Source organism: Streptomyces musisoli, assembly GCF_016741855.1.
Lineage (GTDB): Bacteria > Actinomycetota > Actinomycetes > Streptomycetales > Streptomycetaceae > Streptomyces > Streptomyces musisoli.
Map to the genome: position 1 here is coordinate 169,730 of NZ_JAERRH010000004.1, position 417,435 is coordinate 587,164.

The window sequence follows — 417,435 nt, forward strand, 5'->3', positions numbered from 1 at the left end:
CCGGAGCACCTGCTGGAGAGGGACTGCTTCAGCAGCCCGCCAGGGTGAGCCACGCGCGGCCCGCGATCTTCCCCGCGTCCCGGAGCTGTCGGGCCGACAGCCGACGGGCGACGGACGACCGGCCAGGGAGACCGGCCGATTGGTCGACGCCACTTCCCGGGCGGCTCCGAAACGCGAGACTCTGGTGGACGGTGACCGCGGAGCCTCGAACAAATACCGGCTGAAGCGCATCTCACGCTGTGGGGAGCCCACCTCGGCTCCTACGGTCCTCAGCGCGACGGGCACCGTCGCGACCTACCGAAGGAGGCCAGCCGATGAACCTCCCGTCGTACCGTGACCGCACCAGCACGACAGCACCACCACGGCTCCCGGGCCGGGCCGCGAAGGCGAGGAGACTGAGCGCCACCGCCGCGGCGGCGATGCTGCTGACGGGCTGGGCTGCGGACACCCTCACGTCATCCCCGTCCACCAGTGGCCCCGGCCTACCCTCCGCCAGGCACATCCACTCCCCGACGTCCTCCGCGCCGGACCGCGCCGCAGCCGCCGCCTGCACCAACAGCACGAAGCTGGCCGGGTGGTCGAACCGTCGGCTGGCCATGCTGACCATCGCCGTCCCGGTGTCGGAGGCCTCGGTGTCCGACGCCACTCCCGAGGTGAGCGCCGGTGCGGGCGGTGTGATCCTGTTCGGCAGCAAGGCGCCCTCCGACCTCGGCGCCCGGCTGACCACCCTGAAGTCCCACGTACCCGGGCACCTGGGCCTGCTGGTGATGACCGACGAGGAGGGCGGCGGCATCCAGCGCATGGCGAACCTCGCCGGGTCCCTGCCCTGGCCCGCGTACATGGGCGCGCACTGGACCCCGGACCAGATCCAGCAGAACGTCACGAAGGTCGCCACCAGGATGGCGGCCGCCCAGGTGAACATGGACCTCGCGCCGGTGGTCGACGTCGACGGCAGGAACGTGGCCCCCGGCAGGACCAACCCCGACGGATGGCGGTCCTTCAGCGGCAGCACCTCGGTGGTCTCCAAGGACGGCGTCGCGTACATGAACGGGCTGCGTGCCGGACACGTGATCCCGGTCGTCAAGCACTTCCCGGGCCTCGGCGGCTCCAGCTACAACTCGGACTTCGGTCCCGCCCGCACCCTGCCCTGGTCCACCCTGCAAAAGGTGGCCATCCCGCCGTTCACCGCGGCCATCAAGGCGGGCGCCCCGGCCATCATGGTCTCGAACAACGTCGTTCCGGGCCTGGGCACCAATCCGGCGAGCCTGTCGCCGACCGGCATCAACACCGTGCTGCGCGGCCGGCTGGGCTTCAAGGGGCTGGTGATCACCGACTCCCTCAGCGCCAAGGCGATCTCCGCCGCCGGCTTCAGCGTCCCCGCCGCCTCCGTCCAGGCCCTGCGCTCAGGCGCCGACATGGTCCTGTTCGACCTGGGGAGCAATGTCGGCTCCCAGACGTCCTCGATCGCCACGGCGATCACCGATGCGGTGGCCGGCGGACACCTCGCCCGCAGCCGGCTGATCGACGCGGCGGGACACGTCCTGGCCGTCCGGCACGTGAACCTCTGTTCCTGAGGCCGCGAGTCCGCCGGTCCCCACGACGCCCAGGACGTCTTCGACGCCAGGGCCGAACGCGTCACAAGGCGTCTTCGACGCCCAGGGCCGACCGCGCCACAAGGCGTCCTGGACGCCCAAGGCCGAACGCGCCACGAGGAGGACGCGACCGCCGCCTTCCGCGAGTGGATGCGGTCCTCGGCCGCTCGGGCCGACCACGCTTGGCCGTGCCCGCGCGCACGGCCGTACTGCGACTGCTCACCGGTGAGAGTGACGCCGTGCCGGTCAGCCGGCTCGCCGGCCGCGGTGGTCAGCGCCAGCCGGTGTCGTGGCTGAGCCGCTGGTCGTGGGCGTCGTACTGGTCGACGCTGGTGATGGTGCGGCCGTTGGGGATGGGTGCGGCCCAGGCGCGGTAGGTGGTGCCGGGGACGGTGACCGTGGTGGCTTTGGCCTGGGTGCCGTCGGAGAGGGAGACGATGCCGTAGGCGACATTGGCTTCGGGGTTGGAGACCATGAGCCGGCTGCCGCTGAGGCCCTTGTCGTGCAGGCCCCACAGTCCCAGACCGGCCGAGGCCTGGGGGTCGTGTGTGCCGGTGACGGGCTGGCAGTCGGCCCAGGGGCCGCCCTGGTGGTCGATGCGGACGCCGCCGATGTACATGCGCTGGCACAGCAGTGAGGTGCCCGGTGCGGTGGTTCCGTCGGGGTACGTGGGCAGGGTGTAGCCCTTGGGCAGTGTCCGGTGGAACTCCAACGCCACCGACCAGCGTTGACCGCCTGTCGTGCCCTCCGCCACCCGGACACTGACCGTGCTGGGCGCCGGCGTGGCAGGGGGGCTCGTGCGGGGCGAGGGCCGGCTCGCAGGGCTTTCGGCACCGGGCGGTGACGTCAGGAACGAAACTGCCAGGCCGAGGCCGAGGACGCAGGCGGCACTGGCCAAGGCAGCCGCGGCACGGCGGCGTTTTCTGCGGGTGCGCGCGGCGGTCAGGATCCGGTCGACGGGAGCCGGGGACGAGGGGTAGGCGTCGCGCGACCGGGCGAAGGCGGCGCGTACCCAGTCTTCTTGGCCGTGGTCGGAAGTCATCGTGCCTCTGCAGGGCGGCTGGGGAGGAAGTTGCGGGCGAGAGCCGAACGGCTGCGCAGTTTGGCCAGGGCCCGGGACGCCTGGCTCTTCACGGTGCCGGCCGAACAGCCCAGCACGTCGGCCACTTCCTCGACGGACAGATCCTCGCAGTAGCGCAGCACCACGACCGCCCGCTGCCGCTCGGGCAGCGTGGCGAGTTCGCGGGCCAGGGTGTCGTACACGTCCCCGCCCCCGGCACCCGCCCCGTCGTCGTGGACGGGACCGGTGTCGGGCAGCGACGGCAGAAGGAGGTGGGTGATCCTGCGGCGGCGATGCCGGCTGCGATTGGTGTTGACCAGGGCGCGCCGAACGTAGTGTTCGGCGCGCTCCGGATCCAGCCGCGGCCAGTGCGGGTACACCTTCGCCAGCGTCGTCTGCACCAGGTCCTCCGCCTCGTGGAAGTCGCCGGTGAGCAGGTACGCGGTGTGGGTCAGGGCCCGCCAACGGGCGGCGACGAACCGGGAGAACTCCGAGTCCGGTCCGCGGTCCGCGGCCCTGCGGTCACTTGGCTGCACGGCAGGAGGTGCCCGTCCTTCGTCTGAGTGGTCAGCGCCAGCCGGTGTCGTGGCTGAGCCGCTGGTCGTGGGCGTCGTACTGGTCGACGCTGGTGATGGTGCGGCCGTTGGGGACGGGTGCGGCCCAGGCGCGGTAGGTGGTGCCGGGGACGGTGACCGTGGTGGCTTTGGCCTGGGTGCCGTCGGAGAGGGAGACGATGCCGTAGGCGACATCGGCTTCGGGGTTGGAGACCATGAGCCGGCTGCCGCTGAGGCCCTTGTCGTGCAGGCCCCACAGTCCCAGTCCGCCCGAGGCCTGGGGGTCGTGTGTGCCGGTGACGGGCTGGCAGTCGGCCCAGGGGCCGCCCTGGTGGTCGATGCGGACGCCGCCGATGTACATGCGCTGGCACAGCAGTGAGGTGCCCGGTGCGGTGGTTCCGTCGGGGTACGTGGGCAGGGTGTAGCCCTTGGGCAGTGTCCGGTGGAACTCCAACGCCACCGACCAACGGTGCCCGTCCACCCGGCCCTTGCCGATGACCTGCCTGACCACCTGCGGCACCTTCTGGTGAGTGGAAGCGGACCGCTTGGCGACGACGGACACGGGCGCGGGTGCGGATGCCGGGCGGGCGGCCGGGCCCGCCGCCGCCTCGCTCGCGGAGGCGCCGAACGAGATCCCTCCGAGCGCGGCGACCGCGGCGGTCGCTATCGCTGCCTTCCTGGCAAAACTGAGAGCCACGGAGCTTTTTCCCCTTCAATGCTGCCGCCCGGCACCCCGCCGGGCGGTCCTCGACGGCCGGCGCGCTGGGCCCGCGTGCCGGCCTGCCGCGACCGCCAGGAGCGGTGGCCGCGGCTCGGACGTCCGCCCGTAGGTACTCCCAAACGCCCACGGCGGGTTGCACGCCCCGTGAATCGGTTCGCGGTCTCCCGCCTCGCTCGGGCGGGGGACCGGGCACCGTCATACGACGAGAGGGCCCGTGACCAGCGAGAATGCTGGACTCGGGCCCTCTCGACGTCCGCGGATGCCGGACGCGGATCCTCTCGTCGTTCAAAAATGGCGGACGCGGACCCCCTCGTCGTTGCGAGGCGGCCGGGAGGTCGTGTGGAGCGGAGATCCCCGCCCGCGCCGTATCAGGACCGACGGGGCGCGGGCCGCGTGACCGGTCCGGGCGTCTGGCAGCCGGGCGTGCAGACCCAGAGCCGGAAGAGCAGCCCCCGATGGCGCAGTTCACACAGCACCCGGCCGCTCGCTCCCAGCGGGCGGGCGCACACGGCACAGTCCAGGGCCATCTGCTGGCGGGGGCCGAGCCGGGCGACGTCGGGGAGATGCGGATGCGCCATGACGGGGCTGCTGCTGCTCATCTGGCGCCTCTTACGGGGAGTTCGGGCAAGGGCTCTCTTACGGACGGGCGCCCGCCTGGAGTGTGCGGGAGGAACGGTCCGCACTCCGGCACGCCGCCTCCGGCCCGGTGGCCGGCCGGAGGCGGGCTCTGGCCATGCACAGGGCGGCCAACCGGGTCCGCCTGAACGGGTCTGCGTACATGCGTCATTGATGCCGAGCCTTCAACTGTTCTCGGACCGCGGCCGGTCTCGCGGCCGAGGCCGACCGTGTCGGTGCGTTCCCGGCGCCGGACGGCAGCGAGGCGCCCGCGGTCGGGCCTCGCCCATCGGTCATGGCCGTCGGGGGAGGGGAGGGGCCGGCAGACCCGCATCGGCACGGGTCGCCGGCCCGCCTTTCACAGGTCGTCCGACCGCCGACGCCAAACCGTCCCGGACTGATCCGCGGAGCGATTCCAGCCGTCGTTCTGGCTCTGCTGCGTCAGTGGCGCGCCGGCTTGAGGAGAACGGGGAGACAGCCGTTCGTGGTGTTTCTGCGGACGTTCGCCGCCTGCCGGTGGCATCCCGGACTGGGGTGGTTGTTCGTTCGCCGCTTCACCGGTGAGTGATTCGGGGGCTTGCGCCCTGTGCCGCGGCAGCGTCCGCCTGGGCGGCCTGGTAAGGGTGATCTGGCGTACCACCTGCTGGAAACAGGCGAGAGACGCGAAAGTCGGCAGGGCGGCGGCCGAGGCGCTGACGATGTCTCTCGGAGCCTGCGCGGCACACAGCGTCATGGCGATGGCGGAAAAGACCAGAAGCACGGACCAGGAATGGAAAGCCCGACGCTGATAAAGAGCCGCCCGGAGAATGGACAGCGACGCGACCAGCCAGGGGCCGAACACCAGCAGGGGCCACCAGGAGACCACACTGCTCTGCGTGCGGGACGCCGCCACGAAGCGCAGCGGATCGTAGGCGATCAGGCCGCCGAAGGTGCTCACGGCGGAGGCGATGGCCGTCGCCAGCGCGACGATGACGTAGCCGGCGATCCGGATCCTGCTCGTACGCTGCCGTGTCCTGACCTTGCGATGGCCCCGGGGCGGAGCCTTCACCGGTGGCAGCTCGGCCGTGAGCTCCACCAGGGCCTCGCGCGGGGTCTTCGCGGCCGGACCGGCGAGCTGGTCCTCGTGGCGTGCCGCCGGGATCCTCGGCTGCTGCTCGATGGTGTCGCGCAGCATGAAGGCCAGTTCCTCCGCGGGGTCCCAGCTCGAGTCGGGAGCGACCAGGGGCGGACCGTACTCGTCGGTGGGCGCCCGGTGTCTGCCCCCGCCGCCCTGGTATTCGTCCGGATAATCGACGGGGAACTCGGGGTGATACCCGAACTCAGGTGACATGAGATGGTTCGATCATTCCGTCGCGGAGCCGCCGAATGCGACCCCCGAACTGACCCAACCTCTTGAAAGGCTTTCCTCCAGGAATGTGATGGAGTCCATGAATTGCTGGAGAATGTCTTCGGTCACCTCGAGCGTGACGGGAAGTCCACCCTTCATCAGGACTCCCTTTGTGGTATCCATGCCGGTCGATGCGGGCAGATAGGTGTAGGAACCCAGCCGCACGGGAGGCCGCCCGGCAGTCGAGCGGGACGAACCTGGAACCGAATCCAGCGACCGTCCCGTCATTACCTTCGTCATGTTGTAACTAACGCCGCCATCCGGTGGTGGGTGCGCTGCGAACGGGTGAAGGATTACTAAGAATATCCGGCTCAATTATTTGGGCCCGCGCAGCCGGTATGAGGAGTGAAAAGCGGACGATGCGTGAGCCTGTAAAACTTCCTGGCGATCATCCGTTGATGCAGTTGCCGCGGGTCAGGCCGGTGCGGTGGGGCGCAGGGCGAGCAGAGCGACGTCGTCGGTGGTGTCGGCACCGAACTTGATGATCAGTTCGTCGCAGAACACGTCGAGGGGGGTCCGGGAGTGACCGGCGGTGTGCCGGCGCAGGCGGGCCATGGCCTCGTCGAGCGATTCGCCGCGGCGTTCGATGAGACCGTCGGTGAAGAGCAGCAGGGTGGAGCCGGGTGGCAGCGGGTCGCGGGCGGACAGACGCGGCACGCCGGGATCCATGCCGATCAGCAGGCCCCTGCCCGCGTCGAGGTAACGGGTCTCGCCCTCACGGGTGGTCAGCAGCGGCGGCAGGTGGCCGGCGGAGGAGTGGTGCAGCACCACGCCGTCGCCCTCGCACTTGGCCAGGCCGTAGACGCAGGTGGCGGTGGAGTGCGGGTTCAGGGTGTGGCTCGCCAGGTCCAGGCGGCGCAGGACCTCCCCGGGCGGTTCCGGACTGTCGACGGCGATACCGCGCAGCATGTTGCGCAGTGTGCTCATGGCGACGGCGGCCTGGAGGTCGTGGCCCGACACGTCACCGATGACCAGCACGGTGTCGCCGCCCGGCGGCACGAAGGCGTCGTACCAGTCGCCGCCGACCTCGGCGGTGGTGCTGGAGGGCACGTGCCGGGCGGCCATCTCCAGCCGCTCCACCCGGGGCAGTTCGGGCAGCAGGGCACGCTGGAGGTGTTCGGCGTTGGAGCGGGTGTGCTGGTGCAGACGGGCGTTGTCCACCCCGAGGGCGATGCCCCGGACCAGCTCCGCGATCAGCGGGATGTCCTCCTTGGTGAACGGCTGCTCGTCCTGGACGCGGACCATGGTCAGGGCACCGAAGACCTCCCGTTGGGCCCGCAGCGGCGAGATGACGGCGCTGCTCGCCCTCAGATGCTCCACCAGCTCCACCTGCCGGGCGTCCAGGGGACCGGGGGCCCGGCTGGACGGGGGCACGTCGGTCACCAGCAGGGGGCCCGCGCCGCGCAGCACCCTGGGCAGGGAATCCTGCATGGCCTCGGAGGCCGAAGGAAGCCTGCCGAGGTGCGCCCCGGAGAACCGGCACCTCGGGATCGCGGTGCACGACACAGACCCGCTCCAGCCGGCCGTGCTCGTCGACGAGATCCGCCACGCACCAGTCGGCCAGTTCCCGCGTCAGGACCTGGCACGCCCGCAGCAGTCGCTCCTCCGGATCGAGGGTGCTGGTCAGCGCTCTGCCGGTGTCGGCGAACAGGGAGAGCCACTCCGGTGCCGCCCTCGCCGGGGCCACCGTCTTCGTCTTCCTGGTGGTGGTCGGCAGGTGCACCGGGCCCGGCACCGGCCGCGTCGCGTGCCGGCCGTCCCGCGGAGTGTCCGGCGGGGCGGGGGCGCCGTCGTCGTGGTGAGCTGTGCGACGAACACGGTGCGCCCGTCGACCGCTTCCTGGGTCTGGATGGACAGACGGACCGGGATCACACGGCCGTCATGGTGCAGTGCGGGCACCGGTATCTGGCGGCCCAGGATGCGGGACTCGCCGGTGAGCAGCAGCGAACTGAAGGCCGCCACGTGGCGTTTGCGCAGGTGCTCGGGGATCACGGCGGTCAGCCGCTGCCCGACGAGATCGTGCGCCGGCCAGCCCAGCAGGCACGCCGCGGCGCTGTTCACCGCGATGATCCGGTTGGTGTCGTCGGCCGCGACGGTCGGTACGGGCGCCGCCTCCACCTCGCTCGCGTCCCAGGGCGCGAGATCTGTCGGAGTGGCGCTCGGCGCACCGGGCAGCTGTGTCCACGCGGTGGGCGCTTCCCCGGACAGCTGGCCGGCGATCTGGTCGAGCAGCCAGTGACGGAAGGCCCGGATCTGGGGCAGGGCCGGCAGGGCGAGCAGACTGCTCTGCTGGGCCGCCGCGTCGGCCTCGTCCAGGATCCGGCGCAGGGTCATGACGCGCGGACCGGCATCCACCGCGAACCCCACCAGCAGGGAGAGCGTCGAGCTGTCGGGAGTCTCCTGCTCCACCGCCACCGTCATGGACGCGCAGATCATGTTGCTCACGTCCTGGGCGACGAAGATGTCCTCCGTCCGCACGCCGGCCCAGCGGTCCGTGGAGGAGGCGAGGAACAGCTCGCGCAGCAGCCCCTCCCACTGCTGTTGCGCCGCCCAGTACAACGCGTAGGGCACGTCGTTCAGCGTCACGCTCACCGTCCGGCCGGGCGGCGCCACGGTCTCCCACGCGGACGTCGGCGGCACCGGCGCCTCGGGCCACAGCTCGAACCACACCGTCTTGCGGTCCGCGCCGCTGTGCACGCCGTGGGCGGCGGCCAGCTCCTCGACCAGCGCCAGGCCCCTGCCGGTGCAGGCATAGGGATGGCGGTCGTGCGGCACCAGCCCGCTGCCCGGGCGGTGATCGCTGACCCGCACATGGGCCCGGCCCTCGACGACCCAGGCCAGCACCTCGATCTCGGTGCGCGCATGGATCACCGCGTTGGTGACCAGCTCGCCGACCAGCAGCTCGGCGGTGTCCACCATGTCCGGCGGGACGCCGTCCAGCACCGACCGTACGAACCGGCGGGCCACCACGGCGCTCTCCGGCAGCGGAGGCAGGCGTCGCGACGGCGCTCCCGGCGGACTGGGGCTGCCCATATCGGCTGGGTGCCCAGAAACCACCCCGTGAAAAGGCCGAACACCACCCCGTGGCCGAGCCGTGGAGGCCTGTCGCCGGGCGGGCGGCGGGCGATCGCCGGCGCTGCCCGGTGCCTCCCGGCACCGGGTGGGAGTGTCCCGTGTCACTGGATCCCGACCGTTCGCCACCGGACTTCGACGGACGCGAGTTTGTGTCATCGGAGTTTGATCACCGCAGGTCAGCGACTCAGCGCACCGTCGGTGCGCGCCGGGGGCGTGGTAAACCCGTGGCGCGCTGGAGGTGCCTCTGTCCGCCCTGACGGCCATCTGCACGGGTGCAGCCTGTCGTCACCGTTCCGTCACAAGTGGTCCCGCACGGAACCCTGCCGCTCTCCCGCCCTGTCTGCACTCACGTACCACGACCACGCGTACCGCGGGGCAACAACCGACGACCGAAACCCGCGGACGAGACGACTACAGGGGGACGACAACATGCGTCACAGCAACGGCATTCGCAGGGCGGCTCTGGCGACGACGGCGGTCACGGCCGTCGCGGCGGCGGTGACCGGCATCCTGCCCGGCACCGCCATGGCGGCGAGCACCGCCACCTCCACCCCGCCGCCCGCCTGCTCGGCCTCCGCCCTCCAGGTCAGCGCCTGGCAGGCCGCCCACCGGCCCGTCGGGACCGGGACCGGGGCGGCGGTCGTGCAGTTCACCAACGTCTCCCGGAAGACGTGCGTCCTGAAGGGCCATCCGACGGTCGCGGGCGCCGGCAACGGCTCCCCCGCCCACAACACCCCGCTCAAGGTCACCCCCACCGGCAGGGCGGCCAACGTGACGGTCCGGCCGCACGGCAAGGCGTGGGTGAAGCTGACCTTCGTCCAGGTCCAGGGGGAGGCCGACGGCTACTGCGTGTCGGGCAAGACCCCGAAGGTGTATCCGACGATGGTCATCGGGCTGCCGCACTCCGGGAAGCACCAGGTCGCCCTGAACGACGGGTGGTGGGCCGAGTGCGACAACAAGGTGACCGCCACCCCGGTCTCGGCGGTCAAGCCTTCCTGATCCCCCCGTCCCCACGAATCGAGCAGCCTGCATGACGATCGCAAGGCTCTGACCTGCACGTTTACGAGGAACTGCACATAAATGCAGGTCAGCGACTCAGCGCACCTTCCGTGCGCTGAGTCGCTGACCTGCGGTGATCAAACTCCGCTGACACGAACTCGCGTCCGTCGAAGTCCGATGGCAAACGGTCGAGATCCAGTGGCACGGGACTGGGAGGGTCCCGCCGGTCGCACTCCCCGCGGACTTCACTAGAATCGAACGTGTGAACGAGGACCGTCCGCTGACGCGTCTCGACATGCTGCGCTTCGCCCGCCGTGTCGTCGAACATCAGGCTGCCCGGCAGCTTGCGTCGATCGACCGGTGGATCGCCGACGAGGAGCGCCGGGAGGCGGAACGGCAACGCCGCCTCGCCGTCCGGAAGGACGCTCCGCAGTGGGCCGTCGAGCGCGGCCTGAACGGCCGCAGCGCGGTGTACGTCCACGTCGGCGGCTGTACGGGCGCCGGCGGCCGGGCGAAGGGCGTCGAGCGGGAGCAGGCGGTACGGGCCCTCACCGACGGAGGTGTCCCCGCGTGCCCGCTGTGCCGGCCGGACACCGCACTGGGAATACTCGAATGACCGGCCCGGGTGCGGGCCCGGGCGGTCCGGATGATGCTGGAGCCATGGCCGGGAAACGTCCCATCATCGTGCACCTGCCGTCCCCGACCGGCGGTCGCCGGGTGCGGGTGGACGGCGAGATCCTCGGCCTCGCGCACAACGTGGGGGACCTGGTGGAGTTCCTCCGCCGGGCGGGGCTGGAGATCGAACCGGAAGAGGTGGCCGACTCGCCGCTGATCGACTGGCGCGGGGTCGGCCCCGACCGGTGGGAAGCGGAGACCCTGACCTGACCACGCCGCCCCGCTCCGCCGCGCCGCCGTCACGATCTGGGCGGTCAGGGGGCCTGAGCGGCCGGTGGCCAGGGGGAGCGGTCAGGCGGCCTGAGCGGCCGGGCGCCGGCCGGGGCGGTCAGGCGTCCGGGGGTCGCTGTGGTCAGCCGTCCAGCCGGTGGCGTACGGGGTTGTCCGTCGTCCCGCCGGTGCGTACGGGACGGTCAGCCGGCCGGGCGGCCGTGTACGGACGGTCGGGCGACCGGCCGGTCGTGTGCGGGACGGTCGGCCGGCCGGGCGGTGGCGCACGGGCGTCCCGTTGCGGGCACACTGACGGCATGTCCTCCCGACGCAGAGCCTGTCCCGTGTGCCGTCGCGAGATCGCCGTCGTGGCGGGCCGCTTCGCGCGGCACGATCCGCCCGGGGCGCGGCAGAGCGGGGAACTCGTCTCCTGCCCCGGATCGCGGCGGCAGGCGCAACTCGGCGCGGTGCAGCCGTCCCTGGACGGTCATGTCGTACCGGACCTTCCCGGGCAGCTGCCCCTGTTCTGAGTGCTGACGAGCCGACAGCCGGGTGGGCGGGGAGGGACGCTGACGGCTCATCGGCAGAATGCCGGGCGGTGCGCAGAGCAGGTACAGCCGTTCAACGGCCGGCGGCCCGCGTCAGTTCCCGGCCACCGACTTGACCGCGACCGACACCGGCGTCGAACCACTGACCAGCTCGAGGGTGAGACCGGCCGTCGCCGGCGTGTCCACCAGCTCCGCGAGGACGGCCGCCACGTCGTCCCGCGGGATCGCGCCGCGCCCCGTGTGCGCCTCCATGCGCACCAGGCCGGTCCCCGCGTCGTTCGTCAGCGCGCCCGGACGCAGGATCGTCCAGTCCAGTGCCTCCTGCCGGGTGACGTACGCGTCGGCCTCACCCTTGGCGCGCAGATACACGTCGAAGACGTCGTCCCCCTGGTGCGCGGGATCCGCGCCCATCGAGGACACCACCACGAAGCGGCGTACGCGCGCGCGTACGGCCGCGTCCGCGAACAGCACCGCCGCGCCCCTGTCCACCGTGTCCTTGCGGGCCGTGCCGCTGCCCGGGCCCGCGCCGGCCGCGAAGACCGCCGCGTCCGCACCCTGGAGGTGCGCCGCGACCCCTTCCACCGAGGCGGACTCCAGGTCGAGCAGGACGGGTTCCGCGCCGGCGGACCGCAGATCGTCACCCTGCTCGGGCTTGCGGATGATGCCCGCGACCTCGTCCCCGCGCGCGGAGAGCAGACGCTCCAGCCGCAGCGCGATCTGACCATGACCACCAGCGATGACAATGCGCATGATTCCGACCGTACGCCCGAAGGGCCGCATCCGCCGCACGAGTTAACCGGCGCGCCCGACACGACCCCGGCACACGCACCGACGCGCGCCCGGCCCGCCCGCACCGACGCGCACCCGGCCCGCCCGCACCGACGCGCACCCGGCAAGGCCCCGGCACACCCCACCGACGCGCGCCCCGGACGGGCCTGCACACCGCACCGACGCGCGCCCGGCCCGGTCCTGGCACACTCCACCGACGCGCGCCCGGCCTGCCCCACGCACACCGCACCGACGCGCACCCGGCAAGGCCCCGGCACATCCCACCGACGCGCGCCCGGTGCGGGCTCACGACACCTCCCCACGCCCCTGCCGCGGCAGCCCGAGTTCCGCTGCCGCCGCCGAGTTGCAGTACTCGCGCACCGCGCTGGTACGGGCCACCACCCGGCCCCGGTGCACCACGATCCGGCTGTAGGCCAGGGAGAGCGCGCCGGCCAGATGCTCGCCGCGGACGGCGAGCAGCTCGGCGGGGAAGCCCGCCTCCACACGTACCTCCGGCAGGCCCAGCACCGCACGGGCCGAGGCGCACACGGCGCCGTAGGCGTCCTCCGGACGCAGGCCGTGCGCCGAGGCCAGGAGGTAGGCGGCCTCCAGGGGGTCGCCGCGGCCGACGGGGTTCGCGACATCGCGCATGGCCCCGCTGCCGGCCGCCACCCGCACCCCGGCCGCGCGCAGCAGCCGTACCGGCGCCGCGCCCCGCTTGTCGGCGCCGCCGCAGCCGCCCTGGGGCAGGCACACCACCGTCACACCTGCCGCCGCGAGCTGGTCGGCGGCGCGGCAGGCGGCCTCCGCGGGCAGGCGCGCGAGCCCCGCGCACGGTCCGATGGTCACGCCGGGCCGCAGGCCCCCCGCCATGGCCGCGAGCCGGGACAGCCGGGCCGGGTCGGCGGCATCCGTGTGCAGGTCCACCGGGCAGCCGTGTTCGGAGGCCACCTCCAGGACCGCCTCCACGTAGCCGGTGGGGTCCGGATCCAGATCCGGGCAGCCGCCCACCACGGAGGCGCCCATCTTCACCGCGTCCCGCAGCATCGCGAGCCCGTCCGCCCCGGCCACCCCGGTCAGCAGCCGTGGCATGGCCACCGTCGTCAGCTCCGCCAGCCCCCGCAGCGACCGCCGTGCCTGAAGGACCGCGCCCAGCGCACCGAGCCCCTGGACGTCGCCCACGCGCACATGCGCGCGCACCGCCGTCGCCCCGTGCCCGAGCTGGAGCAGGGCCGCCTCCGTCGCCCGGCGCTGGACGTCCTCGGGGGCGTACGACGCCGGGCCGGGCCGCTCGGCGGACAGGGCGGTGTCGCCGTGGGCGTGCGGTTCGGCCGGGGCCGGCAGGAGCAGGTAGCCGCTGAGGTCCACCCGTGCGACGCCCTTGCGGGCCGGACCCGGCGCGAGACTGCCCGTCGTGCCCACCGCTTCGATGCGCCCCCTGCCCAGCCGCACGTCCACGGTCCGGCCGTCGGTGAGCCGCGCCCCGCAGAGCAGGAGGGCGGCCGGCTCGGACGGTCCCGAGGACCCCGAGGAGTTCGACGGCGGTTGCGGCTGCGGCTGACTGTCGGGCATCGCGCTCCAGGGTCGGGGCCGGGGCTCGGGCGGGCCGGCGTGAGGGGTTCGAGGCCGTGAGCCCCAAGATCACGCAGAGTGAGTCGAGCCTAGGGTCGCGAGCCGTGCGGGTCGCGCAGGAGCGCAATAGTCGTACCGGCGTGGTCCACCCCAGGCGGTACACGTGTCGCCCACGCGCGTGGCCAAAGCCGCCCCCGACGACGCCCACGCGCACGCGTGTCCGGGCCGCCTCGCACGACCTGGGTTCACCCCCACGCACGCGTGCCGCCTCCTCCGCCTGGCCCAAGGCCCACGTCCTCCTCTGCCTGACCCAAGGCCCACGTCCTCCTCCGCCTGGCCCAGGCTCGCGTGCCGTCACCGCCTGGCCCAGGCCCGCGTCCCCACGCGCGCGCCGTCACCGCCGTCGCCGTGAGTGAGGCCCTCGCGAAGCCGCCGGCGAGGTTCCACGCGCGCGTGCCGTTGCCGTCGGCGAGGCTTCCGTGTCAGGGCCGCCGGCTTCGGCACCGCTGCCCTCACACCCCTGGTGAGCCGGCGGCGGGGAGCCGCGCCGCACGGGGTCCGGAGGGCGCCGAGAGGACGGTGAGGCGGGCCGGGACGGGCGGCGGGATACGGATTTGGGTGAACGGCGGCGGACCGTGTAATGTCTTCATCGCTCGCCCCAATAGCTCAGTCGGCAGAGCGTCTCCATGGTAAGGAGAAGGTCAACGGTTCGATTCCGTTTTGGGGCTCTGGTGTGAGAGGTCCCCACCGCAAGGTGGGGTCTGATCTCATCAAAGCGGTGTAGCTCAGTCGGTAGAGCAAGCGGCTCATAATCGCTGTGTCACCGGTTCAAGTCCGGTCACCGCTACTGACAGTAGCCGATTGCGGGGTCGGTCCTTCGATCGGCTACTCTTTTTGCGTTGAATCAGTCCACCCGTTCGTCATAGGAGCACTCACGTGGCTGCCACCGACGTCCGCCCGAAGATCACGCTGGCCTGCGTGGAGTGCAAGGAGCGGAACTACATCACCAAGAAGAACCGGCGTAACAACCCGGACCGTCTTGAGATGAAGAAGCACTGCCCGCGTTGCAACGCGCACACTGCGCACCGCGAAACGCGATAAACAGGCTCGTCCGTGAGGCCGTCCCCTTCCGAGGGGGCGGCCTCACGGCGTTTCCACCGGTGCGGCGCCCCACCGCCCCCACCAGCACCATGCCCATTCCGTGGCCGGTTTCCGGCTAATTTGGGGTCAGTACAGCAAATATCAGGAGGTGCCGGGCCATGGCGCTCGACCAGTCCTTCGTGGGACGGACCTACCCGCCCACCGCGCCCTATGAGGTGGGCCGGGAGAAGATCCGCGAGTTCGCCGAGGCGGTGGGCGAGACCAACCCGGCGTACACGGACCCCGAGGCCGCCAAGGCGTTCGGCCACCCCGATGTGATCGCCCCGCCGACCTTCGTGTTCTCCATCACCTTCCGGGCCGCCGGACAGGTCGTCCGGGATCCGCAGCTGGGGCTGGACTACAGCCGTGTGGTGCACGGCGACCAGAAGTTCGCCTACGTCCGCCCCGTGCGCGCCGGCGACCGGCTCACGGTCACCTCCACCATCGAGGGCGTCAAGTCCCTCGCGGGCAACGACATCCTGGACATCCGCGGTGAGGTGCACGACGAGGCCGGCGAGCACGTCGTGACCGCCTGGACCAAGCTCGTGGCCCGCGCGGCCGAGGAGGCGTGAGGACCCGATGACGGCGAAGATCGCGTACGACGACGTCGAGGTCGGCACCGAGCTGCCGGCGCAGAGCTTCCCCGTGACGCGTGCCACGCTGGTGCGCTACGCGGGCGCCTCCGGGGACTTCAACCCGATCCACTGGAACGAGAAGTTCGCCAAGGAGGTGGGCCTGCCGGACGTCATCGCGCACGGCATGTTCACCATGGCCGAGGCGATCCGTGTGGTCACCGACTGGACCGGCGACCCCGGAGCGGTCGTGGAGTACGGCGTCCGCTTCACCAAGCCCGTCGTCGTCCCGAACGACGACCAGGGCGCCCTGGTCGAGGTGAGCGGCAAGGTCGCGGCGAAGCTGGACGACAACACCGTCCGGGTGGACCTCACGGCGACGAGCGCAGGCCAGAAGGTGCTGGGCATGTCCCGGGCGGTCGTGCGACTGGCCTGATCCGCGGGCCACAGACCGCGGATGTAAGGGGTGCCCTCCCGGGGAGGGCACCCCTTACGTGCATCCAGCCCGGGAACCGCCTTGCAAAGTTAGTGATTGAGTACTAACTTAGCCGCATGGCCAGGATGAGTGCAGAAGAGCGGCGCGAGAGCGTCATCCGCGCGGCGATGGCCGAGTTCGCGCGCGGCGGCTACCACGGGACCTCCACCGACGCGATCGCCAAGCGGGTCGGAGTGTCGCAGCCGTACCTCTTCCGCCTCTTCCCGGGCAAGAAAGCGATCTTCCTGGCGGCGGCGGAACGCTGCGTGGAGGACACCATCCGCACCTTCGAGGAAGCCTCCGAAGGGCTGCGGGGTGAAGAGGCCCTGCATGCCATGGCCAACGCGTACACCACGGTCATCGCGGAACATCCCGAGCGGATGATGATGCAGATGCAGATGTACGTCGCGGTGGCGGCCGCCGAGGAGGAGGGCGACCACGAATTCGGCGAGAGTGTCCGGGCCGGCTGGATGCGGCTGTGGGGCACGGTGCACCTGCCACTCGGTGCGGACGTCAACGAGACGACCACCTTCCTGGCGTACGGAATGCTGATCAACTGCCTGGTGTCCATGGGCTTCCCGCCGCAGCACCGGGTGTGGGAGGGGCTCTATCCGTCGGCTCGGACGACGGGGCGCCTGCAGAAGTAGTGCGGGCGGGGCGGGCGTCGGCGCCTTCTCATGGCCGCGAAAGTTAGTCATCAATTACTAACCGCAGATCACTCCGGGGGAGCGATGAAACAGCAGACAGCAACACCCGCCGCCACCTCACGCGCGGGGGCCGTGTGGGCCCTCGTCATCACCAGCGTCGCCGGGTTCATGGCGGCCCTGGACAACCTCGTCGTCACCACCGCCCTGCCCTCCATCCGCGAGGACCTCGGCGGGGCACTGGACGACCTGGAGTGGACGGTGAGCGCCTACACGCTCACCTTCGCCGTCCTGCTGATGTTCGGCGCCGCGCTCGGCGACCGCTTCGGACGCCGCCGGCTCTTCATCGTCGGACTCGCCGTCTTCACCGGCGCCTCCGCCGCCGCGGCCCTGGCCCCCGGCATCGGCTCCCTGATCGCCGCCCGCGCGGTCCAGGGAGTCGGCGCGGCCGTGATGATGCCGCTCACCCTGACCCTGCTGACCGCGGCGGTCCCCGCGGCCCGGCGGGGGATGGTCTACGGCATCTGGGGTGCCGTCAACGGCCTCGCCGTCGCCTCCGGGCCGCTGATCGGCGGCAGCCTCACCGAGCACGTCTCCTGGCACTGGATCTTCTGGCTGAACGTCCCGCTCGGGCTGGTCGCGCTGCCGCTCGCCCGACTGCGCCTCGCCGAGTCCTACGGAACCGGGGCCCGGCTCGACCTCCCCGGCACACTGCTCGCCAGCGGCGGACTCTTCGGGATCGTGTACGGCCTGGTCCGCGGGCCCGCCGACGGCTGGACCGACGCCGTGGTGCTGACCGCACTGATCGGAGGCGGGGCGCTGCTGACGGGCTTCGTCCTCTACAGCTCCCGTGCGGCCGCCCCCATGCTGCCGATGCGCCTGTTCCGCTCCCGCGCCTTCGCCGGGATCAACGCGGCCAGCCTGCTGATGTTCGTCGGGATGTTCGGCTCGATCTTCCTGCTCAGCCAGTACATGCAGGGCGTCCTCGGCTACTCGCCCACCGAGGCGGGGCTCAGGATGCTGCCGTGGACCGGCATGCCGATGCTCGTCGCGCCCGTCGCCGGGATCCTCTCCGACCGCATAGGAGGCCGGCCGGTCGTCGCCGCGGGCCTGTTCCTCCAGGCGGCCGGCCTCGGCTACATGGCCTGGGTGGCCACCGCGGACGCCTCCTACGCCGTCCAGCTGCCCGCCCTGATCATCAGCGGTGTCGGCATGGCCCTCTACTTCGCCCCGGCCGCCAACCTGGTCATGTCCAGCGTCCACCCGCAGGAGCAGGGCATCGCCTCCGGCGCGAACAACGCGCTGCGCGAGGTGGGCGGCGCGCTCGGCATCGCGGTCATGTCCTCGATCTTCTCCGCGCAGGGCGGCTACGAGTCCGCGCAGAGCTTCGTGGACGGCCTGCGGCCCGCCCTGGTCACCGGCTCGGCGGTGGTCGCCCTCGCCGCGGTCGCGGCCCTGGTGATCCCCGCCCGCCGGAGCGCCGCCCGCCCCGCCACGGCGGCCGGACAGGCACCCGAACCGCTCCTCGAGACCACCTCCCGCTGACCCGCGCCACTCCCACACAAGGAGCCCGCGATGCCCACCCTTCCCTGGACCACGCGGAACACCCCGCCGCCCGGCACCGAGGTGCACGTCTTCGCCTCCCGCTTCGAGACCCGCACCCTGTGGGGTGCCCTCCGCTTCCTCCTCCGCACACCGGCCGTGTGGCGGCAGGTCGGCCGCGCCCCCGGCGCCTGCGGCGCCACCCTCCGGGCGCAGCCCCTGCGGCGGACCTTCTGGACGCTGTCCGCCTGGGAGTCCGCCGAAGCGCTGAAGGAGTTCGCCCGCTCCGGTGCCCACCGGCCCACCTCCCGCTCCCTGGCCGCCCAGATGCACTCCGCCAAGTTCGCCGGCTGGCAGGCCACCGCCGGCGAACTGCCGGTGAGCTGGGAGGAGGCGGTACGGCGGCTCACCTAGGGCCCCTCGTTCGGATCACGCCGCGCTCCCTGATCCGGCCTGATCCAAACGAAAGACCCTAGCCACCACCGGGCGGCAGCGGCGCGCACGCGCGCGTGGACCCACGGCACACGCCGGTCCACGCGCGCGGGTGTGTGTGCGCCGCCGGACGGCAGCCTCGTGCACGCGCGCGTGGACCCACGGCTTTCGCCGGGCCACGCGCGCGTGCGTGCGTGTGTCAGCCCGCCGCCCGCCGCCCGCCGCCCGCCGCCCGCCGCACCGCCCGCCGCACCGGCCGGACGGCCGCAGGGTCGCTCGGGTGTGCGGGGCCGCGGGAGGTGTCTCGTAGTCTTGGGCCCGTGCAGGTACTCCACGACGCCCCCCTTGCCCCGCTGACCACCTTCCGGCTGGGTGGTCCCGCGACGCGGCTGGTGACCGCCACGACCGACGCCGAGGTGATCTCCGCCGTCCGCGAGGCCGACGACAGCGGCACCCCGCTGCTGCTCATCGGCGGCGGATCGAACCTGGTCATCGGCGACAAGGGCTTCGACGGCACGGCCCTGCGCATCGCCACCCGCGGTGTCGAACTGCGCGGCACCACCCTGGAGCTCGCGGCCGGCGAGGTGTGGACCGACGCCGTCGCCCGCACCGTGGAGGCCGGGCTCGCCGGCATCGAGTGCCTGGCCGGCATCCCCGGCTCCGCCGGCGCCACGCCGATCCAGAACGTGGGCGCCTACGGCCAGGAGGTCTCCTCGACGATCACCGAGGTGATCGCGTACGACCGGCGGGCCGGCGAGACGGTCACGCTGACGAACGAGGAGTGCGCCTTCTCGTACCGCCACAGCCGCTTCAAGGCCGACCCCGAGCGCTATGTCGTGCTCCGGGTCCGTTTCGAGCTGGAGGACGCGGACGGGCTGTCCGCGCCGGTCAAGTACGCCGAGGCGGCCCGCGCGCTCGGGGCGGAGCCCGGCGACCGGGTACCGCTGGCCGACGCCCGCGAGACCGTACTGAAGCTGCGCGCGGGCAAGGGCATGGTGCTGGACCCCGAGGACCACGACAGCTGGTCGGCCGGGTCCTTCTTCACCAACCCGATCCTCACCGGCGAGCAGTTCGCCGCGTTCCACGCGCGCGTGCGCGAACGGCTGGGCGACGGCGTCGAGCCGCCCGCCTACCCGGCGGGGGAGGGCCGCACGAAGACATCCGCGGCCTGGCTGATCGACAAGGCGGGCTTCACCAAGGGCTACGGCACCGGCCCCGCCCGCATCTCCACCAAGCACACCCTCGCCCTCACCAACCGGGGCGGTGCCACCACGGAGGACCTGCTCGCCCTGGCCCGCGAGGTGGTCGCCGGCGTCCACGAGGCATTCGGCGTCACCCTGGTCAACGAGCCGGTGACCGTCGGCGTGAGCCTGTAGCCGGGCCGGCTCAGTACGCCACGCCCACCCCCTGCTTCACCGTCTCCCCGGCGTCGATCATCGACAGCATCGCGTGCGCGACGTCCGCGCGCGCGATGAAGCGGCCCCTGGACGGGAAGCCGCCGACCACGGTGCGGTAGCGGCCGGTGAGCGGCCTGTCCTGCAAGCGCGGCGGCCGTACGGACGTCCAGTCCGTGCCGCTGCGGGCCAGCTCGGCCTCCGTCTCCCGCAGATCGGCGTAGACGTCCTTGAGGATCGCCGACACCAGGCTCCGCATCCCGCGGTCCAGGACACCGTCGCCCGCCGGAGCCGGCCCCACCGGACCGGCGCTGACCACCAGCAGCCGGCGCACGCCCTCCGCCTCCATGGCGCCCAGGACCGTACGGGTCAGCCGGGCGGTCACCCCGGCGTCCTTGCGGCTGCGCGCGCCCAGCCCGGACAGGACGGCGTGCCGGCCCCGCACCGCGGCGCGCAGCTCCTCCGGGTCGGCCAGGCCGCTGCGGACGACCTCCAGGCGATCGTCCGTGACACCGAGCCGGGCCGGGTCCCGGACGACCGCCGTGACCTCGTGCCCGGCATCCAGGGCCTGACGGACCAGCTCCCGGCCGATCCCCCCGGTGGCGCCGAAAACAGTGAGCCTCATGGTGTCTCCCCCTGCTCCACGAAAGGTGGGTGAGTGCTCACTCACCCCGCTGCCTCCTAGAGTGGGTAAGCACTCACCCACCCGTCAAGCCCGACAAGGAGCCCCATGCAGACGAAGCCGACGCGTGTCCGCATCCTCGACGCCGCCCACGAGCTGATGCTCACCGTCGGACTCGCCCGCGCCACCACCAAGGAGATCGCCCGCGCGGCCGGCTGCTCCGAAGCGGCCCTCTACAAGCACTTCGACAGCAAGGAAGAGCTGTTCGTGCGGGTCCTCACCGAGCGGCTGCCCCGGCTCACCCCGCTGCTCGGCGGCCTCGCCGCCGAACCGGGACAGGGCACCCTGGAGGAGAACCTCACCGAGATCGCCCGCCAGGCCGCCCTCTTCTACGAGCAGAGCTTCCCGATCGCCGCCTCCCTGTACGCCGAGACCCAGCTCAAGCGGCGCCACGACGACGTCCTGCGCACCCTCGGCTCCGGCCCGCACCTGCCCATCCAGGGCCTGGACGCCTACCTCCGCGCCGAACAGGACGCCGGCCGGGTCCGCGCCGGCGCCGACACCTACGCCGCCGCGTCCCTCCTCCTCGGCGCCTGCGCCCAGCGTGCGTTCGCCTACGACGCCACCGACAGCGGTGAGAGGCCGGCGGTGGACGAGTTCGCCGCCCGGCTCGCGAAGACCCTGCTCGGCGGGATCTCCGCCGCGGAGTCCGCCGGGTGAGGTCAGCCGGCGGGGCGCGCCAGCCAGTCGTCCACGCCGGCCAGCAGCCGCGCCCTGACCTCCTCCGGCGCGGCCGAGCCCCGAACCGACTGCCGCGCCAGCTCCGCGAGTTCGGCGTCCGAGAAGCCGTGGGAGTGGCGGGCGATCTCGTACTGCGCGGCCAGCCGGGAGCCGAACAGCAGCGGATCGTCGGCGCCCAGGGCCATCGGCACGCCCGCCTCGAAGAGGGTGCGCAACGGGACGTCCTCCGGCTTCTCGTACACCCCGAGCGCCACGTTCGAGGCGGGGCACACCTCGCAGGTCACGCCCCGGTCGGCCAGCCGCTTCAGCAGCCGCGGGTCCTCGGCCGCCCGCACCCCGTGCCCGATCCGCGTGGCGTGCAGGTCGTCCAGGCAGTCCCGGACCGAGGCCGGCCCGGTCAGCTCGCCGCCGTGCGGGGCCGACAGCAGACCGCCGTCCCGCGCGATGTGGAAGGCCCGGTCGAAGTCCCGCGCCATGCCCCGCCGCTCGTCGTTGGAGAGCCCGAAGCCGACCACGCCCCGGTCCGCGTACCGCACCGCCAGCCGGGCCAGCGTGCGCGCGTCCAGGGGGTGCTTCATACGGTTCGCGGCGACCAGGACGCGCATGCCGAGGCCGGTCTCCCGGGACGTCGTCTCGACCGCGTCCAGGATGATCTCCAGGGCCGGGATCAGACCCCCCAGCCGGGGCGCGTACGACGTCGGGTCCACCTGGATCTCCAGCCAGCCCGAGCCGTCCTTCAGGTCCTCCTCGGCGGCCTCCTGGACCAGCCGCCGGATGTCCTCCGGCCGGCGCAGACAGGAGCGCGCCGCGTCGTACAGCCGCTGGAAGCGGAACCAGCCCCGCTCGTCCGTGGCGCGCAGTCTGGGCGGTTCCCCGCTGGTGAGGGCGTCCGTCAGCGCGTCGGGCAGGCGCACGCCGTACTTGTCGGCCAGCTCCAGGACGGTCCCCGGCCGCATCGAGCCGGTGAAGTGCAGGTGCAGATGGGCCTTCGGCAGCTCAGAGAGGTCACGTACACGCTCCATCCCAGGATCCTGCCGTACACACCCGCCACACCGGTAGCCGTTTCCCCGTACGTGGTCTTGCCCGCACACAGAAGCGGGCCGCCTCCCCGAAGGGAAACGGCCCGCACGCGCGCGTGGAGGAAGCGCGGGGACTAGTCCCGGGCCTCGGCCAGCAGCTTCTGGATCCGGCTCACGCCCTCGACCAGGTCCTCGTCGCCGAGCGCGTAGGAGAGCCGCAGGTAGCCCGGCGTGCCGAAGGCCTCGCCCGGGACGACCGCGACCTCGGCCTCCTCCAGGATCAGCGCGGCCAGCTCGACGGTGTCCTGCGGGCGCTTGCCGCGGATCTCCTTGCCGAGCAGCGCCTTGACCGACGGGTAGGCGTAGAACGCGCCCTCGGGCTCCGGGCAGAGGACGCCGTCGATCTCGTTGAGCATCCGCACGATCGTCTTGCGGCGGCGGTCGAAGGCCTCGCGCATCTTCGCCACAGCCTCCAGGTCACCGGAGACGGCGGCCAGGGCGGCCACCTGGGCCACGTTGGAGACGTTCGAGGTGGCGTGCGACTGGAGGTTCGTCGCTGCCTTGACGACGTCCTTCGGGCCGATGACCCAGCCCACGCGCCAGCCGGTCATGGCGTACGTCTTCGCCACGCCGTTGACCACGATGCACTTGTCGCGCAGCTCGGGCAGCAGCGCGGGCAGCGAGACGGCGCTGGCGTCGCCGTAGACCAGATGCTCGTAGATCTCGTCCGTGAGGACCCACAGGCCGTGCTCGACGGCCCAGCGGCCGATCGCCTCGGTCTCGGCCTCGGAGTACACCGCGCCGGTCGGGTTGGACGGGGAGACGAAGAGGACGACCTTCGTCTTCTCCGTGCGCGCCGCCTCCAGCTGCTCCACGGAGACGCGGTAGCCGGTCGTCTCGTCGGCCACGACCTCCACCGGGACACCGCCGGCCAGGCGGATCGACTCCGGGTACGTCGTCCAGTACGGCGCCGGGACGATGACCTCGTCGCCCGGGTCGAGGATCGCGGCGAAGGCCTCGTAGATGGCCTGCTTGCCGCCGTTGGTGACCAGGATCTGCGAGACGTCGGGCTCCCAGCCGGAGTCGCGCAGCGTCTTGGCGGCGATCGCGGCCTTCAGCTCGGGCAGGCCGCCGGCCGGCGTGTAGCGGTGGTACTTCGGGTTCTTGCAGGCCTCGACGGCCGCCTCGACGATGTAGTCCGGGGTCGGGAAGTCGGGCTCACCCGCGCCGAAGCCGATCACCGGACGCCCGGCGGCCTTGAGGGCCTTGGCCTTGGCGTCCACGGCGAGGGTGGCGGACTCGGAGATCGCGCCGACTCGGGCGGAGACCCGGCGCTCGGTGGGAGGGGTTGCAGCGCTCATGCGGCCCATCGTTCCAGACCGGAAATCCCCCGGGCACGCGGGTTTCACAGACTGAACAGCAAGGGGTCGAGGCGTGAACACGGGTCCGAATCCGGCCCCGGGCCAGGACGATCTTTGGCTGCATGGCTCCGAACGGGCACTTTCTGTTCGACGTTGGGCCGTGGAACACGTACACTCTCACCTCGTTGGCCTTCGGCGGCCGTCACCCAGCCGGTGCACACCGAGCACCCGGTCGGATGCGGTACGTTGGGGGACACACAAAGGGTCGTAGCTCAATTGGTAGAGCACCGGTCTCCAAAACCGGCGGTTGGGGGTTCAAGTCCCTCCGGCCCTGCTACACACACCGCCAGGATGTGTGCGCATGTACGTACAGCAATGCACCGCCGTGCGGCTCAGAAACCGGGCGCGGCACGGCCACGACCCGGGACCAGGTGAGGACAATGACGGACGCCGTGGGCTCCATCGACACGCCTGATGCCCAGGACGAGGTGCCCGAGTCCAAGAAGAAGGCCCGCAAGGGCGGCAAGCGCGCCAAGCAGGGCCCGCTCAAGCGCCTGGCCACCTTCTACCGCCAGATCATCGCGGAACTCCGCAAGGTCGTCTGGCCGACGCGTAACCAGCTGACCTCGTACACCACCGTGGTGATCTTCTTCGTCGCCATCATGATCGCGCTGGTGACCGTGATTGACTATGGGCTCAACCACGCCGCCAAGTACGTCTTCGGCTGAGCCAAGAGCGAAGGGCGCCGTGGCACCGGCGCCCGTTTTCGCATGTTCCACCCCTATGTATCCAGGAAGAAGCAGCCATCGTGTCTGACCCGAACCTGAACGACGACGCCACCGAGCCCCGCGGGCTGGCTGCCGAGACGGTGGATGAGGAGCTCGACATCGTCGAGGGCGCGGACGAGCAGGACGAGTTCGAGGCTGCCGAGGCCGAGGCGGGTGAGCCGGCCGAGGAGGCCGCCCTGCACGCCGAGGACGAGGACGAAGAGGCCGCCGACGAAGAGGCCGCCGACGAAGAGGCTGCCGACGAGGAAGCCGCCGTCGCGGAGGTCGCCGAGGAGGAGCCGGCCGCTCCGGTCGACCCGATCCAGGCCCTGCGCGAGGAACTGCGCACCCTGCCCGGCGAGTGGTACGTCATCCACACGTACGCCGGCTACGAGAACCGCGTGAAGACCAACCTGGAGCAGCGCGCCGTCTCGCTGAACGTCGAGGACTACATCTTCCAGGCCGAGGTGCCGCAGGAAGAGGTCGTCCAGATCAAGAACGGCGACCGCAAGACGATCAAGCAGAACAAGCTGCCGGGTTACGTCCTGGTCCGCATGGACCTGACCAACGAGTCCTGGGGCGTCGTCCGCAACACCCCGGGCGTCACCGGCTTCGTCGGCAACGCCTACGACCCGTACCCGCTGACCCTGGACGAGATCGTCAAGATGCTCGCCCCGGAGGCCGAGGAGAAGGCCGCCCGCGAGGCCGCCGAGGCCGAGGGCAAGCCCGCTCCGCAGCGCAAGGTCGAGGTCCAGGTGCTGGACTTCGAGGTCGGCGACTCGGTCACCGTCACCGACGGCCCGTTCGCCACGCTTCAGGCGACCATCAACGAGATCAACCCCGACTCGAAGAAGGTCAAGGGCCTGGTGGAGATCTTCGGCCGCGAGACCCCGGTCGAGCTGTCCTTCGACCAGATCCAGAAGAACTGAGCACTCCCTCCGAGAGCGCCCCGCCGGTGAGCACCGGGCCGGGGCGCTCTCGCCGTGTCCGGCCGGCCGTCGTCGGCACGGTGGCCGCCCTGGCGCTGGCGCCGGCCTACGCCGTCTTCCTGCCGGCGGCCTGGTTGCGCACCGAGGTGCGGGGCGCGGAACCGACCGCGGCCACCTTCCACGCCGGAACCTGCCTCCTCGGCGGCTGTACGGTGACCTACCCGCACGCGGGGGAGCAGGTGACCGCCGGGCTCCCGGTCGGCACGCGCGCGGGGGGCCACGCCGAGGGCGACACCGTGTACGTGCGCGCCGCGCCCGGCGAGCCGGAACGCGTCGCACTCGCCGCGGACACCGGGCGGGGGACCGTCGCCGCGCTGCTCGCGGTGCCGGGCGGCCTCACCCTGCTCGCACTGGCCGCCGGAGCCGTGCGCGTACTGCGCGACCGACGCCCGGAAGGCCCCGCGCAGACCCTCTGACCTGGACGATTTCTTGTCCCGAGGGGACAGAAGCTATCGTTGTGCGGTATGCCATCTGCGGGATCGTGCAACGGCATGGATCCGGATGACGCGGATGGCAGTCAACCTCTCAGCAAGGACCCGGAGAGAGCATGCCTCCCAAGAAGAAGAAGGTCACGGGGCTCATCAAGCTCCAGATCCAGGCCGGCGCCGCCAACCCGGCTCCGCCGGTCGGCCCGGCGCTGGGTCAGCACGGCGTCAACATCATGGAGTTCTGCAAGGCCTACAACGCCGCGACCGAGTCGCAGCGCGGTTGGGTCATCCCGGTGGAGATCACGGTCTACGAGGACCGTTCCTTCACCTTCGTCACCAAGACGCCGCCGGCCGCGAAGATGATCCTCAAGGCCGCGGGCATCGAGAAGGGCTCCGGCGAGCCGCACAAGACCAAGGTCGCCAAGATCACCGAGGCGCAGGTCCGCGAGATCGCCACGACCAAGATGCCCGACCTGAACGCGAACGACCTGGACGCCGCGGCGAAGATCATCGCCGGTACCGCGCGCTCCATGGGCGTCACGGTCGAGGGCTGAACCCACCTCTAGCAGTCATGCGGTCGTGGCCGACCGCACGTGGCAGGGCCTGCTCGGCCCAGGGACCACGACTCCTTTCAGAACACACAGGAGCAAGTTGTGAGCAAGCGCAGCAAGGCTCTCCGCGCTGCGGACGCCAAGGTCGACCGGGAGAAGCTGTACGCCCCGCTCGAGGCCGTCCGTCTCGCCAAGGAGACCTCCACGACCAAGTTCGACGGCACCGTCGAGGTCGCCTTCCGTCTGGGTGTCGACCCGCGCAAGGCCGACCAGATGGTCCGTGGCACCGTGAACCTTCCGCACGGCACCGGTAAGACCGCCCGGGTCCTGGTCTTCGCGACCGGTGACCGTGCCGAGGCCGCGCGTGCCGCGGGCGCCGACATCGTCGGTGCCGACGAGCTGATCGACGAGGTCGCGAAGGGCCGCCTGGACTTCGACTCCGTCGTCGCCACCCCGGACCTCATGGGCAAGGTCGGCCGCCTCGGCCGCGTGCTCGGTCCGCGTGGTCTGATGCCGAACCCGAAGACCGGCACCGTCACCCCCGACGTGGCCAAGGCCGTCACCGAGATCAAGGGCGGCAAGATCGAGTTCCGCGTCGACAAGCACTCGAACCTGCACTTCATCATCGGCAAGGCGTCCTTCGACGACGCCAAGCTGGTGGAGAACTACGGCGCCGCGCTGGAGGAGATCCTCCGTCTGAAGCCGTCCGCCGCCAAGGGTCGCTACATCAAGAAGGCCGCCATCACCACCACGATGGGCCCCGGCATTCCGGTCGACCCCAACCGCACCCGCAACCTCCTCGTCGAGGAGGACCCGGCCGCCGTCTGAGCCCTCGGCTCACACCGGTAGCCGCGTCGGGTACGCGCAACGAAAAGGGCGGGCCCTGGAACCTTCGAGGTTCCGGGCCCGTCCTTTCTTTGTACGACCTTACGCACGACTGTCAGTGGCCTGGGTACCGTTCAGGCACAGGACACGCATTAGGGGTGGGACTAGATGAAGAGCACGACCGTGCGCCGGGTGACCCTTTCCATCGCGGTGGTGGCCGCGCTGACCGGAGTGGCCGCCTGCGGTTCCTCCGACTCCGACAAGAGCGGCGACAAGGCGGGCGGCAAGACCGCGATAAACGTCAGCCCCATCGCCGCTCTGCGGTCCGCCGAGAAGTCCACCGACAAGGCCGACTCGGCCAAGGTGCGGTCCACGATGTCCGTCGGCGACCTCATGTCGATGACCTCGAACGGCGCCCTCACCTGGAACGACGGCCTCAAAGGCAACCTCACCATCACGTACACCGGCGGCCGGATGGCCGAGATGATGAAGAAGGCCGGCACCCAGTCGATGGAGGCCCGGTACCTGCCGGACGCCTACTACGCGCACATGAGCGACGCCTACGCCCAGCAGACCGGCGGCAAGCACTGGCTCAAGTACTCCTACGACGACCTCGCCAAGCTCGGCGGCGCCTCCGGTTCGTACATGAAGGACCAGATCCAGAACGCGACGCCGAACCAGTCCGTGAAGCTGCTGCTGGCCTCCGGCGACGTCAAGAAGGTCGGCGAGGAGACGGTCTCCGGCGTCCACGCCACGCACTACTCGGGCACGGTGAACGTCGCCGACCTCGCCGACAAGTCCAGCAACCTCAGCGCCGACCAGATGTCCGCCCTGAAGCAGCAGCTCAGCCAGGCGGGCGTGACCACGGACACGGTCGACATCTGGATCAACGACCAGGACCTGCTGATCAAGAAGACCGAGAAGGCCGACACGGCCAACGGCACCATGACCAACACCACGCTCTACAGCGACTACGGCGTGAAGGTCGCCGCCGAGGCCCCTCCGGCCGCCGACACCAAGGACTTCGCGGACCTGCTGAAGTCCGGCGGCACCATGACGGGCGGCACCGGCAGCGGCACCGTCTCCTGACCCTGCGGCATCCCCAAGGCCCCCGAGGGGCGCTCAGGGGCCCGTCGTGCGCCGAGGGCACGCGGGCCCGGGCGCTTCCCGGGGGGAGTTCCACGAGCCTCCCTGCGCGCCGTCGCGCGCACCGGCGGCCCGGCCGCCGCCGTCCCGCCAGTTGCTGACGGTGCGATTTGCTCGTAGGCGCCCAGGTCCCGTACTCTCTTCCAGAAGCCAAAGACCGCTGGTCGTTGCCGTGCGCTCCAACGAGGGTGCGGTGGCCGAAGGATCCGCTGAAAAGTGGACGACCCGCGCAGGTGACTGTGGAAGAACTCCCGGGGCACACGTTTCGACGTGTGCGGCTGGTCGAGTCCGCCCCGTGCGCCTGCGCCGGGGCGTTTCGTTTTGCCCAGTCCTCCTTCGGGTCCGCGCGGTCCGAATCACCCGGAAGGAGGCCGAGGCTCTATGGCGAGGCCCGACAAGGCTGCCGCGGTTGCGGAGCTGACGGACAAGTTCCGCAGCTCCAACGCCGCCGTGCTGACCGAGTACCGCGGTCTCACCGTGGCGCAGCTCAAGACGCTGCGCCGGTCGCTCGGTGAGAACGCCCAGTACGCCGTGGTGAAGAACACGCTGACCAAGATTGCGGCCAACGAGGCCGGGATCACGCTCGACGACCAGCTCTTCGCTGGTCCGACGGCTGTCGCCTTCGTCACCGGTGACCCGGTGGAGTCGGCGAAGGGTCTTCGTGACTTCTCCAAGGACAACCCGAATCTCATCATCAAGGGCGGTGTCCTTGACGGCAAGGCGCTGTCCGCCGATGAGATCAAGAAGCTTGCGGACCTCGAGTCCCGCGAGGTTCTGCTCTCCAAGCTGGCTGGTGCCTTCAAGGGCAAGCAGACTCAGGCTGCTCAGGTCTTCCAGGCGCTCCCGTCGAAGCTCGTCCGCACCGTGGACGCGCTTCGTGCCAAGCAGGACGAGCAGGGCGGTGCCGAGTAATTCGGCTCGCTTTCTGATCCTGGCCGCCTGACGGCGGCGAGGGTCTCAGCGGGCCGACGTACGCCCGCCTCACCCAGTACATCCGGCACCCGCCGATTTAGTGGAAGGACCGCCATCATGGCGAAGCTCAGCCAGGAAGACCTGCTCGCTCAGTTCGAGGAGATGACCCTCATCGAGCTCTCCGAGTTCGTGAAGGCCTTCGAGGAGAAGTTCGACGTCACCGCCGCCGCCGCGGTCGCCGTTGCGGGCCCGGCCGGCCCGGCCGCCGCCGCCCCGGCCGAGGAGGAGAAGGACGAGTTCGACGTCATCCTCACCGGCGCCGGCGACAAGAAGATCCAGGTCATCAAGGTCGTGCGTGAGCTGACCTCCCTGGGTCTGAAGGAGGCCAAGGACCTCGTCGACGGCACCCCGAAGCCGGTCCTCGAGAAGGTCAACAAGGAGGCCGCGGAGAAGGCCGCCGAGTCCCTCAAGGGCGCCGGCGCCTCCGTCGAGGTCAAGTAAGACCTTTCCGGGTCCCTGGACTCGAACACGCGTTGAACACGGCCGCGTGGGGCGCTGAAACCGGCGTCCCCGGGCTGTAACGCGAGCGCACCGAAGAGCGATCATCCATCCGGGTGGTCGCTCTTCGGCGTATCCGGGGACCGACCGCGGTTGCCTTGCACTCGCCACGGCGGGGGGTATGGTGATCTTCGTTGTGACACCGGACGGGCCTGCTTCAGGCAGGGGGGCCTTGACGAACCGCACGCAGCGCGCAATTCTCAGGACGCGTCGTCACAAGGATCCGAATCCGAGGCATGGATCGACGACGAAGAGGGCAGTATCAACGTGCGTTGAGGGCAGCAGGCCGAGGGCGTTGACAAGGGCGTTGAGCACAACGAGGGTCTTCGAAAACCCGCACTGGACATCAGTGTGCCAAGTGGCTACACTGACCCTTTGCGCTGCCTGTTAGCTGTCCCCTGCCCGTCACCAGGGGTCTGCCCTCACTTGAGCACAGTCGACCGAAGCCCCCCTGACCTGGGGTTTCCGTCCCTGTGTACGGGGAGGGACCGGTACGCGCGTAGTGAGTCCGAGCCCTCGGAAGGACCCCCTCTTGGCCGCCTCGCGCACTGCCTCGACCGCGAATACGAACAACGGCGCCAGCACCGCCCCGCTGCGCATCTCCTTTGCAAAGATCAAGGAGCCCCTCGAGGTTCCGAACCTGCTCGCGCTGCAGACCGAGAGCTTCGACTGGCTGCTCGGCAACACCGCCTGGCAGAGTCGGGTCGAGGAGGCTCTGGAGAACGGTCAGGACGTCCCCACCAAGTCCGGTCTGGAGGAGATCTTCGAGGAGATCTCCCCGATCGAGGACTTCTCCGGGTCGATGTCCCTGACGTTCCGGGACCACCGCTTCGAGCCGCCGAAGAACTCCATCGACGAGTGCAAGGAGCGCGACTTCACGTACGCCGCCCCGCTCTTCGTCACCGCTGAGTTCACCAACAACGAGACCGGCGAGATCAAGTCCCAGACCGTCTTCATGGGCGACTTCCCGCTCATGACGAACAAGGGCACTTTCGTCATCAACGGCACCGAGCGTGTCGTGGTGTCGCAGCTGGTCCGTTCCCCCGGTGTCTACTTCGACTCCTCCATCGACAAGACGTCCGACAAGGACATCTTCTCCGCCAAGATCATCCCGTCCCGGGGTGCCTGGCTGGAGATGGAGATCGACAAGCGCGACATGGTCGGTGTCCGTATCGACCGCAAGCGCAAGCAGTCGGTCACCGTTCTGCTCAAGGCGCTCGGCTGGACGACCGAGCAGATCCTCGAGGAGTTCGGCGACTACGAGTCGATGCGCGCCACCCTGGAGAAGGACCACACCCAGGGCCAGGACGACGCGCTGCTCGACATCTACCGCAAGCTGCGTCCGGGCGAGCCCCCCACGCGTGAGGCCGCGCAGACGCTTCTCGAGAACCTTTACTTCAACCCGAAGCGCTACGACCTCGCCAAGGTCGGCCGCTACAAGGTCAACAAGAAGCTGGGTGCGGACGCTCCGCTCGACGCGGGCATCCTGACCGTCGAGGACATCATCTCGACGATCAAGTACCTGGTGCAGCTGCACGCCGGCGAGACCGAGACCACCGGTGACAGCGGCGACACGATCGTCGTCGAGACGGACGACATCGACCACTTCGGCAACCGTCGCCTGCGCAGCGTCGGCGAGCTGATCCAGAACCAGGTCCGTACGGGTCTCGCCCGTATGGAGCGTGTCGTGCGCGAGCGCATGACCACCCAGGACGTCGAGGCGATCACGCCGCAGACCCTGATCAACATCCGGCCGGTCGTCGCCTCCATCAAGGAGTTCTTCGGCACCAGCCAGCTGTCGCAGTTCATGGACCAGAACAACCCGCTGTCGGGTCTCACCCACAAGCGCCGTCTGTCGGCCCTTGGCCCGGGTGGTCTCTCCCGTGAGCGGGCCGGCTTCGAGGTCCGTGACGTGCACCCCTCGCACTACGGCCGTATGTGCCCGATCGAGACGCCGGAAGGCCCGAACATCGGTCTGATCGGCTCGCTCGCCTCCTACGGCCGGGTCAACGCGTTCGGTTTCGTCGAGACCCCGTACCGCAAGGTCATCGACGGCCAGGTCACCGACGAGGTCGACTACCTGACCGCCGACGAGGAGGACCGCTTCGTCATCGCGCAGGCCAACGCGCCGCTGACGAACGAGCTCCGCTTCGAGGAGAACCGCGTCCTGGTCCGCCGCCGTGGCGGCGAGGTCGACTACGTCGGCCCCGAGGACGTGGACTACATGGACGTCTCGCCGCGCCAGATGGTGTCGGTCGCGACCGCCATGATCCCGTTCCTCGAGCACGACGACGCCAACCGTGCCCTCATGGGCGCGAACATGATGCGCCAGGCCGTTCCGCTGATTAAGTCGGAGGCCCCGCTCGTCGGCACCGGCATGGAGTACCGCTCCGCCGTCGACGCCGGCGACGTCGTCAAGGCCGAGAAGGCCGGTGTGGTCCAGGAGGTCTCCGCGGACTACATCACCACCGCCAACGACGACGGCACGTACATCACGTACCGCCTGGCCAAGTTCGCCCGCTCCAACCAGGGCACCTCGGTCAACCAGAAGGTCATCGTCAACGAGGGCGACCGGATCATCGAGGGCCAGGTCCTCGCCGACGGTCCGGCCACCCAGAACGGCGAGATGGCCCTCGGCAAGAACCTGCTCGTGGCGTTCATGCCGTGGGAGGGTCACAACTACGAGGACGCGATCATCCTGTCGCAGCGCCTCGTGCAGGACGACGTCCTCTCCTCGATCCACATCGAGGAGCACGAGGTCGACGCCCGTGACACCAAGCTCGGCCCCGAGGAGATCACCCGGGACATCCCGAACGTCTCCGAGGAGGTCCTCGCCGACCTCGACGAGCGCGGCATCATCCGCATCGGCGCCGAGGTCATCGCCGGCGACATCCTCGTCGGCAAGGTCACCCCGAAGGGTGAGACCGAGCTGACCCCCGAGGAGCGCCTGCTCCGCGCGATCTTCGGTGAGAAGGCGCGTGAGGTCCGTGACACCTCGCTGAAGGTGCCGCACGGTGAGACCGGCAAGGTCATCGGCGTGCGCGTCTTCGACCGCGAGGAGGGCGACGAGCTTCCCCCCGGTGTGAACCAGCTGGTGCGCGTGTACGTCGCGCAGAAGCGCAAGATCACCGACGGTGACAAGCTCGCCGGCCGTCACGGCAACAAGGGTGTCATCTCCAAGATCCTGCCGATCGAGGACATGCCGTTCCTGGAGGACGGCACCCCGGTCGACATCATCCTCAACCCGCTGGGTGTGCCGTCCCGAATGAACCCGGGACAGGTCCTGGAGATCCACCTCGGCTGGCTCGCCAGCCGCGGCTGGGACGTCTCCGGCCTCGCGGACGAGTGGGCCCAGCGTCTCCAGGTCATCGGCGCCGACCAGGTCGCCCCGCGCACCAACGTCGCGACCCCGGTCTTCGACGGTGCCCGCGAGGACGAGCTGGCGGGTCTGCTCCAGCACACCATCCCGAACCGCGACGGCGAGCGCATGGTGCTCCCGTCCGGCAAGGCGCGGCTGTTCGACGGCCGCAGCGGTGAGCCGTTCCCGGACCCGATCTCGGTCGGCTACATGTACATCCTGAAGCTGCACCACCTGGTCGACGACAAGCTGCACGCCCGTTCGACCGGTCCGTACTCGATGATCACCCAGCAGCCGCTGGGTGGTAAGGCCCAGTTCGGTGGTCAGCGCTTCGGTGAGATGGAGGTGTGGGCCCTCGAGGCCTACGGCGCCGCGTACGCCCTCCAGGAGCTGCTGACCATCAAGTCCGACGACGTCACCGGCCGCGTGAAGGTCTACGAGGCCATCGTCAAGGGCGAGAACATCCCTGAGCCCGGCATTCCCGAGTCCTTCAAGGTGCTCATCAAGGAAATGCAGTCCCTGTGCCTCAACGTGGAGGTGCTGTCCTCGGACGGTATGTCCATCGAGATGCGCGACACCGACGAGGACGTCTTCCGCGCTGCGGAGGAGCTCGGTATCGACCTGTCCCGGCGCGAGCCGAGCAGCGTCGAAGAGGTCTGACGGGAGTCCGGCGGGGCCCTCACCCATGAGGGCCTCCGCCGACCCCCAGGCCCCCGTTTCAGACCACAGACTTTCGACCCTGAGAGGGATTGACGCATAGTGCTCGACGTCAACTTCTTCGACGAGCTCCGGATCGGCCTGGCCACCGCTGACGACATCCGTCAGTGGAGCCACGGTGAGGTCAAGAAGCCCGAGACCATCAACTACCGCACGCTCAAGCCCGAAAAGGACGGACTCTTCTGCGAGAAGATCTTCGGTCCGACCCGGGACTGGGAGTGCTACTGCGGCAAGTACAAGCGCGTCCGCTTCAAGGGCATCATCTGTGAGCGCTGCGGCGTCGAGGTCACGCGCGCCAAGGTGCGCCGTGAGCGGATGGGCCACATCGAACTGGCCGCGCCCGTCACGCACATCTGGTACTTCAAGGGTGTCCCGTCGCGCCTCGGCTACCTGCTCGACCTGGCGCCCAAGGACCTCGAGAAGGTCATCTACTTCGCCGCGTACATGATCACGTTCGTGGACGAGGAGCGCCGTACCCGCGACCTGCCCTCCCTGGAGGCGCACGTCTCGGTCGAGCGCCAGCAGATCGAGAACCGTCGCGACGCCGACCTCGAGGCCCGCGCCAAGAAGCTCGAGACCGACCTGGCCGAGCTGGAGGCCGAGGGCGCCAAGGCCGACGTGCGCCGCAAGGTGCGCGAGGGTGCCGAGCGCGAGATGAAGCAGCTGCGCGACCGTGCGCAGCGCGAGATCGACCGCCTCGACGAGGTGTGGAACCGGTTCAAGAACCTCAAGGTCCAGGACCTCGAGGGCGACGAGCTGCTCTACCGCGAGCTGCGTGACCGCTTCGGCACGTACTTCGACGGTTCGATGGGTGCCGCGGCGCTGCAGAAGCGCCTGGAGTCCTTCGACCTCGACGAGGAGGCCGAGAAGCTCCGCGAGATCATCCGCACGGGCAAGGGCCAGAAGAAGACCCGTGCCCTGAAGCGTCTGAAGGTCGTCTCCGCGTTCCTCCAGACGTCCAACAGCCCCAAGGGCATGGTCCTGGACTGCGTCCCGGTCATCCCGCCGGACCTGCGTCCGATGGTGCAGCTGGACGGTGGCCGCTTCGCGACCTCCGACCTGAACGACCTGTACCGCCGTGTCATCAACCGCAACAACCGTCTGAAGCGCCTGCTCGACCTGGGTGCTCCGGAGATCATCGTCAACAACGAGAAGCGCATGCTTCAGGAGGCTGTTGACGCCCTCTTCGACAACGGTCGTCGTGGTCGCCCGGTCACCGGTCCGGGCAACCGCCCGCTGAAGTCCCTCAGCGACATGCTGAAGGGTAAGCAGGGTCGATTCCGTCAGAACCTGCTCGGCAAGCGTGTGGACTACTCCGCGCGTTCCGTGATCGTCGTCGGTCCGCAGCTGAAGCTGCACCAGTGCGGTCTGCCCAAGGCGATGGCGCTGGAGCTGTTCAAGCCGTTCGTGATGAAGCGCCTGGTGGACCTGAACCACGCGCAGAACATCAAGAGCGCCAAGCGCATGGTGGAGCGCGGCCGCACGGTCGTGTACGACGTCCTCGAAGAGGTCATCGCCGAGCACCCGGTCCTGCTGAACCGTGCTCCCACCCTGCACCGCCTCGGCATCCAGGCCTTCGAGCCGCAGCTGGTCGAGGGCAAGGCCATCCAGATCCACCCGCTCGTCTGCACCGCGTTCAACGCGGACTTCGACGGTGACCAGATGGCCGTGCACCTGCCGCTGTCCGCGGAGGCGCAGGCCGAGGCCCGCATCCTGATGCTGTCCTCGAACAACATCCTCAAGCCGGCCGACGGCCGTCCGGTGACGATGCCGACCCAGGACATGGTCCTCGGTCTGTTCTTCCTCACCACCGACGGCGAGCTGCGTGACACCAAGGGCGAGGGCCGCGCGTTCGGCTCCACGGCCGAGGCGATCATGGCGTTCGACGCCGGCGAGCTCGCGCTGCAGTCGCCGATCGACATCCGCTTCCCGGTGGGCACCATCCCGCCGCGCGGCTGGACCCCGCCGGCGCGCGAGGAGGGTGAGCCCGAGTGGCAGCAGGGTGACTCGTTCCGCCTGCGCACCACCCTGGGCCGCGCGCTCTTCAACGAGCTGCTGCCCGAGGACTACCCGTTCGTCGACTACTCGGTGGGCAAGAAGCAGCTCTCCGAGATCGTCAACGACCTGGCCGAGCGCTACCCCAAGGTCATCGTGGCGGCGACGCTCGACAACCTGAAGGCGGCCGGCTTCTACTGGGCGACCCGTTCCGGTGTCACCGTGGCCATCTCCGACGTCGTCGTTCCCGAGGCGAAGAAGGAGATCGTCCGCGGGTACGAGGCGCAGGACGAGAAGGTCCAGAAGCAGTACGAGCGCGGTCTGATCACCAAGGAAGAGCGCACTCAGGAGCTCATCGCGATCTGGACCAAGGCGACCAACGAGGTCGCCGAGGCGATGAACGAGAACTTCCCCAAGACGAACCCCATCTTCATGATGGTTGACTCGGGTGCCCGAGGAAACATGATGCAGATGCGGCAGATCGCCGGTATGCGTGGTCTGGTGTCGAACGCGAAGAACGAGACCATCCCGCGTCCGATCAAGGCCTCGTTCCGTGAGGGTCTGTCCGTGCTGGAGTACTTCATCTCCACGCACGGTGCCCGTAAGGGTCTGGCGGACACCGCTCTGCGTACCGCCGACTCGGGTTACCTCACCCGTCGTCTGGTCGACGTCTCCCAGGACGTCATCATTCGCGAGGAGGACTGCGGCACCGAGCGCGGCCTCAAGCTGGCCATCGCCGAGCGTGGCGCCGACGGCGTCCTGCGCAAGGCGGACAACGCCGAGACGTCCGTGTACGCGCGCTGCCTCGCCGAGGACATCGTCGTGGACGGCAAGGTGCTCGCCCCGGCGGGTGTCGACCTCGGTGACGTCCTCATCGACCAGCTGGTCAAGGCCGGCGTCGAGGAGGTCAAGACCCGCTCGGTCCTGACCTGTGAGTCCGCCGTCGGTACCTGCGCGATGTGCTACGGCCGTTCGCTGGCCACCGGCAAGCTGGTCGACATCGGTGAGGCGGTCGGCATCATCGCCGCCCAGTCCATCGGTGAGCCCGGTACCCAGCTGACGATGCGTACCTTCCACACCGGTGGTGTGGCCGGTGACGACATCACCCAGGGTCTGCCCCGTGTCGTCGAGCTCTTCGAGGCCCGTACCCCGAAGGGTGTGGCCCCGATCTCCGAGGCCTCCGGCCGCGTGCGGATCGAGGAGACCGAGAAGACCAAGAAGCTCGTCGTCACCCCGGACGACGGCAGCGACGAGACGGCGTTCCCGATCTCGAAGCGTGCCAAGGTCCTGGTCCGCGAGGGCGACCACGTCGAGGTGGGCCAGCAGCTCACCGTGGGTGCCACCAACCCGCACGACGTGCTGCGCATCCTGGGTCAGCGTGCCGTCCAGGTCCACCTGGTCGGCGAGGTCCAGAAGGTCTACAACTCGCAGGGTGTGTCGATCCACGACAAGCACATCGAGATCATCATCCGGCAGATGCTCCGCCGCGTGACGATCATCGAGTCCGGCGACGCCGAGCTGCTGCCCGGTGAGCTGGTCGAGCGCTCGAAGTTCGAGACCGAGAACCGTCGTGTGGTCCAGGAGGGCGGTCACCCGGCCTCCGGTCGTCCGCAGCTGATGGGTATCACCAAGGCCTCGCTGGCGACGGAGTCCTGGCTGTCGGCCGCCTCCTTCCAGGAGACGACCCGAGTCCTGACGGATGCGGCGATCAACGCCAAGTCCGACAGCCTCATCGGCCTCAAGGAGAACGTCATCATCGGTAAGCTCATCCCGGCCGGTACGGGCCTGTCCCGCTACCGCAACATCCGGGTCGAGCCGACCGAGGAGGCCAAGGCCGCGATGTACTCGGCCGTCGGCTACGACGACATCGACTACTCGCCGTTCGGCACCGGCTCCGGCCAGGCCGTTCCGCTGGAGGACTACGACTACGGTCCGTACAACCAGTAAGGCGTACGTCCACTGAAGGGCGGTCACCCCACGGGGTGGCCGCCCTTCGGCGTTGCCCGGACCCGCGGGGCGGGGCTTCGGCGGGCGGGGCCGTAGAGAGCCCCCCAGGGGCGCCGTCAGGCCCGGCGGGCACGCGAGGGGCGGGTCCGGCCGGAAAGGGCCGGGAGCTCCGGGAGCAGGGCGGCGAGGGCGGGGAGGGCCCGCGAGCGCCATGGGCGGGGCGAAGGGCCGACGGGCCGCCGGGGCGGCGTGCGGAGTGCCTCGCGGCTGATCGCCGCCCGCGTGCCGGCCGTCCCAGGTGGCGGCGAATTCGCCATTTCGAAGATCGCGTAGCGTACCGGCGCTTGACAGCACCCGCACCCTGGGGCCGCTGGACCCCATTTGTTTTGACCACAGCGAATGAGGTAGGTACGCTCAGACCTTGTGCCTGGGGTGTGCCCTGGCTCCTGTGCGTGCCTACAAACCGCATGACGAGCCGCTATCGGCCACCGTAATCTGCGCCCTTTCCGCCTCGCGGCAGGAAGTCTGGCGGATTCGACACACCCGACCGCGTGGGTCGGCGACGTTCCAGGTTAGCTGTACCTATCGGCACACAGAAACCGGAGAAGTAGTGCCTACGATCCAGCAGCTGGTCCGTAAGGGCCGGCAGGACAAGGTCGAGAAGAACAAGACGCCCGCACTCGAGGGTTCCCCTCAGCGTCGTGGCGTCTGCACGCGTGTGTTCACGACCACCCCGAAGAAGCCGAACTCGGCCCTGCGTAAGGTCGCGCGTGTGCGTCTGACCAGCGGGATCGAGGTCACCGCTTACATTCCGGGTGAGGGACACAACCTGCAGGAGCACTCCATCGTGCTCGTGCGCGGCGGCCGTGTGAAGGACCTGCCGGGTGTTCGCTACAAGATCATCCGTGGCTCCCTCGACACCCAGGGTGTCAAGAACCGCAAGCAGGCCCGTTCCCGCTACGGCGCCAAGAAGGAGAAGTAAGAATGCCTCGTAAGGGCCCCGCCCCGAAGCGCCCGGTCATCATCGACCCGGTCTACGGTTCTCCTCTGGTGACGTCGCTCATCAACAAGGTGCTGCTGAACGGCAAGCGCTCCACCGCCGAGCGCATCGTCTACGGCGCCATGGAGGGTCTGCGTGAGAAGACGGGCAACGACCCGATCATCACGCTGAAGCGCGCGCTGGAGAACATCAAGCCGACCCTCGAGGTCAAGTCCCGCCGTGTCGGTGGTGCGACGTACCAGGTCCCGATCGAGGTCAAGCCCGGTCGTGCCAACACGCTCGCGCTGCGCTGGCTGGTCGGTTACTCCCGCGCCCGTCGCGAGAAGACCATGACCGAGCGTCTGCTCAACGAGCTTCTCGACGCCTCCAACGGCCTGGGTGCCGCTGTGAAGAAGCGCGAGGACACGCACAAGATGGCCGAGTCCAACAAGGCCTTCGCGCACTACCGCTGGTAGTCGCTACCCACATCGAGACCGAGAGAAGACTGAAGCCTTATGGCTACCACTTCACTTGACCTGGCCAAGGTCCGCAACATCGGGATCATGGCCCACATCGACGCGGGCAAGACGACCACCACCGAGCGGATCCTGTTCTACACCGGTGTGTCTTACAAGATCGGTGAGGTCCACGACGGCGCTGCCACCATGGACTGGATGGAGCAGGAGCAGGAGCGTGGCATCACGATCACCTCTGCTGCCACCACCTGTCACTGGCCGCTCGAGGATGTCGATCACACCATCAACATCATCGACACCCCGGGTCACGTCGACTTCACCGTCGAGGTGGAGCGCTCCCTGCGCGTGCTCGACGGTGCCGTGACGGTGTTCGACGGCGTCGCCGGTGTCGAGCCCCAGTCCGAGACGGTGTGGCGTCAGGCGGACCGCTACGGCGTTCCCCGCATCTGCTTCGTCAACAAGCTCGACCGCACCGGTGCCGAGTTCCACCGCTGTGTCGACATGATCGTCGACCGCCTGGGCGCTCAGCCGCTGGTCATGCAGCTGCCGATCGGTGCCGAGGCGGACTTCAAGGGCGTCGTCGACCTGGTGACGATGAAGGCCTTCGTGTGGTCCGCCGAGGCCACCAAGGGCGAGATGTACGACGTCGTCGACATCCCGGACACGCACACCGAGGCTGCCGAGGAGTACCGCGGCAAGCTGATCGAGGCCGTGGCCGAGAACGACGAAGAGATCATGGAGCTGTACCTGGAGGGCGAGGAGCCTTCCGTGGAGCAGCTGTACGCCGCGATCCGTCGTATCACCATCGCGTCCGGCAAGGGCACCGGCACCACGGTGACCCCGGTGTTCTGCGGCACCGCGTTCAAGAACAAGGGCGTCCAGCCCCTGCTCGACGCGGTCGTGCGCTACCTGCCGTCCCCGGTCGACATCGAGGCCATCGAGGGCCACGACGTCAAGGACGCCGAGGTCGTCGTGAAGCGCAAGCCGTCCGACGACGAGCCGCTGTCGGCGCTGGCGTTCAAGATCATGAGTGACCCGCACCTCGGCAAGCTCACCTTCGTCCGGGTGTACTCGGGCCGCCTGGAGTCCGGCTCTTCGGTGCTGAACTCCGTCAAGGGCAAGAAGGAGCGCATCGGCAAGATCTACCGCATGCACGCCAACAAGCGTGAGGAGATCGAGTCGGTGGGCGCCGGCGACATCGTCGCCGTCATGGGCCTGAAGCAGACCACCACCGGTGAGACGCTGTCCGACGACAAGAACCCGGTCATCCTGGAGTCCATGGACTTCCCGGCGCCGGTCATCCAGGTCGCCATCGAGCCCAAGTCGAAGGGTGACCAGGAGAAGCTGGGCGTCGCGATCCAGCGCCTGGCCGAGGAGGACCCGTCCTTCCAGGTCCACTCGGACGAGGAGACCGGCCAGACCATCATCGGTGGTATGGGCGAGCTGCACCTCGAGGTGCTGGTCGACCGTATGCGCCGTGAGTTCAAGGTCGAGGCCAACGTCGGCAAGCCGCAGGTGGCCTACCGCGAGACGATCCGCAAGGCCGTCGAGCGCGTCGACTTCACCCACAAGAAGCAGACCGGTGGTACCGGTCAGTTCGCGAAGGTGCAGATCGGCATCGAGCCGCTCGAGGGTGGCGACACCTCGTACGAGTTCGTGAACAAGGTGACCGGTGGTCGTATCCCGAAGGAGTACATCCCTTCGGTCGACGCCGGTGCGCAGGAGGCCATGCAGTTCGGCATCCTCGCCGGTTACGAGATGACCGGCGTGCGCGTCATCCTCCACGACGGTGCCTACCACGAGGTCGACTCCTCCGAGCTCGCCTTCAAGATCGCCGGCTCGCAGGCCTTCAAGGAGGCCGCGCGCAAGGCTTCGCCCGTGCTGCTCGAGCCGATGATGGCCGTCGAGGTCACCACGCCCGAGGACTACATGGGTGAGGTCATCGGCGACATCAACTCCCGCCGTGGCCAGATTCAGGCCATGGAGGAGCGGGCTGGTGCCCGCGTCGTGAAGGGCCTCGTGCCCCTGTCGGAGATGTTCGGCTACGTCGGCGACCTCCGCAGCAAGACGTCGGGTCGCGCAAGCTACTCGATGCAGTTCGACTCCTACGCCGAGGTTCCGCGGAACGTCGCCGAGGAGATCATCGCGAAGGCCAAGGGCGAGTAACGCACCGCGTTCGCACGCTTTAGGCTTGACTCCGGAGCCTCAAGGGGCAAACAGCCGCAAATCCATACGGATGTTTGCCCCCTGGTTCCGGGCTTTAACAGCAAAGATCACCTGGCGCCGATGAAGTAAGGCGTACAGAACCACTCCACAGGAGGACCCCAGTGGCGAAGGCGAAGTTCGAGCGGACTAAGCCGCACGTCAACATCGGCACCATCGGTCACATCGACCACGGTAAGACGACCCTCACGGCCGCCATTACCAAGGTGCTGCACGACGCGTACCCGGACCTGAACGAGGCCACCCCGTTCGACAACATCGACAAGGCGCCCGAGGAGCGCCAGCGCGGTATCACCATCTCCATCGCGCACGTCGAGTACCAGACCGAGGCGCGTCACTACGCCCACGTCGACTGCCCGGGTCACGCGGACTACATCAAGAACATGATCACCGGTGCCGCGCAGATGGACGGCGCGATCCTGGTGGTCGCCGCCACCGACGGCCCGATGCCGCAGACCAAGGAGCACGTGCTCCTGGCCCGCCAGGTCGGCGTTCCGTACATCGTCGTCGCCCTGAACAAGGCCGACATGGTGGACGACGAGGAGATCCTGGAGCTCGTCGAGCTCGAGGTTCGTGAGCTCCTCTCCGAGTACGAGTTCCCCGGCGACGACGTTCCGGTCGTCAAGGTCTCCGCTCTCAAGGCCCTCGAGGGCGAGAAGGAGTGGGTGGACTCCGTCCTCAACCTGATGAACGCCGTCGACGAGGCCATCCCGCAGCCGGAGCGCGACGTCGACAAGCCGTTCCTGATGCCGATCGAGGACGTCTTCACGATCACCGGTCGTGGCACCGTCGTCACCGGTCGTATCGAGCGTGGTGTCCTCAAGGTCAACGAGACCGTCGACATCATCGGCATCAAGACCGAGAAGACCACCACCACGGTCACCGGCATCGAGATGTTCCGCAAGCTGCTCGACGAGGGCCAGGCCGGTGAGAACGTCGGTCTGCTGCTCCGCGGCATCAAGCGCGAGGACGTCGAGCGCGGCCAGGTCATCATCAAGCCGGGCTCGGTCACCCCGCACACCTCGTTCGAGGCGCAGGCCTACATCCTGTCCAAGGACGAGGGCGGCCGTCACACGCCGTTCTTCAACAACTACCGCCCCCAGTTCTACTTCCGTACGACGGACGTGACCGGCGTGGTGACCCTCCCCGAGGGCACCGAGATGGTCATGCCGGGTGACAACACCGAGATGACGGTGGAGCTCATCCAGCCCGTCGCCATGGAAGAGGGCCTGAAGTTCGCCATCCGTGAGGGTGGCCGCACCGTGGGCGCCGGTCAGGTCACCAAGATCACGAAGTAAGTTCCGCTTGCTTCGAGGTCACTGTCTGACCTGAGGTCTCCGACCTACGAGAGGCCCGTACGACTTCGGTCGTACGGGCCTCTTCGGCGTTTCCGGAGACGTTCGCACGGATCGCCCGCTCGCCGCTCGCCGCTCGCCGACGGCCGTGTGGGCCGAGCACCTCCGACGGCGTCAACACGGCGGCGTCAACGCGACGACGTCAACGCGACGGCGGCGAAACACACCGTGACGTAGGCCGACGGCCACCGGTTGAAGTTCCGGACGGCGGATCCCACGGTGGTGCCGCAACGGCCGCCGATCGACACGGGCGGCCTGCCGGCGCTGAGTCCGGGACCGCGGGGGAGTCGGCGGCGGCAGTACGGCGAGGAGCGGTGATGGACGGCGTGCCCGGCGTGTACGGGGCGAAGAAGGACCTGGTCTCCGTGCCGGCCGTGAAACGGGCGGCGGCCAAGGCGCTGGAGGACCACATCGAACCGGACACCCGTACGGCCGGTGCGTGGGCGGACGACGACACCTGCGCGGCCGTGAAGGCGTTCGGCGCGCGGGACGGCGACGGCTGGCTGGCGTCCGGGGCGCTGCGCACGGCCCACGAGACCTGGGCCCGGCAGGTCGGCGACCTGCTGGACAGGCTGGGCGCCGAGAAGATCGCTCTGCGCGCCACGAACACGGTCCTGACCAGCGCCGACATCGGCACCGGCGGGGCCCTGCGCAAGCTGTCCGCGCTGGACCGGTACTGAGGAGCCGGCCGGGCATGCCGACGTACCACGAGATCATGACCGCCGACCTGGCCACGCTCACCACCGCGGCCGAGCGCTGGGACGGTATGGCGGGCGAGTTCGCGAAGCAGGAGAAGGCGTACCGGCGGGACGTCCACGACGTGTCGGCCGGCCCCGCGCACTGGGCGGGCATGAGCGCGGAGGCGGCGCACGGGCGGTTCGCCGTGACGCTGAAGGAGTTCCAGTACGCGCAGACGGAGGCGAAGGCGATCGCCGCACTGCTGCGGGACGCCCACGCGCAGTTCGCCGAGCTGCGGACCCGGCTGAAGACGGCGCGCCGGGAGGCGCTGGCGGCGGGGATGCGGGTGTCGGACACCGGCTGTGTGTCGGCCGACCCCGACGGTCCGGCCGAGGACACGGACGAGTCGGCGGTGCGCTCCTGGCAGGACCGGATCGACAAGGCGGTACGGGACGTCACCGACGCGGACGACGGAGTCAGGACCGCGCTGAAGGCGGTGGTCGTCGACTCCGGCCCGCTGGTCGGGGGCCGGGGCTTCAACGGCCGGGCGACGGGGGACATCGAGAGGTACGAGGCCCTGGCGGCGGAGGAGTCCCTGGCGAAACTGGCCCGGGGCGGACAGCTGTCGGCGAAGGAACTGGCCGGGCTGGAGAGGCTGTTCCGCGACAACGCGGACGACGAGGCGTTCGCCCGGACCCTGCTGGGGGACCTGGGCCCGGACGGCACGATCCGGCTGACGAACAGGCTGAACGACCTGCTGCACATGGGCGTGGGCGGACGGAGCGGCTCGTTCCTGCACTCCTGCGCGGCGATCGAGGCCGGCCTGGCGGACTCGCTGGCCACGGCGACACACGACACGGACTCGCCGTGGTACCGGCACTGGCGGGCGGAGATGCGGCACGCGGGCACCGAGCGGTACGCCACGGAGGTGCAGGGGGCGCGGCTGGACCGGGCGGTGGGCTACCAGTCGCTGGTGACGCTGATGAAGGCGGGGCACGGGTATGCGCCGGCGATGCTGGCGGACCTGACCGACGACATGATCGCGGCGGAGAAGCGGGAGCCGGGGATCTGGCAGCTGAAGGGTGAGTACGCCGGCCGGCACGGGGGCTGGTTCGCCAACGATCCCGTGGACGGCGTGCTGGGCGTCATGAGCCGGGACCCGCAGGCGGCGGCGCGGTACCTGTCCTCGGACGCGCACATGAAGTACCTGATGCGGGAGAGGGACTGGAACGTCACGCTCGACGTGCGGCAGACGGCGACGTCCACGATGTACGCGGAGGGGCTCGACGCGGACGACCGTGCGGGGTTCGGGGCGGCGCTCCAGGCGGCGGCAACCGGGATCGATCCGGGGGCCCGGAATGCGCACTACGTGCCGCACGGCGCGCGGAACGAGGCCGTTCTCAGGTCGGCGCTCGGGTATGCGGCGGACGCGGGGGACGACTTGCCGGCGGCGCTGCGCAGGCCCATGGCCGACATCCTGGTCAACCACGGGGAGACGGTCCACGCCTCCATGAGCGAGATCGACATCGCCCGGTCGCCGCTGAAGCAGGAGCAGCTCTTCGAGGTGGCCAAGCAGATCTCCAAGGACAGGGACGCGTACGGGGTGCTCAACGGCGGTCTGAACCAGGCCATGGTCTCCGGGATCCATCACGACCACTCCCACTCGAACGAATCCCTCCTCCGCGCCGGCCGCACGGTCGGATTCCTGGAGGAGGCCAGGGTCCAGGCACAGGGCGACCCGAAAACCCCCGACTTCGAAGCAAAGCCCCTCTTCGACAAGGCCATCAGCTTCATCCCCGTAGCGGGCGACGACGTCCAGGAGGGCTTCGACTATGTGACGGGGAGATGGTTGGAGGACGAGCAGGAGAGGCTGGATGAGAAGCGGTCGCAGGACAACGCTGATGCCTACAAAGCGAGGAACGGCCAGTTGATGGCGCTTGTCGGCGAATGGAGCAAGGTCCGTGGGCGTGGAGGGGACATGTTTGAAAGCCAGGAACTCATCAACCGGTCGGCCGAAAATGGTGCATCGCATGCCAGGGGAGTCTCGGGGGATTAACCAGAATGAGTAGCTTTCGGGCGAGTCTCACAGGGGCCCTTCTTGTTCCCCTTCTGATTGCTGGCGTCTCCTGTGGCGGCACCGAACCACGGCTTCCCACGGCCATCTGCGGCACTCGCGTCAGTGGCAGCATTGCCCGGACGCTTGTGAAACCTGACCGAGACCTGCGGGAGTTCAACCGCGTCGACCGCGCTCAGGCGGTTTCGGCTCCGTGCAGCATTCTCTCAGGCGGCAAGACCGTCATGTCGTTCAACTTCTACTGGACGGTAGACGAGCCCGACGTGAGTCGTCTGCAGAGGGAATCGCTCCTGGACGTGGCTGAACCGCGGCGTATCGAAGCAAAGCACAAGACGTACATCGGAAACGATGGCGCATTGTCGACGACGGCGTGTGGCACCAGGGCCACCCGGTACTTCAGCCTTCTTGTGAGGCTGCCTCAACTGAATCCTGTTGACCGCACGCGGCGGCAGGACATCGAACGATTCATGCGGTCCTACTTTCCAGCCACCGTAAGAACTCTCAGCTGTTCTTGATTTCTCGGCCCTTGGTTCGCTTGATCAACTGTTCCCCTGTCGCGCGTCAGCGGGCGTTGAAGTTAGGTTAAGGGTTAGGCTTCAACTGTCCTACAGCTAGCCAGGGTTGTTGGCGCGGCTCGGGTATGCCAGAGGCGTAGACGGGGGTCTTGGTTCTCGGCGGGGAGCATTGGTGTCCAGGCGGCCGTAGGGGCGCGGCTGAATCAGTGCCCGGCCGATTCCGGCGGCGGAACGCGCGGCGGCGGAGAGCCGGACCCCGCCTCCATGCCCGCCGGGAAACGCGCCGCCGCGAACTCGAGTGAGCAGAACGTCGGACCCGGCAGCAGAGAGGCCGGCGATGCCGCCGGCGAGCTGAACGGCACGGGGCTGAGGCGTTCGACGTGAAGGACGGGCACGGCTGGCTCACGTAGGGGGCGGTCAACAAGGCGTACAAGACCTGGAGCGGTGCGAATGACTGCCGCCTACATCCGCGCGGAGACACGAGGCGCCTCCCCCTGGCAGGGCCCGGCCGGCGTACACCAGTCCGTCTCGGGGGATGCCCTGCTGCAGGTCGTGCGCGACTGCCGGACAGCCCCGCGGCCTATGCCACGGTGAGTGAGGGTGCCCACCCGGCACGTCGCCGCCGACCTCGCGAAGACTCCGCGCACCACCGGCCGGGACGCGCCGGGCCTGGACGCCCGGACGTTGGCCCGGGCCCTGGGGCTCGGCCGCGACGTGCGGCGTCACTCCCGGACGGCTCCCGCAGACGGCCTGCCCGAATCACTCCCGGACGACTCCCCGACAACGCGCTCCCAGCCCGCAGCGACGCTCTCGGCAACCTGCGGTGACTGCGGCAAGCTGCGGTGACGACGGCAAGCTGCGGTGACGACGGCAAGCTGCGGTGACTGCGGTGACTGCGGTGACTGCGGTGACTGCGGTGACTGCGGTGACTGCGGTGGCGGCGGGGTCGGAGGGGTTGGAGGGGCGGGGAGGCGGCGCCTCGGCGGGGGAGGCTCCCCGAGTCGCTCCGCCCCGCCTCGTCCCCGGTTTGACCTACGTCACCTTCGGGGTAATGTCTTCGGCTCGATTGGCGGAGGGCCTGCCCCATATGGCAGACTGTCGGAGTTGCTCGGTCGAGTGTTGATGCTGCGCGCCTCCCGCCGGGAGGACCGGAAGCGAGTCCCACAGTACTCGTCGTCCTAACTGCCTGATGGCAGCACTGGGACGGACGTACGGGAATCTTCCGGGAAGTGTGAGCGCGGCACCGGCCAGGCGCCCGGTGGGCCCGAGGTCCCCGGTCCGCGGTTTCCGGAAGGGCCGTGTGCATTCCGCAGGGATGTTCGAACAAGGGACATCTGTGTCAGCGGGAGCGCGACACGCCCGACCGCGTGGGTCGGAGAAACGAAGGCAGCAGAAGGAATCCGCCGGGTTCCAGAGCGTTAGAGAGACAGGACTACTGAGTAGCCATGGCGGGACAGAAGATCCGCATCCGGCTCAAGGCCTACGACCACGAGGTCATCGACTCCTCGGCGAAGAAGATCGTCGAGACGGTGACCCGCACTGGTGCGTCGGTCGCGGGCCCGGTGCCGCTGCCCACTGAGAAGAACGTGTACTGCGTCATCAAGTCGCCGCACAAGTACAAGGACTCGCGCGAGCACTTCGAGATGCGCACGCACAAGCGCCTGATCGACATTCTCGACCCCACCCCCAAGACCGTTGACTCTCTGATGCGACTCGACCTCCCGGCCGGTGTCGACATCGAGATCAAGCTCTGAGGGTCGGTGAGCTGAGAATGGCTAAGCAGATCAAGGGCATCCTGGGCGAGAAGCTCGGCATGACGCAGGTGTGGGACGAGAACAACCGTGTTGTTCCGGTCACCGTCGTCAAGGCCGGCCCCAACGTCGTCACCCAGGTCCGTACGAACGATGTCGACGGCTACGAGTCCGTCCAGATCGCTTTCGGCGAGATCGACCCGCGCAAGGTGAACAAGCCCCTCAAGGGCCACTTCGCCAAGGCCGACGTCACTCCCCGCCGCCACCTCGTCGAGATCCGTACCGCTGACGCCAGCGAGTACACCCTCGGCCAGGAGATCACCGCCGAGGTGTTCGAGGCCGGCATCAAGGTCGACGTGACCGGCAAGAGCAAGGGCAAGGGCTTCGCCGGTGTCATGAAGCGTCACAACTTCAAGGGCCTCGGCGCCGGACACGGCACCCAGCGCAAGCACCGCTCGCCCGGTTCCATCGGTGGCTGCGCCACCCCGGGCCGCGTGTTCAAGGGCCTCCGCATGGCGGGTCGCATGGGCAACGAGCGGGTCACCACCCAGAACCTGACCGTCCACGCCGTTGACGCGGAGAAGGGTCTGCTGCTCATCAAGGGCGCGGTTCCCGGTCCGAACGGCGGCCTCGTCCTGGTCCGCACCGCGGCCAAGGGGGCCTGAGGTAACCGATGAGCACTGTTGACATCCTTTCGCCGGCGGGCGACAAGGCCGGTTCCGTCGAGCTCCCCGCGGAGATCTTCGACGCCAAGGTCAGCGTTCCGCTGATCCACCAGGTCGTCGTCGCGCAGCTGGCCGCTGCCCGTCAGGGCACGCACAAGACGAAGACCCGTGGCGAGGTCCGTGGTGGTGGCAAGAAGCCTTACCGCCAGAAGGGCACCGGTCGCGCCCGTCAGGGTTCGACCCGCGCGCCGCAGTTCGCCGGTGGTGGCGTCGTGCACGGTCCCGTGCCGCGTGACTACTCGCAGCGCACCCCGAAGAAGATGAAGGCCGCCGCCCTGCGCGGTGCCCTCACCGACCGGGCGCGTCACAACCGCATCCACGTCGTCTCCGGCGTGGTCGAGGGTGCGATCTCCACCAAGGCCGCCAAGAGCCTGTTCGGCAAGATCTCGGAGCGCAAGAACCTGCTCCTGGTCGTCGAGCGTGCCGACGAGGCCGCGTGGCTGTCCGCCCGCAACCTGCCCCAGGTCCACATCCTGGAGCCGGGCCAGCTGAACACGTACGACGTTCTCGTCTCGGACGACGTGGTCTTCACCCAGGCCGCTTTCGAGTCCTTCGTGTCTGGCCCCAAGGCCGCTGACACCGAAGGGAGCGAGGCCTGATGGCTACGCGTCACCCGAGCATTGCCTCGAAGGCCGCCAAGGCCGCCAAGGCCGCGCGCGTCGCCAAGGCGCGTCGCCACGCCGCCGAGGGCAAGAACACCGTCGAGACCCCGCTGAGCAAGTCGTTCACGGACCCCCGTGACGTCCTGGTGAAGCCGGTCGTCTCCGAGAAGAGCTACGCGCTCCTCGACGAGAACAAGTACACGTTCATCGTCGCCCCGGGCGCCAACAAGACCCAGATCAAGCAGGCCGTCCAGGCGGTCTTCGACGTCAAGGTCACCGGGGTCAACACGATCAACCGCGCCGGCAAGCGCAAGCGCACGAAGACCGGCTTCGGTCAGCGTGCCGCCACCAAGCGCGCGATCGTGACCCTCGCCGAGGGCGACCGTATCGACATCTTCGGCGGTCCGACCGCCTAAGGGCGGTCTGGATCGTCCGATATCGGACGAGGACTGAGAAATGGGAATCCGCAAGTACAAGCCGACTACGCCGGGCCGTCGTGGCGCCAGCGTCGCCGACTTCGTCGAGGTCACGCGGTCCACGCCGGAGAAGTCGCTGGTCCGTCCCCTGCACAGCAAGGGCGGCCGTAACAACGCCGGTCGTGTGACCGTTCGCCACCAGGGTGGCGGACACAAGCGCGCCTACCGTGTGATCGACTTCCGTCGTCACGACAAGGACGGCGTGCCGGCGAAGGTCGCGCACATCGAGTACGACCCCAACCGCACCGCGCGCATCGCGCTGCTGCACTACGCCGACGGCGAGAAGCGCTACATCCTCGCCCCGCGCAACCTGCAGCAGGGTGACCGCGTCGAGAACGGTCCCGGGGCCGACATCAAGCCGGGCAACAACCTGGCCCTCCGCAACATCCCGGTCGGTACCACGATCCACGCGATCGAGCTCCGTCCCGGTGGCGGTGCCAAGTTCGCCCGCTCCGCCGGTGCCTCCGTGCAGCTGCTCGCGAAGGAGGGCTCGATGGCCCACCTCCGCATGCCGTCCGGTGAGATCCGCCTGGTCGACGTCCGCTGCCGCGCCACCATCGGTGAGGTCGGCAACGCCGAGCAGAGCAACATCAACTGGGGTAAGGCCGGCCGTAAGCGGTGGCTGGGCGTTCGCCCGACCGTCCGTGGTGTCGTCATGAACCCGGTTGACCACCCGCACGGTGGTGGTGAGGGCCGGACCTCCGGTGGTCGCCACCCTGTGTCCCCGTGGGGCAAGAAGGAAGGCCGTACTCGTTCGCCCAAGAAGGCGTCGAACAAGTACATCGTCCGCCGCCGCAAGACGAACAAGAAGCGCTAAGGACGGGTTGAGATGCCTCGTAGCCTGAAGAAGGGGCCCTTCGTCGACGACCACCTGATCAAGAAGGTGGACGCCCAGAACGAAGCCGGCACCAAGAACGTCATCAAGACCTGGTCCCGCCGCTCGATGATCGTCCCGGCCATGCTCGGCCACACGCTGGCGGTGCACAACGGCAAGACCCACATCCCGGTGTTCGTCACCGAGTCGATGGTCGGCCACAAGCTCGGCGAGTTCTCGCCGACGCGCACCTTCCGGGGCCACGTCAAGGAAGACCGGAAGTCGAAGCGCCGCTAGTAGCGGATCGCATTCAGACACGTAAGTAACTCTGAAGGGACAACCATGGAAGCCAGGGCCCAGGCGCGGTACATCCGCGTCACGCCCATGAAGGCCCGCCGTGTGGTGGACCTCATCCGTGGCATGGACGCCACGGAGGCCCAGGCTGTTCTGCGATTCGCTCCGCAGGCAGCCTCCGTGCCGGTCGGCAAGGTGCTCGACAGCGCCATCGCCAACGCCGCGCACAACTACGACCACACCGACGCCGACAGCCTCTACATCTCCGAGGCCTACGTCGACGAGGGCCCGACCCTGAAGCGGTTCCGGCCGCGCGCCCAGGGCCGTGCCTACCGGATCCGCAAGCGGACCAGCCACATCACCGTGGTCGTCAGCAGCAAGGAAGGAACCCGGTAATGGGCCAGAAGGTAAACCCGCACGGGTTCCGGCTCGGTGTCACGACCGACTTCAAGTCGCGTTGGTACGCCGACAAGCTGTACAAGGACTACGTCAAGGAAGACGTCGCCATCCGTCGGATGATGACGTCCGGCATGGAGCGCGCCGGCATCTCGAAGGTTGAGATCGAGCGCACCCGTGACCGCGTGCGTGTGGACATCCACACCGCTCGTCCGGGCATCGTCATCGGCCGCCGTGGCGCCGAGGCCGACCGCATCCGCGGCGACCTCGAGAAGCTCACGGGCAAGCAGGTCCAGCTGAACATCCTCGAGGTCAAGAACCCCGAGACCGACGCTCAGCTGGTTGCCCAGGCCGTTGCCGAGCAGCTCTCCTCCCGCGTCTCCTTCCGCCGCGCCATGCGTAAGAGCATGCAGTCGGCGATGAAGGCCGGCGCCAAGGGCATCAAGATCCAGTGCGGTGGCCGCCTCGGCGGCGCCGAGATGTCCCGCTCGGAGTTCTACCGCGAGGGCCGCGTGCCCCTGCACACGCTCCGTGCGAACGTGGACTACGGCTTCTTCGAGGCCAAGACGACCTTCGGCCGCATCGGCGTGAAGGTCTGGATCTACAAGGGCGACGTCAAGAACATCGCCGAGGTCCGCGCCGAGAACGCTGCGGCCCGTGCGGGTAACCGCCCGGCCCGTGGCGGTGCCGACCGCCCGGCCCGTGGTGGCCGTGGTGGCGAGCGGCGCGGTCGCAAGCCGCAGCAGGCTGCCGGCGCCGAGGCCCCCAAGGCCGAGGCTCCCGCGTCCGCTCCGGCTGAGAGCACCGGAACGGAGGCCTGACCGAAATGCTGATCCCCCGTAGGGTCAAGCACCGCAAGCAGCACCACCCGAAGCGCAACGGTATGTCCAAGGGTGGAACGCAGGTTGCGTTCGGCGAGTACGGCATCCAGGCGCTGACCCCGGCCTACGTCACGAACCGCCAGATCGAGGCGGCTCGTATCGCGATGACCCGTCACATCAAGCGTGGCGGCAAGGTCTGGATCAACATCTACCCGGACCGTCCGCTCACCAAGAAGCCGGCCGAGACCCGCATGGGTTCCGGTAAGGGTTCTCCGGAGTGGTGGATCGCCAACGTCAAGCCCGGACGTGTGATGTTCGAGCTGTCGTACCCCAACGAGAAGATCGCCCGTGAGGCGCTGACCCGTGCGGCCCACAAGCTGCCGATGAAGTGCCGGATCGTCAAGCGCGAGGCAGGTGAAGCGTGATGTCGGCCGGTACCAAGGCGTCCGAGCTGCGCGAGCTGGGCAACGAGGAGCTTCTGGCGAAGCTCCGCGAGGCCAAGGAAGAGCTGTTCAACCTCCGCTTCCAGGCGGCGACGGGTCAGCTCGAGAACCACGGTCGGCTGAAGGCCGTCCGTAAGGACATCGCGCGGATCTACACCCTGATGCGTGAGCGCGAGCTGGGCATCGAGACGGTGGAGAGCGCCTGATGAGTGAGAGCAACGTGACTGAGCAGACTGCAGAGGCCCGCGGCTTCCGCAAGACCCGCGAGGGTCTCGTCGTCAGCGACAAGATGGACAAGACCGTCGTCGTCGCCGTCGAGGACCGCGTCAAGCACGCGCTGTACGGCAAGGTCATCCGCCGTACCAACAAGCTCAAGGCGCACGACGAGCAGAACGCCGCGGGTGTCGGCGACCGCGTCCTCCTCATGGAGACCCGGCCGCTCTCCGCGACGAAGCGCTGGCGCGTCGTCGAGATCCTCGAGAAGGCCAAGTAGGTAATTCGCGCAAGCGAATTCCAGAAGATACGCCTGTGGGGCTAACCCCGCAGGTCAGTTCCGCCAGGCTCGGCAGGGGTCCTCTGTATGAGGCCCCTGCCGGGAACCGGCAGACGATCAGGAGATAGACGTGATCCAGCAGGAGTCGCGACTGCGCGTCGCCGACAACACTGGTGCGAAGGAAATCCTTTGCATCCGTGTGCTCGGTGGCTCCGGTCGCCGCTACGCGGGCATCGGTGACGTCATCGTCGCCACCGTCAAGGACGCGATCCCGGGTGGCAACGTGAAGAAGGGTGACGTCGTCAAGGCGGTCATCGTTCGCACCGTCAAGGAGCGCCGCCGTCCGGACGGCTCGTACATCCGCTTCGACGAGAACGCCGCCGTCATTCTGAAGAACGACGGCGACCCTCGCGGCACCCGCATCTTCGGCCCGGTCGGGCGTGAGCTGCGCGAGAAGAAGTTCATGAAGATCATCTCGCTGGCTCCGGAGGTGCTGTAAGCATGAAGATCAAGAAGGGCGACCTGGTCCAGGTCATCACCGGTAAGGACAAGGGCAAGCAGGGCAAGGTCATTGCCGCTTACCCGCGCGAGGAGCGCGTCCTGGTCGAGGGTGTCAACCGGGTCAAGAAGCACACCAAGGCCGGCCCGACCGCCAGCGGTTCCCAGGCCGGCGGCATCGTGACCACCGAGGCCCCCATCCACGTGTCCAACGTTCAGCTGGTCGTGGAGAAGGACGGTCAGAAGGTCGTCACGCGTGTCGGTTACCGCTTCGACGACGAAGGCAACAAGATCCGCGTTGCCAAGCGGACGGGTGAGGACATCTGATGGCTACCACCACCACTCCGCGTCTGAAGCAGAAGTACCGCGAGGAGATCGCGGGCAAGCTGCGTGACGAGTTCAAGTACGAGAACGTCATGCAGGTTCCCGGCCTCGTCAAGATCGTGGTCAACATGGGTGTCGGCGACGCCGCCCGTGACTCGAAGCTGATCGAGGGCGCGATCCGCGACCTGACCACCATCACCGGTCAGAAGCCGGCCGTCACCAAGGCCCGCAAGTCCATCGCGCAGTTCAAGCTGCGTGAGGGCCAGCCGATCGGTGCCCACGTCACGCTCCGTGGCGACCGCATGTGGGAGTTCCTGGACCGCACCCTGTCGCTCGCGCTGCCGCGCATCCGCGACTTCCGCGGCCTGTCCCCCAAGCAGTTCGACGGCCGTGGCAACTACACCTTCGGTCTCACGGAGCAGGTCATGTTCCACGAGATCGACCAGGACAAGATCGACCGTACCCGGGGCATGGACATCACCGTGGTCACCACGGCGACCAACGACGCTGAGGGCCGCGCGCTCCTTCGTCACCTCGGCTTCCCGTTCAAGGAGGCGTGAGCGAGATGGCGAAGAAGGCTCTGATTGCCAAGGCTGCTCGCAAGCCCAAGTTCGGTGTGCGTGGCTACACGCGCTGCCAGCGCTGCGGCCGTCCGCACTCCGTGTACCGCAAGTTCGGCCTGTGCCGTGTGTGCCTTCGTGAGATGGCTCACCGCGGCGAGCTGCCGGGCGTGACCAAGAGCTCCTGGTAAATCCCTTATCAGGGATTCCGGAGACTCTCGGTAAGCATCTGGGTCGGCAGAGGCCCGGTCCCGCATGCCTTAGGCTAGTGGGGTTGGGCGTCTGCCGCCCGTACGACTTACTACGCCGTAGGTCCACCGCGCCGCACCCGTCCCGTCTCGGATCGGGGAGAGGGATGGCGCACCAGGAAACCCCGGCGAGAGAGGCCGAAGGCCAATTCATGACCATGACTGATCCGATCGCAGACATGCTTACGCGTCTGCGGAACGCGAACTCGGCATACCACGACTCCGTGACGATGCCGGCGTCGAAGATCAAGTCGCACATCGCGGAGATCCTCCAGCAGGAGGGCTTCATCACGGGCTGGAAGGTCGAGGACGCCGAGGTCGGCAAGAACCTCGTTCTCGAGCTGAAGTTCGGCCCGAACCGCGAGCGCTCCATCGCGGGCATCAAGCGCATCTCCAAGCCCGGTCTCCGGGTGTACGCGAAGTCCACCAACCTGCCGAAGGTGCTCGGCGGCCTGGGCGTGGCGATCATCTCCACGTCGCACGGGCTCCTCACCGACAAGCAGGCCGGCAAGAAGGGCGTGGGTGGGGAAGTCCTCGCCTACGTCTGGTAGCAGAAGGGAACGGAGGAAACAGCTATGTCGCGCATCGGCAAGCTCCCCATCGCGGTTCCCGCCGGCGTGGACGTCACCATCGACGGCCGTACGGTCAAGGTCAAGGGCCCCAAGGGCGAGCTGACCCACACCGTCGTGGCACCGATCGAGATCGTCAAGGGCGAGGACGGCGTTCTGAACGTCACCCGCCCGAACGACGAGCGTCAGAACAAGGCCCTGCACGGCCTGTCCCGCACGCTGGTGGCGAACATGATCACCGGCGTGACCCAGGGTTACGTGAAGAAGCTCGAGATCAGTGGTGTCGGTTACCGCGTGACCGCCAAGGGTGCGAACCTCGAGTTCGCGCTGGGCTACAGCCACCCGATCGTCGTCGAGGCCCCCGAGGGCATCACCTTCAAGGTGGAGGCCCCCACCCGGTTCTCGGTCGAGGGCATCGACAAGCAGAAGGTCGGCGAGGTTGCGGCCAACATCCGCAAGCTGCGCAAGCCTGACCCGTACAAGGCCAAGGGCGTCAAGTACGAGGGCGAAGTCATCCGCCGCAAGGTCGGAAAGGCGGGTAAGTAAGCCATGGCATACGGGCAGAAGATCCTCAAGGGCGACGCCTACAAGCGCGCCGCGATCAAGCGCCGTCACATCCGGATCCGCAAGAACCTTTCCGGTACGGCGGAGCGTCCCCGTCTGGTCGTGACCCGCTCCAACCGCCACATCGTGGCGCAGGTGATCGACGACCTGAAGGGCCACACCCTGGCGTCGGCGTCCACTCTGGACAGCTCGATCCGCGGTGGCGAGGGCGACAAGTCCGCGCAGGCCAAGCAGGTCGGCGCCCTGGTCGCCGAGCGCGCCAAGGCCGCCGGTGTCGAGGCCGTCGTGTTCGACCGTGGTGGCAACCAGTACGCCGGGCGCATCGCCGCCCTGGCGGACGCCGCCCGCGAGGCCGGGCTCAGGTTCTGAGCCGCCGTAGCTAGCGGAAAAGAGAGAGGTAAATCCAATGGCTGGACCCCAGCGCCGCGGTGGCGGTGCCGGTGGCGGCGAGCGGCGGGACCGGAAGGGCCGTGACGGCGGCGCTGCTGCCGCCGAGAAGACCGCGTACGTTGAGCGCGTTGTCGCGATCAACCGCGTCGCCAAGGTTGTGAAGGGTGGTCGTCGCTTCAGCTTCACCGCGCTGGTCGTGGTGGGCGACGGTGACGGCACCGTGGGTGTCGGTTACGGCAAGGCCAAGGAGGTGCCGGCCGCCATCGCCAAGGGTGTTGAGGAGGCCAAGAAGCACTTCTTCAAGGTCCCCCGTATCCAGGGCACCATCCCGCACCCCATCCAGGGTGAGAAGGCTGCCGGCGTCGTGCTGCTCAAGCCCGCGTCCCCGGGTACCGGTGTTATCGCCGGTGGTCCGGTGCGTGCCGTGCTCGAGTGCGCCGGTATCCACGACGTGCTGTCGAAGTCGCTCGGCTCCGACAACGCGATCAACATCGTGCACGCGACCGTGGAGGCCCTGAAGGGTCTGCAGCGTCCCGAGGAGATCGCGGCCCGCCGTGGTCTGCCGCTCGAGGACGTCGCCCCCGCGGCTCTTCTCCGTGCGCGTGCCGGGGCGGGTGCGTAATCATGGCGCAGCTGAAGATTACGCAGGTCAAGTCCTACATCGGCAGCAAGCAGAACCACCGTGACACCCTGCGTTCCCTTGGTCTCAAGGGCATCAACACGCAGGTCGTCAAGGAGGACCGCCCCGAGTTCCGCGGCATGGTGCACACCGTCCGCCACCTCGTGACGGTCGAGGAGGTCGACTGATCATGGCGGAGCAGAACCCGCTCAAGATCCACAACCTCCGTCCCGCCCCGGGCGCCAAGACCGCCAAGACCCGTGTCGGTCGTGGTGAGGCGTCGAAGGGTAAGACGGCCGGTCGTGGTACCAAGGGCACCAAGGCCCGCTACCAGGTTCCGGAGCGCTTCGAGGGTGGCCAGATGCCGCTCCACATGCGCCTCCCGAAGCTGAAGGGCTTCAAGAACCCGTTCAAGACCGAGTTCCAGGTCGTGAACCTCGACAAGCTGGCCGCGCTCTACCCCGAGGGTGGCGAGGTCACGGTCGAGGGTCTGGTGGCCAAGGGTGCCGTTCGCAAGAACAGCCTCGTCAAGGTCCTCGGCCAGGGCGAGATCTCCGTGGCGCTGCAGGTGACGGTCGACGCCGTCTCCGGCTCCGCCAAGGAGAAGATCACTGCCGCCGGCGGTTCGGTCACCGAGCTCGTCTGAGTCCGGTGCTGAGCTGACGCTCGGTATGCACGTAATGAGGGGCAGGAACCCGGTGGGGTTCCTGCCCCTCATCGTTGTTTTCGCGGCCCTGACTCAGCGGCGGAGGGCTTCCGCGGGCTGAACGGGGCTCGCCCGCCAGGCCGGCCCGCCCGCGCGGGCGCCTCGGCGTGGCGGGGGAGCGGCCGAGGGGGCGGCGAACGGCCGAGGGGGCGGGGAGGGACCGAGGGGCGGGGGAGCGGCCGGAGGGGCGGCGGGCCGAGCCGTCGGCACCGGGGCGACGGGCGACACGACGAGCGTCCCTCGCGCCGGGCCGCCGTCGGCGGTTCCGCGAAAAGGAGGGCATACTCCCTCGGTCGTTTCGGGAAGGGCAGTCCCGCAGGTAAGGTGACGTACACTGCCCACTTTGATTGGGTGCTTCACGTGGGGCACTCTGAGCGGCAGTTGACCGTTACGTACTTGTCGAACCTCACACCGTCACCCTTGACGCAGTTGCGCGGGGGTCGCAGGAGGCACCGTGCTCACCGCGTTCGCCCGGGCGTTCAGGACGCCCGACCTGCGCAAGAAGCTGCTGTTCACGCTGGGCATCATCGTGGTGTACCGGGCCGGCACGCACATCCCGATCCCGGGCGTCAACTACAGGAACGTCCAGCAGTGTGTCCGCGAGGCCTCCGGTAACCAGGGTCTCTTCGGGCTGGTCAACATGTTCAGCGGTGGTGCGCTGCTGCAGATCACGATCTTCGCGCTCGGGATCATGCCGTACATCACGGCCAGCATCATCCTCCAGCTGCTGACGGTCGTGATCCCACGCCTGGAAGCGCTCAAGAAGGAGGGTCAGGCCGGCACTGCGAAGATCACGCAGTACACCCGCTACCTGACCGTGGCGCTGGCCATCCTCCAGGGCACCGGCCTGGTGGCCACCGCCCGCAGTGGTGCTCTGTTCGGAAACTGCTCGGTGGCGAACCAGATCGTTCCCGACCAGGCGATCTTCACGACCATCACCATGGTCATCTGCATGACGGCGGGTACGGCCGTCGTGATGTGGCTCGGTGAGCTGATCACCGACCGCGGTATCGGCAACGGCATGTCGATCCTGATGTTCATCTCGATCGCCGCGACCTTCCCGTCCGCGCTGTGGGCCATCAAGAAGCAGGGCACCCTGGCCGGCGGCTGGATCGAGTTCGGCACCGTCATCGTCGTGGGCCTGGTCATGGTCGCGCTCGTCGTCTTCGTCGAGCAGGCCCAGCGCCGCGTCCCGGTGCAGTACGCGAAGCGCATGATCGGTCGCCGGTCCTACGGCGGTACGTCCACGTACATCCCGCTCAAGGTGAACCAGGCGGGTGTGATTCCCGTCATCTTCGCCTCCTCGCTGCTCTACATCCCGGCGCTCGTGGCGCAGTTCTCGGGGGGCCGGTCGGGCTGGAAGACCTGGGTCGAGCAGAACCTGACCAAGGGCGACCACCCGATTTACATCACTTCGTACTTCTTGCTCATCGTTTTCTTCGCGTTCTTCTACGTCGCTATCTCCTTCAACCCCGAGGAAGTAGCCGACAACATGAAGAAGTATGGTGGCTTCATCCCGGGCATCCGGGCTGGCCGACCGACCGCTGAGTATCTCAGTTATGTACTCAACCGGATCACCTGGCCGGGTTCGCTGTATCTGGGTCTGATCGCTCTCGTACCGACGATGGCGTTGGTTGGCTTCGGTTCCCAGGGGAACTTCCCGTTCGGCGGGACCAGCATCCTCATCATCGTGGGTGTCGGCCTCGAGACGGTGAAGCAGATCGAGAGCCAGCTCCAGCAGCGCAATTACGAAGGGTTCCTCCGCTGATGCGTATCGTCCTCGTCGGACCGCCGGGTGCCGGTAAGGGAACGCAAGCCGTCCGCCTCGCCGAGAAGCTCCACATCCCGCACATCTCCACGGGCGACCTGTTCCGCGCCAACATCAGCCAGCAGACGGAGCTCGGGAAACTCGCGAAGTCCTACATGGACGCCGGCAACCTCGTACCCGACGAGGTGACCATCGCGATGGCCAAGGACCGCATGGAGCAGGCCGACGCGGAGAACGGCTTCCTGCTGGACGGCTTCCCGCGGAACGTCTCGCAGGCCGAGGCCCTGGACCAGCTGCTCCAGACCGAGGGCATCACCCTGGACGCGGTCCTGGACCTCGAGGTCCCCGAGGACGAGGTCGTCAAGCGGATCGCCGGCCGGCGCATCTGCCGCAACGACTCCTCGCACGTCTTCCACGTGTCGTACAACGCGCCGAAGCAGGAGGGCGTGTGCGACGTCTGCGGCGGCGAGCTGTACCAGCGTGACGACGACCGCGAGGAGACCGTCCGCACGCGGCTGGAGGTCTACCACACGCAGACCGAGCCGATCATCGACTACTACAAGTCGCAGGGTCTGGTCGTGACCATCTCCTCGCTGGGCCCGGTGGCGGAGATCACCGAGCGCGCGCTGGAGGCCCTCAAGCGCGAGAAGGCCGAGAAGTAGTCCCCGGTCCTTCCGGCCGCGGTGCCCTCCCACGGACCTGGTCCGGGGGACCCTGAGGGCGCCGCGGCCGTACTGTTGTGTACGTATCCCAGCCGACGTGAGTGACGGAGAGCGCAGGCCACCCATGGTGCAGATCAAGACCCCCGAGCAGATCGCGAAGATGCGGGCGGCGGGCCTGGTCGTAGCCGCCATCCACGCGGCCACGCGCGAAGCGGCCGTCCCCGGCGCGACCACCAAGGACCTGGACGAGGTGGCCCGCAAGGTCCTCGCCGAGCACGGTGCGAAGTCGAACTTCCTGGGTTACGGCGGCTTCCCCGCCACCATCTGCACGTCCGTGAACGACGTCGTCGTCCACGGCATCCCCTCCGACGACGTCGTCCTCAAGGACGGCGACGTCATCTCCATCGACTGCGGCGCGATCGTCGACGGCTGGCACGGCGACGCCGCCTACACGGCCTTCGTGGGCTCCGGCCACGCTCCGGAACTCATCGAGCTCTCCCGGGTGACCGAGGAGTCGATGTGGGCCGGCATCGCGGCCATGAAGCAGGGCAACCGCCTGGTGGACGTATCCCGGGCGATCGAGACGTACATCCGCCGCCAGCCGAAGCCGGGCGGCGGCAAGTACGGGATCATCGAGGACTACGGCGGCCACGGCATCGGCACCGAGATGCACATGGACCCGCACCTGCTGAACTACGTCGACCGCCGCCGCGGCAAGGGCCCCAAGCTGGTCCCCGGCTTCTGCCTCGCCATCGAGCCGATGGTCTCCCTCGGCACCCCGCGCACCGAGGTCCTGGAAGACGACTGGACCGTCATCACCACGGACGGCACCTGGTCCTCCCACTGGGAGCACTCGGTCGCCCTGACCGAGCAGGGCCCGCTGGTCCTGACGGCGCCCGACGGCGGCAAGGCCAAGCTCGCCGAGTACGGCATCACGGCCGCCCCCGACCCCCTGGCTTAGGGATCACCCTGATGGGGCAGACTTTCCCGATTCGCCTTTCCGGGTGCGCCGACGTAGACTGACTCGTCGGCTCTCGTGCACCCGCATGTCCGCATGCGCTCGCACATGCCTCCTCTGGCAAGCCAGAGAGTCGATCAAGGTAGTCGATTCGAAGGGCGAAGCGTGGCCAAGAAGCAAGGTGCCATCGAGATCGAGGGCACTGTCGTCGAGTCTCTGCCGAACGCCATGTTCAAGGTCGAGCTCCAGAACGGCCACCAGGTCCTGGCACACATCAGCGGCAAGATGCGTATGCACTACATCCGCATCCTCCCTGACGACCGGGTCGTGGTGGAGCTGTCTCCGTACGACCTGACGCGTGGCCGGATCGTCTACCGGTACAAGTAGATCTTGCCCGCGCCCCGGGCCCGCCCGGTGCGATGGCACTGACCCGGAGAACCTCACCCCATGAAGGTCAAGCCGAGCGTCAAGAAGATCTGCGACAAGTGCAGGGTGATCCGCCGTCACGGCCGGGTCATGGTCATCTGCGAGAACCCGCGCCACAAGCAGCGCCAGGGCTGACGCACGACCATCACCCTCTGCACCTCTATCGCAGAGTTTCGCGCGACGCGAGCTGAATATGTTCATACGCAGAGCCCGAGCCCACCAGCTCGACACCCCCGGTTCGGAGGCCGGGGACCCGGTTCGTACCTAGTACGGCGGCCGGGAGCCGGCTCTGTGGAAGACCTCCGAAGATTCACCAGGAGCCATTGAATGGCACGCGTTTCCGGTGTTGACATCCCGCGCGAAAAGCGCGTGGAGGTCGCCCTCACCTACGTGTTCGGCATCGGCCGGACCCTCTCGCAGGAGACGCTGGCAGCGACCGGCGTCGACCCGAACACCCGCGTTCGCGACCTCTCCGAGGAGCAGCTCGTCGCGATTCGTGAGTACGTCGACAACAACATCAAGACCGAGGGTGACCTCCGTCGCGAGATCCAGGCCGACATCCGCCGCAAGGTCGAGATCGGTTGCTACCAGGGTCTCCGTCACCGTCGCGGTCTGCCCGTCCGCGGTCAGCGCACCAGCACCAACGCCCGCACCCGCAAGGGCCCGCGTCGCGCCATCGCCGGCAAGAAGAAGCCGGGCAAGAAGTAGTCCGCAGCGGACACCTGTTCACGGTCTTCGCTGTAGGACCGACCACCTCCCGTAGGAGTTAGTAGATGCCCCCCAAGGGACGTCAGGGCGCTGCCAAGAAGGTGCGCCGCAAGGAAAAGAAGAACGTCGCTCACGGCCACGCGCACATCAAGAGCACGTTCAACAACACGATCGTGTCGATCACGGACCCGTCCGGCAACGTGATCTCCTGGGCCTCCGCCGGCCACGTCGGCTTCAAGGGCTCCCGGAAGTCCACGCCGTTCGCCGCGCAGATGGCCGCCGAGTCGGCTGCCCGCCGCGCCCAGGAGCACGGCATGCGCAAGGTCGACGTGTTCGTCAAGGGCCCGGGCTCCGGTCGTGAGACCGCGATCCGCTCCCTGCAGGCCACGGGCCTCGAGGTCGGCTCCATCCAGGACGTCACCCCGACCCCGCACAACGGCTGCCGCCCGCCGAAGCGCCGCCGCGTCTGACGCACGGCTGCTTCGCCGAGCAGTGCAGGGGGTGTGGGGGATTTCCCCGCACAGAGCGTCGGGCGGTACGGCTCCTTCGGGCCGTGCCGCCCGTACCCTTGCAGTACCCGCACTTTTCACGGGTGCGGTTTCCGTCGGGCGTCAAATAGCGGGCGTCCACGAAAGAAGGATCTGATCCACACATGCTGATCGCTCAGCGTCCCTCGTTGACCGAAGAGGTCGTCGACGAGTTCCGCTCCCGGTTCGTGATCGAGCCGCTGGAGCCGGGCTTCGGTTACACCCTCGGCAACTCCCTCCGCCGTACCCTCCTCTCCTCGATCCCCGGTGCCGCTGTCACCAGCATCCGGATCGACGGCGTGCTGCACGAGTTCACCACCGTGCCGGGCGTCAAGGAGGACGTCACCGACCTGATCCTCAACATCAAGCAGCTGGTCGTCTCCTCGGAGCACGACGAGCCGGTCGTGATGTACCTGCGCAAGCAGGGCCCGGGTCTGGTCACCGCCGCCGACATCGCGCCCCCGGCCGGTGTCGAGGTGCACAACCCCGACCTCGTCCTCGCCACGCTCAACGGCAAGGGCAAGCTGGAGATGGAGCTGACCGTCGAGCGCGGTCGCGGTTACGTCTCCGCCGTGCAGAACAAGCAGGTGGGCCAGGAGATCGGCCGTATCCCGGTCGACTCCATCTACTCGCCGGTTCTCAAGGTCACCTACAAGGTCGAGGCCACGCGTGTCGAGCAGCGCACCGACTTCGACAAGCTGATCGTCGACGTCGAGACCAAGCAGGCGATGCGTCCCCGTGACGCCATGGCCTCCGCCGGTAAGACGCTGGTCGAGCTGTTCGGTCTCGCCCGCGAGCTGAACATCGACGCCGAGGGCATCGACATGGGCCCGTCCCCGACGGACGCCGCCCTGGCCGCCGACCTCGCGCTGCCGATCGAGGAGCTGGAACTCACCGTCCGCTCCTACAACTGCCTCAAGCGCGAGGGCATCCACTCCGTGGGTGAGCTCGTCGCCCGCTCCGAGGCCGACCTCCTGGACATCCGCAACTTCGGTGCGAAGTCCATCGACGAGGTCAAGGCGAAGCTGGCCGGCATGGGCCTGGCCCTGAAGGACAGCCCGCCCGGATTCGACCCGACCGCCGCCGCGGACGCCTTCGGTGCGGACGACGACGCGGACGCCGGTTTCGTCGAGACCGAGCAGTACTAAGAACTCGGGCTTACCGGTCCGTTTTCGGCTGCCGGCCCGCCTTGGCTGGTCGCGCAGTTCCCCGCGCCCCTTCGGGGGTGCGGACCCTCCGGGGCGCCCCTGCGGGGACGCCCCGGATCTCCGACGGGCAACCGCTCGCTCGGATACTGACTCCGGTACCTGATACGGCCGGGGCAGACACACAGGAGAAGAACCATGCCGAAGCCCACCAAGGGTGCCCGTCTGGGCGGCAGCGCCGCGCACGAGAAGCTCCTCCTCGCGAACCTCGCGAAGAGCCTCTTCGAGCACGGCCGTATCACCACCACCGAGGCGAAGGCCCGCCGCCTGCGCCCGTACGCCGAGCGTCTGATCACCAAGGCGAAGAAGGGCGACCTTCACAACCGCCGTCAGGTGCTTCAGGTCATCACGGACAAGGGCGTCGTCCACACGCTCTTCACCGAGATCGGCCCGCGCTACGAGAACCGTCCCGGTGGCTACACCCGCATCACCAAGATCGGTAACCGCCGTGGCGACAACGCGCCCATGGCTGTCATCGAGCTGGTCGAGGCGCTGACGGTGCAGCAGAAGGCCGTGGGTGAGGCCGAGGCCGCCACCAAGCGTGCGGTCAAGGAGGCCGACGAGGCCAAGGTCGAGGAGACCAAGGTCGAGGAGACCGAGGCCACCGAGGCTCCGGCCGAGGAGTCGAAGGACGCGTAAGCGTTCTGCCGGGGGCCGTGCGCAGACGGCTGCGGCCCAGCCGTGGTCGCGCGCGTTCCCCGCGCCCCCCGAGGGCGTTGCGGGCCCGTTCCTTTCCCAGGAACGGGCCCGCTTTCGTGCACCTGAGAGGATCCCCCTGTGAGTGAAGCAGCAGCACCCGGTTACGTACGCATCCGCCTCGACCTCTCCTACGACGGCACCGACTTCCACGGCTGGGCCAAGCAGGCCGGCGGGAGGCGGACCGTGCAGGGGGAGATCGAGGACGCCCTGCGCACGGTGACGCGGTCACGGGAGACGTACGAGCTGACCGTGGCCGGCCGGACCGATGCCGGGGTGCACGCGCGTGGGCAGGTGGCCCATGTCGATCTGCCCGTCGAACTGTGGACGGAGCACGGGGAGAAGCTGCTCAAGCGGCTCGCCGGGCGGCTGCCGAAGGATGTGCGGGTGTGGCGGCTCACCGAGGCGCTGGCCGGCTTCAACGCCCGGTTCTCGGCGGTCTGGCGGCGCTACGCGTACCGGGTCACCGACAACCCCGGCGGAGTGGACCCGCTGCTGCGCGGCCATGTGCTCTGGCACGACTGGCCGCTCGACGTGGACGCCATGAACGAGGCCGCCCGCGCGCTGGTCGGGGAGCACGACTTCGCCGCCTACTGCAAGAAGCGGGAGGGGGCGACCACGATCCGCACACTCCAGGAGCTGAGCCTGGCCAGGGGCGGCGACGGGATCATCACCGCCACCGTCCGCGCCGACGCCTTCTGCCACAACATGGTGCGGTCGCTGATCGGCGCGCTGCTGTTCGTCGGGGACGGGCACCGGGGCCCGGAGTGGCCCGGGAAGGTGCTCGCCGCAGGGGTGCGGGACTCCGCCGTCCATGTGGTACGGCCGCACGGGCTGACCCTGGAGGAGGTCGGCTACCCCGCCGACGAGCTGCTCGCGGCCCGGTACAAGGAGGCGCGGAACAAGCGCTCGCTTCCCCTGGCACCGGGCTGCGCGACCTGTTAACCGCGCCCGCCCCGCTGCTGACCGGCCGCGCCCGTCCCGCTATTGCCCCGCTGCTGACCGGCCGCGCCCGCCCCGCTACTGACCTGCCGCGGCCGCCCCGCTACTGACCTGCCGCGGCCGAGGCCTGGGCCTGGCCGCGGCGGTAGATCTGGTTGACGGTGAACTGGGCCAGGTCGTTGCCCACGCCGAAGACCTGGGTGTCCTTCTTGGTGACGTCCTTGCCGTTGGTGAAGCCGGCCACCGTGAAGTAGGCGTAGCGGCCGTAGGCGTTCCGCGTCGAGCGGCAGAACGCGCCGTCGCAGAAGTTCTTGACGCCCTTGCCGAACAGGGAGCGCACGATGCTCCGGTCGTCGGTCTGCGCCTTGGCCTTCGTCGCCTTGGCGGCGTCGTCGAAGACGGCGACACCGACGGTGACAGCGATGTCGCCCTTGGTGTAGGTGGCGCGCATCAGGCGGGTGCAGCCGTTGGCGGTGAGGGCCTTGGGCAGCGTGCCGCCGGCGGCGGTGGCGCAGCTGCGGGTGTCGGCCGTCGGGCCCTTCTTGTACACCGTGCCGCCCATGGTCAGCTGCTTGCCCGGGAACAGGGTGTCGGGGCTCAGCGGGGCGGTGTCCTTCTTGGCGCTGGACACGAAGTCCTTGGGATCCAGCGGCGGCGGGGCGCTGGTGGGCGCGAAGGACGGCGTCGCGGTGCCGGAGCCGGGCAGCGAGGCGCTGGCGGGCAGGTTGCTGGGCCCGGCCTGCGGATCGCCGTCGTTCGCGGAGACGACGGCCATCGCGACCGCGGTGCCTATCGCGACCGTGGCGAGGGCGCCGCCGGCTATGTACAGCAGCTTGCGGCGCTTGTTGCGCGACTCCGAGGCCTCGGCGAGCGCGGCCCAGTCCGGAGTGCCGTCGTCGGCTCCGCTGTTCCACGGCTGCTGGGAATTCGGTTTCCAGGGATCCCACTGAGACTGGGGTCCCCCCTGCCCGTAACTCATGGGGCGCATCTTAGACGGGGGGCGGAGGGTGCAGGGGCGCGTCAGGCGGCATGCCTTGTTTGTCCGCCGACATGAGGGGGAAGGGCCTCGTTTTGACCCGTACAGGGGCCTACAGGTAACCTGCTTCTTCGTTGTGTATTGGCTTGCTCATTCTCACGGGACGGGCCCTTACACCGGTCCACCGGGCCGATGACCAGCGATCAGCACGCGGTTTGCGTCACCGCGGTGCGGTCGAGGCTGTCGTGATCGTTTCGGTGACCTGTTCAGGACCATTCACTCGAAGCGAAGGCTACGAACCGTGCGTACGTACAGCCCCAAGCCCGGCGATGTGACGCGCCAGTGGCACGTCATCGACGCTCAGGACGTTGTCCTGGGCCGTCTCGCCACCACCGCTGCGACCCTCCTGCGGGGCAAGCACAAGCCGATCTACGCGCCGCACGTCGACGCTGGTGACTTCGTCATCATCATCAACGCCGACAAGGTGCACCTGTCCGGCAACAAGCGGACCCAGAAGATGGCGTACCGCCACTCCGGCTACCCGGGTGGTCTGCGCTCCGTCCGCTACGACGAGCTGCTCGACAAGAACCCCGAGAAGGCCATCGAGAAGGCCGTCAAGGGCATGCTCCCCAAGAACTCCCTTGGCCGTCAGATGCTGTCGAAGCTGAAGGTCTACAAGGGTGACCAGCACCCGCACGCTGCCCAGCAGCCGGTGCCGTTCGAGATCACCCAGGTCGCGCAGTAAGTCCGGCCACCCCCTAAGACTGAACAGAATCTGAGGAGAATCGTGGCCGAGACCACTGCCGAGCAGCCGCTCGAAGAGCTTGACATCGACAGCTACACCACCGAGTCCGAGGTCCCCGTCGAGGGCGAGTACACCTCGGAGTCCATGGCCTCCCGCTTCGGCGAGCCGCAGCCGGCCGCCGGCCTGGGCCGCCGCAAGAACGCCATCGCCCGCGTCCGGATCGTTCCGGGCACCGGCAAGTGGAAGATCAACGGTCGCACCCTCGAGGACTACTTCCCGAACAAGGTGCACCAGCAGGAAGTCAACGAGCCCTTCAAGGTCCTGGAGCTCGAGGGCCGTTACGACGTCATCGCCCGCATCGCGGGTGGCGGTGTCTCCGGTCAGGCCGGTGCCCTCCGTCTCGGTGTCGCCCGTGCGCTGAACGAGGCCGACGTCGACAACAACCGTGGCCCGCTGAAGAAGGCCGGCTTCCTGAAGCGCGACGACCGTGCGGTCGAGCGCAAGAAGGCCGGTCTGAAGAAGGCCCGCAAGGCTCCGCAGTACAGCAAGCGCTAAGCTTCGCTGCCTGCTCGTACGTGGTGCGGGCTTCGGCCCCGACGTACTCCGAACGCCCCGGCGGCACGCCACATGTGCCTCCGGGGCGTTCGTTTATCCCAGCCAAGGGCGTATAACGACACAAGACGCTCAGAGGCTTGTGTGATCGGATGCCGGGGCGCCTGCCACCCGACGCGGCGCCAGCCCGCTTCCGGCATCGATGCTTCTTCAGGAGGACAAGTGGGACGACTCTTCGGCACGGACGGCGTGCGCGGTGTCGCCAATGCGGATCTGACGGCGGAGATGGCGCTCGGCCTCTCCGTGGCCGCGGCGCACGTGCTGGCCGAGGCGGGCACCTTCGAGGGCCACAAGGCGACAGCGGTGGTCGGACGGGACCCGCGCGCGTCCGGGGAGTTCCTGGAGGCCGCGGTCGTGGCCGGCCTGGCCAGCGCGGGCGTGGACGTCCTGTGCGTCGGTGTGCTGCCGACGCCCGCGGTGGCACACTTGACCGGCGCGCTCGGCGCCGACCTCGGCGTGATGCTCTCCGCCAGCCACAACGCCATGCCGGACAACGGCATCAAGTTCTTCGCCCGCGGCGGTCACAAACTCGCCGACGAGCTGGAGGACAAGATCGAGGCGGTGTACGAGTCGCACCGGCACGGCGAGCCGTGGGAGCGGCCGACGGGTGCCGGGGTGGGCCGCGTGCGGACGTACGACGAGGGCTCCGAGCAGTACATCGCGCACCTGCTGTCGGTGCTGCCCAACCGGCTCGACGGGCTGACGATCGTCCTGGACGAAGCGCACGGCGCGGCCTCGGGGGTCTCGCCGGAGGCGTTCACCCGCGCCGGCGCCCGGGTCGTCACGATCGGTGCCGAGCCGGACGGGCTCAACATCAACGACGGCTGCGGCTCGACCCACCTCGACAAGCTGAAGGCCGCGGTCGTCGAGCACGGCGCGGACTTCGGTGTCGCGCACGACGGCGACGCCGACCGCTGCCTGGCCGTGGACCACACCGGCGAGGAGATCGACGGCGACCAGATCCTCTCCGTGCTCGCGCTGGCGATGCGGGAGCGGTCCGCGCTGCGGTCCGACACGGTCGTCGCCACGGTGATGTCCAACCTGGGCTTCAAGCTGGCGATGGAGAAGGCCGGCATCCGGCTGGTGCAGACGGCCGTCGGTGACCGGTACGTGCTCGAGGAGATGAAGGAGCACGGTTACGCCCTCGGCGGCGAGCAGTCCGGGCACGTGATCATCCTCGACCACGCGACGACGGGTGACGGCACGCTGACCGGGCTGCTGCTGGCGGCGCGGGTCGCCGAGACCGGACGGACGCTTCGGGAGCTGGCGTCCGTCATGGAGCGGCTGCCGCAGGTGCTGGTCAACGTGCCGGACGTGGACAAGTCGCGGGTGAGGACGTCGGCGGATCTCGCCGCCGCGGTGGCCGAGGCCGAGCGGGAGCTGGGGGAGACCGGGCGGGTGCTGCTGCGTCCGTCGGGGACCGAGCCGCTGGTGCGGGTGATGGTCGAGGCCGCGGACATCGAGCAGGCCCGCGCGGTGGCCGGGCGGCTGGCCGACGTGGTGAAGTCGGCGCTCGGCTAGTCCGGGGGCGAGCCGTGGGGCGCGGGACCGGATCGGTCCCGCGCCTTTCGCGTGCCGGGCTACGGCTCGCGTGCCGGGTTACAGCTTGCGCAGCCGCAGCCGCTGGACCTTGTGGTCCGGGCCCTTGCGCAGGATGAGGCCGGCCCGGCCGCGGGTGGGGGCGATGTTCTCCACCAGATTGGGCTTGTTGATCGTGCGCCAGAGCGTGCGCGCGTAGTCCAGGGCCTCGTCCTCGGACACCTGGGTGTACTTGCGGAAGTATGAGTTCGGGTTCTGGAAGGCCGTCTGGCGCAGCTTCTGGAAGCGGTTGAGGTACCAGCGCTCGATGTCCTCGGCACTCGCGTCGACGTACACGCTGAAGTCGAAGTAGTCGGCGAGACCGACCCGGGTGCGGCCGTCCTTGCCGGGCAGGGCGGGCTGGAGGACGTTCAGGCCCTCCACGATCAGGATGTCCGGGCGGCGGACGGTCAGCTTCTCGTCCGGCACGATGTCGTAGATGAGGTGGGAGTAGACGGGCGCCGACACCTCGTTCTTGCCGGCCTTGATGTCGGCGACGAAACGGGTGAGGGCCCGGCGGTCGTAGGACTCGGGGAACCCCTTCCGCGACATCAGGCCGCGTTCCTCCAACTCCCGGGTGGGCAGCAGGAATCCGTCCGTCGTGACCAGCTCCACGTGCGGGTGCTCCGGCCAGCGGGAGAGCAGGGCCTGGAGGAGACGGGCCACCGTGGACTTGCCGACGGCCACGGAGCCGGCGACGCCTATGACGAACGGGGTGCCGGACTGGGAGCCCTTTTCGCCGAGGAAGGTGTTGAGCGCCCCCCTGAGGCCGTCCGTGGCACCGACGTAGAGGTTGAGGAGCCGGGAGAGCGGGAGGTAGATGTCCCGCACCTCGTCCAGGTCGATGACGTCGCCGAGGCCGCGGAGCTTCTCCACCTCCTCGGCGGTGAGCGGCAGCGGCGTCTTGTCGCGCAGCGCGCTCCACTCGGCGCGGGTGAGATCGACGTAGGGAGTCGCCTCCGGCCTGTGCCGGTGGGCGCTCCGGGGCATCGAGGAGACCGGTGAGATCACAGTCCATTGTTAACGGAGTTTGAACGGCCCGGTGGGTGGGGTCCGTCACGATGGCCGGGCCCGTTGATCACGTGCCAGTCACGGTCGGATACCGGACGCGGGACCACTGATCATCTGTGCGGAAGCTGTGCGTAAAGTGCCGGTAAAACGATGCGGGGCGTTCGAGTAGCTCCGCGGCGCCGAGAGAAAGAACTTCCTCCCGTGAGTGTCACTTCCGTTCGCCGTGCCGGACTCGCCGCCTCGGCCGCCGCCCTCGCGGTCCTCCTCTCCGCCTGTGGCGGATCCGGTGACGGTACCGAGGACGGCAAGACCGCGCAGGCCGGCAAGTCGGCGTCCGCCGCGGCCGCGCCCGCCAGGACGCTGACGGCCGCCGAGCTGGAGAAGGCCGCGCTGACCCAGGCGGACGTCAAGAGCGGCAAGGTCGTCACCAAGGTGCCGGCGGTGGACGACATCGCGCAGGACAAGGTCGAGACGGACAAGCCGGAGTGCGCGCCGCTGTCCTACCTCCAGGTGGGGTCGTACGTCGGCAAGCCCGCGGCGGACGTGAAGCGCAGCTGGACCGGCGACCCGAAGAAGCCGGCCGCGGGTGCGAGCCAGGAGGAGGCGATGCTCTCCGTCGTCGACCGGCCCAAGGTGGTCCTGACGCTGGCCTCCTACGACGGCGACGAGGCCGCGAAGGCGTTCGGCGAGCTGAAGGCCGCCGCGTCGGCGTGCGCGGGCGGTTTCTCCTTCACCGTCGGCGGCGACACGACCAAGATCGTCAAGGTGTCCACGACCGCGGCGCCCGAGGGGGCCGACGAGGCGATCGCCCTGACCTGGCTGATCGACGCCGAGGAGGGCGTGAAGGCGCCGGTGAAGGGTGTGGTGGTGCGCAAGGGCGCCACCCTCGCCTACGTCCCGGCGGTGAACATCGCCTCGGCCGCCACCGGCAAGGACTTCCCCTTCCCCACGGAGCTCGTCGAGGCCCAGCTGGCCAAGCTCGGCTGAGCGGCGTCCGTCCGTGGAAAATTCCCACCGGGGCATGCGTACCCCGGTGGGAATTTCCGATTTCGGGCAGCGGGCAGCAGTTTTCGAACGCGTCCGGCCCGTAGGCTGCCGCCCATGTGCGGAATCGTGGGATACGTAGGGTCACAGTCGGCGCTCGACGTGGTGATGGCCGGGCTGAAGCGGCTGGAGTACCGGGGGTACGACTCGGCGGGTGCCGCCGTGCTCGCGGACGGCGGGCTGGCCGCCGCGAAGAAGGCCGGAAAGCTGGTCAACCTGGAGAAGGAACTGGTCGACCGGCCGCTTCCGACGGGGTCCACCGGCATCGGCCACACGCGCTGGGCCACCCATGGCGGTCCCACGGACGGCAACGCCCACCCGCACCTGGACAACGCGGGCCGTGTCGCGGTGGTCCACAACGGCATCATCGAGAACTTCGCGGTGCTGCGCGCGGAACTGGCCGAGCGGGGGCACGAGCTGCACTCCGAGACGGACACCGAGGTGGTCGCCCACCTGCTGGCCGAGGAGTTCTCCTCCTGCGCGGACCTCGCCGAGGCGATGCGGCTGGTGTGCCGCCGGCTGGAGGGCGCGTTCACGCTGGTCGCGGTGCACGCCGACGAGCCGGACGTGGTGGTCGGCGCCCGCCGCAACTCGCCGCTGGTGGTGGGCGTCGGCGAGGGCGAGGCGTTCCTCGCCTCCGATGTCGCCGCGTTCATCGCCCACACGCGCTCCGCGATCGAGCTGGGCCAGGACCAGGTGGTGGAGCTGCGCCGCGACGGAGTCACGGTGACGGGCTTCGACGGCAGCCCTGCCGAGGTCCACTCGTACCACGTGGACTGGGACGCCTCGGCGGCCGAGAAGGGGGGGTACGACTACTTCATGCTCAAGGAGATCGCCGAGCAGCCCAGGGCGGTCGCCGACACCCTGCTCGGGCGCATCGACCCGTCCGGCTCGCTGACCCTGGACGAGGTGCGGATCAGCCCCTCGGAGCTGCGCGAGATCGACAAGGTCGTCATCGTCGCCTGCGGTACGGCCTTCCACGCCGGTCTGATCGCCAAGTACGCCATCGAGCACTGGACGCGGATCCCGTGCGAGGTGGAACTGGCGAGCGAGTTCCGCTACCGGGACCCGATCCTGGACGGCCGTTCCCTGGTGATCGCCATCTCCCAGTCCGGCGAGACCATGGACACCCTGATGGCGCTGCGGCACGCCCGTGAGCAGGGCTCCAAGGTGCTGGCGATCTGCAACACCAACGGTTCGACGATCCCCCGCGAGTCGGACGCGGTGCTCTACACGCACGCGGGTCCCGAGGTCGCCGTCGCCTCGACCAAGGCGTTCCTGACCCAGCTGGTCGCCTGCTACCTGGTCGCCCTGTACCTGGGCCAGGTGCGGGGCACCAAGTGGGGCGACGAGATCCAGGCGGTCATCAAGGACCTGTCCCGGATCTCGGAGGAGGTCGAGCGGGTCCTGGAGACCATGGAGCCGGTACGGGCGCTGGCGCGGACGCTGGCGTCGAAGAACACGGTGCTGTTCCTCGGCCGGCACGTGGGATATCCGGTGGCCCTGGAGGGCGCGCTGAAGCTGAAGGAACTGGCGTACATGCACGCCGAGGGCTTCGCCGCGGGCGAGCTGAAGCACGGCCCGATCGCGCTGATCGAGGAGGACCTGCCGGTGGTGGTGGTCGTGCCGTCGCCGCGTGGCCGGTCCGTCCTGCACGACAAGATCGTGTCCAACATCCAGGAGATCCGGGCGCGGGGCGCGCGCACGATCGTGATCGCGGAGGAGGGCGACGAGACGGTCGTCCCCTACGCCGACCACCTGATCCGGATCCCGGCCACGCCGACGCTCCTTCAGCCGCTGGTGGCCACGGTGCCGCTCCAGGTCTTCGCATGCGAGCTGGCGACGGCCCGGGGCAACGAGGTGGACCAGCCCCGGAACCTGGCGAAGTCGGTGACGGTGGAATAGGGGGAACGGGGCGGACGAGGGGGACGAGGTGACAAGGAGAAGGGGCGGACGGCGGTGTGCCGTTCGCCCCCTCGCCACCGGTCAGCCGGTCAGCCGGTCACCAGTTGATGCAGGTCTTCGGGACCCAGCCGGTCTTCTTGTCGCCGCCGTAGTACCACAGGTTGCTCTTCTTGCCGCAGGCCTTGTAGGAGCCGCCCTTGTAGGCCTTGCCGTCGTTGCAGACGGTGCCCTTCTTGCCCTTGCCCCAGATGCCGACGGCCGTTGCGCTCGTCTTGGGCGAGGTGCGGACGTTGACGGTCTCCTTGGCCTTGACGTTGACGATCGCCTTGCTGCAGTCCCTCGGCAGGGAGGCCGCGGAGGCGGTACCGGCGGTGGCGATGGTGCCGGTGAGAGCCGTGCCGATCAGGGCCGCGGTGCCGAGTGCGGTACCCAGATACTTCAACTTCAAGACTGTGTCCTCCCGTTGTGTGCGTTGGCGGCCCTGCCGTGGGGCGCGGCCGCCGGTCGCGAGGAAGACTAACCGGGGCCGGAAAGCCGTCCGGCCCGGGGGTTGTGCTCAGTGGACGGAGAAGCCGCCGTCCACGTGGATCGACTGGCCCGTGACGTAGGCGGAGGCACGGCTCGCCAGGAACACCGCCGCGCCGGCGAAGTCATCGGCGAGGCCGTTGCGGCCGGTCATCGTGCGGGCGGCCAGGGCCGCCACCCGCTCGGGGTCGGAGGACAGCCGCGCGTTGAGCGGGGTCATCACGAAGCCCGGCACCAGGGTGTTGCAGGTGACGCCGTACGGCGACCAGGCCTCGGCCTGCGAGCGGGCCAGGGACTCCAGCGCCCCCTTGGAGACGCCGTAGGCGCCGCTCTGGACGAAGGCGCGGTGTGCCTGCTGGGAGGTGATGTGGATGATCCGCCCGAAGCCCCGCTCGGCCATGCGGGGGCCGAACCGCTGCCCCAGCAGGAACGGTGCCTCCAGGTTCACCGCCATGGTGGTGTCCCAGACGTCCTCGTCCAGCTCGCTCATCGGCGGTCTGAGGTTGATTCCGGCGGAGTTGACGAGGATGTCGGGCTCCCCGAAGACGGCCGCGGCCTCCTCGGCCGCCGCGCGCACCCCCTCACGGGTGCTCAGATCCGCGCCGACCAGGCCCGCCCGGCACCCGTCGGCCGTCAACTCCGCGACGGTGGCGGCGAGCTCCTCCTTCCTCCGCGCCACGACCACGGTCTGCGCCCCGGCCCGTGCCAGCGCCCCCGCGACGGCCCGCCCGATGCCGGAACTCCCCCCGGTCACCACGGCGACCCGGCCGTCCAGCGAGAAGAGGTCCGAGAGATAGGCACGCGATGAGGTCATGCCGGAAGCGTAGGTGACGTGGTGTCGTCGGAACCCGGCTCCCCGGGGTCGTAGGGTGCTGGGCATGAGCATCATCGGGGTGGGCATCGATGTCGCCGAGATCGACCGGTTCCGGGCGTCCCTGGAGCGGACGCCGGGACTGGCCGACCGCCTGTTCGTGGAGCGGGAGTTGCTGGCGCCCAGCGGGGAGCGGCGCGGATACGCCTCGCTGGCCGCCCGGTTCGCCGCCAAGGAGGCGCTGGCGAAGGCGCTGGGCGCGCCGCCGGGGCTGCACTGGACCGACGCCGAGGTGTACGTGGAGGACACCGGGCAGCCGCGGCTGCGGGTGAGCGGGACCGTGGCCGCGCGGGCCGCGGAGCTGGGCGTGCGGTCCTGGCACGTGTCGCTCAGTCATGACGCGGGTGTGGCCTCGGCCGTGGTGGTCGCCGAGGGCTGACCGGCAGACGATGTGCGCAGTGCCGCACATGGCCCGTTCCATGAGTCCGACGCGGTCCGCGGCGGCCCGTCCCTTCCCAGCATGTGCCGGTGCCGGTGCCGGTGCCGGTGCCGGTGCCGGGGTACGGGTCAGGGTCCGGGTGTGGGCGGTGGGGTTTCCGGGGCAGACTCGGTGCCATGCGTACTGCGTACAGCGTGGAGACGGTAAGGGCGGCCGAACGGGCGCTGATGGCGCGGCTGCCGGAGGGTGCGCTGATGCAGCGGGCCGCCGCCGGGCTGGCCGCCGCCTGCGCCGAACTGCTCGGGCGGGTGTACGGCAGCCGGGTGGTGCTGCTCGTCGGCAGCGGGGACAACGGCGGGGACGCCCTGTACGCGGGGGCCCGGCTGGCCCGGCGCGGCGCCGGGGTGACGGCCGTGCTGCTGGCGCCCGAACGGACCCATGGCGCGGGGCTGGGCGCGTTGCGGCGGGCGGGCGGCACGGTCACCGCCGCGGACGCCGCGGAGGGGCCGCTCCTGCGGGCCGACCTGGTGGTGGACGGCATCGTGGGGATCGGCGGCAAGGGCGGGCTGCGGCCGGACGCCGAGCGGCTCGCCGGCGTGGTGGCGCGGTCCGCCGCCGCCGTCGTCGCGGTGGACCTGCCCAGCGGGGTCGACGCGGACAGCGGGGAAGTGCGGGGTGCCGCGCTGCGGGCCGACCTGACCGTCACCTTCGGCGCATACAAGCCCGGGCTGCTGGTGGATCCGGCGCGGGAGTACGCCGGGGTGGTGCGGCTCGTCGACATCGGGCTGGAACCGCCGGCCGCCGACGCCGAGCTGGAGGCCCTGCAGCACGCCGATGTGGCCCGGCTGTTGCCGGTGCCGGCGGCGGAGAGCGACAAGTACCGGCGGGGGGTCGTCGGGATCGCCGCGGGGTCGGCGCGGTATCCGGGGGCCGCCGTGCTGGCCGTGTCCGGGGCGCTGCGTGGCGGGGCCGGTGCCGTCCGGTACGTCGGGCCGGCCGGGGGCGCGGTCCTCGCGCGCTTCCCGGAGACCCTCGTCTCCGACGCCGGACCCGCCAGGGCCGGACGGGTGCAGGCGTGGGTGGCCGGGCCGGGGGCCGGGGACGACGCGGCGACCGTGGCCGAGGTGCTGGAGGCGGACGTGCCGGTGCTGCTCGACGCGGACGGGCTGCGGCTGGCCGAGCGGGACGCGGTGCGGCGGCGGACGGCGCCGACGCTGATGACGCCGCACGCGGGGGAGGCCGCCGCGCTGCTGGGGGTGCGGCGGGAGGAGGTCGAGGCCGCCCGGCTGGCCGCGGTGCGGGAGCTGGCGGCGGTGTACCGGGCGACCGTGCTGCTGAAGGGGTCGACGACGCTGGTCGCCGGCACCGGGGGAGAGGCGGTGCGGGTGAACGCCACGGGGACGCCGTGGCTGGCCACGGCGGGGAGCGGGGACGTGCTCTCGGGGCTTGCCGGGTCCTTGCTGGCGGCGGGGCTGGGGGCGGTGGACGCGGGGAGCGCGGCGGCGTATCTGCACGGGCTGGCGGGCCGGTTCGCGGCAGAAGGCGCGCCGATGGGGGCGCATGACGTCGCATCACGCATCCCGCAGGCATGGCGAGACGCACGATCCTGAAACCCCGGCACCCCCCGCGACCCGAGCGCCCCGCAGGGGCGCGGGGAACTGCGCGGCAAGTCACGACGCACCCACGGCCGGCCGACGGCGCAAGTCCCGCGGCGCACCGGGTGGCCGGAACCCGGCACGGCGGCGGGGCGCTCCCGCAGGGGCGCGGGGAACTGCGCGGCAAGCCACGACGCACCCACGGCCGGCCGACGGCGCAAGTCCCGCGGCGCACCGGGTCACCGGAACCCGGTACGGCGGCGGGGCGCTCCCGCAGGGGCGCGGGGAACTGCGCGACAAGTCACGACGCACCCGCGGCCGGCCGACGGCGACAAGTCCCGCGGCGCGGACATGGTGGGGCGGGGCGCAGAAGGGGAACGAGGTGTACGTACGGGGCCGGTGTCCGGGCACCCTGGGGTTCACGGGGGGCGGCGCCGGGGGGCCGTCGGCGGCCTCTGAGAGACTGGGGGCGCCATGAGTGAGACAGCAGCTGTGCCGACCACCGCCCTGCGCGCCCGCGCCGAGATCGATCTCGGCGCCCTGCGCGCCAATGTGCGGGTCCTGCGCGCCCGGGCGAAGGGCGCCGCCGTGATGGCCGTCGTCAAGTCCGACGCGTACGGCCACGGCGCGGTGCCGTGTGCCCGCGCCGCCCTCGAGGCCGGCGCGAGCTGGCTCGGCACGGCCACCCCCGAGGAGGCCCTCGCCCTGCGCGCGGCCGGGCTGACCGGCCCGGTCCTGTGCTGGCTGTGGGTGCCGGGCGGCCCCTGGCGGCAGGCGATCGAGGCCGGCATCGACGTGTCGCTGAGCGGGATGTGGGCCCTGCGCGAGGTCACCGCCGCGGCCCGGGAGGCCGGCCTGGTCGCGCGCGTGCAGCTCAAGGCCGACACCGGGCTCGGCCGCAACGGCTGCCAGCCGGCGGACTGGGCCGAGCTGGTCGGCGCCGCCCTGCGCGCGGAGGCCGAGGGGCTGGTCCGGGTCACCGGGCTGTGGTCGCACTTCGCGTGTGCCGACGAGCCGGGGCACCCGTCCATCACCGCCCAGCTCGACCGGTTCCGGGAGATGACGGCGTACGCCGAGGAACAGGGCGTACGGCCCGAGGTGCGGCACATCGCCAACTCGCCGGCCACCCTCACCCTGCCCGACACCCACTTCGACCTGGTCCGCCCGGGCATCGCCATGTACGGCGTCTCGCCCAGCCCGGAGATCGGCACCCCCGCGGACTTCGGCCTGCGCCCGGTGATGACGCTCAGCGCCTCGCTGGCCCTCGTCAAGCACGTCCCCGGCGGACACGGCGTCAGTTACGGCCACCACTACGTCACCCCCGGCGGGACCACCCTCGGCCTGGTGCCGGTCGGCTACGCGGACGGCATCCCGCGGCACGCCTCGGGCACCGGTCCGGTGCTGGTCGACGGCAAGTGGCGGACGGTCGCCGGGCGGGTCGCCATGGACCAGTTCGTGGTGGACCTGGGCGGCGACGAGCCCCCGGTGGGCACCGAGGCGGTGCTGTTCGGACCGGGCGACCGGGGGGAGCCCACGGCCGAGGACTGGGCCCAGGCCTGCGGCACGATCGCGTACGAGATCGTCACGCGCATCGGAACGCGCGTTCCGCGCGTCTATGTGAACGGGTCCATGTGAACGGGCAGGAAGCCGGGTAACCCGTTCCGCAGCGGCAACTCGGAACATCCGTGACACAGGTCACGCAACAGCACAGCGGCACCATGCGGCACCATCCGTTTCATCAGGCGAACTGCAGTACGGCGAAGAGGAGCGGTACGTGAGCGAGAGCAGCGCGGAGGCCGTGGCGGACGTCGTCGCCGCGGCGGCCGTCGCCTCCGCCGCGGGGGCTGCGGCCGGGAGCTGGCGCAAGGCGACCGGCATCGCCGGTGCCGCGATAGGCGTGCTCGCGGCGGGCGCGGCGGCCGGCGTCGCCATCGAGCGCATGACCGTCGGCCGCGGTATGCGCCGCAAGGCGCGGCTGGCCCTGGACTCGGCGGGACCGTACGGCACGCTGCGCGGCACCCCCGGCAAGGCGTACGCCGACGACGGCACCGAGCTGTACTACGAGGTCGACGAGGCCGAGCCGGACCCGGGGCCGAACGTCTCACCGCGCCGGCGCCGGCTCTTCGGCCGCAAGGCGCCCGCCCCGGTCACGATCGTCTTCTGCCACGGCTACTGCCTCAGCCAGGACTCCTGGCACTTCCAGCGGGCGGCCCTGCGCGGGGTCGTGCGCACCGTCCACTGGGACCAGCGCAGCCACGGGCGGTCCGGGCGGGGCGTGGCCCAGACCCGGGACCGGGCGCCCGTCACGATCGACCAGCTCGGCCGCGATCTGAAGGCCGTGCTCGACGCCGCCGCACCGGACGGACCGGTGGTGCTGGTCGGCCACTCGATGGGCGGGATGACGGTGATGGCCCTCGCCGCCCTGTACCCCGAGCTGATCCGGGACCGGGTCGTCGCCACCGCCCTCGTCGGGACGTCGTCAGGGCGGCTCGGCGAGGTCAACTTCGGGCTTCCGCTGGCCGGCGTCAACGCGGTACGCCGGATCCTCCCCGGTGTGCTGAAGGCGCTCGGGCAGCAGGCCGAGCTGGTGGAGAAGGGGCGCCGGGCCACCGCCGACCTGTTCGCCGGCGTCATCAAGCGGTACTCGTTCGCGGGGCGGGACGTCGACCCGGCGGTGGAACGGTTCGCGGAGCGGATGATCGAGTCCACGCCGATCGACGTGGTCGCCGAGTTCTACCCGGCCTTCACCGACCACGACAAGACCGAGGCGCTCGGCTGCTTCCAGGACATGCCGGTGCTGGTGCTGGCCGGCGTGCGGGACCTGGTCACGCCCAGCGAACACAGCGAGGTCATCGCCGACCTGCTGCCCGACGCCGAGCTGGTGCTCGTGCCGGACGCCGGGCACCTGGTGATGCTGGAGCACCCCGAAGTGGTCACCGACCGCCTCGCCGACCTGCTCACCCGCGCGGGTGCGGTGCCCGCAGGGGCTACCGTAAGTGGCTATGGAACGACCAGCAGCACCAGCAGCGCACGAGGCCGCTGAGATCCGGCTGACGATCACCTCGCCCGAGCAGATGCGGGAGCTGGGCCGCCGACTGGCCAAACTGCTGAGCGCGGGCGACCTGGTGATGCTCAGCGGGGAACTCGGCGCGGGCAAGACCACCCTCACCCGCGGGCTCGGCGAAGGTCTCGGGGTGCGCGGCGCGGTCACCTCGCCGACCTTCGTGATCGCCCGGGTGCACCCGTCCCTCGGCGGCGGCCCGCCCCTCGTCCACGTCGACGCCTACCGGCTCGCCGGCGGCCTGGACGAGATGGAGGACCTGGATCTCGACGTCTCGCTGCCCGACTCGGTGATCGTCGTGGAGTGGGGCGAGGGCAAGGTCGAGGAGCTGGCCGACGACCGGCTCCAGGTGGTCATCCACCGCGCCGTCGGCGACACCACGGACGAGGTGCGGCACGTGACCGTGACCGGGCTGGGGGAGCGCTGGGCCGAGGCCGGCCTGGAGACGCTGACCGGCTGAGACCGCGTACCGACAAGCCGTCGGCAACATATTGCGCAGGACGTCCCGGGCGTGGTCACATGGTAGCCAGCCCGTGGTTAGGTGTGCCTAACCACGCCCGCCCCCGCACTTCAGGAGGCGTCCATGACCGCAGTACGACCCCCCGAGCGCCCCCGGCCCGCCGTGCCCGCCGTGGTGACCATGCGCGACCTGCTGGCGTCGTGCGCGGCGGCGGACGCGGTCTCCCGGCCACCGCGGGCCCCGGAGCCGGCCGCCGGCGAACCGGTGGAGAACCGCCCGCAGGCGGCCTGAACACCGGCCGGCCCGCGCATCACGAACCGTCCGCAGGCGGCCTGCGTGCGGACGCTCAGCGGATCACCAACCGTCCGCAGTCGGCCTGAGCGCGGACGCTCAGCGGATCACGACCACCGGTACGCCGATCGTCGCGAACTGCCACATCGCGTCGCCGTCCGTGCGGCTCTCGCGGATGCCGCCGGTCTTCACGCTCGGGTCGGCCATCGTTCCCGACCCGCTGTTCACCACCGCGCTGAACCCGATCACCACCTCGTTCACGCTGGTGAAGCGCACGACGTGCTCGACGGGGAGACCGTCGGTGCCGGTGGCCATGTTCGAGCGGGACGTCACCCAGTAGATGCCCGGCGGCGGGTCGACGGTGCCCGGCCGCACCTCGTAGGTGTGCCGCACCCGGTCCCCCGGGGCGACCAGCCAGACCCGGTCGTCGTCCACCGAGTACACGACGCGTTCACCCGTTCCGGAGTTGGCCGGCAGGGCCGTCGGGTTGTGCCGGTCCCGGGGCGCCTTCCGCGCGGCCGCCGCGGACGCGCTCGCCGCCGGATCGCCGCGCAGGCTGGCCGGGACGGTCGCCTGGGCCTGGAGGGCAAGGAATCCGACCGTTCCCAGAGCCGCCGCGGCGAGGCCGGCCACGATCCCCGAGCTGGTCCCTGCCACCTGCGCCCACCTCTGTTTCGCGCCATATGTCGTACTTGGTACAGACCGTAGCAGCCGGTGACCCTCCGTCCAGGTCGGCCGTGCGCGAGCCGCGGGCGCCGTAGGCTGTTCGCGTGCTCTTGCTCGCTCTGGATACCGCCACACCCGCCGTCACCGTCGCGCTGCACGACGGCACGGACGTCATCGCCTCATCCAGCCAGGTGGACGCGCGCCGGCACGGGGAGCTGCTGCTGCCGGCCGTCGACCGGGTCCTCGCCGAGGCCGGGCTGAAGCTGGAGGCCGTCACCGACATCGTCGTCGGCACCGGGCCCGGCCCCTACACCGGTCTGCGCGTCGGCCTGATGACCGCAGACACCTTCGGGCTCGCGCTCGGCGTCCCGGTGCACGGCGTGTGCACCCTGGACGGCCTCGCCTACGCCGCCGACATCGAGAAGGGCCCCTTCGTCGTGGCGACCGACGCCCGGCGCAAGGAGGTCTACTGGGCGAAGTACGCCGACTCCCGGACCCGGCTGACCGACCCGGCCGTCGACCGCCCGGCCGACATCGCCGAGCAGGTCGCGGGCCTCCCGGCGGTCGGCGCGGGCGCGCTGCTCTACCCGGACACGTTCCCGAGCGCCCACGAGCCCGAGTACGTGTCCGCCGCGGCCCTCGCCTCGCTCGCCGCCGGGAAACTGGCCGCGGGCGAGGAACTCCCGGCGCCCCGGCCGCTGTATCTTCGCCGGCCGGACGCCCAGGTCCCCAAGAACTACAAGGTGGTCACCCCCAAGTGACGGCACCGGCAACCCCCCGACTGCGCGAGATGCGCTGGTGGGACATCGACCCGGTCCTGGAGCTGGAGAAGGACCTGTTCCCCGAGGACGCCTGGTCACGGGGCATGTTCTGGTCCGAACTGGCCCACGCCCGGGGCTCCGAGGCCACCCGGCGCTACCTCGTGGCGGAGTCCGGCGGCCGCATCGTCGGCTATGCGGGTCTCGTCGCCTCCGGCGACCAGGCCGACATCCAGACCATCGCCGTCGCCCGCGCCCACCAGGGCACCGGCCTCGGCGCCCGCCTGCTGGTCGAGCTGCTGCGCGCGGCGACCGCGTTCGAGTGCCACGAGGTGATGCTCGAATGCCGGGTCGACAACGTCCGGGCGCAGAAGCTCTACGAGCGTTTCGGCTTCGTCCCCATCGGCTTCCGGCGCGGCTACTACCAGCCCGGCAACGTGGACGCCCTGGTGATGCGCCTGGCCACCGGACCGGACAGCGGCTCCGCGGCACCCGACAGCGGCTCCCCGGCACCCGACAGCGGCTCCGCCGCGGGGGCTTCCCCAGTACAAGGAACCGACAACAATGACTGACGAACCCCTCGTCCTCGGCATCGAGACCTCCTGCGACGAGACCGGCGTCGGCATCGTCCGCGGCACCACCCTGCTGGCGGACGCCGTCGCCTCCAGCGTCGACGAGCACGCCCGCTTCGGCGGTGTCGTACCCGAGGTGGCGTCCCGGGCGCACCTGGAGGCGATGGTCCCCACCATCGACCGCGCGCTGAAGGAGGCGGGGGTCACCGCCAAGGACCTCGACGGCATCGCGGTCACCGCGGGCCCCGGCCTCGCGGGTGCCCTGCTCGTCGGCGTCTCCGCGGCCAAGGCGTACGCCTACGCCCTCGGCAAGCCCCTGTACGGCGTCAACCACCTCGCCTCGCACATCTGCGTGGACCAGCTGGAGCACGGCCCGCTGCCCGAGCCGACGATGGCCCTGCTGGTGTCCGGCGGCCACTCCTCGCTGCTCCTGTCCGAGGACATCACCTCCGACGTCCGCCCCATGGGCGCGACCATCGACGACGCGGCCGGCGAGGCCTTCGACAAGATCGCCCGCGTGCTGAACCTGGGCTTCCCCGGCGGCCCGGTCATCGACCGGTACGCGAGGGAGGGCGACCCGGAGGCGATCGCCTTCCCGCGCGGTCTGACCGGCCCGCGCGACCCGGCCTACGACTTCTCCTTCTCCGGCCTGAAGACCGCCGTGGCCCGCTGGATCGAGGCCAGGCGCGCGGCCGGCGAGGAGGTCCCGGTCCGTGACGTGGCCGCCTCCTTCCAGGAGGCCGTGGTCGACGTGCTGACCCGCAAGGCCGTCCGCGCCTGCAAGGACGAGGGCGTGGACCACCTCATGATCGGCGGCGGTGTGGCGGCCAACTCCCGGCTGCGCGTCCTCGCCCAGGAGCGCTGCGAGGCGGCCGGCATCCGCCTGCGTGTGCCGCGCCCCAAGCTGTGCACGGACAACGGCGCGATGGTGGCCGCGCTGGGCGCCGAGATGGTCGCCCGCAACCGGGCCGCGTCCAGCTGGGACCTGTCGGCCGACTCCTCCCTGCCGGTGACCGACCCGCACGTCCCGGGCCACGACCATGTGCACGAGGTCAGCAAGGAGAACCTGTACTCGTGACCGTCGCCCTGATGTGGGAGGCGCGGGCCGCCGAGGGCCGCGGCGGGGAACTGCTGGCCTGGGTGCGGGAGCAGCGGCTCGCTGCGGAGCCGCTGCGGCGCGAGACCTTCCGCGCGCCGCAGGACCGGGTCCTGGTCATCACCTGGTGGGACGCGCCGTACGCCGCCGAGGTGCCCGAACTGCCCGAGCCGGACGCGGAGTTGGTGACCCGGGCCGTGCACCGGTGGCGGTTCGAGGCGGTGACGGACGGCTGACGGCCGCGGTCCGCTCGGCCGGAGTTGAGGAATCCGCTCCGACCGCGCTATGATCATCACACAGCGAACGGCCGGAACACCGGCCCGGACGCAGTGCGTTGGTGGTCCAAGGAAAGACGCCCCGCTTCCTGCGGGGAAATGCAGGTGCAAGGCCTGCCCGGCGCTCCACCGAACACCCCGCCCCCGGTTTTCCGGAGGCGGGGTGTTCGCGTTGGTGCCCCGTCGTCACAGCACCGCGCCGCAGCGCAGCCGTCGTTCGGCCCCGGCCACCCGTACCGGTCCCGTCAGCCGCAGCCGTGCCCGATGCCGGACCTCGCCGCTCGACGGGCCCGGCCGCCCGGGTCGACGGCTACCGCGCGGCCCTGGAGACGGCCGGGCTGTCCGTCGATCCCTCGCTCGTCGTGACCGGCGACTTCCACCATGACGCCGGCTACCGCCTGGGCCCGGAGCGGCGGCGACCCGGTGCCTGCCGTGACGCGGGGGTGAGCGGCGGCACCGGCCGGCGGATGAGAACGGGATGAGAACCTCCCCGGAAAACCCGTTCGCGCGGCTTCCGCTAACAATCCCCTAATAATTCGGACTTACGTTCCTGCCGTGACGCGACGCGAGGAGCAGGACGACGTGAGCGGACGGGTGGGCCGGCGGCCGGGAGCGCTGAGGATCGTCGGCCTGACTCTGGCGGGCACCCTGGCACTGGGCGCGGCGGCGGCCGGCTGGGTGTACTGGCATCTGGACAGCAACATCCGAAGCGTCGACATCAACAGCGCGCTCGGCGACGACCGGCCCGCCCGGGCGGTGATCCCCCCGGCCGCGACCGCCTCGGCCGACGCCTCCCCGCTGCCCACCGGCTCCCTGAACATCCTGGTGCTCGGTTCGGACTCGCGCGGCGGCACCGCCAACAAGGAACTGGGCGGCGGCGACAGCTCCGGAGCCCGGTCCGACACCGCGATGGTCGTGCACATCGACGCGGGCCGGACGAGGGCCACCGTGGTCAGCATCCCGCGCGACACGCTCGTCACCCGCCCGTCCTGCCCGCTCGCCTCCGGCGGCACCACGGCGGTGGCGTACGGCGCCATGTTCAACAGCGCCTACTCGGTGGGCGGCCCGGTGTGCGCGGTGAAGACCGCCGAGTCGCTCACCGGCGTCCGCATGGACCACTACCTGGAGATCGACTTCTCCGGCTTCGCCAAGCTGGTCGACGCGCTCGGCGGGGTCGACGTCACCACCGGCCAGGACATCGACGACGACCGGAGCCACCTGCACCTGGAGGCCGGCGCCCACCATCTCGACGGCAAGCAGGCCCTGGCCCTCGCCCGCACCCGGCACGGTATAGGCGACGGCAGCGACCTGGGCCGCATAGGGCTTCAGCAGACGCTGGTCAAGGCCCTGCTGGAGCAGATCGCCGGCGCCCGCCTGCTCACCGACCCGGCCAGGCTGTACCAGGTCGCCGACGCCGTCACCGCCGGTCTCACCACCGACACCGGCCTGGATTCCCTGGGCGAGCTGACGGGCCTCGGCCGGAGCCTCGGAGGCCTGACCGCCGACCGGGTGAGGACGGTGACCATGCCGGTCGTCACGGCACCCTCCGATCCCAACCGGGTGATCCCCGAGGAGCCCGCGGCGGACCGGCTCTGGACGTCCCTGCGCTGAGCGCCACAGCCGGCGGGCGTCCGGAGCGGAGGGGCCGCAGGAGGAGGGCGGAAAAAAGACGGGAGATTTTCGCGCGAGCGTGTCGATCCGGGTGCCTCCCGTTCGACGCATGGGTGAGCGGCGGGGAACGGCCCCGCCGCCCGGCCGAAGGAGCCACCATGCCCCGCTACCTGTCGCTCATCCGCATCGACGAGTCCGCCGCCCCCGCCGAGGGCCCCAGCGAGGAGCTGATGCGGCGGATGGGCGAGCTGATCGAGGAGGTCACCAAGGCGGGCGTCATGCTCGACACCGCCGGGCTCACCCCGTCCGCCCAGGGCACCCGGGTGCACTGGGAGGGCGGGAAGATCTCCGTCACCGACGGGCCGTTCACCGAGTCCAAGGAGGTCATCGGGGGCTACGCGCTCATGCAGTGCAAGGACAAGGCCGAGGCCCTGGAGTGGACCAAGCGGTTCCTCCAGGTCCACGAGGAGTTCTGGACGGTCACCTGCGAGGTCCGGGAGATCGCGGAGGGCTGATCCTTGGCCCCGGCCCGCCGGGGGTGTTGCATGGTGGGCTGTGACAGCACAGCCCACCGCGGCACACGCCATCGAGACCGTCTTCCGGCTGGAGTCCCCGCGGATCGTCGCCGGTGTGGCCCGCATCGTGCGGGACATCGGCATCGCCGAGGAACTCGCCCAGGACGCCCTCGTCGCCGCCCTGGAGCGGTGGCCCCGGGACGGGGTCCCCGACAATCCCGGCGCCTGGCTGACGGCCACCGCCCGGCACCGGGCCGTCGACCTGGTCCGGCGCCGCGAGACCTACGCCCGCAAACTCGCAGAGATCGGCCGGGACCTGGAGACCACGGCACCGCCCGAGGAGCCGGCCGACCCGGACGACATCGACGACGACCTGCTCCGGCTGGTCTTCACCACCTGCCACCCGGTGCTGTCCCCGGGGGCCCGCACCGCGCTCACGCTGCGCCTGGTCGGCGGCCTGACCACGACCGAGATCGCCCGCGCCCACCTGGTCCCCGAGCCGACGATCGCCCAGCGCATCGTCCGCGCCAAACGCACCCTCGCCACGAAGAACATCGCCTTCGAGGTGCCGTACGGGCCCGACCGGGAGGCCCGCCTCGGCTCCGTCCTGGACGTCATCTACCTGATCTTCAACGAGGGGTACGCGGCCACCGCCGGCGACGACTGGCTGTGCCCCGGCCTGTGCGAGGACGCGCTGCGGCTGGCCCGCGTCCTGTCCGGGCTGATGCCCGGGGAACCCGAGGTGCACGGCCTGACCGCGCTGCTGGAGTTCCAGGCGTCCCGCACCGCCGCCCGCACGGGCCCGGACGGCGAGCCGGTGCTGCTGAAGGACCAGAACCGCCGCCGCTGGAACCGCATGCTCATCGCGCGCGGGGTCCGTGCCCTCGGCCGCGCCGAGGCCACCGCGGCCGGCGCCCCGGGCCCGTACGCCCTCCAGGCCACCATCGCCGCCTGCCACGCGCACGCGTACACGTACGAGGAGACCGACTGGCGCGCCATCGCCACCCTGTACGGCCTGCTGGCCGCCCGAGCGCCCTCCCCGGTGGTCGAGCTGAACCGCGCGGTGGCCGTGTCGATGGCCGACGGCCCGGCCGCGGGCCTGGAGCTGGTGGACACCTTGGCCGCCACCCCCGCGCTGCGCGACTACCACCTGCTGCCCAGCGTCCGCGGCGACCTCCTGGACCGGCTCGGCCGCACCGCCGAGGCCCGCGAGGAGTTCGTCCGCGCGGCGGGACTGGCCCGCAACGGCAAGGAGCGTGACCTGCTGCTGCGCCGGGCGCGGGAGCACGGCTGAGGGTCAGGGCAGCCGGCGCAGCCATTGCTCCGTCCGCCACAGCCGTACGGTCATGTCCATGCTGGCGGTGGCGAGGAGGTCGGTGTGTCGCTGGACCCGTCCGGTGTGGTCGAGGGTGACGGGCTCGTTCGTCGCCGGGTCGAAGACGAGGGCCGAGAACCGGCCGCTCTCGCGGGCGAGGGGAGCCTCGGGGGAGACGCCGGTGGCGGCCGCGTCCCAGACGCTCAGCTCGCTGCCCGTGCAGGCCGCGAACAGGTCGCCCCGGGGGGAGAAGGCCACTGCCGGTGTCGACGCGGTGTTCGGGGGGCTGCCGCGGAACGGCACCGTCATCCGGTCCTTCGCGTTCCACAGCTCCACGCCCGCGCTGTCACCGATGGCCAGGAGCGGGTGACGCGGGTGGAACGCGAGGCTGTACACGACGCTGTCCTTCCCGGCCCGGACCCGGCGGAGGGGGCGCCCGCCGTGCGGCCGCGGGTCCCGCCCGTAGTCCCACAGCCAGACCGTGCCGTCGTCCCCGCCGATGGCGATCCATGTCTCCCCGCCCGGGTGGAAGGCAACGGCGTTGAGTGTCTCGGACGCCGGGAACACCAGCGAACTCCCGTCCCGGGCGCCGTTGCCGACGGCCGCCGTCACCGCCGTCGCGGCGCCGGCCGTGAGCACCAGCCGGCGCCGCACCGTGCTCCTCGCCGCGGGCGACGGACCTCCCGCCGGGTACATCGGCCGGCCGGCGAGCGTCTCCTGGAGCCGGACATGGCGGAACTGGTGGACGCCCCCCGACTGCCGGAGCAGTTCGCGGCGCCGGGCGTCCGCGAGGAAACCGGTGAGCCGGAGCGGAAGCCGGCCCCGGGCCGCGAGGAAGAGCCGGGTGAGCACGTAACGGGGCCAGGCCCGGGTGAGCAGGAGCAGCAGGCCGAACACGGTGCCGGGGAGCGCCACGGTCAGTCCGACCAGTACGGCACGGTTGTCGTTGAAGGGAGCGACCACGGCCTGCCACCGGTCGCCGGCGAGGAGCGCCAGGTTCCCGCTCCCGGGCCAGCCCGCCCAGTCGTTGACCGCGCGCCCGAGCCACGCGCCCGAGAACATCCCGGCATACCAGCCGAGCAGCCCCGTGGCCGCCACCACGCACCCGGCGACGGCCGCCCCGGTCAGTGCCGACCGCCGGTCCTGGGCCAGGGAGCCGCGGGGGCTCACCCGTGCCGCGTGGTGCGGCGGTGCGTTGAGCCAGTCGTGCGCGGCCAGTGCCAGACCCACGACGACCGCCAGGCAGAGGGTGACCGAGCACATCGTGCAGTAGCTCTCGACGGCGTCGAAGGACCACGCGCCGTCGCCCTCGCCCAGCGCGGTGCCGCCGGCGAGGACGAGGAGCACGGGAGCCGCCGCGAAGGCGGTGAGTTTGGCGCCCGTGCCGAAACCGCGCCGCAGCCGGCCGAGCGACCCCTCGACGGTGAACGACAGCCGGCCCGGGGTGTTCCCGGGCACGCAGTACCAGACGATCACGGACAGCAGCGCGAAACCGCCCCCGACGAACCCGCCGATCAACGGGAGTTCGCTCGTCGCGTCCCTGCCGAGGGCACCGGTGACCACGATCCAGCCCAGGGCCCCGAGCCCGAGCACCAGCCCGGCCACGATGCCGAGCGCGGGCGGGAACCACGGGGACAGCAGCCGCTCGCTCATCCGCCACCAGGCGAGGTCCCGCTCCCGGTGGTCGTGCAGATAGCGGGCGAGGAACGTCAGCCAGGTCCGCGCCTGTGCGGCGGTCCAGCGACTGTCCGGCGGGCCGCTGCCCGGCGGGCCGGGGGCGGGGGCGTACGCGGCGTCGATCAGCAGGTCGGTGAGGTGCTGTTCGACGGCGAACCGGCAGTCGAAGCGCGCGCCGTCCAGGAGTTCGGCCGGGTCCAGCGGGAGGCGTTGGTAGACGAGCCGGGCCGAGGTCACCATCAGGGGCGTGGACAGGGCGTCGGCCACCGGGCTGTCGCGTGCGGAGCGCAGATGCGCGTAGACGGGGGACCAGTCGGTCCCCGGGGGCCAGTCGACGTCCCGCAGGTAGGCGGTCACGTCGTCGGGGGAGACGGGGGACACCTCGACGACCGGGGCGTCGCGCAGGGCCGGGGCCCCGCCGCGGATCAGATCCTCGTATTCGGCCGCCCGGCAGGTGACCACGATCGGGCGGTCCGCGCCGATCGCGGCGTTGATGCCGCGGACGGCACTGCGCCGGGCCGACTCCGGGATCTCGTCCAGCCCGTCCAGGACGGGCAGCAGCAGACCGTGGGCGAGCAGGGTGCGGGGGATCTCCGGCCGGCTGCTGTAGTGGGGGAGGGCCAGTGTGGCGACGATCCAGTCGTCGAGCGGCTCGCGGACCGGGTCCCAGGACGAGGCGGGCAGCAGGACCGGGACGGGGCCGCCGGGCTCGCGCGCGGCGAGCAGACCGAGGGTGAGCAGGATCGCCAGCACGCTCTTGCCGGAGCCGGGTTCGCCGATGGCGACGAGCCGGCGGTTGGGCAAGCGGGCGTAGCCGTCGGCGAGTTGTCCGATCACCTCGTCGAAGCGGCCGTGGAGCCTGCCGTCGAGCCGGACGCGCAGCACCCGGCTGTCCGCGCCGCGCGGCAGCTGGGCGACGTCCCGGCCGGTGGCCCGCCAGGCCAGCGGCAGCACCCGGGGGTCGCGCAGTCCACGGGCGGAGGCCTCGTCGAGCCACTGTTCGCGGACGACGACGGCCAGGTCGTCGGCGAGCGTGCCCGGTTCCGGCGGGGCCTGCTCCTGGCGGAAGAAGTCGACCAGGGCGAGGAGGAGACCGAGCACACCGGCGAACAGGCTGCCCACCGTGGCGATCTGGTTCGCGGTGTCCTCGTCCCGGGCGATCAGCATCCACCCGGCGAGCCCCGCACACGCGACCGCGGTGGCCAGGAGCAGGGCGTCGCGGACGAGTCGCCGCCGGGACCGTCGCCTCGTACTCCACGTCACGGCAGCATCGTGCGGTGCCGTCGGCGGCGGCGTCCGGCCAAGTGCGCGGGCGTCACCCCAACGGATGGCCGATCAGCATCGTCGGTGCCGGGCGTCATCCCGACGGACGGCGGATCAGCATCGTCGGTGCCGGGCGTCATCCCGACGGACGGCGGATCAGCATCGTCGGTGCCGGGCGTCATCCCGACGGACGGCGGATCAGCATCGTCGGTGCCGGGCGTCATCCCGACGGATGGCCGATCAGCATCGTCGGTGCCGGGCGTCATCCCGACGGATGGCCGATCAGCATCGTCGGTGCCCCCGCCACCCGGGTCAGGAAGACCGTGGCCGCGTTCGGGCCCTGCGGTTTGACCTTGCGGCGCAGTTCCTCCGGCTCGACCGCCGAGCCGCGCTTTTTCACGGTCAGCGTGCCGACCTCGCGCTCCCGCAGCAGGGCCTTCAGCTTCTTGAGGTTGAAGGGGAGCCGGTCGGTGATCTCGTAGCCGGTGGCGTACGGAGTGGGCCGCGGCTCGTCGGCGGTGACGTACGCGATGGTCGCGTCGAGGAGACCGCCGCCGACCTCCTCGGCCACCTCCGCCACCAGGTGCGCGCGGATCACGGCGCCGTCCGGCTCGTACAGGTACCGTCCCACCGGGCGCACTCGGGGGTCGGGCAGCCCGCGGCCGAGCAGTGTGCGCGGACCCGGCAGCAGGGTGGCCCGCACGGCGCCGGGCGTGCCGGTGCCGAACCACAGCACCGCCTCCTTCACGTCCCCGCCGTCGGAGATCCACTCGGCCTCGGCGCCGTCCGGGACCACCTCGTGCGGGATGCCCGGGGCGATCTTCAGGGCGGCGCGGGGCGCCCCGGCGGCCGTCTCGACCGCCCAGGACAGCGGCGGCGAGTACGCCTCCGGGTCGAAGACCCTCCCCCGGCCGCCGCGCCGGGCCGGGTCCACGAACACCGCGTCGTACCCGGCGGTGTCCACCTCCGTGACGTCGGCCTCCCGCACCTCGATCAGCCCGGCCAGTCCCAGCGCCTCGGCGTTCGCCCGGGCCACCGCCGCCGTCAGCGGGTCCCGGTCCACGGCCAGCACCCGGATCCCGGCCCGCGCCAGCGCGACGGCGTCCCCGCCGATGCCGCAGCACAGGTCGGCGACGGAGGTCACGCCCAGCTCGGCCAGCCGCCGGGCCCGGTACGTCGCCACGGTGGTCCGCGTCGACTGCTCGACCCCGTTCGGGGTGAAGAACATGCGCCCGGCGTCCTCGGCCCCGAACTTCGCCACCGCCCGCTGCCGCAGCCGGGCCTGGCCGAGCGCGGCCGACACCAGCTCGGCCGGGTGGTCACGGCGCAGCCGGGTGGCCACGGCCAGCTCCTGCGCGGGCGCGGTGTCGCGCACCTCGTCGAGGAGGGCGCGGCCTTCGGGGGTGAGGAGCAGAGCGAGGTCGTTCACCGGGTCATTGTGGGCCAGTCGGTGGATGGTGCGCCTCCGGCGGCGGTGTCGGCCCGGGTCGAGGGCCGGGGCCTGGGAGGATCCGGCACCATGCGAGCAGTAGTACAAAATGACAAAAGTCGGACGCGCTTCCGGCGGCTGGCCCTGGGCGGCGGAGCCGCCGCGCTCGCCACCGCCGCCCTGCTCTCCGGCTGCGCCGGCCCGGACTCGGTGCGTTCGGCGCCCGTCAGGCGCGACCCCGCGCAGGCCCCGGGACCCGAGGCCCGCCAGGCCGCCGAACACGCCCGGCTGGCCGCCGCCGCCCGGCGCTGGGGACTGGACCGGACTCCGCTGGCGCCCCCGCCGCCACCGGCGAAGAAGCCGAGGATCACCGCCCGCGACGGATTCGAGGTGGACCACCAGGAGGACTGGGACCTGCCCCCGGTCTTCACCACCGTGCCCACCGACCAGAAGGTCGTGTTCCTGACCATCGACGACGGCGCCGAGAAGGACCCGCGGTTCCTCGCCATGATGCGGGAGCTGAACGTCCCTTACACCGCCTTCCTCAGCAACTACCTGGTGAAGGACGACTACGGGTATTTCCGCAGGATGCGCGCCTACGGCAACACGCTCAACAACCACACCCTGCACCACCCCTACCTGCCGGGCCTGTCCTACGAGGAGCAGCGGGACGAGATCTGCGGCATGCAGGAGGTCATGAGGAAGCAGTTCGGCAAGGCACCCACGGTCTTCCGCCCGCCCTACGGCAACTACAACCAGGACACCCTCGTCGCCGCCAAGTCCTGCGGCATCAAGTACGCGCCGATCTGGAACGAGGAGGTCTTCGTCGACCACTGGGAGTACCGCGAGGACGACCAGCGGATGCGCCGGGGCGACATCGTCCTCACCCACTTCCGCGGCCGGGACGACTGGAACGGCACGATGGTGGACGACATGCGCCGTTTCCTGAACAAGGTCACGCGCGAGGGCTACGCCGTGGCCCGCCTGGAGGACTACCTGTGAGGCGCGGTGGCCTGCCTGGAGGGCTACCTGTGAGGCGTGGTGGCCTGCCTGGAGGGCTAGCTGTGAGGCGCGTGCGGGGCCCGGCCGCGGTCCTCGCCGCGGCCCTGCTCCTCACGGGCTGCGCCCAGTCCGTCGACCCCATCGAACGCCTCGGCAAGAAGGCCGCCGAAGGGGTACGCCCGCACCGCTCGGCCGCCGGCCGCGGCTACCGGCACTGGGGCCTGGTCCGGCCGCTCGCCCGCTCCCCGGTGCACCCGGACCGGCCGCTCGCCGAGCACCCGGGGGCGCACACGCCGCCCCCGGTGGTCGACCACGTCCCCACCCGCGACCCGGTCGTCTTCCTGACCTATGACGACGGCGCGGAGCGGGATCCCCGCTTCGTCGACATGGTCCGCGAACTCCGGCTCCCCGTCACCCTGTTCCTCACCGACAGCGTCGCCGCCCCCGGCTACGGCCACTTCGCCCGCCTGCGCGCCCTCGGCGCCGGCATCCAGAACCACACCGTCGACCACCGCGCCCCGGCCGGACTGCCGTACGCCGAGCAGCGCGCCGAGATCTGCGGCCAGCAGGACCGGCTCCGCACCCGCCTCGGCGTCCGCCCCCGGCTCTTCCGCCCGCCCTACGGCTCCTACGACCCCACCACCCTGCGTGCCGCGGCCGACTGCGGGATCACCGCGCTCGTCCTGTGGCGCGCCGCTCTCACCCCGGCCGGCCTCGCCTGCCCCCACGGCCCCCGCCGGCTCCGCCCCGGCGACATCGTCCTGGTGGGCCCCGGCGAGTCGAAGGACCTCTCCCTGCGGGAGCGCACGGCACGGGTGCTGAGAGCGGCACAGCAGGAGGGCCTGACGGCGGGCCGCCTCGAGGACTACCTGTAGAGAACCGGCCCGACCGAAGAAGGCCTAGTCCGACCGAGGAGCCCCCGATTCGAGGAGATCCGGCCCGACCGCAAAAGGACCAGCCCGTCCGGCGTTTGAGGACGAGGGCCGCCAGGCCCGACAGCGGGGGTCCGGGGGCGGCAGCCCCCGAGGACAGCGGGCCCGGAACCGGGCGCCCAGGACGCCCCGCGCGCACCGTTCCCGGCCGACGCGCCGCACGGCAATTGGCACTCCGCTTGACCGAGTGCTAACCCCGGTCATAGTCTCGGCTCTGGCACTCCGCAGGTGAGAGTGCCAACAAACGCGACGGGCAGGTCCGGCACCCGCGACGACGGATCGACCTGGTCGCCACCTCAGACAGTTAACCCCGTGAGATCTCCGAAGGGGGAGGTCGGATCGTGACGACCGCCAGCTCCAAGGTTGCCATCAAGCCGCTCGAGGACCGCATCGTGGTCCAGCCGCTGGACGCCGAGCAGACCACGGCCTCTGGCCTGGTCATTCCGGACACCGCGAAGGAGAAGCCCCAGGAGGGCGCCGTCCTCGCCGTGGGCCCGGGCCGGTTCGAGAACGGCGAGCGCCTGCCGCTCGACGTCAAGGTCGGCGACGTCGTCCTGTACAGCAAGTACGGCGGCACCGAGGTGAAGTACAACGGTGACGAGTACCTCGTCCTCTCGGCTCGCGACGTCCTCGCGATCATCGAGAAGTAATCACCTCAAGCGACTCTCTGCTTGAAGCCGCGCCCCTGGCCCCCCGCAATCGACAAGAAGCCGGGCGCCCGGGGCGCGGCGTTTTTCACCCACAGATTTCCGAGAGGGCTCCCGCTGCCATGGCGAAGATCCTGAAGTTCGACGAGGACGCCCGTCGCGCCCTTGAGCGCGGCGTCAACAAGCTTGCCGACACCGTCAAGGTGACGATCGGCCCCAAGGGCCGCAACGTCGTCATCGACAAGAAGTTCGGTGCGCCCACCATCACCAACGACGGTGTCACGATCGCCCGCGAGGTCGAGATCGAGGACCCGTACGAGAACCTCGGTGCGCAGCTGGTGAAGGAGGTGGCGACCAAGACCAACGACATCGCGGGTGACGGCACCACCACCGCCACGGTCCTCGCCCAGGCGCTCGTCCGCGAGGGCCTGAAGAACGTCGCCGCGGGCGCCTCCCCGGCCGCCCTGAAGAAGGGCATCGACGCCGCCGTCAAGGCCGTCTCCGAGGACCTGCTCGCCACGGCCCGCCCGATCGACGAGAAGTCCGACATCGCCGCCGTCGCCGCGCTGTCCGCCCAGGACCAGCAGGTCGGCGAGCTGATCGCCGAGGCGATGGACAAGGTCGGCAAGGACGGTGTCATCACCGTCGAGGAGTCCAACACCTTCGGTCTGGAGCTGGACTTCACCGAGGGCATGGCCTTCGACAAGGGCTACCTGTCGCCGTACTTCGTGACGGACCAGGAGCGCATGGAGGCCGTCCTGGAGGACCCCTACATCCTCATCAACCAGGGCAAGATCTCCGCCATCGCCGACCTGCTGCCGCTGCTGGAGAAGGTCATCCAGGCCGGCTCCTCCAAGCCGCTGCTGATCATCGCCGAGGACCTCGAGGGCGAGGCCCTGTCGACCCTGGTCGTCAACAAGATCCGCGGCACCTTCAACGCCGTCGCGGTGAAGGCCCCCGGCTTCGGTGACCGCCGCAAGGCGATGCTCCAGGACATGGCCGTCCTCACCGGCGCCACCGTCATCTCCGAGGAGGTCGGCCTCAAGCTCGACCAGGTCGGCGTCGACGTGCTCGGCTCCGCCCGCCGCGTCACCGTCACCAAGGACGACACCACGATCGTCGAGGGTGGCGGCAAGCAGGAGGACCTGACAGGCCGCGTCGCCCAGATCAAGGCCGAGATCGAGAACACCGACTCCGACTGGGACCGCGAGAAGCTCCAGGAGCGCCTCGCGAAGCTGGCCGGCGGCGTGTGCGTGATCAAGGTCGGCGCCGCCACCGAGGTGGAGCTGAAGGAGAAGAAGCACCGTCTGGAGGACGCCATCTCCGCGACCCGCGCCGCGGTCGAGGAGGGCATCGTCTCCGGTGGTGGCTCCGCCCTGGTCCACGCCTCCAAGGTGCTGGAGGGCAACCTCGACAAGACCGGCGACGAGGCCACCGGTGTCGCCGTGGTCCGCAACGCCGTGGTCGAGCCGCTGCGCTGGATCGGCGAGAACGCCGGCCAGGAGGGCTACGTCATCGTGTCCAAGGTCAAGGACCTGGACAAGGGCCAGGGCTACAACGCCGCCACCGGCGAGTACGGCGACCTGGTCAAGGCCGGCGTCATCGACCCGGTCAAGGTGACCCGCTCCGCCCTGGAGAACGCCGCCTCCATCGCCTCCCTGCTGCTCACGACCGAGACCCTGGTCGTCGAGAAGAAGGAAGAGGAGCCGGAGGCCGCCGGCCACGGCCACGGCCACGGCCACGCCCACTGAGGCGAACCGCCCGTGAGTGAAGGCCCGGTACCCCGCCGAGGGGGCCGGGCCTTCGCCCTGTCCGCCCGCCCGGCCTACTGCTCCAACTCGTCGAGGGCACCCAGCTGCTGCATCAGGCCCAGTTGGTCGTGCTGCCACCACAGCTCGGCGATCTTGCCGTCGGCGCCGAACCGGAACACCGTCATCCCGGTCATGGTCACCTGCCTGCCGGTGGACGGGATCCCCAGGAAGTCGCCCCGGTGCGTGGCCCGCCAGGTCCACCGCGCGCAGGCCCGGTCGCCCTGGGTGAACGCGTCCTCGACCGTGAACGCGAAGTCGAAGGCGCCGCGCCACATCCGGAACTCGGCGCGGACGTTGTCCAGTCCGATGGTGTCCTGCGGGTTCATCGGGTCACGGCTGTGGATGTCCTCGTCGAGCAGGTCGTTCAGCGGAGGCAGCTCGCCCGGGGCGCAGAGCGCCTCGAAGAACCTGCGCACGACGTGCTCGGACAGGCGCTCGTCCCGTACGACGTCCAGATCGGTGAACGTCGGCATCTCGTCGCACAGCGCGACCAGCCCCCGGAAGATCCGGTCGGTCTCCGGGAGGTTCGAGTTCCGCATCGCGTCCTCGTACGAGGGGAACTCCACCACTTCGACGACGTGTGACGCGTCCGAACGGTCCGTGCCGACCACCGCGTGCGTCGCCGTCCGCGTCCCCTTGGTCTGCTGGACCCAGTCGTCCATGAGCCGGTTCATCTCGTCCAGCCGGCTCGTCCTGCACTCGATGAGTTGTACGAAGGTCATGACGCCGCCTCCGGCCCCCCTGGTCCGGTAACCGTCCCGCCCATTTTCCCACCGGGACGGCAGCGTCACCCGCCCGCTACTGCGGCCCGTACTTGCGCCCCGTGCGGGAGCTGATCCCGCCCAGCAGCCCGCGCGGCGTCACCTTCACCAGACCCATCAGCGCCTTGTACCGCGGATCCGGGATGGACAGCGACTTGCCGCGGGCGAGGTCGGCCAGGGCCGCCGCGACCAGCTTGTCGGCGTCCAGCCACATCCAGCCGGGGATGTTGTCCGTGCCCATGCCGGCCCGCTCGTGGAACTCGGTGCGCACGAACCCCGGGCACAGTGCCATCAGCCGGACCCCGCTGCCGGCCAGGTCCCTCGCCGCGCCCTGGGTGAACTGCACGACCCAGGCCTTGGACGCGCCGTACGTGCCGCGCGGGAGGAAGGCGGCCACCGAGGCGACGTTCACCACCCCGCCCCGGCCCCGCTCGCGCATCGCCTCGGTGGCCGCCGACGTCAGCCGGAGCACCGCCTCGCAGTGCACCTTCAGCATCCTCAGCTCGTCCGCCGTCGACACGTCCAGATAGCGGCCCTTGTTGCCGAAGCCGGCGTTGTTGACCAGCAGGTCGACCGGCTTCCTCCGGTCGCCGAGCCGGTCGGCGACCGCCTCGATCCCCTTGTCCTGCGCCAGGTCGGCGGTGAGCACCTCCACCTCGATGCCGTGCCGGTCGTGCAGTTCCGTCGCCTGTTCCCGCAGCCGTTTGGTGTCCCGCGCCACCAGGACGAGGTCATGGCCGTCAGCCGCCAGGCGCCGCGCGAACGCGGCACCGATCCCCGCGGTCGATCCCGTAATCAGAGCCGTTGTCATGGCCCAAGGGTAGTGACCGGGACCGACAGCCTCCGCTGCCCGTGCGCGCCGTGCCCCGCCCCGTTCCGACGGCGGCTCAGCCCCCGTGCTCCGCCACGTGGTTCCGGGCCTTCGCCAGCGCCTCCGGGTGCAGCGCGTCGCCCGCGGCGAGCAGCCGGGGCAGGAGTTCCCGCTCGGTGGTCACCGCGCGGAACTGGAGTGCCGCCGTCACCCCGTGGTCCGGCCGGTGCACGATCTCGACCGGGTCCCCGGCCTGGATCTCGCCCGGCTCGATCACCCGGAGGTAGGCACCCGTTGCGCCCTTCTGTGTGAACCTGCGGACCCAGCCGCGTTCGCCCAGATGGCCCTGGAACGTGTTGCACGGGATACGGCCCGAGGTCACCTCCAGCACCACCCCGGAACCGATCCGCCAGCGCTCGCCGATCAGCGCCCCGGACACGTCCAGGCCGTCCGTCGTCAGATTCTCCCCGAAGCAACCGTTGGCCAACGGTCGGCCGAGTTCGCGCTCCCACTCGTCGAGGTCCTCGCGGGCGAACGCGTACACCGCCTGATGGTCCCCGCCGTGGTGGCGGGTGTCGCACACCGCGTCCCCGGACAGCCCGCTCGCGCCGATCCCCTTGGGGCCGGGCGCCGCCACCCGGACGGGGCCCTCGGCCGGGCGCTTGTCGATGCCGGTCAGGCCGTCCGGCTGGTTCGTGTAGGGCACCGGCACGGGCCGGCCCAGGTTGACGGAGAGAAGCTTCATTCCTGCACGTTATGCGATCAGTGCCCAAAGCGCCGACCCGGTATCGGGCACCTCACCCCAAGGCTGCCTTATGCTCGACGGGTGATCGAGGCCCGTCATCTCCGCGTCCTGCGTGCCGTCGCCACCACCGGTTCCTTCTCGGCGGCGGGGCGCGAGCTGGGCTGCACCCAGCCCGCCGTCAGCCAGCAGATGAAGGCCCTGGAGGCCTCGGTCGGCACCCCGCTGCTGGTGCGCAACGGGCGCGAGATGCGCCTCACCCAGGCCGGCGAGGCCCTCGTGCGGCACGCCTCCGGCATCCTCGCCGGGCTCACCGCGGCCGAGGAGGAGGTCGCCGCCATCGCCGGCCTGCGCGCGGGCCGGGTCCGGCTGGTCTCCTTCCCCAGCGGCAGCTCCACCCTGGTCCCGACGGCCCTGGCCGCCCTGCGCGCCGCCCACCCCGGCACCCGCGTCTCCCTGGAGGAGGCCGAGCCCCCGAGGTCCGTCGGACTGCTGCGCGAAGGCGACTGCGACCTGGCCCTCGCCTTCCGCTACGAGGGGGCGGCGGTCGCCGAGGACTGGGACGACCTCGTCGTACGTCCCCTGCTGACGGACCGTCTGGTCGCCCTCGTGCCGGAGCGGCACCGGCTCGCGCGCGCGCAGACCGTCGCCATCGGCGAGCTGGCCCACGAGCCCTGGATCGCGGGCTGCCCGCGCTGCCGGGGCCAGCTGATCGAGGTGTGCGAGGCGGCCGGCTTCACCCCGCGCATCGACTTCGCCACCGACGACTACCCGGCCGTGGTCGGCCTGGTCGGCGCGGGCCTGGGCGTGGCCGTACTGCCCCAGCTGGCCGTGGAGTCGGTCCGCCCGCGGGGCGCGCGCACGGTCCGGCTGGAGCCGGCGGTACGCCGCGAGATCGTCGCCCTCACCCTGCCCGACCTGGCACAGGTGCCGGCCGTGTCGGCGACGCTGGAGCAACTGGCCCGGGCGGCCGGGCGCGTATAGGGGGTACGACGGCAGGGCCGTGCGGGCACGGCGGCAGAGTCGTGGGCACGCGGGGCGCGTGCCCAGGAGGATGGATTGAGCGCACCCGGTGGGCTGTGGGTGCAGAAACGTTCCTTCAGTGATTGGAGGCGCTGTCCCCGCCGGTGGTCGAGGCCGCCACCAGGCGGTTGCGCGCGCGTCCCATCAACTCCTCACGCTCGTCCTCGGTCAGGCCGCCCCAGACGCCGTACGGCTCGCGGACCGCCAGCGCGTGCGCCGCGCACTCCGCACGGACCGGGCACCTCATGCAGACCTCCTTGGCCGAGTTCTCGCGAGCGCTCCGAGCCGCCCCGCGCTCGCCCTCCGGGTGGAAGAAGAGCGAGCTGTCCACCCCGCGGCAGGCAGCCAGCAGCTGCCAGTCCCACAGGTCCGCGTTCGGTCCGGGAAGGCGGGAGAAATCTGCCATTACGTGACCCCTTGTCGCCGTTCTGGGCGGATACGGTGCCAACGACCGTACATCTCCGGTCTAAGGAGATGAAAATATGACTCATTGCGAATCTAGCCCCGGACACTGCGAAACGGGAAGAAAAGGGGCCGAATGGGGCATAGGTTGTGATGAAAAGTTGAGAGTCCGTTGGGCATGTCTGCACCGTGTCGACGCCCTCACGTAGAGTGCCGAAGACGGCACGCGGCCCCGTAACTCTTTCGAGTGACCGTCGTTGAGAGTGCGGAGGCGGTTGAAAACACAAGTGCTCGGGCAGGCGTCCGAGACGGTCGACCGCACAGGTGACGATTCCGTACCAGCCTGGAGGCTCAAGGTGACGCGCATCAGCTGCGGAGGGCGGTCATGACATCCGTCCTCGTCTGCGACGACTCCCCGCTTGCCCGAGAAGCGCTCCGCCGCGCGGTCGCGACCGTGCCCGGTGTCGAGCGCGTGACGACGGCGGCCAACGGCGAGGAAGTCCTCCGCCGCTGGGGCGCCGACCGCTCCGACCTGATTCTGATGGATGTGCGCATGCCCGGCCTGGGCGGCGTCGAGACCGTGCGCCGGCTGCTGTCCGCGGACCCCGGCGCGCGCATCATCATGCTCACCGTCGCCGAGGACCTCGACGGCGTGGCCCTCGCGGTCGCCGCCGGTGCGCGCGGCTACCTGCACAAGGACGCCTCGCGCGCGGAGCTGCGCGCCACGGTGACGCAGGCGCTCGCCGACCCGACCTGGCGCCTGGCCCCGCGCCGGCTGCGCTCGGCGGAGATGGGTGCCGCGCCCACGCTCACCGCGCGTGAGATCCAGGTCCTGGAGGGCATGAGTCACGGCCGCTCGAACGCCGAGATCGGCCGTGAGCTGTTCCTCTCCGAGGACACCGTCAAGACGCACGCACGGCGCCTGTTCAAGAAGCTCGGCGCCTCGGACCGGGCCCACGCGGTGGCGCTCGGCTTCCGCTGGGGACTGGTCAGGTAACCGGTGCCAGGCCCTGCGGGCCGCCCGGCACCGGGCACTGCCCGGCCGTGCACCCGGCCGCACGGGCGTCCGTCCCGCTGTCCACGGCCGTGGTCCGCGGTCCCCGCGCGGGGCGGCGGGCGGCCCACCGGCCGAGGCCACGGCCCTTGACAGGGGCGTGTGCGGCCCTGCCGATGCCGGTGTGCCGTACTCGTGCGGACGTGCCGACGCCGGCGCCGCCTCGTGCGGCAGTGTCGGTGCCTTTGTGGCCTCGTGCGGCAGTGCCGGTGCCTGTGTGGCCTCGTGCGGCCGTGCCGTTCCGGTGTGACGTACTCCTCGGAGGTGCCCGGTCCGTGCGTCGGGACGGGCGCGGGGTACCGCGTCGGCTCCGGCGCGGTACGGACGGCACGGCTGTCCGTGCGGCCCGGCGCCGGCAGGTGACCGCCCCCGGCGGACGGCCCGCGTCGTACGCGCCGACGGGCCCGTCCGCACGCCCGTGGAACGCGCCGGACGACCACGCCACCGGCGCACCGCACCCCCCGCCACGGCATACCAGAGCGCCGGTGCGCCACCGGCGCCGGACCCCCCGCAGGGGCACGTGCAAGGCGGCCCGCCGGACGCGCGCTGCTCGTTTCGGCGCGGATGCCGCATCCTTGAGATGTGGAGTCTCTCGGGGACGAGTCGGTCGAGCGGAAGGGGAGGGCGCAGGGGATGAGTGCCGGCGCACCTGCTCATAACGCTTCGGTGCACAACCACGAACACGATGCGACGGACCGGACGGCCGCAAGGCACCATGGACCGATGCGCGACGACGAGGCGGGCACGGCCCATGGGGCGATCGGTGCGCTCGTGCATCGTGCCGTCGACGGGGACGCGCAGGCCACGCACGATCTGCTCGCGCACGTCCACCCGCTGGCGCTGCGCTACTGCCGCACCCGGCTGTCCCGGCTGCCCGGCGACGCGCGCCACTTCGTGGAGGACCTCGCGCAGGAGGTCTGCGTGGCGGTGCTGCTCGCCCTGCCCCGCTACCGCGACACCGGCCGCCCCTTCGAGGCGTTCGTCTTCGCCATCGCCTCCCACAAGGTCGCCGACCTCCAGCGCGCCGCGATGCGCCACCCGGGGTCGACCGCGGTGCCCTCCGACGAGATGCCCGAACGACCCGACGACTCCCTCGGCCCCGAGGAGCGCGCCCTGCTCAGCAGCGACGCCGAGTGGGCCAAGAAACTGCTGGCCAACCTTCCCGAGAACCAGCGCGAGCTGCTCCTGCTGCGCATCGCCGTGGGCTTGACCGCGGAGGAGACGGGACAGATGTTGGGAATGTCACCCGGGGCGGTCCGCGTGGCCCAGCACCGGGCCCTGAGCCGCCTCAGGGCGCTCGCCGAACAGTAACCACCCGGCGCGGAGCCCCAACCACCCGGCGCGGAGCCCTGGAAGCTCCTCCGCTGAACAGGTACGCCGAGGTTTCCGTACGAACATACGAAGCCTGAAGCAACCCCGTACCGTGGAATTTGCTAGCGATGCTTCCCGTTAGCATGGACATCCGCACCGATCAAGGCCATTTGGGGAAGGTGTCATGACTGCCAACGTCGACGGAGTGCCCGGAAAATTCGCGACACTCGGGCTGACCTACGACGACGTGCTGCTGCTGCCGGGCGCGTCGGACATGGCGCCCGACGAGATCGACACCGCCTCGTACGTCTCCAAGAACGTGCGGGTCAACATCCCGCTGCTGTCCGCCGCCATGGACAAGGTGACCGAGTCCCGCATGGCGATCGCGATGGCCCGCCAGGGCGGCGTCGGCGTCCTGCACCGCAACCTCTCCATCGAGGACCAGGCCAACCAGGTCGACCTGGTGAAGCGCTCCGAGTCCGGCATGGTGACCGACCCGATCACCATCCACCCGGACGCCACGCTCGCCGAGGCCGACGCGCTGTGCGCCAGGTTCCGCATCAGCGGCGTCCCGGTGACCGACGGCGACAAGAAGCTCCTCGGCATCGTCACCAACCGTGACATGGCCTTCGAGAGCGACCGCAGCCGCCGGGTGCACGAGGTCATGACCTCTATGCCGCTGGTCACCGGCAAGGTGGGCATCTCCGGCCCCGAGGCCATGGAGCTGCTGCGCAAGCACAAGATCGAGAAGCTGCCCCTGGTGGACGACGGCGGCGTCCTCAAGGGTCTGATCACGGTCAAGGACTTCGTCAAGGCGGAGAAGTACCCGAACGCCGCCAAGGACGCCGAGGGCCGCCTGCTGGTCGGTGCCGCCGTCGGTGTGGCCGGTGACTCCTTCGAGCGTGCCCAGGCCCTGATCGAGGCCGGTGTCGACTTCATCGTCGTGGACACCGCGCACGGCCACTCCCGGCTGGTCGGCGACATGATCGCCAAGATCAAGTCGAACTCCTCCGGCGTCGACGTCATCGGCGGCAACGTCGCCACGCGCGACGGCGCCCAGTCCCTGGTGGACGCGGGCGCCGACGGCATCAAGGTCGGCGTCGGCCCCGGCTCGATCTGCACCACCCGCGTGGTCGCCGGCGTCGGCGTCCCGCAGGTCACCGCGATCTACGAGGCCGCGCTCGCCGCCAAGGACGCCGGTGTCCCGGTGATCGGCGACGGCGGTCTCCAGTACTCCGGCGACATCGCCAAGGCGCTCGTCGCGGGTGCCGACACGGTCATGCTCGGCTCGCTGCTCGCCGGCTGCGAGGAGTCCCCGGGCGAGCTGCTGTTCATCAACGGCAAGCAGTTCAAGTCGTACCGCGGCATGGGCTCGCTCGGCGCCATGCAGACCCGCGGCGACCGCCGCTCCTTCTCCAAGGACCGCTACTTCCAGGAGGGCGTCGCCTCCGACGAGCAGCTGATCCCCGAGGGCATCGAGGGCCAGGTGCCCTACCGCGGCCCGCTGTCCTCCGTCGTCCACCAGCTGGTCGGCGGCCTGCGCCAGTCGATGTTCTACGTCGGCGGCCGGACGGTCCCCGACCTGCAGAGCAATGGCCGCTTCGTGCGGATCACCTCGGCGGGTCTGAAGGAGAGCCACCCGCACGACATCCAGATGACGGTCGAGGCGCCGAACTACAGCAGCAAGAAGTGACGCACGCGCACGCGTGACGGGCGTGCGAGGGCGGCCCCGGGGCATCCGGGGCCGCCCTCGCCGTGCCGGTCGGCGATACTGGAAGGCGCTGCAACGCATAGGGAAAGGCCACCAACGTGACTGAGATCGAGATCGGGCGCGGCAAGCGCGGCCGCCGGGCGTACGCCTTCGACGACATCGCCGTCGTCCCCAGCCGCCGTACGCGGGACCCGAAGGAGGTCTCGATCGCCTGGCAGATCGACGCCTACCGCTTCGAGCTGCCGTTCCTGGCCGCCCCCATGGACTCCGTGGTCTCCCCGGCCACCGCGATCCGCATCGGCGAGCTGGGCGGCCTCGGCGTGCTCAACCTCGAGGGCCTGTGGACGCGGCACGAGGACCCGCAGCCGCTGCTCGACGAGATCGCCGGGCTGCCCGCCGAGCAGGCGACCCGCCGCCTCCAGGAGATCTACGCGGCTCCCATCAAGGAGGAGCTGATCGGCGCCCGCATCAAGGAGGTGCGCGACGCCGGCGTGGTCACCGCCGCCGCGCTCTCCCCGCAGCGCACCGCCCAGTTCTCCAAGGCGGTCGTGGACGCGGGCGTGGACATCTTCGTCATCCGCGGTACGACGGTCTCCGCTGAGCACGTCTCGTCCTCGCACGAGCCGCTGAACCTCAAGCAGTTCATCTACGAGCTGGACGTCCCGGTGATCGTCGGCGGCTGCGCCACGTACACCGCCGCCCTGCACCTCATGCGCACCGGCGCGGCCGGCGTCCTGGTGGGCTTCGGCGGCGGCGCGGCGCACACCACGCGCAACGTCCTCGGCATCCAGGTCCCGATGGCCACCGCCGTCGCCGACGTGGCCGCGGCCCGCCGCGACTACATGGACGAGTCCGGCGGCCGGTACGTGCACGTGATCGCGGACGGCGGGGTCGGCTGGTCCGGCGACCTGCCCAAGGCGATCGCCTGCGGTGCCGACTCGGTGATGATGGGCTCCCCGCTGGCCCGGGGCACGGACGCGCCCGGCAAGGGCCACCACTGGGGCATGGAGGCGGTCAACGAGGAGCTGCCCCGCGGTCAGAAGGTCGACCTCGGCACGGTCGGCACGATCGAGGAGATCCTGACGGGGCCGTCCCACACCCCGGACGGCTCGATGAACTTCTTCGGCGCCCTGCGCCGCGCCATGGCCACCACCGGCTACAGCGAGCTCAAGGAGTTCCAGCGGGTCGAGGTGACGGTGGCGGACAGCCAGCACCGCCGCTGAGCTGTACGACGCGAAGGGGCCCGGTCACCGCGCGGTGACCGGGCCCCTTCGCGCGTGGGCGGGCCTTACGCGGCGGCCTTCTTGGCGCCGGAGAACGCGGCGAACGCGGCGATGGCGAAGAAGACGAAGGTGAGCGGGTCGGCGTCTTCCTTCCAGATCTTCTGGACCGAGTCGAGGTGCTCGAAGAAGACCTCGTTGAAGCCCACGTGGAAGTGATCGGCGATCAGCATCGCCTCGCCGACCAGCTGCCCGAGGTAGACCGAGCCGAGGGCCAGGACGGCGCCGACGACCGGGAGGGCGGGGTTGCGGCCGCCGGCCTTGCCGGCCACGAGACCGACGACGAAGCCGACACCCACGGCCGCCCAGCCGATCTCGTGCTCGGTGGCGCCGATGATGACGCCGTAGAGGGCGCCGACGACCACGGCGGCGGCGAGCGCGGCCAGCAGGCCGAGCACCAGGTTGTTCCGGACCGGCGCGGCCGGCGGTGCGGGCGGGGCGAAGGCGCCCGGCTGCGGCGGGTACGGCGTTCCCGGGGCGGGGGCCGGGGCCTGCTGGGCGTACGGGTTGCCGCCCGTCGGACCGTACTGCGGCTGCTGAGGCGGCGGCACTGACTGGCTCATGACAGAAATCCCCCCGATGTGGAGCACGACTGATGACGTGAACGGACGACCGGACGCACGTGTGTGCGGCGAGTCCGGGGGACAGTAACAGCCGGGAACGACAACGCTCCGGCTGTTTTCCGCCCGTGACCGCTTTTCCCGTGCGACCGTTTCCCGTTCGTGACCGTTCGCGCCCCGGGGCCCCCTCAGAGCCGGTGCGCCGCCCCCGCCGGCGTGGCCCCCCGGGTGTCGAGCAGCAGCTGCGCCTTCACCGAGAGCCCCTGCAAGTCGTACGTCCGGTGCGGCTGGAGCAGGATGGTCAGGTCGGCGTCGGCGGCGGCCTCGTAGAGGGAGTCCGCGCGCGGGACCGGGCGGTCCAGGACGTTCCAGGACGCCACGTACGGGTCGTGGTAGCTCACCGAGGCACCGAACTCCATCAGCCGGACCGCGATCTCCTGCGCGGGCGTGCCCTGGAGGTCGGCGAGGTCGGGCTTGTAGGTGACGCCGAGGAGCAGGATGCGGGCGCCGCGCGCGGACTTGCCGTGCTCGTTGAGGAGCGTGGCGGCGCGCTGCACCACGTACCGGGGCATCCGGCTGTTGACCTGCTGGGCCAGCTCGACCATGCGCAGGGTGCGGGTCGCGTGCCCGGTCAGGTCCTGCGCGACCCCGTGTCCGCCGACCCCCGGGCCGGGCCGGAACGCCTGGAAGCCGAAGGGCCGGGTCTCCGCGCACCGGATGACGTCCCACAGGTCCACGCCCAGCTCGTGGCAGAGGACGGCCATCTCGTTGACGAGCGCGATGTTGACGTGCCGGAAGTTGGTCTCCAGCAGCTGTACGGTCTCCGCCTCGCGCAGGCCACGCGCGCGTACCACCTTGTCGGTGAGCCGGCCGTAGAACGCGGCGGCGGACTCGGTGCAGGCGGGGGTGAGGCCGCCGATGACCTTCGGGGTGCTGGCGGGCGTGTGGTCGCGGTTGCCCGGGTCGACCCGGCTGGGGGAGTACGCGAGATGGAAGTCGCGGCCGGCGCGCAGGCCCGAGCCCTTCTCCAGCAGCGGGCGCAGGAACTCCTCCGTCGTGCCCGGCAGCACGGGCGACTCCAGGATGACGGTGGTGTGCGGGCGGAGCCGTTCGGCCAGGGTGCGGGCCGCCGCCTCGACCTGGCCGAGGTCGTGTCCGCCGTCGGCGCCGCGCGGGGTGGGCGCGCAGATCACGGCCGTACGGACGCGGCCGAGCTGGGCGGGGTCGGTGCCGGGCCGGAATCCCGCCGCGTGCATTCGGCGCAGTTCGGCGGGGCTGAGCGGTCCCGCCTCGGGCCCGGTGGTATAGCCGACGGTGGAGATGCCGGCGGCGACGGCGGCCTGGGCGAGCGGCGAGCCGTAGGGGCCGAGTCCGATGACGGCGAGGTCTGCGGGCATGCGTGGGCCGTCCTTCCCAATAGCCGAAGCGGGACAGGTGCGCAACCGCTGTGGACAGCATGAGCGAGTGCACTGTCAGACTAGGTACACATATGACCGTTCTGTGTGATTGTGTTTGTGTGTCTTCCGAGGGTTGTGCGTGAGTTGTCCACAGGTTGGGAGGCCGTGGTGGCTGAAGCCGGGCAACCCCGTCAGAATTTGGGCATGAGGAGGGGATGAACCGGGCTTCGCCCACCGGGTGCGGCCGACGCGAGCGATTCTGCGACAGCGGGAGGCAGCGGTGAGGACAGCGACTCTGGGACCGGTGCAGCGCGCCGAGGCACTGGCGGCGATGGCGGAGCGCGAGCTGGACGTGCTGGTGGTCGGCGGCGGAGTGGTCGGGGCCGGCACCGCGCTGGACGCGGTCACCCGCGGACTGTCCACCGGCCTGGTCGAGGCCCGCGACTGGGCGTCCGGCACCTCCAGCCGGTCCAGCAAACTCATCCACGGCGGCCTGCGCTATCTGGAGATGCTCGACTTCGCGCTGGTCCGCGAGGCCCTCAAGGAGCGCGGCCTGCTGCTGGAGCGCCTCGCCCCGCACCTGGTCAAGCCGGTGCCGTTCCTGTACCCGCTCCAGCACAAGGGCTGGGAGCGGCTGTACGCAGGCTCGGGCGTCGCGCTGTACGACGCGATGTCCATGGCCCGCGGCCACGGGCGGGGCCTGCCCGTGCACCGCCACCTGACCCGCCGTCACGCCCTGCGCGTGGCCCCCTGCCTGAAGAAGGAAGCCCTGGTCGGCGCCCTCCAGTACTACGACGCGCAGATGGACGACGCCCGCTTCGTGGCCACGCTGGTGCGCACCGCGGCGTCCTACGGCGCGACGGTGGCCAACCGTGCGCGCGTGACCGGTTTCCTGCGCGAGGGCGAGCGGGTCGTCGGTGCCCGGGTGCAGGACGTGGAGGGCGGCGGGGAGTACGAGATCCGCGCCAAGCAGGTCGTCAACGCCACCGGGGTGTGGACCGACGACACACAGGCGATGGTCGGCGAGCGCGGTCAGTTCCACGTCCGCGCCTCCAAGGGCATTCACCTGGTCGTGCCCAAGGACCGCATCCACTCCACCACCGGTCTGATCCTGCGCACCGAGAAGTCCGTCCTGTTCGTCATCCCCTGGGGACGGCACTGGATCATCGGCACCACCGACACCGGCTGGGACCTCGACAAGGCCCACCCGGCGGCGTCCAGCGCCGACATCGACTATCTGCTGGAACACGTGAACTCGGTGCTGGGCGTGCCGCTCGGCCGCGACGACGTCCAGGGGGTGTACGCCGGGCTGCGCCCGCTGCTGGCCGGCGAGTCCGACGCCACCAGCAAGCTGTCCCGCGAGCACACGGTCGCCCACCCGGCGCCGGGCCTGGTGGTCGTGGCGGGCGGCAAGTACACCACCTACCGGGTGATGGCGAAGGACGCCGTCGACGAGGCCGTGCACGGCCTCGACATGCGCGTCGCCGACTGTGTGACGGAGGAGACCCCGCTGCTGGGCGCGGAGGGCTACCAGGCGCTGTGGAACGCGCGAGCGCGGATCGCCGCACGCACCGGGCTGCACGTGGTCCGCGTGGAGCACCTGCTGAACCGGTACGGCTCCCTGGCCGAGGAGGTCCTGGACCTCATCGCCGCCGACCCCGCGCTCGGCGAGCCGCTGCACGCCGCCGACGACTATCTGCGCGCCGAGGTGGTGTACGCCGCCTCGCACGAGGGCGCCCGCCACCTGGACGACGTCCTCACCCGCCGCACCCGCATCTCCATCGAGACCTTCGACCGGGGCACCCGCAGTGCCCGGGAGGCGGCCGAGCTGATGGCACCCGTCCTCGGCTGGGACAAGGACCAGATCGAGCGCGAGGTCGAGCACTACGAGAAGCGGGTGGAGGCCGAGCGCGAGTCCCAGCTCCAGCCGGACGACCAGACGGCGGACGCGGCCCGGCTCGGCGCCCCGGACATCGTGCCGCTGTAGCCCCGGCCACCGAATCGGCCTCACCTGACCCCGGAGTCCGGTCCGCCCCGTCCGACTGCCGAGTCCGGCTCACCCGGCCCCCGAGTCCGCCGTCCCACCCGAGCCCCGCGCCCGCCCGCCCGGCGGCCCGGGCCGGAGTGCCCGTCGGCCGTGCTCGCGCCAAGCCGGGGCCGGGGCCGGCCCGGTCCCCACCCGAAAGAGTGACCCCTGGCGGGATCTCCGGCCCGGCCCCGGCCGTTCTACGGATGCGGGTGCGGAACTCGGCGGCGGGCGGCGCCGGGTGATGCGCCGTCCGCCGGTGCCGTTCCCCGGGTCCGCGGCCGTGCCCGACGGCCGGCGGGCCGTCCCGGGAGGCGGTCGGGACGAGCGGTGGTGGAGGCGGTCGGGGTGAGCGGTGGTGCCGGGGGCGCCGGTATGGACGGGAGTGTCCGAAGCGTCGGCATGCCGGTTCCTCCCGTCTTACGGCCCATCATCCCGATAAGCGGAACGCCGGCTTCAAGTGGGCGTCCGGAGCGGGGAGGACGGGTCGGGGCCTGGGGCACCCTGGGCGTCGGGTACTTGTCGGGTGAGAGACAATGGAGGCTCTGTCAGGGCGGGTTGTATGAGGGGACGCATGTCGGAGGCGGAGCGGGCGGGGACATCCCGTCAGGAGACTCGTCAGGACAAGAACGAGCGGCGTCTCCTCGCGGGGCGGTACCGGCTGGGAGACGTGCTGGGCCGTGGCGGTATGGGCACGGTCTGGCGCGCCGAGGACGAGACCCTGGGCCGGACGGTCGCCGTCAAGGAGCTGCGGTTCCCGTCGAACATCGACGAGGAGGAGAAGCGGCGCCTGATCACGCGCACCCTGCGCGAGGCCAAGGCGATCGCCCGGATCCGCAACAACAGCGCTGTCACGGTCTTCGACGTGGTCGACGAGGACGACCGGCCCTGGATCGTCATGGAGTTGGTCGAGGGCAAGTCCCTGGCCGAGGTCATCCGCGAGGACGGCCTGCTGGAGCCGAAGCGCGCCGCCGAGGTGGGCCTCGCCGTCCTCGACGTGCTGCGCTCCGCGCACCGGGAGGGCATCCTGCACCGGGACGTGAAGCCGTCCAACGTGCTCATCGCCGAGGACGGCCGGGTCGTGCTCACCGACTTCGGTATCGCGCAGGTCGAGGGCGACCCGTCCATCACCTCCACCGGCATGCTCGTCGGTGCCCCCTCCTACATCTCCCCGGAACGGGCCCGCGGTCACAAGCCGGGACCCGCGGCCGACCTGTGGTCGCTCGGCGGTCTGCTGTACGCGGCGGTCGAGGGCGCTCCGCCCTACGACAAGGGGTCGGCGATCGCCACGCTCACCGCGGTGATGACCGAGCCCCTGGAGGAGCCGAAGCACGCGGGACCGCTGCGCGACGTCATCTACGGCCTGCTGACCAAGGACCCGGCCGAGCGGCTCGACGACTCCGGGGCGCGGGCCCTGCTCAACGCGGTGATCAACGCGCCCCAGCCGGAGCCGATGGACGCCACGCGGGTGGTCCCGCTGCCGGCGCAGCCCGGCGGGCCGGAGGGCAGGCGGGGCGAGGAGGCCGGCGAGAAGCTGCGCGGCGCCCTGCGTTCCGTGCGCAAGGCGGCCGGCGCCGCCTCGGCCGCGGCGACGGCGCGGGGGAAGAGCGGGAGCGTGCCGGCCGCGCGGGGCGCGGGCGGCACGACGGGCGCCCAGGGCGCCGGCCCCGCTGCGACGCGGCCCGGTCCCACCGGTGCCGCGCGGCCGGGAGCCACGGGCGGGTCCGGTGCCGGATCCGCCGTGCGCCCCGGGGGCACGGTGCCGGGAGCCACCGGTGCGCCGAACTCGGGCGCGGACAAGTCGCCTTCGGGCTGGCCCGTGGTGCCGCCGCCGGACCTGGACCTGCCGCCGCGGCCGGTGCCGAGGGCGCCGCTGACCGATGTGGTGCCCCGGCGGACGCTGGTGATCATCGCCGTGGTGGTCGTCCTCGCGGTGCTCGGTACCGTGCTGGCCATCGTCCTGAACGGCGATGACGACAAGGACGGCAAGAACAGCGGGGCCAAGGCCGCGGCCAGCTCCAGTGCGTCCACCAAACAGGACAAGGGCAAGGGTGCCGGCACGGACACCGGGGCACGTACGGACGGCGCTGCCTCGACGTCGGCCGACGCCGCTTCGGGGTCGTCGGCGGACGCCGACCCGAGCGGGTCCGCCGACGGTTCCGACGACTCCGCCGACTCCGCCGACGACGGTTCCACCGGTTCGAAGGACGGCGGGAGCGCGCCGGTCGAGAACACCCGCAAGGGTGATCAGGGTTATTCGATAGGGCTGCCCAAGGGGTGGAAGTACCAGAAATCCGTGGAGGCCGGCGACCGCTACACCGGACCCCGCGGCCAGAAGCTGCTCGTCGCCTGGACCGGCACGCCCAAGGACGACCCGGTGGCGGACTGGAACAGCCAGGAGCGGTACATGGTGCGCGAGCAGTACCACAAGATCCGCATCGAGCAGGTGGGCTACCGCGGCTGGAACACCGCCGACTGGGAGTTCACCTACACCGATGAGGGCACCAAGTACCGCACGATCGACCGGGGATTCGTGGTGAACGACCACCTCGGTTACGCGCTGATGTACACCGCGCGGGCCGCCGACTGGCACGGCGACCTGCGCGAGGACACCTGGAAGACGCTGACGAAATCCTTCGAGCCGAAGTCGTAGGCGCCGTGCACCGGTTTGGTGCGTGAGAATCCGTCATCCTCTCCGTGCGGGTTGCCTCCGGCACGTATCGTGAAGGATCGCGGACCGTACGCAGCCGCATGCGTGTGCGAAACGGGTCGTGAGGCGAACGGATCTGACCAACCGGGCGGCCGGGGGAGGCAAAGTGGACGACTACGCGGGTCGGGTGCTCGCCGACCGCTACCGCCTGCCGCTGCCGCCCTCCGACGAGTACGAATTCACCGAGACCCGCGCCTTCGACACCTACAGCGGCCAGGAAGTCCTCGTCCGGCAGGTGCCGTTGCCCGAGGTCGTCGAGGCCGAGGTGCTCGACGCCGAGGGGCTGCCCGAGGGGTTCACCGCACGCGAGCGCACGTCCCGCCGGGCGCCGGGAGGCAGGACCGCCACCCGGCAGCCCGCCGATCCGGCGGTGCGGCGCGCCGTCGAGGCCGCGCAGGCGGCGGCCCGTATCCCCGACCACCCACGCCTTGACCAGGTCTTCGACGTGTTCGCCGAGGGCGGGTCCCTGTGGATCGTCAGCGAGCTGGTGGCCGCGCGTCCGCTGGCCGCCCTGCTCACCGGGCAGCCGCTGTCGCCGTACCGGGCGGCCGAGGTCGCCTCCGACGTGCTCATGGCGCTTCGCGTGCTGCATGCGCACGGCTGGGTGCACCGCAACATCACCGTCCGCACGGTCCTGGTCTGCGACGACGGCCGGGTGATGCTGACCGGCCTCGCGGCCGGCGCGGCGGAGGAGGCACTGTGCGGGTACGACCCGGTGCCGGCCCCCGAGGGCCCGGGCGAGGACGCGGAGGAGCCGCCCGGCGGTCGGCCGGGGCCGGCGGAACCCGGTGAGGGCGGACGCCCGGGCCGTGGTCCGGGCCCGGGAGCCGGGCCCTTTGCGGGTTCCGGCGGCCGTGCGGGCGCCGTGCCGGAGGGGACCGGCGGCCCGCTCGCGGACGTCGACCCCGAGGCCGCGCGCCGAGCCGCCATCCAGGCGCGGGCGGCCGGAGCACTGCCGGCTCCGGGCGCGAACGGGAGGTCCGGCGCCGTGGGTCAGCCGGCCCTGGAGACCGGTGCCGACGTCCGGGCCGCCCGGGCGGGTGCCATCGCCGCGTACCGCGCGGGCGCGCGTGCCGCCGCCCGGGTGCACGAGGCCCGTGAGAGCGAGCGCCCCGTGCTGCCCGGCGCCCGCCCGCCCGCCGAGGACACCGCATCCGGCCGGGCCGACACCGCCGCCCTGCCGTCGTACCCCGCCGACGCGGGCGCCGGGGCGCCGCCCGGCCGGATAGCCGACCCGTACGGGGTCCGCGGCGCCCCCTGGCACGGCGCCGCACCGCGCGCCGGGACCGGCGGCCCGCCCCCGGCCCTCGGCGGCGGTGTGCCACGGCCGGCCCTGCCCGGACAGGTGCCGGGCCAGGGGTACGGCCGGGCACCGGAGGACACGGGCAGCCGGCAGATCCGGCCGGCGGCCGGACCCGGCCGGCCGGGTGCCGCCCCGGCCCGCGACGAACTCGCCCCCGCCGCGCTCCCCGCCCAGCCGGGCGGCCGGTGGGACGAGCCGGGTGCCGTGCGCCGCGGACCCGGCACCGCGCTCGCCGCGGAGCGGGCGCGGCAGGTGCGGATGACCGTGGTGGGACCGGTGACCGAGCGGTGGGCGCCGGAGCAGGCCGGGCCCGTGCACGAGAACTGGCAGCTGGCGGCGCCGATCGGCCCCGCCACCGACCTGTGGGCGCTCGGCGCGCTGCTGTTCCGGGCCGTACAGGGCCACGCCCCGTACCCGGAGGAGTCCACGGCCGAGCTGGTGCAGCTGGTGTGCGCCGAGCCGCCCGCCTTCGCCGAGGAGTGCGGCCCGCTGCGGCCGGTGGTGGAGTCCCTGCTGCGCCAGGACCCCATCGAGCGGCCGGACGTCGAGGAGCTGAGCGGCTGGCTGCGTTCCCTGGTGCGGTCCGCCCCCGAACCGGACGCCGGCAGCCATGTCGTCCCCGTGCCGCCCGCCGACCCGAACCGGCTGCCGATCATCCGGCGCCGCGGCGAGCTGGTGCGCCGCCGGCGTGCCGGACTGCCCGCGGCCCATCCGCACGGCCGGCACAAGCGGGGCCGGGAGCAGGCCCGTTCGCCGCGCAGCCTCGGCCGCACCCTGCTCCTGCTGATCCTGCTCCTGCTGGCCGGCGTGATCGCGTACGCGATGCTCTTCATGCCGAAGCAGCAGGGGAAGGGCGCCGCGGGCGAGGACCGTACCGGCAGCGCCGGACAGACCGGACCCGCGCCCGCGCACACCCGGCAGCCCTCCGCCGCACAGAGCGCTCCGGACGGCGGCGCCTCCGCGCCCGCGACCGAGACCCAGACGGGCGGGGACCCCTCCGTCCCCGACGGGTTCACCCTCCGGAAGGACCCGGACGGCTTCCGGGTCGCCGTGGCCGAGGGCTGGGAGCGCACCCCGAAGAACGGCAGCGGCCAGGTCGCCTACGCACACGGGAACTTCGAGCTGATCGTCGTACCGGGCCGGGACGGAACGTCCGCCTACGGCAGCGATCCGATGGTCTACCAGCGGGACAAGGAACCGGAACTCCAGCCGTACCGCGACTCCAGCTGGGCCACGGCGACCGGCCTGCGGACCATCGAGGTGGGCGGCCGGACCATGGCCGAGGGGCAGTTCACCTGGACCGACGGGCAGGGAAGAGACCTTTTCGTACGGAACATGGCGCTGCTGCTGGACGGCCGCTACCACGTCGTCCAGGTGCGCGGCCCGGAGGCCGAGCGGGACGAGGTGACACGGTTGTACGAGCAGGCCACCGCGACGTATCGCTACACCGGTTGAGCAGCGTGTATTCGGGGACGGGGCGGGCGGGCCGGTTCCCTCTCTCGCGGGGAAATGACCATCGTCACAGTGCGGTTTCCTTCGCACCCCGCTGGTTCCCTGCATGAGGGCCGGTCCTTAGTCTGACCCTGTCAAGAGCATTGCGGGGCAACGTGAATCAGATGCAGGGCCTGCTCATAGCAGGCCGCTACCGGCTCGCCGAATCCATCGGCAGCGGCGGCATGGGCCGGGTGTGGCGCGCCCACGACGAGGTGTTGCACCGGAAGGTCGCCATCAAGGAGCTGACCGCCGCGCTCTACGTCTCCGACAGCGATCAGGCCGTCCTGCTCGCCCGCACCCGCGCCGAGGCGCGGGCCGCCGCGCGCATCAACCACTCCGCCGTCGTCACCGTGCACGACGTCCTGGAACACGACGGCCGCCCGTGGATCGTGATGGAGCTGGTCGAGGGCAACTCGCTGGCCGACGCGGTCAAGGAGCGCGGCCGTGTCGAACCCGAGGAGGCCGCGCGGATCGGACTGTGGGTGCTGCGGGCGCTGGGCGCCGCGCACTCCGCCGGTGTGCTGCACCGGGACGTCAAGCCCGGCAACGTGCTGCTCGGCACGGACCGCCGGGTACTGCTCACCGACTTCGGCATCGCCCAGATCGAGGGCGACACGACCATCACCCGCACCGGAGAGGTCGTCGGCTCCGTCGACTACCTGGCCCCCGAACGGGTGCGCGGCCACGACCCCGGCCCGGCCTCCGACCTGTGGGCGCTCGGCGCCACGCTGTACACGGCGGTCGAGGGGCGCTCGCCGTTCCGGCGCACCTCGCCGCTGAGCACCATGCAGGCCATCGTCGAGGAGACCGTGAACGAGCCGCGCCACGCCGGCCCGCTCGGACCGGTCATCTCCGCCCTGCTGCGCAAGGATCCGGCCCAGCGGCCGGGCGCGGGGGAGGCGGAGCAGATGCTCGCCGAGGCGGCGGAAGGCCGCCGGCCGAGCAGCGCGCAGGCGTTCATCCCCACCCAGGGCTCGGGCGGGCAGCCGCATCCGACGGGCAACTCGGGCTACGGCACGACCGGTTACCCGACCGGCGGCACCGCCCCCCAGGTCCCGTCGAGCACGGGCCGTCCCGGGACCGGGCCGACGGCCGTGGCGCCCATGCCTCCGGGCCCGGTGGGCGGCCCGGCACCGGCCCGGCCCCGGCGCCGGCGACGGCTGCGCACGCTCGCGCTCGTCGTCGCCGCCGCGGCCGTGCTCGGCGGTGGCGCGGCGGCGGCCTTCCAGCAGTGGGGTGCCTGGGAGCAGACCGACAGTACGGGCGGGACGGCGGGCCCGGCCCTCACGTCGCCTTCCGCGAGCGGCAGTTCCGCGCCGGGCCCCGAGGGCACGGTCCCCGATTCGTGGCAGCGCTACGACGACGAGTGGGGCTTCAGCATCCGCCTGCCCAAGGGCTGGTCGCGGAAGGTCGTCGGCGTCCAGGGTGCCCTCCGGCAGGTCGACTACACGCCTGACGGCGGTAAGCACTTCGTCCGCATCGCCATCGACACGTCACCGGACTTCGCGGACGCCAAGTCGCACCAGGAGGACCTCGAGCAGCAGCTCCAGGGACTGGTCGACTACAAGCGGGTGACCATGGAGGAGAACACCTACCGCGACTGCAAGGGCTCGCTGTGGGAGTACACCTGGACGGCTCTGGCCAAGGACCCGCCCTATGTCGCCGGGCCGCGCCACGCCGTCGAGGAGACGTATTTCTCGCGGGACGGCGCCGAGTACGCGATCTACATGTCGTCACCCGGGCAGGACTGGGCGAAGACGAGCAAGCAGTTCAAGTGGGTCCTCCAGAGCTGGCAGCAGCCGCGGTGAGCGACGACGGCACCGGTGAGCACGGCCGGGTCCGGGGTGACTTCCGCCCGGGACACGGCAGTTCGGGGCACTGCTGACCGGCCCCGGACAGGCGGCGCACCGTCTGCGACCCTCTGTGCCCGCCGCCTCCTTTCCGGGGGGCGGCGTCCGTCGTTCGGGGCGCTGCCCGGCTTGGCTGATCGGCGCCCCGGAGCGGATGGGCCCGGTGCGGCATGATGGGCGCATGGGGACCGAGGGAGCCGGCTTCCGGCTGATCGCGGGCCGTTACCGCCTGGAGGAACGCGTCGGGCGCGGCGGCATGGGCGTCGTGTGGCGGGCGAGCGACCAGGTGCTGGGCCGGCAGGTGGCGGTCAAAGAACTCCTTCCGGACGACTCGCTCCCGGACGACGACGCGCGCCGCCGCCGTGACCGTACGTTCCGTGAGGCCCGCGCGGTCTGCCAGCTGCGGCACCCGCACATCATCGTCGTGCACGACGTGGTGGAACAGGACGAACGGCCGTACCTGGTGATGGAGTTGATCGACGGCGGTTCGCTCGCCGACCGGATCGCCCGGGACGGACCGGTCGACGCCGCCGAGGCCGCGCGGGTCGGCATCGCCCTGCTGAGCGCGCTGCACACCGCGCACGAGGCGGGCGTACTGCACCGGGACATCAAGCCGGCGAACGTCCTGATCGAGTCCGGCACCGACCGGGTCGTCCTCACCGACTTCGGTATCGCCCAGGTCGCGGGCGCCACCACGCTCACCGAGACCGGGTCCTTCGTCGGCTCGCCCGAATACACCGCGCCGGAGCGGATGTCCGGGCTGCGCACCGGCCCCGAGTCCGACCTGTGGTCGCTGGGCGCGCTGCTGTGCACGGCGCTCAGCGGCGAGTCGCCGTTCCGGCGCGACTCCCTCGGCGGCATCCTGCACGCCGTCGTCGCCGACGACATCCGCCCGCCGGCGCAGGCCGAGCCGCTGCTGCCCGTCGTCCGCGGGCTGCTGGAGCGCGATCCCGACCGGCGGTTGGGCGCGGTGGACGCCGAGCGGATGCTGCGGACGTATCTGGAGACCGGCCGGACACCGGCCGCACCGGCCGGCCAGGCCACGGGGGCACCGCACGGCGGCGGACGCATCCACCGGATCGGCACCGGCCGGACGCAGAAGGCCCCGGAGCCGTACGCGCCGACCCAGCCGGACCTGCCCCGCGGCGGACCCGTGCCGCCCACCCCGGCGCAGCCGTCCCCGGCCCGGACGTCCCCGCGCGGGGTGCTGGTGGCGGCGCTGCTCGTCGCCGCGCTGGCCGGCGCGGGCGTGTCGGCCGCGGCGATGCTGCTGCACCGGCACGGGGACGGCGGCACCCCGGGCGGTACGGCGACGTCCCCGGCCACCCGGACCGGAACGGGGCCCACGGGTACCGCGGGTACGAACCCGTCCCCGGCACCGACCGGAACACGCTCGGCGCCCGTGCCCACCTCCGGCGCGCCCCGCCCGACCGCCGGCTCGCACACCGCGCCCTCCGGCTACCGCACGGCCCAGGACCCGGCCGGCTTCTCCCTGGCCGTGCCCGAGGACTTCACCCGCAGCCTCGAGGGCGAGCGCGTCTTCTACTTCTCGCCGGGCCGGACCTTCCGCCTGGGCGTCAAGGTCTCCGAGCCGCAACTGGGCGGCCCGCAGGGAGTGATGGAACGCTCGGCCGCGGGCGGCCCCTCCACCAACCCCGGCTATCACGACGGCCGGGTCACCCGGGCCACGCACCACGGACACGAGGCCGCGCTGTGGGAGTTCAGCTGGGACGGCTTCAGCACGGCGGAGGGCCCCCGCCACACCTACGACCTGTGCTGGGAGGAGGGCGGGCTGCTGTACGACGTCTGGGTGTCGGCGCCGGTGGGGAAGGTGCGGGAGGCGCGGGAGTACTTCGACGTGGCGGTCGACACGTTCTCGGTCACGGGTGTGTGACCGGTTCGCTCTCCCTGTTGGACCGGGCGCCGTGGGAGAGGTAGAGATGACGCATGAGCAGTGACGGGGGAGTCGGCCACGGGGCCGACGACACGACGAGTTTTGTTCTGCAACCGCCGAGGCCGCGGCCGGCTCCGGGCACGGAGCCCCGGACGGCTCCGGTCGCCGAGCCCCACGCGGTGCCGGGCCCGGCCGCACGGCCCCCGGTCCCCGCCCCCGCCGCACCGGCGTCGGTCCCCGCGGCGCCGGCCCCGGTCCCCGCCCCCGCGGTGCCGGCCGCGGCACCGGCCCAGGCCGGTCACGCCGGGGACCCGGGCACCGGCCGGCTCGTCGCGGGCCGCTACCGTCTGCTCGGCAAGCTGGGGCACGGCGGCATGGGCACCGTCTGGCGGGCCGAGGACGAGACGGTGGACCGTGAGGTCGCCGTCAAGGAACCCCGCCTGCCGGACCACCTTCCCGAGCGTGAACGGGCCAACGCCTTCGAACGCATGCGCCGCGAGGCCCGCGCGGCGGCCCGCCTCGACCACCCCGCGGTGGTGAACGTGCACGACGTCGCGGTCGTCGACGGCCGGCCGTGGATCGTGATGGAGCTGGTGCACGGCCGCACGCTCGGCAGCGTGCTTCAGGACGGCACGCTGGACGCGCGGGAGGCGGCCCGGATCGGTCTGCAGGTCCTCGGCGCGCTGGAGGCGGCGCACGCCGCGGGCGTGCTGCACCGGGACGTCAAGCCCGACAACATCCTGCTGGGCCGGCACGACCGGGTGGTCCTCACGGACTTCGGGATCGCCCAGATCGAGGGCGACACCCGGCTCACGGACACCGGCGGCTTCGTCGGCTCGCCCGAGTACATCGCGCCGGAGCGGGTGCTCGGGCAGCGGCCCGGCCCGGCGAGCGACCTGTGGTCGCTGGGCGTGGTGCTGTACACGGCCACGGAGGGCGTGTCGCCGTTCCGCCGCAGCAACACGCCGGCCACCCTCCAGTCCGTCCTCAACGCCACCCCGGCACCGCCCGCGTCCGCGTCCGGCCCGCTGGCCGAGGTCATCAACGGGCTGCTGCACAAGGACCCCGCGCACCGCCCGGCGGCGGACCGGGTCCGCGGCCTGCTGCGGGAGGCGGCGAGCCCCCCGCCGCCCCCCGCGCCCACGGTGCCCCTCCCGCCCGGTCCCGTCCCGGCCGCCACCCGCTCCCGCCGCCCGCGCCGGCTCGCCTGGCTCGGTGCCGGCGCGGCGGCGGTCGCGGCGGCCGTCGCCGCGTACTTCGTGCTCCCCGGCTCCTCCGGGGGCCGGCTGCCCGACGGCTGGGCGAAGCGGCCGGAGAGCGGCCTCGGCGTCACCCTGGCCGTCCCCGCGGGCTACCAGGCCGTCCGGCCGGACAAGGACGCCGGCGACAAGAGCTGGGTGACGTACGCGGACTGGAGCGGCGGCATCTGGATCCGTCTGCACCTGGAACGCCGCTCGGAGGACTCCCTGGACCGGATCAAGTCCAGCGCGCGGGCCCAGATGTACGACGACAACGAGAAGTTCAAGACCCAGGGTGACTACGACCTGGGCATGGGCGAGGCCACGAGGACGGTCCCGGACGCGGACGCCACGTTCCAGGGCCGGCAGGCCGCCGGGAACACGGTCGTCTATCCGTCGGACGACTCGCCCGCCCGCCCCCGCGAACTGCGGATCTTCTACTACCGCACCACGTCCGGGGACATGTACGAACTGGCGGTCGGCTACCCGGGCAAGGGCGACTTCACCGCCCGCGGCCGGGAGGTGGCGAAGGCGGCGATTGCGAACCTGGAGATCACGAAGCCCTTTGACCCCGGTAGCGGCCCGGGGTGGTCCCGAACTCCCGGCTGAAGGCGTGCGAGAGGGCGTACGGGCTGCCGTACCCCGTCTCCCGCGCCACCGCCGCGAGCGGTGCGTCCGTGGCGCGCAGCCGGGTCGCCGCGAGGGTCAGCCGCCACCAGGTCAGGTAGGCCATCGGCGGGCGGCCGACCAGCGCGGTGAACCGCCGGGCCAGCGTGGCCCGGGACACGCCCGCCTCGGCGGCCAGGCGGGCGGCCGTCCAGGGGGCCGCCGGATCGGCGTGCAGGGCGCGCAGCGCGGCCGCCGTCACCGGGTCGCTCAGCGCCGCAGGCCAGGCGCCCGCCCCCGCCTCCGCCGTCCAGGCCTGGACCAGGTACACCAGCAGCAGGTCCAGCAGGCTCGGCAGGACGAGGCAGCCGCCCGCCCGGCGTTCCGCCGGCTCGCGCGCCGGCAGGTCGACGGCCGCCCGCAGTTCAGGATGGCCGCCGGCCCGGTGGGGCAGACGGGGGCGGCGCCCAGCCGATGGACCGGCTGGTCTACGAGGACGGCGTCGCGCCTGTGCACCGGGCCGGACAGACGGTGCTGTGGGAGGACGCGTACCGGATAGACGAACACCTCGTCCTGGAGGCGGCGCCCGGGCACACCCCCGGCTCCGGGGTGCTGCGGGTCGAGTCCGGCGGTGAACGGGCGGTGTTCGTCGGCGACCTGCTGCACAGTCCGGTGCAGATCCTGCGGCCCGAGTGCAGCAGCTGCTTCTGCCTCGACCCGGCACAGGCGGCCCGGACCCGCGAGCGCGTGCTGGAACGGGCGGCGCAGGAGCGGGCGTTGGTGGTGCCGGGCCCACTTCGGCGGGGCCGGGGCGGTGGAGGTACGCAGGGCGCCGCACGGGTTCAGCCTGCACCGGTGGGCCGCCCGACCGCCCCGCTTCGACAACGGCGTGGGGCGCGCGGTACTCATGTGACATGACCGAAGACGGCGAACTCCCGCCCGACGCACGTCTGATCGGCGGCCGCTACCGGCTGGCCGGACGCCTCGGGGCCGGGCCGACGGGGACCGTGTGGCGAGCGCGGGACGAACAGGGGCAGGGACGACCGGTCGCCGTCAAGGAGCCGCTGCTGCCCGGTGATCCGGCCACCGACGAGGAGAGCCGGCGGATCGCGCACCGGCTGCACCACGAGGCCCGGGCCGCCACCCGGGTGCGGCACCCCTCGGCCGTGACGGTGCACGACGTCGTCACCGAGGCCGGGGTCCCGTGGATCGTGATGGAGCTGGTGGCGGGCGAGTCCCTGCGCGAGGTGCTGCGGCGCGGGCCGCTCCCGGCCGCCGAGGCCGCGCGCATCGGGCTCGCCGTGCTCGGCGCGCTGTGTGCCGCGCACGCCGTCGGGATCGTGCACCGGGACGTCAAGCCGGCCAACGTGCTGCTGGAGTCCGGCACCGGGCGCGTCGTCCTGACCGACTTCGGCATCGGCGACGGGCACACGGAGGACGCGCCCGCCGGTTTCGTCGCCCCGGAGCGGGCGGCGGGCCCCGGCGCCGGACCGGCCTCCGACCTGTGGTCCCTGGGAGCGCTGCTGCGCGCCGCCGTGGGCGACGCGGACCCCGGCTCGCTGGGTCCGCTGGGCCCGCTGCTGGACCGGCTGAACGCCGAAGAGCCGGCGGCCCGGCCCGGCCCGCACGAGGTCACCGCCGTACTCGGCGACTACCTCGGCCTCACCCCGGCGCCGGACACGCCCACGGGGACGACGCAACCGGGGGAGCCGGGGGCCGGGGCGGCGGGACCGGAGCCGCAGCCGGACTCGGACTCGGTGGCACGGCCGGCCGCGGAGCCGGAGCCGGAGCCGGATGCCTTGCCGGAGCCGGAGCCGGAGCCGGAGCCGAAGCCGGAGTCGGCGGCCCGGCCGGTGGCGGGGCCGCTCCCCGTCCCCGGCACCCGCCGTCGCAACCCGCTCGGCGCTCTCGGCCTGCTGCTCGCGAAAAAACCCGGAGCCGACTGATCGCCACCCGCCAACGCCCTGATCAGCGCATTCTCTGCCAGTGATCACTGGCAGTGTGTGAGCACTCGGTGAATCCCCGTTACCGACGGGTACACAAAGCCTGCGCTCCGGCATACCCTGCGCGTCATGACGGACACGCAGGCCCCGGACATCGCCGGTACCAACCCGCTCGCGCCCGCGCCCCAAGGCGCCCGCACCGCCGCCGACGTGGTCACCCCGGAGTTGGTGGCCCAGCTCACCAAGGGCGTCGTCGGCTCCGGCCGTACCGCCAACCACACCCCGTTCACCGGCGAGAAGCTGGCCGACCTGCCCGAGTCCACCCCGCAGGACGTCCTCAAGGCGTTCGAGGCGGCCCGCGCCGCCCAGGCCGTGTGGGCGCTGACCCCGGTACGGCAGCGGGCCGCCGTCCTGCTCCGCTTCCACGACCTGGTGCTGGAGCGGCAGGCCGAGGTCCTCGACCTGATCCAGCTGGAGACCGGCAAGGCCCGTCTGCACGCGCACGAGGAGGTGCAGGCCGTCGCCGTAGCGGCCCGCCACTACGGCCGCCGGGCCACGGCGTACCTGAGGCCCAAGCGGCACACGGGCGCCATGCCGACCCTCACGAAGGTCACCGAACTCCGGCACCCGCGCGGCGTCGTGGGCCAGATCGCCCCGTGGAACTACCCGCTGGAGCTGTCCGTCGGCGACGCCCTGCCCGCCTTCGTCGCGGGCAACGCCGTGGTGATGAAGCCGGACACGGAGACCTGCCTCACCGCGCTCTGGGCGCGTGACCTGCTGATCGAGGCCGGACTGCCCGACGGCGTCTTCCAGGTCGTCCTCGGCGAGGGCCCGGTCGTCGGCCCGGAGCTGGTCAAGCACGCCGACTACGTCTCCTTCACCGGCTCCACCCGCACCGGCCGCGAGGTCGCCGTCGGCGCCGCCTCCCGGCTGGTCGGCGTCTCCCTCGAACTCGGCGGCAAGAACGCCATGCTGGTGCTGGACGACGCCGACATCGAGAAGGCCGCCGCCGGAGCCGTCCGCGCCTGCTTCTCCTCGGCAGGCCAGCTCTGCATCTCCATCGAGCGGCTGTACGTCCACGAGTCCGTCGCCGACGCCTTCCTGGAGCGGTTCGCCGCCCGCACCAGGGCCATGCGGCTCGGCAACTCCCTTGCCTACGGCGCCGACATGGGCTCGCTGGTCGGCGAACGCCAGCTGAAGACCGTCGAACGGCATGTGCAGGAAGCCGTCGCCAAGGGCGCGAAGGTGGTCACCGGCGGAGTGGCCCGCCCCGACATCGGCCCCTACTTCTTCGAACCCACCGTCCTGGACGGCGTCGAGACCTCCATGGCCGTGTGCGAGGAGGAGACCTTCGGCCCGGTCGTCTCGGTCTACCGCTTCAAGAGCGACGACGAGGCCGTCGAACGCGCCAACGCCACGCCGTACGGCCTGAACGCCTCCGTGTGGACGAAGAACGCCCGCCGGGGCCAGGACGTCGCCGCCCGCCTGCGCACCGGCACGGTCAACGTCAACGAGGGGTACGCGCCCGCCTACGGCAGCGCCCAGTCCCCGATGGGCGGCATGAAGGACTCCGGACTCGGCCGCCGCCACGGCTCCGAGGGCATCCTCAAGTACACGGAGGCCCAGACGGTGGCCCGGCAGCGGCTGCTGCCGATGGCTCCGTCGCTGGGCATGGACGACGAGAAGTACGCCCGGTTCATGAGCACGAGCCTCCGGGTCATGAAGGCATTCCGGTTCCGCTAGAAACGCCCGTTCTCGACGAGGAGAGCACGTGTCGCAGGAGAAGTCTGTCCAGACCCGGGACGAGGACGGGTACGACTACGACGTCATCGTGGTCGGATCGGGGTTCGGCGGCTCGGTCACGGCCCTGCGCCTGACCGAGAAGGGGTACAGGGTGGGCGTCCTGGAGGCCGGCCGCCGCTTCACCCGTGACGCCCTGCCGAAGAACTCCTGGGACCTCAAGAACTACCTCTGGGCCCCGAAGCTCGGGATGTACGGCATCCAGCGCATCCACCTGCTGGGCAATGTGATGGTGCTGGCCGGCGCGGGAGTCGGCGGCGGCTCGCTGAACTACGCCAACACCCTCTACGTACCGCCGAAGGCCTTCTTCGACGACCCCCAGTGGCGGCACATCACCGACTGGCAGGAGGAGCTGGAGCCCTACTACGACCAGGCCCGGCGCATGCTCGGCGTACGGCTCAACCCCACCATGACCCCCTCCGATGTGCATCTGAAGGCGGCGGCGCAGCGGATGGGCGTCGGCGACACCTTCCACCTCGCCCCGGTCGGCGTCTTCTTCGGGGACGGCAAGGACGCGGACGGCACGGCGAAGGCCCGGCCGGGCGGCGAGGTGGCGGACCCCTACTTCGGCGGGGCCGGCCCCTCCCGCAAGGCCTGCACCGAGTGCGGCGAGTGCATGACCGGCTGCCGGCACGGCGCGAAGAACACCCTCAACGAGAACTACCTCCACCTCGCGGAGAAGGCGGGCGCGGTCGTCCACCCCATGACGACGGTCGTGTCCGTCACGGACGACTCGCGGGGCGGCTACGCGGTGGCGACCCTGCCGACCGACCGGAAGAAGAAGGGCGCGGGCCGGCTCCTCACCGCCCGCAAGGTCGTTCTCGCGGCCGGCACCTATGGCACCCAGACCCTGCTCCACCGCATGAAGGCCGGCGGCCAGCTGCCCCACCTGTCGAACCGGCTGGGCGATCTGACCCGCACCAACTCCGAGGCGCTGGTCGGCGCCCAGACCGACGACCGCCGCTACCGCAGGGCGACCGGCGAGCCGAGGGCCGACTTCACGCGGGGTGTCGCCATCACGTCCTCGATCCACCCCGACGAGAACACCCACATCGAGCCGGTCCGCTACGGCAAGGGCTCCAACTCGATGGGCGGCCTGTCGATCCTCCAGGTGCCGTACGCGGAGGGTTCCTCGCGCGTGCTCGCCTGGCTGGCGAACGCGGCCCGCCACCCCGTGCTGGTCGCCCGTTCCCTGTCCAACCGCCGCTGGTCGGAGCGGACCATCATCGGCCTGGTCATGCAGTCCCTGGACAACTCGCTGACGACGTATCTGAAGCCCGGCGGAGTCGGCAAGGGCCTGCTCACCGCCCGGCAGGGGCACGGCTCGCCGAACCCCAAGCAGATCAGGGCCGCGACCGAGGCCGCCACCGTGCTCGCCGCCGAGATCAACGGCTTCCCCGGCAGCAACGTCGGCGAGCTGATGGGCACCCCGCTCACCGCGCACTTCCTGGGGGGCTGCCCCATCGGGGACTCCCCGGAGACGGGCGTCATCGACCCGTACCACCGGCTCCACGGCCACCCCGGCATCTCGGTCGTGGACGGCGCCGCGGTCTCGGCCAACCTGGGCGTCAACCCCTCGCTGACGATCACCGCGCAGGCCGAGCGGGCGATGTCGTTCTGGCCGAACAAGGGCGAGGAGGACCCGCGGCCGGCGCCGGGCGCGGCGTACGAGCGGCTGAAGCCGGTGGAGCCGCAGGCCCCGGTTGTCCCGGCGGACGCGTTCGGCGCGCTGCGGCTGCCGTTCCTGGGGATGCCGGCGGTACCGCCGAAGAAGTGACCGGAGCGGGGTGAGCGGCCGGAGCGGGGTGCGGCCGTAACGGGGCGAGTGGCCGGAGCGGCCGGAGCGGACGCGTGGCCGGAGCGGGACGAGTGGCCGGAGCGGACGCATGGCCGCACGGTACGAGTGGCCCGAACGGCACAGAGGGACCTGCATCCCCCTCCGAAGGCAGGTCCCTCTCACCGTTTCTTGATCCGGCAGGTTTGATCGGCGAAAAGCGAGAAGGGTTGCTCCGGATACCCGGATTTCTTCGTGTGACGTGAGTCACGGGCGTGACCGCCCGGGGCCGCGACCAGCCGCGGATACGAACGGCCGGGGGCGTGACGGGGCGTGGGCGCGAGGAGCCGCGGACGCGACAGGCCAGGGGGCACGACCGGCCGGGGGCGTGACGGGCCGCGGACGCGACAGGCCGGGGGCGTGCCCGGCTGTGGGCGTCACCGGCCGAGGACGTGTCCGGCTGTGGGCGTGACGAAGGGCCCCGCGGGACGGAGACCGCGGGGCCCTTCTTCCGGTCAGCACCGGCGTCAGGGCAGCGCCGGTGCCGGGGAGCGGCGCCGGGGGGTTGCGCCGCTTGTTCGTGTGCCCTGTGGCCTGTCTGCAGTTTTCCGCCGGCCGGCCCCGGGCGTCCCCGGAGCCGGCCGTTCTCTTGGGTGACCGGGCTGCTGTCCCCTGCCGTCCGGTCACTTTTCCGGAGCGAGGTCCCACGGCGTACGGCACGACCCGTACGCCTCATCGCCCCAGCGAGCCACGCGTGGTTCTGTCGGGCCCGCCCCTGGCTGGCACGGACACACCCCTCAACGAAGCGGTGCGCGGGCCGGTCACGCGCCGTACGGGTGAGAGCGGCACCGAACTCAGATGCGACCCCGGCACAGCTCCAGCAGGGTCATGGCGAGGCCGGTGCCGGGCTTGCCGAGCGCGTCCCGGTAGCGGCCGAGGATCTCCATCTCACGGGAGAGGTGCACCCGCCGCCCGCCGGAGGCGACACGGGTCTGCTGGACGACGGCGGAGACGGCCATCCGCTCCTGGATGAGGCCGATGATCCGGTCGTCGAGCGCGTCGATGCGCTCCCGGGCGTCGGCGATCGTCGCCTCCGGGGTGACGGTCGTTTCCGCGGTGGTGGTGGTCACGTCGGGCTCCTCGGTCGGGAAGGTGGATGCCCTGGAACGGCAGAACCCGGAAAACGACAGGCGCCCCGGGCCTTGTCGGCCCGGGGCGCCTGGGAAGTCGCTTGGCGTCAGCTCAAGCAGCACGACCATGGCAGCCGGCGGGCCGGATGCCATAGGTAAAGACGAAGGTCGTGTGCTGAAGCATGCGGCCAGTATGCCACGGCCCGCACAGGGGAACCCTTCCCGCCCGCCCGTTAGACTCGGTAGCACAGACCCCCGCCCGACCACCAGAAGGCACCCCGTGTCATCAGCGACTTCCACTGCCGCCACCACCGACACCGTCCTGGTCGTCGACTTCGGCGCGCAGTACGCCCAGCTCATCGCCCGTCGCGTCCGCGAGGCGCGGGTCTACAGCGAGATCGTGCCGAGCACCATGCCGGTCCGGGAGATGCTCGCCAAGAACCCCGCGGCGATCATCCTCTCCGGTGGCCCCTCGTCCGTGTACGAGGAGGGTGCCCCCAGGCTCGACCGCGAGCTCTTCGAGTCCGGCGTCCCCGTCTTCGGCATGTGCTACGGCTTCCAGCTGATGGCGGAGGTCCTCGGCGGCACCGTCGACAACACCGGGGCGCGCGAGTACGGCCGTACCGACCTGCACGTCTCCCGGAACTCCTCCACCCTCTTCGAGGGCACCCCGGACGAGCAGCACGTGTGGATGTCCCACGGCGACGCCTGCTCCGCCGCCCCCGAGGGCTTCACGGTCACCGCGTCCACGGACGTCGTCCCGGTCGCCGCGTTCGAGAACGACGAGAAGAAGCTCTACGGCGTCCAGTACCACCCCGAGGTCATGCACTCCACGCACGGCCAGCAGGTGCTGGAGCACTTCCTGTACCGCGGTGCCGGCCTGAGCCCGGACTGGACCACGGGCAACGTGATCGAGGAGCAGGTCGAGGCCATCCGCGAGCTGGTCGGCGACAAGCGCGCGATCTGCGGTCTGTCCGGCGGCGTGGACTCCGCCGTCGCCGCCGCCCTCGTCCAGAAGGCCATCGGCTCCCAGCTGACCTGCGTCTACGTCGACCACGGCCTGATGCGCAAGGGCGAGACCGAGCAGGTCGAGAAGGACTTCGTCGCGGCCACCGGCGTGCAGCTGAAGGTCGTCGACGCCGAGGAGCGCTTCCTCACCGCGCTCAAGGGCGTCAGCGACCCCGAGGAGAAGCGCAAGATCATCGGCCGTGAGTTCATCCGCGTCTTCGAGCAGGCGCAGGCCGAGATCATCGCCGACGAGGGCCCGGCCGTGGAGTTCCTGGTCCAGGGCACCCTCTACCCGGACGTCGTCGAGTCCGGCGGCGGCACCGGCACCGCGAACATCAAGTCGCACCACAACGTCGGCGGCCTGCCCGAGGACCTCGAGTTCAAGCTGATCGAGCCGCTGCGCAAGCTGTTCAAGGACGAGGTCCGCATGGTCGGCCAGGAGCTGGGCCTGCCGGAGGAGATCGTCCAGCGCCAGCCGTTCCCCGGCCCGGGTCTCGGCATCCGGATCGTCGGCGAGGTGACGAAGGAGCGTCTCGACCTGCTCCGCGAGGCCGACGCCATCGCCCGCGAGGAACTGACCACGGCCGGCCTGGACCGCGACATCTGGCAGTGCCCGGTGGTCCTGCTCGCGGACGTCCGCTCCGTCGGCGTCCAGGGCGACGGCCGCACCTACGGTCACCCGATCGTGCTGCGCCCGGTCTCCTCCGAGGACGCCATGACCGCCGACTGGTCCCGCCTGCCGTACGACGTCCTCGCCCGCATCTCGACCCGGATCACCAACGAGGTCCGGGACGTCAACCGGGTCGTGCTCGACGTGACGTCGAAGCCGCCGGGCACCATCGAGTGGGAGTAGTCCTCCCGCGGGTGACGGTCACGTCCGCCTGAGAGTGCGCACCGGCTCTCCGGGCTTCCAGACCTGGGCGACCAGATACGTGTCGTCCTCGACGTAGGTCCGTACGACCTCCGTCAGCTCGGTGCGGAAGAGGTGGAACGGCTGCGGCGGTTCCACCTCTTCCACGTACGCGGCCTTGGCCGCGCCCTCCCCGACCTCGCACGCCCGCCCGCTGATCCGGATGTCACCACCGCCCATGTCCGTCCCGTCACCGGGATTGGACTGGAGCGTGAAGCGCGGGTCGCGGCGCAGGTCGAGCGCCTTGAGGGAACCCGGCATCATGCCGAGCCACAGCTCCCCGTGCAGGAAGCGCACCTCCAGGCCGGAGGTGCGGGGGGAGCCGTCCGCGCGGAGGGTCGCGAGGACATGGTGCCGGTACGAGCCGAAGCGCTCTTCGGTGATCTTCGCCAGCTCGGGTGCGGCGCTGCTGAAGCCTGTCCAGTTCATACGGCCCAGCCTTGCCGGGAAACCCGACACCTTCTGTCTGGTATGCGCTGCGTACGGCATCTTTACAAACCGGCTCTGCCTTTTTGCGCCGCCCGGCGGTACGTTCCGGCCCGTACGCAATCCCAGGACGGGAGGATCTATGCACGGGCCCACCCCGCCCCTGCCGCTGCCCACCGACCGGCTGCGGTTCGCCATGCCGCCGATGCACGAGTCGGCCGAGGACGAACGCCGGCACCGCAAGGAGCGGCTCGCGGGCGCCCTGCGGATCTTCGGGCGGGCGGGATTCGAGGACGGGGTGTCCGGACACATCACGGCCCGGGACCCCGAGTTCACCGACTGCTTCTGGGTCAACCCCTTCGGGATGCCGTTCCGGCACGTCACCGTCGGCGATCTCGTCCTCGTCAACCAGGACGGGCAGGTCGTCGAGGGCCGCTACCACGTCAACCAGGCCGCGTTCACCGTGCATGCCCAAGTGCACGCCGCCCGCCCCGACGTCGTCGCCGTCGCCCACTGCCACTCCGTGCACGGCCGCGCCCTCGCCGCCCTCGGTGACCTCCTCGACCCCATCACCCAGGAGAGCTGCGCCTTCTACGAGGACCTCGCCCTCTACGACGCCTACACCGGTGTCACCGTCGACGCCGAGGAGGGCCGCCGGATCGCCGCCGCGCTGGACTCCCACAAGGCGCTCGTGCTGCGCAACCACGGCCTGCTCACCGTCGGGGACTCGGTGGACGCGGCCGCCTGGTGGTTTCTCTCCCTGGACCGGTCCTGCCAGGTGCAGCTCATGGCGAAGGCGGCGGGCCGGCCGGTGCTCATCGACCACAAGGCGGCCGTCGCCACCCGAGAACAGCTCGGCGGCGACCTCGTGGCCTGGATCAACTACCAGCCGATGTGGCAGGACATCAGCCGCAGCGAACCGGACCTGCTGAGCTGAGACCGCCGCCGCCCGCCCGGCACCGGTGACCATCCGGAGCCGCGGCGGTCCGGCCGGCTGCTTCGCCCCGTACGACCGCCGGCACCGGGTGATTCTCGCGGCCGGGTCAACACGGCGCTTCCGAATTCACCCTCGCTGACTCCGCGCGGCCGCCCCAAAGGGCCCGGGGTAGGGCACAATTCGCTCTCAGCACAGGGGAGTTGCCGGGCTGTCGCCCGGGCCGCGGATGCCGGTGGCAGGGTCGGCAGGGTGTGGGGAAGGCGGGCATCGGGCGTGGCGGTGCAGGAGGCGAGAGGGCACACGGATGCCGAGGACGTCCACGAGGGCGGCTGCACCTGCGGGGACTGTCCGCACGGCGCCCGGATGGGACACCGGCGTGCCGTCGCCGCGTTCCTGCGCCGGCGCGACGAGTTCGCCGCCGGACGCGGGCTGCCGGCGGCCGTGGCGCACTCGGCCTCGGCGTCCCGCCAGTGGGTGTCCGAGGAACTGACCCAGCGGGCCGAGGCCGTCGCCGAACAAGGCCGGGCCGAGGGCGCCGTCCGGCTCGCCCGGCTGTGGCTGCGGACGGTGTGCGCGGTGTGGGGTGCCGTCACCGTGCTGCTGCTCGCCGAGGCGCTCACCGCGATCGGCGCGGGCTGGACCGGCGCCCGCACCGCGGCCCTGCTCGCCGCGCTCGCCGTCGCCGGCGTGCTGACGGCCGCCTGCTTCCTCCACCGGGCGCGCGGCGGGGCGCTCGCGCCGGTGATCGGCGAGGACAACCGCATCTCCACCTCCCGTACCGTTGCCGCCTGCTGGGTGCTGTTCGTCGGTTACGCGATCCTGCTGCTGGCCGCCCGCCTGGCCGCCGCCTCCGACCACGCCGAACGCGACGCGCTGATCTCCGGCCTCGATCTGGCGCGCGGTGCGGGCGTGGTGACGGTCCTCGCCGTGGTGTGCGGCATCGCCGTCCTGGTCCGCCGGGTGGTGGGCCTGCGCATCCTCGCCCAGCGGCTGCAGAAGGTGCCGGCCCACCGTCCGCGCGCCGCCGATCTGCTCACCGACGACTCCGGCCGGGGCGCCTTCGCCGACATCCAGTACGTCGCCATCAGCGCCGTGGCCCTGCTGTTCGCCGCCGTACGGCTGGCCCGCCGCCCCGACCGGCTGCCCGACCTGCCCTGGGGCCTGGGCGTGATCGTGCTGATCTCGGCCGCCACCTACCTCGCCGGCAAGTACGCCGAGGGCGGCCGGCCGGTGATCCTCTCGGTGGTCCGCGCCCGCGAGCCCGGCGACCTGGACGGGCCGGTCCGCACCGGCGACGACATCGAGATCCGCGGCACCGGCTTCGTCCCGCCGGGCGCCCAGACCGCCGACCGGCTCTCCCGGACGGTCGTCCGCATCGGCACGGTCGACGTCCACGTCCCCCTGGTCCCCGTCGCGGGCGGCTTCCGCAACCCCACCGACCACGCCCTGACCGTGCCCGTACCCGCGGACGTGGAGCCCGGCGCGGTGGACGTCCAGGTGGTCACCGCGGCCGGGGTGGCGACCAACCGCTACCCGCTCCACGTGACGGAGTGACCGCCGGGGAGGGACGCCGGGGGAGGAATCCAGGGCCCCCGAAATCCGGAAAATCATCCGGGAGAGGATTGAACCGGATCCCTTCGTCATACGTATCGTCCAAGAAGGGTTGCACGGCGGGTGAAGGGCGGCTGGCAGCGATGACTCACGGCATGCGGACGGGCACGCAAAGCATCCGGTTGGACAGCCCGCGCGGCTGGCGGGACACCGCCGCCCACTACGCCCTGCTGCCCCTGCGGATCTTCCTGGGTGTCACCTTCGTCTACGCCGGCCTGGACAAGCTGACCGACAGCGCCTTCATGCAGGCCGGCGGTGCCGGGTCGATCGGCGAGACCATGCGTGCCGCCCGCGACTCCGCCGCGATCCCGGCCCTGGTCGACCTGGCCCTGAAGGCCCCGGTCGGCTTCGGCTACGCCATCGCCCTCGGCGAACTGGCCGTAGGCATCGGCACCCTGCTCGGTCTGCTCGGCCGGCTGGCCGCGCTCGGCGGCGCGCTGATCTCGCTCAGCCTCTGGCTGACGGTGAGCTGGGCGACCACCCCCTACTACTACGGCAACGACCTCGCCTTCCTGATGGCCTGGCTCCCGCTGGTCCTCGCCGGCGCCCCCTACCTCTCGGTGGACGCGGCCTGGCGGGCCCGACGGGGGGCCGGCGGCTACCGCTAGCCGCCCCGGCGCAGTCGGAGCCGCTCCGTCTAGCCGCTCTCGGCGCCGCCCCGTCTGCGTATGCCCCGGGTCACCGCGGCCGTGGCACCGGCTAGGCAGAGGCCGCCCACGACCAGCGGGACGACCGCGAACCAGGGGATGTCCCACAGACCTGCGGCGTCCGCCGCGTACGCCGCGCCGGTGGCGGTGAGGAAGAGCCCGGCGACCAGCTTCCCGGGCTGGAACTCATGACGCAGCACGGCTGACCTCCACCTGTCCCACACCGACGCCGAGCGTGAGGTCCAGCGTGCCTGACTTCCCGGCTCCCACGGCCGGAGCCAGCGTCACGTCCTTGTGCTGAGCGGGCTGCACGTCCACGTCCTTTCCACGGTCCTCGGGCAACCGGATGTCGCCCAGCCCCACATCGATGTCCATCCGCACGGCCACGTCCGCCGGCACGATCACCTTCAGCTGTCCCGCGCCCACCCGCGCGTCCGTGGTGACCGTCTGCCCCTCGGCCGGGCGCACCCGGGTCAGATCCAAGGTGCCCCGCCCTGTGCCGAGGTCGTACCCGGACCGCACCTCGGCCGCCGCGGCCGGCTTCCAGGACGTCTCCCGCCAGTCGGTCGTGATGTCCCGGGGCAGGGCCGCCGCCCCGGCCAGCAGGGCCGCGGTGACCACCGCCAGGAACACCGTCCCGGCGCCGGTACGGCCCAGGAACGCGCTGAGCATGATGCCCAGCCCGAACACCGCCAGCGCGCACGCCAGACCCGTCTGCAGGCTCGTGCCCAGCGGGTGCGTGTGCCAGCCGAGCCCGGTGCCGAGGCCGCCCGCCAGCAGGGCGAGCAGGAACACCCAGCCGCCGATCCAGCGCGGGCCGCGCGGTCTCGGGGCCGCGGGGCGCGGCGGCTGTATCGCTCCCTGGTGCGTCCAGGGGGTGGCGATGCCGACGTCCACGACCGAGGCGAGGTCCCGCTCGCGGGCGTCGCCGGGCCCCCACAGATAGCCGGTGCCGCCGACATGGGTGCCGTCCTTGACGATCGGGTCCCGCCACCAGGAGGGGTAGGTGGTGACGACCGGCGGCGCCTGGGCCTCCGGCGGTGCGTCGGCGGCGGCCTGCGCGGCCAGCGGGTCGGGATCGGGGGCGCCACGGCGCCGCGACCAGTACCCCGCGCCCGCGAGCAGCAGCGAGAGCACCGTGGCGAAGGCGAGCACTCCGCCGTTTCTCAGCATTGTCAGGAAGATTCCGCAGCCGACCAGCGCGAACAGCACGGCGGCCAGTGCCTGGCCGTCCACCCGGCCGGTGAACAGCTTGCGGAGTTCGTTCTCCTCCTCGTCCTCGTAGGGCACCAGGAGCCAGACGAAGCCGTAGAAGATCAGGCCCAGGCCGCCGGTCGCGGACAGCACGGCCAGCGTGATCCGGAAGATCACCGGGTCCATCTCGGTCTGCCGTCCGAGTCCCGCGCACACGCCCGCGATCATCTTGTGCCCGCGGTCGCGCCGGAACCGGTCGGGGAGCCCGGGGTCCTCCTGCTGCTCGGACCCGTCCGTGGGGGAGTGGCCGCCGCTCCGGGAGCCGGGGCGGGGCCCGGCCTCGGCACGGGGTCCCCCGTCGCCGCCGCCGGTGCGGATGCCGCTGTCGGTGTGGGCTCCGGTGCTGTCGTCGGTGTGGCCGCCGGTGCCGCTGCCGGCGCCGGCCGCTCCCGTCTCTCCCGTCGCGGCGGGCGCGGCATCCGTCGGCCCGGTGCCCGGGGCCGGGCGTGGGCCGGGGCCGGGTCCCGGACCCGTCGCGGCGTGCTCGTGATCCGTCATGCGTCCATGGTGACGGCCCGGCCACCGCCGTGGCAGTCGGGACGACCCTGGACCAACCCTGAAATCGGCCCCGAGACAGGGCCGGGAAGCGTTCGAGCGGCACGGATCGCCGCGGCGGACCGCACGAGACGCCCGCCCGGACCGGTCCCGGCCGAAGATCAGGGGCGTCTCCGGGGCCGACCCTGATGCCCTGCCCTGCCGGCCGTGTGACCATCGTTGGCATGCCGGAAGCCGCAAGCCTGCCACTCGACGACCCGCGGCCCCCGCGCAAGCTCTACCGCAGCAGCGACGGACGCTGGCTCGGCGGAGTGGCGCGGGGCCTCGCCGGGCATCTCGGGCTGCCCGTCGTCTGGGTGCGGCTCGTCTTCGTCGGCCTGTTCCTGGCCGACGGGCTCGGAGCGCTGCTGTACGCCGCGTTCTGGTTCTTCGTCCCGCTCGGCGTCGGTGGTGTCGGCGGCCAGAAGCCGTCGCTGGTGAGCACGGAGACCTCGCCGGACGGCCGCCGCAGACTGGTGGCCCGCAAGCCGGACCGGGGACAGATCGTCGCGCTGCTCCTCATGGTCGTCGTCTCCATGGTCTTCGTGGGCAGCGTCAACCTGGGCAGCGCGGCCAAGGCGTATCTGGTGCCCGCCGTGCTCGTCGCGGCCGGTGTCGCCCTCGTCTGGCGCCAGGCGGACAACGCACGCCGGGCCCGTTGGGTCGAGGCCGGCCGCCGACGCCGCACCCTCACCCTGCTGCGCACGGCCGGCGGCGTCCTGCTCGTCACGGCCGGTGTCTCGGCCGTGTTCGTCCTCCAGGGCTCGGCCGCCCACCTGGGGGCGGTCCTTCAGGCCGCGCTCGCCGTCCTCGTCGGCATCACCCTGCTCGCGGGCCCGTACCTGGTCCGCATGACCCAGGACCTGTCCGAGGAGCGCCTGATGCGTATCCGTGCGCAGGAGCGCGCCGAGGTCGCCGCCCACGTCCACGACTCCGTGCTGCACACGCTCACCCTGATCCAGCGCAACGCCGAGAACGCGGGCGAGGTGCGCCGCCTCGCCCGCGCCCAGGAGCGCGATCTGCGTACCTGGCTGTACAAGCCGGAGGGCACCGGCAAGGACGAGGCCGACGAGCCGGACACGGTCGCCGAGGCGGTGCGGCGCAACGCCGCCGAGGTGGAGGACAAGCACGGTGTACCCATCGAGGTCGTGATCGTCGGCGACTGCCCGCTGGACGAGAGGACCAGTGCGCAGATGCAGGCCGCGCGCGAGGCGATGGTGAACGCCGCCAAGTACGGTGGCGAGGGCGGCGCCGTACAGGTCTACGCCGAAGTCGAGGGAAAGACGGTCTTCGTGTCCGTGCGGGACCGCGGCCCCGGCTTCGACCTCGACGCGATACCCGCCGACCGCATGGGCGTTAGAGAATCGATCATCGGCCGCATGGAGCGCAACGGCGGCACGGCCCGGCTGCGGGCGGTGCCGGGCGGCGGCACCGAGGTCGAGCTGGAGATGGAGAGGGCGGAGAAGACGTCATGAGTGACGCGACCGAGGCGAACGGCACGGCGGGGGCGGCGGGGGCGGCCGGGGCCGGCCGGCCCGACGGCGGCGCGGGCGGGCGGCACGTGCGGGTGGTGCTCGTGGACGACCACCGGATGTTCCGCACCGGCGTCCAGGCCGAGATCGGTCAGACCTCCGAGACCGGGGTCGAGGTGGTCGGCGAGGCCGCGGACGTCGACCAGGCGGTCTCGGTCATCAACGCCACACGGCCGGAGGTGGTCCTCCTCGACGTCCACCTGCCGGGCGGCGGCGGTGTCGAAGTGCTGCGCCGCTGCGCGGCGTTGACGGCGGACGCCGAGCGGCCCGTCCGCTTTCTCGCGCTGTCCGTGTCGGACGCGGCGGAGGACGTGATCGGGGTGATCCGCGGCGGCGCCCGCGGCTATGTCACCAAGACCATCACCGGCGCCGACCTGGTCGACTCGATCTTCCGTGTCCAGGAGGGCGACGCCGTCTTCTCCCCGCGACTGGCCGGGTTCGTCCTGGACGCCTTCGCCTCCACCGACGCCCCGCCCGTGGACGAGGACCTGGACCGCCTCACCCAGCGGGAGCGCGAGGTGCTGCGTCTGATCGCCCGGGGCTACGCCTACAAGGAGATCGCCAAGCAGCTGTTCATCTCGGTGAAGACGGTCGAGTCCCATGTCTCGGCGGTCCTGCGCAAGCTCCAGCTGTCCAACCGGCACGAGCTGACCCGCTGGGCGACCGCGCGCCGGCTGGTCTGACCCGGCGGGCCCGCCGCTCCACCGGCGCCGGCCCATCGGCCGACGCCCACGCCGACGCCATCCGCCGCCCCCGCCCTCACGCCACCCGCCGCCCCGCCCTCACGCCACCCGCGTCGCTCCCGCGAACGGCATCTGGTCGATCGGGGCCAGGCGGACCGGCGCCGACGGGTTCGGGGCGTGGATCATCTGGCCGTTGCCCACGTAGATGCCGACGTGGCTGATCCCGGAGTAGAAGAACACCAGGTCACCGGGACGGAGTTCGGCGCGGGAGACCCGTCGGCCCGCGTTGATCTGGGCGTAGGTGGTGCGGGGCAGGGAGATGCCGGCGGCACGGTAGGCGGCCTGGGCCAGGCCCGAGCAGTCGAAGGCGTTCGGGCCGGTGGCACCCCATACATAGGGGCTGCCGAGCTTGCTGTAGGCGTAGGCGACGGCTGCCGCCGCCCGTCCGGTGGAGGCGGGGGCGGGCCCGGCCTGCTCCAGCGGCTCCCGTGGATCCGCCGCAGACCGGGAGGCGCGGGTGACCGTGCTGCCTGCGCCGGTGGCTTCGGTGCGCTGCCGTGGAGTCAGCCGCGCCAGCAGCCGCCGGGCCTCGTCGAGCTTGCCGGTGACGGTCTTCTTCTGCCGTCTCAGCTCGGCCTGCCGGGAGCGCAGCGTCTTCAGCTCGATGCGTGCGGCACCCCGCAGCTGCTCGATCTCCCGCAGTTGCCGGCGCACCCGCGACACCGCGGCGACCTGCCGGTCGCCGACCCGCTCCGCGAGCGCGGCGCCGTCCAGATACCGGTCGGGGTCGCTGGAGAGGGCCAGTTGCCAGGCCGGGTCGATGCCGCCGTCCCGGTACTGCGCCGCCGCGACCGAACCCAGAGCGTCCCGGGCGGAGTTGAGTTTCTCCTGTCTGCGGGCGGCCTCGTCCTGGAACCCGCTCAGCCGCCGCTGGGCCGTGTCCGCCTTCTCCTTGGTCCCGTTGTACTTCTCGGTGGCGGCCTCGGCCTCCTGGTACAACGTCTCCACCTTGGCCTTCACCTGCGCCGGCGTCAGCTGCGGCTCCGCGTGCGCCGTCCCGTCGAAGCCGGTCGCGGTGGCCGCGCCCGCCAGGGCGAGTGTGGCGGCCGTCCGGGCCGTATGGCTGCTGAGCGAGCGTTGCGGGGGCTTGCGGTGGGCTGCCACCTGGACCGTCACGTCCTTCCGTACGGCTTGTGCGACCGAGCGGTCGGTGCGCCCCGCGGCGGCCCGCACAGGGGAGTCGGGCCGCCGCCGGGCCTTTCTCGGCGGGGGCGACCGGTTGCCGCCCTGGCCTGGGCGGCGTGGGGGAGCCGGTCACCTGGGGGAGGACGCTAGGCCGGACGGTGACGAGTCGGTAACGCGGTGTGCGGAACTGATGTCGAAGGATCGGGTCGTGACCATATGTGACCGCCCCGACGGGCTGGAGTCGTCGTCTTTACGGAGCGTGGTGACCGAAGCGCGGAAAGCGGGACTGGCGGGGATCGTGGGGTGCTATGGGGCGCATATATGCGAGATCCGCAGTGCGTCGTCCGGCGCCCGGTGGCACACCGTCACCGAGCTGCTAACCCGCGCGGGCGGGCGGCCCGCCCCCACCCCCGGGACAGCCCTGGGACCTCTTGGGCAGCCCCGGAACCCCCTGGACGTCTGGAACCTCCTGGACGCCTGCAGCCTCCCGGACGCCCCGGGCCTTCTGGAGGGCCCGGTGGCGAGGCGTGCGGGGGCTCCTGGCTAGGCTCCGGCTCCATGGACGTACTCATCCATCTCTTCGTCGGCCTGCACATCATCGGTATCGCCGCGCTCCTCGGCGGTTTCCTCACCCAGATGAAGGCGATGGGCCAGGGCACCGCCCGGTTCGTGCCCGGGATGCTGCACGGCGCGATCACCATGCTGGTCACCGGCGTGGCCCTGGTCGGTCTCAACCAGGCCGACGACCACCACGTCAACAGCGTCAAGATCGGCGTGAAGCTGGCCCTGCTGATCGTGATCCTCGGCCTGGTCTACGTGAAGCGCGACGAGGAGCGGATCGACAAGGGCCTCTTCGGACTGGTCGGCCTGCTGACCATGGCCAACATCTTCATCGCCGTCCTGTGGACCTGATCCCCGGCGCGCCGCTGCGGCATCGGCCCGGCCGTACCACGCCGTGGCCGGACTGATCCTCGATGTGCCCCCTCCGGGGTCGGCCCGGCCCTACGACGTTGTGGCCGGCTGATCCCCGGCGCGCCCCTACGGGGTCAGCCCGGCCTCACGACACTGTGGACGGCCGCCTCGCCGGCGCCGGAGACCGATTCCTCGCGGACGTACGCGCCCGGCCTCGGGGCGTGGATCATCATCCCGTCACCGGTGCAGATCCCTACGTGACTGACGTCGTCGTGGAAGAACACCAGGTCGCCGGGGCGGATCTGGTCCGGCGGGACCGGAGTACCGGTGGCGGCCTGCTCGCGTGCGGTGCGCGGGAGCACGACCCCGGCGGACTTCCAGGCGGCCTGGACGAGGCCCGAGCAGTCGTAGGAGCCGGGACCGGCGGTGCCCGACAGGCACGGCTTGCCGAGCTGGGCACGGGCGAAGGCGATGGCCTTCCTGGCCTTGCTCGCATACGTGCCGGACGGCGTGCCGGCGCCCTGGGCGGCCCGCTGCGCGAGCAGCACGCGCGCGTGGGCGAGCTTTTTCCGCACCCTGGCCTTGGCCGCCTTGGGGCCGCTCGCGGCGGTCTCCGGCAGGCTGTCGGCCGACGTCTTCCCGGCGCCGGCGGGCGCGGCCGGGGCGTTGCCCGTCTGCCGGGCCGGGGGAGTGACCGTCGTGTCGCGGAGGGACGGCGTGTACGCCGGGTCCTTGCCCCCTGGGGTGACCGCCGTGTCCCGAAGGGATGAGGCCGGGCGCGCGTCCCGCGCGGGCGAAGCCGCGGTCCGGTCCCGTACCGGCTGAGTGATCCACGTGTCCCGTGCGTATGAAGTGATGTCCTGGTCCCGCACGGGTGAGGCGGGGGCCGCATCCCGCACCGACGGTGTGGGAGACGCGGACGGCACGGACGGTGTGACACCCGTGTCGCTCACGGGTGCCGCCGGGGCGGTGGCCGGCGCCGAGCCGAGACGGGCCTGGCCGGAGCCGTGCCGGGCCTGGCCCGGGCCGCGCTGGGCCGGGATCGCCGCCCGCTGGGCGGGCAGGCCACGGCCCTGGGCGCGCCGGGCGACCTCGTCGCGGAGCCGCTGGAGGCTGTCCGCGCGCCGGCGTGAGTCCTCGGCCCGCTCGGCCTCCTGGGCGCGCTCGGCCCGCTCGGCCTGCCGCGCCCGCTCGGCCTCCTGGGCCCATTCGGTCCGCTCCCGGCCGGAGGCGGACGTCTCGGCCCCCGACTCCGCCCGGCGGTAGAAGTCGTCGATCTTCCGTTCGATCTCCTCCACGCTCGGCCTGCCGTCGCCGGCCGCCGGCGCGGCCTCGGCGGTCTGGGAGAGCACGGCCACGGAGGTGAGGGCGGCCGTGGCGAGAGCGGGGGTGCGGATGCCCGCCCCGTGGGTTCCGCCGGGGCGCGGCTTGCGGTGCGACGCCAAGGGAGGCGACTCCTTCCGTACTCCGCCTACCGGGTTAGCTGTCGGGTTCGGGCGGGTGCTTGGAAGGGTTGCCCTACGGCGTCGTCCCGGGCGGGAGTCGGCCGATTCACCCCAGGATCGGTGGGTCCCCGGCTCCGGGCACCGTGCGGGGGCGCGCCGGACTCGGCGGAGGCCGCGCGGCCCGGCGACGTTCGCCGGAGTGGGGTCGTGCGGCCTGACGGCAACCTAGCCAACTCGTGTGTCTTCTGTGAAGGTTGGTGTGCAGTATGTCCGATACATTTCCGTGACCTGAGAGCACTTTCATGCGCGCGTGACCAGGCGCTTTCTCTGAGTGAGCGGTTCGCGGCCGCTGCGGGCGCCGAGATCGGCTGTCCGGGAAACGGGCCATGTTCCGGGGACGGCGACCGGTTGTCGGTGGGGCACCCTAGACTCGGAGAGCGATGAGCAGCCTCTTTGACGACAGCTTCCTGGCGGACCTCCAGCCCCCTCGCGGGCACGGGGAGGAGCCCCCGCCGCCGCCCGAGGACGATCACGCCCCGGAGCCGCTTCCGGACGATCTGTTCGGCGGGAGGTTCGACATGCCGCCGGACCGCGACGCCTACTACCGGGACGGCGCCCCCCGCCCCGTGCTCGACTCGGCGGCCCTGCTCGAGGGGCTGAACGAGAACCAGCGCGCCGCCGTCGCGCACGCCGGCTCCCCGCTGCTCATCGTCGCCGGCGCCGGTTCCGGCAAGACCCGTGTGCTCACCCACCGCATCGCCCACCTGCTCGCCGAGCGGGACGTGCACCCGGGCCAGATCCTCGCGATCACCTTCACCAACAAGGCCGCGGGCGAGATGAAGGAGCGCGTCGAGCAGCTCGTCGGCCCGCGCGCGAACGCGATGTGGGTGATGACCTTCCACAGCGCGTGCGTGCGCATCCTGCGCCGGGAGAGCAAGAAGCTCGGCTTCACGTCGTCGTTCTCGATCTACGACGCCGCCGACAGCAAGCGCCTGATGGCCCTGGTCTGCCGCGACCTGGATCTCGACCCCAAGCGCTTCCCGCCGAAGTCCTTCAGCGCCAAGATCAGCAATCTGAAGAACGAGCTGATCGACGAGGAGGACTTCGCCGCCCAGGCCGCTGGGGGCACCTCCCAGACGGAGTCTGGGGGAGGCTTCGAGAAGACCCTCGCCCAGGCCTACGCGCTGTACCAGTCGCGGCTGCGCGAGGCGAACGCGCTGGACTTCGACGACCTGATCATGACGACGGTCAACCTGCTGCGCGCCTTCCCGGACGTCGCCGAGCACTACCGCCGCCGCTTCCGGCACGTCCTCGTCGACGAGTACCAGGACACCAACCACGCCCAGTACGCCCTCGTCCGCGAGCTGGTCGGGACGGGCGGACACGACGAGGACGTACCGCCCGGCGAGCACGACCTCCCGCCCGCCGAACTGTGCGTCGTGGGTGACGCGGACCAGTCGATCTACGCCTTCCGGGGCGCGACGATCCGCAACATCCTCCAGTTCGAGGAGGACTACCCGGACGCGACGACGATCCTGCTGGAGCAGAACTACCGCTCCACGCAGACCATCCTGTCCGCCGCCAACGCGGTCATCGAGCGCAACGAGTCCCGCCGCCCGAAGAACCTGTGGACCAACGCCGGCCAGGGCGCCCGGATCACCGGGTACGTCGCCGACACCGAGCACGACGAGGCCCAGTTCGTCTCGGACGAGATAGACCGCCTGGTCGACGCGGGCGAGGCCAAGGCCGGCGACGTCGCCGTCTTCTACCGCACCAACGCCCAGTCCCGTGTCTTCGAAGAGGTCTTCATCCGCGTCGGCCTGCCCTACAAGGTCGTCGGCGGTGTCCGCTTCTACGAGCGCAAGGAGGTCCGGGACGTCCTCGCCTACCTGCGTGTCCTCGCCAATCCGGAGGACTCGGTGCCGCTGCGCCGCATCCTCAACGTGCCCAAGCGGGGCATCGGCGAGCGCGCGGAGGCGATGATCGACGCTCTCGCCCAGCGCGAGAAGATCAGCTTCCCGCAGGCCCTCAAGCGCGTCGACGAGGCGTACGGCATGGCCGCGCGCTCCACCAACGCGGTCAAGCGGTTCAACACGCTGATGGAGGAACTGCGGACGATCGTGGAGTCCGGTGCCGGACCGGCCACCGTCCTCGAAGCGATACTCGAACGCACCGGCTACCTCGCCGAGTTGCAGGCGTCCACCGACCCGCAGGACGAGACCCGGATCGAGAACCTCCAGGAACTCGCCGCCGTGGCCCTGGAGTTCGAGCAGGAACGCGCGGAGGGGGAGCAGGGCACCCTCGCGGACTTCCTGGAGCAGGTCGCGCTGGTCGCCGACTCCGACCAGATCCCCGACGAGGAGGACGGCGACGGCGTCATCACGCTGATGACCCTGCACACCGCCAAGGGCCTGGAGTTCCCGGTCGTGTTCCTGACCGGCATGGAGGACGGCGTCTTCCCGCACATGCGCGCCCTCGGCCAGACCAAGGAGCTGGAGGAGGAGCGGCGCCTGGCGTACGTCGGCATCACCCGCGCGCGGGAGCGGCTGTACCTCACGCGGTCGGCGATGCGCAGCGCCTGGGGCCAGCCGTCGTACAACCCGCCCTCCCGCTTCCTGGAGGAGATCCCGCCCGCCCATGTGGAGTGGAAGCGGACGGGAGCCGCGGCGCCGGTGTCCTCCGGGCCGGCGTCCGGGATCGCGTCCTCGCTGTCCTCGACCCGCTCGCGTTCCTCGGCATCGGGCGCGTCCGGGTTCGCCACGCGGCGCACGGCGGAGAAGCCGGTGGCCGCGCTCGCCGTCGGGGACCGGGTCACCCACGACCAGTTCGGGCTCGGCACGGTCGTCGCGGTGAAGGGCACGGGCGCGAACGCGGAGGCGACGATCGACTTCGGCGACACCAAGCCGAAGCGGCTGCTGCTGCGGTACGCGCCGGTGGAGAAGCTGTAGTCCGTAGACAGGAAGGGCCCCGCTGAAGAGCGGGGCCCCGGTGGCTAGGTGGGATCCAGCCCGTGGCTGCGCAGCCACGGCAGCGGGTCTATCGCCGCCCCGCCCGCCGGCCGCACCTCGAAATGCAGGTGCGGGCCGGTGGAGTTGCCCGAGTTGCCGGAGTAGGCGATCTGATCGCCGGCCTTGACGGTCGTACCGGAGCCGACGCGGTAGCTGGACAGGTGGCAGTACCAGGTCTCCGTGCCGTCCTTCGCCGTCACGATCATCATGTTGCCGTAGGCACTGTTCCACTTGGTGGTGACGGTGCCGTCGGTGGCGGCCATCACCGGGGTGCCGTAGGAGACCGGGAAGTCGATGCCGGTGTGCACCGACATCCAGTTGATGCCTGCCTGGCCGTAGTAGGCGCTGAGTCCGTGCTGCCCGACCGGCAGCGCGAACTTGGGGCGCAGCCGCTCCTTGAGCGCGGCTTCCGCGGCCGCCTTCTTCTTCTCCAGCTCCTGCTGCGCCTTGAGGTCGATGCGCTCCTGGGTGCGGCTCGCCCGGTCGGCGAAGTCGGTGGCACCGGCGGAGAGGGTGTTGAGCTGGCTGTCCAGCTTGCTGTTGGCGACCGACGGCTTGACCGGCAGCGCGTCCGAGGCGGAGGCGGTGGTGTCCTGGGAGTCGTCGGTGAGCGCGCTGACCGAGGCGGCGGCGATCCCGGCGACCCCCATCACGCACGCCGAGGGCACCGCGACGGTCAGCAGTGCGGAGCGCTTGGCGGGCGTACGGCGCCGGGATCGTGCCGCGCTGCGCGAGCCCGCGCGGGTCGCCGGCGCCGGAGTGACCTCCTCCTGGCCGTCCAGCAGGTCGGTCACGGTGGGCAGTTCGCCGGTGGCGTCCGGCTCGCCCTCGTCGGCCGGCCGGTCGTCGTAGGCGGCGTCCTCGTACGGCACCTGCTCGAAGTCCCCGGTCGCCTGCGGGTCACCGGCCTGCTCGAACGTCGTCCGCGGGCCGGCGACGGCCGCGAACGTCGCGGTGCTCTGCGGGTCGCCGGCCGCCTCGAAGGTCCCGGTGGCCTGCTGATCGAACGGTTCGCCAGCCTGCCCGGGGACCGTCGGTGCGCTCTGCCCGGCCGTGTTCCACTGCGTGGCGTCGTACGCGCCCGTGTCGAAGGTCTGGGTGCCCCACTCCCACTGCTGGGTGGGGTCGGCGGTGCCGGACTGGTCGTGCTGCAGCCAGGCGCCCGTGTCCCACTGACCGCTGACGTCGTTCCCGGCGGCCTGCGCGGGGACGGTCCAGGCGGTGCTGTCGTAGACACCGGAGTCGTAGGCGGAGACGTGCTGGGCCGCGTACGGGTCGTAGGCCGCGGTCTGGCCTGTGCCGGTCTGCCACTGCGTGGTGTCGTACGCGCCGGTGGCCTGTTCGCCGCCCGGGAGGCTGCCGAAGAGCGGGTCGGTGTGGAACGACGTGGTGCCGCCGGAACCGTCCGCAAAACCGGTGGCGTCGTAACTGCCGTACGTGGTGAGGTCGTCGTAGTGGGCTTCCTGTGCCCCGTACGGCGCGTAGTGCGCGGTGGAGGCGTCGGAAGCCGGGGCCGGGGTGGTCATGCTCCCCGACGGGTGACGGTCGTTCACCAACTTCTCTTTCGCCTCGACAACAGGGGCTGCCAGAGCAGTGCGGCGACTGTACCCGTCGGTACCTGGGCACGACAATCTTCGGCCGGTTTCGCGCGGGCCGGAAACGGGCATTCGGCCGTGTTTCGGGGGACCCCGGACGTGACTTTGGCCTTGCGTTCGAAGAGTGTTCGATGTCGAGTCGCGATGTACCGGCTGTGCGCGGGCTGTGCGCTCCCTCGGACCGGTCCCTTCACCCGGCCCGTCGCGCGCCTCGTGCCGGCCGGCCCCGGCCGGGCTCAGGCCACCGTCAGGCCGCCGGTGGCCCGGTCCCCGGGGCGCGGCTCGTCCAGGGCGTCGCGTATCCCGGCCGCCACGGCGGGGTGCACCGGCAGGGCGAGATGACCGATGCCGGTCACCCGGATGTTCCGGGCGTCGAGGTCGGGGTGGTCCAGGCAGGCCGTCTCCAGCGGGTCCATCAGGGAGTCCAGGTCGCTCCAGAAGCTGACGAAGCGGGTCCGGCAGCCGGGCGCGGGCCGGGCCAGCTCCTCGATCACCGCCGAGCCGGGCCGCATCTGCCGCACGATCGGATGTGCGTCCGCCAGCGGTGCCACCCGGGTCCCGGAGTGCGGGGTGCCGAGCGTGACCAGCGTGCGTATCCGCAGGTCTCCGCCGAGGCGCTGGACGTAGTAGCGCGCGATCAGGCCGCCGAGGCTGTGCCCCACGATGTCGACCCGCGGGCTGCCGGTGCGCTCGCAGATCTCCTCGATGTGCCGGCCCAGCAACTCGGCCGCGGTGCGTATGTCACACGTCAACGGAGAGTAGTTGAGCGACTCGATGCGCTGGCCGCCGTGTTGCGCGAGGGTGCGGCGCAGCAGGACGAACACCGAACGGTTGTCGATGAAGCCGTGCAGCAGCACCACCGGCGGGCCGGGGTGGACCGGCAGCCGGGCGGCCCCGTCGGTGGCGGGCAGGGCGGCACAGCGGCGTTCCTGGATCAGGCCGGTCGGATAGAGCAGCAGGTGACCTGCCAGAATCGCGGCCTCCAGGGCGGTCGCCCGGAGTAGTGCCATGGACAGTCCGGCCAGTCCGCCCGGCCACAGGCGGCGGCAGAGCGGGAGAAAGAGCGGCGGCAATACCCCGGTGACCTTCATGGCCGACCTCCTGTCGGCACGCCGGAGGACGACTAGGTTCCCCGTGTGCCCTCATGTCCCACCATGTGATTTCCCCCTCGCCGCGCACCGTAAAACTGCCGCTTGCGGGATGCTGGAGATAACGTTCGTTCACTTCGCGACGGTGGCGGAACGTGCCAAAAGTGCGGTACTTGTCGATATGAACGGGAGCGATCGCTCCCGGGGTCGCTTGATGGAGGCAGTGATGGGTGTGGCAGCCGGTCCGATCCGCGTGGTGGTCGCCAAGCCGGGGCTCGACGGCCACGATCGTGGGGCCAAGGTCATCGCGCGCGCCCTGCGCGACGCCGGCATGGAGGTCATCTACACCGGCCTCCACCAGACGCCGGAACAGATCGTCGGCACCGCCATCCAGGAGGACGCCGACGCGATCGGCCTGTCCATCCTCTCCGGCGCCCACAACACCCTCTTCGCCGCGGTCATCGACCTGCTCAAGGAGCGGGAGGCCGAGGACATCCTCGTCTTCGGCGGCGGCATCATCCCGGAGGAGGACATCCCGCCGCTGAAGGAGAAGGGCGTCGCGGAGATCTTCACCCCGGGGGCGACGACCGTGTCGATCGTGGAGTGGGTCCGGGAGAACGTGCGTCAGCCGGCCGCGTCCGGCGGCTGAACGACGGCCCGGGGCGGCTCGGGCGGTGTGGGCGGTGCCAGTTCCCGCGTCATCGCCGCCCGCAGCCGCAGCGTGGTGACCAGCCGCTGGAACGCCTCCGCCCAGTACCCGCCGGCGCCCGGCGCGGCGTCCTCCCGCTCGTCGGGTATCGCCAGCAGCGCCTCCAGGCGCACGGCCTCCGCAGGGTCCAGGCAACGCTCGGCCAGCCCCATCACCCCGCTGAAACTCCACGGATAACTGCCCGCGTCCCGGGCGATGTTGAGGGCGTCCACCACGGCCCGGCCGAGCGGCGGAGCCCACGGCACCGCGCACACCCCGAGCAGCTGGAACGCCTCCGACAGGCCGTGGGTGGCGATGAACCCCGCCACCCACCCGGCCCGTTCGGCCGGCTCCAGCGCGGCCAGCAGCTTCGCCCGCTCCGCCAGGGACACCGCGCCCGGGCCGCCCGCCTCCGGTGCCGACGGCGAGCCGAGCAGCGCCCGTGACCACGCGGCGTTCCGCTGCCGTACCGCCGCCCGGCACCAGGCCGCGTGCAGTTCGCCCTGCCAGCCGTCCGCCACCGGCAGCGCCACGATCTCCTCGGCCGTCCGCCCGCCGAACCGCTCCCGCCAGCAGCCGAGCGGGGCGGCCTCCACCAACTGCCCCAGCCACCACGAGCGTTCCCCCCGGCCCGCCGGTGGTGTGGCGGCGACGCCGTCCCGCTCCATGCCGGTGTCGCACTCCGGCGGAGCCTCCACCGCGATCGCCGGCGCGTTCCCCGTGCGGTCCAGGGCCACACACGCAGTGGCCCGTACGGCCATGCGCTCGGCGAGCGCCGAGCCGGGCAGCGCCGACAGCAGTTCCGCCGCCGTCGCCCGGACATTGCGGCTGCGGTCGCCCAACGCCTGCTCCAGGAAGGGCTCGTCCGCGTCCGACAGCCCCGTGCGCAGCGAGTCGAGGAACATCAGACGGTCCTCCGCCCGCTCCGCCGCCCACGTCGACGCGAGCAACTCGCGCCCCAGCGCGGGTGTACGGGCGCGCAGCGTGCCGAGCAGCGCCGCCCGCTCGGCGAACAGCCCCTCCTGCCACAGCCGGCGCACCGCCTCGGGATCCGCCGCGTCGGGCAGTGCCGCGCCGCCGCCGGGGGCCGCGCGCAGCGCGAACCGCCAGTCCGGGTTCAGCCGGGCCAGCCACAGGGCGCGCGGCCCCGCGAACGCCAGCCCCGCCGGGCGCAGGTCCGTCCGGCCCCGGGCCGCGTCCAGCAGGGCGGGCAGTGTCTGCGGGGGCGCCGCGTACCCGTGTGCGTTGGCTGCCGCGAGCCACTGCGGAAGCAGCTCCATGAGGTCCGGGGAACTGCCCCGCCGGCCGCTGCCCGTCCCACCGGACCGGTCGGCCAGCAGGGCGGTGAGCCGGTGGGCCGCCGGGGCGGGCAGGGCCGGGCGCGGGTCGGCGGGCGCGGGCTCGGGCCGCTGTGCCGCCCGCGCGGGCCGCAGCCCGGCCCGGCGCCGCACGGCCGCCACGGCCGCCGCGTCGAGCAGCGCGACCGGGGCCGGGCGGCCGGGCGCGGCGTGCGCCGGGGTACGCCGGTCGGTGCCGAGGAGCGCGGTGGTGACCAGCTCTTCCCAGGAGTGCTCCGGTGCCGTGGTGTCCTCGCCGGCCGGTGCCCCGTTCATCACGACCCCTTCTTCCTTTCGCGCGGGTGTGTCCGTATGGCCGGTCAGCACAGCGGCACCGCCTCGCCCTCCCCCTCCGGCCAGGCCGTGAGCGGAGTGAAGCCGCGATGGCCGCACTCGCCGAAGACCGTGACGGGGGCGCCGCCGGACAGCGCGACCAGCCGCCACAGGCCGGGCCGGGAGCGGGCGGCCCGGGTCAGCGGCAGGGCCGTGTCCGTGCCGGTGTCGGCCAGTTGCCACCGGTCGCCGTCCGGGACCGGTATCACCCGGCCCAGGGTCACCGGGACCGACTCCAGCCAGGGATCCTCGCGCAGGGCCTCGCCGTACCGGGCCGTCGCCTCGCCGGTGGTCACACCCGGCGGGCGGAACCCGGCCGGGGCCGGCGCGGCGAACCGCTCGCCCAGGGCGGCCCGGGACCGGCCGGCGCCCGGGTACGCCGTCAGCTCGGCCTCCAAGGCCAGGCCGACCGGCAGGGACAGTTCCGGTGCCCGGCCCGCCGCGCCGTAGGACAGCAGCAGGCGGGTGTGGCCGGACTCGGCTCCGTGCAGCCATATCCGGCGCGTCGTCAGTTTCGGGTCGGCCGTGTCGTACTGGGCGAGGACCAGCCAGTGGTCGCGCACCGGCGGGCCGTCCGGTGGGGCGGGCAGGCCGAGCCGGGAGCGGACCGTGGCCGCGAGGGCGTCCGGCAGCGTGTCGCGGCGCAGCCAGCCCTGGTCGAGCAGATGCAGCAGCGCGCACTCCTCCAGCAGCCGTGCCGGCCACCCCGCGCCGGACGCCGGGATCGCCCCCAGCTCCCGCACCCGCGCCGCCAGACCGGGTGCCTGGGCGTCGACCATGCGGGCCGCCGTCTCGTCCCACAGCCCGTACCCCGCCTGTTCGGCCGTGGCCAGGCCGCCGCGCAGCAGGTCCGTCAGGCGCTGCTCCAGCTCGGTCGCGCCCGCGGTGACCCGTTCGGCCCGGCGTTCGGCCCGGCGCCGGGCCGCCTCCGGATCGGCGGGGCCCGCGCTCGAACCCTCCTCGGCCTGCGTCCTCCCGGCCGCGGCGCGGCTGCGCCGGCCCGCGAGCCACTGACCGGCCCAGTCCGGCGGCTGCGCGCAGGCCGGCACCAGGCCGTCGTCGCCCGCCCACAGCAGGAGCAGCCCGAGCGCGTGCTTGCACGGGAACTTACGGCTCGGACAACTGCACTGGTACGCCGGTCCTGCCGGGCCGGCCAGGTCCACCGCCGTCTGATACGGCCTGCCGCCACTGCCCTTGCACAGCCCCCACACCGTCCCTTCTCCGCTCCCCGTCCCGGACCACGGACCGGCCGCGCCGAGTCTGCTCCCCGCCTTGCGTGACGCGGCGTCAGGCGCCAGTGCCAGCACTTGGTCCGCGGTCCAGCGCACCCCCTGCTCAGTCATGCCACCGACGGTAGGTCCCCCCACTGACAATCCATCCGGCGAGCGCGTTTGCACAGGTCAGGGCGATTGTCAGTGGTGTGGTGCACGGTGGATGCCAGATCCGAACCGGCAGAGCTGGAGGGGGCCTCAGCCATGACTGTGTCCGTGCGACCGACGACCGCCGAGACCGACCGCGCAGAGAACGCAGAGGCGTTGCGACCGCATGCCGAGCACGCCTTCGCGGCCGAACTCGCCGCGCTCGCCGCGCAGGACGACCGCCCGCGCCCGGCCCGCTGGAAGCTGTCGCCGTGGGCGGTGGCGACGTACCTGCTCGGCGGCACCCTGCCGGACGGCACGGTGATCACACCCAAGTACGTGGGGCCGCGCCGCATCGTCGAGGTCGCCGTCACCACGCTCGCCACCGACCGCGCGCTGCTCCTGCTCGGCGTGCCCGGCACGGCCAAGACCTGGGTGTCGGAGCACCTGGCCGCCGCCGTCAGCGGCGACTCGACACTGCTGGTGCAGGGCACGGCCGGCACGCCGGAGGAGGCGATCCGCTACGGCTGGAACTACGCGCAGCTCCTCGCCCACGGCCCGAGCCGCGACGCCCTCGTGCCCAGCCCCGTCATGCGCGCCATGGCCGAGGGCATGACGGCCCGCGTGGAGGAGCTGACCCGTGTCCCGGCCGACGTGCAGGACACGCTGATCACGATCCTGTCCGAGAAGACCCTCCCCGTCCCCGAACTGGGCGAGGAGGTCCAGGCGGTCCGGGGTTTCAACCTCATCGCCACCGCCAACGACCGCGACCGTGGGGTCAACGACCTCTCCAGCGCCCTGCGCCGCCGCTTCAACACCGTGGTGCTGCCGCTGCCGGAGAGCGCCGACGCCGAGGTCGACATCGTCACCCGGCGGGTCGAGCAGCTCGGCCGCTCCCTCGACCTGCCGGCCGCACCCGACGGCATCGAGGAGATCCGCCGGGTCGTCACCGTCTTCCGCGAGCTGCGCGACGGCGTCACCGCCGACGGCCGGACGAAGCTGAAGTCGCCGAGCGGCACGCTGTCCACGGCGGAGGCGATCTCCGTCGTCACCAGCGGCCTCGCGCTCGCCGCCCACTTCGGCGACGGCGTGCTGCGTCCCGGCGACGTCGCCGCCGGCATCCTCGGCGCCGTCGTCCGCGATCCGGCGGCCGACCGCGTCATCTGGCAGGAGTACCTGGAGACGGTCGTCCGGGAGCGCGCGGACTGGACCGACTTCTACCGCGCCTGCCGGGAGGTGAGCGCATGACCGGCGCCGACGGGGGCAAGGCATACGACGCCGGGCCGCTGCTGCTCGGCGTACGGCATCACGGGCCCGGTTCCGCGCGTGCGGTGCGGGCCGCGCTGGACGCCGCGCGCCCCGCCGCCGTCCTGATCGAGGGACCGCCCGAGGCCGACGCGCTGATACCGCTGGCCGCCGACCCCGGCCTGCGGCCCCCGGTCGCCCTGCTCGCGCATGCGGTGGACGAGCCCGGCCGCTCGGCGTTCTGGCCGTTCGCCGAGTTCAGCCCCGAGTGGGTGGCCATCCGCTGGGCCCTGGAGCAGGGCGTCCCGGCCCGCTTCATCGACCTGCCGGCCACGCACACGCTCGCGTGGGACGACGAGAAACCGCACGAGCCCGCCCCGGACGACGGCCACGAGGCCCGGGGGGCCGGTGACGGCGACGACGCCCGAGGGTCCCGTACGGCGTCCGATGGTGAGGGAGCCGACGGCCGAGGGCCCCGTGCGGCGTCCGACGGTGTGGGAGCCGACGGCCGGGGGTCCCGTGCGGCGTCCGACGGTGAGGGAGCCGACGGCCGGGGGCCCGGTCCGGCGTCCGACGGTGAACGAGCCGACGGCCGGGGGTCCGGACCTGGATCTGACGGTGACGGCGACTACGCCCGGGGGTCCGGTCCCGTACCCGACGGTGACCGGATGCGCGTCGACCCCCTCGCCGTGCTCGCCGAGGCGGCCGGGTACGACGACCCCGAGCGCTGGTGGGAGGACGTCGTCGAACACCGGGGACCGGGCGCGCGCGACCCCTTCGCGCCGTTCGCCGCGGTGGCGGAGGCCATGGGCGCGCTGCGCGAGCGGTACGGCGCGGGCGGGCGCCCCCGGGACCTCGTCCGCGAGGCGCACATGCGGCTGCGGCTGCGGGAGGCGCGCAAGGAGTTCGGGAGCGCCCTGGCGGTGGTGTGCGGGGCCTGGCACGTACCCGCGCTGCGCGAGAAGACCACCGTCACCGCCGACCGGGCACTGCTCAGGGGCCTGCCCAGAATCAAGACCGACCTGACCTGGGTGCCGTGGACGCACCGCAGGCTGGCCCGGGCCGGCGGATACGGCGCGGGCATCGACTCGCCCGGCTGGTACGGGCACCTGTTCAACGCCCCCGACCGGCCGGTCGAGCGATGGCTGACCAAGGTGGCCGGGATGCTGCGCGAGGAAGACCGGGTCGTCTCCTCCGCGCACGTCATCGAGGCCGTACGGCTCGCGGAGACCCTGGCGGCGCTGCGTGGCCGCCCGCTGCCCGGCCTGGGCGAGACCACCGACGCGGTGCGCGCGGTGCTGTGCGAGGGCTCGGACGTGCCGCTGGCTCTGGTCCACGACCGGCTGGTGGTCGGGGACGTCCTGGGCGAGGTCCCGGAGTCCGCGCCCGCGGTGCCGTTGCAGCGCGACCTGGCCCGGCAGCAGCGCTCGCTGCGGCTCAAGCCGGAGGCGCCGGAGCGCGAGCTGGAGCTGGACCTGCGCGGTGACACCGACGCCGGGCGCAGCAGGCTGCTGCACCGGCTGCGGCTGCTCGGTGTCGGCTGGGGCGAGCCGGCCAGGTCCCGGGGGAGCACGGGCACCTTCCGGGAGACCTGGCTGCTGCGCTGGGAGCCCGAGCTGTCGGTGCGGGTCGCCGAGGCGGGCGTGTGGGGGACCACCGTCCACGCGGCGGCCCGGGCCAAGGCCGAGGCGGACGCGACGGCGGCCCGCGCCCTCGCCGACGTCACCGCGCTCGCCGAACAGTGCCTGCTGGCCGGGCTGCCGGACGCGCTGCCCGTGGTCATGCGCGTGCTCGCCGACCGGGCGGCGCTCGACACCGACGTCGGGCACCTCGCCCAGGCGCTGCCCGCCCTGGTCCGCTCGTTGCGCTACGGCGATGTGCGCGGCACCGACACCGGTGCGCTGGCCGAGGTCGCCGCGGGCCTCGCCGAGCGCGTCTTCGTCGGTCTCCCCCCGGCCTGCGCCGCGCTCGACGCGGACGCGGCGGACGAGATGCGCGAACACGTGGACGCCGTGCACACGGCGGTGGGTCTGCTGACGGAGAGCCTGGCCGGCGCGTCGACGGAAGGCGGCGAGGGCGACGGTGGTGGCAGCAAGGAAGTCGACGCAGACGGCAGAGGGGAGTTCAGCGGCAGATCGGAGGCCGGCGGCGGCAAAGAGGGGGCCGGCGGGGACGGAGTGGAGACCGGTGACGGCAGAGAGGGGGCCGGCGGGGGTGGAGTGGAGGCCGGTGACGGCAGAGAGGAGGCCCACCGGGGTGGAGTGGGGGCCGGCGGGGACGGAGTGGAGGCCGGCGGCGGGGACCGGGACGGCGGGGGCCATGTAGGTGCCGGCGGGCTGCGGGAACGCTGGCGGGGCGTGTTGCGGGTGCTGTCGCTACGGGACACCGCGCCCGGTGTCATCCGGGGGCGGGCCGTGCGGCTGCTGCTGGACGACGGGGAGCTGCGGCCCGAGGAGGCGGCCCGGCTGATGGGGCTCGCGCTGTCGCCGGGCACCCCGCCCGCCGCTGCCGCCGCCTGGGTCGAGGGCTTCGCCGGCGGTGGGGGCGGACTGCTGCTGGTCCACGACGAGCGGCTGCTCGGCCTGCTCGACACCTGGCTGACCGGGGTGTCGGCGGAGTCCTTCACGGACGTCCTGCCGCTGCTGCGGCGTACCTTCGCGGCCTACGAGCCGGGGGTGCGGCGGACGCTCGGCGAACTGGTCCGGCGGGGCCCCGGCGACCGGCCGGGCGGGGCCGCCGCCGCGGGAGCCACGGTCCCAGGGTTCGCCGACGAACCGGACACCGCGCGCGCCGACGCCGTGCTGCCGGTGCTGCGACTGCTGCTCGGCCTGGACGCGGACCACGGCACGACGCACGCCACGACGCATGCCCCGCAGCACGGCCGAACACGGGCCGCTAGGCGGGACGGAACGACCGGAACGGCGTACGGCGGTGCGGATCGCGGGGGCTTCGCGGGGGTGGGCGTATGAGGTGTACGGCGGCAGGACCGGCACTGGCTTCGGTAACGGGCCCGGCGTACGGCGGTGCGGATCGCGGTGGTTTCGCGGGGGTGGGCGTATGAGGTGTACGGCGGCAGGACCGGCACTGGCTTCGGCAACCGGCACGGCGCACGGCGCGCCGGCGCCGGCAACACCGGCACCCGGTACGGCGCACGGCGCGGCGGCGCAGGTGCTCGACTCGGCGCAGGTGCTCGACTCGGCGCGGGAGCGGCTGCGGCGTTGGCGGCTGGTGCTCGGCGGAGAGCAGGCCGACGGCACCGGATGCACGCTGTCCGGCAGGGACGCGGCGATGGACGGCACGCTCGCCGCGCTCTACGGCAGAAGCGACAAAGCGCAGCCTGGCCGGGACCGGTCGGCGGGGCTCGGTGCCTCGGCACCGTCCGTCGCGCGCTGGCTCGGCGACATCCGCCGCTACTTCCCGTCCTCCGTCGTCCAGGTCATGCAGCGCGACGCCATCGACCGGCTGGGCCTCGCCTCCCTGCTGCTGGAGCCGGAGATGCTGGAGGCGGTGGAGGCCGACGTCCACCTGGTCGGCACACTGCTCTCGCTGCACAGGGCGATGCCGGAGACCACGAAGGAGACGGCGCGCGCTGTCGTGCGCACCGTGGTCGAGGACCTGGAGAAGCGGCTCGCGACCCGCACCCGGGCCACGCTCACCGGCGCCCTGGACCGCAGCGCGCGCGTGCAGCGCCCCCGCCACCACGACATCGACTGGAACCGCACCATCGCGGCCAACCTCAAGCACTACCTGCCCGAGTACGGCACGGTCGTACCGGAACGGCTCATCGGCTACGGGCGGGCCGCCCGGTCGGTGAAGAAGGAGGTCGTGCTCTGCATCGACCAGTCCGGGTCGATGGCGGCGTCTGTGGTGTACGCGTCGGTGTTCGGGGCGGTCCTGGCCTCCATGCGGTCGATCAGCACCCGGCTGGTCGTGTTCGACACGGCGGTCGTCGACCTCACCGACCAGCTGGACGACCCCGTCGACGTGCTCTTCGGCACCCAGCTCGGCGGTGGCACGGACATCAACCGGGCGCTCGCCTACTGCCAGGGACGGATCACCCGGCCGGCCGAGACCGTCGTCGTGCTGATCAGCGACCTCTACGAGGGCGGTATCCGCGACGAGATGCTCAAGCGGGTCGCGGCGATGAAGGCGTCCGGGGTGCAGTTCGTGGCGCTGCTCGCGCTGTCGGACGAGGGGGCGCCCGCCTACGACCGTGAGCACGCGGCGGCGCTCGCCGCCCTCGGCGCACCGGCCTTCGCCTGCACCCCCGACCTGTTCCCCGAGGTGATGGCGGCGGCCCTGGAGAAGCGGCCCCTGCCGATACCGGACCAGGCGTGAAGCCGGACCGGCGTGACAGCGGGGCGACGGGGGCACTCGGTATCGGGAGTGAGCGGTGCGGAAGCTCCGCGGGGTGGCCACACCCGGACGACCGAACCCCATCGGCCCGTCCGGGCGGAGTCCCGTGGATGGGGCGGGTGGTCCCCATTGGGGTGGGGATCAAGCGCCCCGGCTCCGGGGCGACCCGGAGCCGTCGGGAGGTCTCACCGGGTCAACCCCAGCCCGGTGAGGCCTCACACATCGCCCGTGGGCACGCAACGTCACCCATACGACGGCACGCTGTGCCAGGAATGAGGGCATCATGTGACAGGTATCACCGCTCAGGTGTGACCCTCGATTTAGGGCGCTCCGGGTAGCGGCGATAACCTGCGAGACGGACATGCCGCGCGCTCGGACACCGTGTGCGCCCCCCTAGTGACAAGCGGACGTCACGTTGCCCTTCGCGGCACGCCCACGCATCCAACGAACCGCGAGATCACTGATAGGGACGGAAGCGCGTGGACCTGTTCGAGTACCAGGCGAGGGACCTCTTCGCCAAGCACGATGTACCGGTGCTGGCCGGTGAAGTCATCGACACGCCTGAGGCGGCGCGCGAGATCACCGAGCGGCTGGGCGGCAAGTCCGTCGTCAAGGCGCAGGTGAAGGTCGGTGGTCGCGGCAAGGCCGGTGGCGTCAAGCTGGCCGCCTCCGCGGACGAGGCCGTCGCCCGCGCGACGGACATTCTCGGCATGGACATCAAGGGCCACACGGTCCACAAGGTCATGATCGCCGAGACCGCCCCGGAGATCGTCGAGGAGTACTACGTCTCCTTCCTCCTCGACCGTGCCAACCGCACCTTCCTCTCCATCGCCTCCGTCGAGGGCGGCATGGAGATCGAGGAGGTGGCGGCCACCCGTCCGGAAGCCGTCGCCAAGATCGCCATCGACGCCATCGACGGCGTGGACGAGGCCAAGGCCCGCGAGATCGTCGAGGCCGCCAAGTTCCCGGCCGAGGTCGCGGACAAGGTCGTCAACGTCCTGATCAAGCTGTGGGACACCTTCATCAAGTCGGACGCCCTCCTCGTCGAGGTCAACCCGCTCGCGAAGGTCGCCTCCGGTGACGTCATCGCCCTCGACGGCAAGGTGTCGCTCGACGAGAACGCCGAGTTCCGCCACCCCGAGTACGAGGAGCTGCACGACAAGGCCGCGGCCAACCCGCTCGAGGCCGCTGCCAAGGAGAAGGGCCTCAACTACGTCAAGCTCGACGGCGAGGTCGGCATCATCGGCAACGGCGCCGGTCTCGTCATGAGCACCCTGGACGTCGTCGCGTACGCCGGTGAGAACCACGGTGGCGTCAAGCCCGCCAACTTCCTGGACATCGGCGGTGGCGCCTCCGCCCAGGTCATGGCGAACGGCCTGGAGATCATCCTGGGCGACCCGGACGTCAAGTCCGTGTTCGTGAACGTCTTCGGTGGCATCACCGCCTGCGACGAGGTCGCCAACGGCATCGTCCAGGCCCTGAAGCTCCTGGAGGACCGCGGCGAGAAGGTCGAGAAGCCGCTCGTCGTCCGCCTCGACGGCAACAACGCCGAGCTGGGCCGGAAGATCCTCACGGACGCCAACCACCCGCTGGTGCAGCGCGTCGACACCATGGACGGCGCGGCCGACAAGGCCGCCGAGCTGGCCCACGCCGCCAAGTAAGCACTCAGGACGAGGACACCAACACACCATGGCTATCTGGCTCAACAAGGACAGCAAGGTCATCGTCCAGGGCATGACCGGCGCCACCGGCATGAAGCACACCAAGCTCATGCTCGGTGACGGCACCCAGGTCGTGGGCGGCGTGAACCCGCGCAAGGCGGGTCAGACCGTGGACTTCGACGGCACCGAGGTACCGGTCTTCGGCACCGTCAAGGAGGCCATCGAGAAGACCGGCGCCAACGTCTCCGTCATCTTCGTGCCGGAGAAGTTCACCAAGGACGCGGTCGTCGAGGCCATCGACGCCGAGATCCCGCTGGCCGTCGTGATCACCGAGGGCATCGCCGTGCACGACACGGCGTCCTTCTGGGCGTACGCCGGCAAGAAGGGCAACAAGACCCGGATCATCGGCCCGAACTGCCCCGGCATCATCACCCCGGGCCAGTCGAACGTCGGCATCATCCCGGGCGACATCACCAAGCCGGGCCGCATCGGCCTGGTGTCGAAGTCGGGCACGCTGACGTACCAGATGATGTACGAGCTGCGGGACATCGGCTTCTCGACGGCCGTCGGCATCGGTGGCGACCCGATCATCGGCACCACGCACATCGACGCCCTGGCCGCGTTCCAGGACGACCCCGACACCGACCTGATCGTCATGATCGGTGAGATCGGTGGCGACGCCGAGGAGCGCGCGGCCGCGTTCATCAAGGAGAACGTGACCAAGCCGGTCGTCGGTTACGTCGCGGGCTTCACGGCGCCCGAGGGCAAGACCATGGGCCACGCCGGCGCCATCGTCTCCGGCTCCTCCGGCACCGCGCAGGCCAAGAAGGAGGCCTTGGAGGCCGCGGGCGTCAAGGTCGGCAAGACCCCGACCGAGACGGCGAAGCTCGCCCGCGAGATTCTCAGCGCCTGAGTTTCCAGCCGGCCGTTCCCGGCCGGCAGCCGGTGGGCCCGTCCCCTGTGGGGGCGGGCCCACCGCCGTCTCCGCCCACCCGCAGCGGCCCCGGCCCACGGCGCCCCGAAGCCGACGGGGCGGCGGCTCCCCGGGGACGCGGGGAACTGCGCGAGCGACCACGACGGCGCCGCGCCCGGCCGGTGCCTCGCGGTGCCACGGCCGGGTCGCCGTCGGTTCGTCACTCGCGGTGCCGCGACGGTGCCCGGGCTGACCGGTGGCCGGCGGCACCACGACGGCGCCGCGCCCGGCCGGTGGCCGGCCGGTGGCCGGCGGTGCCTCGTCCGGGGCGCCGGCGGTCGACGACCGGCGGTGCCGGGGCGGGGTGCCGGGCCGTCACCGTGGCTCCGGTGCCAGTCTCTCCGGGCCGCTGGTCTCCGATCGGTGGAGCTTCGTCCGCAGCGCCTGCTCCTCGCGCGACAGAGGGCCCAGCCCGGCGGGGGGCGGAACTCCGTGTACCGCCTGGGCCGGGGCCACCGGTGCCTCGTACTGTGTCGGCGCCGTCCTCAGCGTGAGCGCCGTCGCGCCGATGATCGTCACCGTGAACGCGATCGCCGCCCGGGTCCAGAAGACGTTCCGGCGTTCGCAGCCGGTCCGTACGGCCGGCGGCCTGGCCGCGCTCAGCCGCTCGGCCGAGGCCAGTTCGAGCAGCCGGCGATGGAGCTCGGCGGGATCGGCCAGCGCCGGCACCCGTGCCGCCACCGCCTCCCGCGCGTGGGTCAGCCGGGTCGCCGCGGCCGGCGTGCTCGCCTCCGTCTCCGCCGCCGTCTCCGGCAGATCGAGGCCCACACCGTCGTAGAGCACGAGCGTGCGCCGGTACGACGGCGGCAGCGTGAGCAGCGCGTGCAGCAGCTCCCGGGCGGCGGGGTCGGCGGGCGGGGGTTCCGGGGAGCGGTAGCGCGGGCGGAACCGGTGCCAGGGGGAGAGCGCGCAGTCGTACGCGACCGCCCGCACCCAACCGGCCGGATCCCGGTCCTGGGCCACCTCCGGCCAGCGCTGCCAGGCCAGCTGGAAGGCCCGTTCCACGGCCTCGCGGGCCAGCTCCCGGCGCCCGGTGAGCAGATAGGTCTGGCGTACGAGGGCGGGAGCGCAGAACGCGTACAGCGCGTCGAATGCCTGATCGGGCGTCAGGGGCCGGGGGTGGTCGGACGCGGCGGGCGCGTCGGCCCGTTGCTCCGGTTCCCCCGTTGAGGTGGCCGAGCCCGTCTGCACGGGGGCCTGCTGATGTGACGTCAGCGCGCGCGAGCGGCGCAGGCGTCGGCGTCTGCCCGACGGTGGCGGCGGGCCGGCGGGGATCTGCTTCGTCGTCACCATGCGCCCTTTCGTGCGAAAAAGAACATAAACATATATTGAGCGACACTTCGGAGGTTCGCCTGTTACGACGGGAAAGCGCGTGTCGTTGGGAGCATGGCGGCGTGATCCGGATGACCGCTCGCCGCCCGTCGTTGTCGCCCCTGCGCTCCCGGCTGCGCGACCGCTCGCCCGGCCTCGCCGCGAGCCTGCTGGGCGGTGCCGTCGCGGCCGGGCTGGGCCTCGGTTCCCTCGCCGTGCTCGTCATGATGCTGTGGGTCAGTTCGCCGTATCCGGACAGCGGACCGGACGGTGCGCTGCACGTCGCCGCCGCCTTGTGGCTGCTGGCGCACGGTGTCGAACTGGTCCGCACCGACACGCTCTCCGGCGCGCCCATGCCCGTCGGCATCACCCCGCTGCTGCTGCTCGCCCTGCCGGTATGGCTGTTGTACCGGGCGGCGCGGGACGCCACCGACGCGTCCGACGAGCCGGACGGCCCGCCGCCGGTGCCCGCGCGCACCGCCTGGACGGGCGTGGTCCTCGGCTATCTGGGTGTCGGCGTCGCCGCGGGGCTGTACTGCTCCGGCGGTGAACTGCGCCCGCAGTGGGGCTGGGTGACGGTATGTCTGCCGGCCGTCGCGGCGAGCGCCGCCGGCGCCGGGGTGTGGTCGGCGCACGGCTGCCCGCGCGAGCCCCTGCTGCGTGTGCCGGCGGTGCTGCCGGGGCCGGTGCGGAGGCTGGTGTGCGGCACGGACGGGCGGGCCCGGCTGGGCGCGGCCGTACGGGCCGCCGGTGCCGCGACGGCGGTGCTCTTCGGGGGCGGGGCCCTGCTGGTCGGGGTGTCCCTGGTGTGGCACGGCGACCCGGCGCGGGCGTCCTTTCTTCAGCTGACGGCGGGCTGGACGGGGCGGTTCGCCGTACTCCTGCTCGGCGTCGCGCTGATCCCCAACGCCGCGGTGTGGGCCGCGTCCTACGCGCTCGGCCCCGGCTTCGTCCTCGGCGCCGGACACCTGGTCAACCCGCTCGCGTCCCACCCCGCACCCTTGCTGCCGCCGTTCCCGCTGCTGGCCGCGGTGCCGGATCCGGGTGCCGGTACGCAGCAGAACTGGGCGGTGGGACTGGTGCCGGCGGTGGCCGGGATGACGGCGGGGTGGTTCGTGGCGCGGGCGGCCGTGCGGCGGCCGGAGCCCGGGGAGCGGGCGCGGGCCCGCTGGTCGGCCGCCCGGACCGTCGGGGTGGTCCTGCTGACGGCGACGGTCTGCGCGGCGGCGCTCGCCCTGCTCGCCCTGCTGGCGGGCGGCGCACTGGGGTCGGCGGCGCTGGCCCACCTCGGCCCGTTGTGGTGGCAGACCGGGGGAGCGGCCGGGGCCTGGACCCTGGTGTTCGCGCCGCCGGTGGCGTTGACCGGCCGGGCCTGGCGACTGCGCCGCCGACGCCCGGGCCACGGCGGGATCCCGGCCCAGGGGACGGGGTCGGGGAGTACGGCCGCGAAGGCCGGCAAGTCCGCCGTACCGTCGGCGTCGGCGTCGGCGGCGGTGCCGATGTCGACGGCGGTGCCGACGGCGAAGGCGGCGAAGGCGGCGAAGTCGGCGACATCGGGGGAGACGGTGAACGCGGAGGAGGCGGGACCGGCGGTGCTCGCGGGACCAGGCGCGGAGGCGGCGTCGCCGCCGGACGCCGTCGGGGCCGGCGCGGGGGCGCGGACCGACGGGGTGCCGGCCATCGCCGACGGGGCCGCGGACGCGGGGGTGGACGCGGCCGGCGGGTCGGCGGGCGGGGGCAGCCTGCGGGCCGGGACCGAGGGCCCGGGCGATGCGCAGGAGAAGAAGTCACTCCGGGGGAGGACGGCGGCTTCCGCGCAGCCGGCGGCCGCGCCCGGTACGGACGAAGTCGCCGAGGAGGACCTGTACGACTTCGTCCCGGCCGAGGATCCCTTCCCGACCCCGTTCACCGAGCCCTTTGCCGCGGACTGGCACGACGACGTCGCCCGCGCTTCCCGCTGGGCCGCCCTGAAGGAGGCCGCGTCCCGGGGCGCCGCCGGCACCGCCCCCTGGCCTGCCCCCGAGTCCGGCGCAAGGCCCCGGCAGGAGCCCCGCCCCGCACCTCGGCCGGAGTCCCGTCCCGACAGCCATTCGGAGCCTCGGCAGGAGTTTCGCCCCGTACCTCGGCCGGAGTCCCGTCCCGATCACCACCTGGAGCGTCGGCCGGAGTCCGCCGCCGGGCCTCGGCCGGAGTCGGAGTCCCGTTCCGGCCCACGTCTCGACCCGCGCTCCGACTTCCCGTCGGACTCCGCCGAGTGAGCGGCCTCAGTCGTTCTGCGATCCCAGGACGCCCCGCAGTTGATGCGGCAGCAGGGTTTCGCAGGACTGCTTCGCCTCGTGGGTGAGGGCGTCGCCGACGCAGGTGTAGTAGTCGCGGTAGACCAGCTGGACGGTGAAGGTCGAGGCCACCAGGACCAGCGCAAGGGAGGCCGTGACCAGGCCGCTGATGGCCGCCGTCCGCTGCGGCTTGCCGACCGGGGCCGCGGGGGCCGCCGGCGCCGCCGGTGCGTCCGGGGACGGTCGGCGAGGCTTGGCGCGCAGCGCGCTGCTGCCCCAGTACAGGGCGAGGGAACCCAGCAGCAGGGCCACGTACGGCCAGCTGAACAGGGCGAAGAAGACCGCCCACATGCCGGAGAGCAGGGCGTACCGCGCGCGGCGCTGGACCGGGTCCATCGGGTCCCAGCGCATGCCGGGGCCGGCCGGTCCGCCGGGTCCCTGCGGGCCGCCCGGCCGCTCGCCGAAGCCGCCGGGGGAGCGGCCCGGCTGCCGGTCGCTCCACTGGCCGCCCCAGGGCGCACCGCCCTCGGGTCCCTGACCACCGCCGGGACCCTGACCGTGCCCCGCACCGGGGCCGTAGGCCGGACCTTGCCCCGGCTGCCCCTGCCCCTGCCCCTGCCCCTGTCCTTGCCCGGGGCCGTAGCCTGGCTGCCCCTGCCCGGGGCCGTAGCCCGGCTGTCCCGGGCCGTAGCCCGGCTGTCCCTGGCCCGGAGCGCCCCAGCCCGGAGCGTGACCGGGTCCAGGACCCGGCGCGCCACCGGGATGACGGGGCTGCCACGGCTGGTCCGGCGCGCCCTCCGGCGGCGGCGCGAACGGATTGTCGTCCTGCGGCCCACCGTCCCGCCCGGAGCCGCCCTGTCCCGAACCGCCCTGCCCGAAGCCGCCTTGCCCGAAGCCGCCTTGCCCGGAGCCGCCCTGCCCCGAACCGCCTTGCCCGGAGCCGTCCCGCCCGGAGCCGCCCTGTCCCGAACCGTCCCACCCCGAGCCGTCCCGGCCCGAGCCGTCGTTCCCGGTGCCGCCCTGGCCGGAGCCGGGTCCGCCGTGGGGCGTCGGTGCCGGGGGCGAGGCCGGACGTTCCCGCAGCAGTGCGGCGCCACCGTCGCCTCCCTGGGCCGGGCGCGGCGGGAACGTGAGGAGTCGCAGGCTGCGATCGGGCATCAAAAGAGCGTCTTCCCCTAGGTGACTACGGCAGTCCGACGTGAGCTTCCACCCCGTGAACGCACCGCACGACGACCGCGTTCCCGAGGTTGCTCTTTCGTGATTCCTTGCGAACGCTACCTTCCGGCCGGCCACCCGTACCGAGGGGCCCATGAGGAGTGCCGGTATCGTTGCTGCCGGTCGGCCGCTTCGTAGACTTCCCCGTATACGAGGACGCGAAGCATTCGTACGACTGTACAAACCGGCCGTACACGGATCGCAACCCGAGAAAGGGCCCCATCGTGGCCGCCACCTCCGCCGGCCCGGCAGCCAAGCGCCTCGTCGTGCTGGTCTCCGGCTCCGGAACCAATCTGCAGGCGCTGCTGGACGAGATCGACGCCCTCGGCGTCGAGGCGTACGGGGCCCGGGTCGTGGCCGTCGGCGCCGACCGCACCGGTATCGAGGGGCTGGCCCGCGCCGAGCGCGCCGGGATCCCCACTTTCGTGTGCAAGGTGAAGGACCACGGCTCCCGCGAGGACTGGGACGCCGCCCTCACCGGGGCCGTGGCCGCGTACGAGCCCGACCTCGTGGTCTCCGCGGGCTTCATGAAGATCGTGGGCAAGGAGTTCCTGGCCCGCTTCGGCGGACGCTTCGTCAACACCCATCCCGCCCTGCTCCCCAGTTTTCCCGGCGCCCACGGCGTCCGTGACGCGCTCGCGTACGGCGCCAGGGTCACCGGCTGCACCGTCCACTTCGTCGACGACGGCGTCGACACCGGGCCGATCATCGCTCAGGGCGCGGTCGAGGTCCGGGACGAGGACGACGAGAGCGCGCTGCACGAGCGCATCAAGGAAGTCGAGCGAAGGCTGCTCGTCGAGGTCGTGGGGCGGCTCGCCCGCAACGGCTATCGCATCGAGGGACGAAAGGTAGTTATCCAGTGACCGCCGAGAGCAACAAGCGGGCCATCCGTCGCGCGCTGGTCAGCGTGTACGACAAGACCGGCCTGGAGGAGCTGGCCCGCGGGCTGCACGAGGCCGGGGTGGAGCTGGTCTCCACCGGGTCCACGGCCGGCCGGATCGCGGCCGCCGGTGTCCCCGTGACCAAGGTCGAGGAGGTGACCGGCTTCCCCGAGTGCCTGGACGGCCGGGTCAAGACCCTGCACCCGAGGGTGCACGCGGGCATCCTCGCCGACCTGCGCCTCGACAGTCACCGCGAGCAGCTCGCCGAGCTGGGCGTGGAGCCGTTCGACCTGGTCGTCGTCAACCTCTACCCGTTCCGGGAGACCGTCGCCTCCGGCGCCACGCCCGACGAGTGCGTGGAGCAGATCGACATCGGCGGCCCCTCGATGGTCCGTGCCGCCGCCAAGAACCACCCGTCGGTGGCCGTGGTCACCAGCCCGGGCCGGTACGCCGACGTCCTCGCCGCGGTCAAGGACGGCGGCTTCGACCTCGCCGCCCGCAAGCGCCTGGCCGCCGAGGCCTTCCGGCACACCGCGGAGTACGACATCGCGGTCGCCTCCTGGTTCGCCTCCTCGTACGCCCCCGCCGACACCGCGTCCGACAGCGGCTCCGCCGCGGGCACGTTCCCCGAGTTCATCGGCACCACCCTGGAGCGCGCGCACACCCTGCGCTACGGCGAGAACCCGCACCAGCCCGCCGCCCTCTACACCTCCGGCGAGGGCGGGCTCGCGGCGGCCGAGCAGCTGCACGGCAAGGAGATGTCGTACAACAACTACACGGACACGGACGCCGCGCGCCGTGCCGCGTACGACCACGCCGAGCCCTGCGTCGCGATCATCAAGCACGCCAACCCCTGCGGCATCGCGGTCGGCGCGGACGTCGCCGAGGCGCACCGCAAGGCGCACGCCTGCGACCCGCTGTCCGCGTTCGGTGGTGTGATCGCCGTGAACCGGCCGGTCAGCAAGGAGATGGCCGAGCAGGTCGCGGAGATCTTCACCGAGGTCATCGTGGCGCCGGACTACGAGGAGGGCGCGCTGGAGGCCCTCGCCAAGAAGAAGAACATCCGCGTGCTGCGCTGCCCCGACGGCCCGGCCCACCCGGTCGAGGTCAAGCCGATCGACGGCGGCGCGCTGCTCCAGGTCACCGACCGGCTCCAGGCCGAGGGCGACGACCCGGCCAACTGGACGCTGGCCAGCGGCGAGGCGCTGTCCGCCGAGGAGCTGGCGGAGCTGGCCTTCGCCTGGAAGGCGTGCCGTGCGGTGAAGTCCAACGCGATCCTGCTCGCCAAGGACGGCGCCTCGGTCGGTGTCGGCATGGGCCAGGTCAACCGCGTCGACTCCTGCAAGCTGGCCGTCGAGCGGGCCGGCGAGGAGCGGGCCCGGGGCTCCTACGCGGCCTCCGACGCCTTCTTCCCCTTCCCCGACGGCCCGGAGATCCTCATCGGCGCCGGCGTCCGGGCGATCGTCCAGCCGGGCGGTTCGATCCGGGACGAGCTGGTCGTGGAGGCCGCCAAGAAGGCGGGCGTGACGATGTACTTCACCGGCACGCGCCACTTCTTCCACTGATCCGCCACCCGCACCGTGCGGCACCCGCACCGTGCGGCACCCGCGCAGAGCCTCACCGCGCTGAGCACCACCCGTGCCGAGCGGTTACGCCGAGCGCCACGCGCGCCGAGCGTTCGCCGCACCGCGCGTTCCGGTCCCGCCCGTCCTGCGACGGGCGGGACCGCCGTGTTCGCGGACCACGCCCCGCGTTTCCGGACTGCCCCTCGCGTTTGCGGACTCCCTCCTTCCGGAACGGCCCCGGCACAGAGGGGAGTTATCACCACCGACTTCCCCGCCCCTCCGCCACCACAATGAGCGGCGGGCCCTTCGGCCCACGCACAGGGACGGAGCCGGCACCGCGCACGGCGGAGCACGGCCGAACAAGGGGGAGCGAGTCGCATGGACGACCGCACGACGCAGCCCGGCGGATTCCGCCCGCCGGACGCGATCAGAGGATTCTCGGTGTCCGCCGGACTGACGGGCATGCGGCGGTTGTCGACGCTGGGCCGGCTGTCGGTGGCGGCCTTCGGCCGTTCGCTCGCCGTGTCCGGCGCGATCAGCCTGATCGGCCCCGGCCTCGGCATGGTGCCGCGGGCCATGGAAGGGGTGCGCGGCCTGGCCGCCCGGCAGCGCGAACTCGCCCGGCGCTGGGCGGGGGTGGAGATACCGGGCCCGCCCGGACCGCTGCCGCCCGCACCCGGCCACGGCTTCGGTGTCGCCGCCCGCTACCGCTGGATCATGAGCGACCCGGGGACCCGGCGGGAGTACGTCTGGGTGCTCACCGACCCGGTCGTCGGCGGAATCCTGGCCTTCCTCCCGTTCGCGCTGCTCCTCAGCGGCCTCTGGGGCGTCTTCCTCGCCTTCTACGGCGTTCCGCTGTCCGCCGAATGGGACGGACTGTGGTACCAGTTCATCCCCATCGAGGGCTGGGCCACGGCGGCGCTCGCCGGCGTCCTGGGGCTGCTCCAGCTGCCACTGGCCCTGTGGGCGGCCCCCCGTGTGGTCCGCCGGCACGCCCTGTACACCCGGGCGATGCTGGCGCCGAGCGAGAGCGAGCTGATGGCCGGACGGATCCGGCACCTGGCCGCCACCCGGTCCGACGCGGTGGACACGCAGATGGCGGAGATCCGCCGGATCGAGCGTGATCTGCACGACGGCGCCCAGGCCCGCCTGGTGGCCATGGGCATGACCCTGGATGCGGCCGAGCACCTGCTGGAGACCGACCCCGAGGCCGTGCGCGCCCTGCTGATCGAGGCCCGGCAGTCGTCCTCGGCGGCGCTGGAGGAACTGCGCAACCTGGTCCGCGGCATCCATCCGCCGGTCCTCGCCGACCGCGGACTCGCCGACGCCGTGCGGGCGTTGGCCCTGACCTGCCCGGTGCGCACCGACGTCCGGGCCGACCTGCCGGGCCGCCCCGCGATGCCCGTCGAGTCCGCCGCATACTTCGCCGTCTCGGAGATCCTCACCAATGCCGCGAAGCATTCGGGTGCCGACCGGGCCCGGATCGACCTCCGTTACGATCCCGGGATGCTCCACATCACCGTCACCGACGACGGTCACGGCGGCGCCGACGCCTCCCGCGGCACCGGCCTGCGGGGCATCCAGCGCCGGCTCGCCACCTTCGACGGTGTGCTGGCCGTGAGCAGTCCGACGGGCGGGCCGACGAAGGTGACGATGGAGATCCCGTGCGTATTGTCCTCGCCGAAGACCACTTCCTCCTGAGGGACGGGCTGATCCGGCTGCTCGGGGCCCACGGCCACGACGTGGTGGCCGCCGTGGACAACGGCACCGATCTGCTCGAGGCGCTCGGCCGGGAACGGCCGGACATCGCGGTCGTCGACGTCCGGCTCCCGCCGGACTTCACCGACGAGGGCCTGCGCGCCGTCCTCGCCGCCCGCAAACACGACCCCGGCCTGCCGGTGCTACTGCTCTCCCAGTACGTCGAACCCCTCTACGCCCGGGAGTTGCTCACCAGCGGCGGCCGGGGCGTCGGCTACCTGCTCAAGGACCGCGTCACCAACGGCGCCCAGTTCCTGGACTCCATCCGGCGGGTGGCGGCCGGCGGCACCGCCATGGACCCCGAGGTCGTCTCCCGGCTGCTGGCGCGCAGGGCGCGCGACGCGTCCGTGGGCAGCCTTTCCGAACGGGAACGCGAAGTCCTCGAACTCGTCGCCCAGGGCCGCTCCAACGCGGGCATCGCCCAAGCCCTGTTCGTCACCGAGAAGGCCGTCGCCAAGCACATCGGCAACATCTTCACCAAGCTCGGGCTCCTCCAGGCGGACACCGACAACCGCCGGGTGCTGGCCGTGCTCGCCTACCTGGACCAGTGAGGGGCCGGGCGCCGGGGAGCACCACCGCCGGCCGCGGTCCGGGCACGCGAAAGGGCTGCGCCCCCTCCCCGGAAGGGGCACAGCCCGGTCGGACGTCCGTCCCCGGCGGTCAGTACCGCGGCCGGTTGAACCAGGCGGAGCCGGACGGGGCGATCATCGCCGCCGCCATCACACCGCCGAAGCCGATCCACATCAGGGCCCACACCAGAGCCGCGCTGGAGCCGGCGTCGGCCGCGCTGATGAGGATCAGGACGCCGAAGACGGCGCCCAGGATGCCGTAGACCATGGTGGTGACGCGGATGCCCTGGCCACCGCGGGAGAACTTCACGCCGAGCGTGATCGACAGTGCGGCGAGGCCGAGGAAGAGCAGCGCGATGACGAAGATGATGCCGGCGCCGTCGTGCCCGATGTCGGAGAAGGCGTTGTCGCCGAAGGTGTCCTCGCTCGCGTTGGACGCGTCGTTGAGCGTCGCGGCGCCGAGCAGGGCGAAGATGCCGATGAGGACCTGGGCGCCCGCCACGATGTAGAGCAGGACCCGCGCGGTGGTCACCAGGCCCGGCATCGTCTGCGGCAGCGCGTTGCCGGCCGGGTAACCCGGGTACGCGACCTGCTGCGGGTAGCCCGGGACCTGCGGCGGGACGCCGGGAGGGGTCTGCGGGTAGCCGTACTGGGCGGCGGGCGGCTGCTGGGGCGGCGGGCCGTAGGGGTTGTTCGGGTCGCCAAAGCTCATGGCGGTCTTCCTCCGTTGCGTTGCTCAAGTGCGGGGACGACACGCGGCACGGTTCGGAGGAGAGTTCTACAGATGCGGTCCGTCCCCCCGGCACTGCCCGCGGCACTGTGTACTCATCGTTCTTTAACAGGCTCTTACTTGTCCAGCCGGATACGCCAGGTGTTGTGCAAGTGCAACATCACTGATCATGCTGTGACACCCGGATTGGAACCGGGGCCGGGTCATCCGCGAGGATGGGACCATGACCGCCCAGATTCTCGATGGCAAGGCCACCGCAGCCGCGATCAAGTCCGATCTGACCGCCCGCGTGGCGGCGCTGAAGGAGAAGGGCGTCACGCCCGGCCTCGGCACGATCCTGGTCGGGGACGACCCCGGCAGCCAGAAGTACGTCGCCGGCAAGCACCGCGACTGCGCCCAGGTGGGCATCGCCTCCATCCAGCGCGAGCTGCCGGCCACGGCCACGCAGGAGGAGATCGAGGCGGTCGTCCGCGAGCTGAACGAGGACCCGGCCTGCACCGGCTACATCGTCCAGCTCCCGCTGCCCAAGGGCATCGACGAGAACCGCATCCTGGAGCTGATGGACCCGGCCAAGGACGCCGACGGCCTGCACCCGATGAACCTCGGCCGCCTGGTCCTGAACGAGCCGGCCCCGCTGCCCTGCACCCCCAACGGCATCATCAGCCTGCTCCGGGCCCACGGCGTGGAGATCAAGGGCGCCGAGGTCGTCGTCGTCGGCCGCGGTGTCACCATCGGCCGCCCGATGCCGCTGCTGCTCACCCGGCGCAGCGAGAACGCCACCGTCACCCAGTGCCACACCGGCACCCGTGACCTCTCCGCCCACCTGAAGCGGGCCGACATCATCGTCGCGGCGGCCGGCTTCCCGCACCTGATCCGCGCCGAGGACGTCAAGCAGGGCGCCGCCGTCCTCGACGTCGGCGTCTCCCGCAACGCCGAGGGCAAGATCGTCGGCGACGTCCACCCGGACGTGACCGAGGTGGCCGGCTGGATCTCCCCGAACCCCGGCGGCGTCGGCCCGATGACCCGGGCGCAGCTGCTGGTCAACGTGGTCGAGGCGGCGGAGCGCAGTGTCGGCTGAAGACGCCCGCGGGTCCGCGGAACCGACCGTTCGCGACGCGGTGAGCGCCCCTGACGCCGAGGGGCGCCCGCGCCGCACCACCCGCCGCTTCCCGCTGTTCACCAAGGACACCGCACGGCCCGAGGGCGGCGGCCGGGCCGCGGCCGGCGGCGCCCCGGCGCCCGCCCGGCAGTGGCCGATGCTCGCCGTCACCGGCCTGGTGGCGATCGGCCTGCTGGTGACCGCGCTGGACGCGTTCCGCCCCGGCACCCTGCTCATCGGCGTCGCGCTGCTGGGCGGCGCGGTGCTGCGCTGGCTGCTGCCGGACGTCGGCATGCTCGCCGTGCGCTCCCGCTTCACGGACATCTCCACCTTCGGCGTCCTCGGCCTGGCGATCGTCCTGCTGGCGCTGATGATCCAGCCCGACCCGCTGCTGAAGCTGCCGTTCCTCAAGGACATCCTGCACTTCACGCTCGCCAAGTAGCGCACGCGCTACGGCAGATGGCCCGCGCCTCCCCCGAGGACGCGGGCCATCGCCGTATCCCCTCCCCGACGCTACGACGGCCCGCCGCGCACCGCGTCCGCCCCCGGGCCGAGCCGCCGCGCCACCCGCGGCGGTAGCCGGCCGGTTCCTGCAACTTCCGCGGTACCGCGTCCGGTTGACTCCGGGACGCGGCCGTGCGGGTTACCCTGCGGCGATGCGACCGAGGACCCCCCGCCCGCTCGTCGTGGACACGCTGATCGCGACGGCCATGGTCGTGGTGGCCGTCCTGCTCGGACGGGAGTCACGGTCGCAGGGATGGCCGGAACTCGACGCCCGCGCCTACGTCCTCGTCGCCCTCTCCCACCTCCCGGTCGCCCTGCGCGGCCGTCACCCCCTCGCCGTCTTCGCCGTCGCCGAGGCCGCGGCGGTCGCCTACGTCACCCTCGGCTACTGGCCGGTGGTGTGCACCTTCGGCGTCATGCTCGCCCTGTACACCGTGGCCTCCGTCCGCTCGCTGCGCGCCGCCCTGGTCTGCGCCGGCTGCCTGGCCGCGTTGTGGGTGTACGCCGGGGTGGTCAGCCACAGCCCCTCGATGGCGTCCGTGTGCGGCCAGGCGCTGCTGTACTGCTCGGTGCTGGTCTGGTTCGGGCACCTGGCCCGCCGCTCCGCCGAACTCACCCGCCGGCTCCGCGCCGAACAGGCCGAACGGGCCCGGCGTGCGGTCGCCGAGGAACGCGGCCGGATCGCCCGGGAGCTGCACGACGTCGTCGCCCACCACATGTCGGTCGTCTCCGTGCAGGCCGGCCTCGCCCGGTTCGTCTTCGACTCCGACCCCGGCAAGGCGCGCGGCGCGCTCGGCACCATCGCGGACACCAGCGGCGAGGCGCTGGAGGAGCTGCGCCGCATGCTCCAGGTGCTGCGCGAGGCGGACCCGGACGCCCCCGAGCGGGCGCCCATGCCCACCCTGGCCAGGCTCGGCGAACTCCTCGACCGGGTCCGGGCCGGCGGTCTGCCGGTGGAACTGGCCGTCGAGGGCACCACCCGCCCGCTGCCGCCCGGCGTCGAACTGTGCGCCTACCGCGTCGTCCAGGAGGCCCTCACCAACGCCCTCAAACACGCCGGACCCGCACGCGCGCGCGTGGAACTGCGCTACGGCGCCCACGAACTGACCGTGCGCGTCACCGACGATGGGGAGGGGGCGGATCCGGCCAGAGTGCCGACAGGCGGGGGACACGGCTTGATTGGCATGCGGGAGCGGGCCAAGCTCTACGGCGGGACGATCACAGTCGGCCCACGCTCCGAGGGCGGCTACGAGGTCCGGCTGACCCTGCCGACCTCGGCCGCCGAACGCAGCCGCGGGGACACGCCGCGGGCGGAGCGGTGACTGAGGCGCACGGCGAGGGGACGACCGTACGGGATGACCAGAGTGCTCGTCGTGGACGACCAGTTCCTCATCCGCGCCGGACTCGTCGGCCTGCTGGAGGCCGCGCCCGGCTTCGAGGTGGTGGGCGAGGCGGGGGACGGTGAGCAGGCCGTGCGGCTCGCCGCCGAGACCCGCCCCGACGTCGTCCTCATGGACATCCGGATGCCCGGCGTCAACGGCATCGAGGCCACCGAACGGATCCTCGCCCAGGCCGCCGACCGCCCGCCCCGGGTCCTGGTGCTGACCACCTTCGACCTCGACGAGTACGTGTACGGGGCGCTGCGGGCCGGTGCCTCCGGGTTCCTGCTGAAGGACTCCGGGCCCGAGCGGCTGCTCGCCGCGGTCACCGCGGTCGACGGCGGCGACGCGCTCTTCGCGCCCAGTGTCACCCGGCGCCTGGTGGAGGCCTTCGCCCGGCAGCAGGCGCCCGCCGGCAGCGAGGCCCCGCCCGATCTCGACGTGCTCACCACCCGCGAGGTGGAGGTGCTCAAGCTCACCGCCCGGGGCCTGTCCAACCCGGAGATCGCCGACCGCCTCTACATCAGCGAGGCCACCGTCAAGACCCACCTCAACCGCACGATGACCAAGCTCGACCTGGGCAGCCGGGCGCAGGCGGTGGTGCTGGCGTACGAGACGGGACTGGTGACCCCCGGCGGCTGACGTTCCGGCACCCCCACGCGGCACCGCGCGTGTGCACCCCGCCCCGGGAACTGGGATCCTTGGTCAGCGCATCCCTGTGGGCGGCCCGGGGGCCATGCGCGAGATCGACAGCACGACCGGGGGAAGAGGGGGAAACCCATGCCTCGTTGGAAAGCCTTGCCGGAGGATCTGGACCCGCAGATCAGGGAGTTCACCGGCCGGCTGCGGCAACTCGTGGACCGCAGCGGTCTGAACATCGCGGCACTGGCCGACCAGACGGGCTACAGCAGGACGTCCTGGGAGCGGTATCTGGGCGGCGGACTCCTCGCGCCGAAGGGCGCGGTCATCGCGCTCGCGGAGGCCACCGGCACCCATCCCGGCCATCTGACCACCCTGTGGGAGCTGGCCGAACGCTCCTGGAGCAGGGCGGAGATGCGGCACGACAGCACCATGGACGCGCTGCGCATCTCGCAGGCGCGGGCCGCGCTCGGCGAGGTCGAGGCCGCGCCGGAGAAGGACACGAAGACGACCTCCCGGCGTGGTGGCGGGGCCGCCGCGGTGCCGGGGATCGCCGGCCCCGCAGGGGTCTCGCCGACGATCCCCGCCCAGCCGGAGCCTCCCGAGGACGCCCGCCGGGACGGTGCCGCCGATGACGGCGCCGCGCGCGGCCCCGGGGACACCGAGGCTTCCCTGCCCGTCAAGAACTCCTGGGGGCTGGCCGGTTACCGCGGCCCGTCGCAGGCGAGTGCCCGCCCGGGCACCCGGCCCCCGGCCGCCGGCCCGAACGGTCCCGCCGCCACCCCCACCGGACCCGCCACCCCCGCCGGGCCCGCCACCCCCGCCGGGTCGGCCGCCGCCCCGTCCGGCCCCGCCGCCCCGCCCTCCCCTTCCGGCACTCCCGGCAGCCCGGGTTACCCCGGCGCTCCGGGCAGCGCCGGCACTCCTGGCACCTCCGGACCCACGGACCCCCACGGCGGGCAACCCGCGGCCCCGCGCCCGACGCCGACGGCCCGCTGGTCCCCGCGCCGCCAGCAGGTGACGATGTTCTTCGCGGGCCTGTTCGGCGTGCTCGCCCTGATCGCCGGCGTCTTCTTCGTCACCCACCGCAACGGCGACGGCCACGGCACCAAGGGCGCGGCCACCTCACCCTCCCCGTCGGTCCGCACCCGGACGAGCCCGCCGCCCGGGGTCAAGTGCACCGGCTCCGCCTGCGCCGGCAAGGACGCCGAGGCCATGGGGTGCAGCGGCGACCTGGTGACCACCGCCAAGACCGCCACCGTCGGCACCACCACCCTGGAAGTCCGCTACAGCAAGGCCTGCGGCGCCGCCTGGGGCCGGATCACCGGCGGCGCACCCGGCGACACCGTGCGGGTCACCGCGGGCAAGCAGCGGCAGACGGGTGACATCACCGCCGCCGGTGACACGATCGGGTACACCCCGATGGTCGCCGTACGGGGCCCGGCGCAGGCCAGGGCCTGCGCCACGCTCGCCTCCGGCCAGACCGGCTGCACCGAATGACGGACCGAAAGGGGCGGCGGTAAGAGGGAGACAGCGCGGGGGAGGGGAGCGCGGAGAGCAGGAAGAGGGAATTTCCGGGACGCGCGCATGGCGGGCCGGATCCTGGGCACGCGAACCGTACCCCCACGGGAGTCCGGTACACCGGTCCCCCCATCGGCGGCCGTCTCCGTCCCCTCCTCTCCCGGACGACGGGCGGCCGCCGCCTCGTTCCGCCTGCCGATACGTCCCGCTGATCCACTTGTGGGCTGAGCCACACGGCCCTGGACGTCTCGCATCGCGGATGCGCGATAGCCTGACCGCTGGATCTCTCTTGATACCAAGAGATCGATCATCCGCCCGGGGCAGGGACGCCCCACCGCCAGCTGTCATACGGAGAACGCCATGACCCGCACTCCCGTGAACGTCACCGTCACCGGCGCGGCCGGCCAGATCGGTTACGCCCTGCTCTTCCGCATCGCCTCCGGCCAGCTGCTCGGCGCGGACGTGCCGGTCAAGCTGCGCCTCCTGGAGATCACCCCGGCCCTGAAGGCCGCCGAGGGCACGGCCATGGAGCTGGACGACTGCGCCTTCCCGCTGCTCCAGGGCATCGAGATCACGGACGACCCGAACGTCGCCTTCGACGGCGCCAACGTAGCCCTGCTGGTGGGCGCCCGTCCGCGCACCAAGGGCATGGAGCGCGGTGACCTGCTGGAGGCCAACGGCGGCATCTTCAAGCCGCAGGGCAAGGCCATCAACGACCACGCCGCGGACGACATCAAGGTCCTCGTCGTCGGCAACCCGGCGAACACCAACGCGCTGATCGCCCAGGCCGCCGCCCCGGACGTGCCGGCCGAGCGCTTCACCGCGATGACCCGCCTGGACCACAACCGCGCGCTGACCCAGCTGGCGAAGAAGACGGGCTCCACGGTCGCCGACATCAAGCGCCTGACCATCTGGGGCAACCACTCCGCCACGCAGTACCCGGACATCTTCCACGCCACCGTCGCCGGCAAGAACGCCGCCGAGGTCGTGAACGACGAGAAGTGGCTGGCCGAGGACTTCATCCCGACCGTCGCCAAGCGCGGTGCCGCGATCATCGAGGCCCGTGGCGCGTCCTCCGCCGCCTCCGCCGCCAACGCCGCCATCGACCACGTGTACACCTGGGTCAACGGCACCGCCGAGGGCGACTGGACCTCCATGGGCATCCCGTCGGACGGCTCCTACGGTGTCCCGGAGGGCCTGATCTCCTCCTTCCCGGTCACCACCAAGGACGGCAAGTACGAGATCGTCCAGGGCCTGGACATCAACGAGTTCTCCCGCGCCCGCATCGACGCGTCCGTCGCGGAGCTGGCGGAGGAGCGCGAGGCGGTTCGCGGCCTCGGCCTCCTCTGAGCTGACGTGGTGTGACCCCGGCGCCGGTGCGCTATAGTTGATCACGCACCGGCCGCCGGGAAGCCCCGGCACCAGGTGATGCGTTGGTGGTCCAAGGAAAGACGCCCCGCTTCCTGCGGGGAGATGCAGGTGCAAGGCCTGCCCGGCGCTCCGCATACGAGGTCCCCTCCCGCGATCCGCGGGAGGGGACCTCGTCGTTTCGCCGAGTTCGGGCCACGGCTTCCGCTACCGTCGCCGCACCGCTTCCGGCCGGGAGCCGTCGGCGCCTTCAGGCCACGGGTTCCTCGACCGTTACCGGAGCCGGTGATGCCGCTCGGGCGGTGCGGCCGGAGTCCCGGTAGCCCGTCACGACCACGGCCGTCGCCACCAGCACCGTCACCCCCACGACCCGCAGCGCCGGCCCCATGCCGTGGGCGAAGTCGGCGTGGCCGGCCAGGGCGGTGCCGGCGACGGCGACGCCGAGGGCCGCGCCGGTCTCGCGGGCCGAGGTGCCGAGGCCGGAGCCGAGGCCCGCCTGGTGGGTGGGGAGGGAGAGGACGACGCCCAGGGTGAGCGCCGGCATGGCCAGGCCGGTGCCCGCCGAGATGACCAGCAGCCAGCAGGCGTACAGCGCGTAGGGCGTGTGCGCGTCCGCCGTGGACGCGGCCAGCAGACCCAGGCCGATCAGCGCGAGCCCCGTGCCGACGACCGGACGCGGACGCGCCGACCAGCGGGCCGCGAACTTCGGGACCAGGGCCATGCCGACGATCAGCGGCACGATCGCGACCCCGGTCACCGCCGGCTCGAACCCCTTGACCTCCTGGAGGTACTGGGAGTTGACGAAGAACAGCGCGAACAGGCCGAAGAAGCCGGTCGCCAGGCCCAGCGTGGTCGCGCGCAGCCCGCCGGAGCGGAAGACGCGCGGGTCGAACAGCGGGGCGCGGGAGCGCAGGGCGTGGCCGGTGAACGCCGCCACCAGCAGGACGCCCGTGCCGAACGCGGTCAGGATGCGGACCGAGGTCCAGCCGTGGTCGGGGCCCTCGATGATGCCGAACAGCACCGCGACCAGGCCGGCGGTCAGCAGCAGGGTGCCGACCGGGTCCGGGCGGGCCGGCGCGGAGCGGGCCGTGCGCGGGGTGGTCACCGCCACGGCGACGGCGAGGACGGCCGCCAGCGGCACCATCGCGGCGAACAGCGCCCGCCAGGACAGGAACTGACCGGCCAGGCCGCCGCCCAGGTTGCCGGCCAGCCCGCCCAGGCCCATGGCCAGCGTCCAGGACGCCATCGCCTGGGCGCGGCGCTCGGGGCCGGCCAGCTGCACCAGGATCGACATCGTCGCCGGGGTGATCAGCGCGGCACCGGCGCCGGACAGGCCCCGGCCCGCGATCAGCAGCGCCGGGTCCTGGGCGAGGGCGCTGGTCGCGGCGCCCGCGGCGAACAGGGCCAGGCCGGTGAGCAGGGCGCCCTTGCGGCCGTAGCGGTCGCCGAGCGCGCCGGCCGGGATCAGCAGACCCGCGAAGACGATGACGTAGGCGTCGACCGTCCACAGGATCTCGGTGTGCGAGGGGTGCAGTCCGGACGAACTCAGCTGCGGTATCAGCAGGTTGACGGCGGCGACCATGCTCTGGGCGACCAGGACGCAGGCGCACAGCGCGAGCAGGGTGGGGCGTTTCAGGGCGTGCGCGGGCACGGCTCCTCCCGGGAGCTGGTGGGTGGTGTGGGATACGCGTCCACCGTAGGCTCGGCACCGACCTGCCTTCCAGTGCAACCTTTGCAAGGAATACCTGCACATGACGCAATCCACGGGCCTGGACCTGAATCTGCTGGTCGCGCTGGACGTCCTGCTGGAGGAGCAGAGCGTGCGGGGTGCCGCCCGCCGCCTGCACCTGTCCGAGCCCGCGATGAGCCGCACGCTCGGCCGGATCCGCAAGGCGCTCGGCGACCCGGTGCTGGTCCGCGCCGGCCGGCGGATGGTGCCGACGCCGCACGCGCTGGCGGTGCGCGCCGAGGTGAGCGCCGTGGTGGAGCGCGCCCGGGCGCTGTTCGCGCCGGGCCGGGACGCCGACCTGCGCACCGTGACCCGCACCTTCACGATCCTCGGTCACGACGCGATGGCCGCCACCCACGGCCCGCCCCTCTTCGCCCGTGCCGCCCGCGAGGCGCCCGGCATCCGCCTGCGCTTTCTGAGCGAGAGCCACGTGGACGCCCCGTTCCTGCGTCAGGGCACCGCCGACCTGGAGGTCGGGGTGATCGACTCGGTGGCGCCCGAGGTGCACACGGAGGCGGTGTACGAGGACCGCATGCTGGGCGTCGTCCGGGACGGACACCCTCTGTTGCAGGGCGAGTTGACGCCCGAGCGGTTCGCCGGGTCGGCAGGGCACCTCATCGTCTCCCGGCGCGGCAGACAGCGCGGTCCGGTCGACGACGCCCTCGCCGAACTGGGCCTGGAGCGACGGGTGGTGGGCAGTGTCGGCACCTACCCGGCCTCGCTGTTCGTGCTGCGCGAGACGGGCCTGATCGGGCTGATCAGCCAGTGGGGCCGCCCGCTGGCCGACGCCCTCGGACTGGTCACCTTCGAGATCCCGCTCCGCCTTCCCGCGGTGAGCGTGGGATTCGCCTGGCATCCGCGCCACGACGCCGACCCGGCCCACGCGTGGCTGCGCGACTGCGTCCGGGAGCTGATGCGCATGGGCCCGGGGCCCGGCCCGGCGCCAGCGTCACCGGCGAACCGGGAATAGGCCGGCCGCTTGCCGGACCGGGTCCCGCGTCACCGGCGAAGCAGGCCCCGCGTCACCGGCGAACCGGGTCCAGGCCGGCCACTCCCCGGACCAGGCCCCGCGTCACCGGGACTCCAGCATCTGTTCGAGTCTGGAGACGTCCACGGACTCCTTCGCGGACGGCGTCGCGGACGGGACCGGCTCGTCGTAGCCCGTGAGGTCCACGCTCCGGTCGGTGCCCCTGCCCCGCTCGGTCTCCCTGACCAGCCGGTGCGGCTCGGCCGAGGTGATGTACAGCACCTTCTGCCTGCCGTCCTTCGTGGTGCTCACCGGGATCACCCTCGTGTCCTCGGTCTCGGTCTCCTTCCCCTTGGTCACGGGGGTGCCGGAGGAGGACTTGGCCGCGACCTCCTTCTGGAGGGCGGCGAGGTCGCAGACGCGCGCCAGGCCTTCGAGGGCGGAGTCGTCCGTGGTGCCGTGGACGTAGCGGTCCTCCAAGAGCCGGGCGGCCGCTTCCCCCTGGGCGCCGGGCAGCTGCGCCTTCCAGTACGCGCGGTCAGGCTTCATCCACATCTGGTCGCCCCGCTTGACGATCTCGACGCTGCCGCCGCCCGCCTTCAGCACCAGTTCGCCGACGCAGTTGCCGGCCCGGTCCATGGTCAGCGTCACGGACTCCCGGGCCGTCCGGTCGGTGCTCCGGCGGTGGTCGGTGAGCTCCAGGTGCACGGAACGGGCCCCGACGAAGTTGTCCCGGGCCTCGTCGACGAGGTCACGGGCGCTCGGCCCGTCGTCGGCGTGACCGGCGGCCGGCGGGACGAGAGCGGCCAGCACGACCGCGGCGAAGCCTGCCGCGGAGCGGATTCGCGCTCTCCCGGTCATCGCGCCACCTCCGGACACCCCCACATCAGCGTACTTTTGACCGTTTTCGACCGCATTTTCAGTGACGCGGCGCACTTTCGGCCACCGATTGCGCATGCGACGCACGGGCCGGGGGCAGGCGTCCGCGGTCCCCGAGCGTGACCTGCGTGTGACACAGGGGCGCGGAACAGGAACGGAAGGCAACACCGATCATGGCGGACAGAACCGAACGACACGCCCAGGCGACCATCCATGCGGGCGGCGAGTGGCTGGAAGCGATCTCCGGCGAGACCCGGGAGATCCTCGACCCCGCGGACGCCCGCCCCTTCGCCGTGGTCGCAGAGGGTGACGAGAAGGACGCCGAGCGCGCGGTGGCCGCCGCCCGGCACGCCTTCGACCAGGGCCCCTGGCCGCACACCCCGGTCACCGAGCGCGCCGCGCTGCTGCGCCGCGTCGCCGACCTCCTGGTCCGCGACCGCGAGGAACTCGGCCTGCTGGAGAGCCGGGACGCGGGCAAGACCGCCGAGGAGGGCCGCGTCGACATCGACTGCGTCGCCGACGCCTTCCGCTACTTCGCCGACCTGGTCGCCGCCGAGGCCCCCGGCCGGGTAGTCGACGCGGGCTCGCCGGACATCCACAGCGTCGTCGTCCACGAACCGGTCGGCGTCTGCGCGCTGATCACCCCCTGGAACTACCCGCTCCTCCAGGCCAGCTGGAAGATCGCCCCGGCGCTCGCCGCCGGCAACACCTTCGTCGTCAAGCCCAGCGAGATCACCCCGATGACGACCATCGCGCTGATCGGCCTGCTGGCGGAGGCCGGCCTGCCCGCCGGCGTCGCCAACATCGTCACCGGCCCCGGCCACACCGTCGGCGCCCGGCTCGCCGAGCACCCCGACGTCGACCTGGTCTCCTTCACCGGCGGCCTGGCCAGCGGCACCAAGGTCGCCCAGGCCGCCGCGCCCACCGTCAAGAAGGTCGCCCTCGAGCTCGGCGGCAAGAACCCCAACGTCGTCTTCGCCGACGCCTGCGCCACCGAGGAGGGCTTCGACACCGCCGTGGACCAGGCCCTGAACGCGGCCTTCATCCACAGCGGCCAGGTCTGCTCGGCCGGCTCCCGGCTCATCGTCGAGGAGCCGGTCCGTGAACGCTTCGTCGCCGAACTCGCCCGTCGCGCCCAGAAGATCAGGCTCGGCCGCGGCACGGCGGACGGCGTCGAGTGCGGCCCGCTCGTCTCCGCACAGCAGCGCGCCAAGGTCGAGGCGTACGTCGCCTCCGCGCTCGCCGAGGGCGGGGTGCTGCGCTGCGGCGGCAAGCGGCCGCAGCCGTCACCGGAACGCCCCGAGTCCGGCTGGTTCTACGAGCCGACCGTCCTCGACGCCTGCCACCGCGAGATGAAGGTCGTCCGCGAGGAGGTCTTCGGCCCGGTCCTCACCGTCGAGACCTTCCGCACCGAGGACGAGGCCGTCCGCCTCGCCAACGACACCGAGTACGGCCTCGCCGGCGCCGTATGGAGCGCGGACACCGCCAAGGCCCGCAGGGTCGCCGCCCGCCTGCGCCACGGCACCGTGTGGATCAACGACTTCCACCCCTACCTGCCGCAGGCGGAGTGGGGCGGCTTCGGCAAGAGCGGCACCGGCCGCGAGCTGGGCCCGGCCGGCCTCGCCGAGTACCGCGAGACCAAGCACGTCTACGAGAACCTCGCGCCGAAGCCGGTGCGCTGGTTCGCCGGCTGAGCCCGCCCCGCCCGGAAACACCCCCTGGAGTAGTACCTCATGTCCCACACCCCCCACGTCTACGACTATGTCGTCATCGGCGGTGGCACCGCGGGCTCCGTCATCGCCGCCCGCCTCACCGAGGACCCCGACGTCACCGTCGCCGTCATCGAGGGCGGCCCGAGCGACGTCGACCGCGACGACGTCCTCACCCTGCGCCGCTGGATGGGCCTGCTCGGCGGCGAACTCGACTACGACTACCCCACCGTGGAACAGCCCCGCGGCAACTCCCACATCCGGCACAGCCGCGCCCGCGTCCTCGGCGGCTGCTCCTCCCACAACACCCTCATCTCCTTCAAGCCCCTGCCCTCCGACTGGGACGAATGGGAGGCCGCCGGCGCCAAGGGCTGGGGCGCCGTCCCCATGGAGGCCTACTTCGCCCGCCTGAAGAACAACATCGTCTCCGTCGACGAGAAGGACCGGAACGCCATCGCCCGCGACTTCGTCGACGCCGCCCGGTCGGCACTCGGGGTACCCCGGGTCGAGGGCTTCAACCGCAAACCGTTCACCGAGGGCGTCGGCTTCTTCGACCTCGCCTACCACCCGGAGAACAACAAGCGCTCCTCCGCCTCCGTGGCCTACCTCCACCCGGTGATGGACGAGCGCCCCAACCTCCACCTCTTCCTGGAGACCTGGGCCCACAAGCTGGAGCTGGACGGCACCCGCGCCGAGGGCGTCCACGTGCGCACCAAGGACGGCGAGGAGCTGCTGGTACGGGCCCGCAACGAGGTCGTGCTGTGCGCGGGCGCCGTCGACTCCCCGCGCCTGCTGCTGCACTCGGGCATCGGCCCCCGCGAGGACCTCGAAGCGCTCGGCATCCCCGTCGTCCTCGACCTGCCGGGCGTCGGCGAGAACCTGCTCGACCACCCGGAGTCGGTCATCGTCTGGGAGACCGACGGCCCGATCCCGGAGAACTCCGCGATGGACTCCGACGCGGGCCTGTTCGTGCGCCGCGACCCCGAACACGCGGGCCCGGACCTGATGTTCCACTTCTACCAGATCCCGTTCACGGACAATCCCGAGCGCCTCGGCTACGAGCGCCCGCGGCACGGCGTCTCGATGACCCCCAACATCCCCAAGCCGAAGAGCCGCGGCCGCCTCTACCTGACCAGCGCCGACCCGGCCGTGAAGCCCGCCCTGGACTTCCGCTACTTCACCGACGAGGACGACTACGACGCCCGGACCCTCGTCGACGGCATCCGGATCGCCCGTGAGATCGCCGCGAGCGAGCCGCTGGCCGGCTGGCTCAAGCGTGAGGTGTGCCCCGGCCCGGAGGTCCAGGGCGACGCCGAACTGAGCGAGTACGCCCGCAAGGTGGCGCACACCGTCTACCACCCGGCCGGCACCTGCAAGATGGGCGCCGCCGACGACGAACTGGCCGTCGTGGACCCGGAGCTGCGCATCCGCGGTCTGCACGGCATTCGCATCGCCGACGCGTCCGTCTTCCCGACGATGACCGCCGTGAACCCGATGATCGGGGTGCTCATGGTCGGGGAGAAGGCCGTCGACCTGATCGGAGGCGATCTTCGATGACTCTCACCGTCCCCACCCGCAAGCCCCCCACCACGACCGAGTCCGTCTTCTCGGTGTCCGGCCTGTGGAAGGTCTTCGGACCCAAGCCCGAGCGCGTCCCCGCCGACCCCGCGCTCAGCGCCCTCGACCCCGCCGAACTGCGCGCCCGCACCGGCTGCACGGCCGCCGTCCGGGACGTCTCCTTCGACGTCCGCAAGGGCGAGGTCTTCGTCGTCATGGGCCTGTCGGGCTCCGGCAAGTCCACCCTGGTCCGCTGCCTGACCCGGCTGATCGAGCCGACCGCGGGCACCATCTCCATCGACGGCGAGGACGTCCGCGCGATGGACAAGTCCCGCCTGCGCGAACTGCGCCGGCACCGGGCCGCGATGGTCTTCCAGCACTTCGGCCTGCTCCCGCACCGCACGGTCCTCGACAACGTCGCCTACGGCCTGGAGATCCAGGGCGTCGGCAAGTCCGAACGCCGAGAGCGCGCCGCCGAGTTCGTCGCCAAGGTCGGCCTGGAAGGCATGGAGAAGCGCCGTCCCGGCCAGCTCTCCGGCGGCCAGCGCCAGCGCGTCGGCCTGGCCCGGGCCCTGGCCGTCGACCCCGAGGTCCTCCTCTTCGACGAACCGTTCAGCGCGCTCGACCCCCTCATCCGCCGCGACATGCAGGACGAGGTGACCCGCCTGCACCGCGAAGAGGGCCGCACGATGGTCTTCATCACCCACGACCTGAGCGAGGCCCTGAAGCTCGGCGACCGCATCGCCCTGATGCGCGACGGCCGCGTGGTCCAGCTGGGCACCCCCGAGGAGATCGTCGGCTCCCCGGCCGACGACTACGTCCGCGAGTTCGTCCGCGACGTTCCGCGCGAACAGGTGATGACCTGCCGTACGGCCATGCGCCCGGTGTCGTCGGACGACACGGGAACCGGCCCGGCGGTCCGCCCGGAGGCCACGGTGGCGGAGGCCATCAAGGCGGTGGCCCGGGCCGGGGAACCGGCCCGCGTGATGGACGAGGGCCGCTGTCTCGGCGTCGTCGACCACGGACAGCTGCTCGGCGTCGTCGCCGGCGTGGACGCGGACACCGCCCCCGCGGAAGCGGCCGCCGGCACGGACGCCCACGACGTGACCGCGACCGCCGACGCGACCGCGGGCGGCAGCGCCACCGAGACGGCACCCGCCCCGGAGAAGACGGCACCCGCCCCTGAGAAGGCGGACCCCGCCCCTGAGAAGGCGGACCGTGTCCTGGAGAAGGCGGCACGCGGCAGGCGCCGGCAGGCGGCCCCACCGGCCCCGCGCACCAGCCCGGAGGGCCCCCGCACCAGCCCGGAGGGCCCCCGCACCAGTCCGGAGGCCGTCTGATGGCAACGCTCAGTCTCCCGACCGCCAAAACCGCCGAACCCCGCCTGCTGAGGAGCCGGGCCGCGGGCAAACTCCTCCTGCTCGCCCTCGTCGCCGCGGTCCTCGCTCCCTGGGCCGCCACCCGCTGGCCCGGCGCCGCCTGGCCGCACGCCCTGACCGTGAGCCTCGACAAGCCCCTCACCACGGCCAGCGACTGGGTCATCGACAACCGGGACAGCCACCCCCTGTTCCTGTACTTCTTCGGCTACGTCAGCAACGCCGTCGTCCTGGCCGTCCGCGCCGTCTACCTCACCCTCCTCGCCGCGGGCTGGGCAGGCGTCACGGCGTTCGGCGCCCTGCTCACCTGGCGGTTCGCCGGTGTCCGGCCGGCCGCCGGCACGGCCGTCGCCTTCCTCGCCTGCGGCGCCCTCGGCATGTGGGTCCCGACCATGCAGACCCTCGCGCTGATGGTCGTGGCGGTCCTCGCCTCCGTGATCGTCGGCGCGCTCCTCGGCCTCGCCGCCGGGCTCTCCGACCGGCTCGACCGCGCCCTGCGCCCGGTCCTGGACACCATGCAGGTGCTCCCGGCCTTCGCCTACCTCCTCCCCGTCGTCCTGGTCTTCGGCATCGGCGTCCCCGCGGCCGTCCTCGCCACCGTCGTCTACGCCGCCCCGCCGATGGCCCGCCTCACCGCGCTCGGCCTGCGCGGCGCCGACCCCGAAGTCCTGGAGGCCGTGGAGTCGCTCGGCGCCACCCGCCGCCAGCGGCTGCTGACCGCCCGTATCCCCCTGGCCCGCAAGGAACTCCTCCTCGGCCTCAACCAGACGATCATGATGGCGCTGTCCATGGCCGTCATCGCCGCGGTCATCGGCGCCGGCGGCCTCGGCGACCGGGTCTACCAGGCCCTCGCCTCGGTCGACGTCGGCGCGGCCCTCGCCGCCGGCATCCCGATCGTGCTGCTCGCGGTGGTCCTGGACCGCGTCACCGCCGCCGCCGGAAACGGCACCGCGGCGGCCGACCGCCCCCGCACCATCGGCTGGCCCTACGCCCTGGCCGTCACCGTGGCCGCCGCCCTGGCCACCCGTCTCCTCGGCGCGCTCGAGTGGCCCGCCGGCTGGACGCTGCCCATCGCCGAACCGGTCAACCGCGCCGTCGACTGGATGACCGGCCACCTCTACTCCGGTGTCCCGGTCGTCGGCGGCACGGCCGACTGGGCGGGCCACTTCACCACCTGGGTCCTGGACCCCGTCCGCGACGGCCTCCAGTGGCTGCCCTGGTGGTCGGTCCTGCTGGTCGTCGCCGCCCTGGCCTGGCTGATCGGCACCTGGCGGACCGCACTGACCGCCGTCCTCGCCATGGCCGCGATCGGTGTGCTCGGCGTGTGGGAGCCGTCGCTGGACACCCTCTCCCAGGTGCTGGCCGCCGTCGCCGTCACCCTCGTCCTCGGCCTCGCGACCGGCATCGCCGCGGCCCGCAGCGACCGGGTCGAACGCGCGCTGCGCCCCGTACTGGACGTCTTCCAGACCATGCCGCAGTTCGTGTACCTGATCCCGGTCGTCGCCCTCTTCGGCGTCGGCCGCGCCCCCGCCGTCGCCGCGGCCGTCGTCTACGCCCTGCCGGCCGTCGTCCGGATCACCGCGCAGGGCCTGCGCCAGGTCGACCAGGCGGCGCTGGAGTCCGCGCGCTCGCTCGGCGCGACCGGACGGCAGCAGCTGTGGCAGGTACAGCTCCCGCTCGCCCGGCGCGCGCTGCTGCTCGCCGTCAACCAGGGCGTGGTCCTGGTCCTCGCCGTCGTCATCATCGGCGGCCTGGTCGGCGGCGGCGCCCTCGGCTACGACGTCGCCTTCGGCCTCGCCCAGGGCGACCTGGCGACCGGCCTGGTGGCCGGCGCGGCCATCGTCTGCCTGGGCCTGATGCTCGACCGGGTGACCCAGCCGACCGGACGGCGCCCGAAGAAGGGAGCGTGACATGCGATTCCGTACGACCCTGACGGTGGCCGCCGGAGCCGCCGCGCTCGCGCTGCTGACCGGCTGCGGCGCCGCCGACATGACCAAGCAGGCCAGCCCCTTCGCGAACGCCCGGGGCGCGAGGACGGTCACGCTGTCCGTGCAGTCCTGGGTGGGCGCGCAGTCCAACGTGGCCGTCGCCCAGTACATCCTGGAGAAGAAGCTCGGCTACCGCGTCGACACCGTCCAGGTCGACGAGGTGCCCGCCTGGGACGCGCTCAGCCAGGGCCGGGTCGACGCCCTCCTGGAGGACTGGGGCCACCCCGACCAGGAGAAGCGGTACGTCGACGACAAGAAGACGATCGCGCGCGCCGGCGACCTCGGGGTCACCGGTCACATCGGCTGGTTCGTGCCGACGTACCTCGCGAAGCAGCACCCCGACATCACCGACTGGAAGAACCTGAACAAGTACGCCTCGCTCTTCCGCACCGCGGAGAGCGGCGGCAAGGGCCAGCTGATGGACGGCTCCCCGTCCTACGTCACCAACGACAAGGCCCTGGTGAAGAACCTGAAGCTGGACTACCAGGTCGTCTTCGCCGGTTCCGAGGCCGCGCAGATCACCCAGATGAAACAGTTCGCCAAGGAGAAGAAGCCCTTCCTGACGTACTGGTACTCGCCCCAGTGGCTGTTCGAGAAGGTGCCGATGACGGAGGTGAAGCTGCCGCCGTACAAGGGGGGCTGCGACGCCGACGCGGCGAAGGTCGCCTGCGCCTACCCGCACACCCCGCTCCAGAAGTACCTCAACGCCGACTTCGCGCGCTCCGGCGGCAGGGCCGCGGGCTTCCTGAAGAAGTTCAGGTGGACGACGGAGGACCAGAACGAGGTCTCCCTGATGATCGCCGAGCAGAAGCTCAGCCCGCAGAAGGCAGCGGAGAAGTGGGCGGACAGCCACCCCGAGGTGTGGAAGAAGTGGCTGTCCTGAGCGGCCTCACGGCAGCAGGCCGGCCGCGATCTCCCGTAGCGCGGCCGCGGCCCGCCGCTGGAGCCCCGGCCCGAACGTGACCCGGGTGGCCCCGAGTTCGCCGAGCGCGGCGGGCGAGGGGCCGTCCCCGTCCAGCCGGGCCAGCAGGTTCAGCGGGCCCTCGATCCCGGACCGCAGCAGCGGCACCACCGCCGGCGGGGCCAGGATCGGATACACGCAGTCGGCACCCGCCGCGCGGTACAGCGCGGCCCGTTCGATGACCCGTTCGGGGTCGCCGTCGCCGTGGACGAAGACGTCGACACGGGCGTTGACGAACAGCGCGTCGGCGGCCGCGGCCCGCACCCCGGCGAGGAAGTCGGCGTGCTCGTGCGGGTCCTTGAGGACGCCCCCGTCGGAGTCCTCCAGGTTGCAGCCGACCGCCCCCGCCTCCAGCAGCCGTTCCACCAGCTCCTTCGGCGCGAGCCCGTAGCCGGCCTCGACGTCCGCCGACACCGGCACGTCCACCGCCCGCGCGATCCGGGCGACCGCCGCGAACATCTCGCCGGCCGGGGTGGCCCCGTCCTCGTACCCGAGCGAGGCGGCCACGCCGGCGCTCGGCGTGGCCAGCGCCGGGAACCCGGCCGACTCGAGGACCCGCGCCGCGGCCGCGTCCCACGGTCCGGGCAGGACCAGCGGGTCTGACGGGGAGCGCCCCCGGTGCAGGGCGCGGAACTCGTCCACCTTGCTCATGGCCTGCGACCTCCCGGCGGGATCTGCGAGGCGCGGATCATCACCAGCTCCGCGAGGACCGGATCGCCGAGCCCCTTCTTCGCCGCCGCGCCGACCGCGGCCGGCGCCTGGTGCACCTTCGGGTCCAGCACCTGGGTACGGCTCACCGGTGCTGTCCCGGCTGGTAGTGGCCCGGGGTCATGCGGGTGGTCACGCCGAACCGGTTCCAGGCGTTGATCACCGTGATCGCGGCGATCAGCTGGGCGAGTTCGGCCTCCTCGAAGTGCTTGGCCGCCCTTTCGTACACCTCGTCCGGCACGAACCCGTCGGTGAGGACCGTGACCGCCTCGGTCAGCTCGATCGCCGCCAGTTCCTTGGCCGTGTAGAAGTGCCGCGACTCCTGCCACGCGCTGAGCTGGACGATCCGCTCGACGCTCTCCCCGGCGGCGAGGGCGTCCTTGGTGTGCATGTCGAGACAGAACGCGCAGTGGTTGACCTGCGAGGCGCGGATCTTCACCAGCTCGTACAGCTTCGGGTCCAGGCCCCGCCTGGCGGCGGTGTCCAGGCGGATCATCGCCTTGTAGACCTCGGGGGCGTGCTCGGCCCAGCGCAGCCGCGGGGCCTCTTCGGGGGCGTACTCGACGGTTTCCTGTGCAGTGCTCATGTCCTCGACCCTAGGAGCGGGGCAGCCCAGGAGTATGGTCCATTTCCATGGCGAATTCCTGGGCCACTTTGGGCGTCGACCTGCACCTGGAACCGATCGGCCCGGGGGGTCTGCGCCGGGGCCTGACCGACGCCCTGCGGGACGCGGTCCGCTCCGGCCGGCTCGCCCCCGGCACCCGGCTGCCGTCCTCCCGCAGCCTCGCCGCCGACCTCGGCATCGCCCGCAACACCGTCGCCGAGGCGTACGCCGACCTGGTGGCCGAGGGCTGGCTCACCGCCCGGCAGGGCTCCGGCACCCGGGTGGTGACCGGCCTGCCCGGCGGCACCGGGACGCCCGCCGGCCCGGCGCGGCCCGCCGGCCCCCGCCCGGCGCCCCGCCGCACCCCCGCCCTGCGCCCGGCCTACGACCTCGTCCCCGGCACCCCCGACCTCGCCGCCTTCCCGCGCACCGAGTGGCTGAAGGCCGCCCGCCGGGCCCTGGCCACGGCCCCCTTCCACGCCCTCGGCTACGGCGATCCGCGCGGCCGGCCCGAACTGCGCACCGCCCTCGCCGGCTACCTCGCCCGCGCCCGCGGTGTGCGCACGGACCCCGAGACGATCGTGATCACCGCCGGTTTCTCGCACGCCCTGGGCATTCTCGGCGGGGTGCTCAGGGCCCGCGGGCTGCGGACGGCGGCGGTGGAGTCGTACGGGCTGGACGTCCACTGGGCGCTGCTGCGGAAGGCGGGACTGGCCACGCCCGCGCTGCCGTTCGACGGACTCGGCACCGATCCCGGTGAGCCGGGGGAGGCGGGCGCGGTGCTGCTGACGCCCGCGCACCAGTTCCCCATGGGCACGCCCCTGCACCCCGACCGGCGGGCGGCCGTCGTGGCCTGGGCGCGACGCACCGGCGGGCTGGTCCTGGAGGACGACTACGACGGCGAGTTCCGCTACGACCGCCAGCCGGTCGGCGCGCTCCAGGGGCTCGCCCCGGACCGGGTCGTCTACCTGGGCACGGCCAGCAAGTCGCTCGCGCCCGGGCTGCGGCTCGGCTGGATGGTGCTGCCGCCGGACCTGGCGGAGGAGGCGGTCGAGGCCAAGGGCCGGGTGGACACCGTGGGCGTGCTGGATCAGCTCACCCTCGCGGACTTCCTCTCCTGCGGCGCCTACGACCGGCACGTGCGCTCCTCCCGGCTGCGCTACCGGCGCCGGCGCGACGCGCTGGCCGCCGCCGTGACCGAGCGGGCGCCGGAGGTCCGGGTCACCGGGGTCGCCGCCGGGCTGCACGCGGTGCTGCGGCTGCCGCCGGGCAGCGAGGAGTCGGTGGTGCAGGCGGCGGCCTGGCAGGGACTGGCCCTGCACGGGCTGGCCTTCCACCGGCATCCGCAGGCCGTCGCCGAGCCGTTGGACGCCCTGGTCGTCGGCTACGGCACCCCGCCGGACAGCGCGTGGGCGGGGGCGCTGGAGGCGCTGTGCCGGGTGCTGCCTTAGCAGGTCAGGTGGCTCACTCCTGCGTCGCCGGTGCCTCCCCGAACCGCGCCAGCAGCAGCGCCCCCGCCACCGCGACCGCGAAGCCCAGCGCCGCCAGCCAGGTGAGGCCCTCGCGCGTACGGTCGCCGAGCCAGATCACGCCGACCGCCGCGGGGCCGATGGTCTCGCCGATCACTATGCCGGCCGTGGCGGTCGTCACCGAGCCCCGTTGCAGGGCCGAGGTGAGCAGCAGGAACGCGGCGCCGCCGCCGAGCAGCAGGGCGTACGTCGCCGGGTTGGTCAGCAGATCCGCCGGCCGCAGCGAGTCGATCAGCCGTACCGCCACCTCCACCACCCCGAACCCGCACCCGGCGCCGAGCCCCAGCAGCAGCGCCCGGGTCCGGCCGGACAGCCGCCCGCCGATGCCGCCGAGCAGCAGCACGCCGACCGCCGCCGCCACCATCGCGTACCGCAGCCAGTCGGGCCCGCTCCGGTCGCCCTCGGTGCCCGAGGCCAGCCCCAGCAGGGAAAGACCCGCGCACACCACCCCCACCGCGGACCACTCCAGCCCGCTCAGCCTGACCCGCAGCAGCCGCGCCGCCACCACCGCCGTCACCGCGAGGCTCGCCGCCAGCGCGGCACCCACGGCGTAGATCGGCACGGACCGCAGGGCCGCGATCTGGAGCAGGAAGCCCAGCCCGTCCAGCGCCAGACCGGCCAGATACCGCCACTGCCGCAGCGCCCGCAGCAGCAGGGCCGCGTCGCCGCCACCACCTTCGCCCGCCGCCCGCGCGGCCATCGCCTGCAACACCGTCGCGGTACCGAAGCAGACCGCGGCACCCAGAGCGCACACCATTCCGAAAAGCACGAAGTGACTCTAGATGAGCGGTTGATCAAGGCCCCCCTCTCGCGGGACCGTACACCCATCTCTAGGCTGGCCGCCGAACACGACATCCGACGGGGGAGACACCACCATGGCGCAAACACGCCGACAACTCCGCTCCGGCACGGTCGTCCTCGGCGGCATGGGGCTGCTGGCGGCCGCGCTCACGGCCTGCTCGTCCGAACCGGACAAGCGCTGCGTCGACCGCGACAGCTACAACCTCGCCAAGGGCTACAAGGTCGTCGCCGACAAGAACTGCAGGACCGGCAGCGGGTCCGGGACCACGACGAGCAGGAAGAAGCCCGTCAAGAAGGGCGTCAAGAGGCAGGTCGACGCCGCCTGGTACTACGACGGCAAGGAGGATGACGGCTGGGTCGACGGCGGCTCGTTCACCAAGTCCGGCGGCGGCTCGGGCAGCGGCTCGTACGACGACGACGACAACCACAGCGGAAGCCACAGCGGCGTCCACCGCGGCGGCTTCGGCGGCGGCAAGGGCAGCTCCGGCGGCTGACCGGGGAACACTCATGCAACGCCGTACCATCACACCCCGCCCCGGCTGGCAGCGGACCGTCGAGGAGCAGGGGCTCGTCTATCCGCTCACCCGCCAGCCCGACGGCTCCCTGCGTCCCTACTGGGACGAGAGCGCGTACTACGTCTTCTCCCTGGACGAGGTCGAGGCGCTGGAGGAGACCGTCGAGGAACTGCACGGCATGTGCCTCGCGGCGGCCGAGCACATGGTGGCCGAGGACCGGCTCGCCGACCTCGGCATCACCGACCCGCGGGTGGCCGCGGCGGTCGCCGAGTCCTGGCGGCGCCGTGCCGAACTCCCGTCCGTGTACGGCCGTTTCGACCTGCGCTACGACGGCACGGGACCGGCGAAGCTGCTGGAGTACAACGCCGACACCCCGACCTCGCTGGTCGAGGCCGCCTCCCCGCAGTGGTTCTGGATGGAGGAGCGTTTCCCCGGCGCGGACCAGTGGAACTCGCTGCACGAGCGGCTGGTCGACGCCTGGCGCTCGCAGGCCGCCCTGCTGCCTCCCGGCAGCCCGCTGCACTTCGCGCACTCGGCCGCCGACGAACTCGGCGAGGACCTGATGACGGTCGCCTATCTGAAGGAGACCGCCGAACAGGCCGGCCTGGCCACCGACTGGCTCGCCATGGAGGAGATCGGCTGGGACGGCCTCTCCGGCCGCTTCGTCGACAACCGGCTCCGTTTCATCCGCGGCATCTTCAAGCTCTATCCCTGGGAGTGGCTCACCGAGGACGCCTTCGCCGGGCACGTCCTGGACACCCTGGACAACGGCGGCGGTACCGGCAGCACCCTGTGGATCGAGCCCGCCTGGAAGATGCTGCTCAGCAACAAGGCCCTGCTGGCGGTCCTCTGGGAGCTGTACCCCGGCCACCCCAACCTGCTGCCCGCCTACCTGGACGGGCCCCGCGAGCTGGCCGGGACGACCGGTTACGTCGCCAAGCCGCTGCTCGGCCGCGAGGGCGAGGGCGTCACCGTGCACGAGCCGGGATCACCGGCCGCGCCGCGTGACGAACCCTGCTGCTACCAGCAACTGGCCCCGCTCCCCGCCTTCGACGGCAACCACGTCGTCCTCGGCGCCTGGGTCGTGCGCGACGAGTCGGCCGGCCTCGGCATCCGCGAGTCCTCGGAGCTGATCACGGACGAGTACGCCCGCTTCCTGCCCCATGTGATCCTCTAGAGCTCCAACTCCCGTACCGGACGCGGCCGTCGGCGGGCACACGGCCGCCGTGTGCGGGCCGGTGCCGCGGACATGCATGCTCATCTGGACGGACGTAAGCTGAGCAGAGGGCGGGGTCGGCGACACTCCGGCTCTCTGGAGTTCTCATGCCAGATGTTCGCAGAAACCGAAGCGACGCGATCGTCGAACTCATGGCGATGCCCGCCGCGGAACACGACGAGACCTGGCTGAAGGAAGCACTGCAGCAGGCCGTCATGCTGGAACTCGCGACGCTCCCGCCCTATTTGTGCGGCCTCTGGTCGATCCGGGAGGCGGACAGGGGACCGGGCGTCTTCGAGGCGTTGCACGCCATCGTCTTCGACGAGATGTCGCACATGGGCCTGGCCTGCAACATGCTCACCACCATCGGCGGGATGCCGCGCATCGCCGACGCGGACCTCGTGCCGACGTATCCGGGACCGCTTCCCGGCGGCGTCCAGCCCGGTCTGTCGGTGTCGCTCACCGGACTGAGCAAGCAGGCCCTCGACATGTACTCCCGCATCGAGCGGCCCGACGACCCCGTCGTCGAGGACCTGGACGCGCACACGTCCATCGGTGCGTTCTACACGGCGATCCTGGAGGCGTTCCGCTCCCGGCCGGAGCTGATCAAGGGCACCCGGCAGCTGGAGAGGAACATGTCGTCCCATGGCGAGGGCAACGACATCGTCGCGCTCACCTCGCTGGGCGACGTCGAGACGGCCCTGAAGGTCATCAAGGAGCAGGGCGAGGGGACCGCTGCGTCACCGGACAACCCGTTCCCCGGCGACACCGGGGAGCCGGCCCACTTCTACGCGTTCCGGGAGATGTTCCACGGGCGCAGGCTGATCCGGGTGTCGGACGATCCGCCGCGGTTCGATTTCCAGGGCGAGGAGATTCCCATGCCCCGGACCTTCCCGATGGCGACGGTGCCGGCCGGCGGCTGGGCCGAGGGCGGGGTGCCCGTCTCCGACGACGTGCGCGAGCACCTCGGCGCGTTCAACCGCCGCTACAGCTCGCTCCTGCGGTTCCTGGAACGCGCCTGGCGGACGGAGCAGCCGAGCACGGCGGCGCAGATGCTGAACGGGGCGATCGGGCAGATGTTCCAGCTGGAGGAACCCGCCCGGGCACTGATGGAGACACCACTGCCCGGCGGGAGCGGGCAGACCTACGGCCCGGAGTTCCGCTTCGTCGGGGACGAGCCGTGAGGCGGCGCGGCGCCGGCGGCGCGAACGGCCCGGCGTGATCCGAACGAAAGGCGCCAGTCCCCGAGCAGCGTCTCCACGGCCGCGCGGGCCTGCTGCGCGGGGTCCGGGCGGGCGTCGATGCCGGCCGTGGAGGCGCTAGCCCCCGAGCAGCGTCTCCACGGCCGCGCGGGCCTGCTGCGCGGGGTCCGGGCGGGCGTCGATGCCGGCCGTCACGATGGCCCCCTCGGCGAGCAGGTACACCGGTTCGGCCACCGGTATGCCGGTGGCCGACACCCACGCCGTGAGCTGGTCGCGGAAGGCCCGCTTGTGGGACCGGACCTCGGCCAGGACCGGCTCGGACGACGAGCCGAGTTCGCCGTGGGCGTTGATCCAGGCGCAGCCGCGGAAGCCGGGCTCCGCGAACCACGCGGCGAGCCAGTCGAAGACCGCGAGCACCCGCTCGCGCGGGTCCGGGACGCTCTCCACGTGGGCGGTCAGGCTCGCGCGCCAGCGCCGGTCGCGCCGCCGCAGCACGGCGACCACGAGGTCCTCCTTGGTCGGGAAGAGCCGGTAGATCCGTTTCAGGGGCAGTCCACAGGCCTCCCGGACCCGGTCCATGCCGACCGCCTGGATGCCGTGCGCGTAGAAGAGCGCCTCCGCCGCGCCGAGGAGCGCTTCGCGGTCCAGGCGGGTCTGTTCCTCGGTGATCGGCGCGGGCATCGGGGGCTCCTTGACGATGAGAACGGTCGTTCTCTACCTTAGTCCCATCGATGGAGAACGCTCGTTCTCGACCTGAGGAGGTCGCCGTGCCCGAAGGCCGCCCGCCCTACCCGCCGTTCACCCTGGAGACCGCCCGCCAGAAGGTGCAGGCGGCCGAGGACGCCTGGAACACCCGCGACCCCCACCGGGTGGCCCTGGCCTACACACCGGACTCCGTCTGGCGGAACCGGGACCGGTTCGTCACCGGCCGGGAGGAGATCGTCGCCTTCCTGACCGAGAAGTGGCAGCGCGAACAGGACTACGCGCTGCGCAAGAGCCTCTGGGACTTCCACGGCGACCGCATCGCCGTCCGCTTCCAGTACGAGTGCCACGACGCCGGCGGCCAGTGGTGGCGCTCCTACGGCAACGAGCTGTGGGAGTTCGACGAGCACGGTCTGATGCGCCGCCGCGAGGCCAGCATCAACGACGTGGCCATCGGCGAGGCCGACCGGCGCATCTTCGGCCCCCGGCCCGCCGACGAGCACGGCACCGACATCCCGCTGCACTGACCTGCCGCCGCACCGACCTGCGGGTGCGCCGGCATCCCGCCGCGCCGGCATCCCGCCGTGCCGGCATCACCCTGCTGAGGCGCCGTCGCGCCGATCAGTCCCCGGACAGCACCTCCCGCAGTTGCTCCACCCCCCACTCCAGCTCCTCGTCGCCGATCACCAGCGGCGGGCCGATCCGGACGGTCGGCCCGTGGGTGTCCTTGACCAGGACCCCGCGGGCCAGCAGCCTCTCGGAGATCTCCCGCCCGGTTCCGGCCGCGGGGGCGACGTCCACCCCGGCCCACAGCCCGCGCCCGCGCACCGCCGTCACCCGGCCCGTGCCGAGCAGCTCGCCCAGCAGCCCGTGCAGCCGCTCGCCCAGCCGCGCAGCCCGCTCCTGGTACTCGCCGGTCCGCAGCATCGCGATCACCTCCAGCGCCACCGCGCAGGCCAGCGGATTCCCGCCGAACGTCGACCCGTGCTCGCCCGGCCGGAACACCCCGAGCACCTCCGCGCTCGACACCACCGCCGACACCGGCACGATCCCGCCGCCCAGCGCCTTGCCCAGGACGTACACGTCCGGCACCACGCCCTCGTGCTCGCACGCGAAGGTCCGCCCCGTCCGGCCCAGCCCCGACTGGACCTCGTCGGCGATGAAGAGGACGTTCCGCTCGCGGGTCAGCCGCCGCACACCCGCCAGATAGCCGGCCGGCGGCACGATCACCCCGGACTCGCCCTGGATCGGCTCCAGCAGCACGGCGACGGTGTTCTCGGTGAGCGCCGACCGCATCGCGGTCAGGTCGCCGTACGGGACGATCTCGAACCCGGGCGTGTACGGACCGAAGTCCGCCCGCGCCTGCGGATCCGTCGAGAAGCTGATCACCGTCGTCGTACGGCCGTGGAAGTTGCCGCCCGCCACCACGATCTTCGCCATCTCCCCGGGCACCCCCTTCACCCGGTAGCCCCACTTCCGGGCCGTCTTCACCGCGCTCTCCACCGCCTCCGCGCCGGTGTTCGCGGGCAGCACCATCTCCATCCCGCACAGCTGGGCCAGCTCGGCGCAGAAGGCCGCGAACCGGTCGTGGTGGAAGGCGCGGGAGGTCAGCGTCACCCGGTCCAGCTGCCGCCGGGCCGCCTCGACCAGCCGCGGATTGCGGTGCCCGAAGTTGAGCGCCGAGTAACCGGCCAGGAGGTCCAGATACCGGCGCCCCGCCACATCCGTCAGCCACGCCCCCTCACCGGTGGCGATCACCACCGGCAGCGGGTGATAGGTGGGCGCGCAGTGCGCGTCGGCGGTCGCGATGAGGTCTTGTGCAGTGGTCACGGCCTCTCCCGGGAACGGCTCGGACTCGACGGTGAACCCCTTCCTATCCTCGCTCGCATGGTGGACGCGGGACCTCCGCCGCGCGGCGCGCCCGGTAGGCTGACGAGCGGGCCGTGACTGGCGCGCTGGGATGGGACGGACCATCAGGGAGCGGCCCGAGTGGGAAGAGTGCCGTGCGCCTGGGCCGAACGTGAACGCTGTACGCACACCGTCCGGAGGTCCCCATGCCAGAGCAGCCCCTGTCGACCGAATCCACCGCCTTCCGTGCCGCGCTCGACGTGATCCGTGCCGTCGAACCGCGCGTGGCCGACGCCATCGGCCAGGAGGTCGCCGACCAGCGCGAGATGCTCAAGCTGATCGCCTCCGAGAACTACGCCTCCCCGGCGACCCTGCTCGCGATGGGCAACTGGTTCAGCGACAAGTACGCCGAGGGCACCATCGGCCGCCGCTTCTACGCCGGCTGCCGCAACGTGGACACCGTCGAGGCCCTCGCCGCCGAGCACGCCCGGGAACTCTTCGGCGCCCGTCACGCCTACGTCCAGCCGCACTCCGGGATCGACGCCAACCTCGTCGCCTTCTGGGCCGTCCTCGCCGACCGGGTCGAGGTCCCCTTCCTGGAGAAGGCCGGCGCCCGCCAGGTCAACGACCTCACCGAGGCCGACTGGGCCGAACTGCGCCAGGCCTTCGGCAACCAGCGCATGCTCGGCATGTCCCTGGACGCCGGCGGCCACCTCACCCACGGCTTCCGCCCGAACATCTCCGGCAAGATGTTCGACCAGCGCTCCTACGGCACCGACCCGGCCACCGGCCTCATCGACTACGAGGCCCTGCGCGCCCAGGCCCGCGACTTCAAGCCGCTGATCATCGTCGCCGGCTACTCCGCGTACCCCCGCCTGGTGAACTTCCGGATCATGCGCGAGATCGCCGACGAGGTCGGCGCCACCCTCATGGTCGACATGGCGCACTTCGCCGGCCTGGTCGCGGGCAAGGTCCTCACCGGCGACTTCGACCCGGTCCCGCACGCCCAGATCGTCACCACGACCACCCACAAGTCCCTGCGCGGCCCGCGCGGCGGCATGGTGCTGTGCGACGACTCCCTCAAGGACCAGGTGGACCGCGGCTGCCCGATGGTCCTCGGCGGCCCGCTCCCGCACGTCATGGCCGCCAAGGCCGTCGCCCTCGCCGAGGCCCGGCAGCCCGCCTTCCAGGACTACGCCCAGCGCATCGTCGACAACTCCCGCGCGCTCGCCGAGGGCCTCATGCGCCGGGGCGCCACGCTCGTCACCGGCGGCACGGACAACCACCTCAACCTGATCGACGTCGCCACGTCCTACGGCCTCACCGGCCGCCAGGCCGAGGCGGCCCTGCTCGACTCGGGCATCGTCACCAACCGCAACGCCATCCCGGCCGACCCGAACGGCGCCTGGTACACCTCCGGCATCCGCGTCGGCACCCCCGCCCTGACCACGCGCGGCCTGGACACGGCCGAGATGGACGAGGTCGCGGGCCTGATCGACCGCGTGCTGACCACCACGGAGCCGGGAACCACCAAGTCGGGCGCCCCGTCCAAGGCGGCCCACGTACTGGACGAGAAGGTGTCCGAGGAGATCGCCCGGCGGGCGACGGACCTGGTGGCGGGCTTCCCGCTCTACCCCGAGGTCGACCTCGGCTGAGAGCGCCCCGTCAGGGTGTGGGCAACCGCGGGCCCGGCCACAACGGGCCCGCGGTTCCCCACGAACCGAACCCCTCCGTACTCTCTGCGACAATGAAAAGCATGGCCTCTGATCGTCCCCGCGTGCTCTCCGGAATCCAGCCCACCGCAGGCTCGTTCCACCTCGGCAACTACCTGGGCGCCGTCCGCCAGTGGGTGGCCCTCCAGGAGTCCCACGACGCGTTCTACATGGTCGTCGACCTGCATGCGATCACGGTTCCGCAGGACCCGCGGGAGCTGCGGGCCAACACCCGGCTCGCCGCCGCGCAGCTGCTCGCCGCCGGCCTGGACCCGGACCGCTGCACGCTCTTCGTGCAGAGCCATGTCCCCGAGCACGCCCAGCTGGCCTGGGTCATGAACTGCCTCACCGGCTTCGGCGAGGCGAGCCGCATGACCCAGTTCAAGGACAAGTCCGCCAAGCAGGGCGCCGACCGGGCCTCCGTCGGCCTGTTCACCTACCCGATCCTCCAGGTGGCGGACATCCTGCTGTACCAGGCCAACGAGGTGCCCGTCGGCGAGGACCAGCGCCAGCACATCGAGCTGACCCGCGACCTCGCCGACCGGTTCAACGGCCGGTTCGGCCCGACCTTCACCGTCCCGAAGCCGTACATCCTCAAGGAGACGGCGAAGATCTACGACCTTCAGGACCCGTCGATCAAGATGAGCAAGTCGGCGTCCACGCCGAAGGGCCTCATCAACCTCCTCGACGAGCCGAAGAGCACGGCCAAGAAGGTCAAGAGCGCCGTCACCGACACCGACACGGTGATCCGCTTCGACACCGAGAGCAAGCCGGGCATCTCCAACCTGCTCACCATCTACTCCACGCTCACCGGCAAGCCGATCGCCGAGCTGGAGCAGGACTACGCGGGCAAGATGTACGGCGCGCTCAAGACCGACCTCGCCGAGGTCATGGTCGAGTTCGTGACGCCGTTCCGCGAGCGCACCCAGCAGTACCTGGACGACTCCGAGACGCTGGACGCGATCCTGGCCAAGGGCGCGGAGAAGGCGCGCGCCGTCGCCGCCGAGACCCTCGCGCAGGCGTACGACCGCGTGGGTTTCCTCCCGGCCAAGCACTGAGGCGTACGACCGCACGGGTCCGCGCGGGCAGAGCGCTGCACATCACTTCCGCTGCGCCTGCCCACAGGACATCCGTGCCCGTACAGTCGATATCCGACGGCCGGGACGAGACGGCCGAGAAGACGACAGACGCGACGACAGGAGACGACGTGGGGACCGTAACGATCGGCGTGTCGATCGCGGTCCCGGAGCCTCACGGCAGCCTGCTCCAGGAGCGGCGCGCGGGCTTCGGCGATCCCGCGGCTCACGGTATCCCCACGCACGTCACGCTGTTGCCGCCGACCGAGGTCGACGCGGCCGACCTGCCGGCGGTCGATGCGCACCTCACCGAAGTGGCCGCGGCGGGCCGCCCGTTCCCGATGCGGCTGTCCGGCACCGGCACCTTCCGGCCCGTGTCGCCGGTGGTCTACGTGCGGGTCGTGCAGGGCGCCGAGGAGTGCGCCCGGCTCCAGCTGCGGGTCCGGGACGCCTCCGGGCCGATGGCACGCGAGCTCCAGTTCTCGTACCACCCGCACGTCACCGTCGCGCACGGCATCGACGAGGCGGCGATGGACCGCGCCTTCGAGGAACTGGCGGGCTACGACGCCGAGTGGCCCTGCACCGGCTTCGCGCTGTACGAGCAGGGCGCCGACGGCGTGTGGCGCAAGCTGCGCGAGTACACCTTCGGGGGATCGGTCGTACCGCCCCAGCCGGGCCACGCCGACCTGTACGTCCCGCGCTTCGCGCCGTGACGCGAAGGCCCTGGGGCCCTTCGTTCGGTTCGGGCCGGATCAGGGAGCGGGGCGCGAGCCCGGCGTGATCCGAACGAGAGGCCCTAGCCGAGCCGGCGGAACAGCGTCCGGGGCATGTGCCGGAGCGCCGCCATCAGCAGGCGCAGCGCTCCCGGCACCCAGACCGTCTCCGAGCGGCGGCGCAGGCCCAGTTCGACGGCCGTGGCGACCGCCTCCGGCGTGGTCGCGAGCGCCGGCCGCGGCCGGCCCGCCGTGCGGCGCGTCAGGACGAACCCGGGCCGCACGACCATGACGTGCACGCCGGTGCCGTGCAGGGCGTCGCCGAGGCCCTGGGTGAACGCGTCGAGGCCGGCCTTGCTGGAGCCGTAGATGAAGTCGGCGCGGCGGGCGCGTTCGGCGGCGGAGGAGGACAGCACGACCAGGGAACCGTGGCCCTGGGACTGGAGCGCGCGGCCGGCGGCCAGCCCCGCCGAGACGGCCCCGGTGTAGTTGGTCTGCGCGACCTGCACCGCGCGGAGCGGGTCGCGTTCGTCGTGCGCCTGGTCGCCGAGGACGCCGAAGGCGAACAGCACCATGTCGACGGGGCCTTCGGCGAAGACCTTGCCGAGGACGGTCTCGTGGGACTCGGGGGCGAGCGCGTCGAAGGCGACGGTGCGGGCGTCCGCGCCGAGCGCGCGCAGGCTGTCGGCGGCCTGCTCCAGGGCGGAGGAGGGGCGCCCCGCCAGCCACACCGTGCGGGCGCGGCGCGCGATCAGCCGGCGAGCGGTGGCCAGCGCGATCTCGGACGTGCCGCCGAGGACGAGCAGCGACCGGGGCAGTGCGGTGGGCGGTTCCGAGGCATCCTTCATGACAGCCGACCGTATCGCCCGTATATGACCGTCTTGGCGAAGAAACGCGGTGTTGACGCTCCCGCGCAGCGGGCACAGTCGGATCATGGACTGGCTGAAGAAGCTCCCCGGCATCGGGCCGATCGTCATCCGGCTGGCGGCCACGCACGCGTGGCGGTCCTACGAGCGGCTGGACCGGGTGAAGTGGACCCGGCTGGCCGCCGCCATGACGTTCGTCAGCTTCGTGGCACTGTTCCCGCTGCTGACCGTGGCCGCCGCCATCAGCGCCGCCACGCTCAGCCCGGCCCGGCAGAAGACCGTGGAGCAGAAGATCGCCGAGCAGTTCCCCGGCGTCCTCTCCAGCCGGCTGGACCTCACCTCGCTCGTCGACAACGCCGGCACCGTCGGCGTCATCGCGGGCGCGGTCCTGCTGCTCACGGGCATCGGCTGGGTCGGCCAGACACGGGACTGCCTGCGCGCGGTGTGGGAGCTGCCGGACCAGGAGGAGAACCCGGTGCTCGCCAAGGCCAAGGACGCCGGCATCCTGCTCGGCCTCGGCGGTGCCCTCCTGGTCACGCTCGCCACCTCCACCCTCGCCTCGGCCGCCGTCGGCTGGCTGTCCCGGCAGGCCGGCCTGGACGAACACAGCTGGGGCAGCGCGCTGCTGAGGACGGCCGCGTTCGCCGTCGCCGTCCTCGCCGACTTCCTGGTCCTGCTCTACGTCCTGACCCTGCTGCCCGGGGTCGAGCCGCCGCGCCGCCGCCTGCTGGTCGCCGCGCTGCTCGGCGCGATCGGCTTCGAACTGCTGAAGCTGCTGCTCAGCGGCTACATCCAGGGCGTCGCCGCGAAGAGCATGTACGGCGCGTTCGGGGTCCCCGTGGCCCTGCTGCTGTGGATCAACTTCACCTCGAAGCTCGTGCTGTTCTGCGCCGCATGGACGGCGACGGGCAGCAAGGAGGACGAGGGGGTCGAGGTCAGGGACGCGCCCGACGGCGCATCAGATCCGGCAGCGGCCACCGGCGATTGACCAGGAACACCCCTCCCCCGAGCAGCACCAGCAGACCACCCGCGATCGCCAGGGCGGTCCCGACGCCGCCGGAGCGGGACGGGGCGGCGGCGCTCGCCGCCGGCTTCGCACCCACCCCGCCGGCCGCGCCGGACGACGGCTGCGCGCCCTGCCCCGGGGACGCGCCGGCATCCGGTCGCGCGCTGCCCGGCGAGGCGCTCCTCGGCGGCACCAGCTCGCCCACCGGATTGACCTTGCCGGCCGCACGGAAGCCCCAGTCGAACAGCTTCGCGGTCTCCTTGTAGACCTCGTTGTGCTCGCTCTTGTCCGGGTTCATCACGGTGACCAGCAGTACCTTGCCGCCCCGCTCGGCGACCCCGGTGAAGGTGGCGCCCGCGTGGCTGGTGTTGCCGTTCTTCACGCCCGCGATGCCCTGGTAGACGGGCACGTCGCTGTCGCCGCTCAGCAGCCGGTTGGTGTTGCGGATCTCGGCGGAGCCGAACTTCGCGCTCACGGTCGAGCAGTAGTCGCGGAAGTCCTTCTTCTGGAGCCCGGAGCGGGCGAACAGCGTCAGGTCGTACGCCGACGACACCTGCTGCGGAGCGTCGTAACCGTCGGGCGAGACCACGTACGTGTCCAGCGCCTGGAGTTCCTCGGCGTGGTCCTGCATGTCCTCGACGGTCTGCTGGACACCGCCGTTCATCGACGCCAGCACGTGCACGGCGTCGTTGCCCGAGCGCAGGAAGACGCCGAGCCACAGGTCGTGGACGGAGTAGGTGCGGCCCTCCTTTATCCCGACCACGCTGGAGCCGGCGCCCACCCCTTCGAGGTCCTTCGGCGCCACCTTGTACCGGGTGCTCTTGGGGAAGCGGGGCAGCACGGTGTCCGCGAACAGCATCTTGAGCGTGCTCGCCGGGGGCAGCCGCCAGTGCGCGTTGTGCGCGGCGAGGACCTCGCCCGACTCGGCGTCGGAGACGATCCAGGAACGGGCGGTCAGGTCCTTGGGCAGCACCGGGACGCCGGGGGCGAGATTGACCTGGGTGCCCGGCTGCCCGAGCCGGGCACCGCCGAGCGTCGACATCTGGGCCGGGGGCGTGGCCGTCGGGCTCGTCGAGGGAGTCGGCGCGGCGAGCGCGGCGGGGGCGGTGACGGACAGGGACAGCAGTGTGGCGGAGGTGACCAGCAGGGATCGCCGGCCGGACTTCTTCGGTGCGGGCACGGTCGAGAACGTACCCGCACCGGACCGTGAAGTCCCGCCACCGGCTCCACCCGCGACACGGCACCGGAACCGGGACGGCGATACTGGGGTCAAGCTGTGCCCGACCGGGGGACGTCCCCCGGACCCCCGGCCGCCCGCGGGTGCCCGGTGTCGTGCGGAAAGGTCCGTCCCTGTGAAACTCAGCCGCCCTGTCTCCTGGTTCCTGCTCGCCTTCGGGCTGTGGAGCTGGGTCATCTGGGTCACTTTCGTCAAGAATCTCGTCGAGGACGGCAGCGGGCTCGCCTTCGACGACGGTCACCCGACCGCGTACTTCTGGGTGCACCTGCTGCTGGCGGTCGTCTCCTTCGTATTGGGGACGGTCATCGGGGTCATCGGGTTGCGCGGCCTGCGCGCACTGCGCCGGACGTCATAGCGGCGAGCCAGGGCCGCCCCCCGCTCGCACGGCTGTGTGAAACCTGTGAAACCCCGGCGGAATCAACGTCTCGGTAAGTTCTTCCACAACTGGTCAGAAAGCCCTTCCGCGGGGTGAAACCCGTGTGATTAGGTGAGCCGCGTCACTCGAGGGGGAGTGACCGATTCGTGCTGGGCCAGGGGTAGGGGCCGCGAAGGGCCCTGGGGAGGGCACCACCGTGCGATCTGTTCGCATGCGGATTCTCGTGACGTTCATCGTGCTGGCCGTCCTGGGTATCGGCGGCTGGCAGTTACTGTCGGCGCAGGACGACGACGACAAGGCCATCACCGTCGGAACGACGGACGCGGTCACCGCGCTCGACCCGGCCGGCGCCTACGACGCCGGATCCTGGGCCCTGTTCAGCAACGTCTTCCAGTCGCTGCTGACGTTCGAGCCGGGCGGGGTCGAGCCGGTCCCGGACGCGGCGCAGAGCTGCGCGTTCAAGGGCAGCGGCCTGCGGACGTACCAGTGCGTCCTGCGCTCCGGGATCACCTTCCCGAGCGGGCGCGCCATGACGGCCGAGGACGTGAAGTACTCCTTCGACCGGGTCAGGAAGATCGACTCCGATGTCGGCCCGTCGTCCCTGCTCGGCACGCTCGCCTCGGTCAGCGCCGACGACGCGCGCACCGTCACCTTCCACCTCTCGTCCGCGGACGCCACCTTCCCGCTGAAGGTCGCCACCGGCGCCGGTGCGATCGTGGACAAGGACAAGTACCCGGCCGACGCCCTGCGCACGGACACCGGCGTCGACGGGACCGGACCGTACACGCTGACGGCGTACACCAAGGGCCGGAAGGCCGAGCTGGCGCCGAACCGGCGCTACCGGGGCTACCTGAGCGGCACCGGCCGCCCCATCGAGCTGCGCTACTACGCCGACTCGCGGAAGCTGGAGCGCGCATGGCGGGGCCGCCAGGTCGACGTCGCCACCCGGACCCTGCCGCCGGACGTGCTCTCCGCGCTGAACCCGAGCGACCCGAACCAGCGGGTCACCGACTCCGACAGCGCCGAGACCCGCAACCTGTACCTCAACACCCGCTCCGGCTCCCCGCTGCACGACGCGCGGGTGCGCCGGGCGCTGGCCTGGCTGGTCAACCGGGAGCAGCTGGCCGCGACGGTCTACGCGGGCACGGTCGACCCGCTGTACTCGCTGATCCCGACCGGCATCACCGGCCACACCACCTCGTTCTTCGACAACTACTCGAAGCCGAGCACACAGAAGGCGCGCGAGCTGCTCACCGAGGCCGGGGTGAGCCTGCCCGTGCACTTCACCTTCGGCTACGGCATCAACCGGGAGGCGAGCGCGGAGGAGGCCGCTGAGCTGAAGAAGCAGCTGGAGGCGGGCGGCCTGTTCGCGGTGGACGTCAAGGGGTACGAGTGGACCGACTTCCAGAAGCGCTGGGCCGCCGGGAAGATGGACGCCTGGTCGGTCGGCTGGGTGGCCGACTATCCCGACCCGGACACCTTCGGCGCCGCGCTCGTCGGCACCGGCTCCACCATGAGCACCGGATACAGCAACAAGCTGGTCGACCACCTCATCCTGGACAGCCAGCAGTTCGCCGACCGCAGCCGGGCCGCGAACGACTTCAAGGAGATCCAGTCGGACGTCGCCCACGACGTCCCGCTGATCCCGCTGTGGCAGCGCAAGGAGTACGTGGTCAGCACCGAGGACGTCGGCGGCGGCCAGTACCTGGTGGACGGCACGGGCGTGTTCCGGCTGTGGCGGCTGGGCTGGATCTGACGACGGCTCCGCCCGGCGCGGCGCTCTCACTGCCGTACGGGCACTGATCCGCGCGGCGTCTTCACTGCCGTACGGACATGCGCCCCGGCAGGGTCACCGTCACCGCGAGTCCCTCGCCGGGCGCCGTCCGCACGGCCACCTCGCCCCCGTGCGCGTGCACCACGCCCTGCACGATGGCCAGGCCCAGCCCGCTGCCCGCGCCGCCGCCCGCCCGGAAGAAGCGGTCGAAGACACGGGCCGCGTCCTCCTCGGCCAGCCCGGGGCCCTTGTCGGCGACGCACAGCCGCACCGCCCCGTCCGCGCGCTCCGCGCCCAGCCGCACCGGCACGTCGGCGGGCGTGTGCGTACGGACGTTGGCCAGCAGATTGCCCAGCACCTGGCGCAGCCCCGACTCGTCGGCGTGCACCAGCAGCACCCCGTCCGCCGCCACGGTGACCGGCCGGTCCGGCTGCTGCGCCCTGAGGTCCTCGGCGGCCTCCCGCACCAGACGGCTGACGTCGACGTTCCGCAGGCGCAGTTCGGGCCGCTGGTCGAGGCGGGCCAGGGTGAGCAGCTCGTCGACGAGCCGGCCCATGCGCTCGGTCTCGGCGTTCATCCGGTCCCAGGCGCGCTTGCGCTGGCCCGGCTCGCTCAGCATCCCCTTGTCGTACAGCTGGAGGTAGCCGCGTATCGCCGCGAGCGGGGTGCGCAGCTCGTGCGAGGCGTCGGCGACGAAGCGGCGCAGCTGGGCCGCGGTGCGCTCGCGCGTGCGGTACGCCGACTCCACCTGGTGGAGCATGGAGTTGAGGGCCAGCCGCAGCTGCTCGACCTCCTGCGTCGGGTGGTGGCTGGAGGGCACGCGCCGGGTGAAGTCGCCCTCGGCGATGGCGGACGAGGTCTCCACCATGTCCTCCAGCGGCCTGAGCCGGCGCCGCACGCTGAACATGGTCAGGCAGCACAGCAGCGAGAGCAGCAGCGTGCCGACGGCGAGGTCGAGTCTGAGGGCCTTGGCTATGCCCTTGGTCAGGGCGTCGGTGGAGATGGCCAGCAGGAAGTACGGGCCGTCGGCGAGGCGGGTCGCGGTCACGCGGTAGGTGGCGCCGTGCACGGTGACGTCGTGCGGGGCCGGGTCCGTGGCGAGGGACCGCGGGCCGGCGACGGCGTCCGCGAGGGTGCGCTGGGCCTCGGTGGGCTGGATGCCGAAGAGGGCCAGGGGCTTGCCGCGGACGTCGACCGCGGTGAAGATCGAGTCCGGGGTGAGCTGCTGGTCGACGTGCTGGGGCGCGATGCGGTCCCGGACGAAGTCGAGCACGCGCAGCGAGTCGACCTGTTGCAGGGTGAGTCCCGAACTACCCAGCGAGTCCCGCGTCTTGACCAGTTCGGTGTCGATCTGGCCGACCAGGTAGTGCCGCATCCCCATCAGGCTCACCGCGGTCGCCACCACGATGCCGACGGCGAGCAGCCCGACGTTGGCCAGGGTGAGCTGGCCGCGCAGGGAGTTGACCCCGCGCCAGGTGCGTGACCTCATGCGAGTCCGTATCCGACCCCGCGCCGGGTGGTGATCACCGGAGGGCCGAGGGTGTCGAGCTTGCGCCGCAGATAGCTGATGTACGTCTCGACGACGGTCGACTCCGACGGAACGTGCTCGTACTGCCAGACGTGGCGCAGCAGTTGCTCCTTGGGCACGATCCGGCCGCCGTTGCGCACCAGGAACCGCAGCAGCGCGTACTCGGTGGGGGTCAGCTCTATGGTGCGGCCCGCGCGGTGCACCGAGTACGTCGTCTCGTCCAGTTCCAGATCGCCGTATCTGAGGGGCGGGCGCTCGGGGATGACGTCGGAGTGGCGGGTGCGGCGGAGCACCGCGCAGATCCGGGCGACGACCACGTCGATGTCGAACGGCTTGGTGATGTAGTCGTCGCCGAAGCCGAGGGCGCCGACCATCTCGGCGGGGGAGTCCCGCGCGGTCAGGAACACCAGGGCCAGATCCGGCTGGCGGGCGCGCAGTTCGCGGCCCAGGGCGCGGCCGTCCCCGTCCGGCAGCATGACGTCGAGCAGGGCGGCGTCGGGCCGGGTGCGCTCGGTGAGCGCGAGGGCCTCGCGGACGCCGCCCGCGGTCATCACCTCGAAGCGGTGGTAGCGCAGGGCGATGGCGAGGACGTCCGCGATGCTCTCCTCGTCCTCCACGACCAGCACGGTTCCCAGAGCCGTCATGCCCCCAGTATCGGCCGGGCCGCCCGCTCCGGGGCCGGAACGAGCTTTGGAGTTCCTTGTGAGTCATGGGGGACGGGTGCCCAGGCGCGCGTGCGGATGCCGATCCTGTAGCCCAGGACCTTTGGGGGACCGACTACCGAAGTACCTTCTTTTTAAGGAGAGTTGAGAGTGACGGCATGGACACGGTGGTGTTACCGGCACCGGTTGGTGGTCCTGTTGTTGTGGGTGGGGGCGCTGGTCGGCCTGGGCTTCTCCGCCTCGGCGGCGGGCAAGGACTACACGAACGTCTTCTCCCTCCCGAACACGGACTCCAACCGGGCGTACGACCTGATGGAGAAGGCCTTCCCGGAGAGCGCGGGCGACACCGACACGGTGGTGTGGAAGACCGACGGCGGGACGGTGCGTGACCCGTCCGTGAAGGCCGGCATCCAGCCGGCACTGGACAAGATCGCGAAGCTGGAGGGCGTCGGCGGGGTCACCGGCCCCTACACCGGGGCCCAGGGCGCGGCGCAGATCAGCCGGGACGGGCGGATCGCCTACGCCCAGGTCACGTTCAACAAGCAGGCGGAGAGCCTGCCCAAGGACCTGATCCAGAAGGTCGTCGACACCGCGCAGGACGCGAGGCGGGACGGACTCGAGGTCGAGTTGGGCGGGCAGGCCATCACGCGGGTGCAGGAGCCGCCCCAGGGCCTCGCGGAGATGGTCGGCATCCTCGCCGCGGCCGTCGTGCTGTTCCTGGCCTTCGGCTCGTTCCTCGCGATGCTGCTGCCGATCGGGATCGCCGTCTTCGGTGTGGGCACGGGCATGTTCTCCGTCCAGCTGCTCAGCCACACCACCGACATCCCCGACCTGGCGCCGCTGCTGTCCTCGCTGATCGGCCTCGGCGTCGGCATCGACTACGCGCTGTTCATCGTCACCCGGCACCGGCGCGGCATCCTGCGGGGCATGGACCCCGAGGACGCGGTGGTCGTCGCCCTCAACACCTCCGGCCGGGCGGTGCTGTTCGCGGGCGGCACGGTGTGCATCGCGCTCGCCGGCATGCTGGTGACGAACCTGCGCTTCCTGGACGGCGTGGTCATCGGCACCGCGCTCACGGTCGTGCTCAGCGTCATCGCGGCCACCACCCTGCTGCCGGCCCTGCTGGGCTTCCTCGGCCCGCGCGTGCTCAGCCGCAGGCAGCGCCGCAGGCTCGCCGCGGACGGCCCCGAGCAGGAGCAGGCGAGCGGCCTCGCGGCCCGCTGGTCGCAGCGCGTGCAGAAGCGCCCCCGTACGGTCGCCGCGGTCGCCCTCGTCGTCATGGCCGTGCTCGCCCTGCCGGTGCTGTCCCTGCGCCTGGGCGCGGCGGACCAGGGCAACGACGACGAGTCCCTGACCACCCGCAAGGCCTACGACCTGCTCGCCGAGGGCTTCGGCCAGGGCTTCAACGGCCCGCTCCAGGTGGTCGTCTCCGGTGGTGGCACGGCCGGCCTGGTGAAGGACATCCAGGGGACCGAGGGGGTCGCCCAGGCCGGCGCGCTGCCCCCGCGCCAGGGTGTGACGGTCGTGCAGGTGATCCCGAAGACGTCACCGCAGTCGAAGGCGACCGACGACCTCATCGACACGCTGCGGGACGAGGTGATCCCGGAGGCGAAGGTGCAGGCCCACGTCGGTGGCGCCACCGCGATCTACAAGGACTTCGCGTCCGTCACCGGCCACCGCCTCCCGTACTTCGTCCTGACGATCATCGGCCTCGGCTTCCTGCTGCTCATGGTCGCCTTCCGCTCCCTGGTGGTCCCGCTGACGGCCGCCGTGATGAACCTGGTCGCCGCGGCGTCCTCCTTCGGTGTCCTCGTCGCGGTCTTCCAGTGGGGCTGGGGCCTGGACCTGCTGGGCCTCGGCAAGGAAGGTCCGATCAACGCCTTCCTGCCGGTCATCATGCTGTCCCTGCTCTTCGGTCTGTCCATGGACTACCAGGTGTTCCTGGTCAGCCGGATGCACGAGGAGTGGGTGCACACGAAGGAGAACGCGCGTGCGGTGCGCGTCGGCCTCGCCGAGACGAGCCGTGTGATCAACTCCGCGGCCCTGATCATGGTCTGCGTGTTCATGGCCTTCGTCCTCAGCGGTGACCCGGGCGGGGCGATGGCGGGCGTCGGCCTGGCGGCGGCGGTCGCGCTCGACGCGTTCATCCTGCGTACGGCACTGGTGCCGGCCGCGATGCACCTGCTGGGGAACTCCAACTGGTGGCTGCCGGGGTGGCTGGACAAGCGGCTGCCGCACCTCGCGGTGGAGCCGAAGGAGGAGGGGACGGAGGCCGTACGGGCCGAGGACTCCGTTTCGGTGGTCCACGGCTACGTCCGCACGGCCGACGGCGATCCGGTGGAGAAGGCCGCGGTGACCCTGCTGTCCAAGGGCGGGCGTCAGCTGGACCACGTGATGTCGCTGGCGGACGGTTCGTACATCGTGTCGGTGCCGGGCCCGGGCTCGTATCTGCTCGCGGTGACGGCGGGGACGCACGGCCTGAAGGCGCGGCACGTGGTCGTGGGAGAGGGGCCGCTGGTGTACGACGTGGAGGTGGCGGAAGGCGATCTGGACGCGGTCAACTAGCCTTCACTTCCGGTCCTGACGAGCCGCCCGGTTCGATGAGCCGCCCGGTTCAATGAGCCGCCCGGCGTCGAGAGCGACGCCGGGCGGCACCGGGTGGTGCGACCGTCCCGCCTGCGGCCCGGGTCCGCCGGCGGTCACCCGTCCCGCCTGCGGCCCGGGTCCGGCAGCGCCTTCGTCATCCCCGGCAGGAAGTCCGTGAACAGCTCGTGGATCTCCAGGACCAGTGGCCGCAGCACGCGGAACCGGGCCAGGGAGACGCCGCGGGCGGTGAGGCGGGCCCCCCGCCGGGCCAGACGGTAGCTGCGCTCCCGCCCCTCGGTGCGGTCGAAGATCCAGTACAGCACCAGGCCCATCTGGGAGAGCCACATCAGCTCCGGCAGGACGTCCCGCAGCTCGGGCGCCACCTTGGACCTGGAGCCGGCCAGCACCTCGCGGTGCACGCTGACGGCCTGTTCGCGGGCGTGCTCGCTCTCCGGGGAGAAGGGGCTGAGCGGGCTGTCCGGGTCGGCGGCGTTCTTGAAGAACTGGACCGCGAACTCGTGGTAGGGCCGGGCGATGTCCAGCCAGGCGGTCAGCACGCCCGCGAGCCGCGCCTCCAGGTCGGTCTCCCGGTCCAGGACCTCGCGGACCGCCGCCTGGTGATCGGCGGCGATCCGGTCGTAGAAGCCCTGGATCAGGTGCTCCTTGCCCTCGAAGTAGTAGTAGGCGTTGCCGACGGAGACCCCGGCCTCCTGGGCGATGGCCCGCATCGTCGTCTTGTCGTACCCGCGCTCCTGGAACAACCGCATCGCGGTCTCCAGGATCAGCGCGCGGGTCTGCTCGGACTTGCTGCTCTGGGGGCCGGCCGCCTCGGGGCCGTCGTTCTTCGCGGGCACGGTAGAAGAGCCTAACGAGTGGCGGGGGCGCCTCCGGAACAGGACGGCGGCTCGTAGGTCCAGCCCGTCCCCGGGTGGTACGACCAGCCGTCGGCCCGCCGGTACGCCTGTCCTCCCCACCGCGCGCCCTGAGGGTGCGCCTGTCCGGCCGGCCGCTGCGCCTCGCGCCACTTCGCCGCGGCGAGCACCGCCCCGCGGGCCAGCTTCGCGCCGGCCGGGGTGGCGAGCCGGTGGGCGAGCGGGCGGTGCTCGCGCAGGGCCCACAGGACGACGATCCAGGCGCGCGAGCCCCGGTAGACCTGCCCCGAGTCGCCGACGACGGTGATCTCCTCGAGGGTGCGGGCGTGGTCGAGCCCGGGGAAGCGGGCGTGTGCCCCGGCCGAGCCGGCCGGCAGCAGTTCCAGCGGCACCAGCTGGGACTGGCGCGCCAGCCAGTGGCGCAGGTGCGTGCACAGGGCGCACTGGGCGTCGTAGAGGACGGTCAGCCCGCGGACCGGGGCGCCCGTGGCACCCCGGCCCTCGGTGGTCACGGCGGTCATGCCGGTCACGCCCCGGCCGTCGGGGGCGCGATCCACTCCTGCGGCCCGACCGGGGGGAGCTGCTCCCGCTCCAGCACCCCGCGCCGGCGGATCCGGTTGAGCACGTACACGTTGCCCAGGTGCATCACGCCGAGCACCAGCAGGACCACGCCCAGCTTGGTCGACAGGGCCTCGAAGACGCCGCGGGTGTCCTCGATCGTGTCGTCGCCGCTCAGGTACAGCGCCACGAATCCGAGGTTGACGAGGTAGAAGCCGACGACCAGGAGGTGGTTGACGGCGTCCGCGAGCTTTTCGTTCCCGCGCAGCACGTCGGCGAGGAAGACCCGGCCGTTGCGGCTGAGCGTGCGGGCCACCCAGACGGTCAGCCCGATGCTGACGACCAGGTAGATGACGTAGGCGATGACGGTGCGGTCCATGCCCCACCCCTTCTTGAACGCGTTCAAAACGCTGGCACGACTGACTGTAGACCTGTTTTTGAACGCGTTCAACCGGGTTGCGGGGGCGGCCTCCGCGGCCCGGTGCCGGGCGGAGTCGGAGGGGGTCAGCCCCGGCGGCCCAGCGCCGGGCGTTTGGTGTAATCCGTGAAGCCCAGGACGTTCCCCCAGGGGTCGGCGATCTCCACGGTCCAGCCGGTGACCGCCTGGGAGAGTTCGTCCAGGGGCTCGATTCCGGCGGCGGCCAGCTCCCGCGCCGCCGCCCGCGCGTCCGGCACCTCCAGCCAGACGCGCGGCGCGGGCCAGGGCGGCGTCCGGTGCCGCAGCTCCTCCTCGGCCCGCAGCAGGATGCCCGGCGTCTCCGCGCCGACCTTCAGCAGTGCGATCCCGGCCTCGTCGAACCGGAAGGCCACGGCGAACCCGGCCCGCTCGTAGAAGGCGACCGCCTCGCCGAGGTCGCCGACGGGGAGCAGCACGTTGTCGAAACCGAGCAGTTCGTACGACTCTTCGTCTGACATGTAGTCAGATTAGGAGCAGTGGTCCCGGGAAGCGAGGAGCCCCACCGGAGCGGACTCCGGTGGGGCTCCTTCGCGGTCCCGTCAGCGGGTCACTGCGGGAAATTCGGGTCCAGGGCGGTCTCCGCCGCGTGGCTGGTGGTGATGCCCGAGGCGGTCCCCCGCAGCAGCACGCCCTTGTGGTAGAGGTCGCCCGAGACCAGCAGGTCCGCGTCGCCGTCGCGGTCGAAGTCGCGCAGGCGGACGAACAGCCCGAGCATCTCGGAATCGGTCGGGCTGCCCGGCACGCCCGCCGTGGCACGGGTGAACCACTGGGAGCCGGTGCCGGTCAGGCCGCTCCTGCCGCCCCGCAGGACGTGCACACCGCCCGCGTTCGGGACCGGGCCGGACTCCTCCTCGGGCACGCCGACCGCGAGGTCCGGGTAGCCGTCGCGGTTGGTGTCGCCGGCGGAGAGGGCGTAGCCGAACCCGTCGTTCCGCGTGGCTGCCGTCGCCACTCCGGAGGTGGACTGGGTCAGCCGGTAGGAGGTGGTCGGGCCGCTCGCGCCGCCGCGCAGCACCACCACGGAGCCCGCGCCCTTGTTGTACGGCTTGTCGCTGACGGCGAGGTCGCCGTAGCCGTTCTTGTCGAAGTCGGCGATCACGCCGGTCGCGCTGAAGTCCACCTGCGAGGCGTTGTAGGTCGTGTACTTGCCGCGCTTGACGGTGGAGCCGCCCTGTACGAACCACGCGGCCTGGACCATCTTGTCGTTCTCGTAGCCCTGACCGACCACGTACAGGTCGGTGGCGTTGTCCTTGGTGACCTTGCCCGCGACGATCGCGCTCGGCTCCAGCACGTGGGCGCCGCTGGGGCTGACCTCCAGCCTGCTGACGCCGCCCGTCGTACCGGTCGTGGAGAAGCCGCCCCGGTAGACGAAGAGGGTGCCCGCGACATCGGTGACGGCCAGGTCCGGCTTGCCGTCGCCGTTGAAGTCGCCGGCGGCGAGGGCCGCACCGAACGCCGTGCCGGACTTGGCCGGGATCCGCGTGGCCTTCGCGCCGAGGCCCGTCCTGGCGCCCCACAGGATGGTGACCGCGCCCGCCCCGGTCTTCGTACCGACCTTCTCGGTGCGGTCGGCGACGGCGAGGTCGGCGTACCCGTCCCGGTTGAGGTCGGCGTTCGCGACCTGGTCGCCGAAGGTGTCGGCGTAGCCGCCGGCGTCACCGGCCTTGCCCGGGATGTTGGGACTGTCCTGGGTGAACCGGACCGTCTTCGGTCCCGGCCCGGTCGCCGTGCCGTAGGTGACGGTGACCTCGCCGCCCCAGCCGGAGGCGTAGTCCCGGTAGCCGTCGCCGTTGAAGTCGTCGGCGTACTTGGCGGGGGCCGCGTTCGCCGTCCCGGCCGTCAGGGCCACCAGTCCACCGGTGAGGGCCAGCGCCGTGGCCGTCGCCACGGCGGGGAATCTGTGGGTGCGCATGTATCTCCTTGATCGCGTACCCGGAAGACACTCAGGAGGCCCGCACGGTTGTACGGCGAAGGCCGCCGCTGTGACCCGCGTCCAGAGACGGGGCCGAGTCGCCGGCGGCGCCACGCGAGGGCGAGGTGTGACGGGATCAGGTGACCACCGACGACGACGCGACCGTCCGCGCCCGGTCGTACAGATCGCGGGCAGTGCTGTCGGACTGCCCCACCGCATACACGGTGGCCCGGTACACCCGGCGGTGACCGGCGCAACGGCGAAGACGACCGAAGGCCCCGTCCCCGGTGCGTGACCGGGGGCGGGGCCCGAGTGGCCGTCGGCGTACGGCGATCAGTAGCGACGCGTGATCAGCGCGCGCTTGACCTCCTGGATCGCCTTCGTGACCTCGATACCGCGCGGGCAGGCGTCCGTGCAGTTGAAGGTCGTGCGGCAACGCCACACGCCGTCGCGGTCGTTGAGGATCTCCAGCCGCTGCTCGCCCGCCTCGTCACGCGAGTCGAAGATGAAGCGGTGGGCGTTCACGATCGCGGCCGGACCGAAGTACTGGCCGTCGTTCCAGAACACCGGGCAGGACGACGTGCACGCGGCGCACAGGATGCACTTGGTGGTGTCGTCGAACCGCGCGCGGTCCTCGACGGACTGCAGCCGCTCGCGCGTCGGCTCGTTCGTCTCCTTGGTGACCAGGAACGGCATGACGTCCCGGTACGCCTGGAAGAACGGCTCCATGTCCACGACCAGGTCCTTCAGGACCGTGAGGCCCTTGATGGGCTCGACCGTGATCGGCTTCTCGGGGTTGATGTCCTTGATCAGCGTCTTGCAGGCAAGGCGGTTCCTGCCGTTGATCCGCATCGCGTCCGAGCCGCAGATGCCGTGCGCGCACGACCGGCGGAAGGTGAGGGTGCCGTCGAGGTCCCACTTGATCTTGTGGAGGCCGTCGAGGACACGCTCCTTCGGGTCGATCTCCAGCTGGAAGTCTTCCCAGGTCGCCTCCGCCGAGACCTCCGGGTTGAACCGGCGGACCCGGAAGGTGACCGTGATGTAGGGGGAGTCGGCGAAGCCGGGCTCGGGCTGGCCGGCCGCGTCCGCCTTGTCCAGAACAGGGGTAGCCATCAGTACTTACGCTCCATCGGCTGGTAGCGGGTCTGGACGACCGGCTTGTAGTCGAGACGGACGGTTTCCGAGCCGTCGGCGCCGACCTCGCGGTACGCCATGGTGTGGCGCATGAAGTTGACGTCGTCGCGGTTCGGGTAGTCCTCGCGGTAGTGACCGCCGCGGGACTCCTTGCGGGCCAGGGCCGAGACGGCCATGACCTCGGCCAGGTCGAGCAGGTTGCCCAGCTCGATCGCCTCGAGGAGGTCCGTGTTGAACCGCTTGCCCTTGTCCTGGATCGCCACGTTCTTGTACCGCTCGCGCAGCTCGGCGATCTTCTCGACGGCCGTCTTGATCGTCTGCTCGGTGCGGAACACCATGACGTTGGCGTCCATGGTCTCCTGCAGCTCACGCCGCAGGGTCGCCACCCGCTCGTTGCCGGTGGAGTTGCGCAGCCGCTCGATCTGCTCGACGACCAGGGTCTCCGGGTTCTCCGGGAGCTCGACGAAGTCGGTCTTCGCGGAGTACTCGGCGGCGGCGATGCCCGCGCGGCGGCCGAACACGTTGATGTCCAGCAGCGAGTTGGTGCCCAGGCGGTTGGCGCCGTGCACGGAGACACAGGCGACCTCGCCGGCCGCGTACAGACCCGGGACGACCGTGGTGTTGTCCGCCAGGACCTCACCCTCGACGTTCGTCGGGATGCCGCCCATCGCGTAGTGCGCGGTCGGCTGGATCGGGATCGGGTCCGTGTACGGCTCGATACCGAGGTAGGTCCGCGCGAACTCGGTGATGTCCGGGAGCTTGGCGTCCAGCTGCTCCGGCGGGAGGTGGGTGAGGTCCAGGTAGACGTGGTCGCCCTCGGGACCGCAGCCCCGGCCCTCGCGGATCTCCGTGTAGATGGAGCGGGACACGACGTCACGGGACGCCAGGTCCTTCATGACGGGAGCGTACTTCTCCATGAAGCGCTCGCCGTCCTTGTTGCGCAGGATGCCGCCCTCACCACGCGCGCCCTCGGTGAGCAGGATGCCCATGCGCCAGATGCCGGTCGGGTGGAACTGGAAGAACTCCATGTCCTCCAGCGGCAGGCCCCGGCGGTAGACGGCGGCCTGGCCGTCACCGGTGAGGGTGTGCGCGTTGGAGGTCACCCTGAAGAACTTGCCGCAGCCGCCGGAGGCGTAGATGACGGCCTTCGCCTGGAAGATGTGGATCTCGCCGGTCGCCAGCTCGTAGGCGACGACACCGGCCGACTTCTTGACGCCGTCGACCTCGGTGATCAGCTGGTCCAGGACGTAGAACTCGTTGAAGAACTCCACGCCCTCCTTGACGCAGTTCTGGTACAGCGTCTGGAGGATCATGTGGCCGGTGCGGTCCGCGGCGTAGCAGGCCCGGCGGACCGGGGCCTCGCCGTGGTTGCGGCTGTGACCGCCGAAGCGGCGCTGGTCGATGGTGCCGTTCGGGGTCCGGTTGAACGGCAGACCCATCTTCTCCAGGTCGAGGACGGCGTCGATGGCCTCCTTCGCCAGGATCTCGGCGGCGTCCTGGTCGACCAGGTAGTCACCGCCCTTGACCGTGTCGAAGGTGTGCCACTCCCAGTTGTCCTCCTCCACGTTGGCCAGCGCGGCGGCCATGCCGCCCTGCGCGGCGCCCGTGTGGGAGCGGGTGGGGTAGAGCTTGGTCAGCACCGCGGTGCGGCTGCGCTTCGTCGACTCGATGGCCGCGCGCATGCCCGCGCCGCCGGCGCCGACGATGACGGTGTCGTACTTGTGGATCTTCATGATTCTCGCAGCCCCGTGCCTAGCGGATGTTCGGGTCGAAGGTGAAGATCACCAGCGTGCCCAGCAGGATGGTGAACACCGTGGCGGTGTAGAGCAGCGCCTTCAGCCACATGCGGCTGGCCGGGCGCTCCGCGTAGTCGTTGATGATCGTGCGCAGGCCGTTGGACCCGTGCAGCATCGCCAGCCACAGCATCACCAGGTCCCAGACCTGCCAGAACGGGGACGCCCAGCGGCCGGCCACGAAGGCGAAGCCGATCTTGGAGACGCCGCCGTCCAGGAAGAGCTGGATCAGCAGGTGGCCGAGGACGAGGACGACCAGCACGATGCCGGACAGGCGCATGAACAGCCACGCGGCCATCTCGAAGTTGCCCCGGGTCGACTTCGGGGTCTTCTTGGTGCGCTTGCGCGGGGCCTCGATCAGCGGGGCCGGGTTGTCGACGGTGTAGACGGGGGCGCCCTCGACGGGGCCGACTCCGGACGCGGGGGTTTCAGTCGTAGACATCGGCGTCAGCTCCCAAAGAGGGCACGGAAGGCGTGGCCCAGTACCGAGTAGACGGAGCCGAGCATCAGCACGACCCAGACGACACCGACGACCCAGAACATCTGCTTCTGGTAGCGCGGGCCCTTCGACCAGAAGTCGACGGCGATGACGCGCAGGCCGTTGAGCGCGTGGAAGAGGATGGCGGCGACGAGGCCGTACTCCAGCAGCGCGACGATCGGCGTCTTGTACGTGGCTACGACCTTGTCGTAGTCCTCGGGGGAGACACGCACGAGAGCGGTGTCCAGCACGTGAACGAACAGGAAGAAGAAGATGAGGACGCCGGTGACTCGGTGAGCCACCCAGGACCACATTCCTTCCCGGCCGCGGTACAGCGTTCCAGCCGGCACGGAAGAACCCTCCGGGAGCGGGGACTAGGGCCGCGCCGGCTTCACTGTCGGTCGGGCCCGGCCGGGTACGGTCCACCGGCCCTCTGCATCGTAGCGAGGCGCCGCGTCCTGCTTTACGGGGGGCCTACCTGTGTGATCAAAGTGGCACGCGGTTGGGCTAGCCGGAGCGGCCACCGGGGTGGAGTGCCCCGTTATCTACCGGTTGCGGGTGCATTGTGGCTGGTCGCGCCCGTGTGGCGGCAGCCGCAGAGCGAAGCCGGCCTCGCGCCCCTCAGCTGGACCAGGAGACGCCCGCGTGCCAGACGGCGCAGTTCCTCCGCCGCTGTCACCCGCTCCTCCTCCGGATCGTTCGCCAATCGTGACCGGATCGCTTCGAGAATGCGGTCGATGACCTCGCCCGGGGGCACATCGCCCAGATAGATGACGAACGCGTGCCCGAAGCGCGCTTCGTACGCGGCGTGCGCCGCGCTCAGGGCCGTGTGGGCCGCGGAGTACGTGTCCTCGGGCAGCTCGGGCAGGGGCTCGCCCGCCAGGGCCTCCGCCAGATCGGCCGGTGAGAGGTCGTACGCCGCCTCGTCCGCCGCCGCCAGCAGGGACTCCGGGTCGGGGTAGGGGCGGTGGTCGGCGATCCGGTCGGACCAGCGCGGGCTGTGCAGGCAGTGCAGGAGAAGGGCGCGCGCCTCGTCCGCGGGAGCCGTGTTGAAGGCGTCGAGAGGCTTGGGGAGATACGGCAGGTGGTGGGCGGGCAGCGTAGGTCCTCGCGTCACATGTGGTGTGGCAGGGGATGCTGTGAAAGGTGTGTCGTCAGGTTATCGAGAGTGTTCATGCTGTGTCCGAGGGATAGCTGAATTTCACCCGAACGGGAGAGTTTCGGGTCACTCAGGTGACCGCTGGGTCCGGGAGCGGTCGTACGTTGGCAGGGTGATCCAGCACAGGCGCCGGCGTTCGGCGCGCCAGGTGGCAAGGAAACGGGCGGTGGTGGCCGCCGCGTTCGTCGGGACGGTCGCGCTCGGCACGGGTGTCGGCGTGTGGGCCTCGTCGGACGGGGACGACGGGACGTCCGGGGGCGGCGCGCGGCAGTCGTCGTCCGGCCGGTTCTCCGGCACCGGCGACGACCCGGCGACCGCGGGCACACCGTCGGCGAACCCCAGCCCGAGCCGGTCCTACCCCTTGTCCCGGACGCCGCGCACGATACCCGCGGTGCGCTCCCACACCCCGGCGCGCGGGCCCGGCTGGCAGCCGCGCGGCGGCGAGCGGGTGGTGGTGAGCGACGCGGCGCTGGCCGACGAGGGGCGGCTGATAGCGGGAGAGCTGGGGCTGACCTACGCGGGGGAGAAGAGCGACACGCGCCCGGGCGACGTGCGGCTCGCGCTCGGCGGCGGGGGCGGCGACCGGGAGTCGTACACGATGACCGTCCGGGACGGACGGGTCGACATCAGCGGGCCCGGCGAGGCGGGCGTCTTCTACGGCACCCGCACCCTGAAGCAGGAGATCCGCGGCGCCGGCAGCGCCCCGGAGGGGGTCGTACGGGACGAGCCGGCCAAGCCGGTGCGCGGGTTCATGCTGGACATCGCGCGCAAGCCGTACAGCGAGGCGTGGATCGAGGACCGGATACGCGAGCTGGGCGACCTGAAGTTCAACGAGCTGGGCCTGCACTTCTCCGACGACCAGGCGTTCCGGATCGAGTCCAGCACCCACCCCGAGATCGTCTCCCCGGTCCACCTGACCAAGGCGCAGGTCAAGCGGATCGTGGACCTGGCGAACAGCCGGCACATCACCGTCGTCCCCGAGATCGACTCGCCCGGGCACCTGGGCGCGGTCCTCGCCGCCCATCCCGACCTGAAGCTGCGCAACGTGGGCGGGGTGGCGACCAGGGGCGCGATCGACATCTCCAAGCCCGGCTCCGCGAAGATCGTCGACGATCTGCTGAACGAGTACGCCGGGCTGTTCACCGGAAGCCAGTGGCACCTCGGCGGCGACGAGTACCAGGCGCTGACGGTGAAGTCCCCCGAGGCGTCCTATCCGCAGCTGGCCGCCGCCGCCCGGCAGAAGTACGGCTCCGGCGGCACCGTCGCCGACCTGGCCACCGGCTGGCTGAACGACCGCGCCGCCACCGTCCGCGCCCACGACCGGACGATGCGGGCGTGGAACGACGGCTTCCTCCGGGGCACCTCCGTGCAGCCCGCCAAGGACCTCCGGGCCGCCTACTGGACCGGCAAGGAGATCGGCGCCCGGCAGCCGGCCGAGTACCTGAGCGCCGGGCGGAAGCTCGTCAACTACAACGACGAGTTCCTCTACTACGTCCTCGGGCAGCCGCAGACGTTCGTGTACCCGACGGGGCAGCGCATCTACGAACAGTGGAGTCCTCGGGTGGTGCGCGGCACGACCGCCGTACCGGCGCGCTACGACGGGCAGATCCTCGGCGGGACGTTCGCGGTGTGGGGCGACTTCCCCGACGCGCAGACCCAGGAGCAGGTCGCCGCCGGCGTACGGATGCCGCTGCGGGCCACCGTGCAGAAGCTGTGGGACCCGGGCAGGCCCGCACTGTCCTGGGCCGACTTCAAGGCGCTGGCGAACCGGCTGGGCTGAGAACCGGATGGCCGCACGGCGGCGTCCGACCGTATGTTCGGGTGCTCGCGCGCGGGCTCGGGGAGAGCCGCGCGCCCTCTCAGCTCTCGTGTTCTCCGGGGGACCGCTCCATGACCGCACCCGTGCCCGCGCCGCCGCACGCCGCCCCGCCCGGCCCCCGGTTGCGCTCACCGTCCGGCCTCGCCCGGGCCACCGCCGTCCTGCTCGGGCTCGTCGCCGCCACCGGCGCCTTCGCCTGCCGCGAAGGCGATGCCGTTCGCCGACGCGCTCGGAGATCGCGGCGGCCGTCCTCGCCGTCGCGGTAGTCGTCCGCCTGACCCGTATGCGGGAACGCAAGGTCCTCTCCGGTGAACTGCCGGCACCGCTCCCTGGCTGAAAACTCGTGGCTGTGACACTCCCGCGCCGTCGCACGCAGTAAGGGGAAGTGCGGGCTCCGTACCGGTCGGCGCCCTGGCGAGGGAGGCATTCATGAGCCTGGTGGACCTGATCGCACAGGCCGACGAACGCGGACTGGCCGCCAGCGGCTTGGCTTGTTTGGATCGGTGTCTGCCGCTGCTCGGCGGCGACGACGACCTGCTGCGCCCCCTGTGGGCGAGCCTCGCCGACGACTCCGACTGGACCGACGGCCTGGCACGGGCCCAGGGCGCGGTCGGCTCCGCCGGACCCGCCGGCGACGAGGCCGCCCGGCTCGCCCGCCGGATGCTGGAGTCGACCCCGGCCGAGCGCACCGCCGACGCGGTACGGCCCTGGGCGGACGCCTGCTCGGTCGCCTCCCTGTGCATCCACGGGCTGCTCGACCCGGCCGCCGACGGCACCCCGGCCCCGGACGGCCTGGACGCCGGGCGGGCCGGGGACTCGGCGGACCTGCCCCCGCTCGTCACCGCCGAGCTGCGCCGGCAGGCCGCGGTCCTGGAACTCCTCGCGGGTCACGGCGCCCAGGGGCTGCGCGGGGCGCTGGAGGTGTCGGTGGAGGGGCGCCGGGTGCTGCGGGCGGTGGTCTCGCGCCGGGCGCGCAGTGCCGCGGAACCCGGGGCGTGAGGGGAAGCTGTGACCTTCCTGCGGCGGACGTGGGGCGGTCCTGCGACGGTTGGCGAAACGTCGGAGAAACGTTTCGAAACCCGGTGACGGAACCTCGTGCCGGCTCGCTCTTCCCTATGTGACAGCCCAAGTGACAGCTCATGTGACAGCCCGGTCCGTGACAGCACGGCAGGACGCCAGGCCGCACGCCGCGGCGAAGCCCGTCCGGTGGGCGGCAGACGCGGTGGCGACGATGCGCGAGGGTGCGCGGGTGCGGCTCGACTACTCGGCGCAGAGCCTGTGGCGGGTGGACCGGATGATCGAGGAGATACGCCGTGAGGGACCGCCGTACGCGGCCGTCGAGAGCGTGCTGCGCGGCTTCGGCGCCTACGCCGGCGAGGTGATCGTCCGGCAGACCGGCGCCGAGTGGTGGGCGACCGGCGGCGAGCACTGGGTGCGCACCCCCGACGGCCGGCTGTGGGACCCGGTCGAGGAGGCCCGCCGCTGCTACGGCGGCCACGGCTCGCTCCGGCTGCTGTGCCGGGACGCGACCGCATCCCGCTGACCGGACCCGGCCGGGAGCCGCCCGGCTGTGACACTTCCGTCGGGGCCGACGCTGATGATCCTGGAGGGCGACGGACACGGGCGGAGCGTGTCGCGCCGCGAGGGGAACGCCACGCAGTGGCCAGGAACTCGGCACGAACGAGGACGGTCTTGGGCCAGGGAGGGGAACCCCGCCGCCCGCAGCCGCGGGACGGGGAGCTGGGCGCGGCGGTCGCGCGGGCCCAGGAGGGTGACGAGACCGCCTTCGCGGTGGCCTACCGGATCGTGCAGCCCGGCCTGCTGGGTTATCTGCGGGGCCTGGTCGGCGAGGACGCGGAGGACGTCGCCTCCGACGCCTGGCTGGAGATCGCCCGGGACCTCGGCCGGTTCCGGGGCGACGGCGCGGGCTTCCGCGGCTGGACCGCGACCATCGCCCGGCACCGCGCGCTGGACCACTTGCGCCGGCAGCGGGTGCGGCCGCGGGCGGCGCAGCTCGAACAGGACGCCCTGGAGCTGCCCGGCCGGCACAGCACCCACGACCAGGCCCTGGAGTCGCTGTCCACGGAACGCGCGCTGGAGCTGGTGCGCGGGCTGCCCCGGGACCAGGCCGAGGCGGTGCTGCTGCGGGTGGTCGTCGGCCTCGACGGCCCGGCCGCCGCGCGCGTCCTCGGCAAGCGCCCCGGCGCCGTCCGCACGGCCGCGTACCGGGGGCTGCGCCGCCTGGCCCGCCAACTGGGCACCCACGGCCCGGCGGGCGGGAAAGCCGGCGGTGTGACGGATGGCGATCCCCCGACGCTGGGTGAGTCGAGATGAACGGCAGCGGGCGCGGGACGTATGTAGAGGCGGCCGGCGCCCCGGCCGCGAGGACGCGCGGCACGCCGGCCTCCGGGACGTACGGGACCACGGCGGCCGCCGACGGCTCCGGGCACCCGCCCCCGACGCCTTGCGCGTGCGCGTCCGGTGCGGCCCGCGGGCGTGTGGGTGAGGGCGTGTCGGTCGGCGGGTGTGCGGGTGAGGCGGTGGCGGTGGCGGTCGGCGGGTGTGCCGGTGCGGTCACGGTGATCGCCGGTCGTGCCGGCGCGGGTGCGCGAGGGTGCGGCCGTGCGGGGCGCGTGTGGGAATCGGTGTACGGGTTTCCGGGTGGACCGGACGAGGACGGGAACGGACATGGGTGAACGGCACTGCGGGGAAGGGCCGCCCGGCTGCCGGTGCGCACACCCCGGCGGCACCGTCGCCGCCCCCGAGCCGGCCGACCCCTCCGGCGGGTTCGCCGGGCTGGAGACACTGTTCGGCGCCGCGCTGCGCGCCGAGGACGTCGACCCCGACGCCGAGCGCCGCGCCGTGGCCGCCTTCCGGGCCGCCCGCGCCGCAGGCACGCACGGCGCGCGGTCCCGCGCCCGGGACGACTGGCGGCCCGGGCGGCCGCGCCGCGGCCGACGCTCGCTGCGGACCACCCTCTCGCTGGCGCTCGCGAGCCTCACCGTCGGCGGGGTCGCCGTCGCGGCGATCGGCACCGCCGGTTCCGGCACGGACGGCGACCGCCCCGCCGCGCGCCGGCCCGCGGTGCCGCCGGCGAGCGCCGCGCCCGCCCCGGGCCGGCCGGCGGCCGGCACCGCGACCGACGGCCCGACGGCCGATCCGTCGGACACCGGACCGGCCGGGCACCCCGCGCACCCGGCCACCGCCCGGGACACCCTGGCCCACTGCCGTACCTTCGTCCGGGCCGGGGAACGGGGCGGCGCCCTGGAGGCGACGGCCTGGCAGCGGCTCGTCACCGCGGCGGGCGGCCGGGAGAAGGTCGCGGCCTACTGCGCCGCCCAAGTGGCGCAAGCACAGGCACACAACGCCGACAAGGCGGATGATCCCGGCAACACCGGCAAGGGTGAGAACAAGGGCGGAAGCCCGGGGAAGCCGGGCGGCGGGAAGGCGGCCGGCGGCAAGCGGTAGCCGCCCTCCGGCTTCGCCGAGGCAACGGCCGGGGCCGCCACCCCCCACAGGAGAGGCCCCGGCCGTCGCGCGGACGGGCCGCGCACGGCCCGTACTTTCTTCAGCGCCGTGAGTGCGGTTTCTGTCACACCCGGCCACGCCGAAACCTCACCCTGCGCACATCAGAACCCGGTCACGAGTTAGTTGCATCTTCTACAGACATGGACGAGCAGCGGTTTAACGCCGTAACGTGCCTTTCGCGCCGACCGAAGACAGGCGTAAAGGGAGTACGGTGCTGGGGGACGACGCGGAGCTGACCGCCGCGGTGCGTGCGGCACAGGACGGGGACGAGACCGCGTTCCGTACGGTGTACCGCGCCGTGCAGCCGAGGCTGCTCGGATACGTGCGCACACTGGTCGGCGATCCGGACGCCGAGGACGTCGCGTCCGAGGCCTGGCTCCAGATCGCCCGGGACCTCGACCGGTTCAGCGGTGACGCCGACCGGTTCCGCGGCTGGGCCGCCCGGATAGCCCGCAACCGCGCCCTGGACCACATACGCATGCGCGGCCGCCGTCCCGCCATAGGCGGCGACGAGACGGAGCTGACCGGCAGGGCCGCCGAGTCCGACACGGCCGGCGAGGCCATCGAGGCCCTGGCCACCGACAGCACCCTCTCCCTGATCGCCCGGCTCCCGCAGGACCAGGCCGAGGCGGTCGTCCTGCGCGTGGTCGTGGGCCTGGACGCCAAGACCGCCGCCGAGACCCTCGGCAAACGCGCGGGTGCCGTCCGTACCGCCGCGCACCGCGGACTGAAACGGCTCGCGGAGCTGATCGGCGCGGATCCGGAATCGGCGGGCGGACTCGACGCGCTCCCGCCACAGCGAGAACCGCGCCGCGGCGCGGTGACGTCCGCAACTGTGACGCATACGCGTGCGCGGACGCAGAAGGACATGTGATGGCCGACGAGCAGTACAAGTGGCTGAACCGGGAGACGGCGGAACGCCTACTGCGCGGTGAGCCACTGGAAGCCGTCGACGCCTCTACCCGTGACCAGGCCGAACGCCTTTCCCAGGCGCTCGGTGCGCTGTCCGCCGAGGCGGCACCCGCATCCGGTGAACTCCCCGGCGAGCAGGCCGCGCTGGCCGCGTTCCGCAAGGCCCGTGAGGCCGCCGAGGCGGAGCGGACCGCGGCCGCCCACGCCCCCGCCGCCAACCGCCCCTCCGTACCGGGCGCCGACGCGGGCCTGGTCCGCATCGGCGCCCCGGTCCGTACCGGAATCCCGGCCGGGCGCCGCCGCCGGGCCCGGCCGGTGCGTCTGGCGCTCGCCGCCGCGCTGGCCGTCGGCACGCTCGGCGGGGTCGCCATGGCCGCCGGCGGCGGAGTGCTGCCCACGCCGTTCGGCGACGAGCATCCCCGCCCCGGCGCCTCCGTCACCGCCGGTACGACCACCGGGCCGCCGCTCACCTCGCCCTCCTCGCCGGTCACGCCCGGCGGGGAGGCCGGCACGGGCGCCCCGACCGGGCGTGCGGAGGGGAGCCGCGGCGCCGGTTCCGACGAGGCCGCGGGGAAGGGCGACGACAAGGACCGGGGCGGTGCTCCCGGCTTCGGTGCCCCCTCCGCGACGTCCGGCACCGGTTGGCACGGCGTCGCAGCGGCCTGCCGTGCCCTGCGGGACGGCAAGGGCCTGGACACCGGCCGCAAGCGCGCCCTGGAGAACCTCGCCGGCGGTCCCGCCCGCGTGACCAGGTACTGCAAGGTCCTGCTGGCCGCCGGCGGCTCCGCCTCCGGCAGCGCGAACGGCGGCACCGGCAACGGGCAGGACGGGGACGAGCCCACGGGCAAGGACGGCAAGTCCAAGGGCGACAAGGGCGACAAGGACAAGGGCGACAGAGACAAGGGCGACAGGGACAAGGGCGACAGGGACAAGGGCGACAGGGACAAGGGCGGCGGCCGGCACAGGGGCAGGGGGGACGACGACGCCCGCGGCCACGGCCATGGCCACCGGGGCCACCACGGCTGGGACGGCCGGCACCGCGACGGCGCCGCACCCGCTCCCGCTCCCTCCGCCCACGTCCGGCACCCCGCCCACCCGGGCGACAACCGTCCCACCCCGTCACCGAGCCCCACGTACACGGCACTCTGACCTGCCCGGCGCTCCGCCCCGGCGCCACCCGCCCGCCCCCCGCGCCCCGGCATCACCCGTCCGTCCGGCGTCGCCTCGCCCCGGCGTCGCCTCGCCCCGGCGCCACCCGTCTGCCTCCCGCGCCCCGGCATCACCCGTCCGTCCGGCGTCGCCTCGCCCCGGCGTCGTCTCGCCCCGGCGCCACCCGTCTGCCCCCGCGCTCCGCCCCGGCATCACCCGTCCGCCCCACGTCGCCCCGCCCCCCCGTCCGTCCGGCGTCGCCCCGCCCCCCCGCATCACCCGTCCGCTCGGCGTCGCCCCGCCCCCGCATCACCCGTCCGCCCCGCATCGTCCTGCCCCCGCCTGCCCCCTCATCTACCCATCGCACCGCCCTGACCTGTGGTTTTGGACGGTGTTGAAAATTTTTCGGCGTGAGGTGTGACGTTTCCGGGGCCCGTGACGCAGTACTGAGTGAGCCGACTGGTCATCGGCCGTCGCACTGAGCCGGGGTTCCCCCCGTACCCAAGGCTCGTGCACCTGGCGCGGGCGGGGCACGTTCCCCCGGTCCCGCCCGCGCCCCGCAACGCAACCCACCGCCCCGCTCTCCCCGGCAGCCGCCTCTCACCAGGAGACGACGACCTTGTCGCCGATCCGCACCTGGGCGAAGAGCGAGGCCACCGCCGCCTCGTCCCGGACGTTCACGCACCCGTGCGAGCCGCCCGCGTAACCGCGCGCCGCGAAGTCGTACGAGTAGTGCACCGCCTGGCCACCGCTGAAGAACATCGCGTACGGCATCGGTGCGTGATAGAGGGTCGACACATGATGCCGTGACTTCCAGTAGACGCTGAACACACCTTCGCGGGTCGGGGTGTACTCCGTGCCGAAGCGCACCGACATCGTGGACAGGGTCCGCCCGTCGATCATCCAGCGCAGCGTCCGGCTGGTCTTGCTGATGCACAGCACCCGCCCGGTCAGACAGCGCGGATCCGGTGCGGCGGCCGGCTGACCGCCCGTCGGATACAGCTCCCACCGGCCCGGCGGACGCGTCATCGCCACCAGCCGCCGCCAGGTCTCGGTGTCCGTCGCACCGGTCCGCGGCAGCCCGCGCTTGCCCTGGAAGCCCCGGACCGCCTGCACGGTCCGGTCGTCGTACGACCCCGTGGGCCCCTCGGTCAGCCAGGCCACCTGGCGCAGCCGCGCCTGAAGCTCCCGCACCCCCGGCCCGCCGTCCCCGCGCGACCACAGCACCCGCGGCGCCGGCTGGGCGGCCGATGCCGTCCGGGCGGGCCCGGGACTTCCGCCGGCCGGCAGCCGGACATGCACCGGAAGGCGGTGTTTCCCGTCGGCGCCCTGCGGCTGCACGGTGCAACCGCACAGCGCGGCGAGCGCGGTGACCGCGGCGGCGGCCGAGGCGAGCAGGGCGGCAGGTGTCCCCGGGATCCTCATGCCGAAGATGCTTCCCCGCGTGACCGGCGCCGAACTACGGGGCATGGTGAGTTGGTACGGGTCGTACTGCGGAGGCATCCATGGCACGTGAGTCGGAGTCGGGCCTGCCGATCGAGCCGGTCTACGGACCGGCCGACCTGACCGGCTGGGACGCGGACCGGAAGCTGGGCGAACCGGGCGCCTATCCGTTCACCCGGGGGGTGTACCCGACGATGTACACCGGCCGCCCCTGGACCATGCGGCAGTACGCGGGCTTCGGCACGGCGGCCGAGTCCAACGCCCGCTACCGGCAGCTGATCGCCCACGGCACCACCGGCCTGTCCGTCGCCTTCGACCTGCCGACCCAGATGGGCCACGACTCCGACGCCCCCCTGGCGCACGGCGAGGTGGGCAAGGTGGGCGTGGCCGTCGACTCGATCGAGGACATGCGGCTGCTGTTCGACGGCATCCCGCTGGACCAGGTCTCCACGTCCATGACGATCAACGCGCCGGCCGCGCTGCTGCTCCTGCTCTACCAGCTGGTGGCGGAGGAGCAGGGGGTGCCGGCCGACCGCCTGACGGGAACGATCCAGAACGACGTGCTCAAGGAGTACATCGCGCGCGGTACGTACATCTTCCCGCCCAAGCCCTCGCTGCGGCTGACGGCGGACATCTTCAAGTACTGCACCGCCGAGATCCCGAAGTGGAACACGATCTCGATCTCCGGGTACCACATGGCCGAGGCGGGCGCGTCCCCCGCGCAGGAGATCGCCTTCACCCTCGCCGACGGCATCGAGTACGTCCGCACGGCGGTGGCGGCCGGCATGGACGTCGACGGCTTCGCCCCCCGCCTGTCCTTCTTCTTCGTGGCCCGTACCACGCTGCTGGAGGAGGTCGCCAAGTTCCGTGCGGCGCGCCGGATCTGGGCGCGGGTGATGCGGGAGGAGTTCGGCGCGCGCGATCCCAAGTCGCTCATGCTGCGCTTCCACACCCAGACGGCCGGGGTCCAGCTGACGGCCCAGCAGCCGGAGGTGAACCTGGTCCGGGTCGCCGTCCAGGCCCTGGCGGCCGTCCTCGGCGGCACCCAGTCGCTGCACACCAACTCCTTCGACGAGGCGATCGCGCTGCCGACGGACAAGAGCGCGCGGCTGGCGCTGCGCACCCAGCAGGTGCTCGCCCACGAGACGGACGTACCGGCGACGGTGGATCCCTTCGCGGGCTCCTACGCGGTCGAGCGGATGACGGACGACGTGGAGGAGGCCGCCGTCGGCCTGATGCGCAGGGTCGAGGACCTGGGCGGGGCGGTCGCGGCGATCGAGCAGGGCTTCCAGAAGTCCGAGATCGAACGGAACGCGTACCGCATCGCGCAGGAGACCGACTCGGGCGAGCGGGTCGTGGTGGGTGTGAACCGCTTCCGGCTGGACGAGGAGGAGCCGTACGAGCCCCTCCGGGTGGACCCGGCGATCGAGGCCCGGCAGGCCGAGCGGCTGGCCCGGCTGCGGGCGCAGCGGGACCAGGGGGCGGTGCGCGCGGCGCTGGACGCGCTGCGGAAGGCGGCGGAGGGTGAGGACAACGTCCTGTACCCGATGAAGGAGGCGCTGCGGGGACGGGCGACGGTGGGAGAAGTGTGCGGGGCACTGCGGGACGTGTGGGGCAGTCACGTACCGAGCGACGCGTTCTGAACGACCTGTCCGGCGGCCCGGCCGACCCGCCCCGGACCGGGTGTCGTACCCCCGTGCGACACTCCTCGCATGTTCGGCGTGATCGACCTCCCCACCTACCTCGCGGGCCTGACCCTGATCGTCCTGCTGCCCGGCCCCAACTCCCTCTACGTCCTCTCCGTGGCCGCTCGCCGTGGCGTGCGGGCGGGTTACACCGCCGCCGCGGGCGTGTGGTGCGGGGACACCGTGCTGATGACGCTGTCCGCCGCCGGCGTCGCCTCGCTGCTCCAGGGAAACGCCCTGCTGTTCGGGATCGTGAAGTACGCCGGTGCCGGATATCTGACCTGGCTGGCGATCGGGATGCTGCGGTCCGCGTGGCAGATGTGGCGGACCCGGCGGGAGCAGGCCCTGGAGGAGGCCGCGCCCGCCCGGACCGCCGACGAGCGGCCCTTCCGCCGTGCCTTCGTCGTCAGCCTCTTCAACCCGAAGGCGATCCTCTTCTTCGTCGCCTTCTTCGTGCAGTTCGTGGACCCGGGCTACGCCTACCCGGCGCTCTCCTTCGTCGTCCTCGGCACCCTCGCCCAGGTGGCCAGCTGCCTCTACCTCAGCGCGCTGATATTCGGCGGCACCCGCCTCGCCGCCGCCTTCCGGCGCCGCAGGCGGCTGTCGGCGACGGCCACCTCGGCGGCGGGTGCCCTGTTCCTCGGTTTCGCGGTGAAGCTGTCGCTGGCCGGCGCGTGACGCCTCGCCGGACCGTGGGCACCGGACGCCCCTGACGCCCGTCCCCGCACGTGCGACGGCCCGGGCATCCCTGCCCGGGCCGTCGCACATGCCCCGCTCTCAACCGGTCGGTACGCCGAACAGGAAGGCGAGCGCGCTCAGGACGATCGCGCCGACCGCGAACGCGGTGCCGAGGTCTCCGGGACCCGGCGGCAGCGGCGGCTGCGGCTGGGTGCGCTTGTACGTGACGTACCCGGCGAGGCAGGCGACGGCGAAGATCCACAAGTGCGCCGGGCTGTCGATGTGTAGCGTCATAGGCGGGCCCTTCGGTCCCGGGGTCCGCCCGTCGCGACTCCACATCTCGCGGGCGGACCCCTCGTGCCTGGACCACCACGGCTGTGGCGGCCCGGGTACGAGAGTCGGCCGCCTCGGCCCGTCCCGCATGTGCCGGACAACTTCCGGACAACCGGCGCCCTGGTCAGACCGCGGATCAACGCGGTTGAATTACCGGATAACGGCGGGTTGTCCGGGCCGGGCGGGGAGGGGGGCTGGGTGCCGCGACCGAAAAGCGGGATCAGGCGCGACGTCAGCGCCGAGATGCGCGCCCTCGCCCAGTTCCTGCGTGACTGCGTGGACGAATGCGGCATCACGCAGAAGGAGCTGGCCCTCACGATCAAGGTCTCCGAGCAGCGCCTCAGCGAGTTCATGCGCGGCGAGGTACTCCCCCTGCCCGACGTCGTCAAACGGATCGTGGCCGAGACCGTGCCCACGGCCCGCCGGCCCATGATGACCAGGCGGGCGGAGCGGCTGCACGGGGCGGCCGAGGCGGCACCCCACGCGCCGGCCCTGGTCCGCTCGGCGCGGCAGGTCGAGACGCTGCTGGCCCAGAAGGAGCGCCTGTTCCAGGACTTGGACGCGCTGCGCAGGGACGGCGCCCTCCTGGTGGCGTTCCTGATGCGCATGATCGCGCGGCTCGACCGGCAGTTGCGCGATCTCACGGCTGAGCGGGACGACCTGCGGCGCGACCGTACGGCGTACTCCGCCGAACTCGACGCGCTGGGCCGGGAACTGTGGCGCACCAAGCAGCAGCGCGAGCGGGCGGGCCAGAAGCTGGAGACCGCGCAGGAGCAGCGGGCCGAGGCCGAACAGCGCTGCGTCGCCGCGCAACTGGAGATCGAGGAGCTTCAGGCGGAACTCGCCAAGCTGCGCGCCGAGCAGGGCGCAACGGCCGGGGAAGCGGCCGACGGGACCCGGTCCACCTCACGCCAGGACGGCGTCACCGAACTGTCCGACGACATCGACGACGCCCTGTCGAAGATCGACACGGTCCTGCACACGCAGGCCGAGAACATACAGCGGCTCTCGGAACCCGAAGACGACACGCCGTCCGGTTATCCGCCGGACAACCCGGCGGCCGGTGACGACGGGTCCCGGCCCGACCGGCCCGACCGGACCGCTCGTGGCGCGGAGCCGGACAGCGCGCCCGAGGACCGGGCGGACGGAGCCGAGGCGGCGCCCCCGCCGCCCACGACCGCGGCCGAGGCCGCCGGCTGCGGCCCGCTCCACGTCCTGCGGTTCGCCGACACGCTCTGGCGCGACGGACAGCACGCCACGCTGGTCGCACAACTGGAGCGCGCCGTCGTGCTCCAGACGCCCGAGGAGATCGAGACGACCCGCGGGCTCCTGAAGGGGCTGAAGGACGGGCACGACATCCACAGCCTTCTCGAGAGCGTTCTGACGCGGCACAGCAGGCGCCCGCGGACCCCGGCGCCCCCGCCGCCGGAGTCTTCCGAGCCGACCACGCGACCGCCGGCGCCGGCCGGCTTCGTGGCCCTCACGGTCGCCCCGCACACATGCGGCACGGTCAGGCCCTGTCCCATCGAGGAGGCACCCGACACCCCGCCACGGCACAGCACCGCGGTCCGCGCGCTGCTCGACCGGCACCGTGCCGACACCCTCCTGCTCCCCGGCTCCTCGCCGGCGAGGCCGCCGATGCTGGACCGGCAGGACGAACGTGAGCGGCTGGTCCGCGTGCTCGCCCGGGGCCGGTCGGTGCGCCTGACCGGGGCGCGCGGATCCGGACGCACCACCCTGCTCGACTGGGTGGCCACCGACTGCTCCGGCATCGCCCCCGACGGCGTCGTACGTCTCTCCGGCCACGGCAAGGACGCCCCGGAGCTGCTGTACGAACTGTGTGCCGCCGTGTTCGACCTCAAGGGGCACCGGATCGGACGGGCGCGGCTCGACAAGCTCCTCCCGGAGATCGGGGCGATCGTCGTGGTCGACGACCTGGGGTTCGGCGGCGCCGAACTCGATGCGCTCCTCGATGCCACTCCCGAATGCGCGTTCCTGTTCTCCGCCACACCGCACACGCCCGAACCGTCGGGCGACGCGTACGTCCAGGAGGTCCACCTGAGCCCCCTCGGACCGGAGGCCGGGCGGGAGCTGCTGAGCTTGTCGGTGGGCCGCGAGCTGACGGAGAACGAGGGCTACTGGGCGACCGACGTCTGGTTCGTCACCGAGGGCCTGCCCCTGAGCCACGTCCAGGCCGGGGCGCTCCTGCGGTACCGCACGCACACGTCGCTGCCGCGCGTGGCCCACGCGGCCGCTCCCGCCGCCCTGCTCGCCTCCTGGCTGAGCGAGGACGCCCGCGAAGTGCTGCGGCTGGCCGTGGCCCTGGGCGGTGAGGTACCGCACCACTGGCACCTGCCGGTGCTCCTGGGCCGGCCCCACTCCGACACGGCCGTGGCCGAGCTGGCCCAGTGCGGGCTCGTCACCGCGGCCGGCGCGCGGTACCGGCTCGCGGACGGGGTCGTGGCCCAGTTGGAGGCGGAGGGCTACGGCGTGGGCGCGATCGACCGCCTGCGCTCCATCGGCGAGTACTACGCCTGGTACGCCGGGCACGCGGAGGTCACCTCCCATCACGTGGCCCTGGAGGCCCCCGCCGTCCTCGCCACGCTGGCCGGCCTCGGCGCTTCCGCCGGCCTGCCGTGTGCCGTGACGGCTGTGCAGCTCGCGCGGGCCGCCTCGGCGAAGCTCGCGGCCGCGGGGGCCTGGGACGCCTGGGGGCGTGCCCTGAACCACGGGCTGCACGCGGCCCACGGCCGGCGCGAGGCTGCCGCCGACGCGGCCTGTCTCCGGCACGAACTCGGTCTGCTGGCCCTGTGCCGCGGCGACGGCGACGCGGCCCGTGCGGCGCTGTCGGCGGCCGTCGACGCGCACACCTCCGTGTCGGACGCCGAAGGCGCGGAAAGAGGCCGCCGCGCCTTGCGGCTGCTGTCCGACCGCCGGGCCACCGAGCCGGTGGCGACGAGGCTCCACCTCGCCGCTCCCGCCCCCGCGTAGCCAAGGGCAGTGGACTAGGCCGCCGCGAGGGCTCCCGTGCGGTCCGCGTACTCCCGCAGGCCCTCCGTGGTGTCGCCCGCCCAGCCGACGTACCCGTCCGGCCGGACCAGGAAGACGCCCGGGCCGTAGGACTCCGGCGCCGACACCAGCGACCGGACCCCCGGCAGCGACGCTCCCAGCAGCGTCCAGTGCGGCCCCCGATACGCGTCGAAGAGCCGGGTGCCGTCCACCCGGCCGTCCGGCGCGCGGTCGCCCGCCCGGAGAGGGGCCGGAGCGGTACGGGCGTCCACGCTGAGCGACGACTCCCGGTAGCCCACCCCCAGTTGCACCGTCGCCTTCCCGCGCCGCACCTCCCCGCGGTGAACCGCCGTCGACAGCCCCAGCATGTCGGCCGCGTTGGCGCGCCGCTCCTCCTCGTAGGTGTCCAGCAGGGCCCGTGGCGCACCGTGCCGCAGGACCGCGCCCAGCTTCCAGCCCAGGTTGTAGGCGTCCTGGACACTGGTGTTCAGGCCCTGGCCGCCGGCCGGGGAGTGGACGTGCGCCGCGTCGCCCGCGAGGAACACCCGGCCCACCCGGAAGCGGTCGGCGAGACCGGTGCGCGGCCGGAAGTCGGAGATCCAGCGCAGCTCGGTCACGTCGTCGGCGTCCAGGTGCGTGTACGTGGCCACCAGCTCGCGGACGGCGTCCAGCGTCGGCTCGGTCCCGGTGCCCTCGGGCAGGCGGCCCTGGAGCTGGAAGTCGTCCGTGCCGGCGAGCGGGCACAGCGCGAGGCCGGTGTCCCCGGCCCCCGGGAAGATGTGCCAGTGGTCGCGGTCGAGGCCCGTCAGCCGGACGTCCGCGACCAGGCACGACGCCGGGTCGACCGGCTCCCCGGCCATGCCGACGCCCAGCGCGCGCCGGATCACCGAGCGGCCCCCGTCGGCCGCGACGACGTACCCCGCCCGAAGATCCGTGCCGTCGGCGAACCGCACGCTCACGCCGTCCGCGTCCTGCTCCAGACCCGTCACCTCGCGTCCGAACGCGACCCGGCCGCCCAGTTCCACCAGCCGCGCGTACAGCACCTCCTGGGTCCGCCACTGCGCGACCATCAGCGGCTCGGTGTAGGGCGTGCCCTCGTCCGCCGGGATCCTCTCGAACATCGGCTGCTCGCCGACCCGCTCGCCGTCCTTCCAGATCAGCCGGGCCGGGTAGGGGCCGCCGGCCGCCCGGATCGCGTCCAGCACGCCGAGGTCCTCGAAGACCTCCAGGGTGCGGGGCTGGATCCCCTTGCCGCGCGAGCCGGGGAAGAGTCCCTCCTCACGTTCCACCACCAGCGCCTCCACCCCGCGCCTGGCGAGGTCGATACCGAGGGCCAGACCCGTCGGACCCGCTCCCACGATCACGACATCCATCACATATCCCCTTAACGTCGTTAAGTGCGGTCGTCGGCAACCGTGCCCTTAACGCTGTTAAGCTGTCAAGTGTGAGCCCCGAGAAACGCGCCCCCCTGGACCGACGACGCGTCGCCGACACGGCGCTGCGGCTCCTGAACGAGGCCGGCCTGGAGGGGCTGACCCTGCGCGCCATCGCCAGGGAACTGGACGTCAAGGCGCCCGCCCTGTACTGGCACTTCAAGGACAAGCAGGCACTGCTGGACGAGATGGCGACGGAGATGTACCGGCGGATGGTCGCCGGCGTCACGCTCGACCCCGCCGACACCTGGCAGGAGCGGCTGCTGAAGGCCAACCGGGGGCTGCGGGCCGCGCTGCTCGGCTACCGCGACGGTGCCAGGGTCTTCAGCGGCTCACGCTTCACGGGCACGGACCACGCCCGCGAGATGGAGGCGACCCTGCGCCTGCTGACGGAGGCCGGCTTCACGCTCGCCCAGGCCGTCCACGCGGCCCGCGCCACGCACATGTACACCCTCGGCTTCCTCATCGAGGAACAGGGGGTCCAGCCGCTCCCGGACGAGCGCCGGGAGGGGTTCGACGTCGGGGAACGCGCCCGGCGGCTGGCCGGGTACCCGCTGGCCGCGGAGGCGGGGGAGCTGCTCTTCGACGGCTATGACGAGCAGTTCGAGGAGGGGCTGGCACTGGTGATCGCCGGCATCGGGGCGCGGTACGGGATGCGGTGAGCGCCGACCACGGTGGGCGGTATGCGCCGACGACGGTGGGCGGTATGCCGTACGCGGCACGGAAGGCGCGGGCGAAGCCGGTGGCGCGCGCGAACCCCACCGGGCGGCGATGACCTGGACGGGGGCGGCGCACGGGGCGGGGTCGGGCGACTTCATGCCGCCACTTCGCGTTCACCGGGCGTTCCGGCGGGGGTTGCCGCCCGGCGTCGAACACTTTCTACGGTCGCAGCGACCTGCCCCTGAGACGACCTGCCCAGAGAGCCCGGGTGTACGTGTGACCAACCGCTCCCCGAAACTGTCGGTGATCATCCCCTGTTTCAACGTCGAGACATATATTCCGGAGACGGTCGCCAGCCTCGTCAACAACGCCCGAAGCGACTTCGAGTTCCTGCTCGTCGAGGACCGGTCGACCAAGGACCGGACCTATGAGGCGTTGCTGGAACTGACGAAACGGCTGCCGAACAGCAGGGTGATCCGGCACGAGCAGAACGGTGGACTCGCCACCGCGCGCAACACCGGCATCGACGCGGCGGAGGGCCGCTACCTCACCTTCCTCGACGGCGACGACTGGCTCGCCCCCGGCTACCTCGAGAGCCTGGTGGACCACATCGAGCGCCTGGACGTCGACTTCGTCCGCACCGACCACGTCCAGGTGACCGGCGTGCAGCGCTCCGTCCACCGGGCCCCGGAAGGGCGCCGGAACATCCCGCTCGACCCGCGCGGCTCGATCCTCCCGGTCGGCGAGACGACCATGGTCGACTACCCGTACGCCTGGGCCGGCATCTACCACCGGCGGCTGCTCGACCGGGGTCTGCTGCGCTTCCACGACGGACTGCGCACCGCCGAGGACCGCCCCTGGATCTGGGAGCTGCACCGCAGGGCGGAGTCCTACGCCGTCGCCGGCCTGCGCGGCGTCTTCTACCGCCGGGGCGTCGCCAGCTCCCTCACCCAGATCGGCGACGTGCGCCAGCTGGACTTCTTCCGCTCCTTCGACCTCGTCCTCAGCGAACTCGCCGACGACCCCGAGGTCGGCACCCTGCGCAAGAAGGCCCTGCGCAACTACTGCGTCGTCATCGCCCACCAGCTCCTGACCCGCGACCGGTTCGAACGGAGCGTCGCCGCCAGGCTGCGGCAGCTGGCCGGCGAGGCGCTGGGGCGGATGGCGGAGGAAGAACTGAACGAGGCGCTCGTCGGCATGGGCGAGCAGCGCGTACACGTCCTGCGGCGCATACGCGGCGGCATGAAGGGAGTCGCCGCATGAGCGGCACGGACCGTACGGACACGTCAGCGGGCACGGGCTCGGCCATGGCCTGGGGCACGCCCCGCAGCGGCACCACCCAGATCTTCTTCTCGGCCACCCAGTACGCGGCCGCCACCGTCACCGCCGCCCTGCGCGCCGGACTCTTCGGCCCCCGCGCCGAGCACCGCCGCATCCTCGTCGTCAGCAACACGGCCGCCGTGCCCGAGGTCGGCACCCCGCTGGACCGGATGGCCGGGTTCGAGCGGCTGCGCCCCGAGTTCGACGAGGTCCGCTCCTGGAACGACTTCATCTCCCCGCACCACCCGGCCGGCTGGTCGCCGCGCGGCCAGGACCTGGTGCTGTGGGAGAAGGCCGTACGCCTCGCCTGGAACCTGGGCGACGAGCCGGTCGAGATCGCCTGCGAGTCGATCCAGGCCAACCCCTCCCGCGCGGTGGCCGACATCTTCACCGACAGCCCGATCCACGTGTACGCGGACGGCCTGATGAGCTACGGCCCCACCCGCAACCGCATCCCGCACCAGATGAGCAGCCGCATCGCGCGCGTGCTCCACCTCGACCTGATACCCGGCCTGCGTCCGATGCTGCTGGCCGAGTACGGGGTCGAGCCCGTGGCCGTGCCGAACGAGGCCATCGTCGAGGTCCTCGCCCACATCGGCGAGGAGGGCGCCGGCATCCTCGCCGACCGCATCCCCGCCGAGGACCGCCCCACCGCGGTCCTGCTCGGCCAGTACCTCTCGGCCATCGACCTGATCACCCAGGACGAGGAGGAGGAACTCCACGTCCGCATGCTGCGCGCCGCCGCCCGCGCCGGACACCGCGGCGTCCTCTTCAAGCCCCACCCCAGCGCCCCCTCCGTCTACAACCGGACGCTGGAGACGGAGGCCGCGGCCCTCGGCGTGCGGCTGACCGTCCTGAGCGAACCGGTGCTCGCCGAGACCGTGTTCGCCCACCTCCGGCCGGAACTGGTCATCGGCTGCTTCTCCACCGCGCTGATGACGGCCGCCGCCTTCTACGGCATCCCGGTCGCACGGGTCGGCACGGAACTGCTCCTGGACCGCATCACACCGTACGAGAACAGCAACCGCGTCCCGCTCACGATCATCGACGCGGCCCTGCCCGACGCGGAGCGCGACGAGGTCGGCACCCCGCTCCCGCTCGGCACGCTCGGCGGGGAACTCGGTCCGCTCGTTCGCACCGTCGGCTACTGCATGCAGTCCCGCAAGCACCCCGGCCTGCACGGGGAGGCGGCCGCCTGGCTCGCCGCGCACCTCGCCGGGCATCAGCGGTACTTCAAGAAGCGCCGCCTGACCGCGCTCCGCCTGCCCGGCGGCAGCCCCGTACGCGCCGAGGCCCTGCGCCGCCACCCGGCGGTGCGCAAGGCCGTGAAGCAGATCCGCGCACGTCAGCGGTAACCGCGTCCGGAAGACAGCCGGCGGCCGGCGGGAGCGATGGCTCCCGCCGGCCGCCGGCTTGCGTCCGCGGCGAGGACCGGCTCAGCGCACGGGGACGATCCGCGGCCGCTTCGTCGCCAGCGCCCGCTTCAGCCGGGGCCCGAACGGCCGCTCCACGAAGCGGTGCATCAGCCAGGCCAGCCCCAGCAGCCCGGCCACGGTCAGCACGAGCGTCGGATACGCGCCGAGGCCGACACCCCGGTGCAGCACCCGGATGACGAACCAGCCCAGGTGCTCGTGGATCAGGTAGAAGGGGTACGTCAGCGCCCCGGCCACCGTCAGCCAGCGCCAGTTCGCCCAGCGCATCCAGCCCAGCGCGACCACCGCGACCGCCGCGAAGGACAGGAAGACGATGCCCTGCACGACGTGCGGGTCGCGCGGGAAATCGCCGTGCATGCCCGGGTGCCACAGGGCCGTGACCGAGTAGCGCTGTCCCAGCAGGAAGGACATGCCGACGATGCCCCACAGCAGCAGGTCGCTGCCGAAGCGGTGGATCAGGTAGAGGGCCAGACCGCCGATGAAGTACGGCGCGTGGTCCCGCATCACCAGCTCGTCCGTGAGCGGGGTGTCGGCGACCCGGGCGAGCACGCCGGCCAGCGTCCACAGGATGCAGAAGGTCACCACACGCCGGTAGGTGACGCCACGCCAGATCACGAAGAGCGCGAAGAGCACGTAGAACCGCATCTCCACCCAGAGCGTCCAGCACACTCCCAGCACCCGCGGCACGCCCATCGGCTGCTGGAGCATGGTGAAGTTCATCAGGAACTCGTCCGATCTGAGCGGGTGCACCACCACCGGCAGCAGGACCGAGGCGGCGCCCACGAGGAACAGGGCCGCCCAGTAGGCCGGGTAGAGCCGGGAGACCCGGGAGCGGAAGAAGTCGCCGAGGGTGCGGCCCCAGCTGCTCATGCAGATGACGAAGCCGCTGATGACGAAGAAGAACTGGACGCCCAGGCAGCCGTAGGTCGCCGCCTGCGACAGGGTGGGGAACACGCCCGCCGGGGACCGGTGCCAGGAGTCGGCGACCTCGCCGTTCTTGCCGGCGAAGTGGTAGAGGCAGACCATCAGCGCGGCCAGCAGCCGCAGCCCGTCCAGGGCGCGCAGCCGGTCACCGGTGCGCTTGCGGGCGGGACTGGCCGGCACGGTGCCGGGGGCCGGCAGCCGTTCGGCGGGCAGCGCCCCGACGGTGCTCGCCGGTGCGAGGGTCTGGTCGGCCGGATTCATCGTGGGCCTCTCTCGGCGGGTGCGAAATCTGGTGTGTCGTCCATGAGTCAATGAAACGACGCTACGCAGCCCCGAAGGAGGAAAAGCGATTCAAAGTTGACGTGCGGCAATCGCACAGATGTCGCGTGGGTGAAAGGTGTGGCGCCTGCTTGACGTGGGGGCGGGGAAAAACGCGTCGCCCCCCGGTCGGGCAGGGAGCGACGCGTGGGAGGGCCGCGGACTCGACAACGCGCAGCAGGGCGGCGGAGTCGGCGACGCGTGGGAGGGCGGCGGACTCAGCGCCGCGTCAGCGCCCGGGCCCGGCGGGCGAGCCGGCGCACGGTCGCGTTGCGCGGGATGAACGACAGCTGCGCGGGCACCGCGCCCGGCAGGGCCAGCGCGGTCAGCCGGCGGCGCTTGAAGTAGCGCCAGGTGTGCGGGTCGAGGTGCCGGGCGAGGTACCGCTCGGCCGCCCCGCGCAGCTGGGGGTAGATCTTCGGCTGCATGGCGAAGCCCACCGCCCGCAGGAGCGCGGCCAGTTCGTCCACGCGGTCCCGTGAAGGCATCGACCAGCCGGACACGCCCGCGCCGTCCCCGAGGTCCGGCAGCAGCGCGTCCGCGATGGTGACCGGGACCCGGTTGCTGTTCTGGTACGGCGCGAGCCGGGCCAGTACGGTGTCGGTGCCGACGCGGGCGACGGGCAGCCCGTACAACGCGGCCGCCGTGAACAGCGCGGTGGAGAAGCAGCCCACGACCAGCGCGGGGCGCAGCCGCCGGAAGGCCACCTCGGCGAGCACGGGCACGTCCAGCAGTGTCAGTTCGGCGCCCAGCCGCTCCGCCTCCGCCTGGAGCAGCCGCGACCAGCGGGCGGGAGCCACCGGGTGCGGCTTGAACACCAGCCTGCGATGGCCGAGCGCCACCGCACCGCGCACCATCCGCAGGTGCAGCTCCTCCTCCTCGGCGGCGCTGAGGATCTCCAGCGCGGAGAGGTACTGGCCGAGGAGCAGCGCGGGCCGCGGCTCGCCGGTGCCCGGCAGCTCGGTGTCGTCCTCGGCGAGTTCCTCCAGCACCTTCAGGAACACCTCGGTGGGCACCAGTTCCGGCCGCACACCGAACTCGGTGAGCAGCAGCGGGGTCAGCCCGGGGACCAGGTCGAGGTGGAGCAGGCGTTCGATGCGCGTGCCGACCAGCGGGTCGATCTTGTCGCGCGTGGGGCCATAGCTTATGAGGCCGTCGGCGTAGACGTCGACGGGAGCGCCGGTGAACAGCTGGCACAGCGCGAGGGCCGGATTGACCTGCACGGACTCCACCGTGAGCCGGATCCGGTCGTCCCCGAGGTCCCACAGCAGCCGTACGTACCGCTCCCACATGGGGATGTCGTTGGCGCGCGGGCCCCAGCCGCTGGGGTGCAGGGGCGCGATGGTCTCGTTCCAGGACAGCACCGCGTCGAAGCGGTCGCCGATGCTCCGGAAGCCCGGCATCCGGTCCACGGACGGCGTGGTCTCGGGATTGGCCGCGTTGTTGGTGACGACGAGCAGCCGGCGGTCGGCCGGTTCGAACAGCCCGGCGTCGAGCGCGGCGGCCAGGGTGGCCGCCCCGTACAGCGTCGACGCGCAGAAGATGTGGGTGGTACGAGGCATCAGGCGGCCACCGTCCGAGCGGCCGCCGGACGGCGCCTGACCCGCCGCAGCCGGCTCGCGCGCTGCGGGTCCATCGAGTCCAGGACCTGGGCCAGCACGTCCTGCGGCAGTCTTCTCAGCGCCCCCGCGCTCAGGGAGCGCAATTGTCGAGCCACGGCGGGTTCGAACCTCTCGATCGATCCGAGATGATGAGCCATGATGGCGCAATAGGTGCGCACGGCTTTCGGTAGCAGCTTATCGGCCTCGGGATCCCGCGCCGTTTCCTCGATCACCTGGTCGAATGCGCGAATGAAATCCAGTTGTCGGACATCACCGATCTGAGTGAGTGACGAAGCGACGCCGCGCCGGTAATAGACGCCGAGCAGCCCGACGGCCGCGAAGGACTCCGCCTCCCGGTGCAGTTTCCAGATCCACGGCCGGTCCTCGGCCGTGCGCAGCCCGTGGGTGAAGTGCAGCAGCCCCCGGTCGACGAGCCGGCGGTGGTAGACACCCGCCCACGCGTACGCGTAGTCGACGGAGGTGGACCGGTCGGCGGGCAGGATCGCCTCCCGGGGATCCAGCACGACACCGCGGCGGCCCTGCGGCACCCGGTGGATGGACCGGTTCCGGCCGGTGCACTGCACATGGTCGGTACGGATGAAGTCGCAGCCCAGCTCGTCCATGGCGGCGACCAGCTGCGGGTAGTAGCCCGGAGCCAGCCAGTCGTCTCCGTCCAGGAACGTCAGGTACTCGCCGCGCGCCCGGTCGATACCGGTGTTGCGCGCGGTCGCGAGCCCTCCGTTCTGCTCGTGTCTGACCAGGACCGCGCCGGGCAGTTCGCGTTCCGCGCGCGCGAGGATCTCCGGTGTCTCGTCGCGCGAGCAGTCGTCGACGAGAATGAATTCGAAGTCCTCACGCGTGTTCGCACGCAGGCTCTTCAGCGTGTCTGGCGCGTATTGCTGGACGTTGTAGAAGGGCACGATGACCGAGAGCTTCACCACGCGGATGACGTTAGAGGGAAGCCCGGCCCGCGTCCTGACCGTCTCCTTGATTCCAGGTGAACTGCGCGTGGCAAAGCTGTGAACCAGGCTTTTTCCCGGCGTGATCGGAGCCTGATTCGCCATTCGGCGATGTGCTGTTAACCGTTTGTTGCATTCCGGTTGGGCGGAACCTCGGAATCGCTTCCTAGCGTCTTCGACGTGCCAGCAAGTGCTACGAAGTCCCTGCGGGTCGCCGTCCTCGCGGACTCCGACACCCGCTGGAAGTGGGGCGCGCTCACCGCGCAGCGCCTCACTCCCGCGGCTGCCGAGGTCCGGCTCGACGGCTACCTCCTGCGGGGACGCGCCACTCCAACCGCCCGCCAGCTCGGGGAAGTCGGCGTCCAGGCGGACTCCCTGCGCGAGGTCACCGGCGTCGAGTTCCTGAGCGCGATGACCGGGGAGCCGTACGACGTCCTCGTCCTCGCCCTGGTCGGCGGCGGCGTCCAGGCGATGCTGCACGGGCTGCGCGCCGCGTGGGGCTCCGGAAAGCGCCCCGTGGTCGTCACCGGCTACGTCGGAGTCGTCTACGAGAAGCTCGCCGACGGGCTGCTGCTGCGGCACGGCGCCGACCTCGTCCTCGCCAACTCCCGCCACGACGCGGACCGGTTCCGGTCCGTGTACGAGGGGGTGGGCGCCGACGCCTCCTCGGTCACCGAGGTCGCGCTGCCCTTCCTCGGCGGTGCGCCCTACGCCGGCGGACACGACCCGTTCACCGTGGTGTTCGCCGCCCAGCCGTCCGTGCCGGACAACCGCACAGACCGTGCCTACCTGCTCGACCGCCTCATCGGACACGCCCGCAAGCACCCCGAGCGCGAGGTGCTGCTGAAGCTGCGCTCCAAGCCCGGCGAACACACCACCCACATCGAGGAACTGCCGTACCAGAAGCTGGTGCAGGGCAAGGACCTGCCGGCCAACTTCCGCCTGGTGTACGGGCACATGGGCGAGGTGCTCGACCGCACCGACCTGCTGGTCACGGTCAGCTCCACCGCCGCCCTGGAGGCCCTGCACCGCCGCATCCCCACGGCCGTCCTCACCGACCTCGGGGTGCGTGAGGTGCTCGGCAACCACCACTTCACCGGCTCCGGCTGCCTCGCCTCCTGGGAGCAGCTCGACGCCGGGCACCGGCCGGTGCCGGACGAGGAGTGGGTGGCCCGGCAGGGTGTGGCCGCCGGGGGCGCCTCCTCGGGGGCGGGGTCGTACGCCACCGCGTTCGACACCGCCCGCGAGCGCATCGCCAAGCTGCTGGACCGGCCAGGGGGGCTGCCGCCCCTGAACCCCTACTACACCACCGAGACGGCGCCCGGCTATCTGCCCGGCATCCTCGCCCGCCACCACCTCGGCCCCGACGGCGTCCCGCTGCCCGGCGCGCCCGCCGCCGACAAGGCGCCCGGCCCCGTCCGGCAGATCGTGCGCCGCGCCGCGCGCGGCGCCTACCGGCACGGCGTCCAGCGGGTCGCCCCCGTGATCCGGCGGATGGGCGAACTGTGACCTCTTCGCAAGGAGTAGACCCCATGTCCCACTCGGAAGCCGGCCCAGGACCCTCGGTCCGCCGGGTGCTCGCGGTGATCCCGGCACGCGGCGGCTCCAAGGGCGTGCCCGCCAAGAACCTCGCCCCCGTCGGCGGTGTCCCGCTGGTGGCGCGCGCGGTGCGGGAGTGCCGGGCCACCCGGCTGGTGACCGATGTGGTCGTCTCCACCGACGACCAGGCCATCGCCGCCGCAGCCCGGGAGGCCGGCGCGGAGGTCGTGCTGCGGCCCGCCGCCATCGCGGGGGACACCGCCACCTCGGAGGCCGCGGTGGTGCACGCCATGGACACCCACGAGGCGCTGCACGGCGCCCCGGTCGACGTGGTCCTGCTCGTGCAGTGCACCAGCCCGTTCCTGCTCCGCGAGGACATCGACAAGGTGGCCGCCGCGGTGGCCGAGAAGGGCGCCGACACCGCCGTCACCGTGGCCCCCTTCCACGGCTTCGTCTGGCGCGAGGCCGACGCCGAGTCCGAGGGCGGGGTGGGCGTCAACCACGACAAGTCCTACCGTCCGCGCCGCCAGGACCGTCCCCAGGACTTCCTGGAGACCGGCGCCGCCTACGCGATGGACGCGGCCGGCTTCCGTGAGCACCGGCACCGCTTCTTCGGCCGGACCGAGCTGGTCCGCACCGACCCGGCCCGGGTGCTGGAGATCGACGACCCGCACGACCTGGCGCGGGCCCGGGCCCTCGCCCCCCTCTTCGACGCGGACCGTCCCGGTTCGCTGCCGACCGTCGACGACATCGACGCGGTCGTACTGGACTTCGACGGCACCCAGACCGACGACCGGGTGCTGATCGACTCCGACGGACGGGAGATCGTCGCCGTGCACCGCGGCGACGGACTCGGCATCGCGGCCCTCCGCAGGAGCGGCCTGAAGCTGCTGATCCTGTCCACGGAACAGAACCCCGTCGTCGCCGCCCGCGCACGGAAGCTGCGGATCCCCGTGCTGCACGGCATCGACCGGAAAGACCTCGCGCTGAAGCAGTGGTGCGAGGAGCAGGGCATCGCGCCGGAGCGCGTGCTCTACGTCGGCAACGACGTCAACGACCTCCCGTGCTTCGCCCTCGTCGGCTGGCCCGTGGCGGTCGCGAGCGCTCACGACGTCGTACGCGGCGCCGCACGCGCGGTCACCACCGTCCCCGGCGGTGACGGCGCCATCCGAGAGATCGCCAGCTGGATCCTCGGCCCCTCTCTCGATTCCCTCCCCAAGTAAGGACACCCCCCTGATGAGCACCAACTCCCGTCTGCGTACGTTCGGTTCGCGCGAGGTCGGCCCCGGCCGTCCCGTCTACATCTGCGGCGAGATCGGCATCAACCACAACGGTGAGCTGGAGAACGCGTTCAAGCTGATCGACGTGGCCGCCGAAGCCGGCTGCGACGCCGTGAAGTTCCAGAAGCGCACCCCCGAGATCTGCACCCCCCGCGACCAGTGGGACATCGAGCGCGACACCCCCTGGGGCCGGATGACCTACATCGACTACCGCCACCGCGTGGAGTTCGGCGAGGACGAGTACCGCCGGATCGACGAGTACTGCAAGGAGAAGGGGATCGACTGGTTCGCCTCCCCGTGGGACACCGAGGCCGTCGCCTTCCTGGAGAAGTTCGACGTCCCCGCCCACAAGGTGGCCTCCGCCTCCCTGACCGACGACGAACTGCTGCGCGCCCTGCGCGGCACCGGCCGCTCGGTCATCCTCTCCACCGGCATGTCCACCCCGAAGCAGATCCGCCACGCGGTCGAGGTCCTCGGCAGCGACAACATCCTCATGTGCCACGCCACCTCCACCTACCCGGCCAAGGCCGAGGAGCTGAACCTCCGCGTGATCAACACGCTGGAGAAGGAGTTCCCGAACGTCCCGATCGGCTACTCCGGCCACGAGACCGGCCTCCAGACCACCCTCGCCGCGGTCGCGCTCGGGGCGACCTTCGTCGAGCGCCACATCACCCTCGACCGCGCCATGTGGGGCTCCGACCAGGCCGCCTCGGTGGAGCCGCAGGGCCTCGTCCGCCTCGTCCGCGACATCCGCACCATCGAGGCCTCCCTCGGTGACGGCGTCAAGAAGGTGTACGAGTCCGAGCAGGGCCCGATGAAGAAGCTGCGCCGCGTCGCCGGCGTCGTCGCCGAGGCGGAGATCGCCGCGGCGGCGGGCGAGCCGGTCTCGGTCTGAGCGCCCTGATCGCCTCAGTTTCCTTACGACGGGACGGTCGTACGCCGATGAGCCCCCGCGCCGGTCAGGCCGGCCACCCTGCCCGCACGCTCGCCTTCGTGGAGAGCCCGGTACAGCTGCTGAACGTACTGGAGTGGGCGCACCTGAACGGCCGGCGCGGCGGCGCCGAGCCGGAACGGCCGGTCGTGCCCGCTCAGGCCCGGCGGGCGCCGGCCGGATCACCGCCGGCCGACGCGGAGCTCACCGTCGTGGTCCTCTCCCCGACGGACCCCATGACCCGGGGCCAGCTGCGCCGTATGGCGGACCTGGCCCGGGACGAGGGGTACCGGGTGCGCTGGGAGGAGGCGCGGGGCGGTACGACCGCGCCCTTCCACACGATCGGCGGCCTGGCGGGTTCCCTCCGCCGGGCCGACCGCATCGTCATGGGGGACCCGTTCTCCCGCTACGTACAGCTCCTGCTGACCATCACCCGGGCCAAGGACCTGGTCGTGGTCGACGACGGCACGGCGACGATGGAGTTCGTCGCCCAGCTGGCCCGCGGCGAACGCCTGGTCCGCTGGCACCGCAAGGGCGGCCGGCCCGGCCCCCGCGACCTGCTCTTCGCGCCGGTCTCCTCCTCCGCCCGGCGCCGCCTCACCCCGAGCGACGGCCGGCGCGTCGAGGTCTTCTCCTCCATGCCGGTGACCGAGACCCCCGAGGGCGTCACCGTCACCGCCAACGACTTCGCCTGGACCCGCGCCCGCTTCGGGCCGCCGCGCATCACCAAGGGCGCGGACATGGTCGGCACCTCCCTGGTGGAGACCGGGGTGGTGGACGGCGACCGCTATCTGGAGGCCGTCCGCGCCCTGGCCAAGGCGCACGGCGCCGCCCGCTACTTCGCCCACCGCCGCGAGAGCACCGACAAGCTGCACCGCCTGGCCGTCGAGACGGGTCTGGAGATAGTGCGTCCGGACCTCCCGCTGGAACTGATCGCCCGCCGTGGTCCCATCGGCCGGACGATCCTCAGCTTCCCCTCCACGGTCGTCCACACCCTCCCGCTGGCCCTGGCCGGCACGGGGGTTCGGGTCGCCGTCTGCGACATCGACCCCGCCTGGCTCACGGAGACGGCCTCCCCCCGGGCCCAGGGCTTCCTGTCGGGAGTGACGGGCACGGCCCGGGACGTCCACCGCCTGGCAGCGGTAGCGCCGGCGTAACCGGTCCGGTCGCCTGGATCCTCCACCGCCTGTCCGGCCGCGCCGCGGGAGCGGAGCGGCCGGACAGGCGGGCGTGCTTGCCGTGCCCACTGGTCCGTCGGCAATTCCGCTGCCTGGCACAGTCGGTGAAATACCTCGGTCACGGGTATGAGTACGCGTACTCAGGTGCCGCCTGATCACCCCCCATAAGGTCCTTCACGTTGCGCACCGACCATGCGCGATGAGGCAGCGGTCCGCCGCGATCGGGGAAACGGGGACGTCACGTAGGTCGGCACCAGTACCTCGAGCGACGCCGCCGACGAGCTGGAGAAGATTCGCCGAGATGCTGAAAAGGGAACGGCCCAAGCTCGGTCTCCGGCTGCCACAAGGTGCCCGAGGGACAGAAGGACGAGCACTTCTGGAAGGTTCGGGAAAGATGAGATCCCTGGACGACGGGCGACAGAGTGGCGAAGCCCGGGCTCTTGACGTGAAGATCAAGCTGGGCGTCCTCGCGGTCGCCGTGTCCCTGGCGCTCACCACCCTCACCGGATGCGACTCGGCCGGTGACGATTCGGACGTCCCGTCCGCCGGCACGAGCACCTCGGGTGACGCCGCGGACGCTGTGGAAGCTGTCTCCAGCGGTATCCGCGAGCTGATCGGTGTCGAGGGGAGGACGTCCGACAGCCACGGGACGGTGACGGAGTGTTCCGGCAAGGACCCGGACACGTACTTCCGGATCCTCCATCCGTGGAGCTTCACCCCTACGGCCCCCGGCGACCTCGGAGCGGCCATGCAGCGGCTCAGGGCGGCACTGCCGAAGCACGGCTGGAAGATCGTGGAGTACGGGCCGGACACCAGCAGGAACAAGAACGTGCAGCTCACGGCCGACAACGACGCGCAGAAGGCCGGCGTGCACATCGTCCGGACGGACAAGGACGAGCCCCCGATGCTGAGCGTGGATGTCGTCTCCGGCTGCTACCGGGTACCCGACGGCCAGAAGGTCGAGCACTTCTAGCGGCCCGGCGGCCTCGGCCCCCTGCGCGCGGTCGAGACGGTCACGCCCGCCGACGCCTCCGTGAGCCGGGTCACCGTGGGTCCGGTTCCTGGACATGACGCGCGTGACACCGGTGATGCGTGGTATGCGTGGAAGGAGGAAAACAGAGGTCTTACCCATCACAGTCCGACGCCATGCGCTCGCCGGTCAGATTTTCTTCCCCTAACGGGCTGAACTTTTGTTGATCGAGGGGTAGTTGATCAGTGGGCGTCCTACCCTTCAGAGGGTGAAGCAATTGATGTCCCTAGAGTCCGAGGCCGGCCTCCCGGGGGATGTGCTCCCCGGTGTGCTGAGCGAGTCCCTGCACGACGAACTCGTCGCCTTCCGTCGCGACTTGCACATGCACCCGGAACTGGGCAACCAGGAGTTCCGCACCACCGCCGCGATCAAGGCGCGGCTGGAGCAGGCCGGGCTCAAGCCCCGCGTCCTCAGCGCTGGAACCGGACTCGTGTGCGACATCGGGCTCGCGGAGGGCGAGCGGCCGGCCGAACCGCTGCTGGCACTGCGCGCCGACATCGACGCCCTGCCCATCCCGGACACCAAGACCGAATGCCCCTACCGGTCGACCGTGCCGGACCGGGCCCACGCCTGTGGGCACGACGTGCACACCACCGTCGTCCTCGGCACCGGACTGGTCCTCGCCGACCTGCACGCCAAGGGCCTGCTGCCGCGCCCGGTGCGGCTGCTGTTCCAGCCCGCCGAGGAGGTGCTGCCCGGCGGCGCCCTGGACGCCATCGCGGACGGCGTGCTCGAGGGGGTGGCCCGGATCCTCGCCGTGCACTGCGACCCCAGGGTGGAGGCCGGGAGGATCGGGCTGCGGCACGGACCGATCACCAGCGCCTGCGACCGGCTGGAGATCGCGCTCGACGGAGCCGGCGGCCACACCGCCCGTCCCCACCTCACCACCGACCTGGTCACCGCCGCCGCCCGGGTCGCCGTCGACGTCCCCGCGCTGATCGCCCGCCGGGTCGACACCCGCGCGGGTCTCGCCGTCACCTGGGGCCGCATCGAGTCGGGCCACGCCCCGAACGTGATCCCGCAGCACGCCGAGCTGTCCGGGACCGTGCGCTGCCTGGACCTGGACGCCTGGCGGCAGGCCCCCGACATCGTGCACGCGGCCATCGACGAGGTCGCCACCCTGCACCGGGCCAAATCCGAGATCAACTACATGCGCGGGGTGCCGCCCGTCGTCAACGACCGGGAGTCCACCGAGCTGCTCCGCCGGGCCATGGTCGCGCGGCGCGGCATGAAGTCCGTCGAGAGCACCGAGCAGAGCCTCGGCGGCGAGGACTTCTCCTGGTACCTGGAGCACGTGCCCGGCGCGCTGGCCCGTCTCGGTGTGCGCCGGCCCGGCGAGCGCACCGTGCGCGATCTCCACCAGGGCGATTTCGACGCCGACGAGCACGCGATCACGGTCGGCGTGGAGATGTTCACCGCCGCCGCCTTCCTGGACACCAACGGCACGCGAAGCTGACCGTGCGGCCCCCTCGGGGGCCGTTCCCCTGTCCGGCGCAACACAAAAGCAAGCCATTCGCACACTGTCCGCAACAATGCTCTTGGACGGGCCGGAGTTCGAGTTCAGACGCTGTTTGCCTCGAATCGATAACGGCTTCGCGAGAGGGTTTTTTGCGACATCTACGCGCGTTACGATGCCGCGAAGCCGACGCCGAAGGGGCGTCTCGGCTGGAGCGCTGACAAGGTGCTCCCATCAAGCGCCGACATGGCGCTCAGGTCAGGTGAAGGAGCCTTCCCGTGCGCCGGGTAGCCAAGCTTTCTGCTGCGTGTATCGCGACCGCAGCTCTCGCCGTGACTGCCACTGCATGTGGCAGCACGTCCTCCGACAACAACGAGTCCTCGTCCTCCTCGGGCGGCGGCAAGGGTGTCAAGATCGGTCTCGCCTTCGACGTCGGCGGCCGTGGTGACCGTTCCTTCAACGACTCCGCCGCGCGCGGTGCCGACAAGGCCAAGAAGGAGTTCGGCGGCGAGATCAAGGAGCTGACCGCGAAGACCTCGGACACCGAGGCCGACCGCGAGCAGCGCCTGTCGGACCTGGCCGAGGCCGGCTACAACCCCGTCGTCGGTGTCGGCTACGCGTACGCCGCCTCCATGACCAAGGTCGCCGCGAAGTACCCGAAGACCAGCTTCGGCATCGTCGACTCCGTCGTGGACGGCAAGAACGTCGACAGCATCACCTTCACCGAGGAGCAGGGCTCCTACCTGGCCGGCGTCGCCGCCGCGCTGAAGAGCAAGTCGAAGCACGTCGGCTTCATCGGCGGTGTCGACGTCCCGCTGATCAAGAAGTTCGAGGCGGGTTACGTCCAGGGCGTCAAGGACACCAACCCGAAGATCAAGGTCGACACGCAGTACCTGTCCCACGGCTCGGACACCTCCGGCTTCGCCAGCCCCGACAAGGGCAAGGAGGCGGCGCAGGGCATGCTCGACAACGGCGCCGACGTCATCTACACGGCGGCCGGCTCCTCCGGCAACGGCGCGATCGAGGCCGTCGCGGGCAAGAAGGGCGCCTGGGCCATCGGCGTGGACTCGGACCAGTACAACATCCCGGGTCTGTCCAAGTACAAGAGCGCGATCCTGACCTCGATGGTCAAGAACGTCGACGTCGGTGTCTACGACTTCGTCAAGTCGGTGCACGACGGCAAGCCGCTGACCGGCACCAACAGCTACTCGCTGGCCAAGGACGGCGTCTCGCTGGCCACCAGCGGCGGCTTCATCGACGACGTCCAGGCCAAGCTGGACGCGGCGAAGAAGAAGATCACCGACGGTTCGATCAAGGTCAAGACCACCCCGTGACCTGACGGGTCCCCGTCGGACCCAGGCTCGGCGCGGGGGCGCCTTCGGGACCCCCTCGCCGAGCCATAACAATGTGTCAACTCTACGCGTGTAGCATGGAGTTGCCGCGCTAGCGTCGCCGACGCCTGCCACCTCCCCTAAGCAGCCCCTTTCCCCGAGGAGAGTGCGCCATCAACGCGTCCAGCCCTCCCGCTGCCGTCGAACTGCGCGGCATCACCAAGCGTTTCCCCGGCGTCGTCGCCAACCGCGACATCGACATCACGGTCCGCGCGGGCACCGTCCATGCCCTGTGCGGCGAGAACGGCGCCGGCAAGTCCACCCTGATGAAGATCCTCTACGGCATGCAGCAGCCGGACGAGGGCACCATCACGGTGGGCGGCGAGCAGGTCGTCCTGCACAACCCCGGCGACGCCATCGCCCGCGGCATCGGCATGGTGCACCAGCACTTCATGCTCGCCGACAACCTCACCGTGCTGGAGAACGTCGTCCTCGGCGCGGAGAAGCTGCACGGCATCGGAGGCAAGGCCCGCGCCCGGATCAAGGAGATCTCGGACGCGTACAGCCTGAACGTCCGGCCCGACGTCCTCGTGGAGGAGCTGGGCGTCGCCGACCGCCAGCGCGTGGAGATCCTCAAGGTCCTCTACCGCGGCGCCAAGACCCTCATCCTCGACGAGCCGACCGCCGTCCTCGTGCCGCAGGAGGTCGACGCGCTCTTCGACAACCTGCGCGAGCTGAAGGCCGAGGGCCTCACCGTCATCTTCATCTCCCACAAGCTGGGCGAGGTGCTGTCGGTCGCCGACGAGATCACCGTGATCCGGCGCGGCACCACCGTCGGCACCGTCGAGCCGCGGGGTACCACCCCCAAGCAGCTCGCCGAGCTGATGGTCGGCAGCGAGCTGCCCACCCCGGAGACCGAGGAGTCCACCGTCACGGACGTCCCGATGCTGAAGCTGGACGGCCTGCACCTGACGCAGACCGACCTCGACGGCGTCGAGCGGATCATCCTGGACGAGATCTCCTTCACCATCCACAAGGGCGAGGTCCTCGGCATCGCCGGTGTGGAGGGCAACGGCCAGTCCGAGCTGGTCGAAGCGATCATGGGCATGCGTCACCCCGACGCCGGCGTCATCACGCTGGACGGCGACGACATGTCCCGAGTCGCCACCCGCGACCGCCGCGAGGCCGGCATCGGCTACATCCCCGAGGACCGCCACCGCCACGGCCTGCTCCTGGAAGCACCGCTGTGGGAGAACCGCATCCTCGGCCACGTCTCCGAGAAGCCCAACTCGCGCGGCGGACTGCTCGACATCAAGGCGGCCCGCGCCGACACCGAGCGGATCGTCCAGGCCTACGACGTGCGCACGCCCGGCATCGACGTCACCGCGGCCTCGCTGTCCGGCGGCAACCAGCAGAAGCTGATCGTCGGCCGCGAGATGAGCCACAACCCCAAGCTGCTCATCGCCGCCCACCCCACCCGCGGTGTGGACGTCGGCGCCCAGGCGGCCATCTGGGACTACATCCGCGAGGCCCGCCGCGAGGGCCTGGCCGTACTGCTGATCTCCGCCGACCTGGACGAGCTGATCGGGCTCTCCGACACCCTGCGGGTGATGTACCGCGGCCGCCTGGTCGCCGACGCCGACCCCGCCACCATCACCCCCGAAGAGCTGGGCTCCGCCATGACGGGTGCGGCCACCGGCCACCTGGAGCACACAGAGGACGACGAGCGATGAAGAAGCTGACCTCACGGATCGACAAGGAGCGGCTGCTCCTCGGCATCGCCGCGCCGCTGCTCGCGGTCGTCGCCGCGCTCGTCGTCACCGCCCTGGTGATCCTCGCGACCGGCAAGAACCCCGGCGCCGCCTTCAGTGACATGACGACCTACGGCTTCGCCAGCGACAGCCAGGTCTACATCCTGAACAAGGCGACGACGTACTACCTCGCGGGTGTCGCGGTGGCCATCGGCTTCCGCATGAACCTGTTCAACATCGGTGTGGACGGCCAGTACCGGCTCGCCGCGTTCATGGCCGCCGTCCTCGGCGGCGCGCTGACCGTGCCCGGCTGGATCGCCATCCCGCTGATCATCCTCTGCGCCATGGCGACCGGCGCCCTGTGGGCGGCCATCGCCGGTGTCCTCAAGGTGACCCGGGGCGTCAGCGAGGTCATCGCGACCATCATGCTGAACTCGATCGCCACCGCGATCATCGGCTACCTGCTCCAGCCGGACCGGCTGGGCGAACTCCAGCAGGGCGGCACCCTCGTCTCCACCAAGCCGCTGCCGTCGTCCTCGCACTTCTTCAACATCGACACCGGCCCGGCCGGCGTGCTGGACGGCTTCATCATCGTCGCCGTGGTCGTCGGCCTCGCGTACTGGTTCGTGCTCGGCCGCACCCGGTTCGGCTTCGACCTGCGCACGGTCGGCCAGTCCGAGAGCGCCGCCTCCGCGAGCGGTGTGTCGGTGAAGAAGATGATCGCCACCAGCATGATCATCTCTGGCGCGGTGGCCGGTCTGATCGGCATGCCCACGCTGCTGAACGAGAGCCACCAGTACGACAACAGCTTCCCCGCCGGCATCGGCTTCACCGGTATCGCCATCGCGCTGCTCGGCCGCAACAACCCGATCGGCATCGCGCTCGGCGCCCTGCTCTGGGGCTTCCTGGAGCGCACCACCAACCACCTGGAGTTTGAGGGCTACGACAAGGAGATCCTCGGCGTCATCCAGGGCGTCATCGTCCTGTGCGTCGTGATCGCCTACGAGGTCGTCCGCCGCTACGGCCTCAAGCGCCAGCAGCAGAAGGTCGGCGCCGAACTCGCCGCGCAGGCCGCCGCCCCGACGAACAAGCAGGAGGTGGCGTGATGACTGCCACGATGACCGACGCGCCGCCGCCCGCGGCGCCCAAGGCGGCGGGCGCGCCCCAGCGCTCGGGCCGTTCCCTCGGCCAGATCCTCATGATCGTCGCCGGTGCCCTGCTGCTCGTGGCCGCCGTGCGCATGATCACCGGCTCCGACCAGCTCGACTCCTCCGGACAGGTCGCCGCCGCGCTCGGCCTCGCCGTACCGATCGGCCTCGCCGGACTCGCCGGCCTGTGGTCCGAGCGGGCCGGTGTGGTCAACATCGGCCTCGAGGGCATGATGATCCTCGGCACCTTCGGCGCCGGCTGGATCGGCTGGCAGACCAGCCCCTGGCTCGGCCTGCTGTGCGGCATCGGCTTCGGTGTCCTCGGCGGCCTGGTGCACGCCGTCGCCACGATCACCTTCGGCGTCGACCACATCGTCTCCGGTGTCGCCGTCAACCTGCTCGCGCTCGGCGCCACCCAGTACCTCGCCAAGCTGTTCTTCGCCGACGGCAAGGCGTCGGAGGCGGGCGGCAACCCCAAGCAGTCCCCGCCGGCGGACTCGCTGCCCGACGTCACCGTCCCCGGCCTCTCGGACGCCCTCGCGTCGCTCGAGAAGCACCACTGGTTCCTGGTCTCCGACCTCGCCGGCATCATCGGCGGTCTGATCACCAACCTGTCCGTGGTGACGATCCTGGCCGTGCTGCTCTTCGTCGGCAGCTGGTGGCTGCTGTGGCGCACCCCGTTCGGGCTGCGACTGCGCTCCTGCGGTGAGAACCCGATCGCCGCGGAGTCGCTCGGCGTCAACGTCTACCGGTACAAGTACGTGGCCGTGGCCGTCTCCGGCGGTCTCGCCGGCCTCGGCGGCGCGTTCCTCGCGCTGGTCACCTCGCACACCTACCTGGAGGGCCAGACCGGAGGCCGCGGCTACATCGGTCTCGCCGCCATGATCTTCGGCAACTGGCGTCCCGGCGGTCTCGCGATGGGCGCGGGCCTGTTCGGTTACTCCGACGCGCTCCAGCTGCGCAACGGCGGCGTCACCGTCCACGCCCTGCTGCTCCTGCTGGTCGTCCTGCTCGCGCTCCTGGCGGGCTGGAAGCTGTACAAGAAGGCACACTGGCAGGGCGGGATCAGCCTCATGACGGCCGCGCTGGTGCTGGTCTGGTACCTGTTCACCGACGAGGTCCCGAGCGACTTCGTGGGCGCCACGCCGTACGTCGTGACGCTGCTCGTGCTGTCGCTGTCCGCGCAGCGCCTGCGGATGCCCAAGGCGGACGGCATGCGGTACCGGAAGGGCCAGGGCAAGTGACCACGGAAGCGGCCGCCTTCGACTGGGAGGCACTGCGCGCCGAGGCGCGCGAGGCCATGTCCCACGCCTACGCCCCCTACTCGGGCTACCCGGTGGGCGTGGCGGCCCTGGTCGACGACGGCCGTACCGTCACCGGCTGCAACGTGGAGAACGCCTCCTACGGGCTCGGCCTGTGCGCCGAGTGCGGCCTGGTCTCGCAGCTCCAGCGCACGGGCGGTGGCCGCCTGACGCACTTCAGCTGTGTGGACGGCGAGGGCGCCCTGCTGGTGCCCTGCGGCCGCTGCCGCCAGCTGCTGTACGAGTTCGGCGGCCCGGACCTGCTCCTGGACACCCCGGCGGGCGTCCTCCCGCTCTCCGAGATGCTGCCCCAGGCCTTCGGCCCGGACCATCTCACCAAGTAACTCCCGTACGGCCCCCCTGATCCGCTCAGGGGGGCCGTACACCTTCGCACCTCCCGGAAGGAAGCCACCAGCCATGGCCATGGACGCCATCTCCGTCATCCGCACCAAGCGGGACCGCGGCGAGCTGACCGACGAGCAGATCGACTGGGTCATCGACGCGTACACCCGCGGCGAGGTCGCCGACTACCAGATGGCCGCGCTCAACATGGCCATCCTGCTCAACGGCATGAACCGTGGCGAGATCGCCCGCTGGACCGCGGCCATGATCTCCTCCGGCGAGCGCATGGACTTCTCCTCGCTGACCCGCCCGACGGCCGACAAGCACTCCACCGGCGGTGTCGGCGACAAGATCACCCTCCCGCTCGCTCCCCTGGTCGCGGCCTGCGGCGCGGCCGTCCCGCAGCTCTCCGGCCGGGGCCTCGGCCACACCGGCGGCACCCTGGACAAGCTGGAGTCGATCCCCGGCTGGCGCGCCCTGCTCTCCAACGAGGAGATGCTGCACGTCCTCGACACCACGGGCGCGGTGATCTGCGCGGCGGGCGACGGCCTGGCCCCCGCCGACAAGAAGCTGTACGCCCTGCGTGACGTCACCGGCACGGTGGAGGCCATTCCGCTGATCGCCTCGTCGATCATGTCGAAGAAGATCGCCGAGGGCACCGGCTCCCTGGTGCTGGACGTGAAGGTGGGCTCGGGCGCCTTCATGAAGACGATCGAGGACGCCCGCGAGCTGGCGTCCACGATGGTCGGCCTCGGCACGGACCACGGGGTGAAGACGGTCGCCCTGCTCACCGACATGTCCACCCCGCTCGGCCTCACCGCGGGCAACGCCCTGGAGGTCCGCGAGTCGGTGGAGGTCCTGGCCGGCGGCGGCCCGGCGGACGTCGTGGAGCTGACGGTCGCCCTGGCCCGCGAGATGCTCGACGCGGCCGGCGTCAAGGACGCGGACCCCGCCAAGGCGCTGGCCGACGGCTCGGCGATGGACGTCTGGCGCCGCATGATCGCGGCCCAGGGCGGCGACCCGGACGCGGAGCTGCCCACGTCGAAGGAGCAGCACGTCGTCAAGGCGTCGTCCTCCGGTGTCCTGACCCGCCTGGACGCCTATGACATCGGCATCGCCGCCTGGCGCCTGGGCGCCGGCCGCGCCCGCAAGGAGGACCCGGTGCAGGCGGCGGCGGGCGTCGAGATGCACGCCAAGCCGGGCGACACGGTGACCGAGGGCCAGCCGCTCCTCACCCTGCACACCGACACGCCCGAGCGCTTCGACTACGCGCTGGAGGCCGTCGAGGGCTCGTACGACATCGCGGCCCCCGGCACGGACTTCCAGGCCACGCCGGTCGTGCTGGAACGTATCGCCTGACCTGCGGAAACCTCTTTCGGGTGAACAGGACCGGTGGACCTCCACCGGTCCCGTTCGGCATGCTGGGATCGGTGACGCACCGAATAGGAGACCGCCGTGAGCGCACTCACCGTCAGCCAGGATCCCGACCAGAACTGGGACGACCTCGTCCGGTACTGGGAGGAGATGGAATGGCCCGAGGGCAGCAAGGTGGAGATCATCGAGGGGATCATCACCGTGTCTCCTGCCCCCGCGTCCCGCCACAACGTGATCGCGGAACGCATCCAGCGTCGCCTCTACTCCGTGATTCCCGAGGAGCTGGGGATCTTCCAGACACTGGCCATCGCCGTGCCGTCTCGTCTCGGGATGCTCATCCCCGACCTGCTGGTGGCGCCCGTGCGGGAATGTGCGGAGGCCGACTCCCACATCCCCGCCGCCCTCGCCGAACTCGTCGTCGAGGTGACCTCAAAGTCCAATGCGGGCCACGACCGGGTCAGCAAGCCCGCCGCCTACGCCGGCGCCGGCATTCCGCTCTACCTCCTGGTCGACCGCTGGGCACCCGGTGGCCCCACCGCGACCCTCTACGGCGAGCCGAAGGGTGACGTCTACCGCGTCCTCAGCGCGGTGAAGTTCGGCGACCCCATCGTGCTGCCCGAGCCGTTCGGGATCACCCTCGAAACCGGCGAGTTCCCCGTCGACTGAACCCGGCCTCAGCCCAGCACCGCCGCCACTCCCACCAGCACCGGGACCGAGACCACCGTCGAGAGCAGGACCGACTCGCGGGCCAGGGACTCGGCCACCCGGTAGCGGCTCGCGTAGGTGAAGAGGTTCTGGGCGCCCGGGAGGGCCGCGGTCACCACCACGTCCAGCAGCGTGGCCCCGTGCAGGCCGAAGACCTCCCGCGCCAGCAGCCAGGCCACCAGCGGCTGGCCCCAGGACTTCAGCGCGACGGACAGCAGGACCGGCAGCCGGTCCGCGCCCCGGCCGGGAACCGGTTTGCCGTGCAGGGACATGCCGAAGGCCAGCAGCGCCGCCGGGACGGACATCGCGCCCATCAGGGCGAGCGGGTTCATGACCGGGCCGGGAAGCCGCCAGCCCGCCGCCGACACCACGGCACCGGACAGGGAACCGACCGCTATCGGGTTCCGCAGCGGTGTCAGCAGCATCCGTCCCACCGAGCCCCTCCCGCCGCCTCGGGACAGGTCCAGGACCGTGAGGGCGGCCGGCGTGACCAGCACGACCTGGAAGAGCAGCACCGGCGCCACCAGGGACGCGTCACCCAGGACGTACGCGGCGATCGGGATGCCGAGGTTGCCCGAGTTGACGTACCCGGAGCACAGCGCGCCGATCGTCGTACGGCCCACCCCCCAGCGCCGCAGCACGCCGACCGTCACGAAGACCCCGGCGACGGCGGCCGTACTGAGCGCCGTCACCAGCAGCCGGGCGGAGAACAGCACCGACAGGTCGGCGCGCGCGAGGGTCGTGAAGAGGAGCGCCGGGCCGGCCACCGTGAACGCCAGCCGGGTCAGCACCTCACCGCCCTGCCCCCCGAGCGTCCCACGGCGCCCGAGGACATAGCCCACCCCGATGACAACCGCGATCACCGCGAACCCGCTCAGCACCCCCGTCACAGGGCCCACCCTCCGCGGACGAGGGGGAACCGGTCAATGTGATCTGTGGCGATGAGTTCCGCCCGCCCCGCGGGTCTACCCGGACGTGGATGCCAAGAAGCCCGCCGTGCTCGTGCTGCCCGGCCCCGTCCGCCCGGACGAGGTGGCCGGGTGGTGCGCCGATGTGCGGGCACTGCTGAAGGATGGCGGGACCGGGGTGGTCGTGTGTGACGTGGGCGGACTCGGGCCGCCGGGGCTGGCCGTCGTGGACCTGCTGGCCCGGCTGGAGCTGACCGCCCGCCGGGCCGGCGGGCGGATACGGCTGCGGGACGCCGATCCCGCGCTACACGCCCTTCTCGGCCTCGTCGGTCTCCGCTTCCAGGTGGAGGGGCAGGTCGAAGAGCGGGAACCAGCGCTTGGTGTCGAGGAAGCAGTGGAAACCGGTGATCCGGCCGTCTGAGATCTCCAGGATCTGCACCGCCCAGGGGCTGAACCCGCCGTTCTCCGGGTCCGGCTTGTAGTGCGCGAAGCCCGGCAGGCCGTTCGCCCGGACCGGCAGCAGCCGGGAGCCGGCGCACGAGGCGCCGAGGGTGGTCATGAAGCCGGTGATGTCGGCGGTGCCGCGCAGCCACAGGTCGAACGGCGGCATCGTCATGATGGCGTCCTCGTGCAGCAGCGCCGTCAGCGCCGTCATGTCATAGCCCTCGAACGCCTTCACATAGCGCTCCAGGAGCCGCTGCTGCTCCTCGTCCAGCGGGTCGGACACCGCGCCGTCGGGGCTCGCGTCCGCGCGCTCGGCGAGCGTGGCGCGGGCCCGCTGAAGCGCGCTGTTCACCGACGCGACCGTGGTGCCCAGCAGCTCGGCCACCTCGCTCGCCTTCCAGGCGAGCACCTCGCGCAGGATCAGCACCGCCCGCTGCTTGGGCGGCAGCTGCTGGAGCGCCGCCATGAAGGCGAGCCGGACGGACTCCTTCGCGACTGCGGCCTCCGCGGGGTCGTCGACCGTCGGCAGCACGCGCGCGTCCGGCATCGGCTCCAGCCAGGTGTTGTCCGGGCGCGGCGAGAGCGCCGCCTGGGCGAGCGGGGTCGCGTCGGTCAGGTCCACGGGGCGCGCCCGCTTGTTGCCCGCCGCGAGCATGTCCAGGCAGACGTTCGTCGCGATCCGGTACAGCCACGAGCGCAGTGAGGAGCGGCCCTCGAACCTGTCGTAGCTCCGCCAGGCCCGCACCAGGGTGTCCTGCACCGCGTCCTCGGCCTCGAAGGAGGAGCCGAGCATGCGGTAGCAGTACCCCGTCAGCTCCGTCCGGTGCTTCTCCAGTGCGACGTCCAGGTCCGCCGTCGCCGTGCCGTTGCCCATCGTCCACCCACCCCTGTGGCCGTTCCTGTGGCGCGCCTTCGCGCCCCAGCACCTTGGAAGCTACCGCAGGGCACTGACAATGGCCCCCGGAGTTGGGAAACGTGCAGGTGAGAGACGGTACTTGCGCCGACTCGGGCGGTGCGGGCCGCGGGCGGCCGCGGTGCCGCGCTCCCGGAGGGGCGGGTCAGCGTGCGTCGGCCACGAGGGGCCGGCGGGCAGCCGCCCGGGCGGCCCGGGAGCCGAGGACGGTGATGGTGACGACGCCGAGGACGGCGAGGAGGCCGATGGCGACCGTGCCGGCCCAGCCGTCCGCGTGGAAGGCCATCGCGCCGACCGTGCTGCCGGCACTGGAGCCGATGTAGTACGCGGACTGGTACAGCGCCGCGGCCTGCGCACGGCCGTGGACGGCCGTCTTGCTGACCGCCGAGGAGGCGACCGCGTGCCCGGCGAAGAAACCCGCCGTGATCAGCACCAGGCCCAGCAGGACCAGCGGGAGGGACGCGGCCAGGGAGAGGAGCAGGCCCGCCGCCGTCGTACCGCCCGCCAGGTACAGCGCGCCCCGGCGGCCGAGCCGGCCCACCAGCCGGCCCGCGGTGGACGCGGAGACCGTACCCACCAGGTAGACCAGGAAGATCGAGCCCACGATGCCCTGCGGCAGCCCGAACGGCTGCTCCGTCAGCCGGTAGCCGATCGCCGTGTAGACACCGCCGAACACCGTCATGAACAGTGCGCCGATCGCGTACAGGCGGCGCAGCAGCGGGTCGGCGAGGTGGGCGCGGACCGTGCCGAGCAGCACGCGCGGGCGCAGCGAGCCCGCCGTGAAGTGCCTCGGGGCCGGCAGCAGCAGCCGGAAGGCCACCGCGCAGCCGACCGCGAGCACGCCGATCACGCCGACCGAGACCCGCCAGCCCCATTCCTGGGCGACCCAGCCGGTGATCACCCGGCCGCTCATCCCGCCGACGCTGTTGCCCGCCACGAACAGCCCGATCGCCGTGACCAGCGCCTTCGGCCGGACCTCCTCGGCCAGGTACGCCGTCGCCGAGGCCGGCAGGCCGGCCAGCGCCGCGCCCTGCACCCCGCGCAGCACCACCAGCGCGCCGATCGACGGCGCGAAGGGCACCAGCATGCCGACCGCGACGGCGACGGCGAGCGAGGCCGTCATCACCGTACGGCGGCCGTAGCGCTCCGACAGGGCGCTCATGGGCAGCACGAACAGGGCCAGTCCGCCGGTCGCGGCCGCCACGGTCCAGCTCGCCTCGCCGGCCGCGACGCCGAACTCCCCGGAGATCAGCGGGAGCAGGGCCTGGGTGGAGTACAGCAGGGCGAAGGTCGCGACCCCGGCGAGGAAGAGGGCGAGGCTCATCCGGCGGTAGCCGGGGCCGCCCGGGGTCAGCCGGGAGTCGGAGTCGGGGACAGAGACGGAAGGAACGGCGTCCACGCTGGTGGACGCCCCGGTACTGGCGGGAGACATGCTTCGACCGTAGGTACGGCCGCACTCATCCGTCCAATGCATGGAATCGCCATAATCGTTCCCATGGCGCATCAGCAGAGGTCACAGGGGCGACTGTCACCGTCCGGTGACACACAAGACATGGGCGAGCTGACGCGGCTGCTCGCGCCCCGCCTCGCCTACTTCGCAGGCGTCGCCCGGACCGAGCACGTCACCCGGGCCGCGCAGGAGATGAACGTCCCCCAGTCCACGCTCTCCCGGGCGATGGCCCGCCTGGAGCAGGACCTGGGTGTCGACCTGTTCGCCCGGCACGGCCGCACGGTCTCCCTGACCACGGCCGGCCGCACCTTCCTCGCCTCCGTCGAGCGGGCCCTCGCCGAGATCGGGCGCGCCGCCGAGGAGGTCCGCGCGGACGCCGACCCGGCCACCGGCAAGGTCGCCTTCGGCTTCCTGCACACGATGGGCGCCGAGACCGTACCAGGCCTGCTGCACGCCTTCCGGGCCGATCACCCGCGGGTCCGCTTCAGCCTGGTCCAGAACTACGGCGAGGCGATGCTGGAACGGCTCCGGGCGGGCGAGCTGGACCTCTGTCTCACCTCGCCCGTACCCGACGCGCCCGATCTGGTCGCCCGCCGGCTGGACGAGCAGAAGCTGCGCCTGGTCGTCCCCGCCGACCACCGCCTGGCCGCCCGCCGCCGCATCCGGCTGGCCGAGGCGGCCGAGGAAATCTTCGTCACCCTGGAGCCCGGCTACGGCCTGCGCCGCATCTTCGACGCCCTGTGCCGCGAGGCCGGCTTCCGCCCCCGGGTCGCCTTCGAGGGCGAGGAGGCGGAGACGCTGAGGGGCCTGGTGGCGGCGGGCCTGGGGGTCGCCCTCCTGCCGCCGCCGACGGTCGCGCGGCCGGGCGTGGTGGAGCTGACGGTCACGGCGCCCCGGGCGGTCCGCGAGATCGGCGTCGCCTGGCTGGCCGACCGGCCGGACACACCTCCGGTGGCCGCGTTCAAGAAGTTCCTGCTGTCGAGGAGGGGGAGTCTCCTTCCCTGAAGGGGTGCGGAGCCGCGCGACGAGCCACCACGCACCCGCGGCCGGCCCGGCCTCTACCGCTTCAGAGACTTGCCGAACCCCGCGGCCAACGGCATCCGCAGACCGATCGGCGGCGGCGCCGCCAGCGCGTCCTCCACCGGCCGCGACACCGGACACCCGAACAGCGCGCCCATCACGAAGTCGGAGGTCAGGCAGAGCACTTCGTCACGGTGGCCGTGCAGAGCGTGGCCGTCGGAGTGCACTTCGAACCGGCACACCTCCCGGTTCACCTTCTTCGCCCGCGCCGCGAACCGGAACGACAGCTCGGGATCGGTCCGTCCGTCGTTCGTGCCGTGCGCGATCAGCACCCGGCGCCCGACCAGCTGCTTCACCGGCTCGACGGCCGCGGCGACGTCCTCCTCGGGCAGCCAGGGGGCCAGTGCCACAACGGAGTTGACCGCCTCGTGGCCGCCCGTCCGCAGTGCCGCGCGCCCGCCCATGTCCACCCCGACCAGGCACACGGGTACGTCCCCGTACCGTCGTACGACCTCGTCGGCGGCCCACTCGGCGTCCGCCGCCAGATGTGCCTCGCTGCCGTTCCAGCCGCGGTAGCGGTAGAGGACGGGGTGGACGGCCAGCCCCTCGGCGCGGCCCGCGCGGGAGAGCGCGCGGCCCAGGGAGCGGACGAGGGCCGCCGCCCAGACGGGGGAGGGCCGGCGGGCGGATGCCTCCTCCCCGCCGGGGAGCAGCAGCACCACTCCGCTCACCGACGTCGGCTCCGGGCCGACTGCCTTTCCCAGCCTGGCCGTTCGGACCGGCGTCGCTTGCTGTCCCATGACAGAACAGTTTCAGAAGGCGGGGTGCACGAAACCAGTCCGGGGGGTCACCTTTGCGTATCGGCGGAAAAGTGCCCGGAATCAGCTGCCGCGCATACCGGGACCTCTACGCGCGTAGGCGCTAGAGTGCGGAAATGACGAGCCAGACTGCACCGACGGGGGCCGTCCCGGCGCCCGTGCCGGCACATGTTCCGACGCCGGACCAGATCCGCCGGGCGCCCAAGGTACTGCTGCACGATCACCTCGACGGCGGACTCCGCCCGGGGACCGTCGTCGAACTCGCCCGGGAGACCGGGTACGCCGAACTTCCCGATGCCGACCCGGACAAACTGGGGATCTGGTTCCAGGAGGCGGCCGACTCCGGCTCGCTGGAACGGTATCTGGAGACCTTCCGGCACACCGTCGGCGTGATGCAGACCCGGGAGGCCCTGATCCGGGTCGCCCGGGAGTGCGCCGAGGACCTCGCCGAGGACGGGGTCGTCTACGCCGAGGTGCGGTACGCGCCCGAGCAGCACCTCGAGGCCGGCCTGACCCTGGAGACGGTGGTCGAGGCCGTCAACGAGGGGTTCCGGCAGGGCGAGCGGCTGGCCCGGGAGAACGGCCGGCGGATCCGGGTCGGCGCCCTGCTGACCGCCATGCGGCACGCGGCCCGTTCCCTGGAGATCGCCGAACTCGCCAACCGCTACCGGGACTCGGGCGTGGTCGGCTTCGACATCGCCGGGGCCGAGGCCGGCTACCCGCCCACCCGCCACCTCGACGCCTTCGAGTACCTCAAGCGGGAGAACAACCACTTCACCATCCACGCCGGCGAGGCCTTCGGGCTGCCGTCCATCTGGCAGGCGCTCCAGTGGTGCGGCGCCGACCGGCTCGGGCACGGGGTGCGGATCATCGACGACATCGAGGTCCGGGAGGACGGCTCGGTCAGGCTCGGCCGGCTCGCCTCCTACGTGCGGGACAAGCGGATCCCGCTGGAGCTGTGCCCCAGCTCCAACCTCCAGACCGGCGCCGCGCCCTCCTACGCCGAGCACCCGATCGGTCTGCTGCGCCGCCTGCACTTCCGGGCCACGGTGAACACCGACAACCGGCTGATGTCGCACACCAGCATGAGCCGGGAATTCGAGCACCTCGTCGACGCATTCGGTTATACGCTCGACGACCTGCAGTGGTTCTCCGTCAATGCGATGAAATCAGCGTTCATTCCTTTCGATGAACGGCTTGCGATGATCAATGACGTGATCAAGCCCGGATATGCCGAGCTGAAGTCCGAATGGCTGTTCCGGCAGACCGCGTCTACCAGCGGTTCCGGCGGTCCGGAGGCATAGTCGCCGGACATCGGCCGGAACGGAATGCGAACGCGCTTTCACAAGGCGTCCGCATTTCGGTGTTTGCGGCGGGTGGCCCGGCATGTTTACGGTCGTGGACCGCTCAGATCGTTTGTGATCACCCGTCTCCGCATGCAAGGACGCATTCACCATGAAGCAGTCTGCCAAGACCCTGGGTGTCGCCGCCCTCGGTGCCGCCATCGCCGCCGTCGGCGCGGGCGCGGCCAACGCCGCCCCGGCCGTCCCGAACGCCACGCAGGCCCTGGACACCGTCACCAGGACGCTGCCGGCCGAGAACGTCGGCAAGGCGGTGCCGGGTGCCACCGAGGCGCTCACGCAGGGGCAGGGTGCCGTGGGTGCCGGGCTGGCCGCCGCCCAGCCCGCCGTGCAGAAGGTCCTCGCCGAGGGGCCGACCGCGCCGGTCGCCGGGCTGCTCGGCGGACTGCCCCTGCAGAAGACGGGTCTGCCCACGCACGGAGTGCCGGTGAACGGGATCCCGCTCGGCTGACACCGCCTGCCGCACGACGCCGCTGGGGCGCCCCGGAACCGTCCGGGAGCGCCCCAGTGTCATATCCGCCCCCGTCCCGCGCGCCCGCGCCCGCGCTCACCAGGCGGTACGGGCCTTGTCCTCGGACGGCAGCAGCAGCCACAGCGCTATGTAGACCAGGAACTGCGGGCCGGGCAGCAGGCAGGAGGCCAGGAAGATCACCCGCATCGTCGTGGCCGAGGTGCCGAAGCGCCGGGCCAGCGCGGCGCAGACTCCGCCGATCATGCGGCCGTGGGTGGGGCGGGCGAGGGCGGTCATCTCGGTTCCTCCGTGGTCGTCGACTCGCTCCCGAGTCGGTGGCGGGCCCCTGGGCGGGGCCCCTCAACTGACATCCACGGTACGGAGACGAAGGGGACGAAGCATCGCTCTACGGGGCGATACCGACCCTGGGAATCGTCGGGGTACGCCCCTGAGACAGCTCCTCCTGGACGGTGACCGCCTGCCCGGCCGCGCCGGGATCCTCCGCGGCCCGCCGCCGCAGCCAGGCCCGGCCCGCCGGTACGACGGCCAGGTGGGCCAGGACGACACCCGCCGTGTTCAGCAGCAGCGAGTCGACGTCCACGACCCGGCCCGGCACGCCGGTCTGCAACAGGGCGATGCCCAGGGAGATCAGGGCGCCCGCCGCGGCCGTACGGATCAGCGACGCGAGCGGGGAGACGGCGAGTCTGCCGTGTGCCGCCGGCAGCAGCACGCCCAGCGGCGCGAGCAGCGCGAGACCCTCGCCGAGGGGTCTGACGGCCCCCGGCCAGCCCAGGGCCAGATCGGCCCGGATGCCGGCCAGCGGGCGCAGGTTCGGGGGCATCACCCAGGGGACGTCCAGGGGGCGCAGCATCAGCCAGGCGACGAGGGCGACGTGCGCGACGAGGAGGACACCCCCTGTCACACGGATGCGGATCGCGGCGTTGCCGCCGATGGAGCCTTGACGCTGCACGACCCCCTAGACGCAGGGGCGGGCGTGATTGGTTCCGCGACGGAAACGTTTTGGCGTGAGTACGTCGTAACGGGGCGGAGCGAGGACCGACGTGCCGGGGCGGGGCGGGGGCCTACGTGCCGGGGCGAGGCGGGGAAGGGGTGTCGGGGCGGGGCAGGCCGCTCACCGCGCGGGCGGGGTGCCGCCGCGCCCACCCGTGCCGCCCCAGCGGCACGACTGCCCGCGGCTGGGTGCGTCCCTGGGCCGGCCGGTCACCTCGGGCGGGGTGCCGCCGCGCCCGCCCGTGCCGCCCCAGCGGCACGACTGCCCGCGGCTGGGACCTTCGACTGTCCGCAGGCTGGGTACGGCCCGCAGCCGAACGCCCGCCGCAGCGCCGGTGCTGTGAGGCGGACGGCGCCGCGGTTTCCCAAGGGGCGCGGGGAACTGCGCGACCGGCCCCCACCGGCCCGCGGTCGGACGCCGGGTCTGCAGCCCGCCGGACGCTTCGGCGCCCCCGCTCCGTGGCTGCCCGCTAGCCCGTCACCTCGGTGGACGGCGGGTGCGTGGTGCCGGGGCGGTCTCGGACGTCGTCCGTGCACTCGTAACGCCGCACCGGACCCGACCGCGGGCCGCCCAGGATGACCGAGCCGTCGTCCTCCGTCGCCGCCGAGTCGGACAGCGTGCACACCAGCTGGGCCAGGGCGTAGGAGGTGAGACGCGTGGGAGGCGTGCTCAGGCGCAGCGTGTCCTCGGGATCCTTCGGGCCGGGCCCGCTCACACCGAGGCCGCCCGGCACGTACGTCGTGTAGCCCGCGGACCGCTCCGCGGCCGACGGCGACGTGGCGAGCTGGTCCAGCAGCCCCTGCGCCACGATCACCCGGCGCCGGGCGTCCGGGGTGCCCTCCGGGACCCGCACGGTGCGGTCCACGGCCACCAGGGACGCCCCGCACAGCAGGAAGACCTGCACGGGCACCCCGCGCGAGGACTGCGTGGACAGATCGGGCCCGGCCAGCGAGCACGGCACCCGGGACGGCGCCGCCCCGAAGTCGGTCGGCACCTCCGTGGCCCGGATGCCGCAGCCCGTGAGCAGCGCGCCCAGGAGGGGCAGCGCCAGCAGGCGTCGTACGGTCATGACCCCTCCTTTCCCGAACCGTTGCGGCCGGACTGGCCGTTCTCCGCGCCCCCGCCGTCCTCCTCGGTCAGCCGTGAGGCGTCCCGCGGCAGCCGGAGCGTGAAGACCGCCCCGCCCTCCGGGGAGTTGGCGGCGGTGATCTCGCCACCGTGGATGTGGGCGTTCTCCAGGGCGATGGAGAGCCCGAGCCCGCTGCCCTCGGAGCGCGGCCGGGAGGCGCTGGCCTTGTAGAAGCGGTCGAAGACGTGCGGAAGGACGTCCTCCGGGATGCCGGGCCCGTGGTCGCGGACCTGGATCTCCATCGTCTCGCCCGCCTCCCGTACCGACACCCGCACCGGCGAGCCGCCGTGCTTGAGCGCGTTGCCGATCAGGTTGGCGAGGATGACGTCCAGGCGGCGCGGGTCGATGCGGGCGTGGATGCCGCGCTCGGCGTCCAGGTCGACCGCGTCCAGCCAGGCGCGGGCGTCGATGCAGGCGGTGATCTGGTCGGCGATGTCGACGTCGTCCAGCACCAGCCGGGCGGTGCCCGCGTCGAAGCGGGTGACCTCCATCAGGTTCTCGACCAGGTCGTTCAGCCGCCGGGTCTCGCTGACCACGAGCCGGACGGCGGGCTCGATCATCGGGTCCATGCTCCCGGTCTCCGCCTCCAGCTCCTCCTCCAGCACCTCCGTGACGGCGGTGATGGCGGTGAGCGGTGTGCGCAGCTCGTGGGACATGTCGGCGACGAACCGGCGGGACGCCTCGTCCCGCGCGGCCATCTCCGCGACCCGCTGCTCCAGCGCCTCGGCCGCATTGTTGAACGTCCGCGACAGGTCGGCGAGTTCGTCGGTGCCGGACACCCGCAGCCGGGTGTCCAGCTTGCCCTCGCCGAGCCGGTTGGCGGCCACACCGAGCCGGTGCACCGGCTTCAGCACGGTCGTGGCGGCGGCCTGCGCGAGCAGCGCGGCACCGATCAGCGCGAGCCCCGTGGCGATGCCCAGCGACCAGGCCAGCGAGTTGAGGTCCTTGGCCTCCGGCTCCAGGGACTTCGCCATGTAGCCGGTCGGCCCGCCGCCGATGACGCGCGTACCGGCCACCAGGAACGGCGTGCCGTTGTCCGTGACCCGCTGCCAGTACAGGTGGTACGGCTCCTTGTTGGCGTCCGTCACCTGCTGCCGCTTGGCCACGGCCGTGCGCAGCGACTCGGGCACGTCCTCCAGCGCGAAGCCGTTGATGCCGCCCGAGTTGCCGTACACCGTGTTGCCGTCGGCGTCCTGGGCGACCAGGAGCACGCTGAACCGCTGGCTGCTGGCGGCCATCTGGCCCGCCGCGCGCTGAAGCTGGTCCTGGCTCGGGTGCGCGGGCAGCGCGCCCGCTCGGTTCTGCATCTCCTGCCGGAAGTCGCGCAGCACCGCGTCCTGGGCGCGGGTGAGGACCGCCTCCCGGTTGAGCCAGTAGGCGATGCCCGACGCCGACACCGCGGCGGTGAGCGCGACCAGGCCGAAGACCAGCACCAGGCGCAGCCTCAGGCTGGTGAACCTGAGCCGCGACAGACTTCCCTTGCGCCCCGCGGCCCAGCCGCGCAGCCCCCCTTGCGTATCGGTCACTGAGGGGCGTCCAGGCGGTAGCCGACACCACGGACGGTACGGATCAGCGTCGGGGACGACGGCACGTCCTCGACCTTGGCGCGCAGCCGCTGCACACACGCGTCGACCAGGCGTGAGTCACCCAGGTAGTCGTGCTCCCACACCAGGCGGAGCAGCTGCTGCCGGGACAGCGCCTGACCGGGCCGCCGGCTCAGCTCCAGCAGCAGCCTGAGTTCGGTCGGGGTCAGCTGGAGGTCCTCGCCGTTCTTCGTGACGGTCATCGCCGAGCGGTCGATGACGAGGTTGCCGAAGGCCGCCGAGTCGCTGGACTCGCGCTCTCCGCGCCGCAGCACGGCCCGGATCCGGGCGTCCAGCACCCGCCCCTGCACCGGCTTGACGACGTAGTCGTCGGCCCCCGACTCCAGCCCGACCACGACGTCGATGTCGTCACTGCGGGCGGTCAGCAGGATGATCGGCAGCTGGTCGGTGCGCCGGATGCGCCGGCACACCTCGAAGCCGTCGATGCCGGGCAGCATCACGTCCAGCACGATCAGGTCCGGCCGCTGCTCGCGCAGCAGCTTCAGACCGTCCTCGCCGCTGGCAGCGGTGGCCACCCGGTGTCCCTGGCGCGTCAGTGAGAGCTCCAGGGCCGTGCGGATGGCGTCGTCGTCCTCGATCAGCAACAGGGAAGGCACGGGCTCATTCTGGCCCATGGACGGGGTGTCGTACGACCTGCCGGCACGATGCCTTCCCTAGTGCCACCACCTGTGCGCAGTGTGTGACAGCCCTGGGAGGGACCCCTGTGACAGGTCTGTGACAGTCGGCGGACACGGCGATGAAGTCACCCCGGCAGTCTTTTGGTCACGGGCCGGACGGCGATCCGGAACCGGCCCGGCAACACCGAATCACCGGAAGTCCACGACGGGGAGCGCGAGATGAAAACGCTGCACGGCATCAGCACCAGCGCAGTGGTCACGCGTCTGCACGACGTGCACCGGGGATCCGAGAAGTCCGGTGCCGTGAGCGGGCGGGGGTGCGCTCGCGGCACCGGGCGTCAGCACCCGGCCTACATGTCGGTGGTTGACGCTCACACGGGGGAGACGCACGGGGGAGCCGCGTACGGGGAGGAATCGGGGGAGCGTCGTTCGCTGAGCGAGGCGGAGTTCACCGCCTACGTCCAGGAGCGCCGCGCCTCCCTGTACGCCACCGCCTACCACCTGACCGGTGACCGCTTCGAGGCCGAGGACCTGCTCCAGAGCGCGCTGTTCTCGACGTACAAGGCGTGGGACCGGATCAGCGACAAGGCGGCGGTCGGCGGATACCTGCGCCGCACCATGACGAACCTGCACATCAGCGCCTGGCGGCGCCGCAAGCTCAACGAGTACCCGACCGAGGAACTGCCGGAGACGCCCGGCGAGACGGACGCGATGCGCGGCACCGAGCTGCGCGCGGTCCTGTGGCAGGCGCTGGCCCGGCTGCCCGAACTCCAGCGCACCATGCTGGTCCTGCGCTACTACGAGGGCCGCACGGACCCGGAGATCGCGGAGATCCTCGGCATCAGTGTCGGCACGGTGAAGTCCAGCATCTGGCGGTCGCTCCGCCGGCTGCGCGAGGACGAGGTCCTCAGCTTCGGCCGTGACGAGGAGGACGCCTTCGGCGAGCTGGTCGCCTGAGGGCCGGAGGTCACCGGGGGGTGGCCTGAGGTAGGGAACACGGGGGAGAACGCGGGCCGCTGGGGGGCGGCCCACGGGGGAGCAAGAGGAACGGGACTGGTGGGCCGGGGGGTCCGGCCAGTCCCGTTTTGCATGTCCCGGTCCCGTCGCGCGGGTCCGTCAGGAGCGGCGCCGCTCGCGCGGACGCGGCCGCCCGCCGGCGGGGTTCCTCAGTTGACGGTCGCGGTGTCCTTCGCGGCCGGGTTCCGTCCCGCTGCCGCGAGCCGGCCGAGCGCCTCGTCCCGGTCGCACGGATGTGCGCCGAGGGACACCTGGCGGGAGATGATCGACCGCTCCGTGCGCATCAGCCGCCAGCCGCGGCGCAGCAGGAACGGCACCGATTTGCGGCCCTCCTTCAGATCCCGCAGGAAGCGCCGCCGGAAGGTGGTGACCGGTCCGCGGGTCAGGCACAGCGCGTCCGCGAGCAGCCCCAGTTCCCGGCAGCGCCCGACGATCTCGGCGGCGAAGATGCCCTCCGCGATGAACAGCGGCGCACGGCCGATGCGGAGCGTCTCCTCGCCGGTACGGGCGCTCAGCGAGAGGTCGTACACCGGCACCGGCGTCGACCCCGTCGCGCACAGCCGGGCGATGGCCTCGACCGCGACGTCCGCGTCCCACGACTCGGGGTGGTCCCAGTCGATGTCCGAACTCCCCGCCACCAGCGGCAGAGTCGGGTCGTCACTCTCCTTGTAGAAGTCGTCCAGGCGCAGCACGGGAAGCCCGGAGCGGGCGGCGACGAGTGACTTACCCGAGCCCGAGGGGCCGCACAGCAGCACGACGCGGGCGGGGAACGGGGGATGAATGCTCACGGAACACCAGTTTGAAGCATGGGGGGCGGCCTGCCGACCCCGCGGGTCGGCTTTTGAGCGTGACTCTCACCTCAACTACCCTTTGTGTCGACATCATTACCCTGCGCACCAGAAGGTGGCACCAGCGATGGCCCGACACACCTCCCCCCAGCACCCCACCGCGCAGCGCGCCCTGGTCGCCCTCGCCGTGGCCGGAGCGGCCCTGGGCACGGGCACGGCGGCGGCCCACGCCGACGCCGGCCCCCAGCCCCCGAACGTGCCGTGGCGGCCCACCTCGCTGGGCAAGATCGACCCGCAGGCGGGTCTGACGGCGCTTTCCGGCGCGACCGGCTACATCACCGGCCCGGTCGCCGGCCTCAAGCCCAACCCGCTGGCGGGCACGGGCGTGGACCCGCTCGACAACGGGCTGGGCACCCAGGTGGCCGACTTCAAGCCGGTCACGTCACAGGCACTGACGACGCCGGTCGCCGAGGCCGAGTCCCTCCGCACCGTGCCGGTGGTGGGCCGGCTCCTGGGGGCGCTGGGCCACTGAGGCGCGCGGAAGGGCCGCGGGGCCGCGTCCGGCATGCGGCCCCGCGTGCCCTTCCGGACTCAGTAGGAAGAGCCCGACGCGCCCAGCGACCCCGTCGGGTGCCAGACCGTCTTCGTCTCCAGGAACGCCGTCATCCGGTCGGTGCCCGGCGTCTCGAAGTAATCCACAGCCTGTGGACGCAGGACCCGCTTCAGGTTGTCGGCCGCCGCGATCTCCAGCTCCTTCGCCAGCACCTCGTCCGCGCCCGCGAGGTCGATCGCGTTGACGTCCTGGTGAGCGGCCAGCGGCGCCGCGATCTCCGCCGTACGGCCCGACAGGATGTTGACCACGCCGCCCGGCACGTCGGAGGTGGCCAGCACCTCGCCCAGGGACAGCGCCGGCAGCGGGGCCTTCTCGGAGGCGATCACGACCGCCGTGTTGCCGGTGGCGATCACCGGGGCCACGACCGACACCAGACCGAGGAACGACGACTCCTGCGGGGCCACGACCGCGACCACACCGGTCGGCTCGGGGGAGGAGAGGTTGAAGTACGGGCCCGCGACGGGGTTGGCGCCGCCGATCACCTGGGCGATCTTGTCGGTCCAGCCCGCGTACCAGACCCAGCGGTCGACGGCCGCGTCGACGACCGCCGCCGCCTTCGGCTTCGACAGCCCCTCCGCGTCCGCGACCTCCCGGACGAACTGCTCCTTGCGGCCCTCCAGCATCTCCGCGACGCGGTAGAGGACCTGGCCGCGGTTGTACGCGGTCGCGCCGGCCCAGCCGCCGAACGCCTTGCGCGCGGCCACGACCGCGTCCCGGGCGTCCTTGCGGGACGACTGCGGAGCGTTGGCCAGCCAGTTGCCCTTCGAGTCCGACACCTCGTACACCCGGCCGCTCTCGGAACGCGGGAACTTCCCGCCGACGTACAGCTTGTAGGTCTTGAAGACGGAGAGTCGCTCAGTCTTTTCGATCTTCTCAGACTTTTCGGTCTTCTCAGACATCGAGGTACGCCTCCAGGCCGTGGCGGCCGCCCTCGCGGCCGAAGCCCGACTCCTTGTAGCCGCCGAAGGGCGAGGCCGGGTCGAACTTGTTGAACGTGTTGGACCAGACGACACCGGCGCGCAGCTTGTTCGCGACGGCCAGGATCCGGGAGCCCTTCTCGGTCCAGATGCCCGCGGACAGGCCGTACTGCGTGTTGTTCGCCTTGGCCACCGCCTCGTCCGGCGTGCGGAAGGTGAGGACCGACAGCACCGGGCCGAAGATCTCGTCACGGGCGATGGTGTGCGCCTGGGTGACGTTCGTGAACAGCGTCGGCGCGAACCAGTAACCCGCAGACGGCAGTTCGCAGGCCGGGGACCAGCGTTCGGCGCCCTCCGCCTCGCCCTGCTCGGCCAGCGCGGTGATCCGGGCCAGCTGCTCGGCGGAGTTGATCGCGCCGATGTCGGTGTTCTTGTCCAGCGGGTCGCCGAGGCGCAGCGTGGACAGGCGGCGCTTGAGGGAGTCCAGCAGCTCGTCCTGGACCGACTCCTGCACGAGGAGGCGGGAACCGGCGCAGCAGACCTGGCCCTGGTTGAAGAAGATGCCCGTGACGATGCCCTCGACGGCCTGGTCGATCGGGGCGTCGTCGAAGACGATGTTGGCGCCCTTGCCGCCCAGTTCGAGCGTGAGCTTCTTCCGCGTGCCGGCGACCGTGCGGGCGATCTCCTTGCCCACCGCGGTGGAGCCCGTGAAGGCCACCTTGTTCACGTCCGGGTGCGCGACGAGCGCGGCGCCCGCGTCGCCGTAGCCCGGGAGGATGTTGACGACACCCTTGGGCAGGCCCGCCTGGCGGCAGATGTCCGCGAAGAAGAGGGCGGACAGGGGGGTCGTCTCGGCGGGCTTCAGGACGACCGTGTTGCCGGTCGCCAGCGCCGGGGCGATCTTCCACGCCAGCATCAGCAGCGGGAAGTTCCACGGGATGACCTGGCCGGCCACGCCCAGCGGCCTCGGGTTCGCGCCGTAGCCGGCGTGGTCGAGCTTGTCGGCCCAGCCCGCGTAGTAGAAGAAGTGCGCGGCGACCAGCGGGAGGTCCGCGTCGCGGGTCTCCTTGATCGGCTTGCCGTTGTCCAGCGTCTCCAGGACGGCCAGCTCACGGCTGCGCTCCTGGACGATGCGGGCGATGCGGAACAGGTACTTGGCGCGCTCGGAGCCGGGCAGCGCCGACCACTTCTGGAACGCCTTGCGGGCGGCCTTCACCGCGCGGTCGACGTCCTCGGCGCCGGCCTGGGCGACCTCGGAGAGGACCTCCTCCGTCGACGGCGAGACCGTCTTGAAGACCTTGCCGTCGGCGGCCTCGGTGAACTCGCCGTCGATGAACAGGCCGTACGAGGGCGCGATGTCGACGATCGCGCGGGACTCGGGGGCGGGTGCGTACTCGAATGCCATGGGGGATCAGTCCACCGTCACGTAGTCGGGACCGGAGTAGCGGCCGGTGGCCAGCTTCTGCCGCTGCATCAGCAGGTCGTTGAGCAGCGAGGAGGCGCCGAAGCGGAACCAGTGGTTGTCCAGCCAGTCCTCACCCGCCGTCTCGTTGACCAGGACCAGGAACTTGATCGCGTCCTTGGTGGTGCGGATGCCGCCGGCGGGCTTCACACCGACCTGGGTACCGGTCTGGGCGCGGAAGTCGCGCACCGCCTCCAGCATCAGCAGGGTGTTCGCCGGGGTCGCGTTGACGGCGACCTTGCCGGTGGAGGTCTTGATGAAGTCGGCGCCCGCCAGCATGCCCAGCCAGGAGGCGCGGCGGATGTTGTCGTACGTGGACAGCTCGCCGGTCTCGAAGATGACCTTCAGCCGGGCGCTCGTCCCGCAGGCCTCCTTCACGGCGACGATCTCGTCGTACACCTTCAGGTACCGGCCGGCGAGGAACGCGCCCCGGTCGATCACCATGTCGATCTCGTCGGCGCCGGCGGCGACGGCGTCACGGACGTCGGCCAGCTTCACGTCGAGGGCGGCACGGCCGGCCGGGAAGGCGGTGGCCACCGAGGCGACCTTCACACCGGAGCCGGCGACGGCCTCCTTGGCGACGGCCACCATGTCGGGGTAGACGCAGACGGCGGCCGTCGTGGGGGTCGTCCGGTCCGTGGGGTCGGGGTGGACCGCCTTGGCGCCGAGCGCCCGGACCTTGCCCGGGGTGTCCGCGCCTTCCAGCGTCGTCAGGTCGACCATCGAGATGGCGAGGTCGATGGCGTACGCCTTCGCGGTGGTCTTGATGGAACGGGTGCCGAGAGACGCGGCGCGCGCCTCCAGGCCGACCGCGTCGACGCCGGGCAGCCCGTGGAGGAAGCGGCGCAGCGTGCTGTCGGACGCGGTGACATCCGAGAGAGCGTGTGCTGTGGGTGCAGTGGTGGGCATGGTCACCAGACGAGCATATCTACGCGCGTAGCATCTGTACACCCCCGCTGCTCATCCCCGGTCCCGAGATCACGGATGAGCGCCGGTTCCCGGGTGGGCGGTCACCTGCCCGGCGCCGTCGTGCAGAATCGGGCCATGACCACCCCGGACCACCCGTCACCCGCGTCCCAGCCTCCGGCGCCCGCCTCCAGGGACCGGATCTACCGCTCGCCCCTGGGGCTGGCGGGCGGCGTGCTGCTGCTCCTGGTCGTCCTCTGGCTGGGCTTCGACGCGCTGTTCAAGGGCCACGGCCGGATCCCGTGGCTGGCGCTGGCCGGCCTGATCCTGATCGTGCCGCTGATCGTCGCCTTCACGCTCCGCCCGGCGGTCTTCGCGAACGAGGACCGGCTGCGCGTGCGCAATCCGTTCCGGGTGATCACCCTGCCCTGGGGCGAGATCGCCGGCCTGCGCTCAGGCTTCTCCAACGAGGTCCTCGCCAAGTCCGGCGCCAAGTACCAGCTGTGGGCCATCCCCGTCTCGCTGCGGTCCCGCAAGAAGGCGGCCCGCCGGCAGCAGCGGGCGGCGGCGGAGGCGGCCCGGGGCGGGACGCCGGGCGGCGGAGGACTCGGGCCGTGGCCCATGGGCCTCGGCGGGTTCAGCCTGCGCGGTCCGGACACCGGTCCGACCCGGGCCGAGACCGACCAGGTCATGGACGACCTGCGGGAACTCCTGGAGACCCGCGGCGAGACCGAGCCGGCGCAGGGGGAGGTCACCGTGCGCTGGGCCTACGAGGTGGCCGCACCCGCGGTCGCCGGAGCGGTACTGCTGGCAATCCTCCTGGCGATGACCTGAGCCCCCACCAGCCACCCGCCGCGCCCCTCCCCCCTCACCAGGGAGCGATTGGCAGGAATGAGCCGCGCTGCAGCCGCCCGCACGCCCCTGGCCTGCGCGTTTCCCCGGGCACTGTGGACCGTATCTGCCAATCACTGGCTGCGAGGGGGGTGGGGGGTGGGGGCCCCGGGTGGGGGCCCCGGGGGTGGGGTAGTGGGCGCGGTGGTGCGGGTCAGATGCCGGCCGTTGTCGACAGGTCCCGCTTGATGGCGTCCAGCAGCTCGGTCGCGCGGGTGCGTGCGGCCGGGAGGCCGGCGGGCGCGGACACCGGCACGACGACCTCCAGGTAGCACTTCAGCTTCGGCTCGGTGCCGCTCGGGCGGACGATGACCCGGGCGCCGTCGAGGGTGTAGCGCAGGCCGTCCGTGGGCGGCAGCGTGTCCGTCCCCCGGTTCAGGTCCTCGGCCCGGGTGACGGGCAGGCCCGCCAGCCGGGCCGGCGGCCGTTCCCGCAGCCGGCGCATCGCGTCCGCGATCAGCGAGAGGTCCTTCACCCGCACCGACAGCTGGTCCGTGGCGTGCAGACCGTGCTCCACGGCGAGGTCGTCGAGCAGGTCGAGAAGGGTACGGCCCTCCTCCTTCAGCACGGACGCCAGCTCGGTGATCAGCAGCGCGGCGGTGATGCCGTCCTTGTCGCGCACGCCCTCCGGGTCCACGCAGTAGCCGAGGGCCTCCTCGTAGCCGTAGCGCAGGCCGTCGACACGGGCGATCCACTTGAAGCCGGTCAGGGTCTCCTCGTAGGGCAGGCCCGCCTTCCGGGCGATCCGGCCGAGCAGGGAGGAGGAGACGATCGACTCGGCGAAGGTGCCCCGCGCGCCGCGCCGGACCAGGTGGGCGCCGAGCAGGGCGCCGACCTCGTCGCCGCGCAGCATCCGCCAGTCGCCGCCGTCCTTGACGGCGACGGCACAGCGGTCCGCGTCGGGGTCGTTGGCGATGACCAGGTCCGGTTCGGTGGCGCGGGCCGCGGCGAACGCCAGGTCCATCGCGCCCGGCTCCTCCGGGTTGGGGAAGGCGACCGTCGGGAAGTCCGGGTCCGGGTCGGCCTGCTCGGCGACCAGCACCGGCTCGGGGAAGCCGGCCCGGGCGAACGCGGCGAGCAGGACGTCCTTGCCGACGCCGTGCATGGCCGTGTAGACCGTGCGGGCGGTCCGCGGGGAGTCCTCGGCCAGGACGGCGTCCGTACGGGCCAGGTAGGCGTCCAGGACCGTGTCGTCCAGGATCTCCCAGCCGCCGTCCGGGCGGGGTACGTCGTTCAGCGAGACGATCGCGTCGATCTCTGCGGCGATCCCCGCGTCGGCGGGCGGGACGATCTGCGAGCCGTCGCCGAGGTAGACCTTGTAGCCGTTGTCCCGGGGCGGGTTGTGGCTGGCGGTGACCTCCACGCCCGCGACCGCGCCGAGGTGCCGTATGGCGAAGGCCAGCACGGGGGTGGGCAGCGGGCGCGGGAGGACGGCGGCACGCAGGCCGGCGCCGGTCATCACGGCCGCGGTGTCCCGGGCGAAGTCGGCGGACTTGTGGCGGGCGTCGTAGCCGATGACCACGAGGCCGGCGTCGGCGGCCCCGTGCGGGGTCCCGTTCTTCTTCAGGTACGCGGCGAGGCCCGCCGCGGCGCGGATCACGACGCCGCGGTTCATGCGCATGGGGCCGGCGCCCAGCTCGCCGCGCAGGCCGGCGGTGCCGAACTGCAGCGTGCCGCTGAAGCGGGCGGACAGCTCCTCGACGTCACCGGCGTCGATCAGCCGCGCCAGCTCGTCACGGGTCTCCTGGTCCGGGTCCTCGGCGAGCCAGGCCTCGGCCCGGGCGATGAGATCGTCGTGCACCTTGGGATCAACCTCTCCTAGTCTTCGCTGAGGGCTCCGCCCCCAGACCCCCCTGCGCCCACCCGCCCGTCCGGAACCGTCGGCCGGAGGCGGGCGGGCGGGACGGCGGGCTACAGCTTGCCCAGCACCTGTCCCAGCAGCTGCCCCATGCGGGCCGCCGAGTCGCGGCCCGCCTGGAGGACCTCCTCGTGGTTGAGGGGTTCGCCGGTCATGCCCGCGGCCAGGTTGGTGACCAGGGAGATGCCCAGCACCTCGGCGCCCGCCTCACGCGCGGCGATGGCCTCGAGGACCGTGGACATGCCGACCAGGTCCGCGCCGATGACGCGGGCCATGCGGATCTCGGCCGGGGTCTCGTAGTGCGGGCCGGGGAACTGCGCGTAGACGCCCTCCTCCAGGGAGGGGTCGATCTCCTTGCACAGGGCGCGCAGGCGCGGCGAGTACAGGTCGGTGAGGTCGACGAAGTTCGCGCCGACGATCGGGGAGGTCGCCGTCAGGTTGATGTGGTCGCTGATGAGGACCGGCTGGCCGGGGCGCATGCCCTCGCGCAGACCGCCGCAGCCGTTGGTCAGCACGATGGTCTTGCAGCCGGCGGCGACGGCGGTGCGCACGCCGTGCGCCACGGCGGCGACGCCACGGCCCTCGTAGTAGTGGGTGCGGCCCAGGAAGACCAGGGCGCGCTTGTCACCGAAGGAGTACGAGCGGATCTTGCCGCCGTGCCCCTCGACGGCCGGCGGCGGGAAGCCGGGCAGCTCGGTGACCTGGAACTCGGCGTCGGGTGCGCCCAGGGCGTCGACGGCCGGAGCCCAGCCGGAGCCCATCACGAGGGCGACGTCGTGGGTCTCGGCGCCGGTGAGTTCGCGCAGGCGCGCGGCGGCGGCGTCGGCGGCGGTGTAGGGGTCGCCCTGGATGTCGTCCGGAAGAAGAGATGCGTTCACGCCGACGAGGGTAACCGGTCTTCGCCTACGCGCGTAGATGACAGAGCCCACGGGAATGCATTCGTTGTCTTGTCGTTTTCCACAAAGGGCGGCGAAAACGGGAGGAACGACCCGGAAAGCGGGAGGGGAACCGGTTCAGCAGGGGCGCTTGCGGAGTTCCATCACATAGTCGTGCGGTGCCCCGGCGGACTCCGCCGCGTCCGCGATCTCGCCCAGGTACCGGGCCGACGGCAGACCGCCCTCGTAGCCGTTGAGGACGTACGTCCAGGCCGCCTCCTCGCCGTCCAGGGTGTGCACGCGCACGCGTACCCGGCGGTAGAGGTCGAGTCCCGCGCCCTCCTGCCCGTCGAGCACCCCGCCCTCCCACCGGTCGAGCGACTCCTCGTCCATGGGTGCGATGTCGTACAGGCCGACGAAGACCTGGGAGAACGGGTCCTCGACGATCGTCGCCAGGGCGCCCTCCCAGCCCAGCTGCTCACCGCCGAAGGTCAGCCGCCAGCCGTTCAGCCAGCCGGTGGCGCGCAGCGGGGAGTGCGGGGCGCGGCGGGACATGAGGCGCGCGTCGAGATTGCCGGCGTACGCGGCATAGAGCGACATGGGGAGAGGGTACGGCAGCCGCACCGTGCGCCCCAGGCGCCCCGGGAACGGTCCGGTGGTGCCCCCGGGCAGTAGCACGTTGAAGCGTGCGGGACAATGGGGTACGTGACTCGGATCGTGATCATCGGTGGCGGACCCGGCGGATATGAAGCGGCGCTGGTGGCCGCTCAGCTCGGCGCGGAGGTGACCGTCGTCGACTGCGACGGTCTGGGCGGAGCGTCGGTGCTGACCGACTGCGTGCCGTCGAAGACTCTTATCGCTACGGCCGAGGTGATGACCACCTTCGACTCCTCCTACGAGGAGCTGGGGATCATCGTCGCCGACGACACCCCGCCGCTGGAGCAGGCGGCCCGGGTGGTCGGGGTGGACCTGGGCAAGGTCAACCGCCGGGTGAAGCGGCTCGCGCTCGCCCAGTCCCACGACATCACCGCCTCCGTCACCCGCGCCGGCGCCCGGGTCATGCGCGGGCGCGGCCGGCTGGACGGCATGCAGTCGCTCGACGGCTCCCGCAAGGTCGTCGTCACCGCCGCCGACGGCACCGAGGAGACCCTCACCGCCGACGCCGTCCTCATCGCCACCGGCGGACACCCGCGCGAGCTGCCCGACGCCCAGCCCGACGGCGAGCGGATCCTGAACTGGACCCAGGTCTACGACCTCACCGAGCTGCCGGAAGAGCTGATCGTGGTCGGCTCCGGCGTGACCGGTGCCGAGTTCGCCGGCGCCTACCAGGCCCTGGGCTCCAAGGTCACCCTGGTCTCCTCCCGCGACCGGGTGCTGCCCGGCGAGGACCCGGACGCCGCCGCCGTCCTGGAGGACGTCTTCCGGCGCCGTGGCATGAACGTCATGGCCCGCTCCCGCGCGCAGTCCGCCAAGCGCGTCGGCGACCGGGTCGAGGTGACGCTGGCCGACGGCCGGGTCATCGGCGGCACGCACTGCCTGATGGCCGTCGGCGCCATCCCGAACAGCGCCGGCCTCGGCCTGGAGGAAGCCGGCGTCAGGCTGCGCGAGTCGGGCCACATCTGGACCGACAAGGTCTCGCGGACGACCGCTCCGGGCGTGTACGCGGCCGGTGACGTGACCGGGGTCTTCGCCCTCGCGTCCGTCGCCGCCATGCAGGGCCGCATCGCCATGTACCACTTCCTCGGCGACGCGGTGACCCCGCTGAACCTGAAGACGGTCTCCTCCAACGTCTTCACCGACCCCGAGATCGCCACGGTCGGCTACACGCAGGCGGACGTGGACGCGGGCAAGATCGACGCCCGGGTCGTCAAGCTGCCCCTGCTGCGCAACCCGCGCGCCAAGATGCAGGGCATCCGGGACGGCTTCGTGAAGATCTTCTGCCGGCCGGGCACCGGGATCGTCGTCGGCGGTGTCGTCGTCGCGCCCCGTGCCTCGGAACTGATCCACCCCATCTCGATCGCCGTCGACAACAATCTGACGGTCGAACAGATCGCGAACGCATTCACGGTGTACCCCTCCCTTTCGGGGTCGATCGCGGAGGTCGCCCGGCAGCTGCACACGCGCAAGGCGAGCGCGGAGGCCTGACGGTCCGGGACGGCTTCCCGCTGGTCACGGGGAGTCGCGGCGAGTGCGGGCGGCATAGTCGGGGCGGGCAGGCTCTATACCACTTCCCGCCCCACCATGCGAACAACTTCTGTTATTCGGCGCAAACTGCTGAAACCAGACGGTCGCTGGGGTTACTGTCAGTTTCGTGTTCGCTGCTGAACGTCGCCAATTGATCCTCGAAATGGTGCGAGCGAACGGTGCCGTGTCGCTCCGTGAACTCGCCCGCGTCGTCCAGACCTCCGAAGTGACCGTACGGCGGGACGTGCGGGCACTGGAGGCAGAAGGACTCCTCGACCGCCGGCACGGCGGTGCGGTACTGCCGGGTGGGTTCACGCGAGAATCCGGCTTCCCGCAGAAGTCTCATCTCGCGACCGCCGAGAAGACGGCCATCGCCGACCTCGCCGCGGGCCTCGTCGAAGAAGGCGAGGCCATCGTGGTCGGGGCGGGAACGACCACGCAGGAGCTGGCCCGCCGCCTCGCGCGCGTGCCGGGCCTGACGGTCGTCACCAACTCCCTCCTGGTGGCCCAGGCGTTGGCCCATGCCAACCGGGTGGAGGTCGTGATGACCGGGGGCACCCTGCGCGGCTCCAACTACGCTCTCGTCGGCTCCGGCGCGGAACAGTCCCTCCAGGGCCTGCGCGTGTCGAAGGCCTTCCTCTCCGGAAGCGGCCTCACCGCCGAACGCGGCCTCTCCACCTCCAACATGCTCTCGGCGTCCGTCGACCGGGCCCTCGTCCAGGCCGCCGCGGAGGTCGTGGTCCTCGCCGACCACACCAAGCTCGGCACGGACACGATGTTCCAGACCGTGCCGACGGACCTCATCACCCGGCTGGTCACCGACGAGCCGCCCGCCCACGACGACCGCGCCGCCACGGAGTTGCAGGCGCTCGCCGATCAGGGCGTGCAGATCGCCGTTGCGGGGGCGAGCGGAAGCCCGGGGGGTGACCAGGTCCCGGCGGGCCGCCGCGCCCCACTGCCGGGACCGCGAAGGGGGCACGTACCGGGCACCTCCGCACTACGGTCCGCCGCGGGCCTGGGAGACCCGACGGCAGCCGAACGGGGGCGCGTCGCGGATCTGCGGCGCCGCTAGGGGCGGTCCCGCGTGGGCCGGGCGCTGCCGGTGGGGCTCGCGGGCCCCACGCCGTCCACGGCCCATGCCGCCTGGGGCCCTACGCCTCGCGCGCCGTCCGTGCCCCAACGACACCCGGCGTCCACGGCCCACGCCGTCCGTGGTCTCGCGCCCCTACGCCTGCTTCGGTCTCACGCCGGCTTCGGCCTCACGCCGTCCGTGGCCTCACGCCGTCCGTGGTCTCACGCCGTCCGTGGTCTCGCGCCGTCCGTGGCCTCACACGTCCGGGACTCGCGCCCCTACGCCGTCCGTGGCCTCACGCGTCCGGGACTCGCGCCCCTACGCCGTCCGTGGCCTCACGCGTCCGGGACTCGCGCCCCTACGCCGTCCGTGGCCTCACGCGTCCGGGACTCGCGCCCCTACGCCGGCCGGGCCCCGCGCTGCCCGTGGCCCCGCGTGCGGCGCGGGCACGGCGCTGACGGATCCGGCCCGTGCCGAGACGTTCGCCGGACACCGGCCGCGCAGCGGCCCGACCGAGCCGTTCCCCACCCTCTTTCACCGCCTGGCCCCGCCACCGCGGTTCGCGGTCCGTCGGGTTCGTGAGGCGTCGGCGGGTGGGGAAAGGCCGCGCCCCGGCGAACCGTCACTGTCGGTTCGCCGGGGCGCGGGGCAGGCGCTCTTGGCCTGGGTCAGTCCTTGATCTCGCAGATGGCGGCGCCTGAGGTGAGCGAGGCGCCGACCTCGGCGTTCAGGCCCTTGATGGTGCCCGCCTTGTGGGCGTTGAGGGGCTGTTCCATCTTCATGGCCTCCAGGACGACGATCAGGTCGCCCTCCTTGACCTCCTGGCCCTCCTCGACCGCGATCTTCACGATCGTGCCCTGCATCGGCGAGGCGAGGGTGTCGCCGGACGCGACCGGGCCGGACTTCTTCGCCGCGCGCCGCTTCGGCTTGGCGCCGGCCGCCAGACCCGTGCGGGCCAGGGACATGCCCAGGCTGGAGGGCAGGGAGACCTCCAGACGCTTGCCGCCGACCTCGACGACGACCGTCTCGCGGCCCAGCTCCTCCTCCGCCTCGGCGTCGGCCGGAGCGGCGAACGGCTTGATCTCGTTGACGAACTCCGTCTCGATCCAGCGGGTGTGGACCGTGAACGGGTCGGCGGAACCGGTCAGCTCCGGCGCGAACGCCGGGTCCCTGACGACCACGCGGTGGAACGGGATCGCGGTGGCCATGCCCTCGACCTGGAACTCCTCCAGCGCCCGCGCGGCCCGCTGCAGGGCCTCCTCGCGGGTGCGGCCGGTCACGATCAGCTTGGCCAGCAGCGAGTCCCAGGCCGGGCCGATCACACTGCCGGCCTCCACGCCCGCGTCCAGGCGGACACCGGGACCGGAGGGCGCGTCGAACCGGGTGACCGTGCCGGGGGCCGGCAGGAAGTTGCGGCCCGGGTCCTCGCCGTTGATCCGGAACTCGAACGAGTGTCCGCGCAGCTGCGGGTCGTCGTAGCCGAGTTCCTCGCCGTCGGCGATGCGGAACATCTCACGGACCAGGTCGATGCCGGCGACCTCCTCGGTGACCGGGTGCTCGACCTGGAGACGGGTGTTGACCTCCAGGAAGGAGATCGTGCCGTCCTGCCCGACCAGGAACTCGCAGGTTCCGGCGCCCTCGTAGCGCGCTTCCTTCAGGATGGCCTTGGAGGCGCGGTACAGCTCGGCGACCTGGGCCTCGGACAGGAACGGCGCCGGGGCCTCCTCCACCAGCTTCTGGTGGCGGCGCTGAAGCGAGCAGTCACGGGTGGAGACCACGACCACGTTGCCGTGCTTGTCCGCCAGGCACTGCGTCTCCACGTGCCGCGGGCGGTCCAGGTAGCGCTCGACGAAGCACTCGCCGCGGCCGAACGCGGCCACCGCCTCACGCACCGCCGACTCGTACAGCTCCGGGACCTCTTCCAGGGTCCGGGCGACCTTCAGACCCCGGCCGCCGCCACCGAACGCGGCCTTGATCGCGATCGGCAGGCCGTGCTCCTCGGCGAAGGCCACGACCTCCTCGGCACCGCTCACCGGGTCGGGGGTGCCGGCCACCAGGGGGGCGCCGGCGCGCTGGGCGATGTGCCGGGCGGCGACCTTGTCACCGAGGTCGCGGATGGCCTGCGGCGGCGGGCCGATCCAGATCAGCCCCGCGTCCAGCACGGCCTGGGCGAACTCGGCGTTCTCCGAGAGGAAGCCGTAGCCGGGGTGGACGGCGTCCGCGCCGGCCTCGCGGGCCGCGTTCAGTACCTTGCCGATGTCCAGGTAACTGGTGGCCGGGGTGTCACCGCCCAGAGCGAACGCCTCATCCGCGGCGCGGACATGCAGAGCGTCCCGGTCCGGGTCGGCGTAGACGGCCACGCTCGCGATCCCGGCGTCCCGGCAGGCCCGGGCCACGCGGACAGCGATTTCGCCACGGTTGGCGATGAGCACCTTGCGCACGATTGAGGCTCCCTCCTTGAAACAAGCCGAGTTTAGGGACTGCCGACACGGCACTTCGACCCGTCCCCAGTGGTGAGCTTGCCCACACGGAGCGTGATGCGAGGCGCGCTCGACCCGCGAAAGCCCATGTCGCACCTCGGTACGCAGGACTCCTTCGGAAAACCCTAGCCCTCCCATGTGGCCAAGGTCTCTGTGAGGGCGTGCTGCGGCCCACTCTGATTCTTTGTCGAGTCCCTACGAATGGCCCAATGATTCTTTGCTGCCGCCCGAACCCTTGTCCCTGGGTTTACCCGTTAGTAGCGTTCGCGCTGTCTCGAACGTACCTGAGGTAACAGGCTGCTGGCGTGAGAGTGGGTGGGAACCGGTGGTGCGCAGACCGGTGGCATGGGTCGTGGCGATCGTCCTCCTGGCGGAGGCAGTCTTCATCGCCGCGCTGAACTGGTTCCTCGGAGTGGTCGTCGACCGGCAGGACATGTCGCTCGCCGGTCTCGACCCGGACGTCATGGCGACGTCCTCGAAGGTCGGCGGGGTGGTCTTCGGCCTCTACTTCGCGTTCTGCGCGCTGGTGGCCCTGCTCGTCGCGATACGCAACCGCGCCCCGGCCGGCTTCGGGCGTGTCCTGCTGGTCAGCGTGGCCGTGGTGCACGGACTGCTCGGCGCGTTCGCCTGGGGCCTGGTGGGCTGGACGGCGTTCCTGGCCATGGTCGCCGTCCTGGGGCTCATCGTGCTGCTCCTGATGACGTACGACCGTGCGGGCGGCCCGGAGAGCGCCGCGGGCGGCGGCGCGCCGGGGCAGGGGGAGGCCCCGGCCGCGCGGACGGAGCCGGGCGCGGCCCCCGCCGGCGCGGGTGCGCCGGCGAGCCGTACGGGCGAGCCGCAGGACGGCGACGACGGGCCCCAGGACTCCGTCCCCGCGCAGGTCAGTGCTCCGGCGCCCACAACTCGGTGATGCCCACGCCCAGTTCGGCGAGGAGCTTGCGGACCAGGGGCAGGCTGATGCCGATCACGTTCCCGTGGTCGCCCTCGATGCCCTCGATGAACGGCGCGGAACGGCCGTCCAGGGTGAAGGCGCCGGCGACGTGGAGGGGCTCGCCCGAGGCCACGTAGGCGGCGATCTCGGCGTCGCTCGGATCGCCGAACCGGACGACGGTGGAGGCGGTCGCCGACACGTACCGCTTGGCCTCCGTGTCCCATACGCAGTGCCCCGTCTGGAGCACTCCGGCCCGCCTGCGCATGCTCTTCCAGCGGCCGGCGGCCTCCTCGGCGTCGGCCGGCTTGCCGAGCGCCTTCCCGTCCAGCTCCAGCACCGAGTCGCAGCCGATCACCAGGGCGCCCTGCACCTCCGGCTTCGCCGCCACGACCGAGGCCTTCGCCTCGGCCAGGGCGAGCGCCAGTTCGGCCGGGGTCGGCGCGGTGACGGCGTCCTCGTCGACGCCGCTCACGATCACCTCGGGGGCGAGGCCGGCCTGCCGGAGCAGGCCCAGCCGGGCGGGGGACTGGGAGGCGAGCACGAGTCGCCTGCGGCGCTTAGCGGTCATGCGGTCAGGTTAGTCACGTGATGCCGTCCGGCTCACCTCAGACCGATCATGATCATCACCAGGACCATGGCCAGGGCCATGAGGAAGCCGAGCCGCCGAAGCATGTCGTGCGCGTCGCGCAGTTCCTTCGGCGGCTCGTTCTCCGGGTCTGACCACAGCATGTCACCAGCGTGCGGCCCGGCCGGCCGGGGCGCCTGAGTAGGGCTACTCAGATCGGCGCCCCGTGTTGTCCTTCCGTTCGTCCTTCGTGCACCCGTGCGGCGGAGCCGCGCATCGGCGCCGCCCCGCGTCCGCCGGGGTTCAGGCCGGCCAGTAGGTGCGCGTCCAGGACGCCGGGCCCGGCCTGGGCACCCGCGCGGACGCGATCCGGGACGGGTCGGACCACGCGTCCCTCGGGCCCTCCGCGCCGGACGGCAACGTCGCTGCCGCCGCGGCGCGGGCGCGGACCACCGCCAGTGCGGCGGCCAGCTCCTCCGGGGTCGGGTTGCCTCGTACGACCTTGATGTTCATGACCGCTCCCAGGGTCCGCGGGGCCTAGAGGGGGATGTTGCCGTGCTTCTTCGGGGGCAGGGACTCCCGCTTGGTGCGCAGCTGGCGCAGCCCGCGGACGATGTGCGCGCGGGTGTCGGACGGCATGATGACCGCGTCGATGTAGCCGCGCTCGGCCGCGACGTAGGGGTTGAGGAGGGCGTCCTCGTACTCCCGGATGAGCCGCGCCCGCACCGCCTCCATGTCGTCCCCGTTCGTCTCGGCCTCGGCGATGGTGCGGCGGTGCAGGATGTTGACCGCGCCCTGGGCGCCCATGACGGCGATCTGGGCGGTGGGCCAGGCCAGGTTGAGGTCGGCGCCCAGGTGCTTGGAGCCCATGACGTCGTAGGCGCCGCCGAAGGCCTTGCGGGTGATCACGGTGATCAGCGGGACGGTGGCCTCGGCGTAGGCGTAGATCAGCTTGGCGCCGCGCCGGATGATGCCCTCGTGCTCCTGGCCGACGCCGGGCAGGAAGCCGGGCACGTCCACGAAGGTCAGCACCGGGATGTTGAAGGCGTCGCAGGTGCGCACGAAGCGGGCGGCCTTCTCGGAGGCGTCGATGTCGAGGCAGCCGGCGAACTGCATCGGCTGGTTGGCGACGACACCGACCGGGTGGCCCTCGACCCGTCCGAAGCCGGTGAGGATGTTCGGCGCGAACAGTGCCTGCGTCTCGAAGAACTCGGCGTCGTCCAGGACGTGTTCGATCACCGTGTGCATGTCGTACGGCTGGTTCGCGCTGTCGGGCACGAGCGTGTCCAGCTCGCGGTCCTCGTCGTTGACGGCGAGGTCCGCCTCCTCCGCGAAGACCGGGGCCTCGGAGAGGTTGTTGGACGGCAGGTACGACAGCAGCTGCTTGACGTACTCGATGGCGTCCTTCTCGTCACCGGACATGTGGTGGGCCACGCCGGACGCGGTGTTGTGGGTGCGGGCGCCGCCCAGCTCCTCGAAGCCGACGTCCTCGCCGGTGACCGTCTTGATGACGTCGGGGCCGGTGATGAACATGTGCGAGGTCTGGTCGACCATGACCGTGAAGTCGGTGATGGCCGGGGAGTAGACCGCGCCGCCCGCGCAGGGGCCGACGACCAGGCTGATCTGCGGGATGACACCGGAGGCGTGGGTGTTGCGGCGGAAGATCTCGCCGTAGGCGCCGAGCGAGGCGACACCCTCCTGGATCCGCGCGCCGCCGGAGTCGTTGATGCCGATGACGGGGCATCCGGTCTTCAGGGCGAAGTCCATGACCTTGACGATCTTCTGGCCGTAGACCTCGCCGAGCGCACCGCCGAAGACGGTGAAGTCCTGCGAGAACACGGCGACGGGGCGGCCGTCGACCGTGCCGTAGCCGGTGACGACCCCGTCTCCGTAGGGCCGGTTCTTCTCCAGCCCGAAGTTGGTCGACCGGTGCCGGGCGAACTCGTCGAGCTCGACGAAGGATTCCTCGTCGAGCAGCAGCTCGATCCGCTCACGGGCCGTCAGCTTGCCCTTCGCGTGCTGCTTTTCGACGGCGCGCTCCGAGCCGGCGTGCGTCGCCTCGTGAATGCGCCGCTGGAGATCCGCGAGCTTCCCCGCGGTCGTGTGGATGTCGATCTCGTGGATCTCGTGACGCTCTTCCGGCTCGGACATCGGGATGCGGCTCCCTGCCTGCTCAAAAGGGGGGACGGTTACTCATCCGTAGAGTAGTGGCGGGCCTACCGATCAGCACTGCGTCGTTTACCACACCTAGGGTGGCTTGCATGAGGCCGCAGAATCCATCAGACGACAGCCGCTGGTCCGATCTGGACCGTCCGCCCCTGAACGCCGCGGCACTGCGGCGCGGGCTGATCCGGGAGGGGGGCCTGTACCGCGACATCGACGTGGTGCAGCGGACCGGTTCCACCAATTCCGATCTCGCCGCGCTGGCCGCCGCCGGGGACGCCGGCGAGGGCGCGGTCCTGGTGGCGGAGGAGCAGACGGCCGGCCGGGGCCGGCTGGACCGGAGCTGGACGGCACCGCCGCGTTCCGGTCTCTTCTTCTCCGTCCTGCTGAAGCCCGCCGAGGTGCCGGTGGCCCGCTGGGGCTGGCTGCCGCTGCTGACCGGGGTGGCGGTGGCGACCGGCCTGGCCCGGGCGGCGGGCGTCGACACGGCCCTGAAGTGGCCGAACGACCTGCTGGTGACCGTGGGCGGGGAGGAGCGCAAGGCGGGGGGCATCCTCGCCGAGCGGGCCGGCGAGGACGGTGTCGTCATCGGCGTCGGCATCAACGTCACCCTCCGGGCGGACGAGCTTCCGGTGCCGCAAGCGGGGTCGCTGGCGCTGGCCGGGGCGGTGGGCACGGACCGGGATCCGCTGCTGCGGGCGATTCTGCGGTCGCTGGAGGAGTGGTACGGGCGGTGGCGGGAAGCGCTGGGGGACCCCGCGGCCAGCGGGCTCCAGGAGATGTACACCGCGGGCTGCGCGACCCTCGGCCGGACGGTCCGGGCCGAGCTGCCGGGCGACCGGTCGGTGACCGGTGAGGCCGTGGCCCTGGACGGGGACGGGCGGCTGATCATCGCCACGGACAACGGGGTGCAGGAGCCCGTGGGCGCGGGCGACATCGTGCATCTGCGGCCCGCGTGAACGACGCCCGCGGCGCCCGTGCGGGCGGCCCGGGCGGCGCGCCCGGGGCGGCGGCCGCGGGCGCCGCCGACCGGTGCGGACCGGCCCGCCGTCGGCCCAACCCGACGGAGTGAGCTGGCGCACACCTGCCGTAGAGTTGAGCGCGGTCGATACCTGACCGCGGCAGATCGGAAGGGCAGCAGGCGTGACCGTCGACGACACGGGCTCCGGCGCGGGCGGGGACGGCCGGGTGGACCCCCACGCCCCCGACACCGGCGAGGACCCGCTCGCCCTGCGGCTCGAACAGCTCATCCTGGGCGCCGAGCGCCGCTACACGCCGTTCCAGGCCGCCCGCAGCGCGGGTGTCTCCATGGAGCTGGCGTCCCGGTTCTGGCGGGCCATGGGCTTCGCCGACATCGGCCAGGCCAAGGCCCTCACCGAGGCCGACGTCCTCGCCCTGCGGCGCCTCGCCGGTCTGGTGGAGGCGGGGCTGCTGAGCGAGGCCATGGCGGTGCAGGTGGCCCGGTCCACCGGGCAGACCACCGCCCGGTTGGCGGAATGGCAGATGGATTCCTTCCTGGAGGGCCTGACCGAGCCGCCCGAGCCGGGCATGACCCGCACCGAGGTCACGTATCCGATCGTCGAACTGCTCCTGCCCGAGCTGGAGGAGTTCCTGGTCTACGTCTGGCGCCGCCAGCTGGCCGCCTCCGCCGGCCGGGTCGTGCAGTCCGCCGACGACGAGGAGATGGTCGACCGGCGGCTCGCCGTCGGCTTCGCCGACCTCGTCGGGTTCACGCGGCTGACCCGCCGGATGGAGGAGGAGGAGCTGGGCGAACTGGTCGAGGCCTTCGAGACCACGGCCGCCGACCTGGTGGCCGCGCGCGGCGGCCGGCTCATCAAGACCCTCGGCGACGAGGTGCTGTACGTGGCCGACGACGCCGGTATCGCCGCGGACATCGCGCTGCGGCTGGTGGAGACGCTGGCGAACGACGAGACGATGCCCGAGCTGCGGGTCGGCATGGCGTTCGGCACGGTGACCACCCGGATGGGCGATGTCTTCGGTACGACGGTCAACCTGGCCTCCCGGCTGACGTCCATAGCGCCCAAGGACACCGTCCTGGTGGACAGCGCCTTCGCCGAGGAGCTGACCCGCACCGGCGAGGCGCCCGTCTCGGAGGCGGAGGCGGCGGAGACCGCGGCCGCGGCCGAGAAGGAGGGCGAGGAGCCGCCGACGTACCGCTTCGCGCTCCAGCCGATGTGGCAGCGCCCGGTGCGCGGACTCGGCGTGATCGAGCCGTGGCTCCTCAACCGCCGCGACGGCCCGCTCTAGGTGTGCTGTCCCGGGACGTTGGTGACACGCGGGCTGGGGGCTGGACCAGGTGAGGGCCTTCTGGGTTCGGTGAGGATTGCGGGCCGGTCCGGGCGGTTCGCGTCGCCGTGAGGGCCGGTCCGGACGGTCCGTGCCGCCGCGATGTCTGGTCCGGGTGGTCCGTGCGGCCGTGAGGGGCCGGTAGTGGTCAGTGGCGCCGCGGGAGTCGGTCCTGGGCCGGTCTCGGCGATCGGTGCCGCCGCGATGTCCGGTCCGGGTGGTCCGTGCGGCCGTGAGGGCCGGTCCCAGCGGTCAGTGGCGCCGCGGGAGTCGGTGCTGGTCGTTCGCGTCGCCGAGTACGTCCACGCACAGTCCGATCACCGGCACGCACACCCCGCCCGGATCGGGCTTCGCCGTGCCGTGGTCCGGCGCCGGGGTCCGGCTGGGTGCCGGGGCGGGGGTCGGCGAAGCCGGTGCCGGGCGTGGCGCGGACGCCGTCGAGGTGGGCCGCGGTGTGCCGGCCGGGGTGCCGGGGCTGCCGGGGACGCCGGTCGGGACGGCCGTCGGGGCGGTGGTCGGTACGGCGGTGCCGCCGGGCGGTGCCATGACCGTGGCCGTGCCCGCCGTCCCGGGGGCCGGCGATCCGGGGGACGTCGGCGCGGGACTCCTGCCGCCCAGGGCCGAGGTCGCCGAGGGCAGTGCGGTGGGGGCGGCGGCGATGGTCGCCGCGTGGTTCGCCGAGCCGTCCGTGGGCGCGCCGCCCGGACCGTGCCGGTGCTCGGCCTCCGCCGTGCCGGGCGCACCGACCCCCGACTCCGGGGCCACCCGCACCAGACTGAGCACACCCGCGGCCAGGGCGAGACCGCCGGCGGCGAGCAGCACCCTGCGGGGACGGGGCTTGCGGTGCCGCCCGCGCCGTACGCCCGGTTCGTGTCCCGGCGCCGTACCGGACCGTGCAGGTATCGGTGTCATGGGTTCCCTCCCCGCCGCGCGCCCGGGGCGCGCCATGGCGGAGCGCACGTTATGCGCTCCCGTGGGCGGTGTGCGGGGAGACGGCCGGGATGTCACTCGAACGGGTGTAGCCCCCTGGGCTTTCCCGGGATCGGGTGCGGCTGCGATGATCGAGCCCGACAGTGAGTTAACCCGCGTTAACCGGAGGGTGTCATGAGCGAGGAGCGGTACGGGGAGTTCGTGCTGGTGCGGCGGCACGGACAGGTCGCGGAGCTGGTGCTGGACCGGCCCAAGGCGATGAACGCCGTCTCCACGGAGATGGCCCGTTCCCTCGCGGGCGCCTGCGCCACGCTCGCCGGTGACCGGGAGGCCCGGGTGGTCGTCCTGACCTCCTCGCACGAACGGGCGTTCTGCGTGGGGGCCGACCTGAAGGAGCGGAACTCGTTCACGGACGCCGACCTGGTGCGGCAGCGGCCGGTGGCGCGGGCGGCGTACACCGGGGTGCTGGAGCTGCCGATGCCGACCATCGCGGCGGTGCACGGCTTCGCGCTCGGCGGCGGTTTCGAGCTGGCGCTGTCCTGCGACCTGATCGTGGCCGACCCGACGGCCGTGGTGGGTCTGCCCGAGGTGTCCGTCGGCGTGATTCCGGGCGGCGGCGGTACGCAACTGCTGCCGCGGCGGGTCGGTGCGGCGCGGGCCGCCGAGCTGATCTTCTCGGCGCGGCGGGTCGAGGCGGCGGAGGCGGCCGAACTGGGGCTCGTGGACCGGGTGGTGGAGGAGGGCCGGGACCGCGAGGAGGCGCTGGCCCTGGGGGCCCGGATCGCCGCGAACTCGCCCGTGGGGCTGCGGGCGGCGAAGCGGGCGCTGCGGCTCGGGCACGGTCTGGATCTCCGGGCCGGTCTGGAGGTCGAGGACGCCGCGTGGCGCTCGGTGGCGTTCTCGGCGGACCGGGCGGAGGGAGTGGCGGCGTTCAACGAGAAGCGCAAGCCGGAGTGGCCGGGCGAGTAGAGGACGCGTTTCCGGTGCCCCCGCGCTGGGGGGTGGGGGCCCGGGTTGCGGGTCGTGGAGGCGAGTCAGGGGCTGAGGGGCGGGCGCCGACGGCTGTGGGGGTGCGGGCCGGGGGCGCCGGCCCGCGCGGCGGGGTGCCCCTGCGCCCACCCGTGCCGCCCCGACCGCACGACTGCCCGCAGCCGGCTCCGTTCGGTCGCCGCCGGAGGGGCGCCGTTCTCGACGGCACGGCTGCTCGCAGCCGGCTCCCTTCGGTCGCTGCCGGAGGGGCGCCGTTCTCGACGGCACGGCTGCTCGCGGCCGGCTCCGTTCGGTCGCTGCCGGAGGGGCCGCCGTCCTCAGTGGCACGACTGCCCGCAGCCGGGTCCGTTCGGTCGCTGCCGGGCGGGCGCCGTCTTCGGCGGCACGGCTGCTCGCAGCTACGCATTCCACCTGATCGCCGCACCAATACCCCTAACCGCATCATTCCTCCCTAACCTGGAGTAATGGGTGAGGACAAGCGGCTAGCCGCAGTCGTGGCGCTGGCGCAGGGCATGGCGGCGGCGCACACCCCGCGGGAGTCCTGGCAGGCCGCCGCCCTCGGCGCCTGCCGCGCGCTGGACGGCAGCTTCGCCGCGCTGTCGGTGTGGGAGCGGGAGCTGGGCCGGCTGCGGGTCCTCGTGAACGTGGGGGACCGTGCCGCGGACGAGGAGGATTTCCCGGAGGCCGAGGCCTACCCGGTGCACCAGTTCCCGGAGATCACCGAGTTCCTGCACGAGCGATGGGCAGGCGGGGGCGGACCCAACGCGTGGGTGGAGACCGCCGGGGGAGCGGCCGCCGGCACCCCCGGTTACCTCCACCAGCGTGTCGCAGCCCTGCGCCGCCGGGGCCGCGGCTGCTGCGTCGTGGCCCCCGTCGTGCTGCACGGCCGCGCCTGGGGTGAGTTGTACGTGGCCCGCCCGGCCGGTGAGCCCCTGTTCGCGCGGTCCGACGCCGACTTCGCCACCGTGCTCGCGGCCGTCGTCGCCGCGGGCATCGCGCAGACCGAGCGGCTGGAGGAGGCCCGGCGGCTCGCGTTCACCGACGCCCTCACGGGTCTCGCCAACCGCCGTGCCGTGGACGTGCGTCTGGAGGAGGCCGTCGAGCGGCACCGCGCGGAGGGCGTCGCCGTCAGTCTGGTCGTCTGTGACCTCAACGGGCTCAAGCGGGTCAACGACACCCTCGGGCACGCCGTCGGCGACCGGCTCCTCGAACGCTTCGGCTCGGTGCTGTCGCTGTGCGGTGCGATGGTGCCGGGCGCGCTGGCCGCGCGCCTCGGCGGGGACGAGTTCTGTCTGCTCGCGGTCGGGCAGCCCGCCGACGACGTGGTGAAGGCGGCGGACGAACTGTGCCGCCGGGCAGGGGAGTTGGAGCTGGGAGAGGGGGTCGCGTGCGGGGTCGCCTCGACCGAGGAGCCGATCGGGGAGGTGCACGACGCGCGCCGGCTGTTCCGGCTCGCGGACGCCGCCCAGTACCGGGCCAAGGCCATGCGGCTGGACCGGCCGGTGGTGGCCGGCCGGGAGGGGCCGGACGACCCGGTCGTACGGTTGGCCGACGAGCCGCCGCCCTCGCGTGCAGAGCGGCGCCGGTTCCGCGGGCGCCGGGCGTGAGGCGAAGCCCACACCGCCCGGTAAGGGGCACCCCCGGTGCCCACTAGTGACATCACCGCATTCAATGCGTACGCTCCTGAATATGGATATGCACACTGTGGTGGTGGGGACGTCCGGTGTCACGGCGTCCGACGTTCTCGCCGTTGCGCGCGGCGGTGCCCGCATCGAGCTGTCGGCTGAAGCGGTGGCGGCCCTCGCGGCGGCCCGGGAGATTGTGGACGCGCTGGCGGCCAAGCCGGAGCCGGTCTACGGCGTCTCCACCGGCTTCGGCGCCCTGGCGACCCGGCACATCAGCCAGGAACTGCGCGCCCAGCTGCAGCGCAACATCGTCCGTTCGCACGCCGCCGGCATGGGCCCGCGGGTGGAGCGGGAGGTCGTACGGGCCCTGATGTTCCTGCGGCTCAAGACCGTCTGCTCGGGGCACACCGGTGTGCGGCCCGAGGTCGCGCAGACCATGGCCGACGTGCTGAACGCCGGGATCACCCCGGTCGTGCACGAGTACGGCTCCCTCGGCTGCTCCGGCGACCTGGCCCCGCTGTCCCACTGCGCGCTCACCCTCATGGGAGAAGGGGACGCGGAGGGCCCCGACGGACGCGTCCGGCCCGCCGGCGAGCTGCTCGCCGAGCACGGGATCGCCCCCGTCGAGCTGCGGGAGAAGGAGGGCCTCGCCCTCCTGAACGGCACCGACGGCATGCTCGGCATGCTGATCATGGCCCTCGCCGACCTGGACACCCTGTACAAGTCCGCCGACATCACCGCCGCCCTCAGCCTGGAGGCGCTGCTCGGCACCGACAAGGTCCTCGCCCCCGAGCTGCACGCCATCCGGCCGCACCCGGGCCAGGGCGCCAGCGCCGCCAACATGCTCGCCGTGCTGAAGGACTCGGAACTCACCGGGCACCACCAGGACGACGCCCCGCGCGTCCAGGACGCCTACTCCGTGCGCTGCGCCCCGCAGGTCGCCGGCGCCGGACGCGACACGGTCGCGCACGCCCGCCTGGTCGCCGAGCGGGAGCTGGCCTCCGCCGTCGACAATCCCGTCGTGCTGCCCGACGGCCGCGTGGAGTCCAACGGCAACTTCCACGGCGCCCCCGTGGCCTACGTCCTGGACTTCCTCGCCATCGCCGCCGCCGACCTGGGCTCGATCGCCGAGCGCCGCACCGACCGGCTGCTGGACAAGAACCGCAGCCACGGCCTGCCGCCGTTCCTCGCCGACGACGCCGGCGTGGACTCCGGTCTCATGATCGCCCAGTACACGCAGGCCGCCCTGGTCAGCGAGCTGAAGCGGCTCGCCGTACCGGCGTCGGCCGACTCCATCCCGTCCTCCGCCATGCAGGAGGACCACGTCTCCATGGGCTGGTCGGCCGCGCGCAAGCTGCGCACCGCCGTGGACAACCTCACCCGGGTCATCGCCATCGAGCTGTACGCGGCCACCCGCGCCGTCGAACTGCGCGAGGGACTCACCCCGGCGCCCGCCTCGCGGGCGGTGATCGAGGCCGTGCGCGCCGCGGGCGTGCAGGGCCCGGGCCCCGACCGGTTCCTGGCGCCCGACCTGGCCGCCGCCGACGCCTTCGTGCGCGGCGGAGAGCTGGTGGCGACCGTGGAGAAGGTCACCGGCCCCCTGAGGTGAACGGGTCGGGGCCCCGGCTGCGGCCGGGGCCCCGAAACGTCGTGTCAGCCGCTCACTTCAGCTTGGCGGCCTGCGCCTTCACGACCGGAGCGGGCACCGCGTAGGGCTTCTTGGTCATACCCGCGCCGATGTTGACCGTGGTGTACGTCGCGAGGGTGCTCCCGTGCCGCACGACCTCGGCGTGCAGCGGCATGGCCCCGTCCTCGCCGGCGTCGTTGGTCACGGTGAAGGCCACGGACTCGTCACCCGTGCCCGCGGACTTCTCCTCGGCCACCTTGGTGAACTTCCCCTTCTCGCCGTCCTGCTCGCCAAAGAAGCCGCCCGCGCAGGCCTCGACCGCGTCGGACACCGACTTCAGGGCCTGCTCGGCGCCGTCGCCGTCGTAGGAGGCCAGGGTGACCACGGTGACGTCCAGGTCCATGGACTGCTTGAGCGCGTCCTCGAACTTGCCGTCGGCCATGTCGTCCAGGGACGTGGGGGCGTCCGTGGGGTCCTTCTTCTTCTCCTCGGTGGCCATGCGGCTGGTGTTCGCGGCCGGGTTGCCGGGCGCGATGCCGGTCAGCGAGTGCAGCAGCGGGTCGCACTTGGCGTCGTCCGCCTTGACCTCGCTCCGGGCGGGGATGCCGCCCTCGACGGAGCCCACCTCGTACCCGGGCACGTCGCCCTTGGCGATGACCAGCTTGTTCAGCTCGGCGGTGCTCAGCACCTTCGCGGCCGGCTTCGCCGCACCCTTGCCGGAGGTGTCCGCGGGGTCCTCGGCCCCGTCGCCGCCGCAGCCCGTGACGAGGGCGAGCGACAGTGCACTCACAACCGCGGTGGCGCACAGCCGCACACCCGATGATCTCTTCATGGGCGAACTATGTGCGGGCCGTCAAAGCTTCGTCAAGGAAAACTAAAAGCCCAGGCGCTCGCGGCGCACCGAATACACGACGAATCCGGCACCCACGGCGAGGAAGAGGCTGCCGCCGACCACGTACGGGGTGGTGTCGAAACTGCCGGTGTCGGCCAGCTCGGTGTCCTCCGCCGCCCCCTCCGCGGCTCCGGCGGCCGCCGTGGTCACCGCCCTGGCCTGCGTGACCTGCGTGATCCGCCCCGGCGTGGACATGGATGCCGTCTCTCTCACCGCGGTGTCCTGCGAGGCGTTCGCGGACGGGACGAACCACAGCGCGCAGAGCAGGGTGCCCGCGGCGGTGGCGGTCAGCAGCGGACGGCGAGCGGATGACACGGAATATCGATCCCCCTTGTGACGCTGGCGAATTGGCCGTGTGGGGCGATGTTAGTGAAAGGCGCGGGTCACAGGAAAGTCACGAGAGGTTTCAGTCGTACGCTCCCGCCATGAGTACTGAAGAGACATCACGGTTTGTACGGCTTCGGGTGGAGATCGTCCTGGAGGTGCAGGACGACGACGAGGTGTCCAAGGCCGCGTTGCGCCGGCTCGCCGAGGACGCCGAGCTGCCGGAGGCGGAGCGGGCCCAGGCCGAGGGCGCTGTGACGGAAGACACCGCGGAGGCCCTGGCCTATCTCGTGGATCCCTTCGACCTGGTCAGTGAGGTGCCCGGAGTGGAGCTCCAGCAGGCTTCCTGGTCCAGTGAGCGGATCGACTACGACCCCGACTCGCCCGACTGGGAGCTGGACGAGGATGATGGGGACGGCGACGAGGAAGAGGACGGCATCGGCTGAGCGTCCCGGGGCACCCAAGACCCCGGACGGCAACCGCCGTCCGGGGTTTCGTCGTCCCAGGGGGCGCACGACCGATTCCCGCACCACACGCTCCACCGGCCCATCCGCGGGTTCCCGCGGATGCGGGGATGCCCCACGGCCGCGGACCGGCGTTCCGCGAACGTGGGATGCCCCACAGATGCGTGGGGTGTGGAACGGGACGAACCGGCCGTAGCGTTGAACGTTCTTGGCGGGGGGCCCTCGGGGTTATCGCGACTCGGCAACGATGGAGAGGCTTTGATGACGGACAGTAGGCGGCGCCTGATGACCGCGTCCGCTCTGCTCGGCGGTGTTCTGCTGCTCACGGGCTGTTCCGGCGGCGCCTCCGGCGCCTCCGGCGGCGGCAGCGGCGACACCTCGCAGGCGAAGGCCGACGAGGCGGCGGCCAAGAAGTCGTCGGAGGCGCAGATCACGATCACGCCCAAGGACGGCTCCAACAACGCGTCGATCAACAACTCCGCCGGCGTCACGGTGAGCAAGGGCACGCTCACGGACGTCACGATGACCACCCAGGACGGCAAGGCCGTCGCCGGGCAGCTGTCCGCCGACAAGAAGAGCTGGAAGCCCAGCGTCCAGCTGGAGCGCTCCACCACCTACAAGCTCGCCGCGGCGGCCAAGGACTCCGAGGGCCGCATAGCCCACGAGAACGCCTCCTTCACCACGGTCTCCCCGGCCAACAGCTTCATCGGCACCTTCACCCCGGACAACGGCGCCACGGTCGGCGTCGGCATGCCGGTGTCGATCAACTTCGACAAGGCGATCACCGACAAGGCCGCCGTGCAGAAGGGCATCACGGTCAGCACCAGCAGCGGCCAGGAGGTCGCCTGCCACTGGTTCAACGCCAACCGCATGGACTGCCGCCCGATGGAGTACTGGAAGGAAGGCTCCACCGTCACCCTGAAGCTGGCGCTCGACGGCGTCCAGGGCGCCGCCGGTGTCTACGGCGTCCAGCAGAAGACGGTCACCTTCCACATCGGCCGCAACCAGGTCACCTACGTCGACGCGAAGACCAAGCAGATGAAGGTCACGCAGGACGGCAAGGTCGTCAAGACCATCCCGATCTCCGCCGGCTCGCCCGAGAACAAGACGTACCAGGGCCAGATGGTGATCTCCGAGAAGTTCAAGCAGACCCGCATGAACGGCGCGACGGTCGGCTTCACGGACGACGACGGCAAGGGCGAGTACGACATCAAGGACGTGCCGCACGCCATGCGCCTGACCAACTCCGGCACCTTCATCCACGGCAACTACTGGGGCGCGCCGTCGGTGTTCGGCAACGTCAACACCAGCCACGGCTGTGTCGGCCTCCAGGACAAGAAGGGCGCGAAGGACTCCAGCACCCCGGCGGCCTGGTTCTACGACCACACGCTGATCGGTGACGTCGTGATCGTCTCGAACACCGGCGACAAGACCGTCTCGCCGGACAACGGCCTCAACGGCTGGAACCTGGACTGGTCGCAGTGGAAGGCCGGCTCGGCCGTCTGACGCCCTGACGCCTCCTCACCCCCGTTCCGGTGCCGCCCCCCAGGGGCGGCATCGGCGTTCTCGGGGCCGGCCGCAGCCTTCTCATGCTTCTCTTATGTCGGCCTTATGGTGCCATCACGGTCCGTCCCTAGCTTGCGGGCCATGTTCTTCACCTACCTGAGGCGCGAACTGCGCCGCCGCAGAAAGGCGGCCCTCGTCGTCGCCTCCGGCCTCGCGCTGGGCATCGCGCTGGTCATCGTGGTCAACTCCGTGTCCAACGGCATGGGCAAGGCCCAGGACGAGGTTCTCCAGTCGCTGTACGGCCTCGGCACGGACATGACGGTCACCAAGGCGGCGTCGGCGTCCACCGGCGACGCCCAGCGGCCCCGCTTCCGGTTCGACGCACGGAGCGACGACGACTCCGAGCAGAGCAGCGACCGGGTCATGGTGCAGGGCTTCACCACCCTGCCCTCCTCGACGGTCACCGAGGTGGCCGGCCAGAAGGGCGTGTCGACCGCGGTGGGCGGGCTGAGCCTCAACGTGGTCAAGGTCAGCGGCCAGTTCACCCGCGGCCGGTTCCAGCAGAACGGCGGCGGAGCCGCCGGCGGCTTCCAGCGCGGCGGCGGGGAACAGCCGCAGGGCCAGGTCGAGGGCGGCGGCGCCGACTTCGACATCAACCAGTACACGGTCTACGGCACCGACGTCACCAAGACCGGGATCGGCCCGCTGACCTCCTCGAAGATCACCAGCGGCCGCACCTTCAGGACCACCGAGACCGACGCCAGGGTGGCCGTGGCCGACTCGGCGTACGCCAAGGAGAAGAAGTACAAGGTCGGCTCCACCGTCACCGTCAAGGGCACCGAGTACACGGTCATCGGCATCGCCACCGCGAACAGCGGTGACGCGGCGGCCGGCCTGTACATCCCGCTGAAGCAGGCGCAGACCCTCGCGGGCCAGAAGAACAAGATCACCACGATCTACGTCAAGGCGACCGACTCCCAGCAGATCGACGGCGTCAAGGAAGCCATACAGAAGAACGTCCTGGGTACGACGGTCACCACGTCCTCCGACCTCGCCAAGACCGTCTCCGGCTCCCTGTCCACCGTGTCCTCCCTCGCCGGCAAGGTCGGCAAGTGGCTGTCCGTCGCGGTGCTGGTGGCCGCGTTCCTGGTGGCCGGCCTGCTCACCTCCGCGGCTGTCTCCCGCCGGGTCCGCGAGTTCGGCACGCTGAAGGCGCTGGGCTGGAAGTCCGGCCGGGTGACCCGGCAGGTGATCGGCGAGGCCGTCGTAAACGGCCTGGTCGGCGGCGTCCTCGGCATCGCGCTCGGCCTGGCGGGTGCGTACGCCGTCACCGCGGTCAGCCCCGGCCTGGAGGCGCAGCTGGGCGGGAGCACGGGTGGTGCCGGCTTCGGCGGCGGTCCCGGTGGAGGCGGCCCCGGCGGCTCCGGACGTCAGGCGGCGAGGACCCTTCAGGTCGCCCTCACGGCCCCGGTGAGCGTGACGACGATCGTCCTGGCGGTGGGCCTCGCGGTGGCGGGCGGCCTGACCGCCGGTGCCTTCGGCGGCTGGCGGGCGTCCCGGCTCCGCCCGGCGGACGCGCTGAGGCGCGTGGAGTAGGGCCACCCGACGGCCACGGCCGGCAGGCAAGGCGCGCCGGGCCGCATCGATGTGCGGCCCCACCGCGCGGCCGCGGCCGGCCCCCACGGGCCGGCAGCCGGCACGACGCGCAACCCACCCGAATTCGTTCCCGGAGCCACCATGTACGAACTGAAGAACGTCACCAAGCGCTACGCCAGGGGCAAGGACGCCGTCCAGGCCCTCGACGAGGTCGACCTCGCCATCCCCGACGGCGACCGGCTGGTCATCCAGGGCCCCACCGGCGGCGGGAAGTCCACCCTTCTGCAGATGCTCGGCTGCCTCGACCGCCCCACCTCGGGCGAGGTGTTCCTGGACGGCACCGATGTGACCAGGCTGAGCGAGGCCCGGCTGACGAGGGTCCGCAGCGAGAACATCGGTTTCGTCTTCCAGTCCTTCAACCTCATCCCGACCCTCACGGCCCAGGAGAACGTCGAGACGGCCCTCGTACCGCTCGGCATCAAGGTGAAGGAGCGCCGCGAACTCGCCGCGGACGCACTGCGGTCCGTCGGCCTGGGCGAGCGCCTCGGACACCTGCCCGGCGAGATGTCCGGAGGGCAGCAGCAGCGGGTCGCCATCGCCCGGGCCGTGGTGAAGAAGCCCAAGGTGCTGCTGGCCGACGAGCCGACCGGCAACCTCGACGAGGGCATGCGGGACGAGATCATGGACGTGCTCGAACGCCTGTGGATGGAGCACGGGCTGACCTTCATCATGGTCACCCACGACTCCGCACTGGCGAAGAAGGCACCCCGGCTGGCCACGCTGCGCAAGGGAAGGATCACGGTGAAGGAGAACGCGGGCGCCTGACGGCCCGCAAGGCCCCTCACACGTACGGCATTTCGCGGTTCCGCAACGGTGTCACGGCCGGCGCGTGACAGTTTTCGGACGCGATTTCCCACCGTCTCCTCATCTATTGAGCCGTGTGATCACCCCCCGGCATACTTCGTGATCCGGGGGGTTGCGTGCATCTGTGCGAGTCCACCCCCGGCCGGGTGAACGGGGAATTCACCTGGTACTTCATCTCCAGGGGGAGATCTTGCGCAGACAAGTGAAAAGAGCGGCCGCGGCCGGTGTGGCAACGGCCGCGGCGGTCGCCCTCGCGGCGGGAATGACCAGCCCGGCGTCGGCGAAGCCCGCAGCCACCGCGGCGGCTGCCTCCGCACTCACCGCCAAGCACCACGTCACCCTGATCACCGGCGACCGCGTCGCCCTCGACGCCAAGGGCCGCGTCGTCGGCCTGGAGCGGGCCGAGGGGCGCGAACACATACCCTTCCAGGTCCGCAGGGCCGCCGGACACATGCTCGTCGTACCCGCCGACGCGGCCCGCCTGGTCGCCTCCGGCACGCTGGACCAGCGCCTGTTCGACGTCACCGAGCTGAACAAGGCCGCCACCCGCAAGGCCCAGAAGAACGGCCTGAAGGTCATCGTCGGCTACCGCGGCGCCGCCACGGCCACCAAGGCCGACGTCCGGGACACGGGCACCCTGCGCCGCAGCCTGAAGACCCTCAACGCGGACGCCGTGCAGACCCCGGCCAAGGACACCGCCGGGCTGTGGGACGCCGTCACCGACGGGGACCGGACCGCCTCCGGCATCGCGCACGTCTGGCTCGACGGCGTCCGCAAGGCCAGCCTCGACAAGTCCGTGCCGCAGATCGGCGCCCCCACCGCCTGGAAGGCCGGCTACACCGGCAAGGGCGTGAAGGTCGCCGTCCTGGACACCGGTGTGGACACCAGGCACCCGGACCTCAAGAACCAGGTGGTCGCCTCCAAGAACTTCACCCCCGCCGCCGACGCCACCGACCACTTCGGGCACGGCACGCACGTCGCCTCCATCGTGGCGGGCACCGGCGCCAAGTCGGGCGGCAAGTACAAGGGTGTGGCTCCGGACGCCAAGCTCCTCAGCGGCAAGGTCCTGGACGACACCGGCTCCGGTGACGACTCCGGCATCCTCGCCGGCATGGAGTGGGCGGCCTCCCAGGGCGCCTCCGTCATCAACCTGAGCCTCGGCGGCTACGACACCCCCGAGGTCGACCCGCTCGAGGCCGAGGTAAACAAGCTCTCCGCCGAGAAGGGCGTCCTCTTCGCGATCGCCGCGGGCAACGACGGCGCCCAGTCGATCGGTTCACCGGGCAGCGCCGACGCCGCGCTCACCGTCGGAGCCGTCGACAAGAAGGACAAACTGGCGGACTTCTCCTCCACCGGCCCGCGCACCGGCGACGGCGCCATCAAGCCGGACGTCACCGCGCCCGGCGTCGACATCACCGCCGCCGCGGCCAAGGGCAGCGTCATCGACGAGGAGGCCGGCGAGAAGCCCGAGGGCTACCTGACCATCTCCGGCACCTCGATGGCCACCCCGCACGTCGCGGGCGCCGCCGCCATCCTGAAGCAGGAGCACCCCGACTGGGGCTACACCGAACTCAAGGGCGCCCTGACCGGCTCCACCAAGGGCGGCAAGTACACCCCCTTCCAGCAGGGGTCGGGCCGGATCCAGGTCGACAAGGCCATCAAGCAGTCGATCGTCGCCGACCCGGTGTCGGTGAGCTTCGGCGTGCAGCAGTGGCCGCACACCGACGACAAGCCGGTCACCAGGAAGCTGACGTACCGCAACCTCGGCGCCAAGGACGTCACGCTCGCCCTGGCCGGCACCGCCACCAACCCCAAGGGCGCGGCGGCCCCCGCGGGCTTCCTCAAGCTCGGCGCGACGAAGGTGACCGTCCCGGCGCACGGCAACGCCGCGGTCGACCTCACCGTCGACACCAGGCTGGGCGGCACCGTCGACGGCGCCTACTCCGCGTACGTGACGGCGACCGGCGCGGGCCAGACCGTCCGCACGGCCGCGGCGGTCCAGCGCGAGGTGGAGTCGTACGACGTCACGCTGAAGTTCATCGGCCGTGACGGCAGGCCGGCCCCGTACTACGGCGCCGACCTCACCGGCGTGGCCGGCCTGGCCAGCGGCTCCTGGTTCACCCCGTACGACAAGTCGGGCACGGTGAAGGTGCGCGCGCCCAAGGGCGCGTACATCCTCAACACCTCCGTCTACGGCGACCCGCAGAACGCCACCAAGGGCATCGACTGGATCGCACAGCCGAAGCTGACCATCGGCAGCAAGCAGACGATCACCGTCGACGCGCGCAAGGCCAAGCCGGTCGACATCACCGTCCCGGCCTCGGGCCTGAAGTCGAAGTTCGCCGCGCCCGGCTTCGACGTCACGATCGGCGACGGCCAGTACGGCTACGGCTGGTGGCTCGACACGTACAAGAACTTCCGCACCGCCCACCTGGGCCCGCAGCTGCCCGCCGGGACGCTGCGGCAGCAGTGGGACGGCCACTGGTCCAAGGGCACGAGCGAGGAGTACGACGTCACCTCCGGCGGCCCGGTCAAGCAGCTCGCCACCGGCTTCACCAAGCACTACAAGGCGGCCGACCTGGCCACGGTGAAGGTCCGCATGGGCGCCGCGGCGAAGGGCAAGAAGGGCGCCCTCGACGCGGTGGGCTGGCTGCCCGGCAGCTCCGGCGCCACCTCCATCGGCATCCCGCAGACCCTGCCCGGCACCCGCACCCTGCACCTGTCCGCCAAGGGCGGCGTGACCTGGGAGCTGGAGTTCACCCAGAACAGCGGGGTGGGCCAGGACGGATTCCCGGTCTCCGACGCCGGCTACGAGCTCGGCCAGTTCGGCTTCAAGGCCGGCCGGACCTACACCAAGACCGTCAACACCGCGGTCTTCGGCCCGCACGTCGGCAAGGACTTCGGCCTCTTCCGCAACGGCAACGAGATCTACGGTTCGCTGCCGCTGGTCGCCGACTCCGCCAAGAACGCCGGGTACTCGGACTTCACCTCGGTGAACACCACCCTGTACCGCAACGGCACCAGGGCCGGCTCCCACGACGACCCGCTGTTCGGCGACAAGACCTTCAAGGTCCCGGCCGGGGACGCCGCGTACCGGCTGACCACCTCGGTCACGCGGTCCTCCAAGGTGGCCGGGGCCTCGACCCGGATCGACGCGGCCTGGACGTTCCGCTCCAAGAAGCCGTCGGCCGGGCTCGCCCAGCTGCCGGCCTCCGCCCTGCACTTCGGCGCCACGACCGGCCTGGACAGCCGGGTCCCGGCCGGCAGGAAGGTCACCTTCCCGGTCACCGTGGAGGGCGCGGCCGCGGGCGGCAACCTGAAGTCCCTCGCCGTCTACGTCTCCTACGACGGCCGGAACTTCAAGAAGGTCGACGTCCACGACGGCAGGATCACCGTGAAGAACCCGGCGAAGAACAAGGCCGTCTCGTTCCGCGCCAAGATCACCGACAAGAAGGGCAACACGTCGGCGATCACGATCTACAACGCGTACTACGGCAAGTGAGCCTCGTACCTGAGTAGGCCATGAGCGAACGGCCCACCGGAGCAGCAGCGTCCGGCGGGCCGTTCGTGCTTGTGTGCTCCCATGACGGCTCACACGGTCGAGTACATCCGTTACCGCGTTCCCGAGCAGCAGTCGGCGGAGTTCCTGGCCGCCTACACCCGAGCGGCGGCCCAACTGGCCGCGGCCCCGCAATGCACCGACTACGAACTGGCCCGCTGCGAAGAGGAGCCCGAGTCCTTCGTCCTGCGGATCACCTGGACGTCCACGGAGGACCACCTGGAGGGCTTCCGCAAGTCGGAGCTGTTCCCGCCGTTCTTCGCGGAGATCAAGCCGTACGTGCGGCAGATCGAGGAGATGCGCCACTACCGGCCCACGTCCGTGCGGGGCACGGGCGCGGCGGTCCCGACCCTCTACGACTGGGCGGGCGGCGCCGAAGCCTTCTCCCGGCTGACCTCGATCTTCTACGACAAGGTCCTCAAGGACGACCTCCTCGCCCCGCTCTTCGCCGGTCTGCCGCCCGAGCACGCGGAGCACGTCGCCCTGTGGCTGGGCGAGGTCTTCGGCGGTCCGGCCCGCTACTCCGCGACCCAGGGCGGTCACGGGCACATGGTCGCCAAGCACATGGGCCGCAACATCGGCGAGGCACAGCGCCGCCGGTGGGTGGACCTCATCCAGGACGCCGCCGACGAGGCGGGCCTGCCGACGGACGCGGAGTTCCGCTCGGCGTTCCTGGCGTACGTGGAGTGGGGGACACGGCTGGCCGTGCACTTCTCCGGTCCTGACGCCCGGCCGCCCGCCGAGCAGCCGGTGCCGAAGTGGAACTGGGGGGCGATGCCGCCGTACCAGGGGTGACGCCCGCGGTGACGCCGACGGTACGGGCGCGGGGTGACGCCGAAGGCGCGGGCGCGGGGTCAGGCCGAAGGTGCGGGCGCGGGGTCAGGCCGAAGGTGCGGGCGCGGGGTCAGGCCGAGGGTGCGGGCGCGCGGTCAGGCCGAGGGTATGGGCCGGGTCGCGTCCGTGCCCCAACTGGCCAGCAGACGCAGGGACTCCGCCGACGGGGAACCGGGCTCCGCGTGGTACGTCACCAGGCCCAGGTCCGAGTCGTCCGTCAGGCGGAAACTCTCGAAGTTCAGGGACAGGTCGCCGACCAGGGGGTGGTGCAGGCGCTTGACCCCGTGGCTCTTCTCCTTGACGTCATGGGTCGCCCACAGCCGGCGGAACTCCTCGCTCTTCACGGAGAGTTCACCCACCAGGGCGGACAGGCGCGGGTCGTCCGGATAGCAGCCCGCGTCCATGCGCAGCGCGCAGACGATGTCGATCGCCTTCTGCTCCCAGTCGATGAACAGGTCGCGGTACTCCGGGTGCAGGAACACCAGCCGGGCCCAGTTGCGCTCGGCGGGCGGCAGTTCCGACCAGTCGCCGAAGACCGCGGCCGCCATCCGGTTCCAGGCGAGGATCTCCGCACGCCGCCCGACGATGTACGCCGGTACGCCCTCCATCGTGTCCAGCAGCCGCCGCAGCGCCCCCCGCACCTGCTGCTGGCGCGCCGCCGGCTTCTTCTTGTGCGACTTCGGCTTGGCCAGGTGGGTGAGGTGCGCGTGCTCGGCGTCCGTCAGGCGCAGGGCGCGGGCGATCGAGTCCAGGACCTCCGCCGAGACGTTCCGTCCGTTGCCCTGTTCCAGGCGCGTGTAGTAGGCCACCGACACCCCGGCCAGCTGCGCCAGCTCCTCGCGGCGCAGACCCGGCACCCGCCGGTGCCGGCCGAAGGCGGCCAGCCCCACGTCCTCGGGCTTCAGCCGCGCCCGCCGGCTCCGCAGGAACTCGCTCAGCTCCGCCTTCCGGTCCAGGGGCCGGCCGGCGGCGGCCGCCGTACCCGCTCGCTCGTCCCTGCTGTCCATGCGTCCAGTATTCCCGGTCGTACGCACGGGAGCCTGTCCTCGCTGGTGGTAGGCACAGCGGTCGTACGCAAACCCGTGGACTGGGTGGTGGGTGCGGATGGGATGCAGGCTGGACACGTGCCCGGTCGGAAGGCGACCCCGCACGATCCCCCTAGGAGAACCCCGGCATGACCACTGTTGCTGCCTACGCCGCACCCGCACCGAAGGCCCCGCTGGAGCGGACCACCATCGAGCGGCGCGCGGTCGGCGAGTTCGACGTCCTGATCGACATCAAGTTCGCCGGTATCTGCCACTCCGACATCCACCAGGCCCAGGACGGCTGGGGGCCCGGCATCTTCCCGATGGTCCCCGGCCACGAGATCGCGGGCATCGTCTCCGAGGTCGGCTCCGGCGTCACGAAGTACGCCGTCGGCGACCGGGTGGGCGTCGGCTGCATGGTCGACTCCTGCCGCGAGTGCGTCAACTGCGCGGCCGGCCTGGAGCAGTACTGCCTCAAGGGCGGACCCACCTGGACCTACAACGACACCGGCAAGGACGGTGAGCCCACCTACGGCGGCTACTCCGAGCAGGTCGTCGTCGACGAGAACTACGTCGTCCGGATCCCGGAGGGGCTGTCCCTGGACGTGGCCGCGCCGCTGCTGTGCGCGGGCATCACCACGTACTCGCCGCTGAAGCACTGGAACGCCGGACCGGGCAAGAAGGTCGCCGTCGTCGGTCTGGGCGGGCTCGGCCACATGGGAGTGAAGATCGCGCACGCCCTCGGCGCCGAGGTCACCGTCCTGTCGCAGTCCCTGCGCAAGAAGGACGACGGGCTGCGGCTGGGCGCCGACCACTACTACGCCACCAGCGATCCGGACACCTTCGAGGAACTGGCGGGCACGTTCGACATCATCCTGAACACCGTCTCGGCGCCGCTCGACTTCTCCGCGTACGTGGCCCTGCTGCGCACGGACGGCACCATGGTGAACGTCGGTCTGCCCGAGGAGCCGGTGCAGATCGTGCTCCAGACGATGTTCGGCCAGCGCCGCAGCATGAGCAGCTCCGGCATCGGCGGCATCGCCGAGACCCAGGAGATGCTGGACTTCTGCGCCGAGCACAGCCTGGGCGCGGAGATCGAGCTGATCGGCGCCGACCGGATCAACGAGGCGTACGAGCGGGTGCAGGCCGGCGATGTGCGCTACCGCTTCGTGATCGACGCCGCGACGATCTGAGTGGTGGCCGGGCGGGGTCGCGCCGTCCGCCTTGCAGGCCGTGTTCCGGCTGCCGCGCCGTCGTGCTCACCCGCGCAGTTCCCCGCGCCCCTGCGGGGGCGCTGTTCGGGGGCTTGGTCGCAGGGTGGGGCGGTCGGTTGTGGGCGGTGTTCCGGCTGCCGCGCCGTCGTGCTCACCCGCGCAGTTCCCCGCGCCCCTGTGGGGCGCTGTTCGGGCGGGGGGTGTCGGTCAGTGCACGGGCCAGCTGTCTCCGGCGCCGTACGCCCGCACGGTGACCTCGCCCTCCGAGTGGGGGCGTACGACATGGGCGCGGCCGGCGCCGGTCACCCGGGCCTCGCCGTCGCCCACCACGAGCATGGTGTTCTCGTCCACGGCGACCCCGTACGGCACGTCTCCCCGTCCGACCGCCGCGACCAGCCGGGCCAGCGTCCCCCACTGCGCCGCGTGCACGTCCACCGCGAACGGCACCAGTCCGAGACCCGCCCGCACCTCGACCTCCGCCAGATCCTCCCCGGTCTCCTCCGGGCACACCGGGACCCCGTCCACCAGCCACCCGCCGACAACGGCCCGCCGCGCGGCGACGGCGGCCCCGGCGGAGAAGCCCGCGTACGGCACCTCCCGCTCGGCCAGCAGCCCCGGCAGCCGTTCCAGGCAGCCCGCGAGCGCGTCCTGATACGCGGGGGTGAGCCCACCGCACACCAGCAGCCCGTCGATCCCCTCCAGCGCGGCCTCGGGCTCGAACCTGGCGCCGAGCGGCACCAGCAGGGGCACCGGCGCGCACGTCGGCCCGGCCTTCCCCAGCGCCGCCGCGTACCGCTCGAACTGCGCGGCACCGTCCCCCTCGTCGACGATCAGGCACCCCACCCGCCGCTCGCCGCGCACCTCCCGCAGGAACGGTTCGTACACCTCGGCGCGGTCCCAGCCACCACCGATCAGGAACGTACGACTGCCCATGTCCTCCCCTTCGATCCCTGTCCACACGCGGGCGAAATCTACGGGGCGGAGGCCCGCGCCGTCGCTCGAATTAGCCGCCGCCCGGACGAGCGGCCCGGGAACGCGGGCCGCAGGGGCGGCTCAGCGGGCCGGCCGGAACAGCTCGGCCGCGGTGCCGCCGAGCACCCGGTCGCGGACCTCGCCGGGGACCGTGGCCCGCTCCACCATCGCGCGGGCCACGACCGGATCGCCGTACGGCGCGTCGGAGCCGAAGAGGGTGCGCTCGGGGATTTCGCGGACGGCCAGCCGTACGGCGATGACCAGGAACGCCGTGGACAGCTCCAGGTACATGCCGGGCGTGTCCCGGACCAGCTCGACGGCCTCCATCCAGTGCAGCCCGCCGAGCTGGCTGACGACCAGCGGGACGCCGGGATGGCGGCGGGAGAGCGCGGCGAGCGTGCGCAGGTCGTCGGCCGTGGTGGGCGCGAACCCGTGCACGACCACGGGCAGCCCGCCGTGGTCGGCCGCGGCCCGCAGCACGGGCTCCAGCCGGCCGGCCCGTCCCGGGGCCGGGGTCAGCTCGCCGATCCCGCGCAGCCCCCGCCCGACCACGTCCTCGGCGACGGCCCGCTCGATCTCCTGGTCCGGCAGCTCCAGCGGCACGGACCCGAACCCGACGAACCGGTCCGGATGCGCGGAGACCGCCGCGCTGACCTCGTCCAGCGCACCGGCGAAGCCCTCCCGGGACCCGCCCTGCCCGCCGAGCGCACCGTCCAGGACGGCGAACTCCTGCCGCAGCGCGGCGAGATCACCGGCGCGTTCGGGATGCGGCCGGGTCGGGAACAGGACGGCGCGGTCGACGCCGGCGGCGTCCAGGGCGTCGAGATGAAGGCCGACGGGGTCGTGCACGTGCCCGTGCGCATCGATGATCACTGTCCTGCTCCCCGCAGTCGTGGAATGACGCTGACGAGGGGAGAGTTGCAGCCTGACACAGTGGCAAGGTCAAACGAGAAGGCCGCGAGCGGGCGGCCGGGCGGAGAAGGAAGCACGGCGTGCTGATCGGTGAACTGGCGGTCCGGACCGCGACCAGCCCCCGTCTGCTGCGCCACTACGAGGCCGCGGGCCTGCTGACCCCGCACCGGCGCGCCAACGGCTACCGCGAGTACACGGAGGCGGACGTCCCCCGTGTCCGCCGCATCCGTACCCTCCTCACCGCCGGCCTGCCGGCCCGGGTGGTGGCGTCCCTGCTGCCGTGCACGACGGACACGGAGACGGGCCCCGCCCTGGCCGCCTGCCCCGGAGTCCCCGAGGCCCTGCGCCGCCGTCTGACCGAGCTGGACGAGAGGGCCGAACGCCTGGAGACCGAGCGGACGGAACTTCGCCGGCTGCTCGCCGAACTGACCTGACCCGACCTCGGGCCGGGTCAGCCGTTCGCCGCCGTGGCCTCCGCCACCGCCTGTACGACCGTGTCGCGGACCTGGCAGAAGTACCCGGCCGGGTCGTTGCGGTAGCGCCACGGAAGCGCGTTCACATGCCCGTCGACCAGCTTGAACTGTTCCAGGGCCGCCTCGTTGCGGTCCTGGAGGTGCAGGTAGAACGCGAGCAGGTGACGCAGTTCCGGCAGCCGCGGGTGGGACGGGTCGGCGGCCGCCGCGTCCCTGAGGGCCGCGTCGACCCGGGCCACCATCTCCGGGGTGTTGTCGGCCGCGGTGGTGTCCGACTCGTCGTGCTCGAAGTGCGCGATGAGCGGCAGCGCCGTCAGCAGGCTGCCCAGCGGCGCGTCGGCCGCCGCCCGCTCGGCGAACTCGACCGCGAGCCGCTGCGAGCCGCGCCACTTCGCGCACCAGTACTGAAGCGCCGCGTAGTGCGCCTCGTAGTGGTGCGGGGCGCGACTGGTCAGCTCGGCCCACAGCTTGTCCATCTCGGCGTTCGGATAGCCGAGGCCCAGCGCCACCCAGATCTCCGCGACGAACGGCGTCGGGTCGTCGGGGTTCAGCGCCGCCGCCTTCGCAATCTCCTCACGGGCGGCGGTCAGCGTGCGGTGGAAGCCGTCGAACTGCTCCCGGGTGGTGTACTGGGCCCGCTTGCCGCCGCGTATCTCCCACGCCAGGTACACCGTGCTGCGTGCCCGGACCCCGGCCGCGTCCGGGTCGTCGCGCCGGGCGGCCTCCCACGCGAGCAGCCACGTGTCCTCCTCGGCCGCGATCTCGGCCAGCAGAGCGGTGAACGCGGACCGGCGGTCCCAGTCCCGGCCGATCGCCGTGAGCACCTCGGCGCCCGGGACCCAGTCACCGCCGCGCACCGCGGCGAGCGCGGTGGCCCACTCCTTGGGCAGGGGCGCGGCCAGCTCGGTGTTCTGCCGTTCGGCGGGCAGCAGGCCCAGCTCCGCCGCGGCCTGGGCGGCCTTCGTGTCGTCGTCGGGGGTGGGGGAGAAGAGCTCCTTCAGGAACACCCAGGCCAGCCACAGCACGAAGATCGCCGTGGGGACGGCCAGGATGCCGAGGATCCAGAAGAGGACGGTCATCGAGTCGGTCCGTTCGTTTTCGAGAAGCGGCTGGTCAGGCCGGTGGGGGAGGGCTGGTCAGGCCGGCGGGGAGGGCAGGTCGGGTCGGCGGGGAGGGCTGGTCGGGTCGGCGGGGAGGGCCGGTCGGGTCGGGGGGAGGGCCGGTCAGGCGGTCTGGATCGCCGGCGGCAGCAGCGCGCGCAGCCGCTCGGTGTCGGGGTGGTCGGCGACCGCCGCCTCCAGGGCCCCCTCCAGCGCGGTCTCCGGGCCGTCGTCGTCCGTCTCGGATCCCCAGCCGGGCAGCCGCACCGACGCCGGGCGGGTCCAGGAGAACTCCCAGTGCAGCAGCGAACGGGAGCTGAACTCGGCCAGCACCATCGTGCGCAGCGAGCGGTGCAGCGCGGGCCGTACGAACTCGCGGAACACCCGCCCCTTCGCGGCGGCCGCCTCCTCCGTCAGGGGCAGCTGCTCCGCCAGCCGCCACAGCCGGCCGTCGTCGATGACGTCCAGCAGCGTGGACAGCGTCGCCGGCTTCCCGGTGTACGTGGCCAGTGCATGGTGCAGCGGGGTCCGCGCGGACGACAGGCCCGCGGCCATCGAGGCGTCCAGCAGCTCCTGCCAGCCGGCGGCGCGCGGGTAGGTGAGCAGCTCGTCGAGGAGGACGCTGTCCTCCAGCGCGCCCAGGGTGCGCGCCGGGTCGCTCAGCAGGGCCAGCGCCGCGCCCGTGGCCTCGCCGGTGCGGCCGTCGGCGGGCAGCGCCTCGATCCGGCGTACACGGTCCGCGATCGGCGGGTGCGAGTCGTACGCCCCGGCCGGCTCCTCCGGCAGCTCCGAGCGCAGGCCCGCCAGCTCCGGTTCCCGGGCGGTCAGCAGCCGGCCGAAGCCGCCGAAGAACTCGCCGCGCGGCGGCAGCAGCCGGGCCTGTAGGCCCAGGGTGGCGTAGGAGTCCACGTAGAAGTCGTGGGAGGTGGACAGGACCGGGATCTCGCGCAGCGCCGACGCGGTCGCGTCACGTCCGGCGATCCGGGCGGCGGCCAGGTCGGCCGCGTACTCCTGGCCGCGTGCGGTGGACAGGGAGGCGCGCAGGTAGAGCCTGCCGTACGCGGTGTAGATCCGCGCCATCGTCCGGTACGTCGCCCCGACGCCCGTGGTGTCGATCTGCTTGGCCTTCTTGCCCTTGGCGACCCGCTTGGCGGACGCCCGCTCCTGGCGGGCCCGGTCGGCGGCCACCTTCTCGTCCGCCGCGGCGTGGAACTGGCCGATGACCCGGCCGATCTGCACGCGCCCGCGCACGACGAGCGCGGACAGCCGGGTGTCGCCACCGGTGAAGTGCCCGAACTCATGGGCGAGCACGGACCGCAGCTGGGCCTCGGTCAGGCCGATCAGCAGCGGCACGCCGAGAGTGAGACGGCGCCGGCCGGGGAGCAGACCGAGCAGCCGCGGATTCTCGCTGACGGACGCGTTGACCTCGCCGGTGAGCAGGATCCGGTCGGGGGCGCGGGTGCCGGCCGCCGCGGCCAGCTCCCGGACCAGCGCCCACAGCCGGGGCTCCTCGGCGTCGGTCACCGGGATGCCGGGCGGCTCCTCGCCCTTGGGAGTGCGCAGCATGAGCATGCCGCGGACGACGGGGATGCCCAGGAGCACCGTGATGATGCCGACCTTCAGCGTGAGCGGGCCGTGTCCCCAGCTGAACACCAGGACATCGAGGCCGGCCAGCGCGGCGAGCAGGACGAGGCTCAGCAGATAGAAGCCGAGCAGCAGGACGAGGGCGCGCAGCGCGCGCAGAGTTGCGCCCATCGGGCAGATCCCCCCACAGGACCTCAGGAAAAGGACATGACGAAGCGGTGAAAAAAGGGCGTGACGGGACACTGGTCGGGTGTCCGGTCGGTGCGCGTCGTGCGGTGTGGGGGGATGCCGGAGTATGCCCTACCGCAGGTCAGAAGGGCAATGTCAGCGCCGTGTAAGGACGGGAGTGCGTGGGTTGGGAGGGTTGGGAGGGTTGGTGCGCGGTGGTGCGTGGTGCGCGGTGGTGCCGGGGGTCGTGTGGGGCCGCGTGGGGGCGGCCCGGGTGGTCCTGAACCGGGAACCGGGTGTGGTCCGGAACCGGGAACCGGGCGTGGTCCGGAACCGGGAAGTGGTCCGGCGCGGGAAGTGGTTCGGCGCGGGGAGGGGCCGGCGCCGGGAAGTGGTCCGGCGCCGGGGGCGGTCGGCCGTCGGCGGCTCAGCCGGGCAGGGTGGCCGGGCTGCCGCCGTTGGCCTCGTAACCGGCCACCGCCAGCGCGCGGTGGAGGGCGAAGGCGGCGGCCGGGTCGTCGGACAGGATCCACGGCAGCGCGCCGACGTGCCCGTCGACGTGTATCAGCTGTTCCATGGCCTCCGCCCAGCGTTCGGCGCGGACCAGGAAGAAGATCAGCAGATGCCGCACGTGCGGCAGCGTCGGGTCGCCCGGGTCCGCGGTGTGCGTCGCGTGCAGCGCGCCGTGGATCGCCTTGGTGACGACCTCGCTCTGGTAGAAGCTCGCGACCAGGTTCACCTCCGGGAGGTGCTCGAACACCGCGAACAGCGGCAGCGCGGCGAGCGGGGAGCCCTGCGGGGCGCGGGCCGCGGCGGCCTCGGCGAAGGAGTACGCCTGCTCGCGCGAGCCGTGCCACTTCTCGCACCAGTAGTGCAGCGCCGCCAGGTGCGCGCCCATGTGCTGCGGGGCGCGGTCCAGGACCTTCAGCCACAGCTGCTCGAACTCGGCCTGCGAGTAAGCCAGTCCACGCGCGATGGACAGCTCCGCGACATACGGCACCGGGTCGCCGGGAGCCAGCAGGGCCGCCTGCCCGCAGGCATCCCGGGCCTCCTCCATGATGATCCGGAAGTCGTCCGTGCCCGGTGTGGACGTCCGCCAGGCCTGCTGCACCAGGAACTCGGCGTGGACGGCCGCGCCGCCCGCGTCCTTCGGCTGCTCGGCCCGCCACACCCGCAGCCACTGGCCGCCCGGCGTCTCGTGCACCCCGCCGGGCCGCTGCTGGAGTTCCAGCGCGGCGGCGCCGGCGAAGGCCTGCACCCGCTGCCAGCGCAGCTCGCCCTCGGACTCGGTGCCGGCCAGCAGCTGGGCGGCGGCCCGGTAGTCCTGGGTGCGCTGCACCAGCTCCAGGACCTCCAGCAGGTCCTGGTCCGGGCCGGGCAGGCGCACGTCCAGCTCCTCCTGGAGCGCGAAGCCGTAGGCCGCCGGGTCGGCGGCGTCCGGGTGTCCCGGGGAAACCAGCTCGATGCCCCCGCGCCTGCGCCGTAGGACCGGGAGCAGGACGAGGCTCAGCATGAGCAGCGCCATCAGCAGCCAGAGAATCGCCATGCGTCAAGCGAACCAGACGCCGACGGCAATTGGCGAACCCCACCCTCGACCTGTGGACAACTCACAGTCGGTACATGACAGGGGAACGCCGGGTGATGCAGAACCTGACGAGCGGCCCATCGCGGACGTCAGGAACCTGCCGGGCGCACTACGCTCGGTGCACATGAGCGACAGGCATATCAGCGAACACTTCGAGACCCTCGCGATCCACGCGGGCAACACCGCGGATCCCCTCACCGGCGCGGTCGTCCCGCCGATCTATCAGGTCTCGACCTACAAGCAGGACGGCGTCGGCGGGCTGCGCGGCGGCTACGAGTACAGCCGCAGCGCCAACCCGACCCGCACCGCCCTGGAGGAGAACCTCGCCGCGCTGGAGGGCGGTCGCCGGGGCCTCGCCTTCGCGTCCGGCCTCGCGGCCGAGGACACACTGCTGCGTACGCTGCTCACCCCCGGCGACCACGTGGTGATCCCGAACGACGCCTACGGCGGCACCTTCCGGCTCTTCGCCAAGGTCGCCACCCGCTGGGGGGTGGAGTGGTCGGTCGCCGACACCAGCGACCCGGCCGCCGTCCGGGCCGCGATCACCCCTGACACCAAGGCCGTCTGGGTGGAGACCCCCTCCAACCCGCTGCTCGGCATCACCGACATCGCCGCCGTCGCGCAGGTCGCCCACGACGCGGGCGCGCGGCTCGTCGTCGACAACACCTTCGCCACGCCCTACCTCCAGCAGCCGCTGTCGCTCGGCGCGGACGTCGTCGTCCACTCCCTGACCAAGTACATGGGCGGCCACTCGGACGTGGTCGGCGGTGCGCTGATCGTCAACGACCAGGCGCTCGGCGAGGAGCTGGCCTACCACCAGAACGCGATGGGCGCCGTCGCCGGCCCCTTCGACTCCTGGCTGGTGCTGCGCGGCACCAAGACCCTCGCGGTGCGCATGGACCGGCACAGCGAGAACGCCACGAAGATCGCCGAGATGCTGACCCGGCACGCCCGCGTGACCAGCGTCTGCTACCCGGGGCTGCCCGACCACCCCGGCCACGACGTCGCCGTCAAGCAGATGAAGGCGTTCGGCGGCATGGTGTCGTTCCGGGTCGAGGGCGGCGAGGAGGCCGCGGTCGAGGTGTGCAACCGCGCCAAGATCTTCACCCTCGGCGAGTCCCTCGGCGGCGTCGAGTCCCTCATCGAGCACCCCGGCCGGATGACGCACGCCTCCGTCGCCGGCTCCCTGCTGGAGGTCCCGGCCGACCTGGTGCGCCTGTCGGTCGGCATCGAGAACGTCGACGACCTGCTGGAGGACCTCAAGCAGGCCCTCGGCTAGCGGCCGGCCGCGGTCACCAGCCGGTGATCGGTGGAGTCGTCTCGGAGGGCGGCTCCACCCACGGCTGCGCCTCGGCCGCCCACACGGCGAACGCCACGGCCGCCGCACACACCAGCAGCCACAGCACGCGACGTGCCAGCCGCCGCTGCCGCAGCAGACGGTCCCCGCGGCGCACCGCGTCGGCGCACAGCTCGGGAGGCACCGGCGCCACGGCCCGCTCCATGATCCGCCGCACGGCGTCCTCCCGCTCGCCCCGCTTCACCACGGCCTCCCTGGTCGCCCCTCGCCCGCCCGGACGGATCCGCCGGCGTGTCTCATGAGGGCGCCACCCTTCTGCCCACCGGGCGTGGGGGCGTCTGCCGGGCGGGGTGCAGCACGGTCGCCGTCGCGCGGTCGCAGAGGGTGTGGACGCGTTCCGCGGGCAGGCCGAGCAGGGCCGCCGCCTGTTCCTCGGCGACCCCCTCGTACAGCCGCAGGACGAGAACGAGCCGTTCCTGCGGGGTGAGCCCGGCGAGCGGGCTGCGCGGATCCGTCCGGGCCCGGCCGAAGGGGCCGTACTGGTGCCAGGTGCTGCGCGCGAAGCGAGTGGCGAGGTACTGGCGGGCGCAGTCGTACGGGTCCTCGCCGCGCAGCCGGTCCCAGCGCGCGTAGGTGTGGGCGAGCGCGAGCGTCAGCAGGCGCCGCGCGCGCGGGTTGGCGTCCGGCGCCTCCGCGGTGAGCAGGGTGGCCGCGTGCAGCAGGCGTCCCGCCGCACCCGCGACGAACGCCTCGAACTCCCGGGCCCGGTGGGCACCGCGGGCCGGCTGCCGATCACGCACCACGCCTCCCCCCGACGGGGCCCTGTCCGGACCCGGTCTCATATGAGGCCAGCGGCGGCCCCGGGGTCAAGACTCCGGACCGCTCCCGTGCGGTGCGTGACTCAGGAGGCGGGCGGCTGCTCCGCCGCCGGAACGTTCTGCACCGACATCCGCGCCGAGAGCGCGTGATTGAAGCGGGTGAGGAGCGTGCAGAACTGCTCGCGCTCCTCCGGCGCCCAGTCGTGTGTCAGCTCGGCCATGAGCTGACGCCGTGACGAACGCACCTCCTCCAGCCGGGCGGCACCGCGCGGCGACAGCTGGAGCACCACCGCCCGCCCGTCCTCCGGGTGCGAGGTGCGCTTGACGAGCCCGGTGTCGACCAGGGGCGCCACCTGCCGGGTGACCGTGGAGGAGTCGATGCCCATGCTCGCCGCGAGCGCCTTGACGCCCATCGGGCCTTCCTTGTCGAGGCGGTTGAGCAGCAGGTACGCGGCGCGGTCCATGGAGTTGCGCACCTGGCCGACGCCGCCGAGCCGTGTTTGTTCGGCACGGCGGGCGAACACCGCTACCTCGTGCTGGAGGGTGTCGAGAAGACCGGTGTCACCGACGGTCGTCATGTCCATCGACATTTCAGGTGTTGTGGGCATGGCCGGAGGCTCGCTTCATGAAGGGCTGCTGGGTTGGGGGACAGGGTACGCGGCCCGGCGCCGGCCCGTACCGGCGCTGCGGAAACCGGTCTCGCTGCTTGGTCACGCCCGTCGTGCGCGAACGTGAACTGCGATGCTGGAGTCATGAGCTACCGCACGGCCGAATCCTTGCGTTCCGTAACTCTCGACGACGTGCGTGGCGCCCAGAAGATGCTCTCGGGCGTTGCCCGGGCGACGGCGATGGAGGGCAGCCGGCACCTGTCCCAGCTGATCGACGCACCGGTGCACCTGAAGTGCGAGAACCTTCAGCGGACCGGTTCGTTCAAGCTGCGCGGCGCCTATGTGCGGATCTCCGGGCTGCTGCCGGAGGAGCGGGCGGCCGGCGTGGTGGCCGCGAGCGCCGGCAACCACGCGCAGGGCGTGGCGCTGGCCTCCTCGCTGCTGGGCGTGCACGCCACGGTGTTCATGCCGAAGGGCGCGCCGCTGCCGAAGATCAGCGCGACCCGGGACTACGGCGCCGAGGTGCGCCTGCACGGCCAGGTGGTCGACGAGACGCTGGCCGCGGCCCAGGAGTACGCGGCCGAGACCGGCGCCGTGTTCATCCACCCCTTCGACCACCCGGACGTGATCGCCGGCCAGGGCACGGTCGGCCTGGAGATCCTGGAGCAGTGCCCCGAGGTGCGCACGATCGTCGTCGGCATGGGCGGCGGCGGACTCGCGGCCGGTATCGCGGTGGCGGTGAAGGCGATCCGCCCGGACGTCCGGATCGTCGGCGTGCAGGCGGAGGGCGCCGCCTGCTACCCGCCCTCGCTGGCCGCCGGGCACCCCGTGTCGCTGCGGAACCCGGCGACGATGGCCGACGGCATCAAGGTGGGGCGGCCGGGCGTGGTGCCGTTCGGGATCGTCGGCGAGCTGGTCGACGAGGTGCGGACGGTCAGCGAGGACCGGCTGTCGGCGGCGCTGCTGCTCTGCCTGGAGCGGGCCAAGCTCGTCGTGGAGCCCGCCGGGGCCAGTCCGGTCGCCGCGCTGCTGGCCGCGCCGGACGCCTTCGAGGGCCCGGTCGTCGCGGTGCTCTCCGGCGGCAACGTCGACCCGGTGCTGATGCAGCGCGTGCTGCGGCACGGCATGGCCGCGCAGGGCCGCTACCTCGCGGTACGGCTGCGGCTGACGGACCGGCCGGGTGCGCTCGCCACGCTCCTCGGGGTGCTGTCGGCGGTCGACGCCAACGTCCTCGACGTGAGCCATGTCCGTACCGACCCGCGGCTCGGGCTCACCGAGGCCGAGGTGGAGCTGCACCTGGAGACGAAGGGCCCGGCGCACTGCGTCGAGGTCGGCCGGGCCCTGCGGGACGCGGGCTACACGGTCACCGACTGACACCCGGGACCCACCACCCCCGGCTCCCGGACCCACCACCCCCGTTCCAGGCCCCAGCACTCCGGCTCCCGGCCCGGGCACCGCCGTTTCGGGCCCCACCACCCCGGCTTCCCGGACCCGGCACCCCGGCTCCCGATCCCACCACCCCGGCTTCCCGGACCCGGCACCCCGTTCCCGGCCCCAGCCCCACCGTTCCCGGCCCCGGCATCGCGGCGTCCCGGCCCCGCCACCCTCGGGGTGTGCACCGCCGTCACCCGCCCGTGTGAAATCTATTGAGAGACGCGATACATCGCGTTATGGTTTCCCGCATGGCCGCCGATCGCCGATCGCCGGCAGCCGGCAGTCGATCGCCGGGCGTCCGCCCACGTCCGTGCGACGGTCGCCGGCGCCGACGTGTCGCAGGGGGCCCACGGCAACTGTTGCGGACAACCCCCGCACCGAGATCCCCGACGACGTGGAGACAGAGATGCCAGGCGCCATCTATGCCGAAGGCCTGGTGAAGACCTTCGGTGACGTACGGGCACTGGACGGCGTAGACCTCGATGTGCCCGAGGGCACGGTCCTCGGCCTGCTCGGGCCGAACGGCGCCGGCAAGACGACGGCGGTCCGCTGCCTGACGACCCTGCTGCGCCCCGACAGCGGCAAGGCGGTCGTCGCGGGCGTGGACGTGCTGCGGCACCCCGACGCCGTGCGCCGCTCCATAGGCCTGTCCGGCCAGTTCGCGGCGGTCGACGAGTACCTGACCGGCCGGGAGAACCTGCGGATGGTCGGCCAGCTGTACCAGATGCGGGCGAAGGCGGCCAAGGCGCGCGCCGCGGAGCTGCTGGACCAGTTCAACCTCGCGGACGCCGCCGACCGCCCCGCCAAGACCTACTCCGGTGGCATGCGCCGCCGGCTGGATCTCGCCGCGGCCCTCGTGGTCTCGCCGCCGGTGATGTTCATGGACGAACCGACGACGGGCCTCGACCCGCGCAACCGCCAGCAGCTATGGGAGGTCATCAAACAGCTCGTTCTGGGCGGTACGACCCTGCTGCTCACCACGCAGTACCTGGAAGAGGCCGACCACCTGGCCCACGACATCGCGGTCGTCGACCACGGCCGGGTCATCGCCAAGGGCACCTCCGACCAGCTCAAGGCCCGCACCGGCGGCGAGCGCGTCGAGGTCGTGGTGCACGAGCGCGAGCACATCGCGACCGCCGCGGAGGTGCTGCGCGGCTTCGGCAAGGGCGAGACCACGGTCGAGGAGCACATCCGCAAGCTCACGGTGCCCGTCACCGGCGGCGCCAAGCTGCTCGCCGAGGTCATCCGCGAGCTGGACGCGCGCGGGATCGAGATGGACGACGTCGGGCTGCGCCGCCCCACCCTCGACGACGTCTTCCTGTCCCTGACGGGCCATGCGGCGGAGGCCGCCGGCCAGGGCGAGCAGAACGGCAAGGAGGCCGTGAAATGAGCACCGTCACCGAGGCCGTACCCGTCGCGGCGCACGGCAACCCCGTGAGCCGGTCCGTCCGTGACTCGCTGATCGTCGCCCGGCGCAATCTGATCCGCATGTCCAGGATCCCGGAAATGCTGATCTTCGGGCTGATCCAGCCGATCATGTTCGTGGTGCTGTTCACCTACGTGTTCGGCGGCTCCATGAAGATCGGCGCCAGCACCAGCGCGCTCGACTACAAGAACTTCCTGATGGCCGGCATCTTCGCGCAGACCGTCACCTTCGCCACCGCCGGCTCCGGCGCCGGCATCGCCGACGACATGCACAAGGGCCTCATCGACCGCTTCCGCTCGCTGCCCATGGCGCGTGGCGCGGTACTGACCGGCCGCACGCTCGCCGACCTGGTGCAGACGGCGCTCACCCTGCTGGTCCTCGCCGTCGTCGCGCTGCTGGTCGGCTGGCGGGCCGGCTCCGACGGCGCGACGAACCCCGGCAAGATCCTCGCCGCCTTCGGCCTGCTGCTCCTGCTCGGGTACGCGTTCACCTGGATCGGGGCGCTGATAGGACTCTCCGTACGGACCCCGGAGGCGGCCACCTCCGGCGGGCTGATCTGGCTCTTCCCGGTGACCTTCCTCTCCAACGCGTTCGTGGACACCGGCAACATGACGCCGTGGCTGCGGCACATAGCCGAGTGGAACCCGTTCAGCGCCACCGTCCAGGCGACCCGCGTGCTGTTCGCCAACCCCGGGCAGTCGGACTCGGGCGCGTGGCCGATGGAGCACCCGGTCTGGGCCTCACTGATCTACTCGGTCCTGATCATCCTGGTCTTCCGCACCCTCGCGGTGCGCAAGTACCGCTCGGCGACCGCCTGACGCGCGGGGCACCGGCCGCGCGACGGTTTCCGGGCATGACAAAACCCCCGGCGGCCCTCAGGGGCCGCCGGGGGCACGAAGCGAACCGGGGAAGGGGTCAGCCCGAGTAGGGCTCGGCCTTCAGGATCCGCACGGAGGCCTTCTTGCCGTTCGGCAGCTCGTACTCCGCGTCGTCGCCGACCTTGTGGCCGATCACGCCCGAGCCGAGCGGGGACTGCGGGGAGTACGTCTCGATGTCGGCGCTCGCGTACTCGCGCGAGGCGAGCAGGAACGTCAGCGTGTCGTCCTCGTCACCGTCGAAGGCGATCGTGACGACCATGCCCGGCGCGACGGCACCGTCGGCGGAGGCCGGAGCCTCGCCCACCTTCGCGTTCTCGAGAAGCTGGGTCAGCTGCCGCACACGCAGCTCCTGCTTGCCCTGCTCCTCCTTGGCCGCGTGGTACCCGCCGTTCTCGCGCAGGTCGCCCTCCTCGCGCGCGGCCGCGATCTTGGCGGCGATCTCCGTGCGCGCAGGACCAGTAAGGTACTCAAGCTCGACCTTGAGCTTGTTGTACGCCTCCTGGGTCAGCCAGGTGACGTTCTCGCTGGTCTGGGTCACAGGGTGCTCCTCGTCGGTACTGGGAATACAAAGCATCGCCCTACCCAGAAGAATGTTCCCTCTCGGGTGGGCGAAACCACGAGCCTAACAATTCACGGCCGGAAGGGGGAGGACATAAGCCATAAGAATCAGAACAACGCAGGTCGGGGCCTACGCATTCCGGGCGAAGCCGGGGAGTGTCCGGCGGCCGTCAGCCGGTGTGGCAGCCCAGCAGCTGCGCCGTCGTCCCCCGCGCCGTCGTACGGAGCGTGACGACCTTGTCGATCCGCGTGGCCGAGCCGGAGAAGCGGAAGTCGGCCCGGCCGACCTCGGCGCCGTCGGACGACTGGGACCGCAGGGTGCAGTAGCCGGAGGCGCCGGCGTCCTTGTGGACCTCGAGATGGACCTGGACCGCGTCGTCGGACGCCTTGAAGGCGATGACCTGGGCGCTGATCTCGTTCTCGGCGACGTAGTGGTACGCGAAGTAGCCGATCAGTGCGAGCAGCACCGCGCCCAGCACCGACCCGGCGATCTTGAGCTTGCGGTCGGCGCGCTCGTCCGAGGGGCGGCCGTAGCGGCCCTCGGGCAGCCGCGTGCTCGCGGTACTCATGATCGTCCTCTCCGCGGAATTATTCGCCCCCCGTTTCGGTCACTATAGAAGCCTTCGCCCGCCGTTCGACCGCCGCCCCTCACCGACGTACCCCCGGGACGGCATCATTGAATGCCCCACGAACCCGGGGCGCCGACTTAACGAGGATTGAGTCTTGACTGACCAGTTGCGACTGATGGCCGTCCACGCGCACCCCGACGACGAGTCGAGCAAGGGCGCGGCCACCATGGCGAAGTACGTGTCCGAGGGGGTGGACGTGCTGGTGGTGACCTGCACCGGCGGAGAGCGCGGGTCCATCCTCAATCCCAAGCTTCAGGGCGACGCGTACATCGAGGAGCACATCCACGAGGTGCGCAAGAAGGAGATGGACGAGGCCCGCGAGATCCTCGGCGTCGAGCAGGAGTGGCTCGGCTTCGTGGACTCCGGCCTGCCGGAGGGCGACCCGCTGCCGCCGCTGCCCGAGGGCTGCTTCGCCCTGGAGGACGTCGACAAGGCGGCCGGTGAGCTGGTGCGGAAGATCCGTTCCTTCCGCCCGCAGGTGATCACCACCTACGACGAGAACGGCGGCTACCCGCACCCCGACCACATCATGACCCACAAGATCTCCATGGTGGCGTTCGAGGGCTCGGCGGACACCGAGAAGTACCCGGAGGCCGAGTTCGGTCCCGCCTACCAGCCGCAGAAGCTCTACTACAACCAGGGCTTCAACCGCCCCCGCACCGAGGCGCTGCACCAGGCGATGCTCGACCACGGCCTGGAGTCCCCGTACGGGGACTGGCTCAAGCGGTGGGACGAGATGGAGCGCTCGGAGCGCACGCTGACCACCCACGTCCCGTGCGCGGACTTCTTCGAGATCCGTGACAAGGCGCTGATCGCCCACGCCACGCAGATCGACCCGGACGGCGGCTGGTTCAAGGTGCCGCTGGAGCTCCAGCGGAAGGTCTGGCCCACCGAGGAGTACGAGCTGGCGAAGTCTCTCGTCGATACGTCCATCCCCGAGGACGACCTCTTCGCGGGCATCCGGGACAATGCCTGACATGAGCGCAAGCGTGAGCCTGGCAGTGACGCATCTCGTCCCCCTCGCCAAGGAGGTCGACAAGAACAAGGTCACCCCCGGCGTCCTCGGCTTCATCGTCTTCGCGGTGATGGCCCTGGCCGTGTGGGGCCTGATGAAGTCGATGAGCAAGCACATGCAGAAGGTCGACTTCAAGGAGTCCCCGGACGCCGAGGTGGAGCCGGCCGAGAAGACCGACTCCACCGCACAGCGGGGCTGACCCCGAGGGTCGTCCATCGCGGCACGGGGCTGACCGCGAGGGTCGTCCATCGCACAGCGGCGCGCCATGGGGCTGACCGCGGGGGTCAGCGGTCCGCCGGTACCGCCACTCCCATCACCTCCCGGGCGTGGCGGTCCGGAGTCATGCGCAGCCGCCATGCCTGCCAGCCGGCCTCCAGCTGGACCCCCCGCTCCAGCAGCAGGGCGTAAGCCGAGACGTAGTCGTCCAGCTTCTCGTCCCGCAGCGGATGCGTGGCGCGGGCCAGCTGGGCCAGCTCCTCCTGGGCGACCGCCGTGCCCACCTCCACCCCGCCCGGCGCCGCGTACGGCAGCAGGGTGCAGCGCAGGAAGCGGGCCCAGTCCTCGCCGCGCCGGTCGCCGTAAGACGCGAACAGAGCGAGCGCCTCGTCGCACAGCGCCAGCGCCTGCTGGGTGCGGGCGTTGCCCGCGTCCACCACGGCCAGCTCCAGGCAGGTCCAGGCCTCGCCGTGGGCGACGCCGATGCGCTGGAAGTCGGCGCGCGCGTCCACCAGCAGCTGACGGGCGAACCCCGAGTTGAGCAGCGAGCCCGTCTGCGCGGCCCGCTGGTCCCGGGTCACCCGCGCCGAGTGGTGCCGGGCGCAGGCCAGGCCGTACACGTCCCGCATCCGGGAGAACATCGTCCGGGACCGCTCCAGGTCGCGTACCGCCTGGTCCAGCTCGCCGGTCTCCTCCAGCGCCTGCCCCAGGTAGTACAGCGTCCACGCCTCACCGCGCACGTCCTCGTTGTCCCGGTGCCGGGCGACCGCCTGCCGCAGGGCCTCCACGGCGGCGGAGGGCTCGCCGGCCACCAGCCGGGCCCGGGCCAGCTGGGTCAGCGCCCACGCCTCCCCACGGGCGTCGCGGGTCCGGCCGTACCGCTCCAGAGCGGCCCGCAGCTCCGTCTCCCCGCGCGGCACGTCCCCCAGCCGCAGCGCCAGCTGGCCCAGCTGGAAGTGCGCCCACGCCTCGCCGTGCACCGAGCCGCCCTCGCGGTGCAGGACCAGGGAGCGGGTGAGCAGGTCCTGCGCCTCCGCCAGCCGGGCCCGGTCCCGCTGGACCGCCGCCAGCGCGTGCATCGTCCACGCCCGGTCCGTCGCCAGCTCCGGCGCCGCCTGCATGTCCAGCGCCTCCTGGAGCCTGGCCGCCGCCTCCGTGAGGTTGCCCTGATGGTGCAGCGTGATCCCGAGCGAGCACAGGGCGCGGGCCGCCCCGGCGTCGTGATGGGCCTCCCGGTACAGGTCCACGACCGAGGTCAGCGTGGTGCGTGCCTTGTCCAGCTCGCCCAGCTGCCGGGCCGCGATACCGGTACGCCACTGCACCGAGCGCACCAGCAGCCCCTGGTCCACCGACTGCGCCAGCTCACTGATCTCACCGAGCCGGTACAGGTCGCCGCGCAGCAGGCAGTAGTCGCACAGCGCGCCGAGCAGGTTCAGCACCGGTGCCTGGTTCACGCCCTCCGCGTGCCGCAGGGCCGCCGTGATGAAGCTGGACTCGTCGTCCAGCCAGCGCAGCGCCTCGTCGAGCGAGGGGAAGCCGTGCGAGCCGAACTGGTTCGACCGCGTCGACATGTTCCCGTCCACCAGGCGCAGCACCGAGTCGGCGAGTTCCGCGTAGTTCACGATCAGCCGTTCCTGCGCCGCCGCGCGCTCGGCCGGGTCCTCCTCGTCCAGCAGCCGGGCGTGCGCGAAGGCCCGCACCAGGTCGTGCAGCCGGTAGCGGCTGCCGCGCACATGGTCGATCAGCCCGGCCCGGGAGAGCGCCACCAGATGCCGGGTGGCCTCCGCCTCGTCGGTGGCCAGCAGCGCGGCGGCCGCCGCCGCGCCCAGCGAGGCCCGGCCCGCCAGGGCGAGCCTCCTGAGCAGCCGGCGGGTGGGTTCCGGCTGGTCGGTGTAGCGCAGCCACAGGGCCCTCTCCACCGGTTCCACCGGGCCGTAGGCGCCCAGGTCCGTGGCCAGCTGCCGGGGTGAGCGCGGGCCGAGCGCCGATCCCGCGACCCGCAGCGCCAGCGGCAGCCCCCCGCACAACCGGCCCACCTGGTCGGCGGACTCGGCGTCGTACGGCCCCGAGGCGTCCTCGGCCGTCGCGGACAGCAGCTCCTCGGCGCCCGCCGCGTCCAGCGCCCGCACCGGCAGCTCATGCACCCAGGCCTGAAGGTCCGCGGGCAGGTCGAGGGGCGTCCGGCTGGTCACCAGCACCAGGCTGTCGGACCGCTCCGGCACCAGGGAGCGCACCTGCTCGGGGTCCGAGGCGTCGTCCAGCACGATCGTCACCGGCAGACCGGTCAGGTGCCGGTGGTACAGCTCGCTGAGCCGCTTGACCTGCTGGTCGGGGGAGGAGCGCTCCCGGAACAGCAGCTGTTCACGCGGTGCGCCCAGCCGGTTCAGCAGGTGCAGCAGGGCGTCCCGGGTGGCCAGCGGCGCCTCCTCGCGGCTGCCGCCGCGCAGGTCAACCACCACGGCGCCCCGGAAGTGGTCCCGCAGCTCGTGCGCCGCGCGCACGGCGAGCGTGGTCCGGCCGGAGCCGGGTTCGCCGTGCAGCACGACCACCGTCGGCCGGGTCTCGGTGGCCGCCCGGGCCGCCTGCGCCCACTGCCTGATCCGCCCCAGCTCCTCCCGGCGCCCCGCGAACGGGCCGTCGGCCTCCGGCAGATGGCCGAACGACTGCTCCAGCACCGAGCGCCTGCGGGCCGCCGCGCTCTTGTCCGTGCCGCGCAGCGCCGGGCCGGCGGTCTTCTTCGCGCCGGTGGAGGCGCTGATCACCCGCTGCTGGTCGAGGAACGGCCGGATGCCCCGCACCTCCAGCGCGGTGAGCCACTGCAACCGCAGCTGTTCCGCGCCGCCGGGCTGGCCGGCCGCGCCCGCGCGGTGGTGGGCGGCGGGCAGATGGGCACCGGCCACCTTCACCACGGTGGCGGCGGCGCCGACCACGGCCGCGGTGGCACCCGCGCCGACGGCCGGTCCGGCGCCCGTGCCGAGCGCGAGGTCGGCGACGGCGGCGGCGACGGCCGCAACGGCAGCCACCAGCAGGGCCGTTCCGGCGCCGGCGCGCGCGTACCGCTGTCCGAAGGTCAGCCGCCCGGCCTCCGCCTCGTCCAGGGCGCGGGCATAGGCCTCGTACTCCTCACCGGCCGCGCCGGCCATCGCGTCCAGCGCACCGCGCGCCCGCGACAGCAGCAGCCGGCCGTCGATCCGCCCGCCCGAACGCCGTACCTCCTCCTCCACGGCCCGCACCAGCAGCCGCTCGGCCTCCGCCCGATGGCCGTCCCGCATGTCCCGTCCCCCTCCGGCGGCAACTCCGTTGCCTACGAGTGTCCTTCGGGGGAGGCGGCAGCGCGAGGGGGTGACGATCGGTGGGGTGTGGGGGAAGTGTGGCGACTCGCCGAGGGTCCGGCGTCGGCGTGAGGGGACGGGCCGGAAGCCGCGGCCCCGGTGACCGTGCGAGTCGGTGTGAAGACCCGCCGGTGTGGCTGTCGTGATGCCCGCATCGACGGCACGGACGGCGGAAAGCCAAGACGGGGGAGCACATGTCCGCGGGCAACGGCGCGTTCAGAGGCACGCCGCCGGGACCACAGCCGCCACAGCAGCCACACCAGCCGCGCTGGGCCTGGTGGGTCGTCGGCATCGTGATCCCCCTGGCGAAAATCGAGGTCACCGTCTGGGCCTGACGTGCGCCGTGCGAGTACTGCGGCAGGATGGGCACATGGCGAACCGACTGGCCCATGAGACGTCCCCGTATCTGCTCCAGCACGCCGACAACCCCGTCGACTGGTGGCCGTGGTCGGCCGAGGCCTTCGACGAGGCGCGCAGGGCGGACAAACCCCTGCTGCTGAGCGTCGGGTACAGCAGCTGCCACTGGTGTCACGTCATGGCGCACGAGTCCTTCGAGGACCAGGACACCGCCGACTACCTCAACGAGCACTTCGTCAGCGTCAAGGTCGACCGCGAGGAGCGTCCGGACGTCGACGCCGTGTACATGGAGGCCGTCCAGGCGGCCACCGGGCAGGGCGGCTGGCCCATGACCGTGTTCCTCACCCCGGACGCGGAGCCCTTCTACTTCGGCACCTACTTCCCGCCCGCCCCGCGCCACGGGATGCCCTCCTTCCGCCAGATCCTGGAGGGCGTCCGGCAGGCCTGGAGCACCCGCCGTGACGAGGTCGGCGAGGTCGCCGGGAAGATCGTGCGCGACCTCGCCCAGCGGGAGATCGTCCGGCAGGCCGCCGAGGCGCCCGGCGAGCAGGAGCCGGCGCAGGCCCTCCTCGGGCTGACCCGCGAGTACGACCCGCAGCGCGGCGGATTCGGCGGCGCGCCCAAGTTCCCGCCGTCCATGGTGCTGGAGTTCCTGCTGCGGCACCACGCGCGCACCGGCGCCGAGGGCGCGTTGCAGATGGCCCAGGACACCTGTGAGCGGATGGCGCGGGGCGGTCTGTACGACCAGCTCGGTGGCGGGTTCGCCCGGTACTCCGTCGACCGCGACTGGGTCGTGCCGCACTTCGAGAAGATGCTCTACGACAACGCCCTGCTCTGCCGGGTGTACGCCCACCTGTGGCGGGCCACCGGCTCGGACCTCGCCCGGCGGGTCGCGCTGGAGACCGCCGACTTCATGGTCCGCGAACTGCGCACCGCCGAGGGCGGTTTCGCCTCCGCGCTGGACGCCGACAGCGACGACGGCACCGGACGGCACGTGGAGGGGGCGTACTACGTCTGGACGCCCGAACAGCTCCGCGAGGTCCTCGGCGACGACGCCGAACTCGCCGTCCAGTACTTCGGCGTGACGGACGAGGGCACCTTCGAGCACGGCCGGTCCGTCCTCCAGCTCCCGCAGACGGAAGGCGTGTTCGACGCCGAGAAGGTGGCCTCCGTCAAGAGCCGGCTGCTGGCGAAGCGGGCCGAGCGGCCCGCGCCCGGCCGGGACGACAAGGTGGTCGCCGCCTGGAACGGGCTCGCCGTCGCCGCGCTCGCCGAGACCGGCGCCTACTTCGGCCGGCCCGACCTGACCGAGGCCGCCCTCGGCGCCGCCGACCTGCTCGTCCGGGTCCACCTGGACGAACACGCCCGGCTGGCCCGCACCAGCAAGGACGGCCGGGTCGGCCCCAACGCGGGCGTCCTGGAGGACTACGCCGACGTCGCCGAGGGCTTCCTCGCGCTCGCCTCCGTGACCGGGGAGGGCGTCTGGCTCGACTTCGCGGGGCTGCTCCTCGACCATGTGCTCACCCGGTTCACCGACCCGGAGACCGGCGCCCTGTACGACACCGCCTCCGACGCCGAGCAGCTCATCCGCCGGCCCCAGGACCCCACCGACAACGCGGCTCCCTCCGGCTGGACCGCCGCGGCCGGCGCGCTGCTGAGCTACGCCGCCCACACCGGCTCCGAGGCGCACCGCACCGCGGCCGAGCGGGCGCTGGGGATCGTGAAGACGCTGGGGCCGCGGGTGCCCCGGTTCATCGGGTGGGGGCTGGCCGCCGCGGAGGCGCTGCTCGACGGGCCGAAGGAGGTCGCGGTCGTCGGACCGTCCCTCGCCGACGGGGCGACGGCCGCCCTGCACCGCACGGCCCTTCTCGGCACCGCCCCCGGCGCCGTCGTCGCGCTCGGCACACCGGGCAGCGACGAGTTCCCCCTTCTCGCCGACCGGACGCTCCTCGGCGGCGCGCCGGCCGCGTACGTCTGCCGTGACTTCACGTGCGACGCCCCGACCGCCGATCCGGAGCGGCTGCGTGCGGCGGTGAAGGCGCGCTGACCGGCGCGCATCCGGACAAGCGGAAGGCCGGGACTGTCCTCATTTGAGCAAGTGTTCGTAAAGATCCCGCTACTCATATCACCGATACGAAAAACGCTTTTTATCTGAACAGATTCCGCACTTCACGGTTTCCGCCTACTCTCTCCACAGCGCAGCAGCGGATGTGGCGAACCGTCACATCCGCAGGGGGGTTTCGGATCTGGGGGGATCTGTTTGCTGACGTCTGTCTTCATTGCTGCCGTTTCGCTGTGTCTGTTCTGGATGGCGGCCTTCACGCTGTGGTGGCAGATGCACGCGTGGCGCACGCCCGAGGTGCTCGCCTCCACCCGGTTCGGCAGGCCGGACGGCGCCGAACACCTGTCGTTCTCGCTGCTCCTGCCGGCCCGGCACGAGCAGGCCGTGCTCGACCACACCATCCAGCGGCTGCTGGAGTCCACACACACCGACTTCGAGATCATCGTGATCGTGGGGCACGACGACCCCGAGACCACGGCCGTGGCCGAGGAGGCCGCGGGCCGGGACCCGCGGGTGCGGGTGGTCGTCGACACCCACGAGAAGAAGAACAAGCCCAAGGCCATGAACACGGCGCTGCCGCACTGCCGCGGTGACGTCGTCGGGGTCTTCGACGCCGAGGACCAGGTCCATCCGGAGCTGCTCGCCCACGTCGACCACGCATTCCGGACGACCGGGGCGGACGTCGTCCAGGGCGGCGTGCAGCTCATCAACTTCCACTCCAGCTGGTACAGCCTGCGCAACTGCCTGGAGTACTTCTTCTGGTTCCGCTCCCGGCTGCACCTGCACGCGCAGAAGGGGTTCATCCCGCTCGGCGGCAACACCGTCTTCGTCCGCACGGACGTGCTGCGCGAGGCGGACGGATGGGACCCCGACTGCCTCGCCGAGGACTGCGACCTGGGCGTCCGGCTGTCCAGCGTCGGCAAGAAGGTCGTCGTCGCCTACGACTCCGACATGGTCACCCGCGAGGAGACCCCGGGCTCGCTGATGTCGCTGCTGAAGCAGCGCACCCGCTGGAACCAGGGATTCCTCCAGGTCTACCGGAAGAAGGACTGGCGGCAACTCCCGGGATTCGGCCAGCGGCTGCTCGCCCGGTACACGCTGATGACGCCGTTCCTCCAGGCGTTCTCCGGGGTGATCATCCCGTTGAACGCGGCCGTCGCGCTCTTCCTCGACGTGCCCGTCGGGATCGCCTTCCTCACCTTCCTGCCGCTGGTCACCGCCGCCGTCACCTTCGTGTTCGAGGTGGTCGGACTGCACGACTTCGGCCGGCAGTACGGCCTGCGGGTCCGCCTCGTCCACTACGTCAAGCTCATCGTGGGCGGCCCCTTCTACCAGGTACTCCTCGCGGGGGCCGCGATCCGTGCCGTGTGGCGCGAGCAGCGCGGCCGCAACGACTGGGAGCTGACCAGCCACGTCGGCGCGCACCTCACCGCGGCCGAGCCGATCCGAGAGGACGTCCCCGCGTGACCTCGACTCTCCCCGCGGTGACCGGAGCCACGGTCCCCGCGCAGCGCCGGCCTGCGCCCACGTCCCCTTCGTCCGGCCGGACGGAGCCTCCGGCAAGGCTCCGCTCCTCCCGCCCCGACCTGCTGCTCTGCGGTGTCCTGCTCGCGGCGATCCTGGTCGTCCAGGGCTGGAACATCGCCGCCTACCCGACCCTCAGCGACGACGAGGGCACCTACCTGGCCCAGGCCTGGGCCGTCCAGGAGGGCCGGGGCCTCGCCCACTACACCTACTGGTACGACCACCCGCCGCTCGGCTGGATCCAGATAGCCCTGCTCACCTGGATCCCCTCGGCGCTCAGCCCCGACTCCATGACCGTCGGCGCCATGCGGATCACCATGCTGGTGATCAGCGGGATCAGCGCGGTGCTCGTCTACGTCCTCGGCCGCCGGCTCTCCCTGCCCCGCTGGGCGGCCGGACTCGGCATGGCCCTCTTCGGGCTCTCCCCGCTCGCGGTCGTGCTCAGCCGGGAGATCTTCCTCGACAACATCGCCGTGATGTGGCTGCTGCTGGCCTTCTGCCTCGCCGCCTCGCCCAGCCGCCACCTCTGGCACCACTTCGGCGCGGGCCTCGCCGCCGCCGCGGGCGTCCTCACCAAGGAGACGATGCTCGTCGTCCTGCCCGCCCTGTTCGTCACCATGTGGCGGCACAGCCACCGCGACACCCGCAAGTTCGCGCTCACCGGGGCCGTCACCGCCTGCGCCCTGATCGGCCTCTCCTACCCGCTCTTCGCCCTGCTGAAGGGCGAGCTGTTCCCGGGCAGCGGGCACGTCTCGCTGCTGGAGGGCGTCAACTACCAGATGTCCCGGCCCGGTTCGGGATTCGTCCTGGACCCGGACTCCGGCTCCCACGGGGTGCTGCACTCCTGGCTGTACTACGACCGCGTCCTGCCCCTCGGCGGACTCGCCGGAGCCCTCCTGCTGATCCTCACCTGGCGCTGGTCGGTCACCGCCCGCGCCTTCGCGGGACCGGCCCTGGCGGTGGCGGTCCTCGCCGCCGTGGCGATGCGCCCCGACGGCTACCTGCCCGCCATGTACGTCATCGGCGCACTGCCCTTCCTCGCCCTGGTGCTGGCCGGCGGCACGGCCTCCGTGGCCCACGCGGTGCTGCGCCGGTGGCGGGCCGAGGGCGAGAAACGGGCCGTCTCGGCCGCCCGGTACGCGCTGGCCGCCGTCCTCGCGCTCGCCGCGGGCGCCTACGTCGTGCCGCACTGGTACGACGGCAACCGCACCGCCCTCACCGCCGACGCCAACAAGCCCTACCGGCAGGCATCCCACTGGCTCGCCGGCCGGGTCGACGACCCGGGGCACACCCGGGTCCTCGTCGACGACGCCCTGTGGCTCGACCTCGTGCACGCCGGGTACCGGCCCGGTCTCGGCGCCATCTGGTTCTACAAGGCCGACCTGGACCCGGCCGTCACCAGGACCATGCCGCACGGCTGGCGGGACCTCGACTACGTCGTCGCCTCGCCGACCGTCCGCCGGGACGCCAAGGACCTGCCGAACGTCCGGGCCGCCATCGAGCACTCCACGCCGGTCGCCACCTTCGGCACCGGGGACGACCGCATCGAGATCCGGCGGATCGGGGCGGCGACCGCGGGCGGCGCCCGATGACGAACCACGAGTACACCGCCCCGGTCCCCGGCCTCGACGCCGTCGAGGTCCCGGAGCCCGGGGCCGTCACCGTCGTCGTGGCGAGCCCCGGCGAGCCGGGGAACGTGCGGCGGCTGCTGCGCCTGATCACCGAGTCGGTGCCCGGCCGGCTGCCCTGCGAGGTCGTCTTCGTGGACGACTTTGCCGACGACACCGCCGAGGTGATCCGCGAGGCCGCTCAGGACTGCCCGTTCCCGGTGACCGTCCTGCACCGCGAGGATCCCGCCGGCGGGCCCGGCGGGGCCGTGGCCGAGGGGCTGAGGGCGGCCTGCTCCGAGTGGATCGTCGTCATGGACGGCGACTGCCGGCATCCCCCGTCCCTGGTCCCGGAGCTGGTCGCCACCGGTGAGCACGCCGGCGCGGAACTCGTCGTCGCCTCCCGGTACGCCGAGGGCGGCCACCGGGGCGGGCTCGCCGACGGCCGCCGGGTGGCCGTGTCGCGCGGCGCGGCCCGGCTCACCAAGGCCCTGTTCCCGCGCCGGCTGCACGGCATCAGCGACCCGATGAGCGGATTCTTCGCCGTCCGCCGCAGCGCGGTCACCCCGGACCTCCTCGGGCCCCTCGGCTGCGAGGCCCTGCTCGAACTGGCCGTCCACCGTCCCCGCCGGGTCACGGAGGTGCCGTTCGTCCCCCAGGACCGGTCCGCGGGCGAGTCCGGGCCCACGGTCCGGGAGGGCCTCCGCCTCCTGCGCCGCCTCGCCGGTCTGCGCACCCGCACGCCCCTGGCCCGGCTGATCGGCTTCGGGCTGATCGGCGCAAGCGGATTCGTGCCCAACCTGCTGGGCCTGTACGTCCTCGACGCCCTCGGCCTGCACTACGTGCCCGCCGAGATCCTCGCCAACCAGCTCGGCGTCGCCTGGAACTTCCTGCTCATCGAGCAGCTGCTGTTCCGGGACCGCCGCGCGCACCGCCGCGGCCGGGACCGGCTCGGCCGGTTCGCCCTGCTCGCCAACGCCGACCTCGTGCTGCGCATCCCGCTCATCGCGCTGCTCGTGCACCGGTTCGGCATGGGCGCCCTGCCGGCCACCGCGCTCGCGCTGGTGCTGACGTTCGTCCTGCGCTTCGTCGGCACCGAAGCGCTGGTCTATCTCCCGCGCCGCCGACCCGGGAACCGTACGACCGCAAGGAGAGCCGTGTGAGCAGATACCGCAGACGGACCGCACTGGCCGGGGTGGGCGCCCTCACCGCCGGTCTGCTTCTCACCTCGCCGCAGAGCGCCGAGGCCGCCAACCTGGTCAAGAACCCCGGCTTCGAGACGGCCGGCACCGGCGACATGCCGTACTGCTGGGAGAAGTCGGGCTGGGGCGACAACGACTTCCGCTACGAGACCACCTCCGACGCCCACTCCGGCGGCAAGGCGATGAAGGTCACGCTGACCCGCCGGGCCGGCGGTGACCGCAAGGCGCTGATCACCGAGTCCGCCGACTGCGCGCCGGTGGTGTCCGCCGGCAGGCAGTACGACCTCGGGCTCTGGTACAAGACCACGACACCCGACGCCAACATCACCCTGTTCCGGCACGACACCACGGCCGGCTGGCAGTACTGGACCGACCTGAAGACCCTGGAGATGGCCTCCGGCTGGACGCAGGCCGCGGTCCGCACCCCCGAGGTCCCGGCCGGCACCGACCGGATCACCTGGGGCGTCTCCGTCTACGGCACCGGCTCGGCGACCACCGACGACTACACCATGGAGCAGGTCGCGGACCCGGTGCCGCCCGCCCGCTGCACGGGCACCGACGACCAGTGCGCGAACGGCAGCTGGTCCGTGCTGGCGACGCGGAACCCGGTCCGCTCCATGCACTCCGTCGTCCTCAGCAACGGCAAGGTGCTGCTCATCGCCGGATCCGGCAACAGCGAGGAGCAGTTCACCGCCGGCACCTTCACCTCCGCGGTGTACGACCCGGCCAACGGCACCTACCGGGTCGTTCCCACGCCGAAGGACATGTTCTGCGCGGGCCATGTCCAGCTCCAGGACGGCCGGGTGCTCGTCATGAGCGGCAACAAGGCCTACCCGGTCGCGGGCGGCCACGGCTACGAGGGGTTCAAGGACTCGTACATCTTCGACCCGAAGACGGAGAGCTACAGCAAGACCAACGACATGAACGACGGCCACTGGTACCCGTCGGCGACCGAACTCGGCAACGGTGACGTCATCTCCTTCGGCGGGCTCCGCGAGGACTCCACCGGGTCGGTGACCGCCGAGCGCTGGTCGGACAAGGACCAGCAGTGGCAGCCGCTGTGGAAGGTCAACCAGACCTGGTCGTACTGGGGCCTGTACCCGGCGATGATCCTCATGCAGGACGGACGCCTCTTCTACACGGGCAGCCACGTCTTCGGCAACAACATCCCCGGCACCGGCTCGGCGGTCTACGACTACGACGCCAACACCATCACGCAGATCCCCGGCCTCCGGAAGAAGGACGAGCGCGACCAGTCGGCGTCCGTGCTGCTCCCGCCGGCACAGGACCAGAAGGTGCTCACCCTCGGCGGCGGCAACATCGACTCCAACCCCGACGCCAACCGGCTCACCGACCTGATCGACCTCAAGCAGCCGAACCCGTCGTACACCGCCGGGCCGCCGATCCCGCAGGGCACGGTCGACCTCGGGGCCGGCAAGGTCGCCGAGACCGGCGACCAGGGCAAGATGTACGTCTCCGCCGTACTGCTGCCCGACGGCAAGGTGCTGGAGACCGGCGGCGGCCTGCACAACCGGGCCGACCCGGTCCACGAGTCCTCGATCTACGACCCCGCGACGAACACCTTCGACCCGGTGGCCGCCGACCCCGAGTCCCGCGGCTACCACTCCTCGGCGTTCCTGCTCCCCGACGGCCGCGTGATGGCCACCGGTGACAACCCGGGCAACGGCACCTGGAACCACGACGTGTCCATCTACACCCCGCCCTACCTCTACAAGGGCACCCGGCCGGCGATCACCTCGGTGATCGACCAGGAGTGGAAGTACGGCGACACGCAGCGGATCACCGTCGACCGGCCCGTCGCCAAGGCGGAACTCATCCGCCCGGCCGCGGTGACCCACTCCTCCGACCCGAACCAGCGCTTCGTCGACCTGCCGCTGTCGGTGGACGGCAACAACGTCGACCTCAACGTGACGAACAACCCCGACCTGGCCCCGCCCGGCTGGTACATGCTCTTCGCGGTCGACGCGAACGGGGTGCCGTCGGTGGCCAAGTGGGTGCATCTGACGGGGCCGACGGCCCTGAGCGCCTCCGCCGCCTCCCCGCACGTCCACTCCTTCGCGGACTCGCTGACCGGCAAGGTCACCGGCCCCGGCCAGAGGCGGACCTCGCAGAAGGTCGGCACGGCCGTCTCCGGCTGCGACCGTCACTACGGCTCGGTCAACGTGTGCGTGCCGACGGTCTTCCCGCCGAAGGTGAAGAAGACCGCGGCGGCCCGCTGCGCCTGGCTGAAGCAGAACCAGTACGGCCGGCTGAAGGTCAACGGCGGGGACGACCCACTGGGCCTCGACCGGAACCGGGACCGGGTCGCCTGCGGGAAGGCCGACCTGCGTTAGGCCCTCAGGGCCGCTTTGCCAGGGCGCGTGCCACGATCGCCTCCAGCTGGTCGTGGTGCGCGCCCTTCCAGTACGCCCGCCCGCAGGCCGTGCACTGCGCGAAGACGTCGTAGGACCGCTGGGTGCCGCCCTTGAGCTGGTCGGCGACCTCCTCCTTGGCGGCCTCCCGCAGCAGGCCGTTGCAGGCGGTGCAGCGGGTCCAGGGGCGCAGGTCGGGGGCGAAGCGGTCCAGCACGTCCTGGAGCTGGTCCTCGGGGCGGGTGCTGTAGACGAACGCGCCGGCCCACAGTTCCCGGCGGCGCAGCAGGCCCCGGTCGCGGCTGAGCATCACCCGCTTCTCGGCCGCGGAACGGGCGGCGAGGGCCGGATCGCCGATGTCCGTCGACTCGTACGCCGTGTCCACGCCGAGCAGCCGCAGCCGGCGGGCCAGCGTGCCGAGGTGGACGTCGAGGAGGAAGCGCAGCGGGGCGCCGGGGACCTGCTGGGGGCGCTCCACGGCCCGGACCGAGACGTGCTCGCCCGCGCTCGGGATGTGCGAGACGGGCACCTCGCGGCCGTCCACGACCAGCGCGCCGACCTCGGTCAGCGGCACCCCGAGGGACTCGATCACATGGCCGAGCGTCGATACGCCGTCCGTGGCCAGCGCCGTGGCACCGCCGCGTCGGGCGGCCGGTACGAACAGGTGGAGGGCGGGGGCGACTTCGACGTGGATCTCGGGTCCGTTCACCCCGTCAGGATGTCACGGACGGTGCCGTGGTCCTGAGGGGTTTTCGGGGCCGAGGCCGTGCTCCATGACGTCCAGGGCCCGTTCCATGAGGTCCCGCAGCTCGCCCTCGAAGCCGTTCTCCGCCCAGTACATGGAGACCTCCATCATGCCGCCGATGAGGGCCATGGCGCTGACGCGCACCTCCAGGCTCTCCGGGTCGCGGCCGGTGCGCTCCGCGAGGGCCTCGCGCAGCAGGCGGCCCGTCTCCGTCATGCTCTCGAAGTAGCGGGAGCGGATGGCGGGCACCTGGACCCCGAGGTGGGCCCGGAGCCGGAGCACCTCGGGATCCTCCCGGTCGCTCAGGTCGAGGGTCCTGCGCATCACGTGCCGGACGGAGTCCATCCACGGCTCGTCCTCGGGCCGGGCGCGCAGTTCCGCCAGCATCACGGGGTCGTACTCGTCCGTGAGGACGATGTCCTCCTTGGTCGGGAAGTAGCGGAAGACGGTCGACGGCGACACCTCGGCCCGCTCGGCGATCTGCTCGATCGTCGTGGCGTCGTACCCCTGCTCCTTGACCAGTGCGTAGGTCGCGGCGCGGATCGCCTCACGGGTCTTGATCTTCTTCCGCTCCCGCAGTCCGAGCCGGGGGCGGTCGGCGGGGGAGTAGGGGGACTGTGCGGCCGTCATGCGGGTCATTGTCCGGCATCGGTCCCCGACGTGACCATCTGCGGGCTCTCCCCCGGTTCGCCCGCCGCGGCGGACGCCGTGCCCGGCAGGAACGCGGCGGCCAGCAGGGCCGAGACGAGGGCGGCCGCTCCGCACACCAGCAGGACCAGGCTCATGCCGTGCACGTACGAGCCGTCCGCGGAGGCCGCCAGGGGGGCCGAGCCCGCCTGCCGGGCCACGAGGTGCGCGGCGACGACGGAGTCCCGGGCGGTGTCCGCCAGAGCGGCGGGCAGCCCGGTCACGTCCAGCCGGTCGCGGAAGGCGCCGGACAGCAGGCTGCCGAGCAGGGCGATACCGATCGCGCCGCCGACCTGGCGCAGCGTCATGAGCAGCCCCGATCCGCTGCCCGCGCGGTCCCTCGGCAGGGTGGCGAGCGCCCCCGTCATGGCCGGGACCAGCGCGAAGCCGAAGCCGATGCCGGCGACGGAGAGCCACAGCGCGGTGAAGCCGTAGCCCGACCCGGCCGTCGTACGGCTGCCGAGGAACGCGGCGAACGCCAGCGCCACCAGGCCCGCGCTGATCGTGGCGCGCGCACCGAACCGCTGGACGGCGAGCGGCGCCCCGCGCGTGGCGACCATCAGACCGCCGATCATCGGCAGCAGCCGGACGCCGGTGCCGAGGGCGTCGTTGCCGAGCACGGCCTGGAGGTACTGCGGCAGCACGAACAGCAGGCCGGACAGGACGAACATCACCAGGGTCGCGGCGACGGTGTTGAGCAGGAAGCCGCGGTGGGCGAGCAGCGTCATGTCGAGCATGGGACGCTCCATCCGGCGCTCGCGCAGCACCAGCAGGAAGATCAGGGCCGCGGCCCCGGCGAGCAGGGCGAGCACCAGAGGGTCGCTCCAGCCGCGCTCGGGGGCCTCGATGATCGCGTAGACGAGGGCACCGAGGCCGGCCGCGGTGCAGACCGTGGAGACGGTGTCGACCCTGGGGGAGGCCGGGTCCTTGGTCTCGGGGAGCAGGAAGACGCAGGCCGCGATGCCGATCGCCGCCATGGGCACGTTGACCAGGAAGACCGAACCCCACCAGAAGTGGTTGAGCAGCCAGCCGCCGATGATCGGGCCGAGCGGGAGGCCGAGCGCCGAGACGGTCGTGATGATGCTGACGGCCCTGGTGCGCTCGTCCGGGCCGAACAGCGAGGGCAGCACGGACAGGGCGAGCGGGGTGATCAGTGCGGCGCCGACGCCCATGACGGCGCGGGCGGCGATGACCGCGTCCACATCCCCGGCCACGGCACCCACAACCGAGCCCGCGAGGAAGATCCCTAGCCCGGCGATCAGCATCAGCCGCCGTCCGAACCGGTCGCCTAACAGGCCCGCCGGGAGCATCAGGGCCGCGAACACGACGATGTACGCGTCCGCCATCCACTGCTGCTGACCGGTGGTCGCGCCCAGCTGCTCGGTCATCGTCGGCAGGGCCACGTTGAGGATCGTCGTGTCGAAGCCGAGCGCGAGCATGCTCGCGACCAGGGCCCCGAGGGCCCACCAGCGGCGGGAGTGGGCGCGCCGCGTCTCATCGTCCGGAGTGATAGTCACCATGAAATGAGAGTAACTATCAAAACAGGGTCTGTGTCAACAGAGATGTGATGTCAGGTCGTTCGGTGAGGTGCCCGACCACGCAAAAGCGGCCACGACTCGTACGAGTCGTGGCCGCGAGGGGGCGGACGTGCGGGGCTACGCGTGCTGGTACGCCACCAGCGAGATGCCGACGTAGTGGACGACGAAGGCGGCGAGGGTGAAGGAGTGGAAGACCTCGTGGAAGCCGAACCAGCGCGGTGACGGGTTCGGGCGCTTGATGCCGTAGACCACGCCGCCGGCGCTGTAGAGCAGGCCGCCGACGACCACCAGGACCAGGACGGCGATGCCGCCGGTGCGCAGGAAGTCGGGCAGGAAGAAGACGGCCGCCCAGCCCATCGCGATGTAGCAGGGCGTGTAGAGCCAGCGCGGGGCGCCGACCCAGAAGACGCGGAAGACGATGCCGGCCGCGGCGGCGGCCCAGATGCCCCACAGCAGCCACTGGCCCTTCCCGCCGGGCAGGAGCAGCAGGGTCAGCGGCGTGTAGGTGCCCGCGATGATCAGGAAGATGTTGGCGTGATCCAGTCGGCGCAGGACGCCGTCCATCCGGGGGCTCCAGTTGCCCCGGTGGTACAGCGCGCTGACGCCGAAGAGGAGGCAGGCCGTCAGGACGTAGATACCGCAGGCGATGCGGCCTCTGGTCGAGTCGGCGAGCGCGGTGAGCACGAGGCCCGCGATGAGTACGGCCGGGAACATGCCAAGGTGCAGCCAGCCCCGGAGCCTGGGCTTGACCGGATGCGGCAAGGAGAGCGCGACGGGACCGCGGCCGGCGGCCGGCGGGTCCAGGGGCGCGTCGGATGCGGACGCAGTCATGCGCCGCATCGTACCTACGGAACCGTAAGTCACGGATCAGTCCCGCTGCGAAGCGCCCCCCGAGTGGCCATCGTCTCACGCCTCATCCGCGGTCCGACCGCAAAAAGTCCTTCAGGCGAACTCAACGTGCACGTAAAGGGACATAGGAGTACCCAGGAAAGATGCGAAAACCGTGGCCTTCCTCACGTCGCTCACCTGTGAAGCCCTCTGGACATATGGGCACACACGACGGATGATCAAATGAGTGCGGTCGACACCGGATGAGCGCCCACAGTCGAAATGACTGCGAAGCATCCGGGTCGCAGCCCCCACGGGGCCCCAAGGAAAAACCCTCACCAGGGCAAAAATCCCTCACTTAGGAGCAATCGTGGCGCGCGACAACGCGGCTCCCACCGACGTCCCCACCAACCACCAGGAACTGATCTCGTGGGTCAACGAGATCGTTGAACTGACGCAGCCGGACAGCGTGGTCTGGTGTGACGGCTCCGAGGCCGAGTACGAGCGGCTGTGCGGGGAACTGGTCGCCAAGGGAACGTTCAAGAAGCTCGACCCGATCAAGCGGCCGCACTCCTACTACGCCGCCTCCGACCCGACCGACGTCGCGCGCGTCGAGGACCGCACCTTCATCTGCTCGGAGAAGGAGGAGGACGCCGGCCCGACCAACCACTGGAAGGCCCCCGCCGAGATGCGGGAGATCTTCGCCGGTGAGAAGGGCCTGTTCCGGGGCTCGATGCGGGGCCGCACGATGTACGTCGTCCCGTTCTGCATGGGCCCGCTCGGCTCCCCGCTGTCCGCGCTCGGCGTGGAGATCACCGACTCCGCCTACGTCGCCGTCTCCATGCGCACGATGACGCGCATGGGCCAGGCCGTGCTGGACGAGCTGGGCGACGACGGCTTCTTCGTCAAGGCCGTGCACACGCTCGGCGCCCCGCTGGAGGAGAGCCAGGAGGACGTTCCCTGGCCCTGCAACTCCACCAAGTACATCTCGCACTTCCCCGAGGACCGCGAGATCTGGTCCTACGGCTCCGGCTACGGCGGCAACGCCCTGCTCGGCAAGAAGTGCTACGCCCTGCGCATCGCCTCCGTCATGGCCCGTGACGAGGGCTGGCTGGCCGAGCACATGCTCGTCCTCAAGCTGACCCCGCCGCAGGGCGAGGCCAAGTACGTCGCCGCCGCCTTCCCGTCCGCCTGCGGCAAGACCAACCTCGCCATGCTGGAGCCCACGATCTCCGGCTGGACCGTGGAGACCATCGGCGACGACATCGCCTGGATGCGGTTCGGCGAGGACGGCCGGCTGTACGCGATCAACCCCGAGGCCGGCTTCTTCGGTGTCGCGCCCGGCACCGGCGAGCACACCAACGCCAACGCGATGAAGACCCTCTGGGGCAACGCGGTCTTCACCAACGTCGCGCTCACCGACGACGGCGACGTCTGGTGGGAGGGCATGACGGAGGAGTCCCCGGCCCACCTGACCGACTGGAAGGGCAACGACTGGACGCCGGCCTCCGAGGCGCCGGCCGCCCACCCCAACGCCCGCTTCACGGTGCCGGCCTCGCAGTGCCCGATCATCGCGCCCGAGTGGGAGGACCCCAAGGGTGTGCCGATCTCGGCGATCCTCTTCGGCGGCCGCCGCGCCAGCGCGGTGCCGCTGGTGACGGAGTCCTTCGACTGGAACCACGGCGTCTTCCTCGGCGCCAACGTGGCCTCCGAGAAGACCGCCGCGGCCGAGGGCAAGGTCGGCGAGCTGCGCCGCGACCCGTTCGCGATGCTGCCGTTCTGCGGTTACAACATGGGCGACTACATGGCCCACTGGGTCGACGTCGCCAAGGACAAGGACCAGTCCAAGCTGCCGAAGATCTACTACGTCAACTGGTTCCGCAAGAACGACCAGGGCAAGTTCGTCTGGCCCGGCTTCGGCGAGAACTCCCGTGTCCTGAAGTGGATCGTGGAGCGCCTGGACGGCAAGGCCGAGGGTGTCGAGACCCCGATCGGCGTCCTGCCGACCAAGGAGGCCCTCGACACGAACGGTCTCGAACTGGCCGACTCGGACCTGGAGTTCCTGCTCACGGTGGACAAGGAGGTCTGGCGCGAGGAGGCCGCCCTGGTCCCCGAGCACCTCAACACCTTCGGCGACCACACCCCGAAGGAGCTGTGGGACCAGTACCGCGCCCTGGTGGAGCGCCTGGGCTGAGCCCGCTCACAGACTCCGCGGCCGGTTTGGATGTGCCCTGACCAGCGATCGTCACGACCGGCCGCGGTGACAGCACCATGAAAGGGTCCGGGGCCCGCACCGTACGAAGACGTACGGGCGGACCCCGGGCCCTCGCCCATGAGCACGGGTCCCCGGAACGCGGGCCCGCGGGCGGCGTGACGGCCGGGGCGGGCGGCGGTGGACGGCATCCGTCATGCCACCCGGTGCGAGGGCGTGTGTCTGAACGCGTGGAAAACGTCCGGAATTGTACCGTAACGGCATGAACCGGACGCCGTGTTGCGTCACCCGCTCCAAGAATGGGCTGGGATCCACGAATGACTGATGTCCGTCACGACGCGGAAAACCTGATCGAGACGCCGGTCGAGCTGTCGGTCGTGATTCCGATGTTCAACGAGGAAGACGCGCTGCCGGCGCTGGTGGGGCGACTGCGGCCGGTGCTGGACGGGACCGGGGAGACGTACGAGGTCGTCGCGGTGGACGACGGTTCCACGGATCGGACGGCCGGACAGCTGGAGGACCTGGGCGTCATCTGGCCGCAGCTGCGGGTGGTGCGTCTGGCCCGCAACAGCGGACACCAGGCCGCCCTGACCGCCGGCCTGCACCACGCCCGCGGCCGCTACGCCGCGAGCCTCGACGCCGACCTCCAGGACCCCCCGGAGAAGATCCCGGAGATGCTCGCCCTGGCGCGGTCGCGGCGACTGGACATCGTCTACGGCGTACGCGTCAACCGCGCCACCGACACCGGTTTCAAGCGCCGCACCGCCGGCGCCTACTACTGGCTCATGCGGCGGCTCGTCGGCAACCACGTCCCCGCCCAGGCCGGCGACTTCCGGCTGCTGTCGCGCACCGTGCTCGACGCGCTGAAGGCCCTGCCCGACCAGCCGCAGGTGTACCGGCTCCTCGTGCCCTGGTTCGGCTTCCCCAGCGGAGAGGTCGCCTACCACCGCGACGCGCGCGTCGCCGGGCACACCAAGTACCCGCTGCGCAAGATGATCACGCTGGCGGTCGACAGCGTCATCAGCTTCTCCGTCGCCCCGCTGAGGCTGGCCACCTGGCTCGGCGTGCTCGCCTTCTTCGTCTGCCTCGCCGTGATCGCGTACACGCTGGCCGTGTACGCGGCGGGCGCCACGACCCCCGGCTGGACCTCCCTGATCGTGGCCGTCCTCTTCGTCGGCGCCGTCCAGCTCATCTGCCTGGGAGTGCTCGGCGAGTACCTCGGCCGCGTCTACACCGCGGTCCAGCAGCGCCCCACCTACTACGTCGCCGAGGACACCGGCACGGCGGCCGTTCCCGTGGCCGGTATCGCGTGGCCCGGTCCGCGGAGCGGCCGGAGCAGTGCCCTGGATTCCCTCGGCGAACCGGCCGGCCCCTGAGCCGCCGCTACGCGCGAGCCGGCTCGGCCGTGTTCCGGCCGGTGTCCTCGCCGGGGCTCGTGCCGGTGTCCTCGCCCGCGCCTGTGCCGGTGTCGTTGCCGGGCGCGGCCGGGTCCGTGCCGGTGTCCTTGCCGGGCGCGGCCGGGCCCGGTACGTCCGTCGTCCCGAAGGGCCCGTGGCGGAACTCGCGGACCGTCGTCCGCAGCACGGCGATCAGCGCCAGCAGCATCAGCGCTCCGTGCGCGGGCATCGACAGGTAGGGGGACAGCTCCGCGGAATTGCACTTCAGGTAGCTGCCGAACGAGGCGAGCTGCACCAGCACCGGGGCGTACCAGAGCTGCCGGGGCAGCCGGAAGGCGGTCACCACCGTGAGCACCTCGGCCGCATAGAAGTAGCGCTCGTGCATCGAGGGCAGCAGGAACGGCACCACGATCGAGGTGCAGGCGGCCAGCAGCAGGATCCGGGTGTCCGTCAGCCCCCCGGCCGCCGGCCCCGAGTCCCGCCCGCTCGGTCCGCAGCGCAGCGCGGCTTGCCCGGAGTCCCGCGTGCCGGCCCGGCCGCGCCGCAGGGACCACACCGCGAGCCCGGCCAGGAGCGACACGAGGGCGCCCGCGACCAGGACGCCCGCGGTGCGCACGGCCCCGGTGTCACCGGGCACCGACACGAACTGGTAGACGCTCGGTGCGTAGAGGGTGAGGGACTGGTACTCGCCGGTCTGCCGGGCGTACACCGTCAGCAGCCACCCCGGGTCGGCGCCGAGGGCGAGGGCCGGGACGTCGAGGGCGAGGTAGGCCGCCGGAACGGCGAGCAGGCACCGCCACGGCACCCGTCCCACCAGCACGAGGACGAGCAGGAAGGGGAAGAGGAACACGGCCTGGATCTTGAAGGCCAGTGCGATCCCGAAGAACGCGCACGCCCACCACGGCCGGTGGCGCAGCAGGTGGTGGATCCCGCCGGTCAGGAACGCCACGTAGATGGCGTCGCACTGGGCCAGCCAGGCGCCGTTGGTGACGACCGTGGGCAGGAAGAGCACCACCGCGGCCGAACCCAGGGCCGCCCAGGAGGGCGAGGGCCTGAACAGGGAGACGATCCGGAAGGTGTAGTACGCGAGGACCGGTTCGAACAGGACCGACATCCACTTGATGCCCGCCAGTGCCGGCAGCGGCAGGTGGGTCAGCGCGGCCAGGAGGTAGAGGTAGGGGACGTTGTAGTCCGAGAAGCCGGTGTCGGCGAGAGCGTGGAAGCCGCCGTGGCTCGCGATGTGCCGGTACCAGGGCTCCAGGAAGTTGTCGTAGTCGTACGCGTCGCTGGGCAGCAGGAACGTACGGACCAGGAGGGCCATGACCACCGTGGTGTAGGCGGCCAGTGCCGGCACCGCCAGCTCCAACGCGCGCCGGGGCGGGTCCGTGGCGGTTGTGTCGGGCATGCGGACTCCGTTCAGATAGCACTCGAACGCGACCAGTATGTCCAAAACGCCCGACTTGTATGGTAGGCGCGCAAAAAGGGGGCATTCAGGGGCAATTAACCTATGGTGCTGCCATGCGTGGAATTCTCCTGGCCGGGGGTACCGGCTCGCGACTGTGGCCACTGACCCGCTCGGTGTCGAAGCAACTGCTGCCCGTCTTCGACAAGCCGATGGTGTATTACCCGCTTTCCACACTGGTGATGGCCGGCATCAATGAAATTCTGATCATCACCACCCCTGAAGACCAGTACCTGTTCCGGCGCTTGCTCGGCGACGGTGGTCAACTGGGTCTTCGTCTGCAGTACATGACGCAGGAAACCCCGAAAGGGATCGCCGAGGCGTTCCTCCTCGGCGCCGACTTCATCGACGGCAGGCCGGTCGCCCTGATCCTCGGCGACAACATCTTCCACGGCAGCGGCCTCGGTACCCGGCTGGCCCGGCACGAGCCCGTGGGCGGCAGGGTGTTCGCCTACCAGGTCGCCAACCCGTCGGCCTACGGGGTGGTGGAGTTCGACGCGTCGGGCCGCGCCCTGTCCATCGAGGAGAAGCCGGTCCGGCCCCGCTCCCGGTACGCCGTGCCCGGGCTCTACTTCTACGACCACCGCGTCGTGGACATCGCCCGCTGTCTGCGGCCGAGCGGCCGGGGCGAGTTGGAGATCACCGACCTCAACCGCGCCTACCTGGAGGCCGGGGCGCTGCATGTCACGCGGCTCGACCGGGGCACCGCGTGGCTGGACACCGGCACCTTCGGCTCCATGATGCAGGCCTCGGAGTTCGTCCGGGTGATCGAGGAACGCCAGGGTCTGAAGGTCGGCTGCATCGAAGAGGCGGTGTGGCGGGCGGGTCTGATCGACGACGACCGGCTCAGGGACCTGGCCCGGCCGCTGCTCAAGAGCGGGTACGGCGACTACCTGCTGGGGCTGCTGGACCCGCCGCACCTCGTCACCCCCCACCGGAACGCGGACGTCCCGAAGGCGCGACGGCGGTGACGGGCGCGAGGCCGGCCGCGCGAAAGGAGGTGACCGGATGAGACCGCTGGGCATCGAAGGGGCATGGGTGGACACACCCAGGGTGTTCCCGGACGACAGGGGCCGTTTCCACGAGTGGTTCAGAGGCGGGGTCTTCCGCGAATCGGTCGGGCAGGGTTTCTCGCTCGCCCAGGCCAACTGCTCCCGCTCCGCCCGCGGCACGCTCCGCGGAATCCACTACGCGGCGGTGCCGCCGGGCCAGGCCAAGTACGTCACCTGCGTGCGCGGCGCCGTCCTCGACGTGGTGGTCGACGTCCGCGTCGGATCACCGGGGTTCGGGAGGTGGGAGGCGGTCCGGCTCGACGACACCACCCACGGCTGCGTCTATCTCTCGGAGGGGTTGGGCCACGCCTTCATGGCGCTGGAGGACGACTCCACCGTCGTCTACCTGTGCTCCGAGGGATACGCGCCCGAGCGCGAGTACGGGATCGACCCCCTGGACCCGGCGCTGGCCGTCGACTGGCCCGAGGGTCTCGCCCCACGCCTTTCCGCCAAGGACGCCGCGGCGCCCACGCTGGAAGAGGCCGGGCGAATGGGCCTGCTGCCTTCCTACGAGGAGTGCGTCGCATATCGCAAAAGCCTCGCATGAAAGCCGACACCCCGGTGGTTGGGTATTTCGGGGGACGAATTTGGGCCGCACGAGTGATCATTACTGAATGGCGCGAGCCGGATTCTATTCGGTCACGGGCGGAGCGTGCAAATTGATGTGGTACGCGGCCGACGCCGTGAGACGCGCCTAGAAAGCGCACGGAGTGCGCGCGCTTGCAGTCGGCTCCCGCTCACTCCCAAGGAAGGTTCCCTTGAGCCGTAGAACGATCCGAAATTCGCGCCTGAAGTCCGCCATGATGGTGGGCACCGGTGCGCTTGCCGTTGCGCTCAATGTCGTTCCGGGCACGGTGGCCGCCGCCGACGCGATCGACCGGCACACCGCCGAGCGCAGTGCGGAGATGGCCCTTCCGGGCGACGACCTGAGCTCGGCCATCTCCGACGCGATCGCGCGGGCCGCCTACGAGAACATGGCCCCGAAGTACGGTGCGTACGGCCCCGGCTACGACGACAACGACCACTACGGCCCTCAGGGCCCCCAGGGGCACGAGGGCAAGCCGGGCAAGCCGGGCAAGCCCGGTGTGCAGGGCCCGCAGGGTCCGCAGGGTCCGCAGGGTGCTCAGGGCGCCACCGGTGCCCAGGGCGCGACGGGTGCCGGCGGCACGGGCGCGCAGGGTCCGCAGGGTCCGCAGGGCGCCACGGGTGCTCAGGGCGCCACGGGTGCCCAGGGTGCCACCGGTGCAACGGGCACCTTCGCGCGCATCTATGTGAACCAGGCCACCGGTACGCGTGTCGCGACCGTCACCTGTGACCCCGGTGACATCGCCACCGGCGGCGGCGGCGAGATCACGAACGGCAACCTTCAGTCGAGCTTCCCGATCAACGGTTCGACCACCACGCCGCCCAATGGGTGGCAGGCCGTCAACACCGCCAACAACCCGAACAACATCATCGCTTACGTGGTCTGTGTCGACGTGACCCCGTAATCCGGTGACCGGCGGTTCCCTGACGGACCCGCCTCCTCCGGGAAACAGGGACAGGTGCCCCCGGGGCTTCGGCCCCGTGGGCACCGTCCTTTGTCCCGCCTCGCAGCAGAGAAGAAAGCTCGGAGAGCCATGCGCATTCTCGTGACCGGTGGTGCCGGATTCATCGGCTCGGAATACGTCCGCCGACGGTGGGACTCGGATCCGGAAGCGCGGATCACCGTGCTCGACAAACTCACCTATTCGGGGGTCGAGGCCAATCTGGCGTCCGTGGCGCGGCAACCGGGCTACACATTCGTCCACGGCGACATCTGTGACCCGGACGTGGTCGACCAGGTCATGGCGGGGCAGGACGCGGTGGTGCACTTCGCCGCCGAGTCGCACGTGGACCGCTCGATCGACGGAGCCGACCGGTTCGTCCGGACGAACGTGATGGGCACCCAGGTGCTCCTCGACGCCGCCCGCCGGCACCGGGTCGGCCGCTTCGTCCACGTCTCCACCGACGAGGTGTACGGCTCGATCGCCGAGGGCTCCTGGACCGAGGAACGGCCCCTCGCACCGAACTCCCCGTACTCCGCCTCGAAGGCCGGCTCCGACCTGCTGGCACTTGCCCACCACCGCACCCACGGCCTGGACGTGGTCGTCACCCGGTGCACCAACAACTACGGGCCGTACCAGTTCCCCGAGAAGGTCATCCCGCTCTTCATCACCCGCCTCCTCGACGGAGGGACGGTCCCCCTGTACGGGGACGGCCGCAATATGCGCGACTGGCTGCACGTCTCGGACCACTGCCGGGCCATCGACCTGGTCCTGCACGACGGCCGGGCCGGGGAGATCTACCACATCGGCGGCGGAACCGAGCTGACCAACCACAAGCTCACCGCACTGCTGCTGGACGCCGTCGGCGCTGACTGGGACCGGGTCGCGCACGTGGCGGACCGCAAGGGCCACGACCTGCGCTACTCGCTCGACGACAGCAAGATCCGCGAAGAGCTGGGCTACGCCCCGCAGGTCCCCTTCACCGAGGGACTGGCCGCCACCGTGGCCTGGTACCGCGCACACCGCGCCTGGTGGGAGCCGCTGACGGAGAGGGCCGCACTGCGATGAGCACGCCTTGGCTGGTGACCGGCGCACGGGGGCTCCTCGGCCGGGACGTGCTGGCCGAACTCGCCGCCGATCCGGACGCCGTGGTGACGGGCCTGGGCCGGGAGCAACTCGACATCACCGACCCGGCAGCCGTCCGTGCGGCCGTCACCGGTCACCGGGTGGTCGTGAACTGCGCCGCCTGGACGGACGTCGACGGCGCCGAACGCTCCGAGGCGGCGGCCACCGCCGTGAACGGCACGGGCGTCCGCCACCTGGCCGCCGCCTGCGCGGACAGCGGGGCACTTCTGCTGCACGTCTCCACCGACTACGTGTTCCCGGGTGCCGACCGCCTGCCGTACCCCGAGGGCGCGCCGACGAGACCCGTCAACGCGTACGGGCGGAGCAAGCTGGCGGGGGAGCGGGCCGTCCTCGAACTGCTCCCGGACACCGGTCGCGTCGTGCGCACCGCCTGGCTCTACGGCGCGCACGGCCCGAACTTCGTGGCCACTTTGCTCGGCCTCGCCGCCCGGCGCGCGACGCTGGAGGTGGTGGCCGACCAGCACGGCCAGCCGACCTGGGCCCGTGCCCTCGCCCGCCGACTGGCCGCACTCGGGCGGGCCGCGCTGGCCGGGACGGCTCCGGCGGGCATCTACCACGGCACGGCGGCCGGCCGGACCACCTGGTACGGCCTGGCCCGCGAGACCTTCCGGCTCAGCGGCCTCGACCCCGAGCGGATCCGCCCGGTCGGCTCCGACAAGTTCCCGCGTCCCGCCGCCCGCCCGGCCTTCAGCGTCCTCGGTCACGGCAACTGGCTGCGGGCCGGCCTCGCTCCCCTTCCCCTGTGGGACGACCAGCTGACGACCGCCCTGACGGCACCCGAATTCGCGGCCCTGGCCGCCACGGCACGCACGAGCACCCCGCGCACCTAGGGTCTTTCGTTTGGATCAGGCCGGATCAGACCACGCGAGCCCGGCGTGATCCAAACGAGAGGCCCGAGGCCCCGTCCTTGCGTCCCCGTCGTCCGCCCGGAGGACGGGCGGGCGGTGTTCTGCCGGCAGGGGATGGCGGACGCCCGGCGGAACCCCATGGTCCGCCGGGCGCCCGCCCGATGGCCGGGCGATCACCCGGACACGGCGTCCCGGAACTTCTCCGGCACCTGGGAGAGGACCTTGGGATCGGCCCCGACCGCGCGGCGGAACGCGTCCTCGGCCTCGTCCTCCCGGTCCGCCTCCGCCAGGAGCTGACCCAGTTGCAGGTGGACGGCGGCCACCTTCGGATTGGCGGCGGAGGCCCGCTGGAGGAGTTCGATGGCCTGGTCCGGCTCGGTGGACCGCAGCATGAACGCCTCGCTGTAAAGGGCGGACATGAAGTGCGGATCGATCTCGAGAGCCTTCTCGAAGTTCTTCCGGGCCTCCGCGGCCCTGCCATTCTGCTGTGCGATGACCCCGAGGCCGTACCAGGCGTTCTTGTTCCTGGCGTCCAGTTGCAGAACACGCCGGTATTCCTCGGCGGCGCCGGAGAGATCCTGGTGCATCTGGCGATCGAGGGCGGACCGCAGCAGCGCGCCCGCCGATTTGGCGTCCTGGGCCTTGGTGTCCGGCGCGGACGCGGATGCCCCCGCGGGCGCGGAAGCCGGTTTCGGCGCGGACGCCCCGGACGAGGGGGAAAGGGTCGCCCAGACGATCACCCCGGTGGCAGCCGTCGCCATTGCGGCGATCCCTGCCCACAAGCTCGTACGTTTCACTGTGTCACTTTTCCTGGAAGGTGGCGGACGGATGGACCCGGCTTGTCTCAGGTGGCAGACAACGACGTTACGAGGCGGCCGCTTTGAAGCCGCCGTGGGGCAGGCGTGCGGGCCGTTCAGACCACTCGAATGCACGAGTCGTGCGAATGATCTCGGCCCGGCCTCTTTGCGTGGAATTCAGCGGCTGGATTGGATGGTGGCCGTGAAGTCAACGGTCTGTCTGAACATGATCGTCAAGAATGAGGCCCCGGTGATCCGGCGTTGTCTCGAATCCGTACGGCCCTTGATCGACACCTGGGTCATCGTGGACACCGGCTCGACCGACGGAACGCAGGACATCGTCCGTGACGTCTATCGCGACCTCCCCGGCGAACTGCACGAGCGGCCCTGGAAGGGTTTCGACGGCAGCCGTACCGAGGCGATCGGACTCGCCCGCGCGTGTGCCGACTACCTGCTCTTCATGGACGCCGACGACGTGATGGAGGTACCGCCCGGCGGCCGGCTGCCGGAGCTGGCGCTCGACGCCTACCGGTTCACCGTCCGCAGCGGGCCGTACGCCTACCGGCGCCGGGCCCTGGTCTCGACCCGGCTGCCGTGGCGGTACGTCGGCGTCCTGCACGAGTACCTCGACTGCGATGACCAGTACACCCTCGGGACGCTGGAAGGCGCCACCATCGTCGTCGTGGGCGGCGGGGGACGCAGCAGGGGCAGGAGTGTCCGGGAGAAGTACCTGACGGACGCCGAGACCCTCCGGCAGGGTCTGGTCGAGGAACCCGGCAACGGGCGTTACATGTTCTACCTCGGTCAGAGCTACCGCAACGCCGGCGAGCGGGAGAAGGCGATCGAGGCCTACGACCGCCGCGTGACCATGGGCGGCCGGGACGAGGAGGTCTTCTGCGCCCGTCTGTTCGCCGCCCAGCTCGCCGTAGAGCTGGCGCGGCCGCCCGCCGAGGTGATGGCACGCTACCTGGCCGCGTACGAGAGCCGGCCCGCGCGCGCCGAGGCGCTGGGCGAACTCGCGCGCTGGTGCCGCCTCGACGGGGGGCGCTGGCCGCTCGCCCACCTGTTCGCGCGGCAGGCGGCACAGCTTCCGTATCCGAGCACCGACCACATGTTCATCGAGTCCGACTGGTACCGCTGGGGCGCGCTCGACGAACTCGCGGTCTCCGCCTACTGGGTCGGGGAGTACGAGGAGTCGCAGAGCTGCTGCGAACGGCTGCTGGCGGGCGACAGGCTGCCCGCCGAGCACCGTGACCGCGTCCTGCGGAACCTCGAACTCTCCCGGCGCCACCTTCTCGCCGGGCGCCTCGTCGGGGCCTGAGGCGGAGTGGTTCCGGCCCATGGAACGCGGAAGGCGCCCGGCGGAACCTCCCGGCCGGGCGCCTGACGTTCGCGCGAGCTAGACCAGCAGCTTCCCCCCGTGCCGCGGAGTGCCGTCCTTCATCGCGATGAGGTTGGCGACCACGTACGAGATGTTGTTCCTGGAGTGGAACTCGCTGGGGAAGTAGGTGACCAGCCGGGACGACTGGAACCGGGCCTCGAGGTCCGGCACGAAGGCGCGGTACTGGTTGTCCGTGTAATACCAGAACGAGTTCTCGTTGTAGTAGGCCACATGCGCCGGGTCCTGGTACGCCCCCCGCCCGTCGGAGCTGGGCGTCACGGTGAGGAGCATCCCGCCGGGCGCCAGCAGCCGGTAGAGCTCGTTGATCAACGGGACCTTCGCGGGCACGTACTCGAGGAAGTCCACCGCACGCATCAGGCCGACGGAGGCGTCGGGCAGATCCAGCTTCCCGGGCAGCGTCGCGACGATGTCGACGCCCTCGCCCGGCCGCTGGTCCACGCCGAGGTACCCCGGCGGCTTGCGGTGGGCGGCACCGAGGTCCAGGGCCAGCAGTCCGCGCCGGTGGGTCCAGGCGAGGGCGTTGGCCTCGATGTACTTGTCGTACAGGGCGACCGTGTCGCGCTGGATCTGCGCGTTGATCTCCGGGTCGCGCTGGGTGTTCGAGGGGTGGAGCCGCTGCAGGTACAGGCAGCGGTTGATGTGGTGGAAGTCGCCGACGTGGAAGAGACGGCACATCAGGTCCTGGTCGTCCAGGACCGTGAGGTCGGGGTTGTAGCCGCCGGCCTTCTCGTAGCTCTCCTTGCGGAAGGCGCGGACGTGGTTGGGCGCGAACCAGATGTAGGCGACGTTGTGCGGGGTCGGCGCCAGGGAGACGACCTGAAGCAGCTTGCGGCCGTCGACCCGCACCTCCTCGTACTGCCAGCCGCACGTCTCGTCGAAGCGGCTGTCGTCCCGCTTGCCGTCCTCGGTGATCTGCGCGGTGTTGCTGTAGACGAAGACGGCCTCGGGGTGCGCGTCGAAGGCCTTGCCGAGCTGGGCCAGGCAGGCCTTAGCCAGCAGGTCGTCGTGGTCGAGTTCGACGAGGATCTCGCCGCGGGCCAGTTCACACGCCCTGCGCTTGGCCGCTCCGACACCCTTGAGGTTGTCCGCGATCTCCACCCGGACCCGGTCGTCGGCCCGCTCCGGCCGCCACCGGGCGCCGTTGTTGAGCAGGACGATCCACTCCCAGTCGGAGCACGTCTGCGCTTGCAGGGTCCGCAGGCACTCGTCGAGGAAACGAGGCTGGTGGCTGGGGGTGAAGACGGAGAACCTCGGTGTTGCGGTCGACGTCAACTGTCGCTCCCTGCTTCGCTCGAAGTGGATGACGGGTCGGCGGAATCACGGAATTCCTCCGGTACCTGAGAGAGCAGCGAAGGATCGATGGCGACCGTGCGGCGGAACTCGTCCGTGGCTTTGCGGTCACGGTCCTGCCGCGCCCAGATACGTCCGAGATGCAGATGTGCGGTGGCCGCTTTCGGATCGGCTACGACGGCACGTTCCAGGAGCGTGACGGCCTTTTCCGGGTCGCTCGATTCCAGCAGGACCGCCTCGTTGAAGAGAGCCGGCGGAAAGGCCGGGTCGGTCTTCAGGGCCTCTTCGTAGGCCGCGCGGGCGTCGGCCGTACGGCCTGCCTGATGTGCGAGGTGTCCCAGGTTGTACCAGGCGAATTTGTTCCGCGGTTCCAGTTCCAGCACGCGGGAGTAGGACTTGGCGGCGGCTGGGGGATCCTGGTACTTCTCCTGGAGGATGCCCCTCTGTAAATACCAGTCGGCGTCCCTGGTCTCCGCCGGGGCCTTTGATTCCGATGATTCCGAGGTCGCCGCCGAGTGGGACTCGATCGCCCACGTCGTGACTCCGGTGGCAACGGCAGCCGCACCGGTGAGCGCTACCAGCAAAACCTTGCGTTTCACTTTGTCACATCTCGTGGATGGTGGATTACGGCTGGGTGTTGCTAATCCCAGGTGGCAGGCACAGAGGTTACGAGGCCGCCCCGACCGGGCCGCGTTCCGCAAGCGCGTTGGGCGTGCGAACCACTCGAAAGCACGAGTCGTGAAACGGCCTTTCCGGCCGACGCGGGACAGCGCCTGGTCGTGCTCGACGCCGAACCGGAGTCACCGTCCGCCGCGGCACTCCGGCTGCTCGCCGCGTCCGTTCACCGACGCCGCGCCCCGACGGGAGGGCCGGACGCGAGGTGTCCCGGGAGGGCGACGGCGGTTCATGGCGCCCGGTCCGCGCGTCGCTGCGGGTGCACGCGGACCGGGGCCGACAGAGGGACCCTGGGCGGGGTCAGTTGGCCGGGCTGAGTTCCTTCGGCCCGGACAGGGCGTCGCTGTGGGCGTCCATCCGTTCGGCCGCGAGGATCGCCGCGGCGGTGTCCGCGCGCGAGGCGGCCACCACCAGCGCCCGCCCGGCGAGCGCGTGCGCCCGCCGGTGCAGCGCGCCCGGGTCGCCCGCCGCGGGCGGCGCCGCACGCAGTGGCGTACGCCCTCCCCGCAGCCGGGCCACCTGCGCCGTGAGGCGCTCGGCGGCCGTGTCCAGGTCGGCGGACGGCGTCAGGGCGCGCAGCTCGTCGGTGACCGCGAGCAGCGCGGCGAGGTGCCCGGCGAGCTGGATGTCCAGCTCCTCCTCGCGCGACCGGTGGGGGAAGTCGGAGGCGGTGCCGGCCATCGTGGTGTGGACCGACTTGGTGCGGATCGGTTCGTACATGGTGGATGGCCTCCTGTGCGCTGACAGGAAGCCATCCTAGCTTGGATTTCGTCTAAAGTTGAGTCGTGTCACGGAGTGGAGTCCGTCGACTACGGTTGGCTGTATCCGTCCAGGAAGTTGCCGATCCTGGTCACCGCGTCACGCAGATCGCCGACCGTCGGCAGGGTCACCACCCGGAAGTGATCCGGCTCGGGCCAGTTGAAGCCGGTGCCCTGCACGACCATGATCTTCTCCTGGCGCAGCAGGTCCAGGACCATCCGCCGGTCGTCCTTGATCTTGAAGACCTGCGGGTCCAGGCGCGGGAAGAGATACAGCGCGCCCTTCGGCCGTACGCAGCTCACCCCGGGGATCTGGGTCAGCAGCTCGTACGCGGTGTCCAGCTGCTCCTTCAGCCGCCCGCCGGGCAGCACCAGGTCGTTGATCGACTGGCGCCCGCTGAGCGCGGCGACCACCCCGTGCTGGCCCGGCATGTTGGCGCACAGCCGCATGTTCGCCAGTATCGTCAGGCCCTCGATGTAGGAGTCGGCGTGGGCGCGCGGACCGGAGATCGACATCCACCCGACGCGGTAGCCGGCCACCCGGTACGCCTTCGACATGCCGTTGAAGGTGAGGGTGAGCAGGTCGGGGGCGATCTTGGCGGTCGGGGTGTGCGTGGCGCCGTCGTAGAGGATCTTGTCGTAGATCTCGTCGGAACAGACCAGCAGGTTGTGCCGGCGGGCGATGTCCGTCAGCCCCTTGAGCATGGCCTCGTCGTAGACGGCGCCCGTGGGGTTGTTCGGATTGATGACGACGATCGCCTTGGTGCGGTCGGTGACCTTGCGCTCGATGTCGGCGAGGTCGGGCATCCAGTCGGACTGCTCGTCGCAGCGGTAGTGCACCGCCGTGCCGCCGGACAGGGAGACGGCCGCCGTCCACAGCGGGTAGTCCGGGGCCGGTACGAGGACCTCGTCGCCGTCGTCCAGCAGGCCCTGCATCGCCATCACGATCAGCTCGGAGACGCCGTTGCCGATGAAGACGTGCTCGACGTCCGTCTCGATGCCGAGGGTCTGGTTGTGCATCACGACCGCGCGGCGGGCGGCGAGCAGGCCCTTGGCGTCGCCGTAGCCGTGCGCGGTGGAGACGTTGCGGAGGATGTCCTCCAGGATCTCCGGCGGGCACTCGAAACCGAAGGCTGCCGGGTTTCCGGTGTTGAGCTTGAGGATGCGGTGGCCCGCCGCCTCCAGCCGCATGGCCTCTTCGAGTACCGGACCCCGGATCTCGTAACAGACGTTGGCGAGCTTGGTCGACTGGATCACCTGCATGTCCGTGAGCTTACGACCCGGTTATGTCTCGTGGGTCGTGTTTTCCGCCACGTGAGACACGGACGTTTGCCCGGAAAACGCTGCCGGGTGTCTCAGGAGTCACTTGCGTCCCTACAATCCGCTGGCATGTCCACGGAACGGGAGCACGAGGCGGGGTACGGCACGGACGGAACGGGCGGCGCGCCCGGGGTCCGGCCGTCCGTGTACCAGCCGTTGCCGGCTCCAGCCCCCGCGTACGAGGAGTACGCCGACCCCGCCGCCGCGCACGGCTGGCAGAACGCGTACGACGAGACGCGCGAGCTGCCCCCGATACCTCCGGGCCCCGGGCCCGGCGAAGGACGCGCAGAGCCCTCCGCGGGCCGCGCGGAGCCCTCTGGGGAGCGCGCGGAGCCCTCTGCGGGCCGCGCGGAGCCCTCTGCGGGGCGCGCAGAGCCCTCTGCGGGGCGCGCCGAACCCTCTGCGGGGCGCGCCGAACCCGGCGGGCGTGCCGGGCGACGGCGGGCGCGGCGGCGTCAGGGAGGCCGCCGGCGGCTGGCGGTCGTCGCCGGCGCCCTCGGGGTGGCCGGCACCGTCGCGGTGATCGCCGCACTGGCCGGATCGGGTTCCCCGGACGGGTCCCGCCCCGCGGACGGCGGGCGGGTGGCCGACGGCCCCGCGACCGACGCGACCGACGGCGGCGCGGACCCGGACCACCCCTCCGCCTCCGCCCCGGCCGCGACGGTCTCCGCCGCCGTCCGGTCCGCCGCTGCCACGCCGTCGGCCTCGACCGCACCCCCGACCGGCGGCACCGGTGCCGGCACCGGCACCGACCCGCGCGAGACGAGCGGCAGCCCGTCGGCCACGTCCTCGGCCTCCACCACCCCCGCCCCCACGGCGTCGTCCGCCGCCCCGACGGCGACCGACAGCCCCTGGAGCCGCGGCCGCGGCCACGGCCGGACGAAACGGCCCCGCTGACCGGACGGCCACGCGCGGCCCGCCGGCTGCGTCGGCTCGCCGATCGGGTTTCCCCGGTTGCCGATCGGGTTGGCCCGCTCGCCGATCGGGTTGACCCGCTCGCCGATCGCGTTGACCCGCTCGCCGATCGCGTTGACCCGCTCGCCAATCCGGTTGCCCCGCTCGCCAATCGCGTTGGCCGCCGGCTCATCGGCTGGGCTGGTTCGCGGGCGCGGGGCCCGCGGGAGGGGGCGGCCGGGGGCGCCGCATGTCGTGGTGAAGGGCCTCGCCCTCTTCGGCGCCGTGTTCGTCAAGTCCCGGCGGGACACGGGGTGATCGCCGTGCCGTGCGGGAGAACCAGTACGGGGGGCGTGAGGTGAGCGGCGCGCGGTGCGGGAAAGGCTGCGCCGGCGGGACGTGGGGTGAGCGGCGCGCGGTGCGGGAGAAGCTGTGCCGGCGGGACATGAGGGGTGGCGCGCGGTGCGGAAAGCTGTCCTTTCGGGACATGAGGTGATCGGCGTGCGGCACAGGGAAACCCCTATGACCTGACGCGACTCCTTGTCCCCACCCCTCCCCCCTGTCGACAATGCGCATGACAACCCAGCGGGCGGCCGGAACCCCTCCGGTCGCCCATGTCGTAAGAGGGGACCCCCACGTGAACAAGCCTCTCCTTGCCGCGCTTTCCTCCCTGGCGATAGCCGGGCTCGGCGCGACTCCGGCGATCGCCGCCCCGCACACCGCCGTCAAGACCGCCCCGCACTCCGCCCAGGCCGTCAAGGCCACGGTCGACTTCGCCGGCACCGTCTCGCTCAGCAACTGCTCCGGCTCCGTCATCCGCTTCCCCAACTCCGCCGACACCGACCCCGCCCTCGTGCTGACCAACGGCCACTGCCTGGAGACCGGCATGCCCGCGGCCGGCGAGGTCATCACCGGCCAGTCCTCCAGCCGTTCCTTCGGCCTGCTGAACTCCGCCGGCAGCCGGATCGCGACCCTCCGTGCCAACCAGGTCGTCTACTCGACCATGACCGACACGGACGTCACCATCTACCGCACCACCACCACGTACGCGAAGATCAAGAGCTCGTACGGGATCAGCCCGCTCACCGTGCAGGACACGCACCCCACGGCCGGCACCGCCATCAAGGTGGTCTCCGGCTACTGGAAGCGCATCTACAGCTGCAACGTCGACGGGTTCGTGTACCGGCTGAAGGAGGGTGACTGGACCTTCAAGGACTCGGTCCGCTACACCTCCGCCTGCAACACCATCGGCGGCACCTCCGGCTCCCCGGTCATCGACACCGCCACCGGCAAGGTCGTCGCCGTCAACAACACCGGCAACGAGGACGGCCAGCGGTGCACGGTGAACAACCCGTGCGAGGTCGACGCCAACGGCAACGTCACCGTCCGCCAGGGCATCAACTACGCCCAGGAGATCTACAACATCCCGGCCTGCTTCACCACCGGCAACAAGCTCGACCTGAACGCGGCCGGCTGCACCCTGCCCAAGCCGTAGCCCGGCAGGGGCCGGGCGGTCACACCGGAGTGCGACGGACCGCCCGCCCCGCCAGCACGTCCGTCCGGCGGCCGTCCTCGACGACGAACCGGCCGTCGACCAGCACGTGCGGGATCCCGGACGGCAGCGCCCGGGGCTCGGCGAAGGTGGCACCGGGCGCGACCGTCTCCGGGTCGAACAGGACCAGGTCGGCCCGGTACCCCTCGCGCACCAGCCCGCGGTCCGGCAGTCGCAGCCGCGCCGCGGGCCGGGAGGTGAGGTGGGCGACGCACTCCTCCAGCGTCAGCACGCCCGACTCCCGCACGTAGTGGCCGAGATAGTGCGGAAAGGTGCCGTACGCGCGCGGGTGCGGCTTGGTGCCCCGCAGGATGCCGTCGGAGCCGCCGGTGTGCGCGCGGTGCCGCATGATCGCGCGGACGTTCTCCTCGTGGCCGACGTGCTGGAGGATCGTCGTACCGAGCCGGTCGCCCACCAGGAGGCGGTGCGCCGTGGCCCACGGGGACTCGCCGCGCAGGTCCGCCGACTCGCGGACGCTGCGGCCCACGAAGTCGCCGAGGGCCGGATCGGTCACCCCGGAGATCTCGATCGTCTCCCACTCCACCGGCACCCCGTGACAGCCGTCCGAGCCGGTGACCTCCAGGTCGTGCCGGATCCGCCCGGCCGTCGCCGGATCGGCCAGCCGGGCCAGGATCTCCTCCGGGCCGCCCTCGCTCGCCCAGCTCGGCAGCAGCGCGGCGAGGGTCGTGCAGCCGGGGGTGTACGGATAGGTGTCCAGCGTGATGTCGGCCCCCTCGTCCAGGGACCGGTCGAGCAGGGCCAGCAGCTCGGGTGCCCGGCCCTTGTTCACGCCGAAGTTCATCGTCGCGTGCGCCAGGTGCAGCGGGCAGCCCGCCTCCCGGGTCAGGGCGACCATCTCGGCGTAGGCCTCCAGGGCGCCGGCGCCGTAGGAGCGGTGGTGGGGGCAGTAGTAGCCGCCGTACGCGGCCACCACCCGGCACAGCTCGGTCAGTTCGGCGTCCCCGGCGTACATGCCCGGGGTGTAGGTGAGGCCGGAGGACAGCCCGACCGCGCCCTGTTCCAGCCCCTCGGCCACCAGCCGCCGCATCCGGTCCAGCTCCGCGGGCGTCGCCGCCCGGTCCTCCCAGCCGACGGCGAGCGCCCGGACCGTGCCCTGCGGGATCAGATAGGCCGCGTTGACGGCGATGCCCCGGTCCAGGCGGTCGAGGTACTCGCCGACCGACCGCCAGTCGAAGTCGATGTCGTCGCCGTACCCGTTCCACCCGGTGATCGCCCGCCGCACCTCCTCCAGGGTGCGGTCGTCGACCGGCGCGTACGAGAGCCCGTCCTGGCCGAGGACCTCCAGCGTGACCCCCTGCGCGGCCTTCGCGCTGTGGTCGGGGTCGCGCAGCAGGGCCAGGTCGGAGTGGGCGTGCATGTCGATGAAGCCGGGGGAGAGGACCAGGCCCTCGGCGTTCACCTCCCGCACGGCGCGCGGCCATTGGCAGCCGGCGGCGGCCGCCTCCTTGACGATGGAGACGATCCGGCCGCCGTCGACCACGACGTCGGCGCGGTAGGAGTCCGCCCCGCTGCCGTCGACGACGTCGGCGTCCCGGATGACCAGGTCCTCCACGCGTACCTCCTAGAAGAACGTACGGATGTAGTCGACGACCGTGCCGTCCGCCTCGGCGACCGGGATCAGCTGCCACTTGTCGAACGACGTGCACGGGTGGGACAGGCCGAGACCGATCCAGTCGCCGACCTCGACGTCCGCCTCCGGGTCCGTGCGCAGCCAGGCGTGCTGGTCGGACAGGCCGGTCACGGTGATGCCGGTGGCCGGGCGCTCGACACCGTCCCGGCGTACCACCTGGGCGGCCGGCAGGTCCAGGTCGTAGGCGGCGTCCCGCTTGCCCGCGTTGGCGAAGGCCTGCTCGGGGGTGGGACGGGAGACCACCTGCGCCCACAGCCGGAAGGCGGGCTCCAGGGCGCCCTCCTCGGGGACCCGGGTGAACGGGGTGAGCCTGCTGTAGTGCCCGTCGTCGTGCGAGACGTACGCGCCCGAGCGCAGCAGCTTCAGCACGGGCCGGGAGAGCCCCGGGATCTCGGCGAAGACGTCCGCCACCGCGTCGAACCAGGCGCTGCCGCCCGCGCTCACCACGATCTCCTCCGCGTCCCCGAAGTGTCCGCCCTCGTCCAGCCCGGCGGCCAGCGCCACCAGCCGCCGCAGATAGGACCGTACGCGTTCCGGATCCGCCTTCGGCACCTCGCCCTCGTAGCCCGCCACCCCGACCAGCCGCAGGGCCGGTGCGGCGGCCACGGCCCGCGCGACGGCCGCGCCCTCGGCCTCGGTGCGCACGCCGGTCCGGGCCCCCTCGCCCGCACCCAGCTCCACGACCACGTCCACCGGGCGCGCGGCGCCGCGCAGGGCGGCGGCCATCAGCTCCACCCCGCGCACGGAGTCGGCATAGCAGACGAAACGGAACTCCGGGTCGGCGGCCAGCTCTCCGGCGATCCAGCGCAGGGCGGAGGCGTCCACCAGCTCGTTGGCGAGGAAGACCCGCCGGATCCCGAACGCCCGCGCCACCCGCACCTGGTGGGGCACCGCCAGCGTGATGCCCCAGGCGCCGTGCTCGATCTGGCGCCGGAAGAGCTGCGGGGCCATCGAGGTCTTGCCGTGCGGGGCGAAGGCCAGGCCGTGCCGGGAGGCGTACTCCTCCATCAGCGCGAGGTTGTGCTCCAGGCGCTCGGCCGACAGGGCGAGGACGGGGCTGGTGAAGCCGTCGCCGTCCCGGAAGAGGTTGCGGCGCTGGGCGGCCAGCTCGGCGACGGTCAGTCCGTCGGCGTCCGGCGGGAGGCCCTTGAAGCGGTGGTCGACGCGTTCCTCGGCAAGGCGGGCGAGGCGTTCCGCGGCCTGGCGGGCGAGCGCTTCGGTGCTCATCGAGCCCCTCTCTCGACTGTTGCATTATGTGCAACGGTCATTGCATGCGGTGCTTACTGGTGTCTAGCATCTCGCCGAACACCGGGTCAACGGAGTCGCCGCCCGGCCATCGACAGGAGCCATCATCGACGACGCTGCTTACGTCTCTGCCGTTGCGCACGACCCCGGGGACCGGGGGGAGCCGGTGCGTCCCGTGGACGTCGTGGCGCTCGGCGAGTCCATGGTCACCTTCCTGCCCGGCCGGCCGGGCCGCCTCGCGGACGTCCCCTCCTTCCACCGCGCGATCGGCGGCGCGGAGTCCAACGTGGCCTGCGTCCTGGCGGCCGCCGGGCACTCGGCACGCTGGGTGAGCCGGGTGGGCGCGGACGGCTTCGGGCAGCACCTGGTGGAGCGGATCACCGGATACGGGGTCGACACCGGCGCCGTGCGCACCGACCCGGACCGGCCCACCGGCATCTACTTCCGCACCGCGGCCGACCGGGACACCGACGCCCATGAGGTGGCGTACTACCGGGCCGGCTCCGCGGCCTCCGCCATGGCCGTGGCCAACGTCGACCTGGCGGCGGCGCGGTCGGGGCGGGTGCTGCACCTGTCAGGGATCACCGCCGCGCTGTCCGGTACCTGCCTGGAGCTGATGCGCGAGCTGACCGCGCCCCGGCCCGGACGCCCGCTGGTCTCCTTCGACGTCAACCACCGCCCCGCGCTGTGGGCGGACGCCGACGGCCCGCGGGTGCTGCTGGAACTCGCCCGGCGCGCCGACATCGTGTTCGTCGGCGACGACGAGGCCCGCCGGGCCTGGGGGCTGCACGGCGGCAGGGCCATCCTGGAGGCACTGCCCGGACCGGCCATCGTGGTCGTCAAACAGGGCAGGGGCGGAGCGACCGCGTTCGAGCGTGACACCGGGGGGTTCGCGGACCGCGGCGCCGATGGGTTCTCGGACCGCGGCGCCGATGGGGCCGGGGGCCGTGGCACCGATGGATTCGCGGACCGTGGCGCCGACGGGTTCGGGAGCCGTGGCACCGATGGGTTCGCGGACCGCGGCGCCGATGGGGTCGAGGACGCCGACGGGCGCGCCGTCTTCGTGCCGGCACCCGACGTGGACGTCGTCGCCCACGTCGGCGCCGGGGACGCCTTCGCCGCCGGCTTCCTCTCCGCCACCCTCCGGCGGCTGCCCCTGCGGGACCGCCTCCGGCACGGCCACCTCTTCGCCGCCGCCGCCCTCACCACCCCCGGCGACCTCGCCACACCCCCCGCCCGCGACCACGCCGACCGCCTCGCCGCCCTGGACGACGACGCATGGGGGAGACTTCGACTCGGCCCCGGCTGGACGCAAGCCGAGCAGGCCGAGGAGGAGGCGAACATCCCATGAGTCAGACCGTCGACCGCGCCCTGAGCATCCTGCCGCTGCTCGCCGAGGGCCCCGCCGACCTCGGACAGGTCGCCGACCGCCTCGGCGTGCACAAGTCCACGGCCCTCCGCCTCCTGCGCACCCTGCACGAACACGGCCTGGTCTACCGCCAGTCCGACCAGCGCTACCGCCTCGGCGCCCGCCTCTTCGCCCTCGCGCAGGAGGCGATGGAGAACCTCGACATCCGCGAGATCGCCCACCCCCACCTCGTACGGCTGAACGAGAGCTGCGGCCACACCGTCCACCTCGCCGTGTACGAGGAGAAGGAGGTGCTGTACATCGACAAGGTGGAGAGCCGCTACCCGGTCCGCATGTACTCGCGGATCGGCAAGCCCGTGGCCATCACCGTGGCGGCCGTCGCCAAGCTGCTCCTCGCCGACCTGCCCGCCGCCGAGCGCCGCGCCCTGGCCGAGCAGCTCGACTACCCCCTGTACACGGCCCGTTCGATCCCGAACGCCGAGGCATTCCTGAAGGAACTGGCCACGGTGCGCGAACAGGGCTGGGCCACCGACCTCGGCGGCCACGAGGAGTCCATCAACTGCGTCGCCGCCCCCGTCCGCGGCGCCGACGGCCGGGTCGTCGCCGCGATGTCCGTGTCCGCGCCGAACGTGGTCGTCACCGCCGAGGAACTCCTCACCCTGCTTCCGCTGGTCCGCCGTACGGCCGACGCGATCAGCGGCGAGTACTCCGGAAGAACACCGGTGAAGGGCACCCCCGCATGACCGGAACACCGGTGGAGGGCGACCCGCATGACCGGAACACCAGTGAAGGGCACCCCCGTATGACCGAGAAGACCGCGCTCACCCCCAAGACCCACACGACCCCGCCCGCGAAGTTCTCGCACGGCGTGAGGAAGGGCAACATCCTCCAGGTCGCCGGCCAGGTCGGTTTCCTGCCCGCCGAAGAGGGCAAGCCCCCGACGCCCGCGGGCCCCGGCCTGCGCGAGCAGACCCTCCAGACCCTCGCCAACGTCAAGGCGATTCTGGAAGAGGGCGGCGCGACCTGGGACGACGTGATGATGATCCGCGTCTACCTGACGGACGTGGACCACTTCGCCGAGATGAACGAGATCTACAACGCCTACTTCGAGGAGCAGGGCCTCACCCAGCCGCCCGCCGCCCGCACGACGGTCTACGTCGGTCTGCCGGCCGGCCTCCTCATCGAGATCGACGCGCTCGCCGTACTGAGCTGACGCGAGCGGACCGGGCCGACGAGGGCCGACCGAGCTGATGTGAGCTGACGCCCTCCCCCCTCCTCCCCTTCCTCCCCCCTCCTCCCCACTCCCGTATCCCGTAACTCCCGTACGTCCGCACGGCGCGGCACTCCCCGGGGTGCCGCGCCGCGCTCCCCCCTGCCCGAAAGCACGATGCACTTACGAAGAGGACCCCCGAATGTCCTTTCCGCACGCCGCACCCGCCCCCACCACCCCACCCCACACCGGAGGCCTGCTCCTCCTCGTCGACGGCACCACCGGCCTTCTCACGGTCGCCGCCCTCGGCATAGCCCTCCTGCTCTTCCTGATCATCAAGGCGAGGCTCCAGCCGTTCGTCGCCCTCCTCGCCGTCTCCATAGCGGTCGGCCTGCTGGCCGGCCTCTCGGTGACCGAACTCTTCGGCACCGTCCAGCGCTCCGACGCCGTCTCCACCATCGAGTCCGGCATGGGCGGCATCCTCGGCCACGTCGCGATCATCATCGGCCTCGGCACCATGCTCGGGGCGATCCTCGAAGTCAGCGGCGGCGCCGAGGTGTTGGCCTCGCGCCTGCTGGCCCTGTTCGGCGAGCGCCGAGCCCCCCTGGCGATGGGCCTGACCGGTCTCATCTTCGGCGTCCCGGTCTTCTTCGACGTCGGCATCTTCGTCCTCGCGCCGATCGTGTACGCCGCCGCCAAGCGGTCCGGCAAGTCGATCCTGCTCTACTGCCTGCCCCTGCTCGCGGGGCTGTCCATGACCCACGCCTTCCTGCCGCCGCACCCGGGCCCGGTCGCCGCCGCCGGCCTGCTGCACGTACAGCTCGGCTGGGTCGTCCTCATGGGCATCGTCTGCGGCCTGCCCGCCGTACTGGCCGCCTGGGCGTACGCCGCCTGGATCGGGAAGCGGATCTTCGTCGCCGTACCGCAGGACATGGTGGAGGCCGCCGAGGAGGCGAAGCGGGCCGTCGTGGCCGAGCAGCGGGCCCAGGGCGTCGCGCCGCGCGAGCATCCGGTGCCGCTCGCCACGGTCCTGGCCATCATCGGCACGCCCCTGATCCTGATCCTGGCGGCCACCTTCTCCTCCATCGCCCTGGACCCGTCCCCCGGCCGCTCGGTCCTGGAGTTCTTCGGCAACCCCTTCGTCGCCCTCACCATCGCCCTCCTCCTCGCCTACTACCTCCTCGGCATCCGCCGCGGCTGGTCGCGCAAGTCCCTGGAGACGGTGTCGACGGCGTCCCTCAAGCCGGTCGGCAACATCCTGCTCGTGGTCGGCGCGGGCGGGGTCTTCGGCGCCGTACTCAAGGCCAGCGGGGTCGCGCAGGCGCTGTCGGACACCTTCCACGACGTGGGCCTGCCGGTGATCGTCCTCTCGTACCTGATCTCGCTGGTGCTGCGGGTGGCGCAGGGATCGGCGACGGTGGCGATCGTGACGACGGCCGGCATCGTGGCCCCGCTCCTGACGGAGGGTCACCACTCACAGGCCTTCGTCGCCCTGGTCATCATGGCCATCTCGGCGGGCTCCATCTTCGCCTCGCACGTCAACGACGGCGGCTTCTGGATGGTGGCCAAGTACTTCGGCATCGGCGAACGGGACACGCTGCGGACCTGGACGATCCTGGAATCGGTGCTGTCGCTGGCGGGGTTCGTGGTGGCAGCGGTGGCGGGCGTGTTCGTGAGCTGACTGGTTCCGGCACAGGGAAGTCGTCCATACTGCGGCCGTGGAGCAGCGCATAGGATCGAGCAGCAAGCCGTCGGAGGCCGAGCCGTTGAAGGCCGAGCCCGTGACGGGCGCCGGTTTCGACCCGGCCTTCATCCCCGGGCTCACGGGCCCGGCCCCGAAGGGGCCGACGGCGAAGGGGCAGGAGCCGGCGGCCGACGCGGCCGAGGCTGCCGAGGCGACCGGGAAGGCGACGGCCGACGACGCGGCGGTCGAGGACTCGGTGCGGTCGGCGTCCCCCGAAGCGGCGTCCCCGGAGACGGCGTCCTCCGAGGCGGTGGTCGCCGAAGCGGCGGGCGTCGACGAGAAGGACGCCGGGAAGGCCGCCGGTGACGGGCCGGTCTTCGAGGCGTCCGACCGCCGGGCGAGGATAGTGGCCGACCGCAAGGGCGTCCGCCTCAGCCTGGACGAGGAGGCGTGCGAGTTCCGCTGGGACGAGATCGCCGCGGTGGAGACGGAGTCGCCCCGCTTCGGCAAGCGGTACACGATCACCGTGCACACCCCTGACCGCCGCTGGTTCCCGATCGAGATCGAGGCGGCGGCCAGGGCGCGCTTCAAGGAGTGGGACGAGCAGCTGGACGCGGTCCTCGACGCCTACTTCGAGGAGGCGTAGCCGCTAGCCGCAGTACTGGCCGGCCTTTCCGATGGCTCGGTACATACAGTCGGCGTTCTCCAGCAGCTGCAACACGGCGTCCTTGTTACGGGAGGTCTCCCGCTCGATGACCTCGTCGGGCGGGTAGAACCCACCGTCCCAGGCGGACGTCGGATACATCTCGAAGGTGTAGGCGAAGATCTTCTGTGTACCCCACAGATAGTCGTCGATCGACCCGTCCGTGATGTACAGGTCGCTGGACTGCTCAGGGGTGTACCCGTTGCTGGCGGCCATCTTCTGCCCCACGGCCTTGAACGCGGCGGCGTCGTCGGCCGTCATCCCGGTCGCGGTGTCGTTGTACGTCCACCCGAACGGCCACAGCACCAGCTCGCTGTAGGTGTGGAAGTCGATACCGGCCTTGATCTGCTGCTTGCCGCCGACGACCCGGCTGCGCACGAAGTCGGCGACGACCTTCACCTCGGGCGCGGACTCGGGAGAGGCACCGCGGTAGGTCTCGGAGGACTTGCTGCCGGAGGACCCGCCGCAGCAGCCCCACTTGTAGTCCCAGTTCCGGTTGAGGTCCGTACCGACGGCCGAGGAGCCGGAGTTGGGCTGCCGGTTCTTCCGCCACGACCGGTACGACCCGCCGGCGATGTCGTACTCCCCGCCGTCCGGGTTCAGATCGGGGACGATCCAGATCTCCCGGCTGTTCACCATGTTCGTGATCCGGGAGTCCGATCCGTACCCGGCGCCGAGTTCGCGCAGCAGGTAGAGGGCCATCTCCACGGTCAGATGCTCCCGTGCGTGCTGATGCGCGGTGAACAGCACCTCGGGCTCGTCCTCGTCGGTCGCGACGTTGTCACTGACCTTGATGGCGATGATGTCCCGCCCCTGGTACGACTTCCCGATCACCCGTTTGCTCATGATGCCCGGGTAGGCGGCCAGCCGCTGGTCGATCTCGGCGTTCGCCTCGGCGTAGTTGTGGTACCTCGCGTCGGCGCTGGGGAAGTCGTACAGCCGCGCCCCGGACCGCCGCGGAGCGGCACCCAGGGGCTGTACGTCGTACCCCAGCCGGCGCAGCGCGCGGATCTGCTCCGCCCGCCCGGACACGACGACGGTCTCCTCGTCGGCCTCGTCGACGGTGACCCCGGTGGCCTGAATGGCCGTACGTGTCACGGGAGTCGTGGACTGGTGGATCTCGTACTGCTTCACGTCGTCCGTGGAAGGCGTGACCTTCCGGACGCCGTCGGCACTGGCGTGGCCGGCGGTGGCCGAGACGGGGGCGGCGAGGGCGAGGGCCAGCAGCGCGCCGAGGGCGGCGGTACGTCTGCCGCCGCGTGCGCCGGCGCCGCGGATGCGAAGTCGCATGAACGCTCCTTGGGGGTGGAGGTGGGGTGTTCGCGTGCGACGTGCGGATGCGGACCCGCGGGGGCCGTCGGTGGGGGCTCCCTGTGAGTCCGCTGTGCGGGTTGGCGCTCATGGTGAGGGCTTGGCATGATCAGGTCAAGCGTAGGGGAGGGGATGGCGCGAACAGAGCGACGTGAAGCGGCAGCGCGCCACTTTGGGGGGTAGCGCGCTGCCGGGGAGGAGCGCCGTGGGCCGGGGCGGGGGTCAGCGCTCACCGGCCCACGGACGGGTGCGGGTCACCGGTGACGGTCGGGCCGTCCGCCGTCGCGGTGGTCGGAGCGGTCGGGGTGATTGCGGGTGCCGTGGCCGTCGCGGTGACTGCGGTCGTACCCCCAGGAAGCGGAGTCGATGAAGCGGCCGTGGTCGTCGCGCAGGGTCGCGGTGTCGTGCTCGCTGTCCCACACGGACCGGTTGCGGTCCTGGTAGAGGTCGTTCTTCCGGTCCCGGCCGAAGCCGGTGTGGACACGGACGGCCTGGTGGGCCCGCAGCCGGTAGTGCCGGAAGGTGTAGGAGTGGCCGTCCTCGTCCGACAGTGTCCACCCGTCGAGGTTCACATCCCGACGGCTGTCGTTGGCGACCTCGACCCACTCCTTGTTCAGGGCCGCGTTGGACCGGTCGTACCGGGGCGTCGAGGGCAGCTGTGCGGCGCTGATGACGATCTGTGAGCTGTCTTCGCGGTGTGAGCCGTCCCGGTGGTGCGAGCCGTCCCGGTGGTGCGAGCGGTCCGAGCGGCTGTGGTCACGATCGGCGGCCGAGGCCGGCGGGGCGACGGCGCCCGCGACAGCGGTCGCGGCCACGACGGCTGCGGCGGCCGTGGCGACACGGCGGCGGATCACGGAAGCGGATACGAACACGGACACGAGGTCCCCCTTCGCCAGGGTTGTGCACACCCCGCGGACCGCGTGACAGGGCGCGGGTGACGGGGCGCGGTGTACGAGCGGCGACCGGTCGGCCGCACGCCCACACCTTGCGCCCCCGAACACAAAGGATCGAGGAAGCACGACCGCAGTTACGATTCGCGGATAAATCTGTGACTTTGGACGGAAAGATCCTTTTACGCGGGCCGACACACAGATGATCGCGAATAACCGGTGCCCGAGCGGGGGCGGCGAGCGGCGGTGATTGGCAGATGTGTGCCAGGGGCGGGGGGTGAACACGCAGGTGGGACGGTTGGGGGCGTGGCGAGGTGTGGAACAGATCTGCCAACCCAGTCAGTCGTGAGGGCTTCGGTACGTGGCGGCGCCCGGGCCGTGGGGGGCCGGGCGCCGGGGTGGGGGGGTGGGTTCAGGTCAGGGGAGGGCGTGTACGTGGGCGCCGACCGGGGTCGACCAGGCGTTGCCCGACGTCGCGTCCCAGTTGGTGGACCAGGTCATCGCGCCCCGCAGGTCGGGGTAGGTCTTCGACGGCTTGAAGGAGCCGCAGTCGGTGCCCGCCGTGAGGCAGTCCAGGGCGTTGTTCACCACCGTGGGGGAGACGTAGCCGCCGCCCGCCGCTCGCGTGGACGCCGGCAGGCCGAGGCCCACCTGGGACGGGGACAGGCCGCCCTCCAGCTGGATGCAGGCGAGGGCCGTGAGGAAGTCGACCGTGCCCTGGCTGTAGACCTTGCCGTCGCAGCCCAGCATGGAACCGCTGTTGTAGTACTGCATGTTGACGACCGTGAGGATGTCCTTCACGTTCAGGGCCGTCTGGAAGTAGGACCCCGACGTGGACTGCATGTCGATCGTCTGCGGTGCCATCGTGATGACCAGGGACGAGCCCGCCTTCGCGGACAGGGACCGGAGCGCCTGGGTCATGTACGTGGCGTTCAGGCCGTTCTCCAGGTCGATGTCGACGCCGTCGAAGCCGTACGTCTGCATCAGCCCGTAGACCGAGTTGGCGAAGTTCGCCGCCGATGCCGCGTCGTTGACCGACACCGTGCCCTTCTCACCGCCGATCGAGATGATGACCTTCTTGCCGGCCGCCTGCTTCGCCCTGATGTCCGCCTTGAACTGGTCGACCGTGTAGCCGCCGAGGCCGGACGAGTCCAGGCTGAAGGACACGGCTCCGGGAGTCGACGTCGCGTCCGCGAAGGCCACCGCGATGATGTCGTAGGCGGAGGGGACGTCGGAGATCTTCTGGACCGTCGCGCCGTTGTTGAAGTTCTGCCAGTAGCCGGTCACCGCGTGCTTGGGAAGCGTCCCGCCCCCGCCGCCGCCCGTGCCGGAGGACGTCGTGCCCGTCACCGTCGCCGACTTCGCCGACTCGCCCGCCGCGTTGGTCGCCGTGACGTGGAAGCTGTACGACGTCGACGCCGACAGGCCGGTCACCGTCGCCGAGGTGCCGGTCACCGCCGTGACCTTGGTGCCGTTGCGGTAGACGTTGTAGCCCGTCGCGCCCGACGCCGCCGACCAGGACAGGGAGACCGAGGAGGAGGTCGTGCCGGAGACCGAGAGGCCGGCCGGTGCGGACGGGACGGTGGGGGCCGGGTCGCCGCCGCCTCCGCCGTCGGGGCCGTAGACCGAGACGTCGTCGGCGTAGTAGGCCGCCTGGCCGTACCAGCCGTGGGTGTAGACCGTGACCGACGTCGTCGACGCGCCCGTGGTGAAGGTCGTCGACAGCTGCTTCCAGGCCGGTGCGTCGGGGGTCCACGTCGAGACGTCCGTCGTGCCCGTGCCCGTCACGCCCAGGTACGTGTAGCCGCCCTGCACCCAGGCGCCCAGGCTGTACGTGGAGTTGGGCTTGACCGCCACCGTCTGGGAGCACTTGGCGTTGTCCTGGCCGGCCGGGGTCGCCTTCAGGGCGGCGGTGCCCCCGTGCGCCGGGGAGGAGACCGTCGTGCCGCTGCCGGCCGTACAGGTCCAGTTGCCCAGACCGGACTCGAAGCCCGCGTTCTTGACGTTGTTGACGTCCGCCGCGGAGGCGGGTGCGGCTGCGGCGAGGCCCGTGACCGAGAGGGCCAGGGCGGTGGCGGCGGACCACGTCGCGAGCCGCCGTCTGCGGGGTCTGGGTATGCCTGGTGCGCGGTCCACTGAAGCCTCCGGTGGGGAGTTGGCGGGGGAGGGGGGAGCACGGTGGCCACCGCTCGCCCTACAAGTTGGTCCAGACCAATCCGGGTGTCAAGAGGTCCAGACCAAAACCGTTTCCGCTCAGCGGCTCAACCTGTCCGGGTTTGGCGGGACTTGCTCCGGGAGAGTTCCACACCGGCTTCACAAACGCTGTTCTCCGGTCATACGGCCGTGGATACAGTGCTCAGGTAGTAACGCAATGAAGTCGTCCTGGCGCATTGGAGTTACACCGGTGGGCCGGCGGGTGTGAAGAGCGGGGAGCTGCGCGTGCCAACTGCCATCGCCGTGACCAGCGCCGACATGGCGCTGCCGGCGCAGGACGAACGGACCATGCCCGCCGTCGTGCTTACCGGCCTCGACCACAAGCCGCTCGACCAGGCCCTCACCGACCTCCACGCCCTGACCGAGCAGTACGGGCACGTGGTCGTCGTGTGCTCACAGGCCACTCCGGAACCGGTCGTGCGGCGGCTGTACACCCTGCGCTCCCTGCTGGAGAGCGACCGCATAGCCCTGTTCCGGCCCGACCTGCCGCCGCTCGGCATCGCCGTCCTGGCCCGGCAACTGCGCCAGCTCGCCTCCTGCGACCTGAGCCCGGGCGTGCTCGCCTCCGCCGGACGGCTGCTCACCCACTACATCCACGCCGGTGCCGTCCTCGGCTCCGTCGCCCGGCTGGACCGGGTCCCGGTCGGGCTGAAGGCGCACGCCAGGTCCTGGGTCCCGGGCAGCCAGTTCGCCGTCCTCGCGCACCCCGAGCCCCAGCTCGTCAAGATCACGCCCGAAGCCACCCTCAAGGGGCCCGAGTTCAGCACCTGGATGCTGGTCGCCAAGGGGCAGTTGCAGAGCGACTGGGCTGCCGGCCTGGGTACCCGGTGGGGCGTCCACGGGCTGCGCGAGACCCCGCTGCCCGCCGAGTCCCCGGCGTGGTGGGGCACCGGCCGCATGGTCGAGTTCTGCGGCTACCTCGCCGACCTCTCCGTCCTCTACCAACTGGTCACCTCCGTACGGCAGACCAGCTGCCACTGGTGCGGCATCGACGTCATCGGCGACCGCTGCGTCTTCTGCTCCGCCACTCCGCCGCCCGCCCACGAACCCGCCGCACCCCGCGCCCTGGAGCAACGCACCCCCGCCTGACCGGCCCGGACGCGACCCGCCCGGCCCCCGACCCTCACATCCCGCACGACCGATTCCCCCAACGAGGTTGCACGGTTCATGAACTCCCGTCAGCGCCGCGGCGTGATACTCCTGATCCTGTCGGCCCTGTGTGCTCTGGGCGCGTTCGCCGGCGTGCTCTCCGTCGTCGACGACGTGCAGTCCAAGGTCGGGCCCGAGGTCACCGCCTACCGGGTCAGGTCCGAGGTGAAGCCGTACACCACGCTGAACACGGGCCAGTTCGAGAAGATCGAGATGCCCGAGCGGTGGCTGTCCGGCAACGCCGTCACCGACCTCCGGCAGATCCGCGGCAAGATCGCCGTGACCACGCTGCGCGCCGGCTCCCTGCTCCAGACCGACATGGTCGTGGACCAGCCCGCCCTCCAGCCCGGCCAGCAGGAGGTCGCCATCATGATCGACGCGGCGACGGGCGTCGCGGGCAAGATCACCCCCGGCTCGCGCGTCAACGTCTACGCCACCTTCGAGGGGAAGAAGGAGGGCGACCCCGACCAGTCGAAGATCATCGTCACCAACGCGCGGGTCCTCGACGTCGGCCAGATCACCGCCCTCGACCCCGACAGCGACAGGAAGCAGCAGTCCACCGAGGCCGTCCCCATCACCTTCGCGCTGTCCACCATCGACGCCCAGCGCATCACCTACGCCGAGTCCTTCGCCCAGCGCGTCCGGCTCGCGCTCGTGGCGCCCGGCAGCGAGACCAGCGTCCCCGACAAGGACCGCACCTACGAACTCGCGACGGACAAGTGAGAGGCGGCCATGCCCACCAGGATCCTCCCGGCCGGCGCGGACCCGGACGCCGTCCGCTCCCTCACCACCCTGCTCAGCCAGCTCCCCGACGCCGAGCCACAGCCCCCGGTGACCGACTCCACCCAGCTGGTCGACACCCTCGCCCGGCTCGCCGCCGAGTCCGTCGGCGAACTGCCCGAAGTGGTCGTCGTCCACGAACGCATCGGCCCCGTCCCGGCCCTGGAGCTGATCCGCGAGGTCGCCCTGCGCTTCCCGGCGGTCGGCGTCATCCTCGTCACCACCGACGCGAGCCCCGGCCTGTTCGCCGCCGCCATGGACTCCGGCGCCCGCGGCCTCGTCGCGCTCCCGCTGTCGTACGAGGAACTCGCCAGCCGCGTCCAGGCCGTCGCCCAGTGGTCCACGGGGGTGCGACGGCACCTCGGGCACGGGGCCGAGGTGTTCGCCGGGGTCGGCGGCACCGTCGTCACGGTCAGCGGCGCCAAGGGAGGCGTCGGCGCGACCCTGACCGCCATCCAGCTGGCCCTCGCCGCCCAGGCGTCGGGCCGCCCCACCGCGCTGGTCGACCTGGACCTCCAGACCGGCGACATCGCCTCCTACCTGGACATCCAGTTCCGCCGGTCGGTGGCCGACCTGGCCGCCATCACCGACATCTCGCCCCGCGTCCTCGCCGACGCCGTCTTCCGCCACGACACCGGCCTCGCCCTGCTCCTCGCGCCCGGCGAGGGCGAACGCGGCGAGGAGGTCACCGACCGTGCCGCCCGCCAGCTCGTCAGCGCCCTGCGCTCCCGCTACGAGGTCGTCGTCGTCGACTGCGGCGCCCAGCTGAGCGGTGCGGGTGCCGCGGCGGTGGAGATGGCGGACACGGCCCTGCTCGTCACCACACCGGACGTCATCGCCGTACGCGCCGCCAAACGGACCGTACGGATGTGGGACCGGCTCCAGATCCGCAAGGCCGAGGAGACGACGGTGGTCGTCAACCGGCACACGCGGAGCACGGAGATCCAGCCCGCGCTCGTCCAGCGCATCACGGGTACGGCCCTGGCACGCACGGCCGTACCCGCCAACTTCAAGGAGCTTCAGGCGGTCGTGGACGCGGGGAGAGTCCATGAGCTGGACGCCAGGAGCACGGTGAAGCAGGCCCTGTGGGGGCTCGCGGGGGAGCTGGGTCTGGTGCGGGCCGCGGACGAGGGCGGCTCCCACCGGGGCGGCGGCAGGGGCGGGGTGGGTTTCCGGCGGCGGAAGGAGTGAGCGCTCCATGAAACGCCCGGGTGAAGACCGCGGAGACCGGGGACAGGTGACGGTCGAGTTCCTCGGCATGACACCGCTCATCATCCTGACGCTGGTGCTGATGTGGCAGGCCGTGCTGGTGGGGTACGCCTACACGCTCGCGGGGAATGCTGCGGACGAGGGGGTGCGGGCGGGCACGGCGGCGCCGAGGGGCGGTGCGCGTCAGGCCGCGTGCGCGGAGGCGGGGCTGAAGCACCTGTCGGGGGCGTGGAGGGGGGATGCGACGGTGCATTGCAGTCCGTCGGGATATGTCACGGCCGACGTGGCCGTCAAGGTGCCCGTCCTCTTCCCCGGCTTCATCGACTTCCCCGTCACCGTGCACGGCCACGCGGGTGCCGTCGAGGAGGTGAAGCACTGAGATGCCGTACCGCCGCGGACGCGACCGGGGCCAGGTCGCCATCGAATACCTGGGGTTCGTCCCCGTCCTGCTGATCGTCGGGCTGGCCGGCTTCCAGATCGGAGCCGTCGCCTATGCGGCCGAGCAGGCCGGTACGGCGGCCAGGGCGGGCGCACGGGCCGCGTCGCTGGGGCAGAGCGCACAGGAGGCGTGTGCGCAGGCGGTCAGTGGCGGGCTGCACGTGGAGTGCGGGGCCACCGGAGGCGACGGCGACTCGGTCACCGTGACCGCCCACGTCACCATCCCCAAGATCCTCTGGAGCTTCGGTGACGCCACCAAGCGCGCCACCATGCCCCGCGACCACTGACCGAGGAGAAGCGACCCCATGAGCCTGCGGGCACGCATCAGCACTCCGGAGGAGCACGGCAGCCGGGGCGAGGACGGGCATCTGGTCGCCTCCTACCGCGCCAAGCTGCTGGAGGAGATCGACCTCGCGGAGATGAGTTCGCTGGCCGCCGCCGAGCGCCGGGCGCGGCTGGAGCGGGTCCTCGGGCACATCATCAGCCGCGAGGGCCCGGTGCTGTCGACCGTGGAGCGCTCGCAGCTGATCCGCCGGGTCGTGGACGAGGCGCTCGGCCTCGGCATCCTCGAACCCCTCCTGGAGGACGCGTCCATCACCGAGATCATGGTGAACGGCCCCGACGCGATCTTCGTGGAGCGCGGCGGCCGGGTCGAACAGCTGCCGCTCCGCTTCGCCTCCGCCGACCAGCTGATGCAGACCATCGAGCGGATCGTGTCGACGGTCAACCGCCGGGTCGACGAGTCCAATCCGATGGTGGACGCTCGGCTGCCCTCCGGCGAGCGGGTCAACGTCATCATCCCGCCGCTGTCCCTGACCGGCCCGATCCTCACCATCCGCCGCTTCCCGCGCTCCTTCACCCTCCAGGAGCTGATCGGCTTCGGCTCGCTCGACGAGCACATGGTGTACCTGCTGGCGGGCCTGGTGCAGGCGAAGTTCAACATCATCGTGTCGGGAGCGACCGGCACCGGGAAGACGACGCTGCTGAACGCCCTGTCCGGGCTCATCCCGTCGCACGAACGCATCATCACCATCGAGGACTCGGCCGAACTCCAGCTCCAGCAGACCCATGTGGTCCGCCTGGAGTCGCGCCCGCCGAACGTGGAGGGCAAGGGCCAGGTCACCATCCGGGACCTGGTCCGCAACTCCCTGCGTATGCGCCCCGACCGGATCGTCGTCGGCGAGGTCCGCGGCGGCGAGTCCCTGGACATGCTCCAGGCGATGTCCACGGGCCACGACGGATCGCTGGCGACCGTGCACGCCAACAGCGCCGAGGACGCCCTCACCCGGCTCCAGACCCTGGCCTCCATGTCCGACGTCGAGGTGCCGTTCGTCGCCCTGCACGACCAGATCAACAGCGCCGTCGACGTCCTCGTCCAGCTCACCCGGTTCGCCGACGGCGCCCGCCGGATCACCGAGATCGCGCTGCTCGACAGCCACGGCGGGGAGCCGTACCGGCTGGCCACCGTCGCCCGGTTCGACGCCCGGCCCATGACCGCCGACGGCCGCGTCCATGGCGCCTTCCGGTACTTCCCGTTGCCCGGCCGTGCCGCCGACCGCCTCTACCTGGCGAGCCAGCCCGTCCCGCAGGCGTTCGGCGTCGCCCGCACCGCCGACCAGCTCGCCACCCGAGAAGCCAGGTAGGCCATCCATGCAACTCCACACCCTCGTCCAGCTCACCACCGGTGTCACACTGCTGGCCTGCGTCCTGGCGGTGGCCGGCGTGCACGGCTACGCCTCCGGCCGGGCCCGGCGCGCCGCCCTCGTGGACCGCCTCGCGCACACCGGCCCACCGCCGGCGACCGGCCGCCGGCGCCGTTTCCGCGGCCTGGACCGGCGACTGCGCCGTACCCGCCTCGGCCGCCGGCTGGAACTGCGCCTCGCCGCGACCGGCCTGGACGTCACCCCGGGCGAGTTCTTCACCTACATGCTGGCGGCGGTGGCCGCGCTCTGGCTGATCGGCCAGGCGGCCCTGGCCCCCTTCTTCGGCCCGCTCGCCGGGCTCCTCGGTATCGGGGCGGCGGTGCAGTTCCTCAACTGGCAGCGGCAGAAGCGCATCGAACGCTTCATCAACCAGCTCCCCGAACTGGCCCGCATCCTCGCCAACGCCACCCAGGCCGGACTCGCCCTGCGCACCGCGATCGGCATGGCGGCGGAGGAGCTGGAGGCCCCGGCCGGCGAGGAACTGGGCAAGGTCGCCGACCAGCTGGCCGTCGGCCACTCGCTGGAGGACGCGCTCGGCGAGCTGGCCGACCGGCTTCCCTCCCGTGAACTCGTCGTCCTCGTCACGACGCTGGTCCTGTCGAACCGGGCGGGCGGACAGGTGGTGTCGGCACTGCGCAACCTGACCGAGACCCTGGAGGAACGCAAGGAGACCCGGCGCGAGATCCGCACCCAGCTCTCCCAGGTGACCATGACGTCGTACGCCGTCCCCGCCCTCGGTGTCGGCGCGCTGTTCCTGATGAACGGCGTGAAGGACGGCGCGCTGGACCGCATGACCGGCTCACCCGTCGGCCAGGGCGCGGTGATCATCGCGTTCGCGCTGTACGCCGTCGGTTTCGTCCTCATCCGCCGCCTGAGCCGGATCGACGTGTGAGGGAGGTGACCCGGTGGCATTCCTGCTCGCCCTGCTGATGGGCCTCGGTGTCTGGGGGGTCTTCGCCGGCATCCGCATGTACCGCGCGGACGCCAGGCTTCCCGGCGATCTCGCGGTCGCCCTGGAGGTCGGCGCCACCCGCACCGGCGCGGTCGGCTCGGTCGTCGACCGCATGGGCATGCGCTACGCACCGGCCGTGCTGCGCCTGATGGGCCCGCGCCTGGTGGCCAGGTACCGCCGGAAGATCGACCTCGCGGGCAATCCCGGCGGCCTGACCATCGACCGCTACGCGGCCCGCCGCGCGGTCTACGGAGCCCTCGGCGGCGTCGGCTTCCTCGTCTTCCTGCTCCGCGGACAGTGGTTCGTGGCCCTGCTCCTGCTCGCCTTCGGGGCGTTCTGGACGGAGGTCGGCATCTGGTCGGCGATCCGGGTCCGCAAGGACGTCATCGAGCGCACGCTGCCGGACTTCCTGGACGTGCTGGCGGTGGTGGTCAGCGCGGGGCTCGGCTTCCGCCAGGCCCTGGACCGGGTCGCCTCCCACTACGAGGGCCCGTGGGCCGACGAACTCCGCATCACCCTGCGCCAGATGGACCTCGGCGTGAGCCGCCGCCAGGCCTTCGCGGAGCTGCGGCGGAGGAACGACTCGGAACAGGTGGCGATGTTCGTGACGGCACTCCAGCAGGGGGAGGAACTGGGCGCCCCGATCGTGGACACCCTCGTCTCCCTGGCCAAGGACATGCGCCGCACCGACGCCCAGAACGCCCGCCGCAAGGCCGCGCGCGCCGTGCCCAAGGCCACGCTGATGATCACCACGTTCATGGTCCCGGCGACGATGCTCCTGCTGGGCGCGGGCCTCCTGCTCGGCTCCGGGGTGGACTTCGGCTCGCTCACGGGGGAGTGAGGACGGGCGTGACGGTGACGGGACTGACGGGACGCGGACGGCAGAGCGCGGCAACGCGTCTCACCGCGTGGCGGAGGGGGCGGGGGAGGCCGGAGGGGCACGGAAGGCCGGAGGGGCACGGAAGGCCGGAGGGGCGGGGGAGGCCGGAGGGGGCGGGGCGTTCCGGTGCGTGGCTGCGGCGGGCGGGCGGGTGGTTCGTACGCCAGACGGTGTCCTCGGCCGAGCCCTCCGAGAAGCTCCAGATCCGGGCCCTCCAGGCGATGTGCCGCCAGGTCTTCGGCTTCCGTCTGGCGATGATCGTCGTGTCGGCCCCCGCCGCCCTGCTCAACGCGGCCCCCGGGCTGGGCGCCCGCCTGGTCGGCGCGGCCGTGGTCGTCACCTTCATGGTGTCCTACGTCCTGTTCCGCGACTGGGAACGCTTCGGCCCCCTCCTGCTGCGCCACCCCAGCCTGCTGGCCGCCGACACCCTCTTCGGCTCCTTCCTGCTGATCTCGGCGGGCCCGGACACCACCCTCGCCTACGTCAGCGTCTGCACCCCGCTCCTGGCCGGTCTGGTCTACAGCTGGCGCGGAGCCGCCTGCTTCGCCTCCCTCCAGTCCCTGATCCTGCTGCTGGTCCACGCCACCCTGAACGCCGACCGGCACGCGCCCGTCGCCGAGGCCCTGCTCCTGCCCGGCCTGTGTGTCATCGCCGGCGCCATGGGGTCGACCCTGCGCAACCTGATGCTCCGCTTCGGTGCCGCGACGCAGGCCCTCACGACGGTGCAGGCCCGGCTCGCGGCGGCGGAGGCGGTGAGCGCCGAACGCGCCCGGCTGGCCCGCGAGATGCACGACTCCGTGGCCAAGACGCTGTACGGGGTGGCCCTGGCGGCGGACGGCCTGGCGGCGACCGCCTCGGCCGACGCCCCGGATCCCGCCCGCATACGGCAGCAGGCGGAACTGGTGTCCCGCTCGGCGCGCAGAGCGGCGGCGGAGTCCCGGGAACTGCTGACGGACCTGCGACGGGACCAGCCCACCGCGACGGACCGTACGCCCTTCTGGGACGAACTGTCCGAGCGGATCGACGACTTCACCACGCGTACGGGCCTTCGGGTCACCTGCCACCGGCAGCCGGCCGGCTCCGCCGCGCTGCCGTCCCTGCCGGCCTCCGTGGCGCGGCACGTCCTCTCCATCGCCGCGGAGGCGCTGGAGAACGCCCACCGTCACGCGTCCGCGACCCGGGTGGACGTACGGGCGGCGGTCGAGGACCGGCTGCTCAGCCTCACGATCCACGACGACGGCGTCGGGCTGCCGCCCGGCACCACCCTCGAAGGCCTCCGCGGGTCCGGCCACTTCGGCCTGCTCGGCATGGTCGAACGGGCCGCGCAGGCGGGCGCCCGCATCCGAGTCGGCAGGGGTGTCCACGAACGCGGCACGGAGGTACGCCTGGACGTGCCCCTGCACGCGTCCGTGGACGCTCCTCTGAACACGGCCGCGGACGTTCCTGTGCACGCGCCCGTGGACGTTCCTCTGGGCGCGCCCTCGGACGTTCCCCATTCGACCTCCGCCCGCACCCCTGCCCCCACTCCCATCCCCACCCCCACTCCCATCCCCACCCCCACCCCCTCCGCCCCCGAATCCCCGAAAGCCTGAGAGGAGGCACCATGAGGCCATCGCACATCGCCCCCCGGCCGGACTTCCCGCCGCCGGCGTCGGCTCCCCCGCCGTTGCGGCTGCTGGTCGCCGACGACAATCCCGTGGTCCGCGCCGGTCTGACGGCCCTGCTCTCGGGCCGCACCGACACCACGGTGGTGGCGGAGGCGAGTGACGGCCGCGAGGCGTACGAGGCGGCGCTCCGGCACCGGCCCGACGTCATCCTCCTCGACGTCCGCATGCCCGGGGTGGACGGAATCTCCGCGTTGCCCCACCTGGTGCGGCTGGCCCCCGTCATGATGCTCACCTACAGCCACGAGACGGAGACCGTGCGGGAGGCGCTGCGGCTGGGGGCGGGGGGTTATCTGGTGCACGGCGAGTTCACGACGGAGCAGTTGGTGCGGGCGGTGCGGGACGTACGGGAGGGGCGGCCGCATGTGACACCTGGGGCGGCGAGGGCGTTACTGACATCGTTGCGTGAAGGTGCACCTGCACACGAGCTTTCCAACACCCCCGAATTGATGGCGGATTCACCCCCGTCAACGCTTTCGCAACTGCAACCGTCTGTGGGACAGTCGTTCCGGTCGCGGTTCCGGCTGAGTACGAGGGAGGCGGAGATCATGGACTTCATCGCGTCCGGCATGAGCAACCAGCAGATCGCTGCCGCCTGCTTCATCAGTGAGAAGACGGTCAAGAACCACATCAACCGGATCTTCGCCAAGCTCCAGACCACGACGAGGTCCCAGGCGACGGCCAAGTGGCTGGGGGTGGCGTGACATGACCCCACGCCCAGCCAACACCACACGAAATTGGGCCCGAAGTTGGGCCCTTGGGCCCTTCAGATGGTGCGGAGAGGCGCTCTACGGTTCGTCGGTTGGCAGCGAGCCCGGAGGGGAGCACCGTGAGCGATCTGTTGCTGAAGACGGCTGTGGCGACGAAGGTTTGCGTGAACGGCTGGAGGAACACGACGGTCGAGGCGATGCGCCGACGTGGTGGCGACCGGGGGCAGACCGCGGTCGAGTACCTGGGCATTATCGCGGTGGTGGTCGCGATCGTTCTCGCGATCACGGGCACGGACATCGGCAAGACGATCCTCGACAAGATCAAGGCGAAGATCACGGAGATCACCTGACCGTCCTGCGCCCACGGGGCGACTCTGGGCAGGCCTTCCCCATCTACATCACGGTGGTGGCGGGCCTGCTTTTTCTTGCGTTCGCCTATCTCGCGGTCGGCCAGGCAGCAGTGAACAGGAGTGACGCGCAGACGGCGGCTGATGCGGCAGCTCTGGCAGCGGCACAGAACCGTCGGAACGACCTGACGGGGCAGTGGTTGGCGATTCTCAAGGACCCGACCAAGTGGCAGGACGTCTTCGAGGGGAACGTAGAGGTCCGTCCGGCCTGTTGGCGGGCCTACCAGCTCGCTGACCAGAACGAGGGCACCGTTGACGGTTGTGACGACACGCAGCCGATGAAGGTCACGGTTGAGGTCACGACGAACAAGCGGGTCGGGAAATCCGTCGTCCCGGGGGTCGAGGGCATTCGGTCGACCAGCTCTGCCACTGCCGTTGTCGAACCGATCTGCAAGCTTGGCGGCTCCGGAGAGGACGCCGGCTCCGGAGAGGACGCTGGCTCTGCAGACGACGCCGAGGACGTCCCACTGCCCGAGCTCAACTGCGACGGCACGGTCTGGGAGCCGGATCCGGATGACCCAGAGGGCCTGCCAGGACCAGAGGATCTCTTCGATGTCCACCTGGCCGCCGACTGACAAGCGGACGACGAGCGAAAAGGGAAGCAACGCGATGAGCATGCGGTTCACTGCGAAAGCTCGCAGGGGAATGGTCGCCATGACCATTGCTGTCGGCTTGGCGGTCGGCGTGGCCGGTTGCGGCAGTGGAGACACTGGTGACAAGAAGCCGGACGCCTCCGCCTCCCCTTCCGAGCGTGGTGGTTCTCAGGCCAGCCCTCAGGAGGGGCAGTCGGCGCAACCGCTGGCCGAAATGCGTGGCCCTGACGGACTCACGCTGAAGGTCATGTCGGCCCAGCGTGATTCCGGTGGATTCGTCACCATCAACGCGCAGCTCAAGAATGACGGCAGTAAGGATGCCGTTCTCTCCTCCCAGCTGACCGGCAACGAGACAGAGATCATGAAGAACGGGCAGTCCTTCGGCGGAGCCACCCTCGTGGACTCGAAGGCGCGTAAGCGCTACTACGTACTGCGGGACACCGATGGACGCCCCCTGACCACGATCGGCATCCAGTCCGTCAGGGCGGGGGACACCGTTCCGGTTTTCATGCAGTTCCCGGCACCGCCGGCCGGCACGACGGAAGTCAGCTTCCAGCTGCCCACCTTCGCCAGTGCCACGATCAAGATCTCCGGGTGAGGCCCAAGTGACCACCACGCCCCGGCTTGTTCTTGTCGGCTTTCTTCTTCTGCTCGGTGTGCAGCTTCCCGCCGGCACGGCGGTCGCCGACGACACCGGACCCAGCGAACCCCCCGGCACCGAACCCACCGCCGCCGCCCCCGTCAAGGTCGACCCCACCGACCCCGATCTCAAGCTCCCGGAAGGGGCCACGCTCGCCGAGGCCAAGGTGCTGGACATCAAGTCGGTCGTCGAGGATCAGAGCGGGGACGAACGGCGTGAGGACACCAACGCCGACGTGACCTTCGCCCTCCAGGCCGAGGTGCTGTTCGGCAAGGACAGCGCCGAGATCAGCGGAGCGGCGAAGGCCCGCATCAGCACCATCGCCGAGGAGATCAGGAAACAGAACGCGACCCGGGTCCGCGTCTTCGGCTTCACCGACGACCTCGGCTCCTCCACCCACGGCGACACCCTCTCCCGGCAGCGCGCCAACGCCGTACAGGCCGTACTCGACCAGGACCTGAACTCCCCGTCCATCACCTTCGACGTCCGCGGCTACGGCGAGCAGTACCCGATCGCCGACAACTCCAGCGAGGAGGGCCGGAGGAAGAACCGACGCGTCGAGGTGTCGTTCCCCCGCACCCAGGACTGACGGCACCCGAAGAGCGAAGCGGAGGTGCCGGCCCGGCCGTGCAGGGCCCCGGACCGCCCCGCCTCAGGGTGTCGGCTCCACCTGCACGCGTACTCCCGGCCGCAGCCCCCACCCCGTCATCGCCCCCGCCTCCGCCTCCAGCACGTGCCGGGCTCGCAGGCGGGGCAGGCCGAGGCGGCCCGGGGGCATCGTGCGGACGGCGATGACCGTCAGCCGCCGGTCCAGGTAGGCCACGTCGATCGGCATCCGCATCCTGAACGTGTGCACCCCGCTCGCCGGTGACAGCAGCATCGCCCCGTCGACCGAGTCCCGGCCCAGGAGCCCCTTCGTCCGTGCCCGATAGGACGCCGAGATCTCGAGGGGGACGGGAGGGGCGAGCACCTCCCCGGAGACCGCCCGGACGATCAGCCGACCCCGTCCGTCCCGCCAGCGCCCCATGCCCCGTCCGCCCCTCCGCCGCCGACTCGCCTGGTCATCAAATGCATTGTCGTTTCCCGCCCTCCCCACTAGGAAGGGCCCATGACAGGACTCGGTGTCGTATTCCGTCCCCAGCTTCCTCCCGAGCGGCTTCGGGCCGTCGCCCGCCTCGCGGACGACGTGGGCCTCGAAGAACTGTGGCTGTGGGAGGACTGCTTCCTGGAGGGCGGGGTCTCCACGGCCGCCGCCGCGCTCGCCTGGACCGAGCGGGTCCGGGTCGGTATCGGGCTGCTGCCCGTGCCGCTGCGGAACGTGGCCGTCACCGCGATGGAGGCGGCCTCGCTGGAGCGCATGTTCCCGGGCCGGGCCGTCCTGACCGTGGGGCACGGGGTGCAGGACTGGATGGGGCAGGTCGGTGCCCGGGCCGCCTCACCGCTCGGCCTCCTCGGCGAGCACCTCGACGCCCTGCGCGCCCTGCTGCGCGGGGAGCGGCTCAGCGTGCGCGGACGGTACGTCCGGCTGGACGACGTCGCCCTCGACTGGCCCCCGCGGCAGCCGGTCGACGTTTTCGCGGGCGGCACCGGACCCCGTACCCTCCGGCTCTCCGGCGAGAAGGCCGACGGCACCCTGCTCACCGCCGCCACGTCGGCGGACGGGGTACGGCGGGCCCGGAAACTCGTCGAGGAGGGGCGCCGGGCGGCAGGACGCGACGGCCGGCACCGGATCGTCGTCTACCTGCTGGCCGCCACGGGGCCCGGCGCCGAGGCCCGGCTGCGCGCGGAACTCGCCGCCGAGGGGCTGGAGTCGGTGCCGGACGTGGGCGTCGCGGGGGACGCGGGGGCGGTGGCCGAGGCGGTGCGGCGGCTGGCCGAGGCCGGCGCCGACACCGTCGTACTCCAGCCGACGGCGGACGAGCCCGATCCTGAGGGCTTCGTGCGCTTCGCCGCGGAGGAGGTCCGGCCCCTGGTGCCGTGAAGGACACGTCGCGGGGCGGCCCCCGACGGCCCGGGGCCTGAAGGGGCCGGCCCGCCGCGCTGTCGTCGCCCCGCGGGTGGAAAACCGGCAGGACCCGGCCTCCGGCCCCTGCGATCATGGCGGTGTGACCGCGCACCGGTCCTTCGAGGACCTCGTGGCCGAGGGCGTCGCCGTGCCCACCGAGGGGTGGGACTTCTCCTGGCTCGAGGGACGGGCCACCGAGGCGCGGCCGTCCTGGGGGTACGCCCGGTCGGCGGGGGAGCGGCTGGCCGGGACCGAGGCCGTGCGACATCGCCGCCGTCGTCCACTTCCTGCGCAAGGTCGTCTGGATGTCCCGGGGCTTCACGGCCGAGGCGTACGAACCCCAACTCCGGGCGCTGCACCAGCGGATCGAGAAGGAGGGCCCGTTCGTCGCGCACAGCGCCCGGCACCTCTTCGACGTGCGCAAGCCGGACCGCTGACGAAACCGGCGGACCAGGGGAAAACCGGGTGAAGCGGTCTCGGTTTCGCCGAGAGTTCGCCCAGGGTTTCCACATTGTTATTCACCGCTGTTCACACGCGCCTCACCCGTCACGTAGGTTCAGACCAAGGTAATTCGCGTCAGCAAAGCTACGCGGCCGGCACCGCGCAGCGGAGGGGGCTGCGCGGTGCCGTGAAGCCGGATGACCGCCGCCCGGCGCCGTAGCGGAACGGTCAAGTCACCGTTCGCCGCCCGGGTAGCCCGTCGGAGGGACCCGGGGCAACACGCCGATGTACCCCCAAGGCGGCCTAATGCCTGCGAATGCACTCGTATACGACGGTCTTTCCCTGGGATTCGGTTGTGAACCGGCCAGGAAACACCCCTGAATCCCGCATTCCGTAGCCACCGGGGCGTCGCCGGGTGATTCCGGAGAGTAGTTGTGGCACGCCGATGCACCCACGATCCCTCACGAAGGGTTATGGTGGAAACCCCCCCTCGGGCCGGTCCGTCTCCCCCCCCACGGACCGGCCCGTTTTTCATGGGCGGGCCGGGAACCGCCCGGGCGGGAGCCGGCGTCCCCTTCACGGGCACCGGGCCGCGCCCGGCACACGGCTCCCCGCGAGGGTGTGATCGGCCCCCACGGCCCCGCCCCACGGCGGACGGTACGAACCCCGGCCCCAAGCCCCGGGCCGGAACCAGGCCTCCGACAGCGGTAGGCTCGACGGCTCCGGCACCCATACCCCGCGCCCAACCCCCGGAGGGTCACGTGAACCTGCGCGACAAGCTGCGCGGCCTGCTCGTCAGGCTCTACGCACGCCGGGTGGAAGGCCACCTGGACCACGCTCAGGTGCCCAAGCACATCGGCGTCATCATGGACGGCAACCGCCGCTGGGCGAAGGCCTCCGGCTCCAGCGCCGTCCACGGTCACCGGGCCGGTGCAGAGAAGATCGAGGAGTTCCTCGGCTGGTGCACCGAGACCGACGTCGAGGTCGTCACCCTGTGGCTGTTGTCCACGGACAACTTCGAACGACCGCAGGACGAGCTCGTCCCCCTGCTCGGCATCATCGAGGACGTCGTCCGCACCCTCGCCGCCGACGGCCGCTGGCGCGTGCACCACGTCGGCACGCCGGACCTGCTGCCCTCGCAGATGCAGACGGCGCTGAAGGAGGCCGAGGAGGCCACCGCCCACATCGACGGGATACTCGTCAACGTCGCCATCGGCTACGGCGGCCGGCAGGAGATCGCCGACGCCGTGCGCTCCATGCTGCACGACGCGCAGGACAAGGGCGTCTCGATGGAGGACCTGGCCGAGTCCGTCGACGTCGAGATGATCGGACGTCACCTCTACACCGGCGCCCAGCCCGACCCGGACCTGGTGATCCGCACCAGCGGCGAGCAGCGGTTGTCCGGATTCATGCTCTGGCAGACCGCCCACTCCGAGTACTACTTCTGCGAGGTCTTCTGGCCGGCCTTCCGAAAGGTCGACTTCCTGCGCGCCCTGCGCGACTACGCCGCACGTCACCGCCGCTACGGCGGCTGAAACGCCCCGCACCGCCCCGTCGCCGCCCGGTGACGGGGCGGTGTCGTTTACCCCGCTTCGGGGCGATGTAACGAGGAGTTCACCAGCGCGCTGTTGGCCGCATTTGCATGGCGGTGCATGTTCGAGGGCATAAGCCAATCAGGTTGACACCCGAACCACGGGCGTCGGATCTCAGCGGGCGGCACGGGGCCGTCCGCCCGGGAGGCCCTTTGCACCAGCCCGACCGTGCGGTGACGGCACGGAAGCAGCCGCGGCGGCCCGGTTCACGGCTCGCCGCACGCGGGGGCCTGACACCGGTCCAGCATCACTTCGTCGCTCCCCGACCTCATCCGAGGGGGTACGTCCTTCCGTGGTGACCAGCACAAAGCGCCACAAGCCAGATCGGCGCACGTATGTTCTCGACACCAGCGTCCTGCTGGCCGACCCGAACGCCCTGACCCGCTTCGACGAGCACGAGGTCGTGCTCCCCATCGTCGTGGTCACGGAGCTGGAGGCCAAGCGGCACCATCCCGAACTCGGCTACTTCGCCCGCCAGGCCCTGCGCCTGCTGGACGACTACCGGGTGAAGAACGGTCGCCTCGACGCCCCCATCCCGATCGGGGAACTCGGCGGGACGGTCCGGGTCGAGCTCAACCACTCGGACCCCAGCGTGCTGCCCACCGGCTACCGCCTGGGGGACAACGACTCCCGCATCCTCGCGGTGGCCCGCAACCTTCAGGCCGAGGGGTTCGACGTCACCGTCGTGTCGAAGGACCTGCCGCTCAGGATCAAGGCGTCCTCGGTCGGCCTCCTCGCCGAGGAGTACCGGGCCGAACTCGCCATCACGGAGAACTCCGGCTGGACCGGGATGTCCGAACTCACCCTCTCGGGCGAGCAGGTGGACATCCTCTTCGAGGAAGGCCATGTGTACGTCCCGGAGGCCTCCGACCTCCCCGTGCACACCGGGCTGACCATCCAGTCCGAGCGCGGCAAGGCGCTCGGCCGGGTCACCGCCGAGGGCAATGTCCGCCTGGTCCGCGGCGACCGGGAGGCGTTCGGCATCAAGGGACGCAGCGCCGAACAGCGCATCGCGCTCGATCTGCTGCTCGATCCGGACGTCGGCATCGTCTCGATGGGCGGCCGGGCCGGCACCGGCAAGTCGGCGCTGGCGCTGTGCGCGGGCCTGGAGGCGGTCCTGGAGCGCCGCCAGCACCAGAAGGTGATGGTCTTCCGGCCGCTGTACGCGGTCGGCGGGCAGGAACTGGGCTATCTGCCGGGCAGCGAGGCGGAGAAGATGAGCCCGTGGGCGCAGGCGGTCTTCGACACCCTCTCGGCGGTCACCAGCCGCGAGGTCATCGAGGAGGTCACCGCGCGCGGGATGCTGGAGGTGCTTCCGCTCACCCACATCCGCGGACGCTCGCTGCACGACGCCTTCGTGATCGTCGACGAGGCCCAGTCCCTGGAACGGAACGTCCTGCTGACCGTTCTGTCCCGGATCGGCGCCAATTCCCGGGTGGTTCTCACCCATGACGTGGCACAGAGGGACAATCTGCGCGTAGGCCGTTATGACGGAGTCGTCGCCGTTGTGGAGAAGCTCAAGGGGCATCCCCTCTTCGCCCATGTCACGCTGACTCGGTCGGAGAGGTCCCAGATTGCGGCGCTTGTGACCGAAATGCTGGAGGACGGCCACATCTGACGCTGAAGCGACGGCCGTTGGCGCCGTCCGGCAAAGGCCAAGAGCCTAGCCGGGCGGCGCCTTCGCGTGTGGGGCTTTCCTGAAATCCCCAGGGGCAAACGGGATGTGAGCTTTCACACGCAACACAGAATTGCCACGCGGCGTCCGGTTACGGCAGAGTCTCACTCCTGTCAGGCCCCGCATACGACACACCTGTACCCCTGGGGGTACCCCCGCACTTCAGTAGCGGGGGAGGTACGGCACCCCAGAAGTACACCTTCAACTCCACAGAGCCGTCGTATGCCGCCCGAGCACCACGCGGCGCTCCCCTGCGGGGAGTTGCCCACCGGGTCCGCGCCTCCCGTGACCCCGCAGTTGGGAGGCCAGTGCCAGGGGCACGATTGCGTCCGCCAGGGTCACCGAAGCGGGCGATGCTGGAAGGAAACCGTGTGAGCCGGATTTCGGTCCGGGGATTCGCAGTGGCCTCGGCCACCGCGGTCACCGCCGTCGGAAGCGTCGTGGGCGTTGCCTCGGGCAGCACCGCGCAGCCGAACGACGCCGAGGCGACGGCAGCCGACACCACGCTTCTCGCGGAGATACCCGCGGGTCAGCAGGCGCAGGTGCAGGTGCAGACCGCCTCCCTGACGCAGCAGGCCGACGCACAGGCCATCGCCGCGGACGCGAGCGCCAAGAAGGACGCCGAGGAATCGGCCCGCAAGGCCGCCGCCGAGACGGCCATCGCGAAGAAGGCCGAGGCGGAGAAGGCGGCCAAGGAGGCCAAGGAGCGCGCCGAGACGAAGGCCGCCGCGCAGGCCGCCAGCCGCAGCGACGTCCGCGACTCCTCCAGCTTCCCGGTCCAGACCAGCTACTCGGTGTCGCAGATCCAGGCGATGGCGCGGCAGATGGTGGCCGGCGACCAGTTCCAGTGCTTCAGCAACATCGTGGACCACGAGTCCAGCTGGAACTACCAGGCGGTCAACGCCTCCTCCGGTGCCTACGGTCTCTTCCAGGCCCTGCCCGCCGGCAAGTACGCCTCGGCCGGTGCCGACTGGCGCACCAACCCGGCGACCCAGATCAAGTGGGGCCTCAACTACATGAACGAGCGCTACCACAGCCCCTGTGGTGCCTGGTCGTTCTGGCAGGCCAACCACTGGTACTAGGCGTACCGCCGGGTTCGGCCGCCGAGCAGGCGCGGACCGGCCGTGGCCTGTCGCGCTCACGCGGCAGGCCGCCCGTCCCGCCGACTCCGCGCCCCTTCGAGGGCGCGCACGCGGCCCTCTCAACCTCGCGCAGCCCCTCCCCGTCCTAAGGGGAGGGGCTTTCGCCCTGTACGGTCGTATCCGAACGACTCCAGGGGGGAGTGGTGGCAAGCACCCGGGGACGCGGGGGAAGAGGACGGATCATGTCGCGAGTGCCAGGGTGGCTCGGCCGGCTCGGGGCCGGCCTCACCGAGATGAGCGAGCGTCTTGACGAGCGCCGCGCGGAGGTCGAGAAGGACCACACCGAACCCGCCGCCCCCGAACCCGCCGCCCTCGAACCGGCCGCCGCCACCGGTCCCGAACCGGCCGCCGCGCCCGACGACGCGCCCGCCGAGGCGGCCCCGCCCGTCCGCCGGGCCGCACCGTCCACCGGCCCGCGCCCCGACCCGGCCGAGGCCGTGCCCTGGGGTGTCCGGGTCGCCGCCGAGGCGGGCTGGCGGCTGCTGGTGCTGGCCGGCACCGTCTGGGTGCTGATGCGGGTCATCAGCGCCGTCCAGCTGGTGGTGTTCGCCTTCGTCATCGCCCTGCTGGTCACCGCCCTGCTCCAGCCGACGGTCGCCCGGCTCACCCGCCGGGGCGTGCCGCGCGGCCCGGCCACCGCGCTCACCGCCATCAGCGGCTTCGTCGTCATAGGCCTCATGGGCTGGTTCGTGTCCTGGCAGGTCATGGAGAACATCGACACGCTCTCCACCCAGATCCAGAGCGGCATCGACGACCTGCGCAACTGGCTGCTGAAGAGCCCGTTCCACGTCACCGACAAGCAGATCAACCAGATCGCCAAGAACCTCCGCGAGGCGATCGGCGCCAACGCCGACCAGATAACGTCCGCGGGCCTGGAGGGCGTCCAGGTCATCGTCGAGGCCCTCACCGGCATCCTGCTGGTGTTCTTCTCGACGCTGTTCCTGCTCTACGACGGCAAGCGCATCTGGGAGTGGTTCCTGAAGCTGGTGCCCGCCGCGGCCCGCCCGGGCGTGGCCGGCGCCGGCCCGCGCGCCTGGCGCACCCTGACCGCCTATGTGCGCGGCACCGTCCTGGTCGCCCTCATCGACGCCATCTTCATCGGCATCGGCATCTACTTCCTCGACGTGCCGATGGCCGTGCCGCTGGCCGTGTTCATCTTCCTGTTCTCGTTCATCCCGCTGGTCGGCGCGGTCGCCTCGGGCGCGCTCGCGGTGATCGTGGCGCTGGTCACCCAGGGCGTGTTCACCGCCCTGATGACCCTCGTGGTCGTCCTCGCGGTCCAGCAGATCGAGGGGCACATCCTTCAGCCGTTCATCCTCGGCCGTGCGGTCCGGGTCCACCCGCTGGCGGTCGTCCTGACCGTGGCGGCCGGCGGCATGGTGGCCGGCATCGGCGGCGCGGTGGTCGCCGTACCGCTGGTGGCGGTGACGAACACGGTGGTCGGCTATCTGCGGCAGTACTCGCTGGAGATGCAGCAGCGGGAGGACGCCGGTTCCGGGGACGGACCCACGGCACAGGGCGCGGCGGACGCGCAGCCCGCGCAGAATGCGAAGGACCCCGCCCACCAGGGGTGAGCGGGGTCCTCGGGGGTGTGACCTACTCGGCCAGCACGGCCTCGGCCTCCAGCGTGACGCCGACCGCCTGGATCACAGAGGCGATCTTGAACGCCTCCTGGACGGTCTCGCGCTCCACGCCGGCCTTGCGCAGCACCTGCTCGTGCGAGTCCAGGCACATGCCACAGCCGTTGATCGCGGAGACCGCGAACGACCACAGCTCGAAGTCGACCTTCTCCACGCCCGGGTTGCCGATGACGTTCATCCGCAGGCCCGCGCGCAGGGTGCCGTACTCGTGGTCCGACAGCAGGTGGCGCGTCCGGTAGAAGACGTTGTTCATCGCCATGACGGCGGCGGCGGCCTTGGCGGCCTGGTACGCCTCCGGCGAGAGGTTCGCCTTGGCCTCCGGCTCCAGCTCACGCAGCACGATCGGGGAACGGGAGGCGATGGCGGTCGCCAGCACCGTGCCCCACAGCTGCTGCGCGGGCAGGTCGGAGTTGCCGATGACCGAGCCCAGGTTGAGCTTCAGGTCCTTGGCGTAGTCCGGGACGCGGGACTTCAGCGAGTCGAGCGACATGGGTCACTCACCAGCCAGCAGCGCGACCGGGTCCAGGGTGTCATCGCCCTTGCTCCAGTTGCACGGGCACAGCTCGTCGGTCTGCAGGGCGTCGAGGACCCGCAGGACTTCCTTGGGGTTACGGCCCACGGAACCGGCGGTGACCATCGTGAACTGGATCTCGTGGTTCGGGTCGACGATGAAGACGGCACGCTGCGCGAAGCCGTCCTCGCCCTCGATGCCGAGGTCGCGCATCAGCTCGTGCTTGGAGTCGGCCAGCATCGGGAACGGCAGGTCGGTCAGGTCCGGGTGGTCCTTGCGCCAGGCGTGGTGGACGAACTCGGAGTCACCGGAGAAGCCGAGGATCTGGGCGTCGCGGTCGGCGAACTCGTCGTTCAGCTTCCCGAACGCGGCGATCTCGGTCGGGCAGACGAAGGTGAAGTCCTTCGGCCATGCGAACACGACCAGCCACTTGCCCTCGTAGGACTTGTGGTGGATCTGCTCGAACTCCTTGCCCTTCTCCAGCGAGACGCAGGCGGTCAGTTCGAACTCGGGGAACTTGTCACCGACAGTGAGCACGCGCTCTCCTTGCAGCGAAGAAACTGCCCTTTTGGGGCGTTTCCCTTGGGTTGGACGCAGTCGATGTTGGCACAGGCGGCATTGATTCGGGAAATAGCTACACTCGGATGCGTTGATCGGAGGTGGCTATCAGTGACTATGGGTAATGCAAAGCGCAGGCAGCCGAGCCTGGCGCAGCTGCGGGCGTTCGCCGCCGTGGCCGAGCATCTGCACTTCCGGGACGCGGCGGCGGCCATCGGGATGAGCCAGCCCGCCCTGTCCGGCGCGGTCTCGGCGCTGGAGGAGACCCTCGGCGTGACCCTCCTCGAGCGTACGACCCGCAAGGTGCTGCTCTCGCCCGCGGGGGAGCGGCTGGCCCTGCGGGCCAAGGCGGTGCTGGACGCGGTCGGCGCGCTGCTGGAGGAGGCCGAGGCGGTCCGGGCGCCCTTCACGGGCGTGCTGCGCCTCGGGGTGATCCCCACCGTCGCGCCGTATCTGCTGCCGGCCGTGCTGCGGCTCGTCCACGAACGCTATCCGCACCTCGACCTCCAGGTGCACGAGGAGCAGACCGCCAGCCTGATCGACGGCCTGAACTCCGGCCGGCTCGACCTGTTGCTGCTGGCCGTGCCGCTCGGCGTGCCCGGAGTCGTCGAACTCCCCCTCTTCGACGAGGACTTCGTGCTCGTCACCCCGCTGGCCCACTGGCTCGGCGGCCGGGAGGGCATCCCGCGCGAGGCCCTGAAGGAGCTGAACCTGCTGCTCCTGGACGAGGGGCACTGCCTGCGCGACCAGGCCCTGGACATCTGCCGGGAGGCCGGCCGGGAGGACGCGCCGGTCACCACCACGGCCGCCGGACTGTCGACGCTGGTCCAGCTCGTCGCGGGCGGCCTTGGCTGCACCCTGCTCCCGCGCACGGCCCTGAAGCTGGAGACGACCCGCAGCACCCAGCTGCTGACCGGCTACTTCGCCGAGCCCGCGCCGAGCCGCCGGGTCGCGTTCGCCATGCGCGCCGGCGCGGCGCGGGCCGCCGAGTACGAGGAGCTGGCGGCGGCCCTGCGGGAGGCGCTCCGCGCCTTGCCGGTGCGGGTGTTGAACGCCGACGCCTAGCGGGGAGGGTGGCCCGCCGAGGCCCGGCGCTCCGGGGAGGGTGGTGCCCCGGGTTGCGCGGCCGCGGGCCGGTGGGGCGTCTCGCGCAGTTCCCCGCGCCCCTTTCGGGGCGCCGGTCCCCGCGCCCCTTTCGGGGCGCCGGGTTACTCCGTGCGCAGGCCCTCCGGGCGCATCATCCGCAGCAGCGGCGGGAGGCTGAGCAGGGTGACCGTGAGGACCACCGCCGCGCCGGCGCCGGTCATCGACAGGACGCTCGCCCAGTCCACGGACACCGTCGCACCCACCATCTGAAGCAGCACCGTGCCGAGCGTCAGCCCCACGGCCGAGGCGAGCAGCAGACCCAGGGCGATCGGGACCGCCGTCTGCCACAGCACCGACATGCTCAGGGTGCGCCGCCGGGTGCCGAAGGCGACCAGCGACGACAGCAGCTTCCTGCGCTCGCGCAACTGCTCCAGCTGCGACACCAGCAGGCTGATGCCGATCAGTGCCAGTACGCAGATGGCGCCGACGAAGGTGGCGGTGCGGATGGAGGTGAACTTGTCCGACTCCTCGGTGGACGACCACAGCATGACGTTCGCCAGGGGGTCGACCCGGGCCGCCGTGTTGCGCACGTACTCGCGCACGTCCCGCACCGAGTCGTCGGTCGACACGTACACCGACGAGCTGAACGCGGCCGTTCCGCGACCGGGCGCGGCGGCCGGGGTGAGCAGGAAGCCGCCGAACTCGTCTCCGCTCGGGGAGGTGATCGTCCGGACCCGCTTCAGGCCGCCCGGGACGGTCCAGCGGACCTCCGGGTGCTGCCCGACGCCGAAGTCCGTGTCGAGCCAGAGCCTGCGGCCCGGCTTGGCCAGCTTCACCGTGTCGGCGTCCGAGACGCCCTCGGAGCCGGTGGCCACGAAGACGTCCCCGTCGTGGCAGCTGGGCAGCCGTGCCACCTCGCGCAGGGCGGCACAGTCACCGACCGTGATGCGGGTGGAGGTGGCGGGTCCCTCGCCGCGCCAGCTCCGGTCGCCGACGTCGGCACCGCCCAGCGCGACGGCCTTGTCCACGCCCTTGGTGGCGGCGAACTTCCGGGCGACCGCGGTGAAGGGGGCGCCCCGTGGCAGGCTGACCTGCATCTGCGCGCGGGTGGTGTCCTGACCGGTGACCTTGGTGTAGTCGCCCTGGACGCCCGCGAACAGCATCTGTATCGCGATCGCCCCGGCCACCGCGACCGCGATGCCGTTCACCATGCGGGCCGCCGAGCCGCTGCTCAGCTGCAGGCGCCGCACGGCCAGTTGCCAGGCCAGCGAGCCGTGGCCGAGCCGCGCCACCACCGCCTCGACGATCCACGGAAGCAGCGTCGTCACGCCGACGAGCAGCAGCAGGACGCCGCCGAGCACCAGGTACTCGTTGAAGTAGGACTCGCGGCCCTGCCCGATCATCGGGGCGAGCATCGCGAGGCCGCCCAGCGGCAGCAGCAGCCGCCACCACAGCCGGCGGCGCCTGGGCTTGGCGGTGCGGACCACGCCCAGCGGCTCGATGACCACCCCGCGCAGCGCGAGCAGGGTGACCAGCACGGCCGCCGCCGGAACGGTCACCGCGACCAGGGCGGCCAGCGCGGGCGCGGGGTTGAGATAGCTGGGGAAGACGCTGACGCCCAGGACCTCGACCGAGCCCGCGAGCTGACGGCCCAGGAGGAAGAACACGGTGCCGAAGACCAGCCCGACCAGCGAGCCGCCGAGTGCCTCGCCCGCCGCGATCCGCCGGGTGGACCGGCTGTCGGCGCCCACCAGGCGCAGCGCGGCCAGTCTGCGGTCGCGCCGCTCCCCGCCGAACCGCACGGCGGCGGCGATGAACACGGCGACCGGCATGAGCAGCACCACGAAGACCACCAGCACCAGCAGCAGCAGGACCGGGTCCAGCCGGCTCGCCGCCCTCTGCTGGAGCGGACCGAACTTGGCGATGCGGGCCGTCTGCCAGCCGTCGATCCGCGGGGCCAGGTCCTTCGCGCCGGCGTAGTAGGCGAGTTCGTGCGAGCCGATGAGCCCGCTCTCGCCGATCGTCCCGGTGATCCGGTACGGCAGCCGCTCGCGCAGCAGCCTCCCGTCCGGGGAGCCGAGGAGTTCCTTCAGCGCGGGGGAGACGACCATGTCGCCCGGCGCCGGGTACTTCGCCAGGCCCGGTGCGATCGGTGCCCGCGGTCCCTCCGGCTCCACCAGCCGGCCGCGGACGTGGCTGCCGTGGAACGTCGAGTTGGCGTCGGAGATCACCAGGGTGTCGGCGGCCTTCGGCCGGTTGGGGCCGTAGGTGTAGTCGAGGCGGGCCTCGTCGCGCTCGTGCCGTACCGCGATCACGTTGGGGATCGCGGTCGTCAGCAGCAGCAGCGCCACGCCCAGGCCGACACCGACCGCCGTCAGCAGCGTCCGGATCCAGCCCTCGCGCCCGCCGGTGAAGGCGAACCGGGCCCCCAGACCCAGGTCCCTGGCCCACTGCCTGGTGTTCATATGGCGCGCTCCATGTCGCGGGACCTGCCGTCGCGTACGACGATCTCGCGGTCGGAGTAGGCGGCCACCCGGGCCTCGTGCGTGACCAGCACCACGGCCGCGTTGGTGGAGCGGGCCGCGTCGGTCAGCAGCTCCATCACGCGCTCGCCGTTGAGGGAGTCCAGCGCGCCGGTCGGCTCGTCGGCGAACACCACCCGGGGGCTGGTGACCAGGGCCCGCGCCACCGCGACCCGCTGTCCCTGGCCGCCGGAGACCTCGCCGGGCCGCTTGCCCTTGAGGCCGTCCACCTCCAGGCGCTCCATCCAGCCGAGCGCGACCCGCTCGGCCTCCTTGCGGGAGGTGCCGTTGAGCCGCAGTGGCAGGGCCACGTTCTCCACGCAGGTCAGCTCCGGGACCAGCTGGCCGAACTGGAACACGAACCCGAACTCGCTGCGGCGCAGCGCGCTGCGGTCGGCGTCGCTCATGCCGGCCAGTTCGCGGCCGTCGTAGGTGATGGACCCGGAGTCGGGCGGCACGATGCCGGCGAGGCAGTGCAGCAGCGTCGACTTGCCGGAGCCGGAGGGACCCATCACGGCGACGACCTCGCCGGCGTGGATGGAGAATTCGGCGCCGTCGAGCGCGACCGTGGGGCCGTAGGACTTGTGCAGGTCGTCGGCGGTCAGCAGGGAGCCGGGGGGAGGATTCACTTCGCCACCGCCTCACGGAGCCGGTCGAGGCGGGCCGTGGTCAGCTCCAGCCACCGCAGGTCGGCCTCCAGGTGGAACAGGGCGTGGTCGCAGATCAGCTGGTCCGCGAGGTCGCCCTTGCGCTTGCGGTCGGTCAGGATCCGCATGCTGCGCAGGTGCTCGGCCCGCTGCGTGTCGAGGATGTCGGCCGCGTCGCGGTGGGTGAGGAGGGCGAGGACGACCTTGGTGTAGAGGGTCGACTGGAGGTACTCCTCCGGCTTCTCCGGGGTGGCGAGCCAGCGCTCGACGTCGGTGACACCGGCGTCGGTGATGGCGTACCGCTTGCGCTCGGGGCCGCCACCGGCCTCGATCCCGTCGACTTCCACGAGACCGTGCTTCAGCAGCCGGGACATCGTGGAGTAGACCTGGCCGTAGTGCAGCGGCCGGTCGTGACCGAACTTCTCGTCGAAGGCCCGCTTGAGGTCGTAGCCGTGGCGCGGGCCGGACTCCAGGAGCCCTAGAAGGGTGTGACCGATGGACATGCGCAGCACTCTACACACCGTGTATACGCGGTATGTATACGCCGAGTGTGCAGATCATGGCGGGGTGTACGGCCGTGCAGGTGGCGCGCGATTGTCATGGTTCGGTAACGACGACCGGCCCCGTCCCGTGGGGGACGGGGCCGGTCAGGCCGAAGGGGGTCCGGAGGCGGGGCCGCCCGGGGGCCGCCCCCGGCGCGGCAGCGGTCCCGTCTCCCGGGGCAGCCGCCCCGCCTCCGCCAGTGCCTTGCGCAGCAGGAACTCGATCTGCGCGTTGGCCGACCGCAAGTCTTCCCCGGCCCAGCGGGCCAGCGCCTCGTACACCGACGGGTCCAGCCGCAGCAGCACCTGCTTGCGCTGCTGCGGCCGGCGCCGGGGAGTCTCCGGAGAGTCCGTCACTGGTAGAGGGTTCCGGTGTTGAGGACCGGCTGCGGGGCACGGTCCCCGCACAGCACCACCATCAGGTTCGACACCATCGCCGCCTTCCGCTCCTCGTCCAGGTCCACGATGTCCGCCTCCGCGATCCGGGCCAGCGCCGCCTCGACCATCCCCACGGCACCGTCGACGATCTGCCGCCGGGCCGCGACGACCGCCCCCGCCTGCTGCCGCTGGAGCATCGCCGAGGCGATCTCGGGAGCGTACGCGAGATGCGTGAAGCGCGACTCGATGATCTCCACTCCGGCCGCCTCGACCCGCACCTGGAGCTCGACGGCCAGCTTCTCGGTGATCTCCTCGGCGTTGCCGCGCAGCGAGAGGCCGTCCTCGTCGTGGGCGTCGTACGGGTATTCGATGGCGATGTGCCGCACGGCCGTCTCGGTCTGCGTGGCGACGAACTCGGCGAAGTCGTCCACCTCGAAGGTGGCCTGCGCGGTGTCCTGGACCTTCCACACCACGACCGCGGCCAGCTCGATCGGGTTGCCGTAGGCGTCGTTGACCTTCAGGACGGCGGTCTCGTGGTTGCGCACCCGGGTGGATATCCGGGTCCGGGAGGTGAAGGGGTTCACCCAGCGCAGTCCGTCCTGCCGGATCGTGCCCCGGTAGCGCCCGAAGAGCTGGACGACTCTGGCCTCGCCCGGCGCGACCGTGTTCAGGCCGCGCATGGCGATGAAGGACGCCAGCAGGACGACGACACCGGCGGCGATCAGTCCGCCCTCGGCGCCCGGGGAGGATGTCGCGCCGGAGGCCGCGAACAGGACGACGGCGGCGCCGAGCCCGATCAGGCCGAGCAGCAGGGCGAGCCCGCCGCCGATGCTGTGGGCGGCGAACTCCCGCACCCGCGGGGCGGGCATCTCGGGGACGTCGGCGGTGGCGGCCGGCGTGGATGTGGACATAAGGGGTCCCCCGTTCTCGTAACCCTAGCTCGGTTCTAGCTAAGTGATATCACTTTAAGCCGTCAGGCAACCCTGCGCCAGTGTCAGCCGTCGGTTTCGGTGGGGCGGGTGCTGATTGTCACGTCCGTAAAAGAGCGGATCGGACGCCCTTTGTCATATAGACGGGTGTTAGCTTTCGGAGCTGACCCCGAGACGGACGGAAGCGAGCGTAGGGACCCATGGGACGAGCGGAAGAGAGACGAGCGCGACAGCGCGGTGGCCACCGCGCGGCGCCCAAGCGCCGCCGCTCCGCCCCCGGGGCCGGCAGCGCCCCCACGGCCGGCACCCCGGCGGCCGCCGGTGCCGCCACGGCCGGCGGCGCGCCCGCGGCGGACGGCAGGCCCGCGGCCGGCGGCAAGCCCCCCAAGCCCCCGAAGAGCCTCATACGCCGGATATTCAGCTGGAAGAAGATCCTCGGGACCTTCTTCGGGGTCTGCCTGCTGGGCATCCTGGGCTTCATCGGCCTGTACCTGTACGTGGACGTCCCCGAGGGCAACGCCGCCGCCCAGCGGCAGAGCAACATCTACAAGTTCAGCGACGGGACGATCCTCGCCCGCGACGGCGAGGTCAACCGCGAGATCGTCGACCTGTCCAAGGTGCCCCGCAAGGTCCAGCTGACCTTCGTCGCCGCGGAGAACAAGAGCTTCTACCACGACGCCGGCGTCGACTTCAAAGGCACGGCCCGCGGCCTGCTCAACACGCTGTCCGGCAAGGGCAAGCAGGGTGGCTCCACGATCACCCAGCAGTACGTCAAGAACTTCTACCTCAACCAGGACCAGACCGTCACGCGCAAGCTGAAGGAGCTGGTCATCTCGTTGAAGGTGGACCGCGAGAAGTCCAAGGACGACATCCTCGCCGGCTACATCAACACCAGCTACTACGGCCGCAACGCCTACGGCATCCAGGCCGCCGCGCAGGCGTACTTCCGCGTCGACGCCGAGGACCTCTCCGTCGAGCAGGGCGCCTACCTCGCCGCGCTGCTCCAGGCACCGAGCCAGTACGACTGGGCGGTCGCCAGCCCCACCGGCAAGAAGCTGGTCACGGCGCGCTGGAACTACGTCCTCGACAACATGGTCGAGGAGGGCTGGCTGCCCAAGGCCAAGCGGGACGCCATGCGCTTCCCCAAGATCAGTGAACCCAAGGGCGCCCCGGGCCTCGACGGGCAGAAGGGCTACCTGGTCGAACTCGCCAACCAGCAGCTGGAGCACCAGCTCATGGCGGAGCAGGGCCTGACCCAGTCGCAGGCCGAGGGCGCGGTCGTCGAGAACGGCTGGACCATCACCCTCAACGTCGACCGGAAGAGGCAGGCGGCGCTGGAGAAGGCCGTCAAGACCCAGCTGACCAGCAAGCTCGACAAGAAGAAGCGCAAGGTCGACGGCGACATCCAGCCCGGCGCGGTCTCCGTGGACCCCAAGACCGGCAGGATCGTCGCGCTCTACGGCGGCCAGAACTACTACGAGCACTACTACAACAACGCCACCCGCAAGGACTACCAGCCGGCCTCGACGTTCAAGCCGGTCATCCTCGCGGCCGCGCTGGAGCACAACGCCACCACGCAGGACGGCAAGCCGATCACCGCCGACACCCTGTACGACGGCACCAGCCGCCACCAGGTCCAGGACCACGGCACCAAGGTCGGCTTCGCCCCGCCGAACGAGGACGACGTCGACTACGACGACATCACCGTGCAGCAGGCGATGAACAAGTCCGTCAACTCCGTCTTCGCGCAGATGGGCGTGGACGTGGGCATGGACGAGGTGATGAGCACGGCCGGCAAGCTCGGCATGGACACCAAGGGCATGCAGGCGGTACCCGCCCAGACGCTGGGCTCGATGGGCGCCAGCCCCCTGGAGATGGCCGGTATCTACGCCACCTTCGCCAACCACGGCAACAAGGTGACCCCGAGCATCATCAAGTCCGCGGAACAGAAGGACCGCACGGTCGACATCCCGGACCCCGTCGGCGGCCCGGTGATCAGCCGCACGGCCGCCGACACGGTCACCTCGGTGCTCACCGGCGTGGTCGACGACGGTACGGCCAAGACGTCCGTGGCGAGCAACCCGCTGCGCGACGGCCAGCAGGTCGCGGGCAAGACCGGTACCTCCGACGAGAACAAGTCGGCCTGGTTCACCGGCTACACCCCCGATCTGGTCACCTCCGTCGGCCTGTTCGGCGAGGACCCGAAGAGCAAGGCGCACGTGACCATGCGCTGGGCGACCGGCCTGCCGGCCCCCGGCCGGATCAACGGCGGCGGCTACCCGGCGGAGATCTGGGCCGCCTACACCTTCGGTGTGACGGACAAGGCCGAGTTCGACCTGAACACCACCCAGGGCGCCGCCGTCGCGCCGACCGAGACGCCGAGCTGGACGCACAGCCCGAGCCAGACGCCGTCGCAGACGCCCAGCAGCAAGCCGCCGACGTCCGAGTCGCCGTCCAAGTCCCCGTCGCAGACGCCGTCCAGGACCCCGTCGCAGACGCCGTCCAAGACCCCCTCGCAGACGCCGTCGCAGACGCCGTCCGGCAGCGAGTCGCCGTCGGAGCCCGCCACGGGGGATCCGCTCGACCCCGAAGGCGACTTCGGCCAGCTGGGGCAGTAGGGCCACACACGAAGGGGGGCGCCCGGAGTACTCCGGGCGCCCCCCTTCGCGTCGTCCCGCCGGCGGGACTCAGCCGCGGTTCAGCTCGAACCAGACCACCTTGCCGGTGCTCAGCCGGGTCGCGCCCCAGCGCCGGGCCAGCTTGTTGACCAGGTACAGGCCGCGCCCGCCCTCGTCCGTGGCCCGCGCCTGCCTCAGCCGCGGCAGCTGCGGCACGTCGTCGCCGACCTCGCAGCGCAGCACGTGCGTCCGCAGCAACCGCAGGGTCACCGGCCGGGACGCGTACCGCACGGCATTCGTCACGACCTCGCTGACCAGCAGCTCCACCGAGTCCGACAGGTCCTCCAGGTCCCACCGGGCGAGCGCGCGCCGGGCCAGCCGGCGGGCCTGGCCGGGCGCCGTCTCCTCCGGCTCCAGCGTCCAGTACGCGACATCGCTCGGCGCGATCCCGTCGAACCGGGCGGCGAGCAGCGCGATGTCGTCGTCCCGGTCGCCCGGGCCGAGCATGTCCAGCACCTCGTCGCACAGCGCTTCCAGCGGCGGCGGATGGTCGGGGCCGGTCAGCTGGGCGGTCGCGGCGAGCTTCTCCCGCAACTGCTCTATGCCGGTCCACACGTCCCGCAGCCGGGACTCCACCAGCCCGTCGGTGTACAGCAGCAGGGTCGCCCCGGCGGGCGCGTCCAGCTCCACCGCCTCGAAGTCGACCCCGCCGACCCCGATCGGCGCGCCCGGCGGCACCCGCAGCACCTCGGCCCGCCCGCCCAGGTGCAGCAGCACGGGCGGCGGATGGCCGGCGTTGGCGATCGTGATGCGGTGCGTGACCGGGTCGTAGACGGCGTACAGACACGTCGCCATGCGGTCGGTGCCCAGGCGCTGCGCCTGCTCGTCCAGGTGGTGCAGCACCTCCTGCGGCGGCAGGTCGAGCCCGGCCAGGGTCTGCGCGGTGGTGCGCAGCTGGCCCATGATCGCCGCCGAGGTCATGGAGTGGCCCATGACGTCGCCGACCACCAGCGCGACCCGGCTTCCGGGCAGCGGGATCGCGTCGTACCAGTCGCCGCCGACCCGCGCGGTCTCCGCCGCCGGCAGATACCGGGAGGCCAGCCGCACCCCGGTCGGGCGGGGCAGGGTCTCGGGCAGCATGGTGCGCTGCAACTCGTCGGCGATGTAGGCCTCACGGCCGTACAGCACCGCCTTGTCGATGCCGAGCGCGCTGTGCGTGGCGAGCTGGGCGGCCACCAGCAGGTCGTCGGCCTCGAACGCGAGCCGCTCCGGACGGCGCAGGAACAGGGCCGCGCCGATCACCCGGCGCCGGCCGCGCAGCGGCGCGAGGATCGCGTGCTGGCCGCCGGGGACGATCGCCTCGCCGCCCTCGCCGAGCAGTTCGGGCAGCGCGGCGCGGGCCGCGGGCGCGTCGGCGAACACCGGCCGCACACCGCGCAGCACCTCGTTCAGCGCGCCGCCCGGCCGTACCTCGCACAGCTCGGTGGTGAGCGTCGACAGATCCGCCAGCGCGGACGGCTCCGCCTCCGGCTCGAACGCCGACGGCAGCAGCACACCGTCGGTGTCCCGCTCCTCCGGTATCCGGTCCGTGCGGCGCAGCCGCAGCACCACCGGGCCGGTGGGCCGCTCGTCGCCGACCGGCAGCGGGTCGCGCAGATAGACCAGGATCGCGTCGGAGAACGTCGGCACGGTGGCCCGGCAGAGCCCCATCACGATCTCGTCCAGGTCGATGCCGCGGGCGATCCGCCGGGTCGCCGCGCCCACGAATCTGAGCCGGTCCCCGTCCCGCCGCATCGGCATCGGCCGGCCCGGCGGCAGTCCCCGCCCGGTACGGCGCTCCTCGCCGCCCGCAGTCCGCTCCTGCGCGGTGCCGGGCTGTGCCGGGATGGCCTCCGGTGCGGGGCGTGGTCGGTGGGCGCCGGGTTCGGCGGTGGCGGGCTGGGAGTGCTCGGGGCCGTTGACCGGGGGCTCCTTCCCCATGCCGTCCTTTCCCTTGCCACGGGGCGTGGCCGTGCCCGGGCCCGGGGGCGTCGTGTCGGCCCGGGCCTGCGCGGGTAAGGCCGGGTTGCCGAGCTGTTTCGGGGTACGCAGGAGCGCCCCGCGGGCCTCCGCGGGGTCGACGCCCGGCTGGGGGCGTTCGAAGGAGGTGGGCTGCTCCGTCACGCGTGTCGCATCCGTCCGTCCGGGGCTGTGCGCCGGGTACGCCGGGCGCACAGTTGGTCCCGCCGAAGTCCCGATACCCGCAATACGTGCCCCAGGAACGGAAGTCCCGCGGAGTCGGAGGTTGTTCCCCTGTCGTTCGTGCGGCCGCCGCACTCGGCGGTCCCGCCCTCGTACCCCTCGCTCACGTCCTGCCGCCCCTCGGTGACGATCGGTCAAGCCCGGCACATGCTCCGGGAGTTGCGCTAACGCCCCTTGCGGAGGACGATCCTACGTTTCTTGCCCTGGGGCGCATCAAGGGTCTCATGAGGACAGGTGCGCGGGGGTGCGGTCCCAGTCCTCGGGGAGAGAAGGTACCGCCCAGGACGGGTCCGGGCGCCAGTGCTGCCAGCCGTCCGAGTACGGCGGCCCCCACGCGCGGATCACCTCCACCGCGTCCCGGCCGGCCGCCCGCACCCGTCCGGCGGTCGCCGCGTCCATCAGCCCGTCCCGCTGGGCCTGCGCGAACTCGTCCTCGTCCCGCCAGTGCCAACTGCGGTCGGGGTGCACGGAGATGTCCAGGAAGTGGTCCTCGGAGTCCACCCCGCCCGCCCACCGGCCGAGCGGCTGCTCCAGGTTGACGTACCAGTTCTTGAACCGCCAGCCCGGATCCCAGAACAGCCATACCGACCAGGGCCGGCCGGGCTGGGCCAGCTTCAGCACGCCCGTGCCGAACCAGCGGTCCCGCTGCACCGTGCGCGGCTTGGTGTAACGGGACTCCAGCGGCTCCTGGTGCACGGGCGTGCCGTCGGCCAGGACCGGCTTCACACAGTCGGTGCCGGGGGCCAGCCACACCGCCAGCAGCTCGGCGTCGTCGCGTACGACGGTGACGGGCCGGACGATGTGGAAGTGCTCGCCCCCGTTCTCCCGGTAGCGCCACAGGATGTGCGTGCCCGGGGACCAGTGCGTCGCGGGTCCCGCTGCCACTCGTGTCATCGCTCCGTCGTCCGTCATGCACAGATATTAGGTGCCGCGGGCATACGACGCTGCGGTGCGCGTCACGGTGGTCCGGGTGGCCGGAAAGGTTCGCCGCCGGTCACGGGCGGGTCATCCGCAGGACGTCCAGCGCCTCGTCGAGCTGCTCCCGCGTCAGGTCGCCGCGCTCCACGTAGCCGCTCTCCAGGACGACTTCACGGATCGTCTTCCGCTCGGCGAGGGACTTCTTGGCAACCTTCGCGGCCTCCTCGTAGCCGATGTACTTGTTCAGCGGGGTCACCACGGACGGGGACGACTCGGCGTACTCGCGGGCGCGTTCGCGGTCGGCGGTGATGCCGTCGACCGTGCGGTCGGCCAGCAGCCGGGCTGCGTTGCCGAGCAGCCGGATCGATTCGAGCACGTTCTTGGCGATGACCGGGAGCATCACGTTCAGCTCGAAGTTGCCGGCGGCGCCGGCCGTGGTGATGGTGGTGTCGTTGCCGATGACCTGGGCGGCGACCATCAGCACGGCCTCGGGGACGACCGGGTTGACCTTGCCGGGCATGATCGAGGAGCCGGGCTGGAGGTCGGGCAGCCGGATCTCGGCGAGACCGGTGCGCGGCCCGGACGCCATCCAGCGCAGATCGTTGGCGATCTTCGTCAGGCCGACCGCGATGGTCCGCAGCTGCCCGCTGGTCTCCACGACGCCGTCCCGGGCGCCCTGCGCCTCGAAGTGGTCGCGGGCCTCGGTGAGCGGCAGCCCGGTGGTCCGCGCGACCTCCTCGATGACGGCGGCGGAGAACCCGGGCGGGGTGTTGATGCCGGTGCCGACCGCCGTGCCGCCCAGCGGCAGCTCGGCGAGCCGGGGCAGGGAGGCGCGCAGCCGTTCGACGCCGTAGCGCATCTGGGCCGCGTACCCGCCGAACTCCTGCCCGAGCGTCACGGGTGTGGCGTCCATCAGATGCGTCCGCCCGGACTTCACCACGTCGGCGAACTCCCCGGACTTGCGCTCCAGGGACGCGGCGAGGTGCTCCAGGGCCGGGATCAGGTCGTGGGTGACGGCCGCGGTGGCCGCGATGTGCAGGGAGGACGGGAAGACGTCGTTGGACGACTGCGAGGCGTTCACATGGTCGTTGGGGTGTACGTCCCGGCCGAGCCGCTCGGTCGCCAGTGTCGCGATGACCTCGTTGGTGTTCATGTTGGACGAGGTGCCGGAGCCCGTCTGGAAGACGTCCACCGGGAAGTGCTCGTCCCACTTGCCCTCGGCGACCTCGCCGGCCGCCTCCCGGATCGCCTCGGCGACCTCCTTGTCCAGCACGCCCAGCTCGGCGTTCACCTTCGCCGCCGCCGCCTTGATGCGGGCCAGCGCCTCGATGTGCGCCCGCTCGATGCGCTGCCCGGAGACGGGAAAGTTCTCGACGGCGCGCTGTGTCTGCGCCCGCCACTTGGCATGGGCCGGGACCCGGACCTCGCCCATCGAGTCGTGCTCGATCCGGTACTGCGGCTCTTCGGTCGTCATCGTCGTACCTCCGGAACGTTGAGCGTGTGTCGCGGCAGGCGTATTCCCGGCCGCCCCCGGCCCGTACCCGTCGGCGGGCCGGCGGGCGGTGCTTCATTGCCTGAAAGGGTGGGCGGCGGTATTTGTCATGCACGGAATAAGTAAATGACCGACCGCTCATTCGGCATGGGGGAACGCGTGGCGGAATGTGATTCCGAACACGCGCCGGGTGAATGCACGGCGCATGCACACCCCGCATCAGCGGCTTCGCCGATCAACGGCAAACAGCTGATCGAATTCCTCAACTACGCGGAAATCGGCGGTACTTCCGCGTGCCACAATCCGGCCATGACCAGGTGGCGACAGGGAGTGCTGCGGTGAACCAGAGCAAGGCGATCCTTATCGGAGCGATCATCACCGGTGTCGCGGCGATCATCGCGGCGATCATCACTTTCGGGGGCGGCCCGTCGGAGACCAACGCCTGCAAGAACGAGGCGCAGACCGTGCAGAACTGCGGCAGGGACAACGAGATCCACATCGACTCGCCGGCGCAGTCGTCTCCCGCGAGCGAGGGTACGGGTGCCGCGGGCCGCTAGGGCGGGACGACCGGCCGCGTACCTGGCGGCGGCCTGCCTGGCCGCCGCCGGTGTCACGGCGTGCGGCGACCGGAACTCGTGCAGCCACACGATCAACTGCGGCAGGGGCAACACCGCCGACCAGACGCGGGTGGTGCCGACCGGGGCGCCGCCGCCGCCGTCGTCCTCGCCGACGGCGGGCACGGCGTCGGCGAGTCCCACCCCGCCCGACGACGCGGAGTCGTCCGAGCCCCCGCCGCCCCCCGTGCCGGAGCACCGGTACCTCTCACAGCTCGGCGCGGTCCCGGGCACGGACTCGGACACCGAGGTCGACGCCACGGCGGTCGTGGGGGGCACCCCCTACGACCACAGCGTCACGTTCGTCTGTTCCACGTACTGCAACAACGGGCCGGACGAAAAGCCGCAGAGCGTGGTCTCCTTCAACCTGGGCGGCCGCTATCGCACGCTCACACTGAAAATGGCGGTACTCGATTCCAGCCCGGACGAAAACGAGACCGGCACGTTCGAGGTCTATCTCGACACCGTTCCGCAGGGCGCCCGGCACGTGAGTTTCGGTTCCCCGAAAACACAGACCCTGAATGTCGCGGGCGTCAACCGTGTCCGGCTCGTCGCCTACCGCCCCGGAACGGTTCCCAACGCCGCCATGGCCGGCGCCCAGCTGCTCGACACCGTCGTGCCCCATCTGGCCTGGCTGAACCCCGAGTTGCACCGTTGAACGAGCGGAGCCCCGGCCGACGGCCGGGGCTCCGCACATGCGCCGTGACCGGCTCAGCCGAGGCCGGGACCCCGCACCGGGATCGACGTGAACGTCGGCTGCGGAGCCGGGTCCTGGAAGAAGTCGTTGCCCTTGTCGTCCACCACGATGAACGCCGGGAAGTCCTCGACCTCGATCTTCCAGACCGCCTCCATGCCCAGCTCCTCGTACTCCACGACCTCCACCTTCTTGATGCAGTCCTGGGCGAGGCGGGCGGCCGGGCCGCCGATGGAGCCGAGGTAGAAACCGCCGTGCGTGCCGCAGGCGTCGGTGACCTGCTTGCTGCGGTTGCCCTTGGCGAGCATCACCTTGGAGCCGCCCGCCGCCTGGAACTGCTCCACGTAGGAGTCCATGCGGCCGGCCGTCGTCGGGCCGAAGGAACCGGAGGCGTAGCCCTCGGGGGTCTTCGCCGGACCCGCGTAGTACACCGGGTGGTCCTTCAGGTACTGCGGCATCTCCTCGCCCGCGTCCAGCCGCTCCTTGATCTTGGCGTGCGCGATGTCGCGGGCCACGACCAGCGGGCCGGTGAGGGACAGCCGGGTCTTGACCGGGTACTTGGTCAGCTCGGCGAGGATGTCGTCCATCGGCTGGTTCAGGTCGATCTCGACGACGTCGCCGTCCTGCTCCAGGTGCTCGTCCGTGGTCTCGGGCAGGAAGCGCGCCGGGTCGGTCTCCAGCTGCTCCAGGAACACGCCCTCGGCGGTGATCTTCGCGACGGCCTGGCGGTCGGCGGAGCAGGAGACGGCGATGGCGACCGGGCAGGAGGCGCCGTGCCGGGGGAGGCGGACCACGCGGACGTCGTGGCAGAAGTACTTGCCGCCGAACTGCGCGCCGATGCCGATCTTCTGGGTCAGCTCGAAGACCTTCTCCTCCAGCTCCTTGTCCCGGAAGCCGTGGCCGAGCGGGGAACCCTCGGCCGGGATCTCGTCCAGGTAGTGCGCGGAGGCGTACTTCGCGGTCTTCAGCGCGTACTCGGCGGAGGTGCCGCCGACGACGATCGCCAGGTGGTACGGCGGGCAGGCGGCCGTACCGAGCGAGCGGATCTTCTCCTCCAGGAACTTCATCATGGAGGCCTCGTTCAGGACGGCCTTCGTCTCCTGGTAGAGGAAGCTCTTGTTGGCCGAGCCGCCGCCCTTCGCCATGAACAGGAACTTGTAGGCGCCGCCGTCGGTGGCGTACAGCTCGATCTGGGCGGGCAGGTTGGAGCCGGTGTTCTTCTCCTCCCACATGGTGAGCGGAGCCATCTGCGAGTAGCGCAGGTTGAGGTTCAGGTAGGCGTCGTAGATGCCGCGGCTGAGGGCCGCCTCGTCGCCGCCCTCGGTGAGCACGTTCTGCCCGCGCTTGCCCATGACGATCGCCGTGCCCGTGTCCTGGCACATGGGCAGCACGCCGGCCGCCGCGATGTTCGCGTTCTTCAGCAGGTCGAGCGCGACGAACTTGTCGTTGCTCGACGCCTCCGGGTCGTCGATGATCCGGCGCAGCTGCGCCAGGTGGGCCGGGCGCAGGTAGTGCTGGATGTCGTGGATGGCCTCCTCGGCCAGCTTGCGCAGCGCCTCCGGCTCCACCTTGAGGAACGTCCGCCCGTCGGGCCCCTCGACCGTGGAGACGCCCTCGGACGTCACCAGCCGGTAGGGGGTGGTGTCCTCTCCCTGGGGGAGCAGATCGGTGTACGCGAACTCAGGCATCTCAGCCCATTCCTCACTCTGACGGACGGCGCCCGCCGACGCTGGCGGGCCTCACCAGCGTAGAACCTGCCGCCGGTGCGGAGCTTGTGAGGTAAGGCTCAGTCGGGGGTGTCGCGATCTATCGTGTTTCGGTAGGCTGCCGTCGTGGACCTTCAGAAGCAGACCGCACCCACACCCGCGACCGACCTGCGTGCCTCGGACGCCGACCGGGACCGGGTCGCCGACATCCTCCGCGAGGCCCTGGCCGAGGGCCGGCTGACCGCCGACGAGCACGCCGAGCGCGTGGACGGCGTGCTGCACGCCAAGACGGCGGGTGAACTGGAGGTCTTCATCCGGGACCTGCCCGGGGCCCACCAGCGCGCCGCCGCCCCCGCCTACACGCCCGTCCCGCCGCGCCCCGACCCGGGCGCGATCCCGGCGGAGGCCGACGCCAACGTGGTCGCGGTGTTCAGCAGTGCCATGCGCCGGGGCCGCTGGCGCGCCGGGCGCCGGCTGCACGCGTACGCGGTCTTCGGCAGCGTCGAGATCGACCTCAGCGAGGCGATCTTCGAGTACCAGCAGGTGGTGATCAAGGCGGTCTCCGTCTTCGGTGACGTACAGATCCGCGTCCCGGAGAACATCTCGCTGCGCGGCACCGGCGGCGGTGTGCTCGGGAACTTCGAGGTGAGCCCGCTGGACTCGGTGGACTCCGCCGCGCCCGTCGTCTACGTCGACGGCTGGGCCGTCCTCGGCAACGTCGAGGCGCGGCCCAAGCGCGGCAAGCTCGTGGCGGACATCCTGGAGCGCGTCCAGGACAAGGTCGACCGGAAGCTGCGCAAGCACCTGGGCCACTGACGGTCGCGGACCCGCCGGCGTCCGGGGCGGCCGGATCCTGCCTGCGCGACTGCCGTGCCGTCAACGTTCAGCGCCGGGGTCCGCTGCCGGCGGACGGAGACGGGGCGGGGGCGTGAACGGCCCGCCGTGCGCCCGCGGTTGGGAACTCTGTGCATAGGCGCGCGCACAGCGGGTAGGCCTTGCTGCATCGTCTCTCGCTCGCGAAGCCGTCGTCAGGAGTAGACCGTGCTGCAACCGCCGCATTCGTCCCTGCAGGTCGCTGCCGTTCCGACCCAGCGGGTGCCAGCGCGAGACAGGGACCAAGACGCACCCTGGCACACCGAGGCGGTGTGCCGGCGCGACGAGGCCGGCCTGTTCTTCGCCCCCTCGAAGGAGCCGACCGCCGCCCGGCTGTCGCGCGAGGAGGCGGCCAAGCGGGTCTGCGCCCGCTGCCCGGTCATGGTCGAGTGCCGCGAACACGCCCTCCTCCAGCCCGAGCCCTACGGCGTCTGGGGCGGCCTCACGGCAGCCGAGCGCCGCGTGGTCCTGGCGAGGCGTCGCCGCAGGGAGATGGAACTGAAGAAGGCGGCCGGGGCGACGGCGAACCGCCTGGCCGGATAGGTGTCGGCAGGGGCGCCCTCTCCGCACCGAGGGCGCCGCCCGCCTCCAAGGGCCGGGAACCGCGCGCACGACCACCGGCGGCCGCGGGCCGCCGGTGAACCGCGGTTCCCTCCCGGGTGCCGCCGGCTCCGTCGCCGCGTGCTACTTGGCCCGCTCGAAATCGATGGCGCTGTAGGCCCGCAGCTTGCTCAGCCGGTGCTCGGAGTCGATCCTGCGCACGGTCCCGGACTTCGACCGCATCACGATCGACTCGGTCAGCGCGGTCTCCGAGCGGTAGCGGACGCCCCGCAGCAGCTCACCGTCGGTGATCCCGGTCGCGACGAAGAACACGTTCTCCCCGGACACCAGGTCGTCCGTCGTGAGCACCCGGTCCAGGTCGTGCCCGGCGTCGATCGCCCGCTGCCGCTCCTCGTCGTCCTTCGGCCACAGCTTGCCCTGAATGGTTCCGCCCAGGCACTTCACGGCACAGGCCGAGATGATGCCCTCGGGGGTGCCGCCGATGCCGAGCAGCAGGTCGACGCCGGTGCCCTCGCGCAGCGCGTACACCGACCCGGCGACGTCGCCGTCCGAGATCAGCTTGATGCGCGCGCCCGCCTCCCGGACCTCCCGGATCAGCCCCTCGTGCCGCGGCCGGTCGAGGATGACGACGGTGACGTCCTCCGGCATGGCCTTCTTCGCCTTGGCGATCCGCCTGATGTTCACGGCCACGGGCGCGTCGATGTCGACGAAGTCCGCCGCCTCGGGTCCGGTGACCAGCTTGTCCATGTAGAACACGGCGGACGGGTCGAACATCGCGCCGCGCTCGGCGGCGGCGAGGACGGCGATCGCGTTGGGCATGCCCTTGGCCGTCAGCGTGGTGCCGTCGATCGGGTCGACGGCGATGTCGACCTCGGGGCCGGTGCCGTCACCCACATGCTCCCCGTTGAACAGCATCGGGGCCTCGTCCTTCTCGCCCTCACCGATGACGACGACGCCGTTCATCGACACGGTGGAGACGAGGGACCGCATGGCGCGCACCGCGGCGCCGTCGGCGCCGTTCTTGTCGCCGCGCCCCACCCAGCGGCCGGCGGCCATCGCGGCGGCTTCGGTCACCCGGACGAGTTCGAGAGCGAGGTTGCGGTCGGGAGCCTCGGAGGGAACATCGAGCTCGGACGGCAGGTGATGGTTTTCGGTCATCGGAGCGCACCTTTCTGACTGATACGACGACGGCCGGATGAGGGGCTTGGTCCCGACTCTATCGTTAGGCAGACAAAATGAGCAGGGGACCCCACGGATGAGCGCCTGGGGCACCTGCGACGATAGGGGGCGTGGCAGGTTCGAACGGTAAGCAGAAGTCGGCCCGGAGCATGGTGCTCTCCCTGGGCGTGATCGGTATCGCGGCATTGGTCGTGTACTTCCTCGCCATCCCGCACGACGATCACGCTCCCGACGTCAAGCGGGTCGACTACCGGGTCGAGCTGCTCACCGCCCGCCGGGCGGCGAGCTATCCGGTGGCCGCACCCGAGGGCCTGCCGAGTACCTGGAAAGCGACCTCCGTACGCTTCCAGGGCGCGAACTCCGACCGCTGGCACCTCGGCTTCCAGACCCCCGACGGCCAGTACGTGCAGGTCGAGCAGTCCAGGCAGAAGCGTGCGGAATTCATCGACCAGGCCAGCCAGGGCGGGACGGCGACGAAGCGGAACGAGCGGATCGGCGGCCGTACCTGGACCCGCTACAGCGGTGGCCGGTACGACGCCCTCGTCCTCCAGGACACCCCCGGCTCCACGACGGTGGTGGCCGGCACCGGCTCCTTCGAGGACCTGACGGCGATGGCGTCGGCCCTGAAGCTGGAGTGAGCCGCGCAGGGCATGCGGCGTGAGCCGTGGCCGACATGTGGAAGAGGCCCCCGGTGGTACCGGGGGCCTCTTCGCGTGTGCGGGCTGCTCGGCCGTCAGACGGTCGTGACGACGTCCTCGTAGGCCAGTCGCGGCGAGCGCGGGTACCAGGCGTCCGGGCCCGGGCGGCCGATGTTGACGACCATCAGCGGGGTGTGGTCGTCGTCCAGGAACTCCTTGCGGACGCCCTCGAAGTCGAAGCCGGTCATCGGGCCGGCGGCCAGGCCGGCGGCGCGGACGCCGACGATGAAGTAGGCGGCCTGGAGCGCGGCGTTCAGCGCGGCGGAGCCCTCACGGGCCGGGCGCTCGGCGAAGAAGACGTCCTTGGCCTGCGGGAAGGCCGGGAACAGGGCCGGCAGCTCCTCGTGGAACTCGTTGTCCGCCGAGAGGATCGCGACCAGCGGGGCGGAGGCCGTCTTGGGCTGGTTGCCCTCGGCCATGTGCTGCACCAGGCGCTCGCGGGCCTCGGCGGAGCGGACCAGGGTGATGCGCAGCGGGGTCTGGTTGAAGGCGGTGGGCCCGTACTTGACCAGGTCGTAGATCGCCTGGACCTGCTCCTCGGTCACCGGCTCGTCGGTGAAGGTGTTCGCGGTACGGGCCTCGCGGAACAGCAGGTCCTGGGCGGCGGGGTCAAGAACGAGAGACATGCGTGACTTCCTCGGACGCGCGTCCGGCCCGGGTTCCCGGACCGGCTTACGGGACCGACCCTACGGCACGTTAGGTTTAAGCTTCAACTAAAACCGGGGTGTGGTGATCCGCTTCACAGCCCGATGTGCCGATCTGCCGGTGTGCCGATGCGCTGGGGTGCCGGTGTGCTGGTGCGCCAGGTGTGTTTGGTGTGCCAGGGGTGTTTGGTGTGCCGGTGCGCCGGGTGTGCCCGGTGTGCCGGGGGTGGCAGCTGTCTGCCGAGATGGCAACTGTCCTGGGGTGCTGGGGCGCCGGGTGGCAGCTGCCCTGGGGTGCCGGGGCTCCTGGGCTGCCGGGCTGCCGGAAGTGTCGGCTGTCCTGGCGTGCCGGGGGTGTCGGCTGTCCCGGTGTGTCAGGGGTCCCGGTGCCGTCGGTGTCCCGGTGGCCTACTCGCGGCCCTCCTCGGCCGCCTCCTTCGCCTCCTCCTCGGCCAAGGCCGCGTCCAGCCGGGCCCGGGCCCCCTCCAGCCAGCGCCGGCACACCCTGGCCAGCTCCTCGCCGCGCTCCCACAGCGCCAGGGACTCCTCCAGCGTCGTACCGCCCGCCTCCAGCCGCCGTACGACCTCGATCAGCTCGTCCCGCGCCTGCTCGTACGAGAGCGCCTCGTCCACCTTGCTCGTCATTCGCCCACCTTCACTGTGAATTCACCGTCGGCGACGCGGGCCCGCAGCGCCTCGCCCGCCGTCACCTCGGCCGGATCGCGCACCACGTGCCCGTCCGCCCGTTGCAGCACCGCGTAACCGCGCCGGAGCGTCGCCGCGGGGGAGAGGGCCACCACGCGCGCGTGCGTGTGCGTCAGCTCCGAGTCCGCGCGGTCCAGGAGATGCCCCAGGGTCCGCCGGCCGCGGTCGAGCAGTGAGGCCACGTGGTCGGCCCGCTCGTCGACCATCCGGTGCGGATCCTCGATCGAGGGCCGGGCCAGCGCGTGCGCCAGCCCCCGCTCCTCCCGCTCCACGAACGCGGCCGCGCAGCGCCGCGCCCGGTCCCGCAGCATCCGCACCCGCTCCAGTTCCTCGCCGACGTCCGGGACGACCTTCTTGGCCGCGTCCGTCGGCGTGGAGGCGCGCAGGTCGGCGACGTGGTCCAGCAGCGGGTTGTCCGGCTCGTGCCCGATCGCGGACACGACGGGCGTACGGCACGCGGCCACGGCCCGCACCAGCTGCTCGTCGGAGAAGGGCAGCAGGTCCTCGACGCTGCCGCCACCGCGCGCCACGATGATCACGTCCACGTCGTCGATCGCGTCGAGTTCCTTGACGGCCTGCACGACCTGGGGGACGGCGTGCACGCCCTGCACCGGGACGTTGCGCACCTCGAAGCGGACGGCGGGCCAGCGGTGCCGGGCGTTCTCCAGCACGTCCCGCTCCGCGGCGGAGGCCCGGCCGCACACCAGCCCGATCAGCTGCGGCAGGAACGGCAGCGGCTTCTTGCGCTCCGGCGCGAACAGGCCCTCGGCCGAGAGCGTCTTCTTCAGCTGTTCCAGCCGGGCCAGCAGCTCACCGACGCCGACGGGTTTGATCTCGGCGGCGCGCAGGGAGAGCTGGCCCCGGGGGGCGTACCACTCCGGTTTCGCCAGGACGACGACACGGGCGCCCTCGCCGACGACGTCCGCGACCGCGTCGAACACCTGGCGGTAACAGGTCACGCTGACGGAGATGTCGTACGACGGGTCGCGCAGGGTGAGGAACACGACGCCCGCGCCCGGGCGGCGCGACAGCTGCGTGATCTGTCCTTCGACCCACACGGCGCCGAGCCGGTCGATCCAGCCCCCGATGAGCCGCGACACCTCGCCTACGGGCAGGGGGGACTCCGGGGACGTGTTGACAGCCATGCGGCGAGCCTAACGGCCGGTGCCGACAATGCGGCTACGTGCCGTGGGGGCGGGGGAGCGTCGCCGGGTGCGGGTGCGGGTGCGGGTGCGGGTGCGGGCCGCAACCGATGGTCCGCGCCGGCCCTGGAAGCTGTCGTTCCGGTGCCGGACAGGGCTCCCGGTCTTCCCCGGCGGGCGGGGCGGCATGCGATCTCCGGGCCGCCGAACGCGGCCTTACGATGGGACGCATGACCGCTTCGTCTGGCCGCCGTGTCCTGCTCGCCGCCCCCCGGGGCTACTGCGCCGGTGTGGACCGCGCCGTGATCGCCGTCGAGAAAGCCCTGGAGCAGTACGGGGCCCCGATCTACGTCCGGCACGAGATCGTCCACAACAAGTACGTCGTGCAGACCCTGGAGAAGAAGGGCGCCATCTTCGTCGAGCGCACGGAGGAGGTGCCGCCCGGCAACATCGTCATGTTCTCGGCGCACGGCGTCGCCCCCGTCGTGCACGAGGAGGCCCGGCAGGGCCGCCTCGCCACCATCGACGCCACCTGCCCGCTGGTCACCAAGGTCCACAAGGAAGCCGTCCGGTACGCGGGCGAGGACTACGACATCCTCCTGATCGGCCACGAGGGCCACGAGGAGGTCATCGGCACCTCCGGCGAGGCCCCCGACCACATCCAGCTGGTCGACGGCCCCGAGGACGTCGCCAAGGTCGAGGTCCGCGACCCGTCGAAGGTGGTCTGGCTCTCCCAGACCACCCTCTCCGTCGACGAGACCATGGAGACCGTCGACGCCCTGAAGACGAAGTTCCCCGGGCTCGTCTCCCCGCCCAGCGACGACATCTGCTACGCCACGCAGAACCGTCAGCTCGCCGTGAAGCAGATGGGTGCCGAGGCCGAACTGGTCATCGTCGTCGGTTCGCGCAACTCCTCCAACTCCAAGCGGCTGGTCGAGGTCGCCAAGCTCGCCGGCGCCCGCGACGCCCACCTGGTGGACTTCGCCGCCGAGATCGACGAGGCCTGGCTGGACGGCGTGACGACGGTCGGCGTGACCTCCGGCGCCTCCGTGCCCGAGGTGCTGGTCGAGCAGGTCCTGGAGTGGCTCGCCGAGCGCGGCTACGCGGACGTGGAGCTGGTCAAGGCGGCCGAGGAGTCCATCACCTTCTCGCTGCCCAAGGAGCTCCGCCGCGACCTGCGCGACGAGGCGGCGGCCCTGGTCGCCGAGCGCGGCGGGAGCGGCACCGCCGGGGCGTGACCGTCCGTGGTCCGTCGTAACGTGGGAGCCATGCAGATCTTCGGCGTGGACATCGGCGGATCCGGGATCAAGGGCGCCCCTGTGGACCTCGACGGGGGCGGCCTGGCCCAGGAGCGCTGCAAGGTGCTCACCCCGCACCCGGCGACGCCCGACGGCGTCGCCGACGGGGTCAAGCAGGTCGTGGACCACTTCGGCTGGACCGGGCCGGTCGGCCTGACCTTCCCCGGCGTGGTCACCGGAGGCGCCATGGTCCGTACGGCCGCGAACGTGGACCGGGGCTGGATCGACACGGACGCGCGCGCGTTGTTCAGCGACCGGCTCGGCGGACTCCCGGTGACCGTGGTCAACGACGCGGACGCGGCGGGCGTCGCGGAGATGGAGTTCGGCGCCGGACGGGGCCGCCGGGGCACGGTCATCCTGCTCACCTTCGGCACGGGCATCGGCAGCGCCGTGTTCGTGGACGGTGCGCTGGTCCCGAACACCGAGCTGGGCCACCTGGAGCTGAACGGCCACGACGCGGAGAAGCGCGCCTCCAGCAAGGCCAAGGAGGACCACGACCTCAGCTGGGAGCGGTGGGCACGCCGCGTCCAGCGCTATCTGGCACACGTGGAGATGCTGTTCTCGCCGGAGCTGTTCATCATCGGCGGCGGGGTCAGCCGCAAGGCGAACAAGTTCCTGCACCTCATCGAGGACGTCAAGGCCGAGATCGTCCCCGCGCAGCTGCAGAACGACGCGGGAATCGTGGGCGCGGCGATGCGAGCGGCCCAGCAGGCCTAGCCCGTGGCCGGCGGCGCCGGGGACCGGACACCGGGAGACCCGGTCACCCGGCCCCGGCCGGTCGCGGTCGGGGCGGACTCGGAGCCGCCGACGGTCCAGGCGGGCTCAAGCCGTTGCCGGCGGTCCCGGTCCAGGCCGTTCGCGGTGCGGGCGGCTCAGCCGTTGCCGACGGTCCCGGACCCCCGTCTGTCGTGGTCCGGGCGGCTCAAGCCGTCGCCGACGGTCCCGGCCCCGGCCCCGGCCGGTCGTGGTCGGGGTGGGCTCACTGGTGCCGGCGGGCCCGTACCCACAGCACCCGGCGGGCCAGCACGATCACTCCGGCGACGAGCGTCCCCCCGTACAGCCAGCCGGCCTGGGTGGCGAGCACGGTGACCAGTCCCATCGCGCGGCCGAGCAGCCCCCCGCCGCTCTCGGCGACCGGCAGCAGCCCCACCGCGAACGCGATCGGCAGGACCACGGGCGCGGTCAGCACGTCCCCGCCGCGCACCCACAGCGCGGTCAGCACGCACACCGGCAGGAACAGCACGCAGTACACCGTCGGGGACGCCCCGAACAGCAGCTGGTCCAGGCAGCCGAGCAGGAACATCGCCGCCATGCAGAACAGCCCGCTGCCCAGCCCGGTCAGCCGGGGGTTCGGCAGCCGCCGGCCCGCAGGCCCCGGCCGCCCTTCCCACGGTGACCCGGAGGCCCACCCTTCCCGCGGCGGCCCGGAGCCCCGCGCCTGCCGCGCGGCCCGTCCGGCGCGCGGCGTGGATCTGCGCCCGCCGGCCCCGTGCCCGTCGCCCGGCCGGTGCCGCGCCTGCGGCGGCAGCGGGCTCTGCGGCGGGGTGCCGCGTCGCGGTCCGTCGTTCGGGGGTCGCGTTCTGTGTTGCTCCACAGGGACCAACCTAGGTCTGTTTATGTGCAGAATCGGCCCTGAGACACGCCGGTGAGGAGAGGTTGGCCGGGCGTTCGACCGTCTCGCGAGGCAGGTGTGCGGGACGCCGTAAACTGGTGGATCGGCCAGTGTCGGTCTCTGGCCCCTGGCAGCCCCTGGCCCACTCAACAACGGGAAGTCGCAACGTGTCGCTCACGATCGGAATCGTCGGCCTGCCCAATGTCGGCAAGTCGACCCTGTTCAACGCCCTGACCAAGAACGACGTGCTGGCGGCCAACTACCCGTTCGCCACGATCGAGCCCAACGTCGGCGTGGTCGGCGTGCCCGACGCCCGTCTCGCCCAGCTGGCGTCGATCTTCAAGTCGGAGCGCATCCTTCCGGCCACGGTCGACTTCGTGGACATCGCCGGCATCGTGCGCGGCGCCTCCGAGGGCGAGGGCCTGGGCAACAAGTTCCTCGCGAACATCCGCGAGTCCGACGCGATCTGCCAGGTCATCCGCGCCTTCAAGGACGAGAACGTCGTCCACGTCGACGGCAAGGTCTCGCCGAAGGACGACATCGAGACGATCAACACCGAGCTGATCCTCGCCGACCTCCAGACCATCGAGAAGGTCCTGCCCCGCCTCCAGAAGGAATCGCGGATCAAGAAGGACATCGCTCCCAAGGTCAAGGCCGTCGAGGAGGCCAAGGAGATCCTGGAGAAGGGCGACACGCTCTTCGCGCACGGCATCGTCCAGGGCACCGAGCGCAACGAGCTGCTGCACGACCTGCACCTGCTGACCACCAAGCCGTTCCTCTACGTCTTCAACGTCGACGAGGACGAACTGGTCGACGAGGAGTTCAAGAACGAGCAGCGCGCCCTGGTCGCCCCGGCCGAGGCGATCTTCCTCAACGCCAAGCTGGAGGCGGACCTCGCCGAGCTGGACGAGGAGGACGCCCTGGAGCTTCTGGAGTCGGTGGGCGCCGAGGAGCCCGGCCTCGCCACCCTGGCCCGCGTCGGCTTCAACACCCTCGGCCTCCAGACGTACCTGACGGCCGGCCCCAAGGAGTCCCGCGCCTGGACGATCAAGAAGGGCGCCACGGCCCCCGAGGCGGCCGGTGTCATCCACACCGACTTCCAGAAGGGCTTCATCAAGGCCGAGGTCATCTCCTTCGGCGACCTGGTCGAGACCGGCTCGGTGGCCGAGGCCCGCGCCAAGGGCAAGGCCCGCATGGAGGGCAAGGACTACGTCATGCAGGACGGCGACGTGGTGGAGTTCCGCTTCAACGTCTGATCGCATCCACAGAGGCGGCCTGACCTGCGAGGATGCTGGTCAGGCCGTCTTGCTGTCCGCAGGAGTCCGCACACCTTCGGAGGTCAGACGGTGCGGATGACGGGAGCAGGCTTGACGTCCTGGGCGTCGATGAGGGCGCGGATGTCGTCCGGGTCGGAGGTCCAGATGATCGCCAGGGAACGTAGAGAAGAGCGGCCTGCGCACAGTGGGCCGTGTTCTCGAAGCGGGCCCCTACCGGTTGCGCCGGATTCCCGGGGTGGGGCAGCGCACTGTCGACCAGATGCTCGGGGCGGCTCGCCGAACTTTCCGAGGCGGTGGAGAGCTGTCTGGGTGCTCTCGACAAGGACAGTCAGCCCACGGGCTACCTCTTCATGTGCCGCACGCGCGGCACATGGCGTACGCGGACTTCACGTAGCCGCAGTCAGGCGGCTGCTACGGCCGGGTCCAGCCGTTGGCGAACTCGCATTGGAGGTCCGCCCAGCGGCGCTGTTCGGCGGGGATGTGGCTGGGGTAGCCGAGGCGTCCCACGCCCTTGACCCACTCGTCCCAGAGGCCGTCGGGTTCAGTGAGGCGGTCGGCGTGGTGGGTGCCGAGGAGGGCGTCGAGGCGGAGGAGAGCGCCCAGGGCGGCGGGCTGGTCGTAGTGCAGGTCGGTGCGGGGGAGGTAGTGGTCGAGGTAGGCGGTGAGGATCTCGGCGTCGGCGTGGGTGCCGAAGCGGGTCAGGGCGAAGCAGTAGGCGCTGCCGGAGTAGCAGACCTCGCTGGCCAGGAGCAGGTCGCCGATGCGTGCTCGGAACCGTTCGCGGCGATCGACGCCGATCAGCCAGGCGGCGGTGAGGCGCGAGCGCCATTCGTACCCGAGGAGGGATTCCAGTTCCTCGTCGGTGATCGCGGCGGCGTCATTCAGCAGGTGCCGGGTGAAGCGGGTGGTGTGCCACCACCGGGGGCCGAGGAACCGCCCGCCGTTCAGTACGAGGTAGCGCGGGAGGCCCCCGTACGTCCTCGTCACGTAGCTCTCGACCACATGGCCGTAGCCGATCTCGTCGGGGTGCTGGGACGGCATCGGTCACCTCTCCGGATACAGGTCGATACGGTCGATCCAGGTGGGCGCGACGAAGATGTTGTCGCCGGCGGGGGCTTCGGAGGCTTCCAGGAGGGACCAGGTGCGGGACTCTTCGACCGGAACTGGACTCCGTCGTCCTCCCAGAAACAGACGGGACAGATCTCGTACGAGCCAGGCATCCTGCCCAGCACGCGGTGCCCGCAGCACGGGCAGGGGTAGGAGTCGCTCACCTGCGCAGTCTTGTTGCAGGTCCGTCGGCTTGCCATGGATTTCTCTGCCTCGGGATCTTCGGCCAGTCCCCAGCCAGTCCGCAGGACGCCCGTAAACGGCTGTCGGGAGTCAACGCGTGGCAGCGGTGAAAATTCCAGGTCAGGGGCGCATGGGAGGCTCCGGCGCAGGTCAGGATCGGGCCGCAGGCGTTTCGCTTCGACGTGTGATCGTCTGATCACCCGCACGCTGGACCGCTTGGTAGATGTGCAGATCAGAAGGGGCCGGACTCGTCGGAGTCCGGCCCCTTGCGTGTTGCCGTGTCGGCTTCGCCGTGACTTCTAGTCGCTCCGCCGCGGGGTGAGTTCGGCGAGGTTCAGGGTGATGTCGAAAGGCACAGGCCGCTTCAGGGCGTCCCGGAAGATGCCGGCGGGCGCGTAGGCGCCGGTCGGCTCGTCGAGTTCGTAGACGTGCACGACGGGGGCGCCGTCCTCGTCCTCGACGCACCAGTAGTGCGGGATGCCGGCCTGCGCGTACTTGCGGAGCTTGACCGTGCGGTCCCGGTGGGCGGACTCGGGCGAGACGACCTCGATGACGAGGAGCACCTCATCGGGCGTGAACCAGGTGCGGTCGCCGTCATAGGCGGCCGTCGTCAAGAGCAGATCGGGCTCGGGCCGGTTTCGCTCGTCGAGCTTTATGGTCATCTCGCGGCCGACACTGACATCGCCGGGCGCCTGGTCCATGAGGGCGACGGTGAGCATGGTGACGAGGTGGCCGTGCCACCACCGCTGGGGCGACATCATGAAGACCAGGGCTCCGTCGATCAGCTCGGTGTGGCGGGGTGCCTCGGGGAGGCGGTCCAGGTCCTCCGCGAACCAGCCTTCCGCGCGTGGCGGGCGCATCCAGTCGGGCAGTGCGGTCATGGCTCAACCGTAGCGACTCGGCGGGACCCGGGCCACGAGATCGCCGACCGGGTGACCGCCGTCCCTGTGCCCTGAAGGCCGAGATCTTCCGCCGGTGCCGGTGCCGGTGCCGGTGCCGGTGCCGTGCTGACGTGGATCATCTGGCGGACCGTTTCTGCGGGTGAGAGCGTTGTGGTTGATCCAACCGGTGGACGGCCGCGCCGGCGGCGGGGCTGCGGGACGTTCCGTCGCGGCGTCTGAGCCCGAGGGCGGGGCGCCAGGTGGAGCGGCAGGGGGCGGCTGGCGGTGGGCCGCCCCCTTCGCCGTGCGTCACTGCTCG

The 417,435-nt window shown here is 71.7% G+C and carries 384 protein-coding genes, 3 tRNA genes, 6 pseudogenes and 2 riboswitches; of the genes and pseudogenes, 252 read left to right on the forward strand and 141 right to left on the reverse strand.

The features are described 5' to 3' along the window. Positions 1-314: 314 nt before the first annotated feature. A complete protein-coding gene (locus JK361_RS13345; protein ID WP_201816670.1) occupies positions 315-1,574 on the forward strand; it encodes a glycoside hydrolase family 3 N-terminal domain-containing protein in 1,260 nt (419 codons plus the stop codon). Positions 1,575-1,863: 289 nt separating this feature from the next. Here the strand turns inward: JK361_RS13345 and JK361_RS13350 are convergent, their stop codons facing one another. The 8 genes from JK361_RS13350 to JK361_RS41230 all read right to left on the reverse strand — a co-directional run bounded on the left by JK361_RS13350 (position 1,864) and on the right by JK361_RS41230 (position 8,962). Further along, complete coding sequence (locus JK361_RS13350) at positions 1,864-2,310, reverse strand: hypothetical protein (protein ID WP_201816672.1); 447 nt, start codon at positions 2,308-2,310, stop codon at positions 1,864-1,866. Positions 2,311-2,630: 320 nt separating this feature from the next. After that, a complete protein-coding gene (locus JK361_RS42040; RefSeq protein WP_251094536.1) occupies positions 2,631-3,188 on the reverse strand; it encodes a SigE family RNA polymerase sigma factor in 558 nt (185 codons plus the stop codon). Positions 3,189-3,219: 31 nt separating this feature from the next. Next, positions 3,220-3,903, reverse strand: coding sequence for a hypothetical protein (locus JK361_RS42395; protein ID WP_236052911.1), 684 nt, complete (start codon positions 3,901-3,903; stop codon positions 3,220-3,222). Positions 3,904-4,295: 392 nt separating this feature from the next. Further along, on the reverse strand, positions 4,296-4,526 hold the full coding sequence (locus tag JK361_RS13360) for a hypothetical protein (protein ID WP_201816678.1): 231 nt from the start codon (positions 4,524-4,526) through the stop codon (positions 4,296-4,298). Between the two features lie 374 nt (positions 4,527-4,900). After that, positions 4,901-5,872, reverse strand: coding sequence for a DUF2637 domain-containing protein (locus JK361_RS13365; protein ID WP_201816692.1), 972 nt, complete (start codon positions 5,870-5,872; stop codon positions 4,901-4,903). A gap of 12 nt (positions 5,873-5,884) precedes the next feature. Next, positions 5,885-6,169 (reverse strand): hypothetical protein, encoded by a 285-nt coding sequence (locus tag JK361_RS13370; RefSeq protein ID WP_236052912.1) that lies wholly within the window; start codon positions 6,167-6,169, stop codon positions 5,885-5,887. A gap of 174 nt (positions 6,170-6,343) precedes the next feature. Next, positions 6,344-7,360, reverse strand: a complete 1,017-nt coding sequence (locus tag JK361_RS41225; protein ID WP_236052913.1) for a PP2C family protein-serine/threonine phosphatase — start codon at positions 7,358-7,360, stop codon at positions 6,344-6,346. A 192-nt stretch (positions 7,361-7,552) separates the two neighbouring features. Continuing rightward, positions 7,553-8,962, reverse strand: coding sequence for an ATP-binding protein (locus tag JK361_RS41230; RefSeq protein WP_236052914.1), 1,410 nt, complete (start codon positions 8,960-8,962; stop codon positions 7,553-7,555). A gap of 471 nt (positions 8,963-9,433) precedes the next feature. Between JK361_RS41230 and JK361_RS13380 the strand changes: the two genes are divergently transcribed. The 4 genes from JK361_RS13380 to JK361_RS13395 all read left to right on the forward strand — a co-directional run bounded on the left by JK361_RS13380 (position 9,434) and on the right by JK361_RS13395 (position 11,418). Continuing rightward, on the forward strand, positions 9,434-10,003 hold the full coding sequence (locus tag JK361_RS13380; RefSeq protein WP_201816694.1) for a DUF4232 domain-containing protein: 570 nt from the start codon (positions 9,434-9,436) through the stop codon (positions 10,001-10,003). Positions 10,004-10,265: 262 nt separating this feature from the next. Further along, the gene (locus tag JK361_RS13385; RefSeq protein WP_201816695.1) at positions 10,266-10,619 is read left to right on the forward strand and encodes a DUF6233 domain-containing protein; all 354 of its coding nucleotides are present in this window, start codon (positions 10,266-10,268) and stop codon (positions 10,617-10,619) included. Between the two features lie 44 nt (positions 10,620-10,663). Further along, the gene (locus JK361_RS13390) at positions 10,664-10,888 is read left to right on the forward strand and encodes a hypothetical protein (protein ID WP_201816697.1); all 225 of its coding nucleotides are present in this window, start codon (positions 10,664-10,666) and stop codon (positions 10,886-10,888) included. A 317-nt stretch (positions 10,889-11,205) separates the two neighbouring features. After that, on the forward strand, positions 11,206-11,418 hold the full coding sequence (locus JK361_RS13395; RefSeq protein ID WP_201816699.1) for a hypothetical protein: 213 nt from the start codon (positions 11,206-11,208) through the stop codon (positions 11,416-11,418). 111 nt (positions 11,419-11,529) lie between these two features. Here JK361_RS13395 and JK361_RS13400 read toward each other — a convergent pair whose 3' ends face one another. Next, complete coding sequence (locus JK361_RS13400) at positions 11,530-12,186, reverse strand: NAD(P)H-binding protein (RefSeq protein ID WP_201816701.1); 657 nt, start codon at positions 12,184-12,186, stop codon at positions 11,530-11,532. A gap of 324 nt (positions 12,187-12,510) precedes the next feature. After that, a complete protein-coding gene (locus tag JK361_RS13405) occupies positions 12,511-13,776 on the reverse strand; it encodes an amidohydrolase family protein (protein ID WP_201816702.1) in 1,266 nt (421 codons plus the stop codon). Positions 13,777-14,431: 655 nt separating this feature from the next. On the opposite strand from JK361_RS13405, the gene JK361_RS13410 reads away from it, so the two are divergent. From JK361_RS13410 to JK361_RS13450, 9 genes are all read left to right on the forward strand, one after another. Next, positions 14,432-14,504: transfer RNA gene (locus JK361_RS13410), tRNA-Thr, on the forward strand. 46 nt (positions 14,505-14,550) lie between these two features. Beyond that, positions 14,551-14,623, forward strand: a tRNA-Met gene (locus JK361_RS13415). An 89-nt stretch (positions 14,624-14,712) separates the two neighbouring features. Beyond that, positions 14,713-14,877 carry a 50S ribosomal protein L33 gene (rpmG, locus tag JK361_RS13420; protein WP_003948671.1) on the forward strand — a complete coding sequence of 55 codons (165 nt, stop codon included), beginning with the start codon at positions 14,713-14,715 and terminating at the stop codon, positions 14,875-14,877. Positions 14,878-15,035: 158 nt separating this feature from the next. Continuing rightward, a complete protein-coding gene (locus JK361_RS13425) occupies positions 15,036-15,488 on the forward strand; it encodes a MaoC family dehydratase N-terminal domain-containing protein (protein WP_201816705.1) in 453 nt (150 codons plus the stop codon). Between the two features lie 7 nt (positions 15,489-15,495). Beyond that, positions 15,496-15,924: a MaoC family dehydratase gene (locus tag JK361_RS13430; RefSeq protein WP_201816707.1), complete on the forward strand. Its 429-nt coding sequence runs from the start codon at positions 15,496-15,498 to the stop codon at positions 15,922-15,924. A gap of 116 nt (positions 15,925-16,040) precedes the next feature. Next, positions 16,041-16,610 carry a TetR/AcrR family transcriptional regulator gene (locus tag JK361_RS13435; RefSeq protein WP_201816710.1) on the forward strand — a complete coding sequence of 190 codons (570 nt, stop codon included), beginning with the start codon at positions 16,041-16,043 and terminating at the stop codon, positions 16,608-16,610. 84 nt (positions 16,611-16,694) lie between these two features. Continuing rightward, positions 16,695-18,152, forward strand: coding sequence for a DHA2 family efflux MFS transporter permease subunit (locus JK361_RS13440; RefSeq protein ID WP_201816724.1), 1,458 nt, complete (start codon positions 16,695-16,697; stop codon positions 18,150-18,152). Positions 18,153-18,182: 30 nt separating this feature from the next. Then, positions 18,183-18,563, forward strand: a complete 381-nt coding sequence (locus JK361_RS13445; protein ID WP_201816728.1) for a DUF3291 domain-containing protein — start codon at positions 18,183-18,185, stop codon at positions 18,561-18,563. A 338-nt stretch (positions 18,564-18,901) separates the two neighbouring features. Further along, complete coding sequence (locus JK361_RS13450; RefSeq protein ID WP_201816730.1) at positions 18,902-19,957, forward strand: UDP-N-acetylmuramate dehydrogenase; 1,056 nt, start codon at positions 18,902-18,904, stop codon at positions 19,955-19,957. 10 nt (positions 19,958-19,967) lie between these two features. On the opposite strand, the gene JK361_RS13455 is transcribed toward JK361_RS13450, so the two are convergent. Next, positions 19,968-20,600: an NAD(P)-dependent oxidoreductase gene (locus JK361_RS13455; RefSeq protein ID WP_201816732.1), complete on the reverse strand. Its 633-nt coding sequence runs from the start codon at positions 20,598-20,600 to the stop codon at positions 19,968-19,970. A 105-nt stretch (positions 20,601-20,705) separates the two neighbouring features. Here JK361_RS13455 and JK361_RS13460 point away from each other — a divergent pair, with 105 nt between their 5' ends. Beyond that, complete coding sequence (locus JK361_RS13460) at positions 20,706-21,317, forward strand: TetR/AcrR family transcriptional regulator (RefSeq protein ID WP_201816735.1); 612 nt, start codon at positions 20,706-20,708, stop codon at positions 21,315-21,317. A gap of 2 nt (positions 21,318-21,319) precedes the next feature. Here the strand turns inward: JK361_RS13460 and JK361_RS13465 are convergent, their stop codons facing one another. Beyond that, positions 21,320-22,360: an adenosine deaminase gene (locus JK361_RS13465; RefSeq protein ID WP_201816739.1), complete on the reverse strand. Its 1,041-nt coding sequence runs from the start codon at positions 22,358-22,360 to the stop codon at positions 21,320-21,322. A gap of 131 nt (positions 22,361-22,491) precedes the next feature. After that, positions 22,492-23,718, reverse strand: a complete 1,227-nt coding sequence (locus JK361_RS13470; protein WP_201816742.1) for a pyridoxal phosphate-dependent aminotransferase — start codon at positions 23,716-23,718, stop codon at positions 22,492-22,494. 261 nt (positions 23,719-23,979) lie between these two features. Here JK361_RS13470 and JK361_RS13475 point away from each other — a divergent pair. From JK361_RS13475 to truA, 49 genes are all read left to right on the forward strand, one after another. Next, positions 23,980-24,052: transfer RNA gene (locus JK361_RS13475), tRNA-Trp, on the forward strand. Positions 24,053-24,158: 106 nt separating this feature from the next. Then, the gene (gene secE / locus JK361_RS13480) at positions 24,159-24,446 is read left to right on the forward strand and encodes a preprotein translocase subunit SecE (RefSeq protein ID WP_201816745.1); all 288 of its coding nucleotides are present in this window, start codon (positions 24,159-24,161) and stop codon (positions 24,444-24,446) included. An 80-nt stretch (positions 24,447-24,526) separates the two neighbouring features. Then, positions 24,527-25,414, forward strand: coding sequence for a transcription termination/antitermination protein NusG (gene nusG, locus JK361_RS13485; RefSeq protein WP_201816748.1), 888 nt, complete (start codon positions 24,527-24,529; stop codon positions 25,412-25,414). A 26-nt stretch (positions 25,415-25,440) separates the two neighbouring features. Further along, a complete protein-coding gene (locus tag JK361_RS13490) occupies positions 25,441-25,890 on the forward strand; it encodes a hypothetical protein (protein ID WP_201816750.1) in 450 nt (149 codons plus the stop codon). A 131-nt stretch (positions 25,891-26,021) separates the two neighbouring features. After that, positions 26,022-26,456, forward strand: a complete 435-nt coding sequence (gene rplK / locus JK361_RS13495) for a 50S ribosomal protein L11 (RefSeq protein ID WP_033528316.1) — start codon at positions 26,022-26,024, stop codon at positions 26,454-26,456. Positions 26,457-26,555: 99 nt separating this feature from the next. Next, entirely contained in the window at positions 26,556-27,281 is a 726-nt protein-coding gene (gene rplA, locus JK361_RS13500; RefSeq protein WP_201816752.1) for a 50S ribosomal protein L1, read from the forward strand. A gap of 165 nt (positions 27,282-27,446) precedes the next feature. Next, positions 27,447-28,367 (forward strand): SCO4651 family lipoprotein, encoded by a 921-nt coding sequence (locus tag JK361_RS13505; protein ID WP_201816754.1) that lies wholly within the window; start codon positions 27,447-27,449, stop codon positions 28,365-28,367. 438 nt (positions 28,368-28,805) lie between these two features. Beyond that, a complete protein-coding gene (rplJ, locus tag JK361_RS13510) occupies positions 28,806-29,336 on the forward strand; it encodes a 50S ribosomal protein L10 (protein ID WP_184964728.1) in 531 nt (176 codons plus the stop codon). A 117-nt stretch (positions 29,337-29,453) separates the two neighbouring features. Further along, positions 29,454-29,837: a 50S ribosomal protein L7/L12 gene (rplL, locus tag JK361_RS13515; RefSeq protein WP_201816774.1), complete on the forward strand. Its 384-nt coding sequence runs from the start codon at positions 29,454-29,456 to the stop codon at positions 29,835-29,837. A gap of 589 nt (positions 29,838-30,426) precedes the next feature. Continuing rightward, on the forward strand, positions 30,427-33,912 hold the full coding sequence (gene rpoB / locus JK361_RS13520) for a DNA-directed RNA polymerase subunit beta (protein ID WP_201816784.1): 3,486 nt from the start codon (positions 30,427-30,429) through the stop codon (positions 33,910-33,912). Between the two features lie 99 nt (positions 33,913-34,011). Continuing rightward, the gene (locus JK361_RS13525; protein WP_201816795.1) at positions 34,012-37,911 is read left to right on the forward strand and encodes a DNA-directed RNA polymerase subunit beta'; all 3,900 of its coding nucleotides are present in this window, start codon (positions 34,012-34,014) and stop codon (positions 37,909-37,911) included. Between the two features lie 610 nt (positions 37,912-38,521). Further along, the gene (gene rpsL, locus JK361_RS13530) at positions 38,522-38,893 is read left to right on the forward strand and encodes a 30S ribosomal protein S12 (RefSeq protein ID WP_003948652.1); all 372 of its coding nucleotides are present in this window, start codon (positions 38,522-38,524) and stop codon (positions 38,891-38,893) included. Positions 38,894-38,895: 2 nt separating this feature from the next. Next, on the forward strand, positions 38,896-39,366 hold the full coding sequence (rpsG, locus tag JK361_RS13535; RefSeq protein WP_003992340.1) for a 30S ribosomal protein S7: 471 nt from the start codon (positions 38,896-38,898) through the stop codon (positions 39,364-39,366). 39 nt (positions 39,367-39,405) lie between these two features. Continuing rightward, the gene (gene fusA / locus JK361_RS13540) at positions 39,406-41,532 is read left to right on the forward strand and encodes an elongation factor G (protein ID WP_201816802.1); all 2,127 of its coding nucleotides are present in this window, start codon (positions 39,406-39,408) and stop codon (positions 41,530-41,532) included. Positions 41,533-41,693: 161 nt separating this feature from the next. Next, a complete protein-coding gene (gene tuf / locus JK361_RS13545) occupies positions 41,694-42,887 on the forward strand; it encodes an elongation factor Tu (RefSeq protein ID WP_201816804.1) in 1,194 nt (397 codons plus the stop codon). Between the two features lie 374 nt (positions 42,888-43,261). Beyond that, positions 43,262-43,624, forward strand: a complete 363-nt coding sequence (locus JK361_RS13550; RefSeq protein WP_201816806.1) for a hypothetical protein — start codon at positions 43,262-43,264, stop codon at positions 43,622-43,624. A 14-nt stretch (positions 43,625-43,638) separates the two neighbouring features. Next, entirely contained in the window at positions 43,639-45,678 is a 2,040-nt protein-coding gene (locus JK361_RS13555) for a hypothetical protein (RefSeq protein WP_201816808.1), read from the forward strand. 1,127 nt (positions 45,679-46,805) lie between these two features. After that, complete coding sequence (locus JK361_RS13560) at positions 46,806-47,057, forward strand: hypothetical protein (protein WP_201816810.1); 252 nt, start codon at positions 46,806-46,808, stop codon at positions 47,055-47,057. 599 nt (positions 47,058-47,656) lie between these two features. Next, positions 47,657-47,965 (forward strand): 30S ribosomal protein S10, encoded by a 309-nt coding sequence (gene rpsJ, locus JK361_RS13565; RefSeq protein ID WP_003948644.1) that lies wholly within the window; start codon positions 47,657-47,659, stop codon positions 47,963-47,965. 17 nt (positions 47,966-47,982) lie between these two features. Continuing rightward, entirely contained in the window at positions 47,983-48,627 is a 645-nt protein-coding gene (rplC, locus tag JK361_RS13570; protein WP_020135811.1) for a 50S ribosomal protein L3, read from the forward strand. An 8-nt stretch (positions 48,628-48,635) separates the two neighbouring features. Next, a complete protein-coding gene (gene rplD, locus JK361_RS13575) occupies positions 48,636-49,286 on the forward strand; it encodes a 50S ribosomal protein L4 (RefSeq protein WP_201816812.1) in 651 nt (216 codons plus the stop codon). Next, the gene (rplW, locus tag JK361_RS13580) at positions 49,286-49,705 is read left to right on the forward strand and encodes a 50S ribosomal protein L23 (protein ID WP_201816813.1); all 420 of its coding nucleotides are present in this window, start codon (positions 49,286-49,288) and stop codon (positions 49,703-49,705) included. The genes rplD and rplW overlap by 1 nt, the downstream gene beginning before the upstream one ends. Positions 49,706-49,745: 40 nt before the next feature. Then, entirely contained in the window at positions 49,746-50,582 is an 837-nt protein-coding gene (rplB, locus tag JK361_RS13585) for a 50S ribosomal protein L2 (protein WP_031167077.1), read from the forward strand. 12 nt (positions 50,583-50,594) lie between these two features. Beyond that, positions 50,595-50,876: a 30S ribosomal protein S19 gene (gene rpsS / locus JK361_RS13590; RefSeq protein ID WP_023547380.1), complete on the forward strand. Its 282-nt coding sequence runs from the start codon at positions 50,595-50,597 to the stop codon at positions 50,874-50,876. 45 nt (positions 50,877-50,921) lie between these two features. Further along, positions 50,922-51,269, forward strand: coding sequence for a 50S ribosomal protein L22 (gene rplV, locus JK361_RS13595; protein ID WP_019329637.1), 348 nt, complete (start codon positions 50,922-50,924; stop codon positions 51,267-51,269). Next, on the forward strand, positions 51,269-52,090 hold the full coding sequence (rpsC, locus tag JK361_RS13600) for a 30S ribosomal protein S3 (RefSeq protein ID WP_003998826.1): 822 nt from the start codon (positions 51,269-51,271) through the stop codon (positions 52,088-52,090). The genes rplV and rpsC overlap by 1 nt, the downstream gene beginning before the upstream one ends. A 5-nt stretch (positions 52,091-52,095) precedes the next feature. Next, complete coding sequence (rplP, locus tag JK361_RS13605; protein ID WP_009190136.1) at positions 52,096-52,515, forward strand: 50S ribosomal protein L16; 420 nt, start codon at positions 52,096-52,098, stop codon at positions 52,513-52,515. After that, on the forward strand, positions 52,515-52,739 hold the full coding sequence (gene rpmC, locus JK361_RS13610; protein ID WP_003974259.1) for a 50S ribosomal protein L29: 225 nt from the start codon (positions 52,515-52,517) through the stop codon (positions 52,737-52,739). Before rplP ends, rpmC begins: the two co-directional genes overlap by 1 nt. Then, entirely contained in the window at positions 52,739-53,026 is a 288-nt protein-coding gene (gene rpsQ, locus JK361_RS13615; protein ID WP_003992363.1) for a 30S ribosomal protein S17, read from the forward strand. The genes rpmC and rpsQ overlap by 1 nt, the downstream gene beginning before the upstream one ends. Positions 53,027-53,156: 130 nt before the next feature. After that, the gene (gene rplN, locus JK361_RS13620) at positions 53,157-53,525 is read left to right on the forward strand and encodes a 50S ribosomal protein L14 (RefSeq protein ID WP_003998823.1); all 369 of its coding nucleotides are present in this window, start codon (positions 53,157-53,159) and stop codon (positions 53,523-53,525) included. A gap of 2 nt (positions 53,526-53,527) precedes the next feature. Further along, the gene (gene rplX, locus JK361_RS13625) at positions 53,528-53,851 is read left to right on the forward strand and encodes a 50S ribosomal protein L24 (RefSeq protein WP_086726220.1); all 324 of its coding nucleotides are present in this window, start codon (positions 53,528-53,530) and stop codon (positions 53,849-53,851) included. After that, the gene (rplE, locus tag JK361_RS13630; RefSeq protein WP_061920719.1) at positions 53,851-54,408 is read left to right on the forward strand and encodes a 50S ribosomal protein L5; all 558 of its coding nucleotides are present in this window, start codon (positions 53,851-53,853) and stop codon (positions 54,406-54,408) included. The genes rplX and rplE overlap by 1 nt, the downstream gene beginning before the upstream one ends. A 5-nt stretch (positions 54,409-54,413) precedes the next feature. After that, positions 54,414-54,599, forward strand: coding sequence for a type Z 30S ribosomal protein S14 (locus JK361_RS13635; protein ID WP_003948630.1), 186 nt, complete (start codon positions 54,414-54,416; stop codon positions 54,597-54,599). A gap of 209 nt (positions 54,600-54,808) precedes the next feature. Continuing rightward, positions 54,809-55,207 (forward strand): 30S ribosomal protein S8, encoded by a 399-nt coding sequence (gene rpsH, locus JK361_RS13640; RefSeq protein ID WP_007384075.1) that lies wholly within the window; start codon positions 54,809-54,811, stop codon positions 55,205-55,207. Between the two features lie 24 nt (positions 55,208-55,231). Beyond that, positions 55,232-55,771: a 50S ribosomal protein L6 gene (gene rplF / locus JK361_RS13645; protein ID WP_201816815.1), complete on the forward strand. Its 540-nt coding sequence runs from the start codon at positions 55,232-55,234 to the stop codon at positions 55,769-55,771. A 3-nt stretch (positions 55,772-55,774) separates the two neighbouring features. Continuing rightward, complete coding sequence (rplR, locus tag JK361_RS13650) at positions 55,775-56,158, forward strand: 50S ribosomal protein L18 (protein WP_067045323.1); 384 nt, start codon at positions 55,775-55,777, stop codon at positions 56,156-56,158. A 37-nt stretch (positions 56,159-56,195) separates the two neighbouring features. Beyond that, a complete protein-coding gene (gene rpsE, locus JK361_RS13655; RefSeq protein ID WP_009190144.1) occupies positions 56,196-56,801 on the forward strand; it encodes a 30S ribosomal protein S5 in 606 nt (201 codons plus the stop codon). A 2-nt stretch (positions 56,802-56,803) separates the two neighbouring features. Continuing rightward, complete coding sequence (gene rpmD, locus JK361_RS13660; protein WP_003974250.1) at positions 56,804-56,986, forward strand: 50S ribosomal protein L30; 183 nt, start codon at positions 56,804-56,806, stop codon at positions 56,984-56,986. A gap of 2 nt (positions 56,987-56,988) precedes the next feature. Then, positions 56,989-57,444, forward strand: coding sequence for a 50S ribosomal protein L15 (rplO, locus tag JK361_RS13665; protein WP_030839644.1), 456 nt, complete (start codon positions 56,989-56,991; stop codon positions 57,442-57,444). 514 nt (positions 57,445-57,958) lie between these two features. Then, positions 57,959-59,272: a preprotein translocase subunit SecY gene (gene secY, locus JK361_RS13670; protein ID WP_201816816.1), complete on the forward strand. Its 1,314-nt coding sequence runs from the start codon at positions 57,959-57,961 to the stop codon at positions 59,270-59,272. Then, complete coding sequence (locus JK361_RS13675; protein ID WP_201816818.1) at positions 59,272-59,934, forward strand: adenylate kinase; 663 nt, start codon at positions 59,272-59,274, stop codon at positions 59,932-59,934. Before secY ends, JK361_RS13675 begins: the two co-directional genes overlap by 1 nt. A 124-nt stretch (positions 59,935-60,058) precedes the next feature. Continuing rightward, positions 60,059-60,895: a type I methionyl aminopeptidase gene (map, locus tag JK361_RS13680; protein WP_201817592.1), complete on the forward strand. Its 837-nt coding sequence runs from the start codon at positions 60,059-60,061 to the stop codon at positions 60,893-60,895. A 162-nt stretch (positions 60,896-61,057) separates the two neighbouring features. Then, a complete protein-coding gene (gene infA, locus JK361_RS13685) occupies positions 61,058-61,279 on the forward strand; it encodes a translation initiation factor IF-1 (protein WP_003948620.1) in 222 nt (73 codons plus the stop codon). 60 nt (positions 61,280-61,339) lie between these two features. Continuing rightward, on the forward strand, positions 61,340-61,453 hold the full coding sequence (rpmJ, locus tag JK361_RS13690; protein ID WP_003998809.1) for a 50S ribosomal protein L36: 114 nt from the start codon (positions 61,340-61,342) through the stop codon (positions 61,451-61,453). A gap of 192 nt (positions 61,454-61,645) precedes the next feature. Then, positions 61,646-62,026, forward strand: coding sequence for a 30S ribosomal protein S13 (gene rpsM, locus JK361_RS13695; RefSeq protein WP_030811707.1), 381 nt, complete (start codon positions 61,646-61,648; stop codon positions 62,024-62,026). A gap of 65 nt (positions 62,027-62,091) precedes the next feature. Then, positions 62,092-62,496, forward strand: coding sequence for a 30S ribosomal protein S11 (rpsK, locus tag JK361_RS13700; protein ID WP_003956432.1), 405 nt, complete (start codon positions 62,092-62,094; stop codon positions 62,494-62,496). A 182-nt stretch (positions 62,497-62,678) separates the two neighbouring features. Continuing rightward, positions 62,679-63,701 (forward strand): DNA-directed RNA polymerase subunit alpha, encoded by a 1,023-nt coding sequence (locus JK361_RS13705; RefSeq protein ID WP_003966937.1) that lies wholly within the window; start codon positions 62,679-62,681, stop codon positions 63,699-63,701. A gap of 195 nt (positions 63,702-63,896) precedes the next feature. Continuing rightward, entirely contained in the window at positions 63,897-64,397 is a 501-nt protein-coding gene (gene rplQ / locus JK361_RS13710; protein WP_201816821.1) for a 50S ribosomal protein L17, read from the forward strand. 138 nt (positions 64,398-64,535) lie between these two features. Continuing rightward, the gene (truA, locus tag JK361_RS13715; RefSeq protein WP_201816824.1) at positions 64,536-65,399 is read left to right on the forward strand and encodes a tRNA pseudouridine(38-40) synthase TruA; all 864 of its coding nucleotides are present in this window, start codon (positions 64,536-64,538) and stop codon (positions 65,397-65,399) included. Positions 65,400-65,499: 100 nt separating this feature from the next. Here truA and JK361_RS13720 read toward each other — a convergent pair whose 3' ends face one another. After that, the gene (locus tag JK361_RS13720) at positions 65,500-66,375 is read right to left on the reverse strand and encodes a hypothetical protein (protein ID WP_201816827.1); all 876 of its coding nucleotides are present in this window, start codon (positions 66,373-66,375) and stop codon (positions 65,500-65,502) included. A gap of 298 nt (positions 66,376-66,673) precedes the next feature. Between JK361_RS13720 and rplM the strand changes: the two genes are divergently transcribed. The 3 genes from rplM to glmM all read left to right on the forward strand — a co-directional run bounded on the left by rplM (position 66,674) and on the right by glmM (position 69,250). Beyond that, entirely contained in the window at positions 66,674-67,117 is a 444-nt protein-coding gene (gene rplM, locus JK361_RS13725; protein WP_014674395.1) for a 50S ribosomal protein L13, read from the forward strand. A gap of 42 nt (positions 67,118-67,159) precedes the next feature. Further along, a complete protein-coding gene (gene rpsI, locus JK361_RS13730; RefSeq protein ID WP_004927169.1) occupies positions 67,160-67,672 on the forward strand; it encodes a 30S ribosomal protein S9 in 513 nt (170 codons plus the stop codon). A 219-nt stretch (positions 67,673-67,891) separates the two neighbouring features. Beyond that, positions 67,892-69,250, forward strand: a complete 1,359-nt coding sequence (glmM, locus tag JK361_RS13735) for a phosphoglucosamine mutase (protein WP_201816830.1) — start codon at positions 67,892-67,894, stop codon at positions 69,248-69,250. Positions 69,251-69,328: 78 nt separating this feature from the next. Here the strand turns inward: glmM and coaA are convergent, their stop codons facing one another. Next, complete coding sequence (gene coaA / locus JK361_RS13740) at positions 69,329-70,297, reverse strand: type I pantothenate kinase (RefSeq protein ID WP_201817595.1); 969 nt, start codon at positions 70,295-70,297, stop codon at positions 69,329-69,331. Positions 70,298-70,519: 222 nt separating this feature from the next. On the opposite strand from coaA, the gene JK361_RS13745 reads away from it, so the two are divergent. Then, positions 70,520-71,305 (forward strand): hypothetical protein, encoded by a 786-nt coding sequence (locus tag JK361_RS13745; protein ID WP_201816832.1) that lies wholly within the window; start codon positions 70,520-70,522, stop codon positions 71,303-71,305. Positions 71,306-71,419: 114 nt separating this feature from the next. Then, complete coding sequence (gene glmS / locus JK361_RS13750) at positions 71,420-73,267, forward strand: glutamine--fructose-6-phosphate transaminase (isomerizing) (RefSeq protein WP_201816840.1); 1,848 nt, start codon at positions 71,420-71,422, stop codon at positions 73,265-73,267. Between the two features lie 97 nt (positions 73,268-73,364). Here the strand turns inward: glmS and JK361_RS13755 are convergent, their stop codons facing one another. Together JK361_RS13755 and JK361_RS13760 are read right to left on the reverse strand one after the other, a co-directional pair. Then, complete coding sequence (locus JK361_RS13755; RefSeq protein ID WP_201816843.1) at positions 73,365-73,715, reverse strand: hypothetical protein; 351 nt, start codon at positions 73,713-73,715, stop codon at positions 73,365-73,367. 108 nt (positions 73,716-73,823) lie between these two features. Then, positions 73,824-74,606 carry an SDR family NAD(P)-dependent oxidoreductase gene (locus JK361_RS13760; RefSeq protein WP_201816845.1) on the reverse strand — a complete coding sequence of 261 codons (783 nt, stop codon included), beginning with the start codon at positions 74,604-74,606 and terminating at the stop codon, positions 73,824-73,826. Positions 74,607-74,670: 64 nt separating this feature from the next. Between JK361_RS13760 and JK361_RS13765 the strand changes: the two genes are divergently transcribed. From JK361_RS13765 to JK361_RS13790, 6 genes are all read left to right on the forward strand, one after another. After that, complete coding sequence (locus tag JK361_RS13765) at positions 74,671-75,042, forward strand: holo-ACP synthase (protein WP_184964765.1); 372 nt, start codon at positions 74,671-74,673, stop codon at positions 75,040-75,042. Between the two features lie 176 nt (positions 75,043-75,218). Next, the gene (locus JK361_RS13770) at positions 75,219-76,652 is read left to right on the forward strand and encodes an NAD(P)H-hydrate dehydratase (RefSeq protein ID WP_201816847.1); all 1,434 of its coding nucleotides are present in this window, start codon (positions 75,219-75,221) and stop codon (positions 76,650-76,652) included. A 459-nt stretch (positions 76,653-77,111) separates the two neighbouring features. Beyond that, positions 77,112-78,272 (forward strand): alanine racemase, encoded by a 1,161-nt coding sequence (gene alr, locus JK361_RS13775; RefSeq protein WP_201816854.1) that lies wholly within the window; start codon positions 77,112-77,114, stop codon positions 78,270-78,272. Positions 78,273-78,411: 139 nt separating this feature from the next. After that, complete coding sequence (locus JK361_RS13780) at positions 78,412-79,680, forward strand: alpha/beta fold hydrolase (protein ID WP_201816856.1); 1,269 nt, start codon at positions 78,412-78,414, stop codon at positions 79,678-79,680. Continuing rightward, positions 79,640-80,158 (forward strand): tRNA (adenosine(37)-N6)-threonylcarbamoyltransferase complex ATPase subunit type 1 TsaE, encoded by a 519-nt coding sequence (gene tsaE, locus JK361_RS13785; RefSeq protein ID WP_201816862.1) that lies wholly within the window; start codon positions 79,640-79,642, stop codon positions 80,156-80,158. Before JK361_RS13780 ends, tsaE begins: the two co-directional genes overlap by 41 nt. A 123-nt stretch (positions 80,159-80,281) precedes the next feature. Further along, positions 80,282-80,449 (forward strand): hypothetical protein, encoded by a 168-nt coding sequence (locus JK361_RS13790; RefSeq protein WP_201816864.1) that lies wholly within the window; start codon positions 80,282-80,284, stop codon positions 80,447-80,449. Between the two features lie 99 nt (positions 80,450-80,548). Here the strand turns inward: JK361_RS13790 and JK361_RS13795 are convergent, their stop codons facing one another. Further along, positions 80,549-81,106 (reverse strand): hypothetical protein, encoded by a 558-nt coding sequence (locus tag JK361_RS13795; RefSeq protein ID WP_201816865.1) that lies wholly within the window; start codon positions 81,104-81,106, stop codon positions 80,549-80,551. 113 nt (positions 81,107-81,219) lie between these two features. On the opposite strand from JK361_RS13795, the gene tsaB reads away from it, so the two are divergent. The 8 genes and pseudogenes from tsaB to JK361_RS13835 all read left to right on the forward strand — a co-directional run bounded on the left by tsaB (position 81,220) and on the right by JK361_RS13835 (position 87,236). Continuing rightward, positions 81,220-81,876, forward strand: a complete 657-nt coding sequence (tsaB, locus tag JK361_RS13800; RefSeq protein WP_201816869.1) for a tRNA (adenosine(37)-N6)-threonylcarbamoyltransferase complex dimerization subunit type 1 TsaB — start codon at positions 81,220-81,222, stop codon at positions 81,874-81,876. Positions 81,877-81,905: 29 nt separating this feature from the next. After that, positions 81,906-82,445, forward strand: coding sequence for a ribosomal protein S18-alanine N-acetyltransferase (gene rimI, locus JK361_RS13805; protein ID WP_201817598.1), 540 nt, complete (start codon positions 81,906-81,908; stop codon positions 82,443-82,445). Continuing rightward, positions 82,438-83,523 carry a tRNA (adenosine(37)-N6)-threonylcarbamoyltransferase complex transferase subunit TsaD gene (gene tsaD / locus JK361_RS13810; protein WP_201816873.1) on the forward strand — a complete coding sequence of 362 codons (1,086 nt, stop codon included), beginning with the start codon at positions 82,438-82,440 and terminating at the stop codon, positions 83,521-83,523. The genes rimI and tsaD overlap by 8 nt, the downstream gene beginning before the upstream one ends. Continuing rightward, complete coding sequence (locus JK361_RS13815) at positions 83,520-83,777, forward strand: hypothetical protein (RefSeq protein WP_201816874.1); 258 nt, start codon at positions 83,520-83,522, stop codon at positions 83,775-83,777. The genes tsaD and JK361_RS13815 overlap by 4 nt, the downstream gene beginning before the upstream one ends. A gap of 332 nt (positions 83,778-84,109) precedes the next feature. After that, a pseudogene (locus tag JK361_RS13820) lies at positions 84,110-84,238 on the forward strand (LacI family transcriptional regulator); the annotation flags it as partial. A gap of 133 nt (positions 84,239-84,371) precedes the next feature. After that, positions 84,372-85,427 carry an LCP family protein gene (locus JK361_RS13825; RefSeq protein ID WP_201816875.1) on the forward strand — a complete coding sequence of 352 codons (1,056 nt, stop codon included), beginning with the start codon at positions 84,372-84,374 and terminating at the stop codon, positions 85,425-85,427. Positions 85,428-85,585: 158 nt separating this feature from the next. Then, positions 85,586-85,942 carry a YciI family protein gene (locus JK361_RS13830; protein ID WP_201816877.1) on the forward strand — a complete coding sequence of 119 codons (357 nt, stop codon included), beginning with the start codon at positions 85,586-85,588 and terminating at the stop codon, positions 85,940-85,942. 40 nt (positions 85,943-85,982) lie between these two features. Then, positions 85,983-87,236, forward strand: a complete 1,254-nt coding sequence (locus tag JK361_RS13835) for an RNA polymerase sigma factor (RefSeq protein WP_201816879.1) — start codon at positions 85,983-85,985, stop codon at positions 87,234-87,236. Between the two features lie 3 nt (positions 87,237-87,239). Here the strand turns inward: JK361_RS13835 and JK361_RS13840 are convergent, their stop codons facing one another. From JK361_RS13840 to JK361_RS13850, 3 genes are read right to left on the reverse strand one after another with little or no spacing between them, the layout of a single operon-like run. Then, complete coding sequence (locus JK361_RS13840; protein WP_201816882.1) at positions 87,240-90,197, reverse strand: WD40 repeat domain-containing protein; 2,958 nt, start codon at positions 90,195-90,197, stop codon at positions 87,240-87,242. Then, complete coding sequence (locus JK361_RS13845; protein WP_201816885.1) at positions 90,194-90,463, reverse strand: hypothetical protein; 270 nt, start codon at positions 90,461-90,463, stop codon at positions 90,194-90,196. Before JK361_RS13845 ends, JK361_RS13840 begins: the two co-directional genes overlap by 4 nt. Next, positions 90,460-91,626, reverse strand: a complete 1,167-nt coding sequence (locus JK361_RS13850; protein ID WP_201816889.1) for a class I SAM-dependent methyltransferase — start codon at positions 91,624-91,626, stop codon at positions 90,460-90,462. Before JK361_RS13850 ends, JK361_RS13845 begins: the two co-directional genes overlap by 4 nt. 90 nt (positions 91,627-91,716) lie before the next feature. Here JK361_RS13850 and JK361_RS13855 point away from each other — a divergent pair, with 90 nt between their 5' ends. The 4 genes from JK361_RS13855 to groL all read left to right on the forward strand — a co-directional run bounded on the left by JK361_RS13855 (position 91,717) and on the right by groL (position 95,958). Further along, complete coding sequence (locus tag JK361_RS13855; RefSeq protein WP_201816891.1) at positions 91,717-92,628, forward strand: polysaccharide deacetylase family protein; 912 nt, start codon at positions 91,717-91,719, stop codon at positions 92,626-92,628. A gap of 62 nt (positions 92,629-92,690) precedes the next feature. Next, positions 92,691-93,503 carry a polysaccharide deacetylase family protein gene (locus JK361_RS13860; RefSeq protein ID WP_201816893.1) on the forward strand — a complete coding sequence of 271 codons (813 nt, stop codon included), beginning with the start codon at positions 92,691-92,693 and terminating at the stop codon, positions 93,501-93,503. 398 nt (positions 93,504-93,901) lie between these two features. Further along, positions 93,902-94,210 carry a co-chaperone GroES gene (groES, locus tag JK361_RS13865; RefSeq protein WP_004955293.1) on the forward strand — a complete coding sequence of 103 codons (309 nt, stop codon included), beginning with the start codon at positions 93,902-93,904 and terminating at the stop codon, positions 94,208-94,210. A gap of 119 nt (positions 94,211-94,329) precedes the next feature. After that, a complete protein-coding gene (gene groL, locus JK361_RS13870) occupies positions 94,330-95,958 on the forward strand; it encodes a chaperonin GroEL (RefSeq protein WP_201816895.1) in 1,629 nt (542 codons plus the stop codon). A 74-nt stretch (positions 95,959-96,032) separates the two neighbouring features. Here groL and JK361_RS13875 read toward each other — a convergent pair whose 3' ends face one another. The 3 genes from JK361_RS13875 to JK361_RS13885 form a co-directional block, all read right to left on the reverse strand. Continuing rightward, positions 96,033-96,740 (reverse strand): ester cyclase, encoded by a 708-nt coding sequence (locus JK361_RS13875; protein ID WP_201816896.1) that lies wholly within the window; start codon positions 96,738-96,740, stop codon positions 96,033-96,035. Between the two features lie 76 nt (positions 96,741-96,816). After that, positions 96,817-97,590, reverse strand: coding sequence for an SDR family NAD(P)-dependent oxidoreductase (locus JK361_RS13880; RefSeq protein ID WP_201816898.1), 774 nt, complete (start codon positions 97,588-97,590; stop codon positions 96,817-96,819). A gap of 76 nt (positions 97,591-97,666) precedes the next feature. Then, positions 97,667-98,335 (reverse strand): MOSC domain-containing protein, encoded by a 669-nt coding sequence (locus JK361_RS13885; RefSeq protein ID WP_201816900.1) that lies wholly within the window; start codon positions 98,333-98,335, stop codon positions 97,667-97,669. Positions 98,336-98,416: 81 nt separating this feature from the next. On the opposite strand from JK361_RS13885, the gene JK361_RS13890 reads away from it, so the two are divergent. Next, a complete protein-coding gene (locus JK361_RS13890) occupies positions 98,417-99,316 on the forward strand; it encodes a LysR family transcriptional regulator (RefSeq protein ID WP_201816903.1) in 900 nt (299 codons plus the stop codon). A 115-nt stretch (positions 99,317-99,431) separates the two neighbouring features. Here the strand turns inward: JK361_RS13890 and JK361_RS13895 are convergent, their stop codons facing one another. Then, positions 99,432-99,761 carry a WhiB family transcriptional regulator gene (locus tag JK361_RS13895; RefSeq protein WP_201816904.1) on the reverse strand — a complete coding sequence of 110 codons (330 nt, stop codon included), beginning with the start codon at positions 99,759-99,761 and terminating at the stop codon, positions 99,432-99,434. Positions 99,762-100,142: 381 nt separating this feature from the next. Here JK361_RS13895 and JK361_RS13900 point away from each other — a divergent pair, with 381 nt between their 5' ends. The 4 genes from JK361_RS13900 to JK361_RS13915 all read left to right on the forward strand — a co-directional run bounded on the left by JK361_RS13900 (position 100,143) and on the right by JK361_RS13915 (position 105,056). Continuing rightward, entirely contained in the window at positions 100,143-100,754 is a 612-nt protein-coding gene (locus JK361_RS13900; protein WP_003948568.1) for a response regulator transcription factor, read from the forward strand. Positions 100,755-101,534: 780 nt separating this feature from the next. Then, entirely contained in the window at positions 101,535-102,122 is a 588-nt protein-coding gene (locus JK361_RS13905) for a sigma-70 family RNA polymerase sigma factor (RefSeq protein ID WP_121787335.1), read from the forward strand. A gap of 184 nt (positions 102,123-102,306) precedes the next feature. Further along, positions 102,307-103,815, forward strand: a complete 1,509-nt coding sequence (guaB, locus tag JK361_RS13910) for an IMP dehydrogenase (protein WP_201816908.1) — start codon at positions 102,307-102,309, stop codon at positions 103,813-103,815. Between the two features lie 116 nt (positions 103,816-103,931). Further along, complete coding sequence (locus JK361_RS13915; protein WP_201816911.1) at positions 103,932-105,056, forward strand: GuaB3 family IMP dehydrogenase-related protein; 1,125 nt, start codon at positions 103,932-103,934, stop codon at positions 105,054-105,056. Positions 105,057-105,121: 65 nt separating this feature from the next. Here JK361_RS13915 and JK361_RS13920 read toward each other — a convergent pair whose 3' ends face one another. Further along, positions 105,122-105,676 carry a hypothetical protein gene (locus JK361_RS13920; protein ID WP_201816914.1) on the reverse strand — a complete coding sequence of 185 codons (555 nt, stop codon included), beginning with the start codon at positions 105,674-105,676 and terminating at the stop codon, positions 105,122-105,124. A gap of 185 nt (positions 105,677-105,861) precedes the next feature. Next, positions 105,862-107,070 (reverse strand): nucleotide sugar dehydrogenase, encoded by a 1,209-nt coding sequence (locus JK361_RS13925; RefSeq protein ID WP_201816918.1) that lies wholly within the window; start codon positions 107,068-107,070, stop codon positions 105,862-105,864. A 280-nt stretch (positions 107,071-107,350) separates the two neighbouring features. Between JK361_RS13925 and JK361_RS13930 the strand changes: the two genes are divergently transcribed. From JK361_RS13930 to JK361_RS13955, 6 genes are all read left to right on the forward strand, one after another. Beyond that, positions 107,351-109,057: a glycerol-3-phosphate dehydrogenase/oxidase gene (locus JK361_RS13930; protein WP_201816921.1), complete on the forward strand. Its 1,707-nt coding sequence runs from the start codon at positions 107,351-107,353 to the stop codon at positions 109,055-109,057. Positions 109,058-109,670: 613 nt separating this feature from the next. Further along, positions 109,671-111,749, forward strand: coding sequence for a serine/threonine-protein kinase (locus tag JK361_RS13935; RefSeq protein WP_201816923.1), 2,079 nt, complete (start codon positions 109,671-109,673; stop codon positions 111,747-111,749). Between the two features lie 163 nt (positions 111,750-111,912). Beyond that, the gene (locus tag JK361_RS13940) at positions 111,913-114,564 is read left to right on the forward strand and encodes a serine/threonine kinase C-terminal domain-containing protein (RefSeq protein ID WP_201816929.1); all 2,652 of its coding nucleotides are present in this window, start codon (positions 111,913-111,915) and stop codon (positions 114,562-114,564) included. A gap of 161 nt (positions 114,565-114,725) precedes the next feature. Further along, the gene (locus tag JK361_RS13945; RefSeq protein ID WP_201816932.1) at positions 114,726-116,411 is read left to right on the forward strand and encodes a serine/threonine-protein kinase; all 1,686 of its coding nucleotides are present in this window, start codon (positions 114,726-114,728) and stop codon (positions 116,409-116,411) included. A 223-nt stretch (positions 116,412-116,634) separates the two neighbouring features. Then, the gene (locus JK361_RS13950; protein ID WP_201816937.1) at positions 116,635-118,347 is read left to right on the forward strand and encodes a serine/threonine-protein kinase; all 1,713 of its coding nucleotides are present in this window, start codon (positions 116,635-116,637) and stop codon (positions 118,345-118,347) included. Positions 118,348-118,400: 53 nt separating this feature from the next. Next, entirely contained in the window at positions 118,401-120,194 is a 1,794-nt protein-coding gene (locus JK361_RS13955) for a serine/threonine-protein kinase (protein WP_201816938.1), read from the forward strand. Here the strand turns inward: JK361_RS13955 and JK361_RS13960 are convergent. Both JK361_RS13960 and JK361_RS42945 read right to left on the reverse strand, forming a co-directional pair. Further along, positions 120,139-120,522, reverse strand: coding sequence for a helix-turn-helix transcriptional regulator (locus JK361_RS13960; RefSeq protein ID WP_504739905.1), 384 nt, complete (start codon positions 120,520-120,522; stop codon positions 120,139-120,141). The genes JK361_RS13955 and JK361_RS13960 overlap by 56 nt on opposite strands. A gap of 36 nt (positions 120,523-120,558) precedes the next feature. Further along, a pseudogene (locus JK361_RS42945) lies at positions 120,559-120,645 on the reverse strand (hypothetical protein); the annotation flags it as partial. On the opposite strand from JK361_RS42945, the pseudogene JK361_RS13965 reads away from it, so the two are divergent. From JK361_RS13965 to JK361_RS13980, 4 genes and pseudogenes are all read left to right on the forward strand, one after another. Next, positions 120,633-121,104 (forward strand): annotated as a pseudogene (locus JK361_RS13965) (MBL fold metallo-hydrolase); the annotation flags it as partial. The pseudogenes JK361_RS42945 and JK361_RS13965 overlap by 13 nt on opposite strands. 1 nt (position 121,105) lies before the next feature. After that, the gene (locus tag JK361_RS13970) at positions 121,106-122,137 is read left to right on the forward strand and encodes a serine/threonine-protein kinase (protein ID WP_201816941.1); all 1,032 of its coding nucleotides are present in this window, start codon (positions 121,106-121,108) and stop codon (positions 122,135-122,137) included. Between the two features lie 126 nt (positions 122,138-122,263). Further along, a complete protein-coding gene (locus tag JK361_RS13975; protein WP_201816943.1) occupies positions 122,264-123,877 on the forward strand; it encodes a succinic semialdehyde dehydrogenase in 1,614 nt (537 codons plus the stop codon). 28 nt (positions 123,878-123,905) lie between these two features. Then, the gene (locus JK361_RS13980; protein ID WP_201816945.1) at positions 123,906-125,711 is read left to right on the forward strand and encodes a GMC family oxidoreductase N-terminal domain-containing protein; all 1,806 of its coding nucleotides are present in this window, start codon (positions 123,906-123,908) and stop codon (positions 125,709-125,711) included. A gap of 851 nt (positions 125,712-126,562) precedes the next feature. Here JK361_RS13980 and JK361_RS13985 read toward each other — a convergent pair. Beyond that, on the reverse strand, positions 126,563-126,838 hold the full coding sequence (locus tag JK361_RS13985; RefSeq protein ID WP_201816947.1) for a chorismate mutase: 276 nt from the start codon (positions 126,836-126,838) through the stop codon (positions 126,563-126,565). A gap of 280 nt (positions 126,839-127,118) precedes the next feature. Here JK361_RS13985 and guaA point away from each other — a divergent pair, with 280 nt between their 5' ends. Then, positions 127,119-128,699 (forward strand): glutamine-hydrolyzing GMP synthase, encoded by a 1,581-nt coding sequence (gene guaA, locus JK361_RS13990; protein ID WP_201816949.1) that lies wholly within the window; start codon positions 127,119-127,121, stop codon positions 128,697-128,699. 18 nt (positions 128,700-128,717) lie between these two features. Here the strand turns inward: guaA and JK361_RS13995 are convergent, their stop codons facing one another. After that, positions 128,718-129,185, reverse strand: coding sequence for a pyridoxamine 5'-phosphate oxidase family protein (locus JK361_RS13995; protein ID WP_201816950.1), 468 nt, complete (start codon positions 129,183-129,185; stop codon positions 128,718-128,720). A gap of 139 nt (positions 129,186-129,324) precedes the next feature. Here JK361_RS13995 and JK361_RS14000 point away from each other — a divergent pair, with 139 nt between their 5' ends. The 3 genes from JK361_RS14000 to JK361_RS14010 all read left to right on the forward strand — a co-directional run bounded on the left by JK361_RS14000 (position 129,325) and on the right by JK361_RS14010 (position 132,338). After that, the gene (locus tag JK361_RS14000) at positions 129,325-130,119 is read left to right on the forward strand and encodes a class II aldolase/adducin family protein (RefSeq protein WP_201816952.1); all 795 of its coding nucleotides are present in this window, start codon (positions 129,325-129,327) and stop codon (positions 130,117-130,119) included. A gap of 273 nt (positions 130,120-130,392) precedes the next feature. Next, positions 130,393-131,673 (forward strand): hypothetical protein, encoded by a 1,281-nt coding sequence (locus tag JK361_RS14005; protein ID WP_201816953.1) that lies wholly within the window; start codon positions 130,393-130,395, stop codon positions 131,671-131,673. Positions 131,674-131,813: 140 nt separating this feature from the next. Further along, positions 131,814-132,338, forward strand: coding sequence for a DoxX family membrane protein (locus JK361_RS14010; RefSeq protein ID WP_201816954.1), 525 nt, complete (start codon positions 131,814-131,816; stop codon positions 132,336-132,338). A 29-nt stretch (positions 132,339-132,367) separates the two neighbouring features. On the opposite strand, the gene JK361_RS14015 is transcribed toward JK361_RS14010, so the two are convergent. After that, positions 132,368-132,577, reverse strand: coding sequence for a hypothetical protein (locus JK361_RS14015; protein ID WP_201816955.1), 210 nt, complete (start codon positions 132,575-132,577; stop codon positions 132,368-132,370). Then, a complete protein-coding gene (locus JK361_RS14020) occupies positions 132,564-134,129 on the reverse strand; it encodes a PspC domain-containing protein (RefSeq protein WP_201816956.1) in 1,566 nt (521 codons plus the stop codon). Before JK361_RS14020 ends, JK361_RS14015 begins: the two co-directional genes overlap by 14 nt. A 221-nt stretch (positions 134,130-134,350) precedes the next feature. Here JK361_RS14020 and JK361_RS14025 point away from each other — a divergent pair, with 221 nt between their 5' ends. Further along, the gene (locus tag JK361_RS14025) at positions 134,351-135,640 is read left to right on the forward strand and encodes an ATP-binding protein (RefSeq protein ID WP_201816957.1); all 1,290 of its coding nucleotides are present in this window, start codon (positions 134,351-134,353) and stop codon (positions 135,638-135,640) included. Continuing rightward, complete coding sequence (locus JK361_RS14030; RefSeq protein ID WP_201816959.1) at positions 135,637-136,380, forward strand: LuxR C-terminal-related transcriptional regulator; 744 nt, start codon at positions 135,637-135,639, stop codon at positions 136,378-136,380. Before JK361_RS14025 ends, JK361_RS14030 begins: the two co-directional genes overlap by 4 nt. A 99-nt stretch (positions 136,381-136,479) precedes the next feature. On the opposite strand, the gene JK361_RS14035 is transcribed toward JK361_RS14030, so the two are convergent. Continuing rightward, on the reverse strand, positions 136,480-137,544 hold the full coding sequence (locus JK361_RS14035; protein ID WP_201817601.1) for a C40 family peptidase: 1,065 nt from the start codon (positions 137,542-137,544) through the stop codon (positions 136,480-136,482). A gap of 579 nt (positions 137,545-138,123) precedes the next feature. Here JK361_RS14035 and JK361_RS14040 point away from each other — a divergent pair. Then, entirely contained in the window at positions 138,124-138,477 is a 354-nt protein-coding gene (locus tag JK361_RS14040) for a hypothetical protein (RefSeq protein ID WP_201816961.1), read from the forward strand. A 134-nt stretch (positions 138,478-138,611) separates the two neighbouring features. On the opposite strand, the gene JK361_RS41240 is transcribed toward JK361_RS14040, so the two are convergent. Continuing rightward, positions 138,612-139,922, reverse strand: coding sequence for a C40 family peptidase (locus JK361_RS41240; protein ID WP_236052917.1), 1,311 nt, complete (start codon positions 139,920-139,922; stop codon positions 138,612-138,614). Positions 139,923-139,930: 8 nt separating this feature from the next. After that, a riboswitch (cyclic di-AMP (ydaO/yuaA leader) is annotated at positions 139,931-140,100 on the reverse strand. 262 nt (positions 140,101-140,362) lie between these two features. Here JK361_RS41240 and pcrA point away from each other — a divergent pair. Beyond that, positions 140,363-142,870 carry a DNA helicase PcrA gene (gene pcrA / locus JK361_RS14055; protein ID WP_201816964.1) on the forward strand — a complete coding sequence of 836 codons (2,508 nt, stop codon included), beginning with the start codon at positions 140,363-140,365 and terminating at the stop codon, positions 142,868-142,870. A gap of 44 nt (positions 142,871-142,914) precedes the next feature. Here the strand turns inward: pcrA and JK361_RS14060 are convergent, their stop codons facing one another. Beyond that, positions 142,915-144,483, reverse strand: coding sequence for a peptidoglycan DD-metalloendopeptidase family protein (locus JK361_RS14060; protein ID WP_307787251.1), 1,569 nt, complete (start codon positions 144,481-144,483; stop codon positions 142,915-142,917). 278 nt (positions 144,484-144,761) lie between these two features. Beyond that, on the reverse strand, positions 144,762-145,616 hold the full coding sequence (locus JK361_RS14065) for an esterase/lipase family protein (RefSeq protein WP_201816970.1): 855 nt from the start codon (positions 145,614-145,616) through the stop codon (positions 144,762-144,764). Between the two features lie 223 nt (positions 145,617-145,839). Here JK361_RS14065 and icmB point away from each other — a divergent pair, with 223 nt between their 5' ends. Continuing rightward, positions 145,840-146,262 carry a coenzyme B12-dependent isobutyryl CoA mutase small subunit gene (gene icmB, locus JK361_RS14070; protein ID WP_201816972.1) on the forward strand — a complete coding sequence of 141 codons (423 nt, stop codon included), beginning with the start codon at positions 145,840-145,842 and terminating at the stop codon, positions 146,260-146,262. Here icmB and JK361_RS14075 read toward each other — a convergent pair. Both JK361_RS14075 and JK361_RS14080 read right to left on the reverse strand, forming a co-directional pair. Next, positions 146,238-147,914 carry a DUF5691 domain-containing protein gene (locus tag JK361_RS14075; protein ID WP_201816974.1) on the reverse strand — a complete coding sequence of 559 codons (1,677 nt, stop codon included), beginning with the start codon at positions 147,912-147,914 and terminating at the stop codon, positions 146,238-146,240. The two genes, icmB and JK361_RS14075, sit on opposite strands and share 25 nt — an antisense overlap. 44 nt (positions 147,915-147,958) lie before the next feature. Next, positions 147,959-149,314, reverse strand: a complete 1,356-nt coding sequence (locus JK361_RS14080) for an SWIM zinc finger family protein (protein ID WP_201816976.1) — start codon at positions 149,312-149,314, stop codon at positions 147,959-147,961. A gap of 132 nt (positions 149,315-149,446) precedes the next feature. Here JK361_RS14080 and JK361_RS14085 point away from each other — a divergent pair, with 132 nt between their 5' ends. The 5 genes from JK361_RS14085 to sucD all read left to right on the forward strand — a co-directional run bounded on the left by JK361_RS14085 (position 149,447) and on the right by sucD (position 157,504). Then, positions 149,447-150,577, forward strand: coding sequence for an ATP-binding protein (locus JK361_RS14085; protein WP_201816978.1), 1,131 nt, complete (start codon positions 149,447-149,449; stop codon positions 150,575-150,577). Next, the gene (locus tag JK361_RS14090) at positions 150,574-153,543 is read left to right on the forward strand and encodes a DUF5682 family protein (protein WP_236052918.1); all 2,970 of its coding nucleotides are present in this window, start codon (positions 150,574-150,576) and stop codon (positions 153,541-153,543) included. The genes JK361_RS14085 and JK361_RS14090 overlap by 4 nt, the downstream gene beginning before the upstream one ends. Positions 153,544-153,631: 88 nt before the next feature. Beyond that, positions 153,632-154,912: a VWA domain-containing protein gene (locus JK361_RS14095; RefSeq protein WP_236052919.1), complete on the forward strand. Its 1,281-nt coding sequence runs from the start codon at positions 153,632-153,634 to the stop codon at positions 154,910-154,912. 497 nt (positions 154,913-155,409) lie between these two features. Beyond that, positions 155,410-156,591: an ADP-forming succinate--CoA ligase subunit beta gene (gene sucC, locus JK361_RS14100; RefSeq protein WP_201816981.1), complete on the forward strand. Its 1,182-nt coding sequence runs from the start codon at positions 155,410-155,412 to the stop codon at positions 156,589-156,591. 28 nt (positions 156,592-156,619) lie between these two features. Further along, complete coding sequence (gene sucD, locus JK361_RS14105) at positions 156,620-157,504, forward strand: succinate--CoA ligase subunit alpha (protein WP_201816983.1); 885 nt, start codon at positions 156,620-156,622, stop codon at positions 157,502-157,504. Between the two features lie 375 nt (positions 157,505-157,879). Here sucD and JK361_RS14110 read toward each other — a convergent pair whose 3' ends face one another. Then, positions 157,880-158,857 (reverse strand): RNA polymerase sigma factor, encoded by a 978-nt coding sequence (locus JK361_RS14110; protein WP_201816985.1) that lies wholly within the window; start codon positions 158,855-158,857, stop codon positions 157,880-157,882. Between the two features lie 110 nt (positions 158,858-158,967). Here JK361_RS14110 and JK361_RS42400 point away from each other — a divergent pair, with 110 nt between their 5' ends. Beyond that, positions 158,968-161,133 carry a cell division protein PerM gene (locus tag JK361_RS42400; protein ID WP_307787255.1) on the forward strand — a complete coding sequence of 722 codons (2,166 nt, stop codon included), beginning with the start codon at positions 158,968-158,970 and terminating at the stop codon, positions 161,131-161,133. Positions 161,134-161,139: 6 nt separating this feature from the next. Here the strand turns inward: JK361_RS42400 and JK361_RS14120 are convergent, their stop codons facing one another. Beyond that, positions 161,140-162,237 carry a hypothetical protein gene (locus tag JK361_RS14120; RefSeq protein WP_372448713.1) on the reverse strand — a complete coding sequence of 366 codons (1,098 nt, stop codon included), beginning with the start codon at positions 162,235-162,237 and terminating at the stop codon, positions 161,140-161,142. Between the two features lie 353 nt (positions 162,238-162,590). Between JK361_RS14120 and purN the strand changes: the two genes are divergently transcribed. The 4 genes from purN (at position 162,591) to JK361_RS14140 (ending at position 167,121) form a co-directional block, all read left to right on the forward strand. After that, positions 162,591-163,229 carry a phosphoribosylglycinamide formyltransferase gene (gene purN / locus JK361_RS14125; RefSeq protein WP_201816989.1) on the forward strand — a complete coding sequence of 213 codons (639 nt, stop codon included), beginning with the start codon at positions 162,591-162,593 and terminating at the stop codon, positions 163,227-163,229. Next, positions 163,226-164,812, forward strand: coding sequence for a bifunctional phosphoribosylaminoimidazolecarboxamide formyltransferase/IMP cyclohydrolase (gene purH / locus JK361_RS14130; RefSeq protein WP_201816991.1), 1,587 nt, complete (start codon positions 163,226-163,228; stop codon positions 164,810-164,812). The genes purN and purH overlap by 4 nt, the downstream gene beginning before the upstream one ends. Before the next feature lie 378 nt (positions 164,813-165,190). Next, positions 165,191-166,513, forward strand: coding sequence for a sensor histidine kinase (locus JK361_RS14135; protein ID WP_201816993.1), 1,323 nt, complete (start codon positions 165,191-165,193; stop codon positions 166,511-166,513). Beyond that, positions 166,477-167,121: a response regulator transcription factor gene (locus JK361_RS14140; protein WP_201816995.1), complete on the forward strand. Its 645-nt coding sequence runs from the start codon at positions 166,477-166,479 to the stop codon at positions 167,119-167,121. The genes JK361_RS14135 and JK361_RS14140 overlap by 37 nt, the downstream gene beginning before the upstream one ends. 109 nt (positions 167,122-167,230) lie before the next feature. Here the strand turns inward: JK361_RS14140 and JK361_RS14145 are convergent, their stop codons facing one another. Beyond that, on the reverse strand, positions 167,231-167,851 hold the full coding sequence (locus tag JK361_RS14145) for a hypothetical protein (protein ID WP_201816997.1): 621 nt from the start codon (positions 167,849-167,851) through the stop codon (positions 167,231-167,233). Between the two features lie 241 nt (positions 167,852-168,092). Between JK361_RS14145 and JK361_RS14150 the strand changes: the two genes are divergently transcribed. From JK361_RS14150 to JK361_RS14175, 6 genes are all read left to right on the forward strand, one after another. After that, complete coding sequence (locus tag JK361_RS14150) at positions 168,093-168,947, forward strand: bifunctional methylenetetrahydrofolate dehydrogenase/methenyltetrahydrofolate cyclohydrolase (RefSeq protein ID WP_201816999.1); 855 nt, start codon at positions 168,093-168,095, stop codon at positions 168,945-168,947. Next, the gene (locus JK361_RS14155) at positions 168,937-169,410 is read left to right on the forward strand and encodes a DUF3017 domain-containing protein (RefSeq protein ID WP_201817000.1); all 474 of its coding nucleotides are present in this window, start codon (positions 168,937-168,939) and stop codon (positions 169,408-169,410) included. Before JK361_RS14150 ends, JK361_RS14155 begins: the two co-directional genes overlap by 11 nt. 214 nt (positions 169,411-169,624) lie before the next feature. Beyond that, a complete protein-coding gene (locus tag JK361_RS14160; RefSeq protein WP_201817001.1) occupies positions 169,625-170,794 on the forward strand; it encodes a sensor histidine kinase in 1,170 nt (389 codons plus the stop codon). Positions 170,795-170,827: 33 nt separating this feature from the next. Next, positions 170,828-171,493, forward strand: coding sequence for a response regulator (locus JK361_RS14165; RefSeq protein WP_201817003.1), 666 nt, complete (start codon positions 170,828-170,830; stop codon positions 171,491-171,493). 138 nt (positions 171,494-171,631) lie between these two features. Beyond that, complete coding sequence (locus tag JK361_RS14170; RefSeq protein ID WP_201817004.1) at positions 171,632-172,990, forward strand: helix-turn-helix domain-containing protein; 1,359 nt, start codon at positions 171,632-171,634, stop codon at positions 172,988-172,990. 381 nt (positions 172,991-173,371) lie between these two features. Next, positions 173,372-174,361, forward strand: a complete 990-nt coding sequence (locus JK361_RS14175; RefSeq protein ID WP_201817005.1) for a malate dehydrogenase — start codon at positions 173,372-173,374, stop codon at positions 174,359-174,361. A 268-nt stretch (positions 174,362-174,629) separates the two neighbouring features. Here the strand turns inward: JK361_RS14175 and JK361_RS14180 are convergent, their stop codons facing one another. Further along, positions 174,630-176,030: an MFS transporter gene (locus tag JK361_RS14180; protein WP_201817006.1), complete on the reverse strand. Its 1,401-nt coding sequence runs from the start codon at positions 176,028-176,030 to the stop codon at positions 174,630-174,632. A gap of 100 nt (positions 176,031-176,130) precedes the next feature. Here JK361_RS14180 and JK361_RS14185 point away from each other — a divergent pair, with 100 nt between their 5' ends. Further along, on the forward strand, positions 176,131-177,078 hold the full coding sequence (locus tag JK361_RS14185) for a LysR family transcriptional regulator (protein ID WP_201817007.1): 948 nt from the start codon (positions 176,131-176,133) through the stop codon (positions 177,076-177,078). A 102-nt stretch (positions 177,079-177,180) separates the two neighbouring features. On the opposite strand, the gene JK361_RS14190 is transcribed toward JK361_RS14185, so the two are convergent. Beyond that, on the reverse strand, positions 177,181-177,936 hold the full coding sequence (locus JK361_RS14190) for a LolA-like protein (RefSeq protein ID WP_201817008.1): 756 nt from the start codon (positions 177,934-177,936) through the stop codon (positions 177,181-177,183). A 191-nt stretch (positions 177,937-178,127) separates the two neighbouring features. Between JK361_RS14190 and JK361_RS14195 the strand changes: the two genes are divergently transcribed. From JK361_RS14195 to JK361_RS14215, 5 genes are read left to right on the forward strand one after another with little or no spacing between them, the layout of a single operon-like run. Next, the gene (locus JK361_RS14195; protein WP_201817010.1) at positions 178,128-179,648 is read left to right on the forward strand and encodes an aldehyde dehydrogenase family protein; all 1,521 of its coding nucleotides are present in this window, start codon (positions 178,128-178,130) and stop codon (positions 179,646-179,648) included. Positions 179,649-179,687: 39 nt separating this feature from the next. Next, positions 179,688-181,220 carry a GMC family oxidoreductase gene (locus JK361_RS14200; RefSeq protein WP_201817012.1) on the forward strand — a complete coding sequence of 511 codons (1,533 nt, stop codon included), beginning with the start codon at positions 179,688-179,690 and terminating at the stop codon, positions 181,218-181,220. Then, the gene (locus JK361_RS14205) at positions 181,217-182,560 is read left to right on the forward strand and encodes a quaternary amine ABC transporter ATP-binding protein (RefSeq protein ID WP_201817015.1); all 1,344 of its coding nucleotides are present in this window, start codon (positions 181,217-181,219) and stop codon (positions 182,558-182,560) included. The genes JK361_RS14200 and JK361_RS14205 overlap by 4 nt, the downstream gene beginning before the upstream one ends. Then, positions 182,560-184,506 carry an ABC transporter permease gene (locus tag JK361_RS14210; RefSeq protein ID WP_201817019.1) on the forward strand — a complete coding sequence of 649 codons (1,947 nt, stop codon included), beginning with the start codon at positions 182,560-182,562 and terminating at the stop codon, positions 184,504-184,506. Before JK361_RS14205 ends, JK361_RS14210 begins: the two co-directional genes overlap by 1 nt. 1 nt (position 184,507) lies before the next feature. Next, a complete protein-coding gene (locus tag JK361_RS14215) occupies positions 184,508-185,467 on the forward strand; it encodes an ABC transporter substrate-binding protein (protein WP_201817020.1) in 960 nt (319 codons plus the stop codon). Between the two features lie 6 nt (positions 185,468-185,473). Here the strand turns inward: JK361_RS14215 and JK361_RS14220 are convergent, their stop codons facing one another. The 3 genes and pseudogenes from JK361_RS14220 to JK361_RS14230 form a co-directional block, all read right to left on the reverse strand. Continuing rightward, positions 185,474-186,196 (reverse strand): isocitrate lyase/PEP mutase family protein, encoded by a 723-nt coding sequence (locus JK361_RS14220; protein WP_201817021.1) that lies wholly within the window; start codon positions 186,194-186,196, stop codon positions 185,474-185,476. Positions 186,197-186,216: 20 nt separating this feature from the next. Beyond that, positions 186,217-186,342: pseudogene (locus JK361_RS14225) on the reverse strand (carboxymuconolactone decarboxylase family protein); the annotation flags it as partial. Continuing rightward, on the reverse strand, positions 186,339-186,839 hold the full coding sequence (locus JK361_RS14230) for a carboxymuconolactone decarboxylase family protein (RefSeq protein WP_201817022.1): 501 nt from the start codon (positions 186,837-186,839) through the stop codon (positions 186,339-186,341). The gene JK361_RS14230 and the pseudogene JK361_RS14225, both read right to left, overlap by 4 nt. Before the next feature lie 47 nt (positions 186,840-186,886). On the opposite strand from JK361_RS14230, the gene pdxR reads away from it, so the two are divergent. Beyond that, complete coding sequence (pdxR, locus tag JK361_RS14235) at positions 186,887-188,308, forward strand: MocR-like pyridoxine biosynthesis transcription factor PdxR (RefSeq protein ID WP_201817024.1); 1,422 nt, start codon at positions 186,887-186,889, stop codon at positions 188,306-188,308. Between the two features lie 13 nt (positions 188,309-188,321). On the opposite strand, the gene JK361_RS14240 is transcribed toward pdxR, so the two are convergent. Then, entirely contained in the window at positions 188,322-189,143 is an 822-nt protein-coding gene (locus tag JK361_RS14240) for a DMT family transporter (RefSeq protein ID WP_201817605.1), read from the reverse strand. 118 nt (positions 189,144-189,261) lie between these two features. On the opposite strand from JK361_RS14240, the gene JK361_RS14245 reads away from it, so the two are divergent. The 3 genes from JK361_RS14245 (at position 189,262) to JK361_RS14255 (ending at position 192,102) form a co-directional block, all read left to right on the forward strand. Further along, positions 189,262-189,681, forward strand: a complete 420-nt coding sequence (locus JK361_RS14245; RefSeq protein WP_201817025.1) for a hypothetical protein — start codon at positions 189,262-189,264, stop codon at positions 189,679-189,681. A 13-nt stretch (positions 189,682-189,694) separates the two neighbouring features. Further along, entirely contained in the window at positions 189,695-190,879 is a 1,185-nt protein-coding gene (locus tag JK361_RS14250) for a glutathionylspermidine synthase family protein (protein WP_201817026.1), read from the forward strand. Positions 190,880-191,070: 191 nt separating this feature from the next. Then, complete coding sequence (locus tag JK361_RS14255) at positions 191,071-192,102, forward strand: ferritin-like domain-containing protein (RefSeq protein WP_236052920.1); 1,032 nt, start codon at positions 191,071-191,073, stop codon at positions 192,100-192,102. Positions 192,103-192,237: 135 nt separating this feature from the next. On the opposite strand, the gene JK361_RS14260 is transcribed toward JK361_RS14255, so the two are convergent. Next, positions 192,238-192,801, reverse strand: coding sequence for a TetR/AcrR family transcriptional regulator (locus tag JK361_RS14260; protein WP_201817032.1), 564 nt, complete (start codon positions 192,799-192,801; stop codon positions 192,238-192,240). Between the two features lie 50 nt (positions 192,802-192,851). On the opposite strand from JK361_RS14260, the gene JK361_RS14265 reads away from it, so the two are divergent. Further along, the gene (locus JK361_RS14265) at positions 192,852-193,349 is read left to right on the forward strand and encodes a nuclear transport factor 2 family protein (protein ID WP_201817035.1); all 498 of its coding nucleotides are present in this window, start codon (positions 192,852-192,854) and stop codon (positions 193,347-193,349) included. A gap of 94 nt (positions 193,350-193,443) precedes the next feature. Here the strand turns inward: JK361_RS14265 and rocD are convergent, their stop codons facing one another. Beyond that, positions 193,444-194,652 carry an ornithine--oxo-acid transaminase gene (gene rocD, locus JK361_RS14270; protein ID WP_201817036.1) on the reverse strand — a complete coding sequence of 403 codons (1,209 nt, stop codon included), beginning with the start codon at positions 194,650-194,652 and terminating at the stop codon, positions 193,444-193,446. Positions 194,653-194,755: 103 nt separating this feature from the next. Then, a riboswitch (ZMP/ZTP riboswitch) is annotated at positions 194,756-194,844 on the forward strand. Between the two features lie 32 nt (positions 194,845-194,876). Here rocD and JK361_RS14275 point away from each other — a divergent pair. The 3 genes from JK361_RS14275 to JK361_RS14285 all read left to right on the forward strand — a co-directional run bounded on the left by JK361_RS14275 (position 194,877) and on the right by JK361_RS14285 (position 198,171). After that, positions 194,877-196,325, forward strand: coding sequence for a glycine hydroxymethyltransferase (locus JK361_RS14275; RefSeq protein WP_201817038.1), 1,449 nt, complete (start codon positions 194,877-194,879; stop codon positions 196,323-196,325). Between the two features lie 101 nt (positions 196,326-196,426). Beyond that, positions 196,427-197,440, forward strand: coding sequence for a tryptophan--tRNA ligase (gene trpS / locus JK361_RS14280; protein WP_201817040.1), 1,014 nt, complete (start codon positions 196,427-196,429; stop codon positions 197,438-197,440). Between the two features lie 149 nt (positions 197,441-197,589). Further along, entirely contained in the window at positions 197,590-198,171 is a 582-nt protein-coding gene (locus JK361_RS14285; protein WP_201817042.1) for a 2'-5' RNA ligase family protein, read from the forward strand. Positions 198,172-198,254: 83 nt separating this feature from the next. Here the strand turns inward: JK361_RS14285 and dprE2 are convergent, their stop codons facing one another. Further along, positions 198,255-199,019 (reverse strand): decaprenylphospho-beta-D-erythro-pentofuranosid-2-ulose 2-reductase, encoded by a 765-nt coding sequence (gene dprE2, locus JK361_RS14290; RefSeq protein WP_201817049.1) that lies wholly within the window; start codon positions 199,017-199,019, stop codon positions 198,255-198,257. A gap of 85 nt (positions 199,020-199,104) precedes the next feature. Between dprE2 and JK361_RS14295 the strand changes: the two genes are divergently transcribed. Further along, entirely contained in the window at positions 199,105-200,025 is a 921-nt protein-coding gene (locus tag JK361_RS14295) for a YihY/virulence factor BrkB family protein (RefSeq protein ID WP_201817052.1), read from the forward strand. Here the strand turns inward: JK361_RS14295 and JK361_RS14300 are convergent. Next, complete coding sequence (locus JK361_RS14300) at positions 199,973-201,223, reverse strand: D-alanyl-D-alanine carboxypeptidase family protein (protein ID WP_222995680.1); 1,251 nt, start codon at positions 201,221-201,223, stop codon at positions 199,973-199,975. The genes JK361_RS14295 and JK361_RS14300 overlap by 53 nt on opposite strands. A 172-nt stretch (positions 201,224-201,395) precedes the next feature. Between JK361_RS14300 and JK361_RS14305 the strand changes: the two genes are divergently transcribed. Together JK361_RS14305 and JK361_RS14310 are read left to right on the forward strand one after the other, a co-directional pair. Further along, entirely contained in the window at positions 201,396-201,635 is a 240-nt protein-coding gene (locus tag JK361_RS14305) for an SCO4848 family membrane protein (RefSeq protein ID WP_201817057.1), read from the forward strand. Between the two features lie 232 nt (positions 201,636-201,867). Continuing rightward, on the forward strand, positions 201,868-203,412 hold the full coding sequence (locus JK361_RS14310; protein ID WP_201817059.1) for an ABC transporter substrate-binding protein: 1,545 nt from the start codon (positions 201,868-201,870) through the stop codon (positions 203,410-203,412). Between the two features lie 61 nt (positions 203,413-203,473). Here the strand turns inward: JK361_RS14310 and JK361_RS14315 are convergent, their stop codons facing one another. After that, positions 203,474-204,919 carry a sensor histidine kinase gene (locus tag JK361_RS14315; protein WP_201817061.1) on the reverse strand — a complete coding sequence of 482 codons (1,446 nt, stop codon included), beginning with the start codon at positions 204,917-204,919 and terminating at the stop codon, positions 203,474-203,476. Beyond that, a complete protein-coding gene (locus JK361_RS14320) occupies positions 204,916-205,602 on the reverse strand; it encodes a response regulator transcription factor (RefSeq protein WP_201817063.1) in 687 nt (228 codons plus the stop codon). The genes JK361_RS14315 and JK361_RS14320 overlap by 4 nt, the downstream gene beginning before the upstream one ends. A 168-nt stretch (positions 205,603-205,770) precedes the next feature. Between JK361_RS14320 and JK361_RS14325 the strand changes: the two genes are divergently transcribed. Continuing rightward, positions 205,771-208,185 carry an MMPL family transporter gene (locus JK361_RS14325; RefSeq protein WP_201817070.1) on the forward strand — a complete coding sequence of 805 codons (2,415 nt, stop codon included), beginning with the start codon at positions 205,771-205,773 and terminating at the stop codon, positions 208,183-208,185. Positions 208,186-208,319: 134 nt separating this feature from the next. On the opposite strand, the gene JK361_RS14330 is transcribed toward JK361_RS14325, so the two are convergent. The 10 genes from JK361_RS14330 to JK361_RS14375 all read right to left on the reverse strand — a co-directional run bounded on the left by JK361_RS14330 (position 208,320) and on the right by JK361_RS14375 (position 216,527). After that, positions 208,320-209,060, reverse strand: coding sequence for a TetR/AcrR family transcriptional regulator (locus JK361_RS14330; protein ID WP_201817072.1), 741 nt, complete (start codon positions 209,058-209,060; stop codon positions 208,320-208,322). An 11-nt stretch (positions 209,061-209,071) separates the two neighbouring features. After that, a complete protein-coding gene (locus tag JK361_RS14335) occupies positions 209,072-209,599 on the reverse strand; it encodes a thiol-disulfide oxidoreductase DCC family protein (RefSeq protein WP_201817607.1) in 528 nt (175 codons plus the stop codon). A 5-nt stretch (positions 209,600-209,604) separates the two neighbouring features. Continuing rightward, positions 209,605-210,015 carry a hypothetical protein gene (locus tag JK361_RS14340; RefSeq protein WP_201817073.1) on the reverse strand — a complete coding sequence of 137 codons (411 nt, stop codon included), beginning with the start codon at positions 210,013-210,015 and terminating at the stop codon, positions 209,605-209,607. Between the two features lie 125 nt (positions 210,016-210,140). Beyond that, the gene (locus JK361_RS14345; RefSeq protein WP_201817074.1) at positions 210,141-210,551 is read right to left on the reverse strand and encodes a VOC family protein; all 411 of its coding nucleotides are present in this window, start codon (positions 210,549-210,551) and stop codon (positions 210,141-210,143) included. Between the two features lie 89 nt (positions 210,552-210,640). Further along, positions 210,641-212,005, reverse strand: coding sequence for an FG-GAP and VCBS repeat-containing protein (locus tag JK361_RS14350; protein WP_201817081.1), 1,365 nt, complete (start codon positions 212,003-212,005; stop codon positions 210,641-210,643). Between the two features lie 333 nt (positions 212,006-212,338). Next, the gene (locus tag JK361_RS14355; RefSeq protein ID WP_201817083.1) at positions 212,339-213,118 is read right to left on the reverse strand and encodes a succinate dehydrogenase iron-sulfur subunit; all 780 of its coding nucleotides are present in this window, start codon (positions 213,116-213,118) and stop codon (positions 212,339-212,341) included. Beyond that, positions 213,118-214,872, reverse strand: coding sequence for a succinate dehydrogenase flavoprotein subunit (gene sdhA, locus JK361_RS14360; protein WP_201817084.1), 1,755 nt, complete (start codon positions 214,870-214,872; stop codon positions 213,118-213,120). Before sdhA ends, JK361_RS14355 begins: the two co-directional genes overlap by 1 nt. Before the next feature lie 19 nt (positions 214,873-214,891). Further along, positions 214,892-215,374 carry a succinate dehydrogenase hydrophobic membrane anchor subunit gene (locus JK361_RS14365; protein WP_201817085.1) on the reverse strand — a complete coding sequence of 161 codons (483 nt, stop codon included), beginning with the start codon at positions 215,372-215,374 and terminating at the stop codon, positions 214,892-214,894. Between the two features lie 5 nt (positions 215,375-215,379). Further along, positions 215,380-215,760: a succinate dehydrogenase, cytochrome b556 subunit gene (sdhC, locus tag JK361_RS14370; protein ID WP_201817086.1), complete on the reverse strand. Its 381-nt coding sequence runs from the start codon at positions 215,758-215,760 to the stop codon at positions 215,380-215,382. A 191-nt stretch (positions 215,761-215,951) separates the two neighbouring features. After that, the gene (locus tag JK361_RS14375) at positions 215,952-216,527 is read right to left on the reverse strand and encodes a 2-oxo-4-hydroxy-4-carboxy-5-ureidoimidazoline decarboxylase (RefSeq protein ID WP_201817088.1); all 576 of its coding nucleotides are present in this window, start codon (positions 216,525-216,527) and stop codon (positions 215,952-215,954) included. 154 nt (positions 216,528-216,681) lie between these two features. Between JK361_RS14375 and JK361_RS14380 the strand changes: the two genes are divergently transcribed. From JK361_RS14380 to JK361_RS14410, 7 genes are all read left to right on the forward strand, one after another. After that, positions 216,682-218,349 (forward strand): beta-N-acetylhexosaminidase, encoded by a 1,668-nt coding sequence (locus tag JK361_RS14380; protein WP_372448709.1) that lies wholly within the window; start codon positions 216,682-216,684, stop codon positions 218,347-218,349. A gap of 468 nt (positions 218,350-218,817) precedes the next feature. Beyond that, on the forward strand, positions 218,818-219,387 hold the full coding sequence (locus JK361_RS14385; protein WP_201817090.1) for a hypothetical protein: 570 nt from the start codon (positions 218,818-218,820) through the stop codon (positions 219,385-219,387). Between the two features lie 157 nt (positions 219,388-219,544). Then, positions 219,545-219,931, forward strand: a complete 387-nt coding sequence (locus JK361_RS14390; protein ID WP_201817096.1) for a hypothetical protein — start codon at positions 219,545-219,547, stop codon at positions 219,929-219,931. Between the two features lie 149 nt (positions 219,932-220,080). Then, on the forward strand, positions 220,081-220,722 hold the full coding sequence (locus JK361_RS14395) for an RNA polymerase sigma factor (protein ID WP_201817099.1): 642 nt from the start codon (positions 220,081-220,083) through the stop codon (positions 220,720-220,722). A 354-nt stretch (positions 220,723-221,076) separates the two neighbouring features. Then, a complete protein-coding gene (locus JK361_RS14400) occupies positions 221,077-221,856 on the forward strand; it encodes a hypothetical protein (protein ID WP_201817101.1) in 780 nt (259 codons plus the stop codon). A gap of 271 nt (positions 221,857-222,127) precedes the next feature. Beyond that, positions 222,128-222,790, forward strand: a complete 663-nt coding sequence (locus JK361_RS14405) for an RNA polymerase sigma factor (protein ID WP_201817103.1) — start codon at positions 222,128-222,130, stop codon at positions 222,788-222,790. After that, entirely contained in the window at positions 222,790-223,977 is a 1,188-nt protein-coding gene (locus tag JK361_RS14410; RefSeq protein WP_201817105.1) for a hypothetical protein, read from the forward strand. Before JK361_RS14405 ends, JK361_RS14410 begins: the two co-directional genes overlap by 1 nt. A 600-nt stretch (positions 223,978-224,577) precedes the next feature. Here JK361_RS14410 and JK361_RS14415 read toward each other — a convergent pair. Continuing rightward, positions 224,578-225,402, reverse strand: a complete 825-nt coding sequence (locus JK361_RS14415; RefSeq protein WP_201817107.1) for a L,D-transpeptidase family protein — start codon at positions 225,400-225,402, stop codon at positions 224,578-224,580. A gap of 80 nt (positions 225,403-225,482) precedes the next feature. Between JK361_RS14415 and JK361_RS14420 the strand changes: the two genes are divergently transcribed. Next, complete coding sequence (locus JK361_RS14420) at positions 225,483-227,063, forward strand: acyl-CoA mutase large subunit family protein (protein ID WP_201817108.1); 1,581 nt, start codon at positions 225,483-225,485, stop codon at positions 227,061-227,063. A gap of 69 nt (positions 227,064-227,132) precedes the next feature. After that, on the forward strand, positions 227,133-227,783 hold the full coding sequence (leuE, locus tag JK361_RS14425; RefSeq protein ID WP_201817109.1) for a leucine efflux protein LeuE: 651 nt from the start codon (positions 227,133-227,135) through the stop codon (positions 227,781-227,783). Between the two features lie 99 nt (positions 227,784-227,882). On the opposite strand, the gene JK361_RS14430 is transcribed toward leuE, so the two are convergent. Continuing rightward, positions 227,883-228,077, reverse strand: coding sequence for a hypothetical protein (locus JK361_RS14430; protein WP_201817112.1), 195 nt, complete (start codon positions 228,075-228,077; stop codon positions 227,883-227,885). 237 nt (positions 228,078-228,314) lie between these two features. Between JK361_RS14430 and JK361_RS14435 the strand changes: the two genes are divergently transcribed. Then, positions 228,315-231,107, forward strand: coding sequence for a helix-turn-helix domain-containing protein (locus JK361_RS14435; RefSeq protein ID WP_201817120.1), 2,793 nt, complete (start codon positions 228,315-228,317; stop codon positions 231,105-231,107). Between the two features lie 14 nt (positions 231,108-231,121). On the opposite strand, the gene JK361_RS14440 is transcribed toward JK361_RS14435, so the two are convergent. Next, positions 231,122-232,498 (reverse strand): FAD-dependent monooxygenase, encoded by a 1,377-nt coding sequence (locus tag JK361_RS14440; protein WP_201817124.1) that lies wholly within the window; start codon positions 232,496-232,498, stop codon positions 231,122-231,124. 71 nt (positions 232,499-232,569) lie between these two features. Between JK361_RS14440 and JK361_RS14445 the strand changes: the two genes are divergently transcribed. The 3 genes from JK361_RS14445 to JK361_RS14455 all read left to right on the forward strand — a co-directional run bounded on the left by JK361_RS14445 (position 232,570) and on the right by JK361_RS14455 (position 235,893). Next, positions 232,570-233,220, forward strand: coding sequence for a TetR/AcrR family transcriptional regulator C-terminal domain-containing protein (locus JK361_RS14445; RefSeq protein WP_201817126.1), 651 nt, complete (start codon positions 232,570-232,572; stop codon positions 233,218-233,220). Positions 233,221-233,494: 274 nt separating this feature from the next. Then, positions 233,495-234,481 (forward strand): glycosyltransferase family 2 protein, encoded by a 987-nt coding sequence (locus JK361_RS14450; protein WP_307787252.1) that lies wholly within the window; start codon positions 233,495-233,497, stop codon positions 234,479-234,481. A 44-nt stretch (positions 234,482-234,525) separates the two neighbouring features. Beyond that, entirely contained in the window at positions 234,526-235,893 is a 1,368-nt protein-coding gene (locus JK361_RS14455) for a polysialyltransferase family glycosyltransferase (protein ID WP_201817613.1), read from the forward strand. A gap of 81 nt (positions 235,894-235,974) precedes the next feature. On the opposite strand, the gene JK361_RS14460 is transcribed toward JK361_RS14455, so the two are convergent. From JK361_RS14460 to JK361_RS14470, 3 genes are all read right to left on the reverse strand, one after another. Beyond that, entirely contained in the window at positions 235,975-237,156 is a 1,182-nt protein-coding gene (locus JK361_RS14460; protein WP_201817128.1) for an acyltransferase family protein, read from the reverse strand. Positions 237,157-237,431: 275 nt separating this feature from the next. Further along, entirely contained in the window at positions 237,432-238,775 is a 1,344-nt protein-coding gene (locus JK361_RS14465; protein ID WP_201817130.1) for a polysialyltransferase family glycosyltransferase, read from the reverse strand. Beyond that, the gene (locus JK361_RS14470) at positions 238,775-239,755 is read right to left on the reverse strand and encodes a glycosyltransferase family 2 protein (RefSeq protein WP_201817133.1); all 981 of its coding nucleotides are present in this window, start codon (positions 239,753-239,755) and stop codon (positions 238,775-238,777) included. The genes JK361_RS14465 and JK361_RS14470 overlap by 1 nt, the downstream gene beginning before the upstream one ends. 198 nt (positions 239,756-239,953) lie before the next feature. Between JK361_RS14470 and JK361_RS14475 the strand changes: the two genes are divergently transcribed. From JK361_RS14475 to JK361_RS14535, 13 genes are all read left to right on the forward strand, one after another. After that, complete coding sequence (locus JK361_RS14475) at positions 239,954-241,282, forward strand: DUF6716 putative glycosyltransferase (RefSeq protein ID WP_201817135.1); 1,329 nt, start codon at positions 239,954-239,956, stop codon at positions 241,280-241,282. Between the two features lie 23 nt (positions 241,283-241,305). Continuing rightward, positions 241,306-242,535 carry an N-acylneuraminate cytidylyltransferase gene (locus JK361_RS14480; RefSeq protein ID WP_201817138.1) on the forward strand — a complete coding sequence of 410 codons (1,230 nt, stop codon included), beginning with the start codon at positions 241,306-241,308 and terminating at the stop codon, positions 242,533-242,535. Between the two features lie 13 nt (positions 242,536-242,548). Further along, positions 242,549-243,487, forward strand: coding sequence for an N-acetylneuraminate synthase family protein (locus tag JK361_RS14485; RefSeq protein ID WP_201817139.1), 939 nt, complete (start codon positions 242,549-242,551; stop codon positions 243,485-243,487). Positions 243,488-243,534: 47 nt separating this feature from the next. Next, positions 243,535-244,680 carry a hypothetical protein gene (locus JK361_RS14490; RefSeq protein ID WP_201817140.1) on the forward strand — a complete coding sequence of 382 codons (1,146 nt, stop codon included), beginning with the start codon at positions 243,535-243,537 and terminating at the stop codon, positions 244,678-244,680. A 415-nt stretch (positions 244,681-245,095) separates the two neighbouring features. Continuing rightward, positions 245,096-245,674 (forward strand): hypothetical protein, encoded by a 579-nt coding sequence (locus tag JK361_RS14495; RefSeq protein WP_236052924.1) that lies wholly within the window; start codon positions 245,096-245,098, stop codon positions 245,672-245,674. A gap of 277 nt (positions 245,675-245,951) precedes the next feature. After that, entirely contained in the window at positions 245,952-247,187 is a 1,236-nt protein-coding gene (locus tag JK361_RS14500) for an amidohydrolase (RefSeq protein ID WP_201817146.1), read from the forward strand. A 278-nt stretch (positions 247,188-247,465) separates the two neighbouring features. Beyond that, positions 247,466-248,521 carry a BMP family lipoprotein gene (locus JK361_RS14505; RefSeq protein ID WP_201817149.1) on the forward strand — a complete coding sequence of 352 codons (1,056 nt, stop codon included), beginning with the start codon at positions 247,466-247,468 and terminating at the stop codon, positions 248,519-248,521. A 203-nt stretch (positions 248,522-248,724) separates the two neighbouring features. Next, positions 248,725-250,251: an ABC transporter ATP-binding protein gene (locus JK361_RS14510; protein ID WP_236053014.1), complete on the forward strand. Its 1,527-nt coding sequence runs from the start codon at positions 248,725-248,727 to the stop codon at positions 250,249-250,251. Beyond that, positions 250,248-251,375, forward strand: coding sequence for an ABC transporter permease (locus tag JK361_RS14515; RefSeq protein WP_201817152.1), 1,128 nt, complete (start codon positions 250,248-250,250; stop codon positions 251,373-251,375). Before JK361_RS14510 ends, JK361_RS14515 begins: the two co-directional genes overlap by 4 nt. Further along, the gene (locus JK361_RS14520; protein ID WP_201817154.1) at positions 251,375-252,661 is read left to right on the forward strand and encodes an ABC transporter permease; all 1,287 of its coding nucleotides are present in this window, start codon (positions 251,375-251,377) and stop codon (positions 252,659-252,661) included. The genes JK361_RS14515 and JK361_RS14520 overlap by 1 nt, the downstream gene beginning before the upstream one ends. After that, positions 252,658-253,062 (forward strand): cytidine deaminase, encoded by a 405-nt coding sequence (locus tag JK361_RS14525; RefSeq protein ID WP_201817158.1) that lies wholly within the window; start codon positions 252,658-252,660, stop codon positions 253,060-253,062. Before JK361_RS14520 ends, JK361_RS14525 begins: the two co-directional genes overlap by 4 nt. A gap of 73 nt (positions 253,063-253,135) precedes the next feature. Next, positions 253,136-254,419 (forward strand): thymidine phosphorylase, encoded by a 1,284-nt coding sequence (locus JK361_RS14530; RefSeq protein WP_201817160.1) that lies wholly within the window; start codon positions 253,136-253,138, stop codon positions 254,417-254,419. A gap of 96 nt (positions 254,420-254,515) precedes the next feature. After that, positions 254,516-255,100, forward strand: coding sequence for a Uma2 family endonuclease (locus tag JK361_RS14535; RefSeq protein WP_201817163.1), 585 nt, complete (start codon positions 254,516-254,518; stop codon positions 255,098-255,100). An 8-nt stretch (positions 255,101-255,108) separates the two neighbouring features. Here JK361_RS14535 and JK361_RS14540 read toward each other — a convergent pair whose 3' ends face one another. Next, entirely contained in the window at positions 255,109-256,029 is a 921-nt protein-coding gene (locus JK361_RS14540) for an AEC family transporter (protein ID WP_201817166.1), read from the reverse strand. A gap of 142 nt (positions 256,030-256,171) precedes the next feature. On the opposite strand from JK361_RS14540, the gene JK361_RS14545 reads away from it, so the two are divergent. Next, positions 256,172-256,468 (forward strand): STAS domain-containing protein, encoded by a 297-nt coding sequence (locus JK361_RS14545; RefSeq protein ID WP_502961504.1) that lies wholly within the window; start codon positions 256,172-256,174, stop codon positions 256,466-256,468. Here JK361_RS14545 and JK361_RS14550 read toward each other — a convergent pair. Together JK361_RS14550 and JK361_RS14555 are read right to left on the reverse strand one after the other, a co-directional pair. Continuing rightward, positions 256,352-257,365: a sigma-70 family RNA polymerase sigma factor gene (locus JK361_RS14550; RefSeq protein WP_201817171.1), complete on the reverse strand. Its 1,014-nt coding sequence runs from the start codon at positions 257,363-257,365 to the stop codon at positions 256,352-256,354. The two genes, JK361_RS14545 and JK361_RS14550, sit on opposite strands and share 117 nt — an antisense overlap. Before the next feature lie 184 nt (positions 257,366-257,549). Further along, complete coding sequence (locus JK361_RS14555; protein ID WP_201817173.1) at positions 257,550-258,836, reverse strand: MFS transporter; 1,287 nt, start codon at positions 258,834-258,836, stop codon at positions 257,550-257,552. A gap of 63 nt (positions 258,837-258,899) precedes the next feature. Between JK361_RS14555 and JK361_RS14560 the strand changes: the two genes are divergently transcribed. After that, positions 258,900-259,859: a LysR family transcriptional regulator gene (locus tag JK361_RS14560; protein WP_201817174.1), complete on the forward strand. Its 960-nt coding sequence runs from the start codon at positions 258,900-258,902 to the stop codon at positions 259,857-259,859. 53 nt (positions 259,860-259,912) lie between these two features. Here the strand turns inward: JK361_RS14560 and JK361_RS14565 are convergent, their stop codons facing one another. Further along, the gene (locus JK361_RS14565) at positions 259,913-260,674 is read right to left on the reverse strand and encodes a dienelactone hydrolase family protein (protein WP_201817175.1); all 762 of its coding nucleotides are present in this window, start codon (positions 260,672-260,674) and stop codon (positions 259,913-259,915) included. A 134-nt stretch (positions 260,675-260,808) separates the two neighbouring features. Between JK361_RS14565 and JK361_RS14570 the strand changes: the two genes are divergently transcribed. Both JK361_RS14570 and JK361_RS14575 read left to right on the forward strand, forming a co-directional pair. Further along, positions 260,809-261,996, forward strand: coding sequence for an adenosine deaminase (locus JK361_RS14570; RefSeq protein WP_201817177.1), 1,188 nt, complete (start codon positions 260,809-260,811; stop codon positions 261,994-261,996). A 151-nt stretch (positions 261,997-262,147) separates the two neighbouring features. Continuing rightward, positions 262,148-262,504 (forward strand): ATP-binding protein, encoded by a 357-nt coding sequence (locus JK361_RS14575; RefSeq protein ID WP_201817179.1) that lies wholly within the window; start codon positions 262,148-262,150, stop codon positions 262,502-262,504. A 96-nt stretch (positions 262,505-262,600) separates the two neighbouring features. Here the strand turns inward: JK361_RS14575 and JK361_RS14580 are convergent, their stop codons facing one another. The 5 genes from JK361_RS14580 to afsQ1 form a co-directional block, all read right to left on the reverse strand. Continuing rightward, positions 262,601-262,801, reverse strand: a complete 201-nt coding sequence (locus tag JK361_RS14580) for a PspC domain-containing protein (protein ID WP_201817180.1) — start codon at positions 262,799-262,801, stop codon at positions 262,601-262,603. Positions 262,802-262,910: 109 nt separating this feature from the next. Then, positions 262,911-263,474 (reverse strand): VanZ family protein, encoded by a 564-nt coding sequence (locus JK361_RS14585; RefSeq protein WP_201817183.1) that lies wholly within the window; start codon positions 263,472-263,474, stop codon positions 262,911-262,913. 511 nt (positions 263,475-263,985) lie between these two features. Continuing rightward, a complete protein-coding gene (locus JK361_RS14590; RefSeq protein WP_201817185.1) occupies positions 263,986-264,585 on the reverse strand; it encodes a hypothetical protein in 600 nt (199 codons plus the stop codon). Next, positions 264,582-266,171, reverse strand: a complete 1,590-nt coding sequence (locus tag JK361_RS14595) for an ATP-binding protein (RefSeq protein ID WP_201817187.1) — start codon at positions 266,169-266,171, stop codon at positions 264,582-264,584. The genes JK361_RS14590 and JK361_RS14595 overlap by 4 nt, the downstream gene beginning before the upstream one ends. Beyond that, positions 266,168-266,845 carry a two-component system response regulator AfsQ1 gene (afsQ1, locus tag JK361_RS14600; protein ID WP_189888718.1) on the reverse strand — a complete coding sequence of 226 codons (678 nt, stop codon included), beginning with the start codon at positions 266,843-266,845 and terminating at the stop codon, positions 266,168-266,170. The genes JK361_RS14595 and afsQ1 overlap by 4 nt, the downstream gene beginning before the upstream one ends. Before the next feature lie 240 nt (positions 266,846-267,085). On the opposite strand from afsQ1, the gene JK361_RS14605 reads away from it, so the two are divergent. Continuing rightward, the gene (locus JK361_RS14605; RefSeq protein ID WP_201817189.1) at positions 267,086-267,823 is read left to right on the forward strand and encodes a SigE family RNA polymerase sigma factor; all 738 of its coding nucleotides are present in this window, start codon (positions 267,086-267,088) and stop codon (positions 267,821-267,823) included. A 209-nt stretch (positions 267,824-268,032) separates the two neighbouring features. Here the strand turns inward: JK361_RS14605 and JK361_RS14610 are convergent, their stop codons facing one another. After that, complete coding sequence (locus tag JK361_RS14610) at positions 268,033-268,671, reverse strand: uridine kinase family protein (RefSeq protein WP_251094664.1); 639 nt, start codon at positions 268,669-268,671, stop codon at positions 268,033-268,035. 127 nt (positions 268,672-268,798) lie between these two features. On the opposite strand from JK361_RS14610, the gene JK361_RS14615 reads away from it, so the two are divergent. Further along, positions 268,799-269,203 (forward strand): hypothetical protein, encoded by a 405-nt coding sequence (locus JK361_RS14615; protein WP_201817190.1) that lies wholly within the window; start codon positions 268,799-268,801, stop codon positions 269,201-269,203. A 59-nt stretch (positions 269,204-269,262) separates the two neighbouring features. On the opposite strand, the gene JK361_RS14620 is transcribed toward JK361_RS14615, so the two are convergent. Genes JK361_RS14620 through deoC form a run of 3 tightly spaced genes read right to left on the reverse strand, consistent with a single transcriptional unit; the run spans position 269,263 to position 272,572 of the window. Continuing rightward, complete coding sequence (locus tag JK361_RS14620; RefSeq protein WP_201817192.1) at positions 269,263-270,183, reverse strand: aldehyde dehydrogenase family protein; 921 nt, start codon at positions 270,181-270,183, stop codon at positions 269,263-269,265. Beyond that, positions 270,176-271,606 (reverse strand): aldehyde dehydrogenase family protein, encoded by a 1,431-nt coding sequence (locus JK361_RS14625; RefSeq protein ID WP_201817196.1) that lies wholly within the window; start codon positions 271,604-271,606, stop codon positions 270,176-270,178. The genes JK361_RS14620 and JK361_RS14625 overlap by 8 nt, the downstream gene beginning before the upstream one ends. A gap of 6 nt (positions 271,607-271,612) precedes the next feature. After that, the gene (gene deoC / locus JK361_RS14630) at positions 271,613-272,572 is read right to left on the reverse strand and encodes a deoxyribose-phosphate aldolase (RefSeq protein WP_201817624.1); all 960 of its coding nucleotides are present in this window, start codon (positions 272,570-272,572) and stop codon (positions 271,613-271,615) included. Between the two features lie 135 nt (positions 272,573-272,707). Here deoC and JK361_RS14635 point away from each other — a divergent pair, with 135 nt between their 5' ends. Next, on the forward strand, positions 272,708-273,403 hold the full coding sequence (locus JK361_RS14635; protein ID WP_201817199.1) for a PH domain-containing protein: 696 nt from the start codon (positions 272,708-272,710) through the stop codon (positions 273,401-273,403). A 211-nt stretch (positions 273,404-273,614) separates the two neighbouring features. Here the strand turns inward: JK361_RS14635 and JK361_RS14640 are convergent, their stop codons facing one another. From JK361_RS14640 to JK361_RS14650, 3 genes are all read right to left on the reverse strand, one after another. Beyond that, positions 273,615-275,261, reverse strand: coding sequence for a phospho-sugar mutase (locus JK361_RS14640; RefSeq protein ID WP_201817202.1), 1,647 nt, complete (start codon positions 275,259-275,261; stop codon positions 273,615-273,617). A gap of 110 nt (positions 275,262-275,371) precedes the next feature. Next, on the reverse strand, positions 275,372-276,196 hold the full coding sequence (locus JK361_RS14645; RefSeq protein ID WP_201817205.1) for a purine-nucleoside phosphorylase: 825 nt from the start codon (positions 276,194-276,196) through the stop codon (positions 275,372-275,374). Positions 276,197-276,331: 135 nt separating this feature from the next. Then, positions 276,332-276,793: a gamma-glutamylcyclotransferase family protein gene (locus tag JK361_RS14650; RefSeq protein ID WP_201817208.1), complete on the reverse strand. Its 462-nt coding sequence runs from the start codon at positions 276,791-276,793 to the stop codon at positions 276,332-276,334. A gap of 96 nt (positions 276,794-276,889) precedes the next feature. On the opposite strand from JK361_RS14650, the gene JK361_RS14655 reads away from it, so the two are divergent. Beyond that, entirely contained in the window at positions 276,890-278,338 is a 1,449-nt protein-coding gene (locus JK361_RS14655; RefSeq protein ID WP_201817211.1) for an NAD(P)H-quinone dehydrogenase, read from the forward strand. Positions 278,339-278,504: 166 nt separating this feature from the next. Next, positions 278,505-279,449, forward strand: a complete 945-nt coding sequence (locus JK361_RS14660) for a DeoR/GlpR family DNA-binding transcription regulator (RefSeq protein WP_201817213.1) — start codon at positions 278,505-278,507, stop codon at positions 279,447-279,449. Between the two features lie 668 nt (positions 279,450-280,117). Here JK361_RS14660 and JK361_RS14665 read toward each other — a convergent pair. Continuing rightward, the gene (locus tag JK361_RS14665) at positions 280,118-281,890 is read right to left on the reverse strand and encodes an acetyl/propionyl/methylcrotonyl-CoA carboxylase subunit alpha (RefSeq protein ID WP_201817215.1); all 1,773 of its coding nucleotides are present in this window, start codon (positions 281,888-281,890) and stop codon (positions 280,118-280,120) included. A gap of 364 nt (positions 281,891-282,254) precedes the next feature. Here JK361_RS14665 and JK361_RS14670 point away from each other — a divergent pair, with 364 nt between their 5' ends. Then, positions 282,255-282,839: a hypothetical protein gene (locus JK361_RS14670; protein ID WP_307787253.1), complete on the forward strand. Its 585-nt coding sequence runs from the start codon at positions 282,255-282,257 to the stop codon at positions 282,837-282,839. On the opposite strand, the gene JK361_RS14675 is transcribed toward JK361_RS14670, so the two are convergent. The 4 genes from JK361_RS14675 to JK361_RS14685 all read right to left on the reverse strand — a co-directional run bounded on the left by JK361_RS14675 (position 282,811) and on the right by JK361_RS14685 (position 285,576). After that, positions 282,811-283,428 carry a Maf family protein gene (locus JK361_RS14675; protein ID WP_201817216.1) on the reverse strand — a complete coding sequence of 206 codons (618 nt, stop codon included), beginning with the start codon at positions 283,426-283,428 and terminating at the stop codon, positions 282,811-282,813. The genes JK361_RS14670 and JK361_RS14675 overlap by 29 nt on opposite strands. A gap of 32 nt (positions 283,429-283,460) precedes the next feature. Continuing rightward, positions 283,461-283,589, reverse strand: a complete 129-nt coding sequence (gene mmpB, locus JK361_RS42045; RefSeq protein ID WP_262418372.1) for a morphogenic membrane protein MmpB — start codon at positions 283,587-283,589, stop codon at positions 283,461-283,463. Between the two features lie 139 nt (positions 283,590-283,728). Then, positions 283,729-283,938: an acyl-CoA carboxylase epsilon subunit gene (locus JK361_RS14680; RefSeq protein ID WP_201817217.1), complete on the reverse strand. Its 210-nt coding sequence runs from the start codon at positions 283,936-283,938 to the stop codon at positions 283,729-283,731. A 24-nt stretch (positions 283,939-283,962) separates the two neighbouring features. Then, entirely contained in the window at positions 283,963-285,576 is a 1,614-nt protein-coding gene (locus JK361_RS14685; protein WP_201817219.1) for an acyl-CoA carboxylase subunit beta, read from the reverse strand. 110 nt (positions 285,577-285,686) lie between these two features. On the opposite strand from JK361_RS14685, the gene JK361_RS14690 reads away from it, so the two are divergent. Continuing rightward, a complete protein-coding gene (locus JK361_RS14690; protein ID WP_201817221.1) occupies positions 285,687-286,547 on the forward strand; it encodes a biotin--[acetyl-CoA-carboxylase] ligase in 861 nt (286 codons plus the stop codon). 184 nt (positions 286,548-286,731) lie between these two features. Further along, positions 286,732-287,856, forward strand: coding sequence for an adenylate/guanylate cyclase domain-containing protein (locus JK361_RS14695; RefSeq protein WP_201817223.1), 1,125 nt, complete (start codon positions 286,732-286,734; stop codon positions 287,854-287,856). Between the two features lie 291 nt (positions 287,857-288,147). Here the strand turns inward: JK361_RS14695 and JK361_RS14700 are convergent, their stop codons facing one another. Further along, complete coding sequence (locus JK361_RS14700) at positions 288,148-288,807, reverse strand: hypothetical protein (protein WP_236053046.1); 660 nt, start codon at positions 288,805-288,807, stop codon at positions 288,148-288,150. Positions 288,808-288,999: 192 nt separating this feature from the next. Between JK361_RS14700 and JK361_RS14705 the strand changes: the two genes are divergently transcribed. The 3 genes from JK361_RS14705 (at position 289,000) to hutH (ending at position 293,049) form a co-directional block, all read left to right on the forward strand. Further along, positions 289,000-289,794 carry an enoyl-CoA hydratase/isomerase family protein gene (locus tag JK361_RS14705; protein WP_201817225.1) on the forward strand — a complete coding sequence of 265 codons (795 nt, stop codon included), beginning with the start codon at positions 289,000-289,002 and terminating at the stop codon, positions 289,792-289,794. 485 nt (positions 289,795-290,279) lie between these two features. Beyond that, positions 290,280-291,422, forward strand: a complete 1,143-nt coding sequence (locus JK361_RS14710) for a GGDEF domain-containing protein (RefSeq protein WP_201817228.1) — start codon at positions 290,280-290,282, stop codon at positions 291,420-291,422. An 88-nt stretch (positions 291,423-291,510) separates the two neighbouring features. Beyond that, positions 291,511-293,049 carry a histidine ammonia-lyase gene (gene hutH / locus JK361_RS14715; protein ID WP_201817637.1) on the forward strand — a complete coding sequence of 513 codons (1,539 nt, stop codon included), beginning with the start codon at positions 291,511-291,513 and terminating at the stop codon, positions 293,047-293,049. Between the two features lie 52 nt (positions 293,050-293,101). On the opposite strand, the gene JK361_RS14720 is transcribed toward hutH, so the two are convergent. Both JK361_RS14720 and JK361_RS14725 read right to left on the reverse strand, forming a co-directional pair. Further along, positions 293,102-293,899, reverse strand: a complete 798-nt coding sequence (locus tag JK361_RS14720; protein WP_236052927.1) for a hypothetical protein — start codon at positions 293,897-293,899, stop codon at positions 293,102-293,104. A gap of 42 nt (positions 293,900-293,941) precedes the next feature. Then, on the reverse strand, positions 293,942-294,274 hold the full coding sequence (locus JK361_RS14725; protein WP_201817230.1) for an LAETG motif-containing sortase-dependent surface protein: 333 nt from the start codon (positions 294,272-294,274) through the stop codon (positions 293,942-293,944). 110 nt (positions 294,275-294,384) lie between these two features. Here JK361_RS14725 and JK361_RS14730 point away from each other — a divergent pair, with 110 nt between their 5' ends. From JK361_RS14730 to JK361_RS14755, 6 genes are all read left to right on the forward strand, one after another. Continuing rightward, positions 294,385-294,729, forward strand: coding sequence for a hypothetical protein (locus tag JK361_RS14730; protein WP_201817232.1), 345 nt, complete (start codon positions 294,385-294,387; stop codon positions 294,727-294,729). Between the two features lie 279 nt (positions 294,730-295,008). Beyond that, positions 295,009-296,253, forward strand: a complete 1,245-nt coding sequence (locus JK361_RS14735; protein WP_201817242.1) for a L,D-transpeptidase — start codon at positions 295,009-295,011, stop codon at positions 296,251-296,253. Positions 296,254-296,394: 141 nt separating this feature from the next. Then, on the forward strand, positions 296,395-297,849 hold the full coding sequence (locus tag JK361_RS14740; RefSeq protein ID WP_201817245.1) for an ABC transporter permease: 1,455 nt from the start codon (positions 296,395-296,397) through the stop codon (positions 297,847-297,849). A 141-nt stretch (positions 297,850-297,990) separates the two neighbouring features. Next, on the forward strand, positions 297,991-298,674 hold the full coding sequence (locus JK361_RS14745; RefSeq protein ID WP_201817248.1) for an ABC transporter ATP-binding protein: 684 nt from the start codon (positions 297,991-297,993) through the stop codon (positions 298,672-298,674). Between the two features lie 301 nt (positions 298,675-298,975). Beyond that, the gene (locus tag JK361_RS14750) at positions 298,976-302,215 is read left to right on the forward strand and encodes a S8 family peptidase (protein WP_236053022.1); all 3,240 of its coding nucleotides are present in this window, start codon (positions 298,976-298,978) and stop codon (positions 302,213-302,215) included. A gap of 81 nt (positions 302,216-302,296) precedes the next feature. Continuing rightward, positions 302,297-303,067 carry a group II truncated hemoglobin gene (locus tag JK361_RS14755; protein ID WP_201817251.1) on the forward strand — a complete coding sequence of 257 codons (771 nt, stop codon included), beginning with the start codon at positions 302,297-302,299 and terminating at the stop codon, positions 303,065-303,067. Between the two features lie 134 nt (positions 303,068-303,201). Here the strand turns inward: JK361_RS14755 and JK361_RS14760 are convergent, their stop codons facing one another. Beyond that, positions 303,202-304,113: a helix-turn-helix domain-containing protein gene (locus tag JK361_RS14760; protein WP_201817255.1), complete on the reverse strand. Its 912-nt coding sequence runs from the start codon at positions 304,111-304,113 to the stop codon at positions 303,202-303,204. A gap of 167 nt (positions 304,114-304,280) precedes the next feature. Between JK361_RS14760 and JK361_RS14765 the strand changes: the two genes are divergently transcribed. After that, a complete protein-coding gene (locus JK361_RS14765; protein ID WP_201817257.1) occupies positions 304,281-305,324 on the forward strand; it encodes an NAD(P)-dependent alcohol dehydrogenase in 1,044 nt (347 codons plus the stop codon). 228 nt (positions 305,325-305,552) lie between these two features. Here JK361_RS14765 and JK361_RS14770 read toward each other — a convergent pair whose 3' ends face one another. Both JK361_RS14770 and JK361_RS14775 read right to left on the reverse strand, forming a co-directional pair. After that, on the reverse strand, positions 305,553-306,278 hold the full coding sequence (locus JK361_RS14770; protein ID WP_201817259.1) for a type 1 glutamine amidotransferase family protein: 726 nt from the start codon (positions 306,276-306,278) through the stop codon (positions 305,553-305,555). A gap of 120 nt (positions 306,279-306,398) precedes the next feature. Next, a complete protein-coding gene (locus tag JK361_RS14775) occupies positions 306,399-307,190 on the reverse strand; it encodes an amidohydrolase family protein (protein ID WP_201817261.1) in 792 nt (263 codons plus the stop codon). A gap of 119 nt (positions 307,191-307,309) precedes the next feature. On the opposite strand from JK361_RS14775, the gene JK361_RS14780 reads away from it, so the two are divergent. Next, on the forward strand, positions 307,310-307,663 hold the full coding sequence (locus JK361_RS14780) for a MerR family transcriptional regulator (RefSeq protein WP_201817263.1): 354 nt from the start codon (positions 307,310-307,312) through the stop codon (positions 307,661-307,663). A 17-nt stretch (positions 307,664-307,680) separates the two neighbouring features. Here JK361_RS14780 and JK361_RS14785 read toward each other — a convergent pair whose 3' ends face one another. The 3 genes from JK361_RS14785 to JK361_RS14795 all read right to left on the reverse strand — a co-directional run bounded on the left by JK361_RS14785 (position 307,681) and on the right by JK361_RS14795 (position 312,100). After that, complete coding sequence (locus tag JK361_RS14785) at positions 307,681-308,781, reverse strand: hypothetical protein (RefSeq protein WP_201817265.1); 1,101 nt, start codon at positions 308,779-308,781, stop codon at positions 307,681-307,683. Between the two features lie 144 nt (positions 308,782-308,925). Beyond that, entirely contained in the window at positions 308,926-310,557 is a 1,632-nt protein-coding gene (locus tag JK361_RS14790; protein ID WP_201817267.1) for a M48 family metallopeptidase, read from the reverse strand. 424 nt (positions 310,558-310,981) lie between these two features. Then, on the reverse strand, positions 310,982-312,100 hold the full coding sequence (locus tag JK361_RS14795; protein WP_201817270.1) for a hypothetical protein: 1,119 nt from the start codon (positions 312,098-312,100) through the stop codon (positions 310,982-310,984). A gap of 163 nt (positions 312,101-312,263) precedes the next feature. On the opposite strand from JK361_RS14795, the gene JK361_RS14800 reads away from it, so the two are divergent. After that, complete coding sequence (locus JK361_RS14800; RefSeq protein ID WP_201817273.1) at positions 312,264-313,418, forward strand: cystathionine gamma-synthase; 1,155 nt, start codon at positions 312,264-312,266, stop codon at positions 313,416-313,418. Between the two features lie 13 nt (positions 313,419-313,431). Here JK361_RS14800 and JK361_RS14805 read toward each other — a convergent pair whose 3' ends face one another. The 3 genes from JK361_RS14805 to JK361_RS14815 all read right to left on the reverse strand — a co-directional run bounded on the left by JK361_RS14805 (position 313,432) and on the right by JK361_RS14815 (position 314,844). Next, a complete protein-coding gene (locus JK361_RS14805) occupies positions 313,432-313,680 on the reverse strand; it encodes a hypothetical protein (RefSeq protein ID WP_201817276.1) in 249 nt (82 codons plus the stop codon). A gap of 52 nt (positions 313,681-313,732) precedes the next feature. Then, on the reverse strand, positions 313,733-314,236 hold the full coding sequence (locus tag JK361_RS14810; RefSeq protein WP_201817278.1) for a sigma factor-like helix-turn-helix DNA-binding protein: 504 nt from the start codon (positions 314,234-314,236) through the stop codon (positions 313,733-313,735). A 101-nt stretch (positions 314,237-314,337) separates the two neighbouring features. Continuing rightward, a complete protein-coding gene (locus tag JK361_RS14815) occupies positions 314,338-314,844 on the reverse strand; it encodes a MarR family winged helix-turn-helix transcriptional regulator (RefSeq protein ID WP_201817651.1) in 507 nt (168 codons plus the stop codon). A gap of 162 nt (positions 314,845-315,006) precedes the next feature. On the opposite strand from JK361_RS14815, the gene ilvA reads away from it, so the two are divergent. From ilvA to JK361_RS14830, 3 genes are all read left to right on the forward strand, one after another. After that, complete coding sequence (gene ilvA, locus JK361_RS14820) at positions 315,007-316,236, forward strand: threonine ammonia-lyase (protein ID WP_201817281.1); 1,230 nt, start codon at positions 315,007-315,009, stop codon at positions 316,234-316,236. Between the two features lie 466 nt (positions 316,237-316,702). Continuing rightward, complete coding sequence (locus JK361_RS14825; protein ID WP_201817289.1) at positions 316,703-317,686, forward strand: ATP-binding cassette domain-containing protein; 984 nt, start codon at positions 316,703-316,705, stop codon at positions 317,684-317,686. Next, complete coding sequence (locus JK361_RS14830) at positions 317,683-318,540, forward strand: ABC transporter permease (RefSeq protein ID WP_201817290.1); 858 nt, start codon at positions 317,683-317,685, stop codon at positions 318,538-318,540. Before JK361_RS14825 ends, JK361_RS14830 begins: the two co-directional genes overlap by 4 nt. 97 nt (positions 318,541-318,637) lie before the next feature. Here the strand turns inward: JK361_RS14830 and greA are convergent, their stop codons facing one another. After that, complete coding sequence (greA, locus tag JK361_RS14835; RefSeq protein ID WP_201817293.1) at positions 318,638-319,138, reverse strand: transcription elongation factor GreA; 501 nt, start codon at positions 319,136-319,138, stop codon at positions 318,638-318,640. A gap of 190 nt (positions 319,139-319,328) precedes the next feature. After that, positions 319,329-319,727: a DUF4307 domain-containing protein gene (locus tag JK361_RS14840; RefSeq protein ID WP_201817295.1), complete on the reverse strand. Its 399-nt coding sequence runs from the start codon at positions 319,725-319,727 to the stop codon at positions 319,329-319,331. A gap of 154 nt (positions 319,728-319,881) precedes the next feature. Here JK361_RS14840 and mca point away from each other — a divergent pair, with 154 nt between their 5' ends. Beyond that, positions 319,882-320,763 (forward strand): mycothiol conjugate amidase Mca, encoded by an 882-nt coding sequence (gene mca / locus JK361_RS14845; RefSeq protein ID WP_201817307.1) that lies wholly within the window; start codon positions 319,882-319,884, stop codon positions 320,761-320,763. Beyond that, positions 320,756-321,001, forward strand: coding sequence for a hypothetical protein (locus JK361_RS14850; RefSeq protein ID WP_201817311.1), 246 nt, complete (start codon positions 320,756-320,758; stop codon positions 320,999-321,001). Before mca ends, JK361_RS14850 begins: the two co-directional genes overlap by 8 nt. Before the next feature lie 85 nt (positions 321,002-321,086). Here the strand turns inward: JK361_RS14850 and JK361_RS14855 are convergent, their stop codons facing one another. Then, a complete protein-coding gene (locus tag JK361_RS14855; RefSeq protein WP_201817318.1) occupies positions 321,087-324,290 on the reverse strand; it encodes a tetratricopeptide repeat protein in 3,204 nt (1,067 codons plus the stop codon). Between the two features lie 430 nt (positions 324,291-324,720). Here JK361_RS14855 and JK361_RS14860 point away from each other — a divergent pair, with 430 nt between their 5' ends. From JK361_RS14860 to JK361_RS14880, 5 genes are all read left to right on the forward strand, one after another. Beyond that, positions 324,721-326,754 (forward strand): thioredoxin domain-containing protein, encoded by a 2,034-nt coding sequence (locus JK361_RS14860; RefSeq protein ID WP_201817319.1) that lies wholly within the window; start codon positions 324,721-324,723, stop codon positions 326,752-326,754. A gap of 213 nt (positions 326,755-326,967) precedes the next feature. Then, on the forward strand, positions 326,968-328,236 hold the full coding sequence (locus tag JK361_RS14865; protein WP_201817330.1) for a glycosyltransferase: 1,269 nt from the start codon (positions 326,968-326,970) through the stop codon (positions 328,234-328,236). Next, complete coding sequence (locus tag JK361_RS14870) at positions 328,233-329,885, forward strand: ArnT family glycosyltransferase (RefSeq protein ID WP_201817333.1); 1,653 nt, start codon at positions 328,233-328,235, stop codon at positions 329,883-329,885. The genes JK361_RS14865 and JK361_RS14870 overlap by 4 nt, the downstream gene beginning before the upstream one ends. Next, positions 329,882-331,063: a glycosyltransferase gene (locus JK361_RS14875; RefSeq protein ID WP_201817337.1), complete on the forward strand. Its 1,182-nt coding sequence runs from the start codon at positions 329,882-329,884 to the stop codon at positions 331,061-331,063. Before JK361_RS14870 ends, JK361_RS14875 begins: the two co-directional genes overlap by 4 nt. Further along, positions 331,060-333,456 carry a galactose oxidase early set domain-containing protein gene (locus JK361_RS14880; protein ID WP_201817340.1) on the forward strand — a complete coding sequence of 799 codons (2,397 nt, stop codon included), beginning with the start codon at positions 331,060-331,062 and terminating at the stop codon, positions 333,454-333,456. Before JK361_RS14875 ends, JK361_RS14880 begins: the two co-directional genes overlap by 4 nt. Positions 333,457-333,460: 4 nt before the next feature. Here the strand turns inward: JK361_RS14880 and JK361_RS14885 are convergent, their stop codons facing one another. The 4 genes from JK361_RS14885 to trhA all read right to left on the reverse strand — a co-directional run bounded on the left by JK361_RS14885 (position 333,461) and on the right by trhA (position 337,275). Continuing rightward, positions 333,461-334,183: a Mut7-C RNAse domain-containing protein gene (locus JK361_RS14885; RefSeq protein WP_201817341.1), complete on the reverse strand. Its 723-nt coding sequence runs from the start codon at positions 334,181-334,183 to the stop codon at positions 333,461-333,463. A 12-nt stretch (positions 334,184-334,195) separates the two neighbouring features. After that, entirely contained in the window at positions 334,196-334,849 is a 654-nt protein-coding gene (locus JK361_RS14890; protein ID WP_443732163.1) for a TetR/AcrR family transcriptional regulator, read from the reverse strand. A gap of 5 nt (positions 334,850-334,854) precedes the next feature. Continuing rightward, positions 334,855-336,426, reverse strand: a complete 1,572-nt coding sequence (locus JK361_RS14895; RefSeq protein WP_201817345.1) for an MFS transporter — start codon at positions 336,424-336,426, stop codon at positions 334,855-334,857. Between the two features lie 135 nt (positions 336,427-336,561). Beyond that, positions 336,562-337,275 carry a PAQR family membrane homeostasis protein TrhA gene (trhA, locus tag JK361_RS14900; protein ID WP_201817353.1) on the reverse strand — a complete coding sequence of 238 codons (714 nt, stop codon included), beginning with the start codon at positions 337,273-337,275 and terminating at the stop codon, positions 336,562-336,564. A gap of 367 nt (positions 337,276-337,642) precedes the next feature. Here trhA and JK361_RS14905 point away from each other — a divergent pair, with 367 nt between their 5' ends. Further along, positions 337,643-339,466, forward strand: a complete 1,824-nt coding sequence (locus tag JK361_RS14905; RefSeq protein ID WP_201817355.1) for a phosphoenolpyruvate carboxykinase (GTP) — start codon at positions 337,643-337,645, stop codon at positions 339,464-339,466. A gap of 335 nt (positions 339,467-339,801) precedes the next feature. Next, positions 339,802-340,860 carry a glycosyltransferase family 2 protein gene (locus tag JK361_RS14910; protein ID WP_201817358.1) on the forward strand — a complete coding sequence of 353 codons (1,059 nt, stop codon included), beginning with the start codon at positions 339,802-339,804 and terminating at the stop codon, positions 340,858-340,860. Positions 340,861-340,867: 7 nt separating this feature from the next. On the opposite strand, the gene JK361_RS14915 is transcribed toward JK361_RS14910, so the two are convergent. Next, positions 340,868-342,286, reverse strand: coding sequence for a putative hexosyltransferase (locus tag JK361_RS14915; RefSeq protein WP_201817364.1), 1,419 nt, complete (start codon positions 342,284-342,286; stop codon positions 340,868-340,870). A 113-nt stretch (positions 342,287-342,399) separates the two neighbouring features. Here JK361_RS14915 and rfbA point away from each other — a divergent pair, with 113 nt between their 5' ends. The 5 genes from rfbA to rfbD all read left to right on the forward strand — a co-directional run bounded on the left by rfbA (position 342,400) and on the right by rfbD (position 346,897). Beyond that, on the forward strand, positions 342,400-343,314 hold the full coding sequence (gene rfbA / locus JK361_RS14920; RefSeq protein ID WP_201817373.1) for a glucose-1-phosphate thymidylyltransferase RfbA: 915 nt from the start codon (positions 342,400-342,402) through the stop codon (positions 343,312-343,314). Positions 343,315-343,351: 37 nt separating this feature from the next. Beyond that, positions 343,352-343,942, forward strand: coding sequence for a dTDP-4-dehydrorhamnose 3,5-epimerase family protein (locus tag JK361_RS14925; protein WP_201817375.1), 591 nt, complete (start codon positions 343,352-343,354; stop codon positions 343,940-343,942). Positions 343,943-344,153: 211 nt separating this feature from the next. After that, positions 344,154-344,885, forward strand: coding sequence for a hypothetical protein (locus tag JK361_RS14930; RefSeq protein WP_236053047.1), 732 nt, complete (start codon positions 344,154-344,156; stop codon positions 344,883-344,885). A gap of 129 nt (positions 344,886-345,014) precedes the next feature. Further along, positions 345,015-345,989 (forward strand): dTDP-glucose 4,6-dehydratase, encoded by a 975-nt coding sequence (gene rfbB, locus JK361_RS14935; protein ID WP_201817376.1) that lies wholly within the window; start codon positions 345,015-345,017, stop codon positions 345,987-345,989. Next, a complete protein-coding gene (rfbD, locus tag JK361_RS14940; RefSeq protein ID WP_201817378.1) occupies positions 345,986-346,897 on the forward strand; it encodes a dTDP-4-dehydrorhamnose reductase in 912 nt (303 codons plus the stop codon). The genes rfbB and rfbD overlap by 4 nt, the downstream gene beginning before the upstream one ends. 191 nt (positions 346,898-347,088) lie before the next feature. Here rfbD and JK361_RS14945 read toward each other — a convergent pair whose 3' ends face one another. After that, positions 347,089-347,676 carry a tetratricopeptide repeat protein gene (locus tag JK361_RS14945; RefSeq protein WP_201817388.1) on the reverse strand — a complete coding sequence of 196 codons (588 nt, stop codon included), beginning with the start codon at positions 347,674-347,676 and terminating at the stop codon, positions 347,089-347,091. A gap of 262 nt (positions 347,677-347,938) precedes the next feature. On the opposite strand from JK361_RS14945, the gene JK361_RS14950 reads away from it, so the two are divergent. Further along, the gene (locus JK361_RS14950) at positions 347,939-349,033 is read left to right on the forward strand and encodes a glycosyltransferase (protein WP_201817390.1); all 1,095 of its coding nucleotides are present in this window, start codon (positions 347,939-347,941) and stop codon (positions 349,031-349,033) included. Between the two features lie 78 nt (positions 349,034-349,111). Here JK361_RS14950 and JK361_RS14955 read toward each other — a convergent pair whose 3' ends face one another. From JK361_RS14955 to JK361_RS14970, 4 genes are all read right to left on the reverse strand, one after another. Further along, positions 349,112-350,386 carry a glycosyltransferase gene (locus JK361_RS14955; RefSeq protein ID WP_201817393.1) on the reverse strand — a complete coding sequence of 425 codons (1,275 nt, stop codon included), beginning with the start codon at positions 350,384-350,386 and terminating at the stop codon, positions 349,112-349,114. Continuing rightward, positions 350,383-351,003: a tetratricopeptide repeat protein gene (locus tag JK361_RS14960; protein WP_201817401.1), complete on the reverse strand. Its 621-nt coding sequence runs from the start codon at positions 351,001-351,003 to the stop codon at positions 350,383-350,385. Before JK361_RS14960 ends, JK361_RS14955 begins: the two co-directional genes overlap by 4 nt. A gap of 376 nt (positions 351,004-351,379) precedes the next feature. Beyond that, complete coding sequence (locus tag JK361_RS14965; RefSeq protein WP_201817403.1) at positions 351,380-351,799, reverse strand: SCO4983 family protein; 420 nt, start codon at positions 351,797-351,799, stop codon at positions 351,380-351,382. A gap of 89 nt (positions 351,800-351,888) precedes the next feature. Continuing rightward, complete coding sequence (locus JK361_RS14970; protein ID WP_201817405.1) at positions 351,889-353,100, reverse strand: pyridoxal phosphate-dependent aminotransferase; 1,212 nt, start codon at positions 353,098-353,100, stop codon at positions 351,889-351,891. A 126-nt stretch (positions 353,101-353,226) separates the two neighbouring features. On the opposite strand from JK361_RS14970, the gene JK361_RS14975 reads away from it, so the two are divergent. Together JK361_RS14975 and JK361_RS14980 are read left to right on the forward strand one after the other, a co-directional pair. Then, positions 353,227-354,054, forward strand: a complete 828-nt coding sequence (locus JK361_RS14975) for a hypothetical protein (RefSeq protein WP_236052929.1) — start codon at positions 353,227-353,229, stop codon at positions 354,052-354,054. A gap of 634 nt (positions 354,055-354,688) precedes the next feature. Beyond that, positions 354,689-355,546 carry a S1 family peptidase gene (locus JK361_RS14980; protein WP_201817407.1) on the forward strand — a complete coding sequence of 286 codons (858 nt, stop codon included), beginning with the start codon at positions 354,689-354,691 and terminating at the stop codon, positions 355,544-355,546. Positions 355,547-355,565: 19 nt separating this feature from the next. Here the strand turns inward: JK361_RS14980 and JK361_RS14985 are convergent, their stop codons facing one another. Next, entirely contained in the window at positions 355,566-357,176 is a 1,611-nt protein-coding gene (locus tag JK361_RS14985) for an N-acyl-D-amino-acid deacylase family protein (RefSeq protein ID WP_201817410.1), read from the reverse strand. Positions 357,177-357,185: 9 nt separating this feature from the next. Beyond that, the gene (locus JK361_RS14990; protein ID WP_201817412.1) at positions 357,186-358,481 is read right to left on the reverse strand and encodes an amino acid deaminase; all 1,296 of its coding nucleotides are present in this window, start codon (positions 358,479-358,481) and stop codon (positions 357,186-357,188) included. 220 nt (positions 358,482-358,701) lie between these two features. Between JK361_RS14990 and JK361_RS14995 the strand changes: the two genes are divergently transcribed. The 5 genes from JK361_RS14995 to JK361_RS15015 all read left to right on the forward strand — a co-directional run bounded on the left by JK361_RS14995 (position 358,702) and on the right by JK361_RS15015 (position 363,408). Beyond that, positions 358,702-359,850 carry a sugar kinase gene (locus tag JK361_RS14995; protein WP_201817656.1) on the forward strand — a complete coding sequence of 383 codons (1,149 nt, stop codon included), beginning with the start codon at positions 358,702-358,704 and terminating at the stop codon, positions 359,848-359,850. Further along, on the forward strand, positions 359,847-360,611 hold the full coding sequence (locus JK361_RS15000; RefSeq protein ID WP_201817414.1) for an IclR family transcriptional regulator: 765 nt from the start codon (positions 359,847-359,849) through the stop codon (positions 360,609-360,611). Before JK361_RS14995 ends, JK361_RS15000 begins: the two co-directional genes overlap by 4 nt. 59 nt (positions 360,612-360,670) lie before the next feature. Next, positions 360,671-361,081, forward strand: coding sequence for a RidA family protein (locus JK361_RS15005; RefSeq protein ID WP_201817415.1), 411 nt, complete (start codon positions 360,671-360,673; stop codon positions 361,079-361,081). A gap of 199 nt (positions 361,082-361,280) precedes the next feature. Next, the gene (locus JK361_RS15010) at positions 361,281-362,759 is read left to right on the forward strand and encodes a GntP family permease (RefSeq protein WP_201817417.1); all 1,479 of its coding nucleotides are present in this window, start codon (positions 361,281-361,283) and stop codon (positions 362,757-362,759) included. A gap of 37 nt (positions 362,760-362,796) precedes the next feature. Then, positions 362,797-363,408, forward strand: coding sequence for a hypothetical protein (locus JK361_RS15015; RefSeq protein WP_201817419.1), 612 nt, complete (start codon positions 362,797-362,799; stop codon positions 363,406-363,408). Between the two features lie 3 nt (positions 363,409-363,411). On the opposite strand, the gene JK361_RS15020 is transcribed toward JK361_RS15015, so the two are convergent. The 3 genes from JK361_RS15020 to JK361_RS15030 form a co-directional block, all read right to left on the reverse strand. Continuing rightward, entirely contained in the window at positions 363,412-364,755 is a 1,344-nt protein-coding gene (locus tag JK361_RS15020; RefSeq protein ID WP_201817421.1) for a M14 family metallopeptidase, read from the reverse strand. 275 nt (positions 364,756-365,030) lie between these two features. Beyond that, positions 365,031-365,648 (reverse strand): lamin tail domain-containing protein, encoded by a 618-nt coding sequence (locus JK361_RS15025; RefSeq protein WP_307787258.1) that lies wholly within the window; start codon positions 365,646-365,648, stop codon positions 365,031-365,033. Positions 365,649-366,083: 435 nt separating this feature from the next. Continuing rightward, positions 366,084-367,802 carry a chitinase gene (locus JK361_RS15030; protein ID WP_201817423.1) on the reverse strand — a complete coding sequence of 573 codons (1,719 nt, stop codon included), beginning with the start codon at positions 367,800-367,802 and terminating at the stop codon, positions 366,084-366,086. A 303-nt stretch (positions 367,803-368,105) separates the two neighbouring features. Between JK361_RS15030 and JK361_RS15035 the strand changes: the two genes are divergently transcribed. The 14 genes from JK361_RS15035 to JK361_RS15100 all read left to right on the forward strand — a co-directional run bounded on the left by JK361_RS15035 (position 368,106) and on the right by JK361_RS15100 (position 379,594). Then, positions 368,106-368,969, forward strand: coding sequence for a hypothetical protein (locus JK361_RS15035; RefSeq protein ID WP_372448710.1), 864 nt, complete (start codon positions 368,106-368,108; stop codon positions 368,967-368,969). A gap of 78 nt (positions 368,970-369,047) precedes the next feature. Next, a complete protein-coding gene (gene cpaB / locus JK361_RS15040; protein ID WP_201817426.1) occupies positions 369,048-369,752 on the forward strand; it encodes a Flp pilus assembly protein CpaB in 705 nt (234 codons plus the stop codon). A gap of 9 nt (positions 369,753-369,761) precedes the next feature. Further along, positions 369,762-371,000 carry a CpaE/TadZ family protein gene (locus JK361_RS15045; RefSeq protein ID WP_201817430.1) on the forward strand — a complete coding sequence of 413 codons (1,239 nt, stop codon included), beginning with the start codon at positions 369,762-369,764 and terminating at the stop codon, positions 370,998-371,000. A 7-nt stretch (positions 371,001-371,007) separates the two neighbouring features. After that, complete coding sequence (locus tag JK361_RS15050) at positions 371,008-371,397, forward strand: TadE family protein (protein ID WP_201817433.1); 390 nt, start codon at positions 371,008-371,010, stop codon at positions 371,395-371,397. A gap of 1 nt (position 371,398) precedes the next feature. Further along, complete coding sequence (locus tag JK361_RS15055; RefSeq protein WP_201817447.1) at positions 371,399-371,743, forward strand: TadE/TadG family type IV pilus assembly protein; 345 nt, start codon at positions 371,399-371,401, stop codon at positions 371,741-371,743. Positions 371,744-371,761: 18 nt separating this feature from the next. Further along, on the forward strand, positions 371,762-373,099 hold the full coding sequence (locus JK361_RS15060) for a TadA family conjugal transfer-associated ATPase (protein WP_201817450.1): 1,338 nt from the start codon (positions 371,762-371,764) through the stop codon (positions 373,097-373,099). 7 nt (positions 373,100-373,106) lie between these two features. Further along, on the forward strand, positions 373,107-374,051 hold the full coding sequence (locus JK361_RS15065; RefSeq protein ID WP_201817459.1) for a type II secretion system F family protein: 945 nt from the start codon (positions 373,107-373,109) through the stop codon (positions 374,049-374,051). Between the two features lie 13 nt (positions 374,052-374,064). Further along, positions 374,065-374,952, forward strand: coding sequence for a DUF5936 domain-containing protein (locus JK361_RS15070; protein ID WP_201817462.1), 888 nt, complete (start codon positions 374,065-374,067; stop codon positions 374,950-374,952). 173 nt (positions 374,953-375,125) lie between these two features. Continuing rightward, entirely contained in the window at positions 375,126-376,583 is a 1,458-nt protein-coding gene (locus tag JK361_RS15075; RefSeq protein ID WP_372448714.1) for a sensor histidine kinase, read from the forward strand. Between the two features lie 11 nt (positions 376,584-376,594). Continuing rightward, complete coding sequence (locus tag JK361_RS15080) at positions 376,595-377,359, forward strand: response regulator (protein ID WP_201817464.1); 765 nt, start codon at positions 376,595-376,597, stop codon at positions 377,357-377,359. Between the two features lie 125 nt (positions 377,360-377,484). Beyond that, positions 377,485-377,715, forward strand: coding sequence for a hypothetical protein (locus JK361_RS15085; RefSeq protein ID WP_201817466.1), 231 nt, complete (start codon positions 377,485-377,487; stop codon positions 377,713-377,715). 5 nt (positions 377,716-377,720) lie between these two features. Beyond that, positions 377,721-378,347 carry a pilus assembly protein TadG-related protein gene (locus JK361_RS15090; RefSeq protein ID WP_201817669.1) on the forward strand — a complete coding sequence of 209 codons (627 nt, stop codon included), beginning with the start codon at positions 377,721-377,723 and terminating at the stop codon, positions 378,345-378,347. A gap of 34 nt (positions 378,348-378,381) precedes the next feature. Next, positions 378,382-378,963 (forward strand): hypothetical protein, encoded by a 582-nt coding sequence (locus tag JK361_RS15095; protein WP_201817671.1) that lies wholly within the window; start codon positions 378,382-378,384, stop codon positions 378,961-378,963. 7 nt (positions 378,964-378,970) lie between these two features. Beyond that, positions 378,971-379,594, forward strand: coding sequence for an OmpA family protein (locus JK361_RS15100; protein WP_201817467.1), 624 nt, complete (start codon positions 378,971-378,973; stop codon positions 379,592-379,594). Positions 379,595-379,657: 63 nt separating this feature from the next. On the opposite strand, the gene JK361_RS15105 is transcribed toward JK361_RS15100, so the two are convergent. Next, positions 379,658-380,032 carry a DUF192 domain-containing protein gene (locus JK361_RS15105; RefSeq protein WP_201817468.1) on the reverse strand — a complete coding sequence of 125 codons (375 nt, stop codon included), beginning with the start codon at positions 380,030-380,032 and terminating at the stop codon, positions 379,658-379,660. A gap of 81 nt (positions 380,033-380,113) precedes the next feature. On the opposite strand from JK361_RS15105, the gene JK361_RS15110 reads away from it, so the two are divergent. The 6 genes and pseudogenes from JK361_RS15110 (at position 380,114) to JK361_RS15135 (ending at position 387,434) form a co-directional block, all read left to right on the forward strand. Then, a complete protein-coding gene (locus JK361_RS15110; protein WP_201817469.1) occupies positions 380,114-380,986 on the forward strand; it encodes an LLM class flavin-dependent oxidoreductase in 873 nt (290 codons plus the stop codon). 124 nt (positions 380,987-381,110) lie between these two features. Then, positions 381,111-381,447, forward strand: a pseudogene (locus JK361_RS15115) (hypothetical protein). A 765-nt stretch (positions 381,448-382,212) separates the two neighbouring features. Next, a complete protein-coding gene (locus JK361_RS15120; protein WP_201817470.1) occupies positions 382,213-382,986 on the forward strand; it encodes an isoprenyl transferase in 774 nt (257 codons plus the stop codon). Between the two features lie 349 nt (positions 382,987-383,335). Then, positions 383,336-384,661 carry an RNA 5'-3' helicase PhoH2 gene (phoH2, locus tag JK361_RS15125; RefSeq protein WP_184968181.1) on the forward strand — a complete coding sequence of 442 codons (1,326 nt, stop codon included), beginning with the start codon at positions 383,336-383,338 and terminating at the stop codon, positions 384,659-384,661. 428 nt (positions 384,662-385,089) lie between these two features. Then, positions 385,090-385,800: an aggregation-promoting factor C-terminal-like domain-containing protein gene (locus JK361_RS15130; protein WP_504739904.1), complete on the forward strand. Its 711-nt coding sequence runs from the start codon at positions 385,090-385,092 to the stop codon at positions 385,798-385,800. A gap of 242 nt (positions 385,801-386,042) precedes the next feature. Then, complete coding sequence (locus tag JK361_RS15135; protein WP_201817480.1) at positions 386,043-387,434, forward strand: AI-2E family transporter; 1,392 nt, start codon at positions 386,043-386,045, stop codon at positions 387,432-387,434. A 22-nt stretch (positions 387,435-387,456) separates the two neighbouring features. Here JK361_RS15135 and JK361_RS15140 read toward each other — a convergent pair whose 3' ends face one another. Further along, the gene (locus JK361_RS15140) at positions 387,457-387,990 is read right to left on the reverse strand and encodes an alkyl hydroperoxide reductase (RefSeq protein ID WP_201817483.1); all 534 of its coding nucleotides are present in this window, start codon (positions 387,988-387,990) and stop codon (positions 387,457-387,459) included. Positions 387,991-387,993: 3 nt separating this feature from the next. Then, positions 387,994-388,548, reverse strand: coding sequence for a peroxiredoxin (locus tag JK361_RS15145; RefSeq protein ID WP_201817486.1), 555 nt, complete (start codon positions 388,546-388,548; stop codon positions 387,994-387,996). A gap of 138 nt (positions 388,549-388,686) precedes the next feature. Between JK361_RS15145 and JK361_RS15150 the strand changes: the two genes are divergently transcribed. Continuing rightward, positions 388,687-389,634, forward strand: coding sequence for a LysR substrate-binding domain-containing protein (locus JK361_RS15150; protein ID WP_201817489.1), 948 nt, complete (start codon positions 388,687-388,689; stop codon positions 389,632-389,634). Positions 389,635-389,777: 143 nt separating this feature from the next. Here JK361_RS15150 and JK361_RS15155 read toward each other — a convergent pair whose 3' ends face one another. From JK361_RS15155 to JK361_RS15175, 5 genes are all read right to left on the reverse strand, one after another. Then, positions 389,778-392,120 carry an FtsX-like permease family protein gene (locus tag JK361_RS15155; RefSeq protein ID WP_201817492.1) on the reverse strand — a complete coding sequence of 781 codons (2,343 nt, stop codon included), beginning with the start codon at positions 392,118-392,120 and terminating at the stop codon, positions 389,778-389,780. Beyond that, the gene (locus JK361_RS15160; protein ID WP_201817495.1) at positions 392,117-392,806 is read right to left on the reverse strand and encodes an ABC transporter ATP-binding protein; all 690 of its coding nucleotides are present in this window, start codon (positions 392,804-392,806) and stop codon (positions 392,117-392,119) included. The genes JK361_RS15155 and JK361_RS15160 overlap by 4 nt, the downstream gene beginning before the upstream one ends. Next, complete coding sequence (locus JK361_RS15165) at positions 392,803-393,327, reverse strand: PadR family transcriptional regulator (RefSeq protein ID WP_201817497.1); 525 nt, start codon at positions 393,325-393,327, stop codon at positions 392,803-392,805. Before JK361_RS15165 ends, JK361_RS15160 begins: the two co-directional genes overlap by 4 nt. 144 nt (positions 393,328-393,471) lie before the next feature. Next, complete coding sequence (locus JK361_RS15170) at positions 393,472-393,723, reverse strand: type II toxin-antitoxin system antitoxin (protein WP_201817500.1); 252 nt, start codon at positions 393,721-393,723, stop codon at positions 393,472-393,474. Then, positions 393,720-394,655, reverse strand: a complete 936-nt coding sequence (locus JK361_RS15175) for an SPFH domain-containing protein (RefSeq protein ID WP_201817503.1) — start codon at positions 394,653-394,655, stop codon at positions 393,720-393,722. The genes JK361_RS15170 and JK361_RS15175 overlap by 4 nt, the downstream gene beginning before the upstream one ends. Positions 394,656-394,873: 218 nt before the next feature. On the opposite strand from JK361_RS15175, the gene JK361_RS15180 reads away from it, so the two are divergent. Then, positions 394,874-397,291, forward strand: a complete 2,418-nt coding sequence (locus tag JK361_RS15180; protein ID WP_201817506.1) for a transglycosylase domain-containing protein — start codon at positions 394,874-394,876, stop codon at positions 397,289-397,291. Between the two features lie 69 nt (positions 397,292-397,360). Here the strand turns inward: JK361_RS15180 and JK361_RS15185 are convergent, their stop codons facing one another. From JK361_RS15185 to JK361_RS15195, 3 genes are all read right to left on the reverse strand, one after another. Next, positions 397,361-399,454: an ATP-binding SpoIIE family protein phosphatase gene (locus tag JK361_RS15185; protein WP_201817516.1), complete on the reverse strand. Its 2,094-nt coding sequence runs from the start codon at positions 399,452-399,454 to the stop codon at positions 397,361-397,363. A 300-nt stretch (positions 399,455-399,754) separates the two neighbouring features. Continuing rightward, positions 399,755-400,444: a cytidylyl-2-hydroxypropylphosphonate hydrolase gene (gene fomD / locus JK361_RS15190; RefSeq protein WP_201817519.1), complete on the reverse strand. Its 690-nt coding sequence runs from the start codon at positions 400,442-400,444 to the stop codon at positions 399,755-399,757. 82 nt (positions 400,445-400,526) lie between these two features. Then, a complete protein-coding gene (locus JK361_RS15195) occupies positions 400,527-401,924 on the reverse strand; it encodes a class II fumarate hydratase (RefSeq protein WP_201817521.1) in 1,398 nt (465 codons plus the stop codon). A gap of 144 nt (positions 401,925-402,068) precedes the next feature. On the opposite strand from JK361_RS15195, the gene JK361_RS15200 reads away from it, so the two are divergent. Genes JK361_RS15200 through JK361_RS15210 form a run of 3 tightly spaced genes read left to right on the forward strand, consistent with a single transcriptional unit; the run spans position 402,069 to position 403,214 of the window. Beyond that, entirely contained in the window at positions 402,069-402,284 is a 216-nt protein-coding gene (locus tag JK361_RS15200) for a hypothetical protein (protein WP_201817524.1), read from the forward strand. Next, complete coding sequence (locus tag JK361_RS15205; protein ID WP_201817527.1) at positions 402,281-402,499, forward strand: hypothetical protein; 219 nt, start codon at positions 402,281-402,283, stop codon at positions 402,497-402,499. Before JK361_RS15200 ends, JK361_RS15205 begins: the two co-directional genes overlap by 4 nt. Then, the gene (locus JK361_RS15210; protein ID WP_201817529.1) at positions 402,483-403,214 is read left to right on the forward strand and encodes a hypothetical protein; all 732 of its coding nucleotides are present in this window, start codon (positions 402,483-402,485) and stop codon (positions 403,212-403,214) included. The genes JK361_RS15205 and JK361_RS15210 overlap by 17 nt, the downstream gene beginning before the upstream one ends. Positions 403,215-403,267: 53 nt before the next feature. Here the strand turns inward: JK361_RS15210 and JK361_RS15215 are convergent, their stop codons facing one another. Next, positions 403,268-404,938 carry a fumarate hydratase gene (locus JK361_RS15215; protein ID WP_201817531.1) on the reverse strand — a complete coding sequence of 557 codons (1,671 nt, stop codon included), beginning with the start codon at positions 404,936-404,938 and terminating at the stop codon, positions 403,268-403,270. A gap of 144 nt (positions 404,939-405,082) precedes the next feature. Here JK361_RS15215 and JK361_RS15220 point away from each other — a divergent pair, with 144 nt between their 5' ends. Both JK361_RS15220 and JK361_RS15225 read left to right on the forward strand, forming a co-directional pair. Beyond that, complete coding sequence (locus JK361_RS15220) at positions 405,083-405,772, forward strand: DUF1707 SHOCT-like domain-containing protein (RefSeq protein ID WP_201817532.1); 690 nt, start codon at positions 405,083-405,085, stop codon at positions 405,770-405,772. 225 nt (positions 405,773-405,997) lie between these two features. Next, positions 405,998-406,372, forward strand: a complete 375-nt coding sequence (locus JK361_RS15225; protein ID WP_201817534.1) for a WhiB family transcriptional regulator — start codon at positions 405,998-406,000, stop codon at positions 406,370-406,372. A 141-nt stretch (positions 406,373-406,513) separates the two neighbouring features. Here JK361_RS15225 and glpX read toward each other — a convergent pair whose 3' ends face one another. Then, positions 406,514-407,548, reverse strand: a complete 1,035-nt coding sequence (gene glpX / locus JK361_RS15230; RefSeq protein ID WP_201817547.1) for a class II fructose-bisphosphatase — start codon at positions 407,546-407,548, stop codon at positions 406,514-406,516. A 131-nt stretch (positions 407,549-407,679) separates the two neighbouring features. Between glpX and JK361_RS15235 the strand changes: the two genes are divergently transcribed. Then, positions 407,680-408,207: a DUF4245 domain-containing protein gene (locus JK361_RS15235; RefSeq protein ID WP_201817548.1), complete on the forward strand. Its 528-nt coding sequence runs from the start codon at positions 407,680-407,682 to the stop codon at positions 408,205-408,207. Positions 408,208-408,302: 95 nt separating this feature from the next. On the opposite strand, the gene JK361_RS15240 is transcribed toward JK361_RS15235, so the two are convergent. The 3 genes from JK361_RS15240 to xseA form a co-directional block, all read right to left on the reverse strand. After that, complete coding sequence (locus JK361_RS15240; protein ID WP_201817550.1) at positions 408,303-408,893, reverse strand: malonic semialdehyde reductase; 591 nt, start codon at positions 408,891-408,893, stop codon at positions 408,303-408,305. 426 nt (positions 408,894-409,319) lie between these two features. Next, a complete protein-coding gene (locus JK361_RS15245) occupies positions 409,320-409,556 on the reverse strand; it encodes an exodeoxyribonuclease VII small subunit (RefSeq protein WP_201817552.1) in 237 nt (78 codons plus the stop codon). Next, positions 409,553-410,761, reverse strand: coding sequence for an exodeoxyribonuclease VII large subunit (gene xseA / locus JK361_RS15250; protein ID WP_201817555.1), 1,209 nt, complete (start codon positions 410,759-410,761; stop codon positions 409,553-409,555). The genes JK361_RS15245 and xseA overlap by 4 nt, the downstream gene beginning before the upstream one ends. A 218-nt stretch (positions 410,762-410,979) precedes the next feature. Here xseA and JK361_RS15255 point away from each other — a divergent pair, with 218 nt between their 5' ends. Both JK361_RS15255 and ppgK read left to right on the forward strand, forming a co-directional pair. Further along, on the forward strand, positions 410,980-411,996 hold the full coding sequence (locus JK361_RS15255) for a 4-hydroxy-3-methylbut-2-enyl diphosphate reductase (RefSeq protein WP_201817557.1): 1,017 nt from the start codon (positions 410,980-410,982) through the stop codon (positions 411,994-411,996). A gap of 30 nt (positions 411,997-412,026) precedes the next feature. Next, positions 412,027-412,773, forward strand: coding sequence for a polyphosphate--glucose phosphotransferase (gene ppgK, locus JK361_RS15260; RefSeq protein WP_201817559.1), 747 nt, complete (start codon positions 412,027-412,029; stop codon positions 412,771-412,773). A gap of 262 nt (positions 412,774-413,035) precedes the next feature. Here the strand turns inward: ppgK and JK361_RS15265 are convergent, their stop codons facing one another. Further along, a complete protein-coding gene (locus JK361_RS15265) occupies positions 413,036-413,650 on the reverse strand; it encodes a DUF6542 domain-containing protein (RefSeq protein ID WP_201817560.1) in 615 nt (204 codons plus the stop codon). 185 nt (positions 413,651-413,835) lie between these two features. Between JK361_RS15265 and ychF the strand changes: the two genes are divergently transcribed. Both ychF and JK361_RS41250 read left to right on the forward strand, forming a co-directional pair. Continuing rightward, positions 413,836-414,924 (forward strand): redox-regulated ATPase YchF, encoded by a 1,089-nt coding sequence (gene ychF / locus JK361_RS15270; protein WP_201817562.1) that lies wholly within the window; start codon positions 413,836-413,838, stop codon positions 414,922-414,924. A 175-nt stretch (positions 414,925-415,099) separates the two neighbouring features. Further along, positions 415,100-415,225, forward strand: a pseudogene (locus tag JK361_RS41250) (helix-hairpin-helix domain-containing protein); the annotation flags it as partial. A 131-nt stretch (positions 415,226-415,356) separates the two neighbouring features. Here the strand turns inward: JK361_RS41250 and JK361_RS15275 are convergent. The 3 genes from JK361_RS15275 to JK361_RS15285 all read right to left on the reverse strand — a co-directional run bounded on the left by JK361_RS15275 (position 415,357) and on the right by JK361_RS15285 (position 417,116). Beyond that, complete coding sequence (locus JK361_RS15275) at positions 415,357-415,986, reverse strand: DUF6000 family protein (protein ID WP_201817564.1); 630 nt, start codon at positions 415,984-415,986, stop codon at positions 415,357-415,359. Beyond that, a complete protein-coding gene (locus JK361_RS42625; protein ID WP_372448711.1) occupies positions 415,929-416,252 on the reverse strand; it encodes a CPCC family cysteine-rich protein in 324 nt (107 codons plus the stop codon). The genes JK361_RS15275 and JK361_RS42625 overlap by 58 nt, the downstream gene beginning before the upstream one ends. A 282-nt stretch (positions 416,253-416,534) precedes the next feature. Further along, the gene (locus tag JK361_RS15285; RefSeq protein WP_201817565.1) at positions 416,535-417,116 is read right to left on the reverse strand and encodes a Uma2 family endonuclease; all 582 of its coding nucleotides are present in this window, start codon (positions 417,114-417,116) and stop codon (positions 416,535-416,537) included. Positions 417,117-417,435: the final 319 nt, after the last annotated feature.

Excerpts from the sequence above, each read along its gene's own strand:
- JK361_RS13345 (WP_201816670.1), top strand. The coding sequence starts at position 315 with ATGAACCTCCCGTCGTACCGTGACCGCACCAGCACGACAGCACCACCA.
- JK361_RS13360 (WP_201816678.1), bottom strand. The coding sequence starts at position 4,526 with ATGAGCAGCAGCAGCCCCGTCATGGCGCATCCGCATCTCCCCGACGTC.
- JK361_RS13365 (WP_201816692.1), bottom strand. The coding sequence starts at position 5,872 with ATGTCACCTGAGTTCGGGTATCACCCCGAGTTCCCCGTCGATTATCCG.
- JK361_RS13370 (WP_236052912.1), bottom strand. The coding sequence starts at position 6,169 with ATGACGAAGGTAATGACGGGACGGTCGCTGGATTCGGTTCCAGGTTCG.
- JK361_RS41225 (WP_236052913.1), bottom strand. The coding sequence starts at position 7,360 with ATGCAGGATTCCCTGCCCAGGGTGCTGCGCGGCGCGGGCCCCCTGCTG.
- JK361_RS41230 (WP_236052914.1), bottom strand. The coding sequence starts at position 8,962 with ATGGGCAGCCCCAGTCCGCCGGGAGCGCCGTCGCGACGCCTGCCTCCG.
- JK361_RS13380 (WP_201816694.1), top strand. The coding sequence starts at position 9,434 with ATGCGTCACAGCAACGGCATTCGCAGGGCGGCTCTGGCGACGACGGCG.
- JK361_RS13390 (WP_201816697.1), top strand. The coding sequence starts at position 10,664 with ATGGCCGGGAAACGTCCCATCATCGTGCACCTGCCGTCCCCGACCGGC.
- JK361_RS13395 (WP_201816699.1), top strand. The coding sequence starts at position 11,206 with ATGTCCTCCCGACGCAGAGCCTGTCCCGTGTGCCGTCGCGAGATCGCC.
- JK361_RS13400 (WP_201816701.1), bottom strand. The coding sequence starts at position 12,186 with ATGCGCATTGTCATCGCTGGTGGTCATGGTCAGATCGCGCTGCGGCTG.
- JK361_RS13405 (WP_201816702.1), bottom strand. The coding sequence starts at position 13,776 with ATGCCCGACAGTCAGCCGCAGCCGCAACCGCCGTCGAACTCCTCGGGG.
- JK361_RS13425 (WP_201816705.1), top strand. The coding sequence starts at position 15,036 with ATGGCGCTCGACCAGTCCTTCGTGGGACGGACCTACCCGCCCACCGCG.
- JK361_RS13430 (WP_201816707.1), top strand. The coding sequence starts at position 15,496 with ATGACGGCGAAGATCGCGTACGACGACGTCGAGGTCGGCACCGAGCTG.
- JK361_RS13435 (WP_201816710.1), top strand. The coding sequence starts at position 16,041 with ATGGCCAGGATGAGTGCAGAAGAGCGGCGCGAGAGCGTCATCCGCGCG.
- JK361_RS13440 (WP_201816724.1), top strand. The coding sequence starts at position 16,695 with ATGAAACAGCAGACAGCAACACCCGCCGCCACCTCACGCGCGGGGGCC.
- JK361_RS13445 (WP_201816728.1), top strand. The coding sequence starts at position 18,183 with ATGCCCACCCTTCCCTGGACCACGCGGAACACCCCGCCGCCCGGCACC.
- JK361_RS13455 (WP_201816732.1), bottom strand. The coding sequence starts at position 20,600 with ATGAGGCTCACTGTTTTCGGCGCCACCGGGGGGATCGGCCGGGAGCTG.
- JK361_RS13460 (WP_201816735.1), top strand. The coding sequence starts at position 20,706 with ATGCAGACGAAGCCGACGCGTGTCCGCATCCTCGACGCCGCCCACGAG.
- JK361_RS13465 (WP_201816739.1), bottom strand. The coding sequence starts at position 22,360 with ATGGAGCGTGTACGTGACCTCTCTGAGCTGCCGAAGGCCCATCTGCAC.
- JK361_RS13470 (WP_201816742.1), bottom strand. The coding sequence starts at position 23,718 with ATGAGCGCTGCAACCCCTCCCACCGAGCGCCGGGTCTCCGCCCGAGTC.
- secE (WP_201816745.1), top strand. The coding sequence starts at position 24,159 with ATGACGGACGCCGTGGGCTCCATCGACACGCCTGATGCCCAGGACGAG.
- rplK (WP_033528316.1), top strand. The coding sequence starts at position 26,022 with ATGCCTCCCAAGAAGAAGAAGGTCACGGGGCTCATCAAGCTCCAGATC.
- JK361_RS13505 (WP_201816754.1), top strand. The coding sequence starts at position 27,447 with ATGAAGAGCACGACCGTGCGCCGGGTGACCCTTTCCATCGCGGTGGTG.
- rplJ (WP_184964728.1), top strand. The coding sequence starts at position 28,806 with ATGGCGAGGCCCGACAAGGCTGCCGCGGTTGCGGAGCTGACGGACAAG.
- rplL (WP_201816774.1), top strand. The coding sequence starts at position 29,454 with ATGGCGAAGCTCAGCCAGGAAGACCTGCTCGCTCAGTTCGAGGAGATG.
- rpsG (WP_003992340.1), top strand. The coding sequence starts at position 38,896 with ATGCCTCGTAAGGGCCCCGCCCCGAAGCGCCCGGTCATCATCGACCCG.
- fusA (WP_201816802.1), top strand. The coding sequence starts at position 39,406 with ATGGCTACCACTTCACTTGACCTGGCCAAGGTCCGCAACATCGGGATC.
- JK361_RS13550 (WP_201816806.1), top strand. The coding sequence starts at position 43,262 with ATGGACGGCGTGCCCGGCGTGTACGGGGCGAAGAAGGACCTGGTCTCC.
- JK361_RS13555 (WP_201816808.1), top strand. The coding sequence starts at position 43,639 with ATGCCGACGTACCACGAGATCATGACCGCCGACCTGGCCACGCTCACC.
- rpsJ (WP_003948644.1), top strand. The coding sequence starts at position 47,657 with ATGGCGGGACAGAAGATCCGCATCCGGCTCAAGGCCTACGACCACGAG.
- rplC (WP_020135811.1), top strand. The coding sequence starts at position 47,983 with ATGGCTAAGCAGATCAAGGGCATCCTGGGCGAGAAGCTCGGCATGACG.
- rplD (WP_201816812.1), top strand. The coding sequence starts at position 48,636 with ATGAGCACTGTTGACATCCTTTCGCCGGCGGGCGACAAGGCCGGTTCC.
- rplW (WP_201816813.1), top strand. The coding sequence starts at position 49,286 with ATGGCTACGCGTCACCCGAGCATTGCCTCGAAGGCCGCCAAGGCCGCC.
- rplB (WP_031167077.1), top strand. The coding sequence starts at position 49,746 with ATGGGAATCCGCAAGTACAAGCCGACTACGCCGGGCCGTCGTGGCGCC.
- rpsS (WP_023547380.1), top strand. The coding sequence starts at position 50,595 with ATGCCTCGTAGCCTGAAGAAGGGGCCCTTCGTCGACGACCACCTGATC.
- rplV (WP_019329637.1), top strand. The coding sequence starts at position 50,922 with ATGGAAGCCAGGGCCCAGGCGCGGTACATCCGCGTCACGCCCATGAAG.
- rpsC (WP_003998826.1), top strand. The coding sequence starts at position 51,269 with ATGGGCCAGAAGGTAAACCCGCACGGGTTCCGGCTCGGTGTCACGACC.
- rplP (WP_009190136.1), top strand. The coding sequence starts at position 52,096 with ATGCTGATCCCCCGTAGGGTCAAGCACCGCAAGCAGCACCACCCGAAG.
- rpmC (WP_003974259.1), top strand. The coding sequence starts at position 52,515 with ATGTCGGCCGGTACCAAGGCGTCCGAGCTGCGCGAGCTGGGCAACGAG.
- rpsQ (WP_003992363.1), top strand. The coding sequence starts at position 52,739 with ATGAGTGAGAGCAACGTGACTGAGCAGACTGCAGAGGCCCGCGGCTTC.
- rplX (WP_086726220.1), top strand. The coding sequence starts at position 53,528 with ATGAAGATCAAGAAGGGCGACCTGGTCCAGGTCATCACCGGTAAGGAC.
- rplE (WP_061920719.1), top strand. The coding sequence starts at position 53,851 with ATGGCTACCACCACCACTCCGCGTCTGAAGCAGAAGTACCGCGAGGAG.
- JK361_RS13635 (WP_003948630.1), top strand. The coding sequence starts at position 54,414 with ATGGCGAAGAAGGCTCTGATTGCCAAGGCTGCTCGCAAGCCCAAGTTC.
- rpsH (WP_007384075.1), top strand. The coding sequence starts at position 54,809 with ATGACCATGACTGATCCGATCGCAGACATGCTTACGCGTCTGCGGAAC.
- rplF (WP_201816815.1), top strand. The coding sequence starts at position 55,232 with ATGTCGCGCATCGGCAAGCTCCCCATCGCGGTTCCCGCCGGCGTGGAC.
- rplR (WP_067045323.1), top strand. The coding sequence starts at position 55,775 with ATGGCATACGGGCAGAAGATCCTCAAGGGCGACGCCTACAAGCGCGCC.
- rpsE (WP_009190144.1), top strand. The coding sequence starts at position 56,196 with ATGGCTGGACCCCAGCGCCGCGGTGGCGGTGCCGGTGGCGGCGAGCGG.
- rpmD (WP_003974250.1), top strand. The coding sequence starts at position 56,804 with ATGGCGCAGCTGAAGATTACGCAGGTCAAGTCCTACATCGGCAGCAAG.
- rplO (WP_030839644.1), top strand. The coding sequence starts at position 56,989 with ATGGCGGAGCAGAACCCGCTCAAGATCCACAACCTCCGTCCCGCCCCG.
- JK361_RS13675 (WP_201816818.1), top strand. The coding sequence starts at position 59,272 with ATGCGTATCGTCCTCGTCGGACCGCCGGGTGCCGGTAAGGGAACGCAA.
- map (WP_201817592.1), top strand. The coding sequence starts at position 60,059 with ATGGTGCAGATCAAGACCCCCGAGCAGATCGCGAAGATGCGGGCGGCG.
- rpmJ (WP_003998809.1), top strand. The coding sequence starts at position 61,340 with ATGAAGGTCAAGCCGAGCGTCAAGAAGATCTGCGACAAGTGCAGGGTG.
- rpsM (WP_030811707.1), top strand. The coding sequence starts at position 61,646 with ATGGCACGCGTTTCCGGTGTTGACATCCCGCGCGAAAAGCGCGTGGAG.
- rpsK (WP_003956432.1), top strand. The coding sequence starts at position 62,092 with ATGCCCCCCAAGGGACGTCAGGGCGCTGCCAAGAAGGTGCGCCGCAAG.
- JK361_RS13705 (WP_003966937.1), top strand. The coding sequence starts at position 62,679 with ATGCTGATCGCTCAGCGTCCCTCGTTGACCGAAGAGGTCGTCGACGAG.
- rplQ (WP_201816821.1), top strand. The coding sequence starts at position 63,897 with ATGCCGAAGCCCACCAAGGGTGCCCGTCTGGGCGGCAGCGCCGCGCAC.
- JK361_RS13720 (WP_201816827.1), bottom strand. The coding sequence starts at position 66,375 with ATGAGTTACGGGCAGGGGGGACCCCAGTCTCAGTGGGATCCCTGGAAA.
- coaA (WP_201817595.1), bottom strand. The coding sequence starts at position 70,297 with ATGCCCCGGAGCGCCCACCGGCACAGGCCGGAGGCGACTCCCTACGTC.
- glmS (WP_201816840.1), top strand. The coding sequence starts at position 71,420 with ATGTGCGGAATCGTGGGATACGTAGGGTCACAGTCGGCGCTCGACGTG.
- JK361_RS13760 (WP_201816845.1), bottom strand. The coding sequence starts at position 74,606 with ATGACCTCATCGCGTGCCTATCTCTCGGACCTCTTCTCGCTGGACGGC.
- JK361_RS13765 (WP_184964765.1), top strand. The coding sequence starts at position 74,671 with ATGAGCATCATCGGGGTGGGCATCGATGTCGCCGAGATCGACCGGTTC.
- JK361_RS13770 (WP_201816847.1), top strand. The coding sequence starts at position 75,219 with ATGCGTACTGCGTACAGCGTGGAGACGGTAAGGGCGGCCGAACGGGCG.
- alr (WP_201816854.1), top strand. The coding sequence starts at position 77,112 with ATGAGTGAGACAGCAGCTGTGCCGACCACCGCCCTGCGCGCCCGCGCC.
- tsaE (WP_201816862.1), top strand. The coding sequence starts at position 79,640 with ATGGAACGACCAGCAGCACCAGCAGCGCACGAGGCCGCTGAGATCCGG.
- JK361_RS13790 (WP_201816864.1), top strand. The coding sequence starts at position 80,282 with ATGACCGCAGTACGACCCCCCGAGCGCCCCCGGCCCGCCGTGCCCGCC.
- rimI (WP_201817598.1), top strand. The coding sequence starts at position 81,906 with ATGCGCTGGTGGGACATCGACCCGGTCCTGGAGCTGGAGAAGGACCTG.
- tsaD (WP_201816873.1), top strand. The coding sequence starts at position 82,438 with ATGACTGACGAACCCCTCGTCCTCGGCATCGAGACCTCCTGCGACGAG.
- JK361_RS13830 (WP_201816877.1), top strand. The coding sequence starts at position 85,586 with ATGCCCCGCTACCTGTCGCTCATCCGCATCGACGAGTCCGCCGCCCCC.
- JK361_RS13845 (WP_201816885.1), bottom strand. The coding sequence starts at position 90,463 with ATGACGCCCGGCACCGACGATGCTGATCGGCCATCCGTCGGGATGACG.
- JK361_RS13855 (WP_201816891.1), top strand. The coding sequence starts at position 91,717 with ATGCGAGCAGTAGTACAAAATGACAAAAGTCGGACGCGCTTCCGGCGG.
- groL (WP_201816895.1), top strand. The coding sequence starts at position 94,330 with ATGGCGAAGATCCTGAAGTTCGACGAGGACGCCCGTCGCGCCCTTGAG.
- JK361_RS13875 (WP_201816896.1), bottom strand. The coding sequence starts at position 96,740 with ATGACCTTCGTACAACTCATCGAGTGCAGGACGAGCCGGCTGGACGAG.
- JK361_RS13880 (WP_201816898.1), bottom strand. The coding sequence starts at position 97,590 with ATGACAACGGCTCTGATTACGGGATCGACCGCGGGGATCGGTGCCGCG.
- JK361_RS13885 (WP_201816900.1), bottom strand. The coding sequence starts at position 98,335 with ATGAAGCTTCTCTCCGTCAACCTGGGCCGGCCCGTGCCGGTGCCCTAC.
- JK361_RS13895 (WP_201816904.1), bottom strand. The coding sequence starts at position 99,761 with ATGGCAGATTTCTCCCGCCTTCCCGGACCGAACGCGGACCTGTGGGAC.
- JK361_RS13900 (WP_003948568.1), top strand. The coding sequence starts at position 100,143 with ATGACATCCGTCCTCGTCTGCGACGACTCCCCGCTTGCCCGAGAAGCG.
- JK361_RS13905 (WP_121787335.1), top strand. The coding sequence starts at position 101,535 with ATGCGCGACGACGAGGCGGGCACGGCCCATGGGGCGATCGGTGCGCTC.
- guaB (WP_201816908.1), top strand. The coding sequence starts at position 102,307 with ATGACTGCCAACGTCGACGGAGTGCCCGGAAAATTCGCGACACTCGGG.
- JK361_RS13920 (WP_201816914.1), bottom strand. The coding sequence starts at position 105,676 with ATGAGCCAGTCAGTGCCGCCGCCTCAGCAGCCGCAGTACGGTCCGACG.
- JK361_RS13925 (WP_201816918.1), bottom strand. The coding sequence starts at position 107,070 with ATGCCCGCAGACCTCGCCGTCATCGGACTCGGCCCCTACGGCTCGCCG.
- JK361_RS13935 (WP_201816923.1), top strand. The coding sequence starts at position 109,671 with ATGTCGGAGGCGGAGCGGGCGGGGACATCCCGTCAGGAGACTCGTCAG.
- JK361_RS13945 (WP_201816932.1), top strand. The coding sequence starts at position 114,726 with ATGCAGGGCCTGCTCATAGCAGGCCGCTACCGGCTCGCCGAATCCATC.
- JK361_RS13950 (WP_201816937.1), top strand. The coding sequence starts at position 116,635 with ATGGGGACCGAGGGAGCCGGCTTCCGGCTGATCGCGGGCCGTTACCGC.
- JK361_RS13955 (WP_201816938.1), top strand. The coding sequence starts at position 118,401 with ATGAGCAGTGACGGGGGAGTCGGCCACGGGGCCGACGACACGACGAGT.
- JK361_RS13970 (WP_201816941.1), top strand. The coding sequence starts at position 121,106 with ATGACCGAAGACGGCGAACTCCCGCCCGACGCACGTCTGATCGGCGGC.
- JK361_RS13975 (WP_201816943.1), top strand. The coding sequence starts at position 122,264 with ATGACGGACACGCAGGCCCCGGACATCGCCGGTACCAACCCGCTCGCG.
- JK361_RS13995 (WP_201816950.1), bottom strand. The coding sequence starts at position 129,185 with ATGAACTGGACAGGCTTCAGCAGCGCCGCACCCGAGCTGGCGAAGATC.
- JK361_RS14000 (WP_201816952.1), top strand. The coding sequence starts at position 129,325 with ATGCACGGGCCCACCCCGCCCCTGCCGCTGCCCACCGACCGGCTGCGG.
- JK361_RS14010 (WP_201816954.1), top strand. The coding sequence starts at position 131,814 with ATGACTCACGGCATGCGGACGGGCACGCAAAGCATCCGGTTGGACAGC.
- JK361_RS14020 (WP_201816956.1), bottom strand. The coding sequence starts at position 134,129 with ATGACGGATCACGAGCACGCCGCGACGGGTCCGGGACCCGGCCCCGGC.
- JK361_RS14025 (WP_201816957.1), top strand. The coding sequence starts at position 134,351 with ATGCCGGAAGCCGCAAGCCTGCCACTCGACGACCCGCGGCCCCCGCGC.
- JK361_RS14030 (WP_201816959.1), top strand. The coding sequence starts at position 135,637 with ATGAGTGACGCGACCGAGGCGAACGGCACGGCGGGGGCGGCGGGGGCG.
- JK361_RS14040 (WP_201816961.1), top strand. The coding sequence starts at position 138,124 with ATGGACGTACTCATCCATCTCTTCGTCGGCCTGCACATCATCGGTATC.
- pcrA (WP_201816964.1), top strand. The coding sequence starts at position 140,363 with ATGAGCAGCCTCTTTGACGACAGCTTCCTGGCGGACCTCCAGCCCCCT.
- JK361_RS14065 (WP_201816970.1), bottom strand. The coding sequence starts at position 145,616 with ATGAAGGTCACCGGGGTATTGCCGCCGCTCTTTCTCCCGCTCTGCCGC.
- icmB (WP_201816972.1), top strand. The coding sequence starts at position 145,840 with ATGGGTGTGGCAGCCGGTCCGATCCGCGTGGTGGTCGCCAAGCCGGGG.
- JK361_RS14075 (WP_201816974.1), bottom strand. The coding sequence starts at position 147,914 with ATGAACGGGGCACCGGCCGGCGAGGACACCACGGCACCGGAGCACTCC.
- JK361_RS14080 (WP_201816976.1), bottom strand. The coding sequence starts at position 149,314 with ATGACTGAGCAGGGGGTGCGCTGGACCGCGGACCAAGTGCTGGCACTG.
- JK361_RS14085 (WP_201816978.1), top strand. The coding sequence starts at position 149,447 with ATGACTGTGTCCGTGCGACCGACGACCGCCGAGACCGACCGCGCAGAG.
- JK361_RS14090 (WP_236052918.1), top strand. The coding sequence starts at position 150,574 with ATGACCGGCGCCGACGGGGGCAAGGCATACGACGCCGGGCCGCTGCTG.
- JK361_RS14095 (WP_236052919.1), top strand. The coding sequence starts at position 153,632 with ATGAGGTGTACGGCGGCAGGACCGGCACTGGCTTCGGCAACCGGCACG.
- sucD (WP_201816983.1), top strand. The coding sequence starts at position 156,620 with ATGGCTATCTGGCTCAACAAGGACAGCAAGGTCATCGTCCAGGGCATG.
- JK361_RS14110 (WP_201816985.1), bottom strand. The coding sequence starts at position 158,857 with ATGGTGACGACGAAGCAGATCCCCGCCGGCCCGCCGCCACCGTCGGGC.
- JK361_RS42400 (WP_307787255.1), top strand. The coding sequence starts at position 158,968 with ATGACCGCTCGCCGCCCGTCGTTGTCGCCCCTGCGCTCCCGGCTGCGC.
- JK361_RS14135 (WP_201816993.1), top strand. The coding sequence starts at position 165,191 with ATGGACGACCGCACGACGCAGCCCGGCGGATTCCGCCCGCCGGACGCG.
- JK361_RS14145 (WP_201816997.1), bottom strand. The coding sequence starts at position 167,851 with ATGAGCTTTGGCGACCCGAACAACCCCTACGGCCCGCCGCCCCAGCAG.
- JK361_RS14150 (WP_201816999.1), top strand. The coding sequence starts at position 168,093 with ATGACCGCCCAGATTCTCGATGGCAAGGCCACCGCAGCCGCGATCAAG.
- JK361_RS14160 (WP_201817001.1), top strand. The coding sequence starts at position 169,625 with ATGCGACCGAGGACCCCCCGCCCGCTCGTCGTGGACACGCTGATCGCG.
- JK361_RS14165 (WP_201817003.1), top strand. The coding sequence starts at position 170,828 with ATGACCAGAGTGCTCGTCGTGGACGACCAGTTCCTCATCCGCGCCGGA.
- JK361_RS14170 (WP_201817004.1), top strand. The coding sequence starts at position 171,632 with ATGCCTCGTTGGAAAGCCTTGCCGGAGGATCTGGACCCGCAGATCAGG.
- JK361_RS14175 (WP_201817005.1), top strand. The coding sequence starts at position 173,372 with ATGACCCGCACTCCCGTGAACGTCACCGTCACCGGCGCGGCCGGCCAG.
- JK361_RS14185 (WP_201817007.1), top strand. The coding sequence starts at position 176,131 with ATGACGCAATCCACGGGCCTGGACCTGAATCTGCTGGTCGCGCTGGAC.
- JK361_RS14190 (WP_201817008.1), bottom strand. The coding sequence starts at position 177,936 with ATGACCGGGAGAGCGCGAATCCGCTCCGCGGCAGGCTTCGCCGCGGTC.
- JK361_RS14195 (WP_201817010.1), top strand. The coding sequence starts at position 178,128 with ATGGCGGACAGAACCGAACGACACGCCCAGGCGACCATCCATGCGGGC.
- JK361_RS14200 (WP_201817012.1), top strand. The coding sequence starts at position 179,688 with ATGTCCCACACCCCCCACGTCTACGACTATGTCGTCATCGGCGGTGGC.
- JK361_RS14205 (WP_201817015.1), top strand. The coding sequence starts at position 181,217 with ATGACTCTCACCGTCCCCACCCGCAAGCCCCCCACCACGACCGAGTCC.
- JK361_RS14210 (WP_201817019.1), top strand. The coding sequence starts at position 182,560 with ATGGCAACGCTCAGTCTCCCGACCGCCAAAACCGCCGAACCCCGCCTG.
- JK361_RS14215 (WP_201817020.1), top strand. The coding sequence starts at position 184,508 with ATGCGATTCCGTACGACCCTGACGGTGGCCGCCGGAGCCGCCGCGCTC.
- JK361_RS14220 (WP_201817021.1), bottom strand. The coding sequence starts at position 186,196 with ATGAGCAAGGTGGACGAGTTCCGCGCCCTGCACCGGGGGCGCTCCCCG.
- JK361_RS14230 (WP_201817022.1), bottom strand. The coding sequence starts at position 186,839 with ATGAGCACTGCACAGGAAACCGTCGAGTACGCCCCCGAAGAGGCCCCG.
- pdxR (WP_201817024.1), top strand. The coding sequence starts at position 186,887 with ATGGCGAATTCCTGGGCCACTTTGGGCGTCGACCTGCACCTGGAACCG.
- JK361_RS14240 (WP_201817605.1), bottom strand. The coding sequence starts at position 189,143 with ATGGTGTGCGCTCTGGGTGCCGCGGTCTGCTTCGGTACCGCGACGGTG.
- JK361_RS14245 (WP_201817025.1), top strand. The coding sequence starts at position 189,262 with ATGGCGCAAACACGCCGACAACTCCGCTCCGGCACGGTCGTCCTCGGC.
- JK361_RS14250 (WP_201817026.1), top strand. The coding sequence starts at position 189,695 with ATGCAACGCCGTACCATCACACCCCGCCCCGGCTGGCAGCGGACCGTC.
- JK361_RS14255 (WP_236052920.1), top strand. The coding sequence starts at position 191,071 with ATGGCGATGCCCGCCGCGGAACACGACGAGACCTGGCTGAAGGAAGCA.
- JK361_RS14260 (WP_201817032.1), bottom strand. The coding sequence starts at position 192,801 with ATGCCCGCGCCGATCACCGAGGAACAGACCCGCCTGGACCGCGAAGCG.
- JK361_RS14265 (WP_201817035.1), top strand. The coding sequence starts at position 192,852 with ATGGAGAACGCTCGTTCTCGACCTGAGGAGGTCGCCGTGCCCGAAGGC.
- JK361_RS14275 (WP_201817038.1), top strand. The coding sequence starts at position 194,877 with ATGCCAGAGCAGCCCCTGTCGACCGAATCCACCGCCTTCCGTGCCGCG.
- trpS (WP_201817040.1), top strand. The coding sequence starts at position 196,427 with ATGGCCTCTGATCGTCCCCGCGTGCTCTCCGGAATCCAGCCCACCGCA.
- dprE2 (WP_201817049.1), bottom strand. The coding sequence starts at position 199,019 with ATGAAGGATGCCTCGGAACCGCCCACCGCACTGCCCCGGTCGCTGCTC.
- JK361_RS14295 (WP_201817052.1), top strand. The coding sequence starts at position 199,105 with ATGGACTGGCTGAAGAAGCTCCCCGGCATCGGGCCGATCGTCATCCGG.
- JK361_RS14310 (WP_201817059.1), top strand. The coding sequence starts at position 201,868 with ATGCGGATTCTCGTGACGTTCATCGTGCTGGCCGTCCTGGGTATCGGC.
- JK361_RS14315 (WP_201817061.1), bottom strand. The coding sequence starts at position 204,919 with ATGAGGTCACGCACCTGGCGCGGGGTCAACTCCCTGCGCGGCCAGCTC.
- JK361_RS14320 (WP_201817063.1), bottom strand. The coding sequence starts at position 205,602 with ATGACGGCTCTGGGAACCGTGCTGGTCGTGGAGGACGAGGAGAGCATC.
- JK361_RS14335 (WP_201817607.1), bottom strand. The coding sequence starts at position 209,599 with ATGACCGCCGTGACCACCGAGGGCCGGGGTGCCACGGGCGCCCCGGTC.
- JK361_RS14340 (WP_201817073.1), bottom strand. The coding sequence starts at position 210,015 with ATGGACCGCACCGTCATCGCCTACGTCATCTACCTGGTCGTCAGCATC.
- JK361_RS14345 (WP_201817074.1), bottom strand. The coding sequence starts at position 210,551 with ATGTCAGACGAAGAGTCGTACGAACTGCTCGGTTTCGACAACGTGCTG.
- JK361_RS14350 (WP_201817081.1), bottom strand. The coding sequence starts at position 212,005 with ATGCGCACCCACAGATTCCCCGCCGTGGCGACGGCCACGGCGCTGGCC.
- JK361_RS14355 (WP_201817083.1), bottom strand. The coding sequence starts at position 213,118 with ATGGCTACCCCTGTTCTGGACAAGGCGGACGCGGCCGGCCAGCCCGAG.
- sdhA (WP_201817084.1), bottom strand. The coding sequence starts at position 214,872 with ATGAAGATCCACAAGTACGACACCGTCATCGTCGGCGCCGGCGGCGCG.
- JK361_RS14365 (WP_201817085.1), bottom strand. The coding sequence starts at position 215,374 with ATGTCTACGACTGAAACCCCCGCGTCCGGAGTCGGCCCCGTCGAGGGC.
- JK361_RS14385 (WP_201817090.1), top strand. The coding sequence starts at position 218,818 with ATGAGCCTGGTGGACCTGATCGCACAGGCCGACGAACGCGGACTGGCC.
- JK361_RS14400 (WP_201817101.1), top strand. The coding sequence starts at position 221,077 with ATGGGTGAACGGCACTGCGGGGAAGGGCCGCCCGGCTGCCGGTGCGCA.
- JK361_RS14410 (WP_201817105.1), top strand. The coding sequence starts at position 222,790 with ATGGCCGACGAGCAGTACAAGTGGCTGAACCGGGAGACGGCGGAACGC.
- JK361_RS14415 (WP_201817107.1), bottom strand. The coding sequence starts at position 225,402 with ATGAGGATCCCGGGGACACCTGCCGCCCTGCTCGCCTCGGCCGCCGCC.
- JK361_RS14420 (WP_201817108.1), top strand. The coding sequence starts at position 225,483 with ATGGCACGTGAGTCGGAGTCGGGCCTGCCGATCGAGCCGGTCTACGGA.
- leuE (WP_201817109.1), top strand. The coding sequence starts at position 227,133 with ATGTTCGGCGTGATCGACCTCCCCACCTACCTCGCGGGCCTGACCCTG.
- JK361_RS14430 (WP_201817112.1), bottom strand. The coding sequence starts at position 228,077 with ATGACGCTACACATCGACAGCCCGGCGCACTTGTGGATCTTCGCCGTC.
- JK361_RS14440 (WP_201817124.1), bottom strand. The coding sequence starts at position 232,498 with ATGGATGTCGTGATCGTGGGAGCGGGTCCGACGGGTCTGGCCCTCGGT.
- JK361_RS14455 (WP_201817613.1), top strand. The coding sequence starts at position 234,526 with ATGGCCTGGGGCACGCCCCGCAGCGGCACCACCCAGATCTTCTTCTCG.
- JK361_RS14460 (WP_201817128.1), bottom strand. The coding sequence starts at position 237,156 with ATGAATCCGGCCGACCAGACCCTCGCACCGGCGAGCACCGTCGGGGCG.
- JK361_RS14465 (WP_201817130.1), bottom strand. The coding sequence starts at position 238,775 with ATGCCTCGTACCACCCACATCTTCTGCGCGTCGACGCTGTACGGGGCG.
- JK361_RS14480 (WP_201817138.1), top strand. The coding sequence starts at position 241,306 with ATGTCCCACTCGGAAGCCGGCCCAGGACCCTCGGTCCGCCGGGTGCTC.
- JK361_RS14485 (WP_201817139.1), top strand. The coding sequence starts at position 242,549 with ATGAGCACCAACTCCCGTCTGCGTACGTTCGGTTCGCGCGAGGTCGGC.
- JK361_RS14490 (WP_201817140.1), top strand. The coding sequence starts at position 243,535 with ATGAGCCCCCGCGCCGGTCAGGCCGGCCACCCTGCCCGCACGCTCGCC.
- JK361_RS14495 (WP_236052924.1), top strand. The coding sequence starts at position 245,096 with ATGAGATCCCTGGACGACGGGCGACAGAGTGGCGAAGCCCGGGCTCTT.
- JK361_RS14500 (WP_201817146.1), top strand. The coding sequence starts at position 245,952 with ATGTCCCTAGAGTCCGAGGCCGGCCTCCCGGGGGATGTGCTCCCCGGT.
- JK361_RS14515 (WP_201817152.1), top strand. The coding sequence starts at position 250,248 with ATGAAGAAGCTGACCTCACGGATCGACAAGGAGCGGCTGCTCCTCGGC.
- JK361_RS14520 (WP_201817154.1), top strand. The coding sequence starts at position 251,375 with ATGACTGCCACGATGACCGACGCGCCGCCGCCCGCGGCGCCCAAGGCG.
- JK361_RS14530 (WP_201817160.1), top strand. The coding sequence starts at position 253,136 with ATGGCCATGGACGCCATCTCCGTCATCCGCACCAAGCGGGACCGCGGC.
- JK361_RS14550 (WP_201817171.1), bottom strand. The coding sequence starts at position 257,365 with ATGGGCAACGGCACGGCGACGGCGGACCTGGACGTCGCACTGGAGAAG.
- JK361_RS14555 (WP_201817173.1), bottom strand. The coding sequence starts at position 258,836 with ATGTCTCCCGCCAGTACCGGGGCGTCCACCAGCGTGGACGCCGTTCCT.
- JK361_RS14560 (WP_201817174.1), top strand. The coding sequence starts at position 258,900 with ATGGCGCATCAGCAGAGGTCACAGGGGCGACTGTCACCGTCCGGTGAC.
- JK361_RS14565 (WP_201817175.1), bottom strand. The coding sequence starts at position 260,674 with ATGGGACAGCAAGCGACGCCGGTCCGAACGGCCAGGCTGGGAAAGGCA.
- JK361_RS14570 (WP_201817177.1), top strand. The coding sequence starts at position 260,809 with ATGACGAGCCAGACTGCACCGACGGGGGCCGTCCCGGCGCCCGTGCCG.
- JK361_RS14575 (WP_201817179.1), top strand. The coding sequence starts at position 262,148 with ATGAAGCAGTCTGCCAAGACCCTGGGTGTCGCCGCCCTCGGTGCCGCC.
- JK361_RS14580 (WP_201817180.1), bottom strand. The coding sequence starts at position 262,801 with ATGACCGCCCTCGCCCGCCCCACCCACGGCCGCATGATCGGCGGAGTC.
- JK361_RS14590 (WP_201817185.1), bottom strand. The coding sequence starts at position 264,585 with ATGACCGTACGACGCCTGCTGGCGCTGCCCCTCCTGGGCGCGCTGCTC.
- JK361_RS14605 (WP_201817189.1), top strand. The coding sequence starts at position 267,086 with ATGAAAACGCTGCACGGCATCAGCACCAGCGCAGTGGTCACGCGTCTG.
- JK361_RS14615 (WP_201817190.1), top strand. The coding sequence starts at position 268,799 with ATGGCCCGACACACCTCCCCCCAGCACCCCACCGCGCAGCGCGCCCTG.
- JK361_RS14620 (WP_201817192.1), bottom strand. The coding sequence starts at position 270,183 with ATGTCTGAGAAGACCGAAAAGTCTGAGAAGATCGAAAAGACTGAGCGA.
- JK361_RS14625 (WP_201817196.1), bottom strand. The coding sequence starts at position 271,606 with ATGGCATTCGAGTACGCACCCGCCCCCGAGTCCCGCGCGATCGTCGAC.
- deoC (WP_201817624.1), bottom strand. The coding sequence starts at position 272,572 with ATGCCCACCACTGCACCCACAGCACACGCTCTCTCGGATGTCACCGCG.
- JK361_RS14635 (WP_201817199.1), top strand. The coding sequence starts at position 272,708 with ATGACCACCCCGGACCACCCGTCACCCGCGTCCCAGCCTCCGGCGCCC.
- JK361_RS14650 (WP_201817208.1), bottom strand. The coding sequence starts at position 276,793 with ATGTCGCTCTATGCCGCGTACGCCGGCAATCTCGACGCGCGCCTCATG.
- JK361_RS14655 (WP_201817211.1), top strand. The coding sequence starts at position 276,890 with ATGGGGTACGTGACTCGGATCGTGATCATCGGTGGCGGACCCGGCGGA.
- JK361_RS14675 (WP_201817216.1), bottom strand. The coding sequence starts at position 283,428 with ATGACCGCTAAGCGCCGCAGGCGACTCGTGCTCGCCTCCCAGTCCCCC.
- mmpB (WP_262418372.1), bottom strand. The coding sequence starts at position 283,589 with ATGCTGTGGTCAGACCCGGAGAACGAGCCGCCGAAGGAACTGCGCGAC.
- JK361_RS14680 (WP_201817217.1), bottom strand. The coding sequence starts at position 283,938 with ATGAACATCAAGGTCGTACGAGGCAACCCGACCCCGGAGGAGCTGGCC.
- JK361_RS14685 (WP_201817219.1), bottom strand. The coding sequence starts at position 285,576 with ATGTCCGAGCCGGAAGAGCGTCACGAGATCCACGAGATCGACATCCAC.
- JK361_RS14690 (WP_201817221.1), top strand. The coding sequence starts at position 285,687 with ATGAGGCCGCAGAATCCATCAGACGACAGCCGCTGGTCCGATCTGGAC.
- JK361_RS14700 (WP_236053046.1), bottom strand. The coding sequence starts at position 288,807 with ATGACACCGATACCTGCACGGTCCGGTACGGCGCCGGGACACGAACCG.
- JK361_RS14705 (WP_201817225.1), top strand. The coding sequence starts at position 289,000 with ATGAGCGAGGAGCGGTACGGGGAGTTCGTGCTGGTGCGGCGGCACGGA.
- JK361_RS14710 (WP_201817228.1), top strand. The coding sequence starts at position 290,280 with ATGGGTGAGGACAAGCGGCTAGCCGCAGTCGTGGCGCTGGCGCAGGGC.
- hutH (WP_201817637.1), top strand. The coding sequence starts at position 291,511 with ATGCACACTGTGGTGGTGGGGACGTCCGGTGTCACGGCGTCCGACGTT.
- JK361_RS14720 (WP_236052927.1), bottom strand. The coding sequence starts at position 293,899 with ATGAAGAGATCATCGGGTGTGCGGCTGTGCGCCACCGCGGTTGTGAGT.
- JK361_RS14730 (WP_201817232.1), top strand. The coding sequence starts at position 294,385 with ATGAGTACTGAAGAGACATCACGGTTTGTACGGCTTCGGGTGGAGATC.
- JK361_RS14735 (WP_201817242.1), top strand. The coding sequence starts at position 295,009 with ATGACGGACAGTAGGCGGCGCCTGATGACCGCGTCCGCTCTGCTCGGC.
- JK361_RS14740 (WP_201817245.1), top strand. The coding sequence starts at position 296,395 with ATGTTCTTCACCTACCTGAGGCGCGAACTGCGCCGCCGCAGAAAGGCG.
- JK361_RS14745 (WP_201817248.1), top strand. The coding sequence starts at position 297,991 with ATGTACGAACTGAAGAACGTCACCAAGCGCTACGCCAGGGGCAAGGAC.
- JK361_RS14750 (WP_236053022.1), top strand. The coding sequence starts at position 298,976 with ATGACCAGCCCGGCGTCGGCGAAGCCCGCAGCCACCGCGGCGGCTGCC.
- JK361_RS14755 (WP_201817251.1), top strand. The coding sequence starts at position 302,297 with ATGACGGCTCACACGGTCGAGTACATCCGTTACCGCGTTCCCGAGCAG.
- JK361_RS14760 (WP_201817255.1), bottom strand. The coding sequence starts at position 304,113 with ATGGACAGCAGGGACGAGCGAGCGGGTACGGCGGCCGCCGCCGGCCGG.
- JK361_RS14765 (WP_201817257.1), top strand. The coding sequence starts at position 304,281 with ATGACCACTGTTGCTGCCTACGCCGCACCCGCACCGAAGGCCCCGCTG.
- JK361_RS14770 (WP_201817259.1), bottom strand. The coding sequence starts at position 306,278 with ATGGGCAGTCGTACGTTCCTGATCGGTGGTGGCTGGGACCGCGCCGAG.
- JK361_RS14785 (WP_201817265.1), bottom strand. The coding sequence starts at position 308,781 with ATGACCGTCCTCTTCTGGATCCTCGGCATCCTGGCCGTCCCCACGGCG.
- JK361_RS14790 (WP_201817267.1), bottom strand. The coding sequence starts at position 310,557 with ATGGGCGCAACTCTGCGCGCGCTGCGCGCCCTCGTCCTGCTGCTCGGC.
- JK361_RS14795 (WP_201817270.1), bottom strand. The coding sequence starts at position 312,100 with ATGGCGATTCTCTGGCTGCTGATGGCGCTGCTCATGCTGAGCCTCGTC.
- JK361_RS14800 (WP_201817273.1), top strand. The coding sequence starts at position 312,264 with ATGAGCGACAGGCATATCAGCGAACACTTCGAGACCCTCGCGATCCAC.
- JK361_RS14815 (WP_201817651.1), bottom strand. The coding sequence starts at position 314,844 with ATGTCGATGGACATGACGACCGTCGGTGACACCGGTCTTCTCGACACC.
- ilvA (WP_201817281.1), top strand. The coding sequence starts at position 315,007 with ATGAGCTACCGCACGGCCGAATCCTTGCGTTCCGTAACTCTCGACGAC.
- JK361_RS14825 (WP_201817289.1), top strand. The coding sequence starts at position 316,703 with ATGCCAGGCGCCATCTATGCCGAAGGCCTGGTGAAGACCTTCGGTGAC.
- JK361_RS14830 (WP_201817290.1), top strand. The coding sequence starts at position 317,683 with ATGAGCACCGTCACCGAGGCCGTACCCGTCGCGGCGCACGGCAACCCC.
- JK361_RS14840 (WP_201817295.1), bottom strand. The coding sequence starts at position 319,727 with ATGAGTACCGCGAGCACGCGGCTGCCCGAGGGCCGCTACGGCCGCCCC.
- JK361_RS14850 (WP_201817311.1), top strand. The coding sequence starts at position 320,756 with ATGCCTGACATGAGCGCAAGCGTGAGCCTGGCAGTGACGCATCTCGTC.
- JK361_RS14855 (WP_201817318.1), bottom strand. The coding sequence starts at position 324,290 with ATGCGGGACGGCCATCGGGCGGAGGCCGAGCGGCTGCTGGTGCGGGCC.
- JK361_RS14860 (WP_201817319.1), top strand. The coding sequence starts at position 324,721 with ATGGCGAACCGACTGGCCCATGAGACGTCCCCGTATCTGCTCCAGCAC.
- JK361_RS14875 (WP_201817337.1), top strand. The coding sequence starts at position 329,882 with ATGACGAACCACGAGTACACCGCCCCGGTCCCCGGCCTCGACGCCGTC.
- JK361_RS14890 (WP_443732163.1), bottom strand. The coding sequence starts at position 334,849 with ATGACGGCCGCACAGTCCCCCTACTCCCCCGCCGACCGCCCCCGGCTC.
- JK361_RS14895 (WP_201817345.1), bottom strand. The coding sequence starts at position 336,426 with ATGGTGACTATCACTCCGGACGATGAGACGCGGCGCGCCCACTCCCGC.
- trhA (WP_201817353.1), bottom strand. The coding sequence starts at position 337,275 with ATGACTGCGTCCGCATCCGACGCGCCCCTGGACCCGCCGGCCGCCGGC.
- JK361_RS14910 (WP_201817358.1), top strand. The coding sequence starts at position 339,802 with ATGACTGATGTCCGTCACGACGCGGAAAACCTGATCGAGACGCCGGTC.
- JK361_RS14915 (WP_201817364.1), bottom strand. The coding sequence starts at position 342,286 with ATGCCCGACACAACCGCCACGGACCCGCCCCGGCGCGCGTTGGAGCTG.
- rfbA (WP_201817373.1), top strand. The coding sequence starts at position 342,400 with ATGCGTGGAATTCTCCTGGCCGGGGGTACCGGCTCGCGACTGTGGCCA.
- JK361_RS14925 (WP_201817375.1), top strand. The coding sequence starts at position 343,352 with ATGAGACCGCTGGGCATCGAAGGGGCATGGGTGGACACACCCAGGGTG.
- rfbB (WP_201817376.1), top strand. The coding sequence starts at position 345,015 with ATGCGCATTCTCGTGACCGGTGGTGCCGGATTCATCGGCTCGGAATAC.
- rfbD (WP_201817378.1), top strand. The coding sequence starts at position 345,986 with ATGAGCACGCCTTGGCTGGTGACCGGCGCACGGGGGCTCCTCGGCCGG.
- JK361_RS14945 (WP_201817388.1), bottom strand. The coding sequence starts at position 347,676 with ATGGCGACGGCTGCCACCGGGGTGATCGTCTGGGCGACCCTTTCCCCC.
- JK361_RS14950 (WP_201817390.1), top strand. The coding sequence starts at position 347,939 with ATGATCGTCAAGAATGAGGCCCCGGTGATCCGGCGTTGTCTCGAATCC.
- JK361_RS14965 (WP_201817403.1), bottom strand. The coding sequence starts at position 351,799 with ATGTACGAACCGATCCGCACCAAGTCGGTCCACACCACGATGGCCGGC.
- JK361_RS14970 (WP_201817405.1), bottom strand. The coding sequence starts at position 353,100 with ATGCAGGTGATCCAGTCGACCAAGCTCGCCAACGTCTGTTACGAGATC.
- JK361_RS14975 (WP_236052929.1), top strand. The coding sequence starts at position 353,227 with ATGTCCACGGAACGGGAGCACGAGGCGGGGTACGGCACGGACGGAACG.
- JK361_RS14990 (WP_201817412.1), bottom strand. The coding sequence starts at position 358,481 with ATGAGCACCGAAGCGCTCGCCCGCCAGGCCGCGGAACGCCTCGCCCGC.
- JK361_RS14995 (WP_201817656.1), top strand. The coding sequence starts at position 358,702 with ATGGTCACCTTCCTGCCCGGCCGGCCGGGCCGCCTCGCGGACGTCCCC.
- JK361_RS15000 (WP_201817414.1), top strand. The coding sequence starts at position 359,847 with ATGAGTCAGACCGTCGACCGCGCCCTGAGCATCCTGCCGCTGCTCGCC.
- JK361_RS15005 (WP_201817415.1), top strand. The coding sequence starts at position 360,671 with ATGACCGAGAAGACCGCGCTCACCCCCAAGACCCACACGACCCCGCCC.
- JK361_RS15010 (WP_201817417.1), top strand. The coding sequence starts at position 361,281 with ATGTCCTTTCCGCACGCCGCACCCGCCCCCACCACCCCACCCCACACC.
- JK361_RS15020 (WP_201817421.1), bottom strand. The coding sequence starts at position 364,755 with ATGCGACTTCGCATCCGCGGCGCCGGCGCACGCGGCGGCAGACGTACC.
- cpaB (WP_201817426.1), top strand. The coding sequence starts at position 369,048 with ATGAACTCCCGTCAGCGCCGCGGCGTGATACTCCTGATCCTGTCGGCC.
- JK361_RS15045 (WP_201817430.1), top strand. The coding sequence starts at position 369,762 with ATGCCCACCAGGATCCTCCCGGCCGGCGCGGACCCGGACGCCGTCCGC.
- JK361_RS15050 (WP_201817433.1), top strand. The coding sequence starts at position 371,008 with ATGAAACGCCCGGGTGAAGACCGCGGAGACCGGGGACAGGTGACGGTC.
- JK361_RS15055 (WP_201817447.1), top strand. The coding sequence starts at position 371,399 with ATGCCGTACCGCCGCGGACGCGACCGGGGCCAGGTCGCCATCGAATAC.
- JK361_RS15060 (WP_201817450.1), top strand. The coding sequence starts at position 371,762 with ATGAGCCTGCGGGCACGCATCAGCACTCCGGAGGAGCACGGCAGCCGG.
- JK361_RS15065 (WP_201817459.1), top strand. The coding sequence starts at position 373,107 with ATGCAACTCCACACCCTCGTCCAGCTCACCACCGGTGTCACACTGCTG.
- JK361_RS15080 (WP_201817464.1), top strand. The coding sequence starts at position 376,595 with ATGAGGCCATCGCACATCGCCCCCCGGCCGGACTTCCCGCCGCCGGCG.
- JK361_RS15095 (WP_201817671.1), top strand. The coding sequence starts at position 378,382 with ATGAGCATGCGGTTCACTGCGAAAGCTCGCAGGGGAATGGTCGCCATG.
- JK361_RS15105 (WP_201817468.1), bottom strand. The coding sequence starts at position 380,032 with ATGGGGCGCTGGCGGGACGGACGGGGTCGGCTGATCGTCCGGGCGGTC.
- JK361_RS15110 (WP_201817469.1), top strand. The coding sequence starts at position 380,114 with ATGACAGGACTCGGTGTCGTATTCCGTCCCCAGCTTCCTCCCGAGCGG.
- JK361_RS15135 (WP_201817480.1), top strand. The coding sequence starts at position 386,043 with ATGTCGCGAGTGCCAGGGTGGCTCGGCCGGCTCGGGGCCGGCCTCACC.
- JK361_RS15140 (WP_201817483.1), bottom strand. The coding sequence starts at position 387,990 with ATGTCGCTCGACTCGCTGAAGTCCCGCGTCCCGGACTACGCCAAGGAC.
- JK361_RS15150 (WP_201817489.1), top strand. The coding sequence starts at position 388,687 with ATGGGTAATGCAAAGCGCAGGCAGCCGAGCCTGGCGCAGCTGCGGGCG.
- JK361_RS15155 (WP_201817492.1), bottom strand. The coding sequence starts at position 392,120 with ATGAACACCAGGCAGTGGGCCAGGGACCTGGGTCTGGGGGCCCGGTTC.
- JK361_RS15165 (WP_201817497.1), bottom strand. The coding sequence starts at position 393,327 with ATGTCCATCGGTCACACCCTTCTAGGGCTCCTGGAGTCCGGCCCGCGC.
- JK361_RS15175 (WP_201817503.1), bottom strand. The coding sequence starts at position 394,655 with ATGTCCACATCCACGCCGGCCGCCACCGCCGACGTCCCCGAGATGCCC.
- JK361_RS15180 (WP_201817506.1), top strand. The coding sequence starts at position 394,874 with ATGGGACGAGCGGAAGAGAGACGAGCGCGACAGCGCGGTGGCCACCGC.
- fomD (WP_201817519.1), bottom strand. The coding sequence starts at position 400,444 with ATGACGGACGACGGAGCGATGACACGAGTGGCAGCGGGACCCGCGACG.
- JK361_RS15195 (WP_201817521.1), bottom strand. The coding sequence starts at position 401,924 with ATGACGACCGAAGAGCCGCAGTACCGGATCGAGCACGACTCGATGGGC.
- JK361_RS15200 (WP_201817524.1), top strand. The coding sequence starts at position 402,069 with ATGACCGACCGCTCATTCGGCATGGGGGAACGCGTGGCGGAATGTGAT.
- JK361_RS15215 (WP_201817531.1), bottom strand. The coding sequence starts at position 404,938 with ATGCCTGAGTTCGCGTACACCGATCTGCTCCCCCAGGGAGAGGACACC.
- glpX (WP_201817547.1), bottom strand. The coding sequence starts at position 407,548 with ATGACCGAAAACCATCACCTGCCGTCCGAGCTCGATGTTCCCTCCGAG.
- JK361_RS15240 (WP_201817550.1), bottom strand. The coding sequence starts at position 408,893 with ATGTCTCTCGTTCTTGACCCCGCCGCCCAGGACCTGCTGTTCCGCGAG.
- JK361_RS15245 (WP_201817552.1), bottom strand. The coding sequence starts at position 409,556 with ATGACGAGCAAGGTGGACGAGGCGCTCTCGTACGAGCAGGCGCGGGAC.
- xseA (WP_201817555.1), bottom strand. The coding sequence starts at position 410,761 with ATGGCTGTCAACACGTCCCCGGAGTCCCCCCTGCCCGTAGGCGAGGTG.
- JK361_RS15255 (WP_201817557.1), top strand. The coding sequence starts at position 410,980 with ATGGGACGCATGACCGCTTCGTCTGGCCGCCGTGTCCTGCTCGCCGCC.
- ppgK (WP_201817559.1), top strand. The coding sequence starts at position 412,027 with ATGCAGATCTTCGGCGTGGACATCGGCGGATCCGGGATCAAGGGCGCC.
- JK361_RS15275 (WP_201817564.1), bottom strand. The coding sequence starts at position 415,986 with ATGCCGTCCCAGCACCCCGACGAGATCGGCTACGGCCATGTGGTCGAG.
- JK361_RS42625 (WP_372448711.1), bottom strand. The coding sequence starts at position 416,252 with ATGGCAAGCCGACGGACCTGCAACAAGACTGCGCAGGTGAGCGACTCC.
- JK361_RS15285 (WP_201817565.1), bottom strand. The coding sequence starts at position 417,116 with ATGACCGCACTGCCCGACTGGATGCGCCCGCCACGCGCGGAAGGCTGG.